The sequence below is a fragment of the Herbaspirillum sp. Her4 genome, from assembly GCF_057961335.1.
The window spans coordinates 1,247,382-1,703,952 of the sequence record NZ_CM176330.1 but is presented as its reverse complement, the minus strand read 5'-3'; the positions used below and the strand labels follow the sequence as shown (position 1 = coordinate 1,703,952).

The following is a 456,571-nucleotide window of genomic DNA, read 5'->3' as shown; positions in this document are numbered from 1 at the left end:
TGGCAGCGCGAAGACGGCCAGATGCAGCGCGCGGCAGCCTATGGCCAGCAATGCGGATTGACCGACAGCATGGCGTATGACGCACAAGGCACAGGTGCAGGCGCTGCCGACAACATCGCCGCACGCGCGACCGACGATGGCCGCATGCGCGTGGAACTGGATCTGCGTGGCCGCAACGGTTCACTCGAAGGTTTGCTGGTGCTGATGCATGCCCATGACAGCGTGCATGAGGATCCGCGCTTCCTGGCCTTTGCGCGGCGTCTGTCGGGCATGCTGGCGGTGGCCATCGAGACGCGCCAGCTGATCGCCGCGCAGAAGGCCCTGCTGGAATCCCTGATCCGCCTGATGGCTGACGCCATCGATGCCAAGAGTCCTTATACCGGCGGCCATTGCGAACGCGTACCGCACCTGGCCATCCAGCTGGTCGACCGCCTGGCGCAGGAAAGTGAAGGCCGCTACGCCGGCTTCACCCTCAACGAGGACCAGCGCTATGCCTTCCAGCTGGCGGCGCTGCTGCACGATTGCGGCAAGGTCACCAGTCCCGAACACATCGTCGACAAGGCGACCAAGCTGGAGGTGATCCACAACCGCATCCACGAAGTGCGCATGCGTTTTGAAGTGCTGTGGCGCGATGCCGAACTGGACCTGCTGCGCGAGCTCTACGCTACCTTGCCTGCAGCCCGGGCCGAATCCTGGCGCGCAGAGCTGGAGCGCCGCCGGCATCAGCTGCGCGAGGACTTTGCCTTTGTCGCGCAATGCAATGTCGGGGGCGAAGCCATGTCGGACGACGCCATCGCGCGGCTGCGCCAGATCGCCATGCAGACCTGGCAGCGTCATTTCGATGACAGCCTGGGCCTGGCCGATGAAGAAAGCCGGCGGCTCGCCGCGGCGCGTGGTGGACAGATGCAGCAGGAACTGCCCTGCACCGAGACCTTGCTGGCCGACAAGCCGGAACACAAGGTCGCCTGGGAAGAAGGACACCGGCCGCCGGTTGAACGCGGCGACCCGCGCAATGTGCTGGGCTTCGACATGCAGCTGCCGCAGGTCCGGCAGAACATGGGCGAGCTGCACAACCTGACCGTGCGGCGCGGCACGCTGACCGAAGAAGACCGCTTCGCCATCAACAATCACATCGTGCAGACGCTGGTGATGTTGAAGAGCCTGCCGTGGCCGGATTCGCTCAAGAGCGTGCCCGATACCGCCGCCAATCATCACGAAAAAATGGATGGCACCGGCTATCCGCGCCGCCTGCGCGCATCCGGGCTGCCCTTGCAGGACAGGGTGATGGCGCTGGCCGATGTGTTCGAAGCACTCACGGCGGCGGACCGTCCTTACAAGCCGGCCAAGACCTTGTCGGAATCGCTGCGCATCATGGCCAGGATGTGCCGGGAACAGCATCTGGATACGCAGTTGTTCCGCTACTTCCTGCACAGTGGCTTGTGGCGGACTTATGCGGATGAATTGCTGCGGCCGGGGCAGCGCGATGCGGTGGATATTGCGGCGATTGAAGACTTGCTGGAAGCGCATCCCGCGTAAGGCAGGCGATGCGAAGCTGAAGTCCGCCTTTATCGTAGAATCTCTGCTCACGTTTTTGAACGCATCGGCAGGCTCGTGACCTGCCGATGCTACCGCTGATCATCTATTGCTATCCCTGCCCGCTGACAACATGACGCACAAGTTATTCTGGTCCGCCCCCTATCAGACTGAACTCGACACGACCGTCACCGTTGTCGAAGATGATCAGGTACAAATCGCGCAGACCATCTTCTTCGCCTTCTCCGGTGGCCAGGAGAGCGATGCCGGCACCCTGGGCGGCCATCCCGTGCTGCAGGCCGAGAAGCGCGACCAGACCATCGTCTACACGCTGCCAGCCGGACATGGCCTGCGGGTCGGTGATGCGGTTCACCTGCAGATTGACTGGGCACGCCGCTATCGCCTGATGCGCCTGCACTTTGCGGCCGAGATGGTGTTGCAGCTGGTCTATCAGATGCGGCCGGGGATCGAACGCATCGGCGCACACATCGCCATGGACAAGGCGCGCGTGGACTTCGCCAGCGACACCAGCCTGGCGCCGCTGTTCCCCGCCATCGAGGCGGCGGCGCAGGAGCTGGTGGCGGCGGGATTACCCATCGTCACCGCATTCAGCGATGAAGCCGCCGGCCGGCGTTATTGGGAAGTGGAAGGATTTGCGCGCATGGCCTGCGGCGGCACGCATCCGCGCACCACCGCCGAAGTGGGAACACTGCGACTCAAACGCAAGAACACCGGACGCGGCAAGGAACGCATCGAGATCCTGCTCGATGCGCCCGCGTGATGCCGCTGAACCTGGGGAATTTTTCGCCTCGCTTGAGGACGACGACTGAGCGGAAGGCTCAGGTCTTGTAGTCGTACTTCATCTGCTGCGCGATGAGGATATCCTTGCTGGTGCGTTCGCACAGGGTCACGTAATCGGTGAGCGGCTGCGGAGGCCGCATGCCCTCCTCGATCAGGCGCTGGTTGTCGAACAGCACTTCCTCCGCCGCAAAATAGCCATACGAACGAATCGCCTTCAACACAATGCGCTTGTTGCAGGGACCGATCAGGTCCTTGAAGCGGTCCTGCATCTGCAGGAAGCTGTCGTAGTGGGTCTGGCGGTAGCGTGACATCTTTTCCTCACCGGTGCCGACGCTGATGGCTTCATCGATTTCGCCGAAGGTGCAGGCGTGATTGGGGCCGGACGAGATGTTGTAGGCCGCGTATTTCAGGGTCGGTTTTTCCAGCAGCAGGTGCAGGGCTTCGGCGCAATAGTCCACCGGGATCACGTCGATCTTCTGGTCCAGCTCGCAGGGGAAGGCCTGCAAGGCGCGCGCCAGGCGGAAGACCCAGTAGATGCTGCCCGAGGCGGCGCATCCGAGTTCGGTATGGCCGACCACGATGGACGGCCGCGCGATGACCAGCGGCAACTCCGGCAGTTCGGTGCGCAGGCGTTGTTCGGCCTGGTACTTGCTGGCGGTGTAATCGAGGTAGTGCTCGACGTCATCGGCGGGAGAATAGTCTTCCGACACCGGGCGCGGCGCATTGCGTCCGCAGGACATCCCTGTCCCGATCTGTATGAAGCGCCGCAGCGGGCGTCCGCGCGAGAGGCCGTGCGCCATGGCGAGCACGCCGTCGACGTTGGTGGGGAAGATGGAGCGGTGGCTGCCGAAGGAGGCCAGAGCCGCCGAGTTCACCACATCGCTGACCTGCAGCAGGCGCGGATCATCGATCCAGCGCTCCACCCCGGTGAGGTCGCCGCACAGGATCTGGTCAGGCGACAGGCGCTGCAGTTCGTCCTCGCTCACGCCGTGCAGGCGCAGGTTGGCCGCCAGGCGCGCGCGCCCTTCGTTGCGATTGGCCGACCTGACCAGGAACAGCGAGCGCTCCCAGCGTGGCGTGCGGATGAGACGAGCGGCCAGCGCGCCGCCGATGAATCCGGTACTTCCGGTGAGCAACAACATAGACGATGAGAGTTCCACAGATAAGGAAGCAAGGACCGGCAAGCCCCCATGCCGGCCGGTGAAATGAGGGCGCGAATCCGGGCCTCTTCCCCTGAAAATGGGGCAAAAAATTATAAGTGAGACGATCACGGAATTGAACCAGTCCAATTGGACTGGGCGCGCCTGCGTACCGCTTCCAGCTGGAAAAAATTTACATCCTGCATCAGGCATTTCAGTCCAAACGGACTGATTTCTTTTGCGAGTGCGGCCATTAGAATTCGGTGGATGTTGCCTCGCCCGATTTCCCTCCCCCACCTGACCGCCACTTCATGGCAACGAGGAGTTTCCTCATGCCGCTTGCGCCCGCGCTTCTCCTTCCCAGGTCGTCGGCCGTGACGGAGCACGTCCATGTGCTCCCCATCCATCGCCGCGTGCGGCTGGGGATGGAAGGCGGCCTTGTCGCTGCCAGCGTGCTGCTGCTGGCTGCCACGCTGGCGGCGCGTTCGCTGTCCACCTACACCGCCTGCACGACGTTGCTGACGGCGCTGCTCTGTGGCGGATGCTTTGCGCATCTGCTGGTGCGCGAACGATGCGGGCTCCCTGATTCACCGCGGAAATCGACGATGCTGGCGACGCTGATCGTGTGCGTTTTCCTGGCGGCGCTGTCGGACACCGGAATGGTCCACGGACAACGCGGGAATGCGCCGGGGGCGCTGGTGAGTGCCTTGCGCCATGGGGTGCTGCCGCTGGGCCTCTTCAGCTATTGGCTGGTGTTCTGCGGCCCCATGTCCTTGCGCTGGCGTGCGGTGCTGCCGTTTGTGCCGATGCTGGGATGGCTGTGCTTTGCGGCGATCCGCTCGGCGCAGGCCAGGCAGGTGCGCTGGCCGTGGGCCTCTCCGGGTCTGTCGGCGTGGGGCGAGGCGGCGGTACTGTTGGCGTTGATGGTGATGCTGTTCGCCGCGGGGCTGGTGTTGTTGAAGCTGGTCAAGGCTTATCTGGTGGATGCGGGGATGCGGTCAAGGGCGTTTGGGGATTGGGATTCGGGGGCGGTGTCAAGACAGCCTTTAGTAGCAGATGGTCATGGTGGTAGTTGAGCGATGACCCAGATGGACGGAAAAAATTTACTGGGGAGGGTGAATAAGCGCTCCCACCGTCCTCTTGAGTGTTTGCAACTAACATTGCATTCGGCTGATCCACCATCATGATAAGAACAATGAAAATGAGTTGGTGGCGGAACAGCAGCTTCCTTTTATACCCGTTTCTACCGGTGTATATGAATTCGAGGCAATCGAAGAGCAGTTACCAACAGAGACAAGTATCTACGTATTCGCCCGTGAGTTCACATCGACAGGATGCAAAGGGATAACATCCTTTTCACCTTGATCAATGCGCGTAAGGGCATACACGCATAGTTGAACACAGAGCGCAGCTTCTTAAATCTTCCTTCGCGGCATTCCGTAATTTGCTGGAGCACCTTCTGGTTTACCCTTTCATGGTCTCAGCATGACATACTGAACCGCACTTGAAAGGGAGGATGCGGCATGAGTAGTGGCAAGTTTTTCCTTGGAGCCGCCGTGCTGTTGTCCGCGGCCATGAGCGGCTGCTCTCAAGAAACGAAGTTACCTACGCACCTTGCGCAGATCCGTCTTGATCCAAAGCGCTATGGCGACCTGGTGGATGGGCTTGACTCGGCGATGAAAGCCAGTGGTCTGTCGCGATACGGTGCGGCGGGGGGATTGAAAGAGCTTAGAGGTCGAGATGTGTTGTACATCGGTTACCGGCAGCAGTCAGACAAATGGGCGTTCATCACTGCTACAGATATCATCGAGGCGGGTACCGTAGAGTTGCGCGTCTACTCCACGGTAATGACCGACGAGCATCTAAGAGAAGACGCGATGTCTCGCCTTGATCATGTCTTGGCCGAGTTCGGTTCAAAGCTCAAGGCGAAGTCCACCGAGCAAAACCTGAAGAACGCGAATTGACCGGTCCGCCGAGACGATCAGGCACTGATCGAAAGTTGACGAACGCTGCACGGAGAGATTGAATCTTGATTGCGGCGGCTCTGAGAGACGGTAACTCTTCCAATCACGTTGACGAAATTAACCTTGAGCTTACTCAGCGCGTTCTGGGTGCTCGCCAAAGAGTAACGATATGGCAGCGTAGTTGGTAAATACGATGAAGCTTAATTGCATCGACTTCATGAAAAGCCCGATGCGCCGACGGCGCCCATGCATCTGGCTTTTTCCTTCGAGCAAAGCGATGAACGCTATCAGCACAAGGCCCTGAAACTCCGTCCACGTCGCGTGTTTAGACAGGCTGCAGCCTCTATAAATTAACGATGTGAGGTAGACCGAATTACAGGGACAACGCCACATCGTATAATCGGTGCCGACGTATTTTTCTGCCGCTACTTTCCCGTCCCCCGTATTCCATCACCTGGAGTCACCGTGCGTGCGTTCCGTCTTCCGCTGCTGTTCGCTGCGACCTTCTCCGTTTTTTCTTCCTTCGTTGCCCTGCCCGCTTGTGCGGACGAACTCCGGGTGCTCGCCGCCGGGGCCATCGCACCCATCGTGCGCACGGTGGCGGCCGACTTCGAGCGGCGCAGCGGCATCCACGTCACGGTAGACAACGCCACGGGCGGCGTCGTGGACAAGCGTGTGCGATCGGGGGTGGCGGCGGATGTGGTGGTGGCACCGGATGGCGTGTTGCGCGGACTGGGCAAGGACGGCTATCTGAATCTGGGCAGCGAGCGGCCGATTGCACGGGTGGGGATTGCCGTGGCGGTCAGGCAAGGCGCGTCCTCGCCCCCCATCGCCACCGTGGCGCAATTCAGGAAGGCCTTGCTCGACGCGCCTTCCGTCGCAGTGATCGATCCCAAGGCCGGCGGGTCGAGCGGCATCTATCTGGAAAAATTGTTTGAACGGCTTGGCATCGCCGGTCAGATGCACGCCAAGGAAGTGCTGGTGCCTAGTGGACTGGTGGCGGAAAAACTGGTGGATGGAAGTGCGGCTCTGGCATTGCATCAGCAGAGCGAGATTCTGCTGGTCAAGGGTGCGAAGCTGGTGGGGCCGTTGCCGGCGGACATTCAGAATTACACGGTGTATGTGGGGGCAGTGGGGGCGCGCACTGCATCGGGTGCGACGGGGCGGGCGTTTCTGACCATGTTCGGAGAGGAAACGGCGCGCAGGGCGATGGTGGAGCATGGGTTGTTGCCTGAGGGGGACTGACGCATTTTTTCTTGCGAAGGACACCGGACCATCCCGGGAGTAAGATACCGCGGACAAAGCCGTTATCGGAGCGCAGCAAGAACGGCGCCGTCACGCGACCTAGTGAGCCATAACGCGCGATCAGCGCTTGCTCCAAGGCCGACTCTGCCGTCTTCGACCTACCCGAACGCGACAGATGCCAGCCCAGTAATTCCCGCGTGTGGCAATCAATTACCAGGGCCAACACCGCCCAGCCATCGCGTCCTGTCCAGATCCGACACAGATCAGTAGCCCAGCGCTGGTCTGGTCCTGTGGCTACCGACGGCAAGGCCTTCACCCTGGGACGGAAACCAATTGGACGCTTCTTGACCTGCCAGCCTTTGATCTGGAAGATCCGCTGCACCGTGTTCTTGTTGAACCCGAGCAGGCCAGCCACCGTACGATAGCCGAAGGACGGCTCTTCCAGGATCATCTTGCGAATCGGTTCGACAAAGCGCTCCTGCACCTTGGGCTCGGCCTTCACAGGCTTGTAGTAAGCGCTGCGCCTGGCAATCCCAAACCACGCACAGATCTTGCTGACAGCCACATCGAAACCGTCTTGTTTGAGTCCCTGGCGGATGGTCTCGATTACTTGTCTTCCTCGCCCAACAGGGACGCCAATTTTTTTCTGGCGCGCAGCTCCAGCATGGCTTCTCCATAGGCTTCCTGCAGCTCCTTGAGTTGCCGCTCGTACTGTTCTCTCACATCCAGCGGCTTGGCACGCAGGGCGTTCTCCATCCCTTTGCGGCCTTCATCGACCCATTCTTCGATCTCTGAAGGCGGGATATCAAACGACCGGCTGGCCTCCGCTACTGTCGTCTTTCCCTGGATGATTTCCATCACCAGCGCCGCTTTGCGCTTGGCTGTCCAACGCTTGAATTCTTCTTCCATGACCTTGCTCATTTTGATTTCCTTTTAGGATTATCTACTGAGCAGGTTTTTAGTGGGTCATTACACGTCTGCCCATTCAAATACAGTCGAACTTGTAAATCGTCCTGCGCGCGCGATAGGATGGAAATTGAAATAGACATGACCATTTGGGGCAACCGCCAGATTACCTGGAGGATAATCAAGACGGATCAATTTCTCCAGCTTCGCTGTCCCTTCCCGATTTTCAGTTCCGACGTCAGGATAGATTTCTCCCCTGCCGTATTCGAATTTAACGAAAACAAAAAAGACGAAAGCAGCTACGAGTAGGATGGGTAGGAGACGGCGAAATACGATATTTCTTAGCATTCTTCTCATAGGAAGCCGATCTGCTACTAGATATGACGAAGGTTGTTATTTGTGCGATGACACCTGAGGTTATAGTACAACTTCATTCTCTGCACCATCACAACACGCCATCCTACTTGCAGTACACGCCAAATTGCTTTCTGGCAGTCGCGCAGAGATCGACCTCAAAAAAGAAAATAGTCGGTTGCATGTCGCGGACATTTGGCATGCCCATGACTTTCAAATGGGACTCGCCCGAAGCTTAGAGGGATCTTAGGGCTTATCGCCGTAGTGACTCATGTCGAAAGCAATACCGCTCCATCGAGATGCGAGAAAGAAAGAGTAGCCAGTACAGTAATAAGGACAGATGCAGTAAATTCAGACTTGGTCATACTCGAATGGATAGGCATAACCCGGGAATACATCGTGGATGTCTTCTATCAGATGGGCCAGCTCAGCATCACCGAGTGCGGCGGTATCCGGCCCGGGCTGATAATAGTAGGTGCTGCTCGGCAGATCGATCATTTGGCATCCTCGTCGGATGGAGCTGGCTTGGGGCTGACCTGCGTCGGCAGCCAGACCGACACGCCGTAGGAACAGATGGCAGAACAGAAACAGACATAGGTGAGCGTAATTGACAAAATGTCTGCAATCGACCAGCCACTAAGCAGAATTCTGCTGCTGCTGCTGCCAACTCCATGATGGAGCAGGCGAGTGAATTGGCCGGACCGGTATCCACTTTCAAGCCCGATAGTGCACAGAGGCCCGCCGCGCCTTTCAATATTGAGAAGCGAGAACTGCCCAATGCTAGGGCCTTGCCACTGGGCTGAATAGGTCAATTCATGGAAAACCGCCGCGTCATGCGGGCGGTTTTGTTATAACAGCTGCGTATCCAACGAGGGAAAGGGTGTCCGGTATCTACAAAATCCTAAAAAAATACAAAATATGCAAAAAATGTTAAATATTATATTTATCCAGTTGTTTTAGCCTACTATTACGGCAATTAATACAAGTCAACTAACAGAACCTTAGCCTTAGAAGTGTAATTGCGTTATCAACGATTTGTTGGCAATGATTGGCTGCTTCTGGGAAAAGCAAGTCCGTACAAACAATTTAAGGTACAGATGCCCCTTTCGATCCAAGCCGCTAAAAGCATACTGAAAATTGTGGTGTATTTTTATTGTTTCTATTTCACGATTTGTGGATCGGCATTTGCGGTATGGCTCTTTTTTTACTTGCGCAAGAAAAACTCATATTTAACAGGCGAGGGATCCTCGCAACATCACGACTTCCATTCCCTGCAAAGAATTCCTATTGGTTCCGCTGAAGACTTAGATACATAGTTTTTGCTAGCAATCAGGGCGTGCCTTGAAGTCAACCGTAGCGATCAGCTCAGCAGGCTTTGCATTTGTGCAAAAAATCATGCTACTAGATTGGTCACGACTGAAAGAATTCTTTACTTGCGGGATGATCCTAATGAGTAAGAGGTTTTGGCTTTTCTTTATTGGTGGAGTTATGTATTTGGGAATGGTTCTTAACCTTCTAGCAAGCCTAATCGTTTATGAGCCAGACGGAGCGATTAGACTAAAAACGCTACCGCCTGAAAATCAAAGCCCCCCTTGCAGCCGAGATCGTTGAGGGGAATATGTTTATTCCCTTTCGATTTCATCCTCTCCCCGGACCTACTAGACACTCCGCAGCCTAAAATATCAGGCAACCAAGGAGTCGTCATGAGTAACAAGCGTTAGCCGGAAGAGTTCAAGATTGAGGCAGTCAAGCAGGTCACGGAACGGGGCCACTCAGCCCCTGATGTTACGAAACGGCTCGGGGCTATTTGCGCCGTGCCAGTGTCGTGTGCGGGCACTCGCCGAACAGTTTCTTGTAATAGCGCAAGAAGAGGTAAAAATGGGGAAATCCCCAGTTTAGCGCTATGTGCCGGATATCTGCCGGAACTGTTGGGTCCAGCAGGTCTCCCCCTCACCCGCCCCAGCCTCTCCAGCGCAGGAATAAATTCACCCGGCAGCAGACGACGCCCCGCCTCGTCACACAGGCGCACCAGCGATTCAAAGTAGAGAACGGAAGACGATTCGAAGACACAGCAGACCGGCTCAAACTCGAGGAGTACGCGGTCGTCGCGCAACGCCGTATAGACCAGCTCCGCCACCGCCATATCGGACTCCCCGTGACTAGGGGGCCACATATGCTCCAGATCACCGAGCTCACCAGACAGCGTCTTGGCCTCGCACCACGACACACCAATCTCACACTGCGCGGCAGCCCCGATCGAGCCCTGCAGGTCTTGCGTGATTTCCTTCACCAGCACTTCACGGTGCATGTCATCCTGCTGAATGAAGGCGCCGCGTTGGCTCCTGTCCCAGTACACCCGCAAACGGCCCGGACCCAGCGCACCGACCAGACCCCCTTTGTCGCCACAGATATGGGCCACACGCAGCAACATCTGCAGTTGAATGGCGTCCACTGCGCTCGCACCTTGCCTACTGACCAGTGCGTCATAGTTCTGAATGCAGATGAGCAATAGTGATCCCCATTCCATAATCCCCCCCGAAAATATTTCCGCATAGCAAAAACTCTCGTACCATAGGGGTCCTTTGTGTGATGCTGTCCATGTAACTAAAAGAGGCGCATCTGTAGGGTGTTTCAGCCCGATGAAAAATCAAATTACCTCTCAGACAAAAGGGACCCTTTTTGTCAACGAGGTTGACCCGCTGGTAGAGCAGAATTGACACAGTTCCCCGTGGCAATTTCTTTTCAGTGAACAACCTCGCTACCGAGGTAAAACATGATCATTGGCTACGCGCGGGTCTCGACCGAAGACCAAAATCTGGACCTGCAAACACTTGCTCTCCAGAAGGCCGGGTGCGATTACATTTATGAGGATTTCGGGGTCTCGGGCGCGTCGACTGACCGCCCAGGCTTGTTGCGACTACTCAAACGTCTACGTTTTGGTGACACCCTCGTCGTGTGGCGACTCGATCGTCTAGGGCGATCTCTTTCTCATCTCATTCGGATCCTGGAGAGCCTGAATCGACGCGGCATCTCCTTTCACTCCATCTCCGAACATATCGATACCAGCTCCTCCGGGGGGCGCCTGGTGTTCCACATGATGGCGGCACTGGCGGAGTTCGAACGCGCCTTGATCAGCGAGCGCACCCGTGCTGGCTTGGCCGCCGCCAAGGCCGAAGGAAAACGCCTCGGCCGGCGCCCGCGCCTGTCATCCTCACAAATTGCGCACGCGCGCCACTTGCTCGATGACGAAAAGTGGCGGCCCTCGGATGTGGCCGCGCATCTCGATGTGCACCCCATCACCTTGAAGCGTCATCTTGCCGCCGCAGTCAAGCCGCACGCCGTCAAATGCGAGCCCGTGTCAACTTTGGCCGAGGATTTATCGTTATCAGAGAAGAGCAAGCCCGCCGTTCATTAACACGATGGCCTGTCCATCAACAAAACGGTCTCAACGCCACCCCACGACGATGAATCCCGCTTGCCCACCTTATGAATACTCCTCAGCCCCCTTATTCGGTAGAGAATGCCGCCCTCTTACGCCTCATTCATGCCGACCAACTCCACGTGGTACGCAAGTCCACGCTCAATTCCGTTCCTGTCACCACGGTATTAAGTATTCTCTGTACGATGGTGGCCGCCTATGCTGGACATATCGGGATGGCGCTCGTGTGGCTCGGAATGTATGCTGCGATCAATCTCGTGCGCATCCAGTTATGTAGGACGTCCTCTTCAACCCTGGCCAGAGTCCAAGGCTTACCGTTTTTCCTGCTGGGGCGCCCACGTTCCATCCACGAACTCAGTTTGCGTGTACACGCCTTGATTGCATTTCTCTCTGGATTGGTCTGGGCCTGCGTGCCGGTTCTGTGTGATGGGTATACGTCGGCGGAGACGCTCTTTTACTTGACCTGCGTGTGCGGTATCACCGCAGGGTCGGCCGTCTATGGATTTGCTTACTCGGCCATTCCGATCTGTTTTATTACGCCCCCTCTTTTATCGGTCATTATCTGTTTGATGCGCATTGGTGGCTTCCAGCAGGAGGCGCTTGCCGGAGCCGTGATGCTCTATCTGGTGGCGTTGATCCGCGGCTCGCGCGTCAGCGAAGCACTGGTCCGCGAAGGCATCATCCTCAAATATAGAGCCACAGCGGCCCAACAGGCCCTGCGCATCGCCCATGAAAAAGCCTCCGCCTATGCCGCCGAAATGCAGCATCAAGCGACGCACGACGGGCTGACGAATCTACTCAGCCGACGGGGTTTCATGCAGATGGCCGAACGCATGCAAGCCGAACACACTGCACCGCTATGCATGCTATTTCTGGACTTGGATGGCTTTAAAGGTATCAATGACACCTTCGGGCACGAAGTGGGGGGCCATCTGCTCCAGGCTGTCGCCCGGCGATTGCGAGGAAGTATTCCCTCTCAATGCATGCTAGCCCGCTTGGGAGGGGATGAATTTGTTGTGCTCTATACGCTGGACAGAGTCCATCCCGCACCAGAAGAACTCGCTTCAAACATTATCGGTGTACTCACGCCCCCGTTCACTGCACCGGCAGCGGGACGTATCGGCGTATCCATTGGCATCTATGCTTCTGACAAGGACACGATTAATGACATGTTGGTATGTGCCGACACGGCGCTTTATGATGCCAAGACGCGCGGACGTAACCAGTTTCGATTTTTTGACGAAGGCCTCTGTCAGCAGCTACAGATGCAGCGAGACATTCAACGAGAATTGGCGCATGCCCTGAATAACGGTGCCCTCGATCTCTGGTTTCAGCCTATCGTCAATATCCCCATGCAGACGCTGGAAGGATTCGAGGCACTCCTCCGCTGGAATCACCCCAAACATGGACTCATCTCCCCGCCCGACCTCATTACCGCCGCATCGACGACCGGTTTGTCCGACATGCTCTTGCGTTTTGTATTGCGCAAGGCTTTTCTGCTGATTCAACAACTGCGCGAACAGCAAGCTCAACACCTACGCGTGGCGATCAATGTGTCGCCCAAGGAGATGGAGCGCCTGCACATCGACGAACTGGTCAAGGAGAAGCTGGCGCACTATGACATCCCAGCCACGATGCTGGAAATCGAGATCACTGAAGAAACGGCAATGAACGTGGATGCGGTCAGTCCCAAATTGGCCAATCTGGCTCAACTAGGCGTGAGCGTCTCGATTGATGACTTCGGTACCGGTTATTCGTCCCTGGGCCTGCTTCACCTATTACATGCCTCCCGGGTCAAGATCGATCGCCGCTTTGTGCAGCACCTCGCCATCTCTCGAGAAAATCAGGCCGTAGTACAAGCCGTCATGCACCTTGGGCAGGCGTTTCAGTTCCACGTCATTGCAGAAGGAGTAGAAAATGAAGAAGATCTCCGCATGCTTCAACAACTCAACTGCCCTTCCGCACAAGGCTATTATTTTGCGCAACCGATGAAGCAAGACGATGCGCTGGCATTCGTCATCAACAGTACCCGTGCTCGCGGTAATTTTTAACCAATCTGAGACGATCAATCTAAACTCAAAATTGGCCAAAGCGGCGAGCCAGTTGTCCGATACCTCGGGCTGATCAATTTCTGCTGTATTACTGCGCTCCTTGCGCAATGATGGCCTTGATGTACTTCGTTGGCCAGCCCGTTTCCTCGCCGATACGTACTATCAAAGTGGCACTCAATGAAATGCGACCGGTGCGTATCTTGCTCATTGCTGAATTATCCGCATCTATTTACTGAGCCAAGCCGGCATCATTTTTTACACCGAAGGTATCGATCAGTTGGTCGAACAGGATTGCGGTGGTCATGCATGTTCCTTTGTTGAATCTGCTCTCCATGGTATCAAAGCATCGGCGCCAGGACGAAGGACGAACGGCTCAAATCGGGAACGCATTTGTCATTGTGCGTCGTCTTCGAGCCATCACGGGATACTCTTGATTGGCTGAACGATTTCTCCGCAAGAGGCTGCGGCTATTCTGCGACAGACTTGCTGTTGGATGCCCATCTATTTCACAACCGAAAATTCCCTCATCCTAGATTTTTTCAACTACATATTCCTTGTGTGAGATTGGAACAGTATCCGTACTCCAGCTCCTTGTTTAACGCTCACCAAGGAAAATTCATGTTGAATCTCCGCATCATCCTCATTCTCAGTATCGTAGGAAACGCCCTCCTGACGCTCCTGTTCCTGACCGATAAAGGCACAGCATGAGTCTTACTTGTCCGGTCTGTCACTCCTTGAATCTACTCCCGCAACGCTGTGGGGAACGCATCGGCAGCATGATCGGTGCCTCGGCGGGTGCCGTCGCAGGACTCTCTACGTCACTCACCGACAGCAACAACGACAGGGGATCCGGTCCGACCACAGGACTGGTCTTTGCGACGTTGGCCAACGCCATCATGGGCGCGCTGGCAGGCAGCGCTGCTGGCGGCATGACAGGATCAAAGATCGGCCACATGGTCGACGCGAGGGTCCTGGGCACCTACCGTTGCGCCGACTGTAACTACACATTCTCAAGTTAATCCCCTTCATTGCACGCTCAACAGCCCGTCTTATGACGGGCTTTTTTCATTCTAGAAAGGAAATCACCATGGCACACCTGATCGAAACGATGGCTTACGCCAACGCCACACCCTGGCACGGTCTGGGCAATCAGCTCTCCGCTAAATCCCCTCTCTCCGTCTGGGCCAAACAGGCCGGCATGGAGTGGACTATCCAGGAATCTCCCGTCTACTTCCAACCTGGCGAGAACGCAGACCACTGCGCTTTCGAAGATCAGAAGGTGCTCTATCGCTCAGACACTGGCGCCGCACTCTCGGTGGTCTCACAACGGTTCCAAGTCGTACAGCCTAGCGATGTCCTGGAGTTCTACCGTGATCTGACCAAGGCCCACGGATTTACCTTGGAAACTGCCGGTGTTCTCAAGGGCGGCCGTAAGGTGTGGGCGCTGGCCAAGACCAACATGACCGCCAACATCAAGGGCAATGACACCATGAACGGCTATTTGCTCCTGGCTACCGGGTGTGACGGCACGCTGGCGACAACCGCCCAGTTCACCAGCATTCGGGTCGTCTGCAACAATACTCTGGCCATTGCTCTCAAGGACGGAAGCGCCGCCGTCAAAGTGCCTCATTCCACCACCTTCGATCCCAAGGTAGTCAAACGCCAACTGGGGCTGTCTTCTTCCTCGTGGGACGATTTCGTCTACCAGATGAAGACCCTCTCCGAACGCAAACTGAAGCATGTTGAATCGGATGCGTTCATTACTCAACTCTTTGCCAATCCCCAGGAGAAATTCACCAACGAACGCGCCATGAAGAAGGTACGGGAGCTGTATGCCGGCCATGGCCGGGGTGCGGAGATGTCTTCCACCAAAAACACCGCATTCGGCCTGCTCAATGCAGTCACCGAGTTTGTGGACCACGAACGCCGTGCCAGGAGTACGGACTATCGTCTTGATTCCGCTTGGTTCGGTACAGGCGCCAGTCTGAAAAATGATGCTTTGGCCCAAGCCATCGCCCTGGTTAGCTGAACCTTGATCTCAACGATATAAAGCCCGAGCCAAATGCCCGGGCTTTTTCTTTTCTGAAAGGAGTGTTATGCCTGTACTAAATGCGCAATCGACCAGGCGTCACGGCCGTGCAGCCTTAAGACTGGTCAAGACCCGGGATCTATCTCGAGAAGAATGGCTATCAGTGCGGCGTCAGGGCATCGGAAGTTCGGATGCTGCTGCGGCGATCGGATTGAATCCCCATCAATCCATGCTGGAGCTGTGGATGATCAAGACGGGTCGCACCCACCTTCTTCCCCAAGCCGATCCGGGAGATCGCACCAGTGCAACCTATTGGGGAAGTCTCCTGGAGCCCATTGTGGCGGCTCACTACACGCTGGAGACTGGCAACAAGGTACGCAAGGTCAACGCGGTCCTCCAACACCCCGATCCTGACAAAGCCTGGATGCTCGCCAACATTGATCGCGAGATTCTGGGAGCACCTGGTGTCCAGATTCTGGAATGCAAGACCGCCGGCGAGTTTGGCGCCCGGATCTGGCGTGAAGGGGTACCTGAATACGTGCAATGCCAAGTCCAGCACCAGTTGGCTGTGACCGGCAAGGACGCGGCGGATGTGTGTGTACTGATCTGCGGTCAGGAAATCCAGATTCACCGGATTGAGCGCGATGAGGAGCTAATCGAAGGATTGATCAAGCTCGAACGTGAATTCTGGCATTACGTAGAACGGGATATCCAACCGCCTGCCGACGGCTCAGAGTCGGCGGATCGGGCTTTACGGTCGTTGTACGCGCATGACTATGGCGATGTGGCCGACTTCCGGGACAACCGCGCCATGTCAGCCGTCTTTGCGGATCTGCAGGCCATCCGGGAAGAAATTGCCACCCGAGACAAGATCGAGCAGCAACTGAAGCAAACCATCCAACAAATGATGGGAAGCTCCAGTCGGGCGCTCTTCGAGACGGGATCCGTCTCTTGGAAGCGCAGCAAAGACAGTACTCAGCTCGATACCAGCCGACTGGAAGCCGACCATCCAGATCTACTTAAACGCTATCTCTCTTCCAAAGCCGGCAACCGCCGCTTCCTGGTTTCCCCCTGATCGCCAGGCATCTTCGGATGCCTGGCTTTACTTTTTTGGAGCATCCCATGATCAAAGGTCTATGCATTACCCCGCCTATTCTGGGGCGGATTTCAATTGGCAAGGTGGTAGAGAAGAACGGACGGAAGCTGCCGGAGAAGGATGACCAATTCACGATCACCAGCCAGATACAGCTGCAAGACGGCTGGGCACCGCATCCACTCGACGCCGTCTATCGAGGAGCCTCCCCCGGCAATAAGCTGCGCGCCATTCCGGTCACGGTCATGTTCAGTCAGCCTGATTTAAACCTGCGCACATCCTACTGCTTCTTTGACCGACATGCCAGCAGGCCGCTGTGCAATGGTAACGGCGCCACATGCCGCCGTCTGACCCAAGACGGGATGGTTGATCTACCCTGCCCTGGCCCTGACACCTGCGAATTCGGGCAAGGTCAGTGCAAGCCATACGGGCGTCTCAACGTGCAGATCGACCAGGCTGATGAGCTGGGAACCTTCATCTTCCGGACGACGGGCTACAACAGTATTCGGACACTGACAGCCAGGTTGCATTACTACGCCGCGGTTTCTGGAGGACTGCTGGCCGCCCTTCCCCTGGAGCTCAGGCTGAGAGGAAAAAGCACGGTGCAGTCACATCGCACGCCCATCTACTACGTGGATTTAACGATTCGGGAGGGAACCACATTGGAAGACGCCATCCGCCAAGCGCAAGAAACACATGATCGCCGCATGAAAGGAGGATTTGATCAGCAAGCGTTGGATCACGCGGCGAAGACAGGACTTGAAAATGGAGTATTTGAGGAGTCGGTGGAAGAATTGCCGGCTGTTGTGGACGAGTTCTTTCTGCCGACTGCGGAAATGAAAGTAGGTCCTCAATCAGCGAGTCCCTTCAGTCATCAGTTGCGCGAAAAAGTTTCCGCCCGGACAAAGCACACCTCGTCGAACTAACGCAATCTCGACTTCTTTGGCGTCAATCGAGGTTGAGCTCGATTCGATCGCCGCCTGTTCTCTTCGTCCGGCGCCAGCGATACATGTATCGACTCAAATAAATCAGCCAAGGTGATGTTCAAACAATAGCAAATGTTCGCCAACGTCAGAACAGATGGATTTGCGACACCTCGCTCCACACTTGAAATGTAGGTTCGGTCTACGAGCGATTCAAATGCCAATGTCTCTTGGGACTTTTCCGCTGCGATTCGGAATTTTTTGAGCGCACTGCCAAGTTCAACGCAGACCGCATTCCTACCATCACTAGGCGGCTCCGTACTTGTCGTTGTTTGTCGATTGACCATGCCGCGCATGATGCCAAACCGATGACTGATTAACGACGGCCTTTATTCAACGTTTACATGTTGAGTATATTCATCAATAATTACCACCGTAACTGTGCGTCGTACGGCACCAGCCCAGCCCTGCCTGCGTTTCCAGCGGCCTAAAAACACATCAACAGTTGACGGAATAACTATATGCCCATGGTCTTCTGCCGCGACTGCGGCAACGAAATTCATGCCGCCGCCCTGCATTGCCCTCACTGCGGAGCACCACAAGCCGGCTTGGCTGCGGGAGTTCAAGGCTCTCCTTGGCTCGCAATCATCAGTCTTGTCTTGGCAATCCTGTCCACTCTCTGTGCCCTCCAGGTCGACTTTCTCGATCACGACCAAATCATCGGCGCGGGTGCTCTCGCGAGCCTCGGGTTAGCCGCCGGCGCCATCAACCTCCAACAAAACAGATCCAGCAAAGGGATGGCCAGCACGGCTGTTGTCCTGTCGGCCGTTTCCCTTCTCGTTTTCATCGGCTCTTAAAACCAATCACTCAAACAAAAAGGAAAAAATATGTCCCGCTTTCTCAACTGCCCGCATTGCCAGCATCAAGTACACGCATGCGCAACGGCTTGTCCCAATTGCGGCGCTCCCGCCGAGGTGCTGGGGTACACCAGCTATGACCAGGTACCTTGGTATCGTCGCCGCTGGGCACTAGTTCTTGCCGTCCTGGTGTTCATGCCGATCGCCTTGATCATCGCCTTCTCGGGCGACGTCTACCTCTTAAAGGACGGAAAAGTCCAAGCTTTCCCGAAGAGCTTCAAATTCACGCTGCTCATCCTCTTTGCGTTGATCGTACTGGTTCAACTTTGGCGCTGACGGGAAGACCACCTCCTTAGCCAGCGCTACCGATCTGACTTTCGGGTGCGGAAAGGGGCAGGATTTTGCCGCCCCGCATCCGCGCTCTGTGGTGCTTTGTCGGGCTAAGCGTCTTGTCTCTACGCAGCCTGAATTGGTTCGCCAATTCGATAGCCCTCATATCGACGATCAAGGTCAGTTCCAGATATCGCGAATGGCAGCTTCGCTCATCCGTCGGTATTTGGAACGCCTTCGCCTATTTCCATAAAAGAAAAATGAATTCCCGTGAAATTTCCATCATTGTCGTTTCGCTCGTCGAGAGCAAAGTTCGACGCCAATACATTGCCAAGCAGTTTTCCAAACTAAAAAGGAAATTTCGGTTCTTTGACGCAGAGCGCTTCACGGAATATCCATCTTCATATGACGCAATCACCCGCTGGAAGGTCCATGGCCATCATATGAATCTCTCCGAGGTCGGCTGCTATGACAGTCATTACCAGATCTGGGAGCAGCTGATTCAGTCCAACGACGAAATGTGGTGTGTTCTGGAAAATGATGTTGAACTGACCGACGACTTCCTACCTACGTTGGATGCAATTGCTCATGCGACTTTCTCGTTCGGAATCATGCGCTTGTGTGATATCGGCGGAGAAGACTCATGGGAGGTCGCCACATTGTCCAACGGAAACGTAGTCAAAGATCATCGCAAGCAGCCTTTTGGCACCCAAGGGTATGTCATTCATCGCGATGCGGCTCGCATCTTGGTCGCCCATGCACGGAAGATTGTCTATGCGGTCGACGATCTACTCAACCGCAATTGGGAGCATCACGTGAGAACGCTATCGGTGACGCCTGCTGTTCTCGTTCATCGCCACGACATCCTCGGCACAACCATTGGTCGGAAGAAAACGAAGCGCACCCTACTCCAAAAGCTCAAACGGGAACTTTACATGGGGCGGGATAGCTTGAACCGCCGTCTGTACGCATGGACCCGACGACGAAATGATTTCAGAAATTCGTAGGCATCGCGGACCTATCTCATTGCATAGGCCAGTTCTTCAACCATCTTTTTTGTGATTCCATCATGCTTACAAAACACCTTCCCCTATTTCTTTTGCCTCTCCTGCTTAGCTTGGCTGGGTGCCAGCCAAGCACGTTGGACTTCCGTAACGCCCAGATCTCCAATGGCAAGATCTATTCAGGCTCGTCCAATTCACCATTCAGTGGCCTGGTAACCAACGTCCCTGCTGAGAAGTTCATGGGATCGCATGCCGGTTTTGGTAAGGTACTCAGCACACTCAACCAAGTCACCGGCGGCTACACCTCATATTTTGGCCGTCTCTGTGATATCCACGTCTCCGATGGTGTTCTGGATGGGACTGTCGTCTGCAAACGTCCAGGAGAGGAAAATGCAGAGATCGAAGCGGCCTTCAAGAACAATCACCTTGCCTACCAATTGAAACTGGTCGGACAAAGTCAACGCGGAGAACGTTTCAGAACGGAAGTCAACATGGAGGATGGACAACCGGATGGTACCCAGCGTAGTTATAGCGTTGACAGCGACATACTGGTCCATACGGCACAGTGGCAACACGGCACCTTGTTTGGACCTGAAGAGATATTTGACCAGAAGACCGGCAAACGTCTGCGTGAAGCCAACATCATGGGTGGCAAGTACGATGGAGAGATGACCAGTTATGATCCAGACGGGAAAGTGATTCGTCGCACTACTTTCAGCAACGGAGTGCAGCAACTGGATGAGTCATTTGATCCAGGTACGGGAAAGATGACCGGACAAGTTCCCTATCACTACGACAACGAACATGGTCTCGTCGTGCACGGCATAGTCAAAGGATGGGATGCTAACGGTACGCTAATTTCAGAAAAGAACTACAAATTTGGCAAGGAGGTCACGTCCGCGCCACCCACCGGTGATCCGAATCAATGTGTGAACGACTGGATCAATGCGTTCCGTCAGGACCAAGGTGCCGATGCCATCGTCTCCCATGATCAGCTCGCCGAGTGGGAATCCTGGTGCAAGTCGGGGAAACACCCTCATTGAACTGAAATGCCCCGCAGGAATACTTCTTGCAGGGCAAGGCGCCACTAAGCGATATATCTCGAAGTATTACCACGAGACTGGTGAGTTCTTTTCGTCCTGCCCTAAAGGTCGCTAGGTGGCACAGGCATTTGATAAGCGTCCTTTGCGAGCAGCCCCGTCCAGGGCTCGCCCGAACTGGGCGTTGAATTTCCCCGCTTTTGACCCAGCAGGCGACGAAGAGAAACAGACTTCGCCTGCGTGCCAATGCATAGCAACTAGGGCGCTGTCCATCTACTCACTGGTTTGCACGAATTGCACCCTATCTCTGTCGAGGTGCATATCGATCACCGTATGGATCTGGTATTCCAACTGTTCTATTTAGGCCAGTCGGATACACTAGCCCCTCGGGAGCGGTCGATCGTTCATACCCGGCAACCGGACCAGGTGGGCCACAGCTCTTTCACGGCTCCAGCAATTCGTGCCCCAGAGCTCTTAATATTCACTTTTGAAGAGCAATGAAAAGCGCCTGGCACATCGCCACAACGAAGCCCTCTGCTTATTTTTTTGTCCATTTCTGACATTACATAGGCTTCGCGCCGAGAATAGCCGGCGGGTAGATTGCCACCGGCGGCCAATTTTCCATACATGTTCCAATCGAGCCAGTGTTTAAGCACGCCTTAAATTCCCTGGCAAGGCCAACGGAAGCAAATACATATATCACTTGGCCCACTACCACTTCGTTGTCGCTCTCGTCGATCATATCTCGCCCCTCTCTACCAGAGGATCCTAGCACCTAGCGGCAACGTTTGCTGTTATGTTGACGGAACGTATGCTGGCGCCTCTCAAGCTGTTATCACGACGCGACAATCCTTACCTTAGTCAAATGTTGCAATCGTCGACCACCAGGTAGGATCTCGACTTTGGTCACGCTGTCACGTAAAGCATTTCTGTCAATCCGCGGAGAAAGTGCAACAACATTGCAAAGTCACGCGCAGTCATGACCGAAGAATGCCCTGGTAACCTGGCAACGGGGATTCCGTTGCCAGACCTCTATCTAAAAGGTCGCCTGCCTACAGTGAGGCGACCCTTCCACTGGTCATGGCCGACGTATCAGATGGTCATGATCGCTGTCTCCGATGTCGCGTGACCGACTCGGGCGAAGCCTCTGCCATGACTTCCTTCAGATGACGGGTAAAATCCCGAGCATCAAGCTGCCCGCACCCCAAAAATTCACGAACCTTCACAACAGTCGGCTTATGCTTGCCAGCTCGCACCTGTACTTCGAGCCACGCCTCCTTGACTTTGCGTGGTGTATCTCTGCCGGGTATCTGCATAGTCCAATCGCCGCCTGGCTCTGAATTGGATACCGTTTCGGACGCCTTCTGCTGTCCGTCTGAGTCAGTCACCTCGATTCTGCCTGCGGGGACTACCTCTGATCTGTCCCCAAGGATACCTGTGCTCACCTTAGCAAGCCCTTGGTCGACCGGCGGAGGCCTGCCCGTGGAGAAAACGAACAGCCAGCCCAAGCAAGCTAGCCCTTCTAAGACGACCGCGAACAACAAGGCGTGGGCGACATTGATGTCATCGACCGAAATGTCCAGCACTTCGGATAACTTAGCCGCCACCAGATCTTGACGCGCCGCATCCTGTTGCTGTTGGAAACGCTCGGTTGCACGATCACGGCCTTGTTGCCAGCGCTTTACGGCTGTTTCCTCAGTAGTCAAGGTCTCCAGCCTTGCACGCAGAGCCGTCGCCCTGACATCCCGCCATGGACATGAGCCGCTGCAAGCATGCGCCTGATTGTTGGCCAATTCGACTGAGACCTTCTCACGTTCCTTAATTATCGCCAGCAAAGTTCGAGGTGGAGTACCGGTACTGCTTTGGTCCCTCTGGTCAATATGGACGGCTGCCGCGCGTTTTTGGCCAGCGTGCTCCTGGCTCAATAAATAGAACGTGACATGACTGTACAAAGCCAGCCCCAAACACCCAGCCCAGATCACTATGACCGCCACCCGCGCTTTACCTGGCACCCCGAACCGCACGGGTAACAGATGCGTACCGAGCACCGTCACCGTTCCGAGCGCCATCCAGAAAAATTTTTCCACTGGCGATCCTGCTCGGTACCAGCCAACATAGGTTGCAAGTGCTAGGCCCAATGCCGTGGAAAGGATCCCTAAAATGAGTCCGATAGTGTGTGACCCACACAACGAAGCCTCGCCCAAGTAGCGCCCATTTGCTGCTCCTCTTATCATTTTCCCCACCCCGTAATTTTTTCCAAGCCAGCAGTGCCCCAGTTAGCACCACTCCTCGCAAAGCCACGCCCCTGCTGGCCAAGAACTATGTCTGATGTCGCGATCTGAGCGTCTTTGTTCACTTTCTCAGCAGGTTTTAGCCTATTAATTCTGGGCCGGCCTAGCTTCTTCAGGCGCTTCTTTGGAAACTGTCCAGTCGTAAACATCTTGGCCCCTTTGGAAGGCTTCACGTGCACGTACTGATCTCTCTTGGCCAGATAGCACAGCACCTCCATCAACTTTTCTCGCTTTTCACTTTCATGAGCGTCAATCGGCCCCACGGCAAAATACTTGTAGTCCTCGCGATTGCAGTTGAAATGGTAGCCCCGACCACGCGTGATCACCTCTTCCCAGTACTTCCCAATTTGCGTTCCCAAGTAGGCGTGATGCTTGGCCTCCTTGAATATAAATGCCGCATGCAGGTGGTACCCGGCGTCTCGAGTGAACTCGATACGGATAACATAACCTGCCAACTTGCTAAACAACGACGGCTTGCTACGCAGGTTGGTCATCAAGCGTTCGCGATCGCTCAACACTTCGTTAATACTCGGACGCGAAACCATCTGCGAAGAGGAGGCATCCCCCAAAAGACCTAGCTGTACTGGCTGATTGCGTTGCAAGGCCACGCGCTGCCCCTGTCCTACCTCATTGCTCTGCCGCGACGGGAAAAGGTTGAAGTAACGGTCCTGTTGTACGCCCACGGTAAAGGGACGCTCATCCAGGATCTTGTCGATCTCGGTCCTAGGCTTCAGATTCTTGCGATACAACAGATCCAGACGAACGAAAACCAAACGGCTCGACTCTTCGTACAAAGCCGGAATGTAGCGGAACAGCCGTTCCTGATTTTTCTTGATGTTGCGCTGCCAGTCCGAAATCTTGGCTTTGAGCTTCAGCCTTATCGCACGCTTACGCATGCAGGTAACGAAGTGATTACACATCCGCATACGCGCTGGCAAGGTAGCGTCCTCGCCCCCTCGAATGCGCCCATCAGCAACCCACAGGCGAATAGGATGGCGACGATAGACTTGGAAAAACAAGTTCAATAAGGGCGAAAAGTGCAGATCGTCCGCATAGAGATGAGCAAATATGTCCAATCTCTGGAAGTCTTTGGCCCATGGTGTTCCATGCACGATCTCACGGTCGTTTCGCCGACGCAGCTCGTAGGGTTGTGCAAGGCTGTACAAGACCTGTCTCATGAACCGTAGCAATGAGGAGATGTTCTCTAAGTCATGACCGCCCGTGATAGGCGTTCCGCACTCATCCCGTACTGAGTTCAATGTACGACTCAGATTAAGGAAAAAGCGTAGTGGCTCTTCACCACTACTAGGTGTAGCAGTATCTTTTTTCATAGTAGTTGTACCTTGTAAGGCATTGCGGTATCCATGCAGGCCCCCTTATTGCCGTTTAATAGTTAATCTATTTATCCTATTAATAAGCAAAAAGACCCCACCCACCTTCCTCGCGTTGCCACCGGGACGTGCAGATTGAACACCCCGGCGGGCTGCGGGAAAGTGGTTAATGAGGAATATACTGAAACGCGCCGATTTTTAGCTCAGAAACGCTGAGCCGGATGCGTCGGAATTTGAGCGAAGAATGGATGTGCGACTGACATAAGCTGAACGATCCGCGTGTTACGATTTTCGATGATCTGTGCCTTGCGTTGGTAGCAGAGCTGCTCCAACGCCTTATCGAAGCGCGGTTTAGTCAAACCCGCGTTGGGTGATTCATTGCGTAACTTGCTCAGCTTGAAGTAGGGGTTACCGTTGTCTCGCACACAATCCTGCAAGATCGACTCCAGCGCCTGCGCATCCGCCATCACAAGGGACTTCTCCACGGAAACACCCAGGTACTGGAAGTACACGCCGAGGTGCCAGCTGCACACGGCATTAGCGCGCTCGATATATTCCTGTGACAGATCACCTTCAGTGCCTTCGAAGACGTGCCAAGCAGCGGCGACCCTTGCCGTACGCTCAGCGTGACGTGCGGCATAGTCAGATATGCTGGCCCACGGTCCACCGTGGGACCGTGCCTGCTTTACCATTTCGTTGAGCTGCTGCAAATACGCTGCGGCTTCGGGCGTCAGCTTGACGATCCGGCGATCTGCAGCCCCCTTCCTGTCAGGACGAATACTTTCGTTCAGTAATTGCGTAACACGTGCGGCATACTTTTCATGCGCTGTGTAGTATTCCGGCGTCTGGAAATAGAACGACTGAGCGGAAGGAGACACCACAGAGAACAGATTGCGCGCATCCCAACCGCTACCCCGCGCAATCTTCCCGTACTTCAGGCGATGCTCGAAGAAAAGCTCCGGTTGCAACATCAGGAGGGAGCAAAAACGGGGCGCTTCCAGGCGCTTGCGACCGGTTGTGACACGGCTCACCGTATAAGGCGTGCCGTCATTTAGGCGCACGTAAAGCGGAAAGTTTTTGGCGGGACGCTCGTTAAGCAAAAGAGCGGCCTCATCGGTCACAAGGCCCATCGCGTGCCATTGCGACAGATCGTGGACAATCGCCTGGGTAGTCATGTCTTGACACAATACGGTCGCCTGACTCGTGGCTTCCGGCTTCTGTTGATAGAGAGCCTGCAAACGCTCCTTCAACTCAGTTAGCTTTGCCGGCTCCTCAAGGTGTTTGGCAATGGCGTCTTGCACAGCGCGGCATTCAGCTTCCCAAGCCTTTTCCCGAGCGCGCTCCAACGGCGCACGCTCCTCTGCCAAACGGGCTTGATCGTTATCGAAATCCACAAAGGGCCGCAGACCAGGGTGCAGCATCATCGATTTACCGGTTCCGCTCGGGGCGAGCACGACGACACTACCTCCCACTGGCTGCTGCGTCTGAGCGCCAAATTGGACGTTGGCCAGATCCTGGGTGGCCAACGTGGAGAGGGCTACGCCAATCGGCCCAGCGAGTTCGGCAATCATGCCGCAACGCAGTTGGGCCTGCATCAACTGCCCCAGCAAACCGGGGAAAGCATGCAGCGGATATGCAGGCTGAGAATTCATAGGGGCAAGTTGGTACATTATTTCATCCCCTTGATCAGTTGTTCAAACGAATCCGAAGGCCACATGAGGCGGCGGTTGAGCATCTTCAACGGGCGAACACCGTGATAGCTGCCCGTGAGGCAGTACCGCTTGTGAATCGATTGAGACCGGACCGACATCACGCGGGCCAATTCTTTAGTGGTAAGCAGACGAGGCACCTGCTCGGAAGGGACAATGATATTCATGCTAAGCTCCATAAATTAAGGTTCACGACTGGGGCTGCCCTTCTCTTCATCTATAAGAAGACATCCCAATCGCTGAATCGGAGCTTATTTTTTTGTCGCGCCCTAATGGCGTTACGGCCGATTTGGCTAAATTTGGACAAGTTATGGCCGCGTCCATTTCAGTATTGGCATCAGATAATTTCCAAATAGAAATTATCTGATGCACATGGAGGATAATCGAAGCCATATCGGCTAAATGGCATAAAGCCGCCGATATGCCGAAACGGCACTCGACGGCTTTATGTTTAAATTCTCACAGAATTGAGCCCATCATAGCGGCCGGAGCACCAAGTGCTAAACGCCCCCCTATTGGGAATTGCTCAACGAAAATACATCAGAGTCTTAACCTCACCAGAAATTACCTCAAGGCAACATACTCCCCGAAACCGCGGCTCGAAGCTGCATCTGTTCATGAGCCCATTTTCGCCAGCAGTGCGTAACGCTTGAGTTCGCCTGGATGAGAATATCGCTGCTGAAAGATCCAACAGGAATCGCCTGATTATTTCCTTCTCCACAAGGTGTTCATCAAGGTGGGCGCCGATGCTTCGACCAGCACGTGGGGGAGGATTATTGCTCGAAGACTTGCGATAAACGAGTTTACACCATTTCAAATTTGAGGCTTCCGCTGAGATTGTTGCCAACTCAGTCGCGCTCTATTGCTCAGGGGTTAGAACACTAACCTTTTCCTTAGAAGTGTCAGTTTTAATCGTACGAGTTCGCACTCGAGACGCCACATCGTCTTGAGTGAAAGAACGATCGACGCCCTTTAACTTGTACTTCACGCCCTCCGTGTCGCTGTAACCAGTGATCGGGTAAGGTTTTGGATCCGACTTAGCAAGAACCACGAGGGCCGCCCATACTGAGCGCCAGGATGAAGGATCACTGGACATTTTGAATGCCAAGGTTAACGGCTCCCGCATAGGACCATTGAATCGTCGTTGTTTGGTCTTTGCTGCAACTACCGAAGTAGCGTGAGCTGAATTGTCACTAGCGGAATCAGAGATCAAAGAAACATTTACGGTAGACGCATTCTCATCTTTCACGAGATTGTGATCGATTTTTGCATCATCTAGCAGCTCGATGACCTGTTTTTTCGAAAAACCAATAAACATGGAACGAGGCAACTGTGGAAGCGCTAAAGATACTTCGGACGAGTCAGCTTGTTCCCGCCCAGCCTTTACCCAAGCCTTAAATTGCTTCTCGCCTCGAGAATAGTTTAAGAGAATCTCTTGACCTTCCCCCGGGGCGACATCCGACAAGACTGCAAAACCCGCTTCCGTGAGCTCGAGCCAGCTGATACTGTTTTCTTTACCAAAGAATAGATGGAGTAAAGCAATCGACGCTCGTGCACTCTTGAAGCAACTGAGTACGGGGGAACGTGCGAGTATTTTCGCAACCGCACTGTTAGTGACAGGCTCATCGGCGAATGGGTCTACCTCCTCGGTGGAGACAGGCACGCGAATTGCGACCAATTCAATTACTTTATATAGCGAGACAAAATCTTCGGACATCTTTCTATCACTATCGGCACATTAAAAATTTGAGCAAATTCTACGAACTTAATCGGATTTTATTCTTCTTCTGATCCTCTTCATGAACTGAGATTTCGTCATTGAACTTGTCTCATTTTCTGACGTACCATCTTTATTGACAATCACGTAGAGAATCCCTTTTTTTGCGCAATACCCAGTGATGGGGAAATATGGGGGAACACTGTGCGCAAATTTGACCATTTCTATCCAGATAGCCTCTTCATCTTCCGGACGCTCTGCCCTTTCGATGGCCTCTTCCAAAATTTCACTTAGTTCGCCTCTGAAATAGTGTTTTCCCTTTTTAACTGAAGGCGGCACTAATTCAATGACGGGCGCAGGAATCATCTTATGTTCAACAAGAAGCGGGATAATTTGGGTACGATCAAAGCCAATCTCCCACATCCTAGGTAGACGAGCGCTATAGGCCAAGGTCGACAATTCGGACTTTACTTCACTCCATCTTGAGTATCTCGATAGACAGTGGAAGTTCAGCTCTTGTTTAAGTTTCCGTTCTCGTAAAGCCCAGTTGATCAACATTGCTTTGGCCTCTTCTTTAGCCTGCGGCAAGAAAAGAGGACTACCAATATCGCCTTTATCAAACCAGTCAATCTTCTGAGGCTGCCGAAATAGCAGCGCTGATAGTTGCATTGCAGCCCTGGACATCTTGAAAAACGACCCCGTGCAATACATACACATTTTCAACGACTTATCATTGGCACCGACCAACTCTGAATAATAAGCGACGTCATCTTCCGATACGGTAATATGCTCGGAGATCTTGGTCAACGTGAGACGTAACGAAATAAAATCTATCATTGGCAATACAGAAAAATACGGAGGAAAATTTAACTTCCGATAGATGAGTCCTTCCTATCGAATCAAAATAACACTAACTAAAATCTTTCAATTTTACAGTTATTGGAGAGATTAGAGCGCAGCCCGTCACCAGAAGAAATGAGCTGAAGCGCCACATTGATAGCTTGCTTTTATCTAGGCACGTCAGTTTGACGATCCGTTTGAAGGCGCAACGTCAATAGTTTATCCGCATCCTGTTGACCCTCGATTTGAACGAATCGACGGTACTGAGAGAGCTTTCGAAGAACTTCGACGATTAACTAAAATTAGTTGTTGGAATAAGGGAGAAGATGAGAGCGAAGCGATGTGGAAGCTCTACGCCTCGGAAAGAAAAGGAGTTGCGATACGAACTACTGCATCAAAATTGAAGAATGCGCTGAGGCCTTTTCATCTCGAACCTAGATTTGCGGAGGAGACTCCTGTATGGGGTCACGTCAGATACGTTGACTTAACTAAAGTAAGACTTAACGTAGGTATGCTTGAACGTTTCTTCTATAAACACAAAGCTTTTGAAAGTGAACATGAATTGCGTATCGCGATTTCGCTTCGCTACGCCGAAGAAGCTGGCGTAGCGGTGCCAGAATCCGGTATCAGCGTACCATTTGAGCCACATATTTTGATAGAAGAAATAATATTAGGCCCCAACCTGCAAGGAGAAGACAAACGAGCTGTAGAAGATGCATGTAGAGCCAATGAATTGCATTCCTTGGTCAAAACGTCCTCGTTATTGTGGCAGCCTCGCTATATCTGAGAAAGCTCGCTCCAAAATACTTCCGCCATTCCACAACGCGATAGTATTTGGCTGTCTTGCTCATTGAGGCTGCCTCAAGAAGAAACGCATCGTAGTCGGTTTGCGATAACCGCTCGAAGTAACCAGCTACTACAGAATCGATACCACCGAGCAATCTTCAAGTTCACAAAACACCCCGAAACCGCGTAAAATTGCTCGCCTCGCGGGTGTAGCTCAATGGTAGAGCAGAAGCTTCCCAAGCTTAAGACGAGGGTTCGATCCCCTTCACCCGCTCCAGATCGCTTCCCTGCGGCCCTGTTCGCCCGTCCCTGACCGGTGCGACTTTGCGGGCCGCGCCTCAATTGCTTCGAGTCATCCATGTCTGAAAACAAATCCGGCAAGCCGCTGTTCTATGATCCCAGCGAGCGCCGCATCCGCAGTTTCGTCACCCGCGCCGGGCGCGTGTCGGTCGCGCAAGGACGCGCGCTGGAAGAACTGGGTCCGCGCTTCCTGGTCCCCTACGACAAGGCCCCGCTGGACCTGGCTGTCGCCTTCGGTCGCCAGGCTCCGACCATCCTCGAAATCGGCTTCGGCATGGGCGAAACCAGCGCCAAGATCTCGGCCCTCATGCCCGAGAAAAACTTCATCGGCGTCGAAGTCCATACCCCCGGCGTCGGCAGCTACCTCAAGCTGATCGGCGAAGGCAACCTGGACAATGTGCGCATCATCCAGCACGATGCCGTCGAAGTACTCACCAACATGATCGCCCCCGATTCCCTGGCCGGCGTGCACGTGTTCTTCCCCGATCCCTGGCACAAGGCGCGCCACAACAAGCGCCGCCTGATCCAGTCGCCCCTGGTGCAACTGATCAGCTCGCGCCTGGCCCCCGGCGGCTATCTCCACTGCGCCACCGACTGGGAGGAATACGCCATCCAGATGCTGGAAGTGCTGTCGGCTGAACCCACCCTGAAGAACACCGCCACCGATCCCTCCGGCTACGTGCCGCGTCCGGATTACCGCGATACCACCAAGTTCGAAAACCGTGGCCTGCGCCTCGGTCACGGCGTGTGGGATCTGGTGTTTGAAAAGCGCGCCTGAATACGCGCGCTGCATGCATGATTCAACGCGCAATCGTGCATGCGACAGGTGATGAATGAAAGCGATCACCCACGGTGATCACTTAAAGATCGCTCCGATGGCATGCTCCAAGGCATGCCATTGTCATTTCTGCGACGGCCTCACTGAAGCTTGAAGACCGCCACCGCGCGTGACAGCGATTCCGCCTGGAACTGCAGGCTCTCCGCCGCCGCAGCAGCTTCTTCCACCAGTGCCGCATTCTGCTGCGTGACGCTGTCCATCTGCACCACCGCCTTGTTGACTTCATCGATGCCCGCGCTCTGCTCGCGGTTGGCGACGTTGATGTCATCCATGATCGCCGCCACTTTCTGGATGGCCGTGATGATGTCTTCCATGGTGCCGCCTGCACCACTGACCAGGGCCGAGCCAGCATTGATCTTGCCGACCGAATCGTCGATCAGCTCCTTGATCTCGCGCGCGGCCGTGGCGCTGCGCTGGGCCAGGCTGCGCACCTCCGAAGCCACCACCGCAAACCCGCGCCCCTGCTCGCCGGCGCGCGCGGCTTCCACTGCGGCATTGAGCGCAAGGATGTTGGTCTGGAAGGCAATGCCGTCGATGACGCTGATGATCTCGACGATGCGATGCGAACTCTCCTCGATGGCCTGCATGGTCTGCACCACCGCACCGACCATGTCGCCGCCCTTGCGTGCCACGCCCGATGTCTCATCGGCCAGTTGATGCGACTGGTGCGTGTTCTCGGCGTTCTTCTGCACGGTGGAGGTGATCTCTTCCATCGAGGCGGCCGTCTCTTCGAGCGAACCGGCCTGCTCTTCGGTGCGCTCGGACAAGTCCCTGTTACCGCTGGCGATCTCGGTCGCCGCCACGGTAATCGCACCGGTGCCGCTGCGCACCTCAGAAACGATGCCGGCCAGGTTGTCGTTCATCTCTTTCAACGAGCGCAACAGTTGCGCCGTCTCATCCTTGCCGTGAATGACAACCTGTGAGCGCAGATCGCCGGCCGCTACCGTCTGCGCAATCTGCACCGCTTCGCCCAGCGGGCGCACGATGCTGCGCACCAGCGTCCAGGTGATGGCCAGGCCCACCAGCAGCGACAGGCCGATCGAGACCAGCAGCAGCAAGCGCGCCTGCTGGTAGTCGAAGAGGCTGTCGGCATTGATGGCGTCACGCGTCTTGCGGCTGTGGTCCAGCACGGCGACGACGATGTCATCGATCATCTTGGTCGGCACGCGATCCACACCCTTGACCTGTTCATCCACCCGCGCCACCGAGGCAGGATCGTCGGAGGCATAGAGCTTGAGCGCTTCCAGATAACGATTGAGCAGCTCGGCATGGGCCTGCTGGGCCTTGCGCGCAGGCTCGGCATCCATGCCGATACGCGGCATCAGCGCTTCCAGGGTCTTGAGCTGCTTCTGGGTGGCGGCGCTTTCATCGATGAAGGCCTGGCGGTATTTGTTGAAGGCAGCGGGATCCTTGCCGCGCAGCAAGGTGTTCTTCCACTCCTGCACCTGGATCTTGAATTGCACCTGCGCACTGCGGGCGGCATCGACCGATTGCTCGATGAGGGCTCCCGTCTCCATGCCCTGCGCCCCCTGGCCGTAGATTTCCCCGACCACCATCACGCCACGTATGCCGACAAAGGCGATGGCCGCCAGCAGCAGTGCCGACAGCATGCCCAGGCGCACGCCTATCTTCAGATCATTGAGTTTCATATCGCCCCCCGGCTCACCTTCGTTGGTGTTGAACCCGATTCCCCGCCGTTGATGATATCGCCAAGCGGGGCCAGCAAATCAGGGAAGAGGCCGGTAAAAGTACCGTATGAAGGAAAGTTGCGTTACGGCAGCAACGTCGGCCGCAAACGCCCGCCCGGCGCTTTATCGCGCTGGTGCAGGTGACGCAGGCAATGAAGGGATTTGACTAAAATCAGGGAGAATCCGCCGTCGCCCTCTCAGGCGTCGGCCGACTCCATGCCGGCAATCAGGTCGATGATCTGGGCACCATAGGTTTCCAGCTTCTTCTCGCCCACACCAGTGACGTGGCGCAGGTCGTCCAGCGATTGCGGCCGGGCCTTGGCGATCTCGCGCATGGTGGCATCGTGGAAGATGACGTAGGCCGGCACGTTGTGTGTGCGCGCGGTTTCCATCCGCCACCAGCGCAGCTTCTCGAAAAGTGCCTGCTCTTCGCTGCTGAGATCGGTCTCGACGAAGCTGGAGCGCTGCGAGCTGCGCTTGGCTTTTTCCGGCTTGCGATAGCGGCGCAGCTGCACCTGCTGTTCTCCGCGCAGCACCGGACGCGCGGCCTCGGTGAGCTTGAGGGCGCTGTAGTTCTCGGCATCCACCGTCAGCAACCCCAGCGCGATCACCTGGCGCAGGATGGCGCGCCATTCCGCCTCGCCGCGATCGCTGCCCACGCCAAACACGGAAAGTTGATCATGGCGCCATTGCTTGACGCGCTCGCCATCGATGCCGCGCAAGACCTCGATCACGTGGCCGGGGGCAAAGCGCTGTTCGACGCGATAGACGGTGGAGAGCAGCTTCTGAACCTCAACCGTGGCATCGAAGGAGACCGGGGGCGTGAGGCAGGTATCGCAATTGCCGCAGGGGCTGGACTTCTCGCCGAAGTAATCCAGCAGGTGCACGCGCCGGCAGTGCAGCGTCTCGCACAGGGAGAGCATGGCATCGAGCTTGGTGCCGAGCACGCGTTTGAAGGTTTCGTCGGCTTCGGATTCGTCGATCATGCGGCGCTGCTGCACCACGTCCTGCAGGCCGTAGGCCATCCAGGCGTCGGCTGGCAGGCCGTCACGGCCGGCGCGGCCAGTTTCCTGGTAGTAGCCTTCCACGCTCTTGGGCAAATCGAGGTGGCAGACGAAGCGCACGTCGGGCTTGTCGATGCCCATGCCGAAGGCGATGGTGGCGACCATCACGATCTTGTCTTCGCGCAGGAAGCGCGCCTGGTTTTTGGTGCGCAGCGCGTAGTCCATGCCGGCGTGATAGGCCAGCGCATTGAGGCCTTCGCCACGCAGGAACTCGGCGGTCTCTTCGACCTTCTTGCGCGAGAGGCAGTAGACGATGCCGGCGTCTTCCGGGTGTTCGTTCTTGATGAAGTCCAGCAACTGCTTGCGGCCATTGGCCTTTTCCACGATCTGGTAACGGATGTTGGGACGATCAAAGGACGAGACGAACTGGCGCGCATCTTCCAGTTGCAGGCGGTGGATGATTTCTTCGCGGGTCTGCTGGTCGGCGGTGGCCGTCAGCGCAATGCGCGGGACCTGCGGGAAGCGCTCGTGCAGGATCGAGAGCTTGATGTATTCCGGACGGAAATCGTGGCCCCATTGCGAGACGCAATGCGCCTCATCGATGGCGAAGAGCGAGATGCGGGCGGACTCCAGCAGGTCCAGGCAGCGCGGCGTCATCAGGCGCTCGGGGGCGACGTAGAGCAGGTCCAGGTCGCCCTGGCGCAGGCGGCGCTCGATCTGCAGCGCTTCGTCGAAACTCTGGGTGGAATTGAGGAAGGCGGCCCGCACGCCGACTTCGGCCAGTGCATCGACCTGGTCCTGCATCAGCGCGATCAGCGGCGAAACCACCACGCCGGTGCCCTCGCGCAGCAGCGCCGGCACCTGGTAGCAGAGCGACTTGCCGCCGCCGGTGGGCATGAGGACAAGGGCATCCCCGCCCCCGGCGACGTGCTGGACGATCTCGCTCTGGTGACCGCGGAAGGACGAGTAGCCGAATACCGTTTCCAGCACGTGCAAAGCACGTTCTTGCTGGGTGGCACCGGGAGGCAGGGAATCGAAATCGACCATGAAAAAACCTGAAGCTGCTGCGTAGCGAAGGCGCTATTTTATTGCAGCCAGCCTCGCGACACCGCCAGCAGCAGGAAAACACCCAGCGCAGCTCGATAGACGATGAAGGGCCATGTCGAGAAACGCTCCAGGAATTTCATCAACCCCCAGATGGCAGCGAAGGCCGACACGCTCGCCACGGCCAGCCCGAACAGCAGCACGCCCCAGGCTTCCAGCGGGATATGGGCGTGCAGCAAGACCGCCAGTTCCTTCAGTCCGGCCAGGGCGATGGCAGGCAAGCCCAGCAGGAAGGAAAAGCGCGCCGCTTCCTCGCGGCGGAAGTTCAGGAACAGCGCCGCCGTGAGCGTGGAGCCGGAACGCGAGACGCCCGGGATCAGCGCACCGACCTGCGCCAGGCCGACGATGAGCGCATCGCGCAGGCGCATCTGGTCGACGCTGCGGCGATGGCGGCAGACCATTTCCGAGATCGCCAGCAGCACCGCCATGACGATGCAGGACCAGCCGATCACGGTCAGGCTGCGCAGCGGCGAGCCGCAGGCGTTCAGGACATGCGACAAGGCCAGCCCGGCAATGCCGATGGGGATGGTGGCCAGGATGATGGCCACGGCCAGCTTGAACATGGGATCGTTGAAATCGCGGCGTCGCCAGGCCGCCAGGCTGCCGCCGGTGACGGCGCTCACGTCGCGCCGGAAATAACTGATGACGGCGGCCAGGGCCGCCAGCTGCATGGCCGCGGAGAAGGCCGAGCCGGGATCATGCCAGCCGAGGAAGGCCGGTACCACGCGCATGTGGGCGGTCGAAGAAATGGGGAGCAGTTCGGTGATGCCCTGGACGATGCCGAGGAAACCGATCTGCGCGTAACTGAGGGAGGCAAAGCCGATATCAAGCCCGGCGCTGCAGACGTTGGCCATGGGGTGTGCTCTGAAGGGAGTTGGCGAAAAGGAAGTTGTAGACCGCCGCCGGCAGCGAGGCCGGCCACGGGTGCTGCAGTGTACCGCGCCCGCCAGGGCGCTGGCTGACAGGCGCCTGACGCCCGCGCAAGCCGTGCACGGGCGTCAGGCACCGGGGGATCACTCCACCCAGGCGACAGCGCCGGTATAAGCGGTCACCAGGACGATGATGCCGAAGACGATGCGATACCAGGCGAAGATGGTGAAATCGTGTGAGCTGATGTAGCGCAGCAGCCAGCGCACGCACAGGAAGGCCGAGACGAAGGCAGCCACGGTGCCCACGGTGAACAGCGGGACGTCGGCGGCCGACAGCAGGGCGCGCTCCTTGTAGAGCGAATAGATGGTGGCAGCGAACAGGGTCGGGATGGCCAGGAAGAACGAGAATTCGGTTGCCGCCTTGCGCGACAGGCCGAACATCATGCCGCCGATGATGGTGGCGCCCGAGCGGCTGGTGCCGGGGATCAGCGCGAAGGCCTGGGCGATGCCGACTTTCAGGGCATCCAGCGGGGTCATGTCATCCACCGTTTCGACGCGCGCCGAGGCCATGCTCATGCGGTCCTTGTTGCGGCGTTCCACCCACAGGATGATGAGGCCGCCGACGATGAAGGCGATGGCCACCGAGACCGGGTTGAACAGCACTTCCTTGATGCGGCGGCTGAACAGGAAGCCGAGGATGGCCGCCGGCAGGAAGGCCACAATCAGGTTGATCACCAGGCGCTGGGCCTTGCGGTCGGTGAACATGCCGGTCAGCACGGTGGCGATGCGGACCCGATACTCCCAGCACACCGCGAGGATGGCACCGGCCTGGATGACGATCTCGAAAACGTCGGCCTTCTCCTTGGAAAAATCGGGGCCGGTGAATTGCAGCAGGCTGTTGGCCAAAATCAGGTGGCCGGTGGAGGAAATGGGCAGGAATTCGGTCAGGCCTTCGACGATGCCCATGATGAGCGCCTTGAGCGCGAGGAGAGTATCCATACGGGTGCTGTGGGTGGCTGTTGATGTGGGGTTGACGGGAAATGAACGAAATGAAGGAAATGGCTGCTTTCAGGCCCGAAAGCCCGGCAATCCGGCCATCGGAACACAATAAGCCGCTACAACATGAAGCAAATGGCCTTTTTTCCGTCCCGGCCAGGGGCAAACCCTGCAAAAGTGGCAGCGAAGGTCCGTCCGGGATGGCTGGCGTCGCCATAAAGCGGCGTTTCGACCACACCCGGCTGCAAAAAGTGCACTCGGTGCGCTGCAACAAAATCGGATTTTACCTTAGCAGGGTGACAAAACTTACATTTTGCTGTCAGGAATCCGCGCTAACATGGCTTTTTATTCCCTTCCTCGGCTGACGATATGAGCAAGAACACCGGCATCACGATCTATCACAACCCCAAGTGCGGTACCTCACGCAATGTCCTGCAAGGGCTGCGCGACGGCGGCGTCGAGCCGACCATCATTGAATATCTGAAGAATCCGCCCGACCGCGCCACGCTCGAAGGCCTCATCAAGGCCATGGGCGTGCCGGTGCGCGAGGTGGTGCGCAGCAAGGAAGCGCTGTTCAAGGAACTGGGGCTGGATGCGGATGGCGTGACCGACGCCCAACTGATCGATGCGATGCTGGAACACCCCGTCCTGATCAACCGCCCCATCGTGGTGGCGCCGAAAGGCACGATGCTGGTGCGTCCCAGCGAGCGGCTGGCGGAGATTTTCCCGTAAGCACCGAAACGGGGCGTATCGGGCTGGCATCCGCTGTCATTTGATGCCAAACTCGCCAGATGCGCCCGATCCGTGGTACAAAGGCAGAGTTCCTCCCTCCCCTTATCGACTCAGGAGCAGCGGTGCATCATCGACACGAAGAAAGTACTGCCGATCTGAAGGAGCTGACCACCATCGCTCCCATCAGCCGTGAAGCCCATGCCGCACACCTCAAGGAAAAGGTGGATACCCGCCGGCTCATCGAGGATATCCGCGAAGAAGCCCGACGGCGGCGCGAGGAAGCCTTCTAGACAGGCTTCCCAGCTTCAGATGCTCTCCCCTCGCCGGCCTGCTTGGCTGCCCGGCGCTGTCAGCGTCTCCAGTTCACTGAGCCAGGCGATGGCATGACCGCGGTGCTCTCCACACATCTCCACTGAAGGCTGCAAGCCGGCACAGAAATCCGGACGTTCGGGCTGGCCGAAGATCTTGCAGCGCATGTCCTCGCCCAGTTGTACGCACGGCACGCCGGCCGGCTTGCCGTCGGGCATGCCGGGGATCGGGCTGGTGATGGAAGGGGCAATGCAGCAAGCGCCGCATGCGTCTCGGCAGTTCATGGACTTTCCTGATGGCGGTTGGCGCGGAGGGACTGCATTGTAGTGCATCGGGCGGCACGCAGTGCCGGCGGCTTGATCTGGCCGCTTGACGCCGGCGCGGCTTGCCACTTACAGTGCCCCGTCCCGGTAATCTTGTTTCTCATGTCTGCATCGGCCAAAGAACCGCGTTGGGAACGACGCAAGCAGGACCGCCCCCAGGAATTGCTGGCGGCGGCCTTGGAATTGTTCGTCGAACGCGGCTACGCCGCGACCCGGCTGGAAGACGTGGCCACCCGCGCGGGTGTCTCCAAGGGCACCCTTTATCTCTACTTCGATGGCAAGGAAAGCCTGTTCAAGTCGGTGGTACGCGCCAATGTGCTGCCCCTGCTGGACCAGGCCGAAGCCCGCATCGAAGGCCACGCCGGCAGCAGCGCCGAACTGCTGCGTGATCTCATCCTGCACTGGTGGCAGTCCGCCTCGCACTCCGGCGTGGTCGGCATTGCCAAGCTGATGGTGGCCGAATCCGGCAATTTCCCTGAACTTGCACGCTTTTACCATGATGAAGTGACCGCGCGCGGTGATGCGACGATAGTGCGCGTGCTCGAACGCGGCATGGCACGCGGGGAATTCCGCCACATTAACGCCGACGCCATGAAGAAAGTCATCGTCGCCCCCCTCATCATGCTGATGCTGTGGGAGCAGTCACTCGCACCCTGCGCGGCGACGCCCATCGATCCGCTGGCCTACCTGGAGAGCATGATCGACCTTTGCCTGAACGGGCTCAAAGCCTGACGCCAGCCTGTCGCGCTCGCATTGCATTGAGGAAAACCCGCAACAGAAGCGCCTCCAGCGGCTTTTTCGGCGCATAGATGGGCTGATTAGCCGGGCGGTGTTTGCTAAAATGCTGCCTTTCCGTCGCTATTAGATTAGATCGAGCCACCGCCATGAATATCGAACAAGCCCGCTTCAACATGATCGAGCAGCAAATCCGCCCCTGGAACGTGCTGGCGCAAGACGTGCTGGACCTGCTGATGGTCGTCAAGCGTGAAGAATTCGTCCCGGCCGCCTATCGCAGCCTGGCCTTCTTCGACACCGAGATCCCGCTGCCGGGTGGTGAAAACATGCTGGCTCCGAAGATCGAAGCGCGCATCCTGCAGGAAGCCAATGTGAAGAAGCACGAATACGTGCTGGAAATCGGCGCAGGTTCGGGCTACATGGCAGCCCTGCTGGCGCACAAGGCGCGCCACGTGACGACCGTGGAAATCTCGCCGGAACTGAAGGCCCTGGCCGAACAGAACCTGTCGGACTACGGCGTGGCCAACGTCGACGTGCAACTGGGCAATGGCGCGCAAGGCTGGACCGGTGCCGATGGCAAGGCTGGCGAATACGACGTCATCGTCATCTCGGGCTCGCTGCCGCTGCTGCCGGAATCCTTCGGCAAGCAACTCAAGATCGGCGGCCGCCTGCTGGCCATCGTCGGTTCGGCCCCGGTGATGGAACTGCAACTGATCACCCGCACCTCGGAACACGCCTTCGAGACCGTCAACATCGTGGAAACCCTGGCCAAGCCGCTGCACGCAGCGATCACGCCGTCCCACTTCACGTTCTGAGCCTCAGGGCCGAGACAGGAAAAGCATCATGGAGCACATCTCTGCCCCGGAACTGGCGGCCTGGATCAACGATCCGGACCGCCCCACGCCCCTGCTGCTGGATGTGCGTGAACCCTGGGAACACCAGACCTGCCACATCGCCGGCTCGCAGCTGGTGCCGATGAACACCATTCCCGGCCGCTTCGCGGAGCTGGACGAGGAACAGCCGGTGGTCTGCATCTGCCATCACGGTGGCCGCAGTATGCAGGTGGCTGCCTTCCTGGAGCGCCAGGGCTTTACCAAGGTCATCAATCTGAGCGGCGGCGTGCACGCCTGGGCGGCCCAGGTGGATCCTTCGATGCCGACCTATTGAGCCTGGTCTTTTGGTTTATTGATTCATATCGCATTCTGGCCGGCGGGCGTCATGCACATGGCGCAGGCCGGTCAGGCGGGGGCCGGGTTCTCCGGCCTGCCTGAATTCCCTTCCGTTTTATCCTGATCCTTCATATCGCCTGAAAACCACCCGGGTTTCGAGGCTTATTAGTCCGGCTGCGTCTTCTGCAGCGACGGCGCGGTCTTGAGCGCGTAGAGCGAGGCCGCCAGGATGCGCTCGCCATCCTTGACCAGGTCGAAACTGTCGGGGGAAAAGAACCAGTCAGTGAGCAGACCGCTGAAGGTGGCATGCGCCGCCAGACAGGCCAGGCGGATATCGAGCGTGGCCGGAAGCTGGCCGCGTGCCACCGCATTGAGCAGGATCTGCTCAAGCCGCAACAATCCATCGACGTGGCATTCGCGCTGGCGAATCAGGATGGGGTCCTGCGCGTCGGCGAATTCGCATTTGTTGAAGATGATGTCGAACACGCGCCGACAGCGCTCATCGGTCGCCGCCATGGTCAGCACATAGATGCCGCTGCGCAGGAACTGGCCCAGCGGATCTTCCACCTGCGGGCTGGCGTTTTCTTCCAGCACCGCTTCCATGGGCAGGCGCACGCGCTCGCACATGGCGTCGAACAGATCGCTCTTGTTCTTGAAGTGCCAGTAAATGGCCCCGCGCGTGACTTCAGCGGCCTTGGCCACGTCGGCCAGCGAGGTCTGCGAGACGCCGCGCTCATGGAACACCTGCTCGGCCGCATCGAGGATGCGGGCACGCGTTTCCAGCGCTTCTTCCTTGGTCGAACGGGCCATGTCAACAGACTCCCGGGCAAATGGCCATGGCGCAGCCCCTCAGGTGCGCCACTGGGCGGCCGTGTTGCGGATGCACATCACCCGCAACCGGCAGAGTTTCGTCAAAGGCTTCATGTGCGCAATCATCGTCATGAAGAAGTAAGTGAGTTTCGTGCACAATATCAGGGCGTCAAATTCGTCTTCCCAGCAGCTCGGCCTATCGTCCGAAGGCATGGAAGAGCTCGGGTTCAGACCAGCGGAAACGGCATCAGAGTAGCTTTCGAATCAAAATGCAAGGAATCGCTCATATTTTGCTACGCCGTTTCGAACAAGTTTGTTAAATTAATGTGATGTTTGGAAGAAATACATACATTCATGGATGTATGTATAATAGCATCCGCTTCAAGTCCCTGCCGTTCATCATCTGCAAAAAAATTCATCACCCTGGCATGAAGGGGTGGGGACTTTTTTGCATTGCAACAATCTGTAGCCCGGCTCATCCATCCCCTCCATCACCGGATGACAGGCACAGCATCATCGTCGTGACCGGTTCTACCGAATTCGTTTCATCGCCGCCCCTGGCGGCTTCAACTTTACTTTCGTGCGAGATATCTATGAGCTCAGTCAGTCGTTTCACGCGCCTCACCATGACCGTCGCCGTTGCCGCCGCGCTGGTTGCCTGCGGACAGAAACCCGCCGCGCAAGGCGGCCAGATGCCGCCGGCCGAGGTGTCGGTGGTGACCATTGCCCCGCAGCGCGTGGCCATCACCAATGAACTGCCGGGCCGCGTGGAAGCCTTCCGCGTGGCGCAGGTGCGTGCACGGGTGGCAGGCATCGTGCAAAAGCGCGTCTTCAAGGAAGGCAGCGAGGTCAAGGAGGGCCAGGTGCTCTTCAAGATCGATCCGGCCCAGTACAAGGCCAGCCTGGAAAGCGCCCAAGCCACGCTGGCGCGCGCCCAGGCCAACCTGACGCAAACCTCGCTGACCGCGCAGCGCTACAAGCCGCTGGTGGAAGTCAACGCGGTCTCCAAGCAGGAATACGACAACGCCGTGGCCGCCCAGAAGCAGGCTGAAGCCGATGTCGCCGCCGGCAAGGCCGCGGTGCAGACGGCCAACCTGAACCTGGGTTATGCCACCGTGACCTCGCCCATCTCCGGCCGCATCGGCCGCGCGCTGGTGACCGAAGGTGCGCTGGTCGGCCAGGGGGATGCCACCCAGCTGGCTCTGGTGCAGCAGCTCGATCCGGTCTACGTCAACGTGACCCAGTCCAGCGCCGACCTGTTGAAGTTGCAGCAGGCGATGGCCGCCGGCCAGTTGAAGAGCGTGGGCGACAACAAGGCCAGCGTGACCCTGGTGCTGGAAAACGGCCAGGCTTACGAACAGCCGGGCAAGCTGCTGTTCTCCGACATCAGCGTGGATGAAAGCACCGGTTCGGTTTCGCTGCGTGCCGAATTCCCCAACCCCAAGCGCCTGCTGCTGCCGGGTACCTACGTGCGGACCAAGATCGAGCAAGCCGTGGACGAACAGGCCCTGCTGGTGCCGCAACAAGCCGTGGTGCGTGATGCTGGCGGCTCCTCGGTGATGGTGGTCAATGCCGAGAGCAAGGTCGAGGCCCGTCCGGTCAAGACCGGCGGCGCACGCGGCAACAACTGGCAGGTCATCGATGGCTTGAAGGAAGGTGATCGCGTCATCGTGGAAGGCCTGCAGAAGGTCCGCCCGGGTGCCGCCGTCAAGCCGGTCCAATGGAATCCCGCGGGCGCTCCCGCACAAGCTGCTGGCCAGCCGGCCAAGCAAGAGGCGAGCGCCCAACCGAAAGCTAACTAAGAGGCTGCCAGATGGGAAAGTTCTTTATTGATCGCCCCGTATTTGCGTGGGTGCTAGCGATCTTCATCATGCTGGGCGGTGCGCTGGCCATTACCGGCTTGCCGGTGGCCCAGTATCCCAGCATTGCGCCGCCGACCATCGTGGTCACGGCCACTTATCCGGGTGCGACTGCGCAGACCCTGGACGATTCGGTCACCAGCCTGATCGAACAGGAAATGAACGGCGCCGATGGCCTGCAATACATCGAGTCGCAAAGCCAGGCCAACGGCCAGGTGCAGATCACCATCACCTTCTCGCCGGAAACCAATCCGGACCTGGCGGCGGTGGATGTGCAGAACCGCCTGAAGCGCGTCGAGGCCCGCCTGCCGGCAGCCGTGACGCAACAGGGCGTGCAGGTGACCAAGTCGCGTTCCAACTTCCTGCTCTTCATCGGTCTGTCTTCCACCGATGGCAAGCTCGATCCGGTGGCGCTGGGTGACCATCTGTCGCGTAACGTCTTGAACGAAATCAAGCGCGTGCCCGGTGTGGGCCAGGCGCAGCTGTTCGGTACCGAACGCGCCATGCGCATCTGGATCGATCCGAACAAACTGATCGGCCTAAGCCTGACCCCGGCTGACGTGACGGCCGCGATCCAGGCGCAAAACGCGCTGGTGGCCGGTGGTACGCTGGGTGCCCTGCCCAGCCCCGGCAGCCAGCAGATCGCCGCTACCGTGGTGGTCAACGGTCAGCTGACCTCGCCCGAGCAGTTCGGCAACATCGTGCTGCGTGCCAATACCAACGGTTCGAGCGTGCGCCTGCGCGACGTCGCCCGCATCGAAGTGGGTGGCCAGAGCTATGACACCTCCGGCCGTCTGGATGGCAAGCCTTCGTCCTTCATCGGCGTGCAGCTGTCGCCGACCGCCAATGCGCTGGGTACCGCCACCGCAGTGCACAAGAAGATGGAAGAGCTGGCCAAGTATTTCCCGGCCGGTGTGAAGTACACCATCCCTTACGACACCTCCAAGTTCGTCAAGATCTCGATCGAGGAAGTGGTCAAGACCCTGATCGAAGCCATCGTGCTGGTGTTCCTGGTGATGTTCCTGTTCCTGCAGAACATCCGCTACACCATCATCCCGACCATCGTGGTGCCGGTGGCGCTGCTGGGTACTTTTGCCACGCTGCTGCTGTTTGGCTTCTCGATCAACGTGCTGACCATGTTCGGCATGGTGCTGGCCATCGGTATCTTGGTCGACGATGCGATCGTGGTGGTGGAAAACGTCGAACGCATCATGAGCGAGGAAGGTCTCTCGCCGGCTGATGCGACCCGCAAGGCCATGGGCCAGATCAGCGGCGCGCTGATCGGTATCACGCTGGTGCTGATCGCGGTGTTCATCCCGATGGCCTTCTTCGGCGGCGCGGTGGGTGCGATCTATCGCCAGTTCTCGCTGTCGATGGTGGCTTCCATGGTGTTCTCGGTGCTGATGGCCTTCACCCTCACGCCGGCATTGTGCGCGACCATCCTCAAGCCTGTTGAGAAGGGTCACCACCACGAGAAGAAGGGTTTCTTCGGCTGGTTCAACCGCAAGTTCAACACCACCGCCAATGCCTATCAGGGCGTGATCGGCAAGATGCTCAGCAAGGCCGGCCGCTACATGATCGTCTACGTGGTGATCGTGGCCTGCGTGGGCTTGCTGTACGTGCGCCTGCCGGCCTCGTTCCTGCCGAACGAAGACCAGGGCTACATCATCACCAACGTCCAGCTGCCACCGGGCGCAAGCACCGCGCGCACGACCGAGGTGGTCAAGAAGATCGAGGAGTACTACCTCAAGGATCCGGCCGTGGAACACGCCATTGCAGTGCTGGGCTTCTCGTTCTCGGGTAATGGCCAGAACGCGGCGCTGGTGTTCACGCCGCTGAAGGACTGGGCCGAGCGCGACAAGTCGCAGTCGGCCGATGCGATCGCCGGCAAGGCTTTCGGTGCCTTCTCCCAGATCAAGGATGCGATCGTCTTCCCGCTGAACCCGCCGCCGATTCCGGAACTGGGTAACGCGACCGGCTTCACCTTCCGTCTGCAGGACCGTGCCGGTCTGGGTCACGACGCGCTGGTGCAGGCGCGCAACCAGATCCTGGGTATGGCCTCGCAGAGCAAGGTGCTGGCCGGTGTGCGTCCGGAAGGTCTGGAAGATGCGCCGCAGCTGCAACTGGACATCGACCGCGACAAGGCCAATGCGCTGGGCGTGCCGTTCTCGACGATCAACAGTGTGCTGTCCACGGCGCTGGGTTCGTCCTATGTGAACGACTTCCCCAACCAGGGCCGCCAGCAGCGCGTGATCGTGCAGGCCGATGCCAACCGTCGCCTGCAACCTGAAGATCTGACCAGCCTGTACGCCCGCAACGCCAATGGCGGCATGGTGCCCTTCTCGGCCTTCGTGACGGCCAAGTGGATCAACGGCCCCGTGCAACTGATCCGCTACAACGGCTATCCGGCCATGAAGATTGCCGGTGGCGCAGCGCCTGGCCGCAGTACCGGTGAAGCCATGGCCGAGATGGAATCCTATGTGGCCAAGCTGCCGCCGGGCTTTGGTTTCGAGTGGACCGGCCAGTCGCTGGAAGAAAAGACCTCCGGCAACCAGGCTCCGGCGCTGTATGCCCTGTCGCTGATCGCCGTGTTCCTGGTGCTGGCCGCGCTCTATGAAAGCACCTCGATCCCGCTGGCGGTGATGCTGGTGGTGCCGCTGGGTATCCTCGGTGCACTGCTGGGGGTGACGCTGCGCGCCATGCCCAACGACGTGTACTTCAAGGTGGGGATGATTGCGGTGGTGGGTCTGTCGGCCAAGAATGCGATTCTGATTATCGAGTTCGCCAAGGATCTGCAGGCGCAGGGCAAGGGCCTGATTGAAGCGACGCTGGAGGCGGTGCACCTGCGCTTCCGTCCGATCATCATGACCTCGCTGGCCTTCATCCTCGGCGTGCTGCCGCTGGCCATCGCTTCGGGTGCCGGTTCGGCCAGCCAGCGCGCCATCGGTACCGGCGTGATGGGCGGCATGATCACTGCCACCGTGCTGGCGGTGTTCCTGGTGCCGATCTTCTTCGTGGTCGTGCGCAAGATTTTCAAGGGCAGCGAGCGTCAGCGCAAGTTTGACGCCGACCACTCGCCCAAGATCAATAGTGGAGAATGACAATGGCTAATCTGTCGTTGCCGCGCTCGCCTCGCCTGCTGCAATTGTGCGCAGCGCTGATGGTGGCCGGCGTACTGGGGGGCTGCTCGCTGGCTCCCACCTATGACCGTCCGCAAGCCCCGGTGGAGACGGCCTACCCGGCCGATGCCGCCGGCCGAGCCGAGCTGCAGGCAGTCAACCTGGGCTGGCGCCAGTTCTTCCCGGACCAGCGCCTGCAGCAGCTGATCGCGGCGGCCCTGGAAAACAACCGTGACCTGCGCACGGCCGTCCTCAACATCGAGGAAGCCCGCGCGCAATACCAGATCGCGCGTGCCGATCTGCTGCCCAACCTGAACGTCAATGGCAGCGCCGCCCGCACGCGGACTGCGGCCAGCCAGTCGCTGACCGGCCAGCCGTTCATCAGCAACAGCTATCAGGTCGGCCTGGCGGTTCCCGCCTACGAGCTGGACTTCTTTGGCCGTGTGCGCAACCTGAAGGATGCGGCACTGGCGAGCTACCTCTCCACCGAAGAGGCGCAGAAGTCGGCGCAGATCAGCCTGATCGCGCAGGTGGCGCAGGCTTATCTGTCCGAGCGCTCCTACGCGGAACAGCTGCAACTGGCCAATGACACGCTGAAGTCGCGCGAATCCAATCTGGATCTGGCGCAGAAGCGCTTTGACGTCGGCGCCAGTTCGGCGCTGGATTTCCGCCTGACGCAGACGCTGGTGGAGTCGGCCCGAGTATCGAAGTCCCAGCTGGAACGCCAGCGTGCCCAAGCCGAGAATGCACTGACGCTGCTGGTCGGCAAGAAGGTCGGCGACCTGCCGCCGGCACAGCTGCTGTCGGATGAAAAGATCGTGACCGATATTCCGGCGGGCTTGCCTTCCGATCTGCTGACCAATCGTCCGGACATCCGCTCGGCCGAGCAGAGCCTGCTGGCGGCCAATGCCAACATCGGCGCGGCGCGGGCGGCGTTCTTCCCGCGCATCTCGCTGACCGGCAGCTACGGCAGCGCCAGCAGCACGCTGGGTGGATTGTTCGAGTCGGGTTCGGGTGCGTGGAGCTTTGGTCCTTCGCTGTCCTTGCCGATCTTCGACTTCGGCCGCAACAGCGCCAATCTGGATCTGGCGGAAGTGCGCAAGAACAAGGCCGTGGTGACCTACGAGAAGACCATCCAGACCGCCTTCCGCGAAGTGGCCGATGCCCTGGTGGCACGCGGTACGCTGGACGATCAGGTCAAGGCGCAGGAAGCTTTCCTGGCGGCCCAGCAGGAACGTCTGAAGCTGACCGACCTGCGATTCAAGAACGGGATTGCCTCTTCGCTGGATCAGCTTGATGCGCAGCGAGACTTGTTCTCGGCGCAGCAGGCATTGATTCAGGCGCGGCAACTGCGCTTGAACAATGCAATTGATCTGTACAAGGCGTTGGGGGGTGGCCTCAACGAAAATACGGTGAGTACGGCCGCAAAGTAGCACGCACCGTACGCGCTTGCATTCATCGATCTCATCCCGATGCAAAAAGAGCAGACCGCAAGGTGCCGTCAGATTGATGACAAAGCCTTGGCGAGAGCCAAGGCTTTGTTGTTTAATCGGTCATGCTCAAAAAACCGACTGCCGCCCAGCACGAGTTAGAGATGGTGACCATCGAGATGCTCGTGCCCAAGGACCACCTGCTGCGCAAGATCGACGCGGCGGTGGATTTCGAGTTCATCCGAGAGAAGTTGGCGCATCTGTATTGCGCCGACAATGGTCGCCCGGCACTGGACCCGGTAATACTCTTCAAGCTCTTGTTCATCGGCTACCTCTTCGGTATCGGCAGCGAGCGCCAGCTCATCCGCGAGGTCCAGGTCAATGTGGCCTATCGCTGGTTTGCCGGATTCCGTCTGACCAACAAGGTACCGGACTCCTCCACCTTCTCCCAGAACCGACGCCGCCGCTTCATCGACACCACCATCTATCAAGAGATCTTCGACGAGATCGTGCGCCAGGCCATTGGTCGTGGCATGGTCTACGGCCGCGTGCTCTACAGCGACAGCACCCACCTCAAAGCCAATGCCAACAAGAACAAGTTCGACTACGTGCAAGTCCCCCAGACCCCCTCGGCTTATCTGGCCGAACTGGATGCCGCTGTGGATATCGACCGTGCCGAGCATGGCAAGAAGCCGCTCAAGCGCGACGATGATGATGAGCCGCCCACCAAAGAGATCAAAGTCAGTCGCACCGATCCCGAGAGCGGCTACATGGTGCGCGACGACAAGCCCAAGGGCTTCTTCTACCTGGATCACCGTACCGTTGATGCCAAGCATTCCATCATCACCGACACTCATGTCACGCCGGCCTCGGTGCATGACAGTCAGCCTTATCTAGCGCGCCTTGACCGGCAGCGCCAGACGTTCGGATTTGATGTACAAGCCGTTGGTCTGGATGCGGGCTACTTCACGCCGACCATCTGCCAGGGGTTGGAAAATCGCGAGATCAGCGGCGTGATGGGCTACCGCACTCCCAACCAAAAGCCCGGAACGCTTTATAAACGGGAGTATGAATACGACGCCTACCGTGACGAATACATCTGCCCGCAGGGCCAGCCCTTGCGCTACAGCACGACCAATCGGCTGGGATATCGGGAATACAAATCCAACCCGGAACAATGCCGGGGCTGCAAGGTACGCGAGCAATGCACCAACAGCGCCAATGCGGTAAAGGTGGTAACGCGCCATGTGTGGGAGCGTTCCAAGGAGAAGGTGGATGATCGGCGTCGTACCGAATGGGGCAAGCGCATTTATGCCCGACGCAAGGAAACGGTGGAACGCAGCTTCGCCGACGCCAAGCAATTGTACGGACATCGTTATGCCCGCATGCGTGGATTGCGCAAGGTGGCCGAACAGTGCCTGTTGGCCGCTGCAGCTCAGAACATGAAGAAGATTGCCCTGCTGGTGGCGCGCTTGCGCGCGCTTTTACACGGCTTGAGCGCCTCTGCAAGCCTGCAAAAATGGCTCCATAGAAAAATGAATGCCTTGCTCGGCTTCTGCGCTATCGGTTCTCTAGAAATTACCTACGCATGAAAAACAAAACCCCGTGTTCGAAAACACGGGGGTCGTCATCAATCTGAGCAGACCGAAAGGTCTGCTCTTTTTTTGTCTGGCGCGGATCTGGCCTGCTCCATGTTCACTACTGGGCTGTTGCACCAAATGGCCCATGTCATGGGCAGGCAGGCGACCATACCAAGAGAACTCAGGTTCTCAACAGCAGCGCAGCCAGCAGGCCTACCGTTTTCTCCGACGCCCCCTCATGCGCGCTGGCGAACCGAATGGCCGAATCGCTCATGGCCGCAATACGAATCGTATCGCCAAATAGCTCCCTGGCGACCAGGCACAACTGCTCGCTTGATGACACCCTTCGGGCAGCGCCGATCTGTATTGCATCATCGGTAATGGTCAGGAAGTTGAAGGTATGCTGCCCGACCAGCACCGGCTTGCTCAACGCCAGCGCCTCAATGAGATTCTGCCCACCCAGCGGCAGCAGGCTACCTCCGATGAAGGCCACGTCGCACAGCGCGTAATAGGCAAACATCTCACCCATCGAGTCGCCCAGCACCACATCGACCTGATCCCATCCACCGCCCAGCCCCAGATCGGCACGCCGACGCAGCCGCAAGCCATGCGCCTGGATCATCGCGGCGACCTCATCAAATCGCTGCGGATGGCGCGGCACGATTACGGTGAGCCAGCCGGTACAGCCCAGTTTGGCCAGCGCATCCAGGATCAGGGCTTCCTCGCCCTCGCGCGTGCTGGCGCAAAGCAGGATCTTGCGCTCACCGATCGCACGCTTCCATGCCAACCCACGCTCGACCATCTCGGCCGGTGGTTTGACATCGAACTTGAGACTACCTGTCACTTCAACATGACGCGCACCAAAGGCACGCAAGCGCTCGGCATCGGCCTCGGACTGGGCTGCCACCACATCGATCGCCTCGGCCGCGGGGCGCAGCAGCGCGGCAAAGCGCAATCCGCGCCGTAGCGAACGTTCGGAAAGACGTGCATTGGCCAGCATCACCGGCACACGATGACGACGGCATTGCTCAATCAGGTTGGGCCAGACTTCCGTTTCCATCAGCACGCACACCGCTGGCCGGAAATGGCGCAGGAAGCTCGCACACATCCATCCCGTGTCATAGGGCAGGAAGCTTTGCACCACGCGCTGGCCATGCTTGCCATACACCTGGGCGCCGGTGGCGCGGCCGGTGGCTGTCATGCAGGTCAACAAGATGGAATGGTGCGGATAGTGCTGCAACAAGGCATCGATGAGCGGTTCGGCGGCCCGGGTCTCGCCCACCGAGACCGCATGGACCCAGATGAAACGCGCCTGTGGGTCAGACAGGCGCGCATCGTGCGAATAAAAGCCCAGGCGTTCAGCCACGTGCGCCCGGTAACCCGGCTCCTTGCGGCCACGCCGCCACAGTCGCAGCAGCACCAGCGGCAGCAGCAGCCACCAGAGGAAGGAATACAGCAGCCGCATCTCAGACCAGCGGATGGCCGACCAGGCGCGTGAGGATGGCCAGCGGGCTCGACTGCGGATCGTATTGCAGCTCCGGCGCGAGGTGCAGGGTCTGTTCCATCATGTACTGGCCCGACATGACCGCGTGCGAAGCCTGGTCCGAGAAGCAGATCCAGACCGAACCGGCCGCGAACGGCATGGTGACTTGCTGGGCGTCCTGCTGGTATTGCATGTCACCTTTCATGCCGTCATGCAATTGCAGCATGAGGTGGTCGTACTCGCTGCGGAGGGATTTGGTCACGTGCAGCGCCTTGAGCACGCTGGCCTGCCAGCGCACATACGGCTTGGCACGCGGCAGGAAACGCCGGGCCACGATGTCGAAGGGCTCGCCCACGCGCCAGACGCGCGGCACACCGTCCGGGTTGACATTGGTAAAGACGCGCAAGATGCGCTCGCCGTAGTTGGGGCGCGAGGGGAAGGCATCGACGTGCATGCGCCGGTCATCGGCGCGCCAGGACTGGGAGCGCGTTTCCACCTGCATCGGACGGTAGCTGGTGGGAGCAATGCGCAAGGCGTCACGGTATTTGGGCAGCAGCGTATGCACCAGGGAGAGCGCCTGCTCGCGGAAGCGTCCGACCATGGCGGCCAACGCCAGCTGTTGCTCGGCCTCGCCAGCGGCGCCCTTGATATGACCACGCGCATCAAGGCTGATGTTGCGCGACTTGGGGGCGCGTACGGACGGATCCAGCAGCTTGCGCTCGGACTCCAGCAGCTGGAAGGCCAGTTGCGGGAAGTACAGCACCTTGCCCGCTTCCAGCGCGGTAATCCATTCCGGGTTGGGGTGGTCGACCTGCCATTCGGTCAGGCCAATCTCGATAATTTGCGATTCCATGGCGCGTATTATGCCCGCAAGCGCCCTGCCCGTGTGACCGGGACACCTGCCCTGTCGTGCCGGGAAGGCCCGCCGCACGGGGCTCTTCCCGCAAAGTTGGCGCTTTGAGCGGGGCTTTTGATCTGCTTCAACATATGCCCAAGTGGCTGCCGCGCCGGTCCGGGTCAGGCCAGCAAGTCCAGCGCGGCCCGCAATACCTCTTCCTCGGAAGGAGAGCTGCCCAAGTCGCCCAGATTGCGGATGGATGGGGACCAATTGCCTTCGGTTTTCCAGCGCGGCGAGTCGCAGTAGAGCTCGACTGTGGGCTTGCCATAGGCGGCGGCGATATGGGTCAGCCCGGTATCGAGCCCGATCACCAGCCGCGCCTGCTGCACCAGTGCTACGGCCTGCATCATCGGCAGCGCCGGCAGCACGGTCGCGCCGGGGATACCAGCGGCCAGCTGGCGGGCGGCTTCCTGCTCCTTGGCGCTACCCCAAGGCAACAGGACCGGCAAGCCGCGCGCAGCGAGGGCCTGGCCCAGCCTGACCCAGCGTTCCTGAGGCCATTGCTTGGCTGCACGCGCGGTGCCGTGGAAGAAGACGACATAAGGCTGCTCCGGCATCCAGCCAAAGCGCGCCGGTTCCGGCGGCCGTAAGGCGAAGTCGGGCAAGCCCTCCACCTGATAGCCCAGCGCACCGGCCGCCACCAGCCTGGCGCGCGTGACGGCATGGGTGTGAATGCCGACCGGAATGCTCTGATCGTGGAAGATGCGCGAGACCGGCTCATAGCCTGAACCTTCGGTCGCATTGGCCAGGCCGATCCGGCGGCCCTGCGGCGCCAGGCGCGCCATGCGCATGACCACGCTGGTCTTGAGCAGGCCCTGGGTATCGAACACCACGTCATAGCGCTCGGCGCGCAACTGCCGGCGGAACGCACCGATCTCGGCGCGCGTGGCTGCCGAGAACAGGGTCTTGCGCCAGCGGCGCAGGGCAATGGGGATGATCTTGCGCACGTGCCGATTGAGGCCGACCAGGCTGGTGTAGGCCTCTTCGACGACCCAATCGATCTCTGCGCCGGGGAAATGCCGATGGATGTCCGCCACCATCGGCATGTTATGGACGACATCTCCCAGAGAGGAGACACGGACGATAAGAATTTTCAAGGCTGACCCACGTTGGCTTGACTGAATGGTGGGCCAGCATCTTACCTCATCAGCCGCTCAGAACGGCAACGTTACATCGGGACGGGCAGCCAGGATGACCTTGCGGAATTCACCCTGGATACGTTCCAGCGCCTGGGGCGTCTCGGCCTCGAAACGCAGCACCACCACCGGCGTGGTGTTGGAGGAACGGGCCAGACCGAAGCCGTCGGCGTATTCCACGCGCAGACCGTCGATGGTGATGATGTCCCGGGCGCCGTCGAACTTGGCATCGCTTTGCAGCTTGCCGATGAGCGCGAAGTTCTCGCCTTCCTGCAGCTTCAGTTGCAGTTCCGGGGTGCTGACCGATTGCGGCAGGGCATTGAGCACGGCCGACGGATCGCTCTGGCGGGCCATCAGTTCCAGCATGCGCACGCCGGCGTAGAGGCCGTCGTCGAAGCCGAACCAACGATCCTTGAAGAAGATGTGGCCGCTCATCTCGCCGCCCAGCGGGGCACCAGTTTCGCGCAGCTTGGCCTTGACCAGGGAATGGCCGGTCTTCCACATCAGCGGCTGGCCGCCGCGCGCGGTGATCCAGGGTGCCAGGTGGCGGGTGCACTTGACGTCGTACAGGATTTCCTTGCCCGGGTTGCGGGTCAGCACGTCTTCGGCGAAGAGCATCAGCTGCCGGTCCGGATAGATGATCTGGCCGTCCTTGGTGACCAGGCCCAGGCGGTCGCCATCGCCATCGAAGGCCAGGCCGAGCTCGTTGTCGGTCTCCTGCAGGCAGCGGATGAGGTCCTGCAGGTTTTCCGGATGGGCCGGATCGGGATGATGGTTGGGGAAGTTGCCGTCCACTTCGCAGAACAGCTCGGTGACTTCGCAGCCCAAGGCACGGTAGATCTCGCCGGCGAAGGCACCGGCCACACCGTTGCCGCAGTCGACGGCGATCTTCAGGGGACGCGCCAGCTTCACATCCGAAATCATGCGCGCGATGTAGGCCGCCTTGATGTCATGGGTGCTGTAGCTGCCGGCGCCTTGGGGGAATTCGCCCTTGACGATGGCCTGGTACAGGCCTTGGATGGTTTCACCATGAATGGCTTCACCGGCCAGCACCATCTTGAAGCCGTTGTAGTCCGGCGGATTGTGGCTGCCGGTGACCATGATGCCCGATTGCGTATCCAGCACGTGGGTGCCGAAGTAGACCATGGGGGTCGCGACCATGCCCAGATCGATCACGTCCACGCCGACAGCCTGCAAGCCCTTGGCCAGCGCGGCCGAGAGCGAAGGTCCGGAGAGGCGGCCATCACGGCCGATCACGACCTTCTTCTGGCCCTTGGCCAGCGCGGCGGCACCGAAGGCCTGGCCGATCTGGAAGGCGACCTGGTCGTCCAGGGTTTTGTCGATGATGCCGCGGATGTCGTAGGCTTTGAAGATGGAAGAAGACAATGTCATTGTGGATTCCTGTGAACTGAAAGAAGAGTTAAAAGCAATCGGCACTGCAATTCCCAACAACAAGCAGCTTGGTGTCAATGCGATGCGGCGGCCAGCATCTTCTCACTCTGCTCGGCGAGGTAAATCCAATCGACAACCTGATCGCTGGCCATATAGCCAATCACCGTCTCCTGCAGGATGTCGCGGATGGCGTGAATGTCGTTGTTGTCCACAGCGATCTGCAGCGCTTCCAGATGCTGCAGCATCTGCGGCCAAGGCAGGAAATCCTCGTGCGCTTTGACAATCCGGGAGTGCAAAGTCGGCTTCGGGTTCTCTCCCAACAACAGTTCTTCGTAAAGTTTCTCACCCGGACGCAATCCAGTGATCTTGATTTCGATGTCGCCAAACGGATTTTCACTGGTCTTTTCTTCCAGACCCGAGAGCTCGATCATCCTCCTTGCGAGGTCGATGATCTTCACCGGTTGCCCCATGTCCAACACGAACACGTCCCCACCGCTAGCCATGGCGCCCGCCTGTATCACCAGCTGTGCCGCCTCGGTGATGGTCATGAAATAGCGTGTTACCTCGGCGTCAGTCAGCGTGATCGGCCCGCCCTGCTTGATCTGCCTGCGGAACAACGGCACCACCGATCCAGAGGAATTGAGCACATTGCCAAAACGCACCATCGAGAAGCGCGTGGCCCGCTTCTGAACCACGGTACGATCCTGGGATGAAAATCGGACCGTTTCACCGGCGGAAATTGCCTGCAAGAGCATTTCTGCCAGACGTTTACTGGCGCCCATTACATTGGTAGGGCGAACAGCCTTGTCGGTACTAACGAGAATGAATTCACGCACGTCGAAAGTCACCGCAGCTCTCACGACGTTGAAGGTGCCGAAGACGTTGTTGCGGATCCCCTCGCCGGGATTGTGTTCAACCAGCGGCACATGCTTGTACGCTGCCGCGTGATAAACCGTGTGCGGGCTCCACATACGGAAGATTTCAGCGAGCCGGTCCGGATTGCACACGCTGCCCAGCAGCGGCATGAGCTCGATACCTGTGCCCAGTTCCTCGCAGCGCGCCTCCAGGTCCTGGTGAATCGTATAGAGACTGAATTCATTATGATCCAACAACAGCAGCCTGGCGGGTCCGGCCAACAGAATCTGCCGGCACAGCTCACTTCCAATGCTGCCGCCGGCTCCGGTGACAAGCACTGTCTTGCCAGCGATGTGGCGCTTCATGAGTTGCTCGTCCGGCGCCACCGGGTCACGCCCCAGCAGATCAGAAATATCGAGCTCCCGCATATCTGACATGTCGACCTTGCCTTGGGCCAGGTCAGTGAGGTTCGGCAGCGAGCGCACGTGAACGTGGAACGGTCGGATCATATCGAGGATCTGATTCCGCCGCGCTCGCGTGATCGTCGGCAAGGCCAGCAGAATATCCGTGATGCCGTGCAGCCGGATCAGGCTATCGAGTTCTTGGTGTCGATGGACTTTAATGCCATTGAGCGTCTTGCCGTGCAATTCGGTCGCATCATCAATGAAGCCGTAAAGGTTCAGTCCCGGTGTCTGCAACAGCGCGTCGGCGATCTGGGCGCCGGCAGCGCCGGCACCATAAATCAGGAATCGCGCATCCCCACGCGACCGATGCTCGCGCGTCAGCTTTGCCAGCCAGAAACGGGCGAAAGTCCGGCTGCTGATGAGCATGATCAATACCAGCATGGGCTGAATCAAGCCCACCGTACGCGGAACTCCAGGCAACTGCAGCCAAAGCAGTAGTCCGAACAGCAGGACGCAATAGACAGCGACCGCTTTGCTGATGGTCACCAGTGCGGAAATTCCGTTGTAGCGGAACACCGCGCGATAGAGGCCAAAGCGGATGAAGATCGGCAAGGTCAGCGCTGGAGACAGAGCATATACCAGCCACTGATAGTCGGTTGGCAACGACAAATCGTCCAGGCGGAGATAAAACGCCATCCAAGTTGCCAAGGCGGACATTGCCGCGTCAAGGGCAGCGACAATCGCCTGCTTTGTCAGCCTGGGTAAATGGATAATGTATTTTTGCATTTGAGGCTGGAATATCGTAGCGCGCTAGTGTGACACACCTTCCCGCTTCAAAACTTTAGATATTGTCAAAAAAATAATTACCATATCGAAAATGAGGCTCATCCGCTTCAAATAGGCGAGGTCATAAGCCACTTTTTTCTCAATGGAAATATCATCCCGGCCGTTGACCTGAGCCCAACCTGTCAATCCCGGCCGCAACTCGTGCACCATACATCGTGTGCGCTGTTCGATCAGGTCTGCCTGATTGAACAGCGCCGGGCGCGGCCCCACGAAGCTCATGTCTCCTTTCAGAATGCTCCACAACTGCGGCAGTTCATCCAGACTGGTTTTGCGCAGGAATTCGCCAATCGGCGTTAGATACTGGTCCGGGTTGGCCAACAAATGGGTCGCCACCACTGGCGTTCCGGTACGCATGGTCCGAAACTTCGGCATCTGGTAGATGACATTATTCCGTCCGACACGCGCGGACCAGTAAAGTGCCGGCCCCTTGGAGGTACACCTCACCAGAAGGGCCAGCAAACACATTGGCAATGCCAGAAACGTACCGGCAATGATGACCAACAGCAAATCAAAGGCGCGTTTCATCCTGCAGACTCGGTATTGGCGGACCCTCGCCCCGAGCTGCCGGGCATGTCACGCTTGTCGATGATAAATTTTCTGGGCGAATAGCTGATGTGGGCTGCCGCATCTGCCTGACTGAAGACCAGATCGCGACTCATGCGCTGGGCCATGGCCGGGGTCAGTTTACGATAACGGGGCAGAATACGCATCACACTCAAAGCGGCCCTGAAGCACCACAGCGGCACGGTGACAATCACCGGAGGCCGGCCTAGCGCGAAAAAAATTCTCCTCACCATTTCGCGGTAAGTCAACGTTTCGCCACCGGGAATATTGAACGCACCGTCATTTACCCCGCCATCGAGCGCATTCAGACAAGCCGCCGCCACATCTTCTGCATGCACCGGCTGGCGCAGACCCTGGCCTTCACCCAATAAAGGAAAAAAACCGAAACGCCGGATAAACCGGGCGATTTCGGAAATGTTCTTGTCGCGTCCCGCGCCATAGATCAGGGTAGGGCGCAAGATTACATACGTCACTCCCAACTGCTTCGCCCACCCGGCGAGTTGGTCTTCGGCTTGGCGCAAGCGCTGTGCTACGGCGCGCTCGGTAGCGTCATCCGAGTCGTCTTTTGTAAACCGACTGGTCGAGGACAAGACGACTACACGGTGCACGCCGGCAGCAGCCAGCGCACCGAAGTACTCGGGCATGACCCACACTGGCGCAGCACACACGCATGCGGCGATACCGTCAAAGGCACCTGCCGATAAGGGATTGCGCCATCCGTCGTGCGCCGCAGCCGCTCTCGAAAAGGGCACGGCCTGGATTCCCCGGTGCGCCAATCCGGCCAAAATGAATTCGCCCACCAAGGTAGTGGCGCCTATCACGCCGACCGGTGCAACAATGCCTGTCATGTAGAGTCGCCCCCATTAGCCCTGAAGAGACGCAGCAAGCGGTGCATGCCTATGCCACCGGCGACCGCACCAAATCTCAGCGCCACCCCTAGTGCAACCAGCACCATCATGCTTGCCGGATAGCTGTCGCGGAAAAACTTGCGGTAGAAGCGCCACATACCACGGTGCTTGTGCCACTCCACGAAAAGCGCCCGCCCCCTGCTGGAAACGCCCTTGGCGTGCCGGATGACCGCATCCGGAACAAACACGACCCGCCAATACCGCAAGCGAAACCGCATGCACCAGTCGAGATCTTCGCAATGCAAGAAATAGCCCTCGTCCCACAGTCCAACATCGTCCAGTGCAGCTCTCTTGACTACCATGCAGGCGCCCGAAATTGCTTCCACGTCAATGGGCCGATCCGGCAAGGGCTGGCGATGCAAATTGAAATCCACCAGCAATCGCGGCCACCGGTTCGCCAGCAGATACAGGCCGCTGGCGCGTACGAAAGAACGCCAGGGCGTAGGAATGATGCGTCGTCCTCCCCCCTGTTCGCTACCATCTGGATTGATCAATAAACCGCCAACCATGCCAATGCTTTCGTCCTCATACAGCGCCTCGCACAGGCGTACAATCGCTCCCGGTGCCGGCTGGCCGTCGGGATTGAGAAACATCACCGTTGGAAGACTGGCCGCGCTGCACCCAATATTGCACCCGGCAGCAAATCCGAGATTTTCGGCATTGACAATGATGCGCAACCCCGGATGGTGGGCAAAAAGCCTGCGGCATCGGGCAATACTGTCATCCGAAGACGCATTGTCTACCACGATGACCTGACGCACCTGCGGCAGAGTCGCCTCCAGGCATCGCTCCAGATAATGGCCTGCGTTGTAGTTGACCACAACAACCGCCACCTCGGCGACGGCGCTTGTGGCCAGGATGCTCGTATCAGCCATTGGCAGCTCCTCGGCGCTTTCTGGCCGGCCACAAGCGCTTGTCGAGCACATGCAATACCCCGCGCAGGCTGACTCGGCGCCGATGCTGGACGACACGGCGCTTGCGCCACATTGCCGGCAGACCTCTCAGTGCTTCGGCCTTGGCCCGGAAAATGACACGCGCTTGCCCCGACAGCGAGAATCGCAGCAGCGCCGCCAGGTTGAACAGAAGATGCAAGGGCAGACATAACCAGAACAGCAGCGCAGGCATGTTCTTGACATAGGTCCAGACCACATTGCGATGTCCGTGAAAAACGCAGAAGTCGCTATGACTGCCGCCCGACGTGGCAGAGCCTACGTGCTGCACCACGGCCTGCGGAACATAGATGGCTTGATATCCGGCCAGCTGCAGACGGAAACCTAAATCCACATCCTCAACGTAGCAAAAATAGTCTTCATCAAAACCGCCTACTTCCTCCAGTGCCGCGCGTCGATACATGGCAGCGGCAGCGCAAGGCGAGAAGATGGCGTGTTCATGGAGATCTTCCGGCTGCTGGCGTGCCCCCCATCGGCTGCGCCATACCAGTCCACTCAGATGGTAAGCATCACCGGTTCCATCCAGGATGTCAGGCGCAGACCAGGTAAGCTGCCGGCTGCCGAAGGCAGCGGCTTCGGGATGCCGCCGCGCACCTGCAATCAATTGCTCCAGCCAGTCCGGCTCGACGAAGGCATCGGGATTGAGCAATGCCACGAACTCGGTCGTGCATTCACGTAATGCGAGATTATTGCCAGCCGCAAATCCGAGATTGCTTTCTGCCCGAATCAATTGCACCTGCGCAAACTGTTCTACCAGCCGCGCCGAGCCGTCGGTACTGGCGTTGTCAACCACGACAATCGCCTTGGGCGGCAAAGTCTGTGCCATCAGCTGATGCAGACATTGCGCCAACCACTTCTCACTATTCCAGCTGACGATGACGACCGTCACATCTACGCTTGCCAAAGCAGCTCTTCGTTTCATTATTCAATCCGACCTTGCTCGCCATCGCGAAGCCCCCGAAACGCAACGCCATTGACTCAGATCATGACGCGATCTGAATAAGTATGTCGCAATTAATGGAAGGTCTTCCACGTCTATGAAAAGTTGCGCGTCTGCGTGCTCCACAAGCAGTCACGCAAACGTGCCAAATCAACCGAATACAGTTGGTCAAATAAGCATCATTTCATTGGGAAATGAGCCCCGCACTCGATTTGCGCGGCTGTTCTACTGACCATCTACAACCGACTGCTTACCTTGAGGATGACGACACAAGACTGGCTAAGCGCTGGTAAAGCGCCGGGGAACCAAATGCTTCTTTGCAAATTCCAGATATATCATCAGATCTTCAAATGCTTCTACGTTAACCAATGCTGGCTCTATGGTGTCGGCAGTATTCCTGCCAATCTTGAACCACTCAAATCCAGCATCTTCGCAAGCAATAAAGAACAGTCGCTCGATACCATGCGCGATCGTTCCGTCCAATTGCCCGGCCTCCATTTCGAACATATCTGAAATAGCTGGCTTAATAAGTAATCTGAGTGCACTCGGGCGCGCCCAGAACATCGATCCGGCAGGAAAGTCGATTTCGTGAGGCAGGTCAGAGAATCCCGCCTCTCGTGTAATGGCATTCGCAACCGCAAAGTTCCCTCCCCAATTCAAAGAGGGTCTCAGCAACTCTGGGGTTGACGGACTAATCATGCCGAGATGCGGTATCTCATCAAAGCAACTGAGAATCTGCCGGACACGATGTTCGGAGCCGCACAAACAGTCCAGGACATGAGCGAGCCAACCATGCCCCTGAGTCAAATGGGGCGATTTCTTTGTGTGCAAGAAGAGAGCAACATCACACTTACCAATCAGTTTCTCAGCCGCCGTTAGCTTGGGAAGAATATCGCGCCCCCGATTTTCCATAACAAGGATCTCAGGCGCACTCATTCCCGCATCACGGCAGATCATCTCAATTTCTTGGCAATATTCCGAGCGTGGCGTGGTGATAACCAAGGAGTACTGCATCGAGATTTTCTTCAGCGTCTGAACAATATCTCGGAAAACCTCCAGGTAGAAAACATGCACAACTATTGAGAATTTCAAAGGAGCGCTGCCTCGATCAGCCAATGGTATGCGCAAGTTGATAATACGCTCCATCTTTCTGCTTCGCTCGCGCGCAATTTCAGCTTGCAACTCAAACTGGCTCGGAGGCGGATTCTTCAAAATACTGAACAAGACCGAATGCTCAGCCTGGGCCCCATTAAGCTCGGGCGGATGTGGCAAGAAGAAAGGCGCGGATTCCCTTCCTTCACTTCGCCCATGAGTAAGATAGTGAAGCAGCGGCCCATCTTTATATGCCAACGCGTCAGGATATCGCTCGGAATACCACCGCCGGTCAAACGAATTTGTTGCAGCAATTACCACCCATTCCAACAGCATCCCGGGTTGCGCCAGAATTTTCATATATTCATCGCGCGTCACACTGCCCTGGAAGGACTCGGCCAGTTCACCGAACGGCGCGAACTGCTTAGCCAGAGCATCAACCGTCTCCTTCGTCGCCTTTAGCTCCTCAGCCTGCGTGGATAGCTGCTGCTCCAGCGCACGGACTACCTGGCTCTGACGGCCAGCGTCCTGCATTCGCATGCCAGAAATAGCAAACATCTGACGGATTTGCATCACCTCTTCAGGATCGTGACTGAGCCAGTCAAAAGCAGAAACATTCTCCTCTGGCACTTGAAGCACACCTAGGCCGCCTGAGTGGAAGAAACTCAGCGTATCTCTATATTTCTTTTCAATTTCGGCCCACAAGGGAGACAAACCTCCCCCATCTTGCTGCGAAGCGATCCCATGAATGAGAATAAGACCACCCTGCCGTACTTTGGGCAGCCATGAGTAGAAGACACTTTGGATATCTTTGCATTCATCAACACTATTAATGTGCAACAGATCAATACTGCCATCTGCAAAGATTGGCAATGCTTCAGCCAATCCCGTTCTGATGACACGGGCGAATTTCGAATAGTGAGCTTGACTATATGCCTGCACTTCATCATAAGTCTCATCACCGGACAATCCGGCATCATCGCCTCCTTCACAGGAGCTCACAGCAACGACTTCACCTGTAGAGCCTGCATCCAAGAATCCTTGACAAAATGCAAAATAAGAATTCCCACTACGAGTTCCCAGCTCAACAACCCGATGGATCCCTGGCAGTTGCATAACAAAATACGCAAATGGAATATGTCCTACCCAAGGATCTGCAATGCATGGCCGCACTGGCGTCATTCCATTGCAAACCGCCGCCATTAATGTCCGATGTTTGTTCATATCGTTTTCCCGATACCCATTTCCGACTGATTACGATGCCGCCAAAACATGGCGCTCATTAGAGAGAAATGCCTGCAACTTCCGGTGCAGCTCATGCGATGCCAACAAATTCGGCGACTCAAGGTCAGCTTCCAGCGCACGAATGATGTCGGGACGATTGATAACGCCACGATGTAATCGCAAAGGTACGTCGACAGCTAAAAGACTGCGCACCTCTACTCCCGAGCGGAACAAATGCTGTGCGATAAAGCGATGAGCATGAATATCGTGGCGATAACGCTGCCAATCGTCCCTCCCAGCTAGCTGGGCCAGATAATCGAAAGTACCGGCAACCGCCTGAATAGCGTCGAAGCCACCACCGAAGTAGCGATCGCCGATTCCGCCAATAAATTCCGCCTGATCATCGTGATCAACAATGAGCGAGTTGGCGTGAAAGGTTTTTGCCATCTCCTTCAGCAGCCGCTCCAAGGGGAACTCTACGTCAGGTCGCATGAATAAATAATATGCGTCTGCCCCATTCAAGCGGCTCTTATATTCAGCCGCCAGTCGGCCGAGAACCGCCAATCGGTCAAACATACGAAGCTGGTTCATGCGAGGCTCTTCAATTTCGAACCTAGACATCTTCTTTTCAATCAGCGACTGCTGGAAGCGGAGCTCAGTTGAAAACTCAAGCAATGCCCCTTCCCCCAAGTTCGACCGCAAGACACCAACATCCAGCAAGCCGCTGCCGGAGTTACTCTTTCTGACGAGATCCGCTGTGGCAGGGTAATAACGAGAAAAATCAGTCAGATTGATAATGTCCGGGGCGGCCAATACCGAAGAAAGCTCGGGTGGAAGCCGCGCATGAACAAAATCCAGGCCCGACCAGTCGAACAGCTCTTGTTTTCCGGTTTTATCCCAACTTGCGCACGCGAAAGTGACGTCCAAACCTTGTTCCAACAGAGCTCTCTTAAAGGAGGGCAAAATGTCGCTGTAGAAATAATCTTCGTATCGAATTTGACCGAAAAAGCCGACAAAAATCTTCCTCACAGTGCCGGTTGCTTGCTGCACCGATGCAGGCCGCACGCTCAAGGAAGACTGTTCCTGCGACCTAGCAGCCAAACTATTCACGCGCGCGACGAGCTGCTCAAGAATCTTGCTATCGTAGAAATGAAGCTCTTCGGAAGACAACGCCGCAACACGCTCTATGACTGCAGCGCGCAACTCCGGCCTTTGTGCACGATCGCCGTATAGCGCTGCCGCAAACAGAAACGTCGGAAGGTCATTAGATGCATATGTCTTGATCAACTCCGCATCGACGGTGTTTGGAATACTTTCAAATCCTTTACAAGCAACCAAAAAATAAAGCGCTAACCCAGCTCTGGTTCTCTGCAACAGAATATTCTGGCTTGCCTGTTTCAATGTCTCTTGAATCCATGCTCTGCTTCTTGGGCTGAAATCACCTTGATAAGAAATCATCCAGACCAGATGCTTAGCAGTTTCAAAATCAATCTCAGCAGACAGCAGCAACTCACAAACGCGGACAGCGCTTAGTCGCTCGACATCATCCGAGCCGCCGCTAGTGATTCTGAGTTGCGCGCTATGACGCATCGCATGCACGATCGCCGGCATCGTTGCTGCTAGCTCCCCGATTCTTGACCGGTTTGCCAAAAGCAGCACCATCGCCTGAATTGGATCGGCCTTGTTCAGGGCCAAATTAATTGCTTTGATTGGATCTTCAATTCCGTATGCAGCATCGAGACGATTAAACGTTGACTCAGAAGAAGTGGCAACCGGCTCCATTGACACTGCATCATCCGCCAGTCCTTGTATGGGCAGGAATGGCACCAAGAGCACCCGCACTCTTGCCGCGATCGGATAGATCAACGGGTGTCGACGCAATTGCCATATTTTCTTAACTACTTTTCTCATAAAAGGCTTCTCCTACAGGCATACTCGACAGAGCTGCAGCGCACATATAATCAAATAATTCCACCACGACGTTGAAAAAGCACGCCGCTTCAAGAACGTGCGACTCATCTCGTTGGGACCAAAAACACAATACAAGCCGGAGAGAACTCGAAAGAGCTCCGCGCAGATTAGGGAATCTCGAATCTACAACATCTAATAAACCTTAATGCAGCTCAACGCGTTGTAGCACGCCACATTTGTCCGCCAAGTAAGCTTCGATCGAAAGACATTGACCACCTTGAGCGCCCGCATACCACCCCATATAACGTTCCAGCGCATGTGCGAGCGTTCCGTCGAGTTGCCCCGCCTCCTCTTCCATTGGATATTGATCGAAATGTTTCTGAGCGATCATCCGCAACAATTCACCGGTTCCTTTGAACATGGAACCAGGGATGAACTGGCCTTCAGCATCTTCTATCCTGCAACCAACAAGCGCCTCCATCCAGTAACGATTATTTTCGAGATGATCTTGAACCGGGAAGGACTCTAATCCGTAGAGGCTTGGCTTATACTCATCGACCAGCTCAAAAAATGCATCAGACACGGTACGAGAGCCCAGGAGAAATTGCAGATTCATGCGAAACCACATATTGCCATCGCTGCGATGCCCCGAACGCTTGGTATGCACCTTAATAAAATACCGATAACGCGATAAATTCAAAAAATTCAGGGAAAGCAAAAACGGCAAAATGTCACGCCCTCGGTTGGGCATTTCAACGCATATTGCTCTGCGCCGGTCATATCGAGCAAGGAAAGCGTCTCGGATGGCTGGAACCGAAGTCGTTAGAACCACATCATAGTTTGCATACTGATCCAAGCGCTGAAATATTTCTTGTGCTTCACGCTCGTAAAACGCATGAACAAATATGATCCGGTCATTACCGCTTTCAAGTTGAATCAGCGGAGCGTTCGTCTTCTCCACATCATCTGCTTGGACGTGCTTAAGAACGATATGATTAGCAAGAGCATCGCCAGCCTTCGTTACAAAAAATCTCTGCACCAAAAGCAATGGCTCAGGTGGCTGACACGCGAGAGTACGACGCTTGAGTTCGGAGCCGCGGAACAAATGCCGCCATGGACGCAAAACGGCCCGAGCGACAATCCCAAATGCCACCCGCAGCGGATGGTAAAACACCGTTACTTTGAATTCCTGATGCTGCCGCACAAGCTCTTTAAGACGAAGCAACTGAAAATAATTGAGCAATCCGAGCGACATAAATCAGCCCCGCTTTCTCATCAAGTAACGGGCATAAAAATCAGTCAAGAATTTCATTCGGTATTTCATGAACACTATCACACGGCGTGGCAAGACTCTGCTGAGCGCACGGTGCAAGACCGTGTTTGTCATCGTTATATTGAGGTGAGATTTCAGATAGTCGTTTTCGCGACGCAATGCAGTGAGCTGCTCATGGTAGCGAGCACTAGCAGAATCTCGGGTTTCTTTAACGAAGAAATGTTGCTCTGTACCGGTAAGCTGCCACTTAGTCGCTCTTTCACTGAGAGCTTTGGCGGAAGGCAAATCACTGAACTGACGCCGGAAATTTTCATATTGGTTATAGATAACGACAGGCACCGCAAACGGATTATCAGCTCGCTGATCGGCAATAAGCATCTTGAGATCAGCAACCTCAGCCTCGGTCATCAACTTGACGATAAAACTCATAAACGCGTGATTGAAGATAACGTCGCTACGGTCGCCTCCAATCATCTTGTAGATCCCATCGTGAGCGCAGGCCTGTTCGAATGATGCTATTTCCAGAGAATCATCCTGACACGGCCCCCAGCCAACCTTGAAATAGCTATCAAGAATAATCCACCATGACTTGATTACGCGCTGGATAGCCTCCAATTCCCATACACTAGTCAACTGCTGTTCGCGTCGATCTGCAATTTCGCTAATATGCGGAAGGTTCCAATAAAAATGGCGCCGAAACAGCCGACTATGTCTAAATGGCTCAAAGAAAAAAGTCTGCTCGACCGCGAGGCGACTCATAGTCACCTCCATCTCGGTCGACATATTAACCAACTTACGTAGGTCAGAAATGCGTCCGAAAAACTGAGCATCGCTGCACAAGAAGGGATAAAACATCTGCGCATTCTCGACGAGGATGCGGTTCTTCAGACCAAATCCCGCAAAATCATCGGCCTCCGGGGTTCCCTGCCGAAAATCATGCAACATGATTTCGCTGTTATCAGCCAAATCCACCCGTGTCTTGAGCACGAATTGCCCGCGATCTTCCAATGCCGACAACGCATAGTGAAACGCGACCATCTGATGCAGTTGATGCCCCCCCTTAAGCACAAGGCGAGGTTCATCGACTTCGAATATCATCACGTCGTGATCATGCAAACGCTTGCGCAACTTCGGATAGCGATCAATTTCACCAATCCAGGTAACGTAGACAATTTCAGCTACCGCACCTAACTTGCGCCATTCTGAATAATTGCCAATTTTCTCGACAAGGCGCTCCGCATCACGTACCAGGCCGCATATAACGACGGAAACCGGTTTATTTTCCATTTTAAGGTCAACCGTGCTTAGAACGATACAGGTCAAGCCCCTCATCAAAGGCTCCATCGAACACAATACGAGCCTTTTGTACAATGATAAAGCGGTTACAAATATCGCGAAGCTCGCTTGGCGCGTGAGTGGCTATAAAAGCCGTTTCGGCATCGTCGATGGTCTGGCGCAACTTCTGGTTGGCCTTCTTCATAAAGAATTCATCCCCGCCTCCCAGCACCTCATCCAGCACAAGGATAGACGGCTTCTCACTGATCGCAATAGCGAATGCCAGGCGACTACGAAATCCAGATGAAAGATGTTTGAATTGCTTGTCTGCATCATTCTGCAACTCGCAAAACTCAATGATCTCCTCCTTCAACTGTGCAGCGACCTTCACCGGTATTCCCTTGAGAATCATGGCCAAGTCGATATTTTCGCTGACGCTGAGCTCATCCTCCAAACCAATACCTGCGGCCAGCACGGCCGTTGGCTTGCTGCTGGTCCAGACATTACCCGAAGTGGCGGGATAGATTCCAGCTAATACTTTAAGAAGAGTTGTTTTACCATTGCCGTTGCGTCCAACAACGCAGACCTTGTCTCCAGAACTGGCCTCAAAAGATGGAACGCTCAAAATAACCTGGTCGGGAGAGTGACCACGTTTCCGGCGCAGCAACAGACTCTTTATCGACTGGTGGACATGCGCGGCAGGAACAGAGAGCTCCACATTCGAAAATCGTACTGTAGTACTCATAAGTGAATAACCATTTTCTTGCCTAGTTTAGTGGCAACCCATTTCCCAATAAAAATGGAAACCAATGCGAGACAAATCGGAATGATGATTTGCTCGGCGGACATCGGACGGTCAAGAAAAATTGCCTGCGACCATTCGATAAAGTACGTGAATGGATTAAGTTGAATAATCAGCTTGACCGGACCATTCATTGACGAACGTGCATATGCGATAGGTGTCAGCCAGAAGCCTACTTGTAAGCCTAGTCCAATCAGATAAGGAAGGTCGCGCAGCCACGGCGTAAGAATTGCCAACGTCAAGCACAAGCCAAAAAGAAAACAAACCAGCGTCACCAAGATCAGTGGGATCATCAGCAGCGAAAGCGACTGCGTTCCGTGGGCAAAACTAACCAAAACACCAATTAGATAAAACGGCACGACGATAAACAACTCCGACAGCATATCTGCGGTCACCAACAGGCTAGGAGGAATATTGTTGTTCTGCATCAAGGCACGCCGCGACACTAGGCTGCTGCAGGAGCGTGAAATGGTCGCTTGGATAGTGATCCAGATCGCCAAGCCACTTACCAGCCACAGCAAAATATCGGGCATGGTGCTCTTAAACACATATGTCATGATGAAATACATCAGTGCCATCTGTGCCATTGGATTGATACCACTCCAAACCCAACCGATGTAGGTATTGAGCGACCTTTTCTGGATTTCAAAAATGGATAACCTTGTCGCATTCAAGACAAAGGAAATCAGATCAGTCTTGCCTGGTTTCATGGTGGGTAAGCACGGATCTGCCCTGACGCCCGCGGCGCTGGAGCATTGCGATATAGACACCGCCCGGCACCTGACTTGGTGGCCGGGCGGTAGCGGCGATAATTGTAAAGGCAAAGACGGCGATAACAGACCGCTCGCACCTTCTACGTTCAAACGATCGGCTTGATCTTTGGCAGATCAGGCCGGACGTCCTTCATACTTGTCATTGAGCGCGCCTGGCAACTTAACAACTACATTCACCGCATCAGTCAATGCGTAAAAGTCCGTCGCGGTGTTGGGCTCGATCACGATGATGTCGCCTGCAGTCCACTCGCGTCCCAGCATGCGCACCGTACCCGAGATGATCACCGTAAGTTCGGTGGCGAGCTTATGATGATGCTCTCCTTCGTGGTCTCCTGCCTTGTAATGCTTGACGGCGACCTCGCACGCATCGGTGGACAAGGCTGTAGGAGAAAACTTGCCAACGAACCATCCCTTGACCATATCCTCCAGGCGAAAGTGCTTCATATCCGGCCCCCCTTTTCCAGTGCCGCTTCAAACTGCTCGATCTGACGGCCACTCTTGAGCGGGTTGTAAGCCCTGCTTTCGATCTCGAAGACACCGATGCGCAACTGCTCCAGCACCAATTCGTTGAAGGTCGGGCAGATGTAGAATTTGCCATTCACGCGCGCATCCTTGCGAATCGCATTTTTGGCCGCTTTGACGAAACTGCTGCCCTTGGCAAACCAATAGAATCCGACTGTAGCGTTGTTGCTGATCGGATTCTTTTCAGAAGCTTCGACCACCAGCTTGTTCTTGTCCAAACGCACATACGAATAACGCGGATGAATCGACGGGAACACCACTACGCCGGCATCAAGCTCACGTTCACGGAAGCTCGACACCACTTCCTTGAAATCAGCATGCAGCAACTCGTTGCCGTTGACGATCAGCAATTCCTCGTTGGCGTCGATGTCTGCCACGGCCAATAATGCCGTGCAAGCAGCGCCTTCAGTTGGTGCACCAATCTTCAGGACCTTGGCGTGCGACGACAGCAAGCCGAGAATGTTATCTAGGTGATACTTGCGAACATCTTCCTCACGGAAGGCCACGATCAGCTTGCCTGGATTCAACGCCTGGCAGGCCTTGGCCACGCGCTGTATCAGCGGAACCGAATCAAACTCTGTCAGGCACAACGGATAGCCGTCCTCCTGGGTCACCTGGTCTTGCCCTGCGGCCAAAATCAAAATATTCATTTCGAGGCTTCCTCGGCTTCTACCTTCTGAATCATGTTCAAGATGTTGTCGATGTTAACTTCATCGACTTCATTGACCACCAACACATGCGCACCGGAAGCACGCGCAGCGCGAATGCCGTTTTCGTTGTCTTCGACGATCAGACATTCCGATGGCTTCACCCCGAGGCGCTCCATGGTCTTGGTGTAAATCTCGGGATCGGGCTTGCCCTTGACCACGTCCTCAGCAGACAACTGCACATCCAGGTATTGCTCCAGCCTGGATTTCTGCATCATCACTTCGATGGTGGTCCTGATGGAATTGGAGGCAACGCCGAGCTTGTAATTCATCGCCTTGAGCTTGGACAGAGCGTACTCGTGCACGAAACGTGGCTTGCACTGGGCAAACACGATTTCCATCGTGTAGATCTGTTTCATCTCGTTGATGAAGGCATGCAGTTCCGTGGGCAGGCCACGCTCGATGCTCAGCATCTCCAGCTTGCGCTTGGTAGGCAGACCGTCATAAGTGGTCAGGTGGTCGAATCGGCTGATCTCGTAGCCAAACAGCCTCAATGCCTTGTTCAGTGCATCGTAGTGCCAATCCTTAGCCTCGATCAGGACGCCGTCCATATCGAAAACGACTGCTTTAATCATTTGGTCAGATCCTAAAAAAATCCTGCGCCTGCTCTGGCACATCGGTACACAACATCAGGTTCTCACGGTTTGCCAGCGGCCGCAGCATCTCCCACAGCGCAGAGTAATCGCGGCGATGCAGCTCCGACGAGACTACGCATACACGCTTGCCAGTGTCGAGCAAGCCTGCCACGATGGATTCGTCGAACCATTCGACGTCAAAATTATCCAGCCAGATACCCTCGCATTCATCGAGCCATGCGGGGACCCTCTCGACCTCGCTCATCCGCGCGAATACCGGATTGCCTGCTTTGAGATGCATCCGCATGTCGGGAATGGCCATGTCGAAGACGAACCAGGCAGACCGGTCGTAACCAGCCATTTCCATTTTCAGCAGCTCTGCCAGTCCATCCGACTTGATGTTAAGCGCAAGCGGCAATTTGCCATCGGTCAATGCCAAAAATTCGGTGAATGGCATCGCCCCGGACAGGGGCATGTCGTGGGAAATGACCAGTTTCCCGTTGAGGTCGCGGACATCGGTTTCCGTACCGAAACCGAGGTCGAAGGAGCGGCGAAACGCAACGGCTCCATTCTTCTCGGGCACCGTCGTCCAGTAGCCTCGATGGCTGATAATGATCATTGCTGTCCCTTGACGGCTCGCTGCGAAACGGGCAATTGCAGGAAATCTTCCAGATCGGCCGGGATACCCAACCCATACATACCAGCGCGGTCTTGCCCGATATTGTAGAAACCTATTTTGGAATCCGCCTTGATGAGCTGGTTATACACTGGCGCCACATAGAACTCGCCATTAACACGCTCATCGGCTGCAATCATGCCCTCGGCTGCCGAGACGTAATCGCTGCCCTTGGCAAAATTGTAGATTCCCACCGTAGCTTCACTGGAAATCACTTCCTTTTCCACTACCCGCGTGACCGCACCAGCGGCATCGAGTCCAACGAAAGACCACTTGGGATCATTGGCTCCCATGGTCATGATGATGCCGTCCAAGCTGCGCTCAGTCATGGCATCAAGGTAGGCATTGATGTCGACATCGACGTACTGGTCGCTGTTGGCAATCATCAGCGGATCGTCGTTGTTGATGTATTGCTTGGCGGTCAGTACCGTACAGGCCGCCCCTTCCGTGACACCATCGATGCCGATCATGATGCTGCCTGGCGCCCAGTCGGCGAGCTTCTCGGTAAGGCCGTAAGCTGCAATATGCGCGTTCTGACAGATGAAAATGAAACGATGGGGAACCGCAGGACGCAGATTATCAATCACCAGCTTGATCATCGGCACGCCATGGACGGGAATGAGAGGCTTGGGATCCTTATAACCGTTCTTGGCAAAACGGCTTCCGGCGCCGGCCATCGGAATTACGATATTGAGCATATAAATTTCCAGTAGTTACTTTATACGGCACTAGCGGGTCATTCGAATACTTCAGCCGAGAGCAGATTCACGCCTTGCGCATCCTTGGCAGAAACGAGGGGCTGGCCGTCGAGTTCAGGCCACTCGATGGCGATGGCAGGGTCGTTCCAGGCAATGCAGCGCTCATGTTCGGGCGCCCAATAGTCGGTGGTCTTGTAGACAAATTCAGCGCTATCTGACAGTACGACGAACCCGTGCGCAAAACCCTCTGGAATCCACAGCATCCTTTTGTTGTCTGCACTCAGCTCTACCCCTACATATTGGCCGAAGGAAGGGGATTGTCGGCGGATATCCACTGCCACATCGTACACACTGCCTTGAATCACTCGTACCAGCTTACCTTGGGCTTGCTGAATCTGGTAGTGAAGCCCGCGCAGCACATTACGCGCCGAGCGGCTCTGATTGTCCTGCACGAACTTCACTTCCCGGCAAATCAACTCGTTAAATTTGCGTTCGTTAAAGCTCTCGTAGAAATAACCTCGGGCGTCACCGAACACTTGCGGCTCGATGATCACGACATCCTTGATACCAGTCGGAATGGCCTTCATCTCTCAACCACCTTCAACGATACGTTTCAAATACTTTCCGTAGCCGGTTTTGATCAAAGGCTGCGCCAAGCTCTCAAGCTGCGCGGCGTCGATGAACCCCTTGCGGAAAGCGATCTCTTCAGGACAGGCAACCTTGAGTCCCTGACGCTCTTCAATAATCTGGATGAACCTGCCGGCCTCGCTCAAGCTTTCATGGGTACCGGTGTCAAGCCAAGCGTAGCCGCGCCCCATCATCTTGACGTTGAGCTTGCCCTCCTCGAGATAGATACGATTGAGGTCGGTGATTTCCAGCTCGCCTCGCGCCGACGGTTTGAGCGAAGCGGCCAGCTCGGGCGCACGGCCGTCGTAAAAATAAAGCCCGGTCACTGCGTAGTTGCTCTTTGGAACCGCTGGTTTCTCTTCCAGCGAAGTCGCTCGTCCCTGCTCGTCGAACCCAACCACGCCATACCGCTCGGGATCCTGTACGTGGTAAGCAAAAACAGTGGCATTCTCGCTCGCCCGCGATGCATCCTCGAGCATCGGCTGCAAATCGTGGCCGTAGAAAATATTGTCGCCCAGCACCAGGGCGCTGGGCGAATCGGCGAGAAATTCACGGCCAATGATAAATGCTTGTGCCAGCCCGTCCGGGCTGGGCTGCACGGCATATGAAATCTGCATCCCCCAGTCGCGCCCATCCCCCAACAGCTGCTCGAAGCGCGGCGTGTCCTGGGGGGTCGAGATGATCAGAACTTCCCTGATTCCCGCAAGCATCAATGTGCTTAACGGGTAGTAGATCATCGGTTTGTCGTACACCGGCAGCAGTTGCTTGGACACGACCTTGGTCACTGGATGCAAACGGGTACCGGCACCTCCGGCCAGAATGATGCCCTTACGAACTTTTAGACTCATATCTTTTTCTCTGTTATTTCAGCCAGCATACGGACAACGCCGTCCTGCCAGGGAGCCAGACGAACCCCGAACGTCTCGCGGAATTTGGTGGTATCCAGCCGCGAATTAAGCGGACGCTGGGCTGCTACGGGAAACTCGCTGGAGGAAACCGGAAATACTTGTTCGGCAGTGGCCAGAAGCTCCACTCCGGCCTGACGCGCGTAGTCGATCACGAACCTTGCATAGCCATGCCATGACACCTCACCGGCAGCCGTCAGATGATAGATGCCATCCAGGCCGGATTGGGCCATGCAGCGGGAAATGGCGTGAGCCGCCGCATCGGCCAGCAATTCTGCACTGGTAGGAGCGCCAATCTGGTCTGCAACAACATTGAGCGTTTCGCGGGATGCGGCCAGGCGCAGCATTGTCTTGGCAAAATTGCTGCCACGCGCGGCATACACCCAACTGGTACGCAAAATCAGGTGCCGGCAACCGCTTGCCACGATGGCCAGCTCGCCCTCCAGCTTGGTCTGGCCATAGACACTGAGGGGCGCAACGGCATCGTTTTCCTTCCAGCGCGAAACGCCGCTGCCGTCGAACACATAGTCGGTGGAATAATGCACCAGCAAAGCACCGATGGCAGCAGCTTCTCGCGCCATGACACCGGGCGCGCGAGCATTGATCAGCGCTGCCGTGTCTTTGTCTGATTCGGCCTTGTCCACAGCGGTATAGGCTGCGGCGTTGACAATCACATCCGGTCGGATCTCCTTGATTGTTGCCGCGATGCCGTCGAGATTGGTCAGATCGCCACAACGGCGGTCATCGGTGCGACGCAAAGAGATCAGCTCGCCAAGCACTGCCAGACTACGCTGCAGTTCCCAACCGACCTGCCCGTCGCAACCGAAAAGAAGTATCTTCATACGCTTCGATCAGAATAATTCTGTTGCAGCCATTCACGATAGGCGCCCGAACGCACGCGCTCAGTCCACCCCTGATTATCGAGATACCACTCGACCGTCTTGCGAATACCTGTCTCGAAGGTCTCAGCCGGCTTCCAGCCGAGCTCGCTCTCGATCTTGGTGGCGTCAATGGCGTAGCGGCGGTCGTGCCCTGGCCGGTCGGCAACATGGCGGATCTGGGTGCTGTAAGACACCCCATCAGCACGGGGACGGAATTCATCAAGCAACGCACATATACGGCTCACGATGTCGATATTGCATTGTTCGTTCCAACCGCCGACGTTATAGACTTCACCAGCCTTTCCCTTTTGCAGAACCACACGAATGGCCGAGCAGTGATCCTTGACGTACAGCCAGTCGCGTCGCTGGAGCCCGTCGCCATAGACAGGCAGCAGTTCACCAGCAAGCGCATTGGCGATCACAAGTGGAATCAGCTTCTCGGGAAAATGAAGAGGGCCATAATTATTCGAGCAATTGGTCGTCAGCACAGGCAGGCCGTAGGTGTGATGGTAAGCACGGACCATATGGTCGCTGGCCGCCTTGCTGGCTGAATAAGGGCTGTTGGGTTGATATTGGTGCCGCTCGGTAAAGGCAGGCGCATCCGCCTCAAGCGACCCATAAACTTCATCGGTAGAAACATGAAGGAAACGGAAGGACTCGCACTCTTGCCCCTCGAGTGTCTGCCAATAGGACTTCACCGACTCGAGCAGTCTGAACGTGCCAATCACATTGGTCTGCACAAAAATTTCAGGGCCAAGGATAGAACGGTCCACATGCGACTCGGCAGCAAAGTTCACCACCGCACGCGGTTGATACTTTTTCAATAGCTCATTGACCAGCCCGGTATCGCCGATATCGCCCTGAACGAAAACATGCCCGGAATGAGTGGAAAGGGGGGCCAGGTTTTCAGGATTACCGGCGTAGGTCAGCTTATCGAGATTGATGACTTGCTCGTCACTTTGGGCAAACCAGTCAAGCACGAAATTGGATCCAATGAATCCGGCGCCACCGGTAACAAGAATACTCATTAATTTTTCCCAGACGATTTGACTGATTGCTACCTATAAAACGACGCGGCCCATCCACAGCCTCCCCCGCGGGAAGGAATGCTGCGAATGGGCTGCGTTGTAAACGATCTAACTGGTCAGTATACCAATCAGGTTTTATTCGAGTCGGAGTCTAACATTCGCGTTCTGCATCAAGCAAGTGCATCCAGGGTGGAAAGAGGGGTTCGCAGGACCACAAACGAGGATGATTCTCACTACCAAAGTTGCAGCGACTTCGCTTGCATTTCCCCTGCCACCTGTCTTTTGAACAAGAGCGCGTCAATGCATTTCCCTTGCAACGTTTAACAACTGCAGGTCCGTTTCGTCCATCCGCCCCAAGGCATCTTGCAAGAGTGCCGCAACCATATCGGCCGGGGATGGGCGATAAGTCGATACCAATGTGCAGGCCAGCGGCATGGCCACCACGTCGACTGCCCCATACAGGGTGGAATAAGCCACATTGCGATGGGCCAGGCATCGGGTGGGAAGATGTTCAAAGACCTTCCGCGTATGATTGTCTTGGGTCATGCGGTAAGCATTTGCGTAGGAGTCCATGACCTCGGGTCTGGCAATGGCGAACTGATCCGGCATCGCATAACCGATATTAGGGAACAGATATCTCGAATAGTGCTCACTATAAAGAACATCATTCATATGGCAATTCTGGTATATGAAGGACCAATCCAGTTTTGCGTTGCCCGTAAGCAACATATCCGGACGCAAGCGCACTACCAGGTCGAACTGCTCTCGAAGGGCCTTGACTGCCTTATTGCAACGCTCGATCTTGTAGTACATTTTTTCAGCATTGCTCATACGCCGAAATGCCTCATCGCGCTCATCGTCCACCCAGACGTGCGGAGTACCGTAAAAAGCTGCCAGCTCATCTACACGGGCTTCTTCGCTGCATCCCCTCCAAAGGGAGAAAAAGGCCGGATAGCGTTCGCGCATCACCGCCGCGCCATGCTGCTGCCACGCGTGGCGATATGCCCTGGAAAATGCTGGCGGCAAGCACCGCTCATCTTTGGGCGGCACGGGAGCACCGGCACCCGTGTCGCGCAAAGTATGCACAAAAAAAGTCGGTTCATGGTCATGAAGACCAAGGTGCCGCCAGCTTTGGAACGACTGCTGGAAACCACGCAACTGGCCCGATACGCAAACCGCAATCTTGAGCCGACGAGTCGGGCGCATCGTCGATTGGTCATGGCGCGCATTGGAGTTGCGATGCGCAGTCATCAGCCTGACAAGATCAGCGCAGACAGCCCCCAGCGCTTCTGGAGGACGCCGCCCCACCTCTTCGGCCAAAGCCCCACGTACAGGCGGATTGCAAACACTTGCCAGCAAAAAATAGCGATACAGGGTTTCCGGACGGCATTGACCAAAGTGCACGGTACTCTCCGCCAACAATCCGCCGACAATCCCGACATTTTTCACGGTTTGGCGCAAGGCAGCGTCCCAGATTTCGTTGAAGGCGCTGCCGATCAACACGAATGCCCAATGCGAGTACACCTCGAATCCAGCCAAGTATTGCCTTAGCAAAAGGCGCCGTTGCGCGTCGTCGACCAGATCAAAGGTCAGCACCAGGACAGCTGCGGCCTTGCATCGCTGCCCATCGATGCCGTGCAACACGCAGAACCTACGAATGTGAGCCATTCGCTGCAGAAAGACCGGCCTGTCATATTCATGAAAATGGAACATCGCATTACACAGCGCTGGCACAGCATCGGCAGCCACCGTAGCGTCTGGCTGGTAGATCAGCCGCTGGAGCATAGGATCAGCCCCTTGGGATGCACTGAGCTCGCCACCCAGCAAGCCCCACATGTGAACAGTCTGTGCAAAGAACTCGGCTGTGGCCCGGTCGCCAACGCAGGCATTCCACCGCTGCCAGGCATCCAGCAGGGCATCGGCATTTCTCAAAGCTGCGTAGGCACGAGCGAGCAAACCCAGGACCAGCTCATGCTCGGGCAGCGTAGCGCGCACTGCCTCCATCCGGCGTACGCATTCCTCGGCGCGACTTAGCTCCAGCAGGCAGATTCCGAGGCCAACATGGCCAGACAAATCAGCAGGCATTTTGTTGCACCAAGCTTCGTACAGCGGAAGCGCGGCCTCATATCTACCCTCTTCCAAGGCCAGTCTGGCAGACTCCATCAAGTGCGCGCAACGCTCTTCTTTCGCTTTGACGCTTGGACGACGCATGCGCGCGCGGATACGAATCGCCAAAGAGATGCATCGATTCATCATGAAGTGAGACTCGGATAATGTGATTGCAACCTGTGAGCGTCATAATGACGCGCTTATGATGCAAACCATCACTTTAATACATCATCACAATGATCGTAAGAAATTTAACATCATGAAACACTCCTCGACTCATGTCGTCGGTGACCTGCAAGGCTGCCTCCAGCCCCTTCAGTCATTGCTCGGCCAGCTTGGCGCGGACCGCAGCCATTGGCGCCTCATCTTCGCCGGCGACCTCATCAACCGCGGCCCCCAATCCCTTCACACCCTGCGCACAGTGATGCAGATGGGCGAGCGCACCCGGTCCGTCCTGGGCAACCATGACCTGCACCTGCTGGCCGTGGCCTGCGGCATCCGCCCGGCGCACCGCGACGACACCCTCGACGATATCCTCAACGCCCCCGACCGTGAGGAGCTTATCGACTGGCTGCGCCATCGTCCCCTGGCCATCCACGAACAAGGCCACCTGATCGTGCATGCCGGCGTGCTGCCCCAATGGGACCTGCAACAAGCCCTGGCCCTGGCCAGCGAAGTGGAAACCATGCTGCGCAGCAACCAGTGGATGGACTTCCTGCGCCACATGTACGGCAACCAGCCCGATCGCTGGAGCGATGACCTGACCGGCCACGAGCGCCTGCGCTGCATCATCAATGCCTTCACCCGCCTGCGCTTCTGCCAGGCGGACGGGACGATGGATTTTGCGGTGAAGGAAGGCGCGGCGGCAGCGCCGGAAGGACTGATGCCCTGGTTCGAGGTACCAGGGAGGAGGACCGAAGACGTGACCGTGGTCTTCGGTCACTGGTCCACACTGGGTCTGGTGATGCGCCCCAACCTGATCGCTCTCGACACCGGATGCGTCTGGGGCGGCAAGCTCAGTGCGGTGCGACTTGAGGATCGGGCGCTGTTCCAGGTGCAGTGTCCGCAGGCGCGGCGGCCGGGCTGAGCGATTCCGGCGAGTATCCCAGTCCGGTGGCAATGACTTCACGCGCAGTGCGCGCGAGGTCGCGGCGATGCGCGCCGTCCGTGCTGATCAGGGGCAATTGCTTCAGTTCGGCCGTCATCCCCTTGGACTTGAGGATGCTCATGATGCTCTCGGCGATGGACATGTCCCCGATGAAATCAGCCGCCGGATGCAGCCGGCCCTCGCCATCCACATAACGCAGCGCATACGGCTGCACCGGGGCTTTGGCATCGATGGCGGCCTCGAACAGGTTGGCGTGGAAAGGCAGCAGCGTGCCCTGCGCGGCGGTCGTGCCTTCGGGGAAGAAGGCGACGTGCTCGTCCTTCTCGATGCTTTCCACCAGGCCTTTGAAAATGCGCCGCACGTCGCTGGCCTTGCCGCGCGAAATGAAGATGGTGCCGGTCTTGGCGCACAGCCAGCCGATCAGGGGCCAGCTGCGGATTTCCGACTTGGCCACGAAACGGCAGGGCTGCAGAGAATTGACCACGAAGATGTCCAACCAGCTCACATGATTGGACACCAGCAGCGAACGCGGAATCGGCAGCGGGCTGTCGATCTTGATGGCGATGCCGCAGATGCGCAGCAGCTTGCGCGACCAGCGCCGGATGTGCGCCTCCCGCCCCTTCTCGGAGGTGAACGGGAACAGGAAGGCACAGACCGCCATGCCCTTGAAGAGATGCGCGACCAGGCGCAGCAAACGGAAAACGAACATGGCGTATTCGGGTCTTGATGAGGTCGTGATCGAATCGTCGTGACGAAAAACGGCTTGATCGAAATTCAAGATCGAAGTTGCCCGCAATCAACCATCGATCAAGAAAAAATCAAACTGAAAATCAAGCGACAGGTTTTCAGCGCTCGAAGGCAATATGCCCCGAGACGATGGTCGCCTTGACCACGCCCGGCAGCTCATAGCCCAGGAACGGGGTGTGCTTGCCCTGGCTGGCCAGTGCCGAGCCCTGCACCTTCCACAAGGTATTGGGATCGAACAGGCACAGGTCGGCCACGCTGCCCACGGCCAGGTTGCCGGCCTTCAGACCAGCCACCTTGGCGGCGCGATGGGTCACCTTGGAGATGGCCTTGGACAGTACTTCCTTGCCCTCGCCTTCAGTCTCCAGCGCCCACTTCAGCGACAGCGACAGCAGCAGTTCCAGGCCGGTTGCGCCCGGCGAGGCTTCGCCGAAGGGCAGCAGCTTCTCATCGTCATCGACCGGGGTGTGATCCGAGCAGACGGCATCGATGGTGCCATCCAGCAAGGCCGTGCGGATCGCTTCACGGTCGCGCTGCGAGCGCAGCGGCGGCGTCATGCGGGCATTGGAATCGAAGAAGCCGATGTCCAGGTCGCACAGATGGATGTGGTGTACACCCACATCGCAGGTCACCGGCAGGCCTTCGCTCTTGGCCTGGCGCACCAGCTCCAGACCGGCGGCCGAGGACATGCGGCACAGGTGGACGCGGGCACCGGTGGCGCGCATCAGTTCGAACAGGGTATAGAGCGCAATGGTCTCCGACATCACCGGCACGCCCGACAAACCCAGGCGCGAAGCGGCCGGGCCGCTGTGGGCGATGCCGGTGCGGCCCAGGTGCGGGTCCTGCGGGCGCAGCCAGACGGTGTAGTTGAAGGTCTTGGCGTATTGCAGGGCCGACAGCAGCACGGTGGTATCGGTGATCGGCTCTTCGGCTTGCGAGAAGCCGATGCAGCCGGCTTCGGTCAGCTCGGCCATTTCGGTCAGCGCTTTTCCTTTGAGGCCGGCGGTGAGCGCGCCCAGCGGATAGACGTGGGCCTGATTCAGCGAGCGGGCGCGGTGCTTGAGCATTTCCACCAGGCCAGGTTCGTCCAGCACCGGGTCGGTATCCGGCGGGCAGACCAGGCTGGTCACGCCGCCCTGGATGGCGGCCTGCATTTCGGATTCCAGCGTGGCCTTGTATTCGTAGCCGGGCTCGCGCAAGCGGGCCGACAGGTCCACCAGGCCGGGAGCCACGATCAGGCCGGTAGCGTCGATGGTCTTGTTGGCCACGAAGTCGGCCGGGGCCTGGCCGACGCCAACGATCTTGCCGGCGGCCACATACACATCCTGCTGGGCATCGATGCCGTTGGCCGGGTCGATCAGGCGGCCGTTCTTGATATGCAGTTTCATCAGTTGAATGTCTTTTTAGCGAGTCGTCTTAATTCTTCAAAATTTCCTGCGAGCCAGGCTTCTTTTTTCCTGCGAGTCCAGCCCTTCAATTGTCGCTCCGCTGCCAGAGCCTCATCTCTGGTATCGAAGCTTTCCGTCTTCAGCAACTGCACCGGCAGCCGAGTCGAGGTATAGCACTTCAATGCAGCAGACTGATGCTGTGCAATCCGCGTCTCGATATTGTCCGTATGGCCTACGTAATAGCTTCCATCCGAACAGCGTAAAAGATAAACATAAAACGCCATGCTCACCTCTACTTCTGATCGCGCACACCGTGCGCTGACTTCGATACGGCCCTGCGGGCCTACTCAGCCCGAACGGGCTCAGGTGAAACGGGATCGTCAAACATCGACTCCGTTCGCCCTGAGTAGCCGCGCAGCGGCGTATCGAAGGGCAGATTCAGGACACCACACTCAATTCAATTGCCAGCCACGATGCTCATGACCGCCATGCGCACCGCAATGCCGAAGGTCACCTGCGGCAGGATCACGGCCTGTGCACCATCGGCCACGGCCGAATCGATTTCCACGCCGCGGTTCATCGGGCCGGGGTGCATGACGATGGCATCCGGCTTGGCCAGGGCCAGGCGTTCCGGGGTCAGGCCGTAGCTCTTGAAGAACTCCTGCGCCGACGGCAGCAAGGCACCGCTCATGCGCTCGTTCTGCAATCGCAGCATGATGATGACGTCCACATCCTTCAAGCCCTCTTCCATGTTGTGGAAGACGCGCACGCCCATCTGCTCCAGGCCGCTGGGCAGCAAGGTACGCGGACCGATGGCGCGCACTTCCGGCACGCCCAAGGTGGTCAGCGCGTGAATGTCCGAGCGCGCCACGCGGCTGTGCAGGATGTCGCCGACGATGGCCACACGCAGGTTGGTGAAGTCTTTCTTGTAGTGACGGATGGTGTACATGTCCAAGAGACCCTGGGTCGGGTGCGCGTGGCGGCCGTCACCGGCGTTGACCACGTGGACGTGTGACTGCTTCGTATCGATCAGGTGCTTGGCGATCAGGAAGGGCGCGCCCGATTGCGCGTGGCGCACCACGAACATGTCGGCGTGCATGGCCGCCAGGTTGTCGATGGTGTCCAGCAGCGACTCGCCCTTGCTGGTACTGGAGGCCTGGATGTTGAGGTTGATCACGTCCGCCGAGAGGCGCTTGGAGGCGATCTCGAAGGTGGTACGGGTGCGCGTGGAGTTCTCGAAGAACAGGTTGAAGACGCTCTTGCCGCGCATCAGCGGCACCTTCTTGACTTCGCGGTCGCCGATGCTGACGAAGGACGAGGCAGTATCGAGGATGTGCGTCAGGATCGAGCGCGGCAGGCCCTCGATGGTCAGCAGGTGTTGCAGTTCGCCGTTTTTGTTGAGTTGGGGATTAAGCATGGACCACCGTAAGGGAGAAGCGGCCGTCGTCGGCGCGTTGCAGTTGCAGGTTTTCTTGTTTGCTGAGTTCGACCGAGGCCGCGACGAAATCGGCGGCAATGGGCAGCTCGCGGCCACCGCGGTCCACCAGCGCCGCCAGCAGCACGCGCGCCGGACGGCCATAGTCGAACAGTTCGTTGATGGCGGCCCGTGTAGTGCGGCCGGTGTAGAGCACGTCGTCGACCAGCAGGATGGTGGCCCCCTCGACATCGAAGGGAATTTGGCTGGGCTTCACGTCAGCGCGCAGGCCCTTCTCGGAAAAATCGTCACGGTAAAAGGACACGTCGACGAAGCCCAGGCGCTCGGCCAGGCCCAGTTCGGTAGCCAGGCGTTCAGCCAGCCAGGCACCGCCGGAGTGGATGCCCACCAGCGCAACCTCGGTTGCGCCCTGCAGGCCGGCTTGGATCTGCTGTACCAAGGTTTGGTACAGCGCTTCTGCATCAAGCTGGGAAGGTGTTGTGCTCATGAATGTGCGTCGTCAAAGTATTGCTGCAAAATGATGGCGGCCGCCTGGTCGTCGATCTGTTCGCCGCGCTGGTGCTGGATGACCGCCGAACTGTAGCGTTCATCCACCAGCGTGACCTCGAGCCCGTAGCGGCCGTGCAACTGGTTGGCAAAGCGGCGGCAGCGCACGCTCATCTCGTGCTCGGCACCGTCCGGATGCAGGGGCAGGCCGACCACGCAGCGCGCCGGTTGCCACTCCGCAATCAGGCGCGCAATGGCCGCGAACTTGCCGTCGTTGGTCGCTTCGCTGATCACCGCCAGCGGCTGCGCCTGCTTCAGGCCGGTATTGCCCACGGCCACGCCGATGCGCTTCAAGCCGAAGTCGAAGGCCAGGATGGTATCCAAACGTCCCCGCTCCCTCAGGCCCGGCCGGCGTCGCCGGACAGCATCACCGGATCGATGCCCAAGAGGGCCAGCGCCGCCGTGAAGCGTTGCTCCACCGGCAACTCAAAAATGATGGCAGGGTCAGCCTTGACCGTCAGCCAGCCATTGCGGCCGATCTCGCCTTCGAGCTGGCCCGGGCTCCAGCCCGAGCAACCCAGGGTGACCAGCACGCGCTCGGGGCCATCACCGTGGGCCACCGCTTCGAGCACGTCCTTGGAGGTGGTCAGCGCGACCTCATCGGTAACCTGCAGGGTCGAGGAATATTTTTCCGAGGTCGAATGCAGCACGAAGCCGCGCTCCACCTGCACCGGGCCGCCGAACATGACCGGGCGGCGATACAGCTCGGGCATGGCATCGGGGGTGTCGGGCCGGATCTCCAGCTTGAGATTGATGCGGTCGAACAGCACATCCATGGTCATGTCGGTGGGCTTGTTGATGACCACGCCCAGCGCGCCGTTGTGGTTGTGCTCGCAAAGATAGACCACGGTGCCGCCGAAGATCGGGTCCAGCATGGACGGCATGGCGATCAGGAAATGATTGGTCAGGTCCAGTTCCAGCGGGGGACGGACCTCGTCAGCGGCATCGTCGCCCTCGGCCTGGCCGCTGGCATCGGAGCCGGCAGCGTGGCGGGAAGGGGCGTCGGAATGGAATGGGTCGAAAGCGCCAAAGGAATCCACGGATTCGTCGAAATCCTCGGCTGAGAAACTGAAGGGAGAATTGCGTCTCTTGATCATCCCGGCATTTTAGCAGTTTTGGCCGGGATCCCATGTGGCTCGTGGGGCAGCGCGCGCAAAGCCGGCCGCATGCAGCCGGCTTTGCCAGCCTCAATTGCCTTCGAGCATCTTTTTGACAGCCTGCCTCGCCTGCGCACCGAGTTCGGCCAGATCCACGCCGGGGATGGCGTCATCGCGAACCACGGCGCGGCCGCCGACCCACATTGCCTTCAGGAAAGGCCGCCCACCCGAGGCCACGGGGCCGATGGCCGGATCATGCAAGCCAAAGTAGCGCGGATCATCCAGCCGGTACAAGGCAATGTCAGCTTGCTGACCCACCTGCAGGCCCTGCAGTCCGTCCAGGCCAAGCACCCGGGCGCCACCGGTCGTACCCCAGCGCACCACATCCTCCACCGTCGCTTCATCGGCACCGCCTTCGAAAGCCCCGCCCCGGAACGTCGGAGTCGCCTCCTGGCCGCGCCGGGCGCGCTGCATCAGCCAGGCGGCGTGCGTTTCCGAGATCATGTCGGCCGCCTCGTTGGAGGCCGCACCATCCACGCCAATGGACACCGGCACGCCCGCTGCCTCCAGCGCCCGGATCGGGGCGATGCCGCTGCCCAGGCGACCATTGCTTTGCGGGCAATGGGCGATGCCCGTTCCGGTACTTCCCAGCAAGGCAATTTCCTCGGCATCGAGCTTCACCAGATGCGCAAACCACACGTCTGGCCCCAGCCAACCGATGCGCTCGCAAAATTCCACCGGGCGGCAGCCATGCATGGCGTGTGCGCTGTCCTGGTAGCCGACGGTCTCCGAGAGATGGCTATGCAGTCGCAAACCCAACGCCCGCGCGGCATCGGCGATGGTACGCATTTCCTCCGGGGCCGCCGAATACAGCGGCGTGGTCGGTGCCATCACCACGCGCCGCATCGAAGCGGGCGCGGGATCATGGAAGCGCCTGGCCAGGCGCTGCATGTCGGTCAGGAAAGCATCGAGCGTCTCCGGACGCAGTGCACTGGGCAACTCCGCCTCCAGCTGCCGCGTGCGGGTGGCGGTGCCCCGGCACAGCACGAAGCGCAGTCCCAGCTTCTCCGCTTCCTCGAACAGGATCTCCGAGGTATCAAACGGCATGCCGGGGTAATACAGGTAGTTGTGATCGGCAATCGTGCCGCAGCCCGAGCGCATCAGTTCGACCATGCCGATGCGCGCAGCCAGGCGGAACAGCTCGGCATCGAATTTGGCGCGATAGCGATAAGGCGTGGCCGCCAGCCAGGGCGTGAGCGTGGCATTGATGCCCAGCGGATCCCCCTTCAACAGCGACTGGAACAGGTGATGATGGGTATTGACCCAGGCCGGATAGGCCACGCAATCGCTGGCATCGATCACGTTCTCACCGGGCAGTGCGTCGAGCTTTCCGATGGCGGCAATCACCCCATCGGCCACGCGGATGTCGGGACCGGCGTGGCGCGCGGCCTCGCCGGGCAGGCCGGTGAGGATGGCCTGCAGGTTGCGGATCAAGAAAGTGTTCATGACAGGTCGGCTCCTTGGACAGTCGTCATCATGCCATCTCGCTCTCATGCCAGCCGGCCAGCATGGCGCGCGAAAGCGCACTCATCAGCCAGAACAGCAGGATGCCGGTCAGCGTGATGAGCAGCAGGGCCGCAAACAGACGCGGAATATTGAGCTGGAAACCCGCCTGCAGGATCTGGTAGGCCAGTCCCGATCCGGTTCCACCGGTGCCCGCCACGAACTCGGCCACCACCGCCCCGATCAGCGCCAGCCCGCTTGAAATACGCAGGCCGCCAAAGAAATACGGCAAGGCACTGGGAATGCGCAGGCGGCGCAAGGTCTGCCAGCGCGTGGCCTTGTTGAGCCGGAACAGGTTGAGCAGGCCCGGATTGACGCTGCGCAGTCCCAGCGTGGTGTTGGAGATGATGGGGAACAGCGCCATGATGGTGGCGCATACCGTCAGCGCGGCCGTGGTGTCTTTGACCCAGATGATGATGAGCGGAGCGATGGCGACGATGGGCGTGACCTGCAGGATGATCGCGTAAGGGAAGAGACTGACCTCGATAAAGCGGCTCTGCACGAACACGAAAGCGATGGACACGCCCAGGATCACCGCCAGCACGAAGGCCAGGAAGGTGATCTTCAGCGTGACCAGCAGCGACTCCATCAGCATGCCCCAATCGGCCACCAGGGTCTTGGCAATCAGCGCGGGCGTGGGTACCAGGTAAGGCGGCACCTCCAGCAGCGTGCAGACGATCTGCCACATCAGCAGCAGGGCGATGCCAATGGACAGCGGCGCGACCACGCGCCAGAACCCGGGACGATTGACCAGCGGATCAGTGTTGGGCTTCATGGCCGTCTCCTTGCTGGTTGGCCAGCGTGAGGTAATCGGAAAGCGTCTTGCAGTACTGCATGAAGGGGGCCGAAATACGGAAAGCTTCATCGCGCGGACCGTCCACCTCGATGGCCACATCCGCAATCACCCGCCCGGGGCGGGCTGCCATCACGATCACGCGCGAGGACAGGAACACCGCTTCATAGATGCTGTGGGTGACGAAGACCACGGTCAGGTCCTGCTTGCTCCAGATGTCGCGCAGGTCGGCGTCGAGCTTGTTGCGGGTGAATTCATCCAGAGCCCCGAAGGGTTCATCCATCAGCAGCAGATTGGGCGAGGTCGCCAGCGCACGGGCAATGGACGCCCGCATCTGCATGCCGCCCGACAGTTCGCGCGGCAGCACCTTGTGGAATTTTTCCAGGCCCACCAGTTTCAAGGCCTCGGCCACCCGCGCATCGGCCTGCGCGCGCGGCACGTGGCGCAGCTCCAGCGGCAGCCTTGCGTTCTGCTCCACCGTGGCCCAGGGCATCAGGGTGGCTTCCTGGAACACCATGGCCAGCGTGCGTTCAGGCGTGCCCACCGTGGCCAGGTTGCCGCCCCACCAGCGGATGTGGCCGTGGGACGGTTCTTCCAGCCCGGCAAACATCTTCAGCAAGGTGCTCTTGCCGCAGCCCGACGGCCCCAGCAGCGAGACGAACTCGCCGCGCCCGATATCGAGCTTCACCTCGTCCAGCGCGCGCGTGCCGTTGCGATAGGTCTTCTCCACCCGCTGTGCCGACAGCACCGGCGGCGTACCCGCCTCAGCAGCCGCTGCGGCCGCCCTCTCCTGCTCCCATGCCGCGGCCTGCGACATGGCGAATTCATCTCTGTCCATGGGATCTCCTGGCGGGTTCATGCAGCGGGGTGGATGCGGAACACTTCGGATTCGCCGTGCTCTTCCAGCAATTGCAGCAGCATGCGGCGCATGATGAGACCGGGCCGATCCGAGGCCATGTGAAATTCCTGGCGGCGGCGCACGTCGATGCAGGCATCGGGGTCGGTGGCCTCCAGGATCTCGCGGTCTTCCACCAGGATGGGGGCATCCCAGGCGATCAGCTCGGCTTCGGAACACTCTTCTTCGGTATCGTTGCGATAGAGCCATTGCGACAGCATGATGGCACCATCATCGATGGGCGTGGCGCAGTTGTAGATGATGTGATGGCGGCCGCTCTCCGGATAGGTGCAGCCAAAGCGGCGCACGAAGGGCAGGTACCAGCGGTTGAACATGTGGCGCACCGTGGTGTCGGCGGTGCTGCCGGTGACGCGATGGCTGGCCGGAACGTTCTTGATGGGCACGCGGGTTTCGGCTTCGAAGCCGTAGTCGGTTTCCTCGATCTCGTATTTCTCCGGCTTGGGCTGGTCATACAGGCCGAAGGTGGCGCGATGCACGTAGCTGAAGTGGGAGTTGTCGAAGGAGTTTTCCATCATGCGCAGGGCACTGGTCTCCCAGCGCTCGTAGAACTGGAAGATGCGCCGATAGCCGGGCGCGCCATCCTCGGGAAACTCCGGGATATCGCGCAGCGGTTCTTCCAGCGCCACCCATACATAACCGTAGCGTTCCTTGCAGAAATACGACTTCACGCAGGCACCGGACGGCACGCTGCCATCCACGCTCTGCGGCACGCGCACGCAGGCGCCCTCGCCGTTGAAGGTCCAGCCGTGATAGCCGCAGACGATGTTGCCGTTTTCCACGAAGCCCTTGGACAACCTCGCCGTGCGATGGCAGCAGCGGTCCTGCAAGGCTGCGGGTGAGCCGTCCTCCTTGAGCCATACCACCAGTTTCTCTCCCAACAGCGTGAAGGGCTGCGGACCATCCTTCAATTGCGTGACGGGCATGAGCGCGTACCAGAACTTGCGCAAGACTTTTTGTTGAGTTACCAGCATGAGGCTGCTCCTTCTGCTTGGACTGCGAACGCCATGGTTCGCAGTGTTCCGGCCGGCGTGCCAACACGGTCGCCTTCGCCGAAATACATTGGCTTCGAGGTGTCATGCGGCAGCTCAGGCCGCCGCTACCGCCCCGAAGGTCTGCTTCACTTTCATTTCCAGGTAGTCACCGATGGTGCAGGGGGCGTAGCGCGCCGGGCGTTCATCGCTACAGCAACTGGGCAGGCAGGCCACCACCGCCGCCTGGTCGCCATCCTGGAAGAACGGCAGGGAATAGCGCGGTGCACTGCCCGCATTGAGCACGCGATGCGCATTGCTGTGATACAGGTCATTGCTCCAGCGCTGCAACAGGTCGCCGATGTTGACCACGAAACTTTCCGCGATGGGAGGCGCGCTCACCCATTGGCCATCGGCATTGCAGATTTCCAGTCCGCCGATGTCGTCCTGCGCGAGGATGGTGACCAGGCCCCAATCGGTATGGGCCCCGGCACCGATCTGGTTGTGGCGGGCACCGTCAGGCTGGGGCGGATAGTGCAGCATGCGCTGGGTGGCGATGGGTGCCTGCAGCACCGGCTCGAAGAAATCCTCGGGCATCTCCAGCGACAGTGCGATCATGCCCAGCAGGCGATGCGACAGGGCGCGCACGGCGTCGTAATACAGCCGTGAGTGCTCTTCGAAACCCGGCAGATCCTGCGGCCACAGGTGGTGGCCATAGCGCAGCAGGCCGCGTTGTACATACGGATGATCGGGCGCGATGTCAAAGCCGAACTGGAAGCCTTCCTTCAAATCGGCGGGCGATCCTTCATCGAGGGCCTGCGCGCCCATGCGCTCGTATCCGTAGCCGGACGGAGAATGCCGCATGTCGATGGCCGATTTGCTGGTCTGGGGCAAGGCAAAGAAACGCCGCGCCCAATCGAATTGCTGCTCGACCAGCGAGGGCGCGACACCGTGATTGACCAGGTAGAAGAACCCCACGTCACGCGAGATCTTGTGGATCTCCCAGGCCAGCGCCTCGCGGCGGGCCAGTTCGGGCGAGAACGCATCGGCGAAATCGATCACCGGAATGCGGCGCGCGGTCATGGGTACTGTGTAGGGAATCATGGCGTCCTCACGCGAAGGGGATCGCTGCTGCGGACAGCACAAGGCAGCAGCGATCGGCGGGTCACAACATCAGGGCATGACCTTCATGTCCTTGACGAACTGGGTGGTGTAGGCCTTGTGATAATCGGTCCCCGCCTTGAGCAGGCCGGTGGCGACCATGACGTCATAGGTCTGTTTCCAGCGCTCATCGGTCATCACGCCGATGCCCATCTTGGCCGCATCCCCCCCGGTGACGACCTTGAGTTCCTTGAGCTTGCCCAGGGCATAGGCCAGTTGCTCATCGCCCATGTTCTTGTTGTCGGCCTTGATGAGGGCATTCGCCGGTGCCGGGTCTTCCAGGTAGCTTTTCCAGCCTTCGGCAGTCGCCTTGACGAAGCGCTGCACCAGGTCAGGCTTGGTGGCGACGGTCTTCTGCAGCGTAACGATGGTGGTGCCATAAGGCGGATAGCCTTCGCTGGCGAAGAGGAAGAACTTGCTCTTCACGCCGGCCTTGTCGGCCTGGAACAGTTCGGACGAGGGATAAGCCTGCTGCGCGATGTTGGGATCGGCAAAGAAGGGCTGCAGGTTGAAGGTGTAGGCCTTGGACTGCGCATCGGTGTAGCCGTACTTGGACTTGAGCCACGGCCACCAGCTCGACTGGCCCGAGCCAGCGACCAGGATGGTCTTGCTCTTGAGACCACCCAAGCTGCTGACATCATCATGCGTCATCATGCCCTGCAGGTCGGACTGGAAGGACGTACCGACAGTCACCAGCGGCAGTCCCTGCTCGATCCCCTTCATCACCGTGAAGTCATAGCCCATGCTGAAGTCAGCCTGCCCGGCCACCAGGATCTGCATGTTGTTGACCTGCGGACCACCCATCTTGATGGTCACATCCATCCCATATTTTTTATAGATACCCTTGGCCACCGCCTGGTAGAAGCCGCCGTGCTCGGCCTGCGCATACCAGTTCGACAGCAGCGTGACCTTGTCCTCGGCATGGGCCAGGCCCGTCACCGACAGGGCAGCCGCGCCCAGCCACAGCGCGGCCAGGTGCCGCAGGAATGTCCGCTTTTGCATCGATTGCTTCTTCATAGCCTTCCTCTCCAGGTGGGTTGAACTTGCTTTGCGTGCTAACCAATTACAGATCCAGAACCAATCGCGTGCCGGCACAGCGCGATACGCAGGGCAGGATGCGGCGGCCACTGGCGCGTTCGGCGTCAGAGAGCACGCTGTCGCGATGCAGGGGCTGGCCGTCCAGCACGGTGCTCTCGCAACTGCCGCAGAAACCTTCGCCGCAGGAGGTGCCGATGACCACGCCCAGTTGCGCGGCGGCAGCGACGATGCTCTGGCCGGGCTGCACGTCGCAGCGCAGGCCGGAACGCTGCAGGACCAGTTCGAAGACGTGCTCTTCGGCGTAAGCCTGCGCAGCAGATTGCGATTCGACATTCGCCACCACAGGCGCAGCGAACCATTCGAAATGAATGTCCTGCTCGCGCCAGCCCGCCAGTTGCGCATGCCGGCGCGCGGCCTCGATGAAAGGTGCAGGACCGCACACATAGAGCGGCGACGAAGACGGCACGGCTGCGAGCGCCGCTGCGATGGCACGCTCGGTCTCACTACCGTCCAGCCCCAGGTGCAGCGACATGCCTTGCGAACAGGCGGCCAGTTCATGGAAAAATGCAGCGTGTGCCAGGCTGCGCGCGAAGTAATGCAGGCGATGACGTCTGCCCTGCGCGGCCATCTCGGCGGCCATCGCATGCAGCGGCGTGATGCCGATGCCAGCGGCCAGCAGCAAGGGCGCGCGGGTGTCGGCGATGAGGGGAAAGGCATTGACGGGAGACGATGCGCTGATCGCCATACCCGCCTGCACCTGTTCATGCAGGAAGGCGGATCCACCGCGCGAATCGCTCTCGCGCTTGACGGCAATCACATAGCAGTCGCGCTGTTGCGGCGTATTGCAGAGGGAATAGGCACGCACCAGACCGTCTTGCAAATGCAGGCGCAGGTGCGCGCCCGGCGTCCAGGGCGGCAACGCGGCACCCTCCTGCGCCACCAGTTCAAAGAGACGAATCCCTTCGGCCGCGTGGCGCACTGCCCTCACCCGCAAAGGCAGTGTGGTGTCGGCACTACCATTGAAACGATCGGTGACGGCGTTCATCGCCCACCTCGGATGGCATTGCCGGAAAGGGAATCGATCAGGGGGAGTATTGCGAAAAACGGCAACGCAGAATGAGAAGGCGCTCGGGCAATGTGCATGGTCTCGTGTCCTGTCAAAAGAGAGGGACCACCGGAAGGCTCCGATGGCGTCACGAGCAATGCCCCGCAAGAAGGTAAGTGTCTTCGTTACCGACTGCTAGCCGCTTCTACTCAATCGCTTCTTTAGCAAACGGCGTGCCAAGGCCGGAAGCGCCGTAAACCCATGTGTTCTTTCTGCGGTTCAATGAAAAAGGGACGGAGAATTCCGTCCCTTTGCCTGCGGGCTGCACATCTTGGTGCGCCCTGCCTTGATCTGCATCAGAAGCGCACCAACAAGAAGCTCGCCAAATTATTGCATCAACATCAGGCCACGCCATGCTGCTTGAAGAAAGCCACGACCTTGCTCCACGCATCCTTGGCGTCCGCCTCCACATAGCTGGGACGGTAGTCGGCGTTGAAGGCATGGCCCGAATTCATGTACACATGGAATTCGGATTTGTTGCCTGCCTTCTGCAGGGCTTCCTTCATCTGCTCCACGGTGGATACCGGGATGCCCTGGTCCTTGCCGCCGTAGAGGCCGATGACCGGCGTCTTCAGCGTGGGCGCGATATCGATGGGCTGTTGCGGGAACAGCGCGGTCTTGTCGCCCACCAGGCGGCCATACCAGGCGGCCCCGGCCTTTACCTGGGGGTTGTGGGCGCTGTAGAGCCACACGATGCGGCCGCCCCAGCAGAAGCCGTTGATACCCAGGCGCTTGATGTCGCCGCCGTTCTCGCCGGCCCATTTCACGTAGGCATCAATGTCGCCCATGACCTGCGCATCGGGCACCTTGGAAATGATTTCCTTCTGCAGCTCGGCAATGGAGGTATAGGCCATGGGATTGCCCTGGCGCACGAAGAAGTCCGGTGCGATGGCCAGGTAGCCCAGCTTGGCGAAACGGCGCGCGATGTCGGCGATGTGCTCATGCACGCCGAAGATCTCGGAGACCACGATGATGACCGGCAGGCCGGTCTTGCCCTCGGGCTGGGCGCGATAGGCCGGCACGCGCTGGCCGTTGACGTCGATGGATACCTCGCCTGCGGTCAGGCCTTGGGTATCGGTCTTGATCATGGTCTGCGCGCACACCGGCAGCACGGCGGCGGCAAAGCCGGTGCCCAGCGCAGTCTTGAGGAAGGTGCGGCGATCAGCGTTGCCGGACAGGTTGCTCTGGCCCAGCAGGCTGTTGAAATCATTGCGAAGGTCGTTCATCGGGTTCTCCATCTTGGTGGCACTTGGCCTCGTTGTGGTGGAAGTGATGGTGATGCGGGGGAGCGCCAAGATGAAAAAGCGGTCCTTGCAGACCGCTTTCATGGCACCGGACAAGCTGGCATTTTTCGCACGCCGGCTTCATCCCCTGCCGGAGTCTAACCGCAATCGGCAGAACGTGTTGAGCGCGGCTTGACCAGGTTTTGACCCGGCTTCACCCCTGCACCGCCAGTGCCGCTTTGCCGCCCGGCAGCTCCGGCGCACCGGGCGTGACGTCGATGACGCGCTCAGCCGAAGCCGGTTGTGCATAAGTTGCAGAAGTGGACGAAGTCACGCGCGCCTGTGCCGCATCGATGCGGAACACGCTCACCAGTTGCTGCAAACCGGCCGCCTGTTCCTGCAGCTGACGCGCTGCGGCCGCTGCCTGTTCGACCAGGGCGGCGTTCTGCTGGGTCATGTCGTCGATCTGGATGATGGCCTCGTTGACCTGTTCGATGCCGCTGCTCTGCTCGCGGTTGGCGTGGGTGATCTCGGTCATCACGTCGGTGACGCGGCGGATGCTGGTGACGATCTCGGTCATGGTGCTGCCGGCCTGCTCGACCAGCTTGCTGCCGTTTTCCACCTTGCCCACCGAGTCGCCGATGAGCACCTTGATTTCCTTGGCGGCCGAGGCCGAGCGCTGCGCCAGCGAACGCACTTCGGACGCCACCACTGCAAAGCCGCGCCCCTGCTCGCCCGCACGCGCCGCTTCCACCGCCGCATTGAGCGCGAGGATATTGGTCTGGAAGGCGATGCCATCGATCACGCTGACGATGTCGGCTACCTTCTGCGAGGAGGCATTGATGGACTGCATGGTCTCCACCACCTGCGAGACGATGCTGCCACCCTGCACCGCCACGTCGGAGGCAGCCAGCGCCAGGTCGTTGGCCTGGTGGGCGTTCTCGGCATTCTGCTTGACGGTGGAATTGAGCTGCTCCATGGAGGAGGCGGTCTCTTCCAGCGCGCCAGCCTGCTGCTCGGTGCGGCCGGAGAGGTCCAGGTTGCCGCGTGCGATTTCGGTCGAGGCGGTAGTGATGGTTTCAGAACCGCGTCGCACTTCCGAGACGATCGCCGCGAGCTTGTCGCGCATCACGCGCATGGCCGCCAGCAGGCTGTCGTTGTCACCGGCGCGGGTATCAATCACGACAGCCAGGTCGCCTTCGGCAATCTGGCCGGCGATCTGCACGGCGTAGTCCGGTTCGCCACCCAGCTTGCGCAGGATCTGGCGCGTGATCCAGATCGCCGCCAGGATCGCGGTGACCACGCCGATGGCGCTGATGAGCAGCATCAGCAGGCGCGCACGGGCATAGGCGGCGGCGCTGCTGTCGGCGGCTTCGCGGTTGAGTTTGTCTTCCAGTGCGGCCAATGCCTTCAGTTCGACCTGCCAGGATTTCTGCACCGGAAGGTATTGCTCCTTCAGGAATTGCGCCAGTTCATAGGCTTCGCGGCGCTTGCCGAATTCGACGGCTTCGTTGATGAGCTTCTCGGCCGCAGCAGCCTGCGCCTGGATCTTGGGCAGGGCCGCCTTCTCTTCCTCGGAAGTGTCCGAAGAATCGGCAAAGAGCTGTTGCAGCTTCTGCGCGGCGACCTTGTATTTCTGGGTCTGGCCTTCGATGTATTGCGCCTCGATGTCCACGTCTTCGGGCGCGGCCGGCAGCATGAGGTTGCGCAGCGAGATGGAGCGCTCGCCCACGGTCTCCAGCATCTCCTTGACCAGTGCGCTCTCGGGATTCTTGACCTCCACCACGTGGGTGAAGCGTCCCTGTACCTGGTGCATGTTGAAGATGCCGAAGCCGGTCACCAGCACCAGCAGCAAGACCACCCACGCAAACCCCAATCCCAGGCGCGTACCTACCTTCATTCCTGACTTCATGACGTCTCCTCCCATGTGTTCATCGGAGGCCGGACGGAAAGACGGAGATGATGACGGCCACGGACCGCATGCGGTCATGGCCGGTGATGAATGTGCTTGTCCCCTGCTTCCCTGCCTCAGCCTCGGTTGCCCGGACCCCGTCCGGTACCACCCAGGGCGTCATCCCGTCTTTGTTCGTCTGCGGTTGCGACGCCGGTCTGCTTGTCTTGTCATTCAGGTGCTGGCTTGGGCGGCGGTGCTGACGCCAGCTGACCACGCGGGTCGCGTCACGGCGTCAGCTTGCCTTCCTGCCAATCTTGCTTTTTTGCCTAATCGTTCACGCCCCTGCACTATCGCACAGCGGAAAGCCGCGTTTTCCTGTGAGGGGGTGAAGATTAATGCGCTTCGTCCCAATTCTTACCGATTCCGACCTCGGCAAGCAAGGGAACTTTCAGCTCCGCAACATTTTTCATCAATTCAGGCAGCTTTTCACGCACCACCGCCAGCTCATCCTGAGGCACTTCGAGTACCAGTTCATCATGGACCTGCATTATCATGCGGCTCTTCATGCCAGTCGACTCCAGCCAGTCCTGCACGGCAATCATGGCCAGCTTGATGAGGTCAGCCGCGGTGCCCTGCATGGGCGCGTTGATCGCCGCGCGCTCGGCGCCTTGCCGGCGCGGGCCGTTGGGCGAGTTGATCTCGGGCAGCCACAGGCGGCGGCCGAAGACCGTTTCCACGTAGCCGCGCGCCTTGGCCTGCAGGCGCGTTTCATCCATGTAGCGCTTCACGCCCGAGAAGCGCATGAAGTACTTGTCGATGTACATCTGCGCGGCAGAGCGTTCGATGCCAAGGTTGCCGGCCAGGCCAAAGGCGCTCATGCCGTAGATCAGTCCGAAGTTGATGACCTTGGCATAGCGGCGCTGCTCGGACTCGACCTGCTCGGGCGCGATGCCGAAGATTTCGGCGGCGGTGGCCTTGTGGATGTCTTCGTTGTTGGCGAAGGCCTTCAACATGTTCTCGTCTTCGGAGATGTGCGCCATGATGCGCAGCTCGATCTGCGAATAGTCGGCCGAGACGATCACGCAGCCTTCGGGTGCGACGAAGGCTTCGCGGATGCGGCGTCCTTCGGGCGTGCGGATCGGGATGTTCTGCAGGTTCGGTTCGTTGGAGGACAGGCGACCGGTGACCGCCACCGCCTGTGCATAGTTGGTATGCACGCGGCCGGTGGCCGGGTTGATCATCTTGGGCAGCTTGTCGGTGTAGGTGGACTTGAGCTTGGCCAGGCCGCGATAGTCCAGCAGGACCTTGGGCAGCGGATAATCCTCGGCCAGTTTCTGCAGCACTTCCTCATCGGTGGACGGTGCGCCCGAGGCGGTCTTCTTGACCACCGGCAGTTCCAGCTTGCCGAACAGGATCTCGCCCAGCTGCTTGGGCGAATTCAGGTTGAAAGGCTGACCGGCCAGGTCGTAGGCCTGCTGTTCGATTTCCAGCATGCGTTTGCCGAGATCGTGCGATTGCTGGCCCAGGCGCTCGCTGTCGATCAGCACGCCATTGCGTTCGATCTTCTGCAGCACTACCGAGGTCGGGACTTCGATCTTCTCGTAGATGAAGCGCAGCTTGTCATCATGCTCGATCTGCGGCCACATGGCGTGATGCAGGGCCAGTGTGACTTCTGCATCTTCGGCAGCATATTCGGTGGCGCGTTCAATGGCCACTTCATTGAAGCCGATCTGCGACGCACCCTTGCCGCACACCTCGGCATAGGTGATGGTCTTGCGCTCCAGATGACGTGCAGCCAGGCTGTCCATGTCATGCGGACGATGTGATTCGAAGACGTAGGATTCCAGCAGCGTGTCGTGCTTCACGCCAGCGAGACGAACGCCGTAGTTGGCAAAGATGTGGCTGTCGTATTTCAGGTGCTGGCCGAGCTTGGGCTTGCTGGCGTCTTCCAGCCACGGCTTCAGTTTGGCGAGCACGTGCTCGCGCGACAATTGTTCGGGTGCATCCTGGTAGTTGTGCGCCACCGGAATGTAAGCAGCACGGCCCGGCTCGCAGCACAGCGAGATGCCGACCAGCTCGGCCTGCATCGCATCCAGCGAGGTGGTCTCGGTATCGACGGCCGTCAGTTCGGCGGCGCTGACGGTGGCAATCCACTGATCCAGTTGCGCATCGGTGAGCACGGTCTCGTACTCGACCTTGGGCGCAGGAGCAAAGAGGCCACCCTGGGCCGGCGCTTCCAGTGCTGCAGCGGCGCTGGCACCGACCAGCGGGGCCTTGGCACCCGCCGGCTCGCTGCCCTCGCCCAGTTCGCGCAGCCAGGTGCGGAAGTTGTAGCGGGTGAAGAGATCCTTGAGCACTTCCTTGTCCACCGGCTGCATGGTCAGCGATTCGAGGATCGACTTCATGTGCTCCGACAGATCGCAATCGGTCTTGACCGTGACCAGAACTCGGCCTTGCGGCAGCCAGTCCAGGGCCTTGCGCAGATTCTCGCCGACCACGCCGGTGATCTTGTCGGCATTGGCCATGACGCCGTCGAGCGAGCCATAGGCGGAGAGCCACTTCACGGCGGTCTTGGGGCCGCACTTTTCGACGCCGGGTACGTTGTCGACGGTGTCGCCGATGAGGCTCAGGTAATCGACGATGCGCTCGGGCGGCACGCCGAATTTTGCAGTCACGCCGGCAATGTCGAGAACTTCATTGCTCATCGTGTTGACCAAGGTAACGTGTTCGTTGACCAGTTGGGCCATGTCCTTGTCGCCGGTGGAGACGATGGTGTCCAGTCCGGCAGCGGTGGCTTGTACCGAGAGCGTGCCGATGACGTCATCGGCTTCGATGCCCTCGACCATCAGGATCGGCCAGCCCAGGGCGCGCACGGCGGCGTGGATCGGTTCGATCTGCAATGCCAGGTCTTCCGGCATGGATTTGCGGGTGGCCTTGTAGTCGGGATAGAGATCATCACGGAAAGTCTTGCCCTTGGCGTCGAACACACAGGCAACGTAACTTGCGGGATAATCGTTGCGCAGTCGGCGCAGCATATTGATGATGCCGTACAGCGCACCGGTGGGCGCGCCTTCCGCGTTACGCATATCGGGCAGTGCATGGAAGGCCCGATAGAGGTAACTGGAACCATCAACTAACAACAAGGTTTTTTGCATATGGAACAGAGAGGAAAAAATGTCCCGCGTCTGCGGGAGGTGGGGGACATCGAACGCGCGACGGCCAAGAAGGCGCGCGAGTCGTGGCATGTACTCACGATTATGGCAGAATTCATCGAATCGACCGAACGTCTCTCCGAGCTGCGTCCTGCCGTTTCCATCTTCGGTTCTGCCCGGATCAAGCCCGACAATCCCCATTATCAACTGTGTGTGGAGATCGCCCGCCTGATCTCCGACGCCGGCTATGCCGTCATCTCCGGCGGCGGCCCCGGCATCATGGAGGCTGCCAACAAGGGCGCCTACGAAGGTGCTTCGCCCTCGGTGGGCCTGAACATCGAACTGCCGCACGAACAGCACGGCAATGCCTGGCAGGACATCTCGCTGTCCTTCCGCCACTTCTTTGCGCGCAAGGTGGCCTTCGTGAAATATGCGGATGCCTACGTGGTGCTGCCGGGCGGCTTCGGGACGCTCGATGAGCTGACCGAAGCACTGACCCTCATGCAGACCGGCAAGTCGCGCATGATGCCGGTGATCCTGGTGGGCAGCGAGTTCTGGGCCGGCCTGGTGGACTGGATCAAGACCCGCCTGGTGGACGACGGCATGATCTCGCCCAAGGACGTGAACCTGCTGCAGGTGATCGATGAACCTGCCGAGGTGCTGGCAGCCATCCAGAAATTCCACGCCGAGAAGTCCAAGCCGGCGGAAACCCAGCAGGAGGCAGAGCGTCAGAGCGGGATGTATCTGTAACACCGCACTTCATGAGCACGACGAGGCCGGACCGCAGCGATGCCGTCCGGCCTTCTCTTTTTACCGGACCAGAACCGGCATGGCATCAGCGATAGACGCAAGAAAGTTCACTTCCCCTCACCAACGTACGATTTGAAACAACAACGCAAGAATTCATGATGCAGGGCAACTTCGTGAAGATTCATACCACTTTCTTGCACCTTCTCTCTCATGCCGGTCGCCCGCGCCTATTTCACGCAACTCTTCCTGGGCACGCTGTACGCGGCGCTGTTCCTGTGCCTGATACCGATGGCGACCGGTGCGGCCATGCTGTTTCTTCCCGCCACACAGTGGCAGCCATGGCACCCCGACCGGTGGCAAGACAGCCTGCACGCGCACCGTGAAACCCTGTACTGGCTGGCGGCCCTGCTCATGGCCGCCACCCTGGCCTGGTTCTGCTGGGGCATGGGCCGCGTCATCGGTCAGGCCCAGCCGCGCTGGCAGCCAGCCTACTGGACCACCACCCTGCTCTACATGCTGGTGATGAGCTATGGCGCGGCCATTGCCGTGGTGACCAGCACCCGGCCCCACTACCAGCAATGCCAGATGTACACCGAAAAGCTCAACGGCGGCCTGCGCCACTATCGGGGCGAAGACTTCCTGGTCGAACTGTGCGGCACCGGCAGCGGCGACAACCGGCACGACCAGATCCGCCTGCGCATCTTCGATGAGCAGGGCCAGTGGCGCGCGGTACGTTACTTCACCGTGCAATGGGGCGGGCACTATCCCGTGCTGATCGACTATGCCCGCGACCACCTCGCCTACTTCGATGCCAGCGAAGGCGAAGATGAAGAATTCGTCAAAGTGGTGGCCATGCCCCCTACCCTGGCCGACTGGCTGAGCACCCGCATCCCGCTGCTGGACTAGCCCCGGCGAGGGATCCGGCTCAACACGGCCACGCGCGCTCGCATTTGCCTGTTGTCTTATTGATCATTCCCATGAAGAAACGCGACGGCCAGACCTTGATGGTTTGCTACAATGAAGAAAACAACACCCCTTTTTCTTCATAAGATCATGAAACCATCCCAACTCCGGTTCAAAGAGTCCCTGGCAGCGCTGCTGCTGTGCGCATCGGCTGGCCTGGCCGCGCCGCTGGCGCTGGCACAAACTCCGCCCGCAGGCCTGGCTGCCCAGCCCGCTCCGCCGCCGCCCGAACTGGAGAAGCTGGAAGAAGGCGAACCACCGGCCGTGACCATCCGCAAGCCGGGCGAAGACAGCCGCACGCAGGGCAACAGCATCAAGGAACGCCGCGACCACGGCCAGACCAAGGAAATCGAAGTCAAGTCCGGTCCCAGCACCTACTACGTGCGTCCCAATCCGCAACTGGGCGGTTCCACCCCCGGCGATGCACAAAGCCCGCCGCCTAGCTCGGCCCAGTGGAAGGTCGGCGAGTTCGACTGGGGTGTCAAGAAGCCTCAGGAAGGCGACACCGACGGCACCACCAAGAAGTGATTCCGTTGATCGCGCGCGTCGCCAGACGATGATGGCGCGCGATCGACAGCGATCAACCGCATCACCCGGCCGCATTGCGCAGCCGGTTCAGGAACGGGAAGGACGGCGCATCTGCCCTCCCCCTCGCGCAGCCGCCGGATTTGGCGGCAGCGCGCCCCAGCCAGCATCCTCTTTTCATTTTCGTCATGGCAGTCTTTACACCGGTCAGTCTGGAACAACTCTCGGACTGGATTGAACAATTCCCGCTCGGCCGCGCCACCTCGATCAAAGGCATCTCCTCGGGCATCGAAAACAGCAACTTCTTCATCGGCACGGAGCAAGGCGAATACGTGCTGACGCTGTTCGAGAAGCTGCACATCGAACAGCTGCCCTTCTATCTCGAACTGATGCGCCACCTGGCGCAGCGCGGCATCCCGGTGCCGGCGCCGGTGCCCAACGACAAGGGCGCCATCGTCAACCTGCTCAACGACAAGCCGGCAGCCATCGTCAGCAAGCTCGAAGGCCAGTCGCAGCTGGATCCACAGCCGGTGCACTGCGCCGCGCTGGGCGACATGCTGGCGCGCATGCACCTGGCGGCCAAGGATTTCAAGATCCTGCAGCCCAACCTGCGCGGCCTGGCCTGGTGGCTGGAAACCACCCCGGCGGTGCTGCCCTTCCTGCCGGCCGAACTGGGCCAGTTGCTCGCCAGCGAAGTGCAGTACCAGAAGGACTTTGCCGCCACCGCCGACTACCGCGCCCTGCCGCGTGGACCGGTGCATGCCGACCTGTTCCGCAATAACGCGATGTTCGTGGGCGAGCAGCTGTCGGGCATCTTCGATTTCTATTTCGCCGGTTGCGATACCTGGCTGTTCGACCTGGCCGTGACCGTCAACGACTGGTGCGTGGACCTGGACACGGGCGTGCTCGACACTGCCCGCAGCGAAGCCATGCTGGCCGCCTATCGTGCCGTGCGTCCGTTCTCGGACGCCGAACGCGTGGCGTGGCAGCCGATGCTGCGCGCTGCCGCGCTGCGCTTCTGGCTCTCGCGCCTGTACGATTTCTATCTGCCGCGCGAAGCCGAAATGCTCACGCCGCATGATCCGACGCACTTCGAACGCATCCTGCGCCTGCGCATCCAGGATGCGCCACCGACGCTGTAAGCACTGGAGCCATGGAAAAGATCCCCGCACACACCGGCTGGTCCTGGGTCAAACAGGGCTTCGCCCTGTTCAGAAAGCAACCGGCCGAAATCTCCACGCTGTTCTTCGCCTACATGTTCCTGATGCTGGCGCTGGGCATCATCCCGGTGCTCGGCCAGATGCTGCCGCTGATCCTGATCCCGCTGTTCTCGATGTCGTTCATGCAGGCCTGCGCGCAGATCGAGCGCGGTGAGCGGGTGTTCCCCAACCTGCTGTTGATCGGCTTCCGCAGCCCGGCGCGCAATACGCTGTTGAAGCTCGGCCTGCTCTATCTGCTGGTGGCCACGCTGGTGGTAGCGGCTTCGGCGCTGGCCGACGGCGGCAGCTTCTGGAAAGCCATGATGGGTGGCGGCCTGTCGACCGAGGAACTGCAAAGCGCCGCTGGCAGCATGCGCATTGCCATGCTGGTGGCGGCCGCCCTCTACGTGCCGGCGGCCATGGCGTTCTGGTATGCCGCCCCCCTGATCATGTGGCAGCAGATGCCGCTGGGGAAGGCACTGTTCTACAGCTTCTTCGCGGTGCGCCGCGCCGGGCGTGCATTCCTGGTCTTCGGCCTGGCCTGGATCGTGATCGCCATCGTGGTGCCCACGGTCATCAGCATGGCCATCACGCTGCTGACCGGCAGCATTACGGCGGTGTTCTTCATCCTGCTGCCGATCTCGATAATATTGACGGTCATCATGTACTGTTCGTTCTATCCGACCTACACTAGCGTCTTCGGAAAGCCCCGCAGAGGGTCCGACAGCCCGCACAACGGAGACAATCCCATCGTCTGACGCGTCATTCCCGTCAGACAGGACCTTGCGCCAGGCTGTCGCTGCCTGGCGCGCCCGGTCCGATGTGTTCGCAAGGGAGAGGCGAACAGCATCCGCTCCACCGCCCGCCCCCGCCAGCTGGACTTTCCATCATCACAGCTTCTTACACGGGGGTATCAGATGCGCATGAACATGCCGGTCACGGGGCAGGAACGCCTGCTCATCGATGGCAAGGCCATCGTTTCCAAGACCGATCTCCAGGGCAACATCACCTACGTCAATCCTTACTTCATCGAGATCAGCGGTTTCGAGGAAGAGGAATTGCTGGGCGCGCCGCAGAACCTGATCCGCCATCCCGACATGCCGCCCGAGGCCTTCGCCGACATGTGGGCCACCATCAAGGGCGGCACCCCCTGGACCGGACTGGTCAAGAACCGCAGCAAGAGCGGCGACCATTACTGGGTGCGCGCCAACGTGACGCCCATCCGCGAAAGCGGCCAGGTGGTCGGCTACATGTCGGTCCGCACCAAGCCCGAACGCGCGGCGGTGGATGGCGCCGAGAAGCTCTACGCAAGCATGCGCCGTGGCCAGGCCAAGGGCATTGCCCTGCATCGTGGTGAAGTGGTGCGGACCGGACTGGCCGGATGGCTGGGCAGGCTCGGGCGCATGCAGTTGAATACGCGCCTGAACTGGTCGATGGGCGTGATGCTGGCGATCCAGATCGCCGTCGTACTGGCCGGCATGATGACGCTGCACCAGTGGTGGATCAGCGCACTGGCGGCCGCGTCAGCCCTGCTGTCCATCGTGCAGTGGATCGCCCTGCGCGCCGCGCTCATCAAGCCGCTGCAGCAGGCCCTCGATATCACCCACGCCATCACCGGAGGCGATCTCTCGGTGCGCATCGAGACCGGCCGCCATGATGAACTGGGCCGCCTGCTGGCCTCGCTGCGCCAGATGAACGTGAACCTGACCGCCATCATCGGCGACGTGCGATCCAACGTCGAGACCATCAATATGGCGACCCGCGAAATCGCCACCGGCAACATGGATCTCTCACGCCGCACTGAACAGCAAGCCGCGAATCTGGAAGAAACGGCATCGAGCATGCACCAGCTCGCCGGCACCGTGCGCCAGAATGCGGATCACGCGAGCCAGGCCAACGAGCTGGCCGGGACCGCATCATCCATTGCCATGCGCGGCGGCGATGCCGTGGCCAGCACCGGCACGACGATGAACGAGATCAGCGAATCCTCCAACAAGATCGTGGACATCATCAGCCTGATCGACAGCATCGCCTTCCAGACCAATATCCTGGCACTCAATGCCGCCGTGGAAGCGGCGCGCGCCGGCGAGCAGGGACGCGGCTTTGCGGTGGTGGCCTCGGAAGTGCGCATGCTCGCGCAGCGCTCGGCAGCGGCGGCCAAGGAGATCAAGCAATTGATCGACGACTCGGTGGCCAAGGTGGAAGTGGGCAATCGCCAGGTGGAGCAGGCCAGCAGCACCATGCGCGACATCGTGGCTTCGGTGCAGCGGGTCTCGGGCATCATGAGCGAGATCAACGAGGCGACCCAGCAGCAGAGTGCGGGCATCAACCAGGTGCATGAAGCCATCACGCAGATGGATGCCAGCACCCAGCAGAATGCCTCGCTGGTCGAAGAAGCGGCCGCAGCGGCCACCAGTCTGGAAGAGCAGACCATGCGCCTGCTGCAGGCCATTTCGGTGTTCAAGTTCCAGCGCAAGTAAGCGCTGCGCTCAGGCACTCTCTCCCTGCAAGGGCGCAAACGGCGCATAGATCGCCCGATAGCGTTGCAGCCGCACCTGCAGGGCCGCATGCCGTGCCGCATCGGGCTGGTACAGCGCCTGCTGTTCCGGTTTGCGGCACACCTCGGCTTCATCGCCGCCGTCGGCCAGCCAGGCCAGGCGCGCCGCACCCAGCGCACCGCCGGCCTCGCTGCCCACGTGGGTGACGATGCGCACCTGCAGCGCATCGGCCAGCAACTGTGCCCAATAAGCACTGCGCGCGCCACCTCCTACCAGCGACAGTTCGGCCACATCGGTGCCCGCCGCACGCAGCGCATCGAGTCCATCCACCATGCCGAAGGCCACGCCTTCAAGTACCGCATAACCGAGTGCGGCACGCTGGTGTTCCGGTGTCAGCCCGTGGAAGACGCCGGTGGCGTAAGGATCGTTGTGCGGTGTGCGCTCGCCTGACAGGTAAGGCAGGAACAGCGGCGCATTGTTGCGCGCTTCTTCGTCGAGTTGTTCGATCTCGGCCAGGAGGCTCTTCTCATCCACGGAACACAAGCGGCAGAACCAGCGCAGGCAACTGGCCGCCGAGAGCATCACGCTCATCTGGTGCCAGCGCTGCGGCAGGGTGTGGCAGAAGGCGTGAATGGCCCGCCCCGGATTCGGACGGAAGCGGTCATTGACCACGAACAGCACACCGGAAGTTCCCAGCGAGAGGAAGCCATCGCCGGGCTTGACCGCCCCGATGCCCACTGCACTGGCCGCGCCATCACCGGCACCACCGGCCACGATCACGTCCGCACGCAAGCCCCAGGCCTGTGCCACTTCCGGCAGCAGCGTGCCGGAAACCGCACTGCCATCGACCAGCGCCGGCATCTGATCGCGCCGCATGCCGGAGGCGGCCAGCAGTTCGTCGGACCAGTTGCGGCCTTCCACATCCAGCCACAGCGTGCCGGCCGCATCCGAGGGATCGCACACCTTGCGCCCGGTCATCATGAAACGCAGCCAATCCTTGGGCAGCAGCACGGTCGCGATGCGCGCAAACAGTTGCGATTCATGGCGCGCCACCCACAGCAGCTTGGGCGCAGTGAAACCCGGCATGGCCAGGTTGCCGGCGATACCGTGCAGGCGCGGTGCGCGGCGTTCCAGCTCGGCGCATTCGGGGGCACTGCGCGAATCGCTCCAGAGGATGGCCGGACGCAGCACCGCATCTTGCGCATCCATCAGCACCGCACCATGCATCTGGCCGGACAGGCCGATGGCGCGGATGCGGCCGAAGCGCTCACTGCCGAGCTGCTCGCGCAGTTTGTCCACGGTGGCACAGGTGGCCTTCCACCAGTCGGCCGGGCTCTGCTCGGACCAGCGCGGATGCGGACGCGAGACCGTCAGCGTACTGCCAGCCAGCGCCAGCAGCGCGCCCGTCTCGTCGATCACCACCGCCTTGACCTCGGACGTACCCAGGTCGATCCCAAGATACATGGTGCTCCTCGTTATTCGTTATTGAACGGCAATTCTATGACGCCTTGGGCACAAAAGGCAGCGTCAGTGCGCCTGCCCCAGCCACTGCTGCACGCGTCCATAAGCCGAGCGCACCAGCGCCACCAGGCGCGCGTCCCCGGCCAGTTCGCCCCACAGCACGGCATCCGCGCAGAAGGCCTGCACCACATCCTCTGCCGCCAGCATGCTGCGCGCGGCAGCGGCGTCGAAGATGCCGTCCTGGTATTCGTAAGGCAGCGCACCGGCGGCCCAGCGCTGCAGGAATACCAGGAACAGCGCAGGCAGCATGGCTGTAGCCTGCGGATCGCGGCCGGCCGCCAGGCTCTCCTGCAAGGTCGGGCGGATGAAGCCGGGGATCTTGGAATAGCCATCGGCAGCCACGCGCTGGTTGGTGTCCTGGATGGCCGGATTGGAGAAGCGCGCCAGCGTCGTATCGCGGTATGCCGCCAGGTCGATGGGGCTGGGCGTGAGGCAAGGAATCACGTCCTGCGTCACATAGTCATGCGCCATCTGGCGGATGTCCTCGCGCAACGTACCTTCGTGGATGTATTGCAGCCCGGCCAGCGTGCCGGCCCAGGCGATGCAGCTGTGGCTGGCATTGAGGATGCGGATCTTGGCTTCCTCGTAGGGCAGCACCGATTGCACCATCTCCACGCCGGCCGCTTCCAGGCGAGGACGGCCTGCCTTGAAGTCGTCTTCGATCACCCATTGGATGAAGGACTCGCCCATGAGGGCGCAGGGATCGTCGACACCTGTATTTTCTTTCACACGGGCCGCAACCGCCGGTGTGGGGCGGGGGGTGATGCGGTCCACCATGGCATTGGGGCAGGTGGTATGTGCATCCATCCAGGCCACCAGTGCGCTCTCGCCGCGCAGGGTCAGGAACTGGCGCAAACCGTCGCGGAAACGTTCGCCGTTGTGGCGCAGGTTGTCGCAGTTCAGCAGGGTCAGCGCCGCCTGCGGATGGGCCTGGCTGCGTGCGCGCAGGATGGCTGCAATCGCGCCGTAGATGGTGCGCGGTGCACCGCTGCCATCGAGGGCACAACGCAGGTCATCGGCCAGATCGGCGTTGCCGGTGTCGAGCTGGTAGTGATGGTCGAGGTAGTAGCCGCCCTCGGTCACGGTGAAGGAGATGATGCGGGTGCGCTCTTCCGCACCGGCGGCGATCAGTTGCGTGAGCCGCTCATCCCACGGCAGGATGCGGCCGATGGAGGCGATGCGCTGGTAGCTGCGCTCACCCTCGGGTGTGACGGTCTCCAGCGTGTACTGGCCCTGCTGGCGGGCCAGCGCTTCCAGCAGCGGGCTCATGTCGGCGCGGATGTTGGCCAGCGCCAGTTGCCAGCGACGGTCGGCACCGCTCTCGCGCAGCGCATTCAGGTAGACCGCCTGGTGGGCGCGATGGAAGGAACCGGCGCCGATGTGCAGCCAGGTCAGGCTGTCGGCGGCGTCCTGGTCGAGGGAAGTGGCGGTACGGGTCATGCCTGGTCCTTGTCGAGGAAGTGAATGGGCGAAGGGATCAATGCGGGCGCGGCGCGGCCACGCCCGATGCCAGGCGCGGCAAGGCCTGGCCGTCGGCACCGAACAGATGGCAGCGCGCCGGATCGGCAGCCAGGTGCAAGACGCTGCCGTGCGGCGGATCGAGGCTGTCGGGCACGCGCAGGATCAGCGCATCATCGCTGCCTTCCTGGGCCGCATAGAGGTAAGAGAAATCACCCAGCAGTTCCAGCGCTGTGCAGCGTGCCTGCAGCGCGGCCTGGCCCTGGGCGATGTTGAGATGCTCGGGACGCACGCCCAGCGTGACCTTCTGCCCCGCTTGCAGCGTGCTGCCGTCAACCGCAGCCCATTGCAGCCCGCCGCCGGGCAATTGCACCTGCACGCCATCGGCCTGCACGGCGGCCACGGTGCCATCGATGAAGTTCATCTTGGGCGAACCGATGAAGCCGGCCACGAAACGATTGGCCGGATGGTGATACAGCTGCTGCGGCGAACCGACCTGTTCGATGCGTCCCTCGGAGAGCACCACGATCTTGTCGGCCAGGGTCATGGCTTCGATCTGGTCGTGGGTCACGTAGATCATGGTGGTCTTGAGGTCATCGTGCAGCTTGGCGAATTCCAGGCGCATCTTCACGCGCAGCGCGGCATCGAGGTTCGACAGCGGCTCATCGAAGAGGAACACGCTGGGCTGGCGCGTGATGGCGCGGCCAATGGCCACGCGCTGGCGCTGACCGCCCGAGAGCGCGCGCGGCTTGCGGTCCAGCAGGTGGTCGATGTGCAGGATCTTGGCGGCATGCTGGACGGCGGCATCGATCTCGGCCTTGGACTTGCCCGCGATCTTCAACCCGAAGGCCATGTTGTCGTACAGGCTCATGTGCGGATACAGCGCATAGGACTGGAACACCATGGCCACCCCGCGCTTGGACGCGGGCACGTCGTTCATGCGGCGCGTACCGATGTCGAGGTCGCCATCGCTGATCTCTTCGAGCCCGGCGATCATGCGCAGCAAGGTCGACTTGCCGCAGCCCGAGGGGCCGACGAAGACGACGAATTCGCCATCCTCGATTTCCAGATTGATGTCGCGCATGACCTCGTTGTCGTCGTAGCGCTTGGCCAGGTTCCTGATGCTCACGGCTGCCATGGGATTCTCCTCGTTCTCTTGTAGGGGGACTGCGCGCTCTTTGCTCAGCGCAGCCAGATCAATTCACTCACCAGTTGCGGAAACTGTTTCATGTCCTCGAATACCTGATGCGCGCCGGCATCCTTCAGCTTGCGCGCCATCGTCTTGCGGTCATGCGCCACCCCGGTGAAGCCGAGCACGTACATGCCGGCGGCCACCGCCGCACGCACGCCGGTGACGCTGTCATCGACTGCCACGCAGCGCGCCGGATCAACATTGAAGCCCGCCGCTGCCGCCAGATACACATCCGGTGCCGGCTTGGGATGGGCCACGTCATGACCGCTGTAGATGCGGCCGGCGAATTGCGGATACAGGCCGCAACGGCGCAAGCCGGCTTCGATGCGCGGCGCATCGCTGTTGCTGGCCACCGCACGCGGCAAGCGGATCGCCTGCAAGGCCTCGACCACGCCCGGCACCGGCTGCGCTTCTTCGCCGCAGGCCACGGCCACCGCCTGGTGGATGCGCTCGGCGGCGGATGCATCCAGGCCCAGTTCGAATTCCAGATCAACTTCGCCCAGCAGGATGTCGGTGTACATGCCCAGGCGATGCGCGATAGCGGTGTGCAGGGCCTGGCTGCGCTGTTCTTCCTGCTCGTCATCGTCGGCACCGCTCCAGGCGGGCAGCAGCGGCAACAGTTCACGATGCAGCACGCGCAGGGCGATGCTCTCGCTATCGAGCAGCACGCCGTCGCAGTCGCAGATCAGGTGGGTGATCGCCTGGCGCGCCATCATCACTTCACCGCTCCGAAGGTCAGGCCGCGCACCAGCTGCTTCTGCGCCAGCCAGCCCAGCGCCATGATCGGGGCAATTGCCAGCAGCGAGGCGGCCGACAGCTTGGCCCAGAACAGCCCTTCCGGATTGGAATAGGAGGCGATGAACACCGTCAGCGGTGCCGCATTGACGCTGGTGAGGTTCAGGCTCCAGAAGGCTTCATTCCACGACAGGATGATCAGCAGCAAGGCCGTGGAAGCCAGGCCCGGCATGGCGGTGGGCAGCAGCAGGTAAATCATTTCCTGCCAGGCGTTGGCCCCATCGATACGGGCCGCTTCGAGGATTTCCTTGGGCACGTCATTGAAGTAGGTGAACGCCATCCACACTGCGATGGGCAGGTTGATGAGCGTATAGATGATGGTCAACCCGGTTACCGTATCAAGCAGGCCGGTGTTTTTTGCCAGCAGATAGATGGGGATCAGTACGCCCACGGCCGGCATCATCTTGGTCGACAGCATCCACAGCAGCAGCTTCTGGGTGCGGCCGGTCGGGAAGAAGGCCATCGAATACGCCGCCGGCACCGCCAGCAGCAGCGACAACAGCGTCGACCCCAGCGACACGATCAACGAATTCTGCACATAGCCCAGGTAGTGGCTGCGGCTGAAGACTTCGCGGAAGGTGTCCAGCGTGGGCAAGAAAATCAGCGAGGGGGTGTAGGCCTGGGACTCGGTCTTGAAGGCCGTCACCGCCACCCAGAAGATGGGGAAGAACAGCACGATGGCGCAGGCCCAGCCCAGCACCGCCACCCACAGGGGGCTTTTCTTAGGATCGCTCATTTTTCGTTGACTCCCTTGAGGTTCCTGGCCAGCATGCGCACCAGGAAGAATGAGACGATGTTGGCCAGCACGACCGCGAAGATGCCGCCCGCCGAAGCGATGCCGATGTCGAACTGCTGCAGGCCGATCGAATAGACCAGGAAGGTCAGGTTGGTGGTGGCCGTACCGGGGCCGCCTGCGGTAGTGGTGAAGATTTCAGCAAAGACCGAGAGCAGGAAGATGGTCTCGATCATGATGACCACGGTAATGGCGCGCTTCAGGTGCGGCAGAACGATGTAGAAGAAGATGCGCACCGGCCCTGCGCCATCAAGCTGTGCAGCTTCCTTCTGGTCGGTATCGAGCGACTGCAGCGCGGTCAACAGGATCAGGAAGGCAAACGGAATCCACTGCCAGGCCACAATGATGATGACCGACAGCATGGGGTACTCGGCCAGCCAGTCAATGGGCTCCAGCCCCAGGTGGCGCATCACGTAGGCCAGGATGCCATAGACCGGATGCATGATCATGTTCTTCCAGATCAGCGCGGCCACGGTGGGCATGACGAAGAAGGGACCGATGACCAGCAGGCGCGCAATGCCGCGCCCGCGGAAGGGCTGGTCGAACAGCACCGCCAGCAGGGTGCCGCCGATGACGCTGATGGCCAGCACCGAACCGATCAGCAGCGCGGTGTTGCCGATGGAGGGCCAGAAGGCCGGGTCCTGCAACAGGAAAATATAATTTTCCAGACCCACGAAACCGGTCTGGTCAGGGGCCATCAGGTTGTAGCGATTGACCGAAAAATAGATGGTCATCACCAGCGGAACGATCATCCAGGCCAGCAGGATCAGCACCGACGGCGTCTGCATCAGGCGGATGGGATTGAAGCGCTCCTTGCGCGGCGGACTGGTCTGCTGCTTGCGTGCAGCAGGCTGGGAAGAACTCTGCATCATCGGTGAGGTGGACGACACCTGGGTAGAGTGGATCGTGGACATGACGGCCTCGGCATTTCAATCCGGGCGGCGCACGCAAGGTGCAGACAGCCGGGGAGAACGGCGCGATGTGCAAGGCATGCAGGCATGCCGCTCACATCGCGCGCGGGGCATGCAGCACGGGCTGCATGCCGGCGGAACCACAAGCGGAAGGACTTACTTGATGTAGCGGCCCTGGCGCATCATCCGCACTGCCTGTGCCTGGGCGGCATCCAGGGCGGCATCCGCGCTGGTCTTGCCGGCCAGTGCACCGGCAATGGCCTGGCCGGTCACGGTCCCGATCGACTGGAACTCGGGGATGGTGGCGAACTGCACGCCGGTGTAAGGCACCGGTTTCAGGGTCGGCTTGTTGGCGTCCGCGGTCTGGATCGCATCGAGCACGAAGTCGGAGAAGGGCGAGACCTTCTTGTATTCGGCCGAAGCGTAGGTCGAATTGCGCGTACCCGGCGGCACCAGGGCCCAGCCGGAATCCTTGGCGACCAGATTGATGTATTCCTTGGAGGTGGCCCAGGCGGCGAACTTCTTGGCGGCGTCCTGCGACTTGGAGGACTTCGGCACGGCCAGCGACCAGATCCACAACCAGTGCGAACCCTTGTCGGTCACCTGCTGCGGGGAGGGAGCGAAGGCGGTCTTGTCGGCCACCTTGGAATCCTTGCCGTGATAGAGCATGCCGGCCGCCACCGTGGCATCGACCCACATGCCGCACTTGCCGCTGGAGAACAGCACCAGGTTTTCATTGAAGCCGTTGGAGCTGGCGCCCGGCGGGCCGTACTTGCGCATCAGGTCGACATAGAAGTTGACCGATTTCTTCCATTCCGGCGAGGACAGCTGCGGCTGCCATTGCTCGTCGAACCAGCGGCCACCCCAGGCATTGGCCATGGTGGTGATGATGGCCATGTTCTCGCCCCAGCCGGCACGCCCGCGCAGGCAGATGCCGTAGACGCCCTTGGCCGGATCATGCAGTTGCGCGGCCAGCTTGGCGACCTCATCCCAGGTCGGGTGCTGCGGCATGGTCAGTTTCTTCTGCTCGAACAGATCCTTGCGGTAGTAGGTCATCGAGCTTTCGGCGTAGAACGGCAGCGCATAGAGCTTGCCATCGACGCTCAGGCCCTCGCGCACCGGCTTGATGAGATCGGCCTCATCGTAATCCGCCGGCAGGCCGCTCATCGGTGCCAGCCAGCCCTTCTTGGCCCAGATCGGCGCTTCATACGCACCGATGGTCATCAGGTCGAACTGGCCGCTGTTGGTGGCGATGTCGGTGGTCAGGCGCTGGCGCAGCACGCTTTCTTCCATGGTGACCCAGCGCAGCTTGATGTCGGGATTGGCCTTCTCGAACGCCGGTGCCAGCTTCTGCAGTTCGATCATGTCGGGGTTGTTGATGGACGCGATGTTCAGCGTCACCGGCTCGGCTCGTGCATGGCCGGCAGCAAACAGGGTCGAGATGGCCGCAGCGGCCAGGGTGAAGCGAACGCGGGTAAAGCCGGACGCACGGGTGCGCACGAGTTTGGACATGCTGGTCTCCGAATGTTATGGGCCCTCCTGCACGTTCTTCCTGGGTGGCAGCGGCAGACGATGCCGGTGTACGCATGCAGGGAAAGGCGGTTTTCGCTAACGGTTTTCGCTAACTACGTTTTGAGCAAATATTATTTTTATGGGCAAATATTCATCCATTCTCGAATTTGTGTCAAGCATTTGCTTTTTGATTGAGCATTTGCCCAAGCTTCGCAATAATGGAACGGTCAACTGGCCGTAAAATGGCGACCCAAGAGGGAATTCACCGCATCAACATCACAGAGACAGCCCGCGCCCGCCTGCATAGGCAGCCACGGGCCGGCTGGCGAGGAGAACATGTCTAGCAGCGCATCCAAACTCGACCTGGCGGCGCGCGCCGCGTGGATGTACTACGTGGCCGGCAACACCCAGAACGAAATCGCCGAACGGCTCGGCATCTCGCGCCAGATGGCGCAGCGCATGGTGGCCTATGCGGCCGATGCCAATCTGGTGAAGGTGCAGATCACGCATCCGGTCTCGTCCTGCCTGGAACTGGCGCAGGGCCTGCAGGAGCGCTACGGGCTGGAAGTGTGCCGCGTGGTGCCGGGCGCAGGCGGGGCTGAGAACCCCAATGAATCACAGGAAGTGCAGCAGATGCTGGCCGTGGCCGGGGCCGAAGTGATGGAGCAATACCTCAGTTCGGAAGCACCGCTGGTGGTCAACGTCGGCTCGGGACGCACGCTCAAGGCGGCCATCGAGCGCCTGTCGGAACTGGAGCGTCCGCAGCACCAGATCGTCTCGATGATCGGTGCCTTTGCTTCCGACGGTTCGGCCAACCGCTACGACGTGGCTCTGCAAGCTGCAGAAAAACTGGGCGCGCGCTTCTACCTGCTGCCCGCCCCGCGCGTGGCCGAGAGTGAACGCGACCGCCAGCAATGGTGCAACCACCGCGCCTACAAGATCGTGACCGGCCTGGCCGAGCGCGCCGATGTGACGTTCCTGGGCATCGGCACCATCGCCCTGCAGGGCGCGATGCACGAGGACGGTTTCATCGACGATGAGGAAGTGGCCGACCTGCAGCGCCAGGGGGCGATCGGCGAGATGATCTGCCACGCCTTCGACGTCGACGGCGTCATGCTGCCCTCGTCGCTGGCTGCGCGCGTGACCACGCCGCCGCTGGCGCAGGCACCGCAGCGGCCGGTGATCGCGCTCTCCGGCGGCAGCAAGAAAGCCGACGCCGTGCGCGCCGCCTTGCGCGGCGGCTGGCTCACCGGCCTGGTGACCGACGAGACCTGCGCGCGCCACGCCTTGCAGGATTGAACCGCCTACGCATTTACTGACCACTACAACGACACGCACACGGAGACCAGCATGACCCAGAGCGCCGCATTCGTCGTCTTCGGCGAAGCCCTGACCGATTTCATCCGCCAGCCTGACGGCCAGTGGCGCGCCATCCCCGGCGGTGCCTGCTGGAACGTGGCACGCGCGGCCGCCCGCCTGGGCGTGGCCACCGGTTACGCCGGCAGCGTCAGCACTGACGTCTTCGGTGCCGAGCTGTATGCGCTCACCGAAGCGGCCGGACTGGACATGCGCTTCACCCAGCAGCACGCCAAGGCACCGCTGCTGGCCATGGTGACCTCGACCACCCCACCCGATTATTTCTTCATCGGCGACGACAGCGCCGACCTGCATTTCGACCCGCAGCGCCTGCCCGCCGGCTGGATGGACGAAGCGCGCGTGCTGCACTTCGGCTGCATCAGCCTGACCCGCGAACCGCTGGCCTCGCGCCTGCTGCAGATCGCCCAGGAAGCGGCGCTGCGCAACAAGAAGATCGCATTCGATCCCAACTGGCGCAAGTTGATGGACAGCCCCTCGTATCGCATCCTGTTCCAGCAATTGCTGTCCCTGTCGCATTACGTGAAGGTGTCCGACGAAGATCTGGAGCGCCTCTTCCCCGGCGACGGCAACGCGCTGGCCACGCTGCAAACGCTGGCTCCGCAGGCGGAAATCCTCTACACGCTGGGCGCCAGGGGCATGCAGTGGATCAAGGGTCAGCAGGTCATTGACCAGCCGGCCTATCGCGTCGATGTGGTCGATACTGTCGGCTGCGGCGACGCCTCCATGGGCGGCTGGATCGCCAGCCAGCTGCGCCAGCCCGATGCCCCGGCGCAGGTCCACCTGCAATGTGCGGCGGCCGGGGCGGCCATTGCCGCTTCCAAGGCCGGGGCCTATGCCGCGACCTGGGACGAAGTGCAAGCCATGATCGAACTCGGCTGAGGCAAATTTACAGAAAACTTCACCCCGGCCGGGAGGCCTGTCCTCCCGGCCGCACCTGGTCTGGACCCTTGCCAGTTCCTTCACCAATGCCCGTCCAGTGCACGAGGCGCCAGCCCCAACGTACGCATCTGGCTTGTCGCGGACCCGGTTAAAATTCTGGATTCCGAGTCAGTCCCCTACCCCATGCCCAAGCCACACCTGCGCGCCATCAGTATTGACGACACCGAACAGAAAGTCCCCCTGTCGCCAGCCCAGAAGAAGTTCAATGACCTTATCAAGCAGATTGGCAAGCGGCGCGCTAGCCTGGCGGAATGGGAGAATGCCATGGCCGACTTCCAAAAAAAGTATGTCGACCAGTTCGTGCCGCTGGACCGGGAGCTGCAAGAACTCAATGGCAAGCTGGTCCGGCGCCTGCATGAAGCATGGCCACAAAAAGGATTGACCAAGGGTGAGCGCACCATGCTCTCGGAAATGATTGCCGACATGGCGCATCGCCTGCTTGGAAAGCAGGACGATCCTGAACTCAAGCTCATCTACAACCAGCACAGTGCGTCTGACTATGATCGTGAGACCGAAGATGAACTCCACGAGGTCAAGCAGGTGATCGAAGAGATGCTGGACATCGATCTCGGCGACGATCTTGGCAGTGCGACGCCGGAAGAGATCATGCAGCAAATGGAGGCCATGCTCGAACAGAGGGAGCAGGAGGAAATGGCGGCGGCGCAAGCGCGCGAGGAGCGCCGCGCGAGCCGCAAGAAATCACCGCGGCAGCGGGCAGCGGAAGTCAAACTTGAGTCGGAACGCATCGAACTGAGCCAATCCATACGTGCGGTCTACCGCAAGCTGGCCAGCGCCTTGCATCCCGACCGCGAACCCGACGCCGCCGAGCGTGACCGCAAGACCCAGCTGATGCAGCAGGTCAACCAGGCCTACGAAAAGAACGACCTGCTGAGACTGCTTGAACTCCAACTGGAACTGGAGCATATCGACCAGGGTGCGTTGAACGGCATCAGCGCGGAACGATTGAAGCATTACAACCAGATCCTCAAGGAACAACTGGTGGAGCTGGATCAGGAACTATCTCACGTAGAACAGCATTTCAAGCAAAGCTATGGCATGCCACCCTATGCGCGCGTCTCACCCAAAGGTATCGTGCGCGACCTGAACAAGGAAATGACCTGGATGCGGGAAGACGGCAAAGCTCTGCGGGCGGCGTTGGCGTCATTTGCGGATGTGCAGCAGATCAAGGCTTGGCTGAAGCAGGAGCGCCGACGGGGGTTTTGATCTGATGGCTTCAGGGATGACATCGTCGGCGCGAAAGTGTGAGTTGCCCCCAGGTTTCATCAATTCCCTTGGCCATCAGCGATCGAAGAGGATAGTCTTGCGAGCAAATCTAGCCCTTGCGGCCAGGCACCCAAGTTGCTTTCAGCATTCAGATGTCCCTTCGCTCCGACCACGACGAACTCGCTGCCCCAGGCATTGGCGCATTCTCGGCCATGGTCCACGCTACCGTAGGGATCGTCGGTGCTGCAGACGACCAGCGTCGGAAACCTCAATGGTTGCGAAGGCAGTGGCGAGAATCCACGCGCCGCGCTACGTGGAAATGAAGAGGAGGCAGGATCGGGAACGGCCACCAGCAAGGCGCCACCGAGCTTCTTCTGCGATTGTGCAGCCCAATGTGCCACCGCCAGACATCCCAGGCTATGGGCTACCAGCAGGGTGTCTTCAGGAGCATTGACAAGTTGTCGCTCCAGTGCGGATACCCAGTCTTCGCATTCAACGTTGTCCCAATTGTCGACCATGAGGCGCCGCCAGTTCGGATGTGAAGACTGCCATAAACTCTGCCAGTGCGAAGGGCCGGAGTTGCCGATACCAGGAACCAGAAGGACGGAAGGATGCATTTGCGAAGTCTCCATTGATGAAACAGCGCTCATTGTATGAAGAACGGATTTCAGGCACCATGAAGCTTCGAATGAATTCAAGGCCTCAACTGAATGAATCAAAAAAAGATGAGTGACTCTACGAATGAAATCAAAGGGGATGCGCTGGACCGCCTGGATTGGCGCATCTTGGAGGCGCTTCAACACAATGCGCGCATCAGTAATACGGAACTGGGAAAGCAGATCGGTTTATCTCAACCAGCCGTCACCGCACGTATCAAGAAATTGGAAGACCGGGGTGTCATCGAAGGCTACGCGGCAAAAATAAATCCGGGCTTGGTGGGACACAATATCTCCGCATTGGTGCGGATTCGCACGACCCACGCGGAGATCAAACGCTGCTTGCTCGCCTTCGCGTCGATGCCAGAGGTGATTGATGCAGACCGCATCACGGGGGAAGACTGCTTTGTCGTGCGCGTCGTGGTGGAGGAGATGGCGCAGCTGGAAGCCGCGATCGATGCACTGGCAAGGTTCGGGTCTGTTACCACCTCAGTCATTCTGGCAAGTTACCCGTCGAAAGCCATCGTTGCAAGGGCTTGAATCTCTTTTACGATTTTACGATTGCGGTCCGTGGTCACGCCGTGCATCCAGCAGCACAATGGAGAATTCAGTCGCCGGAGCAGGCATGGAAAACGCCCCGTTGCACTGCAGAAGGCAACGGGGCGTTTCACTGCGCAAACCCAATTCAACGGCAACGCAAAAACTTAGATTTTCTCCAGTTTCGCCACCGACAGATCCAGCAATTTCATCCCGAACTTGCCAAAGTTGATCTGCGCCCGCGCCGCACCGCCACCGCCTTCGATGTTGACGATGACGCCCTCGCCGAACTTGGCATGGGACACGTTCTGTCCGATGCGCCAGCCGGAATCGGTCTGGCGCGAGAAGTTCTGCGCGATGCGGTTGTTGCCCGCTTCCGGCACTTCATCCCAGGCCGACTTGGGATTGGCGAACCAGTGATGCTGGGCGATCTTGGGCGAGAGCCACTTGATCGACTGCTCCGGCATTTCATCGAAGAAGCGTGAACGCATGTTGTAGCGCGTCTGGCCGTGCAGCATGCGGGTCTGCGAGAAGGTCATGAAGAGCCGCTTTCTCGCCCGCGTAATGGCCACGTACATCAGGCGGCGCTCTTCTTCCACGCCGCCCTCTTCCTTGGCACTGTTCTCGTGCGGGAACAATCCCTCTTCCATGCCAGTGATGAAGACCGCGTCGAACTCCAGCCCCTTGGCCGAGTGCACCGTCATCAGCTGCAGGGCATCCTGGCCGGCCTGCGCCTGGTTGTCGCCGGCTTCCAGCGAGGCATGCGAGAGGAAGGCTGACAGCGGCGACATGATGGTCACCAGTGGCGCATCGGTATCGAGCACTTCCACGCCATCGGCGGTGGTGATGGCCGTGCCGGCCGAGGCCTGCGCCTGCGGGCCGAGGAAGGCCGGGGCATCGAGGCCATAGCCCTCTTCCGAGACGAACAGCGTGGCCGCACTGACCAGCTGTTCCAGGTTCTCGATGCGGTCTGCGCCTTCCTTTTCGTTGCGATAGTGGGTCATCAGGCCGGACAGGTCCAGTACCACCTTGACCATTTCGGGCAGGGGCAGATGCTGGGTCTCGAAACGCGCGCCTTCGATCAGCTTGATGAAGGCATTCAAGGAAGAGCCCGCCTTGCCCGCCACGTAAGGCACGGCGGCGTAGAGCGAGCAGCCATACTGGCGCGCTGCATCCTGCAAGGACTCCATGGCCTTGGCACCGATGCCGCGCGTGGGGAAGTTGACCACGCGCAGGAAGGCCGAATCATTGTGCAGGTTGTCCATCAACTGCAGGTAGGCAATCGCGTGCTTGATTTCGGCGCGCTCGAAGAAGCGCTGGCCGCCGTAGACGCGATAGGGAATGGCCGAGCTGAACAGCGCATGTTCCAGCACCCGCGACTGCGCGTTGGAACGATAGAGGATGGCGATCTCGCTGCGCGCCCAGCCTTCGGCGATCAGGTCCTTGACCTGTTCGATGATCCATTGTGCTTCCTGCAGGTCGCTGGTGGCTTCATAGACGCGCACCTGCTCGCCGTGGCCGGCATCGGTGCGCAGGTTCTTGCCCAGGCGCTTGCTGTTGTTGGCGATCAGTTCGTTGGCGGTGTCCAGGATGTGGCCGTGCGAGCGGTAGTTCTGCTCCAGCTTGATCAGGTTCTCCACATGGAATTCCTGCTCGAAGGCCGACATGTTGCCCACGTTGGCACCACGGAAGGCATAGATGCTCTGGTCATCATCGCCCACCGCGAAGACCGCGCCGTGCTGACCAGCCATGAGCTTCAACCATTTGTATTGCAGGTCGTTGGTGTCCTGGAACTCGTCGACCAGGATGTGGCGGAAGCGGCCCTGGTAGTGCTCGCGCAGCGGCTGGTTGCGCGAGAGCAATTCATAGGTGCGCAACAGCAGCTCGGCGAAATCGACCACGCCTTCGCGCTGGCATTGCTGGTCGTAGAGATCGTAGAGTTCGACGAACTTGCGGTTGTAGTCGTCGTAAGCATCCACATCCTTGGCACGCAGGCCCTGGTCCTTGGCGCTGTTGATGAAGTACATCAGGTTGCGCGGCGGATACTTCTCGTCGTCCACGTTCATCTGCTTGAGCAAACGCTTGATGGCCGAGAGCTGGTCCTGCGTATCCAGGATCTGGAAGGTCTGCGGCAGCCCGGCATCTTTGTGATGCGCGCGCAGCAGGCGATTGCACAGTCCGTGGAAAGTCCCGATCCACATGCCGCGCGTATTGATGGGCAGCATGCCCGACAGGCGCGCGGTCATTTCCTTGGCGGCCTTGTTGGTGAAGGTCACCGCCAGGATGCCCGAGGGCGAGACCTGCCCGGTCTGGATCAGCCAGGCAATGCGGGTGGTCAGCACCCGGGTCTTGCCGGAACCGGCACCGGCCAGGATCAGCGCCGATTGCGCGGGCAGCGTCACGGCGGCGAGCTGCTCTTCATTGAGGTTGTGGAGAAGATTTTGCATCCCGCGATTATAAAGGGCGCGTGCCCTGACCGGGCGGGCAGGCGCGGCGCTATACTGCCGCACAGTTGATTTATCCACAGCCGAACCCGGCACTCACCTCAGCAATCGACTCTTCCGACCATGCGCCGCCTGTCTTCCCGCTCCTTCGCCGCCCTGCCCCTGATCGCCGCCCTGCTGCTCGCCGCCTGCGCCACCACGCCGCCCCCGGCCGCGCGCAGCGATGTCGAACAATTGTTGACCTTGCAGAAGACCCGTCTCGACGTCGCCGCTCCCGTGGCGCGCAGCAAATGGAATTCGCATGCGCCCATCGATGATCCGGCGCGCGAGGCGGTCATTCTCGACGACGTGGCCGCCCGTGCGCAGAAACTGGGACTGGATGCCGCATGGACCCGGCGCTTCTTCCAGGACCAGTTCGAGGCCGGCAAGATCGTGCAGCGCGACCTGCATCGCCAGTGGCGTGTGGAGCAGCGTCCGCCCTTCGCCAATCCGCCAGACCTGGCGCTGCAGGTGCGCCCGGTGCTGGACCGCCTCACTCCCGACCTGCTGGCGGCGCTGGCCCGCCTGAACGGCCACTGGTGCGAACCGGCCGTGCAGCGCGATCTGGCCGAGCTGGCACCGGAAATCCTGGGGGCCGACTACGCCCCCGCCGTACGCGAACGGGCCACCGACGCACTGCACTGCCAGCGTTGAAATACAGCCTGCAGGCAACAGGACGTCGCACAAAAACGACTAAGTTGCTGAATTGACAGGCAAAAATCTTTTGCTGTCCTGCAGCATTTTTAGGGCGGGAGTAAAATTCGGTCTGGCTGTTCACGCGCACACCGGCGCGCGCGGCCTGTTCATTCCGGTTTGCCCTTCCGGATTCACATTCCGACTTTCCCGCCATGTCCGACGATTCCTGTAGTCCCAGTTCCACCGGCACGCCCCTGCCCGCCGCTGCGCCGCGTCCATTGACGCCGGCCAAGGTCACGCGGCAGATCATCGCCACCGCCTTCTTCACCTTCCTGGTTTATCTGGCCATCGGCATCCCGATGGCGGTGCTACCGGGTTACATCCACCTCGACCTGGGCTACAGCTCGGTGATCGCGGGCCTGGGCATCAGCGTGCAGTATTTCGCGACCTTCGTGAGCCGCGCCAATGCCGGCCGCATGATCGATACCATGGGCGCCAAGCACACCGTCATGCGCGGCATGCTGCTGTGTTCGGCCAGCGGTGGCTTGTTGCTGCTCTCGGCGCTGGCGCAGCCGCTGCCCTTCCTGTCGCTGGTGCTGCTGTTTGCCAGCCGCGCCTTCCTGGGCCTGGGCGAGAGCCTGGTCGGCACCGGCGCCATCATGTGGGGCGTGGGCCGCGTGGGGTCGGAGAACACCGCCAAGATGATCTCCTGGAACGGCATCGCCACCTATGCGGCACTGGCCATCGGCGCGCCGCTGGGCGTGGTACTGGACCGCTCGCTGGGCTTTGCCATGATCGGCCTGACCGGCATGCTGCTCACCGTACTCGGCTTCGTGCTGGCGCGCGGTGGTCCGGTCACACCGGTGGTGCAGGGCGAACAGTTGTCCTTCAAGCTGGTGCTGCGCAAGGTGTTTGCGTATGGCATGGGCCTGGCCTTCGGCACCATCGGCTTCGGCTCGATCGCCACCTTCATCACCCTGTATTACGCCGATCAGCACTGGAGCGGCGCGGCCTTTGCGTTGACCGCCTTCTCCTCCGCCTTCGTCGGTGCGCGTCTGTTGTTTGCCAACGTCATCACGCGCTTCGGTGGCTATCGCGTGGCGGTGGTGTGCTTCCTGACCGAATCGGTCGGCCTGCTGCTGCTGTGGAGCGCCACCACGCCTACGCTCGCATTGCTGGGCGCGGCGCTGGCCGGTTTCGGCTTTGCGCTGGTGTTTCCCTCGCTGGGGGTGGAAGCCGTCAGCCTGGTGTCACCGGCCAATCGTGGTGCGGCACTGGCGGCGTATTCGGTGTTCCTCGATTTGGCGCTGGGCATCACCGGTCCGCTGGCCGGGGCCATCGCGGGACAACTGGGATATCCGCAGGTGTTCCTCTTCGCCGCCATTGCGGCCATTGGTGGCGTGGCCCTGTCACTGTCCTTGTATCGCAGTGCGCAGCAGGGCGCCAAATCCTGATCTGATTGCCGTTGCAGTCGATGAGACGTCGGGCCGATAGGTTTTGATCTATCGGCCCGATTGATTTATAGGCGTGCATTTATCTCCAAAATCGATTGAAATGGGGAACGTCGGCCCCACTCTCTTATCAATAGTTGCGTAGTCGCAGTTTGTCCGTTTGCGATTTGCAATAGAATCGCGGTGTTGCGCAGTGTATGTACCCGCTTACGAAAAACCGAACAGCTAAGGAGCGAATAATGGCAAAGAAGAATGTGGCAGCCCCCTCGATCAACATCGGCATCAACGACAAGGACCGCAAGAAGATTGCCGACGGCCTGTCCAAACTGCTGGCAGACACCTACACGCTGTACCTGAAGACCCACAACTTCCACTGGAACGTGACCGGTCCGATGTTCAACACGCTGCACCTGATGTTCGAAGGCCAGTACAACGAACTGGCACTGGCAGTGGACCTGATCGCTGAACGCATCCGCGCACTGGGCTATCCGGCACCGGGTTCGTACAAGGAATTCGCCAAGCTGTCCTCGATCCCTGAGGCTGAAGGCGTGCCCAATGCGCAAGAGATGATCGCCCAGCTGGTGGCCGGCCAGGAAGCCGTGACCCGCACCGCACGTTCGATCTTCCCGACCGTCGATGCCGCCGCTGATGAACCGACCGCCGACCTGCTGACCCAACGCATGCAGCTGCACGAAAAGAATGCGTGGATGCTGCGCAGCTTGCTGGAAGGCTGATAGGAGAGCTGGCTCTTTTTGCGAGGCACGCAAGGCGCTCGCACGCTGTAACCTGCAGCCCCGGTCGTTCACACGGCCGGGGCTGTTTTTTTATCGAGCGATAGCCTAGGCAGGCCCGGTATCAGTCAGTCGCGTCTTCAGCGCTTCATTGCCGAAGTCATCATCCGGGAGTTGCGGATTCCCGCACGGAAACATTACAATGCGGGCCAGTGTTGCATCAGGGAGGGATACTTGATGAGCACAGGATCTTCGCATGCCCAAAGCGCCCCCGGGTCTGGAACAGCTGCTTCCGGACACTCTCTCCGTCCGCATTCTGCGGCGGGTTTCCCCGTTTCACCTCGTCTCCCCACATGAACTGCTAGTCAACCGGCTTGACGCCAGCGAGCGGTTGCCACGCGGCTTCGCGCCTGTTCTTGGGCGCTTGGCCGATCACACCTGGCTTGGACTAAACGGCTCGCCCTGCGCCCCGGTCGACATGACGCGGGATGCAGTGTCATGACGACCAAAGGCGTCATCCTCGAACAGGCTGACAGGTCGTTCACGCGCATCGAACCGCACGGTGGCGGAGCCAATGCAGCCATCAAGGCAGAGACTGCGGCCGAGAAAACGTTTTGGCAGAAGTCCAGTCCGTGGGTGCACGGCGTGCTGGGCGTGGCCAGTTTCGTTCCGGGCTTGTCTGTCATCACGGGTGCGATTGATGCGGCCATCTATACCGCCGAGGGCGATTACGTTGAAGCGGGAATTGCTGCGGCAAGCATGATCCCGGGTGGCAAGGTGGTCACGACGGCAGGCAAGGTGGCCAAGCGAGCAGTCAGCGCGGCAAGATTCGCCAAGGGAGCCCGCGAAGCTGAAGAAGCGCTCAAGGCTGCGAAGGCCGCTAAAGAAGCGCAGGAAAACGCCAAGGTGGCGAGGGACGTCAATGCAGCGACGACGGCCTCAGGAGGTGGCGGAGGCAAGAGGGGCGGCAAAGATACCACGATCAAGGGAAGGAAGAAGGGGCCTTGTGATCATCTCCGACAGGGAAGTGGCAAAGGGCCATATCGAGGGGGAGCACACGGCAAGACGAGCAGGCCAAGGAACGATGGAAAAGATTCGCATCACATGCCGGCTAATGATGCTAGTCCATTGAAGCACAATGACGGACCGGCAATCCAAATGGCCCCTGGAGACCACTCGAAGACTGCTAGCAACGGTCAAATGCCAGGTTCGATCGCATACAGAAATGCCATTGAATCGTTACTTTCACAAGGAAAGTGGAGAGATGCAATGGCGATCGAGATTCGAGATGTAAGAAAGGTTGCGAAAGGAGCTGGCGAGACCAAAAGGTACAACGAGGCAATGCTTGAAATGCTGGAATATTTTAAATGTCTTGAGAAGAACTCTCTTTTAAGGTGACAAGAAATGAATGAAGACGAATCGTTCGAAATCATCCCGTATATTGGAGCAGGGAAAATATGCTTCGGTATGACGCCTCAAGAAATTGAGAAAATTTATGGTCCCGCAGACAGCGTAACTTTCAATCATCTGAAGCAGAGAGTGGAATTCCGCAGCTTCACAAATATAGGCTATTCGCCCGGGTCTGCCGAAACCGTATCTCACATCGGCTTTGGACGGCAGATGGAGAACGTCCGATTCAAGGACAGCAATATATTCCTCGATGAAGAAAGCGTCGTTCTTGCGAAGCTGGTCGCGGAAGACGGCAACCCGTTCACATACCTTGGATTCATCGTTCTTTTCAAACTTGGAATAACACTCACAGGATTTCACGATCAAAACGTTTCTCAGAAGGCTCTTACCATGTTCCCACGCGGCGCTTGGGACAAATGGCTCCCAAAACTCAAACCGTTTACCCAAAAGCATTGAAGAGGAAAGTCACGACCAAAGATTCCTTCCTTTCTTGACACTGGCCGACCTAGTTCCAAGACATCGGGCCCGTTCATGAATTTCAAACTGGGACCTGTGGTGGCAAGGAAATGAGAGGAGAGACGAAAGATTCAAATATTTTATTAGCAACTTCGGCGAGGCGATCCAGAGTTCGCCGGGACAGGTTAAGTATGCAAGAGCACATCATCACATCGTACGTAGGCGTCGAACCGCTCAAATTCGGAATGACTCGGGACGAGGTTCATCAGATACCCGGCGCGACGCCATTTACATTTTGTTTGGTCATTCACTTATCGTTCGGACTGAGTAGCCGCACTGCGGCGTATCGAAGGCGCAGCTGCACTGGAGTGTCTTCGCTGCGTCTTCGATACGACCCAGCGGGTCTACTCAGTCCGAACGGTCAGAGAGTATGAAGATGCGCCTCAGCGATACAGATCCGCCAACTGCCGCGTCTTGCGCTCCTCCACCGGCACCAGATACACGCTGCTGATGACAGCCACCATGTCCGCTCCCTGCGCCACCAGCGGCGGCGCGTTCTCCAGCGTGATGCCACCGATCACGACCACCGGCAAGGGGATCTCGCGCTTGGATTGCGCAATGATTTCCGGGGCCGTCCGGAAATCATATTTTTTCACGCGCGACGGATAGAAGCCGCCGAAGGCCACATAACTGGCGCCATCGCGATACGCCGCATGCGCCAGCTCCAGCGTGCCGTAGCACGAGGCCCCGACGATGCGCTCCGGCCCCACGGCCTTGCGCACCTCGGCAATGGAAGCATCAGTACCGCCGACGTGGATGCCATCGGCATCGATCTCCAGGCACAGGTCCACGTGGTCGTTGATGATGAGGGGCACATCATATTGCCGGCACAGCGCCAGCAATGCCGAAGCCTGTGCGCGGCGTTGCTCCACACCGGCGGTCTTGTGGCGGTACTGCACCAGCGCAGCACCGTTCTGCAAGGCCAGCTCGGTGGCGGCCAGCAATTGGGCGGTGTCATCCCAATCCGGCGTGACGATGTAGAGGCCACGCAGATGCGTTGCGTACTCGGGTTTCATGTCAGGCTCCTGCCGCAACGGCGGCGTCAATAACAGGTTCAAAGGCAGGCACGCGATTGGGAATGCGCTGCCCCTCGGCAATCGCATAGGACGTCGACAAGGCCTGCTGCGTGTACTGCTGCGCCAGGTCGATGGCCTCGCGCATCGGCAGGCCGCGCGCCAGGCAGGCCGACAGCGCGGCCGCCAGCGTGCAGCCGCTGCCGTGGAATTCATCAGGCAGCCGGGTCCAGCGCCAGCGCGCGCTCTCGATGGCCTCTTCGGCAAACTCGGAACGGAACAATTGTCCGAACCAGCGATTGATCACATCCTGCTCCTGCGGACCGTGGCCGCCCTTGAGCAGCACATGCGCGCAGCCGCGCTCCATCAGCAGCGCCGCCTGCCGCGCCGGTTCCACATCACCGCACAAGCGGCGCCCCTCGTTGAGGTTGGGGGTGATGACGGTGGCCAATTCATACAAGGGCTCGATCACCCGCGCAGCATCGTCGCGAGAGAGCTGGTCACCCTTGCCGTTGGCCAGCACCGGATCGAGCACCACCGGCAAATGCGGGTCACGCGCGCGCAACTGCCGGATAAGGCCGGCGATCGCTTCGGCATTTTCTCGACTGCCTGCGATGCCCAGCTTGACCGCTGCGATGTCGAAGCGGTCAATCAGCACCTGCGCCTGATGACGCACCAGTTCCGGATCGAGCGCATGCACCGCAAAAACGCTGACGTTGTCCTGCACCGTCAATGCCGTCGGCACCGACAAGGGATGCGCACCCAGTGCCGTGATGGCCGGGATATCGGCCTGCATGCCGGCCCCGCCGCTGGGGTCGGAGCCGGAGAAGACCAGCACGCAGGGCGGCGTGGCGCGATAAGCGGCCTGCATGCTCACGCCACGCGGCCGGCCATCGGCGAGGACGGCGAGGCGGCAAACTTGCGCGCAATGCGTCCTGCGAGGAAGGCTTCGCGGCCCGCCTCCACCGCCAGTTTCATGGCGCGCGCCATGCGAATCGGATCGCGTGCACCGGCAATGGCCGTATTCATCAGCACGCCATCACAGCCCAGCTCCATCGCAATGGCCGCATCGGAGGCCGTGCCCACGCCGGCATCGACCAGCACCGGCACCCGCGCCTGTTCGATGATGAGCGAGAGATTCCATGGATTCAGAATGCCCATGCCCGAGCCGATCAACGAGGCCAGCGGCATGACGGCGGCCACCCCCAGGTCTTCCAGCATGCGCGCCTGGATCGGATCGTCGCTGCAATACACCATCACGTCGAAGCCATCCTTGACCAGGGTCTCGGCGGCTTTGAGCGTTTCGGGCATGTTGGGAAACAGCGTCTTCTCGTCGCCCAGCACTTCCAGCTTGACCAGCTTGTGGCCTCCCAGCAGTTCGCGCGCCAGTTGCAGCGTGTAGACCGCATCGGCAGCGTTGTAGCACCCCGCCGTATTGGGCAGGATGGTGAATTCGGAGGGCGGCACCGCGTCCAGCAGGCTGGGCGCATTCGGGTCCTGGCCGATGTTGACGCGGCGGATCGCCACCGTGATGATCTCGGCACCGCTGGCAACCGTCGCCGCACGGGTTTCGTCGAGGTCCTTGTACTTGCCGCTGCCGACCAGCAGACGCGAGCGATAGGTCTTGCCGGCGATGGTCAGGCCCTTGTCCTCGCTCAGGAGGGGGGCGTCGTTCATGTTCATGTCGATTCCTTGTCTGTGAGAGCTGCGTGCCACGGGAGGCGGCGCCTGGAAGCTCCAGCGCGCCGCCGCGGAACAATCGTTCATCCGCCCCCGATGGCGCGCACTACGTCTACCTTGTCGGCCTCGGCCAGCGCGCGCTCAGGCCATTGCGCGCTGGGCACCACCTGGCGGTTCACCGCCACGGCCACCGCCTTGCCGGCCAGAGAGAGGCCGGCAATGAGCTGGTCCAGCGTGGCGCCGTCAGGCAGCGGATGAGGCTTGCCGTTCAGTTCGATCTGCATGGCTTACTGCTTCGCATAAATCTCGGCGCCCATCTTGACGAACTCGACCGATTTCACCTGCATCCCTTGCTTGAGGGCGTCGATCTCGGAGATGCCTTCCTTGGCGGCGTAATCACGCACTTCCTGGGTGATCTTCATGGAGCAGAAGTGCGGGCCGCACATGGAGCAGAAGTGCGCCACCTTGGCCGAATCCTTGGGCAGGGTTTCGTCGTGGAATTCGCGCGCCTTGTCCGGGTCCAGGCCGATGTTGAACTGGTCTTCCCAACGGAATTCGAAACGTGCCTTGGACAGCGCGTTGTCGCGGATCTGCGCGCCCGGATGGCCCTTGGCCAGGTCGGCGGCGTGCGCGGCGATCTTGTAGGTGATGATGCCGTCCTTCACATCGGTCTTGTTGGGCAGGCCCAGGTGTTCCTTGGGGGTGACGTAGCACAGCATGGCCGTGCCATACCAGCCGATCTGCGCCGCGCCGATGCCGGAGGTGATGTGGTCGTAGCCGGGCGCGATGTCGGTGGTCAAGGGGCCAAGCGTATAGAACGGGGCTTCGTGGCACTGCTCCAGCTGCAGGTCCATGTTTTCCTTGATGAGATGCATGGGCACGTGGCCGGGACCTTCGATCATCACCTGCACGTCGTGCTTCCAGGCGATCTGGGTCAACTCACCGAGGGTGCGCAATTCGCCCAGTTGGGCCTCGTCGTTGGCGTCGTAGATAGAGCCGGGACGCAGGCCGTCGCCCAGGCTGAAGCTGACATCGTAGGCCTTCATGATCTCGCAGATCTCTTCGAAGTGTTCGTAGAGGAAGGATTCGCGGTGATGCGCCAGGCACCACTTGGCCATGATGGAACCGCCGCGCGAGACGATACCGGTCATGCGCTTGGCCGTCAGCGGCACGTATTGCAGGCGTACGCCGGCGTGGATCGTGAAGTAGTCCACGCCCTGCTCGGCTTGCTCGATCAAGGTGTCGCGGAAGATTTCCCAGGTCAGGTCTTCGGCCTTGCCGTTGACCTTTTCCAGCGCCTGGTAGATCGGTACGGTGCCGATGGGGACCGGCGAATTGCGGATGATCCATTCACGGGTCTCGTGGATGTTCTTGCCGGTGGAGAGATCCATGACGTTGTCGCCGCCCCAGCGGATGGCCCAGGTCATCTTTTCCACTTCCTCGCCGATGGAGGAAGTGACGGCCGAGTTGCCGATGTTGGCATTGATCTTGACCAGGAAATTGCGGCCGATGATCATCGGTTCGACTTCCGGGTGGTTGATGTTGGCGGGGATGATGGCGCGGCCGCGGGCAACTTCGTCACGGACGAATTCAGGGGTAATCTCGGCGGGAATCGACGCTCCGAAGGACTGGCCGGGATGCTGTCGGCCCATCAGGTCGGCCAGCTTGTTGCCCATGGGGCCGGAGCCCTTCAGTTGTTCCAGGTATTCCTTGCGGCGCAGGTTTTCGCGGATGGCGATGAATTCCATTTCCGGCGTGATGATGCCGCGGCGTGCGTAGTGCATCTGGGTCACGTTGGCACCGGCCTTGGCACGGCGCGGCTTGCGATGCAGGTTGAAGCGCAGCTCGGCCAGGGCCGGGTCGTTCAGGCGCTGCTGGCCGTATTCGGAAGTCGGGCCGGGCAGTTCCTCGGTGTCGTTGCGTTCCAGGATCCAGGGCAGGCGCGGGGTGGACAGGCCGGCGCGGATGTCGATCTTCACGTCCGGGTCGGTGTAGGGGCCGGACGTGTCATAGACATAGATCGGCGGATTCTTTTCGGAACCGAACATGGCCGGCGTGTCGGCCTGGCTGATCTCGCGCATGGGCACGCGGATGTCCGGGCGCGAGCCGGTCACATAGATCTTGCGGGAATTCGGGAGAGGCTGGACGGCTGCCTCGTCGACGGTGGCCGTCGCGGACAGGAATTTCGGGTTGGCATTCATTTCGGCTCCTTTGCTTGATGACTCATGGCTCGGAGCCAGCAAAGGAGGTTGCGGAAGAGGACGAACGGCGTGGAGTACTGCGGACCGTGGGTGCGTCATGCTGCCGGTTGCTTCCCTTCGCTGGCATTATCCAGATCAGGTTCAAGGGTATTTCTCACCCGGCTGCCAGAGCATGTGCTCCGGTGCCAGGACCCCTAGCGATGCGACGCGGGCCGCTTGCGCAGTCCTTGTCGTGGGCCGGATTCTACTCCAATTGGCGTGAGGAACAAGGCTTCATTTCGGATGGGCTGGCTGTGCAGCGCAGCATTCGGACCGGGCAACATGCCCTGGGGCAATGGATTGGCGGGCGGCCCAAGACCGGCGTTGAGCGCGTCAATTTCGCGCCTGTGGCGAGATTTGCCCTGTCCGTCCCTTATAATGATGGGTTTCGCAAAAACACACGTCAAATCATGGAATTAGCCAAGTCGTTCGAGCCCGCCGAGATTGAGAAATTCTGGCGCGAGGAGTGGGAAAAGCGCGGTTACTTCGCCGCCACCACCGACGCGGAGAAGCCCTCGTTTTCCATCCAGCTGCCGCCGCCCAATGTGACCGGCACCCTGCACATGGGTCACGCGTTCAACCAGACCATCATGGATGGCCTGACGCGCTACCACCGCATGCGCGGCTACAACACCGCCTGGATCCCCGGCACCGACCACGCCGGCATCGCTACCCAGATCGTGGTGGAACGCCAGCTGGATGCGCAGAAGGTCTCGCGCCACGACCTGGGCCGTGAAAAATTCGTCGAGAAGGTGTGGGAGTGGAAGGAGAAATCCGGCTCCACCATCACCGGTCAGATGCGCCGCATGGGCGCCTCCACCGACTGGGCCCGTGAATACTTCACGATGGACCCGAAGATGTCCAAGGCCGTCACCGAAGTCTTCGTGCGCCTCTACGAGCAGGGCCTGATCTACCGTGGCAAGCGCCTGGTGAACTGGGACCCGGTGCTGGGCACCGCCGTCTCCGACCTGGAAGTGGTGTCGGAAGAAGAAGACGGCTCCATGTGGCACATCAAGTACCCGCTGGCCGATGGCAGCGGCCATATCGTGGTAGCCACCACCCGTCCGGAAACCATGCTGGGCGACGTCGCCGTGGCCGTGGACCCGACCGACGAGCGCTACGCCGCGCTGGTGGGCAAGATGATCAAGCTGCCGCTGGTGGGCCGCGAGATCCCCATCATCAAGGATGAATACGTCGACAAGGAATTCGGCACCGGCTGCGTGAAGATCACCCCGGCGCACGACTTCAACGACTACCAGGTGGGCACACGCCACAACCTGGAAATGATCAGCGTGTTCACCCTCAAGGCCACCATCAACGAGAATTCGCCCGAGAAGTACCAGGGCCTGGACCGCTTCGAAGCGCGCAAGCAGATCGTGGCCGACCTGGACGCGCTGGGCCTCTTGGAACTGGTCAAGCCGCACAAGCTGATGGTGCCGCGTGGCGACCGTACCGGCGTGGTGATCGAGCCCATGCTGACCGACCAGTGGTTCGTCGCCATGAGCAAGCCGGCACCGGAAGGGACCTACTTCCCCGGCAAGTCGATTGCCGAAACCGCGCTGGAAAAAGTCTCCTCGGGCGAGATCAAATTCGTCCCCGAGAACTGGACCAACACCTACAACCAGTGGCTCAACAACATCCAGGACTGGTGCATCTCGCGCCAACTGTGGTGGGGCCATCAGATCCCGGCCTGGTACGACGAGGATGGCGGCATCTACGTCGCCCGCACCGAAGAAGAAGCGAAGAAGCAAGCCGGTGGCAAGTCCGTCAAGCGCGATGAAGACGTGCTCGACACCTGGTTCTCCTCGGCGCTGGTGCCCTTCTCCACCCTGGGCTGGCCGGAAGAAACGCCGGACTACAAGCTGTTCCTGCCCTCCTCGGTGCTGGTGACAGGCTTTGACATCATCTTCTTCTGGGTGGCGCGCATGGTCATGATGACCACGCACTTCACCGGCAAGGTGCCGTTTGACACCGTCTACGTCCACGGCCTGGTGCGCGATGCGTCTGGCCAGAAGATGTCCAAGTCCAAGGGCAACACGCTGGACCCGATCGACCTGATCGATGGCATCGGCGTGGATGAACTGGTGGCCAAGCGCACCGTCGGCCTGATGAATCCCAAGCAGGCGGCCAGCATCGAGAAGGCTACCCGCAAGGAATTTGCGGACGGCATTCCGGCCTTCGGCACCGATGCGCTGCGCTTCACCTTCGCCTCACTGGCGACCCTGGGCCGCAACATCAACTTTGACCTGAACCGCTGCGAAGGCTATCGCAACTTCTGCAACAAGCTGTGGAACGCCACCCGCTTCGTGCTGATGAATACCGAAGGCCAGGACTGCGGTTTCGACGGCCACGAGAAGGGCGTCTGCGACAAGGAAAAGCTGCAGTTCTCCAAGGCTGACCGCTGGATCGTGTCGCTGCTGCAGCGTACCGAGGCCGAAGTCGAAAAGGGCTTTGCCGACTACCGCTTCGACAACATCGCCACCGCCATCTACAAGTTCGTCTGGGACGAGTACTGCGACTGGTACCTGGAAATGGCCAAGGCCCAGATCCAGAGCGGCAATGAAGCGCAACAGCGCGCCACCCGCCGCACGCTCTTGCGCGTGCTGGAAAGCGTGCTGCGCCTGGCCCATCCGGTGCTGCCCTTCATCACCGAGCAGCTGTGGCAAAGCGTGGCCCCGCTGACCGATCGCAAGCCGGATCCGGCGGGCGATTCCATCATGCGCCAGGCCTATCCGCGTCCCGACCTGGAAAAGATCGATACCGATGCCGAAGCCTGGGTGGCCCAGTTCAAGGCCTACACCGATGCCTGCCGCAACCTGCGCGGCGAGATGCAGCTCGCGCCGTCGCTGCGCGTGCCGCTGATCGTGGAAGCCGCCGATGCGTCGGCCGTGGAATCCTTCCTGCCTTACCTGCAAGGGCTGGTGCGCCTGTCGGAAGCCACGGTGGTGCCGCAACTGCCGGAGTCGCCGGCACCGGTGGCCATCGTCGGCGAAGTCAAGCTGATGCTGAAGGTGGAAATCGATGTGGCCGCCGAACGTGAACGCCTGGGCAAGGAAGTCACTCGCCTGACCGGGGAGATCGCCAAGGCCAATGGCAAGCTGTCCAATGAAAGCTTCGTGGCCCGTGCGCCCGAAGCCGTGGTGGCGCAGGAGAAGGAGCGTGTCGCCAACTTCAGCGCTACGCTGGAAAAGGTGAAGGAACAGCTGGCCAAGCTCAAGTAAGCCAGCCTGTTTCTTCATGAAGCCGTCGTCCCGCAAGGGACGGCGGCTTTTGTTTTTTCTGCTTGCCTTGCGGCGCGGGCTTGTCTAGACTGGATCGAAAAAATTAGAACAATCGTGCTTTTTTATGGCATTCGACTCGATAACAGGAGACCAGCATGAACCGTATTTCCTCCCCTTCCCGTGTGGCCACGCTGTCGCTGCTGGCCGCTACTTTGCTGGCCAGTGCTGCCGCCTGGGCCGATGGCTCGCCGGTCGGCTTGTGGAAGAGCATCGATGACGCCACCGGCAAGCCCAAGGCGCTCATCCGCATCAGCGAAAACAATGGCGAACTGAGCGGCAAGATCGAGAAGCTGTTCCGTGCGCCGGAAGAAGACCAGAACCCGGTCTGCCAGAAGTGTGAAGGCGAGCTCAAGGACAAGCCGGTCATCGGCATGACCATCCTGTCGGGCCTGAAGAAGGACGGCGAAGAATACAACGGTGGCCAGATCATCGATCCGGCCAATGGCAAGGTCTACAAGAGCAAGCTGACGGTGGTCGATGAGGGGCAAAAACTCAATGTGCGCGGTTATGTCGGCATGCCCATGCTGGGCCGCACCCAGACCTGGCTGCGGGAGCAGTAACGCCGACGCGTCAGGCCGGACGTGAAGCTTTGAGCACGTAACGGTCCAGCTCGCGGGCGAAGGCGCGGCCGTCGCTGGCGCTGAAGGCGGCCGGGCCGCCGGTCTCGACGCCGCTGCTGCGCAGCTCTTCCATGAAATTGCGGGTGCTGAGGTGATGGCCGATGTTCTGCGCCGTATAGAGCTCGCCGCGCGGATTGAGCGCCAGCGCGCCCTTGGCCACCACGTCGGCGGCCAGCGGGATGTCGGCGGTGATGACCAGGTCGCCGGGTTCACACTGGCGGGCGATTTCCTTGTCGGCCACGTCGAAGCCGGCCGGCACCACCATGGATTTGATGTAACGCGAAGGCGGTGTGCGCAAGGGGCGGTTGGCCACCAGCGTCACGATGATGGTGGTGCGGTCGGCCACCCGGAACAGCATGTCCTTGATGACACCCGGACAGGCATCGGCATCCACCCAGATCGCCATCAGTGCGCGTTCGCCTGCGTCAGACGAAGGACACGGTCAGGCCCGGCAGGGTCACGCCCGAGAAGGCCGTGGTCCAGGTCTGGCCGGGTTCGATGGGACAGGCGTCGGTCCACGTCCCGGTGCTGATGATCTCGCCGGCCTGCAGCTGGCGGAAGCGGGTCTGCTTCTGCAGCAGCTGGTGCAGGTGCCACAGGGCGTGCAGGGGGCTGTCCATCTCGTCATTGCAGAAGCCGGCGGCACGCAGCACGCTGGACGACTCCGTGTTGCAGGACAGAGAGACGCTGGCGCTGGCCAGGATCTGCGGCAGGTGGTGTTTGGTCGCCGAAGACAGCACGTGCGGCTCGCCCACGATCAGGGTGCCATGCAACCCGAAGGCGGCAATTGAATCGGCTACCGTGAATTCCCAGTTGGGGAAGGGACAGACCACGATTTCGAAGCCATGCGCCATCCACTCCAGGCAATCGGCCAGTTCCAGCAGCGATGCGCCGGGGGCCGGGGTCTTGCCGAGCTTGAAGACGATCTCCGGCTCGATGCGCGGCTGCACCGCACCGGTGAGCGATTGCGCGCCGTGATTGTCTTCGGCGAAGCGCACCGTGGCATCGTACATCGGTGCCCAGGTCGGAATCCGCGCTTCATCGATGATGCCGTAGCGCTCCCAGTTCTTGCGCACCACAAAGCCGATCTTGCGGCCGATAGGCTGCTCGCCCTGGGCAACGCGGATATTGCGGATGTTGTGGGCGATTTCGTAGGCGTCTTCGACCGACAGCGGCTCGGACTCGGAAATGCGCGGGATGATGCGGGACTGAGCGCGGGCATCCAGCAACTGATGCGCGTAGCGGAGGGCTTGGCTCGACATTAGCATGGAGGGCTCACATCGAAAGATAGTGAATAGCTATCCATTGTCGATGACGATTAATTTTTGCACAAGCAAAAACTCGCTTTTATACGAGATCTGACAAAAAATTCATCAGATTGACCTGCTCCGCGTCATGCTGTTTTTCAGTGGCTGCAACAGTCCTGTCCAACTTGAGAATGGCAGAGCTCATGCGCCCCAGAGTTCACCGTTCGGACCGGTTTGCGGCGCAGTCACGCCGAAATGCTGATAGGCCAGCCCCGTGGCGATGCGCCCGCGCGGGGTGCGCTGCAGGTAGCCTTGCTGGATCAGGTAGGGCTCCAGCACGTCTTCGATGGTGTCGCGTTCTTCACCGATGGCCGCCGCCAGGTTGTCCAGCCCGACCGGCCCACCGCCGAACTTGAAGAGCACGGCCTCCAGCAGCTTGCGGTCCATCAGGTCGAAGCCGACCGGGTCCACGTCCAGCATCACCAGAGCGGCATCGGCCATCTCGCGGGTGATGCGCCCCTCCCCCTTGACCTCGGCATAGTCGCGCACGCGGCGCAGCAGGCGGTTGGCGATACGCGGGGTACCACGGCTGCGGCGGGCGATTTCCAGCGCGCCTTCCTCGACAATGGGGGCATTGAGCAAGCCGGCGCTGCGCGTGACGATGCGGGCCAGCTCTGGCGGGGTATAGAACTCCAGCCGGGCGACGATGCCGAAGCGGTCGCGCAGCGGATTGGTCAGCATGCCGGCGCGGGTGGTGGCGCCCACCAGCGTGAAAGGCTGCAGGTCCAGCCGCACCGAACGGGCGGCCGGGCCTTCGCCAATCATGATGTCGATCTGATAATCCTCCAGTGCCGGGTAGAGGATTTCCTCCACCACCGGCGACATGCGGTGGATCTCGTCGATGAAGAGCACGTCATTGGCTTCGAGATTGGTCAGCAGCGCGGCGAGGTCGCCCGCGCGCTCCAGCACGGGGCCCGAGGTCTGGCGCAGGTTCACGCCCATCTCGCGGGCGATGATGTGGGCCATGGTGGTCTTGCCCAGGCCGGGCGGGCCGAACAGCAAGGTGTGGTCGAGCGGCTCGCCACGCTTGCGGGCGGCCGAAATGAAGATTTCGAGCTGGGCGCGCACCTTTTCCTGGCCGACGTATTCGTCCAGCTGCTTGGGCCGCAGGGCGCGCTCGATGGCTTCCTCGTTGGCCGAGGCCGGGGTGGCGGAGATGATGCGCTGTTCGGAGAAATCGTCGGTCTGGATGCTCATGCTCTAATCCTTGTCTGGCCGGGCTCAGCCCTTGGAGAGCGCCTTCAGGGCCAGCTTGATGCCGTCCGAGACGCTGCTGTCCTTGGGCACCTGCTTCATGGCCAGGGTCGCTTCCTTGTCCGAATAGCCCAGCGCCAGCAGGGCATTGAGGATGTCGGCCGAGGCGTCGCTGTGGACCACGCCGGCCACCGCGCCAAGATCGGCACCGAGCTTGCCCTTCAGTTCCAGCAGCAGGCGTTCGGCGGTCTTCTTGCCGATGCCGGGCACGCGGGTCAGGCGCCCGGCTTCCTGCAGGGTCACGGCCTGGGCCAGGTCGGCCACCGACATGCCGGAGAGGATGGACAAGGCCGTGCGCGCCCCCACGCCGGAAATCTTGATGAGCTCCTTGAACGTATTGCGTTCTTCGGCGGTCCCAAACCCGAACAGGATGTGCGCATCCTCGCGGATGGCCAGATGGGTCAGCAGCGTGACCTTCTCGCCCAGGCCCGGCAGGTTGTAGTAGGTGCTCATGGGCACGGCCACTTCGTAACCGACGCCCTGGCAGTCGACCAGCAGGTTCGGGGGGATTTTTTCTAGAAGAATTCCGGAGAGGCGACCGATCATGGCGTCAGGGATGTGCGTGGGAGGCAGCTTCTGTGATAATCCCGCGATGATACAGCACTGTTCGGATAAACAGTATCCAAGCCACCCTCAGAGATGAAGACAAAGGAAAAACATGGCCGGTAGCGCCTTCTTCGCATTGATTGACGACATCGCCACCGTGCTCGATGACGTTTCCCTGATGACCAAGGTGGCCGCCAAGAAGACGGCCGGCGTGCTGGGCGACGACCTGGCCCTCAATGCCCAGCAGGTCGCGGGCGTACGCGCCGAGCGGGAATTGCCTGTGGTCTGGGCGGTCGCCAAGGGTTCGTTGAAGAACAAGGCCATCCTGGTACCGGCGGCGCTGGCCATCAGTGCCTTCATCCCCTGGGCGGTGACGCCGCTGCTGATGCTGGGGGGCGCTTTCCTCTGCTTTGAGGGCTTCGAGAAACTGGCCCACAAGTATCTTCCGCACGATGACGAACATCATGAAGTCGCCGCCAAGGCGGCGGAGGACGTCGATCCGCTGGTCTACGAGCAGGAAAAGATCAAGGATGCCGTGCGCACCGACTTCATCCTCTCGGCCGAGATCATCGCCATCACCCTGGGTACCGTTGCCGGTGCGCCGCTGCAGCAGCAGATCACGGTACTGGTCGGCATCGCACTGATCATGACGGCGGGCGTGTATGGGCTGGTGGCCGGGATCGTCAAGCTCGATGACGGCGGCCTCTACCTGGTGCAGCATGCGGGCGCAAGCGCCTGGGGACGCTTCAAGGCCGGTATCGGCCGGGCAGTCCTGGCGGCCGCACCGAAGATGATGCGCAGCCTGTCGGTGATCGGGACGATTGCCATGTTCATGGTCGGCGGCGGCATCCTGACCCACGGCCTGCCCTTCGCGCATCACGCCATCGAGGTGGCGGCGCAAGCGGTGGAGGCTATCGCGGTCGTCGGACCGATCCTCGGGGCGATCACCCCGGCGGTCTTGAATGCCCTCTTCGGCGTGGTCGCAGGGGCAGTGGTGCTGGTGGTGGTGAAGCTGGCGCAGCGCGTGCTGTCGCTCTTCAAGAAAAAGCACTAACCGACCAGACGCCCGCCACGCATGCGGATGCCCTTGCGCGCCAGCGCCGGGGCCAGCGCGCCGAGGTCCGACAAGACCCCTCCCCCATGCGCATGGCAGATCGCCACGCCCAGCGCATCGGCGGCGTCGGTGCCCGGCAGGCCGGGCAGCTTCAGCAGCCGCGCCACCATCTCCTGCACCTGCGCCTTCTGGGCGCGTCCATGGCCGGCCACAGCTTGCTTGACCTGCAAGGCCGTGTATTCGGCTACCGCCAGGTCGGCGGCCACCAGCGCGCAAATGGCCGCGCCGCGCGCCTGTCCCAGCAGCAGGGTGGATTGTGGATTGACGTTGACGAACACTTTTTCGATGGCCGCGCAGTCCGGTGCATAGGACTTCACCACTTCGCCGACGCTGGCCAGGATCACCTTCAGGCGTGAAGGCAGGTCGCCATCCGGCGTCTTGATGGTGCCGGAAGCGATATAGGAAAGCGTGTTGCCCTGCTTGTGGATGACCCCGAAACCGGTGGTGCGCAAGCCAGGGTCGATACCGAGGATTTTCATGCCCGCCAGTCTAACCGATCAGGCGGGCAACCCGTGTCAGAACAAGACGCCCTGCCCCGGATCCGCGGTTTTCTGGCGCGGGCGGCGCTGGGTGGTCGAGGGCAGGCCACTCTTGCGCGAGCCGTGCTTGTCCTGGATGGCATCGGCTTCCGCGCGCGCGCTACTGCGGCTGCGCTGGCCGCAGAGGGCATCTTTGGCCTGCTTGAGGGCCGTCTTCTCATCCACGATGGGGTCGGGATAAGCCGCCGTGCCGAGTTCCGGCACCCAGCGCCGCACGTACTCCCCCAGCGGATCATGATCGCGCGCCTGCTTGGACGGCGAATAGATGCGCAGGGTGTTGATGCCGGTGGTGCCGGATTGCATCTGCATCTGGCTCCAGTGGATGCCCGGTTCGAAATCCAGGAACTGCCGCGCCAAAAACAGCCCCGGCGCTCGCCAGTGCAGCCACAGGTGATAGGCGGCAAAGCTGACCAGCATGGCGCGCATGCGGAAGTTGAGCCAGCCGGTAGCGCACAGCTGGCGCATGCAGGCATCGATCATGGGATAGCCGGTGCGGCCTTCGCACCAGGCATCGAAACATGCCTGCGCCTCCGCACCCCACGGCCCGCCATCGCCGGGACGCAAGCCATCGAGCGAACGCGCCACATTGCGCCATTCGATATCGGGCTGGTCTTCCAGCTTCTGCACGAAGTGGCAATGCCAGCGCAGGCGACTGGAGAATCCGCGCAGGCCATACGCCAGCTCGCGGTCAGCCGTGTGTTCGATGGCCAGCTCGGTAGCCTGGTGCACGCTGCGCATGGAAATGGTACCGAAGGCCAGATGCGCGCTGAGCCGGCTGCAGGCGTCGGGTGCGGTCAACGGACTGGACATGCCGCGCCGGTATTCGCGCCCGCCGCCACCGAGGAAGGCGCGCAGCGTATCCCACGCTGCCGCCTCGCCGGCGGGCGGTTGCAGGCGCACCTCGGGCAAACCCAGTGCGGTCAATGTGGGCAGCTTGTCGGGCTGCATCCCTTGCGGCGCACGGAAGCCGACAGGATTGGCAATCTGCACCGCCTGCATGCGCTGCACCCAGCGCGCGGCCCAGCCATCGCGGCTGCGCAGGCGGCGCACCACGCCGGTTTGAGGAAACTCCTGCCACTGCACGCCCTGGATGCGGCTCCAGCGGTTCACCGAAATATCGCGCGCATAGCTCCAGGCCGGGCCGGTTTCTTCGTGGCTGAAGAGATGGGTCACGCCCCATTCGCGACGCAGGGATTCCAATACCTGCACTGCCTCACCAATGCGCAGAAGCAAAGGCAGGCCGCGTTGCTTCAATTCGATCTGCAAGGGGACGAGGGAACGCAACAGGAAATCCACGTGACGCGGATCGCATTCAAAACTCTGCAACCATGCGGGCTCGATGATGAACACCGCAAACGCACGCTCACACCGCGCCGCCTCGGCCAGCGCCGCGTGATCGCGCAAGCGCAGGTCGCGCTTGAACCAGACCAGGCCGACGCTCATGTCAGCCTCGGTCCTGGCGGCGTTCGAGCCGCACCACCAGCCGTTGCACGGCCGGACGCACGCGCAGGAAGCCGCGATAGCTGCGCTCCATCAGCCACAGCATGCCGGGCAGACGCGCCAGCCGCGCCAGCCAGCGCCATCCCGGCAAGGTGGCCCACAACTGCACGAAGGCCTCGGCACCGCTGAAGACCACGCCATCAGCGCGACGCACATGGAAGCGCGCCAGCAACTGCTCGCGCGTCATGCCCGCAGGAAGCTCTGTGGCGAGCACATCCGGGCGGCTGATATCGCAAAAGCGCAGCGGGGCATCCTCCGCGCCGCGCTGGTACACGCCGATCTCGCGCCGGCACAGCGGACAGGCACCGTCATACAGTACGGTAATCTCTTCCTGTGGCGGACGAGGGTCAGGGTCAGGCTCCGCCATCGCGCCGCTCCTTGCGCTCGGTGCGCGCCAACAGCTCGGCGGCGCTCTGCAGGCCTTGCGTGCTGCGCCGCCACCATTGGGTGAACAGGTCGCTGGGCTTGTCCACCACAGGGAACAGTTCCGGTGCTGCCACGCATTGCGCCCACAGCGGCAACCAGGGGGCCAGATGCGGATCGGCCACACAACGCACGCTGCGGGCAGTCTTGAGGGCACGGCCGACAGTGGCTGCGTCGCCGTGCCAGCACAGCGAGGTCAGCTCGCACATGCGCGCACCGACGAACTCCCAACGGCGCTGGTCCCACGGCCAGAGCAGATGGAAGTCAGACAGATACAGTCCCACCACTATGGTGTCAGCCGGCAGATCGGCGGGCAACTCGCCCATGCTCCACGGATGGACCAGCCAGACATCGCGTCCGGCCACGGCTTGCGCCTCCGGGGTCAAACTGCCCAAATGTTCAGGTGGCACTGGCAGCAGGGCCGGCTCCTTGCAGCGTTCCCGCGCGCGCTGGGCGGGTTCGGCGGCTACCGGGTCGGGATTGAGGGCGATTTCGCCCAACACTTCATATGAGGTGTCTACCACCGTGCCTGGGCTGTGCCACTCGGCCGGGGCGTACTTGGCCACGTTCTCGGCATTGAACAGATAAGGCTTGTGGCTGCCGGTCCCGGCCACCCACTGCCAGCTCAGATGATTGCTGGCCAGGTCGCCATCCAGCAGATGGCCGACCATCCAGTCCGCCCCCGCACGCCAATGCACCTTGCGCAGATGCACCACATAGCTGGCCAGCCACATGCGCGCGTGGTTGTGCAGGGTGCCGGTGGCATACAGGGTGCGCACGGCCTGGTCGATCACCGGCAGGCCGGTGGCAGCTTCGCGGATATCGGCCGGCAGTTCGCGCGCATAGGCCGAATCCGGCAGCGGGCCGGCGTGCAGCGAATCGAAGATGCGCGCCCCGCGCCTGGCCCACACGTAGCGATAGAAGGCACGCCAGCCCAGCTCATAGACGAACTTGTGCTGCACATCCAGCGCCTGGCGGCTGCACACGCCCGCCAGCACCTCGCGCAGGCTGACGAAACCGTGCGTGAGATAGGGCGACAAGCCGGTCACCGCCCCATCGAGGCTGTTGCGGGTGCGGGCATAGGCGCCGGGACGCACGGCGGCAATGCGCTCGCGCGCGGCGGCCAGGGTCGGCAGCAGGGGCAGCAGCGCCAGCGGTCGCGGCGTGGGGACCGCTGCGACGGCAGCAGAGGTGGCGGGTGCAGCGGGTGCGTCTTCCGGGGAAGGGGACTCCAGCACCAGGTCGAATTGATGTTTGCGATACATGGCTCGACTCCTCAAAGGCCAGGGTGGGCGCGCTTGCGGCGGCAGGCTTCGGAACAGTATTTGACCTCGTCCCAGTTCTTGGCCCAGGCGCGCCGCCAGGTCATGGGCAGGCCGCACACGGCGCAGGGCTTGCTGGGCAAGTGCGCCTTGTTGCCGCGATGTCCGGTGACTTGGCTTTTCCGTTTCATGACTCAGGATTGTACTGAATAAATGCGTCGTACTTGACTCATGACGCCAAATTAGCGTCTATAATCTGTGTCAAACATGATTCACCGGAGCCCATCATGAGCCTTGCGCAATCGACCTCTTCCCCTGCCCTTGCGGCCGACAAACCTGCTGGTGAAGCCTTGCGCCGCACTGGCGCGGTGGCGCGCATGCTGCGCATGCCGGTGGCCACGCTGCGGGTGTGGGAGCGCCGCTATGCGCTGACCCAGGGCCAGCTCTCACCGAGCGGCCAGCGCCTGTATTCGGAAGCCGATGTGCGGCGCTTGGCGCTGATCCGGCAGTTGACCGAACTGGGCCACGCCATCGGCAGCCTGGCCGGACTGGATATGGATCAGCTGCAGCAGGTGGCGGCCACCCACGCGGAACTGCACGCAGCCCGCCCGACGCCACCGGAAGCGGTGCAGGGGCAATGGCGGCTGGCGGTGATCGGCTCCACCCTGGCGCAGCGCCTGGACAAACCCGGCCTGCTGCAGCGCCTGGGGCGTCCGCTGCAGTTGCTGGGTCCGTTCGAGAGCATCGAACAGGCGGCCATGGCCTTGAAGCGGGAAGAAGTGGATGCCCTGCTGCTGCACGAGCCGCAGTTGCACGCCGGCTGGCTGGGCGCGCTGGAGAGTTCGGCACCGGCGCTGAGCGGGCTGCCGATGGCCGTGCTGTATGGATTTGCCAGCGAAGCCGTGTGCGAGACGCTGGCGGCGGTGGGCATCAGCCTGCTGCGTGCGCCGCAGCCCGATGTGGTGATCCTGCAATGGCTGCGCGGCCTGGCGGCACTGTCGTCACCGGCGCGCGACGAAGAGGCAGGCGGCAAGGCGCTGCCGCCGCGCCGCTGGGATGACAATGAATTGATCGCCTTTGCCAACCAGTCCACCACGGTGGCCTGCGAGTGCCCCCGTCACGTGGCGGAATTGCTGATGCAGCTGTCGCAGTTCGAGCGCTACAGCGCGCAATGCGCCAACCGCAACGTGGCTGACGCACAATTGCATCAATACCTGCAGCAGCTGACCTCGGAATCGCGGCAGCGGTTTGAGGCGGCCTTGACGCGCATTGCCATCCATGAAGGGATGATCAGCGAGAACAGCTGAAGCCGGCCGTCCGCATAACGACAACGCACTCGATATGAACGATCTGACGTGGGAATACGTTGAAGCGTGGATTCGCCAGAAACACGGAACCAGCCCCACAAAGGCGCTGGGAAGAGCCACCACGCTGACCGGAGACATGCACCTCACCGGCGATGAAGCCGCTGACTTCATTGATCGCTACTTCGCGGCGTTTTCCATCGATCCCGGGGACTATAGTTTCGACCGATATTTCCTCGGTGAGGGATTCAATCTCATCGAGGTGATCCACATGGCTTTATCCAAGAAGAAGCGGGCCAGGTATGAGCGGACCCCGCTGACCTTGGGGATGCTCTACCAGGCGGCATTGGATGGGAAATGGAATTGTGCTCGGCTCGAAGCACTTGGAACAGATCCAGAATACGACATACCGCCGGATGCCGGGCAATCGGTATAAGCGCCACCGGCAGGTCCATGTGCAGCCTTGCTGCTGCAAGAGTGTGCACCACGAAAAACGCCCGGCATGAAGCCGGGCGTTTTTGTTGGATCTGGCAGCGATCAGTGACGGAAGTGACGTGTCCCCGTCAGCAGCATGACGACATCGCGCTCATTGGCTGCATCGATGACTTCCTGGTCGCGCATGGAGCCACCCGGGTGGATGACGCAGGTGGCACCGGCATCGACCACCACATCCAGGCCATCGCGGAACGGGAAGAAGGCATCCGACGCCACGGCCGAACCGGCCAGGGTCAGGCCGGCATTCTGCGCCTTGATGGAGGCGATGCGGGCGGAATCGATACGGCTCATCTGGCCGGCACCGACGCCCAAGGTCATGCCATTGCCGCAAAACACGATGGCATTGGACTTGACGAACTTGGCCACGCGCCAGGCGAACATCAGGTCCTGCAGTTGCTGCTGGGTAGGCTGCTTCTTGCTGACCACCTTCACATCGGCCAGCAGCACGTTCTTGGCGTCCGGCGACTGCACCAGCAGGCCACCGCCGACGCGCTTGAAGTCGTAGCCATTCAGACCGGTGCCCAGCGGGATTTCCAGCAGGCGCACGTTCTGCTTGGCAGCGAAGATCTGCTTGGCTTCGGCGCTGAAAGACGGGGCAATCAGCACTTCCAGGAATTGCTTGGCCACGGCTTCGGCCGCTGCCGCGTCCACTTCGCGGTTGAAGGCGATGATGCCGCCGAAAGCCGAGGTCGGGTCGGTCTGCAGGGCCTTGCTGTAGGCTTCCAGCGGGTGGGCACCGATGGCCACGCCGCAGGGATTGGCGTGCTTGATGATGACGCAGGCCGCTTCCGTGGCCGGATCGAAGCTCTTGACGCATTCCCAGGCAGCATCGGCATCGGCGATATTGTTGAAGGACAGTTCCTTGCCCTGCAGCTGGGTGTAGTTGGCCAGCGCGCCATCGACCTTCTTGATGTCGCGGTAGAAGGCAGCGCTCTGGTGCGGGTTCTCGCCGTAGCGCATGTCCTGGACCTTCTCGAAGTGCAGGTTCAGGGTCGCGGGATAGGCGCTGCGGGTGCTGTGCTGCTTGTCTTCACCGAGGGCAGTGAAGTAATTGGTGATGGCGCCATCGTATTGCGCGGTGTGGGCGAAGACCTTCTTGGCCAGCGCGAAGCGCTTTTCGTAGGGCAGGTCGCCACCGGACTTCAGCTCGGCCAGCACGCCTTCATAATCGGTGGGATCGCAGATGACGATCACGTCCTTGTGGTTCTTGGCCGAGGAACGCAGCATGGCCGGGCCGCCGATGTCGATATTTTCGATCGCATCTTCCAGCGAGCACTCATCCTTGGCCACGGTCTGCTGGAACGGGTACAGGTTCACCACCACCATGTCGATGGTGGGGATGCCGTGCTGTTCCAGCGCAGCCACGTGCTCGGGGAAATCGCGACGGGCCAGGATGCCGCCATGGACCTTGGGATGCAGCGTCTTCACGCGGCCATCCAGCATTTCCGGGAAACCGGTGTAGTCGGCCACTTCGGTGACCGGCACGCCATTGTCGGCCAGCAGCTTGGCGGTGCCGCCGGTGGACAGGATGTTGACGCCCATGGCGGACAGTGCGCGCGCGAAGTCGAGCACGCCTGCCTTGTCGGATACGGAAATGAGTGCTTGTTTGATCATGGTAGGCAAGACTGGTAAGGAAAAGGAAACCTGAAAAACCGTGGAAGGAAGCTGCACCCGCGCACCCTCCCGGCGCCCGCCCTGGCGCGCCGGCAAGGCCGCTGGCGGCTACAGCAGGCCGTGCTGCTGCAGCTTCTTGCGCAGCGTGTTGCGGTTGATGCCGAGGATCTCGGCGGCCTGGGACTGGTTGCCCTCGGCGCGCGCCATCACGGTCTCGAAGACCGGTTTTTCGACCGTGGCCAGCACCATGTCGTAGACATTGGTCGGTAGCTGTTCACCCAGATCCCGGAAATATTTTTCCAGGCTCTTCTTGACGACATCCTCAATACTTTCTTTGCTCATTGCTCTGCTGCTTCTGTTCTTGTCGGTGTCACCCCGCAAACCTGAATGCGCCGTTTTCCCGCGGGCGCGATGGTGCGTGGCGATGCCGTGTTGTTGATCAATTGCGCCCGCTGTTGCTGCTTGCGCCAGCGCATCCGATACCCTTGTTGTCCTGTCGTGCTGTCCTGCCGTCCTGCGGTGTTGCTTCAGGCGGCCAGGGCTACCTCGTCGGCCAGTCCGTATTGCAGGCGATCGCCATGCACGGCCTGCTCGGCAAAGAACTGCCGCACCGCCTGCAACTGCTGGCCGCAGTCTTCGATGCGGTTCATGCTGCGGCGGAAGGTCTCGCCGCCCGGCAGGTCGCGCACATACCAGCCGATATGCTTGCGTGCCGTGCGCACGCCCAGGTAGTCGCCATAAAAAGCGTAGTGGGCTTGCAGGTGCTCATCCATCAGGTGCGCCACCTCGGTCACCAGCGGTGCCGGCAGGTGCTCGCCGGTGCGCAGGAAGTGATCGATCTCGCGGAAGATCCAGGGCCGTCCCTGGGCGGCACGGCCGACCATGACGGCATCGGCCCCGGTCAGGCGCAGGACTTCGCGCGCCTTCTCGGGCGTGGTGATGTCGCCATTGGCCACCACCGGGATCTTCACGGCGGCCTTCACGGCGGCGATGGTCTCGTACTCGGCTTCACCGCTGTAACCGTCGGCGCGGGTGCGGCCGTGCAGGGTCAGCATGGCGATACCGGCGGCCTCGGCGCGGGCGGCAATCTTGAGGGCGTTCTTGTTGGCGCGGTTCCAGCCGGTGCGGAATTTCAGGGTCACCGGCACATCCACCGCCGAGACCACCGCGTCCAGGATGCGCGCCACCAGTTCCTCGTCCTGCAGCAGGGCCGAACCGCACCAGCTGTTGCAGACCTTCTTGACCGGGCAGCCCATGTTGATGTCGATGATCTGCGCCCCGCGCTCGACGTTGTACTTCGCGCAATCGGCCAGCATGACGGGATCGGCCCCGGCGATCTGCACCGCCTTGGGTTCCATCTCGCCATCGTGGTTGATGCGGCGCGAGGTCTTCTCGCTGTGCCACAGGCGCGGATCGGACGCGGCCATTTCCGAGACGGCATAGCCCGCCCCCAGCTGCTTGCACAGCTGGCGGAACGGACGGTCGGTCACACCCGCCATGGGGGCGACGAACACGTTGTTGCGCAGGGAATAGGGCCCAATGTTCACGACGTGGATAGGGGGAGATACGGGGAAGGGCGCTATTTTAGCGCGATTGCCTGCCTCGCCCAACAAGAATCGGGCGCGGTTACATCTTTGGGGCTGATTATTTATTGGGCAGCGGAGATTGTTGGAGAAATGCCAATATCAAATATCACTGCACAGGAAAAACGGCAGGCCAAATGCCTTCCTGCCACCCTGCTGATTACCTCAAGGCAATGAATGATCAGCGATCCACCTCATCCAGCGTCTCGCGCTGGAGATGCCCGATCTCGCCCCAGGAGCGGATGTGGGCACGTTCGCCATCCCAGTGCAGGCGATTGACGCTGGCGTTGAAGATGTCAAAGCTGCGTGGCTGGGCGAAGGAAGTCTGGCTGGCCCAGTGATGTACGCACTCCAGCACGCCGCCATGGGTGACGATGGCCACCTTGCGATAGCGGCCCGAAGCCAGCACGCGCTGCACGGCCGCCACCGAACGTTCATAGAATTCGCGCATGGTCTCGGCGATGCGCTCGCCGGCGGGATAGCGGAAGTCCGGCTCGCGCGCCTTCCACTGGCGATACGCCTCCGGATAGCGCGCTTCGATCTCGGTATGGCGCAAGCCCTCGAAGCCGCCGTAGCAGCGCTCGCGCAAGCCCGCATCGATCTGCACCGCCAATCCCGCTGGCCCGGCCACGGCCTGGGCCGTATCGCGCGCACGCTGCAGGTCGCTGGCGAAAACGGCATCGATGCCCTCCCCCGCCAGCGCCTCGCCCAGCGCCAGGACCTGGCGCTGGCCGGCTTCATTCAAGCCGATGTCGATATGCCCTTGCAGGCGCTTGTCCACGTTCCAGTCGGTTTCGCCGTGGCGGATCAGCAGGATGTCGGTCATGCAGTGCAGTCAGGTCAGCTACGCGGTACCGCGTTGGGGTTGAGGGTGTAGAGGCCGGTGAGGGACGCCTGATCCAGCACATGGTCGCGCAGCGCAGTGACCACCACCGAACCTTCCAGGTTGCCGGCCACGGGCAGCTGTTCCACGTCCAGCGCGTACAGCGTGAAGATGTAGCGGTGCACCAGCGCATCGTTCCACGGCGGGCAGGGGCCGTCATAGCCGAAGTAGTCGCCGCGCATGTCGCCGTCACCGGCGAACCAGCCGGTGTAATCGTTGATGCCCTGGCGCGCGCCCGGCATCACATCGCCCAGCACCGCCGGTCCCGGCTTGCCGCGCGCGGTCACGCCGTTGCTGAACTGGCCGGCCTTGATTTCGCTCACGCCCGCCGGAATGTCCACCAGCGTCCAGTGATAGAAATCCACACGCGGCAGCTCCAGCGGCACGGTCTTGCCTTCCTGGTTCACATCATCGCCGCGCGAAGGCACGTCGGGATCATGCACCACCAGTGCCAGCGACTTGGTGCCGGCCGGCAGATCGCTCCAGGCGAAGTGCGGATTGCGATTGGCAGAAAGGGCCACGTGCGTCTTGGGATCCATCACCGCAAAGGCGAATTCGCCCGGGATGTTGGCACCGTCCTTGAAAGAATCGCTCCAGAATTTCATATCACCTCCTAAAAGTAAGGCCACATGCAACACGCATTACGAATCCATTTGGGGACGCGCCGCCCGGCTTCAATGCCGGGCTCGGTTTTATTCAGTAAGGTTCATATCGGCAACCGGTGCCTTGGGCTTGACCTGCAGCCAGAAGGTCACCGGACCGTCGTTGGTGAGCGACACCTTCATATCGGCTCCGAAGCGCCCTGTTCCCACCCGTTCCTCGCCATGGCGCGCACGCGCCTGTGCCACGAAGTGGTCGAACAGTTGCCGTCCCAGTTCCGGTGCCGCCGCCGGCGTGAAGGACGGGCGCGTGCCTGAATTGGTATCGGCCGCCAGCGTGAATTGCGGGATCAGCAGCAAGCCGCCTTGCACGTCGGCAACGCTGCGATTCATCTTGCCGGCCTCGTCGCTGAAGACGCGATAGGCCAGCAGCTTCTTCAGGAGGGCATCGGCTTCGGCCGGGGTGTCATGGCGCTCGGCGCAGACCAGCACCATGAGCCCGGTGCCGATGCTGCCCAGCGTCTGGCCATCCACCACCACCGAGGCCTGGCTGGCCCGCTGCAAGAGGGCGATCATGCGCGTTCCAGCTTACGCCAGGGTGACGCGGGCGAACTTGCGCTTGCCCACTTGCACCACGCACTGGCCGGCCTCGACCTTCAGGCCCTTGTCGCTGATGACGGTGCCGTCGATGCGCACACCGCCCTGCTCGACCATGCGCAGCGCTTCCGAAGTGGAGGCGCACAGGTTGGCCTGCTTGAGCAGCTGGCCGATGCCCAGCGGCGCGCCCGACAGCGAGACTTCCGGGATATCGTCCGGGATGCCGCCCTTGGAGCGGTTCACGAAGTCGGCCAGCGCATCTTCCGCGGCCTGCTGCGAGTGGAAGCGGGCGACGATTTCCTGGGCCAGCGCCACCTTGATGTCGCGCGGGTTCTTGCCGGCCTCGACCTCGGCCTTGTAGCCGGCGATCTCGGCCATCGAACGGAACGACAGCAGGTCGTAGTAGCGCCACATCATCACGTCGGAAATGCTCATCACCTTGGCGAACATGGTGTTGGCCGGCTCGGTGATGCCGATGTAATTGCCCTTGGACTTGGACATCTTTTCCACGCCGTCCAGGCCTTCCAGCAGCGGCATGGTCAGGATGCACTGCGGCTCCTGGCCGAAATCCTTTTGCAGTTCGCGGCCCACCAGCAGGTTGAATTTCTGGTCGGTGCCGCCCAGCTCCAGGTCCGACTTCAGGGCCACCGAGTCATAACCCTGCATCAACGGGTAGAGGAATTCATGCACCGAAATCGGCGTGCCTTCCTTGAAGCGCTTGGTGAAGTCATCGCGCTCCATCATGCGAGCCACCGTGTAGCGCGAGGCCAGCTGGATCATGCCGCGGCTGCCCAGGGCATCGCACCATTCGGAGTTGTAGCGGATCTCGGTCTTGCTTGGGTCCAGCACCAGGCTGGCCTGGGCGAAATAGGTCTTGGCGTTGATCTCGATCTGCTCGCGCGACAGCGGCGGGCGCGTCGCATTGCGGCCGGACGGGTCGCCGATCATCGAGGTGAAATCGCCGATCAGGAAGATCACCTGATGGCCCAGGTTCTGCAGCTGGCGCATCTTGTTCAGGACCACGGTGTGGCCCAGGTGCAGGTCGGGCGCGGTCGGGTCCAGGCCCAGCTTGATGCGCAGCGGCTGGCCGCTTTGCTCGGCGCGCGCCAGCTTTTGCGCGAATTCGCTTTCGATGAGCAGCTCATCGATGCCGCGCTTGGTGATGGCCAGCGCTTCCTGCACCTTGTCGGTGAGGGGCAGGCGGGAAGGAGCTGCTTGGGCAGCGGCGGCGGAGGTGGACTGGTCGGCGTTCATCGATATAACTAAAAAATTGGCTTTTGTAGGACAGGACCGCTAAATCGTGTTGCTATAATTCCGACTTTCGTTTTTTCTGCCCAGCGCCAGGACGCGGCCTCAGAAGCTCAGCAGCAGGAAAACGTTCTCGACCCGTAGGCGATGTTACGCGGGCGCAACACGGCGGGGGGACAGGAAACGCCGCATTGCAGCCATCACCCGCCATCCGCCACGGAAACGTCAGATTTTAACGTATTCGGTTTGCATGTTCCCACAAGATAAACTCAAGCACGTCTCGTCCCTGTGCTTCTCCGCGTTGCAGTCCTGCCACCACAAAGTCGCCGCTTCCTCGCCCAAGACCCGCATCATCGGTGCCAGCGCCCTGTTCCTGGCCGCCTTCACCATCGGTGCCGCCGGCTTCGCCCCGGCCGAGCCGGACCTGCGCGATGCCCCGGTGAACCCGATTTCCAAGGAGCTGGCCCTGCCCGACCTGCAACAGCAGATCAGTGCACTGGAAGAGCGTTCGCAGTATTACGTCAACGAAGAGAAGGTCCGCAGCGGCGACACCCTGGCCACCCTGCTCAACCGCCTCGGTGTGGATGACGATGAGGCCACCGCCTTCATCAAGTCCGATACCCTGGCGCGCACCGTGATGCAGTTGCGCGCCGGCAAGCGCGTCGTGGCCCAGACCGATGACAACGGCGAGCTCATCAAGCTCTCCGCCACCCTCGACGACGGCAGTGACACGCCCAAGAACCTGGTGATCGCGCGCCACGACGGCAAGCTCACCGCCGAAGCCCAGCCCGCCGTGCTGGAGCGCCGCGTGGAAATGCGCGCCGGCACCATCTTCTCCTCGCTCTTCGCCGCCACCGACAACGCGCAGATCCCCGATGCGGTGGCCATGCAGCTGGTGGACATGTTCGCCACCAACATCAACTTCGCCTCCGACCTGCGCCGTGGCGACCGTTTCAACGTGGTCTACGAGACCTTCTACCAGAATGGCGACCTGGTGCGCACCGGCCGCGTGCTGGCCGGTGAATTCGACAATGCCGGCAACCGCTACCAGGCCGTCTGGTTCAGCGACCCCGCCAGCAAGACCGGCGGTGGCGGCTATTACGCCTTCGATGGCAAGTCGCTCAAGAAGGCGTTCCTGAAGTCGCCCCTGGCCTTCACCCGTATCTCTTCCGGTTTCTCGATGCGCCTGCACCCGATCCTGGGGCAGTGGAAGCAGCATACCGGCGTGGACTTCGCCGCCCCGACCGGCACGCCCATCCATGCAGCCGCCGATGGCGTGGTCGATTTCGTGGGCCAGCAGAATGGCTACGGCAACATCGTCGTCATCAAGCACTGGAGCGGCTACTCCACCGCCTACGGCCACATGAGCCGCTTCGCGCCCAACATCAAGAAGGGCATGAAGGTCAGCCAGAATGACGTGATCGGTTTCGTCGGCATGACCGGCTGGGCCACCGGCCCGCACCTGCACTACGAGTTCCGCGTCAACAACCAGCCGCGCAATCCGCTGTCGGTGGAGGTGCCCAACAACCAGGCCCTGACCGGCCCGCAGTTGCAGCGCTTCCGCACCGTGGCCGCCGACATGCAGCATCGCATGGCCATGCTGCGCGTGCCGGGTGCGCCCGATGTGAAGCTGGCGGCAGCCAAGTAAGACTGGGCTGTCCGAACTCCCCGACCAGGGCGGCGCTGTAGAATCAGCGCCGCCCTTTCCTTTTTTACGACCTGCCTGCCATGAACGATTCTCCCTTTTTGACCATCGGCCTGATGTCCGGCACCAGTCTTGACGGCGTCGACGGCGTCCTGGCCGCCTTCGATGGCCAGACGATCTCCGCCACGCTGGCGGCGGCTTACGTGCCCTTCCCCGCCCATCTGCGCGCGGACCTGATGGCCCTGCAGGCCGCCGGCCCCAACGAGATCGAACGCGAAGCCCTGGCCGCCAATGCGCTGGCCGTGCATTACGCCGACTGTGTGGCGCAACTGCTGCTGCAGGCTGGCAAGACGGCGGCCGACGTGCGCCTGGTGGGCGTGCATGGACAGACCATCCGCCATCGCCCCGAACTCGGCTTCACGCGTCAGACCAACAACCCGGCACTGCTGGCCGAACTGTGCAACATTGATGTGGTGGCCGACTTCCGCAGCCGCGACGTCGCCGCCGGCGGCCAGGGCGCACCGCTGGTGCCGGCCTTCCATCGCGCCATCTTCGGCGATGCGGCGCAGTCGCGGGTGGTCGTCAATATCGGCGGCATCGCCAACATCAGCATCCTGCCGGCGGGGGAAGACGGCGCTTACGGCTTCGATACCGGCCCCGGCAATGCGCTCATGGATGGCTGGATACATCTGCACCAGCAGCGCGCCTATGATGCCAACGGCGACTGGGGCGCCTCGGGACAAGTGCACGCAGGACTGCTGGCGCAATTGCGCGATGAACCCTTCTTCCGCTTGCCGCCGCCCAAGAGTTCGGGACGCGACCTGTTCCATCTCGACTGGCTGCAGGCGGCCCTGCTGCGCACGGGCGCTGCAATCGCCCCGGAAGATGTGCAGGCCACGTTGACGCTGCTCACGGCCAGCACCATTGCCGACGCCATCGCCGCGCACGCACCCACGGCGCAGCAGGTCTATGTATGCGGAGGCGGCGCCGAGAATGCCTTCCTGATGCGGCTGTTGCAGCAACAACTGGACGGCCGCGCAACCGTGCAGTCGACGGCCGCTCTGGGCGTGGCTGCGCAGCATGTGGAGGCGCTGGCCTTCGCTTGGCTGGCGCGGCGCTTTGATCTGCGGCTGCCGGGCAACCTGCCGGCGGTGACCGGGGCACGCGGCTTGCGGGTGCTCGGCGCGTTGTACCCGGCCTGAGGTCCGATCGCTGAAACGAGAAAGCCGTCCGGTGCATGGCACGAACGGCTTTCTCTTTAGCGCTTCATGATGTTTGGCGCCTGTTTCAATACCGAACGGGTCGGTATCAAAATGAATTCAACAATCAGTAATATCAGCAATGGCGCTTGATGACGCTTGCTGACGGCGATCAATAACGGCTGATGCGGCCGTTATCCAGTCGCACACGATCCCCCACGCGGAAATCGGTATTGTCTTCCTGCGCGAAGGTCTGCAAGGAGCCATCGCTCATGCGCACGCGGATGTTGTAAACCTGGCGGCCGGCAGAGTTATTGCGCTCGACCTGGTTACCGGCATAGGCACCACCGGCGGCACCTGCGACCGTCGCCAGCACGCGGCCGGTGCCACCACCGACGGCATTACCCAGCAGGCCACCGGCCACGCCACCCACCACCGCACCGGCCACGCCGCTGCTTTCCTTGTGGGTCACTTCAATGGCTTCCACCACGCCGGTGCCGGAATAGGACGCCACGCGCTCATAGTTCTGCGAGGTCGGTGCCGCGCCATAGGGGGCCTGCTGCGGACTCGCGCAGCCGATCAGCAGACCGGCGAAACTGGCGCTGATCACGGCCAACGAGATGTAGTGATGACGGACGGACATGGTGTTCTCCTCTGCACGAATGCGCGAATGCGATGGACGATGCGTACAGTGTGCCGCGCAGCCTGCATGCGCGGCATCGGAGAAGCCCGGCAATGCTTGTCGGAGAAATGAGGACGTCGCCGTCAGCAGACAGTCTCAGTTGAGCCAGCCGCGCCGACGGAAATACCAGAACGGCGCGATGGCCGACCCAACCATCATCAGGATGGCCAGCGGATAACCCACCACCCAATCCAGTTCCGGCATGACCTTGAAGTTCATGCCGTAGATGCTGGCGATCAGCGTCGGCGGCAGGAAAGCGACGGAGGCCACCGAGAAGATCTTGATGATCTTGTTCTGGTTGATGTTGATGAAGCCGACGGTGGCATCCATCAGGAAGTTGATCTTGTCGAAGAGGAAGGCGGTGTGACCATCCAGGGATTCGATGTCGCGCAGGATCTGGCGCGCATCCTCGAACTGCTCCGAACTGAGCAGACGTCCGCGCATCAGGAAGCTGACCGCGCGGCGCGTATCCATCATGTTGCGGCGGATGCGGCCGTTCAAGTCTTCTTCGTGGGCGATGGTGTTGAGCACTTCGGCGGCGGCCTGGTCGGAGAGGCTTTTCTTGAGCACGCTGGTGCTCACCGCTTCGAGCTTCTGGTAGATGCCTTCGAGGGCATCGGCCGAATATTCGGCATCGGTCTCGTAGAGGTCCAGCAGCACGTCGCGGTAGTCGCCGATGGAACCGGGCCGCGAGCGCGCACGCATGCGCACCAGGCGGAACACCGGCAGGTCTTCCGCATGCACCGAGAACAGGATGTTGCGTGCCAGGATGAAGGCCACCGTCATGGTGGAGGAAGAATCGTCGTCGCCTTCGAAGAGGAAGTCGGTGCGCAGGTGCAGGTCGCCGTTCTCGGCTTCGAAGTAACGAGCCGAGGCTTCGATGTCGCTGAATTCGTCCTCGTCGGGCAGGGTCACGCCGTAGATGCTCTTGACCCAGGCGCGCTCTTCGTCATTCGGTTCGGTCAGGTCCACCCAGACCGGCGCGGCCTGTTCGAGGTCGGTGCGGCTGTCGATGTTGACCTGGCTCAGCCGTCCGTTTTGCAACACGAATACATTGATCATGGGTTCTCGCTCGGTGGAACGCGGGGGGAAGAGTCCCGGGTGAAATGCGGCAGCCCGTGGCGACAGGCGCGAAACGTGCGCAAGTGTACGTTCAAGCCCCGTGCCAGGCAAGCGCCAATGCGCCGCATGCCGCACGGCTGTGGCGAACGGAGTGCGCTGTCATACGGCGGTCATGTGGCTGCGGCAGCAGCGCAGGATTACTTGTGCGTGGGCGGCAGCGTGGCTGCGTTCATGCGGCGCAGGATCAGGCTGGTGCGCGCGGCCAGATAGCCGGAGCCGCGATTGCGATCGTAATAGCGCGGACGCGGCAGCATCACCGCCAGCCGTGCCGCCTGTTCGGCGCCGAGATTGGCGGCCGTGGTGCGGTAGTAATGCTGGGCTGCGGCCTCGGCACCGAAGACACCGTTGCCCCACTCCACCACGTTGAGGTAGAGCTCGAAGATGCGCTGCTTGTCGAGCAGGAATTCCAGCATGTAGGTGATGATGAATTCCTGGCCCTTGCGCAGGTAACTGCGCTCGCCCGACAGGAACAGGTTCTTGGCCAGCTGCTGGGTGATGGTGGAACCGCCGGCCACCACCTTGCCCTTCTTCTCGTTCTTTTCGTAGGCCTTCTGCAGGGCCTCCCAGTCGATGCCGTCATGCTCGGAGAAGTTGGAGTCTTCCGAGGCGATGATGGCGCGCTTGAGATTGTTGGAGATGCGAGCGTAAGGCACCCAGCGGAATTGCAGCTGGGCATTCGGGTCCTTCTCGCGCAGGATCGACAACTGCTGGCGCATGAAACTGGTGGACTCCGGATTGTGATCCTTCCACCACCAGATCTGGACGAAGAAGTACAGCTGCAGCAGCAGTACCAGGGTGATGGGCAGGACGATGATCCAGAAGAGCAGCTTGCGTAGCGATTTCATGAGCCGGTTGTTGTTCTGTTGCCGTGTTCTGTCGATCGGGGAAATTCCGTCATGGTGCGATCCTGCAGAGGTGCACTCATGCACTCATACAGTCCTGCACTCCTGCGGTCCTCTACATCTGTGGAGGACTGCCGGCCTTTTGCTTGGTGCTTGGTGCTTGGTGCTTATTGCGACAACTGCTGGCGCAGGCTGGCAAACACCTCGGCGGTGGCGGGCCGCACGCCGCGCCACAGCTGGAAGGCTTCGGCGGCCTGCTCGACCAGCATGCCCAGGCCATCGCGCACGCTGGCCCCGTGTTGCTGGGCGCTCTGCATGAAGACCGTGGGCTGGCGGCCATACATCATGTCGTAGGCCAGGGTCTCGCTGCCATACACCGATACCGGCAGCGGCGGCAGATCGTCCGACAGGCTGGCCGAGGTAGCGTTGATGATGACATCGAACACGCCCTCCAGTTCGGCATAGGCCGCACTGCGTACCGGGCCGAATTCCCGGAACTGGCGCGCCAGTTCATCGGCTTTGGCTTGCGTGCGGTTGACGATCACCAGTTCGGCCGGCTGCTGTTGCAGCAGCGGCAGCAGCGCGCCACGCGAGGCACCGCCGGCGCCCAGCAACAGCACGCGACGGCCTGCCAGCGCCTGGCCGGCATTGACCATGATGTCGGTCACCAGGCCGGCACCATCCGTGTTGTCGCCGAGGATGCGGCCGCCTTCGAACTTGAGCGTATTGACCGCTCCGGCCAGACGCGCGCGTTCGGTCAGCTGATCGGCCAGCGCGTGCGCTTCCAGCTTGAAGGGAACGGTGACGTTGGCACCGCGTCCGCCGCGCCGCTGGAACACCTGCACCGCTGCCTTGAAACCGTGCAGCGGGACCAGCAGGCGATCGTAATACAGCGACTGGCCGGTCTGGGCGGCGAACTGCGCATGGATCTCGGGCGACTTGCTGTGGGCAATCGGATTGCCGATGACGACGTATTCATCCATGGTGGTTTGCCTGCTCCCTCGTTATATGTTCTGACTGCTCTTTGCTGTTCTTGTGTCGGACCGCTGCGCCGCTGGCGATATCAGCCGGCCCCCAGTTCTGCCTGCACGCCCTGGTCACGGGTGAAACGGAAGGTCACGATGACTTCCCACACATCATCCTTGCCGCTGGTGCGCATGTTCTCCGGAAAACGGCCGAACGGCACCGAGCGCCGCACGATGGCCACCGCCGCCTGGTCCAGCGCGGCATTGCCGGAACTGGTGCGCACCACCACGCCGCCATCGCGCTCGTAGATGCTGCCGTCCTGGAATACCGGGATCACCACCAGCAGTTCACCGTAGAGCTTCTTGCCGTCGCGGGTCGGGAAGTTCAGGGTGCCGACCTTTTCTATCTTGTCCTGCAGCGCCTTGAAGTACTGGGCATAACCGACTTCGCGGGTGCTTGGCGTGATCTGAGTCTTCTTGGGGCGCTTGTTGTATTGCGCGATGTCCTTGGCCAGTTCGGCTTCCATGCGCGCCATGGCCTTGGCGGTTTCGGTCAGGTCGCGCGCGTTGGGCTGCGGCGTCTCGGTCGGCTTCTGCTGCTCGGCGCTGGCCACGTGCTGGCGCGCCTCCTGCAACTGCGCCAGCATCTTGCGCTGCTGCTGTTCCAGTTCGGCCACCTTGCGCTGCGCGGCCTTGACGCTGTCACCGCTCTCCACGTGCTGCATGTCCGGCAGCGGCGATCTGGCGCGGCCGTCGTCGGCATTGCCGCCGCCATCCAGGTTGGCCTGCGCCAGCGCCTGGGCGTTGACCGGCTTCTTGTCATGCTTGGCGTTGACCAGGATGACTTCCAGTTCCGGATCGGACGGCTTGAAGCGGAAGGCGTCGGGCGCGGCGAAGTGCACGGCCAGCAGCAGGCCATGCACCAGCAGCGAGATTCCGAGCGCGACGCTCAGCAGACGATGTTGGGCAAACAGATTCACAGCAGACGGGGAGCAACGACGATATTCACAGCGCCAATTCTACGCCAGCACCGCGTCATTGCGCGGCTTGGGCCGACGGGTTTTCGTCGGCATCGGCGGCGTCGGGATGTGGCTCTTCCTGTGCATTTTCCTGTACGGAATCCTGTGCATCGTTCTGTACATTGTTCTGTACCGAATTTTGCTCGGCAGCGGCTTCCTCGCCCTGTTCTTCGCTGCCCATGGAGGCCATGCCTTCGAGCAACTCGTCATCGTCTTCACCGAGGTCGCTGGCCAGCGCCTGGGCCGCAGCGGCCGGCACTTCCAGCAGGCGCGCCTCCACGGTCAGGTCGACCTCGTCCCAGCGCAGCAGGTCCAGCTTGACCTGCAGGCCGCGCGCCAGTTGCGGCAGGCCCGGCATGCGCAGCACCAGCGGGATCTCGACCAGGCGCAGGATTTCATCCTTGAGCACCACCGCTTCCACGGTACGGGCGTTTTCCTGCGCCAGCCAGCGCAGGCACCAGTAGCGTTCCATGGTCGACTGGAAATCGGCATAGCCGGAGTAAGCCGCATCGAAGCCCGAGACGATGGCGAAGAGATCGGCATCGCGCGGCTTGAAGGGCGCCACCAGCGGGGCGGTCACGCCGTGCTCGATGCAGGCCAGGATCTGCCACTGGTTGACCAGATCGGTATAGCGGCGCAGCGGCGAGGTGCTCCAGGCGTATTGATCCACGCCGAGGCCTTGGTGAGGCGCGGCGTGAGTGACCATGCGCACCTGCATCTTGGCGGCCCAGCCACCGGCCCCGCCGCCTTGTGCGCGGTAGATGCCCGGCACGCCGTGATCGGCCATGAGCTTGCCCCAGGTGCTGTTGGCGAAGATCATCAGCTCGGCCACGATCTTGTCCAGCGGCGCGCCACGGCGGCGGCGCACGATGCTCACCACATCGTTCTCGACATAGAAGTTGAAGTCGACGCGATTGTTCTGTTCCGGGCGCAGGCCGAAACTCTCGCGCTTGGCCATGCGGCCCTGTTCCAGCAATTGCACCCACTGCCACAGGAGCGCGATCTCTTCCTTGTGCGGATACTCGCCGCGATTTTCGGCCAGGGCTTCCTCGGTGACCAGCTCGTCGAGGTCGTTGTGGCGCAGGTTGGCGGCGATCGGCACCAGCTCGGCGCGGGTCTCGGTGCCCAGCACTTCCCAGCTGGCCGCGTCCAGCGTGGCATACAGCGACAGCGCAGGACGGGCAGCGCCGGCATCCAAGGTATAGGTGGCCACCAGGTCGTCGGGCAGCATGGTGATCTTTTCGCCCGGCATGTAGACGGTGGACATGCGCGCACGCGCAATCGCATCGATGGCGTCGCCGCGCTTGATGGCCAGGCCCGGGGCTGCGATGTGGATACCCACGCGCAGCTTGCCGTCAGGCAGACGGGTGACCGACAGGGCATCATCGATCTCGGTGGTGGTCACGTCATCGATGGAGAAAGCCTGGACATCGGCCAGCGGCAGATCGGTAGCCGCCGGCGGGATATCGATGGCCGGGAAACCGGTGCCGCGCGGGAAGAATTCGTAGAGGAAACGCGCGTAATGCAGATCCTTGGGAGAGGCCACGCCACCGGCAGCCAGCATCAGGCGCTGCGGGGTAGTCTGCATTTCCTTGGCGGCGGCGTCCAGGGCCTTGAATTCGATGCCGTTCTTGTCCGGCTTGAAGAGCAGTTGCAGGGCGATGGGGCGGAAGGCTTCCGGCAGTTTGTGGGCCTTGAGTTCTTCCACATACACGGCCTGTGCGGCCAGTTGCTGCTTCTTCTTTTCCAGCCCGGCCAGGGCCGCCTGCAGCGAGGCTTGCGGTGCCGCCTTGTAGCGGCCACGGCCCTTCTTGTAGAAATAGATCGGTGCGCGATGCAGGCACAGCAGCAGACCGGCCGCTTCCGGGGGCAGCGGGGCGTGACCGAAATACTCGGCGGCCAGGTCGGTGAAGCCGAATTCTTCTTCGCCGGCCACTTCCCACAGGAAATCCAGGTCGACTTCATCAGCGATGGCCTGGGCCTGTTGCATCAGCTCCTGCGGCGCGGGGGCAGCGAATTGCAGCAGCGCATCGCGCGACTTGACCTTGGCGCGCTTGCCGGAGGCCATCTCGACCTGGTAGGACTCGCCCTGCTGGGTCATGATGGAGCCGGCCTTGAAATCGCCGGATTCTTCGAACAATAAATTCATCTGCTTCTATCGCTTTTCAATCGGTACGTGGGCCGGCAGCGGACGCATCAGCGCCTCCAGTGCCGGCAGGAAAACATCGGTGACCATCAGCACGCCGCCGCGCCGGGTAAACAGGGAGCGGCGCGCCAGCAAACTGGTCGGCAATTCGGACTCGGGCAAGGCCTGCGCGATGCGGCGCATCAGCGGGTGGCCGGCGGGCAGCCGAGCATACTGGATGGGGCTGCGCCCGACCAGCGGATCAAAGAACAAGTTGGCCCCCAGGGGCGTGCTGCCAAGCTTGCTGAAAAAGGGCCAGTCGGACTTGACCGAGCTGGTCGACAGCACCGTATGGCCAAACACCACCGGCTGCCCGTCGCCCAGCAGGATGACATCGCGCTCCACCACCCGGCTACGGGGCGATATGCACAAGGCTTCATGCTCATCGGCCAGGATGCGGCCCGGACGCTGGCGCAGCAGGCGCACGCTGAAGCTTTCAGTCCGTTTCTTCAATTTCAGGGTCATGGAACCGGGGTCGGCCAGCCAGGCGCGGGTACGCCGCATCAGGTCGCCATCGGCCGCCAGCAGCGTCGCCAATGCCTGCGGATGCGCCATCCAGCGCGCCTTGCGGACAGGATGGGGCATCAGCGCACCGCCTTGCCGGGCAGGTCCACGCCGCAGAAGGCCAGCACCTCGTCCAGATGGTCGGCAAACTCGGCCATGCCATGGTCGCTGCCCTCGATGACGGTCTGGCGCGCGCCGGGGTAATGGGCCACCATCTCGCGCCAGTCCAGCACTTCGTCACCGGTGGCCGCGAGCAGGAAATAGCGTTCGGGGCGCGTGATCGCCGGCACCGACAGGGCCAGCAGCTCGGCGATGTACTCGCGCTTGAATTCAAAGGGTTCGTCGGAGTGGTATTGCGTGGTCACGCCGACATAGGATTCCAAGTCACGCGGCGGCTTGACCGCCGGGTTGACCAGCACCGCCCGGCAGCCGGTGTGCTCGGCCAGCCAGGTGGCGTAGTAACCGCCCAGCGACGAGCCGACCACGGTCAGCTCGGCCGGGTCCACCCCTGCCACCAGCGCACCCGCCAGGGCGATGGCCCCGGCCGGCGAGGCCGGCAGTTGCGGGCAGACGTACTGGTCCTGCAGGCCGAGCGCGGCCATGCGCTGTCCCATCACGCGCGCCTTGAAGGACTGCGGCGAGGAACGAAAGCCGTGCAGGTACAGGATCATGCCAGCGCGTCCAGCAGCTTCTGGTGTACGCCGCCGAAGCCGCCATTGCTCATCACCAGCACATGGTCGCCGGGCTGCGCGGCGGCCTTGACGGCTTGCACCAGTGCATCGAGGTCGTGGAAGGCAGCGGCCTTCTGGCCCAGCGGGGCCAGCGCCTCGGCCAGGTCCCAGCCCAGAGCATCACGCCCGGACTGGGCGCCGAAACCGAAGACCAGATCCGCTTCGGTGAGGCTGCCCGGCAGGGCTTCTTTCATCGTGCCCAGCTTCATGGTGTTGGAACGCGGCTCCAGCACGGCCAGGATGCGCGCGGCACCGACCTTCTTGCGCAGGCCGGCCACGGTGGTGGCGATGGCGGTCGGATGATGGGCGAAATCGTCATAGACGGCCACGCCATTGGCGCTGCCGCGCAGCTCCATGCGCCGCTTCACGCTCTGGAAAGCGCCCAATGCCTCGATGGCCTGGGCCGCCGGCACGCCCACGTGACGGGCGGCGGCAATCGCAGCCAGGGCGTTCATGCGGTTATGTTCACCGGTCAGCGACCAGTCCACCGTACCTTGAGACTGGCCTGCGAAGAAGACCTCGAAACGGCCATCCTCATGGGTCTGCAGCGACCAGCCGGGCTGGTCGGCGGCTACGCCAAAATCTTCACGTTCGCTCCAGCAGCCGCGCGCCAGCACGCGTTGCAATGCGGCTTCACGGCCATTGACGATGACCCGGCCGATCCCGGGCACGGTGCGCACCAGATGGTGGAATTGCGTCTCGATGGCCCCCAGATCGGGGAAGATGTCGGCGTGATCGTACTCAAGATTGTTCAGCACGGCGGTACGGCTGCGGTAGTGCACGAACTTGCTGCGCTTGTCGAAGAAGGCGGTGTCGTACTCGTCGGCCTCGATGACGAAGAAGGGCGACGGTCCCCCCTGGCCATCACTGCCCAGGCGTGCCGAGATGCCGAAGTTCATCGGCACCCCGCCGATCAGAAAGCCCGGCTGATAGCCCGCGTGTTCCAGCACCCAGGCCAGCATGGCCGAGGTGGTGGTCTTGCCATGCGTGCCGGCCACCGACAGGACCCACTTGTCCTGCAGGATGTTCTCGCCCATCCATTGCGGACCGGAGACATAGGGCAGGCCGCGGTTGAGGATCTCCTCCATCAGCGGGTTGCCGCGCGAGACCACGTTGCCGATGACGAACAGGTCCGGCTTGATCTCCACCTGCGACGGCTCGAAACCCTGGGTCAGGGTGATGCCCTGGGCTTCCAGCTGGGTGCTCATGGGGGGATAGACGTTGGCGTCGCAGCCGGTCACGGTATGGCCAGCCTCTTTGGCCAGCACGGCCAGGCCGCCCATGAAGGTGCCGCAGATGCCGAGGATGTGTATATGCATAGCGAATCTTGGGGTGTAATCCCGCGATTTTACCTGAGCCGGCGGCTGCAGCTGCTAACGAGTATGATGTCGCCCATGTCTGAATTTGAATTCACCTCCCCCACCGAGCAGCTGCGTGCCGAAATCGCCGCCGCCGCCGCCCGCATGATCGCCGAAGATGGTGCCGACTACGGCAGCGCCAAACGCAAGGCGGCCAAACAGATCCTGGGCAACCAGAAGGTGCGCGGCGAGATCATGCCGGATAACGAGCAGATCGAAGAAGAAGTCCGCATCTACAACGAACTCTTCTTTGCCGATACCCAGCCGGCGCGCCTGTTGCACCTGCGCCAGGTGGCCCTGCAGTTGATGCAGGACCTGCAGCAGTTCAATCCTTATATTACCGGCGCGGTGTGGAATGGCACGGCAGGTGAACATTCGGACATCCACCTGCAGCTGTTCTCGCCCAGCGCCAAGGATGTCGAGATTTTCCTTCTGAACAAGAATGTGAACTTCGAGGTCGGGGAGACCAGCCACTTCCGCACCGGCCAGGCGGTGGAAACCCTGAGCTTCCTGCTGCCCCAGCGCGGTGCCGACCCCGAACTGGCCCATCTGGCCCTGTATGACGAAGACGACCTGCGCGGCAGCCTGCGTGCCGCCCCTGGCAAACGCCCCGAGCGCGGCGATGCGGCCGCGCTGGCGGCGCTCATCGATGCCCCATCCTAGGACTGATTCATGACGAAACTGAAAAATGTGATCCTGTTGGCCGTGGTTGCAGTCGTTTGCGTGGGTGTTGGCGTCTATGCCAGCCATCGCGCCAACCCGCCCGCCTCGCCCGAGACCCAGGCGCTCAACAAGCTGCTGTCGCAATCGATGCCGGATGCCAGCGGCCAGACCCAATCGCTGGCGCAATACAAGGGCAAACCCCTGGTCCTGAACTTCTGGGCCACCTGGTGCGGCCCCTGCGTGGAAGAAATGCCCGAGCTGACGGCCTTGCAGCAGGAGATCGCGCCGGTGCAAATCCTCGGAATTGGCGTCGATAGTCAGGAAAATATCGCCAAGTTTGCGCAAAAGTACCAAATCCGCTATCCTCTCTTCGTTGCCGGAACCGGCGCCACCGATTTGCTGCGGCAATTCGGCAATCAGGCGGGCGGTCTTCCGTTCACCGCTCTGGTGGGCAAGGACGGCAACGTCAAGAAGGTCTACCTTGGCCGCATCAAGTTCGATGAACTGCGCGCCGACCTGTCACAGCTCTGAATCGCAGAGTCACTTGCAGGGCCACCTCGGCGGCCCGCAAACGCAAATCCGTGAAAAGAAAGTTTTTCTTGCCAAATGATGGCATTTGACGGCAAAATGCGCGCATCGTCGTCAAACGGAGCTTAATCTCCATGGCAAAACAGCTTCTCCTGCTCAATGGTCCGAACCTCAATCTGCTCGGAACCCGGGAGCCGGAAGTCTACGGATCCACCACGCTGGCCGATATCGAACAGCGTGCACAAGAACAGGCCCGCGCCGCCGGCGCGACCCTGGCCACCTTCCAGAGCAACCACGAAGGTGCGCTGATCGACCGCATCCACCAGGCACGCCTGGAGGGGGTCGATGGCATCATCATCAACCCGGGTGGATTGACCCATACCAGCGTGGCCCTGCGCGATGCGCTGGCCGGGGTGGCGATTCCCTTCGTGGAATTGCATATCTCCAATGTGCACCAGCGCGAGGAGTTCCGGCATTTTTCCTATCTGTCCGGCATTGCCCGGGCAGTCCTGTGCGGCTTCGGGGTCGATGGCTATCGTATGGCCGTTGATTTCTGGCTGCGTCAATCCTGAGGGCGGACACGCCGCTTCGAACGGATCGCTTCACGTACTGCAAGACCCAGACTGAACCCGCCGGGCGCCACAGAGCGCCGGCGTTTCGTTTAACACTACTCATCTACATTCCGAGGGATTCAAATGGATTTACGAAAACTCAAGACGCTGATCGACCTGGTTGCTGAATCGGCCATCGAAGAGCTGGAAGTCACCGAAGGCGAAAGCAAGGTCCGCATCGTCAAGTCGTCCCCGAATGCCCAGAACCAGGTCGTGATGGTGCCGCAACAGCAAGCCTACGCTCCCGCCGCTGCCCCCGTGGCCGCGGCCGCCCCGGCTGCTGCTGCTGCTGCTCCCGCTGCCGCACCGGCGGCGCCGGCCGTGCCGGAAGGCTACATCGTCAAGTCGCCCATGGTCGGTACCTTCTACCGTTCCTCGGCACCGGGCGCACCGGCCTTCGTCGAAGTGGGCAAGGAAGTCAAGGAAGGCGATACCCTGTGCATCATCGAAGCCATGAAGCTGCTCAACGAAATCGACGCCGACAAGGGTGGCGTAGTCAAGCAGATCCTGGTGGAAAACGGCCAGGCCGTCGAGTTCGGCCAACCGCTGTTCGTGCTGGGCTGATTCCCGCCGCAGCAGTCCCTGGCCTGGCAGCAACGGCCGCCGCGCGGCTCATGCCGGCTGCCGCGGCCCGGCTCCGGAACCTATAACGCTTGAACCTGGCGACGCCTCATTCCTGTTATGTTTGAAAAAATCCTCATCGCCAACCGTGGCGAAATTGCCCTGCGTATCCAGCGCGCCTGCCGCGAACTGGGTATCAAGACCGTGGTCGTGCACTCCGAGGCCGACCGCGAGGCCAAGTACGTGAAGCTGGCCGATGAGTCGGTCTGCATCGGCCCGGCCCCGTCGGCCCTGTCCTACCTGAACATGCCGGCCATCATCAGCGCCGCTGAAGTGACGGACGCCCAGGCGATCCACCCCGGCTACGGCTTCCTCTCGGAAAACGCCGATTTCGCCGAGCGCGTGGAACAGTCCGGCTTCGTCTTCATCGGCCCGCGCGCGGAAAACATCCGCATGATGGGTGACAAGGTCTCGGCCAAGCAGGCCATGATCCGTGCCGGCGTGCCCTGCGTGCCGGGTTCGGAAGGCGCGTTGCCGGACAATCCCAAGGAAATCGTCCAGATCGCCCGCAAGATCGGCTATCCGGTCATCATCAAGGCGGCCGGCGGCGGTGGTGGCCGTGGCATGCGCGTGGTGCATACCGAAGCCGCGCTGATCAATGCCGTGACCATGACCAAGACCGAAGCCGGTGCCGCCTTCGGCAATCCGGAAGTCTATATGGAGAAGTATCTGGAAAATCCGCGCCACGTGGAAATCCAGATCCTGGCCGACGAGCACAAGCAAGCCATCTGGCTGGGCGAGCGCGACTGCTCCATGCAGCGCCGCCACCAGAAGGTGATCGAGGAAGCGCCAGCACCGGGCATCCCGCGCAAGATCATCGAGAAGATCGGCGAACGCTGCGCCGAAGCCTGCCGCAAGATGAACTATCGTGGCGCCGGTACCTTCGAGTTCCTGTACGAAAATGAAGAGTTCTACTTCATCGAGATGAACACCCGCGTGCAGGTGGAACACCCGGTGACCGAAATGATTACCGGTGTGGACATCGTGCAGGAACAGATCCGCATCGCCGCCGGCGAAAAGCTGCGTTACCGCCAGCGCGACATCGAACTGAAGGGTCACGCCATCGAGTGCCGCATCAACGCCGAGGATCCGTTCAAGTTCATCCCCTCGCCGGGCCGTATCACGGCGTGGCACGTGCCGGGTGGTCCTGGCATCCGCGTTGATTCGCATGCCTACTCGGGTTATTTCGTGCCGCCCAACTATGATTCCATGGTCGGCAAGGTGATTGCCTACGGTGCGACCCGGGAACAGGCCATCCGCCGCATGCAGATCGCGCTGTCGGAAATGGTGGTGGAAGGCATTTCGACCAATATCCCGCTGCACCGCGAACTGATGGTGGATGCACGTTTCTTCGAAGGCGGAACCAATATCCATTATCTGGAACATAAGTTGTCGGAACGCCCGACGGCGCCGGAAGCGGACAAGTCCCTCAAGAAGTAAATCGCAGTTCAGCAGCAACAACGGTAATAACAGTAACAACAGTAACGACAGCAAAGGCAGGCAAGCATGGCTTGGGTAGAAATCGTCATCGAAGTGGCGCGCGAACAGGCGGAGGCATTGTCCGACGCCCTGATGGACTCTGGCGCCCTCTCGGTGTCGGTGGAAGATGCCGATGAAGGGACGGACGCCGAGCGTCCGCTCTTCGGCGAACCCGGCATGGAGCCGGAAGAAGCCGCCTGGGACCGCAGCCGTGTGGTGGCGCTGGCCGGCAAGGATGCCGACCACGCCACCATCGTGATGGATGCGGCCAAGGCCATCGGCCTGGACTATGCCCTGCCCTTTGCCACGCGCACTGTGGAAGAGCAGGACTGGGTGCGCCTGACGCAATCCCAGTTCGAGCCCATCCACATCGGCCAGCGTATCTGGGTGGTACCCAGCTGGCACGAGGCACCGGCCGATCCGGACGCCCTGGTGCTGGAACTGGACCCGGGCCTGGCCTTCGGCACCGGCAGCCATCCGACCACCCGGCTGTGCATGGAGTGGCTGGAAGCCAATGCCACCCAGGCCGAAACCCTGCTGGACTACGGCTGCGGCTCGGGCATCCTGGCCCTGGTGGCCGCCAAGATCGGCGTGCCGCAGGTGATCGGGGTGGACATCGATCCGCAGGCGCTGGAGTCAGCCCAGCACAATACCGAACGCAACCACTGCAGCGCGACTTACTACCTGCCGGAACCCTTCGCCGCAGCCCACCCGGAAGGTGAGCGCTTCGACGTGGTGGTGGCCAACATCCTGGCCGGCCCCCTGCAGCTGATGGCCCCCATGCTGGCCGGCCGCGTGCGCGCCGGCGGTGCGCTGGTGCTCTCGGGCGTGCTGGATCGCCAGGCCCAGGAAGTCATCAACGCCTACGCGCCCTGGATCGCCCTGACCGTCTGGGCCGAACATGAAGGCTGGGTGGCCCTGGCAGGCCGCCTGCCGGAGTAATCCATGGCGTTGGCGACCCAGTGTCCGCACTGCCTGACCATCTTCAGGGTCGCCAGCGACCAGCTCAAACTGCGCGGCGGACTGGTCCGCTGCGGCAATTGCCGCCAGGTCTTCAACGGTAACGAATTCCTGGTCGAGGCCAGCGTGGCCGACGGCCACTACCAGCCGGCACCAGGCAGCAAAGCCCAGGCCGGGATGGCGACACCGGTGTTTGCGCCGGCAGCTTCGTCCTCCTCCGTCCCGACGCCCCCCGCTAACAGCCCCTATGAACGAACTGGCGCGCCGCTGACCGCGCAACAGCCTCCCATCGTTCCCCCTGCTCAAACGCCCGTCCCCGAGGTGAACGTTCCTGCGCCGCAGCCAATGTCGGCAGCCGCGCCCGTCCAGGCTGCTGCGCCGGCTCCCTTGCCTGCCGCCATCCCGGTCATTGCCGAGCCCAAGGTGTTCCGCTCGCCAACCAGTCCGGGCTACCTCCCGGATCTTGGTGCGAGCTTCAAACCCGCTGTGCCTGTGGACAAGACAAGTCCCGAGGATCAAGCCAGCAGCCCGATGCCATCGCAAGAGGATGGCCCCGACAGCGGAGCGCTGCTGCGCCGCTCCTCGGCCGAGTCCGACGAGATTGCCGCGCCGCCCGAGGTGGCCGCCGTCTTCCGTATCGACGATGAGCCGGTGTTGCATGATGTGGCCAATGCCAAGGACGGCGTCCCCGGCGATGGCGAAAAATCCGACGCACAAGAAGCGGAAGCGGAAGACGGCGAGCCCGCCGACGAACCCGGCTTCGTCAAGCGTGCCGAGCGCCGCGCGCGCATCAGCCAGGCCATGAAGATGGTGATGATGGTGCTGGCCGGCGTGATGGTGCCGGTACTGCTGCTGCAATCGCTCTATTACTGGCGCAATCCGCTGGCGGCTTCCGTGCCGCAGCTGCGTCCCATGCTCAACGGCATGTGCGTGGCTTTCCATTGCACCGTGGGCCTGCCCACCGAGATCGAGCGCCTCTCGCTGGAATCCAACGAACTGCAGGTGGTGCCACCCAACCAGAACGTCTATGCGCTCTCGCTGGTGATGCGCAATCGCGGCACCAGCGCCCAGGCCTGGCCGCATATTGAACTTACGCTCAACAATGACGACGAGAAGGCGGTGGTGCGGCGCGTCTTCCGCCCGCGCGACTACCTGGCCGACCCGGCGCAGGTCGACCGTGGCATCGGGCCCGAGAGCGAGCAGCAGATCAAGCTCAACTTCGAGCTCAAGGATGCGCTGGTCTCGGGTTATCGCATCTATCTCTTCTATCCCTGACCCGGACTCATCCCGGCTGATCGTCACCGATCATCACTGCCCGGCCTGAACTCGAAACGACTTGCGTCAGGTTCGGACTGCACGCCGCTTTTCTTCTACAATGCGGCATCATTCACTCACTTGTCCCGACCACGCCATGAGCTCCCTGATCTGCGGTTCCCTCGCTTACGACAACATCATGCAATACGAGGGCCGTTTCGCTGAAGCCCTGCTGGCTGACCAGTTGCACAAGGTCAACGTCTCCTTCCTGGTGCCCACCATGCGCCGCGAGTTCGGCGGCTGTGCCGGCAACATCGCCTACAACCTCAAGCTGCTGGGTGGCGAACCGATCGTGATGGCCACCGTCGGTCTGGACAGCGCACCCTACATGGAGCGTTTTGCCGCCCTGGACATCTCGACCCGATGCGTGCGCCAGATCGAATCCTCCTTCACCGCGCAGTGCTTCATCACCACCGACGCCGACAGCAACCAGATCACCGCTTTCCACCCGGGTGCCATGACCTGGTCGCACGAGAACAAGGTCGCTGACGCCGGTGCGGTCAAGTTCGCCATCGTCGCGCCCGATGGCCGTGACGGCATGCTGCAGCACGCGCAGCAGGCGGCTGAACTGAAGATCCCGCTGATCTTCGATCCGGGCCAGGGCATGCCGATGTTCGACGGCAATGACCTCAAGAACTTCATCGACCTGGCGACCTATGTCGCCGTCAATGACTACGAAGCCGAACTGCTGACCGCGCGCACCGGGCTGTCGCTGGCGCAGATCGCTGAACGCGTCACGGCCCTGGTGGTCACACGCGGCGAGCTGGGTGCCGACATCTTCGTGGACGGCAAGCACCACGCCATCCCCTGCGTGAAGGCCGACAAGATCGCCGATCCGACCGGCTGCGGCGATGCCTTCCGCGCCGGCATGCTGTTCGGCCTGACCGAAGGCTATGACTGGGAAACCACCGGCCGCCTGGCCAGCCTGATGGGTTCCATCAAGATCGCTTCGCAAGGTCCGCAGAACCATGCACCGTCCAAGGCGGAGATCGAAGAGCGCTTCCACAAGGCCTTCGGCTATCGCTTCGGCTGATGGGCTTCCCTGCCGGTGACGCGCAGCGACTCATGCGCGATGCCGGCTTCCTGCATCATCAAGGAGATTCGCCATGCTGAACCCTTCCTCGTTTTCCCTCACGGCCGATGCGGCCGCGCGCCTGCGCCGCTGGTGTGGTGCCTCGCTCCTGCTGGGGGCGGTGCTGTGTTCGCAGGGCGCACTGGCCGCTCTCAAGCCGGGCGACAAGGCCCCCGAGTTCTCCGCACCGAGTTCGCTGGGCGGACAGGTGTCGACCTTCTCGCTGTCGGAAGCGCTGAAGAAAGGTCCGGTGGTGCTGTACTTCTATCCGGCCGCCTTCACCTCCGGCTGCACCATCGAAGCGCACCTGTTTGCGGAAGCCGTGGATCGCTACAAGGCGCTGGGGGCCACCGTCATCGGTGTGTCGGGCGACAACATCGAGACCCTCAACAAGTTCTCGGTCAGCGAATGCCGCAGCAAGTTCGCGGTGGCGGCCGATGTCGACAAGAAGATCATGAAGGCCTATGACGCGCAGTTCATGAAGGTCACCGGCTATGCCAGCCGTACCTCCTACGTCATCACGCCGGACCATGCGATCCTCTACGAGTACACCGACATGAATCCGGAAAAGCATGTGGAGAACACCATGCAGGCGCTGGAGCAGTGGTCGGCAAAGCAGAAGCGCTGATCGCGTTGTTGCCGCGTGCAGATGAAAAAAGAGCCGGATGTCCGGCTCTTTTCACGTGGAGACAAACCCGGCGGTCTGGTCAGAATCCGCCGAAGAGCAGGCCACTGACCACGCGCACCGCGATCTGCAGCAGGATCAGCAGGACCAGCGGCGACAGGTCAACACCGCCCAGGGGCGGGATGATCTTGCGCAGCGGACGCAGCAGCGGATCGTTCAGGGCCCGCACGAAGGGGGCCAGCGGTGCGTGCGGATTGACCCAGCTGAAGACGGCCTCGATGATCAGCGTGGCCATGAAGCCGTAGCAGATCCATTCAAAGAAGCGCTCCAGTGCCACCAGGAAGATGAGCTTGAAGTCGAAACCGCTCTGAAAGCCCAGGATGGCGATGATGGACAGCAGCACGATGAGGAAGGCCCCCAGCAGGCTGGCCCAGTCATGGCGGCCGCCCGGCATCACCCGGCGCAGCGGCAGCACCAGCCAGTCCGAGAGCTGGTAGACGAATTGACCCACCGATTGCGGCGGACGTACGCGCACTACCTGCATCCAGAAGCGCAGCAGCAGGACACCGGCCAGAATGCTGGCGACGGCGTTGACGATCATCGTGAAAATACTATGCAGCACAGGGATCTCCATCAGTGAGAGGCAGGGCACATACTAGTGGGCAAGCGGTCGCTGCGCAATCGCTGACTGCTGCGTGCTGCCCGCGGCGAGGTGGTCGCGCAGGCAAGCGTTAGCGCCGCGTGCGAGCATACCTGAGCTTTCATATATTGTGCCATTGTGCCGGAATGCCAGAGCAGAGATGCAGTCCTTCATCATCGCCGGGAGCGGCGGCACGGGGGAGGCAAGGCCCTTCCGGCAGGCATAAAAAAACCGCTGCATGGCGCAATGCCATACAGCGGCCTTCAGTCTGAGGGGATCAGACTAGACGCACGCCGATCTTACGGACGGCCAGCGCCGGTCGGGAACGGCCATGCAGCGGCCGGGTTCAGCACGGTCTTGGCGGCCGGTGCTGCTGCGGCGGCTGCCGGCTTGGCGGCTGCCTTCTTCGGAGCGGCGGCCTTCTTGGCGGCTGCCTTCGGTGCTGCAGCTGCCTTGGGCGCTGCGGCCTTCGGAGCGGCTACCTTCTTGGCGGCGGCCTTGGGAGCAGCTGCCTTCGGCGCTGCAACCTTCTTGGCGGCTGCGGCCTTGGGAGCGGCTGCCTTCGGAGCTGCTGCCTTCTTGGCGGCTGCCTTCGGAGCTGCAACCTTCTTGGCTGCTGCCTTCGGCGCTGCAACCTTCTTCGCTGCGGCTGCCTTCGGAGCTGCTGCCTTCTTGGCGGCTGCCTTCGGCGCTGCAACCTTCTTGGCTGCTGCCTTCGGAGCTGCAACCTTCTTCGCTGCGGCGGCCTTCGGAGCTGCGGTCTTCTTGGCTGCTGCCTTCGGAGCTGCAACCTTCTTGGCTGCTGCCTTCGGTGCTGCAACCTTCTTTGCTGCGGCGGCCTTCGGAGCTGCGGTCTTCTTGGCTGCTGCCTTCGGAGCTGCAACCTTCTTCGCTGCGGCGGCCTTCGGAGCTGCGGTCTTCTTGGCTGCTGCCTTCGGGGCTGCAACCTTCTTCGCTGCGGCTGCCTTCGGAGCTGCGGTCTTCTTTGCTGCTGCCTTCGGGGCTGCAACCTTCTTCGCTGCTGCCTTCGGAGCGGCTGCCTTCTTGGCAGCTGCCGGCTTGGCGGCGGCCTTGGCCACGGTCTTCTTGGCGGCTGCGGCCTTGGGCGCGGCTACCTTCTTGGTGGTTTCCTTGGCGGCTGCCGCCTTCTTTGCCGCCGGCTTCTTCGCCGCGGTCTTCTTTGCTGCTGTTGCCATTTTGTTTCTCCTTCTTCACGTGAATGGAAAAAATCAAGCTTGATATAAGCAACCCGCACGCGACATCGCGATGACGCGGGCGAGCTATTCATCGGCACAAGCCGCCTGTGGCTTGCGCTAATGAATTCGGCACCAGCTGAACTGCTGCATCCCCTCACCTATGCAGCGCTTCAGCTATCTTGGCGACGCCCCTCCGGTAGTGCCCGCGCAATGGCGCAGGAAGATGCGACTACGGGAGCAGGCGCGACACCAAAAAAAACGCCAGCGTGTTCAAACGCTAGCGTCGGAATCGCGTTCCTGAAAAACCTTGGTGTTTTTCAAAGGAAAAGCCGCCTGACCCGACAAGATGGGGTTAAGCGGCGATAACAGAGAAGATTGATTCGGTCTCTGACTGTTCATTAATTTGGCGTAGGCCTTTTCCGTTTCAGCAGCCGGGCATCTTGCAAGCTACCCGGCTCCTGTTGTGCATCATGTCTCGATGAAGAGAACTTCAAGACTGCACATCATTCCCAACTCAGTGCGCCCCCGGTTTGGTATTCAATGACACGGGTCTCAAAGAAGTTGCGCTCCTTCTTCAAGTCGATCATCTCGCTCATCCACGGGAACGGATTTTCTTCTTGTGCGAACAGCGGGTCCAATCCGATTTGCTGTGCGCGGCGGTTTGCGATGAATCGCAGGTAGCCCTTGAACATGGTAGCGTTCAACCCGAGCACGCCTCGCGGCATTGTATCCTCTGCGTAACGATATTCCAACTCCACCGCGCGTAAAAACAACGATTTGATTTCGTCGCGGAACTCCGGAGTCCACAGGTGCGGGTTCTCCATCTTCACGGTGTTGATCAGGTCGATGCCGAAGTTGCAGTGCATCGATTCGTCACGCAGGATGTACTGGTACTGCTCGGCCGCGCCCATCATCTTGTTCTGGCGACCCAGTGCCAGGATCTGCGTGAAGCCCACGTAGAAGAACAGCCCTTCCATGATGCACGCGAAGACGATCAGCGACTTCAGCAGCTTCTGGTCATTCTCCATCGTGCCGGTCTTGAACTCGGGATCGGTCAGCGTATCGATGAAGGGAATCAGGAACTCGTCCTTGTCGCGGATCGATGCGACCTCGTGATACGCATTGAAGATCTCGGCTTCATCCAGGCCCAGCGATTCGACGATGTACTGGTAGGCGTGGGTGTGGATCGCTTCTTCAAAAGCCTGGCGCAGCAGGTACTGGCGGCACTCCGGTGCGGTGATGTGGCGATAGGTGCCCAGCACGATGTTGTTGGCGGCCAGCGAGTCGGCGGTGACGAAGAAGCCCAGGTTGCGCTTGACCAGACGGCGCTCGTCTTCGGTCAGGCCGTTCGGGTTCTTCCACAGCTCGATGTCGCGCTGCATGTTGATCTCTTGCGGCATCCAGTGGTTGGCGCAGCCGGCCAGGTACTTGTCCCAGGCCCACTTGTACTTGAAGGGCACCAGCTGGTTGACGTCGGTGTGGCCGTTGATGATGCGCTTGTCGGCAGCATTGACGCGGCGGGTGGTGTCGACCTGCTCGCCGTTGCCGGCCATCAGTGCCGGGTTCAGCGCAGCGTTGGACTGGCCGAAGGCCGGTTGCAGTTGCGGCTGCAGGTTGGGGGTGCGCGGCGCCTGGGCCGGTTGCTTGACTTCATCATCCCAAGAAAGCATCTGTGGTTCCTCTTTACTTTATCGGTAGCTGCCGGCGAGGTCGCATGACCATGGCGCGGCGGGTGTCTATCAGGTGACAACGGCGCATCCGGTGAAGTTCACCGCGATGCGCCGGCTAGGGTGGGCAGGACTTGGGACAGTGTTGCTGCCGTCATCTCGGATGACCTTGGATCATCCTCATCAGCAGGCCGTCCCGGCCCTGCCCGGATTGCTTACTGGCAGGCCTCGCACTCTTCGAAGCCCGCATCGCCCGGACGCATGGTGCAGACCGGACCATCGGCTTCGATCGAAGCACCCGGGGTCGGCATCACGTAGGCAGCCGAGGCAGCAGCAGCCGAAGCGATCGGTGCGGCCGGCACGGCCGTACCGGAAGCCGAGGCCATGGCACCGGCGCCGCCGTCAACGGCCACGGCGTTCAGTGCACCCGCACGGGAAGTCGACTTCTCGGTGTGGGTCGCGCCGATGGTGCGCAGGTAGTAGGTGGTCTTGAGGCCACGCAGCCACGCCAGCTTGTAGGTCTCGTCCAGACGCTTGCCGGAAGCACCGGCCATGTAGATGTTCAAGGACTGGGCCTGGTCGATCCACTTCTGGCGACGCGAGGCGGCTTCCACCAGCCAGGACGGATCCACTTCGAAGGCGGTGGCGTAGATGTCGCGCAGGTCTTGCGGGATGCGGTCGATCTTGGCCAGGCTGCCGTCGAAATACTTGAGGTCGGCGACCATGACTTCGTCCCACAGGCCACGGGCCTTCAGGTCGCGCACCAGGTACTCGTTGATCTCGGTGAATTCGCCCGACAGGTTCGACTTCACGTACAGGTTCTGGTAGGTCGGCTCGATGCAAGCAGACACGCCGATGATGTTGGAGATGGTCGCCGTCGGGGCGATGGCCACGCAGTTCGAGTTGCGCATGCCGTGTTCGGCGATGCGTGCACGCAGGGCGGCCCAGTCCAAGGTTTCGGTGCTGTCGGTTTCCAGGTAGCCGCCGCGCTCTTGCGCCAGCAGCTTCAGGGAATCCTGCGGCAGGATGCCGCGATCCCACAGCGAACCGCGGTAGGAAGCGTAACGGCCGCGCTCTTCGGCCAGTTCGGTCGAAGCCATGTAGGCGTAGTAGCAGACGGCTTCCATGGAGCGGTCGGCGAATTCGACGGCGTCCATCGAGGCGTACGGCACGCGCTTGATGTGCAGGCAGTCCTGGAAGCCCATGATGCCCATGCCCACCGGACGGTGGCGCAGGTTGGAATCACGTGCCTTCTTGACGGCGTAGTAGTTGATGTCGATGACGTTGTCCAGCATGCGCATGGCGGTGCGGATGGTCTTTTGCAGCTTGGCATGGTCCAGCTCGCCATTGACCAGGTGCGCCGGCAGGTTCACCGAACCCAGGTTGCAGACCGCGATTTCGCTCTCGTTGGTGTTCAAGGTGATCTCGGTGCACAGGTTGGAACTGTGCACCACGCCCACGTGTTGCTGCGGCGAACGGATGTTGCAAGGATCCTTGAAGGTGATCCACGGGTGGCCGGTTTCGAACAGCATCGACAGCATCTTGCGCCACAGGTCGTTGGCTTGCACCTTCTTGAAGAGCTTCAGCTCGCCACGAGCGGCCTTGGCTTCATAGGCGGTGTAGGCTTCTTCGAAGGCACGGCCGAACTTGTCGTGCAGGTCCGGGGTGTCGGAGGGCGAGAAGAGGGTCCACTCACCCTTTTCCATCACGCGCTTCATGAACAGGTCGGGAATCCAGTTCGCGGTGTTCATGTCGTGGGTGCGGCGGCGGTCGTCGCCGGTGTTCTTGCGCAGTTCGAGGAATTCCTCGATGTCCATGTGCCAGGTTTCCAGGTAGGCGCAGACCGCGCCCTTGCGCTTGCCGCCCTGGTTGACCGCCACGGCGGTATCGTTGACCACCTTCAGGAAGGGGACCACGCCTTGCGACTTGCCGTTGGTGCCCTTGATGTGCGCACCCAGGGCACGCACCGGGGTCCAGTCATTGCCCAGGCCGCCGGCGAACTTGGCCAGCAGGGCGTTTTCCTTGATGGCTTCGTAGATGCCGTCGAGGTCGTCGGCCACCGTGGTCAGGTAGCAGGAAGACAGCTGCGAACGCTGGGTACCCGAGTTGAACAGGGTCGGGGTCGAGCTCATGAAGTCGAACGAGGACAGCAGGTCGTAGAACTCGATGGCGCGGGTTTCGCGGTCGATTTCGTTCAGTGACAGGCCCATGGCCACACGCATGTAGAACGCCTGGGGCATCTCGATGCGGGTGCCGCCGATGTGCAGGAAATAACGGTCATACAGGGTCTGCAGGCCGATGTAGCCGAACTGCAGGTCGCGCTCGGGCTTGATGGCGGCCGCCAGCTTGGCCAGGTCGAACTGGGCCAGCTTGGTGTCGAGCAGCTCGGCTTCGATACCCTTCTTCACGTATTGCGGGAAGTATTCCAAGTACTCGGCCGGGGCATCCGCCTGGGCCACTTCCTTGCCGAAGACTTCCTTGCGGATGGTGTGCATCAGCAGGCGCGAAGTCACCTGGCTGTAAGCAGGGTCCTTTTCCATCAGCGCGCGGGCAGCCAGGATGGCGGACTTGTACAGCTCTTCGACGGGCACGCCGTCGTACAGGTTCTTGACGGTTTCGGAGAGGATGGCTTCGGCATCGACGTGCGATTCCAGGCCGACGCAGGCAGCGGCGATCAGGGAACGGACTTCGTTGATGTCCAGCGGACGGCTCTGGCCGTCTTCGGTCACGTGCAGTTGCGGTGCGGCCACTTCGGTCTTGGCGGCTGCGCCTTGCTGGGCGCGCTCTTCCATGCGCTTGGCACGGTACAGCACGTAGGCACGGGCGACGTCATGCTCGCCCGAACGCATCAGGGCCAGCTCGACCTGATCCTGGATATCTTCAATATGGAAGGTGCCACCGGTGGGCTGGCGGCGCACCAGCGCCGACACCACGTTGGTGGTCAGTTGCTCGACCATCTCGCGCACGCGCGCCGAAGCGGCACCCTGGCCACCGTTGACGGCCAGGAAGGCCTTGGTCACGGCGATGGAAATCTTGGAGGGCTCGAAACCGACCACCGCGCCATTGCGGCGGATGATGCGGTATTCGCCCAGGCCAGCGGTCTGGGACACGATGGCCTGGCCTTCAGCGGAACCTTCCAGCTCGGCAGAGGTGCCGAACGGAGCGGGCGATTTGACGGAAATTTCTTGGGTTGAGCGCACTTAGCCTCCTGGGGTACATGGGGCAGATGGCCGGGGGTTGCCACCTGCGTTGCTAATAACTTCATCCGGGCCCCGAACGGCAAAGGACCCGCGAACGGCGGAAGCGTCCCACAATGACTGTCCCTTGCGTGGACATTCATGCTGACGCAAAACTGCTTGAAACTGATGTGTGGAACGGAATTAAAAGAAGGAGAACCGGGGGCGTTGTCGTACTTGGTTACTGCCTCGCGGGTCTTGCACCTTCTGAAGCACTGCCTGAAACGGGCCGACCGTGGATGAAGACCCGATACCAACAACAAGTTCAACTGAACACTACATCTAGTATCAAAACATCGAATGGGACTAATTCTAGTAGCGGGTCCGGGCGGATGCAACCGCTATTTAGAGAATTTTTCTGCTGCTCAAGCTTGACTTTTGTGAAGGCCAACGGGGAAGCGCAATTGCGCCGCGTTAACGATTTTCACCATTTTGTTGTGATAGCCGTCCCAGTCGAAGAAGGGTCCGGGGTCGGTCTTGCGCACCGGCGCGATGTGTTCGTGGCCAGCCACGGCGGTCAATCCGTAGCGCGTTACCAGGGCCTGGGAGAGCTGCACCAACGTCTCATATTGGGCTTCGGTGAAGGGTTCAAAGTCGGTCCCTTCCAGCTCGATGCCGATGGAAAAATCATTGCAGCGCTCGCGCCCCTCGAAGCTGGACACGCCCGCATGCCAGGCGCGGCGATGGGCCGGGACGAACTGCACCACTTCGCCATCGCGGCGGATCAGGAAGTGGGCCGAGACGCGCAGGGGACGCAGCTGGTTGAAATAAGGATGCGCGTCAAAGTCGAGCCGGTTGCAGAACAGGTCGGCGATATAAGGGCCGCCGAATTCAGCGGGCGGCAGGCTGATGTTGTGGATCACCAGCAGCTCGGCAGCCACGCCTTCGGGACGTTCGTCGCAATTGGGCGAGGGTTCGCGGCGGGCGTGATCACACCAGCCGTCGCCATCGATGATCCAGGCGCCGGGGTCAGAGAAGACAGCGTCCATGCTCAGAAGGAAGCCAGGCGGCGATGCTCTTCGCAGCAGTAGTGCGCGCCGGAGGCGTGAACCACCGCCTCGGAGGACGGGAAGTGGATGCCGCAATGGGCGCACTGCACCATGGTCTCGACATTGCTGTCGCCACGGCGGCGAAAGCGCGAGGGCTTGGGCCGCGGCATGCCGGGCTCGGGCTCACCGGCGGCAGAGTTGCCGTCGGCGGCACGGTCGCTGCCGGCCAGCATGGATTTCTTGGCGCGCTGGAACCACACCACCACGGCCAGCAGGACCACCAGCCAAATCAGATATTTCATGTCAGAACCCGATGCAGCACGACTTCAAGAACGAACCGGCTGCCCACATAAGCCAATAAAAGGATGGCGAACCCGGCCAGCGTGAAGCTCAGCGCGGTCCGCCCCCGCCATCCCTGCCAGCGACGGCCGGCCAGGAGCAGGCCGAACAGCAGCCAGGACAGCATGGTGAAGACCGTCTTGTGGTCCCACTTGAATGGTGTCCCGAACAACTGCTCGGAGAAGACGACACCCGATAGCACCGTCAGCGTCAGCAAGGTGAAGCCGAAGGCGATCAGGCGGAACAGCAGTTTTTCCATGGTCAGCAGCGCCGGCAGTCGATCCAGCGCCAGCCCGAACCAGCCCGACTGGGCAGCCGGACCGGGCCGGGTATGCAGGCGCGACTCCTGCAGCACCATCAGCACCGCATGGAAGGCGGCGATGGTGAGCGTGCTGTAGGCCAGGATGGAGATGGCGATGTGCGCCAGGAACCAGTCGGACTTGCCGGCCAGCGCCACCATGTTGCCGGGGAAGGCGCTGGGCAGCACCACGGCCACCGCCGCCACCGGCAAGACCAGCACGCGCATGCTGTCGAGCGAGAAATTGCGATTTTCCAGCCAGTAGGCCGCCACCGAGATCCACAGCGTGGACGACAGCATGACCGCAAAGCCCACCCGCAACGCGTCGGGCGCGAACATGTCCGACAGCAGCGCCCCGCCATGCAGCATCCAGCCGGCCACGATGCCCGCCGAAATCGGCACGCGCCGCTCCGAAGGCATGAAGGCGCAGCCCAGATAGAGCAGCGCAGCCAGGATGAAAAAATAAGTTTGCATCACCCGAGTTTACACCATCTCGGCCCCCGGCCCGCTTGCGCCCGGTCAGCCGGCGCGCGAATCGGGCCCGCCAAATGCGACACGGCAGGGCTTGCCTGCCGTGTCGGGCACATCACTATAGAGAGCTGCAGCCACGTCAGTCGACCGCCGCCGCCTTCATCTCCGCATTGTGATGGCGCTGCTGCTCTTCCATCACCAGCTGGCCCAGTTCGCGTTTCAAGGCATTGAACTCGGGGTCCGCCGGATCGCGCAGGCGCGGCAGGTTCACCAGCATGTCGCGCTTGACCGTGCCCGGGCGGTAGGTCATGACCACGATGCGGTCAGCCAGGTAGATGGCCTCCTCGATGCTGTGGGTGACGAAGACGATGGTCTTCCTGAACTCGTCCCAGATGCGCAGCAGCTCATCCTGCAGGTTGCGGCGGGTCAGCGCATCGAGGGCACCGAAGGGCTCGTCCATGAGCATGATGGGCGAATCCAGCGCCAGCACCCGGGCGATGGCCACCCGCTGGCGCATGCCGCCCGAGAGATCCTTGGGGAAGCGGGTGCGGAAGTCGATCAGACCCAGCTTGTCCAGCAATTGCGTGACGCGCTGGTGGATCTCGGCCTTGGGCGTTCCCTTGATCTCCAGTCCGAAGGCCACGTTCTGTTCCACCGTCATCCAGGGGAAGAGCGCGTATTCCTGGAACACCATGCCGCGATCCGGTCCCGGCTCGGTGACCACCTTGTCGCCGGTGAGGATCTGGCCGGACGATGGCAGGGCAAACCCGGCGATGGCGTTCAGGAGCGTCGACTTGCCGCAGCCGGAAGGCCCCAGCAGGCAGACGAACTGGCCGTCCGGGATATCGAAATGGATGTCCTTGAGGGCCACGACCTCGCGGTCATCGGTCTTGAAGACCTTGTGCACATTCTGTATGCGAATGCGCGGAGAAGCATTTGTCTGGTTCATCTCAGTTCTCCAGCCCGCGATGCCAGCGCAGCATGTAATTGTTGAGGCGGCTCATGCCCAGGTCGATCGCCAGGCCCAGGAGGCCGATGGTGATCATGCCGGCGATGATCTTGTCCGACCAGAAATATTCACGTGCCTCCATGATGCGGAAGCCCAGGCCATTGCTCACCGCAATCATCTCGGCCACGATCACCACGATGAAGGCAGTCCCGATGCCGATGCGCACGCCCGAGAGGATGTAAGGCACCGCCGCCGGCAGCATCACCCGCAGGAACAGCGTGGACTGGCTCGCCCCCAGATTGCGGGCCGCGCGCAGGTAGATGCTGTCGACCTGGCGCACCCCGGCGATGGTATTCATCAGCACCGGGAAGAACGCCCCCAGCGAGATCAGGAACAGCGCCGGCGGATTGCCCAGCCCGAACCAGAGGATGGCCAACGGGATGTAGGCAATCGGCGGAATCGGACGGATCACCTGCACCGTCAGATTCATGAGCCCATAGATGCGCTGGCTGGAGCCCATCAGCAAGCCCAGCGGCAGGGCCAGCCCGGCACCGATCAGGAAGCCTGCCACCACCCGGTACAGGCTGCCGATGGCATCCATGATCAGTTCGCCCGAAAAGGCCCAGGCCAGCCAACTGCCGGCCTCGGGCTCATAGGGCTTGAGCGGGGTGGCGTATTCCACCCATTTCTTCAGGACCGCCCAAGGCGAAGGCAGGATCTGCGGATTGATCCAGCCAGCCCGGGAGGCGCCCTCCCACAGCGCGATCACGATGATCGGCACCAGCAGCCCCTGCAGGAAGCTGCCCTTGTTGTTCTTTCCCATCGAGATTCCCCCGGCTTACTTCAGGTTCATGCTCTTCTTGGCCTGCTCCAGCAGATCGGTCTTCACCCAATCCTTGGCCACCGGCGGCTTGGCCATCTTGCCGGTACCGTACTTGGCCATGGTGTCGGTGGTGACCTGGATGTGCTCGGCCGTGATGTCGTAGGCATAGGGCGAGTTGCCGATGGCGTCGTAGAAGTCTTCCTTGGTGATCTGGTTCTTGAAGATCACTTCACGCACGTACTTTTCGGCCACTTCCGGCTTGTCGATGAAGGTCTTGGTCGCCTCCAGGAAGCAGCGCATGAACTTCTCGGCCAGCGGACGCTTCTCGGTGTAGAACTTCTCGGTCATCACCATGGTGCGATAGGGCTCGCCGATCGGGGTGTCATACGGCTTCATCACTTCCACGCCGAAGCCCTTGTTGATGGCCTGCGAGGATTGCGGCTCGCTCTGCATCATGGCGTCGATGTTCTTGCCCAGCAGGGCCTGGTTCAGGTCGGCGAAGGCCAGATAGACGATGGTGACATCCTTGGCCGTCAGGCCGTTCTGGCCCAATTCGGCATCCAGCAGCACTTCATGGATGCCGCCCCGGGTGACGCCCACCTTCTTGCCCTTGAGGTCCTTGACCGACTTGATACCGGAGTCCTTGCCCGCCACCAGGCGTGCGCCGCCCTTGGCGAAACCGGCCACCACATAGATCGGTGCGCCGTTGGCCCGGCCCGAAATGGCGGCCTCGGAGGCGGTCGTGCCCACATCGAGCTCACCGGCCAGGATGCCCTGCATCACGTCCGGGCCCTTGGCGAAGACCTTTTCATCGACCTTGATGCCACACTTGGGGGCGATCTCCTTGATGTAGGACACCGCGCCATAGTGGGCGAACTTCAGGTTGCCCAGGCGGATGACGTCGTCTGCCGCGTGGCTGGTGGCCGAGAAACCGGCAGTGGCCAGCAGGGCCAGCGCGATCCATTGTTTTGGTTTTTGCTTTTGCATTTCCACTCTCCTCTTGTGTGTATCGTTGTTGATACGGCGCGCCGGCGGCAGTCGTGCAGGCCGGCAGTCTCGATGGCGTTGGCCCGTGCTGCGTGGCAGGGGCCTTGATTATTCTGTGCGCTTGGAAATTCAGCGCCCATGTATACACAAAGAGCGCAAGCCGTACAAGCTGTTAATTTTACGTAGCGCCCCCATCTGGGCCGCACGCGCCGGCAGGGGCGCAGCGGGGCTGATCGGTTAGAATGCAGGATTGCCCGCCGCCCCGCCTGCGCACTCCCGGTGCGTCGTAGTCCCGGCCAGCGGCCCTGCGGCCTTTCCGCCCCCATTCATTTGCAGATATCACCATGCTAGACAACCTGACCCAACGCCTCGCCAAAGTCGTCAAAACCATGCGCGGCGAGGCGCGACTGACCGAATCCAATACCGCCGAGATGCTGCGCGAAGTGCGCCTGGCCCTGCTGGAGGCCGACGTGGCCCTGCCCGCCGTGCGCGAGTTCATCGCCAAGGTGAAGGAAAAAGCCATGGGCGAAGAGGTCATCGGCTCGCTCACCCCCGGCCAGGCCCTGGTCGGCGTGGTCCAGCGCGAGCTGGCCAGCCTGATGGGCGCCGACCTCGGTGCCGAAGCCTCGCAACTGAACTTTGCCACCCAGCCGCCGGCCATCATCCTGATGGCCGGCCTGCAGGGTGCCGGTAAAACCACCACCGTCGGCAAGCTCGCCAAGTACCTGCGCGAGAACAAGAAGAAAAAGGTCCTGACCGTCTCCGCCGACGTCTACCGCCCGGCCGCCATCGGCCAGCTGCAGACCGTGACCGGCCAGGCCGGTGCCGACTTCTTCCCCAGCCAGCCGACCGACAAGCCGGTCGACATCGCCCTGGCCGCGCTGGACTACGCCAAGAAGCATCACCACGAAGTGCTGATCGTCGACACCGCCGGCCGTCTGGGCATCGACCAGGCCATGATGGATGAAATCCGTGCCGTGCACGCTGCCATCAAGCCCATCGAAACCCTGTTCGTGGTCGACGCCATGCTGGGCCAGGACGCCATCAACACCGCCAAGGCCTTCAACGACGCCCTGCCGCTGACCGGCGTGGTGCTCACCAAGCTGGACGGCGACTCGCGCGGCGGTGCTGCGCTGTCGGTGCGCCACATCACCGGCAAGCCCATCAAGTTCGCCGGTGTGGCCGAAAAGCTCGACGGCCTGGAAGCCTTCGATCCCTCGCGCATGGCCAACCGCATCCTCGGCATGGGCGACATCCTGGCGCTGGTGGAAGAGGCACGCAAGGGCGTGGACATGGAAGCCGCGCAGGACCTGGCGCACAAGATCAAGGGCGGCGGCAAGTTCGACCTCAATGACTTCAAGGCCCAGCTGTCGCAGATGAAGAAGATGGGCGGCCTCACCAGCCTGCTGGACAAGCTGCCGGCCCAGATGCAGGCCGCCGCCGGCAACGCCAACATGGACCAGGCCGAGAAGCAGGTGCGCCGCATGGAAGGCATCATCAACTCCATGACCCCGCAGGAACGCGCCAAGCCGGAACTGATCAAGGCCACCCGCAAGCGCCGCATCGCCGCCGGTGCCGGCGTGCAGGTGCAGGAAGTCAACCGCATGCTGTCGCAGTTCGAGCAGATGCAATCGATGATGAAGAAGCTCAAGGGCGGCGGCATGATGAAGATGATGCGTGGCATGAAGGGCATGCTGCCGGGCGGCATGCGCTGACGGTATCGGCCGCAAAGCCTTTCTGCACAAGGCTTTGCGGCTCTTTCACACGACCTCCGGCGGTCTCTTCTGGCGCCGGAAAAACTCCCCTCCTCCGCGTTTCCCCTCCGTTTTCCAGACCCGCGCCCATCTCTCCGGATGCGTTTTCTGCTCGCTTCATGCGCACGAAAACATGCCCTTCTTTCATCGCTTTTGCTTCACCTCCGATATCGCCAAAGCAGCCCTTTTCCGGACTTCCGCGATCCGCCGCGATCCCTTTACCGGCGCGGCTTGACGGCGGATCGGGGCGGCTCGTTGTTTCCTGGCGCTTTCACGGGAAAATCCACTAAAAAATACTTGCGTGGCCGTGCAAAGAGCACCACTATTAGCGGTGCGTAAATGACGCATTCATCTCATTCTTGTGAGGAGTCTTTCCGATGGCCACAGCAAAAAAAGCAGCAGCCGCAGTAAAGAAGCCAGCAGCAAAACCCGCAGCCAAGGCAGCCGCCAAACCGGCCGCCAAAGCCGCCGCTCCCAAGGCAGCTGCCAAGCCTGCCGCCAAGGCAGCGCCGAAAACCGCACCGAAGGCCGCTCCCAAGGCAGCCGCTCCCAAGAAAGCCGCAGCAAAACCCGCAGCAAAACGTACTCCCAATGCCGCCTTCATGAAGCCGCTGACACCGTCGGCAGCCCTGGGCGAGGTGGTCGGCGCCAAGCCGCTGCCACGCACTGAAGTGACCAAGAAGGTCTGGGAATACATCAAGAAGCACAAGCTGCAGAACGCCGAAAACAAGCGCAACATCGATGCCGATGACAAGCTCAAGGCAATCTTCGGTGGCAAGAAGCAAGTCACGATGTTTGAAATGACCAAGCTGATCTCGGCTCACCTGAGCTGACCGACGCCCGCGGTTTGCAAGCGACTTGCAAACAAAAACGCCCGCAGATGTCATGCGGGCGTTTTTGTTTCCGGATGTTTCAGGAGGCGTGGCCTTGCCGGCCGGTTTTCCTCTTGTCTGACGCCGCATGCAGCACTTCTCTGATGGCGAGCAGCCCTGTCACCGCCTACCATGGCGGTTCTGCAGGGTGTGGCACTGGCCGCAAAGGCCGGTTTCAGCTTTCCAGCTCACATCGCCTCCGGCAGAACTGAATAAAAGAACCGAAAACCGGAAACCGGGTCTATCCCTGTGCCATCCACTGATGAGCCTGGACGCTCATGACCAAGAGAAAGGAAATGACCATGCCAAACCAAACCGCCACCCTGCGTCACCAACTGCTGCGTTCGGCCAGCGCCCTCGTGATCGGCCTGGCCGCCCTGGGCGGTGCCTCGCACGTGTTCGCTGCGGGCAAGGCCGGCAATTCGGAATACCAGCAGCAGATCGCCGCCTGCAAGAGCGGCGCCTCCACCGAAGACCGCGCTACCTGCCTGCGTGAAGCCGGTGCTGCCCAGCAAGCCGCTGCGCGCGGCACGCTGACCGATCCGGGCGCGGCGCAACTGAAGGAAAACGCCCTGCGCCGCTGTGAGGGCTTGCCGCAATCGGATCGCATCGATTGCGAGAAGCGCGTCAACGGCCAGGGCAACAGCGATGGCAGCGTCGCCTCGGGCGGCATCCTGCGCGAGACCGTGACCATCGTCCCGGCCAAGTAATTTCGCTCTCCCCAAAAACGAAGGCGGGCGCCATGGCGTCCGCCTTCGTCATTGCAGCCTGTGGAAAGATCAGGCGGCCAGCTTGCCCTGGATGAAGGCCAGCGCCTCGGCCAGCGGTACTTGGGTGGCTTCCGCATCGCGGCGACCCTGGTATTCGATGTTGCCATCCTTGAGGCCACGGTCACCGACCACGATGCGATGCGGCACGCCGATCAATTCCCAGTCGGCGAACATCGCGCCCGGACGCTCGCCACGATCGTCCAGCACCACATCCACGCCCGCCTCGGTCAGTTGCGCGTACAGCTTGTCGATTTCGGTCTTGACGGCTTCGCTGCGGTCATAGCCCATGGGGCAGAGCACCACTTCGAAGGGCGCAATCGAGGTCGGCCAGATGATGCCGCGGTCGTCGAAATTCTGTTCGATGGCCGCGCCCAGGATACGGGTCACGCCGATGCCGTAGCAGCCCATCACCAGCGGTTGCGGCTTGCCGGACTCATCCAGGTAAGTCGCCTTCATCGCTTCGGAATAGGTGGTGCCCAGCTGGAACACATGGCCCACTTCAATGCCGCGCTGAATCGCCAGCACGCCCTTGCCGTCCGGCGAGGCATCGCCTTCAACGACGTTGCGGATATCGGCCACCAGCGGCTCGGGCAGGTCACGGCCCCAGTTGGCACCGGTGTAGTGGAAATCGGCTTCGTTGGCGCCGCAGACGAAATCGGCCATGTTGGCCACCGTGCGGTCGGCCACCACCTTGACCGGCTTCTTGGTGCCGATCGGGCCCAGGTAGCCCGGGGGCGTGCCGAACCATTCAACGATCTCGGCTTCGTTGGCGAAGCGGTAGGTGGACAGGCCCGGAATCTTGCTGGCCTTCACTTCGTTGAGTTCATGGTCGCCGCGCAACAGCAGCAGCCAGATTTCCTTCTTGGCCGGATCTTCGTTGTCCACTGCCAGCACGATGGATTTAACGGTGCGTGCCAGCGGCAGGCCCAGCAATTCAGCCACGGCTTCGCACTTGGACTTGCCGGGCGTGGCGGTCTTTTCCAGCGCCTGGGTGGCGGCACCACGGCTGCTGTCCACGGGCAGCGCTTCGGCCGCTTCCATGTTGGCGGCGTAATCGGAGGTGGGGCAATAGACCAGTGCGTCCTCACCGGTGGCGGCGATGACGTGGAATTCGTGCGAGCCGGAACCGCCGATGGCACCGTTGTCGGCGGCGACGGCACGGAACTCCAGGCCGAAGCGGGTGAAGATGCGCACGTAGGCGTCATACATGGCCTGGTAGGACTTCTTCAAACCATCGACATCGCGGTCGAAGGAGTAGGCATCCTTCATCGTGAATTCACGGCCGCGCATGAGGCCGAAACGCGGACGGCGCTCGTCGCGGAACTTGGTCTGGATGTGATAGAAGTTGACCGGCAATTGCTTGTAGCTGCGCAGTTCAGTACGGGCCACATCGGTGACCACTTCTTCGGAGGTCGGCTGGATGGCGAAGTCGCGGCCATGGCGATCCTTCACGCGCATGAGCTCGGCCCCCATCTTGTTCCAGCGGCCGGTTTCCTGCCACAGCTCGGCCGGCTGCACCACCGGCATCAACAGCTCGACGGCACCGGCGCGATTCATTTCCTCGCGCACGATGGCTTCGACCTTGCGAATCACGCGCAGACCCATGGGCATGTAGGTGTAGATGCCAGCTCCCAGACGCTTGATCATGCCAGCACGCATCATCAGCTTGTGGCTCACGATTTCAGCGTCGGACGGGGCTTCTTTCAGGGTGGAAATAAAAAAACGTGAGGCGCGCATGACGGTCGGTTCTTTTTAAAAAGAGGAGGGTTATAATCGTTCCAATTTTAAAGGATTAGCTGGCTGATGCGCCCTTTCTTTGCAGATTTGCTCCTAGTTTCAATGACATCCGTGCATCGATGTGATTGCTCCTGACCGCCTGGCGTACCGGCTTTGCCGCGTGCGCCCGCAGTCGCATGAGCCTGCCTGAAAGGGACTTCCAGCCGCAGAAAGTTTGAGGATCACCATGCTGGATCGAGAAGGCTTCCGCCCGAACGTCGGCATCATCCTGCTCAACGCCAATAACGAGGTGTGGTGGGGCAAGCGCGTACGCGAGCACTCCTGGCAATTCCCGCAAGGCGGCATCAAGCACGGCGAGACCCCCGAACAGGCGATGTTCCGGGAACTGGAAGAAGAGATCGGCCTGCGTGCCGAGCACGTCAAGATCATCGGCCGCACCCGTGACTGGCTGCGCTACGAAGTCCCCGATCATTTCATCAAGCGCGAAGTGCGCGGCCATTACCGCGGCCAGAAGCAGATCTGGTTCCTGCTGCGCATGGTCGGGCGCGATTGCGACGTCAACCTGCGCGGCACCTCGCATCCGGAATTCGATGCCTGGCGCTGGCATGACTACTGGGTGCCGCTTGATGTGGTCATCGAGTTCAAACGCGAGGTCTATCAGCAGGCGCTGCAGGAATTGTCGCGCTTCCTGAGTCGTCCGGGCCACGGCCCGCGCCGGGTCGAGCAAGCCGGGCGCATTGCGCATCCCCACAAGAATCCCGGCCAGGCCGCACAGGCCCAGCCCTGCAACGGCGCGAACACGCCGGAAACCAAGTGAGTTCCATGCCCTCTTTCCAGCAACCTGAACCCCCACGTTCCCTGTTCACCGTGCGCGGCCTGCGCCGCACGGTGCTGGCCTGCTCGCTGCTGGCGGCCTGCGCCGGCGCACTGGCGCAGAGCTTCGATGAAGAATTCGACGACGAGGAAAAGCCCTGGCAGGAAATCGCCGTGCAGTTGCCGCCGACGCCGCAAGAGCAGAACCTGGCCGAGTTCTATCTCAGCCCGAATGCCACCATGAAGGCCTACATCGATACCAATTCCGTGTCGATCGGCACCGACAAGGTAGTGCGCTACACCGTGGTCACCAAGACCGAAGGCGGTGCGGTCAACGTGATGTACGAAGGCATGCGCTGCGAGACCTGGGAAAAGAAGACCTACGCCTTCGGCCATCCCGATGGCAAATGGTCGCGCTCGCGCCGCGACAAGTGGCAGCCGATCCGCGATATCGGCGTCAATCGCATCGATGGCGCGCTGTTCAAGGATTATTTCTGCGAAGGCAAGATCATTGCCGACAATGAGAACGTCAAGAGCATCGTCAATCGCCTCAAGACGCAGACGCGTATTGATCCGGTGCGTCGCTGATCCCGGCGGCTGGCTCGAAGCACACAATAAAAAAACGCGGCCTTGGCCGCGTTTTTTTATTGTCCACATGAAATTATTTATATCGTATAAATCGTATAAATCATTTCCATAATGCAATGTGATGCATCATCCTCACAGCAGCACCAGATTGTCCCGATGCACCAGCTCCGGCTCCTCGACGAACCCGAGGATGGCCTGGATCTCGGAGGAAGGATGGCGGATGATGCGCCGCGCATCCGAGCTGTTGTAGTTGCTCATGCCGCGCGCGATGGCGCGGCCGCTCTCGTCCACGCAGGTAATCACGTCGCCCCGGCCGAACTCGCCCGAGACTTCCACCACGCCGATAGGCAGCAGCGACTTGCCTTCCTGGCTCAGCTTCTGCACTGCGCCGGCATCGAGCACCACACGGCCGGCGGTCTTGAGGTGATCGGCCATCCATTGCTTGCGCGCGGTCAGTTGCGCGGTCTCGGCATTGAGCTGGGTACCGATGGCTTCACCTGCAGCCAGGCGTGTGAGGACCTGCTCCTCTCGTCCCCAGGCGATCACGGTATGTGCGCCGGAGGTGGCCGCGCGCTTGGCGGCGAGGATCTTGGTCAGCATGCCGCCACGGCCGATGCCGGTGCCGGTGCCGCCTGCGATCAGCTCCAGCGACGGGTCGCCGGCACGCGCTTCGGAAATGAGGGTGGCCGCCGGATCCTTGCGCGGATCGGCGGTGAACAGGCCCGGCTGGTCGGTGAGGATGATGAGCGCTTCGGCTTCGATCAAATTGGCCACCAGCGCGCCAAGGGTGTCGTTGTCGCCGAACTTGATTTCATCAGTGACCACCGTGTCGTTCTCGTTGATGACCGGCACCACGCCCAGTTGCAGCAGAGCGAACAGGGTGGAGCGGGCATTGAGGTAGCGTTCGCGGTCGGCCAGGTCGGCGTGGGTCAGCAGCACCTGTGCGGTGTGCAGGTCGTGCTTGCGGAAACTGGTTTCGTAGATCTGTGCCAGGCCCATCTGGCCCACGGCCGCGCAGGCCTGCAGGTGATGGATGCCGGTCGGGCGCTTGTCGAAGCCCAGGCGCTGCATGCCCTCGGCCACCGCGCCGGAGCTGACCAGCACCACTTCCTTGCCGAGCGCACGCAATTGCGCGATCTGTTCCGCCCAGCGGGCGATGGCGTTGGCGTCCAGGCCCTTGCCATCATTGGTGACCAGGGAAGAGCCAACCTTGATGATGAGTCGCTTGGCGCGTTGAATGACCGATTGCATAGTGTTCCGGGTTCTGATTCTTCTGGGAGCGGTCGTAAAATCCGACAGGCAGAGATGATAGCCCGAACCGCCCCCGCGCGCAGCCCCAACAAGCTTCAGGGCTGCGCCGGGATGAATCAGTCCAGGACCTTGAAGCGCGGATCGTCCGGATCGATGCTGGAGATGGCGCGGGCTTCCTCGGTCATCTGGGTTTCTTCGGCGCGGTGCTCTTCGGCGCGCTTGGTTTCCAGATACTTGTAGATGTCGTTGATGAGCTCTTCGCAGCCATCACGGTTCAGTGCAGAGATCTCGAAGACCGGGCCCTTCCAGCCGAAGCGCTTGACGAAATCCTTCACGCGCTTGGCGCGTTCGGCCTCGGGCACTACGTCCAGCTTGTTCAGGACCAGCCAGCGCGGCTTGTCGAACAGGGACTGGTCGTACTTCTTCAGTTCCTGCACGATGGCCTTGGCTTCCTTGACCGGATCGACTTCCTCATTGAAGGGGGCCAGGTCGACGATGTGCAGCAGCAGACCGGTGCGCTGCAGGTGGCGCAGGAACTGCACGCCCAGACCGGCGCCATCGGCCGCACCTTCGATCAGGCCGGGGATGTCGGCGATCACGAAGCTCTTCTCGTGGCTCACGCGCACCACACCCAGGTTGGGGTGCAGGGTGGTGAAGGGGTAGTCGGCGATCTTCGGACGGGCGTTGGAGACGGCCGTGATGAAGGTCGACTTGCCCGCATTGGGCATGCCCAACAGGCCCACGTCGGCCAGCACCTTCAGTTCCAGGCGCAGCTCGCGGCGCTCGCCTTCCTTGCCTTCGGTCTTCTGACGCGGGGCGCGGTTGGTGGAGGTCTTGAAGTGGATGTTGCCCCAGCCGCCTTCGCCGCCCTTGGCCAGCATCACGGTCTGGCCGTGGAAGGTCAGGTCGGCGATGTGTTCGCCGGTGTTGATGTCGACGATGAGTGTGCCCACCGGCATGCGCAGGTAGACGTCATCGGCACCCTTGCCGTAGCAGTCCGAGCCGCGGCCGTTTTCGCCGCGACCGGCGCGGTGCAGCTTGGCGTAGCGATAGTCGATCAGGGTGTTGACGTTACGGTCGGCCACGGCCCAGATGGTGCCGCCCTTGCCGCCGTCGCCGCCGTCGGGACCGCCGAAGGGGCGGAATTTCTCGCGGCAGAAGCTGGCGACACCGTTGCCGCCATCCCCCGCCACGACTTCAATACGTGCTTCGTCGATGAATTTCATGATTTGGACGCCTCATGGGACATGGGAGCCGCTAACAAAACGTCGATGCACCTCGGTCCTGGTCAGGACCCACCCCGGCGCTTCCGACGGAAGCCTGGGCTCGGCGCTTTGTTGACGGCTCTTCAAAAATCAAAAAGGCTCCACCATCGGCAGAGCCTTTTTTATGCCTGGTTTCCGGGCGAACCCGGATGACAGGAACGCTTACGCCGTAACGACGGTAGCGTATTGACGCTGTTGCAGGCCCTTGACAACGAACTTGACCTTGCCGTCCTTCAGGGCGAACAGGGTGTGGTCCTTGCCGACGCCGACGTTTTCGCCAGCGTGGACGCGGGTGCCGCGTTGACGGACGATGATGCCGCCAGCGTTGATCACTTGGCCGCCATAAACCTTGACGCCCAGGCGTTTCGATTCTGAGTCACGGCCGTTGCGCGTAGTGCCGCCGCCTTTTTTGTGTGCCATTTAAAACTCCTTGATGACTTTGGATGAGCAGTTCGTTCGGGTCAACGCTCAGGCGTTGATGGAGACGATTTGCAGTTCGGTGTAGTTCTGACGATGGCCTTGACGCTTTTGGTAGTGCTTGCGACGACGCATCTTGAAGATGCGGACCTTGTCATGGCGACCTTGTGCTACCACAGTAGCCAGCACCGTAGCACCTGCGACCAGCGGCGCACCGAACTTCACGGTTTCGCCTGCGCCCACTGCGAGCACTTGATCCAAAGTGATTTCGGAGCCAATGTCAGCCGGTATCTGTTCTACTTTGAGTTTTTCGCCAGCAGCAACTTTGTATTGTTTGCCGCCGGTTTTTATGACCGCGTACATGTGAAACCTCACGAATGAATGAATAAGAACGATTTTTCCCTTGCCGCGCCCGTCAAAAACCCATGGCGAAACAGGAAAACCGCAAATTATACAGGCACTTAGCCGCACGGTCAAAAGCCTTGACACTTTGCCCGACCTCTGTACAACACAGTTTCCCGCAGGACAATGGAAGAGAACTTGTCCGCCAGGCAACCCGTATCCCCACCCATGTTTTCATTCCACCAATGAAAAACCTTTAGTTTCCGGGCTCAGGGTCTTTGGCGTGCCCCTGCCTTGTCATCGTATAATCTGGGGAATAACCATTTCCAACAGGTTCCGCCTTGTCTGCCGCCGTACAAAACGCTTCGCAACAAACCATCATGCATCCGATCGTCGCCGACATGGAGGCAGTCAACGCAGTCATCCGCCGCCAGCTGTACTCGGAGGTGCCGCTGGTCAACCAGGTCGCCGAATACATCATCAGTGCGGGCGGCAAGCGCCTGCGCCCGGTGCTGGTAGTGCTCATCGCCAATGCCTTCGGCTACAAGGGCGAGCATCACCACTCGCTGGCGGCCGTGATCGAATTCATTCATACGGCCACGCTGCTGCATGACGACGTGGTCGACGAATCCTCGTTGCGCCGTGGCAAGCAGACTGCCAATGCCATGTTCGGCAATGCGGCCTCGGTGCTGGTAGGCGACTTCCTGTATTCGCGCGCCTTCCAGATGATGGTGGCGGTGGGCAACCCGCGTGTGATGGAAATCGTGGCTGATGCCACCAACGTCATCGCCGAGGGCGAGGTGCTGCAGCTGCTCAACATGCACAATCCGGATGTGGACGAAGCCGGCTACCTGCAGGTGATCCGTTCCAAGACCGCCAAGCTGTTCGAGGCCGCCAGCCAGATCGGCGCCCTGATTGCCGGTGCCGACAAAGCCAGCATCGAAGCTGCCGGCGAATATGGCCGCTCCATCGGCACCGCCTTTCAGCTGATCGACGACGTGCTGGATTATTCCGGCAACAGCGCCGAGATCGGCAAGAACGTCGGCGACGACCTGCGCGAAGGCAAGCCCACGCTGCCGCTGATCTGGCTCATGCAGCACGGCACACCGCAACAGCGCGAACTGGTGCGCACCTGCATCGAGAACGGTGATGAACAGCATTTCGACGAAGTGCTGTCGGCCATCACTCACTCCGGCGCCCTGGCCTATACGCGCGAACAGGCGGAAATCGCCGCCCGGCGCGCTGCGGATGCAATTATTTCACTTCCCGATAGCCAATTCAAAAAATCCCTGTTAGAATTATCGGCTTTCGCAGTAGATCGAAATCACTGACTTAGATCTCACTCGACGGGGTGTAGCTTAGCCTGGTAGAGCGCTACGTTCGGGACGTAGAGGCCGGAGGTTCGAATCCTCTCACCCCGACCAGAATTACCGAAAAAAACAGCGAGTTGAAATAACTCGCTGTTTTTTTTTGCGCATTCCGTTTGCACCAGCTTTGTCCAGAGGACTCAAAAATGAGCGCGCATTGCTCATCTTCCTCACTGACCGGCCCGTCACGGACGGGACCGATTATTCCTGATTCTTCATTCGTGACACTGACAGAGTCCTGCCGATACCGCAGGCACCTGCCGGATCGCAGGCAAATGCGCCCCTGCCTTCATATCGGTGCCGGGTCAGGCTTGCGCGCCAGCCGCCGCCGCACACTATCGCGGATCGGCACTTCACAGTAACGATAGGAGACATGTGCCAGGATCACAGCCAGTGTCATCGCCAGCAAAATGCGACCCAAGGGGCCCTCGCCGTCACGGGTAGCCAGTTGCAGCAAAGGGATGTGCCACAGGTAAATACCGTAAGAAAGTATCCCGGCACGCACCATCAGCTTTGCTGAGAGAAGCCGCTGCACCACGGCACGACGCTCGCAGTCGAGTGCCGCGATCAGCAAGGCACCGCCCGCACCGATGAGGGTCGGACCGAACACGCTGCTCAGGGGGGCCAGCCACACGATGCTGGCTGCCACTGCTGCCACGCCAGCCAGAAGGGCAACAATCCCCGGACGCCAGCCGCGACGGACGGCGACCGCCGCCGCGCAACCATACAGCAGGGAATCGAGTCGTTCCAGGCTGCCGGCATAGAGCATGAGCCTGACCTGCTCCCCGAAGAACACAAAGAGCAAAGCCCGCCAGCACAGTACCGCCACGCAGATCGCCAGCACGGCTTTGATGAAGCTGGACGCCTGCAAACGCCGCAGCAACAACAGCATCAGTGGTGGCCAAACCAGATAGAAGTGCTCTTCCACCGCTAGCGACCAGGTATGCCCGAATCCGGCCAGATGATGGCCGCTGAAAATGGCAGCGTAATTGGCCGTGTACGTCACGGCGAATAGGCCGTTGAAAGCAGCGCGCCGCTGCCCTTCTGCCAGAAATGCCACGCCCGCGACCACCGCCACGATCAGCAGCGCCGGGGCCAGCCGAGCGAAGCGCCGAATGTAGAAAGGCACCAGTGCCAGTCGGCCTTCGCGGGCAAACTCATCCCACAACAGACCGGTAATCAAATAACCTGACAGCGCAAAGAAGATACCGACGCCGACCCCACCCAGATTGAATTGCTTGAAGAGGTTGGTATGCTCCAGCAGCACCAGCAAGATGGCCACCGCCCTGATGCCATCGAGCCAGGGCCGATAGCCGGAGAAGCGGACAGTGCCTGCAGCGCGCTCCGACGTGGCGGGAATGCTCATACCGCCCCCCCATTGTGAAAGACGGTCACTGCAAGACGCAGCCAGGCGCCCAATGCGCGAGACAGCACTTCGGGGGCGTGATTTGAGCTAACGGGCGCATCACATACGCGGGGGCTTAAATGAATGTTCATGGCGTTTCTGGCGCATGTCGTCCGTGCTCTTGTTCAGATTTGTCGATCCGAACCAGGTGAAATGGAAAATCGGGAAGCTGGGCCGCCAGCTCGGCGAATCATTTCCAAATGGAAATGATGCATATACCCCCCGAAAACTTAACAAAAATGAATGAGTCGCGGCGCTATTCTATGGTGCGAAGGATACAGACTACAAGCCACATGCCGACCACGACCAGAAAATTGCATCAAACTGGCCGGCGCCACACGGCGCGCTGATCGAATGAAAGACGGCGAGCAAAATAGTTCCGCTGAAAATAAGGAAGCCGGGTACAGAAAGCAGCAAAAAGCGGGAGAAGCGCTGCTGGCAGTAAAGTTCAACTAGCGCATCACTTCAAGCATAGAACCTGGCCAGTCTGAGCGTACGGACAGTTGGACGGACCAGTGCGCGGCCAGATATTGCGCGCATTTTTTTAGCTTGCCGTACCCACTAAATCAGGCCAATCAAGAGACAGCCGCCTAACTAGGGGTTCGGGTTACAGGCCCCTGCAGACGAAGCGGGCCTTGACTCCCCCCCGCTCATCATGCGCTCACCACTTGCCATCCTTCTCGGACTCACTGGCAAGGGAAGTCTCCCCAGCGGCGGATCTGTCGCTGCGACTACGGGATTGCGCAGCCGCAGCTGCTACGGGCTTGCTCGAGAACTGCCCGTTGGCAGTCGTAGCGGCCTGCGCCAGGCCGGCCTTGGCCAGCAGGGCGCGCAACTCGATGCTGCCTGCCTTGAAGGACAGCTCCTTGAGCACACTGCCCTCCTCCACCGTGCCATAGGACGTCTGGGCGGCGACGCGATCAATGCGGATCGTCCCCACCGGCGTTTCCTTGCGCCCCAGCGAATTGCCGGTCTGCGGGTCCTTGAGTTCTTCCCCCAGATAGACGGCCTTCCAGCGCTGGCCCGCCTGCAGCGATTCACCACCCTGGCTCAGGACCACCTGATCGCCCTCCAGCGAGACCACCGATACCGGAAAGATTTCCGTCACAATGGCACCACCAATCTGACTGGACAAAGCATCCATCAACCCGGCCGCCATGCTCTTGCCATCGATGACCCGCGGCATCGTACTCGGATCGGCACTGGCCAGCTTGTGCTCGAAGCTCTGCGACAGCACCACCTGGCCGGTGGCCGCGTTGACCAGCCGCAAGGTGATGCGACCGCCGCCCGCGTACGACACCAGCTCACGATCGGACATGCGCAGCTTGCGTACCGACCGACGGTAGTCGAAACGCTCGATGGTCGGAATCAGCAACAGATCCGTGGCCAGTTGCTGGCCGATGCGGGCACTGTCCTGCACACGGACGTTGCCGCTGTTGATGTGATCGATCTCGGCTTGCAGCTCGGCACCGAATTCGCGATCCAGCACGATGAAGCGCCTGGTCTGCGTGAGGATGTCCGACAGGCGGCCACGCACCGTGCGCGCCACTTCATCGGAGGCAACCTTGCTGTCGCCGACCGCATAGGTGGACACCAGTGTCTTGGGCAGCACCACCACGATCTTCGGCCGGCCCTTCTCATCGGGCGCCTGGTACTGGGCGATCTCGGCGCGCAACTTGACCTTCCAGTAGCTGCGCATGGCCTTGTGACTGAGTTCGGCCGACGCCGATTGCGCGCCCTGGCTGCCCTCCCCCTGCACCGCCGAAGAATAGCGGTACCCGGCATCACTGGCCTGCACCTTGGCGACGGTCTCTTCATCAAGCTTGTCGATTTCCTCCTGCGACAGGATCTCGTAACTCAGCACCGCACCCTGCGAGGCCGCGACCATGCGTTGCGCGAAGGCCTCGGTGCGCACGGAATCCCGCTCGCCGTTGACCACCACATCGAGCCCCTGCCGCAGGCTGTGCATCCGGTTCGCCATCTGCACGCCGTTGACCTGCGCCACCGCCGATTGCAAGGCAGCCACCACGGCCAGTTCCAGCGTGCTGCCGACCGCCTCGGCCTCGCGGCTGACGCGACTGGTACTGCCCACGCCCAGCGCCGGCGGCGCCGGCGACTGTGTCGCCGCCGTGGTCGTCGTCTGACTGCTGGCCGAAACACCAGCAGCCGACTCGTCCTTGCTGTCACAGGCCGACAGCAACGCCATCGACAAGACCATCAGTATTGCTCGCACTCTTGGCTGCATGGCGTCCTCTCAATGGAACAGTCCGGGCGCCATCACAGCACGCTGGTGGCATCGGCCGGGACTGCCACGCCATTGCTCCTGGCGAAGCTGACCGCATTCTTCAGCAGCCCGGTCAGGTTGCCGATGCTGGTGGGCAGGCTCTTGACGATGTAGGCACCCGATTGCAGACCGGGCAGCTGCATCGGCGAGGCGCTGCTCAGGCCATTGGCAAATGTCTGCGCCTCGGCCGACATGGCGATGTATTTCTTCACCCCTTGGACCAGTACCACCAGGCCCTCTGCGTATTCCTTCCTGGCCGCCTCATCCTTGAGGGTGGCACCGCTCTTCAAGGCATCGGAGATGGCCTGGGCATCGGCGCTGATGGCCTTGTCCTGCGCCTCCAGGTCGCTGGCCGACATCGAATCGGACGTCGCCGCCGCATTGATGGCCTGGGCCTTGATGCCAAGCGCTGCACCGATGTGGCCGTTGGCAGTCAGCACGTCCTTGCCGGCCGCACGATAGGTGCGCGTGAGCTGCGACTGCTGTCCGGACAGATCGGCACCTGTACTGGAAGAAGCGGGCTTGCTGCCTCCCAGGAAATTGCCGAACTGGGCGAAGCTGGTAACAGGGAAAACCAGGGCCATCGAGACCACGGCGAACGCGATAGTTTTTTTCATGAAGATCTTTCAGTCAGAGGGAAACAAAGGAAAAAAGCGGCGCAATCACTGCAGTCCCATGGTGGCCATGCGGCTCGACAGTTCCTGGGCAGCATTGCTGGCAGCGGCCTTGAGCGCATTGCCACGCGCCTCCTCTTCGGTCGGTCCGACGCCGGCATAGGCCACCGGGCCAACCGCCACGCGGGTGCGGGGAATGGGCTTGGTCACGTCCCACACCTTGGCATTGACGGTCACCGCCACGCGCTGCAGCCCGCTCTGCGGATCCTTCTCGGCCAAGCCGACGTCCAGCGTGCCCAGGGCGATGTAGGGGATCTGATGTTCCTTCATGCCGGCCGCGATCGCGCGCAGGGTCTGCGGCTGCAAATCATTTCCGGATTTGTAGTCGGCCTCGATGGCGGCGATCTTGAAGCCGGCGGTTTCCACCATGGCCGCTTCGATGACGTCATAGCCGGCCTGCGAGAACTTGGCCACGAAGGTCTGGTTCAGGTTGGCACTGGGCAGCACGCGCCAGGTGGTGTCGGTCGCCTTGCGCGTGGTGCTGCCGCCGGTCTCCGAGGTGACGGTCGACTTGGCCGACACGTCGACGCCGTTACGGCTCTCGCGCGAAATCCCACCCTGGGTCCTGACGCGCCCCTTCCCTACCGATTCACCTTCGTTGGTGGACTCCTTGTAACTCTCCTTGGCGGTGGCCGAGCCGGAGAATTGCGCACCCTCGTCCTGGCGTTTGTAGACGCGATCATCGTAAGACTTGGCGCTGTCCACCTGGCGCGAGACGAACACGAAGCTCATGGCCGACTTCTCGCCCTGGGCTGCCTTGCCCACCGCCGAGCTGGCCTGCACGGCGTTGCGCAGATTGGCCACGTTCAGCGAGACACGCACGGCGATGGTGTAGCGCATCTCCTTGGGGTCATCGGTTTCGGAGAGCACGGTGGTATCCAGAATGTAGCGATCCTGATTCTCAAGAATCTTGGCGCGGATCGCATCGAAGTTGGCCGACTCCGATTGACCGGCTTCAGCGTAGTAGCTTTCGACCGCCTTCAGCGCGGCCTCCTGGCGTGCCTTCTGCTTGATGGCCGGCGAGGCCTCGGTGCGGTCGAATACGCCAACCGATTCCTTGTAGCTCAGCGAGTACTGGCCACGGGCCTGCTGGATCTGCGCCAGGGCCGGCTGCGCCGACAGGGCCAGCGCCGCCATCAGCAGGATGAGGAAAGACCGGCAACGATGGCGGATGGGATGGCGATTTATTTGCATGACTTCATCAACTCCTTGGTGTGGACAATCTGTTGTTCGATGTCTTGAGCGGCAGCGGCGCTCTTGAGCCATTTCTCGTCACCCCGGCCATCGATGACCTGGGCCAGCTTGACGAACATGCCATTGAGCGCGTCATAGAAATGCGGGAAGTCGTCCACGTAATCCTGGCTGGCCGGAATCACGCGCGACTCGCCGTTCTTGAGCGCGGTATCCAGATACACCTTGTTGCCCAGCGGTTCGATCAGGCGGATGCCGCCGTAGGCACCGTAGACGTAGGTGGTGGCACCGCCTTCAACTTCGCTGAACCTGACCTTCTTGAAACCGGTGAGATCGACGCTGATCTCGTAGTCGGGCTTGGGCAATTTGAGGTCCCACACGGCCCCATCGGAGACGCGGAAGGACATCACGTTGCCGATCGCATAGCCCTTGCTGAAGGGCAGGATGGGTACGCCGGCGCGTGTGGAGATGGCTTCGCCGGCCAGATCGGCGGCCCAGTTCTCCAATGCGCCGGGAGCGGACTTCAGGAAGCCAGGCAGCAGGCCAGATGCCTCCGGGCTCACCTGCACGTTGACGACCTGCAGGGTGCGCGACACCTGCGCCGGCAACTCGGCCTTGGCCACGTTGTTGACGAAGCGGCCGAGTATGCCGGGCTTGCCGCCGTTGCCTTCGTAGACCAGGGCGATGCGGGACAGGATCTCGTCTTCCGAAGCCGGGTGATCCAGGACGTCGACGTAGGCAAAGCTGACGGGATAGGAACGGATCACGTTCATGGACTTGAAATCGAAGAACATCACCTGCGCGCGCACCACGATCAGCAGTTTGTGCAGGCTGCCGAAGCTTTCCTCGGAGACCATCTCGTTGCCGACCACCAGCGCCACGGCCAGCGCCTGGTCGCGGCCCTTGAGTTCGTCGAGTTGCGGGACGATGCGCAGGTGGGCGGGCGGCGTGGCCTGCAGTTGCTGCATCAGTGTCTGATGCAGGGTGGTGCCGGCACGCTTGCGGGTCGCCTCGTAGCGGCGCGAATACGGAAAGCGGTCGTCCAGCGTGCTCTCGCTGCCGGAATAGGCGAAGCCCGCGAAAGCCACGTCGAGCGGCTGCTGCGCCTGGGCCAAGGAGGAAAGAAAGAGCAGCAGCAGGCCCGCAAGCCTCTGCAGCACAGTTGGAAGGTAAATCACTGCATCCCCAAACGATGAACGCCGTCGCAGGGTGAACGGCATCCAGTTGCTCACAGGTGCATCGGGGGAGGAGAAGCGATGGAAGACAGACTCATGCCCCCGGCGATGCACCGCTGACGCGGTGGTCCCGGGGCAGGCTGCACCGGAAGCATCGGTACCAAAATGGAGGGCAGAGATTAACCGAGGGAAATGGAATTACCGTCAGATGGGAATTATTTGTACTGAAAGTCTAAAATTTTTCGATGCGGAGACGTGCTAGGAAGGTACAGAGCACCTATCAAGCCCGATACACAAGAAAAAGCCCAGCATCGATGCTGGGCTTTGCGACATTACTGCCATCTCACTCAGCGCGTTACCACTTGTCATCCTTGGCCGGCGCACTAGCCTTGGAAGCCTCCGCAGCAGGGGACGCCGCTGTCGCCTTCGTACTTCTGGCTTTGGACGGTGCGGGAGTCGCCGCATTTACAGAGCTGGGTCCACTCTTTTCAACAGCAGCACTCGCCTCAACCTGTGCAATCTTCGGCAGTTGTCCACGCAACTCGATGGCACCGGCGACAAAGGGCTTGTCGCCCAGCTTGCCCCCGGCCTCCACGGTGCCATAGGAAGTCTGCGCAGCGACGCGATCGATGCGGATCGTCCCCACCGGCGTTTCCTTGCGCCCCAGCGAATTGCCGGTCTGCGGGTCCTTGAGCTCTTCCCCCAGATAGACTGCCTTCCAGCGCTGGCCCGCCTGCAGCGATTCTCCACCCTGGCTCAGGACCACCTGATCGCCGTCCAGCGAGACCACCGATACCGGGAAGATTTCCGTCACGATGGCACCACCGATCTGACTGGACAAGGCATCCATCAACCCGGCCGCCATGCTCTTTCCATCGATGACCCGCGGCATCGTGCTGGGATCCGCACTGGCCAGCTTCTGCTCAAAGCTCTGCGACATCACTACCTGGCCGGTCGCGGCATTGATCAGCCGCAGCGTGATGCGACCGCCACCCGAGTAGGAGACGAGTTCACGATCGGACATGCGCAGCTTGCGTACCGACTTGGGGTATTCGAACCGCTCGATAGTCGGAATCAGCAACAGATCCGTAGCCAGTTGCTGGCCGATACGGGCACTGTCCTGCGCACGCACATTACCGCTGTTGATGTGATCGATTTCAGCCTGCAGGTCAGCACCGAACTCCCGATCCAACACGATGAAACGTTTGGTCTGCGCAAGGATATCCGACAGGCGGCCGCGCACCGCACGGGCCACTTCGTCGGCCGCAACCTGGGTATCACCCACCGGATAGGTCTGCATCAAGGTCTTGGGGAGCACCACCACGATCTTGGGCTGCCCCTTCTCATCAGGGGCCTTGTACTGGGCGATCTCGGCGCGCAGCTTGACCTTCCAGTAGCTGCGCATCTTCTTGTGGCTCATGTCAGAGGAATACGAGCTGGCGCCCCGTTTCACATCGACATTGGCCGATTCGCTGGAGGCGGCCGAGCCGGAATAGGAGGACGAAGCGCGCGCACTGGCATTACCGCCCTGAGCGCTGCCTTCGCCGTTTGCGCTGACCTTCAGATTGCTTTCGGAGGAGGCCGACGCCGAATAACTGTAGCCGCCATCGCTGGCGCGAACCTTGGCGACGACCTCTTCATCGACCTTGTCTACTTCTTCCTGGGAGAGGATTTCGTAACCGAGCACCGTACCCTGCGATCCGGCTACCATCTTTTGTACGAACGCGTCTGCTCGCACCGAACCGGCACTCTGGCCATCGACGCTGACGTCGAGCCCTTGCCGCAAACCCTGCAACTGGCTGGCAACTTTCACGCCGTTGACCTGGGCCACTGCCGACTGCAAAGCAGAGACCACGGCCAGTTCGAGTGTGCTGCCAACAGCCTCGGCCTCGCGACTGACCTTGGTGACACCACCAAAATCAGGCGCGCTACGCTTTGGCTGTTCCGGAGCGGCCGCTACCGGTTCAGTCACTTTCTTAGGCTCTTCCTTTTTATCGCACCCCGACAGCAGCGCCATCGTCAACGCAATAACACCTACTCCAATTTGTCGCTGCATATCAAACTCTCTCGTCGGATGCGATCATCGGGAAATCAAAGCACGCTGGTCGCGTCAGCCGGTACAGCCACGCCGTTGCTCTTGGCAAAGTCCACTGCGTTCTTGAGCACATCGGTCAGTGTGGAAACGTTGGACGGCAAGGTCTTGGCCACATAGGCACCAGCTTGCAGACCCGGCAATTGCATCGGCGAGGCGCTGGAGAGCCCATTGGCGAAGCTCTGCGCGTCGTTGCGCAAGCCGATATATTTCTTCAGACCCGTAGCCAGGGACAGCAAGCCTTGCGCGAATTTCTTCTTGGATTCGCCATCCTTCAGAGTGGCACCCTTCTTGAGCGCGTCCGAAACCGACTGTGCATTGGCACTGATGGCCTTGTCATTGGCTTCGAGGTCGCTGGCCGACAGCGAATCTGAGGTGGCCGCAGCATTGATGGATTGCAGCTTGATGCCCAGGGCATCGCCGATGTGGCTATTGGCGGTACCTACATCCTGGCCGGCGGCCGCATAGTTGCGCACCAGTTGGGTCTGCTGGCCCGACAAATCGCCGCCACCCGACGCGGACTTGCTGCCGCCCAGCAGATTGCCCAACTGGGCCGAGGCCGTCATCGGCAGGGTCATGGCGAGGGAGACTGCGGCCAGTGCGAGGATTTTTTTCATGGTTTTTCTTCCTTGATGAAAAGTAAGGGATGGATGAACAAACGGGATCAACAACGAGGGAAACTGAACGGAAAACAGCAGGTCATCCGGACGCGGACGACCTTCATGCGCCATGCCATCGGCGCATCGGGCCGTCTACCGAACTTGCAGGTTCAGCGCAGACCCATGGTGGTCATGCGGCTTGATAGTTCTTGCGCGGCATTGCTGGCAGCTGCCTTGAGCGCGTTACCACGCGCTTCATCCTCGGTGGGGCCCACGCCAGCGTAGGCGACCGGGCCGACTGCGAGGCGAGTACGCGGGATAGGCTTGGTCACATCCCACACCTTGGCATTGACAGTGACAGCCACACGCATGAGACCGGTTTGCGGATCCTTGTCCGGAAGGCCCACATCAAGGGTCCCAAGAGCAATGTAGGGAATCTGGTTCTCCTTCATTCCCGCTGCGATCGCGCGCAAGGTCTGCGGTTGCAGGTCATTGCCGGACTTGTAATCCGCCTCGATATTGGCGATCTTGAAGACGGCCGACTCCACCATGGCGGCTTCGATCACGTCATAGCCCGCTTCGGAGAACTTGGAGACGAAGACCTGATTCAAGTTGGCGCTGGGCAACACGCGCCAGGTTGTCTCGGTCGCCTTGCGGGTCGTGCTGCCACCAGTTTCGGAAGTTACCGTCGTCTTGACTGAGACGTCCACGTTCTGCCCCGTTTCACGTGTGGCCGAACCGCTGGTGCTTACACGCGACTTGCCTACCGATTCGCCTTCGCTGGTGGATTCCTTGTAGCTGTCCTTGCTCACTGCCGAACCTGTCATTTGTGCCGACTTGTCCTGGCGCTTGTAGACGCGGTCGTCGTAAGACTTGGCTGAATCCACCTGGCGCGAGACGAACACAAAACTCATCGCAGATTTCTCGCCTTGTGCCGCCTTACCGATAGCCGATGAGGCCTGTACTGCATTGCGCAGATTGGCCACATTCAGCGAAACTCGCACCGCGACGGTGTAGCGCAACTCCTTGGGGTCATCGGTCTCAGAGAGCACCGTGGTATCAAGGATGTAACGATCCTGGTTTTCCAGGATCCGGGCACGGATTGCATCAAAGTTCGCCGACTCCGATTGGCCTGCCTCCGCATAGTAGGTTTCGACCGCCTTGAGGGCCGCTTCCTGCCTTGCCTTCTGTTTGAGGGCCGCCGGTACTTCCTTGCGATCGAAGACGCCGAGCGCTTCTTTGTAGCTGATCGAGTACTGACCACGTGCCTGCTGGATCTGTGCGCTGGCCGGGAGCAAGAGCATCGCCAGCATCAACGCAATGAGGGTTCGGATTATTTGCATGACTTCATCAACTCCTTGGTTTGCACAATCTGCTGTTCGATGCCGCTCGCGGCGGCTGCACTCTTGATCCACTTTTCGTCGCCATGGCCATCGATGACCAGAGCCAGTTTGACGAACATGCCGTTGAGGGCATCATAGAAATGCGGGAAATCGTCCACGTATTGCTGGCTGGCCGGGATGATGCGGGTCTCCCCGTTCTTCAGCGCGGTGTCGAGATACACCTTGTTGCCCAGCGGCTCCACGATTCGGATCGCGCCATAGGCACCGTAAACATAAGTGGTGGCACCACCGGCCACTTCGTTGAATTTGATCTTCTTGAAGGCGGTCAGATCGACATTGATTTCATAATCGGGCTTGGGCAGTTTGAGTTGCCAGACCGTCCCGTCGGAGACCCGCAAGGACATCACATTGCCGATGGCATAACCCTTGGAATAAGGCACGATGGGTACCCCTGCGCGGGTGGAAATGGCCTCCCCGACCAAGTCTGCCGCCCAAGTCTCCACGGCTCCCGGCTCGGATTTGAGCGAGCCGGGAATCACGGCCTGTGCTTCTGGACTTACGCGCACATTGACCACCTGCAGATAGCGGGTAACCTGCGTAGGCACCTGAGCCTTGGCAACATTGCTGACGAAGCGTGCGAGGATGCCCGGCTTGTCGCCAGACCCTTCGTAGACCAACTTGACGCGCGCCATAATTTCATCATCGCGTGCCGCGTGATCGAGCACGTCGACATAGGCGAAGCTGACTGGATAGGAGCGCACCACGTTCATCGATTTGAAATCGAAGAACATCACTTGCGCGCGAATGACCACCATCAGACGGTGCACGCCGCCGAAGGCCTCATCCGAGACAGTCTCATTGCCAACCACCAGCGCCACGGCCAAGGCTTGGTCTCGCCCCTTGAGTTCCTCAAGCTGGGTATTGATCTTGAAATGCGTTGGCGGAGCAGCCTGCAACTGTTGCATCAACTGCTGGTAAACCGGCGTACCGGCGCTCTTTTGCAACGCCTCATAACGCAAGGAATACGGGAAGCGTGCCTCTATGGTGCTCTGGCTACCGGAGAAGGCAAATCCGGCAAAGGCCACATCCGGTGGCTGTTGCGCGTGAACAAGAGACGAAACAATGCAGAGAAGCAGCAAGGCCCCAAGCCGCTGCCAAAGATATAAGGAATAAATCACCCACCCCCCAGTGGTTGAAATCGCTCATCTGGAATCGAGATGGAACGACTTGTTATCGTCAAGGATCATTGCTTTGATGAACGACGGCACTACATCGCTGGCACTGCTTCATGCGCTATGCATGTCGCGTCCCACCCCACATGGAACGCAAACACCACCAAGGTTCAGACGGTGGTTGAAGCCTTGCCAGGAAAAACCTCACGCAGTCATTTTTCCCGGACGTTAAAAATTTTTCGGTACATTACCACTGCACGTCATGTTTGCCAACTTCATCACGTTATTATCACGTAACTTCTGATCAATATTTAGCAACCATGATGCGAGAGAACAAGCAGATTCAACACATCCGACGGAAAACTACGCATTTTCTTGCCCTCAAATCTTATATAGATAATACATTTAATTTCTATATCTAAATTGAGGAATTTTGACTTAAATCAGGAATGATTTGGTACCCGACGGCGAGTCGGAAAATCAAGATCTTTCCGGACGTCGATCTATGCTATCCATGGTACGGCTGAACAATGCGATCAATAAACGGAAGGAATAGAGGACAATGAGCGTCCCGCACAAGTCCCCGACGAACATCACGCACAAGCTCTTAACCGAGGAGTGTTGATCGCCGCTCAGCCAGAACCAAAGGTGATGCAGGCTGCTGCCAGCCAAGGCATAGAGTACGGCCGCAGTCAGCAGGCGCAAACCGGACAGATTTTTGAGAGAGGTTGAAAGACCGTATCGCCGCTCAACGAAGAGATAGGAAAGATAGGGAGCCAACGTCGCAATGACGGCACCGGCAACAGAGCGGATGGTGTCGTCAGGAAAGAAATACAGGACACAGGTAACCCATGATGCGATGAACAGCCCGGTCGCACCGGCCTCAGCAAAGAGCAAGGTGCAGAGCAACCTGATGCCAGCTGGCAAATAAATCCAGTTGACCCCGGTAATGAAAGCAAGACCGGGAAAGATCAGCTCATTGACGAGCAAAGCAGCGAGAAACAGGACGGCCGACAACAGAACACCCAGTCCGAAGCTTAGGATTCTCGCGGTATTGATCATTTGAAAGATAGCCCCTAGATTCGGATACTGCATCTATAGAGCGGCGGTAGAATAGCCGCTCGATCTGCAGAGGAATCATTATGGGTGCTAACAAGCGAAAACGGCACATGGACATCTATGTACGCTTTCTGGAACTCATCGAATCGATTCGCGACCTGCCCACCCTGGAGCCGCTGGAAAAGAAGATCTTCGACCACATCACCAGAGCGCTGCATGCCGGTCCCCGCCTGTCAGTGACTGACGTGACCGGGGACACTTCGCTTGGCTCTCCGGTGACGGTTCACCTGCGGCTGAAGTCGCTGGTAGCAAAAGGATGGATTTCGCTGGCCGAAACAGAAGATGGCAGGCGCAAGCAGATCAACCTGACCGCCGCAGCAGAGCAACATTTGACAAAGGTATCCCAATGCCTGATCAAGGCTGCTGATAGCGGACGTGGTGGTTGAGGCAACAGATTACTGCACGATCAACGCCCCCAACCGGCAACGGGACCTCATCGTCAAGTCAGCCAATCCCCATCCAGCGCCGGATCAAGATTGTCGATCACCGCCCGCGCCCAACCCATGCCGCGCTCCACGGCCAGCAGCGCGCTATCGAACCGGCCAGGCAACTGGCGACGTGGAAACAGGGGCGGCGCCAGCCCGCCGCTGTCGGCGATATGAACTTCAGCAACCTCCCACAAGCCACCCTCGCCCTGACAGCGCAGTGAAATGTGAAAGCCCTTGTACTGCTCCTGATGAGTGACCGGAGCTTGCATATTTTTTTTCTTTCGCAAAACCGATCATGGGAGGGCGCATACCGTCGTGAAGGACAGGCGGGCCGGAGGGCATCAGGCGGCGCACCACGCCATTGGGCGTGGGAGGGATGCGCCGCGCGATCTCAGCGGCGACGGAAACCCGGACGGGGGCCGCTGGGGCCGCGCTGTTCCAGGTGACGGAAGATGATGCGACCCTTGTTCAGGTCGTAGGGAGACAGTTCCAGCGTGACCTTGTCGCCCGCCAGAATCTTGATGAAATTCTTCTTCATGCGACCGGCCGTATAGGCGATCAGCGAATGGCCGTTGTCCAGCGCCACGCGGAAACGCGAGTCGGGGAGGACTTCGGAGACTTGTCCTTGCATTTCGATCAGTTCTTCTTTTGCCATTTTCTCTTTCTTGTGCGTGAGCACGCGACCTCACGGAGGAAGGGCTCGGGGATTTGCAATCTCTGGCTTTGACGACTGGCCACGCCATGGGGAGGCCGGGAGCGTTAAGGTCGGAGGACAGGTGAACCCGCTGGCGGCGAGACCGGCAGCGCAGTTTCTTTACTCGGGGAAGCGGATGAAGATGCGAATCACGCGGATTGCAAGATGCTGTACGACAAGGCGCGTGGGGATCAGGATTTCCGCTCGGTTCTTGAGCGATCCATGCATTATACGCGATTTTTGCCCTACCCGCCACTGCGCGCCTCGGGACGGTCTGCTGTGGTTTATCTGCGCCATTGCACAATCGACATCGATTTATCGATGCCACAGATAAACAAAAATGGGGATCACGCGCCATCAGCGAAAAAAAACGCCACCGCGCAGGTGGCGTAAAAAACTACCAGAGGTTCTGAAAAATCAGATAAATCATTTACGCATTCCTGCGTTTCAGGCCAACGAGCTGCCGATCTCATCGCTCAATGGTGCGGCTCCAGCGCGTATTCCACACGGCGCGATTCTTGTTGATCTCATCCCAGTCCACCGCGCGCGCGGCCTTGACGAAGCCATTCATGCGCGCCTGCTCGGCGGCGGCCGTGCCGCTGACATGGACCTTGGTATTGGTCGGGTTGTAGTTGCCGTTTTCCAGCGCCAGCGCTTGCGCCTGCGGCGAGAGCAGATAGGCCGCCAGCTCCTGCGCCAGCTGCGGCTCGGTATTGTTGGCAATCACGCACTGCGCCACCATCAGCACGATGGCACCTTCCTTGGGCTGCACGTATTCCACCGGCACGCCCTTGCTCTTCAAGAGCGTCGATTGCGTGGGCGTGTACGGGAACAGGGCCGCCTCGCCGGTCTGTGCCATCTCGGAAATCTTGGCCGAGTTGGAGATGTACTCCAGCACATTGGGCCCGATGGTCGAGGGCCAGGCCTTGAAGCCGGGATCGACGTTGGCATCCGTGCCGCCCTTGAGCTGGTTGAAGGCGAGGAAGGCATGCAGCCCGAAAGTGGATGAAGGCAGCGACTGGAACACCACGCGCCCCTTGAGCTTGGGGTCCGCCAGGTCGAGCCAGGAGGTCGGCGGCGCCCAGCCCTTCTCGGCATAGACCTTGGTGTTGTAGGCCAGGCCGGTGACGCTGATGGTCACGCCGGTAGCAAGGTCATCCTTGATGTGCGCCACCGGCAGCAGATTGGCCAGGTTGGGATTGGGCTTCTGCTTCTCGCACAGGCCCATGCCGACTGCGCGATACATCACGCCATCGTCCAAGAACATCAGGTGCATCTGCGGCTTGTCCTTGGCGGCCTGGGCCTTGGCCAGGATGTCGGCCGAGCCGCCGGGCACCACGGCGATCTTGACGTTGTACTTCTGCTCGAAGGGACCGAACACCGCTTGCGTGAAGGTCTTCTCCATGTTGCCGCCATTCATGCCGACGTACAGCGTGCGGGTCTGCGCCTGCCCCTGGGCGGCGGTGGCGGCCAGCAACAGTCCGAGGGCAGCGGTGCGGGAAAGCGACATCATGAGATCTTCCTTTCAGGGTGGGAGGACAACAGGTCGACAGCGTCGGAACGTGGCGGCAGGAAACGGCCAATCGAGAAAGCATCCAGCGCGATGGTGCTGCGGCCATGCAGCACCAGCTCGGCCAGTGCCTCACCGGCAGCCGGCCCGATCTGGAAACCGGCACCGCAGAAACCAAAGCCATGCAGCAGGCCCAGTTGCGTGGTGCTGGGACCGATCACCGGATGCTGGTCCGGCAAGTAGCCTTCCACGCCGCTCCAGCTGCGGATGATGTGGACATGGCGCAGCGCCGGCAGCAAGGCCGCCGCCTGCGGCAGCAGCCCGAGAATGGAATCATGCGAGGCGCGGGCGCGCAGTTCATCCTGCTCGTAGCCGCGGCCGCCGCCCAGCACCACGTTGCCGCGCGCCACCTGGCGGCAGTAGATGGAGCCGCCCTCCACGCCCAGGCTCCAGGGCAGGAAGTGGGGAATCGGTTCGGTCACCACCATGCTGGGGTGGCCGCTGGTCAGGGGGACGGTCTCGCCAAAGGACTGCGCCACGCGATTGGCCCAGGCACCGGCGCAATTGATGAGTACTTCCGCACGCACCTGCAAGGGTTCGCCACCCTGCCGCGCTTCGGCCACGAAGTCGCGGCCATCGTGACCCACCTGCATGACTTCGCAACGCTCGATCACGGTCGCGCCCGCCGCTTCGGCCGCACGCGCAAAGGCCGGCGAGACCAGGCGCGGATTGGCCTGGCCATCTTCCGGACACAGCGAGCCGCCGACCGCCGCGCCGCCCAGCCAGGGACATTGCTGGCGCAGGCGTTCGCCGCTGATGAGTTCGATCCCCAGGCCGTAGGGCCGGCTCAGTTCGGCATAGGCGATCAGCGATTGCATGTCGGCCTCGCTGCGGGCCAGCTTGAAGTGGCCGCTGCGTTCGTATTCGCCGGTGGTGCCGATCAGGGACTGCAGATCGCCCCAGATCTGATGCGCGCGTTGCGACAGCGGCAGCTGTACTTCGGGCCGCCCCTGGCGGCGCACGCCACCGTAGTTGATGCCGCTGGAACGCGCACCGCACAGGTCGCGTTCCAGGATGGTCACGCGGCGTCCGGCCTTGGCCAGCACCAGTGCAGCCGAGCTGCCGACGATGCCGCCGCCGATGATGAGGACTTCGGTATGGAGGCTCTTCATGAGGCATCCTCCTGTGCATGCAGCGCGATCACGCGCGCAGAGACCGGCTCGGGGGCCGGCACATGCATGCCCAATGGAATCGGCTTGATCGGTGCCTGGCCGCGCAGGCGACCGACTTCCTGCACCGGCAGGCCAGCGGCATGCGCCAGGATTTCGGCGGCCGCGGCACCACACATGCGGCCCTGGCAACGGCCCATGCCAACGCGGGTGAGCGCCTTGAGCCGGTTCATTTCCGCTGCGCCTTTCTCGCGCACGGCCGCGCGCAATTCACCGGCGCGGATGTTCTCGCAGCGGCAGATCACCAGATCGTCCGATGCAGTCGCCGCCCAGCGTTCGGGGAAGGGAAAGGCGCGCTCAAGTCCGAGACGGAAAGCGCCGATGCGCGCCAGCTCCGCTTCGATCTGCGTCACACGGGCCGCATCGACGGCGATGCCGCGATCCTGCAGCAAGGCCAGCGCAGCGCGTTCACCGGCCAGCTCGGCGGCATCGGCCCCCATGATGCCGGCACCGTCACCGGCGAGATAGACGCCCGGCACGCTGCTGCGGGTGCTCTTGTCGCGCACCGGCAGGTGCGCGCGCTGCAGGCTGTCGAACTGGAAGCGGCAACCCAGCAGATCAGCCAATTGCGTTTCAGAACGCAGTGCATAGCCGAAACCGACGGCATCGCATTCAATGCGCTGCTCGGTACCCGGCTTGCCAGTCGCACTTGCCAGGTTCTCGCGACGCCAGACCAGCGCCTGCACCCGCGCATCGCCTTCCACGCGCAGCACCCGCGCGTGCGAATGCACCGGCACGCCATGCAGCTTGAGCCAGGCAAGGTAGTAGATGCCCTTGGCCAGCAAGGCCGGCTGGCCCAGCATGGCGGGCAGTGCGGCAATGCGGTCAGCCAGGCTGCTGCTGTCGAGCACCGCCGCCACCCGGGCACCGGCCTTGGCATACTGGTAGGCCACCAGATAGAGCAGCGGACCATTGCCGGCCAACACCACCGAGCGTCCGATGGCGCAGCCCTGGAACTTGAGCGCGACCTGCGAGCCGCCCAGGGTATAGACGCCCGGCGTGGTCCAGCCGGGGAAAGGCAGCACGCGATCAGTCGCACCGGTGGCCACGATGATGTCTTCCCAGGCCAGCGTTGAAGCGGATTGCGCGCTGCCCTCCATCAGGTCGAGCAAACCCGGCTGAGCATTCCAGACGAGGGTGTTGGGACGGTAGTCGATGGCCTCGCGCAGCGCATGGAAGGTGCTGTGCACCGATTGCGCGCGGCTGGCTTCGAAACCATAGAGCGTCTTGCGGCTGCGCAGGAAACCGCGCGGCGGCTGGCGATAGATCTGGCCGCCGGCCTGCGCGGCTTCATCGATGACGATGGGCCGCACGCCATGGGCCAGCAGCGTCTGCGCCGCACGCACACCGGCCGGGCCGGCACCGACGATGACGGGAGCTGCGCGCGTCATGCGGGTTCCTCCTGGCCGCTGCGCAATTGCATGCCGGCACGGATGAAGGTGGAGCAGGCACGCAGGCGCTCGCCGCTTTCAGTGGCGATCCAGCAATCCTGGCACGCGCCCATCATGCAAAAGCCGGCCCGCGGCTGGCCGCTGAATTCATTGCGGCGCAGGCTCGCGGTATTGGTCAGTACGGCGGTCAGCACCGTGTCGCCTTCCAGCGCGGTCGCCGGGCGGCCGTCCAGCGTGAAGCTGACCGCAGCGCGATCGCGTTCGGCCAGCCGTACCAGCTGGGCCTGTGCAGGAGCAGAGGTGTGAGTCATGAACGCCCCACCAGCACGCGGTCCAGGCCATAGACCCGGTCCAGGATGATCATGGCCACCGCCGTGATGGCCACCATCAGCGCCGAGACGGCCGCCATCATCGGATCGATGGATTCGGTGGCGTACATGTACATGCGCACCGGCAGCGTCACCGTCGAGGGCGAGGTCACGAAGATGGACATGGTGACTTCATCGAAGCTGTTGATGAAGGCCAGCAGCCAGCCCCCGGTGATGCCCGGCAGGATCATCGGCAGCGTGATGCGCAGGAACACCGTGGAGCGCGTGGCCCCCAGCGACAGGGCGGCATGCTCGGCGCTGCGGTCGAAGCCGATCAGCGCGGCCATGATCAGGCGCATGGTGTAGGGCGTCACCACCAGCGAGTGCGCCAGCACCAGCCAGCCGAAACTGCCCGCGCCACCCACCACCGAGAACAGGCGCAGCAGGGCCACGCCCAGCACCAGGTGCGGAATGATCAGCGGCGACAGGAACAGGCCCTGCAAGACGCCGGACCAGCGATGCGGATAACGCACCAGCGCCATGGCCGCCGGAATGGCCAGGGCGGTAGAGATGGTGGCCGCTGCCAGCGCCAGCCAAAGGCTGTTCCAGAAGGAGCTCACGAAGTCAGGAAACTCAAACACCGCCTTGAACCAGCGCAGCGAGAATTCCGGCCCGTTCATGGTCAGGGTGTTTTCGGGGGTGAAGGCGATCACGCACACCACCAGGATCGGGGCCAGCGTGAAGAGGATCACCAGTGCATTGAAGCACAATGCAATCGGTCCGTTCTTGTTCATGGTTCAGCCCAGCGCTTTCTTGTAGCGGCGTTCGATCATGCGGTTCCAGCCCAGCATGATGACCAGGTTGGCCACCAGCAGCAGCAGCGCGATGGCTGCGCCCAGGGGCCAGTTCAGTTCGTGCAGGTATTCGTCATAGATGATGGTGGCCATCATCTTCAGGCGGCGTCCGCCCAGCAGTCCCGGAATGGCAAAGGAGCTGGCCGAGAGGCCGAAGACGATCAGGCTGCCCGAGAGAATGCCGGGCATGATCTGCGGCAGCACGATACGGCGCAGCACGGTGATGGGCGAGGCGCCCAGCGACAGCGCCGCGTTGGCCACGCCACCATCGAGCTTCTGCAGCGAGGTCCACACCGGGATCACCATGAAGGGCAGCATCACATGCACCAGCGCAATGACGATGGCCGTTTCGGTATAGAGCAGCTTGACCTTGGCAAAGCCCAGCGCCACCAGCGTGCCGTTGATGAGGCCTTCGGGACCGAGCAGCATGCTCCAGCCGAAGGCGCGCACCACCACAGAGATCATCAGCGGGGCCAGCACCACCAGCAGCATGATGGAGCGCCAGGGCTTGCGCATGCGGTTGAGAATGTACGCCTCGGGCGCACCGACGACGATGCAGATGAGCGTGACCAGGCCCGAGATCCACAGCGTGCGCCAGAAGATGCCGTAGTAATACGGATCGGTCAGCACCGCTGCGTAATGCTCCAGCGTGAAGGTACCGGCCTTGGGGCCGGTCTCGGCATCATAGGCGTTGAAGGACAGCACGAAGGTCAGCACCAGCGGCACCAGGAGCATCACCGTGCACAGCAGGATGGCCGGGGCCGACATCAGCCAGGGCAGGCTGCGCTGGCCGGGCGCCTTGTCGCTATCGGCGGGACTCACCACGGGCGGTGCCACGGAAGTTGTGCCGGCCGCGCTCATGCTGCGACCCCTTCATCGCTGCGGGCGGTGGAGACCAGGCGCAGGCTGTAGTCGCTCCACGCCAGGCCGACGGCAGCCCCCTGCTCCAGGGCTTCGGCACCATCGTTGGCCGACAGGACCGAGAGCAGGCCCAGCGGGGTCTCCACTTCATACATCCATTGGCTGCCGAGGAAGAAGCGGCGCACCACTTCGCCATTGCAGCGGCCCTGGCCGGGCGCGGTACAGCGGATCTTTTCCGGACGCAGGCCCAGCACCACGCGGCCGCCGCCGCGCAGGCCGGTGTCGGTGCTTTCCAGCGACAGCATCATGCCGCCCACCGCGATGTCGGCACGTTCACCTGCGGCACCGACCACCTGGCCTTCGAGCAGGTTGGCCTTGCCCACGAAGGTGGAGATGAAGCGGTTGGCCGGATGTTCATACACGTTCAGGGGACGGCCGACCTGGGTGATGTGGCCGGCCTCCATCACCACCACCCGGTCACTGATGGACATGGCTTCGCTCTGGTCGTGCGTGACCATGATGGTGGTGGTGCCGACCTTGCGCTGGATGTCGCGCAGTTCGAATTGCATCTCTTCGCGCAGCTTGGCGTCGAGGTTGGACAGCGGTTCATCGAGCAGCAACACCGGCGGAGCAATCACCAGCGCACGCGCCAGGGCCACGCGCTGGCGCTGGCCGCCGGAGAGTTCGCGCGGATAGCGCGCACCGTGTTTTTCCAGATGCACCAGCGACAGGGCCTGCGCCACACGGTCGCGCTTCTCAGCGGCGCCGCACTTGCGCATCTCCAGCCCGAAGGCCACGTTCTGCTCCACCGTCATGTGCGGGAACAGCGCATAGGTCTGGAACACGATGCCCAGGCCGCGCGTATTGGGCTTGGCATGCGTGATGTCGCGGCCGTCGAGTTCGATGCGGCCGCCGCTGACGGCCTCGAAGCCCGCGATCATCTGCAGGGTGGTGGTCTTGCCGCAGCCCGAAGGACCGAGCAGGGAGATGAACTCACCCTTTTCCACCGTGAGGTTGAACCCCGATACCGCCTGGGTATCGCCATAGAACTTACTGACATTGGTCAGCGTGAGAAATGACATTGCAAGCTCCCTGTCGCAAGGTTCGGGCGCTGCACGGCTGGCGGGCTTGTCGGCCGGCGGGCGCTCCGATGCATACTTTCAATTGCGCAACCCCATCGCTGAAGCGATGTGAGCGGCGCGTCTCCTGTTTCGTTATTGATGCAATTTCGGTGCCAATTCTGCTATCGTATTTCGACAGTCGGGAAATTTTTTATATTTATTCCATTCAATGAAATGCATAGGCGAGCGAACCGCCGCCGATTCCACCCAACAGACAAAGCCCCCTCATGAGCGAGCACAACGACGAGGCCACGGCCGCCAGCGCCCCCGCCTCCCTGCCGGTCAACGGCATCCAGCGCACCTTTGCGGTGTTGCGCGCGCTGGCCGATGCACCACCGCAAGGCATGCGGGTGACGCAAGTGGCCAAGACCATCGGCCTGACCCAGGGCACCACGCACCGGCTGCTGCAATCGCTGGCCGGGGAAGGCGTGGTGGAACAGGATGAGCGCAGCAAGCTGTATCGCCTGGGCATGGACCTGTTCGCCCTGGCCGCACGCGCCGGCAATGCGTCGGATGTGCGCAGCCTGTGCCGCCCGGCGCTGCTGCGGCTGTGCGGCAGTCTCGGTGATACGGTCTTCCTGCTGCTGCGCTCGCGCTTCGATGCGGTGTGCGTGGATCGCGTCGATGGCCCCTTCCCGATCCGCGCCTTCACCGGCGACATCGGCGGGCGCGTCGCCTTGGGCGTGGGCCAGGGCGCGCTGGCCATCCTCGCCTTCCTGCCGGAAGAAGAACGCGAGGAAGTGATCCGCTACAACGTGCCGCGCCTGCGCGAATTCGGGGTCTATGACGAGGTCTACCTGCGCACGGAAATCGAGCGTGTGCGCGAGACCGGTTATGCGGCACGCCAGGCCGGCCTGCTCGATGGCATGGCCGGGCTGGGTGTGCCGCTCTTCGATGCCGGCGGCAACATCGTCGGTGCCTTGAGTGTAGGCACGCTGACCTCGCGCCTGACCGAGGAGCGCCTGCCGACCGTGGTGCAGATGCTGCAGCGGGAAGCCGCCGCCCTGTCGCGCCGGATCAATCCCTTCGACCCGGCCTTGCGCCGGCCCATGCACCAGGCCAATCCCGTGGAGCCACAAGCATGACCACCCCTGCTCTTGCTCCCGTGCTGCTGATCAAGTCCGGCGGTGCTGCCGCGCTGGCCGAGTGGCGCGCCAGCTTCCATGAATTCGCACCCGAACTGGGCCTCGACGTGCGCGCCTGGGATGATCCGGAAGTCGATCCGGCGCGCGTGCAGTTCGTGCTGGTGTGGCAGCCCGAGCCGGGGCGGCTGGCGCAGTTCCCCAACCTGAAGGCCATCATCAGTGCGGCTGCCGGAGTCGATCACATCCTTGCAGACCCGCACCTGCCGGAGCTGCCCATCGTGCGCATGGTCACGCCTGAAACGCAGCAGCGCATGGCCGAATTCACGCTCATGAGCAGCCTGATGCTGTTGAAGGACATGCCGCGCATCATTGCCCAGCAGGCGCGCGCCGAATGGCGCGAATTCTCCACGCCCCGCACGGCGCGCGAAACCCGCGTAGGCGTGCTGGGCCTGGGTGCGCTGGGCTTGTCGGCGGCGCGCATGCATGCAGCGGTCGGCTTCGAGACCGCCGGCTGGGCGCGCTCGCTGCGCAGCGAAAAGGGGCTGGCCTGCTTTGCCGGGGCCGCTGCGTTGCCGGATTTCCTGGCCCGCACCGATATCCTGATCTGCCTCTTGCCCGAGACCACCGATACCCGCCACCTCATCGATGCCGATCTCTTGCACCAGTTGCCGCGCGGTGCCGCGGTCATCAACGTCGGCCGCGGCAGCCACGTGTGCCTGCCGGATCTGCTGGCCGCGCTCGACAGCGGGCACTTGTCCGGTGCCGTGCTGGACGTGTTCGATGAAGAACCGCTGCCCGCCGAGGCTGCCGTCTGGCGCCATCCGCGCGTGCTGGTCACGCCCCATGCAGCGGCCACGCCCTCGCGCCGCGAACGCGCCAGGCAGGCGGCGGTGGCCATTGCCGCCATGCTGGGCGGCCTGCCGCCGCCGCATCTCTACGACCGCAGCAAGGGTTACTGAAGGGCAAGTCCGGGCGCAGCCGCCACACCGCGCCGCCGCCCGGCTTGCGAGATAAGCCCCCATCGTCTAGACTTTGGCGCTCGCTGGCCGCCCTGGCTTGCCTGTCATGATGACAAGCGAACAGGCCCGCCGACTCCCTCCCATGCGTGAGGGCAACCCACTGACGGCAACGTTTGGATACCGTACCCATATGGGTGCAAGCTCTTGCACTCCTCATTCTCATCCTGCTCTCGGCCTTCTTTTCCATGACCGAGACGGCGCTGATGGCCGCCAACCGCCATCGCCTGCGGCACCTGGCCAAACAGGGCAACCGGGCCGCCATCACCATCCTGTGGTTGCTGGATCGCACTGAACGGCTGCTCTCGCTGATCCTCATCGCCAATACCGTCATCAATGCGCTGGCCACGGCCCTGGTGACGGCGCTGGCCATTGCCGCCTTCGGCAACCACCAGCGCGTGATCACGGCGGCCACCGCCTTCGTGGCGGCGCTCTTGATCATCTTTGCCGAGATCGTGCCCAAGGTGATCGGTGCCACCCATCCCGAACGCATTGCGCTCTTTACCAGCTTCATTCTCAAGCCGCTGATGCGGGTGGCCAAGCCGCTGGTGTGGTTCGTCAACATTTTCGTTTCCGCCATCCTCAAGGTCTTGCGCATCAAGACCGGATCGCGCGCGGCCGAGCAGCGCATTTCTCCCGAAGAGCTGCGCTCCATCGTGCTCGAAGGCGGCAGTTTCATTCCGCAGAAGCACAAGAGCATCCTGCTGAACCTGTTCGACCTGGAAAAGATTTCGGTGGAAGACGTCATGACCCCGCGCGCCCAGGTCGAGGCCCTGAACCTGGCCGCCCCGGTGGAGGAGATCCTGCACCAGCTGGCCACCTGCTATCACAACAAGCTGCCGGTGTTCGAGGGCGAGATCAATCACATCGTCGGCATCCTGCATGTGCGCAAGACGGTCTCACTGTTCCGCCAGGAAGACGACATCACCCACGACGACATCCGCGCCCTGCTCTCGGCCCCGTATTACGTGCCGGTGGAGACCGATGTCTTCACCCAGCTGCAGTACTTCCAGGAAAACCACGAACGCCTGGGCATCGTGGTCGATGAATACGGTGAAGTGCAGGGACTGGTGACGCTGGAGGACATCATCGAAGAGATGATCGGCGAATTCACGACCTCCTCGCCCGGATCCTCCGGCGAAGGTTTCGGCTGGGACAAGGACGGTACCTGCCTGCTTGAGGGCAGCACCACCCTGCGCGACATCAACAAGCGCCTGGGCCTGAAGCTGCCGCTGGATGGCCCCAAGACCATCAACGGCCTGCTGCTGGAAACCCTGCAGGACATTCCCGAAGCCAGCGTGGCCGTCAAGATCGATGGCTGCGTGATCGAGATCGTGCAGGTACAGAACCAGGCCATCCGCATGGTCAAGCTCATCGCCTTGCCTGCGAAAGTGAAGGCACAGGACTGAACCTGCGCCGGGCCTTGCAGGCCGGCATCGAACTCCACCGATTTTGTCCCGCGCAAACGGCCGGCCCGCTTTTCGGGCGGCCGCCGCGCGTGGGAGACTTGCCCTCCCCTGTGCGTTGCCCTGCGGCAGCGCCCCTGCGCGAGGTCTCCCATGCTGCACACTCCCGACACGGCCGTGGCCGATGATGACGTCCCCGTGGTGCGCCTGCTGCACAAGCTGCTGGCCGATGCCGTCGGCATGGGCGCTTCCGACCTGCATTTCGAGCCCTTCGAACATCTCTTCCGCGTACGCCTGCGGCTGGATGGCGTGCTGCACGAGCTGGCGCAGCCGCCGTTGAGCTTGCGCGACAAGCTGGCCACCCGCCTGAAGATCCTGGCGCGTCTGGATATCGCCGAAAAGCGCCTGCCCCAGGATGGCAAGATGCGCCTGGCGCTGGGTGCGCGCACGGTGGATTTCCGCGTCTCGACGCTGCCCACGCAGTTCGGTGAAAAGATCGTGCTGCGCATTCTCGATACTGCGCAGGCGGCTTTGTCGATCAGCGACCTCGGCTATGAACCGGCCCAGCAGGAAGCGCTGCTGCAGGCCATCAGCAAGCCGCACGGGCTGGTCCTGATGACCGGGCCGACCGGCTCCGGCAAGACGGTCTCGCTGTATGCCTGCCTGCAGCGCCTGAACCAGCCGGGGGTGAACATCGCCACCGCCGAGGATCCGGTGGAAATCAACCTGCCCGGCATCAACCAGGTCAGCATCAACGAACGCGCCGGACTGGACTTCGCCCTGGCACTGCGCGCCTTCCTGCGCCAGGATCCGGATGTGCTGATGGTAGGCGAGATCCGCGACCTGGAAACTGCCGACATCGCCGTCAAGGCTTCGCAGACCGGGCACCTGGTGCTCTCCACCCTGCACACCAACGATGCCCCGGCCACGCTCACGCGGCTGCTCAACATGGGCGTACCGGCCTACAACATTGCGGCATCGGTCAGCCTGATCGTGGCCCAGCGGCTGGTGCGCAAGCTGTGCCGCTGCCGCCGTCCGGCCGGTGGTACGCCGGCCACCTTCGTGCCGCACGGCTGCCCGGCCTGCAACCAGACCGGCTTTCGCGGGCGCACCGGCATCTATCAGGTCATGCCGGTCAGCGCGGCCATGCAGTCGCTGATACTGGCCCAGGCCGGCACATTGGAACTGGGCCGGCAGGCGCAAGCGGAGGGCATCATCGACCTGCGGCGGGCGGGGCTGCTGAAGGTCTTGCGCGGTGAAACCAGCATGGGAGAAATCCTTGCCTGCACCTGATCGCACGACATCGGCGTCCCAATTCCGCTGGGAAGGGCTGGACCGCCACAATCGCCCGCAACGCGGTGTGATACAAGCCAGCGATGAAGCCCAGGCACGTGCCCGGCTGCGCCAGCAGGGGATGCGCGTGGCGCGGCTGCGGCGCGCGGAGCGTGCGGCCGACCTCGACAATGGCCCGGCCCCTGCGGCAAACCCGGCCACAGCGAGGACGCGTGGCCGCATCAGCGCCAAACAGATCGCCCTCTTCACCCGCCAATTGGCCACCATGCTGCGGGCAGGATTGCCGCTGCTGCAGTCGCTGGACATCGCCATTCGCGGCGCCGGCCAGAGCGCACTGGCCACGCTGCTGGACGACGTGCGCCAGGCCGTGGCGCGCGGCGAGAGCCTGCATGCGGCGCTGGCGCGCCATCCGCGCCAGTTCGATGCGCTCTTCTGCAACCTGGTGCGCGCCGCCGAAGAAGCCGGGATGCTCGACAGCATGCTGGAGCGCATCGCGCTCTATCGCGAAAAATCCCTGGCCTTGCGCGGCAAGGTGCGCGCGGCCTTGGCCTATCCCTGTGCCGTGGTGCTGGTGGCGATCATCGTGACGGTGGTCATCATGCTGTGGGTGGTGCCGGCTTTCGAGCAGATGTTCCAGCAATTCGGGGCCGAGTTGCCGCTGCCCACGCGGATCGTGATGGCCACGGCGCGTCTGCTCGCACAGCATGGTCCCTGGCTGCTGCTGGGCACGCTGGTGACGGGCGTGCTGGCGATGCTGGCGTGGCGGCGTTATCTTCCGCTGCGACTGGCGGCGCAGCGCCTGAGCCTGTCCTTGCCGCTGTTCGGCAAGCTGTTGCGGCAAGCGGCGCTGGCACGCTGGAGCCGCACCTTCGGCACCCTCTTCGGTGCCGGCATCGCCCTCGTGGAAGCGCTGGAAACGGTCTCCGGCGCAGCCGGCAACGTGGTCTATGCCGACGCCTCGCTGGCCGTGCGCGACGCCGTGCGCAATGGCGCCTCGCTGCATGCGGCCATGCAGGCCACGGGCGTCTTCCCCGACCTGGCAGTGCAGATGACGGCCGTGGGCGAAGAGGCCGGCGCCCTCGACGCCATGCTGAGCAGGATCGCCGATCTCAACGAACGCGAAGTGGATGAAGCCGTCACTGCCCTCACCAGCCTGATGGAACCCGTTATCATGGCGGTGCTGGGCGTGGTGATCGGCGGCCTGGTGGTGGCGATGTACCTGCCGGTGTTCCGCATGGGTGCAGTGGTATAAGCCGACACGCCTGTCTTCCCCTTCTTTGACGACCAAACCAGTTGAACCCGACGATGTCTTTCCTGGATGCTCTGGCCTTCCCCGGCAACGCTGCACTCGCTGGCGCGGCGGCGCTGCTGGGCCTGCTGGTCGGCAGCTTTCTCAATGTGGTGATCCATCGCGTGCCGCTGATGATGCTGCGCGAGACTGCCAACTTCGTGGCCCAGGAACGCGGCGAGGCCCTGCCGCATGCCGACCGCTACAACCTCTGGCTGCCGGCCTCCGCCTGCCCGCATTGCGCCGCGCCGCTGGCGCTGCATCACAAGATTCCGGTACTGAGCTGGCTGCTGCTGCGAGGACGCTGCGCCTTCTGCGACCACCCCATCAGCGCCCGCTATCCGCTGGTGGAGCTGCTGACCGCACTGCTGTTCGCCCTGCTGGGCTGGCGTTTCGGCCTGGGCCTGCACGGCGTGGCGCTGATGGTGTGCGCGTCCTTCCTGATTGCGCTGGCGGTGATCGACGCCCGGACCATGCTGCTGCCCGACGACCTCACCCTGCCCTTGATGTGGCTGGGGCTGCTGGTCAACGTGGTGCATCGCCTGGTGCCGCTGCAGGATGCCGTGCTGGGCGCGATGGCCGGCTATGGCGTGCTGTGGCTGATTTTCTGGATCTTCAAGCTGGCCACCGGCAAGGAGGGTCTGGGCTATGGCGACTTCAAGCTCATGGCCGCACTCGGGGCCTGGCTGGGCTGGCAGGCCTTGCCGCTGGTCTTGCTGCTGGCCTCGGCGCTGGGCGCAGTCCTGGGCCTGGCGCTGATGGGCTTGGGCCGCCACCGGCGCGGCCAGGCCATTCCCTTCGGCCCCTGCCTGGCCTGCGCCGGCATGCTGACCCTGCTGATGGGCCATGGCTGGCTCACGCAACTTCTCTACGACTTCTGATCCCATGACCTCATTGACTGAACGCTTCACCATCGGCCTGACCGGCGGCATCGGCAGCGGCAAGACCACGGTGGCCAACCTGTTTGGCGAGCTCGGCGCTTCGCTGGTCGATACCGACGCCATCGCCCACGCCCTGACCGCACCGCAGGGCCTGGCCATCGATCCCATCCGCGATTATTTCGGCGGCGAATTCATCGATGCGAACGGTGCCATGGACCGCACCCGCATGCGCCAGCACGTGTTCGGCAACCCGACGGCACGCCATGCGCTGGAAGCCATCCTGCATCCGCTGATCCGCAGCGAAACCGTGCGCGAGGCCGAGGATGCCACCGGTCCCTATGTCATCTTCGTGGTGCCGCTGCTGGTGGAGTCCGGCACCTGGGTTGGCCGCGCCAGCCGCATCCTGGTGGTGGATTGTCCGGAAGAGGTGCAGATCGCGCGGGTCATGCAGCGCAACGGCCTCCAACGCGAGGAAGTCGAAGCCATCATGGCCGCGCAGGCCAGCCGGCAGGCGCGGCTGGCGGTGGCGCAGGACGTCATCGACAACGGCGGCAGCAATGCCGAGCTGCCGGCTCAGGTACGCGAGCTGCATGCGCGCTACCTGGCGCTGGCAGGCGGGCACTGAGCGATGGTGCAGCTTGCGCGGCTGCAGCAATGCACTTGGGCAGCGCGGCAAATGCGATGCGCGCCTGCAGCTTCATTTGATGGCGACTGCATTTGTAATTTTCTTCTGCATGGGTCAGAATCACAGACATTGCACATGTTGACGAGGTTATTGCACCCACGCGGCCTGTCAGCGGCCTAACAAGTCCGGTTCAACCAATAAAGGGATCATGCTTTGATCGTCTACGAATACCCTTTCAATGAGCGTATTCGCACGCTGTTGCGACTGGAAGACCTCTACGAGAAATTCGTCTTCTTCCTGCACCAGGAAAGCCCGCATCAGCATCACATCGCCCTTGCCACCATTTTTGAAATGCTGGAGGTCGCCGGACGCGCCGACCTCAAGTCCGACCTGCTGCAAGAGCTGGAACGGCAAAAGCAGATCCTCCTGGCCTACCAGTCCAATCCCAATGTCGAGCCCGAGATGCTCAATGCCATCCTGGCCGAAGTCGACCAGGCCAGCAGCGCCCTCTCGGCTGCCCAGGGCAAGACCGGCCAGAACATCCGCGACAATGAATGGCTCATGAGCATTCGCGGCCGCACCATCATTCCGGGCGGCGCCTGCGAATTCGACCTGCCGGCCTATTACGCCTGGCAACAGCATCCGTTTGAACGCCGTTTCCAGGACATCTCCAACTGGTTCGCCCCGCTGATCCCGCTGTTCGATGCCATCGCCATCGTCATGCGATTGCTGCGCGAATCCGGACATGCAGTAAAAATCAACGCCGAAGGCGGCAGTTACCAGCAGATGCTGCAAGGCAAGGTCTACCAGATGCTGCGCCTGTCACTGGACATCAACCTCGGCGCCATCCCCGAGATCTCGGCGAACAAATACATGCTGTGGGTGCGTTTCACCCAGCAGGATGGCGACGAGAAGCCGCGCTCCTTCGAGGGCGAAGTGCCCTTCGAACTGGCGTTGTGCGGCTTTTGATCCGTAATCTGAATCGAATGAAGTGAAGTAAACGTATGGCCACGATCGTAGACTGCCCGACCTGCGGCACCAAGGTGGAATGGAGCGAGAAGAACAAGTACCGCCCCTTCTGTTCCGAACGCTGCAAGCAAATCGACCTGGGTGCCTGGGCCGAAGAAAAGTACACCATCCCCGCAGTGAACCTGCCACTGGAAGACGAAGGGGACAAGCCCGTGCAGTGATGACGGGCTTTTTCCTTCATTTCATCCTAAAACCACCCATCTTCAGGCTTCGTCGCCATATCGCAGCTGATCCAGCCACTGCAGCAGCGGAATGGTGGCCGGCAGCAGCGGTTCCACCCCTACGCTGCCCTGCCAGGCAAAGGCCTGGCCTTCCAGACTCTGCGGCTCGCCGCGCCACTGGCGGCTGATGTAGAAATGCAGGCGCACATGGGCATGCGGATAGACGTGCTCGACGCCGCACCAGGGCTCACCGTCCAGCACCTCGATCCCCAGCTCTTCCTTGAACTCGCGCTGCAGCGCCGCGAAGATGCTTTCGCCCGGCTCCACCTTGCCGCCGGGGAATTCCCAGTAACCCGCATAGGGCTTGCCCTCTGGACGCTGGCCCAACAGCACGTCGCCGTTGGGCTGCATCAGGACGCCCACGGCTACGTCAATGGGCTTGGCCACGGGCTTGGAATCGCCGCTCATCAGCCTTGCGCCTTGCCGGCGTAGTCGCGCGCGAACTGCCAGGCCACGCGGCCTGAGCGGGAGCTGCGCTGCAGCGCCCAGCGCAGGGCATCGGCGCGGGCTTCGGCGATCTGCGCGTCATTGCAGCCGAAGTGGCGCAGCCAATGCGCCACGATGTCCAGGAAATCGTCCTGCTTGAAGGGGTAGAAGGTCACCCACAGGCCAAAGCGCTCGGAGAGCGAAATCTTTTCTTCCACCGTTTCGCCGGGGTGCAGGTCGCCATCCTCGGTGTGGGTGTAGGTGTTGTTGTCGGAGAGGCGCTCCGGCATCAGGTGGCGGCGGTTGGAGGTGGCGTAGATCAGCACGTTGTCGGACTGCGCGGCGATGCTGCCGTCCAAGGCCACCTTCAGCGCCTTGTAGCCGCCCTCGCCTTCCTCGAAGGAAAGATCGTCGCAGAAGACGATGAAGCGTTCCGGACGCGCCGCCACCAGTTCGACGATGTCCTGCAGGTCGTGCAGGTCATCCTTGTCCACTTCGATGAGGCGCAGGCCACGGTCGGCGTACTGGTTCAGGCACGCCTTGATGAGCGAGGATTTGCCGGTGCCGCGCGCGCCGGTCAGCAGCACGTTGTTGGCCGGGCGGCCTTCGACGAACTGGCGGGTGTTCTGGTCGATCTGTTCCTTTTGCGGGCCGATGTTATGCAGGTCCGACAGGCCGATCTTCGAGATCTGCCCCACCGCCTGCAGGTAGCCGGGACGCTGGGCGGTCGCACCGCGCCAGCGGAAGGCGACGGCGGCGTTCCAGTCGGGCTCACGGGCGGCGGCGTTGGGGAGGATGGCTTCGACGCGCGCCAGCAAGGCTTCGGCACGCTGCAGGAATTGGTCTAGCTGGGTCATGGTGATCGCAAATCGGGATGAACGGGGCGGGAATGCACGCGCCATTGTGGCGCAAGGCGCTGGCGGCCGGTGTGAATAAAATTGATCCGAGGGCGCGGGCATTCATGTTGCCGCCGCCATCCCGGGCGCGCCACCGGCCCGGGGATGGGTGGGCCGATGGCGGCGAAACGCCGCGAGATGAAGAAAACCGCTCAGGAACGATAGTCGGCGTTGATCGAGACGTAGTCGTGCGACAGGTCGCAGGTCCAGATGGAAGCGTTGGCCGTGCCGCGCGCCAGCTTCACACGCACCACGATCTCGGCCTTCTTCATGACGCGCTGGCCATCTTCTTCGCGGTAATCCGGGTTGCGGCCGCCATCTTTGGCGACCCACACATCGTCCAGCCACAGGTTGATCTTCGACACATCCAGATCCTCGATGCCGGCATAGCCGATGGCGGCCAGGATGCGGCCCAGGTTCGGGTCGGAGGCGAAGAAGGCGGTCTTGACCAGCGGCGAGTGGCCGATGGAGTAGGCGATCTGGCGGCATTCCTCGATGCTCTTGCCGTCTTCCACGGCCACTTCGATGAACTTGGTCGCGCCTTCGCCATCGCGCACGATCTGGTGCGCCAGGTGCTGCGACAGGTCGGTGACGGCCGCGGCCAGTTGCTTGTATTCCTCGCTGTCGGCGCTGGTGATCTCCAGTTCGCCGGCACCGGTGGCCATCAGGATGAAGGAATCGTTGGTCGAGGTATCGCCATCGATGGTGATGCAGTTGAAGGAATGGTCAGCGGCATCCTTGACCAGCTGGTTCAGCAGTGCCTGCGGCAGCTTGGCGTCGAAGGCCAGGAAACCCAGCATGGTGGCCATGTTGGGCTTGATCATGCCGGCGCCCTTGCTGATGCCGGTCATCACCACTTGCTTGCCGCCGATGGTGAGCGTGCGCGACGCGGCCTTTGGCTGGGTGTCGGTGGTCATGATGGACTCGGCCGCGTTGAACCAGTTGTCGGCCTTCAGGTTGCCGATGGCTTGCGGCAGGCCGGCGATGATGCGATCAGCCGGCAGCGGCTCCAGGATCACGCCGGTGGAAAACGGCAGGATCTGCTGCGGCTCCACGCCCATCTGCTGGGCCAATGCAGCACAGACCGACTTGGCGCGCTGCAGGCCTTCTTCACCGGTGCCGGCGTTGGCGTTGCCGGTGTTGATCACCAGGGCGCGGATGGGCTTGCCGGCGCTCAGCTGCGCCAGGTTGGCCTGGCAGATCTGCACCGGGGCGGCACAGAAACGGTTCTTGGTGAACACGCCCGCGACAGTCGCGGTCTCGGCCAGCTTCATGACCAGCACGTCCTTGCGATTGGCCTTGCGCACGCCCGCTTCGGCATGGCCGAGTTCGATGCCGGCGACGGCTTTCAGGTCGGAAGGAACGGGAATCGGGGAATTGACGGCCATGGCGAGCTTTCAGCGTAAAAATCGGAACGCGTATTTTAAACACTTTCCGTCACCGGCTGATGACGCAGAAACTCGCTTTCGATGATCTCGGCGCTCATCCTGGCCCATTGCGCATACTGGCCGTGGCCCGGATGGAAGCGATCAATGGCCATCTCATGCGGCAGCGCCCATTGCAGGGAGCAGTAACGCAAGGCGGCCTCGGCATCGATCCAGTCGCGCAGGGCGCGGTCCAGCTTGCGCGCGTAGCGGCCCAGATACCAGCGCAGCGGCTGCGGTGCCACCGGCAGCAGGTGCATGGGCGGCAAGCCCGAGAAGACGATGTGCTCCACCCCGGCCTGCGCCATCAGGCGTTCGCACAGCAGGCGCAGGTTGGCCACGTAGCGTTGCGGGCTCATCTGCGAGGTCACGTCGTTCACGCCCAGGGCCACCACCAGGACGGTGGCCGGACCGATCTCATGGCGCGTCAGCAGGTCCAGCGCTTCGAGCGAATTGACGCCGCTCTGCGCCACCAGCTGCCAGGCCACCGGATGGCCGGTGCGCGCGGCCAGCTGGCGAGCCAGCGGCTGGGCCAGGGCTTGCTCCTGATGCTCCACCCCGACCCCGGCGGCCGAGGAATCACCCACTACCAGCACGCGCAACGGCTCGGCCACCAGCCGAGGCTGCAAGGCGGGAAACTCCATGCCGCTGCGCGGACCGGCCGCTTCCGGCAGGCGCAGCGCGGTCTGGCGCAGGCGTTTGGCTTGCGTCAGCAAAAGGGGCCCCAGCAGCAGTTTTCCCAGGATCAGCATGGGCGGCCTCACGGCAGCAGGTTCTTGACCACCACCAGCCACGGGCGCGCGGCAATCGGCTGGGCACGGCCCTGCTCATCCACCGGGATCAGGGATTCGGAGACCGAATTGAATACATTGCCGCCGATCACGCCGGCCCAGCCATCATCGGCATGCACCTCCACCACCAGGTCGCAATGGCCGGCCAGGCCGGGGCGGATCTCGTCGATGGAGGTGATGTTGTTGTTGCCGCGCGGGGCGCAGATCAGGTCACCGGGCGCAATCGGCTCGCTCTCGGCCGGGCGCAACACGAATTGCGGCGAGGGGCGCGACTGGCGGTCCTTGAGGAAACTCAGGTAGTTGAAGTGCGTTTCGTTGGGCGCGAAATCCTGCGGCGGCACATTGGTGCTCACCATCAGCCAGGAAATGAAGGCCGCCGACCAGGCTTGCTGGCAATCCGCACCGGTCAGGTTCTTGCCGACCGCGTGCCAGTACTCGGCCACCCGCTGCACGGCCTCGCCCTCGTCTTCCAGCAAGCCCAGGCGCGGGGCGCTGAAGGGTTCATGGCGCATGTCGATCTGCTGGTTGCCGAAGAAATCCCACTCGGCCTTGGCCGCTTCCACCAGCGCCGCACGGGTGGGGGGAGCGGTGCTGATGGCCACGGCGGGCACGCCGGTATTGGTCACCGGGATGGAGGGCGTGACGGGCGCGTAGCCCGGGTTGCCGCTGTCGCGCCACTGCGGCAGCGGCGAGGAAGCGCAGCCGGCTAGCAGGACGGCGATGGCGGTGGCAGTGAAGCTGAGACGGGAAGCACGAAACATCTTGGCGAGCGACATCTTCTTGTTCTCCTGGGCGGCAGGCGTGGGCTGCCGGAGCGTTCATCATAAAGGGAGCCAGGCCAATTTTGCAGAAGCCTTCACCTGCAGGATGTAAAAAAGGCCGCCCACCCGCTTGGGTGGACAGCCTCTTCACCTCTGGCCGGAATGCGGCCGAACCGGGGGACTCTGGTTCAGGCCAGCTTGCCGTGGCACTGCTTGTACTTCTTGCCGCTGCCGCAAGGGCAGGGATCGTTGCGGCCGACCTTGGGGTATTCCGATCCGTCGTCTTCGCCACCGGCCTGGGCGGTCGGTGCCAGCAGTTCCTCCGGCGCGGCTTCGGGATCGAAGTCGGCGTGCTGGTAGTTGACGTTGATGGGCGAGCCACCGGCCATGCTTTCCTCGGCCGCTTCGATTTCCTCGCGGCTCTGGATGCGCACGGTCATGACGACCTTGATGACTTCGTTCTTGATCAGGTCCAGCATCTGGGCGAACAGCTCAAAGGCTTCGCGCTTGTATTCCTGCTTGGGGTTCTTCTGCGCATAGCCGCGCAGGTGGATACCCTGGCGCAGGTGATCCAGTGCGGCCAGGTGTTCGCGCCAGTGGTTGTCGATGCTCTGGAGCATGACGCTGCGCTCGAAACCGGCGAAGGCATCCACGCCCACCACGGCCACCTTGGCTTCGTAGGTGTCCTTGGCGGCCGTCAGCAGGCGCTCCAGCAGTTCATCTTCGGCCAGGTCGGGTTCGGCCTTGAGCATGGCTTCCAGGTCGATGTCGAGCTGCCATTCGTTCTTCAACACGGCTTGCAGGCCGGGGATGTCCCACTGCTCTTCCATCGACTCGGCCGGCACGTATTCGCGGAACAGGTCGGTGAAGACGCCATCACGCAGGGAGGCAATCATCTCGGCCATCTCGGCCGACTCCAGCAACTCGTTACGCTGCTGGTAGATGACCTTGCGCTGGTCGTTGGCGACGTCATCGTATTCCAGCAATTGCTTGCGGATGTCGAAGTTGCGGGCTTCCACCTTGCGCTGGGCCGACTCGATGGAGCGGCTCACGATGCCGGCTTCGATCGGTTCGCCTTCGGGCATCTTGAGGCGGTCCATGATGGCGCGCACGCGGTCGCCGGCGAAGATGCGCAGCAGCGCATCATCCAGCGACAGGTAGAAGCGCGAGGAACCCGGATCGCCCTGGCGGCCGGAACGGCCACGCAGCTGGTTGTCCACGCGGCGCGATTCGTGACGCTCGGTGCCGATGATGTGCAGGCCGCCGGCATTGACCACGTGGTCGTGCAGGGACTGCCATTCATCGCGCAGCTGCTGCGACTTGGCGGCTTTGTCGGCATCCGACAGGGATTCGTCGGCTTCGATCAGCTGGATCTGCTTGCCCACGTTGCCGCCCAGCACGATGTCGGTACCACGGCCGGCCATGTTGGTGGCAATGGTGATCATCTTGGGACGGCCGGCCTGCGCCACGATCTCCGCTTCACGCGCGTGCTGCTTGGCGTTCAGGACATTGTGCGGCAGCTTGTACTTGGTCAGGATGCCCGAGAGCAGTTCCGAGTTCTCGATCGAGGTGGTGCCCACCAGCACGGGCTGGCCGCGCTCGTAGCAGTCCTGGATGTCCTTGACCATGGCCATGTACTTCTCTTGCGCGGTCTTGTAGACCTGGTCCTGGCGGTCCTTGCGGGCATTGGGACGGTTGGGCGGGATCACCACGGTTTCCAGGTGATAGATTTCCTGGAATTCGTAGGCTTCGGTATCGGCCGTACCGGTCATGCCGGACAGCTTGGCATACATGCGGAAGTAGTTCTGGAAGGTGATCGAGGCCAGGGTCTGGTTCTCGTTCTGGATCTTCACGCCTTCCTTGGCTTCGACGGCCTGGTGCAGGCCATCGGACCAGCGGCGGCCTGTCATCAGGCGGCCGGTGAATTCGTCGACGATCACCACTTCGCCGTTCTGCACGACGTAATGCTGGTCGCGGTGATACAGGGTGTGCGCGCGCAGGGCGGCGTACAGGTGGTGGATCAGGGTGATGTTGGCGGCATCATAGAGCGATGCGCCTTCGGGCAGCAGGCCCATCTGGGTCAGGATTTCCTCGGCCTTGTCGTGACCGGCTTCGGTCAGCAGGACCTGGTGGCTCTTCTCGTCCTTGGTGTAGTCACCGGGGACTTCGATCTTGCCTTTGCCGTCCGGGGTCTCTTCACCGATCTGCAGGGTCAGCAGCGGCGGCACGGCGTTCATCTTGTGATACAGCTCGGTGTGGTTCTCGGCCTGGCCGGAGATGATCAGCGGCGTGCGTGCTTCGTCGATCAGGATCGAGTCCACTTCGTCGACGATGGCAAAGTTCAGGGCGCGCTGCACGCGGTCATCGGCATCGAAGACCATGTTGTCGCGCAGGTAGTCGAAACCGAATTCGTTGTTGGTACCGTAGGTGATGTCGGCAGCGTAGGCTTCCTGCTTGACGTCGTGTTCCATCTGCGACAGGTTCACGCCGGTGGTCAGGCCCAGCCAGCTGTAGAGGCGGCCCATGTCTTCGCAATCGCGCTGTGCCAGGTAGTCGTTGACGGTCACCACGTGCACGCCCTTGCCGCCGAGCGCATTGAGGTAGGCCGGCAGGGTTGCCATCAGGGTCTTGCCTTCACCGGTGCGCATTTCGGCGATCTTGCCGAAGTGCAGCGCCATGCCGCCGATGAGCTGCACGTCGAAGTGACGCATCTTGAGCACGCGGCGGGACGCTTCGCGGCAGACGGCGAAGGCTTCCGGCAGGATCGCATCGAGCGTCTCGCCGCCGGCGATGCGTTGCTTGAATTCGGGCGTCTTGGCTTGCAGTTCGGCGTCGCTCAGCTTCTCGACCGAGGACTCCAGCGCGTTAATCTGGCGGACGATTTTTTGATATTGTTTGAGCAGTCGCTGGTTACGGCTGCCGAAAATCTTGGTCAGGAATGACATGCTTGGATTCTATAAAAGCGCCGATGAACGATCCGGCAGAGTGACGTTGGGCTCCCGGCCGCGGGATTCCAGCCGACAACGCCCGAAAATAAACCATGGATTCTAGCACGCAGGCCGAGGGCATTGGCTCGCCAGCCCGTCTTCATGCCGCCTGCGCGCCGCATTCGCTTTAGATCGGGCGTGTTTGCAAGGTTTCAATGGGGAATGGGGATTTGGCAAAAATCGTCATGCCAGGCTTGCCAGAGATGCAACAACGTGCAGGGAATGCGGCCTGCAGGCTACCCTGCCCGGCCGCAAACGCCCGCCCCACGGGGGCTGGCGCCGGCCAGAACTTGCCTGAACGGACTCAGCGGCCCGCGACGAAGACCGGCATCTGCTTGGGCTGGTTGCCGCCGGTGGCACCGAGCGCCAGGAACTTGCGCGGATCCTGGGCGATGCCGCGTATGCGGACCTCGAAGTGCAGGTGCGCCCCGGTCGAACGCCCGGTCGAACCCACATCGGCCACATGCTGGCCGCGCTTGACGATGTCGCCCACCTTCACGAACAGCCGCGAGGCGTGGGCGTAGCGGGTGATGATGTTGTTGCCGTGGTCGATTTCAAGCATGTTGCCGAACTGATAATGATATTCCGAGGCGATCACCACCCCGGCGGCGGCGGCGACGATCCGGGTGCCGACCGGGGCCGGGAAGTCCAGGCCTTCATGGAAGGCGTTGTGGCCGCTGAAGGGGTCCAGCCGCCAGCCGAAGCTCGACGAGTTGTAGGCCACGTTGACCGGTTGATTGGTCGGCAGCAGGCGCGACTTGATCTTGTCGCCCATGAGGGTGGATTCCACCGCGTTGAGATAATCGGAACGATGGCCGGCATCCTGGGCCAGGTTGTCGAGCATGCGGCGCAGCTCGTCCATGCCGACATCCCGGCCGGAGCCGGCGATGCTGGAGACTTCAGCGCCACCACGACCGGGCAGCTCCTTGAAATTGAATTCTTCCGGACGGATGCCGGCCAGGCCCTGCACGCGTTCGCCCAGCGCATCCAGGCGCATCATCTGGGCCTGCATCTCGCCGACCTTCACGGCCATCATGGCCAGGTTCTCTTTCAGGAATTTCTCGTTGCGGCCATCTTCTTCCTGGCTCATGGAGACGGCCAGCTTGTGCAGCATGGGCGCGGCATCCGGGTCGCCGGCCTTGTTGAGCAGAAAATAGGTGATGGACAGCGAAGCGCCGGCGATCACGCTCACCAGCAGCAGCAACATCAGCAGGAGGTGCTTGGTACCGAGCGTGACCGATCGGGCTTTGGTGAAACGGGGGTGCAACAGGATAATTTGCATCTTTGCTCCTTGGTCTCCGGCCGGTCAGACACCGGATGTGATAAGGTTTAAAGATGAAGTACGCATCTACGTTTACCCCTTATCGGCCTGCTCTCACAAGTGCTCAACGCATGGCGAAGAGCACGAAGGGAGCCGCGGATTTCTTGCGGTCGAATTCGACGATGGCGGCGCTGTTGCCCGCCCTGGCTCGCATGGGCACGCTGCAGCAGTCAGTGGCCGCGAACTTGCCGGCGATGTTTGCCGCGTGTCAGATCTTGCAGTTTGAAGCTGGCGTGCTGGTCATGAGCGCGCCCAATGCAGCGCTGGCGGCACGGTTGAAGCAGCAAACCCCGAGGCTGCAGGACCGCCTGCTGAAGGACGGATGGCAGGTTAATTCAATCCGAATCAAAGTGCAAGTTGGCCGGACGGCCCCCCCGCCAGCGCCAAAACGGGTGCTGGAACTGACCGAAAACGCGCTCACTTCCTTCGCCGAACTCAGCAGTACACTGGCCAGCGATCCGCGCAGCCAGGGCCTGAAGGAAGCCATCGACGCCATGATACGGCGGCGCGACCAGCGCAGATTGGCCAAGCAGGCAGGAGAAGACCCGCCATTTCTTCAGGGAAAATAGTCCTGAAATAGCCGGATCACGAGATTCTTCTAAAAAATTTACAAGATTTCTCTCGTCAGATCGCCAGCAAGCCACCGCCAGAAAAGCAAACGCCCCGGTCCAGGCCGGGGCGTTTTACATTGCGGCGTGTGCAGCCAGCATCAGCGCCAGCGTCAGTTCAGCGCCCACTCCTGCTGGGCTTGCATCACGTAAGTCTGCGGGGCCTGGTCGAGCTGGTCGAAGCTGACGATCTCATAGGCATCCGGCTGCGACAGCAATTCGCGCAGCAACAGGTTGTTCAAGCCATGGCCGGACTTGTGGGCATCGTAGCTGGCCAGCAGCGGATGGCCGATGATGTACAGGTCGCCGATGGCATCGAGGATCTTGTGGCGCACGAACTCGTTGTCGTAGCGCAGGCCGTCGGCATTGAGGATGCGGTACTCATCCATGACGATGGCGTTCTCGAAGGAACCGCCACGGGCCAGGCCCATGCCGCGCAGGGTTTCCACGTCCTGCATGAAACCGAAGGTGCGCGCGCGGGCGATTTCCTTGACGTAGGAGTCGATGCCGAAATCGACCTCGGCCACCTGTCCGGTACCATCCACGGCCGGGTGGTTGAATTCGATGAAGAACTTCAGGCGGAAGCCGTCATAGGGCTCCAGGCGCGCCCATTTTTCCTTGTCGCCCGTGCCTTCGCGCACTTCCACCGCCTTCTTGACGCGGATGAATTTCTTGGGCGCGTTCTGCTCCTGCAGGCCGGCCTGCTGCAGCAGGAAGACGAAGGACGAGGCCGAACCATCCATGATGGGGATTTCTTCGGCAGTCAGGTCGATGATCAGATTGTCGATGCCCAGCCCGGCGCAGGCCGACAGCAGGTGTTCGACGGTGGAAACCTTGGCACCATCCTTGGTCAGGGTCGAGGCCATGCGGGTATCGCCCACGCCGGTAGCGATCATCGGCAGCTCGACCACGGGATCGAGATCCACGCGGCGGAACAGGATGCCGGTATCGGGGGCGGCCGGACGCAGGGTCAGCTCGACCTTGGTGCCGGAGTGCAGGCCGACGCCGGTGGTCTTGACCAGATTCTTGATTGTGCGCTGTTTCAACATCCGGTCATTATAGCCAAGATGCCCCTGCCCCGCCCCTTGCGGTAGGGCTTTGTTGCAAATCGTTCCTATCTGTAAAACAGGGGCCGGAGGCGCCCATTCATCGATCACAGCGATAAATCCATTTCCCCAAGGAAAAACGGCATGCCGCAGCATGCCGTTTCTTTTTCGCCTGGTGGCCGGGAAATCCCGGCAGGCATCAGCCCAACTGGCCCAGCAGGGTTTCCGCGTTGGAGACCTCGAACTTGCCCGGGGCTTCCAGATTCAGTTGCTTGACCACGCCGTCTTCGACCAGCATGGAATAGCGCTGCGAGCGCACGCCCATGTTGCGTTCGGTCAGGTCGAATTCCATGCCCAAGGCCTTGGTGAACGTGGCGCTGCCATCACCCAGCATGCGCACGATGCCGGTGGCCTTCTGGTCGCGGCCCCAGGCGCCCATGACGAAGGCATCGTTGACCGAGATGCACCAGATCTCATCCACACCCTTGGCCTTGAACTGGTCAGCCAGGGCGATGTAGCCCGGCACGTGCTTGGCCGAACAGGTCGGGGTGAAGGCGCCCGGCAGCGCGAACAGCGCGATCTTCTTGCCCTTGACCAGGTCCGACACCTTGAAGGCGTTGGGGCCCAGGCTGCAGCCTTCGGTCTCGGTCTCGATGAATTCGGTCAGGGTGCCTTCGGGCAGGCGGTCGCCGATCTTGATGGTCATGGTGTTTCCTCGTCTGGTTGTAGGACTGTGAATTAAGTGGTGAAACAGATGCATCTGCCGCGATTGATCGATTCAGCAGATGAGTTGCCGGCACGCTGCGCACGAAAAAACGCCGCGCACGTGGCGCGGCGTTAGTATGCCTTGGAACGGAGCGGCCTGCTGTGAAGCGAGCGGCCGTCCGTGACCAACGACGATCAGTCTGCCTGCTTGCGCAGGAAGGCCGGGATGTCGTAGGTTTCCATGCCGTTCTTTTCCAGGGCGCGCACGGTGTCGGAAGCCGACTCGCGACGCCACACGGCCGGGGCCTTCAGGCCACCGAAGGTAGCACCACCGGCTTGCGCGTTACCTTGCGGCATCACGCCACCGACGGCCATCATCGGCTCGTTGTGGGTACCGGTGCGCATGACCGGGGTCTGCACCAGTTGCACGGCCTTGCGGGCACGGCCCAGGCCGGTGGCCACCACGGTCACGCGGATCTCGTCACCCATGCTGTCATCGTAGGCGATGCCCTGGGCGATCGAGGCGTCCGGTGCCGCGAAGGCGCGCACGGTGGCCATGACTTCCTTGATTTCCTTGCCCTTCAGGCCACGGCTGGCAGTGACGTTGACCAGCACGCCGCGCGCGCCGGACAGGTCGATGCCATCCAGCAGCGGCGAAGCCACGGCCTGCTCGGCGGCCACGCGGGCGCGGTCCACACCAGCAGCGGTTGCGGTACCCATCATGGCCTTGCCCTGCTCGCCCATGATGGTCTTGACGTCGTTGAAGTCGACGTTGATGTGGCCGGGCACGTTGATGATTTCGGCGATACCGGCCACCGCGTTGTTCAACACGTCATCGGCGTGCGACAGCCATTCGATCATGCTGTCGTCTTCGTAGATCTCTTCCAGCTTTTCGTTGAGGATGATGATCAGCGAATCGACGTGCTGGGTCAGCTCTTCCAGGCCGGCGTCGGCGATGTCCATGCACTTCTGGCCTTCGTAGGAGAAGGGCTTGGAGACCACGGCCACCGTCAGTGCGCCCAGCGACTTGGCCACTTGCGCCACCACCGGAGCGGCACCGGTGCCGGTACCGCCACCCATGCCGGCGGCGATGAAGACCATGTGCGCGCCGCGCAGGGAATCTTCGATGCGGGCGCGGGTTTCCTCGGCCAGGCGGCGGCCGACGTCGGGCTGCATGCCGGCGCCCAGACCGGTATCACCGATCTGGATGACGTTGTGCGCCTTCGATTGCTTCAGTGCTTGGGCATCCGTATTGGCGGCGATGAATTCGACGCCGGACACACCCTTGTTAATCATGTGCTGCACGGCATTGCCGCCAGCACCGCCCACGCCCACGACCTTGATGATCGTACCCAGCGTCGCATTGTCGACCATATCGATTTCCATGATGACTCCTTAAAATATATGTGTCCTGCAGCTGGCAGTTGATAGGCATCACGCGGTGTGACGACTAGCAACTGATCACTGCTGTCCGTATGTGTGCTTCCCTGTTGTTTCTTGTTGATGCTGATACCGATGCTGCCAATGATGCGACTGATGCCTTGAAACCTTAAATTCTTGAAGCCTTGATACCGCTATTCTAAGAAAACACTGCTGCAAATTTGCTGCCGTTCTCATCAATTTTTTACTGCCAGAACCGTACAACCGAACCGCCAGCAACGACCAATGCTTTTACATCCTGATGCATTCACCACCGGCCGCTCGTGGCAGCCGATGAGAATCCATCAGAAATTGCCGAGGAACCATTCCTTCATACGCTGCCAGACCGCCTTCACCGAGCCTTCCTGGCGCGTCACGATGTAGCCGCGCAGATACTGTTTCTTGGCTTCCTGCAGCAGGCCCAGCACGGTCGAGTAGCGCGGGCTGCGCACCACGTCGGCCAGCTGGCCGCTGTATTCAGGCGTGCCCAGGCGTGCCGGTTTCAGGAAAATGTCTTCGGCCAGTTCGGTCATGCCCGGCATCATCGCCGAGCCACCGGTCAACACGATGCCGGAAGACAGCACCTCTTCATAACCCGACTCGCGCACCACCTGGTGCACCAGCGCGAACAGCTCTTCCACACGCGGCTCGATCACGGCGGCCAAGGCCTGGCGCGAGAGCGTACGTGGATTGCGGTCACCCAGGCCGGGCACTTCCAGCGTCTCGGTCGGATCGGCCAGGATCTGCTTGGCCACGCCATAGCGCAGCTTGATTTCTTCGGCTTCCAGCGTCGGGGTGCGCAGGGCCATGGCGATGTCGTTGGTGATCTGGTCGCCGGCAATGGGGATCACCGCGGTATGGCGGATCGCCCCTTCGGTGAAGACCGCCACGTCGGTGGTACCGCCGCCGATGTCGACCAGCACCACGCCCAGCTCGCGCTCGTCGGTGGTCAGCACCGAATCGGCCGAAGCCATCGGCTGCAGGATCAGGTCCGACACTTCCAGGCCGCAGCGGCGCACGCACTTGACGATGTTCTGCACGGCAGAGACCGCACCGGTGACGATGTGCACCTTCACTTCCAGGCGGATGCCGCTCATGCCGATGGGCTCGCGCACGTCTTCCTGGTTGTCGACGATGAATTCCTGCGGGACCGTGTGCAGCAGCTGCTGGTCGGTCGGGATGTTGACCGCCTTGGCGGTCTCGATCACGCGCGAGACGTCGGCCGCGGTGACTTCCTTGTCCTTGATGGCGACCATGCCGCTGGAGTTGAAGCTGCGGATGTGGCTGCCCGCAATGCCGGTGTAGACATTGCGGATCTTGCAGTCGGCCATCAGCTCGGCTTCCTCCAGCGCGCGCTGGATGGATTCGACGGTGGCCTCGATGTTGACCACCACGCCTTTCTTGAGCCCCTTGGATTCGGACTGCCCCAGCCCGATCACTTCATGGCGGCCATCGGGCAGCACCTCGGCCACCACCGCCACCACTTTCGAGGTGCCGATGTCGAGACCGACGATCAGATTTTTTGCGTCTTTTGTCATAGCATTCCGCTTATTTCTTTTTCCCGTTCATTGCCGCCAGCACCATTCCATCTGCCTTCAGGGCCATCCCGTTGGGATAGCGCAAGTCGACGCTTTCTATCTTGCCCTGCAATCGTTCCAGCAACTGCGGATACACCGCCACCAGCCGCGCCACCCGTTCCTTCAACACCGCATCGCCCTGGTCACGGCCCAGCTCGACGGTCATGCCGTTGTCCAGCCGCACGGTCCAGGCGTAGCGGTTCGAGAGCACCAGCGACTCCGGCTCCAGCTTGATGGGCGCGAACCACTGGCGAAACAGCGCCAGCCGCGCCACCACCTGCTTCTCGCTGCCGGGCGGGCCATCGAACTCCAGCAGGTCACCGTCGTCCTCGGCCTCGGCCAGGTTGGCGGTGAACACGTCACCCTTCTGCGAGAGCAGCTTGCCATCCTCGCCCCAGGTGCCCAGGGCCTTGTGTTCCTCGATCTTCACCACCAGCCGGTCCGGCCATTCACGCCGCACCATGGCCTTGCGCACCCAGGGCACGGCTTCGAAGGCCGCCCGCACCGCCGTCAGATCGGCGGTGAAGAAATTGCCATGGATGCGCGGCACCGCGGTCGCCCGCACCGTCAACGCATTGACCTTCTCCAGCGGCATGTCGCCGGAGGATTCAATGCGTATCGTGTGCAGCGTAAACATCGGGCGCTGCGCTACCCACCATAAACCTGATGCCACCAGGGCCAGCAGCACCAGCGCAATGAGCGCACTGCTGATGGCGTTGAGCATCTTGACGTCCTGCCACATCGACGCGTTCTTCCTTAAACCCGGGCCATTACGGCTGGCCCGCCTGCGGCGTCCAGTCCTTCGAGGGCGTCATGTCCAGCGACGCCATCTGCAGGATCGTGCAGCACAGGTCTTCATAGCTCAGGCCCACGGCCTTGGCCGCCATCGGCACCAGGGAATGGCCGGTCATGCCGGGCGAGGTGTTGATTTCGATCAGGTAAGGCTCGGCCTTGCCATCCCCCTCGCGCAGCATGAAGTCGACCCGGCTCCAGCCGCGGCAACCCAGCGCATTGAAGGCCCGTACCGCCAGATCCTGGATGTGGTGCGTCAGTTCCTCATCCAGCGGGGCGGGGCAGTAATATTTCGTGTCGTCAGTGAAATATTTGTTCTGATAGTCGTAATTGCCACCCGGCGCGCAGATCTCGATGATCGGCAAGGCCCGTGCATCGCGCCCTTTGCCCAGCACCGGCACCGTCAATTCACGGCCACGGATGAATTCCTCGGCCAGCACCACACTGTCGTAGCGGGCGCACATGTCGAAGCTCACCTGCATGTCGGAATAACCATTCACCTTGGCAATGCCGATGGTCGAGCCTTCGTGCGGGGCCTTCAGCATCAAGGGCAGGCCCAGCTCATCAGGGACAACACGCAGTTGCTCGCGCGTGGTGGCCTTGGCATCCAGGCTCAGGAAGCGCGGCGTCGGCAGGCCGTGCGAGAGCCAGATGCGCTTGGTCATGATCTTGTCCATGGCGATGCTGGAGGCCATCACGCCGGGACCGGTATAGGGCAGGCCCATCTGTTCCAGCGCACCTTGCAGCGTGCCGTCTTCGCCATAGCGGCCATGCAGGGCGATGAAGACGCGGTCGAATTTCTCGGCCTGCAATTCACCCAGGCTGCGCTCGGCCGGGTCGAAGGCATGCGCATCCACACCCTTGCTGCGCAAGGCCTGCAGGACACCGTTGCCCGACATCATCGACACTTCGCGCTCGGCGGAGCGGCCGCCGAAGAGCACGCCGACACGGCCGAAGGCCTTGATCTGGTCTTGGCTGATCATGCGGCCCCCTGTTCGTTCTTGCCACCGGCTTGCGCCACCAGGCGGCCGGGTACGGCGGAAATCGATCCCGCGCCCATGGTCATGACCACATCGCCATCGCGCACCACATTGCGGATGGTCTCGGGCATGTCGCCGATGTCATCCACGAAGACCGGCTCCACCTTGCCTGCCGCACGCAGCGCATGCGCCAGCGAACGGCCGTCAGCGGCCACGATGGGCGCTTCACCGGCCGAATACACTTCGCCCAGCACCAGCACATCGGGCGAGGACAGGACCTTGACGAAATCCTCGAACAGGTCGCGCGTGCGGGTATAGCGATGCGGCTGGAAGGCCAGCACCAGGCGGCGCCCCGGATAAGCGCCACGGGCGGCGGCGATGGTGGCGGCGGTCTCGACCGGGTGGTGGCCGTAATCGTCCACCAGCGTGAAATGGCCAGCCGGATTGCCCTGCGCATCGGTGATCGGCACTTCGCCATAACGCGTGAAGCGACGGCCCACACCGTTGAATTCGGTCAGTGCTTTCTGGGTGGCGGCATCGTCCACGTCCAGTTCGCGCGCAATCGCGATGGCGGCGCAAGCGTTCTGCACGTTGTGCATGCCGGGCTGGTTCAGGCTCACCTGCATGGGGGCGTAGCCGTCCTGGATCACGGTGAATTCCATCTTGCCGTCGACCGCCTTGGCATCGATGGCGCGCACATCGGCGTCTTCATGGAAACCATAGGTGAGGATGGGCTTGGAGACCATGGGCATGATCTCGCGCACGTGCGGGTCGTCGAGACAGAGCACGGCCACGCCGTAGAACGGCAGGCGCTGGGTGAACTCGACGAAGGCCTGCTTCAGGCGCGCGAAATCATGGTTGTAGGTTTCCATGTGATCGGCATCGATGTTGGTGATGACTTCGATCACGGGCGTGAGGTTGAGGAAGGACGCATCCGATTCATCGGCCTCGGCCACGATGAATTCACCGGTCCCCAGCTTGGCATTGGCGCCGGCGCTGGTGAGGCGGCCGCCGATGACGAAGGTCGGGTCCAGCCCGCCCTGCGCCAGCACGCTCGCCACCAGGCTGGTGGTGGTGGTCTTGCCGTGCGTACCGGCAATCGCAATGCCCTTCTTCAGGCGCATCAGTTCGCCCAGCATCACCGCACGCGGCACGATGGGGATGTGCTTCTTGCGCGCGGCCAGCACCTCCGGGTTGTCGCCCTTGACGGCGGTGGAGGTGACGATGGCGTCAGCGCCCTCGATGTTCTCGGCTGCATGGCCATAGCGGATGCTGGCACCCAGCTGCGCCAGGCGCTGGGTGGCGGCGTTGCTGCCCAGGTCCGAGCCGGAGACGCCGTAGCCCAGGTTGAGCAAGACTTCAGCAATGCCGCTCATGCCCGAGCCGCCGATGCCGACAAAATGGATATTCTTGACGCGATGCTTCATGGTGTTACCAGTCCTTCCAGCACGCGCGCGATTGCCTCGTTGGCATCGCGCCGGCCTTGTTCGTACGCCGCCTGCGCCATGGCATGGCATGCAGCGCGGTCCAGTTTCTGCAGCAAACCGGCCAGGTGATCCGGCGTCAGTTCGCGTTGCGGCAGGTGAATCGCCGCCTTGTTCTGTGCCATCCATTTGGCATTGTCGATCTGGTGCGAGGTGGTCGACACCGCCAGGGGAACCAGCACGCTGGCCACGCCCGCTGCCGTCAGCTCGGAGACGGTGATCGCGCCGGCGCGGCAGATCACCAGATCAGCCTCGGCATAGCGGCGCGGCATGTCGTCGATGAAATCGACCACTTCGGCCTGCACGCCTGCCGCCTCATACGCTGAACGCAAGGCCGCGATGTGCTGCTTGCCCGATTGATGCGTCACCTGCGGACGCAACTCGGCGGGCAGTTTTGCCAGCGCCGCCGGCACGTTGTCGTTCAGCACCTTGGCGCCCAGGCTGCCGCCCACCACCAGGATCTTCAGCGGGCCGCTGCGGCCGGCGTAACGCTGGGCCGGTTGCGGCAGCGCGATGATTTCCTTGCGCACCGGATTGCCGGTGACCTCGGCCTTGTCCGCTGCCTTGCCAAAATCGGCAGGGAAGCCGAACAGCACCTTGGTGGCCATCGGCGTGAGGGTCTTGTTCGACAGCAGCAGGGCCGCATCCGCATTGACCAGCACCAGCGGCTTGCCACGCAGGCGCGCCATCATGCCGCCCGGCACGGTAACGTAACCGCCCATGCCCAGCACCACATCGGGGCGACGGCGGCCGAGGATGGCATGGCAATGCAAGAAGCTTGCCGCCAGGCGCCACACGCCCTTGACCGTATGCATCAGGCCCTTGCCGCGCAGGCCGGCGAAGACGATGCTGTCCATCTCCACGCCATGGCGCGGCACCAGTTCGCGCTCCATGCCGTGCGTGGTGCCCAGCCAGCTCACCTGCCAGCCACGCGCACGCATGGTGTCGGCAATGGCCAGGCCGGGGAAGATGTGGCCACCGGTACCGGCGGCCATGATGAGCAATGTGCGGGGCGCGTTCATAGACGGCCTCCGCGCATGAGCACCCGGTTTTCGTAATCGATGCGCAGCAGAATGGCCAGGCCCACGCAATTGAGCAGCACGCCCGAACCGCCATAGCTCATCAGCGGCAGCGTCAGGCCCTTGGTCGGCAGCAGGCCGAGGTTCACGCCCATGTTGATGAAGGCCTGCACGCCCAGCCAGATGCCGATGCCCTTGGCCACCAGGCCGGCAAAGGTCAGGTCCAGCGCGATGGCCTGGCGGCCGATCTCGAAGGCATGCTTGACCAGCCAGTAGAACAGCAGCACCACCACCAGCACGCCGGCGAAACCGAGTTCCTCGCCGATCACGGCGAGCAGGAAGTCGGTATGCGCTTCCGGCAGGTAGTGCAGTTTTTCCACGCTGCTGCCCAGGCCCACGCCGAAGAGCTCGCCACGGCCGAAGGCGATCAGCGAGTGCGACAGCTGATAGGCCTTGCCCAGTGCGTTTTCCTCTTCCCACGGATTCAGGTAGGCAAAGATACGCTCGCGCCGCCACGGAGAAGTCACGATGACCAGCGAGAACACCCCGACCAGCGTGGCACCGATGCCGCCAAACCAGACGCCGTTGATGCCGCCCAGGAACAGGATACCCATGGCGATGCAGACGATCACGCCGAAGGCACCGAGGTCGGGCTCCAGCAGCAGCAGCAAGCCCACCAGGCCGACGGCGGCCGCCATCGGGAAGAAGCCCTTGACCAGCTTGTGCATCACCGCCTGCTTGCGCACCGTGTAGTCGGCGGCGTACAGCACGATGAAGAGCTTCATCAGTTCGGAGGGCTGCAGGTTGATGACCTTCAGCGAGAGCCAGCGCTTGGCACCGTTGACGCCCTTGCCGACGCCAGGAATGAGCACCATCAACAGCAGTATCAGGGTGATCGCGAACAGATAGGGCGCCCACTTCTGCCAGGTCTCCATACGCACGCGGAAGGCCAGCGCGCCCGCGATGATGGAGAGCACGATGAAGATCGCCTGGCGGATCAGGAAGTGGTAATTCGAATAGGAGGCGTACTTGGGCGAATCCGGCAGCGCCACCGAGGCCGAGTAGACCATCACCATGCCGAACAGCATCAACAGCAGCACCACCCAGATCAGCGGCTGGTCGTATTCCATCATGCGCGAACGCTGCTCGAAACCGATGCTGCCCGATGCGCTGCCACGGCCACTGCGGCCACCCTGGGCGCGGCCGGCGGCCGCCGGCGCGGCTTCTTTCAAGCCACCCAGCCAGCTGCGCACGGAAGACAGGCCCAGTTTCATGCCAGCACCTCACCGCGCGAGAGCGCCAGTTCACGCACCGCATCCACGAAGACTTCGGCGCGATGGGCGTAGTTGCGGAACATGTCCAGGCTGGCGCAAGCCGGCGAGAGCAGGACGATGTCGCCGGCGGTGGCGAGTTCTCCGGCCTTTTCCACGGCGGCTTCCAGGCTGGCGCAATCGATCAGCTCGACCCCGCTGTCGGCCAGGGCGGCGCGCACGGCAGGAGCGTCACGGCCGATCAGCAAGACTGCACGAGCATATTTCTGTACTGGCAGGTCCAGCGGCGAAAAGTCCTGGCCCTTGCCGTCGCCACCGGCGATCAGCACGATGCGATTGGGACGGCCGCCCAGCCCCAGGCCATTGAGCGCGGCCACCGTGGCACCGACATTGGTGCCCTTGCTGTCGTCGTAGTATTCGACATCCTGGATCACGCCGACCAGTTCCACGCGATGCGGCTCACCGGTGTACTCGCGCAGGCCATGCAGCAGCGGTGCCATCGGCAGGTCGATGGCGCGGCACAGGGCCAGTGCGGCCAGCGCATTCATGGCGTTGTGGGCACCGCGAATGCGCAGGGCATCGGCGGGCATGAGACGCTTGACGGTCACCGGCGGCGGCAGCATGTCCTTCTGCTTGCGGCGGCGCTTGCCCTCCGGCACTTCGTCATCTTCATGCACGAAGGCATTGGCCAGCCACAGCATGCCGTTGTCGTTGACCAGGCCGAAGCTGTTGGGCGTGGACGGTTCATCCAGGCCGAAAGTGGACAGCGGCGCGGCGGCGGCGCTCATCTCCATCACTAGGGCGTCATCGCGATTGAGTACGCGCACGGTATCCTGGCCGAAGATGCGGGCCTTGTCGGCGGCATAGTGCTCCATGCTGCAGTGCCAGTCCAGGTGATCCTGGGTCAAATTCAGGACGGTGGCGGCGTGCGGCTGGAGGCTGTGCGTGGTGTGCAGCTGGAAGCTGGAAAGCTCCAGCACCCAGGCTTGCGGCATCGAGCCGCGATAGGTCGGCTCGGGCGGCGGCGGTGGCGGGACTTCCACCAGCGCATCTTCCTCGGCCTTGCGCGAGACTTCCATGAAGTCGCCCAGGTTCATGGCCTCGCCAGTGGTCGCCGGGGCGTCGATCTCGGCTTGCGGGATCGCGTCGGAAGCGACGTCCAGCGTGGCCGCGACAGCCGGCTCCGGCGCTTCGTGCGCGGCGGAGCTGGCTGCCTCGGCGTCATCGGGGGAGGCTTCGGTGGCGGAATGCGCGGTCTCGGGTGCCGGCTGCAGTGCAGTTTCCTGTCCTGTTTCCTGTCCTGTTTCCTGTCCTGTTTCCTGTCCTGTTTCCGGTACAGATTCCTGCACAGAAGCTGGTACAGAATCCTGTACGTTCTCCTGTCCTGCTTCCTGCTCTGCCACCGGCTGCTGCTCCGCAGTCGCCAGCAGATCCATCTGCGGCGCGGGTTCAGATTCCGATGCGGAGACCGGCGCGTCTGCTTGCGGCTGCGCCTGCAACACCGGCACCGCAATCGCAGCGGCCGCCTCGATGCTGGCGGCGGCACGGCGATGCTTCTCGGCTTCGGCCGCCTGCTGGGCATCCAGCACGGCCTGCTGCGCGGCTTGCGCTTCAGCTTCGGCGGCAGCCTGTTCGGCGGCGATCGCATCCTGCTCGGCCAGTTCGGCCAGGAATACCTTGTCCTTGATGACCGCTTCGCGCAGCACATCCAGGGCGGCCGGGCTGATGTTGCCCGCCACTTGCACCGACAGGCCGGCGCGCTGGCACAGCAGGCCGGTCAAACGGGTCACGGTAGTCTTGCCGTTGGTGCCGGTGATGGCCAGCACCTTGGGTTGATACAGGGTCTCTTCGCGCAAGGCGGCCAGCGCCTGCGCAAACAATTCGATCTCGCCCCACAGCGGCAGGCCGCGTTCGGCAATGGCCGGCATCAGCGGTGCCAGCTCGCCTTCGGGTGCCAGGCCGGGACTGACGGCGACGAAATCGATTCCATCAAGCAAGGACGGCGACAAGGGCTGGCCCAGCACGGCCTGCGCCTCGGGCGCGTCGGCGCGCAAGGCGGCCAGGCGCTCGGCCAGGGCCGCTTCGCCACGGGTATCGGCCACGCGCACGCCGGCGCCGCAGTAGACCAGCCACCGCGCCATTGCCAGGCCGGACTCGCCGAGTCCGAGCACCAGAACGTGTTTGCCCGAGTAATTCATCGTTGTTTCCAGACTCACTTCTTCACTTGTTTCTTGCCATGCAGGGACTGCCCTGCCAACCACAAAGGCAGCGCTTGCCATACTTCACAAGGGCTGCCGTTTTTGTTCATATCGCCTGTTTACCGCAGCTTCAGCGTCGACAAGCCGACCAGCACCAGCATCATGGTGATGATCCAGAAACGCACCACCACCTGGGTTTCCTTCCAGCCCTTCTGCTCGTAGTGATGGTGCAGCGGTGCCATCAGCAGCACGCGGCGGCCGGTGCCGAAGCGCTTCTTGGTGTACTTGAAATAGGCCACCTGGATCATCACCGAGAGCGTTTCCACCACGAAGATGCCGCCCATGATGAAGAGCACGATTTCCTGACGCACGATGACCGCGATGGTGCCCAGCGCACCGCCCAGCGCCAGTGCGCCGACGTCGCCCATGAACACCTGCGCCGGGTAGGCGTTGTACCAGAGGAAGGCCAGCCCCGCGCCGCCCATGGCACCGCAGAAGATCAGCAGTTCGCCGGCCCCCGGGATGTGCGGGATGAACAGATACTTGGCATAGGCCGCATTGCCGGTCAGGTAGGCGAACAGGCCGAGGGCCGCACCGACCAGCACGGTCGGCATGATGGCCAGGCCGTCCAGGCCATCGGTCAGGTTGACCGCATTGCTGGTGCCGACGATGACGAAATAGGTCAGCGCGATGAAACCCCACACGCCCAGCGGATAGGTCACGGTCTTGAAGAAGGGCACGATCAGGTCGGCCTTGGGCGGCAGGTCCAGGCTGAAGCCGGAACGCACCCAGGCGACGAAGAGATCGAAGACCTTCATGTTGCTCACCTCGGATACCGAGAAGGCCAGGTAGAACGCGGCCACCAGGCCGATCAGCGATTGCCAGAAATATTTTTCGCGCGAGCGCATGCCTTCCGGATCGCGATAGACCACCTTGCGGTAGTCATCGACCCAGCCGATGGCGCCGAAACCGAGCGTGACGATCAGCACGATCCACACGAAACGGTTGGACAGGTCGGCCCACAGCAAGGTGGAAATGCCGATGCCGATCAGGATCAGCACGCCGCCCATGGTCGGGGTGCCGGACTTGATGAGGTGAGTCTGCGGACCATCCTGGCGCACGGCCTGACCGACCTTCATGCGGGTGAGCATGCGGATCACGGCCGGGCCGGCGATCATGCCGATCAGCAGGGCCGTGAGCGTGGCAAACACCGCGCGGAAGGTGATGAAGTTGAACAGGCGCAGAAAGCCGAAATCCTGTTGAAAATTCTGTGCGAGCCAGACCAGCATGCTAATGGGTCTCCTGTTGATGTTGCGTGAGGGATTCAACGTTGACCAGATGCTGTACAACTCGCTCCATCTTCATGAAGCGTGAACCTTTTACCAAAACGGTCGCGCCCTGCGGCGCGGCCTGTTCCACCGCCGCATTGAGTGCGGCGATGTCGTCGAAATGCATGGCCTGCGCTACGTTTTGCAGCGCGGGGCCATACGAAGTGACGGCGTGTTTCGTCAATTCGCCCAGCCCGAAGAAGAGCGGGATGCCACGGCTGCGGGCATAGGCACCGATCTCGGCATGGAACTGCGGACCCTGGTCGCCGACCTCGCCCATGTCGCCCAGTACCAGCACGCGCGGGCCGGCGATGGACGCCAGCACGTCGATGGCGGCGCGCACGGAATCGGGGTTGGCGTTGTAGGTGTCGTCGATCACCAGCGCACCGCTGCGTGCTTGCTTGCGCTGCAGGCGGCCGTTGACCGGGGCGAAGCTCTGCAGGCCGCGCACCACGGCGTCCACCGGGATGCCGGCACCCAGCGCGCAGGCGGCAGCCGCCAGCGCATTGCGTACGTTGTGCTCACCGACCGCAGCCAGTTCCACCTTGAACTGTGCGGGCGGCACGGCCAGCCCTTTCACCGTCACTTGCAGGGTGCTGCCGAACGCGGAGGCCTGGTAGCTGGCGCTCACATCGGCTTGCGCATTCAGGCCGAAGGTCAGCACGCGGCGCGCACCGGCTTCTTCACGCCAGAGCGCAGTGAAATCGTCATCGGCCGGGAACACGGCCACGCCATCGGCGGGCAGGTGGCGGATCACGGCGCCATTCTCGCGGGCCACCGCTTCCACGCTGGCCATGAATTCCTGATGCTCGCGCTGGGCATTGTTGACCAGGCCCAGCGTCGGCTCGGCGATGCGCGAGAGCACGGCGATCTCGCCCGGATGGTTCATGCCCATCTCGATGACGGCCGCCTGGTGATGTGCGCGCAGGCGGAACAGGGTCAGCGGCACGCCGATCTCGTTGTTGAAATTGCCGCGCGTGCCCAGGTAGCCGTCTTCACCGAAGGCGGCAGCGAGGATGGCGGCGATCATTTCCTTGACGGTGGTCTTGCCGTTGCTGCCAGTGACGCCAATGACCGGAATCTGGCGCTGCGCACGCCAGCCATGGGCGATCTGGCCCAGTGCGGCGCGGGTGTCGGGCACCACGATGGCCGGTACGCTCAATCCCGGCGGCACGCGGTCGACCACCACGGCGGCAGCGCCTTGGGCGACCACCGCATCGAGGAAATCATGCGCATCGAAACGTTCGCCGCGCAGCGCGACGAAGACATTGCCGGGCTTGACCGCACGGCTGTCGGTGACCACGTCATTGAGGTCGAGCACGCCGGCCGGCGCATTGACCACGCCCGGCACGGTGTGCGCGGAGGCGGCTTCCTCCGCGGTGCGGATCCATTCCAGCAACTGGCGGAAATCGAATCGCATCATGCGCCCCCCATCATGGTCGAGCGCGCGGCGAGCGCCAGCGCGACATGGTCGGCATCGAGGAAGGGCAATTTCTTGCCGGCGATTTCCTGGTAGGGCTCGTGCCCCTTGCCGGCCAGCAGGACCACATCGGCCTTGGTGGCATGGCGGATCGCCCACAGGATGGCACCGGCGCGATCGGGCAGCACGGTCGGTTCGACGCGGCTCATGCCGGCGCGGATCTGCTCGATGATGGCATGGGGATCTTCGGTGCGCGGGTTGTCGCTGGTCAGCACCACCTGGTCGGCCTGCTCGGCGATCTGGCCCATCTGCGGGCGCTTGCCCGGATCGCGATCGCCACCGCAGCCGAACACGCACCAAAGCTGTCCACCGCGCTGGGTAGCGACCTGGCGCAGGGTGGACAGGGTCTTGTCGAGGGCATCGGGCGTATGCGCGTAATCGATCACGATCAGCGGTACATCGGGTCCGCCAAATTGCTGCATGCGGCCTGGCGCGGGCAGCAGCGCGGCGGCCGCAGCGACCACGGCATCCCAGGCCACGCCCTGGGTCAGCAGCACACCCATGATGCCCAGCACGTTGCTGACATTGAAACGTCCGACCAGCTGGGTCTTGACCTGGCCGCTGCCGAAAGGGGAATCGACATGGAAGGCGGTACCGGTATGGCTGCTGCGCAATTGGCTGGCGCGCAAAGTCGGTACGCCGTGCGTATCGCCGCCCAGCTCGTCCGCAATCGCGTAGCCGATCACCGGCAGCTTGCGCTCGGCCAGCAACGGCAGCAGGCGCTGGCCCATGCCGTCATCCAGATTGACCACGGCATGCTTCAGGCCCGGCCACTGGAACAGCTTGCGCTTGGCGTCTTCGTAGGTCTGCATGTCACCGTGGAAATCCAGGTGATCGCGGGTGAAATTGGTCAACAGGGCGACATCGACGTGCATGCCGTTCATGCGGCCCTGGGCCAGTCCGATGGAGGAAGCCTCAATGGCCAGCGCGCTCACGCGGGCCTGCGACAGCTTGAACAGGCTGCGTTGCAGCAGCACGGCGTCCGGCGTGGTGTAGCCGGTGACGTCGAAGCCTTGCGGCTTGCCGTTGACGAATGACCCCACGCCCAGCGTGCCGATGACACCGGCGCTGCTGGCACCGGCCAGGCGCGACAGTGCCGTACCCAGCCAGTAGGCGCAGGAGGTCTTGCCGTTGGTGCCCGTCACGGCCACCGTCAGCATGTGCTGATCAGGCTGGCCATACCAGGCGGCGGCGATCTCGCCGGCACGCATCTTCAGGTCGGGCACGGCCAGGTGCGGCGCATCGATCTGCTCGGGCCAGCTGTAGCCATCGGCTTCATACAGCACGGCAGCGGCACCGCGCTCGACGGCATCGGCAATATAGGAACGGCCGTCGGCGTCGCCCACGTAGGCGAAGAACACGTCGCCCGCTGCCACGCGGCGGGAATCCGAGGTCAGTTGCGCAGACGGCGACGCCTGGCGCAGCCAGGCGAGGATCTCTTGAAGGCTCGGAACGCGCTGGGACATTACATGCTCTCCTCTAGCGGTTCTTTGGGAATGATGATGTTGGTCACGCTGGAATCAGGCGGTACGTTCAATGCGCGCAAGGCATTGGCGGCCACGTTTGCAAACACCGGGCCGGCCACCGGGCCGCCGTAGTGCTGGCCTTGCGGCTCGTCGATCATCACCGAGATGATCAGGCGCGGGTCCGACATCGGGGCGATGCCCGAGAAGGAGGCCACGTACTTGCGCACATACTTGCCGCCCTCGATCTTGTAGGCGGTACCGGTCTTGCCACCGACGCGATAGCCCGGCACCTGGGCCTGCGGGGCCGTGCCGCCGGGGGCGACCACAGTTTCCAGCATGCGGCGCATCTGCAGGGCGGTATCAGCCGAGATGACGCGCTGGCCGATGGGCGAATCGGTGACCTTGGTGAAGGACAGCGGAATGATGTCGCCATTGCGGGCGAAGATCAGGTAAGCGTGCGCCAGCTGGATCAGCGAGACCGAGATGCCGTGGCCGTAGCTCATGGTGGCCTGCTCGATCGGACGCCACGACTTGTAGGGACGCACGCGCCCGGCCACCGCACCCGGGAAGCCGAACTTGGGCTGCTGGCCGAAGCCGACCGTGGTGAACATTTCCCACATCTCTTCCGGCGGCATGCCCAGCGCGATCTTGGCGGTACCGATATTGGAAGACTTCTCGATGATCTGCGCCACCGTCAGCGGACCGTGGGCATGCGAGTCGCCGATGGTGGCGGTGCCGATGGTCATCTTGCCGGGCGCGGTCTGGAACACGGTCGAGGGCGTGACGCGATGGGTATCCAGCGCCAGGGCCACGGTGAAGGGCTTGAGCGTGGAGCCGGGTTCGAAGGTATCGGTCACGACGCGGTTGCGCAGCTGCGCGCCGGTCAGCACCGAACGGTCATTGGGGTTGTAGGTCGGCAGGTTGGCCAGGGCCAGCACCTCGCCGGTCTTGGCATCGACCACGATGATGCCGCCGGCCTTGGCCTTGAATTTCTCGACCGCTTCCTTCAGTTGGGTGAAGGCGATGTACTGGATCTTGCTGTCGATGGACAGGGTCAGGTCGCGGCCGTCATGCGGCTCGCGGATGGATTCGATGTCTTCCACCACGCGGCCCAGGCGATCCTTGATGACGCGGCGGCTGCCCGTCATGCCGGCCAGGGTCTTCTGCGCGGCCAGTTCCATGCCGTCCTGCCCGGCGTCTTCGATATTGGTGAAGCCGACCACGTGCGCCATCACCTCGCCTTCGGGATAGAAGCGCTTGTATTCCTTGCGGGTCTCGATGCCGGGAATGCCCAGCTTGACGATCTTGTCAGCGGTATCCTGTTCGACCTGACGCTTCAGGTAGACGAAGCTGCGGTCGGAATCGAGCTTCTTGCGCAGTTCGGCATCGCTCATTTCCAGCAGCTTGGCCAGCTGCACCAGCTTGTCCTTGGGCGCGGCCTGCACGTCTTCCGGGATGGCCCAGATGGCCTTGACCGGCACCGACGAAGCCAGCACCTGGCCGTTGCGGTCGGTGATCTTGCCGCGCGTGGCCGGCAATTCCAGCGTGCGGGCGTAGCGTGACGCACCCTGCTTCTGCAGGAAATCGGTGGACACGCCTTGCAGCCACAGCGCGCGCAATACCAGCGCCACGAAGGCGGCAAACAGCACGAACAGCACGAAGCGCGAACGCCAGGCCGGCAGCTTGACCTGCAAGATGGGATTGGAAGAAAACGCCACGCCCTTGGAAGCCGCCACACGGCCACCGGAGAGGTTGGTACGCGGAGGCATCTTGGTCATGGTGCCCCCACGGTCAGGTATTGGGTACGGGCGGAGGAGACCGGAACCATGCCCAGGTCACGGCGCGCCAGTTCCTCGATGCGGGCGTTCTTGCCCAGCGTCGATTGGTCCAGCTGCAGCTGCGCCCAGTCGACGTCGAGCTGGCGGGCCGCGCTCTGGGCGCGTTCCAGCTCGATGAACAGGCTGCGGGCCTTGTACTGGGCGCTCACGACCGACAGCGCGCAACCCACCAGCATGATGGTCAGCAGGATGCACAGGCGCCCGGTCATGCAGGCGCCCCTTGGGTCGTGGTGGAGGAAACGGGCGTCACGCGCTCCAGGCCGCGCATGACCGCCGAGCGGGCACGCGGGTTGGCAGTGACTTCGTCAGTGCTGGGCATGACACGCGGCAGCAGGCGGGCCGGCGCTTGCGGCAGGTCCACGGCACGGATCGGCAGGCGACGGTCGGGCTGCGGCGCATGGGCTTTGGAGGCCATGAACTGCTTGACGATGCGATCTTCCAGCGAGTGAAAGCTGATCACGACCAATCTCCCGTGCTGCGCCATCTGGGCAAATGCCTTGTCCAGACCTACTTCGAGTTCTTCAAGCTCTTGATTGACGAAAATCCGTACAGCCTGAAATGTACGAGTGGCCGGGTCTTTGCCTTTCTCGCGGGTTTTGACGGCTTGTGCCACGAGCGCGGCAAGCTGTCGTGTGCTTGAAATTGGCTCGATTGCCCGGCCAGCAACAATCTTCTTTGCAATCTGAAGAGCAAACCGTTCTTCCCCATAATCTCGTATCACCTTTGCAATCTGCTGTTCATCTGCCGTTGCCAGCCATTCCGCTGCCGACACGCCACGGGTGGTATCCATGCGCATGTCCAGCGGGCCATCGAGGCGAAAACTGAAGCCGCGCGCGGCGTCATCCACCTGCGGCGACGAGATGCCCAAATCCATCAATACGCCGTCGACCTGCGCAATGCCGCGTGCGGCAAGCGCTTCATCCATGGTCGCGAAGCTGTCGTGCACGATCTCGAACCGGGCATCGTCAATCTTCTGCGCCGTGGCGATGGCCAACGGATCCTTGTCAAATGCGATCAGGCGCCCTTGCGGGCCCAGCCTGGACAGGATGGCGCGGCTATGACCGCCGCGGCCGAAGGTTCCGTCCAGGTAAATGCCATTGGCGCGCTCGCCCACAATGGCCAGCGCGTCCACGGCTTCTTCCAACAGCACGGTGCGGTGCTGCAGCTCGGGCACCGGTTGCAGATTCATCTTGTCCGGCCGTCAGAAGGAAAAGTTGCTCAACACATCCGGCATGCCACCTGCCACAGCCTCGGCTTCGCTTTCGGCCAGCTTGACGGCATCCCAGATTTCGAAATGACTACCCATGCCCAGCAACATCACATCACGCTGCAAGCCCACGGCCGCGCGCAGTTCGGGCGCGATCAGGATGCGGCCGGCGCTGTCGAGCTCCACGTCCTGGGCATTGCCCAGGAAGATGCGCTGCCAGGCACGGGCCGACATCGGCCAGTTGGCGATCTGCTCGCGATGCGTTTCCCAAGTCGGGCGCGGGAAAAACAGCAGGCAGCCATGCGGATGGCGCGTCACGGTGGCGCGTCCTTCGCACTGCACAATCAGGGCGTCACGATGCTTGGCCGGAATGGTCATCCGTCCTTTGGCATCGAGATTGAGTGCTGACGCGCCCTGGAACACTGTGTTTTTCCTTCGCCTGCGGCGAGTGAGATTGCTGATCGGGTGCCGTGTCCTGCCGGGCAAATGCAAATGACGCCACAAATGCCCCACAAAAAAACACTTTTTGACACTGCCGCCCACTTTAGTGGATGCACTATTGCAGGTCAAGCGGTATACGCAGCGAAAAACCGGGATTTTGCTAATAAAGTCAAAGACTTAGCGCACTTCCTTAAAACCGGCCATTCACAACATTTGTGAAGAAAATGAAGGACTTAGCATTTACATTGAAGGTGCAACCTGAGCTATACACATGTGTTTCGCGCCAGAATTGCGCAACGGCGCGGATTTGCGCCGCATGGAACAGCCGCTGTGCCCGATTTCGGGGCAGCACCAGAGAGGAAATTGGAGGGAATCCGACTGCGCCCGATTTGCGAGTGCGCGAGGCCAACGGACATGGATTTTGCAGTGCAACTTAAGTTCACCAGAGGGCGGAAAAAAGGGCAAAAAATATCCGGATTCGGGATGCCATCACCCGGATCGTTTTCCATCCCGGTCGCGACCGCGAGGAAGGTGACACCGGGAGGGCGTACAGGAAGGAGGTCGGCGAAGCAGCATCCGAGCCCGAAACTTCATCAAATTCTTCGTCAAATGAATGGCCGGAAGCGTTTTTGTTTTGACTTCCGCGGCGAGCACCTTTTACTATCCGTGTCTTTGGGAAGATCGATACGCAAGAACGCGGCCGGCATGGCCCGTTTGCGGGTGTTGAAAAGCACGTCGATTTTTTTCAATCCAAGCCGGTTCCGGCCAGGGCCTATCGGCTGAAAACGCAGATAGGGCTTGCGGATCCGGCTCATTCCAGTGCTAAAATCTGGGCACCTTAACAGTGAAAGGAATTTTAAAGTGAACAAATCTGAATTGGTTGACGTTATCGCCGCCGACACCGAGATCTCCAAGGCAGCAGCCCAGCGCGCGCTGGACTCCGTCATCGAGAACATCATCAAGGCCGTGACCAAGGGCGATACCGTGCAATTGGTTGGCTTCGGTTCCTTCTCGACCGGCAAGCGCGCTGCTCGCACCGGCCGTAATCCGCAAACCGGCGAAGAAATCAAGATCGCCGCTGCAACCACCGTGAAGTTCTCGGCTGGCAAGGCTTTCAAGGAAGCCGTGAACAAGAAGAAGAAATAATTTCACGCTTCGCGCATTTGAATGCCCTAAACCAGGTTCAGGGCATTCAAATCGAGGCCGATTCGACAGGATCGGCCGTCCCCTCCCCCCCTCGCTTCACCCGCTTCCGCACTACGCTCCCCTGATGGTTCTTCGCTTGCACACTGGCCACAGTGAATGCACGGTGTCTGGACGCATTCCTTGCACAAGCCCCGCCAGCACAGTTGCCACCCGGACCGGCACGCACAGCAGTAGCCGCCTCCATGCGCCGCAAGCTTCGTTTGCCAAGACCACCCGCAGCGCCTAGAATTTTTTCGGCCTGACTTCTGCACACTGCCTCATTTCCGCTTGCCGTCCCGTCGTACACCATGAACAGCCGGCCCGTCCGGCTCATCCAAGGAGACCGTCGATGAATAGCCCTGCCCAGCGTCCGCCACTTCCGCCCTTCACCTGCGAGACCGCCGCCATGAAGGCGCGTGCCGCCGAAGATGCGTGGAATTCCTGCGATCCGCAACGCGTCTCGCTGGCCTATACCGAAGACAGCCGCTGGCGCAATCGTGCAGATTTCGTCCACGGACGGGCCGAGATCGTCGCCTTCCTCACCCGCAAATGGGCGCGCGAACTGGATTACCGCCTCATCAAGGAAGTCTGGGCGCACGAAGGCAACCGCATCGCCGTGCGCTTCGCCTATGAATGGCACGATGATTCGGGGAGCTGGTTCCGCTCCTATGGCAACGAAAACTGGGAATTCGACGAGCATGGCCTGATGCGCCTGCGTCATGCCTCCATCAACGACCTGCCCATCAAGGAGGCAGACCGCAAATTCCACTGGGACCGTTCAGGCCCGCGCCCGGCCGATCATCCGAGCCTGTCCGAACTGGGTCTGTAAGGCCGGACCGCTGGCCCGGCCGGGGAGCGCCTGAAGCGTTTCATGCACCCAGGTCAGCCAGCGGATGATCCGCCTGCGGCCACGGATCAGCGAAGAAACCTTCCACCCATTGCGGCGTGGCGGCGGCCAGCGAAGCCGGATTCCATTGCGGTTTCTGGTCCTTCTCGATGATCAGTGCGCGGATACCTTCGACGAAATCGGGGCGTGCCGCGCAATGCAGCGACACCACGAATTCCAGCCGGAACACCTGCGCCAGCGACAACGGACGCACCCGCTTCTGCAAGGCGTAGCCCAACCAGGCCGAACCGGGCGAACCGGCGCGCAAGGTCGCTTGTGCCTTGACGAGCCAGGCATCCTCGGTCTCCAAGGTGAGGATACCGTCCACGATCTCGGGCAGCGTGGGCCGGCGGCACAGGGAGTCGATCAGATCGAAATGCGTGCGCAGGTTGGAGGACGCGAAGACGGCCGCCCCTTCCTGCGAGGACGAGGCCTGCGCGCTTGCCAGGACACGATCCAGCAATTCGGCATCATTGCCCTGCCCCCACGGCTGCATCAGCAGGGCATCGATCACCGAGGCCTTGGCGGCATGCGCCACGCGATAGTCAGCCAGCCCGGCGAAGAGCGCGTCGTTGGCATTGAGGTTGGCACCGGTCAGCGCCAGGAAGATGCCGGTCTTGCCCGGCATGCGCGCCAGGAACCAGCTGCCGCCCACGTCCGGATAAAGCCCGATGGTGATTTCCGGCATGGCCAGGCGCGATTTTTCGGTGACCACGCGGTGGCTGCAACCGGCCATCAGGCCGATGCCGCCGCCCATGACGATGCCATGCCCCCAGCACAGGATGGGCTTGGCGAAGCTGTGGACAAGATAATCCAGACGATATTCGTGCTCGAAGAATTCGGCCGCGTAGGTATTGGCGCGGATGTCCTCGCGTGCGGGCGAAGCGTGATGCTCGCGCATGGACCGATAGAGCTGCTGCAGGTCGCCCCCGGCGCAGAAGGCTTTCTCGCCCTGCGCCTGCAGGATCACCATGGCCACGCCCGGATCGGCCTGCCACTGCTGCAGTTGCGGCGTGAGCAGCCGGACCATCTCCAGCGAGATGGCATGCAGCGTTTTTTCGGAAGCGAGGGTGGCGATGCCGATGCGACGGCCGTTGGCGGCCGTCAGTTCTTCGAATACCACGGGGGCGGCGGTTTGATTCATGGGTCTCCTGGGTCTCTGGCGAGCCCGCAGTGCCCACGGGCCGCAGTGTGTTTTATGTCAATGAATTCAATGAAGCAGGCCGGTAGGCCGGATTCTGTTACGGCGGGAAACCCGCTATGACAGCCATTCCTCTAGGCGACGGATCACTCCGCCGCTCAAGCTTTCTACCCGCACGCTCCGCGAGCCACATCAACGCGTGCCTATTTGAAATTGCTCCGGGTGGAGGTTACCGCGTTTCACCGTAACTGAATACGCTCGTCTCTGTGGCCCTGTTCCTCGCCTTATACCGGCTTGCGCCGGCTTTCAGCGGACGGCCGTTAACCGTCACCCTGCTCTGTGGAGTCCGGACCTTCCTCCCGCCGCCTCCTTGCGAAGGCGGCCAGCGGCTGTCTGGCCTGCATCGGGCGCTATTGTAGCGCAGCATGGCCCGGCACCGGAGATCCTCCGTCGCAAAACGCTTTTGCGTGCGCGCAAAAGCTCATGCCAATTCGGCATGTGACACCCGTGCGGCTCTTCGGTAGTCTGCTGCTGATCCGCTGCAGGCCACGTGCCGCGCGGTTCTTGACTGACTTCAACGAAATTCCATGCATATCTGCGTAATGGGCGCCGGCGTGATCGGCGTGACCACTGCCTACCGTCTCCTGCAGGATGGCCATCAGGTCAGCCTCATCGATGCTCGCCCACAGCCCGGCGAGGGCACCAGCCAGGGCAATGGCGCCCAGCTCAGTTACTCCTATGTGGCGCCGCTGGCCGACCCCTCGGTCTGGACCAAGTGGGCTTACTACCTCTTCAGCAAGGATTCGCCGCTGACCATCCGGCCCACGGCCGATCTCGCCCAATACCGCTGGCTGCTGGAATTCCTGCGCTGCTGCAACGCGCAGCGGGTGCGCCAGACCACCATCGACCTGCTGCAACTGGCCTACTACAGCCGCGATCAGCTCACGCAATGGAACGCCGGCCTGCAGCTGTCATTCGACCATCAACGTTCCGGCAAGCTGGTCATGTTCACCGACGCGCAGGGACTGGAAGCCGCCGCGCAGCAGGTGCAATTCCAGTCGCAATATGGCTGCCAGCAGGAAGTCCTGAGCGCGGCCGAATGCATCCGCATCGAACCGGCGCTGGGCCACTCGCAGCGCGACTGGGTCGGCGGCGTCTACACGCCCAGCGAAGAAGCCGGCGATTGCCCGCAGTTCTGCCGCGCGCTGGTAGCGTCCATGCAGGCCCATCCGAACTTCCGCTTCATCGGCGGCGCCCGCGTCAGTGAGGTGCGCCTTGAAGGCCGCGCGCTGCGTGCGGTACAGGCCGGTGGCCAATGGATTGCGGCCGATCGCTTCGTGCTGGCGCTGGGCGCCGAGAGCGTGGAGTTCGCCCGCTTGCTGGACTTGCGCCTGCCGCTCTATCCGCTCAAGGGTTACAGCATCACCGTACCGCTGGAGGACGAAGCCAGCCGCACGGCAGCACCCCAGGTCTCCATCACCGACATCGCCCGGAAGATCGTTTATGCGCGCCTGGGCCAGCGCCTGCGCGTGGCCGGACGCATCGAGCTGGTGGGCCAGGATCGCAGCATCCCGCCGGCGGCCATCGAAGAACTGAAGAACGGCCTGCGCGAACTCTTCCCTGGCTGTGCGCTGGGTGAGGATGCCACGCTGTCGCCGTGGATGGGCTTTCGTCCGGCCACCCCGAGCGGCGTGCCGATCGTGGGCGCCTCGCCGGTGGAGAATCTTCATCTCAACATCGGCCAGGGTGCGCTGGGCTGGACGCTGGCCTGCGGCAGCGCGGCGCTGGTCGCCGACCAGATCGCCGGCCGCCGCCGCGCCATCGACGACACGGCCTTCCAGTACCGCGGCTGAAGAAGTTTCATGCCAGGCTTCGGCATTCGGACTTAACATGGCCCCTGGCCTGCAATGGCGCAGGCCCATCCATGGGAGACGAACGATGCGGGAAAACCGGCTGCGCACCCTCTTCGCGCAACAGCAACTGGCCCTCTCGGGCTGGGTATCGATGGGCAATTCGCTGCTGGCCGAGGTGCTGGGCCACAGCGGCTACGATGCGGTGACGGTGGACTTGCAGCACGGTCCGTTCTCGATCGAATCGGCACTGCCCATGCTGCAGGCCATCTCCAGCACGCCTGCCGTGCCGCTGGTGCGCTGCTCCGAAAACAGCCTGGGAGAAATCAACAAGCTGCTCGACGCCGGTGCCTATGGCGTGATTTGCCCGCTGATCAACACGGCGGCGGATGCCGAGCGCTTCGTGCGTGCCTGCCATTATTCACCGCGCGGCGGACGCAGCTATGGCCCGGCGCGCGGCTTCCTGTATGGCGGCGCGGACTACTTCGCGCACGCCAACGCCACCATCCTGACCCTGGCCATGATCGAAACCCGCGAAGGCTACGCCAACGCCGAAGCGATCCTGCAGACCCCGGACCTGGACGGCATCTTCATCGGCCCCAGCGACCTGGCCATCGAACTCGGCCTGGCGCCGGACGCCTACGATGATGCACGCCTCAACGAGGCCATCGATCATCTGCTGGCGCTGGCGCGCAAGCTGGGCAAATACGTGGGGATCTTCGCCGGCACCATGGAGATGGCGCAGCGCATGAAGGGCATCGGCATGGACCTGGTGGTGCCGGGGACTGACATTCAGCAGATCAAGGCGGAGGGGGCGCGGAGGATCGCTGCGTTGCGCTGACGTGCTACCCGGGAAATCGTAAACAAAAAAAGCGGATCAGCCGCCTGCAGCTGATCCGCTTTCATGCACCGATGCGCGACGCGCGGTGTGACGTCAGCCCCTCACCACCCGCCCGAAGAACGGATAATTCGGATCGTTGTACCCATGCGTGGACGCATGCCCCGGCGTGACCAGGCTATCGACCAATGCCTCTTCCTCTGCGCTGATCTTCATTTCCGCTGCATCGTAGTAATCCTCCATCTGCGCCAGCGTGCGCGGTCCGGCGATGACGCTGCTGATGGACGCGTTGGCCAGCACCCAGGCGGTGGCGAACTGGCCCAGCTTGATCCCGCGCGCTTCGCAGTGCTGCTGCAGCCGCTGCGCGATCAGCAGCGATTCCTCGCGGAACTCGGTCTCCATCATGCGCTTGTCGCCCCGCCCGGCACGCGTGTCCTGTGGCGGCTTCTGGCCGGGCTGGTACTTGCCGGTCAGCACGCCGCGGGCAATCGGGCTGTAGGGCACCACGCCCAAACCATAGTTGGCGCAGGCCGGCAGGATTTCCACTTCGGGCTGGCGGTTCAACAGGTTGTAATACGGCTGGCACACCAACGGCAGCGGAACGTTGTTCTTCTCGCACAGGCGCACGATCTCGGCAATGCGCCAGCCACGGAAGTTGGACACGCCAAAGCCACGGATCTTGCCCGCACGGATCAGGTCGCCCAACGCCTGCACGGCCTCTTCCAGGTTCTCGTCCTGGTAGTCGCGGTGCATGTAGAGAATGTCGAGGTAATCGGTATCCAGGCGCTTGAGGATGTTCTCGGTCTCGCGCACGATCCAGCTGCGCGAATAGTGCGACTCATTGGGCTTGCCACTCATGGCATTGCCCAGCTTGCTGGCCAGCACCCACTCATGGCGCTGTCCGGCCAGCAGCTTGCCGACGATTTCCTCGGACTTGCCCTTGGTGTAGACGTCCGCCGTATCGATGAAATTGATGCCATGCTCGCGGGCCGACGCCACGATGCGGCCGGACTCTTCCAGGTCGGTCTGGTCCCCGAACATCATGGACCCCAGACACAGGGCCGATACCTTCAGGTTGCTCTTGCCGAGGCGACGATAATGCATGCTGTCTCCGAATCAAATGGGATGTGGATAACTTAACTGCCGCAAGCCGCTCATTCTAGCGAGCTCCTGGTACGCCTGCTCAAGCTCACAGCACCGGCGCTTCCTCTTCCTGCCAGCGCCGCTTGTCGCGCAGCGGCGGCGCGCCGAACAGGCGGCTGTACTCGCGGCTGAACTGCGATGAGCTCTCGTAACCCACGCGATGCGCGGCAGTAGCCACGCTGGCGTCGGCGGTGAGGATCAATTTGCGGGCTTCCTGCAGGCGCAAATTCTTCTGGTATTGCAGCGGACTCATGGCCGTCACCAGCTTGAAGTGGTGATGCAGCGAAGACACGCTCATATGCACATCGCGTGCGACATCCTCGATGCGCAAGGCCTGGTCATAGCCCTCCTTGATGAGGCGGATGGCCTTGGCCACGCGGTTCATCTGGCTGTCCTGCAGCACGGTCTGGCGCAACAGCGCTCCCTGCCCGTTCATCAGCAGGCGATACAGGATCTCGCGCCGGATCATCGGCGCCATGATCGGCACGTCGCGCGGGGTCTCATGCAGGCGCAACAGGCGCAGCACCGCATCGAGCAGGTCAACGTCCAGCCGGTTCACATACAGGCCGCGCGCAGCCCCTTCGCCAAAATTGGCCGACGCCGGCAGGTTCTCGTCGCCGATCAGCTCGCCGATTTCCTGGGTATCGAGCTCCAGCCGCAAACCCAGATAGGGTTCATCGGGACTGGTCACCATGACCTTGCCGACCACCGGCAGATCCACCGAGGCGACCAGGTAATGCATGGGATCGTATTCGTAGATCTCATCGCCCACGAAGATGCGCTTGGAACCCTGCGCAATGACCGCAAACACCGGCTTCTGCACCGCGTGCTTGGGGCCGCTCGGACAGGTGATGCGATAGATTTCCAGGTTGGGGATGGCCGTAGCCAGCATGCCTTCGACGCCGGCCGTAGTGCGCTCCAGCAGTTGCAGCAGCTCCTGCTGCATGGCCTGGAAACGCGGATCATCCTGCTGCCCGGCGGGCGCACTCTCCACTGCCTCCGGCAGCAGCAGCGGGCCGGAATCCTGAACGGAATGCAGATCGAGGTCCATAAGCTCCTCTCATTGAAAGACAGACGCGACTCTAGCGCGGACTGGCAACTGCCTGATCCTCTGCAGTCCATCCATGGAGAATCGGGCAAGAACTTTGCAGGATCAGGTATGCCCTTGCACGATTGAGCGCAATGATCATGGCACGAACACACCGAAAACCACGCGCCAGCGCAATTTCACCTGAAACTCCAGCAAGCATGAAAAGAGAATCGGGCAAAAAACCAGCAGCTTAAGGCACGCGAAAACACCGGCCCGCCCTGCATAATCCTCGCCGAACCCCAAGCCAGATTTACCTCGATCAGAACACGCTCTCGGCAATGTTGTACTGCTCCACCACCGTGCGCACCGTCGTGGATTCGGGCTTGTTGACGAAGTGGCACTCGCTCTCTTCCATGCCCATGGTGCAGGCCTTGTTCAACGGGCAGGTGGCGAACAGTTCGGCCACCCAGTCGACGAAGGCACGCACCTTGGGCGAGAGATGGCGGTTGTGCAGGTACACCACGGAAATCGGCAGCGGTGCCGGCTTCCATTGCGACAGCAGCTCGACCAGGCGGCCCGCTTCGAGGTGGCGCGTGACCATGTAGAGCGGTGCCTGCACGATTCCGAAACCTTGCAGTGCGCATTCGACGTAGGCGTCGCCGTCGTTGACGGAGAGCTTGCCGTTCATCTTGATCTCGCGGGTGACGCCATCGACCACGAAGTCGCTGTCGATGACGCGGCCAGTACGGCTGGAGAAGTAATGCACCGACTGGTGATGCTGCAGGTCTTCCAGGGTGTGCGGTACGCCGAAACGCTCCAGGTAGGAAGGTGCAGCGCAGGTCACGGTCTGGAAGGTGCCGATGCGGCGCGCCACCATCGAGGAATCCTGCAAGTCGCCGATGCGGATGACGCAGTCCACCGCCTCCTGCACCAGGTCCACGGGACGATCGCCCATGCCCATGACCAGCTCGATGTCCGGGTACTTGCTGTAGAAGTCGCACAGGTTGGGCAGCAGCATGAGCCGGCCGATGGAGCCCGGCACATCGATACGCAGCCGCCCCTGCGGACCGCGGGTGACATTGCGGAAGGATTGTTCAGTCTCCTCGACGTCCGCCAGGATGCGCACGCAGCGCTCGTAATACGCCGCACCGTCGGGCGTGAGGCTGATGCGACGTGTGGTGCGGTTCAGCAGGCGCACCTTCAGCATGCTCTCCAACCCCTGGATCAGGGTGGTCACGGTCGTGCGCGGCAGGTTCAGGTTGTCGGCAGCGCGTGTGAAGCTGTTTGCATCCACCACAGCAGTAAAGACTTGCATGGCCTGGAAACGGTCCATCGCTCTCTCCTTTGAGGCCGCCGCCAGGGAAAACGCCGGCGCGGCAATCGGGGGCAAGACAGATCCATCCAAGACCAGGCACCGCCCCCGGCGCGCCATCTTGCCATGACGGGATGGACCGGGATCGCAGTGACCAGCCCCATCCCAATTTAAACCAAATAACGACAAAAGCCAGTCAACTTTGCGCATCGGATGACAACAACATCGATGTCGCAGGAGCTACCCACTTCACCGAGCCAGGAAGCTAGGGCTCGTTCTTCACTGAAAGGATCAGAAAAGTGAATGAATTAATTTCACTGATTGTTCAGACTTACCGAACAGTGTTGTTGGATTATAGGTGTTTATTCGAGACCCTGCTGTGGCGCACAATCCGCTCCATTCTTGGACAAGTGGCTTCGGCCCAGGCGCTCATCATGCAAGGTTCCTCTCCGCTGGACATCCGCAATTTCTTCGTTCCCGGCCCGCTGGGACGCATCCCCGTGCGCCTGTACCAGCCTGCTAGCACCCTGCCCAAGGGCGAAAAACGCCCGCTGGTGCTGTACTTCCACGGCGGCGGTTTCACCAGCGGTTCGCTGGATGACGCCGACACCCCGGCCAGCTTCCTGGCCGAGCACAACCAGGCCGTGGTGCTGTCGGTCGGCTACGCGCTGGCGCCGGCCAAGCCCTTCCCGGCCGCGCCCGAAGATGCCTTCGCCGCTGCCACCTGGGCCTGCAAGAACGCCGCCGAACTGAAAGTGGACCTGGACCGCATGGTGGTCGCCGGTGACGACGCCGGCGGCAGCCTGGCCGCCAGCCTGACCATGATGACGCGCGACCGCTGCGGCAAGCCGCTGGCCGCCCAGGTACTGATCAGCCCGATGCTGGACCCCAGCATGCGTCTGCTGGGCGATGCCACCCGCCTGCAGTCCGACGTCACCGCCGAGACTTGCGCGGCCAGCTATCGCCAGTACCTGCCGCAGACCATGCAGCGCCTGCACCCCTATGCCGCACCGCTGGAAGTGAGCCGCCTGGCGGGCTTGCCGCCGGCCTTCATCGCTACCGCCGAACGCGACGTGCTCTGCCCGGAGGCCGAGAAATACGCCTCCAGCCTGATCCGCGCCGGCGTGCCCACGCAGGTCTCGCGCTTCGTCGGCATCACGCACGGGGCCCTGCGTACGCACCTGCCGCTGCTGACGGAGATCGTCAATTTCCTGCGCTGCCGCTTCGCCACCCTGCGACGCGATGCCGCGCTCCCTGAATTCCTGCCGCATCCGCTTCACCCCTCCACTTCACTCTGAGGACAAGAAAATGAACACTCCCGCCCCACTGCGCAAACGTTTCGCTCTCACAGCCACAGTCCTGGCCGTCATCGCCCTCTCGGTCGGTGGCACCATCTCCATGGTCGGCCTCTCGGCCAATGCCTCCACTGCCCCGACCGCTGCCGCCGCCGGCGCGCCGGTCGATGTGGCCGAAGTGGTCCAGCGCCAGATCATCGACTGGCAATCGTATTCGGGCCGCATCGAAGCGGTCGATCGCGTCGAGGTCCGCCCGCTGGTCGGCGGCACCCTGACCGCCGTGCACTTCAAGGATGGCGCACTGGTCAAGAAGGGCGACGTGCTCTTCACCATCGATCCGCGTCCGTATGAAGCCGAAGTCGCCCGCGCCGAAGCGCAACTGGCCGGTGCCGAAGCCCGTGCCGGCTATACCGCCTCCGACCTGGCCCGTGGCCAGCGCCTGCTGGGCGACAACGCCATCGCCAAGCGCGATTTCGAAGAGAAGCAGAACGCCTCGCGCGAAGCCTCGGCCAATGTCGCCGCCGCCCGTGCCGCCCTGCGCGCGGCTCGCCTGAACCTGGAATACACCCGCATCACCGCACCGGTCTCGGGCCGCATCTCGCGCGCCGAAGTGACCGTGGGCAACGTGGTGAACCCGGGTGCAGCCAATGCCCCGCTGACCACGCTGGTGTCGGTGGCCAAGGTCTATGCCTCCTTCGACGTCGATGAACAGAGCTTCCTGAAGTACGTGAACCCGGCGCGCGCCGCGGGCGCCACCGTACCGGTGGAACTGGGTCTGGCCAATGAAGACGGCTACTCCCGCAAGGGCCGCGTCGGTTCGGTGGACAACCGCCTCGATACCGCCTCCGGCACCATCCGCGTACGCGCCATCTTCGACAACGCCGATGGCCAGCTGGTCCCGGGCCTGTATGCCCGCGTGCGCCTGGGTGGCGGTGAGCCGCACCAGGCCGTACTGATCGACGAAAAGGCGCTCGGTACCGACCAGGACAAGCGCTTCGTCATGGTGGCCGACAAGGACAACAAGGCCAATTACCGCCAGGTGGTAGTGGGCGCCGGCCATGACGGCCTGGTGGTGATCGAAAAGGGCCTGCAGCCGGGTGAACGCATCGTGGTCAATGGCCTGCAGCGCATCCGTCCGGGTGACGCCATCACTCCGACCGTGGTGCCGATGCAGACCCAGGCCGCTGCGGCCGCACCGGCACCTGCCGCTGGCAAGGCCTGATCCACGCCAGAGCGCTCTCGCATTCAAGGAAGAACAAGTCGCAGGGGCTGCAAGGCCCGCTGCCAGGGCATTTGCATCCTGACGACTGACAAGGAACCTACATGAATATCTCAAAATTCTTCATCGACCGCCCGATCTTCGCGGGCGTGCTGTCGGTACTGCTGCTGCTGGGCGGCGTGCTGGCCATGCTGCAGCTACCCATCTCCGAATATCCGGAAGTGGTGCCGCCTTCCGTGGTGGTACGCGCGCAGTATCCCGGCGCCAACCCCAAGGTGATCGCTGAAACGGTGGCCTCGCCACTGGAAGAGCAGATCAACGGCGTGGAAAACATGCTCTACATGCAGTCGCAGGCCAACAGCGACGGCAACCTCACCATCACCGTCAACTTCCGCCTGGGCGTCGATCCCGACAAGGCCCAGCAGCTGGTGCAGAACCGCGTCTCGCAAGCCCTGCCGCGCCTGCCGGAAGACGTGCAGCGACTGGGCGTGACCACGCTCAAATCCTCGCCCACGCTGACCATGGTGGTGCACCTGACCTCGCCGGACAACCGCTACGACACCACCTACCTGCGCAACTACGCGGTCCTGAACGTCAAGGACCGGCTGGCGCGTATCCAGGGCGTGGGTGAAGTCGGCCTGTTCGGCTCGGGCAACTACGCCATGCGCGTCTGGCTCGATCCCAACAAGGTGGCCCAGCGCGGCCTGACGGCTACCGACGTGGTGCGCGCCATCCGCGAGCAGAACGTGCAGGTAGCGGCCGGTGTGATCGGTGCCTCGCCCAGCTCGCCGGAGACACCGCTGCAATTGTCGGTGAACGCGCAGGGTCGTCTGAAGACCGAGGGCGAATTCCGCGACATCATCCTGAAGGCCTCGCCCGATGGAGCGACCACCCGCCTGGGTGACGTCGCACGGGTCGAACTGGCTGCCTCCGAATATGGCCTGCGCTCGCTGCTGGACAACAAGCCGGCCGTGGCCATCCCGATCTTCCAGGCCCCCGGTGCCAATGCGCTGGATGTCTCGACCCAGGTGCGCGCGGCGATGAAGGAATTGTCGGCCGACTTCCCCAGCTCGGTCAGCTACAGCATCGTCTATGACCCGACCCAGTTCGTGCGGGCTTCCATCGAAGCGGTGGTGCATACCCTGCTGGAAGCCATTGCATTGGTCGTGATCGTGGTGATCATCTTCCTGCAGACCTGGCGCGCTTCCATCATTCCGCTGCTGGCCGTGCCGGTCTCCATCATCGGTACCTTCTCGCTGATGCTGGGCTTCGGTTACACCATCAATGCGCTGTCGCTGTTCGGGATGGTGCTGGCCATCGGTATCGTGGTCGATGATGCCATCGTGGTGGTGGAAAACGTGGAACGCAATATCGGTGCCGGCCTCTCGCCGCGTGACGCCACCTATCGCGCCATGCAGGAGGTCTCCGGCCCCATCATCGCCATTGCCCTGACGCTGGTGGCGGTGTTCGTGCCGCTGGCCTTCATGACCGGCCTCACCGGCCAGTTCTACAAGCAGTTCGCGATGACCATTGCGATCTCCACCGTCATCTCGGCCTTCAACTCGCTCACGCTGTCCCCGGCTCTGGCCGCCCTGCTGCTCAAGGGCCACGGCGACAAGCCGGACTGGCTGACGCGGCAGATGGACCGCTTCCTCGGTGGCTTCTTCACCCGCTTCAACCGCTTCTTCAACCGCGCCTCCGACAACTACGGTCATGGCGTGACCGGCGTGATCAAGCGCAAGGGTGCCACCATGGGCGTGTATGTGGTGCTGCTGGCGGCGACCCTGGGTGTGTCCTACATCGTTCCCGGCGGCTTCGTGCCGGGCCAGGACAAGCAATACCTGGTGGCCTTCGCCCAGCTGCCCAATGGCGCTTCGATCGACCGCAGTGAAGAAGTGATGCGCAAGATGAGCGACATCATGCTGAAGGAACCGGGCGTGGCCAGCGCGATTGCCTTCCCTGGCCTGTCCATCAACGGTTTCACCAACAGCTCTTCGGCCGGTATCGTCTTCGTGGGCCTGAAGCCCTTCGAGGAACGCAAGAGCAAGGAACTGTCGGGCAACGCCATCGCCGCCTCGCTGAACAAGAAATTCGGCGGCATCAAGGAAGCCTTCACCGCCGTCTTCCCGCCGCCGCCGGTGATGGGCCTGGGTACGCTGGGTGGTTTCAAGATGCAGATCGAAGACCGCGATGCGCTGGGCTACGCCGAACTGGACAAGGCCGCGCAAGCCTTCATGAAGGCCGCCGCCAAGGAACCGGCGCTGGGCCCGATGTTCTCCAGCTACCAGATCAACGTGCCGCAGCTGGATGTGGAACTGGATCGCGTCAAGGCCAAGCAGTTGGGCATTCCGGTCACCGACGTCTTCAACACCATGCAGATCTACCTGGGTTCGCTGTACGTGAACGACTTCAACCGCTTTGGCCGCGTCTACCAGGTGCGTGCCCAGGCTGACGCGCCCTTCCGCGCCAAGGCCGAGGACATCGCGCAACTGAAGACCCGCAACGATGCCGGCGAGATGGTGCCGCTGTCCTCCGTGGTGAAGGTCAAGCAGACCTTCGGTCCGGAAATGGTGGTGCGCTACAACGGCTATACCGCCGCCGACATCAATGGCGGTCCGGCTCCGGGTTATTCCTCGGACCAGGCCCAGGCTGCGGCTGAACGCGTGGCGGCTGCCACCCTGCCGCGCGGCATCAAGTTCGAATGGACCGACCTGACCTACCAGAAGATCCTGGCCGGCAACGCAGGCGTCTGGGTGTTCCCGATCAGCGTGCTGCTGGTGTTCCTGGTGCTGGCGGCGCTCTATGAAAGCCTGACCCTGCCGCTGGCCGTGATCCTGATCGTGCCGATGAGCATCCTGGCGGCACTGACCGGTGTGTGGCTGACCCGCGGCGACAACAACATCTTCACCCAGATCGGCCTGATGGTGCTGGTGGGCCTGTCGGCCAAGAACGCCATCCTGATCGTGGAATTCGCCCGCGAACTGGAGATGCAGGGCCGCAGTGCCGTGCAAGCCGCCATCGAAGCCAGCCGCCTGCGTCTGCGTCCGATCCTGATGACCTCGATCGCTTTCATCATGGGGGTGGTGCCGCTGGTGACCTCCTCCGGCGCCGGTTCGGAAATGCGCCATGCGATGGGGATTGCAGTGTTCTTCGGCATGCTGGGCGTGACCCTCTTCGGCCTGTTCCTCACGCCCGTGTTCTATGTCCTGCTGCGTACCATCGATCGCCGTGCCCTGCACTCGGCCTCGCATCACGAAGCCCCGATGACCGCCGGCACCCACATCGCCCACGCTGCACCGGGCGCACAGGATGATCGCTGATCTGCGGATCGGCCCATGAATGGAGCAAGAAAAATGATGACCCAATCTCTCTCGATCGGCCGCCTGCTGCGCCCCGTGCGCATCAGCTCGGCACTGCTGGCGGCACTGCTGGTGCTGGCCGGCTGCTCGGTGGCCCCGACCTATGAACGTCCGGCGGTGGACACCCCGGCCGCCTTCAAGGAAGCGGCCCCTGCGCCGCAAACAGGCGAGAACGGCAGCCAGTGGAAGACCGCGCAACCGGCCGAAGACATTGCCCGTGGCGAGTGGTGGAAAATCTTCGGCGACGACAAGTTGAACGCCCTCGAAGACACCGCCCAGCAAGCCAACCAGGACCTCAAGGCGGCCGCCGCCCGCCTGGGCCAGGCGCGCGCCCTGACCCGCGATGCGCGCTCGGGCTACTTCCCGCAGGTGGATGCAGGGGTCGGTGCGACCCGCCAGCGCCCGTCGCCCGCCTCGCAAGGCTTGCCGGCCGATGCCAACACACAACCGTTCACTCTTTATCGTGCTCAGGTGAACGTTTCTTACGAAGTCGACCTCTTCGGCCGGGTCGCCTCGACCGTCGATGCCGCCACCGCCGATGCCCAGCGCAGCGAAGCGCTGTTCCACTCGGTACTGCTGGCCCTGCAGGCCGACGTGGCGCAGCAGTACTTCCAGGTGCGTGAACTGGACGCTGCCGCCGAGCTGTATCGCGGCACCGTCGAGTTGCGCCAGGAATCGCTGCGCCTGGTGCAGCGCCGCTTCGACGAAGGCGACATCAGTGAAGTGGACGTAGCCCGCGCCCGTTCCGAACTGGCCTCGGCCCAATCGGAAGCGCTGGGCATTGCCCGCCAGCGCGCCACCGCCGAACACGCGCTGGCCATCCTGCTGGGCCGCACCCCGGCCGAGTTCTCGCTGCCGCCGCAACCGCTGACGCGCCTGAGCGTGTCGGTGCCGGCCGGACTGCCCTCGACGCTGCTGGAGCGCCGTCCCGACATCGCCGCTGCCGAACGCGCCATGGCTGCCGCCAATGCCCGCGTGGGCGTGGCCAAGTCGGCCTTCTTCCCGGCGTTGAACCTGACCGGTGGCCTGGGGTATGAGTCGGCGCAACTGGGTGATCTGTTCAACTGGTCCAGCCGCACCTTCCTCCTGGGCCCGCTGGTGGGCACGGCGCTGTCGATGCCGCTGTTCGATGGCGGACGCCGCCAGGCCGGTGTGGATCGTGCGCGCGCCAGCTATGAAGAGCAGGTGGCAACCTATCGCGGCACGGTTCTGAACGCCTTCCGCGAAGTGGAAGACAACCTGGCCAACCTGCGCATCCTGGACGACCAGAACCGCGCCCAGGATGAAGCCGTGGCCGCCTCCGCGCGCGCAGCCAAACTCTCGCACACGCAGTACCGCGAGGGTGCGGTGAGCTACTTCAGCGTCATCGATGCCGACCGCACCGTGCTGCAGACCCGGCGCGCTTCGGTCACGCTCGATGGCGAACGGGCCCGTTCCACCGTCAACCTGATCCGTGCCCTGGGCGGCGGATGGGGTAGTCCGGAAATGCAACTATCCTCATCGAAGTAAGCACGCAGACGTGACATCGGCCCGCATCCTGCGATGCGAGCCGACGATGAAGCATGATTTCCCGTGGTACTTCTGGCCCGCCTTGCGCAAGCGACGGCGGGCTTTTTTTTACGCCACCTGCGGCAAACCCGCGCGTTCCAGCAACTGGCTGCAACGCAGCGACAAGGCCACCACGCGCAACTCCTTGCCAGCACGCACGTAACGCTCGGCCAGGGTCTGCACGGCCGCAATGGCGGAGTGGTCCGCCAGGCGCAGATGACGGCAATCCAGGGTGACCTGCTGCGGATCGCTGGCCGTATCGAAGAGGTCGAGGAAGTGTGTGGTGGAGGCGAAGAACAGCGTGCCCTGCGGCAGGTAAGTGCGGCTGCCGTCGGCCTCATCGCGGCGGTCGGCACGGATTTCACGGGCATGCTGCCAGGCAAAGTTGAGCGCGGTGATGACGATGCCGCACAGGACGGCCACGGCCAGGTCGGTCAGCACGGTGATGATGGTCACCGCAATGATGACCAGCGCATCACTGCGCGGCACCTTGCCCAGCACGCGCAGCGAACCCCAGGCAAAGGTCTCCTGTGCCACCACGAACATGACACCGGCCAGCGCGGCCAGCGGGATGCGCTCGATGGCCGGCGACAGGAAGAGGATGAACAGCAGGATCATCCCGCCCGCCACCACACCGGAAAGACGCGAGCGCCCACCCGAGCCGAGGTTGATCATGGTCTGGCCGATCATGGCGCAACCGCCCATGCCGCCGAACAGGCCCGAGACGATGTTGGCCGCGCCCAGTGCCAGGCATTCGCGGTTGGGCTGGCCACGGCTGGCGGTGATTTCGTCAGTGAGGTTGAAGGTCAGCAGGGTTTCCAGCAGGCCGACGATGGCCATGAGCACCGCATAGGGACCGATGATGCGCAGCGTCTCCAGGTTCATCGGCACACTGGGCCAGTGCAGCGGCGGCAGGCCGCCGGCGATCTGCGCCATGTCGGCCAGGGTGCGGGTGTGGAGGCCGCTGAAATAAGTCACCAGGCCCACGCCGAGAATGGCCGCCAGCGCCGGTGGAATCGCTTTGGTCACGCGCGGCAGCAGCCACACGATCAGCATGGTGGCCAGCGTCAGGCCGATCATGATGGCCAGCGCCCCGCCCTGCAACCATTGCGGACCGGCGGGGGTCTCGACGCGGAAATGTTCCAGCTGCGACATCGCGATCACGATGGCCAGGCCATTGACGAAGCCCAGCATCACCGGATGCGGCACCATGCGCACCAGCTTGCCCAGCCGCAGCGCGCCGAAGAGCAGCATGATCACGCCCGACAGCACCACCGTCGCCAGGAAATATTGTGCACCATGCTGAACGACCAGGGCCACGATGACCACAGCCATCGAGCCGGCCGCCCCGGAAATCATGCCCGGGCGGCCACCGAACAGGGCCGTGATGGTACAGATGAAGAAAGCGCCATATAGCCCCATCAGCGGGTTCAACTGCGCCACCAGCGCAAAGGCGATGCATTCGGGCACCAGCGCGAAGGAGGTGGTGAGGCCGGCCAGAACGTTCTGGCGCAGGTCGCGCAGGCGCGAAGTGGATGAGGAGAGAGTCGTCATGGGCAGGGAAGAAACAGGCCGCAGGGGCCGGCACCATCATGAACGCGTCAGCGCGCGTGAGGCGGCAAGGGCGGTACGGCAGAGATGCCCTGCGCACGCACTGCCATCGCCGGAAACTGGGCGAAAGCACGTCCGCAAGACTTGAAGACAGCATTTTACCGCACCGCAGCATCGACTGCCGGTGGCCGTGGCGCGGCTGCCACGCCAGCCCTAGCTCCAGATCACCTCGATCTCGGTATCCAGAAGATAGCCGGCCCCGCGCTCGGTACGCAGCAGGGTCGGATGCTTGGGGTCGGCTTCGAGCTTGCGGCGCAGGCGCAGGATCTGCACATCGATGGCGCGATCATAGACTTCGTCGAAGGCGCGCGTGCTTTCCAGCAAGTGTTCGCGCGAAATGATGCGGCCCGGTGCGCCCAGGAACGCCACCAGCAGGCTGAATTCGGCATTGGTCAGACTGACCTGGCGCTGGTCCGGCGCGGTCAGCCGGCGCGTATTGAGGTTGAGCTCCCAGCCGGCGAAGCGATAGGCCCGCGGATGCCGGCCGCGCGTCACCGGCGCGGCCGGCGCAGCCTGCGCCGCGGCGCGCCGCAGCACCGCGCGCATGCGTGCCAGCACTTCGCGCGGCGAGAAGGGCTTGGTGATGTAGTCATCCGCGCCCAGTTCCAGGCCCATGACCATGTCGGCCTCCTCATTGCGGCCGGTCACGCAGATGATGGACAAGCCACCCGCAGCCCGCCAGCCGCGCGCCAGTTCGGCACCATCGACATCGGGCAGACCGAGGTCGAGCAGCACCATGTCGTACTGCGTGGCCTGCACGGCGGCCTGCGCCTGGGCACCTGTGGCGGCGCTGTCCACGATCAGTCCGTGGCCGCTCAGGTAGTCGACCAGCAATTGACGCATGGCCTGGTCATCATCGACGACCAGAATGCGCGGCGGGGGCGTGATGCTCATGGAGAACCTCGTTCGGATGCGCCCAGGGCGTGCAGGACCGCACGCCGCAGGGCAGGAAGATCATACGGCTTGGCCAGCGATCGCGCTGCCAGCGCCGCCGCCAGGGTGGCCGCACGCGGCTGGCCGGAACACAGCAGCACGGGCAGGTCGGCACGCAGCGTGCGCATGGCGGCGATGAGCGCATCGCCCTGCATCTGCGGCATGTCCAGATCGGTGATGACCAGATCCACGGCCAGCGGCTCCAGCGTCAATTCCGCCAGCGCCTGCTGCGGGTCGCCGAACACCATGGGGCTGTAGCCCAGACTGGCGAGCCACTGCGCGCACAGGGCGCGCTGGGACGCATCGTCATCGATGACGAAGATGCATTCGCCTTGTCCACAGGCACTCGCGCCGGCCGCGCCCGGCGCAGCAGAGGGTACGACGCGCTCAGGTACTGCCAGCGGCAGCTCCTGTGCCGGCAGCGGCAGCAGCAGGCGAAAGCGCGTCCCCGACGGGGAGCTGCTGACCGCCACGCCGCCTTCATGTTCAATGGCGATGCCGGCCACGATGGCCAGCCCCAGACCGGTGCCGCTACCCTTTCCACCGCCCCCGCTGCGGGTGCTGAAGAAGGGCTCGAACAGACGTGCCAGATGTTCCGGGGCGATGCCGGCACCATCGTCCGTCACTTCCAGCCAGACCGCCTGCGGCTGCGGCAGCTCACCGGCCAGCGGCGCTTGCGGCGGCGTGGCTCCGGCATGCAGACTGACTACCACCTGGCTGCGCGCCGCCTGGCTGGCATTGCGGATCAGGTTCAGCGCCAGGCGCGCCAGTTGTCCCGCATGGCCCTGCACGGCCAGCGGTTGTGGCGGCGGCTGGTAGGCGATCACCACGCCCGCTGGACACAGCGGACGGGCCAGCATGACGGCCTCGGCCACCGGATCGCGGATATCGAGCAGGCTGCGCTGACGATCGCCACGGCGACCGGCCAGCAGGATCTGCTCGGTCAGATCGCGGCCACGACGCACGGCCGCCAGAACTTCGCTCAATGGGCGCTGGGCGGGCGCGTCGGCATCGAGCTGCTCCTGGGCCAGTTCCGCATAGCCGCCGGCCGCGCCCAGGACATTGTTGAAATCATGGGCGATGCCGCCGGCCATCATCCCCAGCGCTTCGAAACGGCGCATCTGTTCCATGCGGGCGGCCAGGACCTGCCGTTCACGCATGGCCACGGCAATGAAGAAGGTCAGCATCGCCAGGCCGGCCAGGTCGACCTGCAGGTTCCAGGTGCTGTCCAGCCCCTCCTGCGCATAGGGGCCGATATCGTAAAGCGTGAACAGCACTGCCATCACGGCCGCCAGACTGGTCGCCAGGGTGGCGCTGCGCAGGCCGCCATACAGCGCGGCGCCGGCCAGCGCCAGCGAGAGCAGCACGCGCTGCACCTCGCCCGACCAGCCCAAGCCCGCGCAAGCCAGCAGCACGCCGCTCACCGCCAGCGCGCCCAGCAGGGTGATGCGGTCATGGAACAGCCTGCGCCAGGCACCGTCTGACCACGTCAGCACGGCCGGCGTCAACACCAGGATTGCCAGCCCATGCCCCACCAACAGCGTGCGCCATTCGGCCCACCAGCCGCCCGGCATCACATCGGCAGCCAGCGTGGCACCCAGCGCCGCCACCACGGCCACCGCCACCAGCGGCAACAGCAGCAGGAAACGGCCCAGCCTGACCAGCCCGTCGAATTGTCCGTCGCGGCTGACGAAGCGCCGCCCCAGCAGGACGCAGGCCACGATCTGCACCACGTTGAGCAGTGCAAAGCCGGCATCGACCTGCCACGGCAGGCTGTCGCGATCGCCGACCACCATCATCGCCACGAACACCGCCAGCAGATAAGGGAGCCAGTCGCGCGCCGGCTTGCGCCACAGCAGCGCGATCATCAGCGCCGGTGCCGGCGCAGCGATGGGAGCCAGCGTAGTGCTGTCCTGCAGATGGGCAGCGGGACTGGCCAGCAAGGCATAGCCCACGCCGCACGCCAGCGCTGCCAACAGCGTGCGCAGACTGTCGGCGAAGGCGGGGCGGGAGCTTGGGAGATCGGCCATGAGGAACGTGTCAGCTGCGTGAGTAGAGCACGCGCAGGGCCACCCGCCGTTCCTCCGCCGGCAACTGCATGACTGCGCGCAGATAGGCGATGGAGGCGTCGCAGGTAGCGTCCGGGTCAGCCTGGCGGCGCAGGGGCGAAGACAGCAATTTCAGTTGTTCCTGGGTCAGCGGCGCAAGTGCCTTGCGCATCACGCGGGTGCGCTCGGCCAGGCTGTAGCGCCCGGCATTGGCCGGATCGGCGTCACGCAGCAGACGCTGCGTCATCACCTGTTCGCGATTGGCGAATTCCTGCGGCAAGGCCGCTTGCGGCGCCTCGCGCCCGGCCGCCGCCTCCGCGCGCGAACGCGGGTAGATCAGCTCGGTGCAGGCCGCCACGCTGATGCCGCGCAAGGCCACAGCTTCGTCCAGCAGCAATTGCTGGAATTCGGCCAGTGACGCATCAGAGGCAATCGGCAGCAGCCGCCGGCTCAACAGGCCGACCTGCTCGCGGCCCACGGCCAGGATCTCGGCGTCCGACGCATGCGCCTGTACCTTGGCCCAGGCCAGGTCGATGGTGCGGGCAAAGTCGGCGGGGTGGTAACGGGCCATGATGTCGAACAGCGCCCCCTTCTTGAATTCCGCCTCCAGCACGTCGCGCGAGGTAGCGATGGTGGCCAGTTGCGCGGTCTCGCCGCCCGGTGCCAGACGCGTCAGCACACCTGCCTGCAGCAGCTGGCCCAGCTCCGGATACCAGCTCTGCGCCGCCGGGGTATCGGCAATGCGTTCGATGAAGTCATGCGGCAGACCCAGCTTGCCGTAGGTATCGAAGGTCAGCTTGCGGTCGAAACTCTTGTTGATGCGATCATCGCCGCCGACCGTATAGAGCGTATGGAAACCGATGTGCGCACGCGGATCCATGGCACGGTCACGCCCTGCCAGGAAGGCCAGCGTGCAGGAGGACGAGCACTCCTGCTCGACATAGGTATTGAGCCGGCGGCGGCGGATCACCTCGCCCACCAGCTTGCCTTCGCGCACCCAGCCACCGGCCGAATACAGGACCACCGTCTGCACGCCAGGATGCTGCTGCAGGATCGCATCCAGCCCATCGGCCGCGCCGTCGTTCATCCCTCCTTGCAGCAGGACCGACTTGCCATCCACCCGCACCTGGTACACCACCGGTGGCCCGAGCTGTTTGCCCAGGGCGATCTCGAGCTGTTCGCGCACGGAATGCGCGGCCCGCCAGGTACTGGTGACCATGCTGATGGCACCGCACACGATCAGGAACTTGACCACCACCTCGGCCCAGCGCCGTCCGCCGCGTGCCACGTGCTTGCTGGCCGAGCGCCAGCAGCCCCACACACCCCAGGTCCAGGCCAGGTAGCTGAAGGTGGCGATACCCAGCACGCCGGCCATGCCGTAGCGCGCCGGCATGTCATTGGTCAGCCGCGCCAGTACCGAGATGGCCAGCGCCGGCACCAGCGAAGTCAGGAGGACGGTATGCAGCCAGTAGGAACGGCCCAGCGAATAATCACCGCGCCAATGACGGCGCAGGAAACTGGCGGGCGGGCTGGAAGGAACGGACGATCGGATTACTGCCTGGGACACGTGATGCTTTTCCTCGATGCGCTGCCGCGCAGTGCGCACAGCGTCTTCAATGAAGGGAGACTTTATGAAGCCAACAGCATAACCCAGCTTGGCGATGCCGTCGCGCCTTCACCCGCCATGGCCGGGGATACGCGACAGGTCGACCGGGTCGATCTGGCTGGGATGCATGAATTGCTCGGCATACTTTTCGTAGATGCGTTCGCGCACGAACAGGTCGAAGATATCCGGATCGATGTGATTGCGCGCCTTGAAACCGGCCAGGATATCGACCGCCTCGTTGAGGGTATTGCCGCGCTTGTAGGGACGGTCAGCGGCGGTCACGGCTTCGAAGATGTCGGCCACCGCCATGATGCGCGCCTGCACCGACATCTGCTCGCGTGTCAGTCCCTTGGGATAGCCTTTGCCATCCATGCGCTCGTGGTGGCCACCGGCAAACTCGGTGACGCGGGCCAGCTGCTTGGGCCACGGCAGGGACTCCAGCATCTTGATGGTGATGACGATGTGGTTGTTGATGATGGCGCGTTCGGCATCGTTTAGCGTCCCCGCACGGATGCGCAGGTTGCCGGCCTCTTCGTCATCGAGCAGCTTGCGGAGTTGGCCGTCGGGACCGCGCCAGCTGCGTTCGGCGATATCCAGCACGCGCTGCTGGTCTTCGGCGCGCATGCCTTCGTTGCCGTAGTTGATCCTGCGCAGGAAGGCGCGCTCATCCTCCATCTGCAGAAACTCGGCCTGCAGGCCGGCGTCCAGCTCGGCGGAGCGCTCCGGCGTGAGCGCGCTACCCAGCGCCAGCTTCTCCTGCAGCACGCGGATCTGGGCATCGCGCTTGAGCACTTCGAATCGGGTATCGATCAGGTGGATGCGATCGAAGATGGTTTCCAGCTTGGTGGCTTTTTCCACGATGTGGCTGGGCGTGCCGATCTTGCCGCAGTCGTGCAGCAGCGCTGCCAGCCACAGTTCGCGACGATCGGCGTCGGTCATGCGGAAATCGGCCAGCGGGCCTTCGGTGGTGTTGTGCGCAGCCTCGGCCAGCATCATGGCCAGTTGCGGTACCTGCTCGCAGTGGCGGCCGGTGTGCGGCGACTTTTCGCCGATGCCGATGTTGATCAGCTTGATCAGGCTTTCGAACAAGTTTTCCAGGCGCGCGATCAACTGCTGGTTAGTCATCGCCATGGCGGCCTGCGAGGCCAGGGCCTCGATGAAGCGCTGGTCGGTCTCCGAGAAGGGGACCGGCACGCCACTGTCGGGATCAATGGCATTGATGAGCTGCAACACCCCCACCAGTTCCCCCTCGTGATCCTGCATCGGCACGGTCAGGATGGACTTCGAGCGGTAGCCATACTTCTCGTCGAACAGGCGCATGCCGTTGAAGTTGAAGCCGCTGGCCTGGTAGACGTCGGCGATGTTGACCGACTCCCGGGTGTTGGCCGCATAGGCAGCGACCGCCGCCAGGTTGGGCTGGCCATCGGGAAGCGTCAGGGCAATATCGGGAATCGAGACGGCCTGGCCACTGCTGCCGCCCTGGTGCATCTTGAGGGTCTGGTTGACGGAGATGTCGAAACGCAGCGCGTCGCCATGGTCGGTGGTGCGGTACAGCGTGCCGCCATCGGCGCGCGTGATGTCGCGCGCGGTCAGCAGGATGCGCTCCAGCAACAGCGGAATGTCGCGCTGGCTGCCCAGCTCGCGGCACAGCTCGGTCAGCCGTTCCAGGCGATAGGCAATGTCGCGGTGCTCGCCGGTCGTGGGGGCGAGATCATGCATGCTGGCCGGGACGTTCATGCCGCCCGCTCCCGTCCGCCGCAGTGCAGGCACTGGACGGTCTGGCAGGTGTGGGCTGCTGGGTGGACTGCTGGCAACATGCGACTCCCTGAAGCGTTGGCGGACGGACACGGCGCGATCATTGCGCAAGGGCAATGCCGACGCACTTCTGGCGGATGCTTTTTCGGCATCATCGCGATTCTAGACCGGCAGCGCACGCCGTCTTGCAGCGAGCTTGAGGGGATTTGGCCGCCAATTCTGCGCTTGCCGGCAACCGCGACCAGCACCCCTTGGCCGCGCCCGCGTTCAGGGATCTCCCGATTGCGCTGATGAGCCGTATCCCTTACCATCCATCTGTGTTGCATAATTTGCCACATCGTCCGCAAAGCCAGTCCGGAAAAGGGTTTCCGGGCTGCAACAAGGTTCCCTCTCAACCCGTGCGGCAGGGCCGGAACCCACAACTCTATGAGCGGCAATCACAATGCGTGTAGAAATCCTGGGCTGCAGCGGGGGCATCGGTGGCAATGGCATGCGCACCACCTCCCTGCTCATCGATGACGATATTTTGATCGACGCCGGTACTGGCGTAGGCGACCTGCCGCTGACGCGGCTGGCGCAGATCGATCACGTTTTCATCACCCATGCGCACCTGGATCACATTGCCTGCCTGCCGCTGATGATCGACAGCGTGGGCGACATGCGCAGCACGCCGCTGACCATGCACGCGACGGCCGCGACCATGGAGATCATCCGCAAGCACATCTTCAACTGGCATATCTGGCCCGACTTCAGCGTCATCCCGACCCCCGAGCAAGCCTTCCTGCGCTTTGCCACGGTCGAGCCCGGCCAGCCGGTGCAACTGGGCCAGCGCAGCATCACGCCGCTGCCTGCGGCGCACACGGTGCCGGCGGTCGGCTACCAGCTGCGCAATCATGTGAGCGGGTCGTCACTGGCCTTCAGCGGCGATACCTGTCTCTGCCCGCCGCTGTGGGAAGCGCTCAATCGCATCGGACAATTGCGCTACCTCATCATCGAGGCCGCGTTCGCCAATCGCGACCGTGAGCTTGCGCTGCTGTCCAAGCACCTGTGCCCCAGCCTGCTGCTGGAAGAACTGCAACACTTGCAAGGCCGGCCCGAGGTGCTGATCACGCACGCCAAACCCGGGCAGCTGGACGAGATCGCCGCCGAGATCAAGGCTGGCAACAGCGCGCACCAGCCGCGCATGCTGGCCACGGGCACCGTGCTCGACTTCTGATCCATCCCGCCCTCAACGACAAAGGCACCGCGCTCCAGAGCCGGTGCCTTTTCTCTTGGTCTACCGCCAGCCGCTCCCGCCTTACTGGGTCACGCAGGCATCCAGCTTGGCCGCGCCGATCTTCTGTGTCCCGGTGTTGCCATTGCTGCTGATGGCCGGCGGCATCGTCACTGTCACGCCCTGTGCCGGCGGCACGATCACCGGCGGCTGCGAGATCGAGGGGACGAAGCCGAACTGGCCGGCGCTGTAGAGTTGCGATCCGCTCGGGTTGGTGACCTGGATGGCCCCGGTCACCACATCCACATGCAGGCCATTGGCCGGCGGCTGCCCGCTCGGGGTAGGCACGCCGGCGCAATCGTCCTGGCAGTACAGGGCACCGAAGTGGGTGCCGCGGATGCCGATGGTGGCCGTGGGCGTATCGAAATTGACGGCATCATGATTGCGCTTGCCGACCAGCCCGGTCACCGCCCGCAGACCGCCCTTGACCAGGCCGATGGCCACGGCATCATTCTTGGGTTCCTTCTCGTCATAGAGGTATTTGCTCACCGCCACCTCGGAACCCGGCCGCAGCACGATCTCGCCGTTGTCGACGAACTTGACGCGGGCATAGGTCTCGCGCTCGGTGATGAGCGTATCGCCTTGCAGGATCGCCGATTTCACCGACAGCACCACGCGTGCACCGTCCGCATGGCGCACGCTGAGCACACCCGACAGATGGGTGACCTGGCCCACCACCGGCTGCGACTGGGCGAAAGCAGTCGCCACCGCCAGCAGAAGCAGCAGCGCCAGGATCAACCCGGCCAGAGGGCGCCGGACCGAGGCCGGCGAAGTTTGCTTGAAGGAATTCATGAAGATCACATCATCCGGTTATCAGGTGCACATCGGCAGCGGTTTCTTGGCCTGCTTGCGGTCATCGCCTTCGTCGCCAAAGTGGTCCGTCGTACCGCCCACGGTTTGGGTGGTGGCACCGGTCTGCTGTACGACATTGCCGCTGGTGGCGGGCACGGTATCGGTGAGCTGGGCGTTGTTCAGGCTGGCCTGCAAGTCACGGCTCTGCTGGTTCTGTTGCTGCTGCACGGCCAGCGCGGTCTGGCTGTTGGACGCGCTGCTGCTGGTACTGCTGGAGTTGGAACTGGAACTGGAACTGCTGGAGCTGGCCGCTACCGGCGTGCGCGTCCCGTTGGCGTCGACGATGGTGACGCCCTGGGCGTAACCGATCACCTGGCCGGAATCCACCGACAGCAGCGCCACGCCCGGCGGCGAGGTGGAGATGTTGGCGTTGATGGTCATCGAATCACCCGCCGACAGCGTGATGTTGCCGCCAGTAGAAACCAGCACGCCATTGACCGTCAGCGTGTCGTTGCTACCCGACGAGGCGCTCGCGGTCAGGGTAATGGTTCCGGTGGCGCTGACGCCGCCCGAACCGATGGTCAGCGGGCTGTGCGTGACCACGCTGACCGAACCGTTGCTGCTCTTGAGCTGGCCGGTGCTGTTGATGCCCAAGGTGGCCAGCTTGCTGTCGGTACTGATGGCCGTGCCATTGGCATTGCTGGGCAGACTGCCGAGGAAGCTGGCGCGGGTGCCGATGGCCGAAGTGACCACACCGCCCGTGTTGTCGATGCTGATGTTGCCGCGCGCGGTGGTCACACCGTTGATGCTGACCGCGCTGGCATCGCTGGTGTTGAGCGCGTTCTTCAGCGTGATGTCGCCGGTGCCGCTGTTGTTGGCGGCAAAGCCGGCAATCTGGTTGCCGCTGTTGTTGAAGGTGATGCCGCTGCTGGCCGAGGCGATCAATTGCGACTTCACCCGCATCGAGGTACCGGTGCTCTGGGTAAGGTTGCCATTGGCAGCCTGCAGCACCAGATTGTTGGCGGTGATGTTGCCGATGGCCAGCGAGCCGGTAGCCTGCGACAGCGCGGCATCAGCCAGGGTCAGGTTGCCGCCGGTCTGGCTGAAGGCATCAGCCACGACCAGGCGCGAGCCGACGTTGCCGGTCACGGTGCCGTTGGACACGGTCAGATTGGACAGGCGGACATCGCCGCCCAGGGTCAGGTTGCCGGCGACCAGCTCCGCCGTCATGTTGGACTGGGCGGCATTGGCCAAGGTGACGGTTCCGTTGAGCAGGACCGTCTCGCCGTTGATGAAGTCCGTGCTGCCGATATTGAGCGTGCCGTTTCCGCTGGTGGTGCCATTGAGCACCAGGGCAGCGATGCTGTTGTTCGAGCCACTCATGCGGTTGACGCTGATCGTGCCGTTGTTGCTGGTGCTGTTGCGTACCGTCAGCGTACCGCCGCGCTGGTTGAGCTCGGATCCCGCTGCGATCTGCAGATTGGCGATGGTATCGTCAACACTGTCATGTCTCACGGTCTGGTTGCCCGAGATCACCACGGTATCGATCTGGGTCGGCATGTAGGTGGACACGTTGCCTACGGTCGCGTTGCTGACCCAGTTTTGGCGGTCCTCCCAGCCCCCTTCCGAATAGCCGTACTGCTGATAAGTGAAGGTCTCGGCACCGCGCAGGGAGAGGTTCGCCAGGCCGTTGTCACCGTAGACCGCCTTGAACATCTTCTCCTGTCCGCCCGCCGTGACGATATCCCCGGTCACGGAGCGGAAGTAGCCAGTCGGTGACGAAGTGCCGCTGATGTTGATGGCATTGATGCTCACTTCGCCAGCGGGTGAGTAGCCGCCCAGCAGACGAGTCTTGAGGCTGCCGTCCAGCCTGGTCGAAGAGAATCCGGTCAATTCGATCACGTCATAACTGCCGTCGCTGGCACCTGCGATATCGATCAGCATTTTTCCGGTATCGCCCTGGCTGAAGCTGGCATCGCTGGGGTCGCCGGTTGCCCGCAACGCCAGACGCCCCACTGTCCCGTCGCCACCTGGTGCGAGGATACCGTCATTGGTAAACGACCCACTGATCGACAACGTACCATTGCCCGACATGGTGCCGTTGGTCTCGTTGCGGATGTAGCTCGCGCTGACATTGCCGCCGGCCATCGTCAGGGTGCCATAGTTGCTCACACTGGCATTGCCGGTGACGCTCAACACGGCAGCGTCACCATTGAGGACCAGCGTGGCATTGGCATTGTTGGTCACATCACCACTGGAGTTGACGCGACCGCTGATGTTGAGCGTACCGTTGTTGGTGATGCCATCGCTACCGACCGACAATCTGCCCTCGCCGTTGGAGGCGACGCTGACGGTACCGTTGTTGGTGAGCGAATTGATATTGCCCCCGCCGCCGTTGAGCGTAAGCGTACCGGCGCTGTTGACGCGCACTGCTGCGGCGTAGAGGTTGCCGCTGCCAAGGTTGACCGTGCCATTGCTGATGAGCAGATCCCCGTTGCCGGAATCATCGGTGACCCTCAGCGAGCCGCCGTTCAGCACGATGCGTGCGCCATTGTCGATGGTACTCAGATTGCGCGGCTTGACCGCGTCCATGATGCGGGCTTCCGAGAAGCTCTCTTGCGATGACTGCACATAGCCGCTGTTGAGGGTCAGCCCAAGCCGTCCGCTCTCGCTGATGATGTTGGCCCGGATGCTGATGTTGTTGGCGGAGTTGAGCGTCAGTGTGCTGTCCGCGCCGCCGCTCTTGGTGATGTTGGCGGAGACGGTGATGTTGCCGCCCACGCCATCGCTATCGCCGGTGGTCAGGCTGACGCTGACACCATTGCTGAGCTGATTGGAAATGGTCGCCGCCGAAATCGTCGCGCCACTATCGGTGGAGGTGACCGCGTAGGACGAACAGCCATCGAAGCTGACGTTCGTTGTGGTGTTGGGCACCACCTCCAGATCATGCGGATCGATGAGCCAGGTCCCGCCCGTCCCGACCTTCGGCACCTTCACCACATCCAGCCGTTTCAGCCCGGAGGTATCCACAAATCCACCCTGCCCTGGCGCGCCCAGCGCCGACACATCGCCATCGATGAAGGCGGCATTGGCGGCATACAGCGTGACATTGCCGCCCTTGGTGCCATCGGCACTGATGCCGGAACTGGCCGTGGTGGTCAGATTGCCCGAGGCGCGCAGGAAGATGCGTCCGCCCTCGCGCACCACGCTGGAGGCATTGATGACGCCACCATTCGTGATGAGGCCCGCCGCCACGCCGATGCGCCCGGCTTCGGCCGTGATGGTGCCGAGGTTGGTGACGTTGCCGGCACTGCCGGTCACGTTCACGGTCACGCCCGGGGTGGCGGTATCGGCCAGCGTCACGGTCTGGCCGGCTGCGAGGATGACCTCGCCCTGCGGGCTGGTGATGATGCCGCTGTTGGACACGCTGCCGCCAATCAGGTAGACGCTGCCGCCGGTGGCCGAACTGATCTTGCCCTGGTTGTCCACCAGGCCGGCATTGCCGTCCTTGATGAAATTGAGACGGCCAGCCAGAAAGTCGTTGTCGCTGATGGCCAGGGAGGTCGCGATGAAGCGGGCGGCATCCACCGTACCGCCGGGCCCGATCACCACGCCATTGGGGTTGTACAGCACCACCGTGCCATTGGCCGAGAGCTTGCCGTAGATCTGCGAGATGTCGGCACCGGCCACCTTGGCCAGCAAGGCCGCGGACGAACTCGGCTGGGCCACGTTGACCGCCGCATCGGCACCGATGCTGAACGAGGCGAAGCGGGCAATGGCCTGCGGCGACAACTGGTTGATGTTGAGCGTGTTGCCGTTCTGGCTGAAGCTGAGATTGCCATTGGCCACGCTCCAGCCGGTGGGCAAGGTACCGGGCGCAGGCGCGGCGGCCAGCGCCGGGGCCTGCCACGCGCCACACACGGCGGCGGCGGCCAGCGACAGCCGCAACCCGGGCGCGAGCGCCCGCTTCCACGCACGCTGCAACAGACGCGACAGCAGCAGCGGCAAGGGCTTGCGCGCCCGCCAGGAAAGCGTCAGGCGGCGCTTGCCGACGCGTACCGTGATCGAGGGCGGCAGCAGTTCGATGGCCGGCGGAACCGGGGCTGGTGCGGGAGTGGATGGTGATGTCATGTCAGAACCCCAGGATGGCACTCAGGTGGGCGTTGAGATCGCCCCGCTGTTCGGTGACGGAATTGCCGTTGAGCAGAACCCGCGCCACATCCAGGCGCAAGGTGAAGTCACGTCCCAGCGTATAGCGCAACCCGGCGCCGAAGCTGGCCAGCGTGAGCGTGGACGGCACCGTCGAGGCCGCAGTCACGTTGTTGTTGGCACCGCGCGCGGCATCGAAAAAACCCAGCAGACGCAGGTTGCCGCGCGCTTCGCTCTTGACCAGCAGATCCGGGGTATAGAGTTCGGCATTGACCACCGCACCACTGTCGGCGGCCACCGCGCGCTCGGTGAAGCCGCGCACGGTATTAGCCCCGGCCAGACCGAACTGTTCCACCGGCGGCAGCGCATGGGGAGAGACCTGCAAGCTGCTGGCCAGGCGTACCTGCCAGTCATTCTGGAAGACCTTGAACCAGCTTGCACCGCCCCGCACGATGATGAAATTGTCCATCGACTGGCGCGAACCGGTGAAGAGCGAATAACGGTCCGTCACCTGCAGCGCGTCGTTGCGGCGCGCCTCGCCGGTGGCCATGTTGCGGGCGATGCCAAGGTTGTAGTCCAGCACCTGTCCCACGCCCTGTTGCTGGGCGCTGTAGCTCACCGACAGCGGCAATGTGGAATACGGCAGGCAGGTATTGAGCGAGGCGCCATTGAGCAGACCGCCATTGATGTTGCAGCTGGAATCGACCTTCTTGTAGTCTGCACCGAAGACCAGCTTGCTGCTCCACTCGCCGCTGCGGGCAAAGTAGTGGTTCCAGCGCAGCGCATAGATTTCGCCGCGGCCGGTGATGTTGAGCGTGGAGTTGACCGCCAGCGTCTGGCCCGATGTGACGTTGGATTTGCCGTAGATGAAATCGAGGCTGTCACCCAGCCCATACATGGGCAGACGATAACCCAGCGAATACAGGTCGACCTTGGCCCCCGAGGGACTGTCGGGCGAGGTGGTGTAGGCCACCGTGGCCACATGGTCGCGGTTGAACAGGTTGGAGTGCTGCACGGCCACGCCGGTGCGCCATTGCCCGGTATCACGGTTGCCGCTGTTGTCGACGTTGAGCATCACGCGCAGGGGATTGTCATCCTTGACCGTGATGGCCGCATCGATCTGGTTGGTGGATTCGGAGGCGGTGAGCGTGACGTTGACCTGCTTGGCCGGATTGTCGTTGGCCAGTTGCACCGATTCGGAAATGCGCCGCAGGTTGGGAGCACTGCCCTCCACCAGCTGCGGAATGCTGGCGCGGATGTTCTGCTCGCTGAAATGGCGGTTGTCGCTCACCACCACCTTGCCCACCACCGTCTCGACCACCTGCAGGCGCACTACGCCGCCGGTCAGTTCCTGCTCCGGCACGCTGACCTGCACGGCGGTATACCCGGCACTGCGATAGGCGTTCTCCAGGGCTTCCAGCGCCTGCTGGATGTCGCCATAGACGCGGCCGGGGCCGCGGAAAGGCGTGACCGCTTCGTCGACCCTGGCCTGGGTCAGCAAGGTGTTGCCCTCCACCGCGAAGCGCGTGATGTCGAATCGTTCGTCGTTGCGGACTGGCGCGCTGCCCACCGCCACGGCGGAAGCCTGTGGTGCCGGCTGCGGCTGCGCCCACGCGGCGACGGCGCTGCCCAGCAGCGCCATCCCCATCAGAGAATGCCCAAAGCATCGTTTCATCGTCTCTGTGACCCGCCCCCCGGCGAGCCCTCCCAGTTTTCTTGTTGCGCAGCGCGGCGGCAAGCCACGCTGTCACTGCCACCCTCCCATCCGGCCAGCCGCCTGCACTGACGTCAGCACATGGATCGCGCGGACGCAATGCGTGGCCGGCACGCAGGTACCCGGACCACGGAAGCGAACAACAAGACGAAAAGGAACCCCTGAAGCAGATGCGCCCGGACACCGATATTCCACTTCTTGGAGGAGGGATCAATCGCGTCCGGCAGCGACGCCGCCTTGCCAGGCAACATCACTCTTGATGCTTGTAAAGTATACTGACTAGTCCTGACCGCGTCGACAAGAATCGCTGAAAAACCGCTTCCAGCGGGCGTTTGCGGCTGATTGCACAGCACTTGATTGCCACTCGGAAATGATTTGCGGTTTCAACATGCAAAGATTTTCGTGAAGTGCCAGCGGATGAGAACGTTTGTGCAAAACAAGTCACGCGGCGATCACACCGCGCTGATTTCCCCAGGGAAAATGCGGCGGACTGACCAGGTCTTTTTATTTGGTATCGAAGGTCGTCACGCCATCCCAATCGGCCGGCGGCGGCGACTGGCGATAGTGCGCAATACGCTCCAGGTAGAGCGCATAAAGTCCCCGCGCGTGCGCGGCCTGCAGCGCTTCGATGGCGGCCTGCGCCTCCTCCCAGCGCAGCGCGCGCACCAGCGCCAGCGCCGCATGCCATTGCTCGACTTCCGCGCGCAACCCGGCATCGAGTTCGCTCTCGACGGCCAGCGGCTCGAAGATCGGCACGGGTTCGTTCTTGCCCTTCACCCGCACCCGGTCCAATTCGCGATAGGCAAACTGCGGCGCGGCCTGGCGCGTGGCATCACCGACCATTACCCCCACCCCGTAGACCTTGGTGATCGACTCCAGGCGCGAGGACAAATTGACCGCATCGCCCATCACCGTATAGGCCTTGCGGATGCGCGAACCCATATCGCCCACGCGCATCTGGCCGCTGTTCAAGCCGATGCCGATCTTCAGCGGCGGCCAGTTGCGGCGCGTGAATTCCTCGTTGAGCAGCAGCGTGGTCTGCTGCATCTTCAATGCCGTGGCCACCGCGCGGGCGGCGTGATCAGGCACATCCAGGGGCGCGCCCCAGAAGGCCATCACGGCGTCGCCGATGTACTTGTCGAGCGTGCCGCGATTGCCACGGATATCTTCGGACATGGCGGTGAGATACATGTTGATGTATTCACGCAGCTCGTTGGGCTGCAAGCTTTCGGAGATGGTGGTGAACCCGCGCACGTCGGAAAACATCACGGTCAGTTCGCGGATCTCGCCTTCCATGTTGTAGCTGGCCGGATTGGCCGCCATTTCGGCCACCAGTTCCGGGGCCACATATTCGCCGAACAGGTTGACGATGGCCTTGCGGTTGCGATATTCGAACAGGTAGCCCCAGGCCAGATTGCTGATGAACAGCAGCGCCACCAGCAGCAGCGACGACGCCAGCGGCAGCACCAGGCCGGCGCTGTCATAGAGCCAGTAGTTGAGTCCACCCAAAGCGGCCGCCGTCCCCAGCGACAGCAGCACCGAGGCCAGCGGCCCCAGCGCGGGCAACATCAAACCCAGCAGCAGGCCGGCCAGCGCCACCTGCAAGCCGTCATAGCCCGCCGCGAAATCGGGGCGGGTCTTGAAATCATCATCGATGATGGACGCGATCAGGTTGGCGTGGATCTCCACCCCGGGATAGACCGGACTCACCGGCGTGGCCCGCAGGTCGTTCAGGCCAGGCACGGTGGTCCCGACCAGCATGATGCGGCCATCCAGCTTGTCGTGCGGATAGGTGCCACGGATCACGTCCACTGCCGGTACATAGCGATAGGCACCGCCCTGCGGTCCGCCACGTCCGCGATAGGTCACCAGCGTGGTCAGCCCGCGCTCCACCGGAATGATCAGCGGCTGGGGACGCGCCTCCACGGCGATGGCGGCGAGCGCATCGTAGGTCTCCTTCTGATTCCCCAGCAGTCCATCCGCGCCGGTCAGGAAGACCGGCTTGATGCGCTTGCCATCGACCGCCACCCGGGCCGTCGCCAAGGCCAGCGACTCATAGAAGTTGTCGCCATGCCGCGCCAGCAGCGAGACCGTGCGGATCAGCCCGTCATCATCGGGCACCGGGTTGAAGAAGCCACCGGCACGCGCCGCCGCTTGCAGCTGCGGCAGGTTGGCACCATAGGCGCGCCAGCGCACCACCTCCACATCGCGCCCGCCCAGGGCGGCCACGCTGAAGGCTGGCGGTGGCAACTGCCCCTTGATCACGGCCCCGCCCTCATTGGAGAAGGCATAGCCCATCACCACCGGCTGGCCCTGCAGGGCGGCGGCCAGGCGTGCGTCGTAATCCATCTGCGGCTTGAGCAGGCGCAATTGCTGTGCCAGTTGCGGCACGTCCTTCAACGGTCCGCGCGCGAGGTCTTCCAGACGGCCATAGCCGGAGGTGGTGTCGGGCTCGGCGAAGACCACGTCGAAACCGACTGACTGCGCCTGGTAGGCCTGCGTCATCTGCTCCACCAGCTTGGCCACCAGGTCGCGGCTCCAGGGCCAGCGGCCCAGCTCGTTGATGCTGCGCTCGTCGATATCGACGATGACGATGCGCGGATCCAGCGCCGGTTTGGCCACACGCATGCGCAAGTCATAGAAGAACAGGTCCATGCGCTCGACCACGCGATTGGGCAGCACACCCACCACCACCGCCTCGGCCAGGCCGATCAGCAACAGCGCCAGCAGCCAGCGCGCCCAGTACTTGGCGAAGGCGGTACGCAAACGACGCAACATGGACTTTCCCCCGATTCCTTTTTTGATTGGCTGCGATCATGCCACCAGTTGCCTGTGCCCACAATCGGCGCGGCACGCCGGGAGTTGCCACACGGCATGACCGCATGAATAGGGGAAATAAGCCGGGCGCGATGAACCGATGCGCAAAATGGGTTCTAATGATTTCCCGCCACCGATGAAGGAGCCCCGCATGCAGCCCATTCCAATGATCACCCTGCGCAATGGCGCGCAAGTCCCGGCCCTGGGCCAGGGCACCTGGAACATGGGCGAGTCCGCCGCGGCCGCCAGCACCGAGGTTCGCGCCCTGCAGGCCGGCATCGACCTGGGCATGACGCTGATCGATACCGCAGAGATGTATGCTGATGGCCAGTCCGAACGCGTGGTCGGCAAAGCCATCGCCGGCCGCCGCGAACAGGTCTATCTGGTCAGCAAGGTGTTGCCGCACAACGCCAGCGAGCGCGGCACCATCGCCGCCTGCGAGGCCAGCCTCAAGCGCCTGGGCACCGATCATCTGGATCTCTACCTGCTGCACTGGCGCGGATCGCATCCGCTGTCGGCCACCATCGCGGGCATGGAGACCCTGATGGCGCAGGGAAAAATTCGCGGATGGGGCGTCAGCAATCTCGACACCGACGACATGGACGAGCTGGCCGATGCGCCCGGTGGCGAGCAGGTGCTGTGCAATCAGGTGCTGTACAACCTCTCGCGCCGGGGGATCGAATATGACCTGCTGCCGCAGGCCGAACAAAGCGGCGTAGCCGTGATGGCCTATTCGCCCATCGAGCAAGGACGCATCCTCAAGCAGGCGGCCCTGAAGGCGGTCGCGCAGCGCCACGGCGTGACACCGGCGCAGGTGGCGCTGGCGTGGGTGTTGCGACGTCCCGGGGTGATCGCCATTCCCAAGGCCGCCGATGTCGCGCACGTGGAGGCCAACCGGGCCTGCCTGGCGCTGCATCTGAACGAAAATGACTACAGTGAGCTGGACGCGGCCTTTCCACCGCCACGGCGCAAGCAGCCGCTGGCGATGCTATGAACATGTCGCACCAAACCTGCCGTTCGACCTGAGTAGCCGCAGCGCGGCGTATCGAAGGCGCACCTGCCTTGTTACCGTAGCCACGCCTTCGATACGACCCTCGCGGGTCTACTCAGGACGAACGGTGGATGATGCCGCAATCGACGTTCAAGATTCAGGCGGCTGCTTCCATGGCTTGCAAGGCCTTTAGCAAGTAGCGCACGGCCGCCGGAATCGGCGCGATCACCGGCACCGAAAACCGCTGCGCCAGTGCCATCGCCGCCTGCCCCAACGGACCGCCGCCGATCACCACCGCCTCGGCACCATCGCGCTCCACGCAGGCGCGCACGGCTTGCGCCAGTGCCTCTACCAGTGCCTGCGGATCGGCCGCCAGCGCGCGCGGATCACCGGCGGTCAGACGAATGCCGGTGTAGAGCGCACCGACACCCGCCTGCTGCGCTTTTTCGCCAATCACATCAGCCAGCTCCGGCGTGACGGTGGCCACACCGAAGCGGCGTCCACCCTCGGCTGCTTCCAGCATCGACGCTTCACACAGCCCGGCGACGGGCCGGCCATCAAGCGCACGCAGGCGCTCAATACCAGGATCGCCAAAGGCGCTGATGATGCACCCGACGCTGTGCCGTCCGCCTTCGCGCCAGTTGCGCTCGACCTCCGCCCCCGCTGCCGCCAGTTCCACGGCATTGACGATCATCTCCGGCCCCTGCCGCGCGCCCACGCCGCTGAGGGCATATCCCGCTGGCAGCGAGGTGCGGGCAATGGCCACCATCATCTCGGTGGTGGCCTGGGAGGAATTGGGATTGATCAACAGGATATGCGGCATGCCAGACTCATGAAAAAGAAAATCAACTACGTGCAGCGACCGCCGGCACCACTGCCTCCGGCGCGGTCTCCTCCAGCGGTGCATCGGGCGACTTGCCATAGGTCTCGGGCACGGTGCGGATGGCAACAGTGAAGATGCCGTACATGGCGGCGATCATGCCGAACACGCCCGCCAGCCCGAAGGCATCGAACAGCCGGCCAGCGACCAGCGGCATCAGAGCACCCGCCGCCGTACCGGTGGCGAGGATGAAGGCGGTGCCGAAGGCGCGCACGCGGGTCGGATACAGCTCGGGCGCGAAGATCCAGATGGTGGTGTTGAGCAGCAGCACGAAGAACTGGAACACCGCACCCGCCGCCAGGATCAGCACGATGCTCTTGGCCAGGAAGCCGATCGCCAGCGCCGCCAGGCAGGCGCAGATCGCACCGGCGGTCAGCACGCGCTTGCGCGGCAGGTGGAATCCGAACACCGACGCGGCAATCGCCCCCAGCAGGCTGCCGCTCTGCATGACCATGGTGAACAGCAGGCTCTTGGAGATGGTGTAGCCCAGGCTCACCAGAATGGTCGGCATGAGCGTGAGCACCGAGATCTGCGCGCCATAGGTCATCCAGATGGCGATGCACAGCGGCAGCGTGCGCCGCGCCAGCGCGCCCTGGAAGATTTCCATGGAGCGCACCTTGGCCGGTGCGGCCTGCTGGCGGCTGCCATCGTCGCTGATCCAGTCACGGCCTTGCGGCGCCGGGCCGGAGAGCTTGCCGCTGGCCAATCGCGCCAGCACCTGATTGGCTTCGGCGATCTTGTTGCGGGAGAGCAGGAAACGCGGCGTCTCCGGAATGTAGCGGCGATAGAAGGCCCCCAGCAGTGCCGGCAGCATCAGGCAGAAGAACAGCCAGCGCCAGCTGTTTTCACCGGGAAAGAGGGTAAACACCAGCAGGCCGAAGGCCGGCGCCAGGAAATTGCCCATGCCGCCCGCGCCCACATTGACCAGGCCCACGGCGGTGCCACGGAACTTGCTGGAACAGAATTCGGCCAGCATGGTGACCGCAATGGCGATTTCACCGCCGAGACCGAAACCGACGATGGCTCGGCCCACAGCCATCACCGTCAGGTCCGGGGCCAGCGCGCAGATGCCGGCTCCCAGTGTGAACAGCAGCAGGTCCAGGCTCAGCATGACGCGCCGGCCATAACGGTCCGCCACGAGACCGGAGACGATGCGGCCGATGGCGGCGCTGGCGAAGGTGACCGTATTGAGCAGGCCGATGTCGGTCGCCGTCAGGCCCCACTGCTGCTTGAGCAGCGGGCCGACCAGGCCGATGGCGTTCTGTTCGAAGGCGTCGAACAGGCAGCCGATCAGAATCAGGAAGATGATGGTGTGATGCGAACGGGTCACCCCGATCTTGTCCAGCGCGCCGTCCAGTTCGGCCACGCGCGGCGAGTGCGGCAGGTCGGGCGATGAAAGTGTGGGTCCGGCCATGGTCTGCTCCTCTTGCGTTGGAAGGTCCAATGAGTGCTGCTCGGTATGTGCATCGGGTGATGCGAGGCTGGGAGACCACGGCCACCTGACCTTGCGGCCGTGAAACTACTGTAGTCCAGCATGCCCAGAAATGAAAGCTAGATTTCAATATATATTGTTTATTGAAATTGAGATTTCACTCATGCAGCTGCATTAGCAATCTGCGTGCCAGCCATTTTGGAGGGATGAAATCAGGATTTCAGGAGGAAATGACCGGCCGGGAACGCCCGGCATGCGCCGCAAGAGGGCAGGCAGCACGGTCGCCGCACCGGCGCGGGGCGGCACGCATGAAAATCGGGAGTCAGAAAATTGAAGTGCCTGAAATCACGATTTCAATATTGGAAGCAGGCAGTCGTCCGACATTCCAGCCCGGCAACTCAATCGAAGTCGCCCAGTTCCTCATGCTCCTGCTCCACTGCCGCCAGCCGCTTGCGTCCGGCGGCACCACTGGCTTCGATCACCAGGGTGGACAAGAGATCACACAGCGCCATCACGCCGACATGATTGTCCAGCGAGCCGGGACCGCGGCAATGTGCCTGCAGCGACCAGGTGGCCAAAGCATAGTCGGCCGAGGCCTGGTCGCTGATGTAGAGAAGATAACATCCGGCGCGCGTGGCGGCCTCCAGCAGGCGTTCCATCTGCCCGGTCTGGCGGCGCGTGCCGAAGACGATCACGCAATCGCGCTCGGACAGACCGGCAGTGTATTCCGCGAGGGTCTCGCCCGGCCCCGGCAGGCAGGTCACGCGCGGCAAGACCTGGATGATCTGCCAGCGCAGGTAGAGCGCAAAGGCCTGGCTGCTGCGGCTGCCGAAGATCAGCACCTGGGGCGCGTTGACGATGGCGCGGGCGATCTCGGCCAGGGTGGCGTCGGAGAGGCGCTCGAAGGTGGCCGCCAGGTTCTGCTGGGATTGCTGGAAGTGCGCCGCCACCGAACGCACCTGGCGCGCAGCGCCGGGGCTGCTGGCATGGAACAGCGGGGAGCCGGTCTCCTGTTCCTCGCGCACGTGGCGGCGCGCTTCCTCGTAGCTCTCGTAACCGACGCGGCGGATGAAGCGGCTCACGGTCGACGGCGACACGCCCGCCAGTTGCGCCAGCTCGTTGCCGGCATAGCTGGCCAGCTCGCCCGGGAACTCCAGCAGGAAGTCGGCCAGCTGGCGTTCGGTACTGGACAGTTCGTCGAGTTTGCTGCGCACGCGGCGCACGAAGGATTCGGCAGAAGGTTTCATGTCGGTGCGGGGCAGATCCGCGAGGCAGTTCAATGCGGGCGGTCGCGAAGCCGTGGCGGGCGATTTGCTTCATATCGCCTCAAACCCACGCGATCCGGACCGGGTCGCCGCATTGTATAGCAGCCAGGCCCTGCTGCGGCGTCAGCCGAACTTGCGTGCAGCGTCGATGGCCAGGCCGCTGCCGATGCTGCCGAACAGGTCGCCCTCCACATGCCGCGCCTGCGGTGCCAGCGCACTGATGCGTTCGCGCAGCAGGCGCACGCCGCTGGAACCGCCGGTGAAGAACACGCTGTCGATATCGTCGGCGCGCAGGCCGGCCTGCTGCAACAGCGCCAGCACGGTCTGCTCCACCGATTGCACCAGGTGATCGACGGCACCGTTGAAGTCGCTGCGCAGGAGCGGCAATCGCTCCGGCTGGCGCAGGCGGTCCAGGTCCAGCAGGGTCTGCTCGGCGCTGGAGAGCGCGATCTTGCCCGCCTCCACCTGCAGCGCCAGCCAGTGGCCGCAACGCTGCTCGACCACGTCCAGCAGGCGCGCAAAGCGCTCGCGGTCGGCCACTTCGCGCGCCACGTCCTGCAGTTGCTGCCAGGCCTTGCGGGTGTAGAGCTGGTTGATGGTGTGCCAGGTGGCCAGGTTGAAGTAATAGCTGGAGGGGATCTCGGCATTGCCCTGCAGGCGGCCGCCCAGGCCCAGCAGCGGCATCACGCAGGCCAGGCTGAAATACTTGTCGAAGTCGGTGCCGCCGATGTGCACGCCGCCATTGGACAGGATGTCCTCGCGCCGCTCGCTGCGCGCCGCGCGCTCGGGCGAGAGGCGCACCAGCGAGAAGTCGGAGGTACCGCCGCCGATGTCGACGATGAGTACCAGCTCTTCCTTGTCGATGCGCGACTCGTAATCGAAGGCGGCCGCAATCGGTTCGAACTGGAAGGCGATGTCCTTGAAACCGACATCGCGCGCGATCTCTTCGAGCGTATCCTGGGCCAGCTGGTCGGCGGCCGCATCCTCATCGACGAAGTGCACCGGACGGCCCAGCACCACCTTGGAGAACGAAGTCCCGGCCGCGCGTTCGGCGCGCTGCTTGAGTTCACCGATGAACTGCGAAAGCAGGCCACGATAGGGCAGCGCCCGGCCGCCCACTTCCGTCTGGCCATCGATGGCGCCGGAACCGAGCAAGCTCTTCAGCGAGCGCATCAGGCGGCCTTCGTAGCCAGCCAGGTATTCGCCCAGACCGGCGCGGCCATAGCTGAAGCTGTTCTCGTCGGCATTGAAGAACACCACCGAAGGCAGCGTGGCCTTGCCGTCTTCCAGCGGCAGCAGCAGGGAATCCCCGGCCTGCGGACGCATCCAGCCGACCGTGGAATTGGAGGTGCCGAAATCCACACCGCACGCGTTCGCCATCGATCACTCCTTCTTTTTGGGTCGGCAATCATATAGAAAAGGACGGTGCTTGTCTGCACGGCGTCATGGCGGCGTTTGAAGCAAACAACATGCCGCCGTGAAATCATTACCGATTCGGCAATGGCAGGATGACAAGCCAACGAAAAACGGCACCGCCGGGCAAGGCTGCCCGACGGTGCCGTCAGATCGAACCGGCTGAAAACGGCTGTGGAAAACTTAGAATTCCTGCGCCACCGGACGCAGCACCACTTCGCTGATATCCACATTGGCCGGCTGCTCGATGGCATAGGCAATCGCACGCGCCACCGAATCGGCCGGAATCTGGTTGGCCTCATACCAGGCCAGCAGGGCTTCCGAGGTCTCCTGGTCGCTGCTGTGGGTCTTCAGTTCGGAATCCACCGCCCCCGGGGAGATGATGGTGGTGCGCACACCGTCCGGTGCTTCGGCGCGCAGGCCTTCGGTCAGGGCGCGCACCGCGAACTTGGTGGCGCTGTAGACCGTGCCCATGCCGGCGAAGACCTTGATGCCCGCCACCGACGACACATTGATGATGTGGCCCGAGCCCTGCGCAGCGAAGCGCGGCAGCGCGGCGGCTACGCCATAGAGCACGCCCTTGACGTTGACGTCGATCATGCGGTCCCACTCTTCGACCTTGAGCTTGGCCATCGGGGCCAGCGGCATGATGCCGGCATTGTTGACCAGCACGTCGATGCGGCCGAAGTGCTGCTCACCCTTTGCGACCAGGGCTTCCACGTCGTCGCGGCGCGCCACGTCGGTGGTCACGGCGATGGCCTGGCCACCGGCGGCGGTGATGTCGGCCACCAGCTTTTCCAGACGATCGGTGCGGCGCGCACCGAGTACCAACTTGGCGCCCAGTGCAGCCAGGTGACGTGCGGTGGTTTCGCCCAGGCCGCTGCTGGCACCGGTGATGACGACGACTTTGTCCTTGATGTTGTTGCTCATGATGAATCCTTTCCAGTGATGGGGTTGGCTTGCGGTTGCTGCGTGTCGATGGAAGGATTATGGGTGCCGCCACTATGCCAAACAATGGAAATGATAAGATTACAGAATTCCATTTTCAGGAATCATCATGCTCAACCGACTGGAGATGCTGCGCATCTTCTGCGCTGCCGCCGACACTGGCAGCTTCAAGGAAGCCGCGATCCGGCTCGGCATTTCACCGCAAGCCGTCACCCGCGCCATCCAGGAACTGGAGCGCCTGCAGGGCGAGATGCTGTTCCATCGCAATACGCGCCAGGTGCGCATCACCAGTTTCGGCGAAGCGCTCGCCGAACGCGCACGCGAAAGCCTGCGTGATCTGGATGGACTCTTCGAAACGGAGGCCGCCAGCCCGGCCGACGAGATGAGCGGACTGGTGCGCCTGGCCGCACCGTCGGCACTGGGTCGCAGCCGCCTGCTGCCCATCGTGGAGCGACTGGCGCAGGCGCATCCCGGCTTGCGCTTCGACCTGCGCCTGACCGATCAGCGCGCCGACGTGGTGGGAGAGAAGATCGACATCGGCATCCGCGTCGGCACCGTGCCGGACAACCGGTTCGTGGTGCGGCGGCTGGGCAAGGTGCGCTTCCATGTGGTGGCCACGCCGCGCTTCCTGCGCCGCCATGGGGCCCCTGAGGACACCGAGACCCTGCGCGCCCTGCCCTGCACCGCCATGCTGGACCGGGGTACGGGCCGCCCCTGGCCCTGGCTGTTCGCGCAGGAGAACCAGTGGATGGCCGATCACGCCCGCTTCCTCTGCGATGATTCCGAGGGCGAATATTTATTGGTGAGAAGTGGCGTGGCCATCGGCCAGATCGCCGGGTTCCTGTGCGAGGACGACATCGCGGCAGGACGGCTGGTCCCCGTCATGACTGATCACGAACCCGATCCCTGGGACATGTACCTCTACCGCCCGCAACGCGGACCGGTGCCGCCGCGCCTGCGGCTGGTGTTCGATACGCTGGTGCGCGAATTCGCCGAGTGAATGTGCTGACTTACCAGCGGCAGTCGTGATCCATCAGCACTTCGGCACTGCCCTGTTCCTCGCGGTCGAAGTTGACCGGCATGTTGACCAGGAAGAAGCCGGTGCTGCCATCGGCAAAACGCGCCCCGGTCAGCAGCAGTGACTGCGAGGCCATGTTGTCGGCCGCATAGGCGCTGCGGGCAGCGGCCAGCTTGAAGGGGTCGTGCAGTGCCAGCGCATCGGCGGGCAGGCGCATGACCCAGTAGCGATGGCCTTCGAAATACCACGGCAGCCATTGCTGCAAAGGGTCACCCCGGTGATCGTCGAGGCTGGCCGCCACATCGCGGCGCATGCAGTCGATGTGCAGATGCAGGTGCAATTGCGAACGGCCGGCCGCCGAATTGATTTCAATACCCAGCTGTTCATCGGAGAGCGGACGGCCCAGGGCCTGCGCCACACGCCCGCGCTGCTCCCATGCATAAGCCCAGTAGTTGGGCGCATCCGGCGCCAGCAACTCCGGACTTTCGATGCCGGTCAGGCGACGGGTCGGCATGAGCAGGTATTGCGCGGGACCGACCAGATCCTTGAGCACCACGAAGCCGCGCGCCAGATCGACCATCACGCATGGCTGCGGCTGGCCGGTGGACTGCATGTTGGGCAGGCATTGCTGGCTGGTGATTTCCCACAGCTTGTGGGGATCGGCGGCCCGGGCCGGACTGGCCGACAAGGCGCAGGCACCCAGCAACAGTGAACACAGGAAAGCGGCGCGGGAAGAAAAAAGGGAAAGCAGTCGCATCGAAACCATCCGGGACAATGAGCTGCAAGGCGGCAGGCAGTCAGCGCCGCAGCGAGGCCGTGAGATTAACGGCCCGGTATGTCCGCAGCATGACAGCCGTATGACGGGGGGGGGAGATTACTTGTCGCGCGTGGCTTGCACCAGGCACTTGGAGAGCTTGTCGAAATGCAGCCAGGCAGCCTGGCTCAGCTCGACCTGCTTGCGGCGCGGATCTTCGGTATCGGCCAGCACGATCCAGCCCTTCTCGCGCATGGATTTCAGGCGCGCATGCAGCATCGCGGGCGATCCGAATTCGCTTTGCGCCATCAGGTCACGCACCGACAGGCGTTGCTGCTCCTGCCCGGCACGGGCGATGAAAGCCAGGATCCGGTCTTCGAGCGGATCCAGCGTAGCCAGTGACGGCAATCCCCCGGAGTGCTTCGGCCAGTTGCAGAAATCTCAGGTAGATATCCGCCGGCCGCTTGTTTTTACCCATATGGCGATGGTGTTGGTTGTTGTCTTGCAAGTCAGGAACGCGTTACGTACGGAGCGCGCGTAACACGCGCGCGCGACATCGTTCCAGAATTGATAGCGAATCATACGCCGGGCCTGCCGGAAAGTGCAAACTTTACCGTCTTGGCCGGCAGCAATTCGTCCATCGGGCCCGTTTGCGCGTTGATTTGCGAGGCTGGCGCGCCACACTGCTGAAAATTGTTGAGGTGCAGCGCCCCGCCGCATTGGGTAACATACGCGCCGTTCCGCATGTCCCAGCCTCCCCTCGCCATGCAAGCCTCGCCCGACCATCGTTCCGTCCTGCGCACCCACCTGGCCGCCATCGCCGGCACGGCGCTGTGCTATTTCCTGTTCTATTCGATCAACGAATGGCTGTTCCGGCGCACCCAGTTCACCGAGGGCATCGCCTGGATCTACCTGCCCGCCGGCGTGCGCCTGATCTGCACCCTGCTCTTTGCCGAGGCCGGCTGCGTGGGCCTGCTGGTGGGCTCCCTGGCCACGGCGGCCACCTATCAACTGTTCCCGCATGACCTCATCGCTGCCGCCGGCTACTGCCTGATCTCGGCCGGCGCCCCCTACCTGGCCTACCGCCTCACCCTCTCCGGCATGGACCTGGGGCGCAACCTGGGCAACCTCAACACCACCCGGCTGATGGCCTGCATCCTGCTCTATGCGCTCTCCAATCCGCTGTTCCAGCTGATCTGGTTCGTCATGCGCGGGGTCTATCCGGATTTCTGGAGCGGCCTGATCGTCATGTCCATCGGCGATCTCTCGGGCTCGCTGATCGTGGTCTACCTGTGCAAGCTGCTGCTGTCCATGCTGCCCCGCATGCCCGTGCCACGGCGCTGATGGCAGGCCGCACGCTGTCGCCGGCAGGCGTCAGCCGCTGGCACACCTGCGGACTTGCGGATAACCCCAGGCAACATTTTCTTCACTCGGGTTAACGCAAACCGGCATGGTGTAATACGCACGACACATTTCCTCGCTACGCTGCGCATCGCTATAAAAACTATAGCGCTACAAATCGTATAACGAAGCTTCGAGGAGTGTGGCATGCGCAGTTGGGACGAACCCAAAAAACGGAAGGCCCGCGTCGAGATCATCCCGATGATCGACGTGATGATGTTCCTGCTGGTCTTCTTCGTGCTGATCAGCCTGAACGTGATTCCGGCCTTGGGCCTGAAGACCCAGCTGCCCAGTTCGTCCACCGCCCAGGATCTGAAACCGCAGACCAAGGCCGTCATCACCATCGCCAAGGAAGACGTGATCCAGGTCGATGGCGAGAACACCACCCTGGACGCCCTCACCGCCCGCCTCGACAAGCTGCGCAAGGATGGCGAGAAACTCAATCTCATCATCAACAGCGACCGCGGCGTGGAAGTGCAGCGCCTGGTCGACGTGATGGATACGCTCAAGAAGGGCGGCTTCGATTCCATCTCGATTGCCACCCGCAAGCAGTGATGATGAACGTTCCCATCCTCTTTCGTTTCCGTGAGCCGCTGGCCACGCTGCCCTCGCTGGTGGTACTGGCCGTGCTGATCCTGGCCGGCGTGCAGAAAGTGACCGAACTCAAGCGCAAGGAAGATCCGCAGCCGGTGCAAATCTCGCTGACGGAAATACCGCCGCCTCCGGTGCCGCAACCCAAGCCTCAAGTGGAACCGCAGCCCAAGCCGGTGGAGCCGCCGAAGAAACAGGAAGCACCCAAGCCCGTGGCCAAGCCGGCTCCGGTCAAGCAAGCGCCGGCCCCGGTGGACCCGGCACCGCCCTCGGCCACCGCACCGATCCTGCCGGCCACGCCGCCGCAACCCAGCGCTCCGGCCGCACCTCCGGTGCAGTCCGCGCCGGTGGCCCCGCCGTCGCCGCCGCCGGCCAACACCGCCAACATCGAGCAGACCTACGTCGGCCAGTTGCGCGCACATCTGAACAGCATCAAGCGCTATCCGACCGGACGCGAAGCCAGCACCCTGCGCCCGCAAGGCAAGGTGCGCGTGTGGTTCGTGTTGAAGCGCGATGGCAGCGTGGTCGACAGCGGCATCGAGAGTTCATCGAACTCCATGCTGCTCGATGATGCCGCCCGCAAGACCATCAATCGCGCCGCCTTCGCGCCCTTCCCGGAAGACAGCTACAAGGGCGAGAGCACGCACCGGTTTACCGCCGATCTGGAATTCATTCCCGTCTGACGCGGCCCGCTGCAGAACGCAGGGGGCGCGCACCGGGCGCAACGATTTCGACACGCAGTTCAACAAACCCAGGGGAACACGACATGCAATGCAAACTCACCCGGCTGTCCTTGCTGATATCCGGGCTCTTCATGGCAGGCGCACCGGCCTTCAGCTTCGCCCAGTCCACCACCACTGACGTCGGCACCGTGACCGTGCAGGGCGGCGGCAGCGCCAGTGCCGGCACGGCGGCGGCCACCGGCCTGATCCAGGCGGAAGATTCGCCCAAGGCGCGCAGCTCGGTCAACCGTGACTACATCGAGAAGCAATCGCCCACCGGCACGCCCTACCAGATGATCAACCTGCTGCCCGGCGTGAACACCTACGACAACGACGGCTCGGGCCTGTTCGGCGGCAACATCCGCGTGCGCGGCTTCAACAGCGACCAGCTGGGCTTCACCATCAACGGCGCACCGGTCAACGACTCCGGCAACTTCGCGGTCTATCCGCAGGAGTACACCGAGCCCGACAACCTGTGCAACATCTTCGTGACCCAGGGTTCCACCGATACCGAAGCGCCTCACGTGGGCGCCACCGGCGGCAACATCGGCATGACCTTCTGCGCACCGGAAGACCAGCAGCGCATCCGCGTGACCAATGCCTTCGGCTCCAACAGCCTGTGGAAGCGCTATGTGCGCTTCGACTCGGGCAAGCTGCTGGACAACAAGTTCAAGTTCTTCATCTCGTACTCCAAGACCACTGCCGACAAGTTCAAGGGACCGGGCGGCGCCATCAAGGATCACGTCGACATCGGCACCAACTTCGACCTGGGCCAGGGCAGCTTCATCAACGCCAACCTGCTCTACAACCGCCAGCTCAACAACAACTACCGTTCGCTGACCAAGACCCAGATCGCCCAACTGGGCCGCAATGCCGACTTCGGCAGCACCATTCCGCAGCACCAGCCCGCAGTGGCCGGTACCGCGCAGAACGACACCACCTATGCACCCAACGTTGCGGCCAACATCGCCAACAACGCTTACTACGCCTACAACCTCAATCCCTTCGAGAACTGGCTGGGCACCATCAATGCGCACTTCCAGCTGAGCCCGACCTCCAGCCTGGATATCGATCCCTACTTCTGGTACGGTTTCGGCACCGGCGGCAACCAGCTGCAGACCGTGCGGGAAGGCGGCGTGACCGGCGCCAGCCAGCTTGGTGGCGGCGCACGCGACGTCAACGGCGACGGCGATCGTCTCGATACGGTCTACGCCTACGAAGGCAGCCGCACCCGCACCTATCGTCCGGGCGTGACCTTCAAGTTCAACCAGCAGCTGGACAACCACCGCATCCTGGCCGGTTACTGGGTCGAGCGCGCCCGTCACCAGCAGACCGGCCCCTTCAGCCGCGTGGACAACAACGGCAACATCGCCGACCTGTGGCAGGACAATTCGGACCAGTGGCTGCGCAATGCCGATGGCTCCATCTTGCAGTACCGCGACACCATGACCGTCAGCACGGCGCAGTCGATCTTCCTGCAGGACAGCATCAGCATGATGAACGACAAGCTCAACGTGCAAGTCGGCGGCCGCTACTCCTCCATCGACCGCGACTTCACCAACTACCCGAGCACCGGTTCCACCAGCGGCACCAACAGCTATTCCAGCGCCGGCTACTACAAGGTCAAGAAGAACTACGCCGACTTCCTGCCCAGCCTGGGCGTGCGCTTCCAGCTCGATGAGAAGCAGTCGGTGTTCTTCAACGCCGCCAAGAACTTCAAGGCACCGGGCAACTTCTCCTACTTCGGCCTGCTCTCGGGCGGCACCATCGTCAACGGCCAGCTGGTCGGGGCGACCCAGCGCGAAGTGCCGGTGGACAAGGAAACCTCCTGGAACTATGACCTCGGCTACCGCTACAACACCGAGAAGTGGATGGCCTCCGGTTCGCTGTTCTACATCGATTATCACAACCGCATCGCCAGCGCCTACAACCCGGACACCAACAACAAGACCGACTACAACGTCGGCGACGCCAGCTCGCACGGCCTGGAACTGGAAACCGGTTACGCCTTCACCCGCAACCTGTCGATGTATGGCTCGCTGTCCTACATCAAGAGCAAGATGAAGCAGGACCTGCGCAACAGCTCGACCCAGTTCCTGCCGACCTCGGGCAAGGAATTCCCGGATACGCCGAACTGGCTGTCGGGCCTGTCGCTGCAATACCAACAGGATGGCTGGTACGTGTTCGGCCAGGCCAAGTACACCGGCCGCCGCTACACCACCCTGGTCAACGACGATGCACTGGGTGGCTACACCCTGTTCAACGCCGGTGCCGGCATGACCTTCGCGTCCACCACCTGGCTGAAGAAGCCGACCGTGCGCCTGAACGTCTACAACCTGTTCGACAAGCAGTACCTCAACCTCAACGGCGGCAGCGGCAGCCAGTTCACCACCAACGCAGTGGCGGTCAACGGCATCCCTGGCACCGATCCATCGCTCTACATCGGTGCCCCGCGCACCTTCACCGTCACCCTGACCGCGGATTTCTGATCGCGGCCTGAACCGGGCGGCCCGCACCTGCAACACGGGCCGCCCATCACTGCAAGAGAGGCAAGCATGAACATGCAACTACTCCACGAACTGGCCTTCTACCTGATGTACGCCTGCGCGGCGCTGGCCATTTTCGTCATCGTCGAACGCGGCCTGTTCTTCGGCTACACCATGCGCCAGGCCACGGGCCTGGAGCGCGCCATGACGCACGCGGTCCAGCATCTGCAGGAACTGCCGGCCGAACTGACCACCCGTCCCAGCCTGCCGCTGGCCCTGGTGTCGGACATCCTGGCCGAGAAGCATCACCTGCATACCGAGAAGGACCTGGAAGATTTCAGCGAGTCGGTCTACATTGCCAAGCGCGGCGAAGTGCAGCAGCGCCTGTGGATCCTCGATACCATCGTGACCGCTGCGCCCCTGCTGGGCCTGCTCGGCACCATCCTCGGCATCATCGACACCTTCAAGGCACTGGCGGTGCAGGGCGTGTCGGACCCGGGCCAGGTGTCGCAGGGCATCGGTACCGCGCTGTATGCGACGGCACTGGGCATCGGCATTGCGGTGGTCGGCATGTTCTTCTTCAACCTGTTCCAGGAACGCATCGAGCGCATCAACGATCATCTGAAGGTCCTGATGCTGCGCGCCTGCGTCGGCCGCCTGAACCCGCAGCCGCAACACAGCCCGCAACCGCAGGGCAAGCTGCACATCGCCTGAGCGCCACACTGACTTCTCCCTTGCCGACATCATGACCCTCGTGCCACGCCGTCTTCTGCTTCGTCTCGCTGCCGCCTTCGGGCTGGTTCTTTCGCTGGCCACACCGGTCCGGGCCGAATTCGCCATTCCCGGCTTCGAACTGGTCCACACCGTGCCGCGCGAAACCACGCTGGCCACGCCGGATCTGCGCGATGCGGCCGTGGTGTGGAAGGAAATGTTCGACAGCGCGCAGCGCGAGATCGTGTTCGGCCAGTTCTACGTGGCCGGGCAGGATGGCGAGGCGCTCGATGACATCATGGCGCACCTGGAGGCGGCCGGACGGCGCGGCGTGAAGATCCGCTTCCTGATGGAAAAGAAGGGCGAGTTCGCCTCGGTCCCGGCCACCATCGAGAAGCTCAAGCGCATCCCGAATCTGGAATTCCGCCAGATCGATTATTCCCGCATGACCGGCAACGGCATCATCCACGCCAAGTATTTCGTGGTCGATGGCCGCAGCGCCTATGTGGGCAGCCAGAACTTCGACTGGCGTTCGTTCTCGCACATCCATGAGACCGGATTGAAGATCACCGACCCGGCCGTGGCAGCGCAGGTGCAGGCCATCTTCGAAATCGACTGGGCGGCGCAGGCGGCCATCGCCGCAGGACAAACCCCGGTCATGACCAACCGCAGCGTGGTCCCGGCCGATGTGGCGCGCGGCAATTACCTCGTGGCCAGCCCGAATGCCTACAACCCGCCCGGCGTGGGCGATTCGCAAAGCGAACTGGTACGCCTGATCGGAGAAGCGCAACAGGAAGTGCGGGTGCAGTTGCTGGACTATGCGCCGCTCTCCTATGGTCCCAACCACACCCGGCCCTATTACGCCGTGATCGATGATGCCCTGCGCGCAGCGGCCACGCGCGGCGTGAAGATCAAGCTGATGGTCTCCAACTGGAACACCGAGGCCCCCGCCATCCGCTACCTGCAAAGCCTGGCGGTGCTGCCCAACGTGGAGATCCGCATCGTGACCCTGCCGCAGGCCAGCAGCGGTTTCATCCCCTTCGCCAGAGTGATCCACACCAAAGCCGTGAGCATCGATGGCAAGGTGGCCTGGGTCGGTACCAGCAACTGGGCCGGCGGTTATCTGGACAACTCGCGCAATCTGGAAGTGGTGCTGCATGACGCGGCCATGGCACAACGCGTGGCAGCCCTGCATGAGCAGACCTGGAGTTCGCCTTATGCCCAGCCCATCGACGTACTGAAGGTTTATCCCAAGCCGGCCAAGGGCAAGCCTTAGGACCTCTTCACCAGCTTGGCACTCAGGGTGCCAGGCCCATCATCTGCCTGGCCAGTCCCACCAGGTCGAAGACCGGACGCCCGGTGCGCTGTGCGATGAGGCCCGCCACCGGCGGCATGTTGGTGCATTCAAGCAGGATGGCACGCACCTGGGGTTGGGTGGCGACCAGCTGATCGGCGGCCGCCACCATCTCGGCATGCACCCGATCCATATCCCCCTCGGGCTGATTGCCCACGATGACGCGCGCGAATTCAGACTCCACCGGCATGCCCACGATGGGCGACTCCATGCTGCCCCCCAGCGCAGCCAGGTGCGCCGCACCGAGACTGGCACCGGACGCCGTCAGGATGCCGACATGGCGCGCACCGCCGAAGGCGTGATACAGCGTGGGCAACCAGCACAGGCTGGAACTGGCAAACGGAATCTCCAGCGCTGCCGCGATGGTCTGCTGATGCAGCGCCAGGAAACCGCAACTGGTCACGATGGCCTTGCAGCCGTCCGCCTGCAAGGCCTGCGCCGCAGTGACAAAGTCATCCACCATGCCGCTGGCCCGTTCGAAGATCACCTTCTGGGGTGAGGCCCGGCTGACCTTGCGCAAGCGCACCGGGAAAGGAAAGGTCGCGGGATTGCCGATATCGCCCACGGGACGCGGAAAAACGGTATCGAGCATGACGATGCCAAGCATGCGTGGCCTTTGAAAAAATCGGAAGGAATGCCCGGCATTCTAACCAAACCCGGGCAAAACGCCTGCTATGCGCCACCCACGGCCAGCGGATCCTTACCCATGGCCTTGATCCACGAATAGACCGGCGGACATTCATCGACGATGGATTCGGAGACGATATCGATGAGCACCGGCCCCTCGCTGGCAAAGGCTTCATCCAGTGCAGCGACCAGTTCTTCGGCATTGGCCGCACGCAAGCCCTTGAGGCCGAAGCCCTGCGCAATGCGCGCCACATCCAGCCGGGTGAAATCGACCGAGAGATATTGCGCATCGTTGTGCAGCTTCTGCAGCGCCTTGATCCATCCGAAACAGCCATTGTTGAAATGCAGCAGCACGGCAGGTACCTGCAGGCGGGTCAGCGTTTCCAGTTCGCCGCAGGACATCGAGAAGGAGCCATCGCCAAACAGGCCGATGGGCCGCACGTCGGGCCGCGCCAGCCAGGCACCGACCACCGCCGGAATCGCGTAGCCCAGTCCGCCGAAAGCACGCGGGATCACCAGCCGCGAACCATCGCCGGGCAGGCGCAGATAACGCGTCATGTGCGGCGTAGGCGTGCCGGCGTCGGAGACCATGACCGCACGCGGCGGCAGCCGGCGGTTCAATTCGTGGACTACGCGCTGGGGCTTGAGCGGCAGTGCATCGCTGTGCAAATCCGCCTGGGCCTGCTCCCAGAATCGACGCCGCATGCCGTTGAGTTCAGCATTCCACGCACGCGGTTCGTGCTGCGTCACCAGCGGCAGCAGATCCTGCAAGACCGAACGGACGTCGCCGGCGATGTTGAGATCGTTGCGACCGGTATTGCCCAGTACTGCCGGGTCGATATCGACCTGCACGCGCTGGCGTTCCTGTTGATGGCTGGGGAAGGTCCAGCCGATGGTGACCACCGATCCCATCTTGCAACCGAGGTAAACCAGCAGATCGCTCTCCTCGACCGCCCGTGCTGCATGGGGATGGAAGCCATTGTCGCCAATGACACCGAGCGCCAGCGGGTGCTCGTCCGGCACCGCCCCCTGACCGGTGATGGTGGTGACCACGGCGGCGTCGATCTTCTCTGCCAGGGCCAGCAGGGCTGCCCCGCCATCGGAATGCATCACCCCGCCGCCGGCCACCAGCACCGGGCGGCGCGATGCGTCGAGCAACGCGGCCAGCTGCCGCACCAGATCCGCATCGGGACGCATGGGAAAGGCCGGGAAGCGCCGGCACTCAGGCTCGGCGTAAATCTCGTCCGGCGTACTGGCCGAGGCGTGGGCCAGGATATCTTCGGGGAAGGTCAGGTGCACCGCGCCCGGACGACCCGATGTGGCGGTACGGAAGGCGCGCCTGACTGCCTCCGGAATCTTGGCCGTGGTCTTGACCTGAAAGGACAGCTTGCACACCGGTTCGAACAGCTTGGCGTTGTCCAGCTCGGTGATCATGCCGCGACCTTCGCCCTTGAGGGGAATATCGTTGGTCAGCAGGATCAGCGGAATGGAAGAACTGTTGGCCTCGGCCATGCCGGGCAGGGAATACATGGCACCGGCACCGCTGGGGCACTCGGCCACGCCGGGCTTGCCGCTGTAGCGCGCATAGGCGTCGGCCATGTAGAGCGCCGAGCGCTCGTCGCGTGCCATCACGTGGCGCACCTTGCCGGAGCGGTTCAGGGCTTTGTAGAAAGCCACATTGGTATCGCCGGGCACGCCGAAGATCACTTCCACGCCGTATTCTTCCAGCAGTTTCACGAGGACATCTGCACCAGTCATGTTTTCTCCGTTTCGGTAGGGGTAAGGGTTGCCTTGCTCATGGATAGCGGGCCAGGGTCAGGCCATCGATATCGATGGCCGGCGGGCTACCCGTGATGAGGTCCGCCACGATGCGGCCGGAGCCCAGCGACATGGCCCAGCCGGTCGAACCGTGACCAAGGTTCAGGAACAGATTGCGGACCGGCGTGGGACCCAGCAGGGGCGGTCCATCGGGCGTCATGGGACGGCGTCCGACCCAGAACTGCGCATCATCAAGATCGCCGGCCAGCGGAAACCAGTCACGCATCACCTGACGCAAGGTATGCAGACAAGCGGCGCGCAACTGCAGACGGTCATCGCCCAGTTCGGCGGTACCGGCCACCCGCACCACATCGCCCATGCGGGTGATGGCCGTCTTCAGGGATTCATCCATGACGGCCGCACGCGGTGCCGCCTCGGGAAAGCGGACGGGAATGGTGGCCGAATAGCCCTTGACCGGATACAGCGGCACACGGATGCCCAGCGGTGCCAGCAAGGCATGGCTGTCCACGCCGGCGGCAACCACCAGGGCATCGCATGCCAACTGCCCGGCTTGCCCTACGCTGCGCACCTGCAAACCCTGCACCTGTCCACCCTGCACCAGCAGACCGCTGACCTGCGTACCGAAGCGGAACTGCACGCCCATCTCCTCACACAAGCGCCGCAACTGGCGCGCGAAAACCGCGCAATCCCCGGCCTCGTCATCGGGCAGGTACAGGCCCGAAAGCGGTTCGATGCGCGCGTGCTGCAGCCCCGGTTCGGTCGCCACGCATTGCGCCGCGCTCAAGCGCTGGTGGGCAATGCCGGCTTCCTCCAGCAAGGCCAGTGCGGGGGCCGCCATGTCCTCGTCGAAGCGGCTGCGAAAGAGCTGCAGATAGCCCTGGCTGCGGCCGTAATCAAATGGATGCTGCGCCAGGAACTCGTGCAGGCAATCGCGGCTGTAATAGGCGATGCGCTGCATGCGCAGCTTGTTGCGGCGATAGCGCTCCAGCGTGCAGTTGCCCAGCCACTGGCTGATCCAGCGCCATTGCCGTGCACTCATCCGCGGCCGGAACACCACTGGCGAACTGGCCTTGAAGAGATACTTGAGGATCTTGCCCGGCATGCCCGGCGCTGCCCACGGCGCCACATAGCCGGGTGCGATCACGCCGGCATTGCCGGCGCTGGTCTGGCAGGCCACATCGGCCTCGCGTTCGATGAGCACCACCTCAACGTGGCGAGTGGCCAGCCAGTACGCGGTGGCCGTGCCGATGATGCCACCTCCGATGACGACGACTTTCATGTGCGCTGCACCTGCAAAAGAGTGAAGCATGGAAGGGACCGGCGCACTCGCCGGCAGCGAGACCGCAGTCTAGGGTGGAGCGCTGACACAAAAAAGGGCAAGAACGTCGAAATAGTGGTCTAAACTGACGTAATGACGTGCCGTTTCGTCTTTCTGTAGCGTTTACTGATTTTTTCCTCCCTTCCCCGGAGCCCACAGCATGATCAGACTGGACCTGCTGGACGATGTCGATCGCCAGATCATTTCGGAATTGCAGATGAATGCGCGGGCCTCGGTGGCCGACATGGCGCGCCGGCTGGACCTGGCGCGGACCACCATCATTGCGCGCGTGGAGCGTCTGGAAAAAAGCGGCATCATCGCCGGCTACACCCTGAAGCTGGGCAGTGACGTGCTCGATTCCAGCCTGCAGGCCTATGTCGGCATCACCCTGCAGCCCAAGGCGGGCAAGGATGTGGTGCGGCGCTTCAACCGCATGCCGGAAGTCCATCAGCTGTGCGCGGTCAGCGGCGAGTTCGACTATGTCGCATGGCTGCGCGTGAGCACGCCGGAGCAGCTCGACCGCATTCTGGACGAGATCGGCGAAATGGATGGCGTCATCAAAACCACCACCTCGGTCGTGCTGGCACGCAAGATCGACCGCGGCGATGCGCCCAAGACCCGCTGAACGGCCGTTCCGGACCAGGCGAACCGACAGAATGACGAAGTCGCACTACTTTCTGTAGTGCCGGACCCTGCTTTCTGACACATTGTCCGTATATTCTGTCCGCGAAGCTTCCTAGAATGAAGACCAGCCTCTTCGTCTCATTCACTCTGGAGTTTCATCATGCGCACCGTCTTGTTGGGTTCGGGCCACATTGGCCAAACGATTGCACGTCTGCTGTCCGACAGCGGCGACTACAACGTCACCATCGCCGACCGCGATGCCCAGGCCCTGCAGGCCGTCAGCGCGCTCAACATCGAAAAGGCCGTGGTCGATTCCTCGGATGCGCGGGCGCTGGAAGCACTGCTGCACCCGGCCGACATCGTGATCAACGCCCTGCCGTATCACATGGCCGTGAAGGTGGCCGGCGCAGCGCGCAATACCGGTACCCACTACTTCGATCTCACCGAGGACGTGCGGGCCACCAAGGCCATCGCCGCACTGGCTGCCGACGCGCCCGTGGCCTTCATGCCGCAATGCGGACTGGCACCGGGCTTCATCGGCATCGCCGCGCACCATCTGGCCGGTTCCTTCGACGAAGTGCATGACGTCAAGATGCGCGTCGGGGCGCTGCCGCAGTACCCTACCAACGAACTCAAATACAACCTGACCTGGAGCGTGGACGGACTGGTCAATGAGTACTGCCATCCCTGCGAAGCCCTGCGCGACGGCGTCAAGGTGGCGGTCGATCCGCTGGCCGACATCGAACATTTCTCGCTGGATGGCGTGGAGTATGAAGCGTTCAATACCTCCGGCGGGCTCGGCACGCTGTGTGAAACGCTGGCCGGCCGCATCCGCAATCTCGACTACAAATCGGTGCGCTATCCCGGTCACCAGCAGCGCATGAAATTCCTGCTCAGCGACCTGGGCCTGAAGCACGACCAGGAACTGCTCAAGACCATCCTGCGCAAGGCCGTCCCCACCACCATGCAGGACGTGGTGCTGGTGTTCGTGACCGTCAGCGGCATGCGCGGCGACAAGTTCGTCCAGGAAGTCTTCACCCGCAAGATTTTCGCCATTCATGAGGAAGGCCACTACGAGAGTGCGATCCAGAGCACCACCGCTTCCGGCGTCTGCACGGCGGTCGACCTGTTCCGGCTCGGCAAGTTGCCGCAGCGCGGCTTCATCAGCCAGGAGGCGATCAGCCTGCCGGATTTCCTGGCCAACCGCTTCGGTCAGGTCTACGCCTGATCCGCCTCGAGAGCGTCTTCCATGTCCCGCCCCCAGGATCCTGACGTGGAGGACCGGGGCACCGCGCCAGGCCTGCGCCTGCATCAGGCCAGCTGTCACTGCGGTGCCGTACGCTTCCGTTTCCTCTCCCATATCGAGGAGGTGGTCCAATGCAATTGCTCCTACTGCGTGCGCAAGGCCGCGCTGCACCATCGCATCGACGCCCGCCACTTCGAATTGCTGGCCGGCGCCCGGGCACTGAACCTGTACCGCTTCGGCACCCTGCGTGCCACGCATTTCTTCTGTCGCTTGTGCGGCACGCATACTCATTGCCACCCGCGCTCGGCACCTGCGCAGATCAACGTCAACGTGCGCTGCGTGGAAGACGTCCATCTCTGGCTGGCGACGGTGCGGGTGCGCGATCATGATGGCCGTGCATGGGCGCTCGACACACCCTGATGCCGCGCGCGCGACGATGTGCAGTGCGGCGTGCACGGCAACGCATTCCCGACGATAATTGTTTAAATAATTTTCAGGGAAACCGAAAATTGCAATTTGCAGATTGCAGTTCACAGATTCAGCTCACGGATTCAGCCTCAGCGGCCACGACAATAGCGACAAGAACGCGCCTGACGAAGGCAGACAGCAAGCACCATGCCGGCACATGCCTTCACCGTGGTGCAACACCGACCGTTCATGGTGCGGCCAGCCTCTTGCAAGAGGCTGGCCGGGCGAGTACTGCATCGATCAGCCGTGCGTATGGATGGCATGAAAATCGCTAGGTCGACCCCGCCTGCAATGCGCTTTGTACCGCAGTCTTTTTTCAAGTGAAACCCCGCAAGCACGAGCCACGACCCACCCTACCAGGAGACCCACATGAGCATTTCACGCAGACATTTCCTCCACTCGGCACTGGCCGGCACGGCCGTACTGACCCTGCCGGAAGTCTTCGCGCAGGATATCGAATCGACCATGGCGCGCGTCAAGCGTACCGGCAAGCTGCGCCTGGGTGCCATCAACGGTGCCATCCCCTATTTCAACAAGGATCTGGTGACGCAGGAGTGGAAAGGTTTCTGTGCTGATTTCGGCCGTGACCTGGCGCGCTATCTCAAGGCCGAAGTCGAATGGGTCGAGACCACCTGGGGCAATGCGGTGCTGGACGTGCAGACCAACAAGATCGATGCGCAACTGGCGATGGCACCCACACCACAGCGCCGCGAAGTGGTCGATTTCAGCAATCCGCTCTACAACAACATCAATACCGTGGTCGCCCGCAAGGGGCTGGAGTTCAAGGCCTGGGAAGATCTCAACAAGCCTGAAATCAAAGTCGCCGTGGACGTCGGCTCCTCGCACGACCAGCTGGTCACGCGCATTCTGCCCAAGGCCACCATCCTGCGCTTCGAGACCTCGGCCGCGGCCACCATGGCGCTGCAATCGGGACGCGCCGACTGCCAGGTGCTGGTGGTGCTGCTGTCGACCTCGCTGCTGGTGAAACTGCCCAACATCGGTCACATCGTCTTCCCCACACCGGATGAAACGGCCCCGACCAACATCGGCATCCGCAAGCAGGCCGATCAGAGTTTCGTGACCGCAGTGAACGGCTGGCTGGAGGAATCGCGCAAGGCCGGCCGCATCCGCGAAATCATCGTGGCCAACATGCAGAATCTCGCCAAGGTGCCCCCGACCGCTTTCCCACCGCAGCTCAAGTTCTGAGGAGCGGCCATGTACAGCTGGGATTTCGGGATGCTGTGGCAATACCGCGGCATCATCGTGTCGGGCGTCATCACCACGGTGCTCTTCACCGCCGTGGTCGTCGTCACCGGCCTGCTGGTAGGCGTGCTGGTGGGTCTGGGCCGGGTCTCCTCCAACCGCACCCTGTGCGGTGTGCTGCGCGGCTATGTGGAGGTGTTCCGCTGCACGCCGGTGCTGGTGCAGCTGATCTGGTTCTACTATGCGCTACCGGTACTGCTGGGCATCGAACTCTCGCCCTGGATGGCGGCTGCACTGGCGTTGACGCTGTATGGCGGGGCCTTCTACTCGGAGATCGTGCGAGGCGGGATCGTCTCCATCGATGCCGGGCAGACCGAGGCGGGCCAGGCCATCGGCATGACCCGCTGGCAGGTGATGCGGCGGCTGATCCTGCCACAGGCCTTCCGGCGCATGACGCCGCCGCTGGTGAGCCAGTCCATCATGCAATTGAAGAACACGTCCTTGCTCTCGGTGCTGGCCGTCCCCGACCTGGTCTACCAGGGCCAGCTGATCGCCCACGACACCTATCGCCCCCTGGAGATCTATACCCTGGTGGCGGTGCTGTATTTCATCATCCTGTTCCCGGCCACCGTGGTGGCCAAGCGGCTGGAACTGCATCAGATCAAGGCTTGAGGAAGCGCCATGAGCAAACCCATCATGATTTCTGTACGCGGCTTGAAGAAGTCCTTTGGCGACCAGACGGTACTGAGGGACATCAACCTGGAGATTGCCAAGGGCGAAGTGGTGGCCTTGATCGGTCCCTCGGGCTCGGGAAAATCCACCCTGCTGCGCTGCCTGAACCTGCTCGCCGCGCCCAATCACGGTGTCATCAAGATCGGCGGCGAGTGTTTTGACTTCGACCAGACGGTGCCGGAAAAGCTGAGCGACCGGACCATGGCACGTTTTCGCGCGCAGACGGGAATGGTGTTCCAGCACTTCAATCTGTTCCCGCACATGACGGTGGTGCAGAACGTGATGGAAGGCCCGGTCACCGTACTGCGCCGCCCCAAGGCGCATGCCCATGCCCAGGCGATGAAACTGCTGGCGCAGGTCGGACTGGCGGAGAAAGCGGAGATGTATCCCGAGAAGCTCTCCGGCGGCCAGAAGCAGCGGGTGGCCATCGCGCGGGCGCTGGCCATGGATCCGGAAGTGATGCTGTTCGACGAAGCCACCTCGGCACTGGATCCGGAGCTGGTCGGCGAGGTCCTCAACGTCATCAAGCAACTGGCCGAGCGCGGCATGACGATGATCCTGGTCACCCATGAAATCGCCTTTGCCCGCGAGGTTGCGGACAAGGTGATCTTCATGCGCGATGGTGTGGTGGTTGAGGCCGGGCCGCCGGCGCAGGTGATTGATGCGCCGACGCAGGCGGCCACCCAGGCTTTCCTCGCGCGGGTGCACAAGATCGCGGCCTGATCTCGGGAGCCCGGCTTCACTTGCCTCCGGTCACGTCGAGAAAGGTCCCCGTGCTGAAGGAAGCTTCCTCGCTGGCCAACCAGAGAATGGCGCGCGCCACTTCCTCGGGCTGTCCGCCCCTTCCCATGGGGATGGATTCGCGGACCCGGTTGACCCGGTCCGGTTCGCCGCCGCTGGCATGCATCTCGGTATAGATGTGACCGGGCCGCACGCAGTTGACGCGGATGCCTTCACGCGCCACTTCCTTGGCCAGGCCCGTGGTGAAGGTTTCCAGTGCGCCTTTTGAGGCGGCGTAGTCGACATACTCGTTGGGACTGCCCAGGCGGGCCGAGGCCGACGACACGTTGATCACCACCCCGCCCCTGCCCTGATGCCGATAGGCCATGCGCCGGACGGCCTGCTGCGCGCACAGCATGGGTCCGATGGCGTTGACCGCGAAGATGCGCTGCATGCGCGCGAAACCCAGGTCTTCCATGCGTGACTGGCGCTCCAGCATGGCCGCATTGTTGACCAGCACGTCGATACGGCCGAAGCGCGCATCGATGGCAGCGAAGAGCTGCGCCACCTGCTCCGGGTCGGCACTGTCGGCCTGCAGCGCCAGCACCCGTGCGCCGCGCTGCGCGATATCGGCCGCCACCGAATCGGCCGCGGCCGCATCGCGCAGGTAGCTGAAGGCCACGTCGTAGCCACGTTCAGCGGCCAGCCGCGCGGTGGCGGCGCCCATGCCGCGGCTGCCGCCGGTGATGAGGATGACGGGCTTGGTTGATGCGTGAGTCATGACAGATCTCCATGGAGTGAGCAAAACGGGAGGGGAGCAGGAACGGCCAGCGGATCAACCGATCAGTACCGTCCCCGCTGCGATGGCAGCACAGGCCAGCACACGTGGCCAAGTCAGCGTCTCGCCCAGAAACAGACGGCCGATGACGGCGGCGAACAGCACGCTGGTTTCGCGCAGTGCCGAGACCGCCCCCATCGGTGCCAGCGCCATGGCCTGGATGACGATGCCATAGGCCAGCAGCGAGACCAGTCCGCCAGCGAAGGCGGTGGCGCAGGTCGCCGCCGAGGCGGGGGGCTGCCACAATGCGCGGGGGCCGCGCCACACCACGAAGACGGCGGGCATCAGCAAACCCCAGCCGGCGCACATCCATGCGGTATAGGCCATGGGGCTGCCGGAGAGCCGCACGCCCAGGCCATCCACCACGCTGTAGGCCGCAATGAAGCAGCCGGTCCCCAGGGCATAGCGCAGTCCGGGCAACGCCATCCTGCTGCCCCTGAATGCCAACGCGATGATGCCGCCCGATACCAGTCCTGTTCCCAGCAGCGCCGCCGGCCCCGGCATCTCACCGGCCAGCAGGGCCGCACCCAGCGTCACCAGCAGGGGCGAGGATCCACGCGCGATCGGATAGGTCTGGCCCAGCTCACCGCTACGGTAACTGCGGACGAGGAACAGGTTGTAGCCCACGTGCAGCAGGGCCGAGAGCAGTCCGTACGGCCAACTGGCCGGCAAGGGCAGCGGCAGCCACGGCGTCACGGCCAGACTGGCCAACGCCACGGCCAGGCACATCACGGCCATTGACCAGAGACGGTCCGCGCCGTTGCGCAGCAGCGCATTCCAGCTGGCGTGCAGGAAGGCGGCAAGGAGGATGAGCAGGACGACGGGCAAAGGCATGCGCCATGGTAAGCAGGAGCGCCGCCGGACAGAAGCGAAGTCTCCTCATCCCGCCATGAGCAAATCCTCATACCTGGCGCCGAGGCGGTGACCTTGCATGTCAGTAGCGTGCACCGGCCGCCTGTGACTGCGCCTGCAGCCAGGCCCGGAAACTGGCCACGTGCGGCTGCGTTTCCACGCCCTTGGGACAGACGAAGTAATACGCCAGCGGAGAGGGCAAGGCCAGCTCGAACAGCCGCACCAGGCTGCCATTGGCCAGTTCCTGTTCGACGTGGCCGCTGCGGGCCAGGGCCACGCCCTGGCCCAGCAGCGCTGCTTCGATGGTCATGTTGGTATCGGCCAGGCGCACGCTTTCGCGCAGGGCCGAGACGCTCACCCCGGCTTGCTGGAACCACAGGTCCCATTTCGGCACCATGTCGGCCCCGGCCCGCGTGAGCAGGGGATAGCGGCGCAGGTCAGCCGGCTTGCGGGGCATGCCCAGGCGCGCCAGCAGGGCCGGGCTGGCCACCGGGAAGATCTGCTCGCGGAACAGGAATTCGGAAAACAGGCTGGGGTAGTGGCCGGGACCGAAGCGGATCGCCACATCCGGTTCGGCCGGCGTGAAGTGGATGGCCGTATCGGTGGTCTCCAGCGTCACCAGCAGCTCGGGATGGGCTTGCGCCAGCGCCGGCAGTCGGGGCAGCAGCCATTTCAGCGCAAAGGAATAGGTGGTGCTGACCTTCAGCGGCTGCCGCCCTTCCTGCGCGCGCAGCTCGGACAGCGTGGCCTCCAGCCTGGCGAAGAACTCGCGCACCACCGGCGCCAGCGCGGCCCCGGCCGGCGTCAGCGTGTTGGACTTGCCGCGCTGGAACAGCGCCATGCCCCACAACGCTTCGAGGTGGCGCAGCTGGTGGCTGACCGCACTCTGGGTGACATGCAGCTCTTCCGAGGCGGAGGTGAAGCTGGCATGCCGGGTCGCAACTTCGAAGGCACGCAACGTGGCCGTGGGGGGAAGGTCTCTCATGGGTGCGCTCAGGGGTGGACGGCTGGAAAAACCGGTCATGAATGAGAGCTCATGATAGCAACAGCCGCCGTCTTGCAGTCCGCAACGGCCCTCGCAAGCGGACGAGAATGCAGCGTAAAATCCAATCTATACACAACGTCTAATTTTAGATAATATGTATTGCATGAGCTCCCGCACCCGCAAAAAGAAACCCGACCGTCCCGACCACGCCCTGCTGCTTACACAGTTGCAGCAGGTAGCGCAAGGTCTGGGCGAGACCTTTGCGCCGTTCTGCGAAGTGGTGCTGCACGACCTGCGCGATGCGGATCACTCCATCGTCGCCCTGCACAACAACCTGTCCGGCCGCGAGGTCGGCGACGCCACTACCGAACTGGGTCTGGCGCGCATCGCCGACGAGAGCTATCCGCAAGTCCTCACCAATTACGCCAACACCTTGCCGGACGGGCGACAAGCCAAGAGCACCTCGATCGGCATCAAGGATGCCGATGGCAAATACGTGGCTGCGCTGTGCATGAACATCGACCTGACTCTGTTCGGCGCGCTGCAGGGCATGCTGCGCCAGTTCGGTGGCATCGACCAGGGCGTGCGCGTGGCCGAAACGCTGGAGCCGGCCGGTGCCGAAGGCCTGCGCAGCCGCATCGATGCCTTTGCCGCGCGGCTGTCGACCACGCCGCGCAGCCTCAAGGCCGAAGACCGCCGCCAGCTCATGCGTGAACTGCGCCAGTCCGGCTGCCTGGATATCCGGCGCGCGGCCGAGATCGTGGCCGCGCATCTGGGTGTCTCGCGCGCTACCGTCTACAACGACGAGAAGGAGTAAGCGCGGCCGTCACGCGCGCTCCCCGCCATATGCATCGTCACTGTCTCTTTCCATCCCACTTGAAGGAAACCTCATGATTCCCGTCTCCAGCGCTACCGAATCCCCCAGCTTCGCCGATGTCCTGCTGGCCGCCGAACGCATCAAGCCGTGGGCGCACAGAACGCCCGTCCTGCGTTCGCGCACGGCCGATGCAGAAGTGGGCGCACAGCTGTTCTTCAAGTGCGAGAACTTCCAGCGCATGGGGGCCTTCAAGTTCCGCGGTGCCATGAATGCGCTCTCGCAGTTCGACAGCGAACAGCGCAAGCATGGCGTCATCACCTTCTCCTCCGGCAACCATGCGCAGGGGACCGCGCTGGCCGCGCAATTGCTGGGCATTCCCGCCGTCATCGTGATGCCCGAGGATGCGCCGGCAGCGAAGGTCGCCGCCACGCGTGGCTATGGTGCCGAAGTGGTGATGTATGACCGCTATACCGAAGACCGCGAGGCCATCGGTGCGCGCCTGGCCGCCGAGCGCAAGATGACGCTCATCCCGCCCTACGATCATCCGCACGTGATGGCCGGGCAAGGCACGGCCACGCTGGAACTGCTGCAGGAAACCGGTCCGCTGGATGCGCTCTTCGTCTGCCTCGGCGGCGGCGGCCTGCTGTCCGGTGCGGCGTTGGCGGCGCGGGCACTGTCTCCCGATTGCAAGATTTATGGCGTCGAACCGGAAGCCGGCAACGACGGACAGCAGTCGCTGCGCGCGGGCCAGATCGTGCATATCGATACGCCCAAGACCATCGCCGATGGCGCGCAGACGCAGCATCTGGGCAAGTACACCTTCGACGTGATTCGCCAGCTGGTGGACGACATCCACACCGTCAGCGATGCCGAGCTGGTGTCCGGCCTGCGCTTCTTTGCCGAGCGCATGAAGATGGTGGTCGAGCCGACCGGCTGCCTGGGCTTTGCTGCCGCCCGCAAGCTGAAGGAGCAGCTGCAGGGCAAACGCGTGGGCGTCATCATCAGCGGCGGCAACATCGACCTGGGCAAGCTGTCGGGTTATTTGTCCTGATTATCTGGCGCATCAGTGAGCCCAATCGCACGCGACTTCGTTTTGGCCTACAGTGTTGAGCCCTCATCATTCAATGCTGATCCCTCCACTCACCCACAAGGACTGGAAACACCATGCCCCATCTCGTACTGGAATACACCGGCAATCTCGCCCTCGATGTGCAACCGACGCTGCTCAAGCTGAACCAGGCACTGGTGGCCAGCGGACACTTTGAAGAAACCGCCATCAAGGCGCGTGCCGTGCGTCTGGACAACTACCTGGTCGGTACCGCACCGGAGGCCAAACGTGCCTTCGTGGCGGTGCGCCTGGCCATCCTGACCGGTCGCACGCTGGAAGACAAGAAGCAGGTATCCGACCTGCTGGGCGCGGCACTCCAGAAGGACCAGAGCTGGCCCAAGGATCTGCAGGTACAGCTCACGGTGGAAGTGGTGGACATGCAGCGCGAGAGCTACTTCAAGCTCGCCCTGCAATAAGCTGCGGGCCTGCCTGCGCCATCACGGCGCGGCCCTCAAAACGAAAAGCCGCACGGTGCAGACCGGGCGGCTTTTTTTGCTGGTGCACGACAGGTGCGCGATATTGTTCTTGTGATGCCGCGCGACCGTGCGTGGTCAGTGCATCCGAGCTTCAGGATGCCAGTGCGGGTTCGCGCAGGAATTCGCGGAACTGCACCACGTTGCCTTCCGGATCAAAGCCATCGCAGGCACGGAAATCCGGACCACTCCATTCGTCCTCGGCCGCTTTCATGCCACCGCCGAGCTGCTGCGTGGCGAGTCGGGCGTGGGTGAGCGAACGCACGGGAAGGAACAGCTTCACCGGCACGTTCTCGCGCAGCACCGGTGGCGAAGTGATCTCCACCGTAGCTGCACTGGCTTGCGGAATCGCATGAATCACCAGCAGGAAATCCTCGGCTTCGATCACTACTTTCTCCGCCTGGGCCTGCTTGGGAACCACCGCCAGCACCTGCGCATAAAACGCGGCGAGGCGGGCTACATCTTTGGCGAACAGGACTGCGCCTGCTTTGGGCTGGGTCGACATCTCTGCTTTCAAAAACGTTGATCGGATCAAACAAGGAACGGCAGAGTTTATTTACGACCATCGCGCTTGGCAAGCATTAATCGTCTCCCTGTGGCGACAGCGTTATGTCTCCGCATGGCGACGCCCGTTCGTCGCCTTTCCCCCGACATATTGCAGAGCAATATAAGAATCCGCTGACACGCGAAAGTGGTGCTGTCCGATGTTCATTTCAGCGCGAAAAAACTAATGTCGCATATCGCCGGTAAGAGACTAATAAATCGTCAATTGTCAGCATGATCAGCCAAGCTGTTTGTATGTGATCGGAATAGCATCGTTTGCGCTACGAACGCGTATAAATTGTAAGAGGATGTTCCAAATCGGTTTACTTCCGAACTCGATCTGCTACCTTGATGTCGCAGGGCAACATGGTGTGTGGCGAAGAAAAAGAAAAATATTTCCACTTGCACACCGCTATGCCACGCCGTCCTCCCCACTGCAGTCCACTGCGCTGACGGCGACCAAACATAACGCAACACAACCCTCACGAGTATCGCGCCATGAACATTCGAGATTTGCACGCTCAGTACACTCCCGAACGCTCCATTTTCAAGCGGACCCAAGCTGCGCATCGCGCCATGACGGACAACGCCTCCCAGCGCATCGAGCTTGCGCACACCGACAGTGACGCCGATGCCTGGCTGGAGCCGGCCCTGTCCGACTTCATCTCGCTGGCCTCCAGCGTCTGCGGCACGCCCATGGGCATGTTCAGCCAGCTGCATGCCGACATCGGCCTGCAGCATCCTTACCTGTCGGTCAACAATGGCCGTGGCGATGCCCGCAACCAGTGGTGGCGCTTCCCCGGCCAGACCGGGGTGATGCGCAATGCGGTCGACTTCTCGCTGTGCGAAATGGCGGCACGTACGCCGGGCCAGATCACGGAAGTCAATGACCTGTCCAGCGATCTGCGCTTTGCCACCAGTGCGCTGGCACGCGGCAATCCGGCCGTGCGTTTTTATGCGGGTGTGCCGCTGGTGTCGGGCAATGGCGACATCCTGGGCACGCTGTGCGTGATGGACCGCGTACCGCGCACCCTGACCCCGGCACAACGTGACGCCTTCCAGAAACTGGCACGCCAGCTGGAAGCACAGATCGACAGCCATCGCGCCATGCAGAAGCTGGAACAGCAGACCATGACCGATGCCCTGACCGGCATCGGCAACCGCCGCAGTTTCGATTCGCGCCTTCGAGAAGAATGGACACGCCATCTGCGCAATGCCCGTCCGCTGACCATGCTGATGGTGGACGTGGACTACTTCAAGCAATACAACGACACCTATGGCCACCCGGCCGGTGATGCGCTGCTGGTGCAACTGGCGCGCGTGCTGCGCTCGCCGTTGCGGGCCAGCGACTTCCTGGCACGTTACGGTGGCGACGAGTTTTCGCTGATCCTGCCGGATACCGATGAGACCGGTGCCATGCAAGTCTCGGAACGTATCAAGCAATCCGTGGCCCGCGTGAAGTGGCCGCACACCGACATCGAGATCAGCCTGGGCGCGGCGACCGTGACGCCTTCGGAGATGTGCGACTTCAGCGCCTTGCTGCATGCGGCTGACCAGGCCATGTATCAGCGCAAGCATGGGCGCAATCCGCGCAATGCATGAGCTCGCTGCTTGCCGCTGCTGACGCTTGGGCAGGAACGAAAATCGCCGCTGTGAAAACAGCGGCGATTTTTTTATAGTCCGTAGCGAGCTCTTATCGCCCTTGACTGGCAGGCGGTTTGGAAAGCAGAGAGAGCGCCACCAGCATCGACAAGCCTACCACCACGGCCCCCGCGAGATACACGCTCTGTACCCCTGCATGGCTGGCCAGCGCACCGGCCAGCGGGCTGGTGATGCCCAGCGACAGATCCAGGAAGGCCACATACGCCCCCATGGCCAGGCCGCGCGTCTGCGGTGGTGCGCGGCGCATCGCTTCCACGCCAAATCCGGGGAACACCAGCGAATAGCCAAAACCGGTCAGTGCCGCACCCGCATAGGCCATCCAGGCGCTATCGGCCTGCCAGATCAGCAACTGCCCGCACACCTCGATGACCACACACACGAGCGCCACTTTTGCGCCACCGATCTGATCCGGCAGATGGGCAAAGAACAGGCGCGCCAAGATGAACGCCACACCAAAGCTGGTGAAGGCCAACGAGGAATCCCCCCACGACCGTGCCGCAAACAACAAGGCGATGAATGCCGTGATGACGCCGAAACCGACGCTGGCGAGAGCCAGCCCCAGGCCAGGCTGCCACACGGCACCCAGTACTTGGTAAAAGGGCGTGCGGCGGCTGGCACCGGGCGCTACGCCACGCAGGGGACTGACGGCCAGCAGCGCCCCTATCGGCAAGAGCACGCTCACACCGGCAATCCCCGCAAATCCCCAGGCCTTGCTGACGGCCACACCCAACGGTGCACCGCCGGCCATGGCTGCATAGATGGCGATGCCGAGCCAGGCCATCACCTTGCCGCCATGCTGCGGCCCGACCAGCGCGATGCCCCAGCCCATGGTGCCGGTGATGACCAGGCTCTCGCCCAGCGCCAGCAGGACGCGTCCCGCCAGCAGTACCGCCACCGAGATGGCAGGCTGGTCCAGCCACAGCAGAGAGGCCAGATAGATCAACCCCGACAGCGCTGCGGCCACGAAGCCGCCGACGACGGCGCGCTTGGGGCCACGCAGATCCGCCACGTTGCCGGCCCAGGCACGCGAGAGCAGCGCCGCTGCAAATTGCGCACCGACCACCACACCGACTACGGTGGCGTTCATGCCCAGTGCCTCCTTCAGGTGCAAGGGCAGCACCGGCAACTGCAGGCCGATGGTGAGAAAGGCGATGAAGACGGCCAGCGTCAGCGGTGCAAGCGCCTGCAGGACGGATGTGCCGGTGCCGGCGGCGGTGGCCGGCGGGATGGAGTGAGGCGGGTCTGCCTGTTTTCCGTTCATGGGAAACCTCGAAGAAAATTGTGAAGGGTGGACTCAGGAATGTTGCGGAAGTCCCGTTGATGGCAGGAACGCTGCGCAGTAGAATGCGACGAATCCGTCATATTCCGTCGAATGGCAGTATGTGACGGATTCGTCAGGTTTCCTAGTCGCATTCCATTTACGTCTTCGCCTCTTCCCCCTTCTCCCCATGAACAAGCCCCGCCGCCCCGAGATTTCCCTGCGCAAGACACCGCAACAGGCCCGCTCCACCGAGCTGGTGGCAGCCATCCTGGAAGCTGCTGTTCAGGTTTTGCTGCGCGAAGGTGCGCCGCGTTTCACGACCGCGCGCGTGGCCGAGCGCGCGGGCGTGAGTGTGGGATCGGTGTACCAGTATTTCCCCAACAAGGCGGCCATCCTGTTTCGCCTGCAGGCCGACGAGTGGCAGCAGACAACGGCGATGGTGCGCCAGCTGCTGCAGGAGACGGACAAGCCACCGGCACGCCGCCTGCGCGAACTGGTGCATGCCTTTTTGCGCAGCGAATTCGAAGAGGCCCAGGTACGGATGGCGCTGGCCGATGCCGCGCCGCTCTACCGCGATGCGCGCGAGGCTGAAGAAATGCGCCACGACTGGGACGGCATCATCGCGCAGTTCATGCGCGAAGCCTTGCCGGGGGTGTCCGCGCCGCGGCGCAAACGCGCGGGGCAATTGATGATGACCACACTCACCACGGCGGGCGAACATCTTTCGCGCGGCACGCTGCCTGAGAGGGAAATACGCGCCCATGGCGAGGCCATGGCCGACATGTTCTGCGCCTATCTGGACAGCCTGCAGCCACGCTGAACCGCGCTCACACCTTGCGCTTGCGCGGCACCGCCGTGGAAGCCCGCTGCACCAGCTGCGGTGTCGCCGTCACGCGCATCACGGGCGAGGGACTGCGGCCCTCGATCAAGGCCAGCAGCAGGTCGATGGACATGCGCGCCGCTTCTTCCGTCGGCACCGCCACGGTGGTCAGCGCCGGACGCGAGACCCGCGCCCACTGGATGTCGGTGATGCCGATCACCGAGATGTCGCGCGGCACATTCATCCCCAGGTCGGCGATGGCGTTCATCGCACCCAGTGCCGGCAGATCATTGCTGGCGAAGATGGCCGTGAGCTGCGGCTCCTCGCGCAGCAGCGCGATGGTGGCCTGATACCCCGCCTCGACCGTATCAGCGATGTAGCGCGCACTCTGCAAGGTGTGCTTGACGCCGGCAGCGGCACAGGCCTCGACAAAACCGCGATAGCGTTCCGCGTGGATGCCGCTCTTCTTGCTGCCGACCAGCGCACCGATGTGACGATGGCCGAGCCCCAGCAGGTGCTGCGCGGCAGTCGCGCCAGCCGCATAGAAATCCACCGCGATGCAGGGCAGCTCGGGCGGGGCGTCCGGTTTTTCCCACATGCACAGCACCACCGGGGCGCCACGCCGCTCGGTCTTCTTGAGCTCGTCCATGGGCAGGTTGGCATTCATGATGAGCACGCCGTCGGAGAGCGTTCCGGCGATCTGGTCAAGGTAGGCGCGGCCGGTGTCGGGATCGTCGTTGGTATTGCAGACGATCAGGAAGCGGCCGCGCTCGCGCGCCGCACGCTCGGCCGCCAGGGCGAATTCCGGATAGAAAGGGTTGGCGATGCTGGAGACCACCAGCGCCAGCGTGGGCGCGCGCCCCTCAGCCAGGGCACGTGCGGTCAGGTGCGGACGATAGCCGAGCTGGGCGACCGCCTCCAGCACGCGCTGGCGCGTCTGCTCGCCGACCTTGCCGCGCTGGCGCAGGACATTGGACACAGTGGCCGAGGTGACACCGGCCAGACGGGCAACTTCGGATAAGGTGGTCATGGGTGCATGGAGTTGGAAGCCCTCGCATTCAAACCGCTTATGACGGGCTTGTCAACGCGCACACGCGGGCCGCGCTGCTCAAACTGAAGACGCGCCGCGCAGCCGATCCGTAAATGATTTACGCATTGTTCATCCGCGCCCCACTCCTTCAGAGGAACACAATCCTGACAAAACGCTGGCAGTTTTTCGTTACAGGATTGTTGTTGCAGAGGCCATCCAAGATGGGTATGATCAACCAAAATATTTGCCAACCCAACACGGCAACACGCTCAGAACAACGACGTGGAGACAACCCCCCGATTGCATACAGGAAACTCAGGCGATCTTTTTTTTGGGTCACTTGATTAAGCGCTTAACCTGACGCCGCACCTGCCTCGTGGTGCCCTGCCCTGCAATCCATTTCTGCTAGGAAAACGTGATGGCCAGCATCAGCTTGCGTGCAGCACAAAAAGCCTACGGCGACGCACCGCCGGTAATCCGCAATGTCGATCTCGACATTGGCGAACATGAATTCTGTGTTTTCCTGGGTCCCTCCGGCTGCGGCAAATCCACGCTCCTGCGCAGTATCGCGGGGCTGGAAGATCTCACCAGCGGCGATCTCTTCATCGGCGGCAAGCGCGTCAATGACGTGCCGTCGGCGCAGCGTTCGGTAGCGATGGTGTTCCAGAGCTATGCGCTGTTCCCGCACATGACGGTGTATGAAAACATGAGCTTCGGCCTGACCCTGGCCAAGCTGCCCAAGGCCGAGATCGAGCAGAAGGTGCGCGAAGCGGCGCGCATCCTGCAGCTGGAAGAACTGCTGCAGCGCAAGCCCAAGGAACTCTCCGGCGGCCAGCGCCAGCGCGTGGCCATCGGCCGCGCCATCGTGCGCCGTCCCGGCGTGTTCCTGTTCGACGAACCGCTCTCCAACCTCGACGCAACCCTGCGCAGCCAGACCCGCATCGAGATCGCGCGCCTGCATCGCCAGTTCGAACAGGCCAGCGTGGTCTACGTCACGCACGACCAGGTCGAGGCCATGACCCTGGCCGACCGCATCGTGCTGCTGCATGCCGGTGCCGATACCCAGCGTTTCGGCAGCATCGCCCAGGTCGGTGCGCCCATGGAGCTGTATCACCATCCGCGCAATCGTTTCGTGGCCGGTTTCATCGGTTCGCCGCGCATGAACTTCCTGCCCGCGCAGGTGGTGAATGCGCAGGAGAACGGCATCCTGATCCGCCTGCAGCACAGCGAGGAAACCCTGCTGGTGGCGGCCAAGGGACCGGTGCAGCCGGGCCAGCCGGTGACCCTGGGCGTGCGCCCCGAACACATGGAAATCGGCAGCCAGGGCCAGTACGGCATCACCCGCGAAGTGATGCTGGTGGAGCGCCTGGGCGAGCAGACCTATGTGCACCTGGACGAACCGGCCGGCCAGCCGCTGGTGGCCAAGGCCCCGGGCGATGCCCACATCGCGCGCGGCGAGCGCCTGCGCGTGTCGGTCGCGCCGAGCTGCGCCTACCTGTTCGATGCGGACGGGGTGGCGCTGGCGCGCACACAAGTTCATCCGGGCCTGGCCGCCGCAGCCTGAACAGGCAGTGCGCACGCGCCCTCTTCTCTTGACGCTTCACTACCGCTAAGGAACCACGATCATGTCGTTACGATTGGGAGTCTGTTACTACCCCGAACATTGGCCCGAGGCCATGTGGGAAAGCGATGCCCAGCGCATGAAGGCGCTCGGCATCAAGCAGGTGCGCATCGGCGAATTCGCCTGGAGCCGCATCGAGCCCTCGCCCGGCGACCTGCGCTGGGACTGGCTGGACCGCGCCATCGAGGTGCTGGCCAGCCACGGTCTGGAAGTGGTGATGTGCACCCCGACCGCGACCCCGCCCAAGTGGCTCATCGACCGTCATGACGACGTGCTGGCGGTGGATGCCAACGGCCGCGAACGCGCCTTCGGTTCGCGCCGCCATTATGATTTTTCCTCGGACTCGTATTACGAAGAATCGCAGCGCATCGTGCGCCTGCTGGGCGAACGCTACGGCCAGCATCCGGCGGTGACCGCCTGGCAGCTGGACAATGAATACGGCTGCCACCAGACCGTGGTCAGCTATTCGCCCTCGGCCCAGCGCCGCTTCCGCCAGTGGCTGCGCCAGCGCTATGGCAGCATCGATGCGCTCAATACCGCGTGGGGCACGGTGTTCTGGAGCATGGAATACCGCAGCTTCGACGAGATCGATGCGCCCGTCGGCACCGTCACCGAGGCCCATCCCTCGCATCGTCTGGACTATCGCCGCTTTGCCTCGGACGAAGTGGTGCGCTACAACCGCATGCAGGTCGAGATCCTGCGCCCGCTCTCGCCGGGCCGGCTGATGGTGCACAACTTCATGCAGATGTTCCTGGAGTTCGATCATTATCCGGTAGCGGCCGACCTCGATGTCGCCACCTGGGACAGCTACCCGCTGGGTGCGCTGGAAGTGATGTGGTACGACGCCGAGACCAAGGCCCGCTGGCTGCGCACCGGCCATCCCGATTTCGCCAGCTTCAACCACGACCTGTATCGTGGCATGTCGGCCCAGCCGTTCTGGGTGATGGAACAGCAGCCCGGCCCGGTGAACTGGGCGCACTGGAATCCGGCCCCGCTGCCCGGCATGGTGCGCTTGTGGAGCTGGGAAGCCTTCTCTCATGGCGCCGGCTGCGTCTCCTACTTCCGCTGGCGCCAGTGCCCGTTCGCGCAAGAACAACTGCATGCGGGCCTGAACCGCCCGGATAATCGCCTCGACGTGGGCGGTACCGAAGCGGAGCGCGTGGCCCAGGAAATCATCGCGGTGGAAAACGCCAACGGTGCCTTGGCCCAGCCGCGCGGCAAGGTGGCGCTGCTGTTCGACTACGATGCCAAGTGGCTCTTCGAGATCCATTTCCAGGGCATCGATTTCGAATATGCGCATTTCGCTTTCGACTATTACTCGACCCTGCGTTCGCTGGGTCTGGATGTGGACATCGTCCCGCTCAACGCCGATCTGCAAGGCTACGCCATGATCGTGGTGCCGCCGCTGCCCATCGTGCCGGACGACCTGCCGGGCCGCATCGCAGACAGTGGCGCGCAGGTGGTGTTCGGTCCGCGCAGCGGCTCCAAGACCAAATCGCTGCAGATTCCTTCGACCCTGCCGCCGGGCCCGCTGCAGCAGTTGCTGCCGATGCGCGTATGGCGCGTGGAATCGATGCGCCCCAACGTCAGCGAAACAGTACGGTTCGGTACGGAAGAAGGCCAGGCCCGCTACTGGCGCGACCTGATCGAAGCCGATGGCGACGGCCTGCAGACCATTGCCACCTTCGCTGACGGCCACCCGGCCATCGTGCAGAAGGAGCGTGCGCACTACCTGGCTGGGATCTTCGATGCCGGGCTGGCCACGCGCTACTTCGAGCAGGTGGCGCGCGCCGCCGGACTGGCTCCGCAACGTCTGCCAGAAGGCCTGCGCCTGCAGCAGCGCGGCGGCCTGCAGTTCGCCTTCAACTACAGTGACGCACCGATCACGCTGCCGCATGCCGACGGCGCGCAGTTCCTGGTCGGACAGGCAGCGCTGGAACCGCAGGGCGTGGCGATTTATCGTCCGCGTACGCAAGGATAAGCAACACGCCGGCCTCACTCTGGAAGACAGCACGGCGGCTGCGGCAGCCGTGCATGAGCAGGCGACAGAACCTGCAGGATCCTGGAAAAATCTGGAAGATCCACGACACCGCCGTATCAACTTTTTAGAACTTCAAGACTTTTTAAACTTTATAAATTTTATAAACTGTTTAGCGGTTTCAATGGTTTCAACTGTCTGAACCAAACATTCGGAGACAACAATGAAGAAAATGATGCGCATGACCGTGATCGCCGGCTGCCTGGCCGCCTCCGCCGCCTGGAGCGCCGCCGCCCTGGCCGGCACGCTGGCCGTCAACATCGCCTACAAGGGCGCCGTACAGCGCACCGTGTGGCAATCCACGGTCGATGAATTCAAGAAGGCCAACCCGGACGTCGACGTCAAGGTGTCCTTCATCGAGGAAGAAGCCTACAAGGTACAACTGCCGGGCTGGCTCTCGACCCAGGCCCCGGACATCATCAACTGGCACAACGGCGAACGCATGGCCTTCTACGCCAGCCGCGGCCTGCTGGAAGACCTGAGCGACGACTGGAAGAAGAACGGCTGGGACAGCACCTACGCCTCCACCAAGGAAGCCTCGTCCTGGCAGGGCAAGCAATACTCGGCACCGACCGTGTATTACTCCTGGGGCATGTTCTATCGCAAGGACCTGTTCAAGAAGGTCGGCATCGCGGCCGAACCCAAGAGCTGGGATGAATTCCTGGAGGCCTGCAAGAAGTTGAAGGCCGCCGGCATCGCCCCCATCGCCGTGGGTGGCCGTGACGCCTGGACCCTGGCCGGCTGGTTCGATTACCTCGACCTGCGCATCAACGGCAACGCCTTCCACCAGCAGTTGATGGCCGGCGACGTCGCCTACACCGACCCGCGCGTCAAGAAGGTCTACACCGCCTGGAAGAGCCTGATCGACAACAAGTATTTCATCGACAATGCGCTGTCCTATGACCTGGATGGTGCCCAGCCCTTCCTGTTCCAGGGCAAGGCCGCCATGATGCTGATGGGCACCTTCATCGCCAAGGGCTTCCCGGCCAAGCTGGCACCGGAGATGGGTTACTTCCAGTTCCCCATCATCGATGCCAATGTGCCGACCGCCGAAGAAGGTCCGACCGAATCCATCCACATCCCGGCCAAGGCCCGCAACAAGACCGATGCGCGCCGCTTCATCGCCTTCGTCGGCACACCGGCCATCAGCGCCAAGCTGGCCGATGGCCTGGGTTCGCTGCCGGCCAACAGCAAGTCGCCGGCCCCGGCCGATCCGATCTCGCGCATCGGCTTCGAGATCCTCTCCAACGCCAAGGGCGGCATCTCGCAGTTCTATGATCGCGACATGACCAAGGAAATGGCCGATGAAGGCATGAAGGGCATGCAGAAGTTCGTCAGCGATCCGACCAAGATCGATGACGTGCTCAACGAGCTGGAACAAAGCCGCAAGCGTATCTACAAGAAGTCCTGATCGTCGTTGTTGATGCCTGGCTGGTCCAGGCAGCCCATCCGGGCCATTCCGCCTGCCCCGTGCAGCAGCGGAATGGCCCGCAGAAAAAGAAGGAGCCCCCGCCATGCTAGCGCCCACATCCGCCGCGCAGCCGCCTGCGACCCAACCTGCTGCCACGCCGGTCTCCGGCCCGCAGCGCAGTGCCGCCCGCCGCAATCGCGCCGCCTTCTGGTTCCTGGCGCCGGCCTGCGTGATGACGCTGGTCTACGTGCTGTACCCGATTCTCTATACGATCTATCTCAGCTTCTTCAGCTGGGATGGCATGACCGCTCCCAAGTACGTGGGCCTGGCGAACTACATCGAACTGTTCCATGCGCCGACCTTCTATACGGCCTTGAAGAACAACGTGCTGTGGCTGCTCATGTTCCTGCTGGCCCCGCCCATGGGCCTGGCCATCGCGCTTTACCTGAACCAGAAAGTGGCCGGCATGCGCGTGGTGAAGTCGTTGTTCTTCGCGCCCTTCGTGCTCTCGGGCGTGGTGGTCGGGCTGATCTACAGCTGGTTCTATGACCCCAGCTTCGGCCTGCTGTCGCTGATCCTGGGCCAGGGCGTGCCGGTGCTGGGCGATGCGCGCTATGCCACCTTCGGCATCATCTTCGCCGCCCTGTGGCCGCAGACGGCGTATTGCATGATCCTGTTCCTCACCGGTCTCACCGCCCTGAACCATGACCAGGTGGAAGCGGCCCGCATGGAAGGGGCCAAGGGCTGGAGCATGCTGCGCTACGTGATCCTGCCGCAGTTGCGTTCAACCACCTTCATGGCCTTCGTGGTCAGCATCATCGGCGCGCTGCGCAGCTTCGACCTGATCTCGGTGATGACCAGCGGCGGTCCTTACGAAAGCTCCACCGTGCTGGCGTATTACGCCTATGACCAGGCCATCAAGTATTACCGCCAGGGATATTCGGCGGCCGTGGCGGTGACGCTTTTTGCCATCATGCTGGTCTACATCATCTATCAACTGCGCCGCATGCTGCGCGACGAACGCTGATCATCCGTCGCCGCACGTCCATCGCCCAACGTTCAAGAGAAAAGAGAGATCGCCATGTTCCCCATGCCGATAGAAAAATGGAAGCCGATCAACCGCGCGCTCTACCGGGCTTCGCTGCCGGTGGCGCTGCTGATCTGGCTGCTGCCGATGCTGACCGCACTGGTCACCTCGATCCGCTCCAACGATGAACTGATGGCCGGCAACTACTGGGGCTGGCCGCAGGACTTCGCCATGCTGGAGAATTACCGCGAGGCGCTGACCGCCTCGCCCATGCTGCATTACTTCTGGAACAGCTGCCTCATCACCATTCCCTCTGTGATCGGCGCGATTTCGCTGGCGGCCATGGCCGGCTTTGCGCTGTCGACTTACCAGTTCCGTGGCAACACGGTGCTGTTCGCCACCTTCGTGGCCTGCAACTTCGTGCCGCAGCAGATCCTGATGATTCCGGTGCGCGACCTGTCGCTGTCGCTGGGCCTGTTCAACACCATCACCGGGATGATGCTGTTTCATATCGCCATGCAGACCGGATTTTGCACCTTGTTCCTGCGCAATTTCATCAAGCAGCTGCCCTTCGAGATGATCGAGGCGGCGCGCATCGAAGGGGCCAGCGAGTGGACCGTGTTCTATCGCATCGTGCTGCCGCTGATTCGCCCGGCACTGGCAGCGCTGGCGGTGCTGGTATTTACCTTCGTATGGAATGATTACTTCTGGGCGCTGGTGCTGACCCAGGGCGATGACGTGGCGCCCATCACCGTGGGCGTGGCGGCGCTGCGCGGGCAATGGACCACGGCCTGGAACCTGGTCTCGGCCGGTTCCATCCTGGCAGCGCTGCCTTCGGTGATCCTGTTCTTCGTGATGCAGAAGCAGTTCGTGGCCGGGCTGACCTTCGGGGCCAGCAAGGGCTGAAGGATCGCGGCCGGCGCTTACTGCAGGGTCGCGACGCCCGCCCCGGGCGTTTGCGCTGGTACCGGGGGCGGCACATCGGTGTGGATCATGAGCACCGTGCAAAGGCGTGCAGTCGCGCCATTCTTGGACAACAGCGCGCCTTTGCCGTTGTAGATCTTGCCGTTGCCCATGAAGACGCCGTCAATCTTGAAGGTCCACGAAATGGCCGGGTTCTCCAGCCGGTATCCCATCCCGGCCAGGCTCAGGGACTCGCCGGAGATGGTGCCCGACATCACTTCTTCGGCGATCTTGTTGCGCCGTTTGATGACCACACGGTTGCCGTCCACCTGGGCATTGAAATTGGCCTGGAAGGGCTGCGAATCCTTGTTGAAGCGGCTGGCATCGCAGGACATGACGGCGCGCCAGCGACCGTCCGGCGGGCTCGGCTCCGAGCTGGCCGTGCCCCCGGCGATACCGGCAGAGGGCAGCACTCCCAGCTTGCCACCAAGAATCACGGTGATGGAATCAGGGTAATCGAAACCGGCACCGCTATTGCGGTCGATGGCATAGCCGATCAACCCGCCTGCAAGCACATTGCCCCAGACGTTGGTATTGGCACGGGAGACTGCTTTCTGTTGTCCGACCACGCCATCTTTGGCGCATTCGACCATCAGGTCGGCAGTGCTCTTCTTGATCGTCACGCTGCCGGGTGTTTTGACAAACCATTGACCCGCATCGTTGGTCAGGGTGCAACTGGCCCCGGAAATGATCTGGTTGCCCTGCGTGGCCTGAACCGAAACGGGTTGCGTCTGCGTGCCCGTGATGGAGGCACAACCGCTCAGCAGCAAGGCTGCCATGCATACCAGCATTCTCAACATGAAATCCCCGATGTTCCTTGCGCGCCCGCGCGTGTTGTCGTTCTCGTTGTCGCATCCCTCGATGGCGGGCCTCAGGCCTGCCATCCAGCGAGAATATAGCCGAGCTGCGCGTCGCGTGACTGACGAATCACTGACAGGAAAAAGAAAATATTTCAGCTGAAATACGCGCGTGGTTTTTTGACATACGGCCGTGATGACAGCGGCGCACGATGTCTCCATCGACACCGCAACCCAAGGAGAACATCATGCATACCACCACCCTGCGCCTGGCCGTGTTCATCGGCATGTTGAGCATGACTGTCGAGGCCCACGCCGGACGCGGCGGGGCGATGCTGTTCAAGGACCTGACGCGGCTGTTCAGCCACCTGTTCCACCAGTACACCGGTGGCTGAACTGCGCGATCCTCAGGGCTGGGCGGCCTGCTGCGGCGGTGCGTCCAACCCCACGCCCATGGCCTGGTACAGCGTGGCCGTATCGTTCATGCGGCTGGCGGTTGCGCGAATTTCACCCAGCCTCGCATTGAGATACTGGCGTTCGCCGGCCCGCGCAGCACTGGCCGGATAAGCACCCAGTTGCGCGCGCCGCTGCGCATTGCGCCAGCCCTGCTCGGTGGCCGCGCGTGCCGCCGCCGAGGCCTGCAAGGCGTCGGCATCCTGCGTCAAGGCCACCAGACTATCGGCCACGTTCTGGAAAGCATTCAACACGGTCTGGCGATAATGCGCCTCGGCCGCGAGGTAGGCTTCCTTGCTGGCATCGCGCTTGGCGCGCAGGGCACCGCCATGGAACAGCGGCTGCGTCAGCGATGCGCCCAGACCCCACACGGCTCCCGCACCGCTGGTGGCCTTGGCCCAGGAGAAACCGGACTGGCCGAACGATGCGCTGATGGACAGGCTGGGGAACATCTCCGCTGTCGCCAGCGCCTGCTGTGCGGCCGCCACCTTCAATGCGGCATCGGCCGCGAGAATGTCGGGGCGCTGTTTCAGCAATTCGGAAGGCACCGTCATCGGCACCTGTTCGGGCAGCTTCAGGCGCGTGATGTCGAGATCGGCCGGTGCGGCATCCGGCGTGCGGCCCATCAGTACCGCCAGCGCGTGACGTGCGCCCTGCCATTGCGCTTTCAGGGCGGGCAGGCTGGCGCGCAGCGATTGCGCATTGGCGCGCGCGGACAGGACATCGTCATTGGACACGGCACCGAGCGCCAGACGCCGCTGCAATTCCCCCACGTCGGCATCGGCCAGCGCCACCAGGCGCTCGGTGTCGGCCACCTGCGCGCGCAGGGAGGCGGCATTGATGGCCGTGATGACCACGTTGGCCGCTACCGCGCGGCGTGCCGCATCGAACTGGTAGGACTGGGCATCGACCTGGGCGGCCAGCGCCGAGTTGGCGAAGCGCTCCACGCCGAACAGGTCGAAGGTATAGCTGGCGCGGATCTGGCCGGCGAAGACGTTGTACAGGTTGGTGGTCGGGCCAAGATTGGGCAGACCCAGGGCGCGCTGGCGCTGGGCCTGGCCGACCGCGTCGATGGTCGGCCACAGCGATTCATCGATCTGCGCACGCAATTGCAGGCGTGCACTGGCCAGGTTGCGGTCCGCTTCGGCCAGCGAATGATTGCTGCGCAGCGCCTCCTCGACCCAGGCGGACAAATCCGCCGAACCAAAGGCGCGCCACCATTGCGGCACGCTGCGCTGGCCCAGTACGAAGGTCTGGCGCGCCTCCTGCGGACCCAGCGTGGCCGGGGTGGCCTCGGCGGCGTAGTGGACCGGTTGCGGCACGGCCGGTGCTTCGCCGGTCGGGCCCAGCGCGCAACCCGACAGCAGCAGTGCGGCGGCCAGCGCCAGAGGGCGCACCTGCGGGGCGAACATCAAACGAACGGCGCTCATCAGTGGCTCCCTTGCGCGGCGTGGTCGCGGTGATGGGTTTCATCCGGCTTGACCCGGTAGCACAGCGCATACAGCGCCGGCAGGTAGAACAGGGTCAGGATGGTGGCGATGGTGATACCGCCCATCAGGGCAGTGGCCATCGGACCGAAGAAGTTGCTGCGCAACAGCGGAATCAGCGCCAGCACGGCCGCCGCCGCAGTCAGCGTGATCGGACGGAAGCGGCGCACGGTGGCACCGACGATTGCATCGAAGCGGCCACGTCCTGCGGCGATGTCCTGCTCGATCTGGTCCACCAGGATCACCGAGTTGCGCATGATGATGCCCAGCATGGCGATGGTACCCAGCATGGCGACGAAGCCGAAGGGCTGGCCGAACAGCAGCAGTGCGCCCACCACGCCGATCAATCCGAGCGGTGCGGTCATGACCACCATCAGGGTGCGGCCGAAACTCTGCAACTGCACCATCAGCAACAGCAGCACGGCAATGATCATCAGCGGCATCTGCGCCGAGATCGAGGATTGCGCCTTGGCATTCTCTTCCACGGGTCCGCCGACGTCGATGCGATAGCCCACCGGCAGCTCGCCACGCAGCGCATCGAGCTTGCGGTTGACGTCATTGGTGACGTCGATGCCCTGCACGCCGGCGCGCACGTCAGCCAATACGGTAATCGTCGGTTGGCGATCACGCTCCCAGATCACGCCGTATTCCAGCGTATTGTGGAACTGGCCGAGCGCGGCCAGCGGCACCGGGCCGTTGGCGGTCGGCATGGACAAGGTAGCCAGGCGCGACGGATCAACCCGCTCGCTGCGCGGGGCCCGCAGGTCGACGCCAATGAGTTTGTCGCGTTCGCGGTATTGGGTCACCGTGAAGCCCGACAATTGCATCGCCAGAAAATTGGCAATCTGCTGGCTGCTCAACCCCAGTTCGCCGGCACGCTTCTGGTCGATCTCGAAGGACACCGAACGCTGGGCCGGTTCATCCCAGTCGAACTGGATGTTGGTGGCGCGGCTCTCCTTGCGCAATTCGGCCGCCACCTGTTCGGCGATGGCACGCACCTTGGGAATCTGTTCGCCACTGATGCGGAACTGCACCGGGAAGCCCACCGGCGGGCCGTTCTCCAGTCGGGTCATGCGCGTGCGTGCCCCGCTGAACTGCTTGCGCAGCGGCTCTTCCAGCGCGCGGGCCAAGGCCTCGCGATCTTCCACCGACTTGGCGGTGACCACGAATTGCGCGAAGTTGGGGCTGGCCAGTTGCTGATCCAGCGGCAGGTAGAAGCGCGGCGCACCGACCCCGACGAAACTGACCACGTGGTCGATCTGCGGGCGATCCTTGAGCAGCGCTTCCATGCGCACCGCCTCGCGCTGGGTGGCTTCAAAGGAGGCGCGCTCCGGCAGGTGCAGGTCGATCAGCAATTCAGGGCGGTCGGAGCTGGGGAAGAATTGCTGCGGCACCAGCGCAAAGGCCGCCAGGGAAGCGATGAAGAGCACCGTGGTGGCGATCACCACGCGGCCGCGGAAGGCCACGCACCAGGCCACCGAACGGCGCAGCCAGGTGTAGATGCGGGTCTGGTAGATGGGATGGTCGTGGTCTTCCTCATCATGGCCGGCATGCGGATTGGCGGCGATCTGTTCATCGGTGAGCGCGCCCGGCTTTTCCTTGAGCATGTGATAGCCCAGCAGCGGAATGAGCACCACCGCCGCCAGCCAGGACAACAGCAGTGCAATGGCCGAGACCTCGAAAATGGATCGCGTGTATTCGCCGGTCCCCGACTTGGCCAGCGCAATCGGCAGGAAGCCGGCCACCGTCACCAGAGTGCCGGTCAGCATCGGGAAGGCCGTGCTGGTGTAGGCGAAGGCCGCAGCGCGGCGGCGGTTCCAGCCCTGTTCCAGTTTCACCGCCATCATCTCGACGGCGATGATAGCGTCATCCACCAGCAAACCCAGCGCCAGCACCAGCGTGCCCAAGGAAACCTTGTGCAGGCCGATGTCGAACAGGTACATGAACAGCGACGTCACCGCCAGCACGATGGGAATCGAGATCACCACCACCATGCCGGTGCGGATGCCCAGCGATACCAGGCTCACCACCAGCACGATGGCGACCGCTTCGGCCACGGCTTCCAAAAAGTCATCGACCGATTTTTCCACCGCATGCGGCATGCTCGACACTGCCGTCAGCGTGAGCCCGGCAGGCAGGCGCTTGCGCAATTGTTCAGTTCGCTCGTCCAGCGCCTTGCCCAGGCGGATCACGTCGCCGCCCGGCTGCATGGTCACGCCGATGCCCAGCACCGGCTGGCCGTTGGCGCGCATCTCCTGCTCCTGCGGTTCGTCGTAGCCGCGCGTGATGGTGGCGATGTCGCCCAGGCGGAAGTTGCGGTTGTTGACGTGGATGATCTTGTCTTCCAGCGCGCGCAGGTTGTCGAACTGGCCGGTGGGACGCACGTAGACACGGTCACTGCTGGTGGTGATGAGGCCGCCCGGCACCACCGCATTCTGCCCGCCGATGGCGTCGGCCAGTTGCTGCGGGCTGATGCCCAGGCGCGTCATGCGGGTATTGCCGATGTCGATGTAGATGCGCTCCTGGCGCTCGCCGAAGTAATCGATCTTGGCCACGCCCGGCACATGCAGCAGTTCGCCGCGCAGCTGGTCGGCATAGTCGCGCAGCTGCGCAGGCGTGAAGCCATCGCCGGCCAGGGCGTAGATGTTGGTGTAGACGTCCCCGAACTCGTCATTGAAGTAAGGGCCCCTGACGCCCTGTGGCAAGGTCGCCGCAACGTCGCCGACTTTCTTGCGCACCTGGTACCAGGTCTGCGGCACCTGCGAGGCCGGGGCCGTGTCCTTGATGGTGAAGAAGAGCTGCGACTGCCCTGCGCGCGAATAGCTGCGCAGGAAATCCACATCGGGCGTCTCCTGCAGCTTGCGGGCGATGCGGTCGGTAATCTGCTCCTGCACCTGGCGCGCGGTGGCACCGGGCCAGTCGGTCTGTATCACCATCACCTTGAAGGTGAAGGGCGGGTCTTCCGATTGGGACAGGCGCGAGTAGGAACCGATGCCCAGCAGCGTCACCAGCGCCAGGATGAAGGTCACCAGCGCCTGGTGCTGCAGGGTCCAGGCGGAAAGATTGAAACGGCCAGGCGCGCTCATAGGGCGAAGTCCTCGGCGTGCAGCGGGGCGACCGGCTTGACCTTCTCACCCGCGGTAAGGGTATGCACGCCCTGCACCACCACCTTGTCCTGTGTGGCCACGCCTTGCGAGAGCGAGATGCTGCGCTCGCCGTAGGCCGCGACGGTGACCGGACGCAGTTCCAGCTTGCCATCATTGGTCACGACCCACACCGCAGGCTTGCCGCCTTGATGGAACAGGGCGGTGGCCGGGAGCATCAGCACCTGGCCCTGCGCCGTATCGGCCGGTGTGATCTTCACTTCACCGGTCATGCCGAGGCGCACGCTGGCGTCCGGCTGTTCCAGCGTGACCTTGATGCGGAAGGTGCGGCTTTGCGGATCGGCCGCCGGGCTGACCTCGCGCACGCGGCCCTTGTAGGTCTTGCCGGGCAGGGCCGCCAGCGTGACCTCGGCGGCGGCACCGGGCTGCAGGCCGGCCAGCTGGCGGTCCGCGACATCGGTGACCACGTCCACTGCGCCCGACCAGGCGAGCGAATAAACCGGCTGGCCCGCACTCAACACGTCACCGGTATTGGCCTGCTCGGCGCTGATGACCCCATCATGCTGGGCTACCAGGGTGGTGTAGTCGCGCTGGTTGCCGGCCACCGAGGCACGGGCCTGCGCAGCCTTGAATTGCGACAGCGCGGCGGCATGCGCATCCTGGCTCTGCTCCAGTTGCTGGGCGCTGATGAGCTGTTCGGCGGCTTGTGCGGTGTCACGCTGCAACTGCTTCTCCGCTGCATCCAGATGCTGGCGGGCGGAGGCCAGTTCGGCGCGCGCCGAGGCGGCATTCTGGTCGGCGTCCGAGGGATCGAGGCGCGCCAGCACCTGGCCCTTGCGCACGGCGTCACCCAGATGCACGCGCCGTTCCACCAACTGGCCGGCCACGCGGAAGGAGAGCGAGGTTACGTAGCGCGACTGCACTTCGGCCGGCAGGTGCAGCGGCCGGGTGCTGCCGCGTTCCTGCGCCTGCAGCACCACCACTTCACGCGGGGCGTCGGCGACGGGGGCCGGCTTGCTGCAGGCCGAGAGCAACAACGCGAAGGGAATCGCCAGCAGCGCCATGCGCGCCAGCGGGACGCGGCGAGGGGCCGAAAGAGACGTGGAAAGACGGCCGGAACACGGACGGGAGACTGGCTTCACAGCATTCCTTTCGGGAAAGGGTAGTGTCAGGTGTCGGACCGCGGCGCGTTCCGCATCTTTACAAAAGTTCAGCGATTCTAATGCACATATGAATTCAAATGCAATCCTGTATCCGAATACAACAGTGTTAGAATCCAGCCCCATGACACGCCAACGACTCAGCCGCGAGCAAAGCCGTGAGCAGACCCGGGAACGTCTGCTGGAGGCGGCGCACGCGGTGTTCATGCAGAAGGGATACGCGCAGGCCAGCGTGGAGGATATCAGCACCGCCGCCGGATACTCGCGCGGGGCCTTCTACTCCAACTTCGATGACAAGGAGCAGCTGTTCTTCGAGCTGCTGCGCCGTGAAGGCGAGAGCATCGACCGCGGTTTCGAGCGCATCCTCGGTGGCGAACTGACCGACCCCGATGCCCTGCGCGACGCGCTGGCAGTGCAGTACTCGGCGCTGTACCGCGATGACAAATGCAGCCTGCTGTGGATGGAAGCGCGCATCATTGCCTTGCGCGACGAAAAATTCCGCGCCCAGCTCGATACCTTCCTGGAGCAGCGCTACGGCCAGATCACCCGCTTCGTCGAAGCCTACTGCCGCCTGACCGGCACCGCCCCGGCCGCGCCGCCGCGCGAGATCGCCATCGGGCTGATGGCCTTGTGCGAGGGCGTGAGTTTTTCCTATCGCTGCGTACCGCACATCGTCGATGGCAAGACCGCCGAATCGGTGCTGGCGTGGTTCCTCAAGGCGTCCATTGCGATTGCCGCACCCGGTGCAGCAGTGGTTGCAAGTCCTGCTGCCTGAGAAATCGCTGCAACAACTGGTATGACCTCCCCTGCTCGTGTTGTTGGCAGGCTGCATCCCGCGGCCTGGAAGCTGCGCGCACTGGCGCTTGCTGCTATATTCCGTTTCCAAAAAAGGGGCTGCCTGCTCGCCCTTTCCTGCAGATAGCCACGTGAGGCAGTTCCCGGAACAGAAATGGACGGGCCACGCATCTGGTCTGTGACGTTCCGGAGTCCAAAATTCAAATCCTGAAGCGCGATGTGCAAAGGGGCTGGGTGATCATGGTCTTGATGGCCATCCTGCTCGGCGGCGGTGCCATCTACCAGAGCCACCAGCAGGCGAAAGAAACGGCCATCGGCCATGCGGCCAACATCACGCTGGTGATGCAGCGCGGCCTGCAGCGGCACGCCGAGTTTTTCTGTTCGGTCCTCGATTCCATCGGCGAACGCTATCGCCAGGTGCTGCATTTCCCGGTGTCGGGCAGCGAGCTGGGATCGTTTCTCTTCACGGGCGGACAAGCCAATCGCTACATCGTCGAAACCGCCGTGCTCGACAAGCACGGCCTCCTGGTCTCCAGTTCACGCAGTTCGCCGACGCTGCTGACCAATGATTTCAGCGATGCGCCTTTGTTCCAGGCCCAGCAGAACGCCGACAGCCCCGCCGGCAAGCTGTTCCTCTCCAAGCCGATCCAGCTGGCCAAGGATTACTTCGTCGTCGTGCTGTCCCGGCGCATCACCGACGTGCAGGGCAACTTCGCTGGCGTGGCCATGATGGTGCTGGACCTGGCCTATTTCCGTTCCATGCTGGAAGGGGTGGATGTGGGCAACAACGGCGTCCTGTCGATCTACTCGCGCGATGCCACAGTGTATGTGCGCATTCCCTATGACCCGGCCATGGTCGGCCGCAATCTGAGTTCGGCACCGATGCTCGACAGTTTCCTGAAGCAGGACTCCGGTCACTTCTTCTGGAAGTCGGTCAATGACGGCGTCGAGCGCCTGTACGCCTTTCACGCGGTGCCGGGCACCAACCTGATGGTCTTCGTCGGCTATGCCAAGAGCAACATCTACAACTACTGGCAGAAGACGCTGGCCATCCTCATTATCGGTTCCATCCTGCTGATCTTCAGCGCCCTCTCCTTCTTCCGCTCGATGCAAAGCGAATTCCTGCGCCGCCATGCGTCGGAAAAGACCCTGACCACGCTGGCCACCATCGATGGCCTGACCGGACTGATCAACCGCCGCTCGATGGACGAGCTGATGGCGCGCCACTGGCAGCACCTGCGCGAGGGAACGTTGCGGCAGCTCAGCGTGATCTTCATCGATGTCGATTTCTTCAAGCTCTACAACGATGGTTACGGCCACCAGTCCGGCGACCTGGTTCTGGCCCAGGTGGCGGCCGCCTTGCGGACCAGCCTGGCGCGCAATGAGGACGGCGCGGCGCGCTATGGCGGCGAAGAATTCGTGGTGATCCTGCCGGGCAGCGATGCGGCTGGCGCGAGCAAGGTGGCCGAGCGCATTCGGGCAGCCGTCGAGCACCTCGCCCTGCCGCATGCGCACAGCCGTTTCGGCATGGTCACCATCAGCCTCGGCGTGGCCCAGGCCGACTTGCAGCGTCACGCGCAAGCCGAACAACTCCTGGCCGAAGCCGATCAGGCCCTGTATGCCGCCAAGTCAGCGGGCCGCAATCGGGTGGCGATCAGTTCCGCGATCTGAGGTCGGCCTTCATGCAGCGAGCCACTGCGCGATCTGCGGCCAGGCCTCAGCCAGGGTGCGCCCGCCCATGAACAGGCCGATATGCCCGCCCGGCACCACGCGCTGCGTGATATGTGCCGCGGGCGTACCGACCAGTTGCGCTGCGTTGAGCACCTGCTCGGGCGTGGTGATGTCATCGCGTTCCCCGGCCAGCAGGTAGAGCGGACAAGTGATATCGCGCAGGTCCAGCATCTTGCCCAGCGCCACGTACTGGCCGCGTGCCAGCAGATTGTCCTTGAAGATCTGGCGGATGGCCTGGAGATACCAGCGTCCCGGCAGGTCGATCGGCGTTTCGTACCAGGCCGCGAAGATCTCGCGCTTGGCCAGATACACGGGGTCGTCGATGTGCTGGAACAGGTCCACATGTTCGCTGAAGTAATGCTCGTCGGGATGCATGTTCTTCCAGCCCTGCAGCATGAAACTGCCGCGCATGAGGCCGCCGCCGGTACGCACCAGATCTTCGTAGAAGCGAATCGGCGTGCGCTCCACCATCTGCTTGAGCGGGCCTTCTCCCGCCCCGGCATCGATGGGCGAGCCGGCCAGTACCAGCCGCTGTACCTTGTGCGGGAAGCGCGCCGCGATCATGGCCGAGATCCACCCACCCTGGCACAGACCCACCAGGTTGGCGCGCCCGCCCAGTTCATCGATGACCACGCAGAGATCAGCCAGATAATTGTCGATCTCCAGGTCCTTCATGTCCTCGCTGGCGCTGTGCCAGTCGGTCAGGAACACGTGCGGTACGCCATGTTCCATCAGCGTTTCGACCAGGCTCTGACCGCGGTAGTAGTCGGCGATCACCGAGGTGTGTCCCGCATAGGGAGCCACCACCAGCGTCGGGACCGCATGCGCGGCAGCGGGCTTGCCGTATTCGCGCAAGCTCAGCGTACGCAGCGTCAGGCGCACCTGGTTGGCGGTGGCCATCTGCGGGTGATGCAGGGAATGCAGTTTGGTCTCTTCTTCCAGAAAGCGCAGATGCTTGTCCACCACTTCCTGTCCCTGGCGGAACACTTCGGTGGCCAGCATCATGGGCCAGAACAGCGGTACGCAGCCGGGCCCGCAGGCCGCAGGCTCTGGTGCGGGATGGCGGGCGTGGCTGGCAGATGAGGTCGTCATGCAGGGCTCCCATGGATGAGTCTTGCCGCATCGTCGGCAATGACCTGTTCTTCATTGGTCGGAATGACCAGCACGCGCACGCGGCTGGCCTGATGGCTGATGCATTCGAGATGCTGGGCGTTGGCGCTCTCGTCGAGCTGCACGCCCAGCCAGTCGAGGCGAGCGCAGATGGCCGCACGCATGCGCGCATCGTGTTCGCCGATGCCGGCCGTGAAGACCAGCGCATCCATGCCGCCCAGCGTGGTCGCCAGGCGTGCGGCTTCACCGGCACAGCGCAACGCGAACAACTCCAGCGCCTCGCGCGCGGAGGGTTCCGTACTCTGCTGCAGGGTGCGCACATCGGCGCTCACCCCTGACACACCCAGCAGGCCAGACTGGTGGTACAGCAAGTCTTCCAGCGCCGCCGGCGTCATCCCTTGCTGCAGCAGATACAGCAGCACGCCCGCATCGAGAGCACCACAGCGCGTGCCCATGGGCACGCCTTCCAGCGTGGAGAATCCGGTACTGGCATCGACACTGCGCCCGTTCTGGATGCCGCACAGGCTGGCACCATTGCCCAGATGCGCCACCACCACGTTGCCATGCGCCTCGGGCAACTGGCGGCGGCGCAATTCACTGGCGATGTAGCGGTAGGAAATGCCATGGAAACCATAGCGCAGCACGCCCTCGTCATGCAGCTTGCGCGGCAGCGCGAAGCGGCGCGCCAGTGCATCCTGCGTCGCATGGAATGCGGTATCGAAGGAGGCCGTTTGGGGCAGGCCCGGGCGCAGGCGCCCGATGGCGCGGATCAGGCGCAGGTTCTGCGGCTGATGCAGGGGGGCCAGCGGGGCCAGCGATTCCAGTTCCTGTTCGATGCGCTCATCCAGCAGTACCGAATGGGCCAGATGCAAGCCGCCATGCACCACGCGATGGCCCACTGCACACAGCGCGCCCTGCTCGTGACCCACTTCCAGCTGGTGCAGCACCTGCTCCAGTACCTTGTCCATGGAGGCAGCAGGATCGGCGTCGATGGCCATGGCCGACGCCTTGCCTTCGATCTCCAGGCGCAGCCGCAAGGGAGACAGATGCAGGTCGAGCTGTCCGTGGCCGATCTTGCTGGCGCGCTCGCCATCGAGCCGGAAGACGCCCAGTTTGATCGAGGACGATCCTGCATTGAAGGTCAGCAGCCAGCGATTCATGCAGCCTCCTTGCCGACCGCCTGCACCTTGCTGCGCGAGGCGAACAGACGGGCCAGTGCCGAGGAGGCCAGACGCACGCGCAGGCTGTCGGCGCGGCTGGTGAGGATGACCGGCACGCGTGCCCCCAGCACCAGCCCGGCGGCCTCGGCCTGCGACAGGTAGATCAATTGCTTGGCCAGCATGTTGCCGGCTTCGAGGTCGGGGACCAGCAGGATGTCGGCACTGCCGGCCACCGGCGAAGTAATCTGCTTGATGCTGGCCGATTGCAGACTGATGGCATTGTCGAAAGCCAGCGGGCCGTCGACCAGCGCACCGGTGATCTGATGGCGCGTGGCCATCACGGTGAGGGCTGCGGCATCGAGCGTGGAGGGCATGGCCGGATTGACCGTCTCCACTGCCGCCAGCACCGCCACATGCGGACGCGGCACGCCCATCACGTGCAGCAGGTCGATGGCGTTCTGGCAGATGTCGCGCTTGTGCGCCAGGGTGGGCGCAATGTTGATGGCGGCATCGGTGATGATGAGCGGCTTGGCATAGGTGGGAATGGCCATGGCATACACATGGCTGATGCGGCGCTCGGTACGCAGTCCCGAGCCGGAGGCCACGACCGCCCCCAGCAGTTCGTCACTGTGCAGGCTGCCCTTCATGAGCGCGGATACCCGCCCTTGTACCGCCAGCTCGACGGCGCGCGCAGCGGCGGCGTGGCTGTGTTCGGTGGACTCGATCTGCAGACCCGCCAGCGACAGGCCGGCTTCTTCGGCGACGCGCCGTATCCGGGCTTCAGGCCCGACCAGCAGCGGCTCCAGCAGGCCCTCTTCGCGCGCTTCCAGCGCGCCCTGCAAGGCCTCGGCGGAACAGGGGTGGACTACAGCGACCCGCATCGTCTGCGCGCCCAGGGCATCGCGGATGAGTTGACCGTAGCGCTCGGCAGGCGTGGCCTGCGTCGGTGGAAACATGGTGTCCTCCTGAGGGAATGGCATGAGGCCGGACGCACTCATGCGGGCTTGCTGTGTCGCAGCATAGCCGCAGGCGGAGGTGAGTTCAATTGCAGGATTGCCCGCAAACCGGACAGAGAACACAAAGCTTGATCTGCTTCAACTTTGTCCGGGTGCATCCGCCGTCGCGGGCGGGACTGCGGACGGTCAGGCCGGAGTCAGTGCCAGCACGTGCTGGCGCGCGCGTTCGGCGGGCATCGGTTCGGCAAAATAATGCCCCTGCATGGCGTGACAATGCATGGATTGCAGGACCTGCAGGTCTTCCTCGCTTTCAACACCCTCGGCCACCACCTGGAAGCCGAAGGAGGCCGCCAGTTGCAGCACCGCCGACACCAGCGCCTGGTTCTCGGTCTGGTCGGCCAGGCCGGTGACGAAGCTGCGGTCGATCTTCACGCGCGAGACGTGCAGCTGGCGCAGGAAGCCCAGCGAGGAATAGCCCACGCCGAAATCGTCGATGGCGATGCTCACGCCCTGCAGCGCCAGCGCGGTCAGCGTCTGGGTGGCGGCCTGCAGGTCGAGCGCGGTCTCTTCGGTGATCTCGATCTCCAGCATCTGCGCCGGCAGGTTCTGGCGCTTGAGGGTGCCCACCACCAGATCCTCGATGATGATGCGCTCCATTTCGCGCGGCGAGATGTTCATCGACACGCGCAGGTCGCTGCGGCCGTTGTCCCGCATGAACTGGATCATGTGCGCCACCTCGCCCATGATGAAACGCAGCAGCTCTTCCGACAGTCCTGCCAGCGCTGCAATCTCGATCAGATCGGGCGGCGCAATCGGACCATGGCGGCGATGCGTCCAGCGCACCAGCGCTTCGAAGCCATCAAGCGCGCGCCCGTCCTCGCAGACGATGGGCTGGAACCACACCTGCAGTTCGCCATCGGCCAGCGCCTGCGCCAGATCACGTTCGACATCGCGCTTCATCTGCAGATGCGCATCCAGCGCCGTATTGAAGACCTGGTACTGATTGCGGCCACGGCGCTTGGCCTCGTACATGGCGGCATCCGAGCAGACCAGCATCTCGTTGATATCGTCGCCACGCGACAGGTAGATGCCCAGGCTCAGGCCGATGTGACGATGGGCCAGGCGCGCGAAGGGCTGGCGCATCGCTGCGATCAGGCGCTGCGCCACGTGCTCCGGCGGCTCCGCGTGGGCGGTGAGCGGATAGAGGATCACGAATTCATCGCCGCCCAGGCGCGCCAGCGTAGCGCCCTCGGGCAAGGCCGCCTGCAGGCGGCGTGCCACTTCGATGAGCACCTGATCGCCCGCTTCGTGCCCGTAGGCATCGTTGATGACCTTGAAGCCATCCAGGTCAAGGAACATCAGGCATTGGCGTTCCCGCTGCTGCACCAGGACCTGCGCGGCCACCTGCATGAAACCGGCACGGTCCAGCAGGCCGGTCAGCAGATCGTGCTCGGCCTGGTATTGCATGCGCGCGGCGAACTGGCGCAGGTCTTCGTGGGCCACGGCCAGGGCCTGGCTGGCGGCAGTGGCTTCGTTCTTCAGGGCGCAGGCGCGCGCGAACATGCGCTCGCCCACGCGGGCACCGCGAATCAGGCCGGCCAGGTAGATCACGGCCGTCGCTGCCAGCGCCAGGCGGGTCGGCGTGCGATTGAAGGCAAACAGGCAGAAGATCACCGACAGCAGCGGCGGCGTGATGAAGCTGATCGGGATGCGAGCAAACGCGAAGCCGTGGGTGACCGCACCGGCCGTGATGCCGCACACGCAGGTCAGATAGAACAGGGTCTCGGGTGTGGTATAGCCTTCGCTCAGCCAGGGCATGCCGGCCCAGGCGAAGCCCGAGATCAGGGCGAGGATCCAGTGCAGGCGCAGGTTCAGTTCCACCACGTCGCTGGCGTCGCGCACCTGACCGCGCGGGGCCATCCACGGCACCAGTTGCGCCACGCGTTGCGGTGAGAGGCGGCACAGCGGGATCCGCACCAGGTTGACCAGCGTGGCGCAGGCCAGCCAGATCAGGGCCACCCAGAATTTGCCGGAATGCCAGGCCACGAAAGTGGAGATGCCGCTCAGCACGAAGGCCACCGGGATCGACAGCATGACGGTATGGCGGGCCGCCGTGAGCTGGTCCGCGCGAATCAGTTGTCGCAATGCAAGCCGGGACGCGTGGTCGCCGGCACCGGTTTCTGTCTTGAGTTCGTTCACATCCCCATCCCGTGGTGCCCAGTTGCGCTGCCCGCCGAGCGGCGAGGCAGAAGCGGCGGCCACCTGCCCAAGGTAGCGCTACCGATGGCGGGTATTATCCAATGAATAAGAAGAATTCCCATAAAAACATGAGCCCCATTGAGATTTATCAACGAGTTGTTGGCGTGGAAGAGACAAGCTCCGGGCTTGCTGAACCCCTTTCATGACCTGGAGAACCCTCATGTCCCAAGACAACGGCAACTGGTTATCGGCCGAACAGGCCGTCATGCCCGATGGCAGCGAACGTCAGAACTTGCCCCTGATCAACAGGAAACTGCCGCATCTCTCGCCGCAACAAGCTGCCGACAGCACGACGGCGGCAGACGCTGGAGAAGCATCAACGGCACCTGCCGGGCCAGCGGCGGCAGACTGAGTTCTCCCGCAGCAACACCTCCTGCGGAGGGATTTCCGGAGGCATCGTGCCGGAAGGCTAAAATGGAGCCGTATTTATTGCGCGGCAAACTGGCGCTGCTCCTGTCATGGCTCTCGATCCCTCCACTCTTCTCATCCTCACCATCGCGCTGGCGGCAGCCGCTTCGCTCTACCTGGCCATCGAATGGACCAGCGTCCGGGAACGTTCGCTGCTGCTGTGGAGCAGCGGCTTCGCCATCATCACGGTCGGCTCCTTCCTTGCGCTGCTGCGCTCGCGCGGCTATCTGCTGGTCGGCATCTGGTTCGCCAACGGCTTGCTGATCGCGGCGCATGCCTGCTTCCTGGCGGGCGTGGCCTGGTTCACGCGCACCCGCATCTCGCGCGCCTGGTGGCTGATTGCCTTGCTGTGGCTGCTGATGCTGTTGCTGCCCGTGCACGCCTGGTGGTCGCGCGTGATGCTGGGACTGCAATCGCTGATGATCGCCGCCCTCACCTTGCAGGCCAGCGCCCTGCTGCGTCCGCATGGTGCGTCGTTGAGCGTGGGCGCGGTGCAGCTGCGCTTCGTACTGCTGATCCATGGACTGTTCTATGTGGCCAAGGCGGTCTCGGCGCTGGCGCTGGGGGCGTTCGTGGATCTGGCGGCCTTTGGTGGCGTGCTGATCCAGGTGTCGCTGGTGGAGGGATCGATGGCGGTGATGCTGATCGCCTTGTCGATGACCGGCACCGAGCGCCATCGCCGCGAAGAACGCATCGGGCAGTTGGCCGCACGTGATCCCCTGACCGGACTGCTGAACCGGCGCGCCCTGCAGGCGCGCGCACCGGCGCTGCTGGCACGGGCCAGCGAGGCCCATCCGGGCGCGCTGCTGCTGATCGACATCGACAACTTCAAGCAGGTCAACGATCTGCACGGCCATGCCGCCGGCGACAAGTTGCTGGAAGCCCTGAGCACGCTGCTGCGTGAAGTCTTGCCCGCCGATGCGCTGGCCGCGCGGCTGGGCGGGGATGAGTTCGTGATCCTGTTGCAGGATGTGCGTGAAGAACAGGTCGCCCATCTCGGCGAACAGTTGCGGATGGCCTTCTCCCACGTGGCGCGCAAGGGCGTGGCCACTCCCGAGGCGGTGAGCCTGAGCGTGGGCGTCAGTCTCTACACCAAGCCGGCACTGGCGCTGGAAAGCCTGATGGCGCTGGCCGATGCGGCCCTGTATGACGCCAAGCGCGCCGGACGCGACCGGCTCGTCGTGAGCCCGGCACACCTCACTGCAGCCAATCCTTGAGCCGGTACCAGGCCCCGACCAGGGGCAGGAACCAGGGCTTGCCCAGATGACCGGGAATGGCCGGCCAGTCGAAATCTTTCCATGGATTGAGATCGGTCCTGCCGTCCATGACCTCGGCCATCAGCGTCCCCATGAGGCTGGCCATGTGGGTGCCGTGGCCGCTGTAACCCATGGAATAGAACACGCCATCGCGCTGTCCGGCACGCGGCAGGCGGTCCACCGTCATGTCGACCATGCCGCCCCAGCAATAGTCGATGCGGACCTTGGCCAGTTGCGGGAAGACCTCCAGCATCTGGCTGCGCAGGATCTCGCCGCTCCGGGCATCGGACTGCGGATTGGACACCGCGAAACGCGCGCGTCCGCCGAAGAGCAGGCGATTGTCCGACGTAGAGCGGAAATAATTTACAAAATTCTTGGTGTCGGTGTACATGCGCCGCGTCGGCAGCAACTGTGCCAGCAGCTCCGCCGGCAAGGGTTCGGTGACGATCAGGAAAGCGCCGACCGGCACGATGCGGCGGCGTATCCAGCCAAAGGGACCGACCTGGGAAATGCCGCTGCTCAGCAGCACCTGGCTGGCGCGCAGGCTGCCGGCAGGCGTCTGCACCTGATAGCCGCCTCCTTGCGCCTTCAGGCCCAGCACGGGAGTGTGTTCGAGGTAGATCGCACCGCGTCGCTGGGCCGCGTGGGCCAGGCCGCGCACATAGCGGCCGACATGCATGCCGGCGCTCTTTTCCATCAGCAGTCCACCGTAGTAACGGTCGCTGCCCAGTTCGTCACGCAGCTCGGCGCGGGTGATCAGGCGCGTGTCAGCATCCACGTTGGCGGCCAGCAGGGCCTGGCTGCGCGCCAGCTTGTCGACGTGCTCGGGCTTGGCCGCCAGCTTGAGCTTGCCGTAGCGTACAAAACTGCAGTCGATGGATTCCTCGCGCACCAGCCGTTCCACCGTATCGACGCCGGCATCGAAGGCGCGATAGAGCCGGTTGGCCCACTCCGTTCCCAGGCGTTGTGACAGGGCAGCGTAGTCCTGCGCGAAGCCGTTGTTGCACATGCCGCCGTTGCGGCCGGAGGCGGCACCGCCGACGACATCCGCTTCGCACACCACCACCCTGGCCCCCTTGCGCGCCAGCGCCAGGGCCGCCGCTGAACCGGTGATGCCGCCGCCGACGACCAGGACGTCGCAACCGCCCTCGGGCAAGGCGGTGTGGGTGCTGGCGAAGGGGGATGAGGTGTCCAGCCAGTACGACTTCAATTGCATCAGGAGCTCCATCGACAGTCGGCAGCCGGATCATGAACGCAGGGGACGAGGCCGCAACAGGGTGTGGATTGATTATGGTGCGCGCTCCCGGTACGGTGATTAATGCTCATTGAACGCAGCATTAAACGCAGGTTAATGCTCGTGCAGCGCCCGCCCTTGCCGGCTGCCAGCAGGATGAGCGGCGCAGCGTAACGAAAAATGCCGGAAAGCCGGCGTTTAAAAGTAGAAGCTGCTCCGATCCCGGCGCAATAAGAATTATTAGTTGGAGGCCGGCGGCCATACTTCTTCCATCCCCAACGAAGGAGTTTGAGCAAATGACTTTCAAGCCGAAGTACATCAGTTTTGACTGCTATGGCACCCTGATCAATTTTGAAATGGGCCCGACCGCCCGCAGGCTCTTTGCCGACCGCGTCGACGAGAAGCGCATGCCGGCCTTCCTGGACAGCTTCCGTTTCTATCGTCTGGACGAAGTGCTGGGCGCCTGGAAGCCCTTCTTCGACGTGGTGGAATGCGCGATCCAACGCGCCTGTCACGCCCACGGCGTGGAGTACCGCGCCAGCGATGCGCAGGCGCTCTATGCGGCCGTGCCGACCTGGCAGCCGCATCCGCATGTGGTGGAGACGCTGGAGAAGATCGCGCCCCACATCCCGCTGGTGATCCTGTCGAACTCCATGATCGACCTGATTCCGCACAGCGTGGCGCACCTCAAAGCACCCTTCCATGCGGTCTACACCGCCGAGCAAGCGCAAGCCTACAAGCCGCGCGGACAGGCCTTTGAATACATGTTCGACCAGCTGGGCTGCGGCCCGGAAGAGATGGTGCATTGCTCGTCGAGCTTCCGCTATGACCTGATGACGGCCAAGGATCTCGGCTTCATGGGCAAGGCTTACATCGACCGCAATCACGAGCCGTACTGCGATGGCTATGGCGTGAGCCGGCTGACGGACTTCCGCCAGCTGGCCACACTGGTCGGCCTTTGATGGCTGCCGTCGCGCCTACGAGAGACGGGACGCATCATGCTTGAGACCACATTGCAAGAACCCGCCGCTCTGAATACGGCGGCACCTGATCTTGCGCCGGCCGCGCTGGAACAACTGGCCGCCGCCCGCTATGGCATCGCAGGCAAGTCCAGCGCGCTGGGCGGTGAGCGCGACCAGAACGCCTGCATCGAGAGCGCCGATGGCACGCGCTACGTACTGAAGATCAGCAATCCTTCCGAACAGGCGGCGGTGGTGGATTTCCAGATCGCCGCGCTGGATCACATCGCGCGGGCGGCACCGGATCTTCCGATTCAGCGCGTACTGCGCTCCTTGAGCGGGCAAAGCATCGAACAGGTGACACTGCCGGATGGCAGCGTGAGCATGGTGCGCCTGCTGACTTACCTCGACGGCGTACAGATCAAGCACACCGAACGCAGCGACGGCCAGCGGCGCGCCATGGGCAGTGGCCTGGCCAGGCTGGACCTGGCCCTGCAAGGATTCAGCCATACCGGGGCGCATCATGACCTGCTGTGGAATGTCTCCACAGCGCACCGCTTGCGCGACAAGATGGAAAGCCTGCAGGATCCGGCCAAGCAGCAGCTGGCACGGCACTTCATGGCGCGCTTCGAACGAGATGTGCTGCCGCGCCTGGGCGACGTGCGTGCGCAGGTGATCCACAACGACTATCACCTCTACAACGTGCTGGTGGCACCGCAGGAGCTGGAGCGCATCACCGGCATCATCGATTTCGGCGACATGCTGCATGCGCCACTGGTGGGTGAAGTCGCCACGGCGGCCGCGTTCCACATGACCGGCAGCGAGGATCCGTTTGCCGGACCAGCGCAGTTCGTCGCGGCCTATCACGCCGAGCTGCCGCTGACCGCGCCGGAACAGGAGATCGTCGCCGACCTCATGGTCACGCGCCATCTGGTCACGGCGCTCATTTCCGAATGGCGCGCGGTGCGCTATCCCCACAACCGCGCCTACATCATGCGGCACAACCCGGCGGCCTGGGAGGCGCTCGGCCAGCTGGCCGACCTGCCACGGCAGGACGCGCGTGACCGCCTGCTTTCCGACATCTGACACAGGAGCATTGCATGAGCACCCCTACCGACCTCACCATGGTCAACGCCTACATCCCCGGCCGTGCCGACGTCGGGCCCGTCACCGGGGCCCTGATCGAGCGCCGCAATGCCCTGCTGGGGCCGGCGTACCGGCTGATGTATGAACATCCTTTGCACATCGTGCGTGGCGAGGGCGTCTGGCTGATCGATCCGCAGGGGCGGCGTTATCTGGATGTGTACAACAACGTCACATCGCTGGGGCACTGCCATCCGGCCGTCACCGCAGCGATCTGCGAACAGGTGCAGACGCTGGCCACCAACACGCGCTACCTGCACGACACCATCCTGGAGCTGGCTGAACGCCTGCTGGCGACGGTGCCGGAAACAGCGCTGGCGCACCTGATGCTCACCTGCACCGGCAGCGAAGCCAATGACCTGGCCTATCGCATCGCCAAGGTCCGCACCGGCGGCACCGGCGTGATCGTCACCGACACGGCTTATCACGGCATCACCGATGCGGTCTCGCAGTTTTCGCCCTCGCTGGGCAGCAGCGTCAACCTGGGGCCGCATGTGCGCCTGGTGCCGGCCCCGCGCGCCTATCACGCGCCGGGGCAGGACCTGGGAGAAAAATTCACCCGCGACGTAGAAGCCGCCATCGCCGACCTGCAACGGCACGGTATCCGGCCTGCTGCCCTGATCGTGGATTCACTGTTCACCAGCGACGGCATCCTCCCCGGACCTGCGGGCTTCCTGCAGGGCGCGGTGCAGGCCATCAAGGCAGCCGGTGGCTTGTTCATCGCCGATGAAGTGCAACCGGGCTTCGGCCGCACGGGCCAACACATGTGGGGCTTCCAGCGCCATGGCGTAGCGCCCGACATCGTGACCATGGGCAAGCCGATGGGCAATGGCCAGCCGGTTGCCGGCATCCTGGCGACCGCCGATGTGCTGCAGGAATTCGGGCAGCGTTCGCGCTACTTCAATACCTTTGCCGGCAACACGGTCTCGTGTGCCGCTGCGCTGGCGGTGCTGAAGACGATAGAACGCGAAGGCCTGATTCCCCATGCACGGGAGGTCGGTGGCGTGCTGCTTGACGGCATCCATGCGCTGGCCGAACGCCATGAAGCCATCGGCGACGTGCGCGGTGCGGGCATGTTCGTGGGCGTGGAACTGGTCTCGGACAGGGAACAGCGTACGCCAGACCGGGCGCTCACCAGCGAGGTGGTCAACCGGATGCGCCAGAAGGGCGTGCTGCTCAGTGCCTGCGCGATGGGCCACAACGTGCTCAAGATCCGGCCGCCGCTGGTGCTTTCGGCCGATCAGGCGGGCATGGTGATCGATGCGCTGGACCAATCGCTGACCGAAGCCCAGGCCGCTGCGGTGCGCGGCTGAGGCCGATGATGCGGCGCTATGATCGTTCCATGCGCACCCCCGACCCCATCGACCGCACCGATATCAAGATCCTCGAGCACTTGCAGCGCGAGGGCCGCTGTTCGAACGTGGAGCTGGCCGAGGCCGTCAATCTCAGTCCCAGCCCCTGCCTGACCCGGACCAAGCGCATGGAAGAAGCCGGCGTCATCGCCGGCTATGCCGCCCAGGTCGCGCTGGACAAATTGGGCAGTCATGTCGTGGTGTTCTCCGAGATTACGCTGGGCAGTCATCGCCCGGCGGACTTCCGCAAGTTCGAACAGGGCGCGGCCAAGTATGCGGAAATCGTGGAGTGCTACAACGTCAGCGGGGGGTATGACTATTTGCTCAAGATCGTCTCGCCCACCGTGGCGCTGTTCCAGGAGTTGATGGAACGCCTGCTGGAGGACGAGATCGGCATCGAGAAATTCGCCAGCCGCATTGTGTTGCGGCATCCCTATGAGCGGCGGGTGGAGCCGGTGGAGGTGATTGCTTCGGGGAAGAGCAGCTGGAAGTAGCGATAGTGCGGTGATCGCTGCGTTCTCGCAGCATTTCATTTCTCAGCAGCCATGTAGTAGCGGCCTGCGCAGTTCAGGTAGCGATAGTCAAAGACGGGAGAGAAGAGGACGTCGCCTTCCTCATCAAGCCATACACCATAGTTGGATCGCTCAAAATAATCCAGGCAGGCCGTCTTTATCTCCGGCTTCAGGTTGGACATGACCAGTGCAACTGCGTCCTTGTTCAACTGCAGGAAATTTCCATTCGTGCGGACACCTGCCTTGCGCAGCGAGGGGACATATCGATTGATCAGCGCTATGGGTGGAAGCTGTTTTCCCGTGCTGATATCGAAGGTCCATCCCACTTTGTCGAAGACATGCTTTCCGGCGCATGCACTGGTGACGTTGAAGACGATGCTCATGGTCCGGAACGCCATTAGGGCTTCATCAAACTCCGCTTCATAAGCCCATGCACCACCTTGTGGATCGGGACGACAGGTTTTTCCCTGTGCAAACAGAGATTGATAAAACTTTTCCATGGCGGCATGAATCTGGCTGGCTGCGTCCTTCGATATCCGTCCTCCTGGTTTCACTCTTATCTTCTCGGTATAGATGCGATTCATTGCGTCACGTGGACCGGTTTTCCTGTAGACGGAAATATCGAATTTTTGATCGTCGAGTTCGAGTTCTCGTGCTTGAGTGCAGGGACTAAGAATGGCCGCCCCCAGTGCGGCCGTTAGCAGGAGCAATTTTTTCATGGTGTCGCCTTTGATCCGATCAAATGCCATCTGCTTGATGACAATAGGTCAGGGAATGATGAATAGAGGGAGCAATCTTCCCCGGGTCCAGGTTGACTGGTAGACAGACCGCAGGCATTCATCTTCTGATTGGATATTCCTTTTGACATGCCGAATAAGGCCGCTGGAATAACGGCATGAGAAACAATCCCTCGTTCCTTATCAAGATGTGGAAAGCCGTAGTCTTGAAGTGGAAACTACAGAATTCTTTCAAGTCAGGTGTCAACAAGTGTCCATTCTGCTCAATCAAAATCTCGGCAGCATCCTCGCCAAGGACAAGAAGACTGCCCTTTGCGACTGCACCAGCCTCAAACAGCGACGGCGCATATTTTTTAACGATCTGATGGCTTGAAATTGCCTTACCTGTTCTGATAGAGAAGTTCTTTACACTTTTCCCAAAATAAGGGACGCCACCGCAGACCGCTTGGAAATCGAATACGATGCCCAGCACTCCATGGGCGGAATAGATCTTCTGATGGAGGAAGCGATAGCTCCATGGATGCCTGAATTCCGGCTCATGACAGCTGCGCGCCTCGGCATATACCGACGCATATCTCTCTTCGAGAGCTCTATTGATCCTAAGTACTTGAGTCTTTCCGATCGCGGCAGACTTTTTCAGAACCAACTTTTCAATATATAGGCTTTTAAACGGCTCTTCAAAACCAGTTTGACGGTATATTGATAGCGAATAGTCAATTTCCTCCCTTTCTTTGCTGAGGCCAGTTTCATGAAATATTAAGGTACCGAAGAGAACCAAGTGGCGGAAGAAAGGGCTCATTGCAAAACTCTCTTGATCCTTTGTGTAAAGTTTTTCCTGTCGGGAAGATTGGCTTTTTGTTCCCACGCCAAGGTTGCATTCCCGCCGTTTATCGCAAGGGTCACGGCGCGGACATCATCCATATCCATGGCTGCGATCGTCTTGTGCCTGAACAGCACGGCGTACCACGCTGCTGTATCAATACAGTTGAAATTCGTTTCAAGAATGCGGTCTGGATCCTTGATGAGCGGCGGACGTTTCTCTTTTTCACCTTTGCCGCCAGATTTTATGTTCCAGCCAAAATCAAAATCCAATCCCTTGGATAACCATCCGCGAAACGCCCAGTACTCGGCATAGTTGTAGCGTCCAGTCAATTGTTTGAATCCCCTCCCTTTGAATCGCGGCCCATCTCCAGGAGAAACATTGCCGAGTTGTTCGCTATGTTCATAACCATGGCCGTCCGTCACTTCTAGCATATAGGTAAGACTCACCGACTCAACGGCTCCCTGCGCCAAGAAATGCGCCATCCGCAACCGACTGTTGAGCCCATACTTGAAACAGCACTTGTTGATCTCAGCGCGATACTTCTCCCGGAGTTCCTCTGAGGTGCCGTGACTGATCGTGGCAGCAGCGAGAGAGCCCGTGGACGGATAAACCAATGCCAGTTCCTCCTTCGACAACCACATGCATTTCGCCAAATGCTCAATGAACTTGATCGGATGCACATGCCACACCCCGCGCGCATCCGGCAATCCCGGCACCTTCTCCCAGAAGGTCTGGCGTTCGATATGCCGGAGCAACTTCTGAAACTGCTCTTGCGTCAATTTCTGCGCACCGAAGTCCTCCCTGGTCACACGCTCATAGCGCTGAGCGATGCCCTGGTTGCTCCACTCGGTGGGATGGCGGGTGACCACATGGCGGACCAGTTCATCCTTGTCTGACTGCGCTGTCTTCGTGTCAGTGCGCCCTTTCTGACTCTCCTGAATCAGGCGCTGCAGGCCCTCGTCATCCATGAAGCCGTCAGCACTGAATTGACCATGCTCCTCAACCTTCCTGAAATCCTTCCAGTCGCCATCGCTGAGATACTTCACCGTACTTTTTTCCGCCCAGAAGATCTTGTTCTGATCCGGCTTGAAGATCTGGATCCAGAGTTTGCCTTCATATTGGCGCTCCTGGAATTCGCCGGCATTCAACCACGGTCCGCTCCACGGAACGATCAAACTGCCGGCTTCCAATGTGCGGGCATTCGTGACAGGATTCTTGGCATAACCGATGAGCCTCTTCCCTGTCGGCATGTAGATCTTCTTCGCGGCTGTCTTTTTCTTGGCATCGGCAGGTATTTCTGTCTCCACGAACTGGTCCTTCTCGATCCACCAGTTCTTCTTGTCCTCGGTCTGAATATTGAGACACCCGCCTTTGTCTTTGTCCTTGTCTTTATCCTCCACCAGGATCAATGGCTTTTCGGGATCCACTTCCAGCTCATGCTTCACGAGCAGTTCGTCCAATACCCTGAGGCTGGCTGTCAGCCAGCATTTGCCCCAGATCGCCTGCATCGGGTTTTGAAGAAAACGAGGATCCTCAAAGAAGATTTCGAAATGAATACCCTGAGACGGTGTGGCCAGGTTGTCGGGGATGCTGCCGCAATAGCCGAGTACATCGCCGCGCTGCACACGCGAAAACTCAGCCCCCAGTTGTATCTGGCCATCTGCCGCAGGCAGGACCGTCTCATCATGGGCTGGCTCCATGATCGGCCGACCTTGCTTGTCGATCAGCGGAGACTTGTTCTTCATGCGTGGCCTTTCGGGAATCCTCTTCTTCAGGAAATTGATGGCCTGCTCTCCCGATTTTTCCTTGACCTTGCTCCAGGCCCGCAGATGCATGTAGAGCGAATAGAACACCAGCTTGCTGGTACCCAGTGAGGTCTGGCCAAGTTCCGTTTCATGCCTGAGCAAAATGAAGCTGCGCGAATAGCTGGCCTTCTCAAAGAGTTCATCTCCGGTATCGGTATCGTCATAGCGATAGGCCACCAGCTCGCCAGCGGCAATCGCACGAATGGGTGTGTTGCGATCCACCGGATGCAAGTGCACCCCTCCGTGCCAGAATCGATTCTTCCCCATGGGATAAGAGCCGCTCAGAATTTCGCTCTGGTGATAGAGCGCATCGGGGACGACACGCTGTTCCGTTCCTGCTACGTAGGGTAGATGAATGGGGTAGGTAATGATCATGAAACGTCTCGCGTCGATCAAGCCGAAAAGAGAAACGCACCCACATTGTCAAATCCGCCCTGAGTGGGAATCATCAGTTGCGCATTCATTGATTTGGGTGAAGTGAATTCATGATTGGCGGCATGGACGATAAAATTGCTGCTCGTCCCGAACTCGACGCCATCGCCACTGAAGCGGGCGTAACTTCCACCGCCATTGATGAGAATCTCTTCCTTCGCCGTGATCGTGATTTGCCCGGCTGTCTGCGTGATCTTGAGTTTGGCCAGCAGGTGGATGCTATCGCTCAGGGCCTGCACATCGATATTGCCCGCCGCCGCGATGAGTTTCATTCCGGCTCTGTGCACCAACAATCGGAAGCTATTGCGCAGGCTGGCAAAGAGGCTGTTGCCGGCTGTGACGGCCACATTGCCGCCAGTACTGACGACGGTATGCTCCGTGCTGGAAAGATGAGTGGATCCGTCCGTGCTGACAGCAATGCCGGCAGGGCTCGCCAGCACCAGTTGCGGCGTGGCGAACTCGGGAAAATCCGCGCTCTCGACAACGGAACCCTTTCCGGAGATGGCATCGTTCTGCCTATGGAGCGCAACAGCCATGTCCGACAGCTCCCCCGGCAACAGCGCACCGCATTGTTCGGCGAAGCCGGCATGCCGCTCCAGGGCCTGCTGGGCCAGCGCCAGGCGCTGTGCCGTTTCTCCCAAATCCTTGGCCGAACCTCCCGCATTGTGGCGTGCCTCGGTGGTGATGAGCATGCCGCGGCCAGCACGCGCCACTCCCCACGCATTGGTGGCCAGCTCCCAGCCCTCTCCACGCGCCTCTTCCCGCCCGTGCGTGCGCTCTATGCGCACGATGTAACCCAGCGAGAGCTGACTGCATTGATGATCGGACTTCAACTGGACCTGCAATTGTTCAGGCGTGTCGTCGAGAACCAGATGATTGCCACGTCCGCCCGGCGCATTTCCAGCGCCCGTTGCAAGCTCGCGGCTGCGCCAGCCAGTCAGTGCCCGCTGCTCGGGCAAGGTCCAGGGTGGCATATTCCGGCGATTTGCCAGGGCAGCGAGAATGATCGGTCGATCAGGGTCACCGGATAGCCAGTGCACGACGACTTCCGAGCCCACCCGGGGAATGGCCGCGCTTCCGAACTCAGCACCAGCCCACGGTCCGGCGACCCTGATCCAGGCCGAACTGCGGTGATCGTTGCTGCCGATCCGGTCCCAATGAAACTGGACCCGGACTCGTCCATATTCATCCGTCAGGATACTGTCGGAACTGGAAAGACCCACTACGGTTGCAGTCTGCGGAGCCCAGATGCGCGTGTCTTCACTGTTGAACTGGCGCCCTGGCCGCCAAGGCACACTGCGGCGTGAACAAGTTAGCCAGTGATGGTATTGGAAAAGCTCGGGCTGGCCCCTTTGGAGTACATTGTTGACGGCCTTGTGTCTGATGGAAAGGATCAGGAAATCATCCTTGCCGCTGGCATCGCCCCTGCCGTAAGGCCCGTGGTTGAAGTGATCGACCAGGCGGAAGTAGCGGCCTGGCTCCATGTAGCGCGAATTGCCTTCACCCTGATGAAATTTACCAACGGCCTCGATTTCTTCCATACGCAGCTTGGCCATCTCGTACCCTGCATCGCCATCACGGAATCCATAGGCGCCGACAAACTCATGCGACTCCACATGGGGCACGCATCCCTGCTGATTGATCGTAGGTGCATTGCGCGAGATGGGCCAAGGATCCTTGAAATTGAAGGAACTCAACGCTACGCTGGCCGGCACGATCTCGCGCACGGATATCCACCGGTGCATGCCATCTTCTTCTTCCGTCCCGCCCTGGTCATGGAATCGTACCTCGGGGCCACCGTCAATCGGCAGACAGCGCGTGGAGTCGCTGGCGACGACGAGTGTATGACCCTGTTCATCGTGCCGATAAAAATAGTGCCATCCTGCCGCTTCCCACCGACGGCTGAGATAATTGAAATCGGTCTCGTCGAATTGACAGGCATCGGTCATGGGAAGGTCTTCGCCTATGACCAGCCATTCCCAACGGGGATAGAAGGAATAGTCCTTGAAGATGATCTCGCTTTGTTCGCGCAACGATTTGCCGTGAAAGAGATAGCTGTCCCTGCGCAAGCTGAGCAATTTCATCCATGGCCCGAGGTGCGCTTCATAGAGAGTGAGCGCGCCGTCGGAATGCATACGCCGAAAGCCAAAAACATAACCGGAGAAGTAACGTACACCGCCATCTGCGCGGATCATGGCCACATTGAGCAGCTTGCCCTGCATCTCCTTGAGAGAGAGACTGGGCTCATCCGACACCAACTGTACTTTGAAAGAAAAGTCACGCGAGAGGCATTCCTCAGCCTCGATTTGATGAACCGCGAAGTTAGCCTCCGGGGCATCCCGATGCGGAAACCGCAGCCGCAGAAAGCGCTGCTGCTCTGCGCTCTGCATCAGCAGGGCCAGGGATTTCAAGGTCTCGTTCATCACTCCTCCTTTAAATTTTTACCTGCGCTGAAGCGAGGTGAAAAGGAGGAAGATGTTATTCACTTCGAGTTCGTTTCGGTAGCGAATAAATCCTAGAATAAGAGTCAAAATAAAGTGGCCAACCGGCTCAGAGTCAGCAACTCGTCGTGTAACTTTTGATAGCCCACCGATTACTTTTGAAACATTGCTTGCAATGGGATTTCAGTACAACTTGAAGGGGCGATGCGTCGAGCACACCATCGCCGCTCCATTGATGCTCATGCTGCGCCAACCACGGGAGATGAGCCCGGCATCAGCCAAACTGCCTGAAATCCGGCTTGCGCTTCTCGAAGAAAGCCGTGAACGCTTCCTTGGCCTCGGGCGCGGTCAGCATGCGCGAGAAGTGCTCGATCTCGGCCACCATCTGCTGCTCGGTCGCAGTGACACGATTCTTCTTCATCAACTGCTTGGTCACCCGGATCGAGGCCGCCGGCAACGCCGCCAGCTTGGCTGCCTGCTGCTGCGCATAGGCCAGCAATTCCTCCAGCGGCAGCACGCGGTTGACCACACCCATCTGGCAGGCTTCGTCTGCGCCGAAGGCTTCGCCCAGCAACAGCTTCTCGGCCGCACGCTGGTAACCGGCGATGTGCGGCAAGAGCAGCGAAGACGCCGCCTCCGGGCACAAACCCAGTTGCGTGAAGGGCATGGAGAACTTGGCATTGTCGGCTGCATACACCAGGTCGCAATGCAGCAGCAGCGTGGTACCGATGCCCACGGCCACGCCCGAGACGGCCGCCACGATGGGCTTGCTGGCATGGCTGATCTGCCACAGGAACTGGAATACCGGCGCATCCTGGGTCTTGGGCGGATTCTTCAGGAAGTCTTCCAGGTCATTGCCGGCTGAGAAGGATTTGGGCTTGCCGGTGAAGAGGATGGCGCGGACCGCATTGTCAGTCTCGGCCTCCTTCAAGGCATCGGCCAGCTGCTGGTACATGGCCGCGGTGATGGCGTTCTTCTTGTCTTCGCGATCGAAGTGGATGGTCAGGATGCCATCGGCCTTGGTGAGCTGGATATCCATCTGCACAGTCTCCTTGAATGTTATAAATGATTTATAAGGTTCATGAAAAAAGCCGCACGGCATGCGCAGTGCGGCTTTTGCATCAGGCCTTGCGGGCGCGGATCAGACGCGTTCGAAGATGCCCGCAGCGCCCATGCCGGTGCCCACGCACATGGTCACCATGCCGTACTTCAGGTTCTTGCGGCGCAGTGCATGGATGGTGGTGGCGGCACGGATCGCACCGGTGGCCCCCAGCGGGTGACCCAGGGCAATCGCACCGCCCATGGGGTTGACTTTGCTCGGGTCCAGGCCCAGGTCGCCGATGACGGCCAGGGCTTGTGCAGCGAAGGCTTCGTTCAGTTCGATCCAGTCGATCTGGTCCTGGGTCAGACCACCGGCCTTCAGGGCCGCAGGAATCGCTTCCTTCGGACCGATGCCCATGATCTCCGGCGGCACGCCGCGCACGGCGAAGGAGACGAAGCGCGCCAGCGGGGTCAGGTTGAATTGCTTCAGGATCTTTTCCGAAACGATGATCAGCGCACCTGCGCCATCGGAGGTCTGCGAGCTGTTGCCGGCCGTGACGCTGCCCTTGGCGGCGAAGACGGGCTTCAGCTTGGCCAGCGCGGCCAGGTTGGAATCGGCGCGCGGACCTTCGTCCAGGGCGACGGTACGGGTCTTGATGTCGATTTCGCCGGTGGCCAGGTTGGGGAAGCGCTCGACGATCTCGACCGAGGTCATCTCGTCGGCGAATTCACCGGCCTGCTGTGCGGCGATGGCCTTCTGGTGCGAAGCCAGCGAGAACTCGTCCTGCGCTTCACGCGAGACCTTCCACTGCTGCGCCACCTTCTCGGCGGTCAGGCCCATGCCATAGGCCATGCCGACGTTCTCATCCTTGAAAGCGTTGATGTTGATGGAAGGATGGAAGCCCATCATCGGCACCATGGACATCGATTCCGCACCGGCGGCGATCATGACGTCGGCTTCGCCGACGCGGATGCGGTCGGCCGCCATGGCGATAGCGGTGATGCCGGAGGCGCAGTAGCGGTTGATGGTGACGCCGCCAATGGTGTTGGGCAGGCCGGCCAGCAGCACGGCATTGCGCGCCATGTTCAGGCCTTGTGCACCTTCGGGGAAGGAGCAGCCGACGATGGCGTCCTCGATCAGCTTGGGATCCAGGCCCGGCACCTGCGCCACGGCGGACTGGATGGCACGCACCAGCAGGTCATCCGGGCGGGTGTTCTTGAACATGCCACGCGGCGCCTTGCCGATGGGGGTGCGGGTGGCGGCGACGATGTAGGCGTCTTGCAGTTGTTTGCTCATTACCAAATCTCCTTGGACTCTCCCTCCCCTTCAGGGGGAGAGAGGTTTCATTAATTGCGCACAGGCTTGCCGGTTTGCATCATGCCCATGATGCGTTCCTGGGTCTTGGGGTGGTTGAGCAGTTCCATGAAGAACTTGCGCTCGATGTCGAGCAGCCATTGTTCATTGACGATGCTGCCCTCTTCCACTTCACCACCGGCGACGGTCTCGGCAATCATCTTGCCGAGCTTGAAGTCGTGGGCCGAGATGAAGCCGCCATCACGCATGTTGACCAGCTGTGCCATGATGGTGGCCAGGCCGTTGCGGCCGATCACCGGCACCTGCGGCGGCAGTTGCGGACGATAACCGGCATCGAACAGCGCGCGCGCCTCGACCTTGGCCACGTGCAGCAATTCATAGGGGTTGAAGACGATCACGTCATCCTCGCGCAGGTAGCCCAGCTTGCGCGCTTCCAGTGCGGACTTGGAGACGTTGGCAGTGGCCGCAGCCAGCATGTATTCCTTCAGGAACTGCAGGATGTCGTTGCCCTTGGCTTCCTTGGCAGCGCGCACGGCGGCTTCCTTCAGGCCGCCACCGGCCGGGATCAGGCCCACGCCCACTTCCACCAGGCCGATGTAGGACTCGATGGAGACTACGCGCTTGGCGGTATGCAGCAGCAATTCGCAGCCACCGCCCAGCGCCAGGCCGGCGACCGCGGCGATTACCGGCACGCTGGCGTACTTCAGGCGCTGGTGCGCCTGCTGCAGCTGGTGCACTACCGGCTCGATGGCCTTGACGCCACCGGACATGAACAGCGGCAGCATCGACTGCAGGTCGGCACCGGCCGAGAAGGCGCCGCCTTCGGCCGCATCCGGATGCCAGATCACCAGGCCCTTGAAGTTCTGCTCGGCTTCGGTGACGGCCTTGTTCATGCCATCGATCACGCCCTGGCCGATCACGTGCATCTTGGTCTTGAAGGACAGGATCAGCACATCGTCGTTCTGATGCCAGATGCGCACCGATTCGTCTTCGAAGAAGGTGGTGCCGGCGCTCTTGCCATCGGCTGCACCTTCGCCCACCAGCGGGGCACGGAAGGCCTGGCGCTGATAAACCGGCAGCTCGGAACGGGCCACGTCGGCCTTCTTGGAGGGCGACCAGGAGCCCTTCTCCGAATGCACGCCATCACGGCCATCGAAGACCCAGTCGGGCAGCGGTGCGGTGGAGAGTGCCTTGCCGGCTTCGATGTCTTCCTTGACCCATTGCGCGATCTGCTTCCAGCCGGCAGCTTGCCAGGTCTCGAAGGGGCCGACGCTCCAACCGAAGCCCCAGCGCATGGCGAAGTCCAGGTCACGGGCGTTGTCGGCCACCGATTCCAGGTGCACGGCGATGTAGTGGAAGGCATCGCGGAAGATGGCCCACAGGAACTGGCCTTGCGGATTGGTCGAATCATGCAGCGCCTTCATGCGCTTGACCGGATCCTTTTCCTTGAGGATGCGGGCGATGATGTCATCGGCCTTGGCACCGCCCGGGACGTAATCGCCCTTGGCCGGATCGATGCGCAGGATGTCCTTGCCCACCTTCTTGTAGAAACCGGCACCGCTTTTCTGGCCCAGCGCCCCCTGCTCGACCAGCTTGGCCAGCAGCGGCGGGGTGGCATAGGAAGAGAAGAAGGGATCGTCCTTCAGGTTGTCCTGCATGGTCCGGATGACGTGGCCCATGGTATCCAGGCCCACCACGTCGGCAGTACGGAAGGTACCGGACTTGGCACGGCCCAGCTTGGCACCGGTCAGGTCATCGACCACATCGACCGAGAGACCATACTTTTCTGCTTCGATGATGGTGGCCAGGATGCCGAACACGCCCACGCGGTTGGCCACGAAGTTGGGCGTGTCGAAGGCCCGCACCACGCCCTTGCCCAGGGTGGTGGTGAGGAAGGCTTCGAGCTGATCGAGGATGTGCGGTTCGGTCGATTGGGTCGGGATCAGTTCGACCAGGTGCATGTAGCGCGGCGGGTTGAAGAAGTGTACGCCGCAGAAGCGCGCCTTCAGGCCCGCATCGAAACCTTCGGAGAGGGCATTGATCGACAGGCCCGAGGTATTGGAGGCGAAGATCGCCTTGGGGCCGATGTGCGGGGCGACCTTCTTGTAGAGGTCGTGCTTCCAGTCCATGCGCTCGGCGATGGCTTCGATGATGAGGTCGCAGCCTTCCAGCACGGCCAGGTCATCCTCGTAGTTGGCGACCTGGATCAGGGCCGCGTCATCCTTGTTGCCCAGCGGCGCCGGGCTCAGTTTCTTGAGGTTCTCGATGGCGCGTTGCACGATGCCGTTCTTCGGGCCTTCCTTGGCCGGCAGGTCGAACAGCACGACCGGCACGCGGGCATTGATGCAGTGGGCGGCAATCTGGGCCCCCATGACGCCCGCGCCGAGCACGGCCACTTTTTTGACGATGAAATTGGACACGCAAATCTCCTTTGCTGGTGCTGCAAACATGAAACATGAATTCGGGCCTGGCAAGGTGCTGCGCCGCTGGGACGAGCGCTCACTGTACGCTCTTTATCCCGGGTGCGGCGGCTCACAGCATGCCCTGCCGCAGTGACGCCCGCGTGACGCCGTCACGGGCCGCATTGCGTTGGATCAACGCCGCGTGCAGGCGTGCAGCCCGCGCGCGGCGTGGTGTTGCGATCAGAACAGTTCTGCGTCCAGCGCCATCAGGTTGGCCGCACCCGAACGGGCCTGGCGGATCAGCATCGCGGTTTCCGGCAGCAGGCGCGCGAAGTAGAAGCGCGCCGTGGCCAGCTTGGCGGTGTAGAAGGCGTCGCCGCTGTCCTGCTTCTCCAGCGCGATCTTGGCCATGCGGGCGAACAGGTAGGAGAACACCAGGTGGCCCACCACGCGCAGGTAGGGCACCGCAGCCGCACCGGCTTCATCCTGGTTGGCGAAGGATTTCATGCCGATTTCCATGGTCAGCTTGGTCACCTTGTCGCCGATGTCGGCCAGCGGAGTGATGAACTCGGACATGGACTCATCCGTACCGTGTTCTTCCACAAAGGCCTGGATCTGCGCGCCGAATTTCTTCAGCTTGGCACCGTTGTCCATCAGGATCTTGCGGCCCAGCAGGTCCAGCGACTGGATGGTGTTGGTCCCTTCATAAATCATGTTGATGCGGGCATCGCGCACGTATTGCTCCATGCCCCACTCGGCGATGTAGCCGTGGCCGCCGTAGACCTGCAGGCACTCGGAAGTGGCCATCCAGGCGTTGTCGGTCAGGAAGGCTTTCACCACCGGGGTCAGCAGGGCCACGATGTCGGCGCTGTCCTTGCGCACCTGCTCATCCGGGTGGGTCAGTTCCTTGTCCAGCTCCAGCGCCACATACGAAGTGAAGGCGCGTCCGCCTTCGGCGAAAGCCTTGGCCGTCAGCAGCATGCGGCGCACGTCCGGGTGCACGATGATCGGGTCAGCCGGCTTGTCGGCGGCCTTGATGCCGGACAGGCTGCGCATCTGCAGGCGGTCCTTGGCGTAGACCAGGGCGTTCTGGTAGGCCACTTCGGTCAGGCCCAGGCCTTGCATGCCCACGCCCAGGCGCGCCGCGTTCATGAACACGAACATGGCCTGCAGGCCCTTGTGCGGCTGGCCGATCAGCCAGCCGGTGGCGCCGTCCAGGTTCATCTGGCAGGTAGCGTTGCCGTGGATGCCCATCTTCTCTTCGATGGCACCGCAGAAGATCGGGTTGCGCGCGCCCAGGGAGCCGTCGGCATTGGGCAGGAACTTGGGTACCAGGAAAAGTGAAATCCCCTTCGAACCTTCCGGCGCATCGGGCAAACGGGCCAGGACCAGGTGAACGATATTGGCGGAGACGTCGTTCTCACCGGCGGAGATGAAAATCTTGTTGCCGGTGATCTTGTAGGAGCCATCAGCCTGCGGCTCGGCCTTGCTGCGCAGGAGGCCCAGGTCGGTGCCGCAATGGGCTTCGGTCAGGCACATGGTGCCGGTCCATTCGCCCGAGACCAGCTTGGGCAGGTAGAGCTGCTTCTGTTCATCCGAACCGTGCGCATGCAGGCACTCGTAGGCACCGTGCGACAGGCCGGGGTACATGGTCCAGGCCTGGTTGGACGAGTTCAGCATCTCGTAGAAGGAATTGTTGATCGTCAGCGGCAGACCCTGGCCGCCGAAGTCCGGATCACAGGACAATGCCGCCCAGCCGGCTTCCACGTATTGCTTGTAGGCTTCCTTGAAACCCTTGGGCGTGGTCACGGCCTTGCTCTCGCGATCGAAATGACAGCCCTCGCGGTCCCCCGAATGATTCAGCGGGAACAGGACCTGCGAGGCGAACTTGCCACCCTCTTCCAGCACCTGATCCACCAGTTCGCGGTTGGTGTCGGCGTGGGGCGGCAGTTCCTTGAACACTTCCTCGACATTGAGCAGCTCGTGCAGCACGAATTGCATGTCGCGCAAGGGGGCGTTGTATTGGGGCATGAATGTCTCCGGACGGGTTACGCTGCCTTCCTGGCAGCCGATTTGGAATTCTTGGGGGCGCTGGTACTGGCGCTGTCGCTGCCCTGCGGGCGGTAGCTGTCGATCAGACGGCGGAAGCTGGCCTCGGCGCGTTCGACGCTGCCGGGAATGTGCAGGAAGCGCGCATCGTGATGCAGGGCCAGGATCAGGCCATACATTTCATAGACCATCTGGCTGACCTCGATGTCGGTGCGCAGGTGGCCGACTTCCATGGCCTGCTTGATGCAGCGTTCCAGCGCATCGCGCCAGGCCTGGACCATGGCAACCAGGTGGTCGCGGATGGCGCCCGGGCGGTCGTCATACTCGACCGCGCCGCTGATGTAGATGCAGCCCAGGGCGATTTCCACCGTGACCTGCTTGATCCAGCGCGCGAACATGCCTTCCAGGCGCGGCAGGCCGCGCGGCTCCTTGATGGAGGGATAGAACACGTCCTGCTCGAAGCGGTTGTGGTACAGGCGCACGACCTCGATCTGCAGGTCCTCGCGCGAGCCGAAATGGGCGAAGACGCCGGACTTGCTCATCTTCATCTTCTCGGCTAGGAGGCCGATGGTGAGCCCTTCCAGGCCATCACGGCTGGCCAGCTCCAGCGCCACATCCAGGATGGCGGCGCGGGTCTGCTCGCCCTTGCGCAGGAACTTGGGCCGGGCGGGCGCGGTGGTCACCTTGCTTGTCTCAGTCATCGTTGTCTCTTTGATATCCGCCGCAGGCGGCGACGGGAAGGAACCGGTTCGACGGGCGCGGCTCGGGGTCCGCTGTCTTGTGCCCTGGATAACCTGACATGAATTTATCTTCATGCAGAATTTATTCGAACGATCGTACTATTATTCATCGCGCCGCAAATGTCAAACAAAAAATCGGGCTGTCTTGTGGTACGGATTTTTGCTGCGCGGCAAGCCTTCAGGCGGACTCGGGAGGGGGGCTGGCGGCGCCCAGCAGGTCGTGGGCATCGAGCAGGGCATAGACGATGGTGGGATTGTTTTCCAGGCACTTGCGGATGGCCGCCGGGATGGTGTCGCGCGTCTTGCGGCACAGGCCGGGCTGCTCGGCCAGGTGGATCTGCAGGCCGCGCACGGTGCGCACCTCGTTGGCCCCGGGGCTGATGTGCAGGTGGATGCCGAGGTTCTTGCGCATGAGGCTGCCCACATGCAGCAGCTCGTCGTAGGTGCTGATGCGGGTGATGCGTTCGATCAGGCGTTTTTCTTCTTCACGGGTAAGCCAGAGTACGCGCGCTTCGGGCGCGTGCAGGCATTCCAGCAGCGCCTCACGCTGGCAATCGCAGGCACCGGGCGGGCACTCCTTGCGCAGGGGCCGGGCCACGGGGACGGACTGCATCGATTCGGAAGAGACCACCTGAGACATCTGCACCTTTGCACCTGGGTTGGAGAAAAGACAGGCCGGGGAAACGGCCTTCATCTTACAACGAGCCAGCGCTGCGGCGGGATCAGGATGAGGAGCGGTCCAGCAGGCGGCGGTCACGCTTGGTGGGACGTCCCTTGATCTCGGCCGAGGGTTCGCGGAAGAGGCGATGGCGTTCGGCCAGCGCGGCACGGCGCGTGATGCTCTCCTCGGTTTCCTGATAGAGGGTCGCGGCAATGGCGGCAGAGCCGCGCTTGTCGGCGATGCCGGTGACCAGCACTTCCCATTCGGTGGAACCGTTGTCGATGTCCAGGCGGTCGCCGTTCCTGACGTTGTGGGCGGGCTTGGTGCGCTCGCCGTTGAGCTTGATGCGGCCGCGCTCCACGGCTTCGGTGGCCTGAGACCGCGTCTTGAAGAAGCGTGCGGCCCAGCACCATTTGTCGATGCGGGTGGTGTCCATGTAGGGATGAGAATTGGTCGTTGGCGCTAAGTAGGTAGGGCTAATTATCGATATTTTTTGAATCATTTGCTCAAGAAAATCGGGATTCACATCCTTTCTTTGGTGAATCTCTGCCCTGGTGGATCAGCCTCACTATGCTGACCAGTTTTGCGACCACACTTGTCGCTGCCGTCCATTCCGCCATGACAGATCAATTCCAGACCATCGCTGCGGCATTTGCCGGCGTCGTACTCTCGCAGCAACGCCGTCCCCTCAGGCTGCGCTGGCGAGCGCAGGAAGCTCGTTTCGCGCAATGGCTGCTGGTGCAGCGGGTCGACATCGAGGAAGCTTGTCTGGAAGGGCTGCAGGCGAAGCTGACCTGCGTGTCCAGCGATCCTGAACTGCCGCTGCAGGCCCTGCTCGGACAGCCGCTGGGCATCGAGATCGTGACTGACCGCGGCGCTCTGCATCACACCAACGGGATCATCACCGAGGCGCGCGCCGGCCAGGCCGACGGTGCGCTGCGGGTCTACCAGCTCACGCTCAAGGACGCGCTGTCGATCATGGAGGAGCGCATCAACACCCGCGTCTTCCGTCAACTGAGCGTGCCGCGCATCCTGGAGATCATGCTCGGTGAATGGCGTCAGCGCAGCCCCGCACTGGCGACGGCGTTTCACTTCGATCTGGATGGCCTGGAAGATCGCCGCTATCCGATGCGCGAGATCAGCCATCAGTTCAACGAATCCGATGCGCACTTCATCAGGCGGCTCTGCCGGCGCGAGGGCATTGCCTGGTATGTAGCCAGCCCCCAGCCCGCTGCCGAGACCGGCAGGACAGAGGATGCAGACGTTCCAATGCATAAGCTGGTGTTCTGCGATCAGTCCGCCCTGCTGCCCCGAGCCCTTGCCGGTACGGTGCGTTACCACCGCGAGGGTGCCACCGAGGAGCGCGACACCATCAGCGCATGGAGCCGCCAGCGCAACCTGGTGCCGGGTCGCGTATGGCGCGGCAGCTGGGACTACAAGGCGGTGCGCGTGGAGGAAGCCGCCAGCCACAGCGCGATCGACCAGGGCGATACCGGCCGGGCATTGGCGGCCATCCTGAATGACGGGTTGATCGAGGCCCCTCACGCTGCGGATGGCCAGCAAGATCACTTGCGCCTGGCCGATGCCCGCATGCTGGCGCACGAGGGCCGCAGCGAATCCTTCGAGGCCAGTGGTACGGTGCGCGATCTGGCGGTGGGGCACTGGTTCGAGCTGGAAGGGCATCCGGACATGCACGGCCAAGATCGCACCTTGCGCGAATTCATCGTGACCTCCTTGCGGCAGCAAGCCGAAAACAATTTCCCCAAAGCGTTGCAGGATGCGATCGACCGCCTGCTGCCCGCCTCCACCTGGCAAGCCGATGTACAGGGCGCAGCGGACATGCGCTACCGCAACCAGCTCAGCTGCCGCCGCCGCAGCGCGCCGCTGGCACCGCATTACGATCCCCGGCTGCATCTGCCGGCCGTGCATCCGGTCACCGCACTGGTAGTCGGGCCTGCCAACGAGGAGGTGTACTGCGACGAACTGGGCCGCATCAAGGTGCAACTGCAGGGCTTGCATGCGCAAGACCATGTCCATGCGCAAGGTGCGGGCACCAGCGGGCAGGAACGGGATAGCGCATTTGTACGGGTATCGAGCGCCTGGGCCGGGGCAGGCTATGGGCACGATGCGGTGCCGCGGGTCGGCATGGAAGTGCTGATCGATTTTCTTGGGGGAGATCCGGACAAGATGTTCGTCGCCGGTGTCCTGCACAACGGCATCAACCATCCGGCGCGCTTCAGCCACAACGGCGGCTTGCCCGGCAATCGCTTCCTCTCGGGGATCAAGAGCAAGGAGATCGAAGGCGTCCGCTACAACCAGCTGCGGCTGGATGACACACCCGGACAGATCAGCACGCAACTGGCCAGCGAGCACCAGCACAGCCAGATCAATCTGGGTTATCTCACCGAGCCGCGTCACGATGGGCAGGGAGATGATCGTGGCGAGGGACTGGAGGCGCGCACGGATGGGCATGGCGTCCTGCGTGGGGCCGAAGGCATCCTCATTACGGCACAAGCACAGGACCGGGGGCGCGGCCGCATGCTGGAGCGCGAGGCCCTGCTGGACACCCTGCACAGTCTGGAGGAACTGGCGCAGCGCCTGAGCCAGGATGCCGCCAGGTACCACGCAGAAGTGACCGATCTGGCGCAGCTGGAGCGCATCAGGGAGCAGCTGCAGTCATGGGACACGAGCGAAGCGGCCGGCGGCACGAGGCACGCTGCGGCACCCATGGTCGCCCTCGACGCACCGGCCGGCGTGAGCGTGACGAGCCAGGACACCATGGTGCTGGGCGCGTCCCGGCATATCGACCTGGTCAGCCGGGACAATACCCAGCTCAATGCCGGACGCAAATTGCTGATGCGGGCAGGAGAAATGTTCGCTGCCTTTGCCGGCAAGCACATGAAGCTGATCAGCGGCAAGGGCAGTGTCAAGGTGCAGGCGCACGAAGAACACGTCGAGCTTCAGGCTGCGCGACGCATCCTGCTGGAGGCCAGCGAAGAGATCATTCTGCAGGCCCCGAAGATCAGCATCCGTTCGCGCGATGACACGCAAATCCATGGCGGCGGCAGCTTCAGCCGCTGGAATGCCAGCCTCATCGAACACGCGCCGGCATCTGTTTCACGATCCGCGCCGGGGCGCATCATGGGAAGGAGGCGGGGACGCTCTACCCGGATTGAAGCCATTTCAAGATTACGCTTGCCGCATTTGCGGCGAGGCGCTCATCAGCGTGAGCAAGAATTTCGTGGATGCCTGGAATCGGGTGGCCACGGCTGATCAGAAAATCCAGCGTGTACACGATCTGCGTTCGCCACCGGCTGGCCTGAAGACTCGCGCAGTGGAACCGCCAGGCCTATGTCGAAGAAGGGCAGCCCTTCCCCGATCAGCGTGATCGCGGGCTGGACATCTCTCCGAAAGAAATTGAATGGCAATGGCTGGATCAGGCCAACCAACCCCTGCCTTCAGGACGCAAAGCCATCACGATCCGCAATTTCAGTGCGGAAGAACCAATGGCAAAAGGAAGCTGATCGGCGGGCCCCCCATCTTGCCCCAAAGAAAAATGCCGGCTGAAAAGCCGGCGTTTCTTCATCACGACAAGCGCATCAACAGGCTCAACGCTCCACCGCCAGCGCCACGCCCATGCCGCCACCGATACACAGGCTCGCCAGGCCCTTCTTGGCATCACGGCGCACCATCTCATGCAGCAGCGTCACCAGCACGCGGCAGCCCGAGGCACCGATGGGGTGGCCCAGGGCGATGGCGCCGCCGTTGACGTTGATCTTGCTGGTGTCCCAGCCCATCTGCTTGTTCACCGCAATGGCTTGCGCGGCGAAGGCTTCGTTGATTTCCATCAGGTCCAGATCCTGCGGCGTCCAGCCGGCCTTCTTCAAGGTCAGCTGCGATGCCGGCACCGGGCCCATGCCCATGATGCTGGGATCCAGGCCAGCCGAGGAATACGCCTTGATCCTGGCCAGCACCGGCAGACCCAGTTCCGCGGCCAGCTTGGCCGAGGTCACCACCACGGCCGCCGCACCATCGTTGATGCCGGAGGCGTTGCCGGCCGTCACCGTGCCAGCCTTGTCGAAGGCCGGACGCAGACCCGCCAGGGCTTCGGCAGTCACGCCGTGCTTGACGAATTCATCGGTATCGAAGACCACGGTTTCCTTCTTGCCCTTGATTTCGATGGGCACGATCTCATCCTTGAACCGGCCGGCCTTCTGCGCCGCTTCAGCCTTGTTCTGCGAGGCGGCAGCGAAGGCGTCCTGCTCTTCGCGGCTGATCTCGAACTTCTTGGCCACGTTCTCGGCGGTGATGCCCATGTGGTACTGGTTGTAGACGTCCCACAGGCCATCGACGATCATGGTGTCGGTCAGCTTGGCATCGCCCATGCGGAAACCGTCACGCGAGTTGTTGAGCACGTGCGGCGAGGCGCTCATGTTTTCCTGGCCACCGGCGATGACGATCTGGGCGTCGCCGCAGCGAATCGCCTGCGCCGCCAGCTGCACCGCCTTCAGGCCGCTGCCGCAGACCTTGCCGACCACGAAGGCCGGGACCATGTCAGGCAGGCCCGACTTGATGACCGACTGGCGCGCCGGGTTCTGGCCCAGGCCAGCCGTGAGCACCTGGCCGAGGATGACTTCGCTGATGGCTTCCGGCTTGATGCCGGTCTTGGCCAGCAGGGCCTTGATGACTTGCGCACCCAGATCGGCCGCCGCAATCTTCGACAAGGATCCGCCGAATTTGCCGATCGCCGTTCTCTGTGCTGCGACAATGACCACATCATCCATAACTCGCTCCTTTTATTGAAATGGCAGGAAGCCGCGCACGGCTGTCCTTCGAAAACCGGGATGGTCATCTTATTCGATTTCAGCTTGGAACGCGATATGGTGAATTTTCGGTAAATCAAACACCCGGCAAAAAGTCTCAAGCGTCTTTTCCGAGCGTGATGATGTGAATTACCGTGCGATAGAGGAGGAAGGCCGCACCATACGCCGCGCGCTTGTACCAGGGCACGTGCAGGAAGTCCGACAGGTGCACCACCCGGCCCCCTGCCGCACCGGCTTCGATCTCCTGGCGCAGGTAAGCGGCGAAGGCCGGATCCTGCACCACCACGTTGGCTTCCTGGTTGACGAACAGCGACAGGCCGTCATAGTTGCTCGATCCCACGGTGGCCCATTTGTCATCCACCACGGCCACCTTGGCATGCAGTTCCGTATGGGTGTATTCGATGATGCGCACGCCCGCCCGCAGGAGCTTGGGATAGAAGGAATGCGCCACCGCATCCTGCATCACGAACTGTCCCACGCCCAGCAGCAGGGTCACCTTCACCCCGCGCATGGCGGCTTCTTCCAGCGCGCGGCGCATCTTGCGGCCCGGGGCGAAATAGGGATTGGCGAGGAAGGCGGTCTCGCGCGCACGCCCCAGCGCCTGCAGATAGGCGCGCTGGATGGTGCGCCGGTTGCGGAAATTGTCGCGCACCACCAGCGCAGCCTGGGTCTGGTCATGCACTGGACCTGGGTGGCCATGGCGCAGGCGCTTGAAGTTGCGCCAGCGCGCCTTCAGTTTCATGCGCCCCACACGCAGCCATTGCGCCTGCACTTCACGATAGATGTCCTGCACCAGCGGCCCGAGCACGCTCACGGCGAAATCCCAGCGCGGTGCGGGCAGCGCGGTGATGTGGTCACGGTCGGACACCATGTCGTCATTGATGTTGAGCCCGCCAACGAAGGCCACCTGCCGATCCACCACGCACAGCTTGCGGTGGCTGCGCGCCACGCCGCGCCGGAACCACGGATTGAAGGAGCGATGCTGCACCCCGGCCGCCGTCAGCGCGAGTCGCAATTTGTTAGTATTTTCGCGTCCGGTACCGAGCCAGTCATTGATGACATAGACCACAACGCCGCGTCCGGCGGCCCTTTGCAGGGCTTCGCAGACCAGTATTCCCGTATCGTCGAGCGAAAAAATATAAGTTTCCAGATAGATCTCGACGCGTGCTGCGTCGATGGCGCTGATCAGGGCGGGATAGAACCCCGCGCCACTGTGCAGCAGCGCAATCTGGTTGCCGTCAGTAAAGGTGAGGTGGCGCAAGATCAGGCCAGCTGCAGTTCGGTCACGATCGGGGCATGGTCCGACAGGCGCGCCCAGGGGCCATCCTTGAGGACCTCCGCCATTTCCACGCGGAAACCTCGCACATAGATGCGGTCCAATCTCAGCCACGGCATCATGGCCGGAAAGGTCCGTGCCGGGCGGATCGGTGCCGACAAGCCACCGAGCCGGCGCAAGCCATGCATCACGCCGCGCGCATTGGGCTGCGGCTGGTCGAACACTTCGGTCACGCCCAGATTCTGATACAGGGTACGGCTCAGCTGGTTGGTCCAGTCATTGAAATCACCGGCAATCAGCAAGGGCGCATCGGGCGGCGAGGAGGTGCTCACGGCCTGGATCAGCGCATCGATCTGGCGCCGACGGCCCCCTGCGAACAGCCCCAGGTGAATCACGTAGCAATGCACCTCCACCCCTTCGATGGGCACCACGCAATGCAGGATGCCGCGTGACTCATAGGCATGGTCCGACACATCCTGGTTGCGGATGGAAGCGATTTCAAAACGCGAGATGAGCGCATTGCCATGATGGCCATGGTCATACACGGCATTCATGCCGTAGGCGGCGTGGTGGGTATCACCGGCAAGATATTCATGCTGCCCCTGCTGCGGCCAGTTGGAGGCGTGGCGCAGGGCGTTGAGGTCGTGGCGGCCCTGCACTTCCTGCAGGAACAGAATGTCCGGATCCAATTGTGCCAGCGCCTGCTTCAGCGCCAGGATGCGCGGGCGGCCGGCAAAGGAGGTCACGCCCTTGTGGATGTTGTATGTGGCAACGCGCAGCTTCATCGATGCAACCTTTCTCTTGTTCTTGTCCGGTGGCGGTCCCGCGCAAGACGCTGGCTAGGTCGCCAGATAGCGCGGCAACTGCAGGATCGCTTCCGCATTGGAGGGCGAGAAACAGCGGTCGGCCGCCTCGCGATACGGCAGCCAGACATGGCGGGTGTGCTCGCGCGGGGCCAGCGTCACCGGAATATCACGGGGCACCAGCAAGCCAAAGACATGTTCGGTGTTTCTCGTCACGCCCGGCGCATAGCGGTGCCGCCAGACCGGATAGATGTCATAGATGTTGGAAAGTTGCCAGTCGCGCAGATGCGCGCGCGGCACGCGGTTTCCGCCATCCTGCAAGGAGTCTACGCCGGTGTCGGCCACCACGATGCCGGTTTCTTCCTCCACCTCGCGTCGGGCGGTCTCCGACAAGGGCTCATCAAGGGCATCCTTGGAACCGGTCACCGATTGCCAGAAGCCGGGCTGGTCGGCCCGTTCGATCAACAACACGTATTGATCGGCGCTGTGGATCACCACCAGCACCGATTCGGGAATCTTGTAGGGCTTGGCTTGCGTCATGGCCTGTCCGTGATGCGGGAAAGGCTCCATTGTATCGGGACGGCAGCGTTTCAGAGCAGCGAGGCTTCGCTCTCGGCCACCAGCCAGCTGCGGAAGGCCCGTGCCGCTGCATGCTCGATGCGGTCGCGCGGCCACACCGCATAATAACCGCCGCCCAGGCTGGCATTGGCTTCACAGGCGCGCACCAGCAGCCCTTGTTCCATGCAGGCGTCGATCATGTGACGCCAGGCCAGCACGATACCCTGCCCTTCCATGGCCAGTTGCAACAGCACCGGATATTGGTTCGACAGGATCTGCTGTTCGATGCGCACATCGTCCACCCCGTTGTGCGCCAGCCAGTTCTGCCAGGACATCCACTGGCGCTGCCCGTCCTCCAGCATCAGCAGGGTTTCCTGGGGCAGCTCGGCAGGGGCCAGCGTACGTCCCTTCAGATAGGCCGGGGAGCAGACCGGGAACACTTCCTCGTCATACAGGCGGCGCACCGCCAGGCCCGAAGGCGGGCCATCGCGCAGGAAGTAGATGCCCATGTCGAAATCGGTTTCGGACAGCTGGGCCAGGCTGTCATTGACCACCAGGCGCAGGTGGCAATCCGGATGCTGGGCGCGAAAATGCGCCAGGCGCGGTGTCAGCCACAGCACCGCCACCCCCTGCGAACAGGCCACCGTCAGTTCCTGATGGCCCTTGCGCTTCATGATGTCTTCAGTGGCTTCAGCGCAATCGACCAGCAGGCGCTGCACCAGCGCGGCATAGCGCTGGCCGCTCACCGTCAGGCGCAACGCGCGCGGCTCGCGCAGGAACAGCTTCTTGCCGAGAAAGCGCTCCAGCTGGGCGATCTGGCGGCTGATGGCGCTTTGCGTGAGGTGCAGTTCAGCCGCCGCGCGGGTGAAGCTGCCATGGCGCATGGCCGCCTCGAAGGCGATCAGCGAAGGTAATGGGGGAAGGGGCGATATACGCATGGTCGGCGCTCCGGCTCGAAAGGTCTCATCCAGGTCGAGATGGTAGAGCGAAAAGCATGCCCGCCGCAGCTTTCCCATGACATGCGGAAAGCGGCGGCGGAAGAGACCTAGGGCGATCAGCGGCTGCGGTGGATGTGACCGGATTGCATGACCAGCGACAGGTGTTCACCCTGGCCGGTCAGCAGCGTGATGTCTTGCAGCGGATTGCCGTCGACCACGATCAGGTCGGCCAGCGCACCGGCGCGCACGGTGCCCAGTTCGCCTTCGCGCTGCAGGATCGCAGCGGCGATCGAGGTGGCCGAGCGGATGGTTTCCAGGTTGCCCAGGATCTCGGCGCGGATCAGGAATTCGGTCGATTGATCCTGATGCATCTCGCCCAGCAGGTCCGAGCCGAAGCCCATCTGCACGCCGTGCTCGGCATAGATGCGCAGCGAGTCACGGCCGGCCTGGCGCACCGATTCGATCTTGGCCACCGAATCCGGCGGCAGGCCCAGGCGCGCGCCATCACGGGCCAGCGAGTCGTAGGTGACCAGCGTGGGCACCACGAAGGCACCGTGCTCGCGCATCACGCGTGCGGCCTCGGCATCGACCAGGTTGCCGTGCTCGATGGTGCGCACGCCGCAGCGCACGGCACGGGCAATGGCGCGGCCGGTGTAGGCATGCGCCATCACGTAGGTCTGCGCGGCTTCGGCTTCGGCCACGATGGCGCGGATTTCATCTTCGCTGTATTGGGTATTGCCGATGGGGTCGGTCGGCGAAGCGACGCCGCCCGAGGCCATGATCTTGATCTGGGTTGCGCCCTTCTGCAATTCCTCGCGGGCAGCCAGCCGCACGGCATCCACACCATCGGCCACGCGCGCAATGGCACCGGCGCGGAAGGCACAGGAGCACGGCTCCAGCACATCGGAACGCGGACGGAAATCGCCATGGCCGCCGGTTTGCGACAGCGCCTTGCCCGAGGGGAAGATGCGCGGGCCCGGCACCAGGCCGATGGCAATGGCTTGCGCCAGGCCCCAGTCGGCACCGCCCGCATCACGCACGCTGGTGAAGCCGCGATTCAACATGGCTTCGACGATGGGCAAGGCGCGGATCGAAGTCAGCGAGCCGGGTTGCAAGGCATTCAGGCCCAGGTTGGCCAGCGAGGCCAGCACGTGCACGTGGCAATCGATCAGGCCGGGCATGACGGTCTTGCCGGTGACGTCGATCACGCGTGCGCCGCTCACCTCCAGCGGGGTAGCGGAGACATCGACGATGCGGTCTTTTTCAATCAGGACATCATGGCGCGGGAACAGGCTGCCCAGGGCCGGGTCGAGGACGTTGCCGCCCTTCAGGAGAATCTTGGTCATGGCGAATTTCAGTGTTGTTGCAGGTACTGCGGCTCACGCACGAAGCGGGTGCCGACGAAGCTGATGGCAGCGGCGATCATCACGTAGAAGGCCGGGGCCATGTTGTTGCCGGTGGCAGCGATCAGCCAGGTGATGAAGAAGGAAGCAAAGCCGCCGAAGATGGTCACGGCCAGGTTGTAGGCCACCGACAGGCCGGTGGAAAGCACCTTGGCCGGGAACAGTTCGGAGAAGGCCGCCAGGATGGGGCCGGTATAGGCCGCAATCAGGGTGCCGAAGACCAGCTGGAAGATCAGCAGCGTGGACAGGCTGGGCGCGCTGTTGATGTAAGCGAACATGGGATAGGCCAGCACCAGGATCAGCGCGGCCGCACCCGAGAGCAGCGGACGGCGTCCGATGCGGTCGGCCAGGCGGCCGACGATGGGGGCCAACACCATGATGCAGAGTCCACCGACCATGCCGGCGATGAAGCCGGTGGTCTGCGGCAGCTTCAGGACCTTGACCGAGTAGGTCGGCATGTAGAACAGCAGCACATAGGTACAGACCGTCCACAGGATCACCATCGAAAAGCTGGCCGAAGTCTCGCGCGGGAAGTTGCGGATCACTTCCTTCAAGGGCGAATCGGTCTTGTCCTTTTCTTCGAGGAAGGTCGGGGTTTCTTCGAGGTGATTGCGGATGTAGTAACCCACCGGGCCGATGATGATGCCGAGCAGGAAGGGCAGTCTCCAGCCCCAGCTGGCCAGGGCCTGCGGATCCAGGCTGGTGGTGACGAAGGTACCGACGGCTGCACCCAGCAGCACGGCCACGCCGATGCTGGCCTGGATCCAGCTGGAGTAATAGGCGCGTTCACGCTCGGGCGCGTATTCGGTCAGGAAAGCGGTGGCGCTGCCCATTTCGCCGCCGGCCGAGAAGCCTTGCAGCAGGCGTGCCACGACGATGATGAGCGGGGCGAACAGGCCCACGCTTTCATAGGTCGGTGCCAGGCCGATCATGGTGGTGCCCACCGCCATGAGCAGGATGGTGACCGACAGCGCCGCCTTGCGGCCCACGCGGTCGGCGTAGATGCCCAGCAGGATGCCGCCCACCGGACGCATGAAGAAACCGACACCGAAGGTGGCCACTGCCAGCAGCAAGGAGGTCAGGTCGTTACCGGTGGGGAAGAACAGCTTGGCGATGATCACCGCGAAGAAACTGTAGACGGTGAAATCGAACCATTCGAGACCATTGCCGATCACGGTGGCAATGATCGCGCGACGGCGCTGGTGGTTGGTGACCACCGGAATCCCGCCGGCTGGTAATGTCGTTGCTTGCATGCTCTCCCCTCATGTCAGACGTTGATATGCGGCCGATAATAGGGTCAGCGGGAGACTGGCGGAAATGATATCTGTGCATGCAGCCATGCTCTGTGCGCATGCATGCGTAAATGATTTGGCGATTTTTCGCCTTAACTTTTTATATTGTTTATATCGTTTAGGAATCCGCTACCGGAATGAAAAAAGCGCGTGCATTTCTGCACGCGCTTCTTGTTGCTGCCCTCATCGATTCATCAACCCAATCGATGAATCGATACGGAGCTGAATGTCGAATCGATGAATCGATCAGGCCTTCACTGCCGGCTCGGTATTGCGCAGGCGGATGTGCAGCTCGCGCAGCTGCTTCTCGTCCACTTCCGACGGGGCATGGGTCAGCAGGCACTGGGCGCGCTGGGTCTTGGGGAAGGCGATCACGTCGCGAATCGATTCGGCACCGGCCATCATGGTGACCAGGCGGTCCAGGCCGAAGGCGATGCCGCCGTGCGGGGGCGCGCCGTATTGCAGGGCGTCCAGCAGGAAGCCGAACTTCAGGCGGGCTTCTTCGTCATCGATCTTCAGGGCGCGGAACACCTTGCTCTGCACGTCGGCGCGGTGGATACGGACCGAGCCGCCGCCCAGTTCCCAGCCGTTCAGAACCATGTCGTAGGCCTTGGCGATGGCCGCGCCCGGGTTGGTCGAGATGAAGTCTTCGTGGCCATCCTTGGGCGAGGTGAACGGGTGGTGCAGGGCGACCCAGCGCTGGCCGTCTTCGTCGTATTCGAACATGGGGAAGTCGACCACCCACAGCGGACGCCATGCGTCGTCGAACAGGCCGTTCTTCTTGCCGAATTCGCTGTGGCCGATCTTCACGCGCAGCGCGCCGATGGCATCGTTGACCACCTTGGCCTTGTCGGCACCGAAGAAGATCAAGTCGCCGTCTTGTGCGCCGGTCTTTTCCAGGATGGCGTTCAGGGCCGCATCGTGGATGTTCTTGACGATGGGCGACTGCAGGCCGTCACGGCCCTTGGCCTTTTCATTGACCTTGATGTAGGCCAAGCCCTTGGCGCCGTAGATGGCGACGAACTGGGTGTAGGCGTCGATTTCCGAACGCGGCATTTCAGCGCCGCCCGGCACGCGCAGGCCGACCACGCGGCCGCCTTCGCTGTTGGCAGCGCCCGAGAAGACCTTGAAGTCCACATCCTTCATGACATCGGTCAGCTCGGTGAATTCGAGCTTGACGCGCATGTCCGGCTTGTCCGAACCATACATGCCCATGGCGGTGGCGAAGTCCATCACCGGGAACGGGTTCGGCAGGTCGATGTCCAGCGCGTTCTTGAAGACCAGGCGAATCATGCCTTCGAACAGGTCACGGATTTCCTGTTCGTTCAGGAAGGAGGTTTCGCAGTCGATCTGGGTGAATTCCGGCTGGCGGTCAGCACGCAGGTCTTCGTCGCGGAAGCACTTGGTGATCTGGTAGTAGCGATCGAAGTTGGCCACCATCAGCAGCTGCTTGAACAGCTGCGGCGATTGCGGCAGGGCGAAGAATTCACCGGCGTTCACGCGCGAGGGCACCAGGTAATCGCGAGCGCCTTCCGGGGTGGACTTGGTCAGCATCGGGGTTTCGATGTCGATGAAGCCTTGTGCATCCAGGAACTTGCGCACTTCCATGGCGACCTTGTAGCGCAGGCGCAGGTTGTTCTGCATCTGCGGACGGCGCAGGTCCAGCACGCGGTGGGTCAGGCGGGTGGTTTCGGACAGGTTCTCGTCATCCAGCTGGAACGGGGGCGTCACCGACGGGTTCAGCACTTCCAGTTCCTGGCACAGCACTTCGATCTTGCCCGACTTCAGGTTGGCGTTGGTGGTGCCTTCCGGACGGTTGCGCACCAGGCCGGTGATGCGCAGGCAGAACTCGTTGCGCACCGATTCGGCATTCTTGAAGACATCCGCGCGATCCGGGTCGCAGACTACCTGGACCAGGCCTTCGCGGTCGCGCAGGTCGATGAAGATCACGCCGCCGTGATCGCGGCGACGGTGCACCCAGCCGCACAGGCTGACGGTTTGGCCGAGCAGTGCCTCGGTAGTGAGGCCACAGTATTGGGTTCGCATGGACATGGTTGTGATTCCGTTGACAGTGTTCTTGTTGGATTTCAGAGAAGACGCTAAGGGCGAAGGCGGGGCTGGCCGGGCAGCGGACTGCCGGCCGCCCCCTCAATTCTTCGGCGCCGCCGCGTCGGTGATGATCTTCTTGTCGGTGACCATCTCGGGGGCGACCACGCCCATGGAGACGATGTACTTCAGGGCTGCATCCACCGACATGTCGAGCTCGATGGCATCGGCACGCGGCAGCATCAGGAAGAAACCGGAAGTCGGGTTGGGGGTGGTAGGGACATACACGCTGATGAAGTCACCCTGCAGGTGGTTCTTGACCTCGCCACCGGGCGCGCCGGTCAGGAAGGCGATGGTCCACGAACCCTGGCGCGGGTACTGGATCAGCACGGCCTTGCGGAAGGCGTTGCCGGAAGGCGAGAACAGCGTGTCGGAAACCTGCTTGACGCTGGAATAGATCGACTTCACCACCGGAATGCGGGTCAGCAGGCCTTCCCACAGCAGCACCAGGCGGCGGCCGATGAAATTGCGCGCGGCCAGGCCGGTGAGGAACACGATCAGCAAGGTCAGGATCGCGCCCAGGCCGGGGATGTTGTGGCCCAGCCAGTGCGCCGGCCGCCAGGCCTCCGGCAGCAGCAGCAGCGACTGGTCCATGGTACTGATGATCAGGTTCAGTACCCACAGCGTGATCGCCAGGGGGACCAGGATCAGCAGACCCGTAATGAAGTATTTGCGCATGGGGGAAAGGAAGGCCTCGTTAGCTGGCGCTGGGGGTGGACGCTGCCGCAGGGGCAGCCGCCGCCGGTGCCGGTGCGGGCGCAGCGGCCGGAGCAGCTGCAGCAGCAGGTGCATCGGCAGGCGCAGCGGGGGCGTCAGCTGAGCCGGCAATGCCGGTGCCATTGGCACCCTTGCTGTTGGCCGTGCCGCTGCCATTGCCCCGGAAATCGGTCACGTACCAGCCCGAACCCTTCAACTGGAAGCCGGCCGCAGTCAGCTGCTTCCGGAAGCTGTCCTTGTTGCAGGAGGGGCAAACGGTCAACGCATCGTCAGAGATCTTCTGCAAGACATCCTTGGCAAAACCACACGCTTCGCAGCGATACGCATAAATGGGCATGACAAACTCCGCAAAAAACTTCCAAAACCCTGAATTATAAAGGCTTTTGGCGGAGTTTTAGTGAACCTGCCCGCGCAGGCGATGCGCTGGCGCGACGGCTCGGGCCTCGCACCAGGCAAAGATTTGCTTTTTGGAAAGTTTATTCGCCACCCTGCCCTGCCGGTGGCCTGCTCCCGTCTCATCCCTCAACAGGGGCGGCGCGGCTGCTGCGCAGGGTGTCAAGAAATTCACGACACCACCAATGCACGTCGAACTGGCGGATGTTCTCCATCAGCGCGGCATGGCGCTCGCGCCGCTCGCCCTGCGACATCTGCAGGGCCTGCTGGATCACCTGGGCGGCACCGTGGGTGTCGTAGGGGTTGATGATGAGCGCCTGTTTCATCTGCTCGGCCGCCCCGGCAAAGCGCGAGAGCACCAATACGCCCGGATCGTCCGGATCCTGGGAGGCGACGAACTCCTTGGCCACCAGGTTCATGCCGTCCCGCAGGGGCGTCACAAGGGCCACAGCGCAAGCACGGTACAAACCTGGCAGTCGGCGGCGCGCCACGGTACGGTGGATGTAGCGGATCGGCATCCAGTCGAAGTCGCCGAAGTCGCCGTTGATGGAGCCGCACAGGCTTTCCAGCTCGCGCTGGATGTCGCCGTAGGCTTCCACGTCTTCACGGCTGGGCGAGGCGATCTGCAACAAGGTGGCGCTGTGGCGATTTTCCGGATACAGGCGCAGCAGCTCGCGGAAGGCGCGGATGCGCTGCGGCAGGCCCTTGGAGTAATCCAGCCGGTCCACGCCGATCAGCAAGCGCCGGCGTGAGTACTCGGCCTTGGTGCTTTCATAGGTATCGCGCGCTTCCTTGGCCTGGCCCAGGCGCTGGAATTCGGCCACGTCGATGCCGATCGGGAAGGCATTGGCATGCACCGTGCGGTTGAAGGCGCGGAACTGGTTGGGACCGACCGGCTCGGCGGTCGCTTCGGCCTGCACGTACTGGGCGAAGTGCTGCAGGTCGGCGTGATTCTGGAAGCCCACCAGATCATAGGCAAACAGTGCGCGCATGAGCCATTCATGCGAAGGGATGGCGGTCAGGATCGGCGGCGGCGGCAGCGGGATATGCAGGAAGAAGCCAATGCGCGCCTCGCAGCCCATGGCGCGCAGTTCGGCGGCCAGCGGGATGAGGTGGTAATCGTGGATCCAGACAATGTCATCGCGCTTCAAGAGCGGAAACAATTTACGCGCGAAGAGTTGATTGACCCGGCGATAACCGCCCAGGTGGCCGGCCTCGAAATGCGCCAGGTCCAGCCGATAGTGGAAGACCGGCCACAGCACGCCATTGGCGTAGCCGCGATAGTAGGCATCATGGTCTTCCTGCGACAGATCGAGTTCGGCCAGGGTGACCGTGCCGGCCTGGTTGACGCGCAGCTCGCCCTCGCCGGGCGTGCCGTTCTCGACCACCTTGCCGCTCCAGCCGAACCAGAGTCCGCCAGTCTTCTTGAGTGTCTCGCCAAGCGCGACGGCCAGCCCGCCGGCAGCCGGCTTGCGGGGATCGGCGAGGCGATTGGAAACGACGACGAGTCTGCCCATCAGATCACCGCCTCCCATGACGCCGACAGGCGCATCGCACAGTTGATGATGCCCACCATCGAATAGGTCTGCGGGAAATTGCCCCACATCTGGCGCGTGACCGGATGCGTATCCTCGGACAGCAGGCCCAGGTGGTTGCGGGCATCCAGCATGGCCTGGAAGATCTCGCGCGCCTGCTCCTTGCGGCCGATGCGCGCCAGCGCGTCGATGCGCCAGAAGGTGCAGATGTTGAAGGCAGTCTCGGGACGGCCGAAATCATCCGGGGCTTCGTAGCGGCGCATGTAGGGGCCGTCGCAGAGCGATTTCTCCAGCGCTTCCACGGTGGAGATGAAGCGCGGATCGGTGGGCGAGATCAGGCCCACTTCCACCATCAGCAGCACGCTGGCATCGAGGTCGCGTCCGCCGAAGCTTTCGGCATAGGCCTGGCGCTGTTCATTCCAGGCTTCGGTGAGGATGCGGTCGCCGATTTCCTTGGCACGGTCGCCCCAGTAGCGGGCGCGCTCGGGCAGGTCCACGCGGGCGGCGATCTTGGCCAGGCGGTCGCAGGCGGCCCAGCTCATGAGCGCCGACGAGGTATGGATGCGCGAGCGGGTACGCAACTCCCACATGCCGGCATCGGGCTGGTTGTAGACTTCATAAGCACGTTCACCCACGGCTTCCAGATGCTGGAAGTGTTCGGCCCCGGCGCGATGGTGCAGGCGCATGTCGTGGAAGGCCTGCGCCGCGCCCAGCACGATGTTGCCGTAGACGTCGTGCTGGAAATGTTCATACGCCTGATTGCCCACGCGCACCGGCTGGTGATGCTGGTAGCCCGGCAGGTGATCCAGGATCTGCTCGGGCAGCGCTTCTTCCAGGCCGATACCGTACAGGGGCTGCACGTGCCCGCCACCGGAACGCACCACCACATTGGTCAGCCAGCGCAGGTAGTCTTCCATGGTGCCCAGCTCGGAGAGGCTGTTGAGGGCACGCACCACGAAGAAAGCGTCACGCAGCCAGCAATAACGGTAGTCCCAGTTGCGCTGGCTGCCCGGTGCTTCGGGCACGCTGGTGGTCATGGCGGCGATGATCGCGCCCGTATCTTCATACACTGATAATTTCAGCGTGATGGCGGCGCGGATGACGGCATCCTGCCACTCCAGCGGCGTGGCCAGGGCGCGGCTCCAGTTGCGCCAGTAGGCGGTGGTTTCCTGCTCGAAATCACGGGCGGTATCGTTGATGCCGCCATGCAGGGTTTCGTCCGGACCGAGGATGAAGTTGTAGGGGCGGCTGACCACGAAGGCGGTCTCGTCGACGATGTAGCTGATGGGCGCATCGGTATTGAGGCGCAGGGTCTGTTCCTGGCCGACATAGCGGATGTGGTTGCTGCCGCGCGTCTGCGGCGGCACTTCGCGGCCCCAGTCGAACTTGGGACGCAGCACCACGCGCATGCGCGGCGCGCCCGAGAGCGGATGGATGCGGCGTACCAGCTGCAGCGGCCGGAAGAAGCGGCCGCGGCTCTGGAAGCGCGGCGCCAGGTCGGTGATCTCGATGCCCTGGCCCAGCGTGTCGTACAGGCGGGTGCGCAGCACGGCGGTATTGGGTTCATACCACTGCTCGCTGTGGGAAAAATTCTCCAGCTGGAAGGCCCACAGTGCCCCGCTGTCGGTAGGGTCGAGCAGCGCATTGAAGACCGGGTCGCCATCGAAACGCGGCAGGCAGCACCAGACGATGCGGCCCATCTTGTCCACCAAGGCCGAGAAGGCGCAATTGCCGATCACGCCCAGCTCCAGCGAGGAGGTCGAGGGCATGTCGTGCGCCTGGGCGGCCAGGTGCGGTTGTTCGGAATGCTGCGTCTGGGAGTGGGGTTGCGGTTGCGCTTCTTGATGCGGATCGGGGCTGGGCTGGCTCATGGTTCCTCGTGCTCTGTTCTGTGGGTCAGATTTCTTGATGGAAGGCGATGTGCTGCGGGGCCGGCAAACAGGCCGGTACGAAGGCTATCCGGGGGTGCTGCGTACCTCCACGCTCTGGCGCAGCAGGTCCAGCACGGCGGCTGGATCGGCCAGGCGTTGCAGGGCCTGGCTGGGGCCGGCGCCGATCTTGACGCCAAATCCGCCGAAGACTTCACCTTGGGCGATGGCAAAGCCGGCTTCATCGGTCACGTCATCGCCGATGAAGACCGGACGGCGGCCCCGGAATGGGGCCTCATGCAGAAAAGCGGCGACGGCGTCGCCCTTGTTGATGTGCGGCTTGGCTTCCACCACCATCTTGCCGTGCAGCAAGGTGAAGCCCGGTTCATGGCGCAGCGCGTCCATCATGGTCTCCACGCAGCGCTGTTCCAGATGGGCGGCGTGGCGGTAATGCAGGGCCAGTGCGCCGCGCTTGAGTTCCAGCTGCAGGCCGGGATGCGACTCCACCAGCGGCAGCAGGCGCTCGCGCAGGTGATGCACGTCCGGCACCGGCTGCTGCAGGATGCGGCCATCGGCCGTACGCCGCTCGGCACCATGCACACCGGCCGCAGGCAGGCGCAGCGGGGCCAGGAAGAAATCCAGTTGATCGAGCGGACGGCCGCTGACGATGGCCAGCGCGCCGTCCGATTCTTGCTGGATGCGCTGCAGGAGCGTGATCAGCTCCGGCGGCACCACGATCTCTTCAGGCTGGGGCGCCAGGTCGACCAGGGTGCCGTCGAAGTCCAGAAACAACGCATCGGCAGCGACATCGTAGGGGCGAATGTGCTCAGTCATGCCATTTCAGGTTGATGGAAAGCAAATAAGTTCCGGGTGGCTCTCGAATTATTGTCAAATAAATATCGAACAAGTTCGAAAACCCGGGCGTTGGAATTGCTTTGACAGCACCTGGCCCAGCAGTTCTGGCGGCTTCCCCAAAAAGACGAAACGGCCGCGCGGCAAGGCCGGCGACCGTTTCAATCAGGCAAGAGGGATCAGGACTGGACGCTGCCCTCGGCGGGCACCGCCACCATGGGCGGCACCGGGGCCAGCACCTGGGGCAGGAGCGAACCGGCCACCATGCCACCGATGGAGAACAGCAGGCCGGCCAGTTGCGGCGGCCACAGGCCGTCGGGGGCGGCGTATTCCAGCGTGATCCAGGAGACCAGGCCCAGCACCATGGCCATCAGTGCGCCCTGACGGGTGGCGCGCTGCCAGTAGACGCCGAAGGCCAGCGGCACGAAGGCCGCCACCAAGGTCACCTTGTAAGCGTTCTCGACCATTTCATAGATGCTGGACTGGCTGTTCAGGGCCAGCGTGGTCACGCCTACCGTGAAGACCAGCACCACGGCGCGCATCGAGAACAGGAATTCACGGTCGCTTTTCCACGGGCGAATTTCCTTGAGGACGTTCTCGGTGAAGGTCACCGACGGTGCCAGCAGGGTCGCGCTGGCGCAACTCTTGATGGCCGACAGCAGCGCGCCGAAGAACATCACCTGGGCGAACACCGGCATCTTTTCCATGATGAGGGTCGGCAGCACCAGCTGGGAATCGGTTTCCAGCAGGCGCGAGACCATGGCCGGATCGATCAGCGTAGCGGAATAGGCCAGGAAGATGGGGATGAAGACGAAGAAGAAATAAATCACGCCACCCAGCACCGAGGCGTTGCGCGCCACATTCTCGTTCTTGGAGGACATGACGCGCTGGAACACGTCCTGCTGTGGAATCGAGCCCAGCATCATGGTGATCCAGGCGGCAAAGAACCACAGCACGTCTTTCAGTTCAGCGGCCGGCCAGAAGTTGAACTTGCCGGCCTCGGCGGCGTGCGCAATCACCACCCCCGGACCGCCGACCATACCCGAAACTTCATACCCGATATAAAGCATGCCGACCACCACGATGATCATCTGCAGGAAGTCGGTGATGGCCACGGCCCACATGCCGCCCATCAGGGTATAGATGAGCACGCTGCCGGCACCGATGATCATGCCCCAGTGCATGGGAATGTAGCCGCCCGAGACGACGTTGAAGACCAGTCCCAGCGCCTTGATCTGCGCCGCCACCCAGCCCAGGTAGGAGATGACGATGCAGATCGTCACCAGCATTTCGGCGGCGCGGCCAAAGCGCTTCTTGTAGTAGTCGCCGATGGTCAGCAGGTTCATGCGGTACAGCTTCTTGGCGAAGAACACGCCCACCAGGATCAGGCACAGCGACGAGCCGAAGGGATCGGCCACGATGCCGCCCAGGCCGTCCTTGAGGAAGGTCGAGGACACGCCGAGCACCGCCTCGGAGCCAAACCAGGTCGCAAAGACGGTCGCGGTCACCACCGACATCGGCAGCGAGCGGCCGGCGACGGCGTAGTCCTTCGAACTCTTCACGTAGCGGGTGGCATACAGGCCGATACCGACCGAGATGACCCAGTAGAGGACGACGAACCAGAGCAGTGCATTCATGCCTTTTTCCTTGCAGGGGGGGTAAGAAAAACGCGCATTATAGCGGCAACTTCCTCGCGCAAAGCCGCTTGCGGCAAGACTTTTCATCTGTCGCCAGCGGACCACAGCCGTGCTGGCCGCTCGCTGCGGACTGGTCTGTCGGCAAGCAAGAAATGCTCCCGCTCGCACGGGCGGGCCTTCCGGAATTTGTCGGGGGAGATGAAGCGGGAGTGAAGCAGCCTGCGCCACCTGAAGCGGCAGCGCAGGAGAGGGAGGGATCAGGCACCTTCGTTGTTGCGCTCGTAGGAGGGGCAGCCGTTCTTGCCCCACTTGCCGTCGCACAGCTTCCACAGGCAGCTCTCGCGCGCAAAGACGGACAAGGTGCTGCATTGCTTGACCTGCTCGGCCAGGGTCGGCACGGGCTGCACTTCCACCACTTCCGGCACCGGCACCACGGCCTGGGCCCGCTCCGCCTTGGCGCGGGCGTTGGCCAGCTGGGCCTCGGCTTCGCGGCGACGCTGTTCGCGCAGGGCCAGGGCGGCATCCTCGCGGCGGTGGCGGGCTTCGGCGGCGGCGCGCTTCTGCGCCAGTTGACGGGCCTTGTCGTCGGCTTCCTGCTGCAGCTGGGCGATCACTTCGGGGCCGGGGGCAGCATCAGTGGCGGCCGGCTCGGCATGGTCCAGGCTGGCGGGCGGCGCCACGGCGTCCACCGGGGCCGCCTTGGACAGCGACGGCAATTGCTGCATCACCGGCTTGAGCGAGCGTTGCGGCCATTGCGCCCCCACCCACAGAGCGACGCCGATGATGGCCAGTGTCAGCAGCGAGACCAGCAAGGCCCCACGGGTCGACGCGCGCGGCTCCGGTTCGCTGCGCGGACCACGCGGACCACGGCGGGTCTGGGCTGCGGGCTCTTCCTGCGCCGCCGGCGCCGTGGCGGTGTCTTCATACGGCAGGCTGGCGGTGCCGGCTGAGGTAGCCACCGCCGCCGTAACGGCGGCTGCGGCAACAGCGGCAGCCGTGATGTGCGAGGCCCGGACTTCCAGTTCCTCTTCGCTCAGGTCAGGCTGCACGGACGCAACGCGTGCTGGTGCCGGCGACTGGCTGGCGTGACTGGACTGACTGCTGTGTATGACCTGGCCGGACGGATCGCCATGGCCGGCCTGCGCCACGACCTCGCTGGCGACGCGACGGTCGCGATCTCCCTCTGACCGTTCCAGAACTTGCATTGGAATTCCCCTGTATGACGCTAGCGACCACCGTCCCGGTGGCCCTGATGTGCTCCCTCACGTCCGTGAATGCTTGCCAGGTCTCGCGTTGCGGGCAGCTCTGCCCCCAGGCATGTTCTGATGCTTCGATTGTTTTTCGGACGGATGGCTATTTTGCGCCGAAATTTCTGAAAGGCAAAACAAAAATGCGGCTCTGCAAAAAATATCTGCAGCCAAGCCAGGCGGGACTTGCCGGGCTATCAATAAACGCGCCCGGAATGATGCACAAAAGGAAACGGCAGCCCCGTTTCCGGGACTGCCGCTTGGCAGACTGACAATAAATCGCGTCAGTCCACGATCTTTTCCAGCGCGAACAGGTCGGCCGGATTTTCACGGGCACGGACCAGGTGGACCTGGCTGCCATCGACCAGGACTTCCGCCGCACGGCCACGGGTGTTGTAGTTGGAGGCCATGGTCATGCCGTAGGCACCGGCCGACATCAGGGCCAGCAGGTCGCCCTCGTGGATGGCCAGTTCGCGCGAGCGGGCCAGCCAGTCGCCGGATTCACACACCGGACCGACCACGTCGTAGATGCGGGGCTGGCAGGCGTTTTCCTTCACGGTCTGCACGCCATGCCAGGCTTCGTACATGGCCGGACGCATCAGATCGTTCATGGCAGCATCAACCACGGCGAAGTTCTTTTCTTCACCATGCTTGAGGTATTGCACCTCGGTCAGCAACAGGCCGGCATTGCCGACCACCGAGCGGCCCGGCTCGAACATGACCTGGATCGGGCGGCCGTCGTACTTCTTGGCGCGCCAGGCGTCGACGCGGGCGAACACGCGCGCCAGGTAGTCGCCGATGGCCACCGGTTGCTCGTCGTCGTAGCGGATGCCGATGCCCCCGCCGATGTCGAGGTGGTGAATCGCGATGCCTTCGGCTTCCAGCGCGTCGACCATGTCGATGATCTTGTCCAGTGCTTCCAGCAGCGGCGAGTCGTCCAGCAGCTGCGAGCCGATGTGGCAGTCGATGCCGACCACGTCGATGTTGGGCAGGGCAGCGGCGGCGCGATAGCAGTTCAGCGCATCTTCATAGGCCACGCCGAACTTGTTTTCCTTCAGGCCGGTAGAAATGTAGGGATGGGTCTTGGCATCCACGTTGGGATTGACGCGCAGCGAGATGCGGGCGCGCTTGCCGAGCGCACCGGCCACTTCATTCAGGCGCGCCACTTCGGGGATGGATTCCACGTTGAAGCAGAGGATGTCATGTTCCAGCGCCAGCTTCATCTCGTCGCGGCCCTTGCCCACGCCCGAGAAGATCACCTTGCGCGCATCGCCGCCGGCGGCCACCACGCGCAGCAGCTCGCCACCGGAGACGATGTCGAAGCCCGAGCCCAGCTTGCCCAGCAGGTTCAGCACCGCCAGGTTGGAATTGGACTTGACCGAGTAGCACACCAGTGCGCCACCCTTGCCGCCCTCGGCACGGCCTGCCGCGCGGCAGGCATCGGCATAGGCCGAGAAATTCTGCACCAGCGCCGACTTGGAATAAACGTAGAGCGGGGTGCCGAACTGATCGGCCAAGGCTTGCAGGGAGACGTCTTCGGCGTGCAGCGCGCCGTTGCGATAGGAAAAGTGGGACATGGGAATCCGGAAAAGTCAGCGGAAAAAGGCAATCGGTGGAATCATCCGGCGCAGTCCCCGCCCTCATTGCCGGGGGACCGGCCGCAGTACAGCGCGATGTTTCAGCCAGGCATCATCGTTTGGGAGCGTCGGCGGCGGGGGTGTCGCCGGAGGCTTTGGCCTCACCCTCCTGGGTGCCTGCCTTGTCCTGGGCCGCTGCCGGCGCGGCGGGCTGGGTGCGCACGAAGGGATCAGGCGGCACCTTGGGCATGTACAGCGGGCCTTTCTGGCCGCAACCGGCCAGCATCAGGACGGCGGCGCACAGCGCCAGGGAAGCTGCACAACGGACGGGAGAATGGGGTGACTTCACGATAAAATGACGGATTACATCGAAATCTTAGAATGACTTGGAGTGTAGCATGACCGAATCGGAATTCCTGGACCTGGCTGACGCCACCCTCAACGCCATCGAGACGGCCCTGGAAGACGCCTGCGACGCAAGGGACCTGGATGTGGAATGCAGCCGCAGCGGCAACGTGCTGGAAATCGAGTGCGTGGACAATGGCTCCAAGATCATCATCAACAGCCAGGCCCCCATGCAGGAAATGTGGCTGGCCGCGCGTTCCGGCGGCTTCCACTACAAGTTCGACGGCAGCCACTGGCTCAACACCCGCGATGGCACCGAGCTTTACGCCACGCTGTCGGAAGTGGTCAGCAGCCAGGCGGGCGTTCCCGTCACCATCAAGCCCTGAGCCAGCGCGGCGCCGGCCTGCGCGTCCTGCCGCCCCAGCGGCGGTGCGCCTGAACCTGCGCCCTGCCGGCTTGCACCGTCCACAACAATAAGACTGCAGCATTCATGCGTCGATCTCTCCGACATCCTGCCTTCCTGTTCCTGCAGCGCGGCCTGGCGCGCCTGCGCTGGATCCTGGCGCTGACCGTATTGGCCGTGGCGGCCGCCCTGCTGCTGCCACCGCTGGTGACGCGCTTCAACCACGACCACAGCCCGCAAGCCCTGGCCGCCGAGAAGGACATGCAAGCCATCGCCGCCGGGCTGGAACGCTATCGCCAGGACAATGGCCGCTATCCCAGCGCCGCCCAGGGCCTGCTGGCCTTGGTGATCAAGCCGACCCGGGCACCCGTGCCGGGCAACTGGCCCATCGGCGGCTACGTGGATCGCCTGCCGCGCGATCCCTGGGGCAATTCCTATCAGTACGGTGCCGATGACGACGGCACCAGTTACGAACTCTATTCCTTCGGCCAGGCCGGCCCGGACGGCGGTGCCGACGGCGAGCAGGTCATCCGCCAGCATTGAGGAGACCGATCAGGCGGCAACTACCGCCTGATCAAGCCTGTCGCTATCTCAGGCGATATCCGGGAAGGCCGTGCGCAGCCGGTACTGGCGCTGGCGGTAGTTGCCTTCCGGACCGCTGAATCCACAGTCGACGTCACCGAAGAGGCGGCTCACGCGGTTGATGGCGGCGCGCTGGGCTTCGGTCTGCACCGCGATCAGGCGGCGCTTGCTGCGCGCGTGATGAGCGCAGATGTCGACCACCAGACAGTGGCCATAATCGGCCTGCTTGATATCGATGAGCAAGGCTTCCGGCTTGGTCAGGCCAAAGATGGCCGCCAGTTCGATGCGCGCACTCAGGAAGGGGTTGCTGTTGCGCAGCTTGTCGCTGAGCTGGGCGCGCGCCTGCACCGCCCATGACTGCGCGTCTTCCACGGCCATGAACGGCTGCAGCGCGTCGGCTGCGCCGGCCTCGCCCTGGGCGGCCGCCTGCTGCCACCAGTACAGGGCCTTGACGTCATGCATGGGATCATCGCGGCGATTGCGCCAGAAAATCTGCGCCAGCTCGCTCTGCGCTTCCACCAGACCGGACTCCGCCGCCTTTTCCAGATATTGCTGGGCGACCTGCAGATTGCGCTGCGAATAGATCGAGCGCGAATAGATGCGCGCCAGCGCATGCCAGGCCTGAGCCGAACCGCCCTCTCCCGCCAGCACCAGCCAGTGCAAGGCCTTCTTGAAATTGGCCAGGCCCTGCTCCATGAAGACGCGATTGCCGGCGCGGTCGATCTTGGCGCACAGCAGTCCCAGTTCCAGACGCGCCTCGACCTCTCCGGCCAGCGCTGCCAGTTCAAACAAGCGCATCAGTTGCGGCAACTCGGGCGCGGCCGCACGTGCCTGCCACTGGCCATAGCGCAGCAGCAGCGTGGCTTCCTCGGCATTGAGCTGCACCAGACCGGTAGCATCGCCTTCCTTGTCCAGTTGCGCCACCGCCTGGCTGTTGCGCTCGATCAGGCGCTTGACCAGTACCGCCGCGCCGCGCGCGAAGGCCGCACCCTGGCCTTGCTGCCAGGCCTTGTCCAGCAGCGCGTATTGCGCCTGTTCGATGCCGGCACGTGCTGCTTCGCGCACCAGTCGTTCTTCGACTGCCGAAGCCGGCAGACCGGGCACCATGGGCTGGCCGTGGCGCTGCATCTGCTGCGCCAGCAGCCATTGCGCCTCATGGTCATCGCGGCTGGCCAACAAGGACAGCGCGGCGATGGCACGCGCGTGAGCATTGCTGTCGAACTGTTCGGTGTGTTCCAGTACCAGGCGCGCAAAGATCACGCCGGCCTGCGGCACGCCCGCTTCAAACGCCTTCTCGTACCAGATGGCCGCTTCCTGCGGCGAAGATAATTCCTTGACCTGATCGTAGGTGATGTTGCGGCCGATGATCATCCACGCATCGTCCACACCCTGTTGCGCGGCGCGGCGCAGCCAGTAGAAGGCGGTGCCCTTGCTGCGCGGCAGGCCGCTGCCGCCGTCGAGGTAGCGTCGGCCCAGCGCCAGCTGCGCGCGCGATTCGCCGGCACGGGCGGCCTTGATGACGGCCAGCTCTTCTCTCGTTGCCATGTTCTTTTCCTTTCTCAGCAAATCCGCAATCACGAAATCGCGGACGAAAAAATCCCCGCTGGCGCAGCAAGCTGCGTCAGTCCGGTGTGCATCAAAAAACTAAGGTTTTGAATGCGGTCCGCCAGTCCGTTGTGGGGCGGTGCGATACGCGATCCATGGAAGTGTTCCACCTCCATGCGCATCGAAATGGTGCTGCTATTAGAGCAGTGCGCCGCAAAAAAGTGCGCAAGGCCGAGAGCTTATTACTCTTTCCTTACAAACATCAAGAGCCGCTACCAGTAAGGCTTTTGTCAGGTTTTTTGATGTCGGAAAGCGAGCTTTTTGCAGTGCCAAAAATGAGCTTCCCTGTGCAAGCCGTTGAGTAGCGTTGCACCAAATCCGAGTGCGATGTGATGAGAGAAGAAGATCTGCGTGAAATCAGCCACATTCCTGCGGACAACGAAATGGACTATTGCGAAAACTAATAAAAATAGCGGCGAGAAAAGGAATGAAAAAGCGCCGCATGAACCTCATGCGGCGCTTCTTTTGCTCACTTGTGCATCACACTGCGCCGCCGGGAAGACGACGCAGGTCAACTCACATTAGAACTTGTGACGGATACCCACGGCGACGGCGCCTTGGTTGCCATCGGTGCCGGTGGCGTTGGAGACGCCCGGGTTGTTCAGGTCGCTAGCCTTGGTGTAAGCCAGGAAGGCGTACAGGTCGGTGCGCTTGGACAGCCAGTAGTCAGTACCCAGGCTGACTTGGGTCAGCTTGGCCTTTTGCGACACGCCGTCGAAGTCGGCACGGGTGTGATCCACGGCAGCCAGCAGCTTCAGCGACGGGCTCAGGGAGTAAGCGGTACCGATTTCGTAGATGTCAGCCTTCTTGGAGTTGGCCAGGGTGCGGTTGGAGATGCTGGTCAGGGAACCGACGCCGGCTGCGGTCAGGTTGGTCTGGGAGTTCAGGTCTTGCTTGACGCGCGACCAGTTACCGTACACACGAGCCGGGCCGAACTGATAGGACGCTGCCACGTTCAGGACCTTCTGAGCGGTGCTGCCAGCCAGGTTGCTTTCGCTGGCTACGCTGGTGGTGGTGGTGCTGCTCAGCAGGGAGGTGTCAGCCGCGGTCGAACCAGCCTTGGACTGGTAGTAATTGATACCCAGACCCAGCGGACCGTTGTCGTACTTGCCGCCGATGCCGAAGGCTTGACCCGCGGAGGTCTGGCCAGCGGTTTCACCGAAGCCGTACATCAGGTTACCAGTGAAGCCGTTCAGGCTGTTGGTGGTGTAGCTGATCGAGTTGTTGGTACGGGTGCCTTGCAGGCGATCCAGGCCGGAGCCGGAGTTGCTGACCCAGCCACCGAAGTCATTGACGGCGGTGTAAGCGGAGATGGTGTCAGCGAAGTCGGTTTGACGGCCGACCAACACGCTACCGAAGCCACCAGTCAGGCCTACCACCGACTTGCGGCGGAACAAGGTGTTGCTGGTCTTGGAATCGTCCAGCGCACCGGTGTCATTGCTGAAGCCGGCTTCCAGTTGGAACACGGCCGACAGACCGCCGCCCAGATCTTCAACACCCTTGAAGCCGATACGCGAACCCTGGATGACGCCCGAGTTCAGGCCGAACTTGCTGCCAGTGCCGCCGGAAGAGGTGGCAACCTTGCTTTGGTAGACAACACCGGTATCGACGATACCGTAGATCGTGACGGAGCTTTGCGCATTGGCTGCGCCTGCGAACGCGCCCAGAACGGCGAGTGCCAGCAGAGATTTTTTCATGTGACGTCCTTCTCTAAAAATAGTCTTGAGGATCCGCACTTGCAGTCGGATGGGCAAACATTAATGCTTCTCGTCGTCCATGACTGCACCTTGGTCGATAGAAGTCATTTTTTAGACGGGAGCCAAAGATTGAAATGGCAATTGTTGTATTTTTTTATCGCCGCTTTCGGATGTGCTGCGGCAGGACTGTCCCGCTATCGGCCTGCATCAAGGAAAAAGCGCCGGTATCCCTACCGGCGCTTTTCGTCATTTCTAACATTTTGATACATCTTGCTGGCAACAACCAATGGGTTCTTGTTAAGCAAGCCAGCGTGGCTTCTTGTCACTCGCTGCGCATTTCCGTACATTTTCGTACGTTTCTGGCGAATGCGACTGGTCGCGCGCAATATCGCGTTCCATCACTGTACAGCCATGCATTGCACTCACTCCTGCTTATCTTCCTTGGGTTCACCGACCAGCTTCTTCAACAGCTCCGACTTCAATTGCTGACGCTGCGCCGACGCATTCTTGCGATGTGCACCGGCACCTCCGGCGCGCTGCTGCGCTGCCAGCGCCACCGGATTGCGTGGCTTGGATTGCGATGGCTCGATGCGAAAACTCAGTTTCTGCCGGGTTCCCAAAGTCTTGTTGGCCATCGCATTCTCCTTGCCTCGGCGGGCATCATGACAGCATCGCGTTACAGCACGTAGCGCGACATGTCCTCATCCACGGCCAGCTCGCCCAGCCGCTCGTTGACATACCCGGCATCGATGAGCAGCCCATCCACACCAGCCTCACCCGCCGTGAAGGAAATCTCTTCCAGCAGCTTTTCCATCACGGTATAGAGACGGCGCGCACCGATGTTCTCGGTCTTCTCATTGACCGTATGCGAGATCTCGGCCAGTCGCTTGATGCCGCTGTCGGCGAATTCGATCTTCACGCCTTCGGTGGCCAGCAGCGCTTCGTACTGCTTGGTCAGGCAGGCATCGGTGCCGGTCAGGATGCGCTCGAAATCGGCAATCGACAGCGAATCCAGCTCCACGCGAATCGGGAAGCGTCCCTGCAATTCCGGAATCAGATCGGAAGGCTTGGAGAGATGGAACGCGCCCGACGCGATGAAGAGAATGTGATCGGTCTTGATCATGCCGTACTTGGTGTTGACGGTCGTGCCCTCCACCAGCGGCAGCAGGTCGCGCTGCACCCCGGCGCGCGAGACATCGGCATTGCCATTCTGCGAGCGGGTGGCGATCTTGTCGATCTCATCCAGGAAGACGATGCCGTTCTGCTCGACATTGGCGATGGCCTTCTGCTTGAGCTCTTCCTCGTTGACCAGCTTGGCGGCTTCTTCCTCGATCAGCAGCTTCATGGCTTCCTTGATCTTGATCTTGCGCGCCTTCTTGCGCTGGTTGCCCAGGCCCGAGAACATGGACTTGATCTGCTCGGTCATTTCTTCCATGCCCGGGGGTGCCATGATTTCCATCGAGGGGGCGGCGTCATTCAATTCCAGTTCGATCTCGCGATCATCCAGCGCGCCTTCACGCAGGCGCTTGCGGAAAGTCTGGCGAGTGGTGTTCTTGTCATCCTTCTCGGGGCTGGCATTGCCATCGGGCGTAAAACCGAAATCGCGGGCCGGGGGCAGCAGCACGTCCAGGATGCGATCCTCGGCCGCATCCTCGGCGCGGGTGCGCACCTTGCGCGTTTCCAGCTCGCGCGTCTGCTTGATGCCGATGTCGACCAGGTCGCGGATGATGGTGTCCACGTCGCGGCCCACGTAGCCGACTTCGGTGAACTTGGTGGCTTCGATCTTGATGAAGGGCGCATCGGCCAGCTTGGCCAGGCGGCGCGCAATCTCGGTCTTGCCCACGCCGGTGGGGCCGATCATGAGGATGTTCTTGGGCGTGATCTCGTGGCGCAGCGGCTCCTCGATCTGCTGGCGACGCCAGCGGTTGCGCAGCGCGATGGCCACCGCGCGCTTGGCGCGGGCTTGGCCGACGACGTGCTTGTCGAGTTCGGAGACGATTTCCTTGGGAGTCATATTCATGGTGGTGATCTTTTCGCTGTGACGATTCATCGGAGAAACAGGCAGGAAACGCGCGCTGCGCGGCTTAGTCCAGCGTCTCGATGATGTGGTTCAGGTTGGTGTAGATGCACAGCTCGCCGGCGATGGTCAGCGACTTCTTGACGATCTCGGCCGGGGTCAGCTCGGTATTCTCATACAAGGCCTTGGCGGCCGATTGGGCATAGCTGCCGCCGGAACCGATGGCGCCGATACCGTCATTGGGTTCGAGCACATCGCCATTGCCGGTGATGACCAGGGTGGTGTCGCGGTCCGCGCACAGCAGCATGGCTTCCAGGCGGCGCAGCATGCGATCGGTGCGCCAGTCCTTGGCCAGCTCGACCGAGGCGCGCATCAGGTTGCCCTGGTGTTTTTCCAGCTTGGCCTCGAACAGGTCGAGCAGGGTAAACGCGTCGGCCGTGCCGCCGGCGAAACCGACCAGGACCTTGCCGTGATAGAGCTTGCGCACCTTGCGCGCACTGCCCTTCATGACGATGTTGCCAAGCGTCACCTGGCCGTCACCGCCGAGCGCGACCTGGTTGCCGCGACGGACGGAAAGGATGGTGGTGCCGTGAAATTGTTCCATGCTTGCCTCTGTTCAATATGTGCCGGGGAGCAGCGGAGGGACGTACCGGTTCCGCATTCCTGTCGAGATGGGGCTGGCCGGCCGGATTGCAAGTCATGCCATCGGGTGGGCCGCCATCGAGGGCAATATTGTACGCCCGCAAGAAAAACGGGCACCCTGACCACAAGGCCGGGGTGCCCGTCTGAGGCAGCGGGAGCGATTACACCGAAATCGTCATCAGGCTGGCATTGCCGCCGGCGGCCGTGGTGTTGACGCACAGCGCGCGCTCAGCCAGCAAGCGCCACAGGGGAATGGCACCGTCTTCGCTGCACAGGATCAACGGCACCAGCGCACCTTCGCGCTCGGCCAGGCGCACGCGCCATGCGGCAGCCTGGTGGCTGTCCACCAGGGCGGCCTGCAGCGCTTCGGCCTCCAGCTGGCTGGCACGGCGGATGGCCGCACGCACCGGCGCGGGCAGGCCGGCCGGCAACAGCGCCGCAGTGGTCTCATCGACCACCACCGTATTGCCGGTCGCAAAGGCCGCCGCCAGTTGATTCAAGAGCGTACCGACGCTGGCGGCCACGCACAGCACCAGGCCACGCGGGGCGAAGCCCAGGGTATTGCGCTCGCCGGTGGGGCCGGGCAGCAGCAGGCTGCGCTGCAGCAGGCTGTCGCGGTGATAGCGCTCACCGCTGGCGGCCAGGCGCTCGTGGCCATGGGTGCGAGCCCAATCCAGCAGGCTGTCCAGCAAGGTGTTGGGCACTTGCGCCGGTTGCGCGCGGGTCAGTTCCTCGTGCAGTTGCGCATGGCGCTGCAGGCGCTTGAGGTAGAGCGGACCACCGGCCTTGGGACCGGTGCCGGACTTGCCTTCGCCACCGAAGGGCTGCACCCCCACCACTGCGCCCACGATGTTGCGGTTGACGTAGATGTTGCCCACGTGCGCGCGCTGGGCCACGAAATCGATGGTCTCGTCGATGCGCGAATGCACGCCCAGGGTCAGCCCATAGCCGGTGGCATTGATGGCATCGATCAGCTGCGGCAGCGCATCGCGGCGATAGCGCAGCACGTGCAGTACGGGGCCGAAGACTTCGCGCTGCAGTTGCGCCAGGTCGTCGATCTCGATCACGGTCGGCGCCACGAAGGTGCCGTGCCGGCAATCCTCGCCCAGCGGCAGCTGGTGCACGGCGCGCGCGCTCTTGCGCATGCGCTCGATGTGGGCCAGCAGGTTCTGCTGCGCCTCGGCATCGATGACCGGGCCAATGTCGGTGGAAAGGCGGTCCGGACGGCCCACGCGCAGTTCGGCCATGGCGCCCTTGAGCATTTCCAGAGTACGGTCGGCGATGTCTTCCTGCAGGCACAGGATGCGCAGAGCCGAACAACGCTGGCCGGCACTGTCGAAGGCGGAGGACAGCACGTCCTGCACGACTTGTTCGGCCAGCGCCGAGGAATCGACGATGAGCGCATTCTGGCCACCGGTCTCGGCGATCAGCGGGACATCGCCATGTTCGCCGCTGCCGTCGCCATCATCGTGCTTGCGCTGGGCCAGGGTGCGGTTGATGAGCTGCGCCACTTCGGTGGAACCGGTGAAGATCACGCCCTTGACGCGCACATCCGAGGTCAATGCCGCACCCACGGTCTCGCCCTGGCCCGGCAACAATTGCAGGGCGGCGCGCGGCACGCCGGCCTCGTGCAGCAGTTGCACGGCGCGATGGGCGATCAGCGCGGTCTGCTCGGCCGGCTTGGCCAGCACCACGTTGCCGGCGGCCAGCGCAGCGCTGACCTCGCCGATGAAGATCGCCAGCGGGAAATTCCACGGGCTGATGCACACCACCGGGCCCCAGGCCAGCACGTTGCCGTCGTGACGCGAAGCGATGGCGTAGTAACGCAGGAAGTCGACCGCCTCACGCACCTCCGCAATCGCATTGGGCAGCGACTTGCCGGCTTCGCGCACGGCCAGTGCCATCAGTTCGGCGATATGTTCTTCCAGCAGGTCGGCCGCGCGTTCGAGCATGGCGGCGCGCTCGGCGGCTGGGGTCGATTGCCATTGCGGCGCGTAAGCAGTGGCGGCGGTCAGCGCCATATCGACATCGGCCACGGTGGCTTCGCTGACCTGGCCCACGATTTCACGATGGTCGGCCGGATTGCGCACCGCCTGTGCGGGTTGTGCAGCCAATTCGCCCGCGATCAGCGGTGCGGCCTGCCATTGGCGCTGGGCCATGGAGACGAACAGTTCACCCAGTTGCTGCAGGCGCGATTCATTGGAGAGATCGATACCCGAAGAATTCTTGCGCTCCTGACCATACAGCTGCTGCGGCAAGGCGATGGCCGGATGCGGCACGCCGCCTTGGGCGCGCACAGTCTCGATGGGATCGGCCACCAGACGGTCCAGCGGCACGGCCTCGTCGACGATCTGGTTGACGAAGGAGGAGTTGGCACCGTTTTCCAGCAGGCGGCGCACCAGGTAGGCCAGCAGGGTCTGGTGCGAACCGACCGGGGCATAGATGCGGCAGGCCTTGCCCAGGTTCTCGGCACCGACGACCTGGTCGTACAGGGTCTCGCCCATGCCGTGCAGGCACTGGAATTCGTAGTTGTCGACCTGGTGCTGCTTGGCCCAGTGATAGATCGCCGCCAGCGTGTGGGCATTGTGCGTGGCGAATTGCGGATAGATGACGTCGGTGGCGGCCAGCAGCTTTTGCGCGCAGGTGAGGTAGGACAGGTCGGTATGCACCTTGCGGGTATAGACCGGATAGCCTTGCAGGCCATCGACCTGGGCGCGCTTGATTTCGCTGTCCCAGTAGGCGCCCTTGACCAGGCGGATCATCAGGCGGCGGCCGTTGCGGCGGGCCAGGTCGACGAGGTAGTCGATGACGAAGGGGCAGCGCTTCTGGTAGCCCTGCACCACGAAGCCCAGGCCGTCGAAGCCGGCCAGGTCGGGGTCGGCCACCAGTTCTTCCATCATGTCCAGCGACAGTTCGAGGCGGTCGGCTTCTTCGGCGTCGATGTTCAGGCCAATGTTGTATTGCTTGGCCAGCAGCAGCAACTGCTTCAGGCGCGGCAGCAGTTCACCCATCACGCGTGCATGCTGGGCGCGCGAATAGCGCGGATGCAGGGCCGAGAGCTTGACCGAGATACCCGGGCCATCCTTGATGCCGCGGCCGTTGGAGGCGCGGCCGATGGCGTGGATGGCGGTCTCGTAGGACTGGTAGTAGGCATCGGCGTCGTGCATGGTCAGGGCGGCTTCGCCCAGCATGTCGTAGGAATAGCGATAGCCGCGCTTTTCGTTGTCGCGGCTGTTGTCCAGCGCTTCTTCGATGGTCTGGCCGGTCACGAACTGGTTGCCCAGCATGCGCATGGCCAGGTCCACGCCCTTGCGGATGAGCGGCTCGCCGCCCTTGCCGATCAAGCGCGTGATGGCTTGCGTGAGGCCGCTTTCGCTGCTGGTGGAGACCAGCTTGCCGGTGATGAGCAAGCCCCAGGTGGCGGCATTGACGAACAGCGACGGCGACTCGCCCAGGTGCTTGCGCCAGTCGCCCTTGCTGATCTTGTCGGCGATGAGGCGGTCCGCGGTCTGGCGGTCGGGGATGCGCAGCAGCGCTTCGGCCAGGCACATCAGCGCCACGCCTTCTTCGGAGGACAGCGAGAATTCGTGCATCAGCGCATCCACGCCGGAGGACCGGGTGCGCTTCTCGCGCACCTGCTGCACCAGCTTTTTGGCCAGTTGCTGGGTGGCGTCCTTCCAGGGCTGCTGGCCCTGCACCTGCTGCAGCAGCCATTGCACGGCCTCACGCTCGTCGCGACGATAGGCGGCAGTGATGGCCGCACGCAGCGGACTGGGGGCCGGCAGCAACTCGGCCTGGAATGTGCCAAAGGGCAGGCTGGAAGCGGAGGCCGCAGGGGCGGCGGAGGCGACGGTGGTCATGGTCTGGAGTCGAAATGGGATGGAAATGGGCAACCGGATTCTATGTGCTTGATGCCAATATTAATTCTGTATTTCATGCATCACTCCAATATTTAATTCGGACTATTTCATTTATACGATTTTTAATTTTCCACAATTGCGCCACCATGGCGCCTTTCGCAGTACTGTCGCGGCTTCCGGGGCGATGAACGGTCGGAGCTGGCCTGAGCCCGGGCCATTGCTCTCCTGGCGAGGCCATTCCCAATTTATTCGAAACATTTTTCGGTGCCTTTCGAGCTTTGCCTGAGATTTTCTTGGATTTTCTGGAAGTACGAAGTTGCCGAACAAGAATGACGGCCCGTCATTGTTCTGGGGCTTGTCATGGATCACGCCAGTCAGTTGCTCTCTCGTCTGCTCCCCTTCTCAGCGGCAACGCGCCTCTATCGTCTGGAGATCGCCGGCCAGCCCGAGGACCGCTTCCTGGTCGAAGCATGGGCGGCCGTAGAGTCCCTGCATGCGGTCGGCGCCACCGAGCTGATCGTGCTGAGCCTGGATGCGGAGGTGGCAGCCCGGTCCCTGCTGGGCAGCCTGGCCACGCTGAGCAGCCGGCTTGCGGAGGGTGGCATGTGCCGCTCGCCCGGCCTGATCCTTGAAGTGGCCAAGCTGGGTGGCGACGGCGGCTTCGGCCGCTATCGGCTGCGCATGGCGCCCTGGCCTTGGCTGCTGTCGCAGGCCAGCACCAGCCGGGTCTGGCAGGACAAGACCCTGATCGAAGTGGTCGAAGACGTCTTCCGCGAATTCCCGCAACACGCGGACTGGCACTGGTCGGCTGATGCGCTGGCGTATCTGGCTCGGGTGCCGCCACGCAGCTACACCGTGCAGTACCGGCAGACGCATCTCGATTTCATCAGCCGTCTGCTGGCCGGAGAAGGACTGTCGTGGCGCATCGAAGAACATGCGCCCAGTCCGCAAGGCCATCGCCTGGTGATCTTTGCCGACAGCACGGCGCGCAGCGCCTTTCCGGAAGATCCCACCAGCGCGGCCCATGATGGCATCCGCTTCCAGGGTGCCAGGGAGCTGGATCAGCAGGATGGCATCCAGGCCCTGGCGGCCTGTCGCAGCCTGCAGGCGGCTAGCTGCACGCTGCTGTCGTATGACTACCGGAACAAACAAGCCATCACCGCCAGCATCCCCACGCATCACGACTTCGGCGGGCGCGATGCGCCCAGGCTGGAAAGCTATGACAGCGCAGGCCCGGTGACCGATGACAAGGACGCCGCCGACCGCCATGCGCGCCTGATGATGGAAGCCGCCGAGGCCAGCAACAAGCGCTGGCTTGGACGCAGCACGGTGCGCAGCTTGCGGGCCGGAGCGCGCTTTACCCTGAGACAAGGGCCGCTGGCGGGCAAGGAGCAGGAATACGCCGTGCTGGCGGTGCTCAGCGTGGGCGTCAACAACCTGCCCGCCGATACGCAAGCGGCGCTGGCCGAGTTGTTCGGTCCTCTACCGATCTTGCTGGAAGACGCCCTCCATGCCTGCCTCAAGGTCGCCACGGTGGGCGAGATACAGGCACCGGACCGCAGCCTGATCGATCTCGCACGCCGCATGGGCCATGCCAAGCTCTTCGAAGCGATTCGCGCCGATATTGTCTGGCGGCCTGTCCTGGGCGATGGCACGGGGCTGACGCGTCGTCCTCATGCCATGGCGCAGGGCAGCCAGAGTGCCATCGTGGTCGGCTATCGGGGCGAGACCGAAGCCAATGGCCCCGACGAAATCTGCTGCGACCGCCTGGGACGGATCCGTATCCGTTTCCACTGGCAAGGACGGCATGAGGATGCGGCGGCCACCTGCTGGGTGCGCGTAGGCCAACGCTGCGCTGGGCCGGGCATGGGGATGCAATTCCTGCCGCGCATCGGGCAGGAGGTTCTGGTGCAGTTCCTCGATAACGACCTGGAGCGGCCGATTGTGCTTGCGGCCCTCTACAACGGCCGTGGGGAGGGGGGTGAGCCGCCGACACCCGGTGGCGAAGTGAAGTTTTCTGCAAAAACCCAAGTATTCCAATCGGCCAGCGATACGGCGGCCAGCGGCCAGGGCAATCTGGCGGGCGGCCATGCGCCGACCTGGCATGGCGCCAGTGCGGATCTGGATGGGCACCGCAATCCTGCCGCGCAATGGGGCATCCGCTCCAAGGAGTTCGGTGGCTGGGGGTACAACCAGCTGCTCTTCGACGACAGCGACCGCCGTTGCCGCATCCAGCTCAAGACCACGCAGGCGGGTAGCGAGCTCAATCTCGGGCACATGATTCACAGTGCCGACAATTATCGTGGCAGCTTCCGTGGCACGGGCGTGGAATTGCGCACCGATGCCTACGGCGTGATGCGTGCGGCGGCCACCCAGATCGTCTTCTATTCTCTCTACATGCATCTGAGCCAAGTGGAACCTGGCATGAAGGCAGGCAAAAAAGTCTACCGCAAGGATCTGCTGGGGATGGCCGGCCAGTGCCATGACAGCTCACGCAAACTGATCCACTTCGAGATCGCTTGCGATGACGTCAACCTTGGAAAATTGATCGGACGCAGCGACAACAAGCTGGACCTGAGCCGCGATGGACGCACCGATGTGCTCTTCGGTGAGATGTATTTTCTGATACCGGCGGGCACACGGCTCTATTCCAAAGAACCAAAGCGCAATCAGAGTCCGCCGGACACTGAAACGCTGCAGTTGAGCAAGGAGGTGTTGATCGTCGGACTGCGTTATGCCGAAGGCGACGGCGCGCCCGCACAGCGTGGCGACCTGCTCATCACGACCTATCGTGCGGATGGGGAACGGATAACACGATTGATTCGGCGTTGAAGTATTGGGTATCAAAGTCCTACATCAAGATCAACATCAATCGTCATGCGGACAAAGGCTTCTCAAAAGAGAGTTGTGTGCTTGTAACAAAGGCTGTGAACGGTGGCAACATGCATTTAGCAATACGGTTCGCCTATTTGTCATATCTTGAGCAGCTACTCGGAGACTATAAACAAACGAAAAATACGAAGGTCCAATCCCAGCGAAGGGACAAAGAATGAGCTGGATCATCACGGCCTCGAAAATCTCCCTGCTTGCAGCAATATCGTTCTCCGCTGACACAGCAGCGGTCTACCAGGAAACTATCTATCTGGATGTGGAAATGCAGAATCGCTGCGGGTTCGCACTCACTCTGGCCGATACGATTGACGGGGTTAATTGCAGAGGGGATCGGCAATTGACCGATGCTTACCGGGCGATGAGCATCAGCTACTTCGTGAATCAGTTTGAACATGACGACTTTGCTCGCCAGGTTACTTTGGGGATCACCAATCATTCTTTAGAAAAGTTCGTTGGATCCGGCGCAAAAGGAAAACTCAAGAGAAATGACGATACCGGCGAATCAATCCCTGGCGACGAACTGCATCTCACCGATCAATTAGTGAAGGACCTGTGCGCAAAGAGCATGAGACAGGTTCAGGTAGAAAAGATCGCGGCCAACAACTGGCGAGGCTACCTTTGGCGCAGATCATCCAGACTGAAAAAGAGCGACCTTGTACGGGATTGTCCCTACGATGCAATCGACAAGGAATGCTTTCTCCTGATCATCGGGAATACGACCGTGACGCTGTACTCGGATCTCATCTGCTTGCCGCGTAACGGAAAAAAAACTGACCCGGCAGAGTTCGATGTGGGCGACTTCATGAAGATGATCTACAGCATCACTTTCGATAGTCAATGAGACTTTCCCCTTCCATGAACACAGAACCAAACGTGTCTCCCGGATCCCTCGAAAAATCCTCATCGGTGAAGATACTGATTTCGCTCCTGATGCTGTGTCTCGCGTCAAGCTGTCACGTCCATGCGGCCGCCGCTAACGCAGCTACTCTTTTCAAATTCAAGCAACGCAGGATCAAGGAAACCTGCCATTTTTCAATGCGTCCACCGAGTAGCTCACCCATCATCACATGCACTGCGCTTGCACACTATCCTGGTGCCAAGGTACTTCAGATGGGCCATTATCCAGAAGACTTTCCCGGCCCCGGACTGCTGGCGAATACGGAAGGATTTCTCTCGGGACAATCCACGCAGGACTACCTCGCTTCGGGCATCTCCGACTGGATCGCCGTCCCTGCCCGTACTGACCACCTGGATCAGGAAGATGATGCGATACAGCTCAACGAGTACGGTGTGGATTTTCTCTGGGCCACCCAACAAGATGAAATCAAGCGGGAGAAGATCCGCGGCAAGGACTGGACCGGCTATCTCTGGACGCGGCGCACGGAGCCGACCAGAAAGGAGATGGGCGATGCGGCACCGAAACGGCCACAACGATGTTTCATCGCTCTGATCGGCAATCAGAAAAACAGCCTGGAGTTCGCCACCTGCCTTACCCGGGACCGTAATCCCAGGGAACCGAACGAACTGCATTATCGGGACTTCATGCGAGCGCTGAAGAGTATTGAGTTTGGCCGATAGCGATTGCTCATCACTGTATATACGTGATCCCATCCAAACGAAGTACCAGATTTATACGAAAAAAAGCGCAGCCTCGGCTGCGCTTTTTTCTTCGATCCATCACAAATGATTTATATCATTTACGAATTAAACGATCGACTCAACCCTCACCCAGATAAGCCGCCTTCACCCGCGGATCATCCAGCATCTGCTGCGCCTGCCCTTCCATGGTGATCAGTCCCGACTCCATCACGTAGCCGCGATGCGCCGCCTGCAGCGCCAGCTTGGCGTTCTGTTCCACCAGCAGGATGGTGATCCCCTGTGCCGACACATTGCGGATCACTTCAAAAATCTTCTCCACCATGATCGGCGACAGACCCATCGAGGGCTCATCCAGCAACAGCAGCTTGGGATGGCTCATCAGCGCGCGCGCCATCGCCAGCATCTGCTGTTCACCGCCCGACAAAGTGCCCGCCATCTGCGCCGCACGTTCCTTCAGGCGCGGGAAGACCTCGAACCAGCGGTCGACGTCGGCCTGGATCTGGCCCTTGTCATTGCTGGTGTAGGCGCCCATCAACAGGTTTTCCTGGATGCTCATGCGCGTGAAGACGCCACGGCCTTCCGGCACCATCGCCAGCTTGTCCTTGACCAGCTCGAAGGACTTCTTGCCCTTCAACGGATTGCCCATGTAATACACGTGGCCGTCGACCTTGCTGCTGGGCAGCGTGCCGGTGATGGCCTTCAGGGTGGTGGTCTTGCCGGCGCCATTGGCACCAATCAGGGTAACCAGTTCACCGTCGTTGACTTCCAGGCTGATGCCCTTGACGGCCTTGATGCCGCCATAGGCCACGCTCAGTTGGTCGACTTTGAGAATGTTCGTTGTCATGTTCTGTGGTCTCGCTTAATGTCCTGCACCGAGGTAGGCCTCGATCACCGCCGGGTTCTTCTGCACGTCGGCCGGCACCCCTTCGGCAATCGGCTTGCCATAGTCCAGCACCGTGATGCGGTTGCACAGGCCCATCATCAGCTTCACGTCGTGTTCGATCAGCAGGATGGTCTTGCCTTCGGCCTGGATCTTCACCAGCAGCTCGCGCAAGGCCAGCTTCTCGGTGGCGTTCATGCCGGCCGCCGGTTCGTCCAGGGCCAGCAGTTGCGGATCGGTCGCCAGGGCGCGGGCGATTTCCAGACGGCGCTGATCGCCATACGACAGGTGGCGCGCCGTGCGCTTGGCGAACTGGCCGATGCCCACGAAGTCCAGCAGTTGCTGCGACTTGGCGCGGATCGCCGCTTCTTCGTCACGTGCTGCCTTGTGGCGGAATACGGCACCGAAGACATTTTGCTTGGTGCGCACGTGGCAACCGACCATCACGTTTTCCAGCACGGTCATTTCACCGAAGAGACGAATGTTCTGGAAGGTACGCGCGATACCGGCCTTGGCCACCTCGTGCGGGGCGCTCGGCGAATAGGGCTTGCCGTCCAGTTCGAAGCTGCCGGTATCGGGTTGGTACAGGCCCGTGATGACGTTGAAGAACGTGGTCTTGCCGGCACCGTTGGGGCCGATCAGGCCATAGATCTGGCCGCGCTCGATGGTGATGCCCACGCCATTCAAGGCTTGCAGGCCGCCGAAACGCTTGCTGACGTCACGGATCTTGAGCAGTGTTTGTGTCATGTTCTGTGCTCCAGATTAAGCTTTGACTTCGCCGGTGGTACCGACTTGGGTGTGGTCCACTTCGGGACGGTCTTCATGGCGCGGCGAGGGCCACAGGCCAGCCGGACGGGTCAGCATGATGATCACCATGGCCAGGCCGTAGAGCAGCTGGCGCAGCACTTCCGCATCGATCCACACCTTGCCGAAGATGGCCATCTGCAGCGGCTCCACCACGTGGCGCAGCACTTCCGGCAGCGCCGCCAGGATCACGCCACCCAGCACCACGCCCGGAATGTGGCCGATGCCGCCCAGCACCACCATGGCCAGCACGGCGATGGATTCGGTCAGGGAGAAGGATTCCGGCGAGACGAAGCCCTGGAAGGCACCGAACATGGCACCGGCCACGCCACCGAAGGACGCGCCCATGGCGAAGGCCAGCAGCTTGACGTTGCGGGTGTTGATGCCCATCGCCTTGGCGGCGATTTCATCTTCACGGATCGCCACCCAGGCACGGCCCAGGCGCGAATCCTGCAGGCGGCTCGAGAAGAAGATCACGAAGATGCACAGCACCAGGAACAGGTAGTAGTACGCGTTCACCGAGGGCAGGTTCATGCCGAAGACCTTCAGCATCGAACCCGAACCCGGTTCGCCCGCCAGCGACACGCCGAAGACGCGGATCGGATCGATCAGGTTGATACCCTGCGGACCGTTGGTGATGTTCACCGGCGCGTTCAGGTTGTTCATGAAGATGCGGATGATTTCGCCGAAGCCCAGCGTCACGATGGCCAGGTAGTCACCGCGCAGCTTCAGGGTCGGCGCACCCAGCAGCGCACCGAAGAGCGCCGCCAGCACGCCCGAGATCGGCACGATCAGCCACAGCGACAAGTGGATGCCGTTCTGCACGATCTGTGGACCGCACAGCCAGACCAGGAAATTGCCGATGGCCGGATAGGTGTTGATGAAGGATTCGATCACCTGCGCGAACTGCGGCGAGGCCAGCAAACCAGCGGTGTAGGCACCAATGGCATAGAAGGCGATGTAGCCCAGGTCCAGCAGGCCGGCAAAACCCACCACCACGTTCAGGCCCAAGGCCAGCATGATGTAGAGCAGCGCCATATCCATGATGCGCACCCACGAATTGCCGAAATGCTGGGCGATCATGGGGAAGATGATCATCAGCGCCAACAGCGCCAGCAGGCTGAACCGCGCCTGCTGGGGGTTGCGCTTCATGTCGAAGGTCATGAGAGCCATAGTGTTCTCTTCCGATTTCTTAAGTTTCTAAATTTCTGTTTTTAAGTTTTTAAGGTTTCTACTTTTAAAAACTTAGGCCCGATCCGCCACACGCTCACCCATGATCCCGGACGGGCGCAAGGTCAGCACGATGATCAGCACGATGAAGGCGAAGATGTCCTGGTAGTTGCTGCCCAGGAAGTTGCCAGTCAGGTCTCCGATGTAACCGGCACCCAGACTCTCGATCAGGCCCAGCAGGATGCCGCCCAGCATGGCACCGTAGATGTTGCCGATGCCGCCCAGCACGGCGGCCGAGAAGGCCTTCAGGCCCGGCACGAAGCCCATGGCGAATTGCGCGGTGGAATAGTTGGCGGCCCACATCACGCCGGCGATTGCGGCCAGTGCCGCGCCGATGGCGAAGGTGACGATGATGACGCGGTTGGCATCCACACCCATCAGACCGGCGATGCGCGGGTTCTCGGCAGTGGCGCGCATGGCGCGGCCCATCTTGGTCTTCTCCACGATCAGCACCAGGCCGATCATCGCGGCCAGGGCCAGGATCAGCAGCATGATCTGGGTCGGCGAGATCAGGGCACCGGCGATGTTGACCGGGGTCGAGGGCATGATCTGCGGGAACGGCAGCGGGCTGCGGCCCCAGATCATCATGGCGAAGGTCTGCAGCAGGATCGATACGCCGATGGCGGTGATCAGCGGCGCCAGGCGCGGCGCGTTGCGCAGCGGACGGTAAGCGATGCGTTCGATCAGCAGGCTGACGATCACGCACACCGGAATGGCTCCGACGATGGCGATGATCAGCTTGACGATGCCCGGCAGGTCAGGGGCAACCTGCTGCACCAATTTGAGGATCGACAGGCCGACCATGGCGCCCACCATCAGGATGTCGCCGTGGGCAAAGTTGATCAGGTTCAGCACCCCGTACACCATGGTGTAGCCCAGGGCGATCAGTGCGTACATGCTGCCTAGCACCAATCCGTTGATGATCTGCTGGATGAAAATGTCCATGAAACGGTGTCTCCTTCAGGAGGATGATTGTTGTGAAACGTCAGGAAACTGCAAGGAAACCGCAAACGCACGGGCGTTCGCGAAAAAAGCGTAAATTATTTATCAAATTAAGCGCGCATGCACGCGCAATTTTCATATCCCCAGTGTGGTGCGCATCACGCGCGCTGCCGCCAGGTCCCACGCGGCCTGGCCCACGGTCTTGAACACCGGCAGCGCCCCCGCGCTGTCGAGCGTGTTCAAGGCCGTCTTGCCGGCCAGCACATCGCCGATGCCGACCACGCCCGCCCAGTCCACCTTGGCCTGGATCAGGTCGCCTGCTTCGTGATGCGCGCCGGCCAGGTCATCGACCACGATGCGGCGTGCATGCAGCAGGCTGGCCGGGAACTCCACCATGTCCGGCTTGAAGGCACCGACGCCGATGGCCAGCGTATCGGCCGCGATCTGTTCGGGAATCACGGCCACGCGCGACGTAGTCAAGGCAATCACCACATCAGTGCGTGGCAACTCCTGTTGCAACATCTGTGCCGGGAGCGGACTGGCCACCACTTGCGGATGGCGTTCGCTGATGGCCTGGCAGAAAGCCTGGGTACGCGCGAGGTCACGCGCGGCCACCCAGAACTGACGCACACCAAACACCTCCGCCAGTGCATCGGCATGCGCCGCCGCCTGCGCGCCGGTACCGATCAACAGCGCCGATTGCGGCGTGCGCGGCAACAGCGTGCGAATGCCCAGCAGACTCATGGCTGCGGTGCGGCGCGCCGTGACGGTCGGGCCGTCCATCAAGGCCAGGCGTCGTCCGGTATCGGTTTCGAAGGCAATCACCTCACCCTGGATCGCCGGCAGCTGATGGCGGGCATTGTCGCCATGCACGGTGATGAGCTTGGTCACCGAGAGATCCTCGGCTATGGCCGGCATGCCCAGCAAGACGCTGTTGGCATCGATGGGAACGACCTGGCGTTCCGGTGCGCGGATGGCACCGCTGGCCAGTTCCTGCGCGGCGCGTGCGAGGGCATCGACCAGCGCGGAATAAGGCATTGCCTGCGCGGTCTGGAGGGAGTCGAGGATGTGCATGGGAATCCCGTGGGAAAGTCAGCGCAGGAAGAAACCGGTCGGGAAGGGATCGGACTCTTCCAGCACCCACTGGTTGGTACTCATGATGTGGGCATGGCCGCTCACCTCGGTGAGCGCGCCATCGAAGTCGCCCACCTTGGTGGCAGCAGTCACGCGCACGCCGAAGTTGCTGCCGACGATGCTGCCGTTGACGTAGTTCTGGTTCAGCGCCAATTGTCCGCGCAGGAACAGCTGGGCGGCGCGGCCCGAGGTACCGGTGCCGGTGGGCGAGCGGTCCACTTCGCGGTCGGCGAAGATGCAGACGTTGGACTGGTCCGCGCCGGGGAAATTGGGTTCGCTGTCGATGATGGTGCCGTACAGCGTATTGAGGCCCGGCTCCAGCGGATGCGCGATGGCGACCTTGGCCATGACGGCGGCCTTGGTCTCGGCACCCAGCTGGATCAGCTGGCGCACCAGTTCAGGCTTGACGGTGAGGCCGGCCTGCGCCGCGTTGATGTAGTAGTAGAAGGCACCACCGAAGACGATGTCACCGATGATCTTGCCAAACCCGGGCGTCTCGACTTCGACGTCGCGGCGATAGATGAAGGCGGGCACGTTGTTGAAGCTGACCTTGCCGGCGCGCACGCCATCCCACTCGACGAAGGCTTCGATGAAGCCGGCCGGGGCATCAAAGCAGATGCGGGTCTGCGGCTGGGTGCGTTCGACGTAGCCCATCTCGACCAATACCTTGCCGAGGGCGATGATGCCGTGGCCGCACATGTCGCTGTAGCCTTCGTTGTGGATGAAGATGACGCCGAAGTCGGCACCGGCCGTGACCGGGGGCAGCAGATAGGCACCATACATGTCGGCATGGCCGCGCGGCTCGTTCATCAGGAAACGGCGCAGGTCGTCGCGATGTTCGCGCAGCCAGGCGCGCTGTTCCAGGATGGTGCCGGCCGGGATCTTGGGCAGGCCCGAGACCACGATGCGCAACGGCTCACCGCCGGTGTGGGCATCGATGGTCTGGACGGTACGGGTATAGCTGAGCATGGTCTTCCTTCCGAGTATGCTGCGGGTCCGCCTGGGCAGAGGGTAACACTGCGGACCGGACATGGGCCCTGCAAGCGGGTACGGCAAGCCGCTCCCGGCCGGTCGGAACCGGCGGGAAGCGGGACACTGCAATGTGGAGCTGGGATCAGGGCCTGGCGCGCCACCCGCGACTGCGGGCGGCAGGATCAGGCCGGGAAAGGACCGATCAGTAGCTGGTCAGGGGAACCGGCAGACCATCCTTGAAGCGATAGACGGTCACGGGCGATTGCTTCAGGTCGTGGTTGGCGTCGAAGTCGTACTGGCCGGCCACGCCCTTGTAGCTGATCTTGGCCATGGCCGGACCGAAGGCTTTAGGATCGACCGAGTTGGCCTGCTTCATGGCTTGCGCGATCAGCATCATGCCATCGTAGAACGAGACTGCATAGGTTTCAGCAGGACGGCTGTACTTCTTCTGGTAGTCGTCAGCGAAGACCTTGCCATCCTTGGCCTTGTCCAGCATGGTGCCGCCCTGGGTGCAGTAGACGGTTTCACCGATGGCGTCGCCACCCAGGCGACCCATTTCCGGCGAACAGATGCCGTCGCCGCCCATCAGGGGTACGTCAATGCCCAGCTGCTTCATCTGGCGCTTGATCGGGCCGCCTTGGGGAGCGTAGCCGCCCAGGAACACGGCGTCGGGCTTCTTGCCCTTGATGGAGGTCAGGATGGCGGTGAAGTCGGTGGCCTTGTCGTTGGTGAAGTCCTTGCTGATGACTTCGATGCCGTTGGCCTTGGCGACCTTGGCGAATTCCTCGGCCAGGCCCTGGCCGTAGGCGGTGCGGTCATCGATGACGGCCACGCGCTTGAGTTTCAGTTCCTTGGCTGCATACAGGGCCATCTTGCCGCCCAGCTGGCTGTCGCTGGCAGCCACGCGGAACAGGGTGGCAAAACCTTGCTGGGTGATCTTGGGGTTGGAGGCCACGGTGGCCACCACGATGCCGGCATCATTGTAGACGCGCGAAGCAGGAATGGTCACGCCCGAGTTGTAGGGACCGACGATGGCCTTGATGCCCTGGTCAGCCAGCTTCTGTGCCACCGCCACGCCTTGCTTGGGGTCGGCCTGGTCATCTTCGGCCAGGACTTCGAACTTGATCTTCTTGCCGCCCACGGTGATGGGTTGCGCATTCAGACGCTCGACGGCCATCATCAGGCCGCCCTGGTTGTCCTTGCCGGCCGATGCCTGGGGACCGGTCAACGGGCTGGAGAAACCGATCTTGACGACCTGAGTTTCCTGCGCCATGGCGAAAGCAGGGATCAGCGCCAGCGAGGCGGCGATGATGTTGAGTCCGGAGACGCGCTTGAACATGGGGTGTTTCCTCTCTTCTAGAAAGTCAGACTGCGGTGGGTGATTGCATTGAAAACGCCGGAAAAGCAGGATTTGCGCCATCCCCCGCCTCGTGGGCAGGAGCGGTGCATTCCGTTGATGCCGGGCCGACCGCGTCAGGCCGGTTTTCACCGCCGCGCGCAGGCTGGACCTGGCAAACAAAACTCGTCAAATCTGTTGTCGAGATAATGCTGTGATCCGCGCAGAAACGAGGTGAACTTCGCTTCATGCCCGCATTACGTTATGTTTTTTATGAGGGAGGATTCTATTGACTCTTCCTTGATATTAGGCGCGCTTATTCCCCTTATAATCGGAATAAAATTTTCTCTATATATTTTTAACTGAATAAAGTTCAGAAACCATGGCCGGACTCGACAAGATCAGCAAGAAAATTCTGGCGGAGCTGCAAAACGACGGCCGCATCAGCAACGTCGACCTCGCCGCTCGCGTGAACCTGTCGCCGGCCGCTTGCCTGGAGCGGGTTCGCAAACTGCAGGAAGCCGGCTATATCCTGGGTTATGCGGCGCAGTTGAATCCGGAATTGCTGGATGTCTCCCTGCTGGTCTTCATCGAAGTGGTGCTGGACCGCACCACGCCGGATGTCTTTGCCGAATTCAAGAAGAGCGTGCAGAGCATCCCCGAGATCATGGAATGCCACATGGTGGCCGGTGGCTTCGATTACCTGGTCAAGTCGCGGGTCAAGGACATGAACGCCTATCGTGAATTCCTGGGCAAGTCGCTGCTGCAGTTGAAGGGCGTGCGCGAGACGCATACCTATGCGGTGATGGAAGAAGTGAAGAACACCATCCGCCTGCCTATCCGCTGATCACGGCGGCTTTCACCCATCTCGTCAATTATGTGAACGATACTGTTCCGAATTTCCCGCCGGCACCAGGAAATTGCCCCATTCCTTCATACGCAAACGACAGGCGAAAAAAAGCCCGGCAGCCTCCTTGCGGAGACGGCCGGGCAAGCTGCGCTGGCGGGAGGCGCAGTCTCCCGCCGGCACCCGGTGACGCCGCTGCCCGGGGGCAGCTGGCGTTTCATTCATATCGGTCAAAAGGCGGTGCGTACCCCCACGATGAAGTTGCGGCCACCCAGCGGTACCGTTTCGCGCAGCACCGAGGTGGACAAACGGATGTCCTGGTTCAGCAGGTTGCGGGCCAGTGCGAACCAGGTCAGCTTCACGCCGTTGAGACGCTGGGTATAGGACAGGTTGGCGTCCAGCTGGGTGTAGGACGGGGTTTCGTAGGTTTCGAAGGACGCCAGGCGATCCTGCTTCTGCGCGCGCAAGACCTTCACGCCACTGGCCCAGGGACCGGTCTTGTAGCCCAGCTCGATGCCATAGCGGGTGGACGGCTGCAGGGGCAGGTTGCCGAGATTGTCGAGCGTGCCGCGCGAGGTATCGGCAAAGACCCGGCCGGAAACCCCTTCGCCGTTCCAGTTGTACGTGACCTCGGCTTCCACGCCGCGGATGGTGGCATCGCCCTGCGACCAGAAGCGCTGGGTGAATTCGCCATCGGGATCGGCCGCGCCGGCAGCGTTCACCTGGCCGTTGGTACGGCCGTAGATGTAGTTGTTGACCTTGTTGCGGAACACATTGCCCTTCCAGCGCACCAGTCCTTCGGTTTTCTGCAGGCTCAACTCGATGTTGTGTGAAGTTTCCTTCTTCAGCTGGTTGTCGCCGATGTCGTAGGTGGAGGTCGATTCATGCGGGCCTTTGGAGTACAGCTCTTCCACCGTCGGCGCGCGCTGGGCGAAGGAATAGGTCAGGCCCAGGCCGTAGCCGGGCTGGAAGGTCCACAGACCGCCGGTGGACCAGGAGATCAGGCTGAAATCGCGTCCCGGCCGGACGCTGTCGCTGCTGCTGCCGCTGTCCGGTCGGCGGCTCACGCTCTCGGCGCGCAGGCCGGCGCTGGCCAGCACCTGGCCGAACTGCCGCTCTTCCACCAGGAAGCCGGCAAAGGAGGTCGAACGCGTGGGCGGAGTCAGCTCGGAGACCCCGGTATCGGGCGTGAGGGCCGAGTAGTTGCTTTGCTCGGTCTGCACGCCGAAGGTGCCGTGCCAGCCGGCCAGCGGTGCGTGCGTCAGTTCCCAGCGGGTCTGCAGGGCGCGGTTGGAGAAGACCGTGTTGGGCGTGCCATCCTCCGCCTTCTCGATGTGGGTGTAGTCGGTGTACCCCATGCGGAAGCGGAATTTCTCGATGCCGGCGAAGGGACGATTGACGACGGTATCGAGGTCGTAGCGGTTCTGGTGCAGGTCGATGAAGGATTTTTCATCGGTCGGGATCCCGTAGTGATCGTCCAGAGTCGCCACCGACAGGCCGACGTAACCCCAGTTGGTCACATAGGAAATGCCACCACCCAGGCTGGTCTCGTGGGTGAAGGAATTGGGCAGGCGGCCCGATGCGCTGCTGCTGTCGCCCTGACGGGCGTTACCGGGGATCTTGTAATTGTCGGTATCGCGGTAGTTGCCGTCCAGGTGCAGGCCGATCTGGCCGGCCGAGGTATCCAGCGAGAAGGACGTGTTCTTTTCGCCATCGACAGTGCCGTAGCGGCCTTCGACGGTGCCGGTGGGCTTGCCGACCAGCTCGGTGGGGATACGGTCATTGACCACGTTGACCAGGCCGCCGATGGCGCCCGAGCCATACAGCAGCGCGGCCGGACCGCGCAGGATTTCGATCTGGCGGGCAGTAGCGGCTTCGGTGGCGACCGCATGGTCGTTGGAGACGGTGGAGACGTCGGAGACGCCCATGCCGTTCTGCAGGATCATCACGCGCGGACCTTCCATGCCACGGATGATGGGACGCGAAGCGCCGGCACCGAAGGCGCTGGCGGACACGCCCAGTTCACCCGAAAGGGTGTCGCCCAGCGAGTTGCCGAGCTTGTTGCGCAGTTCGTCCCCGGCGATGACCTTGGCGGGCGTGAGGACTTGTACATCCTCCTGAGAGGCGAAGGGGGTGGCAGTGACGACGATGGGTTGCAGCGCCGGTTGGGCAGCGGTTGCAGGGGTCGCGGTGGTGTCAGCCGTCTGGGCCGAAGCCGAAGCGGACCAGGCCGCCAGAGCCGAGAAGACGGCCGAGGCGATGCGTTGGCGTTGAAGAGCCATGTGAATTCCTTGTTATGCGCGAAGCGCCGCCCGCCTTGTCGTGAGGGTGGATGGGGCGGCGCGGATACACCGGCCGTCGGCACGCGATCGCACGCAGCGGCGGCGTCAGGACGACGCCGCGCCACGCACGGATGCGCGAGCGACAACCGGTAACCAGTAATGCGGGTCTTGCAGGGAGAAGGAATTCAGCGCGGCGGGGCGCGCGAGGAGAAATGGCAGTTCAGCGGCGCGTCCCAGGACGCGAAGGCCAGCCACAGGGCCAGCACGCGCACCGGCGGCAGCAACGGAAGGGGAGGAAAATCGACATGCACACCGGCCGACAAGGCAGCGGCGTCATAGGCCACGCAGGAGTGGTGCAGGCCATGGGCGTGGTGGTGATGGGCATCATGCCCGTCGGCGGCAGCGAGTTCGGCGTGCGCCTCCTCGCCCTCGTCGAACAGGGCTTCGCTGATCAGCGAATGGACCGTCCCCGGTGCCCAGCCGGCGTGCGCAATACCGTGCACGAAACCCAGCATCTGCGCGAACAGCAGCGACATCGCCAGCAGGGCGATGACGGTGGAGCTTCGCAGGGCGCGCAGACGGTGCATGAGGCGGGACCAGGTTGGAAACGACAGCGGCACTGCGCCTGCGCACCGCACGGCGCAGGCGTCATCGTGCGAGGCGAGGATCAGTCGCCGTAGAGTTTCTGCTTCAGTTCGCGGCGTTGCTGGGCTTCCAGCGACAGGGTCGCGGTCGGACGCGCCAGCAGGCGCGGAATGCCGATCGGTTCGCCCGTTTCTTCACACCAGCCGTACTCGCCGTTGTCGATGGAGACGATGGATTGCTGCACCTTCTTGAGCAGCTTGCGCTCGCGGTCGCGGGTGCGCAGTTCCAGCGCGTGTTCTTCCTCGATGGTGGCGCGGTCAGCCGGGTCCGGCACCAGCACGGTTTCGCGCAGGTGTTCGGTGGTTTCATCCGCGTTCTTGAGCAGATCCTTTTCCAGCTGCTGGAGACGGGCCTTGAAGAAAGCAAGCTGCGCTTCGTTCATGTAGTCCTTCTCGTCCATCTTGAGGATTTGTTCCTCGGTCAGCAACTGCGCTGCAGGGGTAGTTTTGGGAGTCTTGGTTGCCACTTCGCTTACTTTCAATACTACGGGTTTTTCAACTATATCCATTCCCGGCTGATGCACGGCTGCCGGAACAGGTCGCTTGTGAATCCACTTCCCTTGCCGCGTTGGCACCTCTTCGATTGACGTTGACGCGATCAGTGCGCAGGTCCGAGCCGTCAGGACCGGGGCGCGCTGCCGATGGCGTACGCTTTTTCGCGGTCAAGGATTGTACACCAACGATTCCGTATGCCAAGCCTTTGGCGCGGCGGCCCGCTGGCCATCTCCTCGGGCGGCGTTCCGGTTCATGGAGCGGTTCATGACTTCCCCTGTGACGGGCTAGGCGGGGCGGGCTGATCGCGCTTGTGAATTGTCGTCGTTCGGAACATCAGCCTGGCGCATGCTGCATGCTATTTGCATTGCAACATCCATCCGTGTTTATACCAGAAGAACGGGGCGGGATGGAAGCGACGATGCGTGCCATCCACAGCGCCCGCGTCTATCCGTGCCGCCGGGCACACACCGGGCACTGGCGGTCGCGGCCGATGCCGATGCTGGTCCATTCCATCTCGCGCGCATCCAGGATCAGGAGGCGTCCCGCCAGCGAGCGGCCGATACCGGCCACCAGCTTGATGGCCTCGGCCGCCTGCATGGTGCCGATGATGCCGACCAGGGGCGAAAACACGCCCATGGTGGAACATTGCACTTCCTCGAACTCGCGCTCGGGCGGGAACAGGCAGGCATAGCAGGGGCTGGCCTCCTGGCGCGGGTCGAAAACGCTGATCTGGCCATCAAAGCGGATCGCTGCCCCCGACACCAGCGGCACCCCGGCTGCCACGCAGGCGCGGTTGACCGCATGGCGGGTGGCGAAGTTGTCGCTGCAGTCCAGCACCACGTCGGCTGCCGCCACCAGCGCCTGCAGGCGCTCGCCTTCCACCCGCTCGGCCAGCGCCGTGACCTGCACGCCGGGGTTGATCTGCTGCAAGGCTTCGCGCCCGGACGCCACCTTGGGCTGGCCCACGCGCGCGGTGGTATGCATGATCTGGCGCTGCAGGTTGGTCAGATCGACGGTGTCGTGATCCACCAGGGTGATGTGGCCCACCCCGGCCGACGCCAGGTACATGGCCGCCGGCGAGCCCAGGCCGCCGGCACCGATGACCAGCGCATGGCCTTGCAGCAGGCGGGTCTGGCCTTCGATGTCGATCTCGTCAAGCAGGATGTGGCGCGAGTAGCGCAGCAGCTGTTGGTCATCCATCGTCATATCCGACATGGTTGAGATGAAAAAAAGGGCCGCTGGCAAGTGCTAGCGGCCCGATGTGCCTGCCCGCAGGCGGCGTATTACTTGGTGGTGTCGATCTTCTCGGCGGGCGCCTTGTTGTCCTTGCGCTCGTCCTTCACCGGCGTGTCGTTCTTGCCTTCTTCATTGCGCACTTCCGGCTTGGCGTTGGAAACCTTCACCGGCAGGCCCTTCAGCTGGTTCAGGGCCTGGGTCAGCTGGAAGTCGTCCTTGCTGCCGAAGTCGAGCGGCTTGCGCTTCTTCTCGGCGGCAATCAGGCGCTCTTCCGATTGTTCATCCATGGCCTTGGCCTTGACCTCGGCGGACTTGTCGGTGTCGTTGGTCAGGTGCTTGGAGAGATCGGCTTCACGCAGGCGCAGGCCGTTCAGGCCGTCGCCATCGGGGTACTCGTCCACCATGATGTCCGGCACGATGCCGCGCGCTTGGATGGAACGGCCCTTGGGCGTGTAGTAACGGGCGGTGGTCAGCTTGACGGCGGTGTTCTTCTCCGGCGGCAGCGCGATCACCGATTGCACCGAGCCCTTGCCGAAGGACTGCGTACCCATGATGGTGGCGCGCTTGTAATCCTGCAGGGCACCGGCCACGATTTCGGAAGCCGAGGCCGAGCCGCTGTTGATCAGGACCACCATCGGCACCTTCTTGATGGCATCCGGCAGGCGCGACAGCGGATCCGACAGCGGGTTGGCGGCGTAATATTCGCGCTTGGCGTAGAAGGTCTGCTTGGAGCTCGGCAGCTGGCCATTGGTGGAGACCACCACCGAATCCTTGGGCAGGAAGGCCGCCGCCACGCCGATGGCGCCCGGCAGCACGCCGCCCGGGTCATTGCGCAGATCCAGCACGATGCCCTTCAGGTTGGGTTCCTGGGCGTAGATGGCGGCCAGCTTCTTGGACATGTCGTCCACCGTCGGCTCCTGGAACTGGGTCACGCGCAGCCAGGCGTAGCCGGGTTCGACCACCTTGGACTTGACGCTCTGCACGCGGATCTCCTGACGAGTGATGGTCAGGATGATGGGCTTGTCTTCTTCCTTGCGGGCGATGGTCAGGGTGATCTTGGTGTTGGGTTCGCCGCGCATCTTCTTGACGGCTTCATCCAGGGTCAGGCCCTTGACCGGGGTGCTGTCCAGGCGGGTGATCAGGTCACCGGCCTTGATCCCGGCGCGGAAGGCCGGTGAATCCTCAATGGGGGAGATGACCTTGACGTAGCCATCTTCCATGCCGACCTCGATGCCCAGGCCCACGAACTTGCCCATGGTGCCTTCGCGCAGCTCCTTGTAGGCCTTCTTGTCCAGATAGGCGGAGTGCGGGTCGAGCGAAGCGACCATGCCGGAAATGGCTTCGGTCAGCAGCTTCTTGTCATCGACCTGCTCGACATAATCTGACTTGATGAGACCGAACACGTCGGCCATCTGGCGCAGCTCCTCCAGGGGCAGCGACGCCGTTGCATTCTTTTGCGCGATGGCGTCGAACTGAATCATCGCAGTGGCACCTGCCACCATGCCCAACCCGATCAAACCGATATTCTTGAGTTTGCTGCCCATGTGTCACCTAGAAGTTACCCACCCCTGTGGGTCGAATGCGCGGCCTTGATACCGCATTTCAAAGTATAAACCCGATTGCTCATTGCCGCCGCTGTTGCCTGCAGTGGCAATGGTTTCCCCGGTCTTGACCAGGTCACCGGCGCGTTTCAATACCGACTGGTTGTTGCCGTAAATCGTCATGTACTGGTTGCCGTGATCGACGATGATCAGGTTGCCGAAACCGCGCAACCAGTCCGCGAAGACCACGCGTCCTGCTGCCACTGCCCGCACTTCCGCGCCTTCCTGGGCGCGCAGGAACAGGCCCCGGCTGGTCGGTCCGTCGCCGCGGCGGCTACCGAATTTCGATACCAGCTCGCCCCTGACCGGCAGATGCAATTGTCCGCGCAGGCTGGCAAAGGGCTTGCCGAAATTGTCCGCCTGCGGCTCGGGCAGCGTGTCGTTGCGGCCCAAGGAAGCCTGTTGCGGCGGTTCGTCATCATCGATGGCGTCGGCCGGATCGGGCATCTTCGGCGCCGGCTTGCCTTCCTTGGCGGCCTTGGCCGCTTCGGCGGCGCGCTTCTCGGCGCGGGCACGCTGTTCAGCCAAACGCTTCTCGCGTTCGGCCTTGGCTTTGGCCAATTGTTCCTGGCGACGTTTCTCGCGAGCTTCGGCTTCGGCCTTTTTCTGCTGCTCGATGATCTGCGCCAGCTTGTCCACCAGGCTGGAGAGGCGCTGCTGATCCTGCTCGATGCGGCCGGCTTCCTGGCGCTGGGCATTGAGTTTGGTGGAAAGCTGCGCAAGCAAGGTCTGGCGGCGGCCCTTCTCGCGTTCCAGTACCTTCTTCTGTTCCTGTTCTTCCTGGGCGATTTCATCCAGTTCGAACTTGGCATTCTGGGTCTCGGCCTTGTTGGCGCGGATCGCCTGCTGGTTGGCACGCAGGGTTTCAATCAGCTTGGCCTGGGCTTGCGAGACATAGCCCATGTACTGCAGCTCGCGATTGATGCGATTGGGATTGTCGCCGGAGAGCAGCAGCTTGATGCGGTCCTCGTTGCCGGCCACATATTGCTCGCGCAGCAGCTTGGACAGCTGCGCCTGCTGGGCGTTGACCAGCGCGGTCAGTTCGTTCAACTGCTTGACCAGCTGCGCCAGGCGCGCTTCAGTGGCCTGCTGCTCCTGCGCCAGATCGCGCAGCGAACGATTGGCTTTGGAGATCGCCTGTTCGGAAGCGGCCAAGGCATCGGCGGCATTGTCCTTGGCGGTCTCGGTCTGGTCGATATCGCGCTTGAGCGTAGTCAGGCGCTGTTGCAGGTCGGCCTGTTCCTTTTCGGCGGCCTGCTTCTGCCGGGTTCGCTCGGTGATCGGCTGGGCCTGCACCGCGGCACACAGCAGCAGACCGCAAGCCATCGTCGCCAGCAAGCGAAAGACTCCCCGCGGCGCGCCCGACAGGAGGGCGGAGCGCGCCGGTGGAATGCACTTTCCGGAAAGGGACGCCGCCTGTGCGGCGGGCGTCTTGCTGGAGCAACGCAGTTTTATTTCGACTTCCCTTGATTGGCCACGGCCTTGAGCGCTGCTTCAATGGCGGACTGGTCGCCCAGATAGTAGCTCTTGATCGGCTTGAGGTCGGCGTCCAGTTCATAGACCAGCGGCTGGCCGTTGGGGATGTTCAGGCCGACGATGTCGTTGTCGCTGATGCCGTCCAGGTACTTGATCAGGGCACGCAGGCTGTTGCCGTGGGCCGAGATGATGATCTGCTTGCCGGCGCGGATGGCCGGGGCGATGGAGTCATTCCAGGCCGGCAGCACACGCGCCACGGTGTCCTTCAGGCATTCGGTCAGCGGCACCTGCTCGCGCGAGAGGCCGGCGTAGCGGGCGTCGCCGAAGGCATCGCGCTCTTCGCCCGGGGTCAGCGGGTTGGGCGGGGTATCGTAGCTGCGGCGCCAGACCAGCACCTGCTCGTCGCCGTACTGGGCGGCGGTCTCGGCCTTGTTCAGACCTTGCAGGGCGCCGTAGTGGCGTTCGTTGAGGCGCCAGTCGTTCTTGATCGGGATGTACATCTGGTCCATTTCGTCCAGCGTGGTCCAGAGGGTGCGGATGGCGCGCTTCAACACCGAGGTGTAGGCCAGGTCGAAGGAGAAACCGGCTTCCTTGAGCAGCTTGCCGGCCTGGCGGGCTTCAGCCACGCCCTTTTCGGTCAGGTCGACGTCGACCCAGCCGGTGAAGCGGTTGGCCAGGTTCCAGGTCGATTCGCCGTGGCGCATGAATACGATTTTGTACATAGCAGGACTTGTATTGATGATGGATAAACCGCTGCGGCTGCCCCAAAGATCGACTACGCGAGACCGGGTGCACGCCTTAAACTAGACTGTTCGGTCCGGATGCAAACCGCGAATGCTTCTATTTTATAATGCCGGGATTCAGTAAACTCATTGGACTGCCGTGAAATTCATCATCGACAATATTTTCCTGATCGCCCTGGCCTTGGTCTCGGGCGGTGCGCTGCTGGTTCCCTACCTGCAGCAGCGCGGCAACAAGCTGAGCCTCTTGCAGGCCACGCAGATGCTCAACCAGGGCAAGGTGCTGGTGCTGGATGTGCGTGATGCCGAGCAATTCGCCACCGGCCACCTGCGCGACGCCCGCAACATTCCCTTGAAAGAGTTGCCGCAGCGCATCGGCGAGCTCGACAAGCTCAAGGGCCGCCCGGTCATCGTGGTGTGCCAGACCGGCACCCAGGCCAACCGTGCCGAAGCGTCGCTGAAGAAGGCCGGCTTCACCGAAGTCTACGGCTTGAACGGCGGCATCGCCGCCTGGCAAGGCCAGGGCCTGCCGCTGACCACCAAGGAGGCAAAATGAGCGCTCCCGTGACCATGTACTGCACCGCCGTGTGCCCGTATTGCATGATGGCCGAGCGTTTGCTGGCCAGCAAGGGAATCACGCAGATCGAGAAGATCCGCGTGGATCTCGAACCTCAGCAGCGTGAGCTGATGATGCAAAAGACCGGCCGCCGTACCGTGCCCCAGATCTATGTCGGCGACACCCATGTCGGTGGCTTCGATGACCTGAGCGCACTGGACCGTGCCGGCAAGCTGGACCCGCTGCTGCAAGCCTGACGCCAGGGCAGCACACTCCCCCCTATCGATTCACCGAACCTGAAAGAGATCCATGTCGGAACAGAACCAAGAAGCCCAACAGCAACCCGTTTTCCAGATCCAGCGCGTCTACCTGAAGGATCTGTCGCTGGAACAGCCGAATTCCCCGGCCATCTTCCTGGAACAGGAAGCCCCTTCGATCGAAGTGTCGGTGGACGTCGGTGCCGAAGCGCTGGCTGAAGGCGTGTTCGAATCGACCGTGACCATCACCGTGACCGCCAAGGTCAAGGACAAAGTCGCCTTCCTGGTCGAGGGCAAGCAAGCCGGCATCTTCGAGATCCGCAACGTGCCGGCCGAACAGCTGGACCCGCTGCTGGGCATCGGCTGCCCCAACATCATCTACCCGTACCTGCGCGCCAACATCGCCGACGCCATCACCCGCGCCGGTTTCCCGCCGGTGCACCTGGCCGAGATCAACTTCGAGGTGTTCTACCAGCAGCGCCTGCAGGCACTGGCCGAGCAACAAGGCGCGACCCTGGTCAACAACGGCTCCACCGCCGTCAACTGATCGGGTTTCACCCCCTGTCCGCCTGCCGGCCCGGCCGCATCCTCTGCGGCAGCCCGGCACGACAACGAGCCGCCGCAGCCTGTGCTGCGGCGCTTTCCCTTCTGCGGAGACCTTCACGATGAAACGCCTGCCCCTGATTCTTTGCGCAACCCTGCTCGGCGCCTTCATGGCCAAGGATGCCCTGGCCCTGGACTTCAAGTCGGTCGGCGCCTCGCCCGCCATCATGTATGACGCCCCGTCCGAAAAGGGCCGCCGCGTCTATGTCGCGCCGCGCGGCATGCCGGTCGAGGTGGTGCTGACCTATGGCGACTGGAGCAAGGTCAGGGATGCCGCCGGCACGCTGTCCTGGATCTCCTCCAAGGCCTTGACGCCCAAGCGCATGCTGGTGGTGTCGGTGGCCAATGCGCGCATCTTCAATGCTGCCGATGAAGGCAGCCCGGTGGTCTTCACGGCCGACAAGTCGGTCCTGCTGGAGATGCTGGAAAGCCCCAACAACGGCTGGGTCAAGGTCCGCCACCGCGACGGCCAGAGCGGCTTCGTGAAGGCCGGCGATGTCTGGGGCGATTGAGCGAAGAGCGGCCTGAGATGAAAATCACCATTCTGGGCGCTGGCGCATGGGGTACCGCGCTGGCCATTCCCCTGGCGCGCAAGCATCAGGTCGTGCTGTGGGGGCGCAATGCCCAGGCCATGAAGGCCGCCAGCGAGCAACGCGAAAACGGCCTCTACCTCCCCGGATTCGCGCTGCCGCCCGAACTGGCGGTGAGTTCGGACTTCGATGCCGCCGTGCGCCACGTCTGCGACGACCCATCCGATTCGCTGCTCATTGCCGCCTCATCGGTGTCCGGCCTGCGTGAGCTGGCGGGGCATTTGCGCGCCTATGCCATTCCCAACCTGGTGTGGCTGTGCAAGGGTCTGGAAGAGGGCACGCGCCTGCTGCCGCACCAGGTGGTGCAGGAAGTGCTCGGTTCAGGCGTGGCGGCAGGGGTGCTCTCCGGCCCCTCCTTTGCCCAGGAAGTGGCGCGCGGCCTGCCCTGCGCGCTGACCATCGCCGGTGCCGATGCGGCGCTGTGCGAGCGTGTGGTCGCGGCGGTGCATGGCAACAACATCCGTATCTATTCCAGCGATGATCTGGTGGGGGTGGAGATTGGCGGCGCGGTCAAGAATATCCTGGCCATCGCCACCGGCGTGGCCGATGGCCTGCAACTGGGCTTGAACGCCCGTGCAGCATTGATCACCCGCGGCTTGGCTGAAATCACGCGCCTGGGCGTGGCGCTGGGCGGACGTGCAGAAACCTTCATGGGACTCTCAGGGGTGGGCGACCTCATCCTGACCTGCACCGGCGACCTCTCGCGCAACCGGCGCGTCGGTCTGGGACTGGCTCAAAACAAGAAACTGGACGATATCGTCGCCGAACTCGGCCACGTGGCCGAAGGCGTGCGCTGCGCACAGGCCGTGCGGGCGCTGGCGCGCGAAAAAGGCATCGAGATGCCGATCACCGATGCGGTGGCGGCAGCCTTGTTCGACGGCGTGTCGGTGCAGGACATGGTGGCCCGGCTGCTGGCGCGGGATCCGCGCGAAGAAAGCCTGTAAGACAGCCACTCCCGCTCGCACACTGGGACAGGAGATTCACCAAACCTCACCTGAAAGTGAAGCGGAGAAAATGACAGCCGGAGCAGAAATGCCTCCGGCTGTTTTTTATCGCCCGAGAATTCGGAGAGGATTCAGGCGGGTTGTTGCCTGAATCCGCCCTGCTTCAACGCGCGATGATGTCGCTTTCCATCTTGGGACGCTTGAAGCGTTGCGGCGAACCGCCTTCGAGCGCGTCATCCATCTGCTTGGAGATCTTGTCGTAGCGCGCGCTGCAGTCATCATCCTGAGGGACGGCTTCTGCGCCCTTCAGGCGCTTGGCCAGACGGGTACTGCGCGCTTCCCCGCCCATGACGTATTGCTGGGCGGCGCGGCCGGCGTGGTTATTGTTCGTGGTCTTGTTGCGTTGTATGGCTTGCATCGTATTTCCTCTTACGTCGCTGACGCTCAACGTTCTTCCATCCTGAGTTGTTGTTCGGAAGAACACGCAGCGCCCCGGAAGATGTTGCCTGCTGCCTTGATTCCGGGAGACTGCTCCAGATACACAAGCACTGCGTTTCTTGACAGTGCTTTAGGTATGTAACGCCCGAGCGGCATTTTGGAATACGCGAAAAGTCAGTATTTTGTCAGCCAAATTGAAATTACTGCTCGCCGGCAAATTCATGCGGCTGCGCAAAAAATGACGCAAACCCGCTACCATCAAGGCTGACAGCGCTGTCAGAATGCGCAGGATTGTGCACTTTTGCTGAACAAAAAAAAGAGAAAAAAAATGTTGCGAAACGTATCTTCCTTCACGAGACGCATCAAAAATACGACGAAAAATTACCACGAAGAATATTTATCACCCGCTGCGACAACTCATCCGTGCACCGGCACGGGCAGACCGAGATCCGCCGGTACGAGTGAAAAAACCTTTGCATCGCGCGGCTCACCATGAAAGACCAGGCGATTGCGCGCCAGGCATTCCAGCGTGGCACCCGCCTTCTCCGCCACCCTCTGGCTACGCAGGTTGCCGGCCTGGGCCACGATTTCCAGGCGGGTGAGCCCGGTCCTGGAGAAGGCGAAAGCCGCCGCCGCCCGCGCGGCAAGGGCGGCGATGCCGCGGCCGGTGTAGCCCTCACGCACCCAGTAGCCCAGGTTGGCCATCTGGTTCAGCTGGCTGACCTGATTGATGGCCACCGAGCCGATCACCAGGCCGTTGCTGCGATCGATGATGTTGAAATCATAAGCCGCGTGTACATGCCATTGCTCGATGGCGCGCTGCAGGAACAGCTTGGCATCCAGCAGGCCGTAGTCAGGGGTGCACCAGGCTTCCCACTGGCCGATGGCATCGCGCGACTGGCGCACGGCGTCATACAGCGCCGGGGCCTCGCGCAGGCGGAGCGGGCGCACTTCGATGGCGCGGTCGCAGTAGATGATTTGCCGTTCACGGTCGATGGAGCGGAGCATGGGGTCCGTAGATGAAGTTTCTTGCAGATCTTACCGAAATTGGACGGTGCCGGAACTGTCCCTGCGGTCAGCCCAGTTGCGCCCGCAATTGCGCCAGATGGGTGATGACCGCCACTTCCGGGGGCAGCTCCGGATGCACGCCATGCTCCTGCAAGGCGATCACACTCATGCCCGCTGCCAGCCCGGCTTGCACGCCCGGCAGGCTGTCTTCCACCACGGCGCAGCGCCGGGGCGGGACGCCCAGGCGTTCTGCGGCGAACAGGAACAGGGCGGGATCGGGTTTCCAGCGTTGCACGTCGTAGGCGCTGAAGATGCGGCCGGCAAAATGCGGCAGCAGTCCGGTCACGCGCAGGCACAGCTCGATCTTGTGATGCGGGGCGTTGGACGCCAGGGCGAAGGGCAGGTGCAGCTGCTCAACCATCTCGACGGCACCGCTGATGGGTTGCAGGTGCTGCTCCAGCATGCCGCCCATGAGGGCGCGCAGCTCTTGCTCGAAGTGGTCAGGCAGGGTCTGGCCATGCAATTGCTCGATGTGCGAGATGCACCACTTCATGCTCACGCCGCGAAAACGCGCCAACGCCTCGTCGGGGCTGAGGGTGACGCCGTAAGTGGCCACGTACTCGGACCAGGCCCGGGCGGCCACCACTTCGCTGTCGACCAGGGTGCCGTCACAGTCGAAGATGACCAGTTCGGGCGCGGCAGGGGGCTGCTTCATCATTGCTCCTTGTTGTTCGGGGGCGTTGGCCGCCCTCTTCAAGGAGCCGCCAAACCCATCAAAGTTCGCCGTAGGAATGCAGGCCCGAGAGGAACATGTTCACTCCCAGGAAGGCAAACGTCGTCACCAGCAGGCCCACCAGCGCCCACCAGGCGGCGGTGCGGCCACGCAGGCCCTTCATGAGGCGCATGTGCAGCCAGGCGGCATAGTTGAGCCAGACGATCAGGGCCCAGGTTTCCTTGGGATCCCACGACCAGTAGCCGCCCCAGGCTTCAGCGGCCCACAGCGCGCCCAGGATGGTGGCGATGGTGAAGAAGGCAAAGCCGACGGCGATGGCCTTGTACATCACGTCATCCAGCACTTCCAGCGTGGGCAGGCGATCGGCCAGGATGCCGCGCTCGCGCAGCAGGTAGGCCACCGCCACCATCGCCGCCAGGGCGAAGGTGCCGTAGCCGATGAAGTTGGCCGGCACGTGGATCTTCATCCACCAGCTCTGCAGCGCCGGTACCAGCGGCTGGATCTCGGCCGCATCCCGCGAGACGGTATACCACATCAGGAAAGCGACCGCCGCCGTGATGACGGTCAGCACAAAAGCACCCAGCTGGCGCGTGGCGTAACGTTCTTCGTAGTACAGGTAAAAAAGGGCCGTAATCAGGCAGAACAGGACGAAAACTTCATATAAATTGGAAATGGGGATGTGGCCGACGTCCGGGCCGATCAGGTAGGACTCGTACCAGCGCACCATCATGCCGGTGAAGCCCAGCACCACGGCCGCCCAGCACAGGCGCGAGCCGATCGCGCTGCCGGTACCGGCGGTGGTGGCCAGGCCGCCCCAGTAGAACAGCGTGGAGAGGCAGAACAGCGCGCTCATCCACAGGATCGCGGACTGGCTGGAGAGCATGTACTTGAGGAAGAATTTCTTGTCCGCCAGTTCCAGCGCGCCGCCATACATGGCGATGGCCCCCAGAGAGAGCACGGCGATCACCAGCATCAGCAGGCGAACCGGCTTCCAGTGCCAGCCCAGCCAGGCGAAAGTCGGTGCGGCCAGCAGCAGCACGCCCTTCTCGTAGTAATCCATATAGCTGCCGAAGCGCCCGAAGGCGTACAGCGATCCGGCCACCAGTGCGGCGGCGTAGATCCAGTCGACGAGACTGAGCCGCCGGAAAAAGCCTTGCTCTTGCTCGTAGGCCTGGTTTGCTTGGGTCAGTTGCATTGCGTTCTCCACTGCTGCTGTCCCGGCACATGCGCAAGCCAAGCCTGCCCCATGTGCCGGGAGATCGCCGCCATTACCGGCGGCATGAAGGGTTCAGGCCGAGGGACCGGGGGCGGGCTGGCCCGCGCCGGTCAGACGGTCTTTCATCTGTTCGAATTCCTTGTCGAAGTCCAGCGTGCGGCGCTGCGTGCTCATGGCCAGCAGGGCCTGGCTGCCCTGGCCATCGGGACCGGGCTTGATCCAGATCCACAGGCGCCGTTCACGAATGTACAGCATCGCGAACACGCCCAGTACCAGGAACAGGCAACCCAGGTAGACCACCTTCTTGCCCGGTGAACGCGTCACCTGCAGCACTGAGGCCTTGATCTCCTGGAAACTCGTGAGCTGCAGGAGCACCGGTGCCGGATAGAAGGCCGCATCGGCCAGGGCATTGATGGCCAGCTGCAGATAGCGTCCGTGCTTCTCGTCGCTGGCCACCGGAGCGAGACCCTCTTGGGCGCGCGCAGCTTGCCACAGTTCCCACATGCTGCCGTTGAGGATCTTCATGAAGATGTCGGCGGCCTTTTCCTGTTCGGCCGCGGGCAGTTGCTCCAGGAAGCGCGTCACGGCGATGTAGCCGGAGACCTTGCCGTCGCCGGCAAAAATGGTCAGCCCGCGCAGGGCCGATTGTTCCAGTTGCTCGCGCAACACGGGCGAGGCTTCGCGCCCGCTGCTGATGGCCTGCCGCGCATAGCGGCGTGCGGCTTCCTGGCGCAAAGCCGGATTGGCCAAGGCCGCGCGCAGGCGCATCCACTCGGCGACGCTGTCGTTGTCATCGGCGGGAATGCGCAGGTAACGGAAGGGCTGGTCGGGCTGCTCGCGCATGCCTGCCAGGAAGACGTCGGCACCATCGATGGGCAAGGACTGCATGTAGTTGAAGTACTCACGCGCCTGCCCGGTCTTGTCGCGCAGCTTGTACTGCACGCTCGGGCCGACATTCTTGAAGTCCTTGCTGTTGGCATTCTTGGCACTGGAGCCGAGGTGCTTGTCCAGGCCGTCCATGAAGCCGCGATTGACATTCTTGCCCACGTTGACCGCGCGCGCATCGCCCGAGGTCGAGCCGGAGGCGGCGGCCTGCATGTTCTCGACGTTGAAGGGACGGAAGCCGCTCCACTCGATGGTGTAGTCACCGCTGCTGGAGGACAGCGGCGTGGTGCCGTTGACCTCGCCGGCCAGGTCGAAGTGGCTGTTGCTGCCGCCGCGCATCGGATAGGCGACCAGCTTGAGCTTGCTGCCGCCGTCCTCGAAGCTGGACTGATAGATCGCCACGCCCTTGTAGATCAGCGGTTCGTTGACCTTGATGGTGGCGGCGGTTTCCTTGCCGGTTTCATGGTCGCGCACCACCACTTCGCTGGCGAAGAGCTTGGGCATGCCGGTCGAGTAGAAGTCGATGATGAAACGCTTCAACTGGATGGTGAAGGGCAAGTCCTGGATCATCACGCCATCCTTCTGCGGGATGATGGCGGTGCTGCTGCTGGAGCCTTCAGGAATGAGCGTGTTGCCGCGGAAGGTCGGGTTGTTCAGGCCCAGGCGATAGCGTTCGGGGATCTCGGAAATGATGCCATTGCCGGCAAAGGCCGACTTGCCATAGAACCATTGCTGGAAGCGGATCGGCAGATCCGAATCGAGCAGGCCGCCCAGGCAGATGATGACGATGGCCGCGTGCGCGAAGATGTAGCCCCACTTGTTGGCCGCCCCCTGCTTGGCCGCCAGCAGCGTGCCGCCTTCCTTGTCGGCCAGCCTGGTCTTGTAGCCGCGCGCGCCGACCTGGCGCTGCAGCCACGCCGCAGCCTCGGCCGGGGCTTCGGCAGTCGTCCATTCATGCTTGTGATGGAAATTGCGCAGCGACTGCTCGCGCACGTTGTCGCGCCAGCTCTTCACATCGCGCAACATCTTCGGCGCATTGCGGGCGATGCACAGCGAGGTCGACAGCACCAGGAAGCCCATGATCAGCAGGAACCACCAGGCCGAATACACCGCATACAAACCGGCCTTGTTGAAGATCTCGAACCAGAACGGACCGAACTGGTTCACGTAGTTGGGCATCGGTTCGTTCTGCTTCATCACCGTGCCGATCACCGAGGCGATGGCAATCAGCGTCAGGAGGCTGATCGCAAAGCGCATCGATGAGACCACTTCGACGGCCTCGCCGAGCCAGCGCTGGCGAGTCCTGATCTGGATTCCTTGGGTACTGCTGCCCGTCGTCATATTCCTGCCTTACCGGACCGGGCCTGCCGGTTCCGCTTACCTGGGGGGATCTCCTTGCCGGTCGGCAAAGCGATGCGAACCCGGATTTTACCGCTCCGGGGGAAAGTCCGTGATACGCGCCTGCGTAGCCCGGGTATGCCGGGGCGATTATCTGGTCCGGCGGGGAGGGATCATGCCGTGTTGGACGATGTTTCACCACGACGTGCGTCAAGCTGCATGAAAAAAGGCGGCACGCCGGCCGCCTCTTTCCTTCCCGCGCCGTGTGGCGGCAGGCTGATTACTTCAGGCCGGCGATGTAGTCGGCCACGGCCTTGATTTCCTTGTCCGACAGGCGGTCGGCGATGGCGGTCATCTGGGCGCTGTTGGTGCGCGCTCCGCCACGGAAGTTGGTCAGCTGGGCCACCGTGTAATCCTGGTGCTGGCCGGCCAGGCGCGGATACTGGGCCGGGATGCCGGCGCCATTGGGGCTATGGCAGCCGGCGCAGGCCGGCACGTTCTTGGAGGCGATGCCGCCGCGCCAGATGTGCTTGCCCAGCTCGATGGTGTCCTTGTTCTTGGCGGCACCCGGCTTGGGCGCCTGGGCAGCCAGGTAGGCCGCGACGTTGTGGATGTCTTCATCCGAGAGCGCCTTGGCCAGCGGCGACATCACCGGGTTGTTGCGGTCAGGGGTACGGAAGTTGAGCAGCTGCTTGGCGATGTAGGCCTCGTGCTGGCCGGACAGCTTGGGATTCTGGGTGATGGTCGAATTGCCGGCTGCGCCGTGGCAAGACACGCAGGCCACGATGTTGCGGGCATTGTCGCCATTGGTGTAGAGGGCTTCCCCCTTGGCCGGATCGGCCTTGATCGGGGCTTTCTTGTCATCGGCCGCATGGGCCGCCGAGGACACTGCCAGCACGGCAGCAAGAACGGTATACAACAGTGGGGAAAAGGCACGGTTCATTCGTCACCCTAATACTTATTGTGGAATTGAGAGATTTTGCCCGTTCGGCGGCTGGCTGCCCCCTGCCCAAATGCCTGTTGTTTGACCTGTCTCCAATGGCCGCCATATTTTTTGCTTGCTTGGCGTCAACGAGGCGCTGGGTTTCGGGCCATTGTACAATAGCTTCTCCGCGTTTTTCCCTCCTCTTTCGGATTTCCCCCCACCATGTCGCAACTTTGGCAAGCCCGTTTCTTCACCACCGTCAATCACCTGCGGGACCTGCCCAAGACCAGTGTGCCGGAAATCGCCTTCGCCGGCCGCTCCAACGCCGGCAAATCCAGTGCCATCAACGTGCTGTGCAACCAGAAGCGCCTGGCCTTCGCCTCCAAGACACCGGGACGCACCCAGCACATCAACTATTTCTCGCTGGGCGGCGCCCACGTCGGCCAGCACCGCAATGACGAGGCGCGCCCCGACGAGATCCGCGCCATGCTGGTGGATTTGCCCGGCTATGGCTACGCCGAGGTCTCCGGCTCGGCCAAGCATCACTGGCAAGCCCTGCTGGGTGATTACGTGCGCCAGCGCGAGCAACTGGCGGCGCTGGTGATGATCGTCGATTCGCGCCGTCCCTTCACCGATCTGGATATCCAGATGATCGAATGGTTCGCCCCCACCGGCAAACCCATCCATTGCATCCTGAGCAAGGCCGACAAGCTCAACCGCAACGAATCCACCAATGCCCTGCGCCAGGCCCAGACCTTCCTGCAAAGCTATGTGGATGCGGATGGCCAGCCCTTCCCGTTCACGGCCCAACTGTTCTCGGCGCTGAAGCGTATCGGTCTGGACGAAGCCAACGACAAGATCCTGGAACTGGCCGGCCTGAACCAGCCAGTTGAGACGGCCGAACCGGTGGCCCCGGCTGCGCTGGCAAATGAAGGTGTTGGCAGCGCCGACACCAACACACCGCAAGCCTGATCGCCGACAAGGCAAGATCTTTCCAGACGGAGTACAACGCATGAATAAAAAAACCCCGGAGAACAGGGAAATTCTCCGGGGAAGAACGCCTTTCGCTTGCGCGATCAGCCCCGCTCAGGGAGGGAAGGGGAAGCGGGAGGTGAAAAAATCACCTGCCGCCAAGATAATGCAAGTCGCGGAAATTGGAGCAGATCTGTAATCAAAGGAATCAAATCTCCGAAGATAGCGATATTTGCCTCGAAATAATTCCAAGATGGCCTCAAATAACATCTAATTTTTGAAAGCTGACCTATGTCCTTGACCGATTTCAGTTCCAACGCCGGCTACCCTGCCCTGCGCATGCGCCGCATGCGCCGCGACGCCTTTTCTCGCGCCCTGATGGCCGAAAACGTCATCACCAGCGCCGACCTGATCTACCCCGTGTTTGTGCAGGAGGGCCAGAACCTGCGCACCCCCGTGGCCTCGCTGCCGGGCGTCGAGCGCCTGTCGCTGGATGCGCTGCTGCCGGTGGCCGAGGAATGCGTGAAGCTGGGCGTGCCGGTGCTGGCGCTGTTCCCGGTGATCGATCCGGCCCTGAAGACGCCCGACGGCATCGAAGCCACCAACCCCGACGGCCTGGTGCCGCGCGTGGTGCGCGCCCTGAAGGACCGCTTCCCCGAACTGGGCGTGCTGTGCGACGTGGCGCTCGACCCCTACACCAGCCACGGCCAGGACGGCGTGCTGGACGAAACCGGCTACATCCTCAACGATGAAACCATCGCGCTGCTGGTCAAGCAGGCGCAAACCCAGGCCGATGCCGGCGTGGACGTGGTGGCCCCCTCGGACATGATGGACGGCCGCATCGCCGCCATCCGCGCCATGCTGGAAACCCAAGGCCACATCTACACCCGCATCATGGCCTACTCGGCCAAATACGCCTCGGCCTTCTACGGCCCCTTCCGCGACGCCGTGGGCTCGGCCGCCAACCTGGGCAAGGGCAGCAAGGCCACCTACCAGATGGATCCGGCCAACAGCGACGAAGCCCTGCGCGAAGTGGCGCTGGACCTGCAGGAAGGTGCCGACATGGTCATGGTCAAGCCCGGCATGCCCTACCTGGACATCGTGCGCCGCGTGAAGGATGAATTCCGCGTGCCCACCTTCGCCTACCAGGTCAGCGGCGAATACGCCATGATCAAGGCCGCCGCCCAGAACGGCTGGCTGGACCACGACAAGACCATGATGGAAGCCATGATGGCCTTCAAGCGCGCCGGCGCCGATGGCGTGCTGACCTACTTCGCGCTGGACATCGCACGCAAGCTCAAGCAGGGCTGATCGGCCCATCGGCAGATCAGACAGATCAGGCAGGTGAAAAAAAACGCACCCCGGTCACCCGGGATGCGTTGAACATGGTCCGATCCACATCAGACTTCTTGCTCAAAACCTGGCGGGCGGCGGCTTCACCAGCGCCACCCGGCTTGATGCTTCATGGCGCCGCTGCGCTCACTTCCACAGTGCGCACTTGGATTCCGCCTTGGTCATGTAGGCTTGCTCGCCGGGGATGGTCTGCACCAGCTTGTAGTAATCCCATGGGCGCTTGGATTCGGAAGGTTTCTTCACCTCCATCAGGTACATGTCATGCACCATGCGACCGTCCGGGCGCACCACGCCATTGCTGGTGAAGAAATCCTTGATGCGGTTCTTGCGCAGGTAGTCCATGACCTGGTCGGCATCGGTACTGCCCACGGCCTTGACCGCCTTGAGGTACTGGCCCACGGCCGAAGCGTCACCGGCCTGGAACATGGACGGCATCTTCTTCATCTTCAGGAAGTAGCGATTGGCCCAGGCGCGGCTCTCATCGTTCAAGTCCCAGTACCAGCCATCGGTGAGGTACATCCCTTGCGTCATCTGCAGACCCAGCGAATGGGTATCGTTGATGAAGATCAGCAGGCCGGCCAGCTTCATGGTCTTGTTCACGCCGAATTCATTGGCGGCCTTGATGGCATTGATGACATCGCCCCCGGCCACGGCCAGCCCCAGGATCTGCGCCTTGGAGGACTGCGCCTGCAACAGGAAGGACGAGAAGTCCGACGTCGCCAGCGGCACGCGGGTCGCGCCGATGACATTGCCGCCATTGCTCTTGACGACCTCGCTGGTGTCCTTCTCCAGCGAGGTGCCGAAGGCATAGTCCGCCGTGAGGAAATACCAGGACTTGCCGCCCTGGCGCGTGATGGCCGCGCCCGTACCGCGCGCCAGGGCCGTGGTGTCGTAGGCGTACTGGACGGTGTAGGCATTGCACTCCTCATTGGTCTGGCGGGTGGTGCCGGCACCGACCGAGATGAAGACCTTCTTCTTCTCGCCCGCCACCTTGCCCATGGCCAGGCTGGCGGCCGAGTTCACGCCGCCGACCAGCATGTCCACGCCATCGCGGTCGAACCATTCGCGGGCCTTGTTGGCGGCGATGTCGGCCTTGTTCTGGTGGTCGGCAAAGACCAGTTCCACTTTCTTGCCGTTGATGGTGCCGCCGGCATCGGCAATGGCCATGCGGATGGCTTCGACGCCGCCCTGGCCGTCGAAGTCGGCATAGGTGCCGGACATGTCGGTGATGAAGCCGATCTTGATGGTGTCGCCCGCCGCCTGGGCGGATGGCAGGGTGGCTGCGCCCAGCAGGGCACAGGCGGCCGACAGCGCGGCGCGCCGGATGAATGCGGTCATGGGGTCTCCTCCTTTGGGGGTCCTGGAATGTGATTCTTGTTGCGACCCCGCAATCGAGTGCGGGGAAGGTCTTGCGGGACCGGCAGTGCCTCGCCGGTCCGGTCCTGCTTGTGGATGATCAGCCGACGGTAGCGCGCGTCTGTTCGCCATCGACCAGGCGCAGCAGGCCCAGCGGGTTGGCGTTCTGCAGCGCGGCCGGCAGCATCGCGTCCGGATAGTTCTGGTAGCACACCGGGCGCAGGAAGCGCTCGATGGCCAGCGTGCCCACCGAGGTGCCACGGGCGTCGGAGGTGGCCGGATAGGGACCGCCGTGGACCATCGCATCGCACACCTCGACGCCGGTCGGGAAGCCATTCAACAGCAAGCGGCCGGCCTTCTGCTCAAGGATCGCGATGAGGTCCTGGTTGCCTTGCAGGTCACCGATTTCGGCTTGCAGGGTGGCAGTCAGCTGGCCATTCATCTTGGCGGCGAAGTCCAGCAGTTGCTCACGGCTTTCCAGCTCGACGATCACGGTGGCGGGGCCGAAGACTTCTTCTTCCAGCGGCGCTTCCTTGGAGAACAGCAGGGCAGCGTCGGCCTTGAACAGGTGCGGGACGGCCTGGGTATAGCTGGTGCCGCCAGTGGCGATGACCTTCACGCCCGGCAGCTGGGTCAGGCGCGCTACGCCGCCGTTGTAATGGGTCAGGCCGCCGCTGTTGAGCATGGTGGCCGGGTTGGTGCCACCGAAGGCGGCCGACAGCTTCTCGATGAAGGCGGTCAATTCCGGCGAACGCACGCCCAGCAGCAGGCCGGGGCTGGTGCACAGCTGGCCCACGCCGACCGTGACGGAACCGGCCAGGTCCTTGGCGATGGCGTCACCGCGCAGCTTCAGGGCTTCGGACATCAGGATGATGGGATTGATGCTGGACATCTCGGCAAACACCGGGATCGGCTGCGGACGGGCGGCGGCCATGTCGCACAGGGCGCGGCCACCACGCAGCGAGCCGGTGAAGCCGACGGCCTGGATGCCGGCGCTCTTGACCAGTTGGGCACCGACGCGGTCGCCGTAGATCATGTTGAAGGTACCGGCCGGCATGCCGGTCTTCTTGACGGCGCGCTCGATGGCGTTGGCCACCAGTTCGGAAGTGACCAGGTGGCCGCTGTGGGCCTTGAACACTACCGGGCAGCCGGCAGCCAGGGCGGCAGCGGTATCGCCACCGGCCACCGAGAAGGCCAGCGGGAAGTTGCTGGCGCCGAACACGGCCACCGGACCCACGCCGATCTTGTACTGGCGGATGTCCGGGCGCGGCAGCGGCTGGCGTTGCGGCAGGGCGGTATCGATGCGGGCACCGTAGAAGTCGCCACGGCGCAGGACCTTGGCGAACAGGCGCATCTGGCCGCTGGTGCGGGCGCGCTCGCCGGCCAGGCGCGGGGTTGCCGGCAGGGCGGTTTCACGGGCCACGGCGGCCAGGAAGTCGTCGCCCAGGGCATCGATCTCGTCGGCGATGGCTTCCAGGAACAGCGCGCGCTGTTCAGCCGGAACGGCGCGGTACAGCGGATAGGCTTTCTCGGCCGCATCCACGGCGGCGGCGACTTCGTGCTCGGTGGCAGTCAGGAAAGGGGTTTCGAAGAGGGCACCGGTGGCCGCGTCCACGCTGTGCAGGGCGACGTCGCCCTGGCCGCTGCGCTGGCCGCCGATGTAGTTGTGTCCTAGGATCTTGTCGCTCACGTTGTGCTCCTGCTGGTGTCGTTGATGCCGCCCGGGGCCGGGTCAGGCAAGAAAGCTGCGCCCGCGCGAGGCAGGAGCAGCTGAGGGGGAAATGCGCAGCAGGCCCTTGGTGGCCTGCACGCGCTGTTCATTGTCGGCCATCACATGGATTGCTGCAGCATGTTCAGGTAATCCTGTTCCGAGGCTTCGCGCGGATTGGTCTTGTGGCTGTGGTCGGCCAGGGCACCCTTGATGATCTGCGGGAACAGGGATTCGCTCACGCCCAGCTCGCGCAGCCCGGCCGGCAAGCCAAGGCGGCGGCTCATGTCGCGGATGGCCGGGCCGATCCCGGCACCGCTGGCCAGGCCCATGGCGTGGGCCATGCGCGCCATCTTGTTGTCCTTGACCATGCTGGGCGCGCTTTCGTTGAAGGCGATGATGGCCGGCAGGAAGATCGCGTTCAGGGTCCCATGGTGCAGCTTGGGATTGATGCCGCCCAGCGAGTGCGACAGGCTGTGCACGCAACCCAGCCCCTTCTGGAAGGCCATGGCGCCCTGCATGGAGGCGCTCATCATGTTCAGCCGCGCTTCGCGGTCACCCGGTTCGCGCGTGGCGCGTTCGATGTGCGCCCAGGCGCGCCACAGGCCGTCCAGCGCGATGCCGTCGGCAGGCGGGTTGAAGGCCGGGGCCATGAAGGTTTCCAGGCAGTGGGCGATGGCATCCATGCCGGTGGCAGCGGTCATCAGCGGCGGCAGGCCCAGGGTCAGTTCGGGGTCGCAGACGGCCAGCTTGGGCACCAGGTGCGGCGAGATGATGCCGACCTTGCGTCCATCGTCGAGGATCAGGATGGCGCCCCGGCCGACTTCGCTGCCGGTGCCGGCGGTGGTCGGGATGGCGATCACCGGTGCGGTCTTGGCGGTGATGTTGGCCAGGCCGCCTTCGATGAGCGCAAAGGATTTCAGCGGGCCTTCGTGGGTGCCGCAGACGGCCACGCCCTTGGCCAGGTCGATGGAGGAACCGCCGCCAACAGCCACGATGCCATCGCAGCCATGCTCGCGGAACAATGCCACGGCAGCGCGCACGGCACCCTCATTGGGGTTGGGCGGGGTCTGGTCGTAGACCACGGTGGCGGCACCGTCCTTCAACTGGCCCAGGACCTTGTCCAGCAAGCCGGCGTTGCGGATGCCCGGGTCGGTCACCAGCAGCGGCTTCTTGATGCCCAGGCGGTCGCATTCCTGCTGCAGCAGCGCCAGTGCGCCGTAGTCGAACTGGACCTGGGTAATGTAGTTGATGAGTGCCATTACATAGCCTTGATTTATAGATGTCTCCACCGGGTCCGCCATCGGCGGGCTTGCTCCGAAACCCTGCAGAAGCCGGTGCTTCCCAATGGGGTCCGGCTTTGGAAAGCCAGACTCTAAGCCATCAAGGGGCGCTTGGCTAATGAGAGCTGTTGATATGGGTATAACCAGCGCTCATACTAGCGGCTTCTTTGGGGATCACTTCCATGCACACCACCTTGCCCTCGCTGGCCTCCATCACTTCGCGCCTGCACCTGCGGCAGTTGCGGCTGCTCATTGCACTGTCCGACCATGGTTCCCTGCTCAAGGCGGCCGAGCAGGTGGCGCTGACCCAGCCGGGGGCCAGCAAGGCCTTGCAGGAGATCGAAAGTACGCTCGGAGCGCAATTGTTCACCCGTACCAATCGCGGACTGGAGGCCACCGAGCTGGGCCATTGCGTGATCCGCTATGCGCGGCTGATCCAGACCGACCTGACCCACCTGCGTGAAGAAATGTTATCCATCATGCAAGGCCACGGCGGACGGCTGGCGGTGGGCACCATCATGGGCGCGGTGCCGTTGCTCACCGATGCGCTCACGCAATTGCTGGAGGCGCATCCGACCCTGTCCGTGGAGATTGTGGAAGACACCAGCGCCCGCCTGCTGCGCCTGCTGGACCAGGGGCGGCTGGACCTGGCGATCTGCCGCACCAGCATCAGCCAGCGCCCGGACCTGTATGACGCCTTCAACATCCATGAGGAAGAGCTGGCTGTGGTAGCCAGCGTGCAGCATCCGCTGGCTGAAGCGAGCAGCCTGCAACTGGCGGACCTGGCCGATTCGCGCTGGGTGGTCTATTCGGCCAACATGCCGATGCGGCTGACGCTGGAGCGTGAATTCCATGATGCCGACCTGCGCTTTCCGCTGCACCTGATGGAGACCACCTCGGCCTTCACCACCTTGTCGCTGCTGCAGAAGAATCCGCACTTCGTGGCGCTGCTGTCGGTGGATGTGGCGCAGTTCTGCACGCGCTTCGGCATGACGCGCATCCTGCCGCTGAAGCTGCATACGCGCAGCGAACCCTATCAGCTGGTGACGCGGCGCGGTACGCTCCTGTCGCCGGTGGCGCGGTTGTTCGTGGATGGATTTGGGCGCGGGGTGGCGGCGCCGGGCTGACTCAGCCGAGTCAATCGAATCGCCGAATCCATGCGAGGGTTTCTTCTTTCTTGTCCAGACCCTGCGGGACACGGAACAGACCGCTGCGGTATGTCTCAAACCGGATCGCTTTGGTATAGCGGGCCACCAACCTGTAGGCCTCCGGAACCTCATCACGCCAGGTGTCGCCGATTTGCGGCGTGGCCCCGGCCTGGATCACCACACCGCCGGGATAATCGTGCACCTGGCACACCGGCTCCAGCGCCGCACGCATCTTGTCGCGCCCACCCAATTCTTCAACCAGCGCATCACACAGCACGGTCAGCCAGTTCACGCATTTGATGCGGTTGTGAATCTGTCGGGCCTGCAGGGAAAACTGCACCCCATCTTGGAAGTCGAACCCTGGAAAACGTTTGAACAGTTGTTGGGTGTACTCGCTATTTTGGTCGTTCTCGAATATGAAGGCACACCCTGCACTACCGTGTACCGGCTGGCAAATAGCGCACCAGCGCAATGTGGCGGCCAGCAGCACCTCGAAGTTTGGCTCGCCCTGCCCGTTACAGATTTGGAAATGAGCGGTTACGCAGGAAAGCTCGTGTTCTTCTGCGCGGGAGACCAATACGTCGGCGCGGTACGGATCAACATGGTCAATCTTCACGCCAATGTCCACCATGCCCATGAGTGCCGCGCCGTAACCATTTAGCGGTGGAAGGTCAATATCGGATTGAATACGGCCGCGAGGGTCGCCAGAGAACTTGACTGCCCGTCTCGTGTCTCGGGCCAAAAAGCGGTTTACCTTGTCCGGAAAAGTCTTCCAATAATCCACCAAGAATTCCAGAGCACGCTGGCGTAGCACGGGCTGATCAGTGGGAGACATATACAGATCGGCCCCCAGGCCGAATTTGCAGGCGACGGCATCGGTGTTGTAGGGCAGAGGGAAAGCAATCTTGTCGAAAATGCAGATACCGCCTTCGCGCTGCACAAGTTCAGCTATGGTTTGATTGATGTCCATGGGGGTCTCATTCTCTTGGTTGATGGTGCGGCATGAGGGCGAGCAATTACCGCTTCAGCCCTCTCACCTAACCCGACTCAATCGAATCGCCGAATCCACGCGAGGGTTTCTTCTTTCTTGTCCAGACCCTGCGGGACACGGAACAGACCGCTGCGATATGTCTCGAACCGGATCGCTTTGGTATAGCGGGCCACCAACCTGTAGGCTTCCGGAACCTCATCACGCCAGGTGTCACCGATCTGTGGAAAGGCTCCAGCCTGGATCACCACTCCGCCTGGGTAGTCGTGCACCTTGCACACCGGCTCCAGCACCGCACGCATCCTGTCGCTTCCTCCCAATTCGTCAACCAGCGCATCACACAGCACGGTCAGCCAGTTCACACATTTGATGCGGTTGTGAATCTCTCGGGCCTGAAACGAGAACGCCCCCGTATCTTGGAAATCGAACCCCGGAAAGCGTTTGAACAGTTGTTGGGTGTACTCACTCTCTTGGTCGTTCTCAAATATAAAGACAAACCCGGCACTGCCATGTAGCGGCTGGCAAATAGCGCACCAGCGCAATGTGGCAGCCAGCAGCACCTCGAAGTTTGGCTCGCCCTGATCATTGCAGATTTGAAAATGGGCGTTTACGAAGGAAAGATTGTTCTCTTCTGCGCGGCGGACCAGCACGTCAGAACGGTACGGATTCACATTGTCAATCTTCATGCCAATGTCGACCATGCCCATCAGCGCCGCGCTGTAACCATATTGCGGCTGACGGTCCATATCGGTTTGAATACGGACACGAGGGTCGCCAGAGAACTTGACAGTGCGAGTCGTTTCGTCGGCCAGGAAGCGGTCGACCTTGTCTGGAAAGGTCTTCCAGTAATCCACCAAGAACTCAAGTGCGCGATGGAGTAGCAGGCGCTGATCAGTCGGCGACATGAACAGCTCGGCACCGAGACCGAATTTGCAGGCGACGGCGTCGGTGTTGTAGGGCAAAGGGAAAGCAATCTTGTCAAAAACGCAGATACCGCCTTCGCTCTGCACAAGTTTAGCTATGGTTTGATTGATGTCCATGGGGGTCTCATTCTCCTGGTTGATGGTGCCGCATGAGGGCGAGCAATTACCCCTTCAGCCCTCTCACCCAATCCATGTCAATCGAAGCGCCGAATCCATGCGAGGGTTTCTTCATTGTCGTCCAGACCCTGCGGGACGCGGAACAAACCTTCGCGGTATGCCTCGAACCGTATCGCTTTGGTATAGCGGGCTACCAACCTGTAGGCTTCTGGAACCTCATCACGCCAAGTGTCGCCGATCTGGGGAGAGGCTCCGGCCTGAATTACCACTCCACCGGGGTAGTCGTGCAACTTGCACACTGGCTCCAGCGCTGCACGCATCTTCTCGCGTCCTCCCAATTCTTCAACCAGCGCATCACACAGCACGGTCAGCCAGTTCACACATTTGATGCGGTTATGAACGTCTCGGGCCTCCAAGGCGAACCATCCTCCATCCTGGAAATCAAACCCCGGAAAGCGTTTGAACAGTTGTTGGGTGTACTCACTCTTTTGGTCGTTCTCGAATACGAAGGCACACCCTGCACTACCATGTACCGGCTGGCAAATAGCGCACCAGCGCAGTGTCGCGGCGAGCAGCACCTCGAAGTTTGGCGTGCCCTGGCCGTTACAGATTTGAAAATGAGCGGTTACACAGGAAAGCTCGCGTTGTTCTGCGCGGCGGACCAGTACATCGGCTCGGTACGGATTAACGTTGTCAATCTTCATGCCAATGTCCACCATGCCCATGAGCGCCGCGCCGTAACCATTTAGCGGTGGAAGGTCAATATCGGCTTGAATACGGCCGCGAGGGTCGCCAGAGAACTTGACTGCGCGGGTCGTGTCTCGGGCCAAAAAGCGGTTTACCTTGTCCGGAAAAGTCTTCCAATAATCCACCAAGAATTCCAGAGCACGTTGGCGTAACAGGGGCTGATCAGTCGGCACCATATAAAGCTCGGCCCCCAGGCCGAATTTGCAGGCGACAGCATCGGTGTTGTAGGGCAGAGGGAAAGCAATCTTGTCGAAAATGCAGATACCGCCTTCTCGTTCTATAAGTTCGGTAATGGCTTGGTTGATGTCCATGTGAAGTTATTCCTGGTTGATAGTGCGGGATGGGGTCAAGGGATGGGGATGGCATTGCGAGGTGGGAAGAGCCGCGTAGCTTCGGAAATGATCAGCGCGAGCACCAACAGCCCTCCTGTCAACTGCACACCGGTGGTCGAGTGGATCACATCGCCAAACTTGTCGATGAGGCTTTTCTTCGGCTCGGACGCAGTGACCGGTACTGGATGCTGAGGGGGATTCTCGTCGTCGCAGTTACAGCGTTCATTAACTTCGAACTTCTCAAAGTTCTTTTTGCTACCGGCATGCCTTTCGGCAATACTGCGGTAGTCATCGGCCGCGTCGTCTGAGAGCGTATCTTTGCCAAACTTCACATCGAAGATTTTGGTTACCTTGCCATCCGGTCCGATACGGGCGATGTCCAGACGGCGCGAATCGGCCCACGGGTATTGCGAGCTGGGCAGGCCCGGGTTGGACTTGCTGCCGATCATTTCCCAGTTGTTGCCGCGATCGAAGGACACTTCGCGCCACATGCGGGCATCAGGCTTGGGATAACGACCGTTGCGGGCATTGGCCGGACCGCCGTAGTACTTGTCATCGATTTTCTTGCGCATGCATTCCTGAAACGTATGCCCCTTTGGCAGCGGCTGCGGCCCGCCTTTTTTGTGGGTGTTCCAACACTCGCAGGCCAGCTCGCAAATCTCGTCGAAGAAATCCTGATCCGGCTTGGGCAGATCACGCTGCTTCAGCCCGGCCATGTTCACGGTGTTGCGGTGGTTCATGAACAGCTTGTCGGTGAGCCGGCAAGCGGGCTTGCCCTCGAAGAATACGTCGAAAGAGTGGCTGATCCAGTCGGTCTCGGCCGAATGGGTGCCGGAGACCACGCCCCCCATCGACCCGGCTTCGTCGAACACACTCCTGGCAAATTGGCTGCCATCCTTGGCAATGCTGTGGCCGCCGTCGGCGAACACGCTGAAGGTCCCCTTGGCAAGGTCGCGCGAGTAGGCCTCGTTCTGATAGGGCAGCGGGATGCCCTTGTCGGGCGTCTTGCACACATTGGGCAGCGTGTTGTGGCTGACTCCGCCACTGCCGCGATGGCACAGGCTCAGGCCGTTGACGTTGATGGTGATCGCCATGCGCGAATCTCCGGAAGGTTCTCAATGGGTGGATTGGCGGCCAGCACGGCAGCGCCGCGCAGGGTGTCGTCCGAACTGGCGAGCACCAGAGTCGGGTTGGCCTGTGGCCGCATCAGCTGGCCGTAGGCGGCCAGCGCGACATGGGCTACGGCGCTGGCGCAGTGCAGGTCGCCGCTGGCGAGCGCCGGTACGCTGCGCTGCCAGTCCGGGGTGAGCAAGCGGCCCAGGCGCAAGGCGGTGAAACCGAACTGGTCGGCGCGATAGGGCTCGCCGTTCAGATCAGCGAACAGATGGCCGATCCGGGCCGGGCCATGCTGGTGCGCCTGTTCGATCGCCTGTCGTGCCGCCTGGGCGAGTCCTTGGCCTGTACAGGGCTGGGACGACGCATGAGTCACAGGTTCAATGGCGGTCGCGCAGCCCAGCAAGCGCCCCCAGCTTGACGAGGCGTGCTGCGGCGAGGTACTGAGGGCGACGGCGGCGGCTCCCTCGCCGGGCACGCGCCCGTAGGCGTTGCGGCGCAGCTGGCCGTGGTGCGGCACGCTGGCACCATGCAGCAGCCCTTGCATGTCGAGCCAGTACATGGCTTCGCGACCCAGGCCCGCTTCGACGGCCAGCACCACGGCCAGGGCGTCGGGCTGGGCGTCCAATGCCAGCCTGGCGTCGATCAGTGCGGCCATGCCGGCGGCGTGCCCGCCGCAGACCAGGTGCGTACGCTGCCACGGCCATTGTTCGTGCTCGACGGCGGCGCTGACTTGCGCCACCAGGCCGCTTGGCATGTATGGCCGGGCCGCGTCGGGAAGCACCAGCCAGAGCAGGCGGGGCGCGGCTTGCAATGTGGGCGATTGCGACGTCAGGCTTTGCGTGAGTTGGGCCAGGGCGTGGCGAGCAAGCCAGCCCCAACGGGCGGCATCGAACGATGGCGGGTCGGGGAAGCAACTGATGCGCGGCGCAGCACCCGCGCTGTCCAGGTACTGCGGGTGGTATTGCAGCAGCGAGAGCTGGCTGCGTAGCGCTGCATCGGCCAGCGGGAGGCTGGGGCCGGAGGGAAAGACGCAGGAAGCCCCGAGGATAAACACCGCGTTGCTCATTGATCCGGTCCTTCCTGATCGTCACCGGCAGGCCACTCCAGATCTGCGTGAACAGGACTGAACGGACGATCGAGGGGACGCCGTTTTTGCAGGATGCGTGTCTTGTCCAACCGGTTGATGTGCTCATGGCAAGACAAGGCCATGTGGTGCACGATGCTCACGCGTGGATGATCGGGCTCCAGGATCACGGTGTGGATCCTGGAGCGACTGGTCACCGAGTGGCCGTCGGTGAAGTAGGTCTGGAAGGCCAGGGTGAGCTTGGGCAGCTTGAACGACAACCTGCCGCCAGCCGTAAAGCCGGGCGGGGTGAGGTTCACCAGCACCACCTCTTCGCCACCTCGCAGATGACCGTCTACCTGCTGCGCGGCCGGTGCCAGCTGCCAGTGGCGTGGATCAAGATCGTTCGGCGGCAGGGGGAAGCGTTGCTCCAGCCAGGCTTCATCACAGGTGCCGGCGTACTGCTGCCGCTCAGGCCAGTGGCAGGGGAGCGGGCCAAAGCTCATGGGTGCAGGCCTGTCGCCTGGCTTGTGGATGGGATGAGTGAGCAGCTCGACATTGGGCAACCAGACCCGCCCATCGGCGTCTGGCGTGACACCACGGCCCAGTGGATTTGCGCTGCCATGTTCGGCATCCGGCGCATCGCCGCCGAAAGCGCGCTCATACACCAGCGGCATGCGCATGAAAGGAACAGGCTTGCTCGCCGAAGTGAACAGCATGCCGCGCCGCCAGTAACGATCTCCCGATACCTTGGCCAAGCGCTTCATGCTGCCCACGCGAAAGCCCACATGGAGTTCTTCCACGGGCTGCGTGCCTTGTGCATAGGCGTGGCCATTGAGGAGGATGTCGGTGGCGGGCTTGGACGGACCAAGGTCGATGTCGTAGCGCAGACTGCGCAAATCATCATGCGGCACGGGGCCGCTATGCACCGGCACTTGTTCGGAGGCGATGCGCGTGTCGCCGTCGCGCAGAATGTCATAGGTGGCCTTGACGGCGACGATCCAGACTTCGGCACCGTCACTGTCACGAATCCAGCCGCTGTCGGCCGCGAAGGGGGTGCGGTTGTCGAGGGCCCACCTGGCTCAGTTCAGCTCCACCTGACCGCCGACGATGCGGTTGAGACCTTCCGCGTCGCTCAGAATGTATTCGCCGCGCAGCGCGATTTTTCCGTTGGGATAGAGCGTGATGCTGGACTTCCCGCATCGCAAGGTGATTTGCCGCCTGGCTTCGAGGACCAGCTCTTCGGCCATCGGAGCGGGAGGTTCACACGTGGGTGCAACCGAAGTTGCAGCGTCGGCTTCTGATTTGGATAACAACAGTTCGAGTTCCTGTTCCATGCGATTTCATTCCTCTCTTCAATTGAGTTCATGAAGCCGCTGACGCTGCACGTCGGCGGGCAAGTCCGTGGCAAACAAGGGCGCGTGGAGCAAGCGCTGGCGGTGCTCGGCAGCCAAGGTGCGCCAAGGCAGCGGACCAGTGCGCAGGACCGCCGCAAGCCAAGCGGGCGTGAGCGGTCGCCCGGCGAAGTAGCGCTGGTCTGCGGCAAATCGTTCGCTGTGCTTGCGCCACCAGGCAGCGAAGGCGGGTGGGTCCGGCCAGGGCAATTCGTGGTCATCGGGGTGTGCGGAAAGTTGATCGCCCGGCTCTGGGGGACGTTGGCGACGCCCAGGCTTGGGACCTGACCAGCCGTCGCGACCGGGATCGGAGCCGGTGATGAGTGCCAGCGAGGCGGCGGCGGCGCGGCCATGGTGGCGGTCCTCCAGGGCCGCCATCAGACCAGGAACGGCGTCCGCTCGCCCCATCCATCCGAGGGCCATCAGGTAGCGCCGGCGATGCTGCGGCATCGCGGCAAGCCGGGCCAATACCGGTTCGGTGTAGGCCGGCGCATGCAAAGCGAGGGCGCGCAACGCGGCGGTTGCAGTTGCGTCCTGCTCGCTCACTGCCAGGGGTTGCAAGGTGGCGCAGGCAGGACCATGGTGATCGGGTGATCCGAGCATCAGCAAGGTCTGCGCCGCCGCCAGGCGTACTGCAGGATGATCGTCGTCGAGGTGGCGCAGGCCCGTGTGTGCCAAGTCGGTTCGGCCGAGATTGCGGATCAGTTGGAATGCCGCGCTGACGCTCTCTGCATCGGATTGCTGCGCTCGCAGGCAAGCCAATACGCGTTCATCCAGGTCCGGCCATTGGCGGTAGCCCAGACCCACCAGTCTGAGTTGCTGCACCATGGACAGCGAATCGATGGCCGATATGCGCAGCGCAGAGTCCGGTGCCCACTGCAACGCAGCCACCTTCGCCGGCATCAGGTCAGCGATCGCCGTGGTCAGTGCACTGGCGGCGCTGAAGAGCTCGCCGTCTTGCGTGGCCAGCGCGTAACAAGTCACCGCAAACAGCTCGGCGCTGCGCACAGGTTCCTCAAGGAGTTTGTGGAAGTGTTGCCGGGCTGGCTCTCCCAGGTGAACCAGCGCCGTCAACGACGCCTGCATGCGGTCGTCGTAAGCGGCAAGATCGGCGAAGTCCAATGCCGGGTTGGCCAGGCGATCAGGCCGGCGACGCCATCCGAAGGCCAACTGATCCGTATGGCGGTCAGTGAGTTTTTCAGCGGTCGTCGCCAGCAAATCAGGGAGGGCCGCAGCTTGCTCGACGTTCAGCATTGGCGGCAAGCGCCATCGTTTTTGCCAGCGCCGACTCCCGCGTCAGCGTTTGCAGTCGTGCCGACTGCACAGCAAATGGACCTGCATCCCATACCGTCTCCAAGTTGGCGAAACGGCATACGTTATCAACATCATTTGCGCTCGATAAGGCTCAGGACAGCAGGCGGAGCCGAAACGGTGAAAAGGTCTACGGTCCTCGAAAAACCTTCTAGAAATCGTTCTATCAAGTCTTCGCCAGAACGCTTGGCTATTGCACCTTCGGCCAGCTACGTGCGATTCCTCTGCGCATAAAAAAACCCCGTGTTCGCAAACACGGGGTTCTTCATGCCTCATCCGAAAGCGCACCTTCAGAAGCGCTTTCGGGCTGTACGGCGGGTCAGGCTTACTTGTTCGGCTGCGGCGTAATACGCAGGTACGGACGCGGCGACTTGTAGCCCTTCGGATACTTCTGCTTGATGACTTCCTCATCCTTGATCGACAACGGGATGATGACGTCGTCGCCATCCTTCCAGTTGCCCGGGGTGGCTACGGTGTAACCGTCGGTCAGTTGCAGCGCATCGATGACGCGCAGCACCTCGTCGAAGTTGCGGCCGGTGCTCATCGGGTAGGTGATGATAAGGCGAACCTTCTTCTTCGGGTCAATCACGAAGAGCGAACGCACGGTCGCCGTTTCGGACTGGTTCGGATGGATCATGTCGTACAGGCCCGCGACCTTCTTGTCGACGTCGGCCACGATCGGGAAGCCGACCACGGTCTGCTGGGTTTCCTCGATGTCCTTGATCCACTGGTTGTGGGCCTCGGCACCATCCACGGACAGCGCGATGGCCTTGACGTTGCGCTTGTCGAATTCGGGCTTGAGCTTGGCCGTCAGGCCCAGCTCGGTGGTGCAGACCGGCGTGAAGTCGGCCGGGTGCGAGAACAGCACGACCCAGGAGTCACCCGCCCAGTCGTGGAATTTGATCTTGCCGATCGAGGATTCTTGCTCGAAATCCGGTGCGGTATCGCCCAGGCGCAGCGTCATGGTGGTCTCCTTGGTGGACAGAATGAAAACAGAAGGCTGACTATAACGCGAGGCCAGCCTCAGGCCAACGACTATAAAGTGCTTTTCAAATTACCTTGCGACATGTGGAACTACAGATGTTGCAGCGTAGAGATGAACCGGTCGGCATCCTGATAACCGATCACGCGGCGCTGTGCCAGTTCCCGGCCATCGGCATCGAAAAACATGATGCCGGGCGGACCGAAGAGATTGAAGCGCTTCAACATGGCGCGGTCGTCGGCATTGTTGGCGGTCACGTCGATCTGCAGCAGCAGCATCTGGCCGAAACGTTCCTTCACACGCGCATCGGAGAAGGTGAAGCGTTCCATTTCCTTGCAGGAAACGCACCAGTCGGCATAGAAATCCAGCATGACCGGGCGGCGCTCGCCAGCGGCGTTTTCCTTCAGGGCCGCATCCAGCTCAGCGCTGGAGCGGATGCGCACGAAGTCGGTGGGCTGCGCGGCGGCTGACTGGCCGCGCAGATGCGAGAGCGGCGCCAGCGGATCGCGCCCGCCGGTGGCCACGCTGATCAGTTGCAGCAAGCCCAGCGTGACCACCACCAGGCCCAGTGCCCGGGATATCCATCCAGCCGGACGCGTCCAGAGCAGGAAAGCGCCATAGCCGATGCCCAGCGCCGCCCAGCCAGCCACCTGCAGCCACGCAGGGATCACCGGCGACACCATCCACAAGGCCGTGCCCAGCATCAATACGCCAAAGAAGCGCTTGACCGCATCCATCCAGGCGCCGGCGCGCGGCAGCAGGGCACCGGCCGAGGCGCCGACCAGCAGCAGCGGCACGCTCATGCCCAGTGCCATGGAAAACAGGGCGCTACCGCCCAGTACCACGTTGCCGGTCTGGCTGATGTACAGCAAGGCCCCGGCCAGGGGCGCTGCCACGCAGGGACCAACGATCAGCGCCGAAATCGCGCCCATCAGGAAGACACCGACCCATTTGCCACTGCCTCCACCGGAGGCTGTGGATAATCTGGATTGCATCGAGGCGGGGACTTGCAGAGTGTAGAGGTCGAACATCGACAATGCGAGGCCGGCCATCAGCAAGGCAAACGCGCCCAGCACCCAAGGGTTCTGCAGATAAGCAGACAAGCCCTCTCCCAGCATGCCGGCGGCTACGCCCAATGCCGTGTAGACCAGGGCCATGCCCAGCGAATAATCGACCGACAGCAGGAAGCTGCGCCCGCGTCCGCCGCCGGCGCTCGGCTGCTGTCCGACGATGATGGAGGACAGGATGGGCAGCATCGGCAGCACGCAGGGCGTAAAGGACAGCCCGATGCCCAGCAGGAAGAACAGCGAGAGGATGCTCCACAGCTTGCCGCCCTTGAGCACGGCGGCAATACCATCGATATCGCTGCCGCCCGTGCTGGGCGCATCCGCATTGACGCCCGCCGGAGTGACGTTCTTGCCAATATCCTGGGCCGACATCGCCAACTTCAAGGTCATCGGTGGATAACACAAGCCCTTGTCGGCACAGCCTTGCGATACTGCCGAAATGACAAAATCCTTCACTGCGCCGCTGACCGGAATCCGGGCAGTCACCGACTGATGGAAGGTTTCAACTTCCTTCTGGAAGTTTTCGTCATACTTGCGTTTACCCGCCGGGAATTGCGGCTCGCCCAGCGTCGCGCCTTCGGCGCTGAAGTGGAAGCGGTCGCGATACATGTAGTAGCCATCTGCAATCCGATAGCTCAGCTCCAGCGTCTGGGCGTCGACCATGCGGCCGGTGAGCTGGAAGGCCTGTTCAGGCGGCAGGTAATCCTCAGCCGCCTTGGCAGCCTTGGCCACCAGCAGGCCGAGCAGGGCCAGCAGCGCCAATACGATCAGCAGGGGATATCTTGTCAGGCGCGTGCGCCGGTTGATGCGGTTCAACGGTGTTCCTCGTTCGAAAGGAGTGCTCTGAGCTTATACGCGCAAGGGACGGACGGTCTCATCCTGCATCCAGGCCAGATACGCGGGCAGACCCGCCGTGATGGGCAGGGCGATGATCTCGGGCACGTCGTAGGGATGGAGTTGGACAATCGCCTGCTCCAGTTCCTGATAGCGCGCCTGGGTCGTCTTGATCAACAAAGGGATCTCGGTATCGCGCTGGATCTTGCCCTGCCAGCGATAGACCGACTGCACAGGCGACAGAATGTTGACGCAGGCGGCCAGACCTTGTTCCACGAGCGTATTGGATAAGCGTTCAGCCAAGGCCTGGTCGGGCAGGTTGGCCAGTACCAGCAAAGGCTGGTTCAACAGCGATGCGGACATGAAAGGACTCCTTGCAGAGTCCGTATTCAACCACATCCGGAGGCCAGGCGTGACGGCGCACATCAGCCGGATGAAAGAAAATGCAGCCGCGCAAAACAAAAAAGCCAGGCAGAGCCTGGCTTTTTCTTTGTGAAGCAACGTCCGGTGAATTATTCAGCGGTCGGTGCGTCAGCAGCGTCGGTGACTTCCGGACGATCGACCAGCTCAACGAAGGCCATCGGTGCGTTGTCGCCTTGACGGAAGCCCATCTTCAGGATGCGCAGGTAACCGCCGTTACGGGCAGCGTAGCGCGGGCCCAGTTCGGAGAACAGCTTGCCGACGATTTCGCGATCGCGCAGGCGGTTGAAGGCCAGGCGCTTGTTGGCCAGGGTGTCGGTCTTGCCCAGGGTCAGGATCGGCTCGACGACGCGGCGCAGTTCCTTGGCCTTCGGCAGGGTGGTCTTGATGGCTTCATGACGCAGCAGCGAAACAGTCATGTTGCGCAGCATGGCCAGGCGGTGGGACGAAGTACGATTCAGTTTGCGGAGACCGTGACGGTGACGCATGGTAATTTCCTTTCAGGTTACAGTTTTGATCCAGTTCTTCTATCGGCAGGCCAGCTGGGCTGTCCTGACCGCGGACCGGTAAATATCGGATAAAAGTTCTTTGCTACGGATACGACGAATACTTCAGGTACGGCCTCAAGCCAGAATGGCGGTGCGGCTCGCACCGCAGCCCGCCAGTTGACGTGAATTACTTTTCCAGACCAGCCGGCGGCCAGTTTTCCAGCTTCATGCCCAGGGTCAGGCCACGCGAAGCCAGGACTTCCTTGATTTCGTTCAGCGACTTGCGACCCAGGTTCGGGGTCTTCAGCAGTTCGTTTTCGCTGCGCTGGATCAGGTCGCCGATGTAGTAGATGTTCTCGGCCTTCAGGCAGTTTGCCGAACGGACGGTCAGTTCCAGGTCGTCGACCGGACGCAGCAGGATAGGATCGACCTGCGGTGCGCGCGACGGTGCTTCTGCAGTCGCTTCGGTGCCTTCCAGAGCAGCGAACACGTTCAGTTGATCAACCAGCACGCGGGCCGATTGGCGGATCGCTTCTTCCGGGGTGATGACGCCGTTGGTCTCGATGTTCATGACCAGCTTGTCCAGGTCGGTACGCTGTTCCACACGAGCGGATTCGACGGCGTAAGACACGCGGCGAACCGGCGAGAACGACGCATCCAGAATGATGCGGCCAATGGTCTTGTTGGTGTCTTCGGACAGGCGACGCACGTTGCCCGGCACGTAGCCACGGCCTTTCTCGACCTTGATCTGCATGTCCAGCTTGCCGCCACCGGTCAGGTTGGCGATGACGTGATCCGGGTTGATCAGTTCGACGTCGTGCGGCAGATCGATATCGGAAGCCAGGACGGCGCCTTCGCCTTCCTTCTTCAGGGTCAGGGTGACTTCGTCACGGTTGTGCAGCTTGAAGACCACGCCCTTCAGGTTCAGCAGAATGTCGACGACGTCTTCCTGCACACCGTCCAGCGAGGAGTACTCGTGCACGACGCCAGCGATGGTGACTTCGGTGGGAGCGTAACCGCTCATGGTCGACAGCAGGACGCGACGCAGCGCGTTGCCCAGGGTGTGACCGTAACCACGCTCGAACGGCTCCATCACGACCTTTGCGTGACCGGGGGCCAGGGTTTCCACTTCGATGATGCGGGGCTTCAACAAACTGTTTTGCATGAATTGTCCTTTTCAATACCCTCGGCTCGTTACACCGATAAGGCTGATGGCAGTTCGGAAAAATGCCCACCATGAGGTGGGCACAGGGGTACGGCGGTACTACGAATTAACGCGAGTACAGTTCGACGATCAGCGATTCGTTGACGTCGGCAGCGATTTCGCTACGGTCCGGCGAGGACTTGAAGGTGCCTTCCAGCTTCTTCGAATCCACGGAAACCCACTGCGGGAAACCGTTCGACTCGGCCAGCGACAGGGCTTCGGCGATACGCACTTGCTTCTTGGCCTTTTCACGGATGGCGATGACGTCGCCAGCCTTGACGGAGTACGAAGCGATGTTCACGACTTGACCGTTCACGGTCAGGGCCTTGTGGGACACCAGCTGACGCGCTTCAGCGCGGGTCGAGCCGAAGCCCATGCGGTAGACGACGTTGTCCAGGCGCGATTCCAGCAGCTTCAGCAGGGTTTCGCCGGTGTTGCCCTTGCGGCGGTCGGCTTCAGCGAAGTAGCGGCGGAACTGGCGCTCGAGGACGCCGTACATGCGCTTGACCTTCTGCTTTTCACGCAGCTGGTTGCCGTAGTCGGAGGTGCGGGCGCCCGAAGTGCGGCCGTGCTGACCCGGCTTGGAATCCAGCTTGCACTTGGAATCCAGCGAGCGGCGTGCGCTCTTGAGGAACAGGTCGGTGCCTTCGCGGCGGGAGAGTTTTGCTTTCGGTCCGATATAACGTGCCACGGTATTTCCTTTATCAATGACGTCCCATGTTGCCGGACGCTAGTCTGACCTGCATGCGGCCAGACAGTGGTCTTAAGAACAAAACCCGCCAAGGTGATTGGCGGGTGATTTGCCTGCGCTTTTGCCTGACGAACAGGCGAAAGCGCAAGATTATACTACAACTTAGATGCGACGGCGCTTCGGCGGACGGCAGCCGTTGTGCGGGACCGGAGTCACGTCCTGGATCTGGGTGATCTTGATGCCCAGGTTGTTCAGAGCGCGCACTGCGGATTCACGGCCCGGGCCGGGGCCCTTGATACGCACTTCCAGGTTCTTGATGCCGCATTCGATGGCAACCTTGCCGGCGCTTTCAGCGGCGACCTGGGCTGCGAACGGAGTCGACTTGCGCGAACCCTTGAAGCCAGCACCACCCGAAGTTGCCCACGACAGAGCGTTGCCCTGACGGTCGGTGATCGTGATGATGGTGTTGTTGAACGAAGCGTGAACGTGCGCGATGCCTTCAGCAACGTTCTTCTTGACTTTCTTACGAACACGCGATGCTGCTGCGTTGTTGGGGGACTTTGCCATAATTTCTTCCTTGAATCCGACCAGTGCTTGCGCCTGCCGGGATTATTTCTTCAGCGATTGAGCGGCCTTGCGCGGACCCTTGCGAGTACGGGCGTTGGTGCGGGTGCGTTGACCACGAACCGGCAGGCCACGACGGTGACGCAGACCGCGGTAGCAACCCAGGTCCATCAAACGCTTGATGTTCATGGACAACTCACGGCGCAGATCGCCTTCCACGACGAACTTGGCGATTTCGTCACGCAGCTTTTCCAGCTCGTTATCGTCCAGGTCCTTGACCTTCTTGTTGGTCGGAACGCCGGTAGCAGCGCAAATGTCTTGTGCGCGCGGACGGCCAATACCATAGATGGCGGTCAGGCCGATTACGGTGTGCTGATGGTTGGGGATGTTGACCCCTGCAATACGTGCCATTCGTTATTCCTCGATCAATAACGTTAAGTTAACCCTGGCGCTGCTTATGGCGAGGTTCGGTGCAGATCACACGAACGATACCATTGCGCTTGATGATTTTGCAGTTGCGGCAGATCCGCTTGACTGATGCGAGCACTTTCATTGTGGCCCTCTTTCTTTCAATGTTTCACTGTTACTTGGTTCGGAACACGATACGTGCCCGGCTCAAATCGTAAGGCGTCAGTTCCACCGTTACCTTATCGCCGGGCAGGATACGGATGTAATTCATGCGCATCTTGCCGGAAATATGGCCGAGTACAACGTGACCGTTTTCCAACTTAACCCTGAATGTCGCGTTGGGCAGATTTTCAAGAATCTCGCCCTGCATCTGAATAACGTCGTCTTTTGCCATTCCGTGTCTTCTTCCCTGGAGCATGAGCCCGCTTATCGCGGTGTCATGCCACCCTTGAAATTAGCTTTGCGGAGCAACGATTCATACTGCTGCGACATCACATAGTTCTGCACTTGGGCCATGAAATCCATCGTCACGACCACAATGATCAGCAGCGATGTGCCACCGAAGTAGAATGGTACCTTCCAGCGTGCAATCAGGAACTCTGGCAGCAGGCACACCAAGGTGATGTACACGGCGCCGGCCAGGGTCAGGCGCATCAGGATCTTGTCGATATAACGCGCTGTCTGGTCACCCGGACGGATACCCGGAACAAAAGCACCACTCTTCTTCAGGTTGTCTGCCGTTTCCTTGCTGTTGAACACCAGTGCGGTGTAGAAGAAGCAGAAGAAAACGATAGCTACCGCGTACAGCAAGGCATGGATCGGTTCGCCTGGTGCCATCGATGCCGCCAGATCCTTCAGAAAACGAATGAAGGGATTGGACGTATCACCGGAGGTGAACCAGCTGGTGATCGTGGCCGGGAACAGGATGATCGACGATGCAAAGATCGGCGGAATCACGCCAGCCATGTTCAGCTTCAGCGGCAAGTGGCTGCTCTGGCCACCGTAGATCTTGTTGCCGACCTGACGCTTCGCATAGTTCACCAGGATCTTGCGCTGGCCACGTTCGATGAAGACCACCAGGAACGTCACCAGAGCCACGATCACGCAGATCAGGATTGCCGACAGGGCGTTCATCGAACCGGTACGGACCAGCTCGAACAAGCCACCCAGAGCATTCGGCAGACCTGCCGCAATACCGGCGAAGATGATGATCGAGATGCCATTGCCCAAACCACGTTCAGTGATCTGTTCACCCAGCCACATCAGGAACATCGTACCGGTAATCAAGGTCACCACCGTGGTCAGACGGAAGGCCAGACCCGGATCCAGCACCAGGCCGGCTTGCGATTCCAGCGCCACCGCGATGCCCAGCGCCTGGAAGGTCGCCAGCACCAGGGTGCCGTAACGGGTGTACTGCGTGATCTTGCGACGACCGGCTTCACCCTCTTTCTTCAATGCTTCCAGCTGCGGCGAAACCACCGACAGCAGCTGCATGATGATCGATGCCGAGATATACGGCATGATCCCCAGTGCGAAGATCGTGAAGCGCGACAGGGCACCACCGGAGAACATGTTGAACATGCCCAGAATGCCGCCCTGATTCTGCTTGAACAGCTGCGCCAACTGCGTCGGATCAATACCCGGAACCGGGATATGTGCACCGATGCGATAAACGATCAACGCCCCCAGCAGGAACCACAAACGACCCCAGGGGAATCCTTTTGCGGCACCTTTTGCTAATTGAGGAGTAGTTGCCAATTAATGCTCCGGGACCGGATCACTCAGCGATGGAACCACCGGCAGCTTCGATAGCGGCCTTGGCACCAGCGGTTGCGATCAGACCCTTGACGGTTACCTTCTTGGTCAGTTCGCCAGCCTTGATGATACGCACGACACGAGCCAGTTCCGACACGAGGCCGGCTTGCTTCAGTGCCAGCACGTCGATCTCGGCGACGGGCAGCTTTTCCAGGTCGGACAGGCGCACTTCAGCCTTGTAAGGCGTTGCCAGCGACTTGAAACCGCGCTTGGGCAGACGACGTTGCAGGGGCATCTGGCCGCCTTCAAAGCCGACCTTGTGGAAACCGCCCGAACGCGACTTCTGACCCTTGTGGCCACGACCAGCGGTCTTGCCCAGGCCAGAGCCGATACCACGACCGACGCGACGCTTAGCGTGCTTGGCGCCGTCTGCGGGTTGGATAGTGTTTAATTGCATGATTCGCTCCGTTCGCAAGCCGCGGCTTACGACACAACTTTCACAAGATAGGACACTTTGTTGATCATGCCGCGCACCGACGGGGTGTCTTCCAGTTCGGACACCGAGTTGACACGACGCAGACCCAGACCGCGCACGGTAGCGCGGTGGTCCTGACGAGTACCGATCAGACCCTTGACCAGTTTGACTTTGATTGTGTTAGCCATCTCGATCACCTTAGCCCAGGATTTCTTCGACCGACTTGCCGCGCTTGGCAGCAATTTCAGCCGGAGTGTTCATCTTCGACAGACCGTCCAGGGTGGCACGGACCATGTTGTAGGGGTTGGTCGAACCAGTCGACTTGGCCACCACGTTGGTCACGCCCATCACCTCGAAGATCGCGCGCATCGGACCACCGGCGATGACGCCAGTACCGTCCTTGGCCGGCGAGATCATCACCGACGAAGCGCCGTGCTTGCCGATGACGGTGTGTTGCACGGTACCGTTCTTCAGGGTCACCTTGATCAGCTTGCGACGAGCTTCTTCCATCGCCTTCTGCACGGCAACGGGCACTTCCTTCGACTTGCCCTTGCCCATGCCGATACGGCCATCGCCGTCACCGACCACTGCCAGCGCTGCAAAACCCATGATGCGGCCGCCCTTCACCACCTTGGTGACGCGGTTGACCGCGATCATTTTTTCGCGCATGCCGTCATCTGGCTTGTCGCTTTGCGTTTTCGATTGCATTTTTGCCATGATCGATAATCCTTAGAACTTCAGGCCGGCTTCACGCGCAGCCTCAGCCAGCGCCTTGACGCGACCGTGATAACGGAAACCGGAGCGGTCGAATGCGACTTCAGTCACACCGGCCTTCAGAGCCTTCTCCGCCACGCGCTTGCCGATCAGGGCAGCAGCGGCAGCATTGCCGCCCTTGCCGGTCTGACCTGCCAGCTGGGCGCGGACTTCTGCTTCCAGGGTGGAAGCGGAAGCCAGCACGTTGGCGTCGGGGCCGATGACGCTGGCGTAGATGTGCGTGTTGGTACGGTGCACAGCCAGACGATTCACCTTCAGTTCTGCGATCTTGGCGCGAGTCTGAGTCGCACGGCGCAGGCGAGATTGTTTCTTGTCCATCGTCAACCCCTATTACTTCTTCTTGGTTTCTTTGAGCGTCACCACTTCGTCAGCGTAGCGCACACCCTTGCCCTTGTAGGGCTCGGGTTCGCGGTACGCGCGAATTTCAGCGGCGACCTGGCCAACCACCTGGCGATCGATACCCTTGATCAGGATTTCGGTCTGGGTCGGGGTCTCAACCTTGATGCCGGCGGGCATCTGGTGAACGATGGGGTGCGAGAAGCCCAGCGACAGGTTCAGCTTGTCGCCTTGTGCTTGTGCACGGAAACCCACGCCAACCAGGTTCAGCTTCTTTTCGAAGCCCTTGGTGACGCCGTTGACCATGTTGTTGACCAGAGCACGCAGGGTGCCCGACATCGCGTTGGCTTCGCGGCTGTCATCAGCCACTTCGAAGCTCAGCGAGCCATTGTTGTTGACCACCTTGACCTTCTTGGTCAGCGGTTGGGTCAAGGAGCCCAGCGGGCCCTTGACGGTGATTTGCTCTGCAGTGATGGTCGCTTCCGCGCCATTCGGCAGTGCAACAGGCATTTTACCTACACGAGACATCTTGCACTCCTTAGGCCACGTAGCAAATCACTTCGCCACCGACACCGGTTGCGCGTGCTTTGCGATCAGTCATCACGCCGCGCGGCGTGGACACGATTGCCACACCCAGGCCATTCATGACGTTGGGGATATCGTCCTTGCCCTTGTAGATGCGCAGACCCGGACGGGACACGCGCTCCAGGCGCTCGATGACCGGACGGCCAGCGTAATACTTCAAACCGATTTTCAATTCAGCCTTGCCATCAGCGGCAACTACGGCGAAATCTTCGATATAGCCCTCGTCCTTGAGGACGTTGGCAATGGCGACCTTCACTTTGGAAGACGGCATGACGACGGTAGTCTTGTTCACGCCTTGCGCATTGCGGATACGGGTCAGCATATCGGCGATAGGATCGCTCATACTCATTGCTTCTTCTCCTATTACCAGCTAGCTTTGGTCAAACCCGGGATTTCGCCGCGCATGGCGATTTCACGGACCTTGATACGGCCCAATCCGAACTTGCGGAAAGTACCACGGGGACGGCCAGTCAGCGCGCAACGGTTGCGCTGGCGGGTCGGAGCGGAGTTACGCGGCAGAGCCTGCAGCTTCAGGCGGGCTTCGTAACGCTCTTCTTCCGACTTCGATTGGTCGTCGATAATAGCCTTCAACTCGGCGCGCTTGGCAGCATACTTCTTCACCATTTCTGCGCGCTTCTGTTCACGGTTAATCAGTGCCAGTTTTGCCATGGCATCCTCAGTTTCTGAACGGGAATTTAAATGCGGCGAGAAGCGCCTTCGCTTCGTCGTCGGTCTTTGCAGTCGTGGTGATGCTGATGTTCATGCCACGCAGTGCATCGATCTTGTCGTACTCAATTTCGGGGAAGATGATCTGCTCTTTCACACCGATGTTGTAGTTGCCACGACCATCGAACGCACGACCGGACACGCCACGGAAGTCACGCACGCGCGGCAGGGCCACGGTGATCAGACGATCCAGGAATTCGTACATGCGGGCGCCACGCAGGGTCACCATGCAACCGATCGGGTAGCCTTCGCGGATCTTGAAACCTGCGATAGCCTTGCGAGCCTTGGTCACCACCGGCTTCTGGCCAGCGATCTTGGTCAGATCGCCAACGGCGTGCTCGATGATCTTCTTGTCCGCAACTGCTTCGGACAGACCCATATTCAGGGTGATCTTCAGGATGCGCGGAACTTCCATCACCGACTTGTACGAATACTTCGTAGTCAGATCGGCGACGACCTTATCTTTATAAAACTGTTGAAGACGTGCCATGATGTTTAAACCTTAACGACTTCGCCGTTGGACTTGTAAGCGCGGACCTTCTTGCCGTCCACTTCCTTGTAAGCCACACGATCTGCCTTGCCGGTCGCAGCGTTGAACAACGCGACGTTCGACACATGAATTGGCATCAGCTTATCGACGATGCCGCCAGTTGCACCCGTCATCGGGTTCGGACGGGTCGCCTTCTTTGCGACATTCACGCCTTCCACGATGACATAATCGGAGTCCACACGAGCAGTCACGACACCGCGCTTGCCCTTGTCTTTGCCGGTCAACACGATGACTTCATCGTTTTTACGAATCTTTGCCATGACTACTCCTTACAGAACTTCAGGCGCCAGGGAGACGATCTTCATGAAGCGCTCTGTACGCAGCTCACGAGTCACCGGCCCAAAGATACGGGTGCCGATGGGCTCCAGCTTGGCGTTCAGCAGGACGGCAGCATTACCATCGAACTTGACCAGCGAACCATCCTGACGACGCACGCCCTTGGCGGTGCGAACGACGACAGCGTTATAAATTTCACCCTTCTTGACGCGACCACGCGGT

General features: G+C 62.0%; 413 protein-coding genes, 2 tRNA genes, 1 other RNA gene, 3 pseudogenes and 1 riboswitch (2 of these 420 only partly in view). Of the genes and pseudogenes, 137 read left to right on the top strand and 282 right to left on the bottom strand.

What is annotated here, in order from left to right; translation table 11 throughout:
- On the top strand, positions 1–1,536 hold the 3' portion of the coding sequence (locus ACWFUC_RS07810) for an HD domain-containing phosphohydrolase (protein WP_489637555.1). It extends 1,401 nt beyond the left edge of the window; the window shows 1,536 of its 2,937 coding nt (coding positions 1,402–2,937); its start codon lies off the left edge, out of view; its stop codon occupies positions 1,534–1,536.
- A gap of 130 nt (positions 1,537–1,666) precedes the next feature.
- Positions 1,667–2,314: an alanyl-tRNA editing protein gene (locus tag ACWFUC_RS07805; protein ID WP_489637554.1), complete on the top strand. Its 648-nt coding sequence runs from the start codon at positions 1,667–1,669 to the stop codon at positions 2,312–2,314.
- Positions 2,315–2,372: 58 nt separating this feature from the next.
- Here the strand turns inward: ACWFUC_RS07805 and ACWFUC_RS07800 are convergent, their stop codons facing one another.
- Positions 2,373–3,476, bottom strand: a complete 1,104-nt coding sequence (locus ACWFUC_RS07800) for an SDR family oxidoreductase (RefSeq protein WP_310840944.1) — start codon at positions 3,474–3,476, stop codon at positions 2,373–2,375.
- 329 nt (positions 3,477–3,805) lie between these two features.
- On the opposite strand from ACWFUC_RS07800, the gene ACWFUC_RS07795 reads away from it, so the two are divergent.
- From ACWFUC_RS07795 to ACWFUC_RS07785, 3 genes are all read left to right on the top strand, one after another.
- Positions 3,806–4,549, top strand: a complete 744-nt coding sequence (locus tag ACWFUC_RS07795; protein ID WP_489637553.1) for a hypothetical protein — start codon at positions 3,806–3,808, stop codon at positions 4,547–4,549.
- 447 nt (positions 4,550–4,996) lie between these two features.
- The gene (locus ACWFUC_RS07790) at positions 4,997–5,437 is read left to right on the top strand and encodes a hypothetical protein (protein ID WP_489637552.1); all 441 of its coding nucleotides are present in this window, start codon (positions 4,997–4,999) and stop codon (positions 5,435–5,437) included.
- A 465-nt stretch (positions 5,438–5,902) separates the two neighbouring features.
- Complete coding sequence (locus ACWFUC_RS07785) at positions 5,903–6,682, top strand: molybdate ABC transporter substrate-binding protein (RefSeq protein ID WP_489637551.1); 780 nt, start codon at positions 5,903–5,905, stop codon at positions 6,680–6,682.
- A gap of 70 nt (positions 6,683–6,752) precedes the next feature.
- Here the strand turns inward: ACWFUC_RS07785 and ACWFUC_RS07780 are convergent.
- The 4 genes and pseudogenes from ACWFUC_RS07780 to ACWFUC_RS07765 form a co-directional block, all read right to left on the bottom strand.
- Positions 6,753–7,133: pseudogene (locus tag ACWFUC_RS07780) on the bottom strand (DDE-type integrase/transposase/recombinase); the annotation flags it as partial.
- A 155-nt stretch (positions 7,134–7,288) separates the two neighbouring features.
- The gene (locus ACWFUC_RS07775) at positions 7,289–7,603 is read right to left on the bottom strand and encodes a transposase (RefSeq protein ID WP_017455550.1); all 315 of its coding nucleotides are present in this window, start codon (positions 7,601–7,603) and stop codon (positions 7,289–7,291) included.
- A 690-nt stretch (positions 7,604–8,293) separates the two neighbouring features.
- Positions 8,294–8,440: a hypothetical protein gene (locus ACWFUC_RS07770; protein WP_489637550.1), complete on the bottom strand. Its 147-nt coding sequence runs from the start codon at positions 8,438–8,440 to the stop codon at positions 8,294–8,296.
- Between the two features lie 1,219 nt (positions 8,441–9,659).
- Positions 9,660–10,469: a hypothetical protein gene (locus ACWFUC_RS07765; protein WP_489637549.1), complete on the bottom strand. Its 810-nt coding sequence runs from the start codon at positions 10,467–10,469 to the stop codon at positions 9,660–9,662.
- Between the two features lie 246 nt (positions 10,470–10,715).
- Between ACWFUC_RS07765 and ACWFUC_RS07760 the strand changes: the two genes are divergently transcribed.
- The 5 genes from ACWFUC_RS07760 to ACWFUC_RS07740 all read left to right on the top strand — a co-directional run bounded on the left by ACWFUC_RS07760 (position 10,716) and on the right by ACWFUC_RS07740 (position 17,480).
- Positions 10,716–11,357 carry a recombinase family protein gene (locus tag ACWFUC_RS07760; protein WP_489637548.1) on the top strand — a complete coding sequence of 214 codons (642 nt, stop codon included), beginning with the start codon at positions 10,716–10,718 and terminating at the stop codon, positions 11,355–11,357.
- 71 nt (positions 11,358–11,428) lie between these two features.
- Entirely contained in the window at positions 11,429–13,432 is a 2,004-nt protein-coding gene (locus ACWFUC_RS07755; protein ID WP_489637547.1) for a putative bifunctional diguanylate cyclase/phosphodiesterase, read from the top strand.
- 1,087 nt (positions 13,433–14,519) lie between these two features.
- Positions 14,520–15,461 (top strand): DUF932 domain-containing protein, encoded by a 942-nt coding sequence (locus ACWFUC_RS07750; RefSeq protein ID WP_489637546.1) that lies wholly within the window; start codon positions 14,520–14,522, stop codon positions 15,459–15,461.
- A gap of 67 nt (positions 15,462–15,528) precedes the next feature.
- Positions 15,529–16,536 carry a YqaJ viral recombinase family nuclease gene (locus ACWFUC_RS07745; RefSeq protein ID WP_489637545.1) on the top strand — a complete coding sequence of 336 codons (1,008 nt, stop codon included), beginning with the start codon at positions 15,529–15,531 and terminating at the stop codon, positions 16,534–16,536.
- 47 nt (positions 16,537–16,583) lie between these two features.
- Positions 16,584–17,480 carry a recombination directionality factor gene (locus tag ACWFUC_RS07740; protein WP_489637544.1) on the top strand — a complete coding sequence of 299 codons (897 nt, stop codon included), beginning with the start codon at positions 16,584–16,586 and terminating at the stop codon, positions 17,478–17,480.
- On the opposite strand, the gene ACWFUC_RS07735 is transcribed toward ACWFUC_RS07740, so the two are convergent.
- The gene (locus ACWFUC_RS07735) at positions 17,477–17,824 is read right to left on the bottom strand and encodes a helix-turn-helix transcriptional regulator (RefSeq protein ID WP_489635846.1); all 348 of its coding nucleotides are present in this window, start codon (positions 17,822–17,824) and stop codon (positions 17,477–17,479) included. The genes ACWFUC_RS07740 and ACWFUC_RS07735 overlap by 4 nt on opposite strands.
- A 174-nt stretch (positions 17,825–17,998) precedes the next feature.
- Here ACWFUC_RS07735 and ACWFUC_RS07730 point away from each other — a divergent pair, with 174 nt between their 5' ends.
- The 4 genes from ACWFUC_RS07730 (at position 17,999) to ACWFUC_RS07715 (ending at position 20,711) form a co-directional block, all read left to right on the top strand.
- On the top strand, positions 17,999–18,334 hold the full coding sequence (locus ACWFUC_RS07730) for a hypothetical protein (protein ID WP_489637543.1): 336 nt from the start codon (positions 17,999–18,001) through the stop codon (positions 18,332–18,334).
- Positions 18,335–18,364: 30 nt separating this feature from the next.
- The gene (locus ACWFUC_RS07725) at positions 18,365–18,670 is read left to right on the top strand and encodes a hypothetical protein (protein ID WP_489635411.1); all 306 of its coding nucleotides are present in this window, start codon (positions 18,365–18,367) and stop codon (positions 18,668–18,670) included.
- A 113-nt stretch (positions 18,671–18,783) separates the two neighbouring features.
- Positions 18,784–19,671 carry a glycosyltransferase family 25 protein gene (locus tag ACWFUC_RS07720; RefSeq protein WP_489635410.1) on the top strand — a complete coding sequence of 296 codons (888 nt, stop codon included), beginning with the start codon at positions 18,784–18,786 and terminating at the stop codon, positions 19,669–19,671.
- A gap of 134 nt (positions 19,672–19,805) precedes the next feature.
- Positions 19,806–20,711 (top strand): toxin-antitoxin system YwqK family antitoxin, encoded by a 906-nt coding sequence (locus ACWFUC_RS07715; protein ID WP_489635409.1) that lies wholly within the window; start codon positions 19,806–19,808, stop codon positions 20,709–20,711.
- A 1,097-nt stretch (positions 20,712–21,808) separates the two neighbouring features.
- Here ACWFUC_RS07715 and ACWFUC_RS07710 read toward each other — a convergent pair.
- From ACWFUC_RS07710 to ACWFUC_RS07685, 6 genes are all read right to left on the bottom strand, one after another.
- Positions 21,809–22,795 carry a hypothetical protein gene (locus ACWFUC_RS07710; protein ID WP_489635408.1) on the bottom strand — a complete coding sequence of 329 codons (987 nt, stop codon included), beginning with the start codon at positions 22,793–22,795 and terminating at the stop codon, positions 21,809–21,811.
- Positions 22,796–22,938: 143 nt separating this feature from the next.
- The gene (locus ACWFUC_RS07705) at positions 22,939–24,165 is read right to left on the bottom strand and encodes a hypothetical protein (RefSeq protein WP_489635407.1); all 1,227 of its coding nucleotides are present in this window, start codon (positions 24,163–24,165) and stop codon (positions 22,939–22,941) included.
- A 368-nt stretch (positions 24,166–24,533) separates the two neighbouring features.
- Positions 24,534–26,000 (bottom strand): DUF3987 domain-containing protein, encoded by a 1,467-nt coding sequence (locus ACWFUC_RS07700; protein ID WP_489637542.1) that lies wholly within the window; start codon positions 25,998–26,000, stop codon positions 24,534–24,536.
- Positions 26,000–26,206 carry a DNA-binding protein gene (locus ACWFUC_RS07695; RefSeq protein ID WP_489635405.1) on the bottom strand — a complete coding sequence of 69 codons (207 nt, stop codon included), beginning with the start codon at positions 26,204–26,206 and terminating at the stop codon, positions 26,000–26,002. The genes ACWFUC_RS07700 and ACWFUC_RS07695 overlap by 1 nt, the downstream gene beginning before the upstream one ends.
- Before the next feature lie 692 nt (positions 26,207–26,898).
- Complete coding sequence (locus ACWFUC_RS07690; RefSeq protein WP_489637541.1) at positions 26,899–27,756, bottom strand: hypothetical protein; 858 nt, start codon at positions 27,754–27,756, stop codon at positions 26,899–26,901.
- Between the two features lie 48 nt (positions 27,757–27,804).
- Entirely contained in the window at positions 27,805–28,563 is a 759-nt protein-coding gene (locus ACWFUC_RS07685) for a hypothetical protein (RefSeq protein ID WP_489635403.1), read from the bottom strand.
- Between the two features lie 373 nt (positions 28,564–28,936).
- Here ACWFUC_RS07685 and ACWFUC_RS07680 point away from each other — a divergent pair, with 373 nt between their 5' ends.
- The 3 genes from ACWFUC_RS07680 to trmB all read left to right on the top strand — a co-directional run bounded on the left by ACWFUC_RS07680 (position 28,937) and on the right by trmB (position 30,460).
- A complete protein-coding gene (locus ACWFUC_RS07680) occupies positions 28,937–29,383 on the top strand; it encodes a DUF2971 domain-containing protein (RefSeq protein ID WP_489635402.1) in 447 nt (148 codons plus the stop codon).
- Positions 29,384–29,585: 202 nt separating this feature from the next.
- A tRNA-Gly gene (locus tag ACWFUC_RS07675) sits at positions 29,586–29,659 on the top strand.
- Positions 29,660–29,740: 81 nt separating this feature from the next.
- Positions 29,741–30,460, top strand: coding sequence for a tRNA (guanosine(46)-N7)-methyltransferase TrmB (gene trmB, locus ACWFUC_RS07670; RefSeq protein ID WP_489637540.1), 720 nt, complete (start codon positions 29,741–29,743; stop codon positions 30,458–30,460).
- A gap of 140 nt (positions 30,461–30,600) precedes the next feature.
- Here trmB and ACWFUC_RS07665 read toward each other — a convergent pair whose 3' ends face one another.
- From ACWFUC_RS07665 to ACWFUC_RS07650, 4 genes are all read right to left on the bottom strand, one after another.
- Complete coding sequence (locus ACWFUC_RS07665; RefSeq protein ID WP_489637539.1) at positions 30,601–32,169, bottom strand: methyl-accepting chemotaxis protein; 1,569 nt, start codon at positions 32,167–32,169, stop codon at positions 30,601–30,603.
- A gap of 236 nt (positions 32,170–32,405) precedes the next feature.
- On the bottom strand, positions 32,406–34,259 hold the full coding sequence (recQ, locus tag ACWFUC_RS07660; protein WP_489637538.1) for a DNA helicase RecQ: 1,854 nt from the start codon (positions 34,257–34,259) through the stop codon (positions 32,406–32,408).
- 38 nt (positions 34,260–34,297) lie between these two features.
- A complete protein-coding gene (locus ACWFUC_RS07655; protein ID WP_039789393.1) occupies positions 34,298–35,170 on the bottom strand; it encodes an undecaprenyl-diphosphate phosphatase in 873 nt (290 codons plus the stop codon).
- A 159-nt stretch (positions 35,171–35,329) separates the two neighbouring features.
- Positions 35,330–36,184: an undecaprenyl-diphosphate phosphatase gene (locus ACWFUC_RS07650; RefSeq protein ID WP_039789391.1), complete on the bottom strand. Its 855-nt coding sequence runs from the start codon at positions 36,182–36,184 to the stop codon at positions 35,330–35,332.
- Between the two features lie 41 nt (positions 36,185–36,225).
- Between ACWFUC_RS07650 and ACWFUC_RS07645 the strand changes: the two genes are divergently transcribed.
- The 3 genes from ACWFUC_RS07645 to ACWFUC_RS07635 all read left to right on the top strand — a co-directional run bounded on the left by ACWFUC_RS07645 (position 36,226) and on the right by ACWFUC_RS07635 (position 37,203).
- A complete protein-coding gene (locus ACWFUC_RS07645) occupies positions 36,226–36,546 on the top strand; it encodes a hypothetical protein (protein WP_489635398.1) in 321 nt (106 codons plus the stop codon).
- Positions 36,547–36,550: 4 nt separating this feature from the next.
- Positions 36,551–36,913, top strand: coding sequence for an arsenate reductase (glutaredoxin) (gene arsC / locus ACWFUC_RS07640; protein WP_121042806.1), 363 nt, complete (start codon positions 36,551–36,553; stop codon positions 36,911–36,913).
- Between the two features lie 122 nt (positions 36,914–37,035).
- Positions 37,036–37,203, top strand: a complete 168-nt coding sequence (locus ACWFUC_RS07635; RefSeq protein WP_008325257.1) for a hypothetical protein — start codon at positions 37,036–37,038, stop codon at positions 37,201–37,203.
- 15 nt (positions 37,204–37,218) lie between these two features.
- Here ACWFUC_RS07635 and ACWFUC_RS07630 read toward each other — a convergent pair whose 3' ends face one another.
- On the bottom strand, positions 37,219–37,506 hold the full coding sequence (locus tag ACWFUC_RS07630; RefSeq protein WP_489637537.1) for a YkgJ family cysteine cluster protein: 288 nt from the start codon (positions 37,504–37,506) through the stop codon (positions 37,219–37,221).
- A gap of 141 nt (positions 37,507–37,647) precedes the next feature.
- On the opposite strand from ACWFUC_RS07630, the gene ACWFUC_RS07625 reads away from it, so the two are divergent.
- The 3 genes from ACWFUC_RS07625 to ACWFUC_RS07615 all read left to right on the top strand — a co-directional run bounded on the left by ACWFUC_RS07625 (position 37,648) and on the right by ACWFUC_RS07615 (position 39,447).
- The gene (locus ACWFUC_RS07625) at positions 37,648–38,277 is read left to right on the top strand and encodes a TetR/AcrR family transcriptional regulator (protein WP_489637536.1); all 630 of its coding nucleotides are present in this window, start codon (positions 37,648–37,650) and stop codon (positions 38,275–38,277) included.
- 152 nt (positions 38,278–38,429) lie between these two features.
- A complete protein-coding gene (locus ACWFUC_RS07620) occupies positions 38,430–39,095 on the top strand; it encodes a protein-L-isoaspartate O-methyltransferase family protein (RefSeq protein ID WP_034338812.1) in 666 nt (221 codons plus the stop codon).
- Between the two features lie 28 nt (positions 39,096–39,123).
- Positions 39,124–39,447: a rhodanese-like domain-containing protein gene (locus ACWFUC_RS07615; protein WP_034338809.1), complete on the top strand. Its 324-nt coding sequence runs from the start codon at positions 39,124–39,126 to the stop codon at positions 39,445–39,447.
- A gap of 167 nt (positions 39,448–39,614) precedes the next feature.
- On the opposite strand, the gene ACWFUC_RS07610 is transcribed toward ACWFUC_RS07615, so the two are convergent.
- Positions 39,615–40,259, bottom strand: coding sequence for a TetR family transcriptional regulator (locus ACWFUC_RS07610; protein WP_204726132.1), 645 nt, complete (start codon positions 40,257–40,259; stop codon positions 39,615–39,617).
- Positions 40,260–40,852: 593 nt separating this feature from the next.
- Here ACWFUC_RS07610 and ACWFUC_RS07605 point away from each other — a divergent pair.
- The 4 genes from ACWFUC_RS07605 (at position 40,853) to ACWFUC_RS07590 (ending at position 48,259) form a co-directional block, all read left to right on the top strand.
- Positions 40,853–42,061, top strand: a complete 1,209-nt coding sequence (locus ACWFUC_RS07605; RefSeq protein WP_121042799.1) for an efflux RND transporter periplasmic adaptor subunit — start codon at positions 40,853–40,855, stop codon at positions 42,059–42,061.
- A gap of 11 nt (positions 42,062–42,072) precedes the next feature.
- A complete protein-coding gene (locus ACWFUC_RS07600) occupies positions 42,073–45,219 on the top strand; it encodes an efflux RND transporter permease subunit (RefSeq protein ID WP_489637535.1) in 3,147 nt (1,048 codons plus the stop codon).
- A gap of 2 nt (positions 45,220–45,221) precedes the next feature.
- A complete protein-coding gene (gene adeC, locus ACWFUC_RS07595; protein WP_489624549.1) occupies positions 45,222–46,670 on the top strand; it encodes an AdeC/AdeK/OprM family multidrug efflux complex outer membrane factor in 1,449 nt (482 codons plus the stop codon).
- A 122-nt stretch (positions 46,671–46,792) separates the two neighbouring features.
- Positions 46,793–48,259 carry an IS1182 family transposase gene (locus tag ACWFUC_RS07590; protein ID WP_489637534.1) on the top strand — a complete coding sequence of 489 codons (1,467 nt, stop codon included), beginning with the start codon at positions 46,793–46,795 and terminating at the stop codon, positions 48,257–48,259.
- A gap of 169 nt (positions 48,260–48,428) precedes the next feature.
- Here ACWFUC_RS07590 and waaA read toward each other — a convergent pair whose 3' ends face one another.
- The 25 genes from waaA to ACWFUC_RS07465 all read right to left on the bottom strand — a co-directional run bounded on the left by waaA (position 48,429) and on the right by ACWFUC_RS07465 (position 75,848).
- On the bottom strand, positions 48,429–49,712 hold the full coding sequence (waaA, locus tag ACWFUC_RS07585; RefSeq protein WP_489637533.1) for a lipid IV(A) 3-deoxy-D-manno-octulosonic acid transferase: 1,284 nt from the start codon (positions 49,710–49,712) through the stop codon (positions 48,429–48,431).
- 1 nt (position 49,713) lies between these two features.
- The gene (gene kdoO / locus ACWFUC_RS07580) at positions 49,714–50,583 is read right to left on the bottom strand and encodes a Kdo hydroxylase KdoO (RefSeq protein ID WP_489637532.1); all 870 of its coding nucleotides are present in this window, start codon (positions 50,581–50,583) and stop codon (positions 49,714–49,716) included.
- Positions 50,584–50,747: 164 nt separating this feature from the next.
- On the bottom strand, positions 50,748–51,725 hold the full coding sequence (gene waaC / locus ACWFUC_RS07575; protein WP_489637531.1) for a lipopolysaccharide heptosyltransferase I: 978 nt from the start codon (positions 51,723–51,725) through the stop codon (positions 50,748–50,750).
- Between the two features lie 57 nt (positions 51,726–51,782).
- A complete protein-coding gene (locus ACWFUC_RS07570) occupies positions 51,783–53,156 on the bottom strand; it encodes a phosphomannomutase/phosphoglucomutase (protein ID WP_489637530.1) in 1,374 nt (457 codons plus the stop codon).
- A 74-nt stretch (positions 53,157–53,230) separates the two neighbouring features.
- Positions 53,231–55,201: a polysaccharide biosynthesis protein gene (locus ACWFUC_RS07565; RefSeq protein ID WP_489637529.1), complete on the bottom strand. Its 1,971-nt coding sequence runs from the start codon at positions 55,199–55,201 to the stop codon at positions 53,231–53,233.
- A 24-nt stretch (positions 55,202–55,225) separates the two neighbouring features.
- Positions 55,226–55,786 carry a sugar transferase gene (locus ACWFUC_RS07560; RefSeq protein ID WP_489637528.1) on the bottom strand — a complete coding sequence of 187 codons (561 nt, stop codon included), beginning with the start codon at positions 55,784–55,786 and terminating at the stop codon, positions 55,226–55,228.
- The gene (locus tag ACWFUC_RS07555) at positions 55,783–56,673 is read right to left on the bottom strand and encodes an NAD-dependent epimerase/dehydratase family protein (protein WP_489624542.1); all 891 of its coding nucleotides are present in this window, start codon (positions 56,671–56,673) and stop codon (positions 55,783–55,785) included. Before ACWFUC_RS07555 ends, ACWFUC_RS07560 begins: the two co-directional genes overlap by 4 nt.
- The gene (locus ACWFUC_RS07550) at positions 56,670–57,608 is read right to left on the bottom strand and encodes a glycosyltransferase family 2 protein (protein ID WP_489637527.1); all 939 of its coding nucleotides are present in this window, start codon (positions 57,606–57,608) and stop codon (positions 56,670–56,672) included. The genes ACWFUC_RS07555 and ACWFUC_RS07550 overlap by 4 nt, the downstream gene beginning before the upstream one ends.
- Positions 57,601–58,605 (bottom strand): glycosyltransferase family 2 protein, encoded by a 1,005-nt coding sequence (locus ACWFUC_RS07545; RefSeq protein ID WP_489637526.1) that lies wholly within the window; start codon positions 58,603–58,605, stop codon positions 57,601–57,603. The genes ACWFUC_RS07550 and ACWFUC_RS07545 overlap by 8 nt, the downstream gene beginning before the upstream one ends.
- Positions 58,606–58,902: 297 nt before the next feature.
- On the bottom strand, positions 58,903–60,939 hold the full coding sequence (locus ACWFUC_RS07540; RefSeq protein WP_489637525.1) for a rhamnan synthesis F family protein: 2,037 nt from the start codon (positions 60,937–60,939) through the stop codon (positions 58,903–58,905).
- 30 nt (positions 60,940–60,969) lie between these two features.
- Positions 60,970–62,850, bottom strand: a complete 1,881-nt coding sequence (locus ACWFUC_RS07535; protein ID WP_489637524.1) for a hypothetical protein — start codon at positions 62,848–62,850, stop codon at positions 60,970–60,972.
- A 202-nt stretch (positions 62,851–63,052) separates the two neighbouring features.
- The gene (locus ACWFUC_RS07530) at positions 63,053–64,105 is read right to left on the bottom strand and encodes a rhamnan synthesis F family protein (protein WP_489637523.1); all 1,053 of its coding nucleotides are present in this window, start codon (positions 64,103–64,105) and stop codon (positions 63,053–63,055) included.
- Between the two features lie 3 nt (positions 64,106–64,108).
- The gene (locus ACWFUC_RS07525; protein ID WP_489637522.1) at positions 64,109–65,410 is read right to left on the bottom strand and encodes a hypothetical protein; all 1,302 of its coding nucleotides are present in this window, start codon (positions 65,408–65,410) and stop codon (positions 64,109–64,111) included.
- 7 nt (positions 65,411–65,417) lie between these two features.
- Positions 65,418–66,143 carry an ABC transporter ATP-binding protein gene (locus ACWFUC_RS07520; RefSeq protein WP_489637521.1) on the bottom strand — a complete coding sequence of 242 codons (726 nt, stop codon included), beginning with the start codon at positions 66,141–66,143 and terminating at the stop codon, positions 65,418–65,420.
- Positions 66,140–66,910 carry an ABC transporter permease gene (locus ACWFUC_RS07515; protein ID WP_489637520.1) on the bottom strand — a complete coding sequence of 257 codons (771 nt, stop codon included), beginning with the start codon at positions 66,908–66,910 and terminating at the stop codon, positions 66,140–66,142. Before ACWFUC_RS07515 ends, ACWFUC_RS07520 begins: the two co-directional genes overlap by 4 nt.
- Before the next feature lie 177 nt (positions 66,911–67,087).
- Positions 67,088–67,417, bottom strand: coding sequence for a cupin domain-containing protein (locus tag ACWFUC_RS07510; protein ID WP_489624531.1), 330 nt, complete (start codon positions 67,415–67,417; stop codon positions 67,088–67,090).
- Entirely contained in the window at positions 67,414–68,145 is a 732-nt protein-coding gene (locus ACWFUC_RS07505; RefSeq protein ID WP_489637519.1) for a glycosyltransferase family 2 protein, read from the bottom strand. The genes ACWFUC_RS07510 and ACWFUC_RS07505 overlap by 4 nt, the downstream gene beginning before the upstream one ends.
- On the bottom strand, positions 68,142–68,777 hold the full coding sequence (locus tag ACWFUC_RS07500; RefSeq protein ID WP_489624529.1) for an HAD family hydrolase: 636 nt from the start codon (positions 68,775–68,777) through the stop codon (positions 68,142–68,144). Before ACWFUC_RS07500 ends, ACWFUC_RS07505 begins: the two co-directional genes overlap by 4 nt.
- A 4-nt stretch (positions 68,778–68,781) precedes the next feature.
- A complete protein-coding gene (locus ACWFUC_RS07495) occupies positions 68,782–69,396 on the bottom strand; it encodes a PI-PLC domain-containing protein (RefSeq protein ID WP_489624528.1) in 615 nt (204 codons plus the stop codon).
- Positions 69,393–70,151 carry a glycosyltransferase family 2 protein gene (locus ACWFUC_RS07490; RefSeq protein ID WP_489624527.1) on the bottom strand — a complete coding sequence of 253 codons (759 nt, stop codon included), beginning with the start codon at positions 70,149–70,151 and terminating at the stop codon, positions 69,393–69,395. Before ACWFUC_RS07490 ends, ACWFUC_RS07495 begins: the two co-directional genes overlap by 4 nt.
- A 38-nt stretch (positions 70,152–70,189) precedes the next feature.
- Positions 70,190–70,738 (bottom strand): dTDP-4-dehydrorhamnose 3,5-epimerase, encoded by a 549-nt coding sequence (gene rfbC, locus ACWFUC_RS07485; protein ID WP_489624526.1) that lies wholly within the window; start codon positions 70,736–70,738, stop codon positions 70,190–70,192.
- A gap of 3 nt (positions 70,739–70,741) precedes the next feature.
- Positions 70,742–71,626, bottom strand: coding sequence for a glucose-1-phosphate thymidylyltransferase RfbA (gene rfbA / locus ACWFUC_RS07480; RefSeq protein ID WP_489624525.1), 885 nt, complete (start codon positions 71,624–71,626; stop codon positions 70,742–70,744).
- Entirely contained in the window at positions 71,623–72,525 is a 903-nt protein-coding gene (gene rfbD / locus ACWFUC_RS07475) for a dTDP-4-dehydrorhamnose reductase (RefSeq protein ID WP_489637518.1), read from the bottom strand. The genes rfbA and rfbD overlap by 4 nt, the downstream gene beginning before the upstream one ends.
- Positions 72,522–73,592: a dTDP-glucose 4,6-dehydratase gene (gene rfbB / locus ACWFUC_RS07470; RefSeq protein WP_489624523.1), complete on the bottom strand. Its 1,071-nt coding sequence runs from the start codon at positions 73,590–73,592 to the stop codon at positions 72,522–72,524. Before rfbB ends, rfbD begins: the two co-directional genes overlap by 4 nt.
- Before the next feature lie 297 nt (positions 73,593–73,889).
- Positions 73,890–75,848: a tetratricopeptide repeat protein gene (locus tag ACWFUC_RS07465; RefSeq protein ID WP_489637517.1), complete on the bottom strand. Its 1,959-nt coding sequence runs from the start codon at positions 75,846–75,848 to the stop codon at positions 73,890–73,892.
- A gap of 112 nt (positions 75,849–75,960) precedes the next feature.
- Here ACWFUC_RS07465 and ACWFUC_RS07460 point away from each other — a divergent pair, with 112 nt between their 5' ends.
- A complete protein-coding gene (locus ACWFUC_RS07460; protein WP_489637516.1) occupies positions 75,961–76,788 on the top strand; it encodes a symmetrical bis(5'-nucleosyl)-tetraphosphatase in 828 nt (275 codons plus the stop codon).
- On the opposite strand, the gene ACWFUC_RS07455 is transcribed toward ACWFUC_RS07460, so the two are convergent.
- The 17 genes from ACWFUC_RS07455 to polA form a co-directional block, all read right to left on the bottom strand.
- On the bottom strand, positions 76,718–77,518 hold the full coding sequence (locus ACWFUC_RS07455; RefSeq protein ID WP_489637515.1) for a lysophospholipid acyltransferase family protein: 801 nt from the start codon (positions 77,516–77,518) through the stop codon (positions 76,718–76,720). The two genes, ACWFUC_RS07460 and ACWFUC_RS07455, sit on opposite strands and share 71 nt — an antisense overlap.
- A 136-nt stretch (positions 77,519–77,654) precedes the next feature.
- A complete protein-coding gene (locus ACWFUC_RS07450) occupies positions 77,655–78,941 on the bottom strand; it encodes a dihydroorotase (RefSeq protein WP_039789323.1) in 1,287 nt (428 codons plus the stop codon).
- A complete protein-coding gene (locus ACWFUC_RS07445) occupies positions 78,941–79,225 on the bottom strand; it encodes a GIY-YIG nuclease family protein (protein ID WP_489624519.1) in 285 nt (94 codons plus the stop codon). Before ACWFUC_RS07445 ends, ACWFUC_RS07450 begins: the two co-directional genes overlap by 1 nt.
- Positions 79,226–79,398: 173 nt before the next feature.
- Positions 79,399–80,358: an aspartate carbamoyltransferase catalytic subunit gene (locus tag ACWFUC_RS07440; RefSeq protein WP_008334861.1), complete on the bottom strand. Its 960-nt coding sequence runs from the start codon at positions 80,356–80,358 to the stop codon at positions 79,399–79,401.
- On the bottom strand, positions 80,351–80,863 hold the full coding sequence (pyrR, locus tag ACWFUC_RS07435) for a bifunctional pyr operon transcriptional regulator/uracil phosphoribosyltransferase PyrR (protein WP_121042729.1): 513 nt from the start codon (positions 80,861–80,863) through the stop codon (positions 80,351–80,353). Before pyrR ends, ACWFUC_RS07440 begins: the two co-directional genes overlap by 8 nt.
- Entirely contained in the window at positions 80,860–81,246 is a 387-nt protein-coding gene (ruvX, locus tag ACWFUC_RS07430; RefSeq protein WP_008334858.1) for a Holliday junction resolvase RuvX, read from the bottom strand. Before ruvX ends, pyrR begins: the two co-directional genes overlap by 4 nt.
- A 14-nt stretch (positions 81,247–81,260) precedes the next feature.
- Entirely contained in the window at positions 81,261–82,019 is a 759-nt protein-coding gene (locus ACWFUC_RS07425) for a YqgE/AlgH family protein (protein WP_198516533.1), read from the bottom strand.
- Between the two features lie 90 nt (positions 82,020–82,109).
- Complete coding sequence (locus ACWFUC_RS07420; RefSeq protein WP_489624518.1) at positions 82,110–83,525, bottom strand: amidohydrolase family protein; 1,416 nt, start codon at positions 83,523–83,525, stop codon at positions 82,110–82,112.
- A 28-nt stretch (positions 83,526–83,553) separates the two neighbouring features.
- Positions 83,554–84,357 carry an ABC transporter permease gene (locus tag ACWFUC_RS07415; RefSeq protein ID WP_039789316.1) on the bottom strand — a complete coding sequence of 268 codons (804 nt, stop codon included), beginning with the start codon at positions 84,355–84,357 and terminating at the stop codon, positions 83,554–83,556.
- A complete protein-coding gene (locus ACWFUC_RS07410; RefSeq protein ID WP_034330925.1) occupies positions 84,341–85,213 on the bottom strand; it encodes an ABC transporter ATP-binding protein in 873 nt (290 codons plus the stop codon). Before ACWFUC_RS07410 ends, ACWFUC_RS07415 begins: the two co-directional genes overlap by 17 nt.
- 17 nt (positions 85,214–85,230) lie before the next feature.
- Positions 85,231–86,262 carry an aromatic ring-hydroxylating dioxygenase subunit alpha gene (locus ACWFUC_RS07405; RefSeq protein WP_039789311.1) on the bottom strand — a complete coding sequence of 344 codons (1,032 nt, stop codon included), beginning with the start codon at positions 86,260–86,262 and terminating at the stop codon, positions 85,231–85,233.
- Between the two features lie 114 nt (positions 86,263–86,376).
- Positions 86,377–87,363 carry an isopenicillin N synthase family dioxygenase gene (locus tag ACWFUC_RS07400; protein ID WP_489624517.1) on the bottom strand — a complete coding sequence of 329 codons (987 nt, stop codon included), beginning with the start codon at positions 87,361–87,363 and terminating at the stop codon, positions 86,377–86,379.
- Between the two features lie 69 nt (positions 87,364–87,432).
- Positions 87,433–88,422: an ABC transporter substrate-binding protein gene (locus tag ACWFUC_RS07395; protein WP_489624516.1), complete on the bottom strand. Its 990-nt coding sequence runs from the start codon at positions 88,420–88,422 to the stop codon at positions 87,433–87,435.
- A 61-nt stretch (positions 88,423–88,483) separates the two neighbouring features.
- A complete protein-coding gene (locus tag ACWFUC_RS07390) occupies positions 88,484–89,503 on the bottom strand; it encodes a PDR/VanB family oxidoreductase (protein ID WP_343724216.1) in 1,020 nt (339 codons plus the stop codon).
- Between the two features lie 401 nt (positions 89,504–89,904).
- Complete coding sequence (locus ACWFUC_RS07385) at positions 89,905–90,789, bottom strand: dienelactone hydrolase family protein (protein ID WP_209580101.1); 885 nt, start codon at positions 90,787–90,789, stop codon at positions 89,905–89,907.
- Between the two features lie 211 nt (positions 90,790–91,000).
- Positions 91,001–92,698, bottom strand: a complete 1,698-nt coding sequence (locus tag ACWFUC_RS07380; protein WP_489624515.1) for a methyl-accepting chemotaxis protein — start codon at positions 92,696–92,698, stop codon at positions 91,001–91,003.
- A gap of 374 nt (positions 92,699–93,072) precedes the next feature.
- A complete protein-coding gene (polA, locus tag ACWFUC_RS07375) occupies positions 93,073–95,835 on the bottom strand; it encodes a DNA polymerase I (protein ID WP_489637514.1) in 2,763 nt (920 codons plus the stop codon).
- On the opposite strand from polA, the gene ACWFUC_RS07370 reads away from it, so the two are divergent.
- The 6 genes from ACWFUC_RS07370 (at position 95,836) to ACWFUC_RS07345 (ending at position 101,749) form a co-directional block, all read left to right on the top strand.
- Complete coding sequence (locus tag ACWFUC_RS07370) at positions 95,836–96,582, top strand: LOG family protein (protein WP_039789301.1); 747 nt, start codon at positions 95,836–95,838, stop codon at positions 96,580–96,582. It abuts the gene before it with no gap.
- A 210-nt stretch (positions 96,583–96,792) separates the two neighbouring features.
- Complete coding sequence (locus ACWFUC_RS07365) at positions 96,793–97,488, top strand: hypothetical protein (protein ID WP_489624513.1); 696 nt, start codon at positions 96,793–96,795, stop codon at positions 97,486–97,488.
- Between the two features lie 147 nt (positions 97,489–97,635).
- Positions 97,636–98,073 (top strand): hypothetical protein, encoded by a 438-nt coding sequence (locus tag ACWFUC_RS07360; RefSeq protein ID WP_039789298.1) that lies wholly within the window; start codon positions 97,636–97,638, stop codon positions 98,071–98,073.
- Between the two features lie 185 nt (positions 98,074–98,258).
- A complete protein-coding gene (locus ACWFUC_RS07355; RefSeq protein WP_034330901.1) occupies positions 98,259–99,212 on the top strand; it encodes a homoserine kinase in 954 nt (317 codons plus the stop codon).
- Positions 99,213–99,223: 11 nt separating this feature from the next.
- Positions 99,224–100,027 (top strand): BPSS1780 family membrane protein, encoded by an 804-nt coding sequence (locus ACWFUC_RS07350; protein ID WP_489624512.1) that lies wholly within the window; start codon positions 99,224–99,226, stop codon positions 100,025–100,027.
- Between the two features lie 159 nt (positions 100,028–100,186).
- Positions 100,187–101,749 carry a methyl-accepting chemotaxis protein gene (locus ACWFUC_RS07345; protein WP_489624511.1) on the top strand — a complete coding sequence of 521 codons (1,563 nt, stop codon included), beginning with the start codon at positions 100,187–100,189 and terminating at the stop codon, positions 101,747–101,749.
- A gap of 9 nt (positions 101,750–101,758) precedes the next feature.
- Here the strand turns inward: ACWFUC_RS07345 and xylB are convergent, their stop codons facing one another.
- The 7 genes and pseudogenes from xylB to ACWFUC_RS07310 all read right to left on the bottom strand — a co-directional run bounded on the left by xylB (position 101,759) and on the right by ACWFUC_RS07310 (position 109,949).
- Entirely contained in the window at positions 101,759–103,231 is a 1,473-nt protein-coding gene (xylB, locus tag ACWFUC_RS07340) for a xylulokinase (RefSeq protein ID WP_489624510.1), read from the bottom strand.
- Positions 103,232–103,294: 63 nt separating this feature from the next.
- On the bottom strand, positions 103,295–104,728 hold the full coding sequence (dalD, locus tag ACWFUC_RS07335) for a D-arabinitol 4-dehydrogenase (protein ID WP_121042698.1): 1,434 nt from the start codon (positions 104,726–104,728) through the stop codon (positions 103,295–103,297).
- 37 nt (positions 104,729–104,765) lie between these two features.
- Positions 104,766–105,884, bottom strand: a complete 1,119-nt coding sequence (locus ACWFUC_RS07330) for an ABC transporter ATP-binding protein (protein ID WP_134135638.1) — start codon at positions 105,882–105,884, stop codon at positions 104,766–104,768.
- A 44-nt stretch (positions 105,885–105,928) separates the two neighbouring features.
- On the bottom strand, positions 105,929–106,654 hold the full coding sequence (locus ACWFUC_RS07325; RefSeq protein WP_489624509.1) for an HAD family hydrolase: 726 nt from the start codon (positions 106,652–106,654) through the stop codon (positions 105,929–105,931).
- Positions 106,654–107,415: pseudogene (locus ACWFUC_RS07320) on the bottom strand (carbohydrate ABC transporter permease); the annotation flags it as partial. The gene ACWFUC_RS07325 and the pseudogene ACWFUC_RS07320, both read right to left, overlap by 1 nt.
- A 50-nt stretch (positions 107,416–107,465) precedes the next feature.
- Positions 107,466–108,440: a carbohydrate ABC transporter permease gene (locus tag ACWFUC_RS07315; RefSeq protein ID WP_034330884.1), complete on the bottom strand. Its 975-nt coding sequence runs from the start codon at positions 108,438–108,440 to the stop codon at positions 107,466–107,468.
- Between the two features lie 153 nt (positions 108,441–108,593).
- Positions 108,594–109,949, bottom strand: coding sequence for an ABC transporter substrate-binding protein (locus ACWFUC_RS07310; protein ID WP_489624508.1), 1,356 nt, complete (start codon positions 109,947–109,949; stop codon positions 108,594–108,596).
- 336 nt (positions 109,950–110,285) lie between these two features.
- On the opposite strand from ACWFUC_RS07310, the gene ACWFUC_RS07305 reads away from it, so the two are divergent.
- The 3 genes from ACWFUC_RS07305 (at position 110,286) to ACWFUC_RS07295 (ending at position 113,489) form a co-directional block, all read left to right on the top strand.
- Positions 110,286–111,248 carry a sugar-binding transcriptional regulator gene (locus ACWFUC_RS07305; protein ID WP_489624507.1) on the top strand — a complete coding sequence of 321 codons (963 nt, stop codon included), beginning with the start codon at positions 110,286–110,288 and terminating at the stop codon, positions 111,246–111,248.
- A 51-nt stretch (positions 111,249–111,299) separates the two neighbouring features.
- Entirely contained in the window at positions 111,300–112,205 is a 906-nt protein-coding gene (locus ACWFUC_RS07300; protein ID WP_489624506.1) for a carbohydrate kinase family protein, read from the top strand.
- A gap of 183 nt (positions 112,206–112,388) precedes the next feature.
- On the top strand, positions 112,389–113,489 hold the full coding sequence (locus ACWFUC_RS07295) for a J domain-containing protein (protein ID WP_489624505.1): 1,101 nt from the start codon (positions 112,389–112,391) through the stop codon (positions 113,487–113,489).
- 59 nt (positions 113,490–113,548) lie between these two features.
- Here the strand turns inward: ACWFUC_RS07295 and ACWFUC_RS07290 are convergent, their stop codons facing one another.
- Positions 113,549–114,106, bottom strand: coding sequence for an RBBP9/YdeN family alpha/beta hydrolase (locus tag ACWFUC_RS07290; protein WP_489624504.1), 558 nt, complete (start codon positions 114,104–114,106; stop codon positions 113,549–113,551).
- A 93-nt stretch (positions 114,107–114,199) separates the two neighbouring features.
- Between ACWFUC_RS07290 and ACWFUC_RS07285 the strand changes: the two genes are divergently transcribed.
- On the top strand, positions 114,200–114,685 hold the full coding sequence (locus ACWFUC_RS07285; protein ID WP_489624503.1) for an Lrp/AsnC family transcriptional regulator: 486 nt from the start codon (positions 114,200–114,202) through the stop codon (positions 114,683–114,685).
- 164 nt (positions 114,686–114,849) lie between these two features.
- Here ACWFUC_RS07285 and ACWFUC_RS07280 read toward each other — a convergent pair whose 3' ends face one another.
- Entirely contained in the window at positions 114,850–117,129 is a 2,280-nt protein-coding gene (locus ACWFUC_RS07280) for a UvrD-helicase domain-containing protein (RefSeq protein ID WP_489624502.1), read from the bottom strand.
- 120 nt (positions 117,130–117,249) lie between these two features.
- On the opposite strand from ACWFUC_RS07280, the gene aroQ (ACWFUC_RS07275) reads away from it, so the two are divergent.
- From aroQ (ACWFUC_RS07275) to ACWFUC_RS07255, 5 genes are all read left to right on the top strand, one after another.
- Entirely contained in the window at positions 117,250–117,819 is a 570-nt protein-coding gene (gene aroQ, locus ACWFUC_RS07275) for a gamma subclass chorismate mutase AroQ (RefSeq protein WP_039789277.1), read from the top strand.
- Positions 117,820–118,013: 194 nt separating this feature from the next.
- Positions 118,014–119,255, top strand: a complete 1,242-nt coding sequence (locus tag ACWFUC_RS07270) for an MFS transporter (RefSeq protein ID WP_489624501.1) — start codon at positions 118,014–118,016, stop codon at positions 119,253–119,255.
- Between the two features lie 236 nt (positions 119,256–119,491).
- Complete coding sequence (locus tag ACWFUC_RS07265) at positions 119,492–119,986, top strand: Dps family protein (RefSeq protein ID WP_008334773.1); 495 nt, start codon at positions 119,492–119,494, stop codon at positions 119,984–119,986.
- A 495-nt stretch (positions 119,987–120,481) separates the two neighbouring features.
- Complete coding sequence (locus ACWFUC_RS07260) at positions 120,482–121,381, top strand: hypothetical protein (RefSeq protein WP_489624500.1); 900 nt, start codon at positions 120,482–120,484, stop codon at positions 121,379–121,381.
- 6 nt (positions 121,382–121,387) lie between these two features.
- Complete coding sequence (locus ACWFUC_RS07255; RefSeq protein ID WP_489624499.1) at positions 121,388–121,849, top strand: hypothetical protein; 462 nt, start codon at positions 121,388–121,390, stop codon at positions 121,847–121,849.
- Between the two features lie 443 nt (positions 121,850–122,292).
- On the opposite strand, the gene thiE is transcribed toward ACWFUC_RS07255, so the two are convergent.
- The 5 genes from thiE to thiC form a co-directional block, all read right to left on the bottom strand.
- Positions 122,293–122,925, bottom strand: a complete 633-nt coding sequence (thiE, locus tag ACWFUC_RS07250) for a thiamine phosphate synthase (RefSeq protein WP_486728724.1) — start codon at positions 122,923–122,925, stop codon at positions 122,293–122,295.
- A 1-nt stretch (position 122,926) separates the two neighbouring features.
- Entirely contained in the window at positions 122,927–123,793 is an 867-nt protein-coding gene (gene thiD / locus ACWFUC_RS07245; RefSeq protein WP_489624498.1) for a bifunctional hydroxymethylpyrimidine kinase/phosphomethylpyrimidine kinase, read from the bottom strand.
- A gap of 2 nt (positions 123,794–123,795) precedes the next feature.
- Entirely contained in the window at positions 123,796–124,605 is an 810-nt protein-coding gene (locus ACWFUC_RS07240) for a thiazole synthase (RefSeq protein WP_121042671.1), read from the bottom strand.
- 80 nt (positions 124,606–124,685) lie between these two features.
- Positions 124,686–124,886 carry a sulfur carrier protein ThiS gene (gene thiS, locus ACWFUC_RS07235; protein ID WP_008334753.1) on the bottom strand — a complete coding sequence of 67 codons (201 nt, stop codon included), beginning with the start codon at positions 124,884–124,886 and terminating at the stop codon, positions 124,686–124,688.
- A 3-nt stretch (positions 124,887–124,889) separates the two neighbouring features.
- Positions 124,890–126,803, bottom strand: coding sequence for a phosphomethylpyrimidine synthase ThiC (gene thiC / locus ACWFUC_RS07230; RefSeq protein WP_489624497.1), 1,914 nt, complete (start codon positions 126,801–126,803; stop codon positions 124,890–124,892).
- 95 nt (positions 126,804–126,898) lie between these two features.
- Positions 126,899–127,009, bottom strand: a riboswitch (TPP riboswitch).
- Positions 127,010–127,252: 243 nt separating this feature from the next.
- Here thiC and ACWFUC_RS07225 point away from each other — a divergent pair.
- Both ACWFUC_RS07225 and ACWFUC_RS07220 read left to right on the top strand, forming a co-directional pair.
- The gene (locus ACWFUC_RS07225) at positions 127,253–130,063 is read left to right on the top strand and encodes a valine--tRNA ligase (protein WP_489624496.1); all 2,811 of its coding nucleotides are present in this window, start codon (positions 127,253–127,255) and stop codon (positions 130,061–130,063) included.
- A gap of 155 nt (positions 130,064–130,218) precedes the next feature.
- Positions 130,219–130,683, top strand: a complete 465-nt coding sequence (locus ACWFUC_RS07220) for a DUF2147 domain-containing protein (protein WP_489624495.1) — start codon at positions 130,219–130,221, stop codon at positions 130,681–130,683.
- Between the two features lie 10 nt (positions 130,684–130,693).
- Here ACWFUC_RS07220 and ACWFUC_RS07215 read toward each other — a convergent pair whose 3' ends face one another.
- The 4 genes from ACWFUC_RS07215 to ruvA form a co-directional block, all read right to left on the bottom strand.
- A complete protein-coding gene (locus ACWFUC_RS07215; RefSeq protein ID WP_034333361.1) occupies positions 130,694–131,149 on the bottom strand; it encodes a YaiI/YqxD family protein in 456 nt (151 codons plus the stop codon).
- A gap of 19 nt (positions 131,150–131,168) precedes the next feature.
- A complete protein-coding gene (locus ACWFUC_RS07210; protein WP_199725087.1) occupies positions 131,169–132,011 on the bottom strand; it encodes a 2-keto-4-pentenoate hydratase in 843 nt (280 codons plus the stop codon).
- A gap of 180 nt (positions 132,012–132,191) precedes the next feature.
- On the bottom strand, positions 132,192–133,247 hold the full coding sequence (gene ruvB, locus ACWFUC_RS07205; protein ID WP_034341561.1) for a Holliday junction branch migration DNA helicase RuvB: 1,056 nt from the start codon (positions 133,245–133,247) through the stop codon (positions 132,192–132,194).
- Between the two features lie 24 nt (positions 133,248–133,271).
- Entirely contained in the window at positions 133,272–133,850 is a 579-nt protein-coding gene (gene ruvA, locus ACWFUC_RS07200; protein ID WP_034341563.1) for a Holliday junction branch migration protein RuvA, read from the bottom strand.
- Positions 133,851–133,962: 112 nt separating this feature from the next.
- Here ruvA and ACWFUC_RS07195 point away from each other — a divergent pair, with 112 nt between their 5' ends.
- Positions 133,963–134,904 carry a DUF808 domain-containing protein gene (locus tag ACWFUC_RS07195; protein WP_489624494.1) on the top strand — a complete coding sequence of 314 codons (942 nt, stop codon included), beginning with the start codon at positions 133,963–133,965 and terminating at the stop codon, positions 134,902–134,904.
- On the opposite strand, the gene ruvC is transcribed toward ACWFUC_RS07195, so the two are convergent.
- Genes ruvC through ACWFUC_RS07170 form a run of 5 tightly spaced genes read right to left on the bottom strand, consistent with a single transcriptional unit; the run spans position 134,901 to position 138,879 of the window.
- Entirely contained in the window at positions 134,901–135,443 is a 543-nt protein-coding gene (gene ruvC, locus ACWFUC_RS07190) for a crossover junction endodeoxyribonuclease RuvC (RefSeq protein WP_034341567.1), read from the bottom strand. The two genes, ACWFUC_RS07195 and ruvC, sit on opposite strands and share 4 nt — an antisense overlap.
- Before the next feature lie 36 nt (positions 135,444–135,479).
- On the bottom strand, positions 135,480–136,946 hold the full coding sequence (locus ACWFUC_RS07185) for an FAD-binding domain-containing protein (RefSeq protein ID WP_489624493.1): 1,467 nt from the start codon (positions 136,944–136,946) through the stop codon (positions 135,480–135,482).
- 1 nt (position 136,947) lies between these two features.
- Positions 136,948–137,370: a thiol-disulfide oxidoreductase DCC family protein gene (locus ACWFUC_RS07180; RefSeq protein ID WP_489624492.1), complete on the bottom strand. Its 423-nt coding sequence runs from the start codon at positions 137,368–137,370 to the stop codon at positions 136,948–136,950.
- Positions 137,357–138,691: an FAD-binding domain-containing protein gene (locus ACWFUC_RS07175; protein WP_489624491.1), complete on the bottom strand. Its 1,335-nt coding sequence runs from the start codon at positions 138,689–138,691 to the stop codon at positions 137,357–137,359. The genes ACWFUC_RS07180 and ACWFUC_RS07175 overlap by 14 nt, the downstream gene beginning before the upstream one ends.
- Positions 138,692–138,702: 11 nt before the next feature.
- Complete coding sequence (locus ACWFUC_RS07170; RefSeq protein ID WP_489624490.1) at positions 138,703–138,879, bottom strand: DUF2256 domain-containing protein; 177 nt, start codon at positions 138,877–138,879, stop codon at positions 138,703–138,705.
- Between the two features lie 96 nt (positions 138,880–138,975).
- Here ACWFUC_RS07170 and ACWFUC_RS07165 point away from each other — a divergent pair, with 96 nt between their 5' ends.
- On the top strand, positions 138,976–139,995 hold the full coding sequence (locus ACWFUC_RS07165; RefSeq protein ID WP_489624489.1) for a MerR family transcriptional regulator: 1,020 nt from the start codon (positions 138,976–138,978) through the stop codon (positions 139,993–139,995).
- Positions 139,996–140,029: 34 nt separating this feature from the next.
- A complete protein-coding gene (locus ACWFUC_RS07160; protein ID WP_489624488.1) occupies positions 140,030–140,428 on the top strand; it encodes a DUF1493 family protein in 399 nt (132 codons plus the stop codon).
- A 101-nt stretch (positions 140,429–140,529) separates the two neighbouring features.
- On the opposite strand, the gene purH is transcribed toward ACWFUC_RS07160, so the two are convergent.
- The 7 genes from purH to tyrS form a co-directional block, all read right to left on the bottom strand.
- A complete protein-coding gene (gene purH, locus ACWFUC_RS07155; RefSeq protein WP_034341574.1) occupies positions 140,530–142,101 on the bottom strand; it encodes a bifunctional phosphoribosylaminoimidazolecarboxamide formyltransferase/IMP cyclohydrolase in 1,572 nt (523 codons plus the stop codon).
- A gap of 108 nt (positions 142,102–142,209) precedes the next feature.
- Positions 142,210–142,443, bottom strand: coding sequence for a Fis family transcriptional regulator (locus ACWFUC_RS07150; protein ID WP_006463627.1), 234 nt, complete (start codon positions 142,441–142,443; stop codon positions 142,210–142,212).
- 185 nt (positions 142,444–142,628) lie between these two features.
- Entirely contained in the window at positions 142,629–143,648 is a 1,020-nt protein-coding gene (dusB, locus tag ACWFUC_RS07145; RefSeq protein WP_329801473.1) for a tRNA dihydrouridine synthase DusB, read from the bottom strand.
- A gap of 217 nt (positions 143,649–143,865) precedes the next feature.
- On the bottom strand, positions 143,866–144,510 hold the full coding sequence (locus ACWFUC_RS07140; RefSeq protein WP_489624487.1) for a histidine phosphatase family protein: 645 nt from the start codon (positions 144,508–144,510) through the stop codon (positions 143,866–143,868).
- A 14-nt stretch (positions 144,511–144,524) separates the two neighbouring features.
- Complete coding sequence (locus tag ACWFUC_RS07135; protein WP_034341579.1) at positions 144,525–145,172, bottom strand: YbhB/YbcL family Raf kinase inhibitor-like protein; 648 nt, start codon at positions 145,170–145,172, stop codon at positions 144,525–144,527.
- 87 nt (positions 145,173–145,259) lie between these two features.
- Complete coding sequence (dtd, locus tag ACWFUC_RS07130) at positions 145,260–145,742, bottom strand: D-aminoacyl-tRNA deacylase (protein WP_489624486.1); 483 nt, start codon at positions 145,740–145,742, stop codon at positions 145,260–145,262.
- 12 nt (positions 145,743–145,754) lie between these two features.
- On the bottom strand, positions 145,755–147,017 hold the full coding sequence (gene tyrS, locus ACWFUC_RS07125; RefSeq protein ID WP_489624485.1) for a tyrosine--tRNA ligase: 1,263 nt from the start codon (positions 147,015–147,017) through the stop codon (positions 145,755–145,757).
- 244 nt (positions 147,018–147,261) lie between these two features.
- Between tyrS and ACWFUC_RS07120 the strand changes: the two genes are divergently transcribed.
- Together ACWFUC_RS07120 and ACWFUC_RS07115 are read left to right on the top strand one after the other, a co-directional pair.
- Positions 147,262–148,659, top strand: coding sequence for a M23 family metallopeptidase (locus tag ACWFUC_RS07120; protein ID WP_034341584.1), 1,398 nt, complete (start codon positions 147,262–147,264; stop codon positions 148,657–148,659).
- Between the two features lie 80 nt (positions 148,660–148,739).
- Positions 148,740–149,858, top strand: a complete 1,119-nt coding sequence (locus ACWFUC_RS07115; RefSeq protein ID WP_489624484.1) for an anhydro-N-acetylmuramic acid kinase — start codon at positions 148,740–148,742, stop codon at positions 149,856–149,858.
- A 169-nt stretch (positions 149,859–150,027) separates the two neighbouring features.
- Here ACWFUC_RS07115 and ACWFUC_RS07110 read toward each other — a convergent pair whose 3' ends face one another.
- From ACWFUC_RS07110 to mpl, 9 genes are all read right to left on the bottom strand, one after another.
- Positions 150,028–150,498 carry a glycine zipper 2TM domain-containing protein gene (locus ACWFUC_RS07110; protein ID WP_034341587.1) on the bottom strand — a complete coding sequence of 157 codons (471 nt, stop codon included), beginning with the start codon at positions 150,496–150,498 and terminating at the stop codon, positions 150,028–150,030.
- Positions 150,499–150,633: 135 nt separating this feature from the next.
- Positions 150,634–151,599: a magnesium/cobalt transporter CorA gene (gene corA, locus ACWFUC_RS07105; RefSeq protein WP_039789235.1), complete on the bottom strand. Its 966-nt coding sequence runs from the start codon at positions 151,597–151,599 to the stop codon at positions 150,634–150,636.
- A gap of 197 nt (positions 151,600–151,796) precedes the next feature.
- On the bottom strand, positions 151,797–152,504 hold the full coding sequence (mtgA, locus tag ACWFUC_RS07100) for a monofunctional biosynthetic peptidoglycan transglycosylase (RefSeq protein ID WP_034341590.1): 708 nt from the start codon (positions 152,502–152,504) through the stop codon (positions 151,797–151,799).
- Between the two features lie 164 nt (positions 152,505–152,668).
- Entirely contained in the window at positions 152,669–153,484 is an 816-nt protein-coding gene (gene aroE, locus ACWFUC_RS07095) for a shikimate dehydrogenase (protein ID WP_489624483.1), read from the bottom strand.
- Positions 153,485–153,564: 80 nt separating this feature from the next.
- Positions 153,565–154,446 carry a cell envelope integrity protein TolA gene (gene tolA / locus ACWFUC_RS07090; protein ID WP_121042622.1) on the bottom strand — a complete coding sequence of 294 codons (882 nt, stop codon included), beginning with the start codon at positions 154,444–154,446 and terminating at the stop codon, positions 153,565–153,567.
- 55 nt (positions 154,447–154,501) lie between these two features.
- On the bottom strand, positions 154,502–156,634 hold the full coding sequence (locus tag ACWFUC_RS07085) for an RNB domain-containing ribonuclease (RefSeq protein ID WP_489624482.1): 2,133 nt from the start codon (positions 156,632–156,634) through the stop codon (positions 154,502–154,504).
- A 6-nt stretch (positions 156,635–156,640) separates the two neighbouring features.
- Complete coding sequence (locus ACWFUC_RS07080) at positions 156,641–157,255, bottom strand: chorismate--pyruvate lyase family protein (RefSeq protein WP_489624481.1); 615 nt, start codon at positions 157,253–157,255, stop codon at positions 156,641–156,643.
- Positions 157,255–157,845, bottom strand: coding sequence for a YqiA/YcfP family alpha/beta fold hydrolase (locus ACWFUC_RS07075; RefSeq protein ID WP_034329938.1), 591 nt, complete (start codon positions 157,843–157,845; stop codon positions 157,255–157,257). The genes ACWFUC_RS07080 and ACWFUC_RS07075 overlap by 1 nt, the downstream gene beginning before the upstream one ends.
- Positions 157,842–159,224 (bottom strand): UDP-N-acetylmuramate:L-alanyl-gamma-D-glutamyl-meso-diaminopimelate ligase, encoded by a 1,383-nt coding sequence (gene mpl / locus ACWFUC_RS07070; RefSeq protein WP_489637513.1) that lies wholly within the window; start codon positions 159,222–159,224, stop codon positions 157,842–157,844. Before mpl ends, ACWFUC_RS07075 begins: the two co-directional genes overlap by 4 nt.
- A 66-nt stretch (positions 159,225–159,290) precedes the next feature.
- Here mpl and ACWFUC_RS07065 point away from each other — a divergent pair, with 66 nt between their 5' ends.
- The 9 genes from ACWFUC_RS07065 to ACWFUC_RS07025 all read left to right on the top strand — a co-directional run bounded on the left by ACWFUC_RS07065 (position 159,291) and on the right by ACWFUC_RS07025 (position 167,139).
- Positions 159,291–159,926: a hypothetical protein gene (locus tag ACWFUC_RS07065; RefSeq protein WP_489624479.1), complete on the top strand. Its 636-nt coding sequence runs from the start codon at positions 159,291–159,293 to the stop codon at positions 159,924–159,926.
- Positions 159,927–159,935: 9 nt separating this feature from the next.
- Positions 159,936–160,457, top strand: coding sequence for a TlpA family protein disulfide reductase (locus ACWFUC_RS07060; protein ID WP_121042612.1), 522 nt, complete (start codon positions 159,936–159,938; stop codon positions 160,455–160,457).
- A gap of 131 nt (positions 160,458–160,588) precedes the next feature.
- Positions 160,589–161,026, top strand: a complete 438-nt coding sequence (aroQ, locus tag ACWFUC_RS07055) for a type II 3-dehydroquinate dehydratase (RefSeq protein ID WP_088756245.1) — start codon at positions 160,589–160,591, stop codon at positions 161,024–161,026.
- Between the two features lie 123 nt (positions 161,027–161,149).
- Entirely contained in the window at positions 161,150–161,629 is a 480-nt protein-coding gene (accB, locus tag ACWFUC_RS07050) for an acetyl-CoA carboxylase biotin carboxyl carrier protein (RefSeq protein ID WP_489624478.1), read from the top strand.
- A 117-nt stretch (positions 161,630–161,746) separates the two neighbouring features.
- A complete protein-coding gene (gene accC / locus ACWFUC_RS07045) occupies positions 161,747–163,126 on the top strand; it encodes an acetyl-CoA carboxylase biotin carboxylase subunit (protein WP_209580186.1) in 1,380 nt (459 codons plus the stop codon).
- 66 nt (positions 163,127–163,192) lie between these two features.
- Positions 163,193–164,107, top strand: a complete 915-nt coding sequence (gene prmA / locus ACWFUC_RS07040; protein ID WP_489624477.1) for a 50S ribosomal protein L11 methyltransferase — start codon at positions 163,193–163,195, stop codon at positions 164,105–164,107.
- Positions 164,108–164,110: 3 nt separating this feature from the next.
- Positions 164,111–165,400 carry a DUF3426 domain-containing protein gene (locus ACWFUC_RS07035; protein WP_489624476.1) on the top strand — a complete coding sequence of 430 codons (1,290 nt, stop codon included), beginning with the start codon at positions 164,111–164,113 and terminating at the stop codon, positions 165,398–165,400.
- Between the two features lie 136 nt (positions 165,401–165,536).
- On the top strand, positions 165,537–166,472 hold the full coding sequence (locus ACWFUC_RS07030) for a carbohydrate kinase family protein (protein ID WP_034333773.1): 936 nt from the start codon (positions 165,537–165,539) through the stop codon (positions 166,470–166,472).
- Positions 166,473–166,545: 73 nt separating this feature from the next.
- Positions 166,546–167,139, top strand: coding sequence for a peroxiredoxin (locus ACWFUC_RS07025; RefSeq protein WP_084320258.1), 594 nt, complete (start codon positions 166,546–166,548; stop codon positions 167,137–167,139).
- A gap of 79 nt (positions 167,140–167,218) precedes the next feature.
- Here the strand turns inward: ACWFUC_RS07025 and ACWFUC_RS07020 are convergent, their stop codons facing one another.
- From ACWFUC_RS07020 to ACWFUC_RS06975, 10 genes are all read right to left on the bottom strand, one after another.
- On the bottom strand, positions 167,219–167,758 hold the full coding sequence (locus tag ACWFUC_RS07020; RefSeq protein ID WP_039790523.1) for a YggT family protein: 540 nt from the start codon (positions 167,756–167,758) through the stop codon (positions 167,219–167,221).
- 317 nt (positions 167,759–168,075) lie between these two features.
- A complete protein-coding gene (locus ACWFUC_RS07015) occupies positions 168,076–168,972 on the bottom strand; it encodes a histone H1-like repetitive region-containing protein (RefSeq protein ID WP_489624475.1) in 897 nt (298 codons plus the stop codon).
- A gap of 503 nt (positions 168,973–169,475) precedes the next feature.
- Entirely contained in the window at positions 169,476–170,642 is a 1,167-nt protein-coding gene (locus ACWFUC_RS07010; protein ID WP_088756254.1) for a ribonucleotide-diphosphate reductase subunit beta, read from the bottom strand.
- A 212-nt stretch (positions 170,643–170,854) separates the two neighbouring features.
- Entirely contained in the window at positions 170,855–173,839 is a 2,985-nt protein-coding gene (locus ACWFUC_RS07005) for a ribonucleoside-diphosphate reductase subunit alpha (RefSeq protein ID WP_489624474.1), read from the bottom strand.
- Between the two features lie 401 nt (positions 173,840–174,240).
- Positions 174,241–174,864: a 1,6-anhydro-N-acetylmuramyl-L-alanine amidase AmpD gene (ampD, locus tag ACWFUC_RS07000; protein ID WP_489624473.1), complete on the bottom strand. Its 624-nt coding sequence runs from the start codon at positions 174,862–174,864 to the stop codon at positions 174,241–174,243.
- A 2-nt stretch (positions 174,865–174,866) separates the two neighbouring features.
- Complete coding sequence (locus ACWFUC_RS06995) at positions 174,867–175,166, bottom strand: PP0621 family protein (protein ID WP_209568205.1); 300 nt, start codon at positions 175,164–175,166, stop codon at positions 174,867–174,869.
- On the bottom strand, positions 175,163–175,975 hold the full coding sequence (locus ACWFUC_RS06990; RefSeq protein WP_204726176.1) for a cytochrome C assembly family protein: 813 nt from the start codon (positions 175,973–175,975) through the stop codon (positions 175,163–175,165). Before ACWFUC_RS06990 ends, ACWFUC_RS06995 begins: the two co-directional genes overlap by 4 nt.
- Positions 175,976–176,111: 136 nt before the next feature.
- Positions 176,112–176,921: an ABC transporter ATP-binding protein gene (locus ACWFUC_RS06985; RefSeq protein ID WP_034334689.1), complete on the bottom strand. Its 810-nt coding sequence runs from the start codon at positions 176,919–176,921 to the stop codon at positions 176,112–176,114.
- A gap of 1 nt (position 176,922) precedes the next feature.
- Positions 176,923–177,744, bottom strand: a complete 822-nt coding sequence (locus ACWFUC_RS06980) for an ABC transporter permease (protein ID WP_489624472.1) — start codon at positions 177,742–177,744, stop codon at positions 176,923–176,925.
- 15 nt (positions 177,745–177,759) lie between these two features.
- Positions 177,760–178,731 (bottom strand): ABC transporter substrate-binding protein, encoded by a 972-nt coding sequence (locus ACWFUC_RS06975; protein ID WP_310161817.1) that lies wholly within the window; start codon positions 178,729–178,731, stop codon positions 177,760–177,762.
- A gap of 344 nt (positions 178,732–179,075) precedes the next feature.
- On the opposite strand from ACWFUC_RS06975, the gene ffh reads away from it, so the two are divergent.
- The 3 genes from ffh to ACWFUC_RS06960 all read left to right on the top strand — a co-directional run bounded on the left by ffh (position 179,076) and on the right by ACWFUC_RS06960 (position 182,067).
- A complete protein-coding gene (gene ffh / locus ACWFUC_RS06970; RefSeq protein ID WP_039790476.1) occupies positions 179,076–180,446 on the top strand; it encodes a signal recognition particle protein in 1,371 nt (456 codons plus the stop codon).
- Positions 180,447–180,862: 416 nt separating this feature from the next.
- Positions 180,863–181,318 carry an SWIB/MDM2 domain-containing protein gene (locus ACWFUC_RS06965; protein ID WP_489624471.1) on the top strand — a complete coding sequence of 152 codons (456 nt, stop codon included), beginning with the start codon at positions 180,863–180,865 and terminating at the stop codon, positions 181,316–181,318.
- Positions 181,319–181,659: 341 nt separating this feature from the next.
- On the top strand, positions 181,660–182,067 hold the full coding sequence (locus ACWFUC_RS06960) for a hypothetical protein (RefSeq protein ID WP_134221188.1): 408 nt from the start codon (positions 181,660–181,662) through the stop codon (positions 182,065–182,067).
- 69 nt (positions 182,068–182,136) lie between these two features.
- Here ACWFUC_RS06960 and ACWFUC_RS06955 read toward each other — a convergent pair whose 3' ends face one another.
- Complete coding sequence (locus ACWFUC_RS06955; protein WP_134221187.1) at positions 182,137–183,864, bottom strand: proline--tRNA ligase; 1,728 nt, start codon at positions 183,862–183,864, stop codon at positions 182,137–182,139.
- A gap of 226 nt (positions 183,865–184,090) precedes the next feature.
- On the opposite strand from ACWFUC_RS06955, the gene ACWFUC_RS06950 reads away from it, so the two are divergent.
- On the top strand, positions 184,091–184,681 hold the full coding sequence (locus ACWFUC_RS06950) for an RNA pyrophosphohydrolase (protein WP_489624470.1): 591 nt from the start codon (positions 184,091–184,093) through the stop codon (positions 184,679–184,681).
- Between the two features lie 5 nt (positions 184,682–184,686).
- A complete protein-coding gene (locus ACWFUC_RS06945; protein WP_311434652.1) occupies positions 184,687–185,265 on the top strand; it encodes a CNP1-like family protein in 579 nt (192 codons plus the stop codon).
- A gap of 132 nt (positions 185,266–185,397) precedes the next feature.
- On the opposite strand, the gene proB is transcribed toward ACWFUC_RS06945, so the two are convergent.
- The 4 genes from proB to rplU all read right to left on the bottom strand — a co-directional run bounded on the left by proB (position 185,398) and on the right by rplU (position 188,561).
- Positions 185,398–186,516: a glutamate 5-kinase gene (gene proB, locus ACWFUC_RS06940; RefSeq protein WP_489624469.1), complete on the bottom strand. Its 1,119-nt coding sequence runs from the start codon at positions 186,514–186,516 to the stop codon at positions 185,398–185,400.
- 116 nt (positions 186,517–186,632) lie between these two features.
- Positions 186,633–187,742: an Obg family GTPase CgtA gene (cgtA, locus tag ACWFUC_RS06935; RefSeq protein WP_121042573.1), complete on the bottom strand. Its 1,110-nt coding sequence runs from the start codon at positions 187,740–187,742 to the stop codon at positions 186,633–186,635.
- 201 nt (positions 187,743–187,943) lie between these two features.
- On the bottom strand, positions 187,944–188,201 hold the full coding sequence (gene rpmA / locus ACWFUC_RS06930; RefSeq protein WP_006713216.1) for a 50S ribosomal protein L27: 258 nt from the start codon (positions 188,199–188,201) through the stop codon (positions 187,944–187,946).
- A gap of 48 nt (positions 188,202–188,249) precedes the next feature.
- Entirely contained in the window at positions 188,250–188,561 is a 312-nt protein-coding gene (gene rplU, locus ACWFUC_RS06925; protein ID WP_006713215.1) for a 50S ribosomal protein L21, read from the bottom strand.
- Positions 188,562–188,920: 359 nt separating this feature from the next.
- Here rplU and ispB point away from each other — a divergent pair, with 359 nt between their 5' ends.
- Entirely contained in the window at positions 188,921–189,871 is a 951-nt protein-coding gene (ispB, locus tag ACWFUC_RS06920) for an octaprenyl diphosphate synthase (protein ID WP_489624468.1), read from the top strand.
- Positions 189,872–189,887: 16 nt separating this feature from the next.
- A tRNA-Pro gene (locus ACWFUC_RS06915) sits at positions 189,888–189,964 on the top strand.
- Between the two features lie 232 nt (positions 189,965–190,196).
- Here ACWFUC_RS06915 and ACWFUC_RS06910 read toward each other — a convergent pair.
- From ACWFUC_RS06910 to ACWFUC_RS06865, 10 genes are all read right to left on the bottom strand, one after another.
- Positions 190,197–191,273: an acyltransferase family protein gene (locus ACWFUC_RS06910; RefSeq protein ID WP_489624467.1), complete on the bottom strand. Its 1,077-nt coding sequence runs from the start codon at positions 191,271–191,273 to the stop codon at positions 190,197–190,199.
- Positions 191,274–191,973: 700 nt separating this feature from the next.
- Entirely contained in the window at positions 191,974–193,557 is a 1,584-nt protein-coding gene (locus tag ACWFUC_RS06905; protein ID WP_489624466.1) for a CsgG/HfaB family protein, read from the bottom strand.
- Between the two features lie 32 nt (positions 193,558–193,589).
- Positions 193,590–194,213, bottom strand: a complete 624-nt coding sequence (locus tag ACWFUC_RS06900) for a hypothetical protein (RefSeq protein WP_134221163.1) — start codon at positions 194,211–194,213, stop codon at positions 193,590–193,592.
- 45 nt (positions 194,214–194,258) lie between these two features.
- Positions 194,259–195,464: a hypothetical protein gene (locus tag ACWFUC_RS06895; protein ID WP_489624465.1), complete on the bottom strand. Its 1,206-nt coding sequence runs from the start codon at positions 195,462–195,464 to the stop codon at positions 194,259–194,261.
- Positions 195,455–196,639, bottom strand: coding sequence for a hypothetical protein (locus ACWFUC_RS06890; protein WP_489624464.1), 1,185 nt, complete (start codon positions 196,637–196,639; stop codon positions 195,455–195,457). Before ACWFUC_RS06890 ends, ACWFUC_RS06895 begins: the two co-directional genes overlap by 10 nt.
- 352 nt (positions 196,640–196,991) lie before the next feature.
- Positions 196,992–198,653, bottom strand: a complete 1,662-nt coding sequence (locus ACWFUC_RS06885) for a CsgG/HfaB family protein (RefSeq protein ID WP_489637512.1) — start codon at positions 198,651–198,653, stop codon at positions 196,992–196,994.
- A gap of 74 nt (positions 198,654–198,727) precedes the next feature.
- A complete protein-coding gene (locus tag ACWFUC_RS06880; RefSeq protein WP_489624462.1) occupies positions 198,728–199,345 on the bottom strand; it encodes a hypothetical protein in 618 nt (205 codons plus the stop codon).
- Positions 199,346–199,497: 152 nt separating this feature from the next.
- Entirely contained in the window at positions 199,498–200,670 is a 1,173-nt protein-coding gene (locus ACWFUC_RS06875) for a hypothetical protein (protein ID WP_489624461.1), read from the bottom strand.
- Positions 200,661–201,848 carry a hypothetical protein gene (locus ACWFUC_RS06870; protein WP_489624460.1) on the bottom strand — a complete coding sequence of 396 codons (1,188 nt, stop codon included), beginning with the start codon at positions 201,846–201,848 and terminating at the stop codon, positions 200,661–200,663. Before ACWFUC_RS06870 ends, ACWFUC_RS06875 begins: the two co-directional genes overlap by 10 nt.
- A 474-nt stretch (positions 201,849–202,322) precedes the next feature.
- A complete protein-coding gene (locus tag ACWFUC_RS06865) occupies positions 202,323–202,904 on the bottom strand; it encodes a hypothetical protein (RefSeq protein WP_489624459.1) in 582 nt (193 codons plus the stop codon).
- 107 nt (positions 202,905–203,011) lie between these two features.
- On the opposite strand from ACWFUC_RS06865, the gene ACWFUC_RS06860 reads away from it, so the two are divergent.
- Entirely contained in the window at positions 203,012–203,347 is a 336-nt protein-coding gene (locus ACWFUC_RS06860) for a winged helix-turn-helix domain-containing protein (protein WP_489624458.1), read from the top strand.
- Positions 203,348–203,400: 53 nt separating this feature from the next.
- On the opposite strand, the gene ACWFUC_RS06855 is transcribed toward ACWFUC_RS06860, so the two are convergent.
- Together ACWFUC_RS06855 and infA (ACWFUC_RS06850) are read right to left on the bottom strand one after the other, a co-directional pair.
- Positions 203,401–203,658, bottom strand: a complete 258-nt coding sequence (locus ACWFUC_RS06855) for a hypothetical protein (RefSeq protein WP_489637511.1) — start codon at positions 203,656–203,658, stop codon at positions 203,401–203,403.
- Between the two features lie 122 nt (positions 203,659–203,780).
- Positions 203,781–204,044: a translation initiation factor IF-1 gene (gene infA / locus ACWFUC_RS06850; protein ID WP_006713209.1), complete on the bottom strand. Its 264-nt coding sequence runs from the start codon at positions 204,042–204,044 to the stop codon at positions 203,781–203,783.
- Between the two features lie 204 nt (positions 204,045–204,248).
- Here infA (ACWFUC_RS06850) and ACWFUC_RS06845 point away from each other — a divergent pair, with 204 nt between their 5' ends.
- Positions 204,249–204,476 carry a hypothetical protein gene (locus ACWFUC_RS06845; protein ID WP_489624456.1) on the top strand — a complete coding sequence of 76 codons (228 nt, stop codon included), beginning with the start codon at positions 204,249–204,251 and terminating at the stop codon, positions 204,474–204,476.
- A 76-nt stretch (positions 204,477–204,552) separates the two neighbouring features.
- Here ACWFUC_RS06845 and ACWFUC_RS06840 read toward each other — a convergent pair whose 3' ends face one another.
- The 7 genes from ACWFUC_RS06840 to ACWFUC_RS06810 are packed head-to-tail and all read right to left on the bottom strand — an operon-like array spanning position 204,553 to position 211,318.
- Entirely contained in the window at positions 204,553–205,596 is a 1,044-nt protein-coding gene (locus ACWFUC_RS06840) for an ABC transporter substrate-binding protein (protein ID WP_489624455.1), read from the bottom strand.
- Positions 205,593–206,765 carry an NAD(P)/FAD-dependent oxidoreductase gene (locus ACWFUC_RS06835; RefSeq protein WP_489624454.1) on the bottom strand — a complete coding sequence of 391 codons (1,173 nt, stop codon included), beginning with the start codon at positions 206,763–206,765 and terminating at the stop codon, positions 205,593–205,595. The genes ACWFUC_RS06840 and ACWFUC_RS06835 overlap by 4 nt, the downstream gene beginning before the upstream one ends.
- A complete protein-coding gene (locus ACWFUC_RS06830) occupies positions 206,762–208,213 on the bottom strand; it encodes an FAD/NAD(P)-dependent oxidoreductase (RefSeq protein ID WP_489624453.1) in 1,452 nt (483 codons plus the stop codon). The genes ACWFUC_RS06835 and ACWFUC_RS06830 overlap by 4 nt, the downstream gene beginning before the upstream one ends.
- Positions 208,210–208,524 carry a (2Fe-2S)-binding protein gene (locus ACWFUC_RS06825; RefSeq protein WP_489624452.1) on the bottom strand — a complete coding sequence of 105 codons (315 nt, stop codon included), beginning with the start codon at positions 208,522–208,524 and terminating at the stop codon, positions 208,210–208,212. Before ACWFUC_RS06825 ends, ACWFUC_RS06830 begins: the two co-directional genes overlap by 4 nt.
- Positions 208,521–209,315 (bottom strand): ABC transporter permease, encoded by a 795-nt coding sequence (locus ACWFUC_RS06820; protein WP_121042562.1) that lies wholly within the window; start codon positions 209,313–209,315, stop codon positions 208,521–208,523. The genes ACWFUC_RS06825 and ACWFUC_RS06820 overlap by 4 nt, the downstream gene beginning before the upstream one ends.
- 3 nt (positions 209,316–209,318) lie before the next feature.
- Positions 209,319–210,236, bottom strand: a complete 918-nt coding sequence (locus ACWFUC_RS06815; protein ID WP_489624451.1) for an ABC transporter permease — start codon at positions 210,234–210,236, stop codon at positions 209,319–209,321.
- On the bottom strand, positions 210,233–211,318 hold the full coding sequence (locus ACWFUC_RS06810) for an ABC transporter ATP-binding protein (RefSeq protein ID WP_034336645.1): 1,086 nt from the start codon (positions 211,316–211,318) through the stop codon (positions 210,233–210,235). Before ACWFUC_RS06810 ends, ACWFUC_RS06815 begins: the two co-directional genes overlap by 4 nt.
- Before the next feature lie 266 nt (positions 211,319–211,584).
- Here ACWFUC_RS06810 and ACWFUC_RS06805 point away from each other — a divergent pair, with 266 nt between their 5' ends.
- From ACWFUC_RS06805 to yacG, 9 genes are all read left to right on the top strand, one after another.
- Positions 211,585–212,442, top strand: coding sequence for an IclR family transcriptional regulator (locus ACWFUC_RS06805; protein WP_121042558.1), 858 nt, complete (start codon positions 211,585–211,587; stop codon positions 212,440–212,442).
- On the top strand, positions 212,439–213,401 hold the full coding sequence (locus ACWFUC_RS06800) for a 2-hydroxyacid dehydrogenase (RefSeq protein ID WP_489624450.1): 963 nt from the start codon (positions 212,439–212,441) through the stop codon (positions 213,399–213,401). Before ACWFUC_RS06805 ends, ACWFUC_RS06800 begins: the two co-directional genes overlap by 4 nt.
- 173 nt (positions 213,402–213,574) lie before the next feature.
- Positions 213,575–214,867 (top strand): HlyC/CorC family transporter, encoded by a 1,293-nt coding sequence (locus tag ACWFUC_RS06795; RefSeq protein WP_286864019.1) that lies wholly within the window; start codon positions 213,575–213,577, stop codon positions 214,865–214,867.
- A 150-nt stretch (positions 214,868–215,017) separates the two neighbouring features.
- On the top strand, positions 215,018–216,157 hold the full coding sequence (locus tag ACWFUC_RS06790; RefSeq protein WP_489624449.1) for a GspE/PulE family protein: 1,140 nt from the start codon (positions 215,018–215,020) through the stop codon (positions 216,155–216,157).
- The gene (locus ACWFUC_RS06785; RefSeq protein WP_489624448.1) at positions 216,144–217,409 is read left to right on the top strand and encodes a type II secretion system F family protein; all 1,266 of its coding nucleotides are present in this window, start codon (positions 216,144–216,146) and stop codon (positions 217,407–217,409) included. Before ACWFUC_RS06790 ends, ACWFUC_RS06785 begins: the two co-directional genes overlap by 14 nt.
- A 53-nt stretch (positions 217,410–217,462) precedes the next feature.
- A complete protein-coding gene (locus ACWFUC_RS06780; RefSeq protein WP_489624447.1) occupies positions 217,463–218,326 on the top strand; it encodes a prepilin peptidase in 864 nt (287 codons plus the stop codon).
- A gap of 4 nt (positions 218,327–218,330) precedes the next feature.
- Positions 218,331–218,951: a dephospho-CoA kinase gene (gene coaE / locus ACWFUC_RS06775; RefSeq protein WP_489624446.1), complete on the top strand. Its 621-nt coding sequence runs from the start codon at positions 218,331–218,333 to the stop codon at positions 218,949–218,951.
- Positions 218,952–219,164: 213 nt separating this feature from the next.
- Positions 219,165–219,920 carry a cell division protein ZapD gene (zapD, locus tag ACWFUC_RS06770; protein WP_034336663.1) on the top strand — a complete coding sequence of 252 codons (756 nt, stop codon included), beginning with the start codon at positions 219,165–219,167 and terminating at the stop codon, positions 219,918–219,920.
- Between the two features lie 35 nt (positions 219,921–219,955).
- A complete protein-coding gene (gene yacG, locus ACWFUC_RS06765; protein ID WP_034336666.1) occupies positions 219,956–220,141 on the top strand; it encodes a DNA gyrase inhibitor YacG in 186 nt (61 codons plus the stop codon).
- Positions 220,142–220,183: 42 nt separating this feature from the next.
- Here yacG and ACWFUC_RS06760 read toward each other — a convergent pair whose 3' ends face one another.
- The 7 genes from ACWFUC_RS06760 to ACWFUC_RS06730 all read right to left on the bottom strand — a co-directional run bounded on the left by ACWFUC_RS06760 (position 220,184) and on the right by ACWFUC_RS06730 (position 228,768).
- On the bottom strand, positions 220,184–220,609 hold the full coding sequence (locus ACWFUC_RS06760) for an NUDIX domain-containing protein (RefSeq protein WP_489624445.1): 426 nt from the start codon (positions 220,607–220,609) through the stop codon (positions 220,184–220,186).
- The gene (locus ACWFUC_RS06755) at positions 220,609–221,484 is read right to left on the bottom strand and encodes an ATP-binding protein (protein ID WP_039790449.1); all 876 of its coding nucleotides are present in this window, start codon (positions 221,482–221,484) and stop codon (positions 220,609–220,611) included. Before ACWFUC_RS06755 ends, ACWFUC_RS06760 begins: the two co-directional genes overlap by 1 nt.
- Before the next feature lie 191 nt (positions 221,485–221,675).
- Positions 221,676–222,911 carry a bifunctional glutamate N-acetyltransferase/amino-acid acetyltransferase ArgJ gene (gene argJ / locus ACWFUC_RS06750; RefSeq protein ID WP_489624444.1) on the bottom strand — a complete coding sequence of 412 codons (1,236 nt, stop codon included), beginning with the start codon at positions 222,909–222,911 and terminating at the stop codon, positions 221,676–221,678.
- A 35-nt stretch (positions 222,912–222,946) separates the two neighbouring features.
- Entirely contained in the window at positions 222,947–223,699 is a 753-nt protein-coding gene (locus tag ACWFUC_RS06745) for an SGNH/GDSL hydrolase family protein (RefSeq protein WP_134135684.1), read from the bottom strand.
- A gap of 8 nt (positions 223,700–223,707) precedes the next feature.
- Entirely contained in the window at positions 223,708–224,514 is an 807-nt protein-coding gene (locus ACWFUC_RS06740; protein WP_121042538.1) for a DUF2272 domain-containing protein, read from the bottom strand.
- Between the two features lie 173 nt (positions 224,515–224,687).
- Positions 224,688–227,444, bottom strand: a complete 2,757-nt coding sequence (secA, locus tag ACWFUC_RS06735; RefSeq protein ID WP_489624443.1) for a preprotein translocase subunit SecA — start codon at positions 227,442–227,444, stop codon at positions 224,688–224,690.
- A gap of 346 nt (positions 227,445–227,790) precedes the next feature.
- Positions 227,791–228,768 carry a M23 family metallopeptidase gene (locus ACWFUC_RS06730; protein ID WP_121042534.1) on the bottom strand — a complete coding sequence of 326 codons (978 nt, stop codon included), beginning with the start codon at positions 228,766–228,768 and terminating at the stop codon, positions 227,791–227,793.
- A 53-nt stretch (positions 228,769–228,821) separates the two neighbouring features.
- On the opposite strand from ACWFUC_RS06730, the gene ACWFUC_RS06725 reads away from it, so the two are divergent.
- Positions 228,822–229,376 (top strand): DciA family protein, encoded by a 555-nt coding sequence (locus tag ACWFUC_RS06725; RefSeq protein ID WP_034329324.1) that lies wholly within the window; start codon positions 228,822–228,824, stop codon positions 229,374–229,376.
- A gap of 152 nt (positions 229,377–229,528) precedes the next feature.
- On the opposite strand, the gene lpxC is transcribed toward ACWFUC_RS06725, so the two are convergent.
- The 17 genes from lpxC to mraZ form a co-directional block, all read right to left on the bottom strand.
- Positions 229,529–230,464, bottom strand: coding sequence for a UDP-3-O-acyl-N-acetylglucosamine deacetylase (lpxC, locus tag ACWFUC_RS06720; RefSeq protein ID WP_039790443.1), 936 nt, complete (start codon positions 230,462–230,464; stop codon positions 229,529–229,531).
- Between the two features lie 196 nt (positions 230,465–230,660).
- A complete protein-coding gene (locus tag ACWFUC_RS06715; RefSeq protein ID WP_034329321.1) occupies positions 230,661–231,167 on the bottom strand; it encodes a peroxiredoxin in 507 nt (168 codons plus the stop codon).
- Between the two features lie 194 nt (positions 231,168–231,361).
- Positions 231,362–232,552 carry a cell division protein FtsZ gene (ftsZ, locus tag ACWFUC_RS06710; protein ID WP_034329320.1) on the bottom strand — a complete coding sequence of 397 codons (1,191 nt, stop codon included), beginning with the start codon at positions 232,550–232,552 and terminating at the stop codon, positions 231,362–231,364.
- Between the two features lie 338 nt (positions 232,553–232,890).
- A complete protein-coding gene (gene ftsA, locus ACWFUC_RS06705; protein WP_008334543.1) occupies positions 232,891–234,123 on the bottom strand; it encodes a cell division protein FtsA in 1,233 nt (410 codons plus the stop codon).
- Positions 234,124–234,133: 10 nt separating this feature from the next.
- On the bottom strand, positions 234,134–234,904 hold the full coding sequence (locus ACWFUC_RS06700; RefSeq protein WP_121042532.1) for a cell division protein FtsQ/DivIB: 771 nt from the start codon (positions 234,902–234,904) through the stop codon (positions 234,134–234,136).
- 28 nt (positions 234,905–234,932) lie between these two features.
- Complete coding sequence (locus ACWFUC_RS06695) at positions 234,933–235,937, bottom strand: D-alanine--D-alanine ligase (RefSeq protein WP_489624442.1); 1,005 nt, start codon at positions 235,935–235,937, stop codon at positions 234,933–234,935.
- Positions 235,934–237,361, bottom strand: a complete 1,428-nt coding sequence (gene murC, locus ACWFUC_RS06690) for a UDP-N-acetylmuramate--L-alanine ligase (protein ID WP_039790435.1) — start codon at positions 237,359–237,361, stop codon at positions 235,934–235,936. The genes ACWFUC_RS06695 and murC overlap by 4 nt, the downstream gene beginning before the upstream one ends.
- A complete protein-coding gene (gene murG / locus ACWFUC_RS06685) occupies positions 237,358–238,440 on the bottom strand; it encodes an undecaprenyldiphospho-muramoylpentapeptide beta-N-acetylglucosaminyltransferase (RefSeq protein WP_489637510.1) in 1,083 nt (360 codons plus the stop codon). The genes murC and murG overlap by 4 nt, the downstream gene beginning before the upstream one ends.
- On the bottom strand, positions 238,437–239,711 hold the full coding sequence (gene ftsW, locus ACWFUC_RS06680) for a putative lipid II flippase FtsW (RefSeq protein ID WP_134135692.1): 1,275 nt from the start codon (positions 239,709–239,711) through the stop codon (positions 238,437–238,439). The genes murG and ftsW overlap by 4 nt, the downstream gene beginning before the upstream one ends.
- Positions 239,708–241,906 (bottom strand): UDP-N-acetylmuramoyl-L-alanine--D-glutamate ligase, encoded by a 2,199-nt coding sequence (murD, locus tag ACWFUC_RS06675; protein WP_489624440.1) that lies wholly within the window; start codon positions 241,904–241,906, stop codon positions 239,708–239,710. The genes ftsW and murD overlap by 4 nt, the downstream gene beginning before the upstream one ends.
- 119 nt (positions 241,907–242,025) lie before the next feature.
- Positions 242,026–243,195, bottom strand: a complete 1,170-nt coding sequence (mraY, locus tag ACWFUC_RS06670; protein ID WP_034329301.1) for a phospho-N-acetylmuramoyl-pentapeptide-transferase — start codon at positions 243,193–243,195, stop codon at positions 242,026–242,028.
- Position 243,196: 1 nt separating this feature from the next.
- Positions 243,197–244,657 carry a UDP-N-acetylmuramoyl-tripeptide--D-alanyl-D-alanine ligase gene (locus ACWFUC_RS06665; protein WP_489624439.1) on the bottom strand — a complete coding sequence of 487 codons (1,461 nt, stop codon included), beginning with the start codon at positions 244,655–244,657 and terminating at the stop codon, positions 243,197–243,199.
- Positions 244,654–246,180 (bottom strand): UDP-N-acetylmuramoyl-L-alanyl-D-glutamate--2,6-diaminopimelate ligase, encoded by a 1,527-nt coding sequence (locus ACWFUC_RS06660; protein WP_489624438.1) that lies wholly within the window; start codon positions 246,178–246,180, stop codon positions 244,654–244,656. The genes ACWFUC_RS06665 and ACWFUC_RS06660 overlap by 4 nt, the downstream gene beginning before the upstream one ends.
- Positions 246,180–247,958: a peptidoglycan D,D-transpeptidase FtsI family protein gene (locus ACWFUC_RS06655; protein ID WP_134221143.1), complete on the bottom strand. Its 1,779-nt coding sequence runs from the start codon at positions 247,956–247,958 to the stop codon at positions 246,180–246,182. Before ACWFUC_RS06655 ends, ACWFUC_RS06660 begins: the two co-directional genes overlap by 1 nt.
- The gene (gene ftsL / locus ACWFUC_RS06650; protein WP_034329293.1) at positions 247,955–248,227 is read right to left on the bottom strand and encodes a cell division protein FtsL; all 273 of its coding nucleotides are present in this window, start codon (positions 248,225–248,227) and stop codon (positions 247,955–247,957) included. Before ftsL ends, ACWFUC_RS06655 begins: the two co-directional genes overlap by 4 nt.
- Positions 248,224–249,207, bottom strand: a complete 984-nt coding sequence (gene rsmH, locus ACWFUC_RS06645) for a 16S rRNA (cytosine(1402)-N(4))-methyltransferase RsmH (RefSeq protein WP_489624437.1) — start codon at positions 249,205–249,207, stop codon at positions 248,224–248,226. Before rsmH ends, ftsL begins: the two co-directional genes overlap by 4 nt.
- Before the next feature lie 12 nt (positions 249,208–249,219).
- Positions 249,220–249,648, bottom strand: a complete 429-nt coding sequence (gene mraZ, locus ACWFUC_RS06640; RefSeq protein WP_006465511.1) for a division/cell wall cluster transcriptional repressor MraZ — start codon at positions 249,646–249,648, stop codon at positions 249,220–249,222.
- Positions 249,649–250,527: 879 nt separating this feature from the next.
- Here mraZ and ACWFUC_RS06635 point away from each other — a divergent pair.
- Positions 250,528–250,812 carry an HU family DNA-binding protein gene (locus ACWFUC_RS06635; RefSeq protein WP_006465510.1) on the top strand — a complete coding sequence of 95 codons (285 nt, stop codon included), beginning with the start codon at positions 250,528–250,530 and terminating at the stop codon, positions 250,810–250,812.
- 388 nt (positions 250,813–251,200) lie between these two features.
- Complete coding sequence (locus ACWFUC_RS06630; protein WP_134135697.1) at positions 251,201–251,680, top strand: nuclear transport factor 2 family protein; 480 nt, start codon at positions 251,201–251,203, stop codon at positions 251,678–251,680.
- Positions 251,681–251,720: 40 nt separating this feature from the next.
- On the opposite strand, the gene ACWFUC_RS06625 is transcribed toward ACWFUC_RS06630, so the two are convergent.
- Entirely contained in the window at positions 251,721–252,881 is a 1,161-nt protein-coding gene (locus ACWFUC_RS06625) for an enoyl-CoA hydratase/isomerase family protein (RefSeq protein ID WP_489624436.1), read from the bottom strand.
- 67 nt (positions 252,882–252,948) lie between these two features.
- Positions 252,949–253,283, bottom strand: an RNA gene (rnpB, locus tag ACWFUC_RS06620) — RNase P RNA component class A.
- A 182-nt stretch (positions 253,284–253,465) separates the two neighbouring features.
- Here rnpB and ACWFUC_RS06615 point away from each other — a divergent pair.
- Positions 253,466–254,731 carry a D-amino acid dehydrogenase gene (locus ACWFUC_RS06615; RefSeq protein WP_489624435.1) on the top strand — a complete coding sequence of 422 codons (1,266 nt, stop codon included), beginning with the start codon at positions 253,466–253,468 and terminating at the stop codon, positions 254,729–254,731.
- Between the two features lie 85 nt (positions 254,732–254,816).
- Positions 254,817–255,569 carry an HpcH/HpaI aldolase family protein gene (locus ACWFUC_RS06610; protein WP_121042510.1) on the top strand — a complete coding sequence of 251 codons (753 nt, stop codon included), beginning with the start codon at positions 254,817–254,819 and terminating at the stop codon, positions 255,567–255,569.
- Positions 255,570–255,662: 93 nt separating this feature from the next.
- Here the strand turns inward: ACWFUC_RS06610 and ACWFUC_RS06605 are convergent, their stop codons facing one another.
- From ACWFUC_RS06605 to ACWFUC_RS06595, 3 genes are all read right to left on the bottom strand, one after another.
- On the bottom strand, positions 255,663–256,670 hold the full coding sequence (locus tag ACWFUC_RS06605; protein WP_034330434.1) for an aldo/keto reductase: 1,008 nt from the start codon (positions 256,668–256,670) through the stop codon (positions 255,663–255,665).
- A gap of 85 nt (positions 256,671–256,755) precedes the next feature.
- Positions 256,756–257,760: an AraC family transcriptional regulator gene (locus ACWFUC_RS06600; protein ID WP_134221134.1), complete on the bottom strand. Its 1,005-nt coding sequence runs from the start codon at positions 257,758–257,760 to the stop codon at positions 256,756–256,758.
- A gap of 298 nt (positions 257,761–258,058) precedes the next feature.
- A complete protein-coding gene (locus tag ACWFUC_RS06595; RefSeq protein WP_489624434.1) occupies positions 258,059–259,072 on the bottom strand; it encodes a LysR family transcriptional regulator in 1,014 nt (337 codons plus the stop codon).
- A 413-nt stretch (positions 259,073–259,485) separates the two neighbouring features.
- Here ACWFUC_RS06595 and ACWFUC_RS06590 point away from each other — a divergent pair, with 413 nt between their 5' ends.
- From ACWFUC_RS06590 to ACWFUC_RS06575, 4 genes are all read left to right on the top strand, one after another.
- Positions 259,486–260,349, top strand: a complete 864-nt coding sequence (locus ACWFUC_RS06590; RefSeq protein WP_240733832.1) for an alpha/beta hydrolase — start codon at positions 259,486–259,488, stop codon at positions 260,347–260,349.
- Positions 260,350–260,359: 10 nt separating this feature from the next.
- A complete protein-coding gene (locus tag ACWFUC_RS06585) occupies positions 260,360–261,568 on the top strand; it encodes an efflux RND transporter periplasmic adaptor subunit (RefSeq protein ID WP_489624433.1) in 1,209 nt (402 codons plus the stop codon).
- A gap of 101 nt (positions 261,569–261,669) precedes the next feature.
- Positions 261,670–264,885 carry an efflux RND transporter permease subunit gene (locus ACWFUC_RS06580; RefSeq protein WP_489624432.1) on the top strand — a complete coding sequence of 1,072 codons (3,216 nt, stop codon included), beginning with the start codon at positions 261,670–261,672 and terminating at the stop codon, positions 264,883–264,885.
- 33 nt (positions 264,886–264,918) lie between these two features.
- A complete protein-coding gene (locus ACWFUC_RS06575; RefSeq protein WP_489624431.1) occupies positions 264,919–266,433 on the top strand; it encodes an efflux transporter outer membrane subunit in 1,515 nt (504 codons plus the stop codon).
- Between the two features lie 108 nt (positions 266,434–266,541).
- Here the strand turns inward: ACWFUC_RS06575 and ACWFUC_RS06570 are convergent, their stop codons facing one another.
- The 5 genes from ACWFUC_RS06570 to ACWFUC_RS06550 form a co-directional block, all read right to left on the bottom strand.
- A complete protein-coding gene (locus ACWFUC_RS06570; protein WP_489635289.1) occupies positions 266,542–268,026 on the bottom strand; it encodes a SulP family inorganic anion transporter in 1,485 nt (494 codons plus the stop codon).
- A 210-nt stretch (positions 268,027–268,236) separates the two neighbouring features.
- Entirely contained in the window at positions 268,237–268,977 is a 741-nt protein-coding gene (locus tag ACWFUC_RS06565; RefSeq protein ID WP_121042495.1) for a response regulator, read from the bottom strand.
- The gene (locus ACWFUC_RS06560) at positions 268,974–271,046 is read right to left on the bottom strand and encodes an ATP-binding protein (protein WP_489624429.1); all 2,073 of its coding nucleotides are present in this window, start codon (positions 271,044–271,046) and stop codon (positions 268,974–268,976) included. The genes ACWFUC_RS06565 and ACWFUC_RS06560 overlap by 4 nt, the downstream gene beginning before the upstream one ends.
- A gap of 10 nt (positions 271,047–271,056) precedes the next feature.
- On the bottom strand, positions 271,057–272,631 hold the full coding sequence (locus ACWFUC_RS06555) for a COG3904 family protein (protein WP_489624428.1): 1,575 nt from the start codon (positions 272,629–272,631) through the stop codon (positions 271,057–271,059).
- 108 nt (positions 272,632–272,739) lie between these two features.
- Positions 272,740–274,407, bottom strand: coding sequence for an HD-GYP domain-containing protein (locus ACWFUC_RS06550; protein ID WP_489624427.1), 1,668 nt, complete (start codon positions 274,405–274,407; stop codon positions 272,740–272,742).
- 460 nt (positions 274,408–274,867) lie between these two features.
- Between ACWFUC_RS06550 and ACWFUC_RS06545 the strand changes: the two genes are divergently transcribed.
- Positions 274,868–275,641, top strand: coding sequence for an MBL fold metallo-hydrolase (locus tag ACWFUC_RS06545; RefSeq protein ID WP_489624426.1), 774 nt, complete (start codon positions 274,868–274,870; stop codon positions 275,639–275,641).
- An 81-nt stretch (positions 275,642–275,722) separates the two neighbouring features.
- Here the strand turns inward: ACWFUC_RS06545 and ACWFUC_RS06540 are convergent, their stop codons facing one another.
- The 4 genes from ACWFUC_RS06540 to ACWFUC_RS06525 all read right to left on the bottom strand — a co-directional run bounded on the left by ACWFUC_RS06540 (position 275,723) and on the right by ACWFUC_RS06525 (position 285,131).
- Positions 275,723–276,490, bottom strand: coding sequence for a FecR family protein (locus tag ACWFUC_RS06540; RefSeq protein ID WP_121043072.1), 768 nt, complete (start codon positions 276,488–276,490; stop codon positions 275,723–275,725).
- 21 nt (positions 276,491–276,511) lie between these two features.
- A complete protein-coding gene (locus tag ACWFUC_RS06535; RefSeq protein WP_489624425.1) occupies positions 276,512–280,621 on the bottom strand; it encodes a beta strand repeat-containing protein in 4,110 nt (1,369 codons plus the stop codon).
- 1 nt (position 280,622) lies between these two features.
- Positions 280,623–282,314 carry a ShlB/FhaC/HecB family hemolysin secretion/activation protein gene (locus ACWFUC_RS06530; protein WP_489637509.1) on the bottom strand — a complete coding sequence of 564 codons (1,692 nt, stop codon included), beginning with the start codon at positions 282,312–282,314 and terminating at the stop codon, positions 280,623–280,625.
- 543 nt (positions 282,315–282,857) lie between these two features.
- On the bottom strand, positions 282,858–285,131 hold the full coding sequence (locus ACWFUC_RS06525) for a CHASE2 domain-containing protein (RefSeq protein WP_489624423.1): 2,274 nt from the start codon (positions 285,129–285,131) through the stop codon (positions 282,858–282,860).
- A 190-nt stretch (positions 285,132–285,321) separates the two neighbouring features.
- Here ACWFUC_RS06525 and ACWFUC_RS06520 point away from each other — a divergent pair, with 190 nt between their 5' ends.
- Positions 285,322–286,164 (top strand): aldo/keto reductase, encoded by an 843-nt coding sequence (locus ACWFUC_RS06520; RefSeq protein ID WP_489624422.1) that lies wholly within the window; start codon positions 285,322–285,324, stop codon positions 286,162–286,164.
- Between the two features lie 154 nt (positions 286,165–286,318).
- Here the strand turns inward: ACWFUC_RS06520 and ACWFUC_RS06515 are convergent, their stop codons facing one another.
- The 5 genes from ACWFUC_RS06515 to ACWFUC_RS06495 all read right to left on the bottom strand — a co-directional run bounded on the left by ACWFUC_RS06515 (position 286,319) and on the right by ACWFUC_RS06495 (position 292,081).
- Positions 286,319–286,984, bottom strand: a complete 666-nt coding sequence (locus tag ACWFUC_RS06515) for an aspartate/glutamate racemase family protein (RefSeq protein ID WP_489637508.1) — start codon at positions 286,982–286,984, stop codon at positions 286,319–286,321.
- Between the two features lie 22 nt (positions 286,985–287,006).
- Positions 287,007–288,455, bottom strand: coding sequence for an MFS transporter (locus tag ACWFUC_RS06510; protein ID WP_034330466.1), 1,449 nt, complete (start codon positions 288,453–288,455; stop codon positions 287,007–287,009).
- 416 nt (positions 288,456–288,871) lie between these two features.
- Complete coding sequence (locus ACWFUC_RS06505; RefSeq protein ID WP_489624421.1) at positions 288,872–289,720, bottom strand: MurR/RpiR family transcriptional regulator; 849 nt, start codon at positions 289,718–289,720, stop codon at positions 288,872–288,874.
- A 141-nt stretch (positions 289,721–289,861) separates the two neighbouring features.
- A complete protein-coding gene (locus ACWFUC_RS06500) occupies positions 289,862–291,118 on the bottom strand; it encodes an Hsp70 family protein (RefSeq protein WP_489624420.1) in 1,257 nt (418 codons plus the stop codon).
- Between the two features lie 216 nt (positions 291,119–291,334).
- The gene (locus tag ACWFUC_RS06495) at positions 291,335–292,081 is read right to left on the bottom strand and encodes an SDR family oxidoreductase (protein ID WP_489635281.1); all 747 of its coding nucleotides are present in this window, start codon (positions 292,079–292,081) and stop codon (positions 291,335–291,337) included.
- Positions 292,082–292,208: 127 nt separating this feature from the next.
- Here ACWFUC_RS06495 and ACWFUC_RS06490 point away from each other — a divergent pair, with 127 nt between their 5' ends.
- Positions 292,209–293,099 (top strand): LysR family transcriptional regulator, encoded by an 891-nt coding sequence (locus tag ACWFUC_RS06490; RefSeq protein ID WP_489624418.1) that lies wholly within the window; start codon positions 292,209–292,211, stop codon positions 293,097–293,099.
- Between the two features lie 10 nt (positions 293,100–293,109).
- On the opposite strand, the gene ACWFUC_RS06485 is transcribed toward ACWFUC_RS06490, so the two are convergent.
- Positions 293,110–293,874, bottom strand: coding sequence for a CDP-diacylglycerol diphosphatase (locus ACWFUC_RS06485; RefSeq protein WP_489624417.1), 765 nt, complete (start codon positions 293,872–293,874; stop codon positions 293,110–293,112).
- Positions 293,875–293,991: 117 nt separating this feature from the next.
- A pseudogene (locus ACWFUC_RS06480) lies at positions 293,992–294,349 on the bottom strand (helix-turn-helix domain-containing protein).
- A 266-nt stretch (positions 294,350–294,615) separates the two neighbouring features.
- Between ACWFUC_RS06480 and ACWFUC_RS06475 the strand changes: the two are divergent.
- From ACWFUC_RS06475 to ACWFUC_RS06450, 6 genes are all read left to right on the top strand, one after another.
- Positions 294,616–295,215 (top strand): hypothetical protein, encoded by a 600-nt coding sequence (locus tag ACWFUC_RS06475; protein WP_489624416.1) that lies wholly within the window; start codon positions 294,616–294,618, stop codon positions 295,213–295,215.
- A gap of 204 nt (positions 295,216–295,419) precedes the next feature.
- Complete coding sequence (locus ACWFUC_RS06470) at positions 295,420–295,827, top strand: ExbD/TolR family protein (RefSeq protein ID WP_034330477.1); 408 nt, start codon at positions 295,420–295,422, stop codon at positions 295,825–295,827.
- The gene (locus tag ACWFUC_RS06465) at positions 295,827–296,546 is read left to right on the top strand and encodes an energy transducer TonB (protein ID WP_134221115.1); all 720 of its coding nucleotides are present in this window, start codon (positions 295,827–295,829) and stop codon (positions 296,544–296,546) included. Before ACWFUC_RS06470 ends, ACWFUC_RS06465 begins: the two co-directional genes overlap by 1 nt.
- Positions 296,547–296,629: 83 nt before the next feature.
- Positions 296,630–299,074 (top strand): TonB-dependent receptor, encoded by a 2,445-nt coding sequence (locus ACWFUC_RS06460; protein WP_134135720.1) that lies wholly within the window; start codon positions 296,630–296,632, stop codon positions 299,072–299,074.
- Between the two features lie 66 nt (positions 299,075–299,140).
- Positions 299,141–299,785, top strand: a complete 645-nt coding sequence (locus ACWFUC_RS06455; protein ID WP_039787660.1) for a MotA/TolQ/ExbB proton channel family protein — start codon at positions 299,141–299,143, stop codon at positions 299,783–299,785.
- Positions 299,786–299,816: 31 nt separating this feature from the next.
- A complete protein-coding gene (locus ACWFUC_RS06450) occupies positions 299,817–301,058 on the top strand; it encodes a phospholipase D-like domain-containing protein (protein ID WP_489637507.1) in 1,242 nt (413 codons plus the stop codon).
- A 22-nt stretch (positions 301,059–301,080) separates the two neighbouring features.
- On the opposite strand, the gene ACWFUC_RS06445 is transcribed toward ACWFUC_RS06450, so the two are convergent.
- The 3 genes from ACWFUC_RS06445 to ACWFUC_RS06435 all read right to left on the bottom strand — a co-directional run bounded on the left by ACWFUC_RS06445 (position 301,081) and on the right by ACWFUC_RS06435 (position 304,821).
- Complete coding sequence (locus ACWFUC_RS06445; RefSeq protein ID WP_209533758.1) at positions 301,081–301,743, bottom strand: aspartate/glutamate racemase family protein; 663 nt, start codon at positions 301,741–301,743, stop codon at positions 301,081–301,083.
- A 65-nt stretch (positions 301,744–301,808) separates the two neighbouring features.
- Complete coding sequence (locus ACWFUC_RS06440) at positions 301,809–303,521, bottom strand: thiamine pyrophosphate-binding protein (protein ID WP_039787653.1); 1,713 nt, start codon at positions 303,519–303,521, stop codon at positions 301,809–301,811.
- Between the two features lie 37 nt (positions 303,522–303,558).
- The gene (locus ACWFUC_RS06435) at positions 303,559–304,821 is read right to left on the bottom strand and encodes a D-amino acid dehydrogenase (protein ID WP_489624414.1); all 1,263 of its coding nucleotides are present in this window, start codon (positions 304,819–304,821) and stop codon (positions 303,559–303,561) included.
- Between the two features lie 199 nt (positions 304,822–305,020).
- On the opposite strand from ACWFUC_RS06435, the gene ACWFUC_RS06430 reads away from it, so the two are divergent.
- The 6 genes from ACWFUC_RS06430 (at position 305,021) to ACWFUC_RS06405 (ending at position 309,856) form a co-directional block, all read left to right on the top strand.
- Positions 305,021–305,485, top strand: coding sequence for an Lrp/AsnC family transcriptional regulator (locus tag ACWFUC_RS06430; protein ID WP_039787628.1), 465 nt, complete (start codon positions 305,021–305,023; stop codon positions 305,483–305,485).
- A gap of 159 nt (positions 305,486–305,644) precedes the next feature.
- Positions 305,645–306,712 (top strand): saccharopine dehydrogenase family protein, encoded by a 1,068-nt coding sequence (locus ACWFUC_RS06425; RefSeq protein WP_489624413.1) that lies wholly within the window; start codon positions 305,645–305,647, stop codon positions 306,710–306,712.
- A 21-nt stretch (positions 306,713–306,733) separates the two neighbouring features.
- A complete protein-coding gene (locus ACWFUC_RS06420) occupies positions 306,734–307,150 on the top strand; it encodes a GFA family protein (protein WP_489624412.1) in 417 nt (138 codons plus the stop codon).
- A 417-nt stretch (positions 307,151–307,567) separates the two neighbouring features.
- Complete coding sequence (locus tag ACWFUC_RS06415) at positions 307,568–308,404, top strand: transporter substrate-binding domain-containing protein (protein WP_034331134.1); 837 nt, start codon at positions 307,568–307,570, stop codon at positions 308,402–308,404.
- Between the two features lie 9 nt (positions 308,405–308,413).
- Positions 308,414–309,073, top strand: coding sequence for an amino acid ABC transporter permease (locus ACWFUC_RS06410; protein WP_287019358.1), 660 nt, complete (start codon positions 308,414–308,416; stop codon positions 309,071–309,073).
- 9 nt (positions 309,074–309,082) lie between these two features.
- Positions 309,083–309,856 (top strand): amino acid ABC transporter ATP-binding protein, encoded by a 774-nt coding sequence (locus ACWFUC_RS06405; protein ID WP_039787624.1) that lies wholly within the window; start codon positions 309,083–309,085, stop codon positions 309,854–309,856.
- A 16-nt stretch (positions 309,857–309,872) separates the two neighbouring features.
- Here ACWFUC_RS06405 and ACWFUC_RS06400 read toward each other — a convergent pair whose 3' ends face one another.
- The 3 genes from ACWFUC_RS06400 to gcvA all read right to left on the bottom strand — a co-directional run bounded on the left by ACWFUC_RS06400 (position 309,873) and on the right by gcvA (position 312,528).
- Positions 309,873–310,634: an SDR family oxidoreductase gene (locus ACWFUC_RS06400; RefSeq protein ID WP_489624411.1), complete on the bottom strand. Its 762-nt coding sequence runs from the start codon at positions 310,632–310,634 to the stop codon at positions 309,873–309,875.
- 54 nt (positions 310,635–310,688) lie between these two features.
- On the bottom strand, positions 310,689–311,525 hold the full coding sequence (locus tag ACWFUC_RS06395; RefSeq protein WP_209568239.1) for a DMT family transporter: 837 nt from the start codon (positions 311,523–311,525) through the stop codon (positions 310,689–310,691).
- A gap of 100 nt (positions 311,526–311,625) precedes the next feature.
- Positions 311,626–312,528 carry a transcriptional regulator GcvA gene (gcvA, locus tag ACWFUC_RS06390; protein WP_134135724.1) on the bottom strand — a complete coding sequence of 301 codons (903 nt, stop codon included), beginning with the start codon at positions 312,526–312,528 and terminating at the stop codon, positions 311,626–311,628.
- Positions 312,529–312,682: 154 nt separating this feature from the next.
- Between gcvA and ACWFUC_RS06385 the strand changes: the two genes are divergently transcribed.
- From ACWFUC_RS06385 to ACWFUC_RS06375, 3 genes are all read left to right on the top strand, one after another.
- A complete protein-coding gene (locus ACWFUC_RS06385) occupies positions 312,683–313,345 on the top strand; it encodes a helix-turn-helix transcriptional regulator (RefSeq protein WP_489624410.1) in 663 nt (220 codons plus the stop codon).
- A gap of 73 nt (positions 313,346–313,418) precedes the next feature.
- The gene (locus ACWFUC_RS06380; protein ID WP_121042449.1) at positions 313,419–314,396 is read left to right on the top strand and encodes a threo-3-hydroxy-L-aspartate ammonia-lyase; all 978 of its coding nucleotides are present in this window, start codon (positions 313,419–313,421) and stop codon (positions 314,394–314,396) included.
- A 113-nt stretch (positions 314,397–314,509) separates the two neighbouring features.
- Complete coding sequence (locus ACWFUC_RS06375; RefSeq protein ID WP_489624409.1) at positions 314,510–314,869, top strand: 5-carboxymethyl-2-hydroxymuconate Delta-isomerase; 360 nt, start codon at positions 314,510–314,512, stop codon at positions 314,867–314,869.
- Between the two features lie 151 nt (positions 314,870–315,020).
- On the opposite strand, the gene ACWFUC_RS06370 is transcribed toward ACWFUC_RS06375, so the two are convergent.
- Positions 315,021–315,431: a VOC family protein gene (locus tag ACWFUC_RS06370; protein WP_489624408.1), complete on the bottom strand. Its 411-nt coding sequence runs from the start codon at positions 315,429–315,431 to the stop codon at positions 315,021–315,023.
- Between the two features lie 551 nt (positions 315,432–315,982).
- Here ACWFUC_RS06370 and ACWFUC_RS06365 point away from each other — a divergent pair.
- Complete coding sequence (locus tag ACWFUC_RS06365) at positions 315,983–317,071, top strand: GGDEF domain-containing protein (protein WP_121042444.1); 1,089 nt, start codon at positions 315,983–315,985, stop codon at positions 317,069–317,071.
- 91 nt (positions 317,072–317,162) lie between these two features.
- Here the strand turns inward: ACWFUC_RS06365 and ACWFUC_RS06360 are convergent, their stop codons facing one another.
- Positions 317,163–318,392, bottom strand: coding sequence for an arabinose transporter (locus ACWFUC_RS06360; protein ID WP_489624407.1), 1,230 nt, complete (start codon positions 318,390–318,392; stop codon positions 317,163–317,165).
- A 187-nt stretch (positions 318,393–318,579) separates the two neighbouring features.
- Between ACWFUC_RS06360 and ACWFUC_RS06355 the strand changes: the two genes are divergently transcribed.
- On the top strand, positions 318,580–319,212 hold the full coding sequence (locus ACWFUC_RS06355) for a TetR/AcrR family transcriptional regulator (RefSeq protein ID WP_489624406.1): 633 nt from the start codon (positions 318,580–318,582) through the stop codon (positions 319,210–319,212).
- Between the two features lie 7 nt (positions 319,213–319,219).
- On the opposite strand, the gene ACWFUC_RS06350 is transcribed toward ACWFUC_RS06355, so the two are convergent.
- Positions 319,220–320,242 carry a LacI family DNA-binding transcriptional regulator gene (locus ACWFUC_RS06350; protein WP_489624405.1) on the bottom strand — a complete coding sequence of 341 codons (1,023 nt, stop codon included), beginning with the start codon at positions 320,240–320,242 and terminating at the stop codon, positions 319,220–319,222.
- Positions 320,243–320,660: 418 nt separating this feature from the next.
- Here ACWFUC_RS06350 and ACWFUC_RS06345 point away from each other — a divergent pair, with 418 nt between their 5' ends.
- From ACWFUC_RS06345 to ACWFUC_RS06325, 5 genes are all read left to right on the top strand, one after another.
- Entirely contained in the window at positions 320,661–321,806 is a 1,146-nt protein-coding gene (locus ACWFUC_RS06345; RefSeq protein ID WP_134221106.1) for an ABC transporter ATP-binding protein, read from the top strand.
- A 61-nt stretch (positions 321,807–321,867) separates the two neighbouring features.
- The gene (locus ACWFUC_RS06340; protein ID WP_489637506.1) at positions 321,868–323,844 is read left to right on the top strand and encodes a beta-galactosidase; all 1,977 of its coding nucleotides are present in this window, start codon (positions 321,868–321,870) and stop codon (positions 323,842–323,844) included.
- A gap of 220 nt (positions 323,845–324,064) precedes the next feature.
- Positions 324,065–325,312 carry an ABC transporter substrate-binding protein gene (locus tag ACWFUC_RS06335; protein ID WP_288065308.1) on the top strand — a complete coding sequence of 416 codons (1,248 nt, stop codon included), beginning with the start codon at positions 324,065–324,067 and terminating at the stop codon, positions 325,310–325,312.
- Between the two features lie 103 nt (positions 325,313–325,415).
- Positions 325,416–326,339 (top strand): carbohydrate ABC transporter permease, encoded by a 924-nt coding sequence (locus ACWFUC_RS06330; protein ID WP_034331164.1) that lies wholly within the window; start codon positions 325,416–325,418, stop codon positions 326,337–326,339.
- A gap of 54 nt (positions 326,340–326,393) precedes the next feature.
- Positions 326,394–327,245 (top strand): carbohydrate ABC transporter permease, encoded by an 852-nt coding sequence (locus ACWFUC_RS06325; protein WP_039789561.1) that lies wholly within the window; start codon positions 326,394–326,396, stop codon positions 327,243–327,245.
- A 17-nt stretch (positions 327,246–327,262) separates the two neighbouring features.
- On the opposite strand, the gene ACWFUC_RS06320 is transcribed toward ACWFUC_RS06325, so the two are convergent.
- Positions 327,263–328,081 (bottom strand): hypothetical protein, encoded by an 819-nt coding sequence (locus ACWFUC_RS06320; RefSeq protein WP_489637505.1) that lies wholly within the window; start codon positions 328,079–328,081, stop codon positions 327,263–327,265.
- Between ACWFUC_RS06320 and ACWFUC_RS06315 the strand changes: the two genes are divergently transcribed.
- Both ACWFUC_RS06315 and ACWFUC_RS06310 read left to right on the top strand, forming a co-directional pair.
- A complete protein-coding gene (locus ACWFUC_RS06315) occupies positions 328,080–328,262 on the top strand; it encodes a hypothetical protein (protein WP_166675782.1) in 183 nt (60 codons plus the stop codon). The genes ACWFUC_RS06320 and ACWFUC_RS06315 overlap by 2 nt on opposite strands.
- An 85-nt stretch (positions 328,263–328,347) precedes the next feature.
- A complete protein-coding gene (locus tag ACWFUC_RS06310; RefSeq protein WP_158601263.1) occupies positions 328,348–328,494 on the top strand; it encodes a hypothetical protein in 147 nt (48 codons plus the stop codon).
- Positions 328,495–328,506: 12 nt separating this feature from the next.
- On the opposite strand, the gene ACWFUC_RS06305 is transcribed toward ACWFUC_RS06310, so the two are convergent.
- Genes ACWFUC_RS06305 through ACWFUC_RS06295 form a run of 3 tightly spaced genes read right to left on the bottom strand, consistent with a single transcriptional unit; the run spans position 328,507 to position 334,207 of the window.
- A complete protein-coding gene (locus ACWFUC_RS06305) occupies positions 328,507–329,982 on the bottom strand; it encodes an efflux transporter outer membrane subunit (RefSeq protein WP_489624403.1) in 1,476 nt (491 codons plus the stop codon).
- Positions 329,982–333,125, bottom strand: coding sequence for an efflux RND transporter permease subunit (locus ACWFUC_RS06300; protein WP_343726029.1), 3,144 nt, complete (start codon positions 333,123–333,125; stop codon positions 329,982–329,984). Before ACWFUC_RS06300 ends, ACWFUC_RS06305 begins: the two co-directional genes overlap by 1 nt.
- Entirely contained in the window at positions 333,122–334,207 is a 1,086-nt protein-coding gene (locus tag ACWFUC_RS06295) for an efflux RND transporter periplasmic adaptor subunit (RefSeq protein WP_489625522.1), read from the bottom strand. The genes ACWFUC_RS06300 and ACWFUC_RS06295 overlap by 4 nt, the downstream gene beginning before the upstream one ends.
- Before the next feature lie 220 nt (positions 334,208–334,427).
- On the opposite strand from ACWFUC_RS06295, the gene ACWFUC_RS06290 reads away from it, so the two are divergent.
- Together ACWFUC_RS06290 and ACWFUC_RS06285 are read left to right on the top strand one after the other, a co-directional pair.
- Positions 334,428–335,078: a TetR/AcrR family transcriptional regulator gene (locus ACWFUC_RS06290; protein WP_051057342.1), complete on the top strand. Its 651-nt coding sequence runs from the start codon at positions 334,428–334,430 to the stop codon at positions 335,076–335,078.
- Between the two features lie 260 nt (positions 335,079–335,338).
- The gene (locus ACWFUC_RS06285; RefSeq protein WP_489625521.1) at positions 335,339–336,769 is read left to right on the top strand and encodes a sensor domain-containing diguanylate cyclase; all 1,431 of its coding nucleotides are present in this window, start codon (positions 335,339–335,341) and stop codon (positions 336,767–336,769) included.
- Positions 336,770–336,778: 9 nt separating this feature from the next.
- On the opposite strand, the gene ACWFUC_RS06280 is transcribed toward ACWFUC_RS06285, so the two are convergent.
- The 4 genes from ACWFUC_RS06280 to ACWFUC_RS06265 form a co-directional block, all read right to left on the bottom strand.
- Entirely contained in the window at positions 336,779–337,921 is a 1,143-nt protein-coding gene (locus ACWFUC_RS06280) for an alpha/beta fold hydrolase (protein ID WP_121042423.1), read from the bottom strand.
- Positions 337,918–339,099, bottom strand: a complete 1,182-nt coding sequence (locus tag ACWFUC_RS06275) for an acetate/propionate family kinase (RefSeq protein WP_489624402.1) — start codon at positions 339,097–339,099, stop codon at positions 337,918–337,920. Before ACWFUC_RS06275 ends, ACWFUC_RS06280 begins: the two co-directional genes overlap by 4 nt.
- Positions 339,096–340,178, bottom strand: coding sequence for a bifunctional enoyl-CoA hydratase/phosphate acetyltransferase (locus ACWFUC_RS06270; RefSeq protein ID WP_489624401.1), 1,083 nt, complete (start codon positions 340,176–340,178; stop codon positions 339,096–339,098). Before ACWFUC_RS06270 ends, ACWFUC_RS06275 begins: the two co-directional genes overlap by 4 nt.
- Before the next feature lie 63 nt (positions 340,179–340,241).
- Positions 340,242–342,254 (bottom strand): putative bifunctional diguanylate cyclase/phosphodiesterase, encoded by a 2,013-nt coding sequence (locus ACWFUC_RS06265; RefSeq protein ID WP_489624400.1) that lies wholly within the window; start codon positions 342,252–342,254, stop codon positions 340,242–340,244.
- Positions 342,255–342,474: 220 nt separating this feature from the next.
- Here ACWFUC_RS06265 and ACWFUC_RS06260 point away from each other — a divergent pair, with 220 nt between their 5' ends.
- Complete coding sequence (locus tag ACWFUC_RS06260) at positions 342,475–342,666, top strand: hypothetical protein (RefSeq protein ID WP_134221096.1); 192 nt, start codon at positions 342,475–342,477, stop codon at positions 342,664–342,666.
- Between the two features lie 106 nt (positions 342,667–342,772).
- The gene (locus ACWFUC_RS06255; RefSeq protein ID WP_489624399.1) at positions 342,773–343,939 is read left to right on the top strand and encodes a GGDEF domain-containing protein; all 1,167 of its coding nucleotides are present in this window, start codon (positions 342,773–342,775) and stop codon (positions 343,937–343,939) included.
- Here ACWFUC_RS06255 and ACWFUC_RS06250 read toward each other — a convergent pair.
- The gene (locus tag ACWFUC_RS06250) at positions 343,920–345,194 is read right to left on the bottom strand and encodes an NAD(P)/FAD-dependent oxidoreductase (protein ID WP_489624398.1); all 1,275 of its coding nucleotides are present in this window, start codon (positions 345,192–345,194) and stop codon (positions 343,920–343,922) included. The two genes, ACWFUC_RS06255 and ACWFUC_RS06250, sit on opposite strands and share 20 nt — an antisense overlap.
- A gap of 314 nt (positions 345,195–345,508) precedes the next feature.
- On the opposite strand from ACWFUC_RS06250, the gene ACWFUC_RS06245 reads away from it, so the two are divergent.
- From ACWFUC_RS06245 to ACWFUC_RS06230, 4 genes are read left to right on the top strand one after another with little or no spacing between them, the layout of a single operon-like run.
- Positions 345,509–346,174 (top strand): haloacid dehalogenase type II, encoded by a 666-nt coding sequence (locus ACWFUC_RS06245; RefSeq protein ID WP_413458626.1) that lies wholly within the window; start codon positions 345,509–345,511, stop codon positions 346,172–346,174.
- 36 nt (positions 346,175–346,210) lie between these two features.
- A complete protein-coding gene (locus ACWFUC_RS06240; RefSeq protein WP_489624397.1) occupies positions 346,211–347,257 on the top strand; it encodes a phosphotransferase in 1,047 nt (348 codons plus the stop codon).
- A 14-nt stretch (positions 347,258–347,271) separates the two neighbouring features.
- Positions 347,272–348,627 carry an aspartate aminotransferase family protein gene (locus tag ACWFUC_RS06235; RefSeq protein ID WP_489624396.1) on the top strand — a complete coding sequence of 452 codons (1,356 nt, stop codon included), beginning with the start codon at positions 347,272–347,274 and terminating at the stop codon, positions 348,625–348,627.
- Between the two features lie 29 nt (positions 348,628–348,656).
- Positions 348,657–349,160: an Lrp/AsnC family transcriptional regulator gene (locus tag ACWFUC_RS06230; protein ID WP_413458623.1), complete on the top strand. Its 504-nt coding sequence runs from the start codon at positions 348,657–348,659 to the stop codon at positions 349,158–349,160.
- Positions 349,161–349,195: 35 nt separating this feature from the next.
- Here ACWFUC_RS06230 and ACWFUC_RS06225 read toward each other — a convergent pair whose 3' ends face one another.
- From ACWFUC_RS06225 to ACWFUC_RS06175, 11 genes are all read right to left on the bottom strand, one after another.
- Positions 349,196–349,897: a hypothetical protein gene (locus tag ACWFUC_RS06225; protein ID WP_489624395.1), complete on the bottom strand. Its 702-nt coding sequence runs from the start codon at positions 349,895–349,897 to the stop codon at positions 349,196–349,198.
- 118 nt (positions 349,898–350,015) lie between these two features.
- On the bottom strand, positions 350,016–350,714 hold the full coding sequence (locus ACWFUC_RS06220) for a hypothetical protein (RefSeq protein WP_489624394.1): 699 nt from the start codon (positions 350,712–350,714) through the stop codon (positions 350,016–350,018).
- Positions 350,711–352,918 (bottom strand): hypothetical protein, encoded by a 2,208-nt coding sequence (locus ACWFUC_RS06215; RefSeq protein ID WP_489624393.1) that lies wholly within the window; start codon positions 352,916–352,918, stop codon positions 350,711–350,713. The genes ACWFUC_RS06220 and ACWFUC_RS06215 overlap by 4 nt, the downstream gene beginning before the upstream one ends.
- Positions 352,919–352,935: 17 nt before the next feature.
- Positions 352,936–355,398, bottom strand: coding sequence for a type VI secretion system Vgr family protein (locus tag ACWFUC_RS06210; protein WP_489624392.1), 2,463 nt, complete (start codon positions 355,396–355,398; stop codon positions 352,936–352,938).
- 292 nt (positions 355,399–355,690) lie between these two features.
- A complete protein-coding gene (locus ACWFUC_RS06205) occupies positions 355,691–356,455 on the bottom strand; it encodes an enoyl-CoA hydratase (RefSeq protein ID WP_489624391.1) in 765 nt (254 codons plus the stop codon).
- A gap of 102 nt (positions 356,456–356,557) precedes the next feature.
- Positions 356,558–357,754, bottom strand: a complete 1,197-nt coding sequence (locus tag ACWFUC_RS06200) for an acetyl-CoA C-acyltransferase (RefSeq protein WP_008334355.1) — start codon at positions 357,752–357,754, stop codon at positions 356,558–356,560.
- A gap of 50 nt (positions 357,755–357,804) precedes the next feature.
- The gene (locus ACWFUC_RS06195; protein WP_121042396.1) at positions 357,805–360,192 is read right to left on the bottom strand and encodes a 3-hydroxyacyl-CoA dehydrogenase/enoyl-CoA hydratase family protein; all 2,388 of its coding nucleotides are present in this window, start codon (positions 360,190–360,192) and stop codon (positions 357,805–357,807) included.
- Positions 360,193–360,414: 222 nt separating this feature from the next.
- The gene (locus ACWFUC_RS06190) at positions 360,415–362,205 is read right to left on the bottom strand and encodes an acyl-CoA dehydrogenase C-terminal domain-containing protein (protein WP_034329395.1); all 1,791 of its coding nucleotides are present in this window, start codon (positions 362,203–362,205) and stop codon (positions 360,415–360,417) included.
- Between the two features lie 17 nt (positions 362,206–362,222).
- The gene (locus tag ACWFUC_RS06185) at positions 362,223–362,924 is read right to left on the bottom strand and encodes a TetR/AcrR family transcriptional regulator (protein WP_489624390.1); all 702 of its coding nucleotides are present in this window, start codon (positions 362,922–362,924) and stop codon (positions 362,223–362,225) included.
- A 217-nt stretch (positions 362,925–363,141) separates the two neighbouring features.
- Positions 363,142–363,603: a hypothetical protein gene (locus tag ACWFUC_RS06180; RefSeq protein ID WP_413460452.1), complete on the bottom strand. Its 462-nt coding sequence runs from the start codon at positions 363,601–363,603 to the stop codon at positions 363,142–363,144.
- Between the two features lie 82 nt (positions 363,604–363,685).
- Positions 363,686–364,060 (bottom strand): RNA-binding S4 domain-containing protein, encoded by a 375-nt coding sequence (locus ACWFUC_RS06175; protein WP_039785255.1) that lies wholly within the window; start codon positions 364,058–364,060, stop codon positions 363,686–363,688.
- Between the two features lie 182 nt (positions 364,061–364,242).
- On the opposite strand from ACWFUC_RS06175, the gene ACWFUC_RS06170 reads away from it, so the two are divergent.
- A complete protein-coding gene (locus tag ACWFUC_RS06170; RefSeq protein WP_489637504.1) occupies positions 364,243–366,897 on the top strand; it encodes a type VI secretion system Vgr family protein in 2,655 nt (884 codons plus the stop codon).
- Positions 366,898–367,232: 335 nt separating this feature from the next.
- Here the strand turns inward: ACWFUC_RS06170 and ACWFUC_RS06165 are convergent, their stop codons facing one another.
- The 17 genes from ACWFUC_RS06165 to lptM all read right to left on the bottom strand — a co-directional run bounded on the left by ACWFUC_RS06165 (position 367,233) and on the right by lptM (position 386,998).
- Positions 367,233–368,408 (bottom strand): acetyl-CoA C-acetyltransferase, encoded by a 1,176-nt coding sequence (locus tag ACWFUC_RS06165; protein ID WP_039785245.1) that lies wholly within the window; start codon positions 368,406–368,408, stop codon positions 367,233–367,235.
- A gap of 136 nt (positions 368,409–368,544) precedes the next feature.
- Positions 368,545–369,708: a phospholipase D-like domain-containing protein gene (locus ACWFUC_RS06160; RefSeq protein WP_039785243.1), complete on the bottom strand. Its 1,164-nt coding sequence runs from the start codon at positions 369,706–369,708 to the stop codon at positions 368,545–368,547.
- 2 nt (positions 369,709–369,710) lie between these two features.
- Positions 369,711–370,508, bottom strand: a complete 798-nt coding sequence (locus ACWFUC_RS06155; RefSeq protein WP_039785241.1) for an endonuclease/exonuclease/phosphatase family protein — start codon at positions 370,506–370,508, stop codon at positions 369,711–369,713.
- 54 nt (positions 370,509–370,562) lie between these two features.
- Entirely contained in the window at positions 370,563–371,066 is a 504-nt protein-coding gene (gene nudB, locus ACWFUC_RS06150; RefSeq protein WP_121043062.1) for a dihydroneopterin triphosphate diphosphatase, read from the bottom strand.
- Between the two features lie 50 nt (positions 371,067–371,116).
- Positions 371,117–372,022 carry a LysR substrate-binding domain-containing protein gene (locus ACWFUC_RS06145; RefSeq protein ID WP_252697055.1) on the bottom strand — a complete coding sequence of 302 codons (906 nt, stop codon included), beginning with the start codon at positions 372,020–372,022 and terminating at the stop codon, positions 371,117–371,119.
- 116 nt (positions 372,023–372,138) lie between these two features.
- The gene (locus tag ACWFUC_RS06140; RefSeq protein WP_034329458.1) at positions 372,139–373,368 is read right to left on the bottom strand and encodes a metal-dependent hydrolase family protein; all 1,230 of its coding nucleotides are present in this window, start codon (positions 373,366–373,368) and stop codon (positions 372,139–372,141) included.
- Positions 373,369–373,376: 8 nt separating this feature from the next.
- A complete protein-coding gene (locus ACWFUC_RS06135; RefSeq protein ID WP_121042384.1) occupies positions 373,377–374,678 on the bottom strand; it encodes an MFS transporter in 1,302 nt (433 codons plus the stop codon).
- Positions 374,679–374,963: 285 nt separating this feature from the next.
- A complete protein-coding gene (gene aspS, locus ACWFUC_RS06130) occupies positions 374,964–376,769 on the bottom strand; it encodes an aspartate--tRNA ligase (RefSeq protein ID WP_209533794.1) in 1,806 nt (601 codons plus the stop codon).
- Positions 376,770–376,865: 96 nt separating this feature from the next.
- Positions 376,866–377,501: a DUF502 domain-containing protein gene (locus ACWFUC_RS06125; RefSeq protein ID WP_034329425.1), complete on the bottom strand. Its 636-nt coding sequence runs from the start codon at positions 377,499–377,501 to the stop codon at positions 376,866–376,868.
- A gap of 19 nt (positions 377,502–377,520) precedes the next feature.
- Positions 377,521–377,877 carry an FmdB family zinc ribbon protein gene (locus ACWFUC_RS06120; RefSeq protein WP_121042382.1) on the bottom strand — a complete coding sequence of 119 codons (357 nt, stop codon included), beginning with the start codon at positions 377,875–377,877 and terminating at the stop codon, positions 377,521–377,523.
- A 178-nt stretch (positions 377,878–378,055) separates the two neighbouring features.
- On the bottom strand, positions 378,056–379,450 hold the full coding sequence (gene otsA, locus ACWFUC_RS06115) for an alpha,alpha-trehalose-phosphate synthase (UDP-forming) (RefSeq protein WP_489624385.1): 1,395 nt from the start codon (positions 379,448–379,450) through the stop codon (positions 378,056–378,058).
- A complete protein-coding gene (locus ACWFUC_RS06110) occupies positions 379,450–381,339 on the bottom strand; it encodes a glycoside hydrolase family 15 protein (protein WP_134221083.1) in 1,890 nt (629 codons plus the stop codon). The genes otsA and ACWFUC_RS06110 overlap by 1 nt, the downstream gene beginning before the upstream one ends.
- An 84-nt stretch (positions 381,340–381,423) precedes the next feature.
- Positions 381,424–382,170, bottom strand: a complete 747-nt coding sequence (gene otsB, locus ACWFUC_RS06105) for a trehalose-phosphatase (protein ID WP_489624384.1) — start codon at positions 382,168–382,170, stop codon at positions 381,424–381,426.
- Positions 382,171–382,367: 197 nt separating this feature from the next.
- Positions 382,368–383,825, bottom strand: coding sequence for a high affinity choline transporter 1 (locus tag ACWFUC_RS06100; protein WP_034329437.1), 1,458 nt, complete (start codon positions 383,823–383,825; stop codon positions 382,368–382,370).
- Between the two features lie 257 nt (positions 383,826–384,082).
- On the bottom strand, positions 384,083–385,030 hold the full coding sequence (locus ACWFUC_RS06095) for a phage tail protein (protein WP_489637503.1): 948 nt from the start codon (positions 385,028–385,030) through the stop codon (positions 384,083–384,085).
- A gap of 326 nt (positions 385,031–385,356) precedes the next feature.
- On the bottom strand, positions 385,357–386,649 hold the full coding sequence (gene lysA, locus ACWFUC_RS06090; protein WP_489624382.1) for a diaminopimelate decarboxylase: 1,293 nt from the start codon (positions 386,647–386,649) through the stop codon (positions 385,357–385,359).
- Positions 386,650–386,761: 112 nt separating this feature from the next.
- A complete protein-coding gene (gene lptM, locus ACWFUC_RS06085; RefSeq protein ID WP_121042375.1) occupies positions 386,762–386,998 on the bottom strand; it encodes an LPS translocon maturation chaperone LptM in 237 nt (78 codons plus the stop codon).
- A gap of 49 nt (positions 386,999–387,047) precedes the next feature.
- Between lptM and cyaY the strand changes: the two genes are divergently transcribed.
- Together cyaY and gspG are read left to right on the top strand one after the other, a co-directional pair.
- The gene (cyaY, locus tag ACWFUC_RS06080; RefSeq protein WP_489624381.1) at positions 387,048–387,380 is read left to right on the top strand and encodes an iron donor protein CyaY; all 333 of its coding nucleotides are present in this window, start codon (positions 387,048–387,050) and stop codon (positions 387,378–387,380) included.
- 104 nt (positions 387,381–387,484) lie between these two features.
- A complete protein-coding gene (gspG, locus tag ACWFUC_RS06075) occupies positions 387,485–387,940 on the top strand; it encodes a type II secretion system major pseudopilin GspG (protein ID WP_034331869.1) in 456 nt (151 codons plus the stop codon).
- A 48-nt stretch (positions 387,941–387,988) separates the two neighbouring features.
- Here gspG and ACWFUC_RS06070 read toward each other — a convergent pair whose 3' ends face one another.
- Entirely contained in the window at positions 387,989–389,524 is a 1,536-nt protein-coding gene (locus ACWFUC_RS06070) for a tetratricopeptide repeat protein (protein ID WP_489624380.1), read from the bottom strand.
- 155 nt (positions 389,525–389,679) lie between these two features.
- Between ACWFUC_RS06070 and ACWFUC_RS06065 the strand changes: the two genes are divergently transcribed.
- A complete protein-coding gene (locus tag ACWFUC_RS06065; protein WP_489624379.1) occupies positions 389,680–389,889 on the top strand; it encodes a hypothetical protein in 210 nt (69 codons plus the stop codon).
- 216 nt (positions 389,890–390,105) lie between these two features.
- Here ACWFUC_RS06065 and ACWFUC_RS06060 read toward each other — a convergent pair whose 3' ends face one another.
- The 5 genes from ACWFUC_RS06060 to putA all read right to left on the bottom strand — a co-directional run bounded on the left by ACWFUC_RS06060 (position 390,106) and on the right by putA (position 397,800).
- Entirely contained in the window at positions 390,106–391,281 is a 1,176-nt protein-coding gene (locus ACWFUC_RS06060; protein WP_402708891.1) for a porin, read from the bottom strand.
- A 422-nt stretch (positions 391,282–391,703) separates the two neighbouring features.
- Positions 391,704–391,916, bottom strand: coding sequence for a hypothetical protein (locus ACWFUC_RS06055; protein ID WP_039785216.1), 213 nt, complete (start codon positions 391,914–391,916; stop codon positions 391,704–391,706).
- A 41-nt stretch (positions 391,917–391,957) separates the two neighbouring features.
- On the bottom strand, positions 391,958–393,301 hold the full coding sequence (gene hslU, locus ACWFUC_RS06050; protein ID WP_121043060.1) for an ATP-dependent protease ATPase subunit HslU: 1,344 nt from the start codon (positions 393,299–393,301) through the stop codon (positions 391,958–391,960).
- A gap of 64 nt (positions 393,302–393,365) precedes the next feature.
- A complete protein-coding gene (gene hslV / locus ACWFUC_RS06045; protein ID WP_006464149.1) occupies positions 393,366–393,902 on the bottom strand; it encodes an ATP-dependent protease subunit HslV in 537 nt (178 codons plus the stop codon).
- A gap of 199 nt (positions 393,903–394,101) precedes the next feature.
- Positions 394,102–397,800 (bottom strand): trifunctional transcriptional regulator/proline dehydrogenase/L-glutamate gamma-semialdehyde dehydrogenase, encoded by a 3,699-nt coding sequence (gene putA, locus ACWFUC_RS06040; RefSeq protein ID WP_489637502.1) that lies wholly within the window; start codon positions 397,798–397,800, stop codon positions 394,102–394,104.
- 360 nt (positions 397,801–398,160) lie between these two features.
- Between putA and ACWFUC_RS06035 the strand changes: the two genes are divergently transcribed.
- From ACWFUC_RS06035 to ACWFUC_RS06025, 3 genes are all read left to right on the top strand, one after another.
- Positions 398,161–400,632 (top strand): contractile injection system protein, VgrG/Pvc8 family, encoded by a 2,472-nt coding sequence (locus ACWFUC_RS06035; RefSeq protein WP_489637501.1) that lies wholly within the window; start codon positions 398,161–398,163, stop codon positions 400,630–400,632.
- 217 nt (positions 400,633–400,849) lie between these two features.
- Positions 400,850–401,533, top strand: coding sequence for a hypothetical protein (locus ACWFUC_RS06030; RefSeq protein ID WP_489637500.1), 684 nt, complete (start codon positions 400,850–400,852; stop codon positions 401,531–401,533).
- Between the two features lie 14 nt (positions 401,534–401,547).
- Positions 401,548–402,270, top strand: a complete 723-nt coding sequence (locus tag ACWFUC_RS06025) for a hypothetical protein (protein ID WP_489624375.1) — start codon at positions 401,548–401,550, stop codon at positions 402,268–402,270.
- A 139-nt stretch (positions 402,271–402,409) separates the two neighbouring features.
- Here ACWFUC_RS06025 and ACWFUC_RS06020 read toward each other — a convergent pair whose 3' ends face one another.
- The 7 genes from ACWFUC_RS06020 to ACWFUC_RS05990 form a co-directional block, all read right to left on the bottom strand.
- On the bottom strand, positions 402,410–403,135 hold the full coding sequence (locus ACWFUC_RS06020) for an ABC transporter ATP-binding protein (RefSeq protein WP_034331852.1): 726 nt from the start codon (positions 403,133–403,135) through the stop codon (positions 402,410–402,412).
- Between the two features lie 15 nt (positions 403,136–403,150).
- Positions 403,151–403,918 carry an ABC transporter ATP-binding protein gene (locus tag ACWFUC_RS06015; protein ID WP_034338203.1) on the bottom strand — a complete coding sequence of 256 codons (768 nt, stop codon included), beginning with the start codon at positions 403,916–403,918 and terminating at the stop codon, positions 403,151–403,153.
- 15 nt (positions 403,919–403,933) lie between these two features.
- Positions 403,934–405,148: an ABC transporter permease subunit gene (locus ACWFUC_RS06010; protein ID WP_209580332.1), complete on the bottom strand. Its 1,215-nt coding sequence runs from the start codon at positions 405,146–405,148 to the stop codon at positions 403,934–403,936.
- A gap of 72 nt (positions 405,149–405,220) precedes the next feature.
- Positions 405,221–406,150 (bottom strand): branched-chain amino acid ABC transporter permease, encoded by a 930-nt coding sequence (locus tag ACWFUC_RS06005; RefSeq protein WP_034338197.1) that lies wholly within the window; start codon positions 406,148–406,150, stop codon positions 405,221–405,223.
- A gap of 132 nt (positions 406,151–406,282) precedes the next feature.
- Positions 406,283–407,221, bottom strand: coding sequence for a delta(1)-pyrroline-2-carboxylate reductase family protein (locus tag ACWFUC_RS06000; protein WP_489624374.1), 939 nt, complete (start codon positions 407,219–407,221; stop codon positions 406,283–406,285).
- An 18-nt stretch (positions 407,222–407,239) separates the two neighbouring features.
- Complete coding sequence (gene lhpH / locus ACWFUC_RS05995; protein WP_489624373.1) at positions 407,240–408,250, bottom strand: trans-3-hydroxy-L-proline dehydratase; 1,011 nt, start codon at positions 408,248–408,250, stop codon at positions 407,240–407,242.
- A 205-nt stretch (positions 408,251–408,455) separates the two neighbouring features.
- Positions 408,456–409,592 carry a branched-chain amino acid ABC transporter substrate-binding protein gene (locus ACWFUC_RS05990; protein WP_489624372.1) on the bottom strand — a complete coding sequence of 379 codons (1,137 nt, stop codon included), beginning with the start codon at positions 409,590–409,592 and terminating at the stop codon, positions 408,456–408,458.
- Positions 409,593–409,971: 379 nt separating this feature from the next.
- Between ACWFUC_RS05990 and ACWFUC_RS05985 the strand changes: the two genes are divergently transcribed.
- On the top strand, positions 409,972–410,436 hold the full coding sequence (locus ACWFUC_RS05985) for an Lrp/AsnC ligand binding domain-containing protein (protein WP_008334229.1): 465 nt from the start codon (positions 409,972–409,974) through the stop codon (positions 410,434–410,436).
- Between the two features lie 230 nt (positions 410,437–410,666).
- Here the strand turns inward: ACWFUC_RS05985 and ACWFUC_RS05980 are convergent, their stop codons facing one another.
- From ACWFUC_RS05980 to gpmA, 7 genes are all read right to left on the bottom strand, one after another.
- Entirely contained in the window at positions 410,667–412,718 is a 2,052-nt protein-coding gene (locus ACWFUC_RS05980; RefSeq protein WP_489624371.1) for a TonB-dependent receptor, read from the bottom strand.
- A 185-nt stretch (positions 412,719–412,903) separates the two neighbouring features.
- Positions 412,904–413,305 (bottom strand): hypothetical protein, encoded by a 402-nt coding sequence (locus ACWFUC_RS05975; protein ID WP_121037766.1) that lies wholly within the window; start codon positions 413,303–413,305, stop codon positions 412,904–412,906.
- An 80-nt stretch (positions 413,306–413,385) separates the two neighbouring features.
- Positions 413,386–413,871, bottom strand: a complete 486-nt coding sequence (gene dksA, locus ACWFUC_RS05970; RefSeq protein WP_182993485.1) for an RNA polymerase-binding protein DksA — start codon at positions 413,869–413,871, stop codon at positions 413,386–413,388.
- A gap of 430 nt (positions 413,872–414,301) precedes the next feature.
- The gene (locus ACWFUC_RS05965) at positions 414,302–415,057 is read right to left on the bottom strand and encodes a HesA/MoeB/ThiF family protein (protein WP_209580341.1); all 756 of its coding nucleotides are present in this window, start codon (positions 415,055–415,057) and stop codon (positions 414,302–414,304) included.
- Positions 415,058–415,140: 83 nt separating this feature from the next.
- Positions 415,141–416,637: a S41 family peptidase gene (locus tag ACWFUC_RS05960; RefSeq protein ID WP_039789587.1), complete on the bottom strand. Its 1,497-nt coding sequence runs from the start codon at positions 416,635–416,637 to the stop codon at positions 415,141–415,143.
- Between the two features lie 3 nt (positions 416,638–416,640).
- Positions 416,641–418,020 (bottom strand): murein hydrolase activator EnvC family protein, encoded by a 1,380-nt coding sequence (locus tag ACWFUC_RS05955; RefSeq protein WP_134221065.1) that lies wholly within the window; start codon positions 418,018–418,020, stop codon positions 416,641–416,643.
- Between the two features lie 125 nt (positions 418,021–418,145).
- On the bottom strand, positions 418,146–418,892 hold the full coding sequence (gpmA, locus tag ACWFUC_RS05950) for a 2,3-diphosphoglycerate-dependent phosphoglycerate mutase (RefSeq protein ID WP_006464885.1): 747 nt from the start codon (positions 418,890–418,892) through the stop codon (positions 418,146–418,148).
- Between the two features lie 160 nt (positions 418,893–419,052).
- Between gpmA and ACWFUC_RS05945 the strand changes: the two genes are divergently transcribed.
- From ACWFUC_RS05945 to ACWFUC_RS05925, 5 genes are all read left to right on the top strand, one after another.
- Positions 419,053–419,466, top strand: a complete 414-nt coding sequence (locus ACWFUC_RS05945) for a rhodanese-like domain-containing protein (RefSeq protein ID WP_489624370.1) — start codon at positions 419,053–419,055, stop codon at positions 419,464–419,466.
- Positions 419,463–419,723 carry a glutaredoxin 3 gene (grxC, locus tag ACWFUC_RS05940; protein WP_034340510.1) on the top strand — a complete coding sequence of 87 codons (261 nt, stop codon included), beginning with the start codon at positions 419,463–419,465 and terminating at the stop codon, positions 419,721–419,723. The genes ACWFUC_RS05945 and grxC overlap by 4 nt, the downstream gene beginning before the upstream one ends.
- 52 nt (positions 419,724–419,775) lie before the next feature.
- Positions 419,776–420,270: a protein-export chaperone SecB gene (gene secB / locus ACWFUC_RS05935; protein ID WP_013232209.1), complete on the top strand. Its 495-nt coding sequence runs from the start codon at positions 419,776–419,778 to the stop codon at positions 420,268–420,270.
- A gap of 118 nt (positions 420,271–420,388) precedes the next feature.
- Positions 420,389–420,838: an SH3 domain-containing protein gene (locus ACWFUC_RS05930; RefSeq protein ID WP_039789605.1), complete on the top strand. Its 450-nt coding sequence runs from the start codon at positions 420,389–420,391 to the stop codon at positions 420,836–420,838.
- Between the two features lie 17 nt (positions 420,839–420,855).
- Positions 420,856–421,860, top strand: a complete 1,005-nt coding sequence (locus tag ACWFUC_RS05925; RefSeq protein ID WP_489624369.1) for an NAD(P)H-dependent glycerol-3-phosphate dehydrogenase — start codon at positions 420,856–420,858, stop codon at positions 421,858–421,860.
- A 163-nt stretch (positions 421,861–422,023) separates the two neighbouring features.
- Here the strand turns inward: ACWFUC_RS05925 and ACWFUC_RS05920 are convergent, their stop codons facing one another.
- The 6 genes from ACWFUC_RS05920 to ACWFUC_RS05895 form a co-directional block, all read right to left on the bottom strand.
- Positions 422,024–422,278, bottom strand: a complete 255-nt coding sequence (locus ACWFUC_RS05920) for a hypothetical protein (protein ID WP_034340521.1) — start codon at positions 422,276–422,278, stop codon at positions 422,024–422,026.
- Between the two features lie 437 nt (positions 422,279–422,715).
- The gene (locus ACWFUC_RS05915; RefSeq protein WP_489624368.1) at positions 422,716–423,306 is read right to left on the bottom strand and encodes a GNAT family N-acetyltransferase; all 591 of its coding nucleotides are present in this window, start codon (positions 423,304–423,306) and stop codon (positions 422,716–422,718) included.
- Positions 423,307–423,373: 67 nt separating this feature from the next.
- Entirely contained in the window at positions 423,374–424,021 is a 648-nt protein-coding gene (locus tag ACWFUC_RS05910) for an HAD family hydrolase (RefSeq protein WP_489624367.1), read from the bottom strand.
- A 58-nt stretch (positions 424,022–424,079) separates the two neighbouring features.
- Positions 424,080–425,234, bottom strand: coding sequence for a c-type cytochrome biogenesis protein CcsB (gene ccsB, locus ACWFUC_RS05905; protein ID WP_121037747.1), 1,155 nt, complete (start codon positions 425,232–425,234; stop codon positions 424,080–424,082).
- A 93-nt stretch (positions 425,235–425,327) separates the two neighbouring features.
- Positions 425,328–427,481, bottom strand: a complete 2,154-nt coding sequence (locus ACWFUC_RS05900) for a cytochrome c biogenesis protein ResB (protein ID WP_489624366.1) — start codon at positions 427,479–427,481, stop codon at positions 425,328–425,330.
- Between the two features lie 277 nt (positions 427,482–427,758).
- Entirely contained in the window at positions 427,759–428,421 is a 663-nt protein-coding gene (locus ACWFUC_RS05895) for a c-type cytochrome (RefSeq protein ID WP_039789612.1), read from the bottom strand.
- Between the two features lie 204 nt (positions 428,422–428,625).
- On the opposite strand from ACWFUC_RS05895, the gene yihA reads away from it, so the two are divergent.
- On the top strand, positions 428,626–429,375 hold the full coding sequence (gene yihA, locus ACWFUC_RS05890) for a ribosome biogenesis GTP-binding protein YihA/YsxC (protein WP_034340536.1): 750 nt from the start codon (positions 428,626–428,628) through the stop codon (positions 429,373–429,375).
- Positions 429,376–429,666: 291 nt separating this feature from the next.
- Positions 429,667–430,686 carry a porphobilinogen synthase gene (gene hemB / locus ACWFUC_RS05885; protein WP_489624365.1) on the top strand — a complete coding sequence of 340 codons (1,020 nt, stop codon included), beginning with the start codon at positions 429,667–429,669 and terminating at the stop codon, positions 430,684–430,686.
- 168 nt (positions 430,687–430,854) lie between these two features.
- On the opposite strand, the gene ACWFUC_RS05880 is transcribed toward hemB, so the two are convergent.
- The 3 genes from ACWFUC_RS05880 to ACWFUC_RS05870 all read right to left on the bottom strand — a co-directional run bounded on the left by ACWFUC_RS05880 (position 430,855) and on the right by ACWFUC_RS05870 (position 435,054).
- A complete protein-coding gene (locus ACWFUC_RS05880; protein ID WP_204726241.1) occupies positions 430,855–432,066 on the bottom strand; it encodes an ABC transporter substrate-binding protein in 1,212 nt (403 codons plus the stop codon).
- 118 nt (positions 432,067–432,184) lie between these two features.
- Positions 432,185–433,774 carry an aldehyde dehydrogenase (NADP(+)) gene (locus tag ACWFUC_RS05875; protein WP_121037732.1) on the bottom strand — a complete coding sequence of 530 codons (1,590 nt, stop codon included), beginning with the start codon at positions 433,772–433,774 and terminating at the stop codon, positions 432,185–432,187.
- Between the two features lie 140 nt (positions 433,775–433,914).
- A complete protein-coding gene (locus ACWFUC_RS05870; RefSeq protein ID WP_489624364.1) occupies positions 433,915–435,054 on the bottom strand; it encodes an iron-containing alcohol dehydrogenase in 1,140 nt (379 codons plus the stop codon).
- Between the two features lie 203 nt (positions 435,055–435,257).
- On the opposite strand from ACWFUC_RS05870, the gene ACWFUC_RS05865 reads away from it, so the two are divergent.
- A complete protein-coding gene (locus ACWFUC_RS05865) occupies positions 435,258–436,202 on the top strand; it encodes a LysR family transcriptional regulator (RefSeq protein WP_134221055.1) in 945 nt (314 codons plus the stop codon).
- Positions 436,203–436,212: 10 nt separating this feature from the next.
- Here the strand turns inward: ACWFUC_RS05865 and ACWFUC_RS05860 are convergent, their stop codons facing one another.
- From ACWFUC_RS05860 to rplN, 29 genes are all read right to left on the bottom strand, one after another.
- Positions 436,213–437,193, bottom strand: a complete 981-nt coding sequence (locus ACWFUC_RS05860) for a type VI immunity family protein (protein WP_205703739.1) — start codon at positions 437,191–437,193, stop codon at positions 436,213–436,215.
- A gap of 77 nt (positions 437,194–437,270) precedes the next feature.
- Positions 437,271–438,251, bottom strand: a complete 981-nt coding sequence (locus ACWFUC_RS05855; RefSeq protein WP_489624363.1) for a type VI immunity family protein — start codon at positions 438,249–438,251, stop codon at positions 437,271–437,273.
- Positions 438,252–438,328: 77 nt separating this feature from the next.
- Positions 438,329–439,309 (bottom strand): type VI immunity family protein, encoded by a 981-nt coding sequence (locus ACWFUC_RS05850; RefSeq protein ID WP_489624362.1) that lies wholly within the window; start codon positions 439,307–439,309, stop codon positions 438,329–438,331.
- Between the two features lie 35 nt (positions 439,310–439,344).
- Positions 439,345–440,424 (bottom strand): DUF4150 domain-containing protein, encoded by a 1,080-nt coding sequence (locus ACWFUC_RS05845; protein ID WP_489624361.1) that lies wholly within the window; start codon positions 440,422–440,424, stop codon positions 439,345–439,347.
- A complete protein-coding gene (locus ACWFUC_RS05840; RefSeq protein ID WP_489624360.1) occupies positions 440,394–441,500 on the bottom strand; it encodes a beta-ketoacyl synthase in 1,107 nt (368 codons plus the stop codon). The genes ACWFUC_RS05845 and ACWFUC_RS05840 overlap by 31 nt, the downstream gene beginning before the upstream one ends.
- A gap of 8 nt (positions 441,501–441,508) precedes the next feature.
- On the bottom strand, positions 441,509–442,540 hold the full coding sequence (locus ACWFUC_RS05835; protein WP_489625520.1) for a DUF2169 family type VI secretion system accessory protein: 1,032 nt from the start codon (positions 442,538–442,540) through the stop codon (positions 441,509–441,511).
- Positions 442,541–442,591: 51 nt separating this feature from the next.
- The gene (locus ACWFUC_RS05830; protein ID WP_039790339.1) at positions 442,592–442,846 is read right to left on the bottom strand and encodes a hypothetical protein; all 255 of its coding nucleotides are present in this window, start codon (positions 442,844–442,846) and stop codon (positions 442,592–442,594) included.
- 18 nt (positions 442,847–442,864) lie between these two features.
- The gene (locus ACWFUC_RS05825) at positions 442,865–444,157 is read right to left on the bottom strand and encodes a hypothetical protein (protein WP_489624359.1); all 1,293 of its coding nucleotides are present in this window, start codon (positions 444,155–444,157) and stop codon (positions 442,865–442,867) included.
- A 382-nt stretch (positions 444,158–444,539) separates the two neighbouring features.
- A complete protein-coding gene (locus ACWFUC_RS05820; protein WP_241813700.1) occupies positions 444,540–445,178 on the bottom strand; it encodes a peroxiredoxin in 639 nt (212 codons plus the stop codon).
- Positions 445,179–445,288: 110 nt separating this feature from the next.
- Entirely contained in the window at positions 445,289–447,079 is a 1,791-nt protein-coding gene (gene dsbD, locus ACWFUC_RS05815; RefSeq protein ID WP_489624358.1) for a protein-disulfide reductase DsbD, read from the bottom strand.
- A 33-nt stretch (positions 447,080–447,112) separates the two neighbouring features.
- Positions 447,113–447,460, bottom strand: a complete 348-nt coding sequence (gene cutA / locus ACWFUC_RS05810) for a divalent-cation tolerance protein CutA (RefSeq protein ID WP_489624357.1) — start codon at positions 447,458–447,460, stop codon at positions 447,113–447,115.
- Between the two features lie 149 nt (positions 447,461–447,609).
- The gene (gene rplQ, locus ACWFUC_RS05805) at positions 447,610–448,005 is read right to left on the bottom strand and encodes a 50S ribosomal protein L17 (RefSeq protein ID WP_008334167.1); all 396 of its coding nucleotides are present in this window, start codon (positions 448,003–448,005) and stop codon (positions 447,610–447,612) included.
- A gap of 187 nt (positions 448,006–448,192) precedes the next feature.
- Positions 448,193–449,170, bottom strand: coding sequence for a DNA-directed RNA polymerase subunit alpha (locus ACWFUC_RS05800; protein ID WP_006464909.1), 978 nt, complete (start codon positions 449,168–449,170; stop codon positions 448,193–448,195).
- A 106-nt stretch (positions 449,171–449,276) separates the two neighbouring features.
- Entirely contained in the window at positions 449,277–449,900 is a 624-nt protein-coding gene (gene rpsD, locus ACWFUC_RS05795; protein WP_008334157.1) for a 30S ribosomal protein S4, read from the bottom strand.
- Positions 449,901–450,062: 162 nt separating this feature from the next.
- Positions 450,063–450,467, bottom strand: a complete 405-nt coding sequence (gene rpsK / locus ACWFUC_RS05790; RefSeq protein ID WP_006464911.1) for a 30S ribosomal protein S11 — start codon at positions 450,465–450,467, stop codon at positions 450,063–450,065.
- A 42-nt stretch (positions 450,468–450,509) separates the two neighbouring features.
- The gene (rpsM, locus tag ACWFUC_RS05785; protein ID WP_006464912.1) at positions 450,510–450,875 is read right to left on the bottom strand and encodes a 30S ribosomal protein S13; all 366 of its coding nucleotides are present in this window, start codon (positions 450,873–450,875) and stop codon (positions 450,510–450,512) included.
- A 28-nt stretch (positions 450,876–450,903) separates the two neighbouring features.
- The gene (rpmJ, locus tag ACWFUC_RS05780) at positions 450,904–451,017 is read right to left on the bottom strand and encodes a 50S ribosomal protein L36 (RefSeq protein ID WP_013232189.1); all 114 of its coding nucleotides are present in this window, start codon (positions 451,015–451,017) and stop codon (positions 450,904–450,906) included.
- Positions 451,018–451,047: 30 nt separating this feature from the next.
- Complete coding sequence (gene infA, locus ACWFUC_RS05775; protein ID WP_005663428.1) at positions 451,048–451,266, bottom strand: translation initiation factor IF-1; 219 nt, start codon at positions 451,264–451,266, stop codon at positions 451,048–451,050.
- Between the two features lie 32 nt (positions 451,267–451,298).
- Positions 451,299–452,630, bottom strand: coding sequence for a preprotein translocase subunit SecY (secY, locus tag ACWFUC_RS05770; RefSeq protein WP_013232188.1), 1,332 nt, complete (start codon positions 452,628–452,630; stop codon positions 451,299–451,301).
- Positions 452,631–452,649: 19 nt separating this feature from the next.
- Entirely contained in the window at positions 452,650–453,084 is a 435-nt protein-coding gene (rplO, locus tag ACWFUC_RS05765) for a 50S ribosomal protein L15 (protein ID WP_008334147.1), read from the bottom strand.
- Positions 453,085–453,110: 26 nt separating this feature from the next.
- Positions 453,111–453,290 (bottom strand): 50S ribosomal protein L30, encoded by a 180-nt coding sequence (gene rpmD, locus ACWFUC_RS05760; RefSeq protein WP_006464916.1) that lies wholly within the window; start codon positions 453,288–453,290, stop codon positions 453,111–453,113.
- 10 nt (positions 453,291–453,300) lie between these two features.
- Positions 453,301–453,819 (bottom strand): 30S ribosomal protein S5, encoded by a 519-nt coding sequence (gene rpsE / locus ACWFUC_RS05755; RefSeq protein WP_006464917.1) that lies wholly within the window; start codon positions 453,817–453,819, stop codon positions 453,301–453,303.
- 12 nt (positions 453,820–453,831) lie between these two features.
- Positions 453,832–454,194, bottom strand: coding sequence for a 50S ribosomal protein L18 (gene rplR / locus ACWFUC_RS05750; protein WP_008334143.1), 363 nt, complete (start codon positions 454,192–454,194; stop codon positions 453,832–453,834).
- Between the two features lie 12 nt (positions 454,195–454,206).
- Entirely contained in the window at positions 454,207–454,740 is a 534-nt protein-coding gene (gene rplF, locus ACWFUC_RS05745) for a 50S ribosomal protein L6 (protein WP_008334141.1), read from the bottom strand.
- 10 nt (positions 454,741–454,750) lie between these two features.
- A complete protein-coding gene (gene rpsH / locus ACWFUC_RS05740) occupies positions 454,751–455,146 on the bottom strand; it encodes a 30S ribosomal protein S8 (RefSeq protein ID WP_006464920.1) in 396 nt (131 codons plus the stop codon).
- Between the two features lie 14 nt (positions 455,147–455,160).
- Positions 455,161–455,466 carry a 30S ribosomal protein S14 gene (rpsN, locus tag ACWFUC_RS05735; RefSeq protein ID WP_008334139.1) on the bottom strand — a complete coding sequence of 102 codons (306 nt, stop codon included), beginning with the start codon at positions 455,464–455,466 and terminating at the stop codon, positions 455,161–455,163.
- 7 nt (positions 455,467–455,473) lie between these two features.
- Positions 455,474–456,013, bottom strand: coding sequence for a 50S ribosomal protein L5 (rplE, locus tag ACWFUC_RS05730; RefSeq protein ID WP_006464922.1), 540 nt, complete (start codon positions 456,011–456,013; stop codon positions 455,474–455,476).
- A gap of 5 nt (positions 456,014–456,018) precedes the next feature.
- Complete coding sequence (gene rplX / locus ACWFUC_RS05725) at positions 456,019–456,333, bottom strand: 50S ribosomal protein L24 (protein ID WP_489624356.1); 315 nt, start codon at positions 456,331–456,333, stop codon at positions 456,019–456,021.
- 9 nt (positions 456,334–456,342) lie between these two features.
- On the bottom strand, positions 456,343–456,571 hold the 3' portion of the coding sequence (rplN, locus tag ACWFUC_RS05720) for a 50S ribosomal protein L14 (protein ID WP_006464924.1). Its footprint extends 140 nt past the window's final position; 229 of the gene's 369 nt are visible here — the last part of the coding sequence; its start codon lies off the right edge, out of view — the gene reads right to left on this strand; the stop codon is at positions 456,343–456,345.

Excerpts from the sequence above, each read along its gene's own strand:
- ACWFUC_RS07805 (WP_489637554.1), top strand. The coding sequence starts at position 1,667 with ATGACGCACAAGTTATTCTGGTCCGCCCCCTATCAGACTGAACTCGAC.
- ACWFUC_RS07800 (WP_310840944.1), bottom strand. The coding sequence starts at position 3,476 with ATGTTGTTGCTCACCGGAAGTACCGGATTCATCGGCGGCGCGCTGGCC.
- ACWFUC_RS07795 (WP_489637553.1), top strand. The coding sequence starts at position 3,806 with ATGCCGCTTGCGCCCGCGCTTCTCCTTCCCAGGTCGTCGGCCGTGACG.
- ACWFUC_RS07790 (WP_489637552.1), top strand. The coding sequence starts at position 4,997 with ATGAGTAGTGGCAAGTTTTTCCTTGGAGCCGCCGTGCTGTTGTCCGCG.
- ACWFUC_RS07775 (WP_017455550.1), bottom strand. The coding sequence starts at position 7,603 with ATGAGCAAGGTCATGGAAGAAGAATTCAAGCGTTGGACAGCCAAGCGC.
- ACWFUC_RS07770 (WP_489637550.1), bottom strand. The coding sequence starts at position 8,440 with ATGATCGATCTGCCGAGCAGCACCTACTATTATCAGCCCGGGCCGGAT.
- ACWFUC_RS07765 (WP_489637549.1), bottom strand. The coding sequence starts at position 10,469 with ATGGAATGGGGATCACTATTGCTCATCTGCATTCAGAACTATGACGCA.
- ACWFUC_RS07760 (WP_489637548.1), top strand. The coding sequence starts at position 10,716 with ATGATCATTGGCTACGCGCGGGTCTCGACCGAAGACCAAAATCTGGAC.
- ACWFUC_RS07755 (WP_489637547.1), top strand. The coding sequence starts at position 11,429 with ATGAATACTCCTCAGCCCCCTTATTCGGTAGAGAATGCCGCCCTCTTA.
- ACWFUC_RS07750 (WP_489637546.1), top strand. The coding sequence starts at position 14,520 with ATGGCACACCTGATCGAAACGATGGCTTACGCCAACGCCACACCCTGG.
- ACWFUC_RS07745 (WP_489637545.1), top strand. The coding sequence starts at position 15,529 with ATGCCTGTACTAAATGCGCAATCGACCAGGCGTCACGGCCGTGCAGCC.
- ACWFUC_RS07740 (WP_489637544.1), top strand. The coding sequence starts at position 16,584 with ATGATCAAAGGTCTATGCATTACCCCGCCTATTCTGGGGCGGATTTCA.
- ACWFUC_RS07735 (WP_489635846.1), bottom strand. The coding sequence starts at position 17,824 with ATGGTCAATCGACAAACAACGACAAGTACGGAGCCGCCTAGTGATGGT.
- ACWFUC_RS07730 (WP_489637543.1), top strand. The coding sequence starts at position 17,999 with ATGCCCATGGTCTTCTGCCGCGACTGCGGCAACGAAATTCATGCCGCC.
- ACWFUC_RS07725 (WP_489635411.1), top strand. The coding sequence starts at position 18,365 with ATGTCCCGCTTTCTCAACTGCCCGCATTGCCAGCATCAAGTACACGCA.
- ACWFUC_RS07700 (WP_489637542.1), bottom strand. The coding sequence starts at position 26,000 with ATGTACCAACTTGCCCCTATGAATTCTCAGCCTGCATATCCGCTGCAT.
- ACWFUC_RS07695 (WP_489635405.1), bottom strand. The coding sequence starts at position 26,206 with ATGAATATCATTGTCCCTTCCGAGCAGGTGCCTCGTCTGCTTACCACT.
- ACWFUC_RS07690 (WP_489637541.1), bottom strand. The coding sequence starts at position 27,756 with ATGTCCGAAGATTTTGTCTCGCTATATAAAGTAATTGAATTGGTCGCA.
- ACWFUC_RS07680 (WP_489635402.1), top strand. The coding sequence starts at position 28,937 with ATGTGGAAGCTCTACGCCTCGGAAAGAAAAGGAGTTGCGATACGAACT.
- trmB (WP_489637540.1), top strand. The coding sequence starts at position 29,741 with ATGTCTGAAAACAAATCCGGCAAGCCGCTGTTCTATGATCCCAGCGAG.
- ACWFUC_RS07665 (WP_489637539.1), bottom strand. The coding sequence starts at position 32,169 with ATGAAACTCAATGATCTGAAGATAGGCGTGCGCCTGGGCATGCTGTCG.
- recQ (WP_489637538.1), bottom strand. The coding sequence starts at position 34,259 with ATGGTCGATTTCGATTCCCTGCCTCCCGGTGCCACCCAGCAAGAACGT.
- ACWFUC_RS07655 (WP_039789393.1), bottom strand. The coding sequence starts at position 35,170 with ATGGCCAACGTCTGCAGCGCCGGGCTTGATATCGGCTTTGCCTCCCTC.
- ACWFUC_RS07650 (WP_039789391.1), bottom strand. The coding sequence starts at position 36,184 with ATGGATACTCTCCTCGCGCTCAAGGCGCTCATCATGGGCATCGTCGAA.
- ACWFUC_RS07645 (WP_489635398.1), top strand. The coding sequence starts at position 36,226 with ATGAACGAAATGAAGGAAATGGCTGCTTTCAGGCCCGAAAGCCCGGCA.
- arsC (WP_121042806.1), top strand. The coding sequence starts at position 36,551 with ATGAGCAAGAACACCGGCATCACGATCTATCACAACCCCAAGTGCGGT.
- ACWFUC_RS07630 (WP_489637537.1), bottom strand. The coding sequence starts at position 37,506 with ATGAACTGCCGAGACGCATGCGGCGCTTGCTGCATTGCCCCTTCCATC.
- ACWFUC_RS07625 (WP_489637536.1), top strand. The coding sequence starts at position 37,648 with ATGTCTGCATCGGCCAAAGAACCGCGTTGGGAACGACGCAAGCAGGAC.
- ACWFUC_RS07620 (WP_034338812.1), top strand. The coding sequence starts at position 38,430 with ATGAATATCGAACAAGCCCGCTTCAACATGATCGAGCAGCAAATCCGC.
- ACWFUC_RS07615 (WP_034338809.1), top strand. The coding sequence starts at position 39,124 with ATGGAGCACATCTCTGCCCCGGAACTGGCGGCCTGGATCAACGATCCG.
- ACWFUC_RS07610 (WP_204726132.1), bottom strand. The coding sequence starts at position 40,259 with ATGGCCCGTTCGACCAAGGAAGAAGCGCTGGAAACGCGTGCCCGCATC.
- ACWFUC_RS07605 (WP_121042799.1), top strand. The coding sequence starts at position 40,853 with ATGAGCTCAGTCAGTCGTTTCACGCGCCTCACCATGACCGTCGCCGTT.
- ACWFUC_RS07600 (WP_489637535.1), top strand. The coding sequence starts at position 42,073 with ATGGGAAAGTTCTTTATTGATCGCCCCGTATTTGCGTGGGTGCTAGCG.
- adeC (WP_489624549.1), top strand. The coding sequence starts at position 45,222 with ATGGCTAATCTGTCGTTGCCGCGCTCGCCTCGCCTGCTGCAATTGTGC.
- ACWFUC_RS07590 (WP_489637534.1), top strand. The coding sequence starts at position 46,793 with ATGCTCAAAAAACCGACTGCCGCCCAGCACGAGTTAGAGATGGTGACC.
- waaA (WP_489637533.1), bottom strand. The coding sequence starts at position 49,712 with ATGCGGCTGCTGTATTCCTTCCTCTGGTGGCTGCTGCTGCCGCTGGTG.
- kdoO (WP_489637532.1), bottom strand. The coding sequence starts at position 50,583 with ATGGAATCGCAAATTATCGAGATTGGCCTGACCGAATGGCAGGTCGAC.
- ACWFUC_RS07570 (WP_489637530.1), bottom strand. The coding sequence starts at position 53,156 with ATGACATTGTCTTCTTCCATCTTCAAAGCCTACGACATCCGCGGCATC.
- ACWFUC_RS07565 (WP_489637529.1), bottom strand. The coding sequence starts at position 55,201 with ATGCAAAAATACATTATCCATTTACCCAGGCTGACAAAGCAGGCGATT.
- ACWFUC_RS07560 (WP_489637528.1), bottom strand. The coding sequence starts at position 55,786 with ATGAAACGCGCCTTTGATTTGCTGTTGGTCATCATTGCCGGTACGTTT.
- ACWFUC_RS07555 (WP_489624542.1), bottom strand. The coding sequence starts at position 56,673 with ATGACAGGCATTGTTGCACCGGTCGGCGTGATAGGCGCCACTACCTTG.
- ACWFUC_RS07550 (WP_489637527.1), bottom strand. The coding sequence starts at position 57,608 with ATGGCTGATACGAGCATCCTGGCCACAAGCGCCGTCGCCGAGGTGGCG.
- ACWFUC_RS07545 (WP_489637526.1), bottom strand. The coding sequence starts at position 58,605 with ATGAAACGAAGAGCTGCTTTGGCAAGCGTAGATGTGACGGTCGTCATC.
- ACWFUC_RS07540 (WP_489637525.1), bottom strand. The coding sequence starts at position 60,939 with ATGAACAAACATCGGACATTAATGGCGGCGGTTTGCAATGGAATGACG.
- ACWFUC_RS07535 (WP_489637524.1), bottom strand. The coding sequence starts at position 62,850 with ATGAGAAAAGTAGTTAAGAAAATATGGCAATTGCGTCGACACCCGTTG.
- ACWFUC_RS07530 (WP_489637523.1), bottom strand. The coding sequence starts at position 64,105 with ATGTCGCTCGGATTGCTCAATTATTTTCAGTTGCTTCGTCTTAAAGAG.
- ACWFUC_RS07525 (WP_489637522.1), bottom strand. The coding sequence starts at position 65,410 with ATGGAAAATAAACCGGTTTCCGTCGTTATATGCGGCCTGGTACGTGAT.
- ACWFUC_RS07520 (WP_489637521.1), bottom strand. The coding sequence starts at position 66,143 with ATGAGTACTACAGTACGATTTTCGAATGTGGAGCTCTCTGTTCCTGCC.
- ACWFUC_RS07515 (WP_489637520.1), bottom strand. The coding sequence starts at position 66,910 with ATGAAACCAGGCAAGACTGATCTGATTTCCTTTGTCTTGAATGCGACA.
- ACWFUC_RS07510 (WP_489624531.1), bottom strand. The coding sequence starts at position 67,417 with ATGAAGCACTTTCGCCTGGAGGATATGGTCAAGGGATGGTTCGTTGGC.
- ACWFUC_RS07505 (WP_489637519.1), bottom strand. The coding sequence starts at position 68,145 with ATGAATATTTTGATTTTGGCCGCAGGGCAAGACCAGGTGACCCAGGAG.
- ACWFUC_RS07500 (WP_489624529.1), bottom strand. The coding sequence starts at position 68,777 with ATGATTAAAGCAGTCGTTTTCGATATGGACGGCGTCCTGATCGAGGCT.
- ACWFUC_RS07495 (WP_489624528.1), bottom strand. The coding sequence starts at position 69,396 with ATGATCATTATCAGCCATCGAGGCTACTGGACGACGGTGCCCGAGAAG.
- ACWFUC_RS07490 (WP_489624527.1), bottom strand. The coding sequence starts at position 70,151 with ATGCTCAATATCGTAATTCCGATGGCCGGCGCCGGAAGCCGTTTTGCC.
- rfbC (WP_489624526.1), bottom strand. The coding sequence starts at position 70,738 with ATGAAGGCCATTCCGACTGGTATCAAGGATGTCGTGATCATCGAGCCG.
- rfbA (WP_489624525.1), bottom strand. The coding sequence starts at position 71,626 with ATGAGTCTAAAAGTTCGTAAGGGCATCATTCTGGCCGGAGGTGCCGGT.
- rfbD (WP_489637518.1), bottom strand. The coding sequence starts at position 72,525 with ATGAAGATACTTCTTTTCGGTTGCGACGGGCAGGTCGGTTGGGAACTG.
- rfbB (WP_489624523.1), bottom strand. The coding sequence starts at position 73,592 with ATGAGTATTCTTGTTACCGGTGGCGCCGGATTCATTGGATCCAATTTC.
- ACWFUC_RS07465 (WP_489637517.1), bottom strand. The coding sequence starts at position 75,848 with ATGATGAATCGATGCATCTCTTTGGCGATTCGTATCCGCGCGCGCATG.
- ACWFUC_RS07460 (WP_489637516.1), top strand. The coding sequence starts at position 75,961 with ATGAAACACTCCTCGACTCATGTCGTCGGTGACCTGCAAGGCTGCCTC.
- ACWFUC_RS07455 (WP_489637515.1), bottom strand. The coding sequence starts at position 77,518 with ATGTTCGTTTTCCGTTTGCTGCGCCTGGTCGCGCATCTCTTCAAGGGC.
- ACWFUC_RS07450 (WP_039789323.1), bottom strand. The coding sequence starts at position 78,941 with ATGAAACTGCATATCAAGAACGGCCGCCTGATCGACCCGGCCAACGGC.
- ACWFUC_RS07445 (WP_489624519.1), bottom strand. The coding sequence starts at position 79,225 with ATGGCGTTTTATGTTTATCTTTTACGCTGTTCGGATGGAAGCTATTAC.
- ACWFUC_RS07440 (WP_008334861.1), bottom strand. The coding sequence starts at position 80,358 with ATGCTTAATCCCCAACTCAACAAAAACGGCGAACTGCAACACCTGCTG.
- pyrR (WP_121042729.1), bottom strand. The coding sequence starts at position 80,863 with ATGAGCACAACACCTTCCCAGCTTGATGCAGAAGCGCTGTACCAAACC.
- ACWFUC_RS07425 (WP_198516533.1), bottom strand. The coding sequence starts at position 82,019 with ATGATCAAGAGACGCAATTCTCCCTTCAGTTTCTCAGCCGAGGATTTC.
- ACWFUC_RS07420 (WP_489624518.1), bottom strand. The coding sequence starts at position 83,525 with ATGAACACTTTCTTGATCCGCAACCTGCAGGCCATCCTCACCGGCCTG.
- ACWFUC_RS07415 (WP_039789316.1), bottom strand. The coding sequence starts at position 84,357 with ATGAAGCCCAACACTGATCCGCTGGTCAATCGTCCCGGGTTCTGGCGC.
- ACWFUC_RS07410 (WP_034330925.1), bottom strand. The coding sequence starts at position 85,213 with ATGGACAGAGATGAATTCGCCATGTCGCAGGCCGCGGCATGGGAGCAG.
- ACWFUC_RS07405 (WP_039789311.1), bottom strand. The coding sequence starts at position 86,262 with ATGCTGGTAACTCAACAAAAAGTCTTGCGCAAGTTCTGGTACGCGCTC.
- ACWFUC_RS07400 (WP_489624517.1), bottom strand. The coding sequence starts at position 87,363 with ATGATTCCCTACACAGTACCCATGACCGCGCGCCGCATTCCGGTGATC.
- ACWFUC_RS07395 (WP_489624516.1), bottom strand. The coding sequence starts at position 88,422 with ATGCAAAAGCGGACATTCCTGCGGCACCTGGCCGCGCTGTGGCTGGGC.
- ACWFUC_RS07390 (WP_343724216.1), bottom strand. The coding sequence starts at position 89,503 with ATGAACGCCGTCACCGATCGTTTCAATGGTAGTGCCGACACCACACTG.
- ACWFUC_RS07385 (WP_209580101.1), bottom strand. The coding sequence starts at position 90,789 with ATGAACGACCTTCGCAATGATTTCAACAGCCTGCTGGGCCAGAGCAAC.
- ACWFUC_RS07380 (WP_489624515.1), bottom strand. The coding sequence starts at position 92,698 with ATGAAGTCAGGAATGAAGGTAGGTACGCGCCTGGGATTGGGGTTTGCG.
- polA (WP_489637514.1), bottom strand. The coding sequence starts at position 95,835 with ATGCAAAAAACCTTGTTGTTAGTTGATGGTTCCAGTTACCTCTATCGG.
- ACWFUC_RS07370 (WP_039789301.1), top strand. The coding sequence starts at position 95,836 with ATGGAACAGAGAGGAAAAAATGTCCCGCGTCTGCGGGAGGTGGGGGAC.
- ACWFUC_RS07365 (WP_489624513.1), top strand. The coding sequence starts at position 96,793 with ATGCCGGTCGCCCGCGCCTATTTCACGCAACTCTTCCTGGGCACGCTG.
- ACWFUC_RS07360 (WP_039789298.1), top strand. The coding sequence starts at position 97,636 with ATGAAACCATCCCAACTCCGGTTCAAAGAGTCCCTGGCAGCGCTGCTG.
- ACWFUC_RS07355 (WP_034330901.1), top strand. The coding sequence starts at position 98,259 with ATGGCAGTCTTTACACCGGTCAGTCTGGAACAACTCTCGGACTGGATT.
- ACWFUC_RS07350 (WP_489624512.1), top strand. The coding sequence starts at position 99,224 with ATGGAAAAGATCCCCGCACACACCGGCTGGTCCTGGGTCAAACAGGGC.
- ACWFUC_RS07345 (WP_489624511.1), top strand. The coding sequence starts at position 100,187 with ATGCGCATGAACATGCCGGTCACGGGGCAGGAACGCCTGCTCATCGAT.
- xylB (WP_489624510.1), bottom strand. The coding sequence starts at position 103,231 with ATGTATCTTGGGATCGACCTGGGTACGTCCGAGGTCAAGGCGGTGGTG.
- dalD (WP_121042698.1), bottom strand. The coding sequence starts at position 104,728 with ATGACCCGTACCGCCACTTCCCTCGACCAGGACGCCGCCGACAGCCTG.
- ACWFUC_RS07330 (WP_134135638.1), bottom strand. The coding sequence starts at position 105,884 with ATGGCAGCCGTGAGCATCAGGAACCTGGCCAAGCGCTACGACGACAAC.
- ACWFUC_RS07325 (WP_489624509.1), bottom strand. The coding sequence starts at position 106,654 with ATGATGGCGCGCCAGGCGATCACCCACCTGATCTGCGACTGCGACGGC.
- ACWFUC_RS07315 (WP_034330884.1), bottom strand. The coding sequence starts at position 108,440 with ATGTCCACGATCCACTCTACCCAGGTGTCGTCCACCTCACCGATGATG.
- ACWFUC_RS07310 (WP_489624508.1), bottom strand. The coding sequence starts at position 109,949 with ATGTCCAAACTCGTGCGCACCCGTGCGTCCGGCTTTACCCGCGTTCGC.
- ACWFUC_RS07305 (WP_489624507.1), top strand. The coding sequence starts at position 110,286 with ATGTCTAGCAGCGCATCCAAACTCGACCTGGCGGCGCGCGCCGCGTGG.
- ACWFUC_RS07300 (WP_489624506.1), top strand. The coding sequence starts at position 111,300 with ATGACCCAGAGCGCCGCATTCGTCGTCTTCGGCGAAGCCCTGACCGAT.
- ACWFUC_RS07295 (WP_489624505.1), top strand. The coding sequence starts at position 112,389 with ATGCCCAAGCCACACCTGCGCGCCATCAGTATTGACGACACCGAACAG.
- ACWFUC_RS07290 (WP_489624504.1), bottom strand. The coding sequence starts at position 114,106 with ATGCATCCTTCCGTCCTTCTGGTTCCTGGTATCGGCAACTCCGGCCCT.
- ACWFUC_RS07285 (WP_489624503.1), top strand. The coding sequence starts at position 114,200 with ATGAATCAAAAAAAGATGAGTGACTCTACGAATGAAATCAAAGGGGAT.
- ACWFUC_RS07280 (WP_489624502.1), bottom strand. The coding sequence starts at position 117,129 with ATGCAAAATCTTCTCCACAACCTCAATGAAGAGCAGCTCGCCGCCGTG.
- aroQ (WP_039789277.1), top strand. The coding sequence starts at position 117,250 with ATGCGCCGCCTGTCTTCCCGCTCCTTCGCCGCCCTGCCCCTGATCGCC.
- ACWFUC_RS07270 (WP_489624501.1), top strand. The coding sequence starts at position 118,014 with ATGTCCGACGATTCCTGTAGTCCCAGTTCCACCGGCACGCCCCTGCCC.
- ACWFUC_RS07265 (WP_008334773.1), top strand. The coding sequence starts at position 119,492 with ATGGCAAAGAAGAATGTGGCAGCCCCCTCGATCAACATCGGCATCAAC.
- ACWFUC_RS07260 (WP_489624500.1), top strand. The coding sequence starts at position 120,482 with ATGACGACCAAAGGCGTCATCCTCGAACAGGCTGACAGGTCGTTCACG.
- ACWFUC_RS07255 (WP_489624499.1), top strand. The coding sequence starts at position 121,388 with ATGAATGAAGACGAATCGTTCGAAATCATCCCGTATATTGGAGCAGGG.
- thiE (WP_486728724.1), bottom strand. The coding sequence starts at position 122,925 with ATGAAACCCGAGTACGCAACGCATCTGCGTGGCCTCTACATCGTCACG.
- thiD (WP_489624498.1), bottom strand. The coding sequence starts at position 123,793 with ATGCAGGCCGCTTATCGCGCCACGCCGCCCTGCGTGCTGGTCTTCTCC.
- ACWFUC_RS07240 (WP_121042671.1), bottom strand. The coding sequence starts at position 124,605 with ATGAACATGAACGACGCCCCCCTCCTGAGCGAGGACAAGGGCCTGACC.
- thiS (WP_008334753.1), bottom strand. The coding sequence starts at position 124,886 with ATGCAGATCGAACTGAACGGCAAGCCTCATCCGCTGCCTGACGGCGCC.
- thiC (WP_489624497.1), bottom strand. The coding sequence starts at position 126,803 with ATGAATGCCAACCCGAAATTCCTGTCCGCGACGGCCACCGTCGACGAG.
- ACWFUC_RS07225 (WP_489624496.1), top strand. The coding sequence starts at position 127,253 with ATGGAATTAGCCAAGTCGTTCGAGCCCGCCGAGATTGAGAAATTCTGG.
- ACWFUC_RS07220 (WP_489624495.1), top strand. The coding sequence starts at position 130,219 with ATGAACCGTATTTCCTCCCCTTCCCGTGTGGCCACGCTGTCGCTGCTG.
- ACWFUC_RS07215 (WP_034333361.1), bottom strand. The coding sequence starts at position 131,149 with ATGGCGATCTGGGTGGATGCCGATGCCTGTCCGGGTGTCATCAAGGAC.
- ACWFUC_RS07210 (WP_199725087.1), bottom strand. The coding sequence starts at position 132,011 with ATGCTAATGTCGAGCCAAGCCCTCCGCTACGCGCATCAGTTGCTGGAT.
- ruvB (WP_034341561.1), bottom strand. The coding sequence starts at position 133,247 with ATGAGCATCCAGACCGACGATTTCTCCGAACAGCGCATCATCTCCGCC.
- ruvA (WP_034341563.1), bottom strand. The coding sequence starts at position 133,850 with ATGATCGGTCGCCTCTCCGGAATTCTTCTAGAAAAAATCCCCCCGAAC.
- ACWFUC_RS07195 (WP_489624494.1), top strand. The coding sequence starts at position 133,963 with ATGGCCGGTAGCGCCTTCTTCGCATTGATTGACGACATCGCCACCGTG.
- ruvC (WP_034341567.1), bottom strand. The coding sequence starts at position 135,443 with ATGAAAATCCTCGGTATCGACCCTGGCTTGCGCACCACCGGTTTCGGG.
- ACWFUC_RS07185 (WP_489624493.1), bottom strand. The coding sequence starts at position 136,946 with ATGAGCGTCGGCCTGGTCTGGTTCAAGCGCGACCTGCGCTTGCGCGAT.
- ACWFUC_RS07180 (WP_489624492.1), bottom strand. The coding sequence starts at position 137,370 with ATGGCGGAGCCTGACCCTGACCCTCGTCCGCCACAGGAAGAGATTACC.
- ACWFUC_RS07175 (WP_489624491.1), bottom strand. The coding sequence starts at position 138,691 with ATGTATCGCAAACATCAATTCGACCTGGTGCTGGAGTCCCCTTCCCCG.
- ACWFUC_RS07170 (WP_489624490.1), bottom strand. The coding sequence starts at position 138,879 with ATGAAACGGAAAAGCCAAGTCACCGGACATCGCGGCAACAAGGCGCAC.
- ACWFUC_RS07165 (WP_489624489.1), top strand. The coding sequence starts at position 138,976 with ATGAGCCTTGCGCAATCGACCTCTTCCCCTGCCCTTGCGGCCGACAAA.
- ACWFUC_RS07160 (WP_489624488.1), top strand. The coding sequence starts at position 140,030 with ATGAACGATCTGACGTGGGAATACGTTGAAGCGTGGATTCGCCAGAAA.
- purH (WP_034341574.1), bottom strand. The coding sequence starts at position 142,101 with ATGATCAAACAAGCACTCATTTCCGTATCCGACAAGGCAGGCGTGCTC.
- ACWFUC_RS07150 (WP_006463627.1), bottom strand. The coding sequence starts at position 142,443 with ATGAGCAAAGAAAGTATTGAGGATGTCGTCAAGAAGAGCCTGGAAAAA.
- ACWFUC_RS07140 (WP_489624487.1), bottom strand. The coding sequence starts at position 144,510 with ATGACCGACATCCTGCTGATCCGCCACGGCGAAACCGACTGGAACGTG.
- ACWFUC_RS07135 (WP_034341579.1), bottom strand. The coding sequence starts at position 145,172 with ATGAAATTCTGGAGCGATTCTTTCAAGGACGGTGCCAACATCCCGGGC.
- dtd (WP_489624486.1), bottom strand. The coding sequence starts at position 145,742 with ATGATCGCCCTCTTGCAGCGGGCCAGCCAGGCCTCGGTGGTGGTGGAT.
- tyrS (WP_489624485.1), bottom strand. The coding sequence starts at position 147,017 with ATGAACGCCGACCAGTCCACCTCCGCCGCCGCTGCCCAAGCAGCTCCT.
- ACWFUC_RS07120 (WP_034341584.1), top strand. The coding sequence starts at position 147,262 with ATGTTCCCACAAGATAAACTCAAGCACGTCTCGTCCCTGTGCTTCTCC.
- ACWFUC_RS07115 (WP_489624484.1), top strand. The coding sequence starts at position 148,740 with ATGAACGATTCTCCCTTTTTGACCATCGGCCTGATGTCCGGCACCAGT.
- ACWFUC_RS07110 (WP_034341587.1), bottom strand. The coding sequence starts at position 150,498 with ATGTCCGTCCGTCATCACTACATCTCGTTGGCCGTGATCAGCGCCAGT.
- corA (WP_039789235.1), bottom strand. The coding sequence starts at position 151,599 with ATGATCAATGTATTCGTGTTGCAAAACGGACGGCTGAGCCAGGTCAAC.
- mtgA (WP_034341590.1), bottom strand. The coding sequence starts at position 152,504 with ATGAAATCGCTACGCAAGCTGCTCTTCTGGATCATCGTCCTGCCCATC.
- aroE (WP_489624483.1), bottom strand. The coding sequence starts at position 153,484 with ATGGATGAATACGTCGTCATCGGCAATCCGATTGCCCACAGCAAGTCG.
- ACWFUC_RS07085 (WP_489624482.1), bottom strand. The coding sequence starts at position 156,634 with ATGAATTTATTGTTCGAAGAATCCGGCGATTTCAAGGCCGGCTCCATC.
- ACWFUC_RS07080 (WP_489624481.1), bottom strand. The coding sequence starts at position 157,255 with ATGCCCCATCCTGTCCGCAAGGCGCGCTGGATGGCGCATCCGCAGGCA.
- ACWFUC_RS07075 (WP_034329938.1), bottom strand. The coding sequence starts at position 157,845 with ATGATCCTGTACCTGCACGGCTTTCGTTCCTCGCCGCAGTCCTTCAAG.
- mpl (WP_489637513.1), bottom strand. The coding sequence starts at position 159,224 with ATGCATATACACATCCTCGGCATCTGCGGCACCTTCATGGGCGGCCTG.
- ACWFUC_RS07065 (WP_489624479.1), top strand. The coding sequence starts at position 159,291 with ATGTCGCCCATGTCTGAATTTGAATTCACCTCCCCCACCGAGCAGCTG.
- ACWFUC_RS07060 (WP_121042612.1), top strand. The coding sequence starts at position 159,936 with ATGACGAAACTGAAAAATGTGATCCTGTTGGCCGTGGTTGCAGTCGTT.
- aroQ (WP_088756245.1), top strand. The coding sequence starts at position 160,589 with ATGGCAAAACAGCTTCTCCTGCTCAATGGTCCGAACCTCAATCTGCTC.
- accB (WP_489624478.1), top strand. The coding sequence starts at position 161,150 with ATGGATTTACGAAAACTCAAGACGCTGATCGACCTGGTTGCTGAATCG.
- accC (WP_209580186.1), top strand. The coding sequence starts at position 161,747 with ATGTTTGAAAAAATCCTCATCGCCAACCGTGGCGAAATTGCCCTGCGT.
- prmA (WP_489624477.1), top strand. The coding sequence starts at position 163,193 with ATGGCTTGGGTAGAAATCGTCATCGAAGTGGCGCGCGAACAGGCGGAG.
- ACWFUC_RS07035 (WP_489624476.1), top strand. The coding sequence starts at position 164,111 with ATGGCGTTGGCGACCCAGTGTCCGCACTGCCTGACCATCTTCAGGGTC.
- ACWFUC_RS07030 (WP_034333773.1), top strand. The coding sequence starts at position 165,537 with ATGAGCTCCCTGATCTGCGGTTCCCTCGCTTACGACAACATCATGCAA.
- ACWFUC_RS07025 (WP_084320258.1), top strand. The coding sequence starts at position 166,546 with ATGCTGAACCCTTCCTCGTTTTCCCTCACGGCCGATGCGGCCGCGCGC.
- ACWFUC_RS07015 (WP_489624475.1), bottom strand. The coding sequence starts at position 168,972 with ATGGCAACAGCAGCAAAGAAGACCGCGGCGAAGAAGCCGGCGGCAAAG.
- ACWFUC_RS07010 (WP_088756254.1), bottom strand. The coding sequence starts at position 170,642 with ATGCTTTCTTGGGATGATGAAGTCAAGCAACCGGCCCAGGCGCCGCGC.
- ampD (WP_489624473.1), bottom strand. The coding sequence starts at position 174,864 with ATGGACGCTGTCTTCTCTGACCCCGGCGCCTGGATCATCGATGGCGAC.
- ACWFUC_RS06995 (WP_209568205.1), bottom strand. The coding sequence starts at position 175,166 with ATGAAATATCTGATTTGGCTGGTGGTCCTGCTGGCCGTGGTGGTGTGG.
- ACWFUC_RS06990 (WP_204726176.1), bottom strand. The coding sequence starts at position 175,975 with ATGCAAACTTATTTTTTCATCCTGGCTGCGCTGCTCTATCTGGGCTGC.
- ACWFUC_RS06985 (WP_034334689.1), bottom strand. The coding sequence starts at position 176,921 with ATGAACCAGACAAATGCTTCTCCGCGCATTCGCATACAGAATGTGCAC.
- ACWFUC_RS06980 (WP_489624472.1), bottom strand. The coding sequence starts at position 177,744 with ATGGGAAAGAACAACAAGGGCAGCTTCCTGCAGGGGCTGCTGGTGCCG.
- ACWFUC_RS06975 (WP_310161817.1), bottom strand. The coding sequence starts at position 178,731 with ATGCAAAAGCAAAAACCAAAACAATGGATCGCGCTGGCCCTGCTGGCC.
- ffh (WP_039790476.1), top strand. The coding sequence starts at position 179,076 with ATGCTAGACAACCTGACCCAACGCCTCGCCAAAGTCGTCAAAACCATG.
- ACWFUC_RS06965 (WP_489624471.1), top strand. The coding sequence starts at position 180,863 with ATGGCCACAGCAAAAAAAGCAGCAGCCGCAGTAAAGAAGCCAGCAGCA.
- ACWFUC_RS06960 (WP_134221188.1), top strand. The coding sequence starts at position 181,660 with ATGCCAAACCAAACCGCCACCCTGCGTCACCAACTGCTGCGTTCGGCC.
- ACWFUC_RS06955 (WP_134221187.1), bottom strand. The coding sequence starts at position 183,864 with ATGCGCGCCTCACGTTTTTTTATTTCCACCCTGAAAGAAGCCCCGTCC.
- ACWFUC_RS06950 (WP_489624470.1), top strand. The coding sequence starts at position 184,091 with ATGCTGGATCGAGAAGGCTTCCGCCCGAACGTCGGCATCATCCTGCTC.
- ACWFUC_RS06945 (WP_311434652.1), top strand. The coding sequence starts at position 184,687 with ATGCCCTCTTTCCAGCAACCTGAACCCCCACGTTCCCTGTTCACCGTG.
- proB (WP_489624469.1), bottom strand. The coding sequence starts at position 186,516 with ATGCAATCGGTCATTCAACGCGCCAAGCGACTCATCATCAAGGTTGGC.
- cgtA (WP_121042573.1), bottom strand. The coding sequence starts at position 187,742 with ATGAAATTCATCGACGAAGCACGTATTGAAGTCGTGGCGGGGGATGGC.
- rpmA (WP_006713216.1), bottom strand. The coding sequence starts at position 188,201 with ATGGCACACAAAAAAGGCGGCGGCACTACGCGCAACGGCCGTGACTCA.
- rplU (WP_006713215.1), bottom strand. The coding sequence starts at position 188,561 with ATGTACGCGGTCATAAAAACCGGCGGCAAACAATACAAAGTTGCTGCT.
- ispB (WP_489624468.1), top strand. The coding sequence starts at position 188,921 with ATGCATCCGATCGTCGCCGACATGGAGGCAGTCAACGCAGTCATCCGC.
- ACWFUC_RS06910 (WP_489624467.1), bottom strand. The coding sequence starts at position 191,273 with ATGAGCATTCCCGCCACGTCGGAGCGCGCTGCAGGCACTGTCCGCTTC.
- ACWFUC_RS06905 (WP_489624466.1), bottom strand. The coding sequence starts at position 193,557 with ATGCAGCCAAGAGTGCGAGCAATACTGATGGTCTTGTCGATGGCGTTG.
- ACWFUC_RS06900 (WP_134221163.1), bottom strand. The coding sequence starts at position 194,213 with ATGAAAAAAACTATCGCGTTCGCCGTGGTCTCGATGGCCCTGGTTTTC.
- ACWFUC_RS06895 (WP_489624465.1), bottom strand. The coding sequence starts at position 195,464 with ATGCAAATAAATCGCCATCCCATCCGCCATCGTTGCCGGTCTTTCCTC.
- ACWFUC_RS06885 (WP_489637512.1), bottom strand. The coding sequence starts at position 198,653 with ATGGCGCTGCTGTCGGGGTGCGATAAAAAGGAAGAGCCTAAGAAAGTG.
- ACWFUC_RS06880 (WP_489624462.1), bottom strand. The coding sequence starts at position 199,345 with ATGAAAAAAATCCTCGCACTGGCCGCAGTCTCCCTCGCCATGACCCTG.
- ACWFUC_RS06875 (WP_489624461.1), bottom strand. The coding sequence starts at position 200,670 with ATGCAAATAATCCGAACCCTCATTGCGTTGATGCTGGCGATGCTCTTG.
- ACWFUC_RS06865 (WP_489624459.1), bottom strand. The coding sequence starts at position 202,904 with ATGATCAATACCGCGAGAATCCTAAGCTTCGGACTGGGTGTTCTGTTG.
- ACWFUC_RS06860 (WP_489624458.1), top strand. The coding sequence starts at position 203,012 with ATGGACATCTATGTACGCTTTCTGGAACTCATCGAATCGATTCGCGAC.
- ACWFUC_RS06855 (WP_489637511.1), bottom strand. The coding sequence starts at position 203,658 with ATGCAAGCTCCGGTCACTCATCAGGAGCAGTACAAGGGCTTTCACATT.
- infA (WP_006713209.1), bottom strand. The coding sequence starts at position 204,044 with ATGGCAAAAGAAGAACTGATCGAAATGCAAGGACAAGTCTCCGAAGTC.
- ACWFUC_RS06845 (WP_489624456.1), top strand. The coding sequence starts at position 204,249 with ATGCTGTACGACAAGGCGCGTGGGGATCAGGATTTCCGCTCGGTTCTT.
- ACWFUC_RS06840 (WP_489624455.1), bottom strand. The coding sequence starts at position 205,596 with ATGATGTCGCTTTCCCGCACCGCTGCCCTCGGACTGTTGCTGGCCGCC.
- ACWFUC_RS06835 (WP_489624454.1), bottom strand. The coding sequence starts at position 206,765 with ATGAAGAGCCTCCATACCGAAGTCCTCATCATCGGCGGCGGCATCGTC.
- ACWFUC_RS06830 (WP_489624453.1), bottom strand. The coding sequence starts at position 208,213 with ATGACGCGCGCAGCTCCCGTCATCGTCGGTGCCGGCCCGGCCGGTGTG.
- ACWFUC_RS06825 (WP_489624452.1), bottom strand. The coding sequence starts at position 208,524 with ATGACTCACACCTCTGCTCCTGCACAGGCCCAGCTGGTACGGCTGGCC.
- ACWFUC_RS06820 (WP_121042562.1), bottom strand. The coding sequence starts at position 209,315 with ATGAACAAGAACGGACCGATTGCATTGTGCTTCAATGCACTGGTGATC.
- ACWFUC_RS06815 (WP_489624451.1), bottom strand. The coding sequence starts at position 210,236 with ATGAGCGCGGCCGGCACAACTTCCGTGGCACCGCCCGTGGTGAGTCCC.
- ACWFUC_RS06810 (WP_034336645.1), bottom strand. The coding sequence starts at position 211,318 with ATGTCATTTCTCACGCTGACCAATGTCAGTAAGTTCTATGGCGATACC.
- ACWFUC_RS06805 (WP_121042558.1), top strand. The coding sequence starts at position 211,585 with ATGAGCGAGCACAACGACGAGGCCACGGCCGCCAGCGCCCCCGCCTCC.
- ACWFUC_RS06800 (WP_489624450.1), top strand. The coding sequence starts at position 212,439 with ATGACCACCCCTGCTCTTGCTCCCGTGCTGCTGATCAAGTCCGGCGGT.
- ACWFUC_RS06790 (WP_489624449.1), top strand. The coding sequence starts at position 215,018 with ATGCTGCACACTCCCGACACGGCCGTGGCCGATGATGACGTCCCCGTG.
- ACWFUC_RS06780 (WP_489624447.1), top strand. The coding sequence starts at position 217,463 with ATGTCTTTCCTGGATGCTCTGGCCTTCCCCGGCAACGCTGCACTCGCT.
- coaE (WP_489624446.1), top strand. The coding sequence starts at position 218,331 with ATGACCTCATTGACTGAACGCTTCACCATCGGCCTGACCGGCGGCATC.
- yacG (WP_034336666.1), top strand. The coding sequence starts at position 219,956 with ATGGCCACGATCGTAGACTGCCCGACCTGCGGCACCAAGGTGGAATGG.
- ACWFUC_RS06760 (WP_489624445.1), bottom strand. The coding sequence starts at position 220,609 with ATGAGCGGCGATTCCAAGCCCGTGGCCAAGCCCATTGACGTAGCCGTG.
- ACWFUC_RS06755 (WP_039790449.1), bottom strand. The coding sequence starts at position 221,484 with ATGACCCAGCTAGACCAATTCCTGCAGCGTGCCGAAGCCTTGCTGGCG.
- argJ (WP_489624444.1), bottom strand. The coding sequence starts at position 222,911 with ATGGCCGTCAATTCCCCGATTCCCGTTCCTTCCGACCTGAAAGCCGTC.
- ACWFUC_RS06745 (WP_134135684.1), bottom strand. The coding sequence starts at position 223,699 with ATGCTGATCCTGGGAAAACTGCTGCTGGGGCCCCTTTTGCTGACGCAA.
- ACWFUC_RS06740 (WP_121042538.1), bottom strand. The coding sequence starts at position 224,514 with ATGTCGCTCGCCAAGATGTTTCGTGCTTCCCGTCTCAGCTTCACTGCC.
- secA (WP_489624443.1), bottom strand. The coding sequence starts at position 227,444 with ATGTCATTCCTGACCAAGATTTTCGGCAGCCGTAACCAGCGACTGCTC.
- ACWFUC_RS06730 (WP_121042534.1), bottom strand. The coding sequence starts at position 228,768 with ATGCAAATTATCCTGTTGCACCCCCGTTTCACCAAAGCCCGATCGGTC.
- ACWFUC_RS06725 (WP_034329324.1), top strand. The coding sequence starts at position 228,822 with ATGAAGTACGCATCTACGTTTACCCCTTATCGGCCTGCTCTCACAAGT.
- lpxC (WP_039790443.1), bottom strand. The coding sequence starts at position 230,464 with ATGTTGAAACAGCGCACAATCAAGAATCTGGTCAAGACCACCGGCGTC.
- ACWFUC_RS06715 (WP_034329321.1), bottom strand. The coding sequence starts at position 231,167 with ATGACCATCAAGATCGGCGACCGCCTGCCCGAAGGCACCCTGACCGAA.
- ftsZ (WP_034329320.1), bottom strand. The coding sequence starts at position 232,552 with ATGGAAATCGATATGGTCGACAATGCGACGCTGGGTACGATCATCAAG.
- ftsA (WP_008334543.1), bottom strand. The coding sequence starts at position 234,123 with ATGACAAAAGACGCAAAAAATCTGATCGTCGGTCTCGACATCGGCACC.
- ACWFUC_RS06700 (WP_121042532.1), bottom strand. The coding sequence starts at position 234,904 with ATGTGGCAGGACGTCAAGATGCTCAACGCCATCAGCAGTGCGCTCATT.
- ACWFUC_RS06695 (WP_489624442.1), bottom strand. The coding sequence starts at position 235,937 with ATGATCAGCCAAGACCAGATCAAGGCCTTCGGCCGTGTCGGCGTGCTC.
- murC (WP_039790435.1), bottom strand. The coding sequence starts at position 237,361 with ATGAAGCATCGCGTCAAGAATATCCATTTTGTCGGCATCGGCGGCTCG.
- murG (WP_489637510.1), bottom strand. The coding sequence starts at position 238,440 with ATGAACGCGCCCCGCACATTGCTCATCATGGCCGCCGGTACCGGTGGC.
- ftsW (WP_134135692.1), bottom strand. The coding sequence starts at position 239,711 with ATGAAACTGGGCCTGTCTTCCGTGCGCAGCTGGCTGGGTGGCTTGAAA.
- murD (WP_489624440.1), bottom strand. The coding sequence starts at position 241,906 with ATGAATTACTCGGGCAAACACGTTCTGGTGCTCGGACTCGGCGAGTCC.
- mraY (WP_034329301.1), bottom strand. The coding sequence starts at position 243,195 with ATGCTGGTCTGGCTCGCACAGAATTTTCAACAGGATTTCGGCTTTCTG.
- ACWFUC_RS06665 (WP_489624439.1), bottom strand. The coding sequence starts at position 244,657 with ATGATGCGATTCGATTTCCGCCAGTTGCTGGAATGGATCCGCACCGCG.
- ACWFUC_RS06660 (WP_489624438.1), bottom strand. The coding sequence starts at position 246,180 with ATGTCCCAGCGCGTTCCGAGCCTTCAAGAGATCCTCGCCTGGCTGCGC.
- ACWFUC_RS06655 (WP_134221143.1), bottom strand. The coding sequence starts at position 247,958 with ATGACCAAGATGCCTCCGCGTACCAACCTCTCCGGTGGCCGTGTGGCG.
- ftsL (WP_034329293.1), bottom strand. The coding sequence starts at position 248,227 with ATGACCGGGCGCCTGTGCATCCTGCTGACCATCATGCTGGTGGGTTGC.
- rsmH (WP_489624437.1), bottom strand. The coding sequence starts at position 249,207 with ATGAATCTGCAACCGGTGCCCGAGCTGCAGCACCGCACCGTGCTGTTG.
- ACWFUC_RS06630 (WP_134135697.1), top strand. The coding sequence starts at position 251,201 with ATGAATAGCCCTGCCCAGCGTCCGCCACTTCCGCCCTTCACCTGCGAG.
- ACWFUC_RS06625 (WP_489624436.1), bottom strand. The coding sequence starts at position 252,881 with ATGAATCAAACCGCCGCCCCCGTGGTATTCGAAGAACTGACGGCCGCC.
- ACWFUC_RS06615 (WP_489624435.1), top strand. The coding sequence starts at position 253,466 with ATGCATATCTGCGTAATGGGCGCCGGCGTGATCGGCGTGACCACTGCC.
- ACWFUC_RS06610 (WP_121042510.1), top strand. The coding sequence starts at position 254,817 with ATGCGGGAAAACCGGCTGCGCACCCTCTTCGCGCAACAGCAACTGGCC.
- ACWFUC_RS06605 (WP_034330434.1), bottom strand. The coding sequence starts at position 256,670 with ATGCATTATCGTCGCCTCGGCAAGAGCAACCTGAAGGTATCGGCCCTG.
- ACWFUC_RS06600 (WP_134221134.1), bottom strand. The coding sequence starts at position 257,760 with ATGGACCTCGATCTGCATTCCGTTCAGGATTCCGGCCCGCTGCTGCTG.
- ACWFUC_RS06595 (WP_489624434.1), bottom strand. The coding sequence starts at position 259,072 with ATGGACCGTTTCCAGGCCATGCAAGTCTTTACTGCTGTGGTGGATGCA.
- ACWFUC_RS06590 (WP_240733832.1), top strand. The coding sequence starts at position 259,486 with ATGCAAGGTTCCTCTCCGCTGGACATCCGCAATTTCTTCGTTCCCGGC.
- ACWFUC_RS06585 (WP_489624433.1), top strand. The coding sequence starts at position 260,360 with ATGAACACTCCCGCCCCACTGCGCAAACGTTTCGCTCTCACAGCCACA.
- ACWFUC_RS06580 (WP_489624432.1), top strand. The coding sequence starts at position 261,670 with ATGAATATCTCAAAATTCTTCATCGACCGCCCGATCTTCGCGGGCGTG.
- ACWFUC_RS06575 (WP_489624431.1), top strand. The coding sequence starts at position 264,919 with ATGATGACCCAATCTCTCTCGATCGGCCGCCTGCTGCGCCCCGTGCGC.
- ACWFUC_RS06570 (WP_489635289.1), bottom strand. The coding sequence starts at position 268,026 with ATGACGACTCTCTCCTCATCCACTTCGCGCCTGCGCGACCTGCGCCAG.
- ACWFUC_RS06565 (WP_121042495.1), bottom strand. The coding sequence starts at position 268,977 with ATGAGCATCACGCCCCCGCCGCGCATTCTGGTCGTCGATGATGACCAG.
- ACWFUC_RS06560 (WP_489624429.1), bottom strand. The coding sequence starts at position 271,046 with ATGGCCGATCTCCCAAGCTCCCGCCCCGCCTTCGCCGACAGTCTGCGC.
- ACWFUC_RS06550 (WP_489624427.1), bottom strand. The coding sequence starts at position 274,407 with ATGAACGTCCCGGCCAGCATGCATGATCTCGCCCCCACGACCGGCGAG.
- ACWFUC_RS06545 (WP_489624426.1), top strand. The coding sequence starts at position 274,868 with ATGCGTGTAGAAATCCTGGGCTGCAGCGGGGGCATCGGTGGCAATGGC.
- ACWFUC_RS06540 (WP_121043072.1), bottom strand. The coding sequence starts at position 276,490 with ATGAATTCCTTCAAGCAAACTTCGCCGGCCTCGGTCCGGCGCCCTCTG.
- ACWFUC_RS06535 (WP_489624425.1), bottom strand. The coding sequence starts at position 280,621 with ATGACATCACCATCCACTCCCGCACCAGCCCCGGTTCCGCCGGCCATC.
- ACWFUC_RS06530 (WP_489637509.1), bottom strand. The coding sequence starts at position 282,314 with ATGAAACGATGCTTTGGGCATTCTCTGATGGGGATGGCGCTGCTGGGC.
- ACWFUC_RS06525 (WP_489624423.1), bottom strand. The coding sequence starts at position 285,131 with ATGTTGCGTCGTTTGCGTACCGCCTTCGCCAAGTACTGGGCGCGCTGG.
- ACWFUC_RS06520 (WP_489624422.1), top strand. The coding sequence starts at position 285,322 with ATGCAGCCCATTCCAATGATCACCCTGCGCAATGGCGCGCAAGTCCCG.
- ACWFUC_RS06515 (WP_489637508.1), bottom strand. The coding sequence starts at position 286,984 with ATGCCGCATATCCTGTTGATCAATCCCAATTCCTCCCAGGCCACCACC.
- ACWFUC_RS06510 (WP_034330466.1), bottom strand. The coding sequence starts at position 288,455 with ATGGCCGGACCCACACTTTCATCGCCCGACCTGCCGCACTCGCCGCGC.
- ACWFUC_RS06505 (WP_489624421.1), bottom strand. The coding sequence starts at position 289,720 with ATGAAACCTTCTGCCGAATCCTTCGTGCGCCGCGTGCGCAGCAAACTC.
- ACWFUC_RS06500 (WP_489624420.1), bottom strand. The coding sequence starts at position 291,118 with ATGGCGAACGCGTGCGGTGTGGATTTCGGCACCTCCAATTCCACGGTC.
- ACWFUC_RS06495 (WP_489635281.1), bottom strand. The coding sequence starts at position 292,081 with ATGAGCAACAACATCAAGGACAAAGTCGTCGTCATCACCGGTGCCAGC.
- ACWFUC_RS06490 (WP_489624418.1), top strand. The coding sequence starts at position 292,209 with ATGCTCAACCGACTGGAGATGCTGCGCATCTTCTGCGCTGCCGCCGAC.
- ACWFUC_RS06485 (WP_489624417.1), bottom strand. The coding sequence starts at position 293,874 with ATGCGACTGCTTTCCCTTTTTTCTTCCCGCGCCGCTTTCCTGTGTTCA.
- ACWFUC_RS06475 (WP_489624416.1), top strand. The coding sequence starts at position 294,616 with ATGTCCCAGCCTCCCCTCGCCATGCAAGCCTCGCCCGACCATCGTTCC.
- ACWFUC_RS06470 (WP_034330477.1), top strand. The coding sequence starts at position 295,420 with ATGCGCAGTTGGGACGAACCCAAAAAACGGAAGGCCCGCGTCGAGATC.
- ACWFUC_RS06465 (WP_134221115.1), top strand. The coding sequence starts at position 295,827 with ATGATGAACGTTCCCATCCTCTTTCGTTTCCGTGAGCCGCTGGCCACG.
- ACWFUC_RS06460 (WP_134135720.1), top strand. The coding sequence starts at position 296,630 with ATGCAATGCAAACTCACCCGGCTGTCCTTGCTGATATCCGGGCTCTTC.
- ACWFUC_RS06455 (WP_039787660.1), top strand. The coding sequence starts at position 299,141 with ATGAACATGCAACTACTCCACGAACTGGCCTTCTACCTGATGTACGCC.
- ACWFUC_RS06450 (WP_489637507.1), top strand. The coding sequence starts at position 299,817 with ATGACCCTCGTGCCACGCCGTCTTCTGCTTCGTCTCGCTGCCGCCTTC.
- ACWFUC_RS06445 (WP_209533758.1), bottom strand. The coding sequence starts at position 301,743 with ATGCTTGGCATCGTCATGCTCGATACCGTTTTTCCGCGTCCCGTGGGC.
- ACWFUC_RS06440 (WP_039787653.1), bottom strand. The coding sequence starts at position 303,521 with ATGACTGGTGCAGATGTCCTCGTGAAACTGCTGGAAGAATACGGCGTG.
- ACWFUC_RS06435 (WP_489624414.1), bottom strand. The coding sequence starts at position 304,821 with ATGAAAGTCGTCGTCATCGGAGGTGGCATCATCGGCACGGCCACCGCG.
- ACWFUC_RS06430 (WP_039787628.1), top strand. The coding sequence starts at position 305,021 with ATGATCAGACTGGACCTGCTGGACGATGTCGATCGCCAGATCATTTCG.
- ACWFUC_RS06425 (WP_489624413.1), top strand. The coding sequence starts at position 305,645 with ATGCGCACCGTCTTGTTGGGTTCGGGCCACATTGGCCAAACGATTGCA.
- ACWFUC_RS06420 (WP_489624412.1), top strand. The coding sequence starts at position 306,734 with ATGTCCCGCCCCCAGGATCCTGACGTGGAGGACCGGGGCACCGCGCCA.
- ACWFUC_RS06415 (WP_034331134.1), top strand. The coding sequence starts at position 307,568 with ATGAGCATTTCACGCAGACATTTCCTCCACTCGGCACTGGCCGGCACG.
- ACWFUC_RS06410 (WP_287019358.1), top strand. The coding sequence starts at position 308,414 with ATGTACAGCTGGGATTTCGGGATGCTGTGGCAATACCGCGGCATCATC.
- ACWFUC_RS06405 (WP_039787624.1), top strand. The coding sequence starts at position 309,083 with ATGAGCAAACCCATCATGATTTCTGTACGCGGCTTGAAGAAGTCCTTT.
- ACWFUC_RS06400 (WP_489624411.1), bottom strand. The coding sequence starts at position 310,634 with ATGACTCACGCATCAACCAAGCCCGTCATCCTCATCACCGGCGGCAGC.
- ACWFUC_RS06395 (WP_209568239.1), bottom strand. The coding sequence starts at position 311,525 with ATGCCTTTGCCCGTCGTCCTGCTCATCCTCCTTGCCGCCTTCCTGCAC.
- gcvA (WP_134135724.1), bottom strand. The coding sequence starts at position 312,528 with ATGAGAGACCTTCCCCCCACGGCCACGTTGCGTGCCTTCGAAGTTGCG.
- ACWFUC_RS06385 (WP_489624410.1), top strand. The coding sequence starts at position 312,683 with ATGTATTGCATGAGCTCCCGCACCCGCAAAAAGAAACCCGACCGTCCC.
- ACWFUC_RS06380 (WP_121042449.1), top strand. The coding sequence starts at position 313,419 with ATGATTCCCGTCTCCAGCGCTACCGAATCCCCCAGCTTCGCCGATGTC.
- ACWFUC_RS06375 (WP_489624409.1), top strand. The coding sequence starts at position 314,510 with ATGCCCCATCTCGTACTGGAATACACCGGCAATCTCGCCCTCGATGTG.
- ACWFUC_RS06370 (WP_489624408.1), bottom strand. The coding sequence starts at position 315,431 with ATGTCGACCCAGCCCAAAGCAGGCGCAGTCCTGTTCGCCAAAGATGTA.
- ACWFUC_RS06360 (WP_489624407.1), bottom strand. The coding sequence starts at position 318,392 with ATGAACGGAAAACAGGCAGACCCGCCTCACTCCATCCCGCCGGCCACC.
- ACWFUC_RS06355 (WP_489624406.1), top strand. The coding sequence starts at position 318,580 with ATGAACAAGCCCCGCCGCCCCGAGATTTCCCTGCGCAAGACACCGCAA.
- ACWFUC_RS06350 (WP_489624405.1), bottom strand. The coding sequence starts at position 320,242 with ATGACCACCTTATCCGAAGTTGCCCGTCTGGCCGGTGTCACCTCGGCC.
- ACWFUC_RS06345 (WP_134221106.1), top strand. The coding sequence starts at position 320,661 with ATGGCCAGCATCAGCTTGCGTGCAGCACAAAAAGCCTACGGCGACGCA.
- ACWFUC_RS06340 (WP_489637506.1), top strand. The coding sequence starts at position 321,868 with ATGTCGTTACGATTGGGAGTCTGTTACTACCCCGAACATTGGCCCGAG.
- ACWFUC_RS06335 (WP_288065308.1), top strand. The coding sequence starts at position 324,065 with ATGAAGAAAATGATGCGCATGACCGTGATCGCCGGCTGCCTGGCCGCC.
- ACWFUC_RS06330 (WP_034331164.1), top strand. The coding sequence starts at position 325,416 with ATGCTAGCGCCCACATCCGCCGCGCAGCCGCCTGCGACCCAACCTGCT.
- ACWFUC_RS06325 (WP_039789561.1), top strand. The coding sequence starts at position 326,394 with ATGTTCCCCATGCCGATAGAAAAATGGAAGCCGATCAACCGCGCGCTC.
- ACWFUC_RS06315 (WP_166675782.1), top strand. The coding sequence starts at position 328,080 with ATGCATACCAGCATTCTCAACATGAAATCCCCGATGTTCCTTGCGCGC.
- ACWFUC_RS06320 (WP_489637505.1), bottom strand. The coding sequence starts at position 328,081 with ATGGCAGCCTTGCTGCTGAGCGGTTGTGCCTCCATCACGGGCACGCAG.
- ACWFUC_RS06310 (WP_158601263.1), top strand. The coding sequence starts at position 328,348 with ATGCATACCACCACCCTGCGCCTGGCCGTGTTCATCGGCATGTTGAGC.
- ACWFUC_RS06305 (WP_489624403.1), bottom strand. The coding sequence starts at position 329,982 with ATGAGCGCCGTTCGTTTGATGTTCGCCCCGCAGGTGCGCCCTCTGGCG.
- ACWFUC_RS06300 (WP_343726029.1), bottom strand. The coding sequence starts at position 333,125 with ATGAGCGCGCCTGGCCGTTTCAATCTTTCCGCCTGGACCCTGCAGCAC.
- ACWFUC_RS06295 (WP_489625522.1), bottom strand. The coding sequence starts at position 334,207 with ATGGCGCTGCTGGCGATTCCCTTCGCGTTGTTGCTCTCGGCCTGCAGC.
- ACWFUC_RS06290 (WP_051057342.1), top strand. The coding sequence starts at position 334,428 with ATGACACGCCAACGACTCAGCCGCGAGCAAAGCCGTGAGCAGACCCGG.
- ACWFUC_RS06285 (WP_489625521.1), top strand. The coding sequence starts at position 335,339 with ATGGTCTTGATGGCCATCCTGCTCGGCGGCGGTGCCATCTACCAGAGC.
- ACWFUC_RS06280 (WP_121042423.1), bottom strand. The coding sequence starts at position 337,921 with ATGACGACCTCATCTGCCAGCCACGCCCGCCATCCCGCACCAGAGCCT.
- ACWFUC_RS06275 (WP_489624402.1), bottom strand. The coding sequence starts at position 339,099 with ATGAATCGCTGGCTGCTGACCTTCAATGCAGGATCGTCCTCGATCAAA.
- ACWFUC_RS06260 (WP_134221096.1), top strand. The coding sequence starts at position 342,475 with ATGTCCCAAGACAACGGCAACTGGTTATCGGCCGAACAGGCCGTCATG.
- ACWFUC_RS06255 (WP_489624399.1), top strand. The coding sequence starts at position 342,773 with ATGGCTCTCGATCCCTCCACTCTTCTCATCCTCACCATCGCGCTGGCG.
- ACWFUC_RS06250 (WP_489624398.1), bottom strand. The coding sequence starts at position 345,194 with ATGCAATTGAAGTCGTACTGGCTGGACACCTCATCCCCCTTCGCCAGC.
- ACWFUC_RS06245 (WP_413458626.1), top strand. The coding sequence starts at position 345,509 with ATGACTTTCAAGCCGAAGTACATCAGTTTTGACTGCTATGGCACCCTG.
- ACWFUC_RS06240 (WP_489624397.1), top strand. The coding sequence starts at position 346,211 with ATGCTTGAGACCACATTGCAAGAACCCGCCGCTCTGAATACGGCGGCA.
- ACWFUC_RS06235 (WP_489624396.1), top strand. The coding sequence starts at position 347,272 with ATGAGCACCCCTACCGACCTCACCATGGTCAACGCCTACATCCCCGGC.
- ACWFUC_RS06230 (WP_413458623.1), top strand. The coding sequence starts at position 348,657 with ATGCGCACCCCCGACCCCATCGACCGCACCGATATCAAGATCCTCGAG.
- ACWFUC_RS06225 (WP_489624395.1), bottom strand. The coding sequence starts at position 349,897 with ATGAAAAAATTGCTCCTGCTAACGGCCGCACTGGGGGCGGCCATTCTT.
- ACWFUC_RS06220 (WP_489624394.1), bottom strand. The coding sequence starts at position 350,714 with ATGAGCCCTTTCTTCCGCCACTTGGTTCTCTTCGGTACCTTAATATTT.
- ACWFUC_RS06215 (WP_489624393.1), bottom strand. The coding sequence starts at position 352,918 with ATGATCATTACCTACCCCATTCATCTACCCTACGTAGCAGGAACGGAA.
- ACWFUC_RS06210 (WP_489624392.1), bottom strand. The coding sequence starts at position 355,398 with ATGAACGAGACCTTGAAATCCCTGGCCCTGCTGATGCAGAGCGCAGAG.
- ACWFUC_RS06205 (WP_489624391.1), bottom strand. The coding sequence starts at position 356,455 with ATGGATATCCAGCTCACCAAGGCCGATGGCATCCTGACCATCCACTTC.
- ACWFUC_RS06200 (WP_008334355.1), bottom strand. The coding sequence starts at position 357,754 with ATGAGCAAACAACTGCAAGACGCCTACATCGTCGCCGCCACCCGCACC.
- ACWFUC_RS06190 (WP_034329395.1), bottom strand. The coding sequence starts at position 362,205 with ATGCCCCAATACAACGCCCCCTTGCGCGACATGCAATTCGTGCTGCAC.
- ACWFUC_RS06185 (WP_489624390.1), bottom strand. The coding sequence starts at position 362,924 with ATGACTGAGACAAGCAAGGTGACCACCGCGCCCGCCCGGCCCAAGTTC.
- ACWFUC_RS06180 (WP_413460452.1), bottom strand. The coding sequence starts at position 363,603 with ATGTCTCAGGTGGTCTCTTCCGAATCGATGCAGTCCGTCCCCGTGGCC.
- ACWFUC_RS06175 (WP_039785255.1), bottom strand. The coding sequence starts at position 364,060 with ATGGACACCACCCGCATCGACAAATGGTGCTGGGCCGCACGCTTCTTC.
- ACWFUC_RS06170 (WP_489637504.1), top strand. The coding sequence starts at position 364,243 with ATGACAGATCAATTCCAGACCATCGCTGCGGCATTTGCCGGCGTCGTA.
- ACWFUC_RS06165 (WP_039785245.1), bottom strand. The coding sequence starts at position 368,408 with ATGGATGATGTGGTCATTGTCGCAGCACAGAGAACGGCGATCGGCAAA.
- ACWFUC_RS06155 (WP_039785241.1), bottom strand. The coding sequence starts at position 370,508 with ATGAAGCTGCGCGTTGCCACATACAACATCCACAAGGGCGTGACCTCC.
- nudB (WP_121043062.1), bottom strand. The coding sequence starts at position 371,066 with ATGACGCAAGCCAAGCCCTACAAGATTCCCGAATCGGTGCTGGTGGTG.
- ACWFUC_RS06145 (WP_252697055.1), bottom strand. The coding sequence starts at position 372,022 with ATGCGTATATCGCCCCTTCCCCCATTACCTTCGCTGATCGCCTTCGAG.
- ACWFUC_RS06140 (WP_034329458.1), bottom strand. The coding sequence starts at position 373,368 with ATGACCAAGATTCTCCTGAAGGGCGGCAACGTCCTCGACCCGGCCCTG.
- ACWFUC_RS06135 (WP_121042384.1), bottom strand. The coding sequence starts at position 374,678 with ATGCAAGCAACGACATTACCAGCCGGCGGGATTCCGGTGGTCACCAAC.
- aspS (WP_209533794.1), bottom strand. The coding sequence starts at position 376,769 with ATGTCCATGCGAACCCAATACTGTGGCCTCACTACCGAGGCACTGCTC.
- ACWFUC_RS06125 (WP_034329425.1), bottom strand. The coding sequence starts at position 377,501 with ATGCGCAAATACTTCATTACGGGTCTGCTGATCCTGGTCCCCCTGGCG.
- ACWFUC_RS06120 (WP_121042382.1), bottom strand. The coding sequence starts at position 377,877 with ATGCCCATTTATGCGTATCGCTGCGAAGCGTGTGGTTTTGCCAAGGAT.
- otsA (WP_489624385.1), bottom strand. The coding sequence starts at position 379,450 with ATGGGCAGACTCGTCGTCGTTTCCAATCGCCTCGCCGATCCCCGCAAG.
- ACWFUC_RS06110 (WP_134221083.1), bottom strand. The coding sequence starts at position 381,339 with ATGAGCCAGCCCAGCCCCGATCCGCATCAAGAAGCGCAACCGCAACCC.
- otsB (WP_489624384.1), bottom strand. The coding sequence starts at position 382,170 with ATGACTGAGCACATTCGCCCCTACGATGTCGCTGCCGATGCGTTGTTT.
- ACWFUC_RS06100 (WP_034329437.1), bottom strand. The coding sequence starts at position 383,825 with ATGAATGCACTGCTCTGGTTCGTCGTCCTCTACTGGGTCATCTCGGTC.
- ACWFUC_RS06095 (WP_489637503.1), bottom strand. The coding sequence starts at position 385,030 with ATGCAAGTTCTGGAACGGTCAGAGGGAGATCGCGACCGTCGCGTCGCC.
- lysA (WP_489624382.1), bottom strand. The coding sequence starts at position 386,649 with ATGTCCCACTTTTCCTATCGCAACGGCGCGCTGCACGCCGAAGACGTC.
- cyaY (WP_489624381.1), top strand. The coding sequence starts at position 387,048 with ATGACCGAATCGGAATTCCTGGACCTGGCTGACGCCACCCTCAACGCC.
- gspG (WP_034331869.1), top strand. The coding sequence starts at position 387,485 with ATGCGTCGATCTCTCCGACATCCTGCCTTCCTGTTCCTGCAGCGCGGC.
- ACWFUC_RS06070 (WP_489624380.1), bottom strand. The coding sequence starts at position 389,524 with ATGGCAACGAGAGAAGAGCTGGCCGTCATCAAGGCCGCCCGTGCCGGC.
- ACWFUC_RS06065 (WP_489624379.1), top strand. The coding sequence starts at position 389,680 with ATGGAAGTGTTCCACCTCCATGCGCATCGAAATGGTGCTGCTATTAGA.
- ACWFUC_RS06060 (WP_402708891.1), bottom strand. The coding sequence starts at position 391,281 with ATGAAAAAATCTCTGCTGGCACTCGCCGTTCTGGGCGCGTTCGCAGGC.
- ACWFUC_RS06055 (WP_039785216.1), bottom strand. The coding sequence starts at position 391,916 with ATGGCCAACAAGACTTTGGGAACCCGGCAGAAACTGAGTTTTCGCATC.
- hslU (WP_121043060.1), bottom strand. The coding sequence starts at position 393,301 with ATGAATATGACTCCCAAGGAAATCGTCTCCGAACTCGACAAGCACGTC.
- hslV (WP_006464149.1), bottom strand. The coding sequence starts at position 393,902 with ATGGAACAATTTCACGGCACCACCATCCTTTCCGTCCGTCGCGGCAAC.
- putA (WP_489637502.1), bottom strand. The coding sequence starts at position 397,800 with ATGACCACCGTCGCCTCCGCCGCCCCTGCGGCCTCCGCTTCCAGCCTG.
- ACWFUC_RS06035 (WP_489637501.1), top strand. The coding sequence starts at position 398,161 with ATGGATCACGCCAGTCAGTTGCTCTCTCGTCTGCTCCCCTTCTCAGCG.
- ACWFUC_RS06030 (WP_489637500.1), top strand. The coding sequence starts at position 400,850 with ATGAGCTGGATCATCACGGCCTCGAAAATCTCCCTGCTTGCAGCAATA.
- ACWFUC_RS06025 (WP_489624375.1), top strand. The coding sequence starts at position 401,548 with ATGAACACAGAACCAAACGTGTCTCCCGGATCCCTCGAAAAATCCTCA.
- ACWFUC_RS06020 (WP_034331852.1), bottom strand. The coding sequence starts at position 403,135 with ATGACAACGAACATTCTCAAAGTCGACCAACTGAGCGTGGCCTATGGC.
- ACWFUC_RS06015 (WP_034338203.1), bottom strand. The coding sequence starts at position 403,918 with ATGACACAAACACTGCTCAAGATCCGTGACGTCAGCAAGCGTTTCGGC.
- ACWFUC_RS06010 (WP_209580332.1), bottom strand. The coding sequence starts at position 405,148 with ATGGCTCTCATGACCTTCGACATGAAGCGCAACCCCCAGCAGGCGCGG.
- ACWFUC_RS06005 (WP_034338197.1), bottom strand. The coding sequence starts at position 406,150 with ATGGACATTTTCATCCAGCAGATCATCAACGGATTGGTGCTAGGCAGC.
- ACWFUC_RS06000 (WP_489624374.1), bottom strand. The coding sequence starts at position 407,221 with ATGCACATCCTCGACTCCCTCCAGACCGCGCAGGCAATGCCTTATTCC.
- lhpH (WP_489624373.1), bottom strand. The coding sequence starts at position 408,250 with ATGCTCAGCTATACCCGTACCGTCCAGACCATCGATGCCCACACCGGC.
- ACWFUC_RS05990 (WP_489624372.1), bottom strand. The coding sequence starts at position 409,592 with ATGTTCAAGCGCGTCTCCGGACTCAACATCATCGCCGCCTCGCTGGCG.
- ACWFUC_RS05985 (WP_008334229.1), top strand. The coding sequence starts at position 409,972 with ATGGCCGGACTCGACAAGATCAGCAAGAAAATTCTGGCGGAGCTGCAA.
- ACWFUC_RS05980 (WP_489624371.1), bottom strand. The coding sequence starts at position 412,718 with ATGGCTCTTCAACGCCAACGCATCGCCTCGGCCGTCTTCTCGGCTCTG.
- ACWFUC_RS05975 (WP_121037766.1), bottom strand. The coding sequence starts at position 413,305 with ATGCACCGTCTGCGCGCCCTGCGAAGCTCCACCGTCATCGCCCTGCTG.
- dksA (WP_182993485.1), bottom strand. The coding sequence starts at position 413,871 with ATGGATATAGTTGAAAAACCCGTAGTATTGAAAGTAAGCGAAGTGGCA.
- ACWFUC_RS05965 (WP_209580341.1), bottom strand. The coding sequence starts at position 415,057 with ATGGATGACCAACAGCTGCTGCGCTACTCGCGCCACATCCTGCTTGAC.
- ACWFUC_RS05960 (WP_039789587.1), bottom strand. The coding sequence starts at position 416,637 with ATGGGCAGCAAACTCAAGAATATCGGTTTGATCGGGTTGGGCATGGTG.
- ACWFUC_RS05955 (WP_134221065.1), bottom strand. The coding sequence starts at position 418,020 with ATGGCTTGCGGTCTGCTGCTGTGTGCCGCGGTGCAGGCCCAGCCGATC.
- gpmA (WP_006464885.1), bottom strand. The coding sequence starts at position 418,892 with ATGTACAAAATCGTATTCATGCGCCACGGCGAATCGACCTGGAACCTG.
- grxC (WP_034340510.1), top strand. The coding sequence starts at position 419,463 with ATGAGCGCTCCCGTGACCATGTACTGCACCGCCGTGTGCCCGTATTGC.
- secB (WP_013232209.1), top strand. The coding sequence starts at position 419,776 with ATGTCGGAACAGAACCAAGAAGCCCAACAGCAACCCGTTTTCCAGATC.
- ACWFUC_RS05930 (WP_039789605.1), top strand. The coding sequence starts at position 420,389 with ATGAAACGCCTGCCCCTGATTCTTTGCGCAACCCTGCTCGGCGCCTTC.
- ACWFUC_RS05925 (WP_489624369.1), top strand. The coding sequence starts at position 420,856 with ATGAAAATCACCATTCTGGGCGCTGGCGCATGGGGTACCGCGCTGGCC.
- ACWFUC_RS05920 (WP_034340521.1), bottom strand. The coding sequence starts at position 422,278 with ATGCAAGCCATACAACGCAACAAGACCACGAACAATAACCACGCCGGC.
- ACWFUC_RS05915 (WP_489624368.1), bottom strand. The coding sequence starts at position 423,306 with ATGCTCCGCTCCATCGACCGTGAACGGCAAATCATCTACTGCGACCGC.
- ACWFUC_RS05910 (WP_489624367.1), bottom strand. The coding sequence starts at position 424,021 with ATGAAGCAGCCCCCTGCCGCGCCCGAACTGGTCATCTTCGACTGTGAC.
- ccsB (WP_121037747.1), bottom strand. The coding sequence starts at position 425,234 with ATGCAACTGACCCAAGCAAACCAGGCCTACGAGCAAGAGCAAGGCTTT.
- ACWFUC_RS05900 (WP_489624366.1), bottom strand. The coding sequence starts at position 427,481 with ATGACGACGGGCAGCAGTACCCAAGGAATCCAGATCAGGACTCGCCAG.
- ACWFUC_RS05895 (WP_039789612.1), bottom strand. The coding sequence starts at position 428,421 with ATGAACCGTGCCTTTTCCCCACTGTTGTATACCGTTCTTGCTGCCGTG.
- yihA (WP_034340536.1), top strand. The coding sequence starts at position 428,626 with ATGTCGCAACTTTGGCAAGCCCGTTTCTTCACCACCGTCAATCACCTG.
- hemB (WP_489624365.1), top strand. The coding sequence starts at position 429,667 with ATGTCCTTGACCGATTTCAGTTCCAACGCCGGCTACCCTGCCCTGCGC.
- ACWFUC_RS05880 (WP_204726241.1), bottom strand. The coding sequence starts at position 432,066 with ATGACCGCATTCATCCGGCGCGCCGCGCTGTCGGCCGCCTGTGCCCTG.
- ACWFUC_RS05870 (WP_489624364.1), bottom strand. The coding sequence starts at position 435,054 with ATGGCACTCATCAACTACATTACCCAGGTCCAGTTCGACTACGGCGCA.
- ACWFUC_RS05865 (WP_134221055.1), top strand. The coding sequence starts at position 435,258 with ATGCACACCACCTTGCCCTCGCTGGCCTCCATCACTTCGCGCCTGCAC.
- ACWFUC_RS05860 (WP_205703739.1), bottom strand. The coding sequence starts at position 437,193 with ATGGACATCAATCAAACCATAGCTGAACTTGTGCAGCGCGAAGGCGGT.
- ACWFUC_RS05855 (WP_489624363.1), bottom strand. The coding sequence starts at position 438,251 with ATGGACATCAATCAAACCATAGCTAAACTTGTGCAGAGCGAAGGCGGT.
- ACWFUC_RS05850 (WP_489624362.1), bottom strand. The coding sequence starts at position 439,309 with ATGGACATCAACCAAGCCATTACCGAACTTATAGAACGAGAAGGCGGT.
- ACWFUC_RS05845 (WP_489624361.1), bottom strand. The coding sequence starts at position 440,424 with ATGGCGATCACCATCAACGTCAACGGCCTGAGCCTGTGCCATCGCGGC.
- ACWFUC_RS05830 (WP_039790339.1), bottom strand. The coding sequence starts at position 442,846 with ATGGAACAGGAACTCGAACTGTTGTTATCCAAATCAGAAGCCGACGCT.
- ACWFUC_RS05825 (WP_489624359.1), bottom strand. The coding sequence starts at position 444,157 with ATGCTGAACGTCGAGCAAGCTGCGGCCCTCCCTGATTTGCTGGCGACG.
- ACWFUC_RS05820 (WP_241813700.1), bottom strand. The coding sequence starts at position 445,178 with ATGACGCTGCGCCTGGGCGATACCGCACCGGATTTCGAGCAAGAATCC.
- cutA (WP_489624357.1), bottom strand. The coding sequence starts at position 447,460 with ATGTCCGCATCGCTGTTGAACCAGCCTTTGCTGGTACTGGCCAACCTG.
- rplQ (WP_008334167.1), bottom strand. The coding sequence starts at position 448,005 with ATGCGTCACCGTCACGGTCTCCGCAAACTGAATCGTACTTCGTCCCAC.
- ACWFUC_RS05800 (WP_006464909.1), bottom strand. The coding sequence starts at position 449,170 with ATGCAAAACAGTTTGTTGAAGCCCCGCATCATCGAAGTGGAAACCCTG.
- rpsK (WP_006464911.1), bottom strand. The coding sequence starts at position 450,467 with ATGGCAAAGTCCCCCAACAACGCAGCAGCATCGCGTGTTCGTAAGAAA.
- rpsM (WP_006464912.1), bottom strand. The coding sequence starts at position 450,875 with ATGGCACGTATTGCAGGGGTCAACATCCCCAACCATCAGCACACCGTA.
- rpmJ (WP_013232189.1), bottom strand. The coding sequence starts at position 451,017 with ATGAAAGTGCTCGCATCAGTCAAGCGGATCTGCCGCAACTGCAAAATC.
- infA (WP_005663428.1), bottom strand. The coding sequence starts at position 451,266 with ATGGCAAAAGACGACGTTATTCAGATGCAGGGCGAGATTCTTGAAAAT.
- rplO (WP_008334147.1), bottom strand. The coding sequence starts at position 453,084 with ATGCAATTAAACACTATCCAACCCGCAGACGGCGCCAAGCACGCTAAG.
- rpmD (WP_006464916.1), bottom strand. The coding sequence starts at position 453,290 with ATGGCTAACACAATCAAAGTCAAACTGGTCAAGGGTCTGATCGGTACT.
- rpsE (WP_006464917.1), bottom strand. The coding sequence starts at position 453,819 with ATGGCAAAAATGCAATCGAAAACGCAAAGCGACAAGCCAGATGACGGC.
- rplR (WP_008334143.1), bottom strand. The coding sequence starts at position 454,194 with ATGGACAAGAAACAATCTCGCCTGCGCCGTGCGACTCAGACTCGCGCC.
- rplF (WP_008334141.1), bottom strand. The coding sequence starts at position 454,740 with ATGTCTCGTGTAGGTAAAATGCCTGTTGCACTGCCGAATGGCGCGGAA.
- rpsH (WP_006464920.1), bottom strand. The coding sequence starts at position 455,146 with ATGAGTATGAGCGATCCTATCGCCGATATGCTGACCCGTATCCGCAAT.
- rpsN (WP_008334139.1), bottom strand. The coding sequence starts at position 455,466 with ATGGCAAAACTGGCACTGATTAACCGTGAACAGAAGCGCGCAGAAATG.
- rplE (WP_006464922.1), bottom strand. The coding sequence starts at position 456,013 with ATGGCACGTCTTCAACAGTTTTATAAAGATAAGGTCGTCGCCGATCTG.
- rplX (WP_489624356.1), bottom strand. The coding sequence starts at position 456,333 with ATGGCAAAGATTCGTAAAAACGATGAAGTCATCGTGTTGACCGGCAAA.